General features: G+C 64.4%; 467 protein-coding genes, 2 tRNA genes and 5 pseudogenes (2 of these 474 cut by a window edge). 247 read left to right on the top strand and 227 right to left on the bottom strand.

Annotated features, from left to right (window positions below; genetic code table 11):
• The 4 genes from AB7531_RS25910 to AB7531_RS25895 form a co-directional block, all read left to right on the top strand.
• A protein-coding gene (locus tag AB7531_RS25910) for a branched-chain amino acid ABC transporter permease (protein ID WP_063983732.1) crosses the window boundary here: on the top strand, positions 1-14 show its 3' end. The gene continues 850 nt to the left of window position 1, outside the view; the window shows 14 of its 864 coding nt (coding positions 851-864); its start codon lies off the left edge, out of view; it ends in the stop codon at positions 12-14.
• Between the two features lies 1 nt (position 15).
• Positions 16-984, top strand: coding sequence for a branched-chain amino acid ABC transporter permease (locus AB7531_RS25905; protein ID WP_135215252.1), 969 nt, complete (start codon positions 16-18; stop codon positions 982-984).
• Positions 985-1140: 156 nt separating this feature from the next.
• Positions 1141-1785: a DUF47 domain-containing protein gene (locus tag AB7531_RS25900; RefSeq protein WP_014495845.1), complete on the top strand. Its 645-nt coding sequence runs from the start codon at positions 1141-1143 to the stop codon at positions 1783-1785.
• Positions 1786-1800: 15 nt separating this feature from the next.
• On the top strand, positions 1801-2808 hold the full coding sequence (locus AB7531_RS25895; protein ID WP_063983731.1) for an inorganic phosphate transporter: 1008 nt from the start codon (positions 1801-1803) through the stop codon (positions 2806-2808).
• Here the strand turns inward: AB7531_RS25895 and sugE are convergent.
• Positions 2801-3115: a quaternary ammonium compound efflux SMR transporter SugE gene (gene sugE / locus AB7531_RS25890; RefSeq protein ID WP_231144876.1), complete on the bottom strand. Its 315-nt coding sequence runs from the start codon at positions 3113-3115 to the stop codon at positions 2801-2803. The two genes, AB7531_RS25895 and sugE, sit on opposite strands and share 8 nt — an antisense overlap.
• Positions 3116-3273: 158 nt before the next feature.
• On the opposite strand from sugE, the gene AB7531_RS25885 reads away from it, so the two are divergent.
• The 8 genes from AB7531_RS25885 (at position 3274) to AB7531_RS25850 (ending at position 12225) form a co-directional block, all read left to right on the top strand.
• The gene (locus AB7531_RS25885; protein WP_063983730.1) at positions 3274-4893 is read left to right on the top strand and encodes a peptide chain release factor 3; all 1620 of its coding nucleotides are present in this window, start codon (positions 3274-3276) and stop codon (positions 4891-4893) included.
• Between the two features lie 232 nt (positions 4894-5125).
• On the top strand, positions 5126-5704 hold the full coding sequence (locus AB7531_RS25880) for a hypothetical protein (RefSeq protein WP_063983729.1): 579 nt from the start codon (positions 5126-5128) through the stop codon (positions 5702-5704).
• Between the two features lie 166 nt (positions 5705-5870).
• Complete coding sequence (locus tag AB7531_RS25875) at positions 5871-6455, top strand: NnrU family protein (protein WP_063983728.1); 585 nt, start codon at positions 5871-5873, stop codon at positions 6453-6455.
• Between the two features lie 75 nt (positions 6456-6530).
• Complete coding sequence (locus AB7531_RS25870) at positions 6531-8123, top strand: class I adenylate-forming enzyme family protein (protein ID WP_063983727.1); 1593 nt, start codon at positions 6531-6533, stop codon at positions 8121-8123.
• 167 nt (positions 8124-8290) lie between these two features.
• The gene (locus tag AB7531_RS25865) at positions 8291-8944 is read left to right on the top strand and encodes a tetratricopeptide repeat protein (RefSeq protein ID WP_063983726.1); all 654 of its coding nucleotides are present in this window, start codon (positions 8291-8293) and stop codon (positions 8942-8944) included.
• Positions 8945-8988: 44 nt separating this feature from the next.
• Entirely contained in the window at positions 8989-9540 is a 552-nt protein-coding gene (locus AB7531_RS25860) for a hypothetical protein (RefSeq protein WP_166352690.1), read from the top strand.
• 49 nt (positions 9541-9589) lie between these two features.
• Positions 9590-10972: a ribosome biogenesis GTPase Der gene (gene der / locus AB7531_RS25855; RefSeq protein ID WP_063983725.1), complete on the top strand. Its 1383-nt coding sequence runs from the start codon at positions 9590-9592 to the stop codon at positions 10970-10972.
• Positions 10969-12225: a TCR/Tet family MFS transporter gene (locus AB7531_RS25850; RefSeq protein ID WP_084795163.1), complete on the top strand. Its 1257-nt coding sequence runs from the start codon at positions 10969-10971 to the stop codon at positions 12223-12225. Before der ends, AB7531_RS25850 begins: the two co-directional genes overlap by 4 nt.
• 105 nt (positions 12226-12330) lie before the next feature.
• On the opposite strand, the gene AB7531_RS25845 is transcribed toward AB7531_RS25850, so the two are convergent.
• The 6 genes from AB7531_RS25845 to radA form a co-directional block, all read right to left on the bottom strand.
• Positions 12331-13557, bottom strand: coding sequence for an ABC transporter substrate-binding protein (locus tag AB7531_RS25845; protein WP_063983724.1), 1227 nt, complete (start codon positions 13555-13557; stop codon positions 12331-12333).
• A gap of 166 nt (positions 13558-13723) precedes the next feature.
• Positions 13724-14887: a hypothetical protein gene (locus tag AB7531_RS25840; RefSeq protein ID WP_231144878.1), complete on the bottom strand. Its 1164-nt coding sequence runs from the start codon at positions 14885-14887 to the stop codon at positions 13724-13726.
• Between the two features lie 78 nt (positions 14888-14965).
• The gene (locus AB7531_RS25835; protein ID WP_063983722.1) at positions 14966-15706 is read right to left on the bottom strand and encodes an SDR family NAD(P)-dependent oxidoreductase; all 741 of its coding nucleotides are present in this window, start codon (positions 15704-15706) and stop codon (positions 14966-14968) included.
• Positions 15707-15922: 216 nt separating this feature from the next.
• Entirely contained in the window at positions 15923-17428 is a 1506-nt protein-coding gene (gene purF, locus AB7531_RS25830; RefSeq protein WP_063983721.1) for an amidophosphoribosyltransferase, read from the bottom strand.
• Between the two features lie 29 nt (positions 17429-17457).
• Positions 17458-18087 (bottom strand): CvpA family protein, encoded by a 630-nt coding sequence (locus AB7531_RS25825; protein ID WP_063983720.1) that lies wholly within the window; start codon positions 18085-18087, stop codon positions 17458-17460.
• A gap of 166 nt (positions 18088-18253) precedes the next feature.
• A complete protein-coding gene (radA, locus tag AB7531_RS25820) occupies positions 18254-19702 on the bottom strand; it encodes a DNA repair protein RadA (protein ID WP_063983719.1) in 1449 nt (482 codons plus the stop codon).
• A 201-nt stretch (positions 19703-19903) separates the two neighbouring features.
• Between radA and AB7531_RS25815 the strand changes: the two genes are divergently transcribed.
• Positions 19904-21061, top strand: a complete 1158-nt coding sequence (locus tag AB7531_RS25815) for an ABC transporter substrate-binding protein (RefSeq protein WP_231144879.1) — start codon at positions 19904-19906, stop codon at positions 21059-21061.
• Positions 21061-23139, top strand: coding sequence for a putative bifunctional diguanylate cyclase/phosphodiesterase (locus AB7531_RS25810; RefSeq protein WP_063983717.1), 2079 nt, complete (start codon positions 21061-21063; stop codon positions 23137-23139). Before AB7531_RS25815 ends, AB7531_RS25810 begins: the two co-directional genes overlap by 1 nt.
• A gap of 6 nt (positions 23140-23145) precedes the next feature.
• Here AB7531_RS25810 and AB7531_RS25805 read toward each other — a convergent pair whose 3' ends face one another.
• The 8 genes from AB7531_RS25805 to AB7531_RS25770 all read right to left on the bottom strand — a co-directional run bounded on the left by AB7531_RS25805 (position 23146) and on the right by AB7531_RS25770 (position 29128).
• Entirely contained in the window at positions 23146-23871 is a 726-nt protein-coding gene (locus AB7531_RS25805; RefSeq protein WP_063986422.1) for a sulfite exporter TauE/SafE family protein, read from the bottom strand.
• 104 nt (positions 23872-23975) lie between these two features.
• On the bottom strand, positions 23976-24422 hold the full coding sequence (gene rpiB, locus AB7531_RS25800; protein WP_063983716.1) for a ribose 5-phosphate isomerase B: 447 nt from the start codon (positions 24420-24422) through the stop codon (positions 23976-23978).
• Between the two features lie 68 nt (positions 24423-24490).
• Positions 24491-25285, bottom strand: a complete 795-nt coding sequence (locus AB7531_RS25795) for a transporter substrate-binding domain-containing protein (protein WP_063983715.1) — start codon at positions 25283-25285, stop codon at positions 24491-24493.
• Positions 25286-25304: 19 nt separating this feature from the next.
• Positions 25305-26063, bottom strand: coding sequence for an amino acid ABC transporter ATP-binding protein (locus tag AB7531_RS25790; RefSeq protein ID WP_063983714.1), 759 nt, complete (start codon positions 26061-26063; stop codon positions 25305-25307).
• A gap of 1 nt (position 26064) precedes the next feature.
• The gene (locus AB7531_RS25785; protein WP_063986421.1) at positions 26065-26733 is read right to left on the bottom strand and encodes an amino acid ABC transporter permease; all 669 of its coding nucleotides are present in this window, start codon (positions 26731-26733) and stop codon (positions 26065-26067) included.
• Between the two features lie 7 nt (positions 26734-26740).
• Positions 26741-27424 (bottom strand): amino acid ABC transporter permease, encoded by a 684-nt coding sequence (locus AB7531_RS25780; RefSeq protein ID WP_063983713.1) that lies wholly within the window; start codon positions 27422-27424, stop codon positions 26741-26743.
• A 10-nt stretch (positions 27425-27434) separates the two neighbouring features.
• Complete coding sequence (locus AB7531_RS25775; RefSeq protein ID WP_354095448.1) at positions 27435-28388, bottom strand: NAD(P)-dependent oxidoreductase; 954 nt, start codon at positions 28386-28388, stop codon at positions 27435-27437.
• Positions 28388-29128 (bottom strand): FadR/GntR family transcriptional regulator, encoded by a 741-nt coding sequence (locus AB7531_RS25770; RefSeq protein WP_166095906.1) that lies wholly within the window; start codon positions 29126-29128, stop codon positions 28388-28390. The genes AB7531_RS25775 and AB7531_RS25770 overlap by 1 nt, the downstream gene beginning before the upstream one ends.
• A 180-nt stretch (positions 29129-29308) precedes the next feature.
• Between AB7531_RS25770 and AB7531_RS25765 the strand changes: the two genes are divergently transcribed.
• The 3 genes from AB7531_RS25765 to AB7531_RS25755 all read left to right on the top strand — a co-directional run bounded on the left by AB7531_RS25765 (position 29309) and on the right by AB7531_RS25755 (position 30986).
• Positions 29309-29626 carry a hypothetical protein gene (locus AB7531_RS25765; protein ID WP_063983710.1) on the top strand — a complete coding sequence of 106 codons (318 nt, stop codon included), beginning with the start codon at positions 29309-29311 and terminating at the stop codon, positions 29624-29626.
• Positions 29627-29703: 77 nt separating this feature from the next.
• On the top strand, positions 29704-30072 hold the full coding sequence (locus AB7531_RS25760) for a GFA family protein (RefSeq protein WP_063983709.1): 369 nt from the start codon (positions 29704-29706) through the stop codon (positions 30070-30072).
• A gap of 98 nt (positions 30073-30170) precedes the next feature.
• Positions 30171-30986 carry a DUF4886 domain-containing protein gene (locus tag AB7531_RS25755; RefSeq protein ID WP_063983708.1) on the top strand — a complete coding sequence of 272 codons (816 nt, stop codon included), beginning with the start codon at positions 30171-30173 and terminating at the stop codon, positions 30984-30986.
• Between the two features lie 142 nt (positions 30987-31128).
• On the opposite strand, the gene AB7531_RS25750 is transcribed toward AB7531_RS25755, so the two are convergent.
• Both AB7531_RS25750 and AB7531_RS25745 read right to left on the bottom strand, forming a co-directional pair.
• A complete protein-coding gene (locus AB7531_RS25750; protein WP_063983707.1) occupies positions 31129-31905 on the bottom strand; it encodes an exodeoxyribonuclease III in 777 nt (258 codons plus the stop codon).
• Positions 31906-31973: 68 nt separating this feature from the next.
• On the bottom strand, positions 31974-32423 hold the full coding sequence (locus AB7531_RS25745; RefSeq protein WP_231144883.1) for a hypothetical protein: 450 nt from the start codon (positions 32421-32423) through the stop codon (positions 31974-31976).
• On the opposite strand from AB7531_RS25745, the gene AB7531_RS25740 reads away from it, so the two are divergent.
• The gene (locus tag AB7531_RS25740; RefSeq protein WP_063983705.1) at positions 32422-32658 is read left to right on the top strand and encodes a cysteine rich repeat-containing protein; all 237 of its coding nucleotides are present in this window, start codon (positions 32422-32424) and stop codon (positions 32656-32658) included. The genes AB7531_RS25745 and AB7531_RS25740 overlap by 2 nt on opposite strands.
• 150 nt (positions 32659-32808) lie before the next feature.
• Here the strand turns inward: AB7531_RS25740 and alr are convergent, their stop codons facing one another.
• Positions 32809-34092, bottom strand: a complete 1284-nt coding sequence (alr, locus tag AB7531_RS25735) for an alanine racemase (RefSeq protein ID WP_063983704.1) — start codon at positions 34090-34092, stop codon at positions 32809-32811.
• A 46-nt stretch (positions 34093-34138) separates the two neighbouring features.
• Complete coding sequence (locus tag AB7531_RS25730; RefSeq protein ID WP_063983703.1) at positions 34139-35647, bottom strand: replicative DNA helicase; 1509 nt, start codon at positions 35645-35647, stop codon at positions 34139-34141.
• A 442-nt stretch (positions 35648-36089) separates the two neighbouring features.
• On the opposite strand from AB7531_RS25730, the gene AB7531_RS25725 reads away from it, so the two are divergent.
• From AB7531_RS25725 to AB7531_RS25710, 4 genes are all read left to right on the top strand, one after another.
• Entirely contained in the window at positions 36090-36395 is a 306-nt protein-coding gene (locus AB7531_RS25725) for a hypothetical protein (protein ID WP_231144886.1), read from the top strand.
• 312 nt (positions 36396-36707) lie between these two features.
• Positions 36708-37697: a hypothetical protein gene (locus AB7531_RS25720; RefSeq protein WP_063986420.1), complete on the top strand. Its 990-nt coding sequence runs from the start codon at positions 36708-36710 to the stop codon at positions 37695-37697.
• A gap of 108 nt (positions 37698-37805) precedes the next feature.
• Positions 37806-38402, top strand: a complete 597-nt coding sequence (locus AB7531_RS25715; RefSeq protein WP_231144888.1) for a TetR/AcrR family transcriptional regulator — start codon at positions 37806-37808, stop codon at positions 38400-38402.
• 10 nt (positions 38403-38412) lie between these two features.
• Positions 38413-38880, top strand: a complete 468-nt coding sequence (locus tag AB7531_RS25710) for a PaaI family thioesterase (protein WP_028149711.1) — start codon at positions 38413-38415, stop codon at positions 38878-38880.
• Between the two features lie 36 nt (positions 38881-38916).
• On the opposite strand, the gene rplI is transcribed toward AB7531_RS25710, so the two are convergent.
• The 4 genes from rplI to rpsF all read right to left on the bottom strand — a co-directional run bounded on the left by rplI (position 38917) and on the right by rpsF (position 41425).
• The gene (gene rplI / locus AB7531_RS25705) at positions 38917-39519 is read right to left on the bottom strand and encodes a 50S ribosomal protein L9 (protein WP_063983702.1); all 603 of its coding nucleotides are present in this window, start codon (positions 39517-39519) and stop codon (positions 38917-38919) included.
• A 48-nt stretch (positions 39520-39567) separates the two neighbouring features.
• On the bottom strand, positions 39568-40545 hold the full coding sequence (locus AB7531_RS25700; protein ID WP_063983701.1) for a hypothetical protein: 978 nt from the start codon (positions 40543-40545) through the stop codon (positions 39568-39570).
• Positions 40546-40673: 128 nt separating this feature from the next.
• A complete protein-coding gene (gene rpsR / locus AB7531_RS25695) occupies positions 40674-40913 on the bottom strand; it encodes a 30S ribosomal protein S18 (RefSeq protein WP_007592020.1) in 240 nt (79 codons plus the stop codon).
• Positions 40914-40918: 5 nt separating this feature from the next.
• The gene (gene rpsF / locus AB7531_RS25690; protein ID WP_014495806.1) at positions 40919-41425 is read right to left on the bottom strand and encodes a 30S ribosomal protein S6; all 507 of its coding nucleotides are present in this window, start codon (positions 41423-41425) and stop codon (positions 40919-40921) included.
• Between the two features lie 345 nt (positions 41426-41770).
• On the opposite strand from rpsF, the gene AB7531_RS25685 reads away from it, so the two are divergent.
• The 9 genes from AB7531_RS25685 (at position 41771) to gmk (ending at position 50377) form a co-directional block, all read left to right on the top strand.
• Complete coding sequence (locus AB7531_RS25685) at positions 41771-42475, top strand: TetR/AcrR family transcriptional regulator C-terminal domain-containing protein (protein ID WP_063983699.1); 705 nt, start codon at positions 41771-41773, stop codon at positions 42473-42475.
• 3 nt (positions 42476-42478) lie between these two features.
• Complete coding sequence (locus AB7531_RS25680) at positions 42479-43504, top strand: fatty acid desaturase family protein (RefSeq protein ID WP_063983698.1); 1026 nt, start codon at positions 42479-42481, stop codon at positions 43502-43504.
• Between the two features lie 172 nt (positions 43505-43676).
• Positions 43677-44636, top strand: coding sequence for an ACP S-malonyltransferase (fabD, locus tag AB7531_RS25675; RefSeq protein ID WP_063986419.1), 960 nt, complete (start codon positions 43677-43679; stop codon positions 44634-44636).
• 12 nt (positions 44637-44648) lie between these two features.
• Complete coding sequence (gene fabG, locus AB7531_RS25670; protein ID WP_028147729.1) at positions 44649-45386, top strand: 3-oxoacyl-[acyl-carrier-protein] reductase; 738 nt, start codon at positions 44649-44651, stop codon at positions 45384-45386.
• Positions 45387-45693: 307 nt separating this feature from the next.
• Positions 45694-45933 carry an acyl carrier protein gene (locus AB7531_RS25665; RefSeq protein ID WP_008130699.1) on the top strand — a complete coding sequence of 80 codons (240 nt, stop codon included), beginning with the start codon at positions 45694-45696 and terminating at the stop codon, positions 45931-45933.
• A 108-nt stretch (positions 45934-46041) separates the two neighbouring features.
• Positions 46042-47307: a beta-ketoacyl-ACP synthase II gene (gene fabF, locus AB7531_RS25660; RefSeq protein ID WP_063983697.1), complete on the top strand. Its 1266-nt coding sequence runs from the start codon at positions 46042-46044 to the stop codon at positions 47305-47307.
• Between the two features lie 125 nt (positions 47308-47432).
• Positions 47433-48710, top strand: a complete 1278-nt coding sequence (mltG, locus tag AB7531_RS25655; protein ID WP_135215284.1) for an endolytic transglycosylase MltG — start codon at positions 47433-47435, stop codon at positions 48708-48710.
• A gap of 116 nt (positions 48711-48826) precedes the next feature.
• A complete protein-coding gene (locus tag AB7531_RS25650; RefSeq protein WP_063983695.1) occupies positions 48827-49714 on the top strand; it encodes a YicC/YloC family endoribonuclease in 888 nt (295 codons plus the stop codon).
• Between the two features lie 3 nt (positions 49715-49717).
• Entirely contained in the window at positions 49718-50377 is a 660-nt protein-coding gene (gene gmk / locus AB7531_RS25645; protein WP_063983694.1) for a guanylate kinase, read from the top strand.
• Here gmk and AB7531_RS25640 read toward each other — a convergent pair.
• From AB7531_RS25640 to AB7531_RS25605, 8 genes and pseudogenes are all read right to left on the bottom strand, one after another.
• On the bottom strand, positions 50310-51554 hold the full coding sequence (locus tag AB7531_RS25640; protein WP_063983693.1) for a hypothetical protein: 1245 nt from the start codon (positions 51552-51554) through the stop codon (positions 50310-50312). The genes gmk and AB7531_RS25640 overlap by 68 nt on opposite strands.
• Positions 51555-51705: 151 nt before the next feature.
• Complete coding sequence (locus tag AB7531_RS25635) at positions 51706-52218, bottom strand: hypothetical protein (RefSeq protein WP_063983692.1); 513 nt, start codon at positions 52216-52218, stop codon at positions 51706-51708.
• A gap of 28 nt (positions 52219-52246) precedes the next feature.
• On the bottom strand, positions 52247-53593 hold the full coding sequence (locus AB7531_RS25630) for a caspase family protein (protein ID WP_063983691.1): 1347 nt from the start codon (positions 53591-53593) through the stop codon (positions 52247-52249).
• Between the two features lie 189 nt (positions 53594-53782).
• A complete protein-coding gene (locus AB7531_RS25625; protein ID WP_063983690.1) occupies positions 53783-54004 on the bottom strand; it encodes a hypothetical protein in 222 nt (73 codons plus the stop codon).
• 61 nt (positions 54005-54065) lie between these two features.
• A complete protein-coding gene (locus AB7531_RS25620) occupies positions 54066-54242 on the bottom strand; it encodes a hypothetical protein (protein WP_166095994.1) in 177 nt (58 codons plus the stop codon).
• 34 nt (positions 54243-54276) lie between these two features.
• Positions 54277-54468: a hypothetical protein gene (locus tag AB7531_RS25615; protein WP_063983688.1), complete on the bottom strand. Its 192-nt coding sequence runs from the start codon at positions 54466-54468 to the stop codon at positions 54277-54279.
• Between the two features lie 106 nt (positions 54469-54574).
• On the bottom strand, positions 54575-54790 hold the full coding sequence (locus tag AB7531_RS25610) for a DUF6894 family protein (RefSeq protein WP_063983687.1): 216 nt from the start codon (positions 54788-54790) through the stop codon (positions 54575-54577).
• A gap of 48 nt (positions 54791-54838) precedes the next feature.
• Positions 54839-55527: pseudogene (locus AB7531_RS25605) on the bottom strand (Crp/Fnr family transcriptional regulator).
• Between AB7531_RS25605 and AB7531_RS25600 the strand changes: the two are divergent.
• On the top strand, positions 55411-55764 hold the full coding sequence (locus AB7531_RS25600) for a hypothetical protein (RefSeq protein ID WP_441280299.1): 354 nt from the start codon (positions 55411-55413) through the stop codon (positions 55762-55764). The pseudogene AB7531_RS25605 and the gene AB7531_RS25600 sit on opposite strands and share 117 nt — an antisense overlap.
• A 28-nt stretch (positions 55765-55792) precedes the next feature.
• On the opposite strand, the gene AB7531_RS25595 is transcribed toward AB7531_RS25600, so the two are convergent.
• From AB7531_RS25595 to lptF, 9 genes are all read right to left on the bottom strand, one after another.
• Positions 55793-56029, bottom strand: coding sequence for a hypothetical protein (locus AB7531_RS25595; protein ID WP_028157550.1), 237 nt, complete (start codon positions 56027-56029; stop codon positions 55793-55795).
• A 70-nt stretch (positions 56030-56099) separates the two neighbouring features.
• Positions 56100-56261 carry a Flp family type IVb pilin gene (locus AB7531_RS25590; RefSeq protein WP_071917505.1) on the bottom strand — a complete coding sequence of 54 codons (162 nt, stop codon included), beginning with the start codon at positions 56259-56261 and terminating at the stop codon, positions 56100-56102.
• Positions 56262-56429: 168 nt separating this feature from the next.
• Positions 56430-57488 (bottom strand): alcohol dehydrogenase, encoded by a 1059-nt coding sequence (locus tag AB7531_RS25585; RefSeq protein ID WP_063983685.1) that lies wholly within the window; start codon positions 57486-57488, stop codon positions 56430-56432.
• Positions 57489-57510: 22 nt separating this feature from the next.
• Positions 57511-58368, bottom strand: coding sequence for a 16S rRNA (adenine(1518)-N(6)/adenine(1519)-N(6))-dimethyltransferase RsmA (gene rsmA, locus AB7531_RS25580; protein WP_063983684.1), 858 nt, complete (start codon positions 58366-58368; stop codon positions 57511-57513).
• Positions 58368-59402 (bottom strand): 4-hydroxythreonine-4-phosphate dehydrogenase PdxA, encoded by a 1035-nt coding sequence (pdxA, locus tag AB7531_RS25575; protein WP_063983683.1) that lies wholly within the window; start codon positions 59400-59402, stop codon positions 58368-58370. The genes rsmA and pdxA overlap by 1 nt, the downstream gene beginning before the upstream one ends.
• Positions 59402-60337, bottom strand: a complete 936-nt coding sequence (locus AB7531_RS25570; protein WP_063983682.1) for a peptidylprolyl isomerase — start codon at positions 60335-60337, stop codon at positions 59402-59404. Before AB7531_RS25570 ends, pdxA begins: the two co-directional genes overlap by 1 nt.
• 68 nt (positions 60338-60405) lie before the next feature.
• Positions 60406-62892, bottom strand: coding sequence for an LPS-assembly protein LptD (locus AB7531_RS25565; protein WP_441280154.1), 2487 nt, complete (start codon positions 62890-62892; stop codon positions 60406-60408).
• On the bottom strand, positions 62892-63989 hold the full coding sequence (gene lptG, locus AB7531_RS25560; protein ID WP_063983680.1) for an LPS export ABC transporter permease LptG: 1098 nt from the start codon (positions 63987-63989) through the stop codon (positions 62892-62894). The genes AB7531_RS25565 and lptG overlap by 1 nt, the downstream gene beginning before the upstream one ends.
• Positions 63986-65155, bottom strand: coding sequence for an LPS export ABC transporter permease LptF (gene lptF, locus AB7531_RS25555; RefSeq protein WP_063983679.1), 1170 nt, complete (start codon positions 65153-65155; stop codon positions 63986-63988). The genes lptG and lptF overlap by 4 nt, the downstream gene beginning before the upstream one ends.
• A 341-nt stretch (positions 65156-65496) precedes the next feature.
• Here lptF and AB7531_RS25550 point away from each other — a divergent pair, with 341 nt between their 5' ends.
• The 7 genes from AB7531_RS25550 (at position 65497) to AB7531_RS25520 (ending at position 76196) form a co-directional block, all read left to right on the top strand.
• Positions 65497-66996 carry a leucyl aminopeptidase gene (locus AB7531_RS25550; protein WP_063983678.1) on the top strand — a complete coding sequence of 500 codons (1500 nt, stop codon included), beginning with the start codon at positions 65497-65499 and terminating at the stop codon, positions 66994-66996.
• Between the two features lie 6 nt (positions 66997-67002).
• Positions 67003-67455, top strand: coding sequence for a DNA polymerase III subunit chi (locus AB7531_RS25545; RefSeq protein ID WP_014495779.1), 453 nt, complete (start codon positions 67003-67005; stop codon positions 67453-67455).
• Positions 67456-67621: 166 nt separating this feature from the next.
• Positions 67622-68110 (top strand): hypothetical protein, encoded by a 489-nt coding sequence (locus AB7531_RS25540; RefSeq protein ID WP_028147753.1) that lies wholly within the window; start codon positions 67622-67624, stop codon positions 68108-68110.
• A 498-nt stretch (positions 68111-68608) separates the two neighbouring features.
• On the top strand, positions 68609-71458 hold the full coding sequence (locus AB7531_RS25535) for a beta strand repeat-containing protein (RefSeq protein WP_063983677.1): 2850 nt from the start codon (positions 68609-68611) through the stop codon (positions 71456-71458).
• A gap of 27 nt (positions 71459-71485) precedes the next feature.
• The gene (locus AB7531_RS25530; protein ID WP_231144892.1) at positions 71486-73618 is read left to right on the top strand and encodes a type I secretion system permease/ATPase; all 2133 of its coding nucleotides are present in this window, start codon (positions 71486-71488) and stop codon (positions 73616-73618) included.
• Complete coding sequence (locus AB7531_RS25525; RefSeq protein ID WP_063983675.1) at positions 73605-75053, top strand: HlyD family type I secretion periplasmic adaptor subunit; 1449 nt, start codon at positions 73605-73607, stop codon at positions 75051-75053. The genes AB7531_RS25530 and AB7531_RS25525 overlap by 14 nt, the downstream gene beginning before the upstream one ends.
• Positions 75054-75230: 177 nt before the next feature.
• Complete coding sequence (locus AB7531_RS25520; protein WP_063986418.1) at positions 75231-76196, top strand: tripartite tricarboxylate transporter substrate-binding protein; 966 nt, start codon at positions 75231-75233, stop codon at positions 76194-76196.
• A gap of 83 nt (positions 76197-76279) precedes the next feature.
• Here the strand turns inward: AB7531_RS25520 and AB7531_RS25515 are convergent, their stop codons facing one another.
• From AB7531_RS25515 to AB7531_RS25505, 3 genes are all read right to left on the bottom strand, one after another.
• The gene (locus tag AB7531_RS25515) at positions 76280-78142 is read right to left on the bottom strand and encodes an ABC-F family ATP-binding cassette domain-containing protein (protein WP_063983674.1); all 1863 of its coding nucleotides are present in this window, start codon (positions 78140-78142) and stop codon (positions 76280-76282) included.
• Positions 78143-78199: 57 nt separating this feature from the next.
• Positions 78200-78373, bottom strand: coding sequence for a hypothetical protein (locus AB7531_RS25510; protein ID WP_166096073.1), 174 nt, complete (start codon positions 78371-78373; stop codon positions 78200-78202).
• A 216-nt stretch (positions 78374-78589) separates the two neighbouring features.
• Positions 78590-78844 (bottom strand): hypothetical protein, encoded by a 255-nt coding sequence (locus AB7531_RS25505; RefSeq protein WP_038931848.1) that lies wholly within the window; start codon positions 78842-78844, stop codon positions 78590-78592.
• Positions 78845-79154: 310 nt separating this feature from the next.
• Here AB7531_RS25505 and ndk point away from each other — a divergent pair, with 310 nt between their 5' ends.
• The 4 genes from ndk (at position 79155) to AB7531_RS25485 (ending at position 84327) form a co-directional block, all read left to right on the top strand.
• Positions 79155-79577 (top strand): nucleoside-diphosphate kinase, encoded by a 423-nt coding sequence (gene ndk, locus AB7531_RS25500; RefSeq protein WP_027535388.1) that lies wholly within the window; start codon positions 79155-79157, stop codon positions 79575-79577.
• A gap of 41 nt (positions 79578-79618) precedes the next feature.
• Positions 79619-80479 (top strand): TerC family protein, encoded by an 861-nt coding sequence (locus tag AB7531_RS25495; protein WP_063983672.1) that lies wholly within the window; start codon positions 79619-79621, stop codon positions 80477-80479.
• A 623-nt stretch (positions 80480-81102) separates the two neighbouring features.
• Positions 81103-83148: a TonB-dependent receptor gene (locus tag AB7531_RS25490; RefSeq protein ID WP_084795378.1), complete on the top strand. Its 2046-nt coding sequence runs from the start codon at positions 81103-81105 to the stop codon at positions 83146-83148.
• A 30-nt stretch (positions 83149-83178) separates the two neighbouring features.
• On the top strand, positions 83179-84327 hold the full coding sequence (locus AB7531_RS25485) for a PepSY-associated TM helix domain-containing protein (RefSeq protein ID WP_354076017.1): 1149 nt from the start codon (positions 83179-83181) through the stop codon (positions 84325-84327).
• Here the strand turns inward: AB7531_RS25485 and ppx are convergent.
• From ppx to AB7531_RS25465, 4 genes are all read right to left on the bottom strand, one after another.
• Positions 84324-85826, bottom strand: coding sequence for an exopolyphosphatase (gene ppx, locus AB7531_RS25480; protein ID WP_041957841.1), 1503 nt, complete (start codon positions 85824-85826; stop codon positions 84324-84326). The two genes, AB7531_RS25485 and ppx, sit on opposite strands and share 4 nt — an antisense overlap.
• 15 nt (positions 85827-85841) lie before the next feature.
• Positions 85842-88034: an RNA degradosome polyphosphate kinase gene (locus AB7531_RS25475; protein ID WP_063983670.1), complete on the bottom strand. Its 2193-nt coding sequence runs from the start codon at positions 88032-88034 to the stop codon at positions 85842-85844.
• A gap of 144 nt (positions 88035-88178) precedes the next feature.
• Positions 88179-88856 (bottom strand): DnaA ATPase domain-containing protein, encoded by a 678-nt coding sequence (locus AB7531_RS25470; protein WP_063986416.1) that lies wholly within the window; start codon positions 88854-88856, stop codon positions 88179-88181.
• Positions 88857-88968: 112 nt separating this feature from the next.
• Positions 88969-89511, bottom strand: coding sequence for a CDP-alcohol phosphatidyltransferase family protein (locus AB7531_RS25465; RefSeq protein ID WP_063983669.1), 543 nt, complete (start codon positions 89509-89511; stop codon positions 88969-88971).
• A 154-nt stretch (positions 89512-89665) separates the two neighbouring features.
• Between AB7531_RS25465 and purM the strand changes: the two genes are divergently transcribed.
• Both purM and purN read left to right on the top strand, forming a co-directional pair.
• Complete coding sequence (gene purM / locus AB7531_RS25460; RefSeq protein ID WP_063983668.1) at positions 89666-90739, top strand: phosphoribosylformylglycinamidine cyclo-ligase; 1074 nt, start codon at positions 89666-89668, stop codon at positions 90737-90739.
• Between the two features lie 14 nt (positions 90740-90753).
• The gene (purN, locus tag AB7531_RS25455) at positions 90754-91407 is read left to right on the top strand and encodes a phosphoribosylglycinamide formyltransferase (protein WP_063983667.1); all 654 of its coding nucleotides are present in this window, start codon (positions 90754-90756) and stop codon (positions 91405-91407) included.
• Positions 91408-91501: 94 nt separating this feature from the next.
• Here purN and AB7531_RS25450 read toward each other — a convergent pair whose 3' ends face one another.
• Entirely contained in the window at positions 91502-91708 is a 207-nt protein-coding gene (locus AB7531_RS25450; protein ID WP_007591938.1) for a cold-shock protein, read from the bottom strand.
• A gap of 372 nt (positions 91709-92080) precedes the next feature.
• Here AB7531_RS25450 and AB7531_RS25445 point away from each other — a divergent pair, with 372 nt between their 5' ends.
• Positions 92081-93235: an autotransporter outer membrane beta-barrel domain-containing protein gene (locus tag AB7531_RS25445; protein WP_063983666.1), complete on the top strand. Its 1155-nt coding sequence runs from the start codon at positions 92081-92083 to the stop codon at positions 93233-93235.
• A 20-nt stretch (positions 93236-93255) separates the two neighbouring features.
• Here the strand turns inward: AB7531_RS25445 and AB7531_RS25440 are convergent, their stop codons facing one another.
• Positions 93256-94296: a LysR family transcriptional regulator gene (locus tag AB7531_RS25440; protein WP_028147769.1), complete on the bottom strand. Its 1041-nt coding sequence runs from the start codon at positions 94294-94296 to the stop codon at positions 93256-93258.
• A gap of 71 nt (positions 94297-94367) precedes the next feature.
• Between AB7531_RS25440 and AB7531_RS25435 the strand changes: the two genes are divergently transcribed.
• From AB7531_RS25435 to AB7531_RS25420, 4 genes are read left to right on the top strand one after another with little or no spacing between them, the layout of a single operon-like run.
• Complete coding sequence (locus AB7531_RS25435) at positions 94368-94985, top strand: hypothetical protein (protein WP_063983665.1); 618 nt, start codon at positions 94368-94370, stop codon at positions 94983-94985.
• On the top strand, positions 94972-95592 hold the full coding sequence (locus tag AB7531_RS25430; protein WP_063983664.1) for a GNAT family N-acetyltransferase: 621 nt from the start codon (positions 94972-94974) through the stop codon (positions 95590-95592). The genes AB7531_RS25435 and AB7531_RS25430 overlap by 14 nt, the downstream gene beginning before the upstream one ends.
• A gap of 25 nt (positions 95593-95617) precedes the next feature.
• Positions 95618-96181 carry an isochorismatase family protein gene (locus tag AB7531_RS25425; RefSeq protein ID WP_063983663.1) on the top strand — a complete coding sequence of 188 codons (564 nt, stop codon included), beginning with the start codon at positions 95618-95620 and terminating at the stop codon, positions 96179-96181.
• Between the two features lie 34 nt (positions 96182-96215).
• Positions 96216-96386 (top strand): hypothetical protein, encoded by a 171-nt coding sequence (locus tag AB7531_RS25420; RefSeq protein ID WP_166096098.1) that lies wholly within the window; start codon positions 96216-96218, stop codon positions 96384-96386.
• 30 nt (positions 96387-96416) lie between these two features.
• On the opposite strand, the gene AB7531_RS25415 is transcribed toward AB7531_RS25420, so the two are convergent.
• The gene (locus tag AB7531_RS25415; RefSeq protein ID WP_187387723.1) at positions 96417-98009 is read right to left on the bottom strand and encodes an FAD-dependent monooxygenase; all 1593 of its coding nucleotides are present in this window, start codon (positions 98007-98009) and stop codon (positions 96417-96419) included.
• Positions 98010-98104: 95 nt separating this feature from the next.
• A complete protein-coding gene (locus tag AB7531_RS25410) occupies positions 98105-98851 on the bottom strand; it encodes an IclR family transcriptional regulator (RefSeq protein ID WP_063983662.1) in 747 nt (248 codons plus the stop codon).
• 155 nt (positions 98852-99006) lie between these two features.
• Here AB7531_RS25410 and AB7531_RS25405 point away from each other — a divergent pair, with 155 nt between their 5' ends.
• Positions 99007-100338 carry an MFS transporter gene (locus AB7531_RS25405; protein WP_084795161.1) on the top strand — a complete coding sequence of 444 codons (1332 nt, stop codon included), beginning with the start codon at positions 99007-99009 and terminating at the stop codon, positions 100336-100338.
• 195 nt (positions 100339-100533) lie between these two features.
• Positions 100534-101916 (top strand): aspartate aminotransferase family protein, encoded by a 1383-nt coding sequence (locus tag AB7531_RS25400; protein WP_063983661.1) that lies wholly within the window; start codon positions 100534-100536, stop codon positions 101914-101916.
• 255 nt (positions 101917-102171) lie between these two features.
• On the opposite strand, the gene rnd is transcribed toward AB7531_RS25400, so the two are convergent.
• Together rnd and AB7531_RS25390 are read right to left on the bottom strand one after the other, a co-directional pair.
• Positions 102172-103341, bottom strand: coding sequence for a ribonuclease D (rnd, locus tag AB7531_RS25395; protein WP_063983660.1), 1170 nt, complete (start codon positions 103339-103341; stop codon positions 102172-102174).
• 353 nt (positions 103342-103694) lie between these two features.
• Positions 103695-104591: a LysR family transcriptional regulator gene (locus AB7531_RS25390; RefSeq protein WP_063983659.1), complete on the bottom strand. Its 897-nt coding sequence runs from the start codon at positions 104589-104591 to the stop codon at positions 103695-103697.
• A 103-nt stretch (positions 104592-104694) separates the two neighbouring features.
• Here AB7531_RS25390 and AB7531_RS25385 point away from each other — a divergent pair, with 103 nt between their 5' ends.
• Positions 104695-105684 (top strand): zinc-dependent alcohol dehydrogenase family protein, encoded by a 990-nt coding sequence (locus tag AB7531_RS25385; RefSeq protein WP_063983658.1) that lies wholly within the window; start codon positions 104695-104697, stop codon positions 105682-105684.
• Between the two features lie 32 nt (positions 105685-105716).
• Here AB7531_RS25385 and AB7531_RS25380 read toward each other — a convergent pair whose 3' ends face one another.
• Entirely contained in the window at positions 105717-106451 is a 735-nt protein-coding gene (locus tag AB7531_RS25380; RefSeq protein WP_199877100.1) for a FadR/GntR family transcriptional regulator, read from the bottom strand.
• Between the two features lie 193 nt (positions 106452-106644).
• On the opposite strand from AB7531_RS25380, the gene AB7531_RS25375 reads away from it, so the two are divergent.
• From AB7531_RS25375 to AB7531_RS25360, 4 genes are all read left to right on the top strand, one after another.
• A complete protein-coding gene (locus AB7531_RS25375) occupies positions 106645-107784 on the top strand; it encodes an ABC transporter substrate-binding protein (RefSeq protein WP_231144904.1) in 1140 nt (379 codons plus the stop codon).
• Between the two features lie 66 nt (positions 107785-107850).
• Positions 107851-108915: an ABC transporter ATP-binding protein gene (locus tag AB7531_RS25370; RefSeq protein ID WP_063983657.1), complete on the top strand. Its 1065-nt coding sequence runs from the start codon at positions 107851-107853 to the stop codon at positions 108913-108915.
• A gap of 11 nt (positions 108916-108926) precedes the next feature.
• Positions 108927-109811 carry an ABC transporter permease gene (locus AB7531_RS25365; RefSeq protein WP_063983656.1) on the top strand — a complete coding sequence of 295 codons (885 nt, stop codon included), beginning with the start codon at positions 108927-108929 and terminating at the stop codon, positions 109809-109811.
• Between the two features lie 10 nt (positions 109812-109821).
• Complete coding sequence (locus tag AB7531_RS25360; protein WP_014495741.1) at positions 109822-110643, top strand: ABC transporter permease; 822 nt, start codon at positions 109822-109824, stop codon at positions 110641-110643.
• 75 nt (positions 110644-110718) lie between these two features.
• On the opposite strand, the gene AB7531_RS25355 is transcribed toward AB7531_RS25360, so the two are convergent.
• From AB7531_RS25355 to AB7531_RS25340, 4 genes are read right to left on the bottom strand one after another with little or no spacing between them, the layout of a single operon-like run.
• Positions 110719-112050: an ABC transporter substrate-binding protein gene (locus tag AB7531_RS25355; RefSeq protein ID WP_231144906.1), complete on the bottom strand. Its 1332-nt coding sequence runs from the start codon at positions 112048-112050 to the stop codon at positions 110719-110721.
• Between the two features lie 11 nt (positions 112051-112061).
• On the bottom strand, positions 112062-112931 hold the full coding sequence (locus tag AB7531_RS25350; RefSeq protein WP_063983654.1) for a carbohydrate ABC transporter permease: 870 nt from the start codon (positions 112929-112931) through the stop codon (positions 112062-112064).
• Positions 112928-113878, bottom strand: a complete 951-nt coding sequence (locus AB7531_RS25345) for a carbohydrate ABC transporter permease (RefSeq protein WP_063983653.1) — start codon at positions 113876-113878, stop codon at positions 112928-112930. Before AB7531_RS25345 ends, AB7531_RS25350 begins: the two co-directional genes overlap by 4 nt.
• A gap of 1 nt (position 113879) precedes the next feature.
• Entirely contained in the window at positions 113880-114731 is an 852-nt protein-coding gene (locus AB7531_RS25340; protein ID WP_063983652.1) for a phosphodiesterase, read from the bottom strand.
• Between the two features lie 260 nt (positions 114732-114991).
• Here AB7531_RS25340 and AB7531_RS25335 point away from each other — a divergent pair, with 260 nt between their 5' ends.
• The 3 genes from AB7531_RS25335 (at position 114992) to AB7531_RS25325 (ending at position 117397) form a co-directional block, all read left to right on the top strand.
• Entirely contained in the window at positions 114992-116002 is a 1011-nt protein-coding gene (locus AB7531_RS25335; RefSeq protein WP_063983651.1) for a M23 family metallopeptidase, read from the top strand.
• A gap of 9 nt (positions 116003-116011) precedes the next feature.
• Entirely contained in the window at positions 116012-116332 is a 321-nt protein-coding gene (locus tag AB7531_RS25330; protein ID WP_063983650.1) for a DUF805 domain-containing protein, read from the top strand.
• A gap of 297 nt (positions 116333-116629) precedes the next feature.
• A complete protein-coding gene (locus AB7531_RS25325; RefSeq protein ID WP_063983649.1) occupies positions 116630-117397 on the top strand; it encodes a class I SAM-dependent methyltransferase in 768 nt (255 codons plus the stop codon).
• A gap of 324 nt (positions 117398-117721) precedes the next feature.
• Here AB7531_RS25325 and AB7531_RS25320 read toward each other — a convergent pair whose 3' ends face one another.
• Positions 117722-119200, bottom strand: coding sequence for a protein adenylyltransferase SelO (locus AB7531_RS25320; RefSeq protein ID WP_063983648.1), 1479 nt, complete (start codon positions 119198-119200; stop codon positions 117722-117724).
• A 197-nt stretch (positions 119201-119397) separates the two neighbouring features.
• On the opposite strand from AB7531_RS25320, the gene aspS reads away from it, so the two are divergent.
• Complete coding sequence (gene aspS, locus AB7531_RS25315) at positions 119398-121170, top strand: aspartate--tRNA ligase (protein WP_063983647.1); 1773 nt, start codon at positions 119398-119400, stop codon at positions 121168-121170.
• A 171-nt stretch (positions 121171-121341) separates the two neighbouring features.
• On the opposite strand, the gene AB7531_RS25310 is transcribed toward aspS, so the two are convergent.
• A complete protein-coding gene (locus tag AB7531_RS25310) occupies positions 121342-123312 on the bottom strand; it encodes a hypothetical protein (protein WP_231144908.1) in 1971 nt (656 codons plus the stop codon).
• Between the two features lie 246 nt (positions 123313-123558).
• Here AB7531_RS25310 and AB7531_RS25305 point away from each other — a divergent pair, with 246 nt between their 5' ends.
• Both AB7531_RS25305 and AB7531_RS25300 read left to right on the top strand, forming a co-directional pair.
• Positions 123559-125868: an NADP-dependent malic enzyme gene (locus AB7531_RS25305; RefSeq protein ID WP_063983646.1), complete on the top strand. Its 2310-nt coding sequence runs from the start codon at positions 123559-123561 to the stop codon at positions 125866-125868.
• Between the two features lie 347 nt (positions 125869-126215).
• On the top strand, positions 126216-126668 hold the full coding sequence (locus tag AB7531_RS25300; RefSeq protein WP_063983645.1) for a DoxX family protein: 453 nt from the start codon (positions 126216-126218) through the stop codon (positions 126666-126668).
• Positions 126669-126850: 182 nt separating this feature from the next.
• On the opposite strand, the gene AB7531_RS25295 is transcribed toward AB7531_RS25300, so the two are convergent.
• The 4 genes from AB7531_RS25295 to AB7531_RS25280 form a co-directional block, all read right to left on the bottom strand.
• A complete protein-coding gene (locus AB7531_RS25295) occupies positions 126851-127402 on the bottom strand; it encodes a hypothetical protein (RefSeq protein WP_063983644.1) in 552 nt (183 codons plus the stop codon).
• A 7-nt stretch (positions 127403-127409) separates the two neighbouring features.
• Positions 127410-128423 carry a polysaccharide deacetylase family protein gene (locus tag AB7531_RS25290; RefSeq protein ID WP_028147793.1) on the bottom strand — a complete coding sequence of 338 codons (1014 nt, stop codon included), beginning with the start codon at positions 128421-128423 and terminating at the stop codon, positions 127410-127412.
• Positions 128424-128589: 166 nt separating this feature from the next.
• On the bottom strand, positions 128590-129156 hold the full coding sequence (locus tag AB7531_RS25285) for a glutathione peroxidase (RefSeq protein WP_063983643.1): 567 nt from the start codon (positions 129154-129156) through the stop codon (positions 128590-128592).
• A 110-nt stretch (positions 129157-129266) separates the two neighbouring features.
• Positions 129267-130886: a L,D-transpeptidase gene (locus AB7531_RS25280; protein WP_063983642.1), complete on the bottom strand. Its 1620-nt coding sequence runs from the start codon at positions 130884-130886 to the stop codon at positions 129267-129269.
• Positions 130887-131094: 208 nt separating this feature from the next.
• On the opposite strand from AB7531_RS25280, the gene AB7531_RS25275 reads away from it, so the two are divergent.
• Complete coding sequence (locus AB7531_RS25275; protein WP_028157500.1) at positions 131095-131643, top strand: CreA family protein; 549 nt, start codon at positions 131095-131097, stop codon at positions 131641-131643.
• Positions 131644-131698: 55 nt separating this feature from the next.
• On the opposite strand, the gene AB7531_RS25270 is transcribed toward AB7531_RS25275, so the two are convergent.
• On the bottom strand, positions 131699-131899 hold the full coding sequence (locus AB7531_RS25270; protein ID WP_063986413.1) for a hypothetical protein: 201 nt from the start codon (positions 131897-131899) through the stop codon (positions 131699-131701).
• 413 nt (positions 131900-132312) lie between these two features.
• On the opposite strand from AB7531_RS25270, the gene AB7531_RS25265 reads away from it, so the two are divergent.
• Positions 132313-132477 (top strand): hypothetical protein, encoded by a 165-nt coding sequence (locus AB7531_RS25265; RefSeq protein ID WP_166096179.1) that lies wholly within the window; start codon positions 132313-132315, stop codon positions 132475-132477.
• Positions 132478-132536: 59 nt separating this feature from the next.
• Entirely contained in the window at positions 132537-132902 is a 366-nt protein-coding gene (locus AB7531_RS25260) for a hypothetical protein (RefSeq protein ID WP_063983641.1), read from the top strand.
• A gap of 3 nt (positions 132903-132905) precedes the next feature.
• On the opposite strand, the gene AB7531_RS25255 is transcribed toward AB7531_RS25260, so the two are convergent.
• Together AB7531_RS25255 and pdxR are read right to left on the bottom strand one after the other, a co-directional pair.
• The gene (locus AB7531_RS25255) at positions 132906-133151 is read right to left on the bottom strand and encodes a DUF6719 family protein (RefSeq protein WP_063983640.1); all 246 of its coding nucleotides are present in this window, start codon (positions 133149-133151) and stop codon (positions 132906-132908) included.
• Between the two features lie 83 nt (positions 133152-133234).
• Positions 133235-134707, bottom strand: a complete 1473-nt coding sequence (gene pdxR / locus AB7531_RS25250) for a MocR-like pyridoxine biosynthesis transcription factor PdxR (RefSeq protein WP_063983639.1) — start codon at positions 134705-134707, stop codon at positions 133235-133237.
• A 75-nt stretch (positions 134708-134782) separates the two neighbouring features.
• Between pdxR and AB7531_RS25245 the strand changes: the two genes are divergently transcribed.
• The 5 genes from AB7531_RS25245 (at position 134783) to kynU (ending at position 140104) form a co-directional block, all read left to right on the top strand.
• On the top strand, positions 134783-135508 hold the full coding sequence (locus tag AB7531_RS25245; protein WP_063983638.1) for a pyridoxamine 5'-phosphate oxidase family protein: 726 nt from the start codon (positions 134783-134785) through the stop codon (positions 135506-135508).
• A 52-nt stretch (positions 135509-135560) separates the two neighbouring features.
• Positions 135561-136838, top strand: a complete 1278-nt coding sequence (locus AB7531_RS25240) for an ArgE/DapE family deacylase (protein WP_063983637.1) — start codon at positions 135561-135563, stop codon at positions 136836-136838.
• 372 nt (positions 136839-137210) lie between these two features.
• Entirely contained in the window at positions 137211-138020 is an 810-nt protein-coding gene (locus AB7531_RS25235; RefSeq protein WP_063983636.1) for an alpha/beta hydrolase, read from the top strand.
• Positions 138021-138054: 34 nt separating this feature from the next.
• Positions 138055-138894 (top strand): tryptophan 2,3-dioxygenase, encoded by an 840-nt coding sequence (gene kynA, locus AB7531_RS25230; protein ID WP_441280153.1) that lies wholly within the window; start codon positions 138055-138057, stop codon positions 138892-138894.
• A 7-nt stretch (positions 138895-138901) separates the two neighbouring features.
• Entirely contained in the window at positions 138902-140104 is a 1203-nt protein-coding gene (gene kynU, locus AB7531_RS25225) for a kynureninase (RefSeq protein WP_063983635.1), read from the top strand.
• 180 nt (positions 140105-140284) lie between these two features.
• Here the strand turns inward: kynU and AB7531_RS25220 are convergent.
• Positions 140285-141071, bottom strand: a pseudogene (locus AB7531_RS25220) (cobalamin-binding protein).
• Positions 141072-141190: 119 nt separating this feature from the next.
• Here AB7531_RS25220 and AB7531_RS25215 point away from each other — a divergent pair.
• Together AB7531_RS25215 and AB7531_RS25210 are read left to right on the top strand one after the other, a co-directional pair.
• Complete coding sequence (locus tag AB7531_RS25215; protein ID WP_028157491.1) at positions 141191-141592, top strand: PaaI family thioesterase; 402 nt, start codon at positions 141191-141193, stop codon at positions 141590-141592.
• 149 nt (positions 141593-141741) lie between these two features.
• Positions 141742-142353, top strand: coding sequence for a GNAT family N-acetyltransferase (locus tag AB7531_RS25210; RefSeq protein WP_028147806.1), 612 nt, complete (start codon positions 141742-141744; stop codon positions 142351-142353).
• Positions 142354-142432: 79 nt separating this feature from the next.
• Here the strand turns inward: AB7531_RS25210 and AB7531_RS25205 are convergent, their stop codons facing one another.
• From AB7531_RS25205 to AB7531_RS25195, 3 genes are all read right to left on the bottom strand, one after another.
• A complete protein-coding gene (locus AB7531_RS25205; protein ID WP_063983633.1) occupies positions 142433-142738 on the bottom strand; it encodes a hypothetical protein in 306 nt (101 codons plus the stop codon).
• Between the two features lie 85 nt (positions 142739-142823).
• Positions 142824-143123 (bottom strand): putative quinol monooxygenase, encoded by a 300-nt coding sequence (locus AB7531_RS25200; RefSeq protein ID WP_063983632.1) that lies wholly within the window; start codon positions 143121-143123, stop codon positions 142824-142826.
• Between the two features lie 25 nt (positions 143124-143148).
• Positions 143149-143835, bottom strand: coding sequence for a DUF2161 domain-containing phosphodiesterase (locus AB7531_RS25195; protein ID WP_063983631.1), 687 nt, complete (start codon positions 143833-143835; stop codon positions 143149-143151).
• Between the two features lie 143 nt (positions 143836-143978).
• On the opposite strand from AB7531_RS25195, the gene AB7531_RS25190 reads away from it, so the two are divergent.
• On the top strand, positions 143979-144326 hold the full coding sequence (locus AB7531_RS25190) for a GrlR family regulatory protein (RefSeq protein ID WP_063983630.1): 348 nt from the start codon (positions 143979-143981) through the stop codon (positions 144324-144326).
• Here AB7531_RS25190 and AB7531_RS25185 read toward each other — a convergent pair.
• Both AB7531_RS25185 and AB7531_RS25180 read right to left on the bottom strand, forming a co-directional pair.
• Positions 144323-145003: an SDR family oxidoreductase gene (locus AB7531_RS25185; RefSeq protein ID WP_063983629.1), complete on the bottom strand. Its 681-nt coding sequence runs from the start codon at positions 145001-145003 to the stop codon at positions 144323-144325. The two genes, AB7531_RS25190 and AB7531_RS25185, sit on opposite strands and share 4 nt — an antisense overlap.
• 23 nt (positions 145004-145026) lie before the next feature.
• On the bottom strand, positions 145027-145770 hold the full coding sequence (locus AB7531_RS25180; RefSeq protein WP_063983628.1) for a tyrosine-protein phosphatase: 744 nt from the start codon (positions 145768-145770) through the stop codon (positions 145027-145029).
• Positions 145771-145838: 68 nt separating this feature from the next.
• Here AB7531_RS25180 and AB7531_RS25175 point away from each other — a divergent pair, with 68 nt between their 5' ends.
• Positions 145839-146165, top strand: a complete 327-nt coding sequence (locus AB7531_RS25175; RefSeq protein WP_063983627.1) for an MliC family protein — start codon at positions 145839-145841, stop codon at positions 146163-146165.
• A 111-nt stretch (positions 146166-146276) separates the two neighbouring features.
• On the opposite strand, the gene AB7531_RS25170 is transcribed toward AB7531_RS25175, so the two are convergent.
• On the bottom strand, positions 146277-146480 hold the full coding sequence (locus AB7531_RS25170) for a DUF2735 domain-containing protein (RefSeq protein WP_028147811.1): 204 nt from the start codon (positions 146478-146480) through the stop codon (positions 146277-146279).
• Positions 146481-147015: 535 nt separating this feature from the next.
• Between AB7531_RS25170 and AB7531_RS25165 the strand changes: the two genes are divergently transcribed.
• The 4 genes from AB7531_RS25165 (at position 147016) to AB7531_RS25150 (ending at position 150504) form a co-directional block, all read left to right on the top strand.
• Positions 147016-148050 (top strand): glutamine synthetase beta-grasp domain-containing protein, encoded by a 1035-nt coding sequence (locus tag AB7531_RS25165; protein WP_063983625.1) that lies wholly within the window; start codon positions 147016-147018, stop codon positions 148048-148050.
• A 196-nt stretch (positions 148051-148246) separates the two neighbouring features.
• A complete protein-coding gene (locus AB7531_RS25160; RefSeq protein WP_063983624.1) occupies positions 148247-148948 on the top strand; it encodes a GrlR family regulatory protein in 702 nt (233 codons plus the stop codon).
• Positions 148949-148966: 18 nt separating this feature from the next.
• The gene (locus AB7531_RS25155; protein WP_063983623.1) at positions 148967-149650 is read left to right on the top strand and encodes a substrate-binding domain-containing protein; all 684 of its coding nucleotides are present in this window, start codon (positions 148967-148969) and stop codon (positions 149648-149650) included.
• Between the two features lie 32 nt (positions 149651-149682).
• On the top strand, positions 149683-150504 hold the full coding sequence (locus tag AB7531_RS25150; RefSeq protein WP_063983622.1) for a tetratricopeptide repeat protein: 822 nt from the start codon (positions 149683-149685) through the stop codon (positions 150502-150504).
• 1 nt (position 150505) lies between these two features.
• Here the strand turns inward: AB7531_RS25150 and AB7531_RS25145 are convergent, their stop codons facing one another.
• Complete coding sequence (locus tag AB7531_RS25145) at positions 150506-150964, bottom strand: hypothetical protein (RefSeq protein ID WP_063983621.1); 459 nt, start codon at positions 150962-150964, stop codon at positions 150506-150508.
• A 663-nt stretch (positions 150965-151627) separates the two neighbouring features.
• On the opposite strand from AB7531_RS25145, the gene AB7531_RS25140 reads away from it, so the two are divergent.
• From AB7531_RS25140 to AB7531_RS25130, 3 genes are all read left to right on the top strand, one after another.
• A complete protein-coding gene (locus AB7531_RS25140; RefSeq protein ID WP_231144918.1) occupies positions 151628-155134 on the top strand; it encodes an autotransporter domain-containing protein in 3507 nt (1168 codons plus the stop codon).
• A gap of 259 nt (positions 155135-155393) precedes the next feature.
• Entirely contained in the window at positions 155394-158891 is a 3498-nt protein-coding gene (locus tag AB7531_RS25135) for an autotransporter domain-containing protein (RefSeq protein ID WP_441280152.1), read from the top strand.
• Between the two features lie 164 nt (positions 158892-159055).
• On the top strand, positions 159056-159760 hold the full coding sequence (locus AB7531_RS25130; RefSeq protein ID WP_231144920.1) for a hypothetical protein: 705 nt from the start codon (positions 159056-159058) through the stop codon (positions 159758-159760).
• A gap of 117 nt (positions 159761-159877) precedes the next feature.
• On the opposite strand, the gene AB7531_RS25125 is transcribed toward AB7531_RS25130, so the two are convergent.
• From AB7531_RS25125 to AB7531_RS25115, 3 genes and pseudogenes are all read right to left on the bottom strand, one after another.
• Positions 159878-160774 (bottom strand): hypothetical protein, encoded by an 897-nt coding sequence (locus tag AB7531_RS25125; RefSeq protein WP_341850557.1) that lies wholly within the window; start codon positions 160772-160774, stop codon positions 159878-159880.
• A gap of 309 nt (positions 160775-161083) precedes the next feature.
• Positions 161084-162043: an MBL fold metallo-hydrolase gene (locus AB7531_RS25120; protein ID WP_224581010.1), complete on the bottom strand. Its 960-nt coding sequence runs from the start codon at positions 162041-162043 to the stop codon at positions 161084-161086.
• Between the two features lie 59 nt (positions 162044-162102).
• A pseudogene (locus AB7531_RS25115) lies at positions 162103-163784 on the bottom strand (winged helix-turn-helix domain-containing tetratricopeptide repeat protein).
• A 229-nt stretch (positions 163785-164013) separates the two neighbouring features.
• Between AB7531_RS25115 and AB7531_RS25110 the strand changes: the two are divergent.
• Together AB7531_RS25110 and AB7531_RS25105 are read left to right on the top strand one after the other, a co-directional pair.
• The gene (locus tag AB7531_RS25110) at positions 164014-164964 is read left to right on the top strand and encodes a helix-turn-helix domain-containing protein (protein WP_441280151.1); all 951 of its coding nucleotides are present in this window, start codon (positions 164014-164016) and stop codon (positions 164962-164964) included.
• 348 nt (positions 164965-165312) lie between these two features.
• Positions 165313-166935, top strand: coding sequence for an ABC-F family ATP-binding cassette domain-containing protein (locus tag AB7531_RS25105; RefSeq protein WP_063983614.1), 1623 nt, complete (start codon positions 165313-165315; stop codon positions 166933-166935).
• Between the two features lie 189 nt (positions 166936-167124).
• Here the strand turns inward: AB7531_RS25105 and AB7531_RS25100 are convergent, their stop codons facing one another.
• Positions 167125-169359 carry an alkaline phosphatase family protein gene (locus tag AB7531_RS25100; RefSeq protein ID WP_441280150.1) on the bottom strand — a complete coding sequence of 745 codons (2235 nt, stop codon included), beginning with the start codon at positions 169357-169359 and terminating at the stop codon, positions 167125-167127.
• Positions 169360-169593: 234 nt separating this feature from the next.
• On the opposite strand from AB7531_RS25100, the gene AB7531_RS25095 reads away from it, so the two are divergent.
• Entirely contained in the window at positions 169594-170469 is an 876-nt protein-coding gene (locus tag AB7531_RS25095) for an MBL fold metallo-hydrolase (protein WP_063983613.1), read from the top strand.
• Between the two features lie 79 nt (positions 170470-170548).
• On the opposite strand, the gene AB7531_RS25090 is transcribed toward AB7531_RS25095, so the two are convergent.
• The 3 genes from AB7531_RS25090 to AB7531_RS25080 all read right to left on the bottom strand — a co-directional run bounded on the left by AB7531_RS25090 (position 170549) and on the right by AB7531_RS25080 (position 173130).
• Positions 170549-171172: a septal ring lytic transglycosylase RlpA family protein gene (locus AB7531_RS25090; RefSeq protein ID WP_354075822.1), complete on the bottom strand. Its 624-nt coding sequence runs from the start codon at positions 171170-171172 to the stop codon at positions 170549-170551.
• A 259-nt stretch (positions 171173-171431) separates the two neighbouring features.
• A complete protein-coding gene (locus AB7531_RS25085; protein ID WP_063983612.1) occupies positions 171432-171926 on the bottom strand; it encodes a hypothetical protein in 495 nt (164 codons plus the stop codon).
• A gap of 94 nt (positions 171927-172020) precedes the next feature.
• Positions 172021-173130, bottom strand: coding sequence for a DUF937 domain-containing protein (locus AB7531_RS25080; protein ID WP_063983611.1), 1110 nt, complete (start codon positions 173128-173130; stop codon positions 172021-172023).
• Positions 173131-173777: 647 nt separating this feature from the next.
• On the opposite strand from AB7531_RS25080, the gene AB7531_RS25075 reads away from it, so the two are divergent.
• Positions 173778-174275: a DUF3551 domain-containing protein gene (locus AB7531_RS25075; RefSeq protein WP_321576634.1), complete on the top strand. Its 498-nt coding sequence runs from the start codon at positions 173778-173780 to the stop codon at positions 174273-174275.
• A 53-nt stretch (positions 174276-174328) separates the two neighbouring features.
• Here AB7531_RS25075 and AB7531_RS25070 read toward each other — a convergent pair whose 3' ends face one another.
• The 4 genes from AB7531_RS25070 to AB7531_RS25055 all read right to left on the bottom strand — a co-directional run bounded on the left by AB7531_RS25070 (position 174329) and on the right by AB7531_RS25055 (position 177364).
• Entirely contained in the window at positions 174329-175303 is a 975-nt protein-coding gene (locus AB7531_RS25070) for an ABC transporter substrate-binding protein (protein ID WP_063983610.1), read from the bottom strand.
• Positions 175304-175357: 54 nt separating this feature from the next.
• The gene (locus AB7531_RS25065; protein ID WP_063986409.1) at positions 175358-175714 is read right to left on the bottom strand and encodes a PilZ domain-containing protein; all 357 of its coding nucleotides are present in this window, start codon (positions 175712-175714) and stop codon (positions 175358-175360) included.
• 322 nt (positions 175715-176036) lie between these two features.
• Entirely contained in the window at positions 176037-176285 is a 249-nt protein-coding gene (locus AB7531_RS25060) for a hypothetical protein (RefSeq protein WP_063983609.1), read from the bottom strand.
• Between the two features lie 116 nt (positions 176286-176401).
• Positions 176402-177364, bottom strand: coding sequence for an alpha/beta hydrolase (locus AB7531_RS25055; protein ID WP_063986408.1), 963 nt, complete (start codon positions 177362-177364; stop codon positions 176402-176404).
• A 125-nt stretch (positions 177365-177489) separates the two neighbouring features.
• Here AB7531_RS25055 and AB7531_RS25050 point away from each other — a divergent pair, with 125 nt between their 5' ends.
• A complete protein-coding gene (locus AB7531_RS25050; protein WP_063986407.1) occupies positions 177490-178167 on the top strand; it encodes a nitroreductase in 678 nt (225 codons plus the stop codon).
• A gap of 452 nt (positions 178168-178619) precedes the next feature.
• Here the strand turns inward: AB7531_RS25050 and AB7531_RS25045 are convergent, their stop codons facing one another.
• The 3 genes from AB7531_RS25045 to AB7531_RS25035 are packed head-to-tail and all read right to left on the bottom strand — an operon-like array spanning position 178620 to position 181229.
• Positions 178620-179741 (bottom strand): HD-GYP domain-containing protein, encoded by a 1122-nt coding sequence (locus AB7531_RS25045; RefSeq protein WP_441280149.1) that lies wholly within the window; start codon positions 179739-179741, stop codon positions 178620-178622.
• Between the two features lie 49 nt (positions 179742-179790).
• Complete coding sequence (locus AB7531_RS25040; RefSeq protein WP_028152715.1) at positions 179791-180123, bottom strand: PilZ domain-containing protein; 333 nt, start codon at positions 180121-180123, stop codon at positions 179791-179793.
• On the bottom strand, positions 180120-181229 hold the full coding sequence (locus AB7531_RS25035; protein ID WP_063983606.1) for a DUF2336 domain-containing protein: 1110 nt from the start codon (positions 181227-181229) through the stop codon (positions 180120-180122). The genes AB7531_RS25040 and AB7531_RS25035 overlap by 4 nt, the downstream gene beginning before the upstream one ends.
• 301 nt (positions 181230-181530) lie before the next feature.
• On the opposite strand from AB7531_RS25035, the gene AB7531_RS25030 reads away from it, so the two are divergent.
• Both AB7531_RS25030 and AB7531_RS25025 read left to right on the top strand, forming a co-directional pair.
• Positions 181531-182460, top strand: a complete 930-nt coding sequence (locus AB7531_RS25030) for an AraC family transcriptional regulator (protein WP_063983605.1) — start codon at positions 181531-181533, stop codon at positions 182458-182460.
• Between the two features lie 51 nt (positions 182461-182511).
• Positions 182512-183102, top strand: coding sequence for an NADPH-dependent FMN reductase (locus tag AB7531_RS25025; RefSeq protein ID WP_063983604.1), 591 nt, complete (start codon positions 182512-182514; stop codon positions 183100-183102).
• 5 nt (positions 183103-183107) lie between these two features.
• Here AB7531_RS25025 and AB7531_RS25020 read toward each other — a convergent pair whose 3' ends face one another.
• Both AB7531_RS25020 and AB7531_RS25015 read right to left on the bottom strand, forming a co-directional pair.
• Positions 183108-185189, bottom strand: coding sequence for a methyl-accepting chemotaxis protein (locus AB7531_RS25020; protein ID WP_063983603.1), 2082 nt, complete (start codon positions 185187-185189; stop codon positions 183108-183110).
• A gap of 134 nt (positions 185190-185323) precedes the next feature.
• Entirely contained in the window at positions 185324-185764 is a 441-nt protein-coding gene (locus AB7531_RS25015; protein WP_063983602.1) for a DUF1810 domain-containing protein, read from the bottom strand.
• A gap of 193 nt (positions 185765-185957) precedes the next feature.
• Here AB7531_RS25015 and AB7531_RS25010 point away from each other — a divergent pair, with 193 nt between their 5' ends.
• The 3 genes from AB7531_RS25010 to AB7531_RS25000 all read left to right on the top strand — a co-directional run bounded on the left by AB7531_RS25010 (position 185958) and on the right by AB7531_RS25000 (position 188532).
• Positions 185958-186941 carry a DUF2778 domain-containing protein gene (locus AB7531_RS25010; RefSeq protein WP_063986406.1) on the top strand — a complete coding sequence of 328 codons (984 nt, stop codon included), beginning with the start codon at positions 185958-185960 and terminating at the stop codon, positions 186939-186941.
• Positions 186942-187005: 64 nt separating this feature from the next.
• On the top strand, positions 187006-187263 hold the full coding sequence (locus AB7531_RS25005; protein WP_014495671.1) for a hypothetical protein: 258 nt from the start codon (positions 187006-187008) through the stop codon (positions 187261-187263).
• Positions 187264-187440: 177 nt separating this feature from the next.
• Positions 187441-188532, top strand: a complete 1092-nt coding sequence (locus tag AB7531_RS25000) for a TRAP transporter substrate-binding protein (RefSeq protein WP_063983601.1) — start codon at positions 187441-187443, stop codon at positions 188530-188532.
• Positions 188533-188712: 180 nt separating this feature from the next.
• Here the strand turns inward: AB7531_RS25000 and AB7531_RS24995 are convergent, their stop codons facing one another.
• The 6 genes from AB7531_RS24995 to AB7531_RS24970 all read right to left on the bottom strand — a co-directional run bounded on the left by AB7531_RS24995 (position 188713) and on the right by AB7531_RS24970 (position 193909).
• On the bottom strand, positions 188713-189495 hold the full coding sequence (locus tag AB7531_RS24995) for an ABC transporter ATP-binding protein (protein WP_063983600.1): 783 nt from the start codon (positions 189493-189495) through the stop codon (positions 188713-188715).
• Positions 189483-190538 carry a dihydrodipicolinate synthase family protein gene (locus tag AB7531_RS24990; protein ID WP_063983599.1) on the bottom strand — a complete coding sequence of 352 codons (1056 nt, stop codon included), beginning with the start codon at positions 190536-190538 and terminating at the stop codon, positions 189483-189485. Before AB7531_RS24990 ends, AB7531_RS24995 begins: the two co-directional genes overlap by 13 nt.
• Before the next feature lie 6 nt (positions 190539-190544).
• Positions 190545-191366: a GNAT family N-acetyltransferase gene (locus tag AB7531_RS24985; protein ID WP_063983598.1), complete on the bottom strand. Its 822-nt coding sequence runs from the start codon at positions 191364-191366 to the stop codon at positions 190545-190547.
• Positions 191353-192390 carry an NAD-dependent epimerase/dehydratase family protein gene (locus tag AB7531_RS24980; RefSeq protein ID WP_063983597.1) on the bottom strand — a complete coding sequence of 346 codons (1038 nt, stop codon included), beginning with the start codon at positions 192388-192390 and terminating at the stop codon, positions 191353-191355. The genes AB7531_RS24985 and AB7531_RS24980 overlap by 14 nt, the downstream gene beginning before the upstream one ends.
• 16 nt (positions 192391-192406) lie before the next feature.
• A complete protein-coding gene (locus AB7531_RS24975) occupies positions 192407-193177 on the bottom strand; it encodes an ABC transporter permease (protein ID WP_063983596.1) in 771 nt (256 codons plus the stop codon).
• 84 nt (positions 193178-193261) lie between these two features.
• Entirely contained in the window at positions 193262-193909 is a 648-nt protein-coding gene (locus AB7531_RS24970; protein WP_063983595.1) for a TetR/AcrR family transcriptional regulator, read from the bottom strand.
• 100 nt (positions 193910-194009) lie between these two features.
• On the opposite strand from AB7531_RS24970, the gene AB7531_RS24965 reads away from it, so the two are divergent.
• Positions 194010-195026, top strand: a complete 1017-nt coding sequence (locus AB7531_RS24965; RefSeq protein WP_063983594.1) for an ABC transporter substrate-binding protein — start codon at positions 194010-194012, stop codon at positions 195024-195026.
• A gap of 40 nt (positions 195027-195066) precedes the next feature.
• Here AB7531_RS24965 and panB read toward each other — a convergent pair whose 3' ends face one another.
• Positions 195067-195888, bottom strand: a complete 822-nt coding sequence (panB, locus tag AB7531_RS24960; protein ID WP_063983593.1) for a 3-methyl-2-oxobutanoate hydroxymethyltransferase — start codon at positions 195886-195888, stop codon at positions 195067-195069.
• A 331-nt stretch (positions 195889-196219) separates the two neighbouring features.
• Between panB and minC the strand changes: the two genes are divergently transcribed.
• The 4 genes from minC to AB7531_RS24940 all read left to right on the top strand — a co-directional run bounded on the left by minC (position 196220) and on the right by AB7531_RS24940 (position 198431).
• Positions 196220-196918 carry a septum site-determining protein MinC gene (minC, locus tag AB7531_RS24955; protein WP_063983592.1) on the top strand — a complete coding sequence of 233 codons (699 nt, stop codon included), beginning with the start codon at positions 196220-196222 and terminating at the stop codon, positions 196916-196918.
• A gap of 21 nt (positions 196919-196939) precedes the next feature.
• A complete protein-coding gene (gene minD / locus AB7531_RS24950; protein ID WP_063983591.1) occupies positions 196940-197755 on the top strand; it encodes a septum site-determining protein MinD in 816 nt (271 codons plus the stop codon).
• On the top strand, positions 197752-198033 hold the full coding sequence (gene minE, locus AB7531_RS24945) for a cell division topological specificity factor MinE (RefSeq protein ID WP_063983590.1): 282 nt from the start codon (positions 197752-197754) through the stop codon (positions 198031-198033). The genes minD and minE overlap by 4 nt, the downstream gene beginning before the upstream one ends.
• Positions 198034-198245: 212 nt before the next feature.
• Entirely contained in the window at positions 198246-198431 is a 186-nt protein-coding gene (locus AB7531_RS24940) for a hypothetical protein (RefSeq protein ID WP_028161169.1), read from the top strand.
• Between the two features lie 16 nt (positions 198432-198447).
• Here the strand turns inward: AB7531_RS24940 and AB7531_RS24935 are convergent, their stop codons facing one another.
• A complete protein-coding gene (locus AB7531_RS24935) occupies positions 198448-198696 on the bottom strand; it encodes a hypothetical protein (RefSeq protein ID WP_231144930.1) in 249 nt (82 codons plus the stop codon).
• Between the two features lie 110 nt (positions 198697-198806).
• Positions 198807-199196, bottom strand: coding sequence for a hypothetical protein (locus AB7531_RS24930; RefSeq protein WP_063983589.1), 390 nt, complete (start codon positions 199194-199196; stop codon positions 198807-198809).
• Between the two features lie 129 nt (positions 199197-199325).
• On the opposite strand from AB7531_RS24930, the gene AB7531_RS24925 reads away from it, so the two are divergent.
• Positions 199326-200108, top strand: a complete 783-nt coding sequence (locus AB7531_RS24925; protein WP_063986405.1) for an SDR family NAD(P)-dependent oxidoreductase — start codon at positions 199326-199328, stop codon at positions 200106-200108.
• Positions 200109-200202: 94 nt separating this feature from the next.
• Here the strand turns inward: AB7531_RS24925 and AB7531_RS24920 are convergent, their stop codons facing one another.
• Positions 200203-200433: a DUF6894 family protein gene (locus AB7531_RS24920; RefSeq protein WP_027530842.1), complete on the bottom strand. Its 231-nt coding sequence runs from the start codon at positions 200431-200433 to the stop codon at positions 200203-200205.
• 377 nt (positions 200434-200810) lie between these two features.
• Positions 200811-201851 (bottom strand): hypothetical protein, encoded by a 1041-nt coding sequence (locus AB7531_RS24915; protein ID WP_231144932.1) that lies wholly within the window; start codon positions 201849-201851, stop codon positions 200811-200813.
• A 335-nt stretch (positions 201852-202186) separates the two neighbouring features.
• Here AB7531_RS24915 and AB7531_RS24910 point away from each other — a divergent pair, with 335 nt between their 5' ends.
• Complete coding sequence (locus AB7531_RS24910; RefSeq protein ID WP_166105773.1) at positions 202187-202804, top strand: L,D-transpeptidase; 618 nt, start codon at positions 202187-202189, stop codon at positions 202802-202804.
• 60 nt (positions 202805-202864) lie between these two features.
• Here the strand turns inward: AB7531_RS24910 and AB7531_RS24905 are convergent, their stop codons facing one another.
• Both AB7531_RS24905 and AB7531_RS24900 read right to left on the bottom strand, forming a co-directional pair.
• Complete coding sequence (locus AB7531_RS24905; RefSeq protein ID WP_063983587.1) at positions 202865-203296, bottom strand: COG4315 family predicted lipoprotein; 432 nt, start codon at positions 203294-203296, stop codon at positions 202865-202867.
• 121 nt (positions 203297-203417) lie between these two features.
• Complete coding sequence (locus tag AB7531_RS24900) at positions 203418-203882, bottom strand: MarR family winged helix-turn-helix transcriptional regulator (protein ID WP_063986404.1); 465 nt, start codon at positions 203880-203882, stop codon at positions 203418-203420.
• Between the two features lie 102 nt (positions 203883-203984).
• Between AB7531_RS24900 and AB7531_RS24895 the strand changes: the two genes are divergently transcribed.
• On the top strand, positions 203985-205907 hold the full coding sequence (locus AB7531_RS24895) for an FAD-binding monooxygenase (RefSeq protein WP_063983586.1): 1923 nt from the start codon (positions 203985-203987) through the stop codon (positions 205905-205907).
• A 239-nt stretch (positions 205908-206146) separates the two neighbouring features.
• Positions 206147-206374 carry a hypothetical protein gene (locus tag AB7531_RS24890; RefSeq protein WP_224580733.1) on the top strand — a complete coding sequence of 76 codons (228 nt, stop codon included), beginning with the start codon at positions 206147-206149 and terminating at the stop codon, positions 206372-206374.
• 15 nt (positions 206375-206389) lie between these two features.
• Here AB7531_RS24890 and AB7531_RS24885 read toward each other — a convergent pair whose 3' ends face one another.
• On the bottom strand, positions 206390-206668 hold the full coding sequence (locus AB7531_RS24885) for a DUF3551 domain-containing protein (RefSeq protein ID WP_187387720.1): 279 nt from the start codon (positions 206666-206668) through the stop codon (positions 206390-206392).
• Positions 206669-206779: 111 nt separating this feature from the next.
• Between AB7531_RS24885 and AB7531_RS24880 the strand changes: the two genes are divergently transcribed.
• Entirely contained in the window at positions 206780-206986 is a 207-nt protein-coding gene (locus tag AB7531_RS24880; protein ID WP_063983585.1) for a hypothetical protein, read from the top strand.
• Between the two features lie 130 nt (positions 206987-207116).
• Positions 207117-207437: a hypothetical protein gene (locus tag AB7531_RS24875; RefSeq protein ID WP_231144935.1), complete on the top strand. Its 321-nt coding sequence runs from the start codon at positions 207117-207119 to the stop codon at positions 207435-207437.
• A gap of 12 nt (positions 207438-207449) precedes the next feature.
• Here AB7531_RS24875 and AB7531_RS24870 read toward each other — a convergent pair whose 3' ends face one another.
• The 3 genes from AB7531_RS24870 to AB7531_RS24860 all read right to left on the bottom strand — a co-directional run bounded on the left by AB7531_RS24870 (position 207450) and on the right by AB7531_RS24860 (position 209251).
• Positions 207450-208019 carry a TetR/AcrR family transcriptional regulator gene (locus tag AB7531_RS24870; protein ID WP_063983584.1) on the bottom strand — a complete coding sequence of 190 codons (570 nt, stop codon included), beginning with the start codon at positions 208017-208019 and terminating at the stop codon, positions 207450-207452.
• The gene (locus AB7531_RS24865) at positions 208019-208363 is read right to left on the bottom strand and encodes a DMT family transporter (protein ID WP_014495640.1); all 345 of its coding nucleotides are present in this window, start codon (positions 208361-208363) and stop codon (positions 208019-208021) included. The genes AB7531_RS24870 and AB7531_RS24865 overlap by 1 nt, the downstream gene beginning before the upstream one ends.
• 222 nt (positions 208364-208585) lie before the next feature.
• Positions 208586-209251 (bottom strand): O-methyltransferase, encoded by a 666-nt coding sequence (locus tag AB7531_RS24860; protein WP_063983583.1) that lies wholly within the window; start codon positions 209249-209251, stop codon positions 208586-208588.
• Between the two features lie 97 nt (positions 209252-209348).
• Between AB7531_RS24860 and AB7531_RS24855 the strand changes: the two genes are divergently transcribed.
• The 3 genes from AB7531_RS24855 to pdxY all read left to right on the top strand — a co-directional run bounded on the left by AB7531_RS24855 (position 209349) and on the right by pdxY (position 211730).
• On the top strand, positions 209349-209981 hold the full coding sequence (locus AB7531_RS24855; RefSeq protein WP_063983582.1) for a TetR family transcriptional regulator: 633 nt from the start codon (positions 209349-209351) through the stop codon (positions 209979-209981).
• Positions 209982-210088: 107 nt separating this feature from the next.
• Complete coding sequence (locus AB7531_RS24850) at positions 210089-210730, top strand: FMN-binding negative transcriptional regulator (protein ID WP_063983581.1); 642 nt, start codon at positions 210089-210091, stop codon at positions 210728-210730.
• Between the two features lie 181 nt (positions 210731-210911).
• Positions 210912-211730, top strand: coding sequence for a pyridoxal kinase (gene pdxY / locus AB7531_RS24845; RefSeq protein WP_063983580.1), 819 nt, complete (start codon positions 210912-210914; stop codon positions 211728-211730).
• Between the two features lie 5 nt (positions 211731-211735).
• Here the strand turns inward: pdxY and AB7531_RS24840 are convergent, their stop codons facing one another.
• Positions 211736-213058, bottom strand: a complete 1323-nt coding sequence (locus AB7531_RS24840; RefSeq protein ID WP_063983579.1) for a hypothetical protein — start codon at positions 213056-213058, stop codon at positions 211736-211738.
• Positions 213059-213366: 308 nt separating this feature from the next.
• Between AB7531_RS24840 and AB7531_RS24835 the strand changes: the two genes are divergently transcribed.
• The 3 genes from AB7531_RS24835 (at position 213367) to AB7531_RS24825 (ending at position 214425) form a co-directional block, all read left to right on the top strand.
• Positions 213367-213531, top strand: coding sequence for a Flp family type IVb pilin (locus AB7531_RS24835; protein WP_028169565.1), 165 nt, complete (start codon positions 213367-213369; stop codon positions 213529-213531).
• A 207-nt stretch (positions 213532-213738) separates the two neighbouring features.
• A complete protein-coding gene (locus AB7531_RS24830) occupies positions 213739-213993 on the top strand; it encodes a hypothetical protein (RefSeq protein WP_028161188.1) in 255 nt (84 codons plus the stop codon).
• 285 nt (positions 213994-214278) lie between these two features.
• The gene (locus AB7531_RS24825) at positions 214279-214425 is read left to right on the top strand and encodes a hypothetical protein (RefSeq protein WP_166096368.1); all 147 of its coding nucleotides are present in this window, start codon (positions 214279-214281) and stop codon (positions 214423-214425) included.
• Positions 214426-214450: 25 nt separating this feature from the next.
• On the opposite strand, the gene AB7531_RS24820 is transcribed toward AB7531_RS24825, so the two are convergent.
• A complete protein-coding gene (locus tag AB7531_RS24820) occupies positions 214451-215014 on the bottom strand; it encodes a bifunctional transcriptional activator/DNA repair enzyme AdaA (RefSeq protein ID WP_063986402.1) in 564 nt (187 codons plus the stop codon).
• Positions 215015-215154: 140 nt separating this feature from the next.
• Between AB7531_RS24820 and AB7531_RS24815 the strand changes: the two genes are divergently transcribed.
• The 3 genes from AB7531_RS24815 (at position 215155) to AB7531_RS24805 (ending at position 217065) form a co-directional block, all read left to right on the top strand.
• Complete coding sequence (locus AB7531_RS24815; protein ID WP_231144940.1) at positions 215155-215571, top strand: nuclear transport factor 2 family protein; 417 nt, start codon at positions 215155-215157, stop codon at positions 215569-215571.
• Positions 215572-215669: 98 nt separating this feature from the next.
• Entirely contained in the window at positions 215670-216590 is a 921-nt protein-coding gene (locus tag AB7531_RS24810) for a DMT family transporter (protein WP_063983577.1), read from the top strand.
• Between the two features lie 73 nt (positions 216591-216663).
• Complete coding sequence (locus tag AB7531_RS24805) at positions 216664-217065, top strand: VOC family protein (RefSeq protein ID WP_063983576.1); 402 nt, start codon at positions 216664-216666, stop codon at positions 217063-217065.
• 20 nt (positions 217066-217085) lie between these two features.
• Here AB7531_RS24805 and AB7531_RS24800 read toward each other — a convergent pair whose 3' ends face one another.
• Positions 217086-217436 (bottom strand): zinc ribbon domain-containing protein YjdM, encoded by a 351-nt coding sequence (locus AB7531_RS24800; RefSeq protein WP_063983575.1) that lies wholly within the window; start codon positions 217434-217436, stop codon positions 217086-217088.
• Positions 217437-217723: 287 nt separating this feature from the next.
• On the opposite strand from AB7531_RS24800, the gene AB7531_RS24795 reads away from it, so the two are divergent.
• The 3 genes from AB7531_RS24795 to AB7531_RS24785 all read left to right on the top strand — a co-directional run bounded on the left by AB7531_RS24795 (position 217724) and on the right by AB7531_RS24785 (position 219544).
• Positions 217724-218260 (top strand): helix-turn-helix domain-containing protein, encoded by a 537-nt coding sequence (locus AB7531_RS24795; RefSeq protein ID WP_063983574.1) that lies wholly within the window; start codon positions 217724-217726, stop codon positions 218258-218260.
• Positions 218261-218512: 252 nt separating this feature from the next.
• Positions 218513-219196: a hypothetical protein gene (locus tag AB7531_RS24790; RefSeq protein WP_063983573.1), complete on the top strand. Its 684-nt coding sequence runs from the start codon at positions 218513-218515 to the stop codon at positions 219194-219196.
• Positions 219197-219262: 66 nt separating this feature from the next.
• Positions 219263-219544, top strand: a complete 282-nt coding sequence (locus AB7531_RS24785; RefSeq protein ID WP_071914421.1) for a hypothetical protein — start codon at positions 219263-219265, stop codon at positions 219542-219544.
• Between the two features lie 574 nt (positions 219545-220118).
• On the opposite strand, the gene AB7531_RS24780 is transcribed toward AB7531_RS24785, so the two are convergent.
• Positions 220119-220913 (bottom strand): transglycosylase SLT domain-containing protein, encoded by a 795-nt coding sequence (locus AB7531_RS24780; protein WP_063983571.1) that lies wholly within the window; start codon positions 220911-220913, stop codon positions 220119-220121.
• 346 nt (positions 220914-221259) lie between these two features.
• On the opposite strand from AB7531_RS24780, the gene AB7531_RS24775 reads away from it, so the two are divergent.
• Positions 221260-221766 (top strand): hypothetical protein, encoded by a 507-nt coding sequence (locus AB7531_RS24775; protein ID WP_063983570.1) that lies wholly within the window; start codon positions 221260-221262, stop codon positions 221764-221766.
• 68 nt (positions 221767-221834) lie between these two features.
• On the opposite strand, the gene AB7531_RS24770 is transcribed toward AB7531_RS24775, so the two are convergent.
• Both AB7531_RS24770 and AB7531_RS24765 read right to left on the bottom strand, forming a co-directional pair.
• A complete protein-coding gene (locus AB7531_RS24770; RefSeq protein WP_371498184.1) occupies positions 221835-222059 on the bottom strand; it encodes a GCG_CRPN prefix-to-repeats domain-containing protein in 225 nt (74 codons plus the stop codon).
• A 200-nt stretch (positions 222060-222259) separates the two neighbouring features.
• Positions 222260-223321 (bottom strand): hypothetical protein, encoded by a 1062-nt coding sequence (locus tag AB7531_RS24765; RefSeq protein ID WP_231145274.1) that lies wholly within the window; start codon positions 223319-223321, stop codon positions 222260-222262.
• 487 nt (positions 223322-223808) lie between these two features.
• On the opposite strand from AB7531_RS24765, the gene AB7531_RS24760 reads away from it, so the two are divergent.
• Together AB7531_RS24760 and AB7531_RS24755 are read left to right on the top strand one after the other, a co-directional pair.
• Positions 223809-224105 carry a hypothetical protein gene (locus AB7531_RS24760; RefSeq protein ID WP_063983569.1) on the top strand — a complete coding sequence of 99 codons (297 nt, stop codon included), beginning with the start codon at positions 223809-223811 and terminating at the stop codon, positions 224103-224105.
• A 100-nt stretch (positions 224106-224205) separates the two neighbouring features.
• Entirely contained in the window at positions 224206-224403 is a 198-nt protein-coding gene (locus AB7531_RS24755) for a hypothetical protein (RefSeq protein ID WP_014495617.1), read from the top strand.
• A gap of 226 nt (positions 224404-224629) precedes the next feature.
• Here the strand turns inward: AB7531_RS24755 and AB7531_RS24750 are convergent, their stop codons facing one another.
• The 4 genes from AB7531_RS24750 to AB7531_RS24735 all read right to left on the bottom strand — a co-directional run bounded on the left by AB7531_RS24750 (position 224630) and on the right by AB7531_RS24735 (position 230392).
• On the bottom strand, positions 224630-225322 hold the full coding sequence (locus tag AB7531_RS24750; RefSeq protein WP_231144942.1) for a phasin family protein: 693 nt from the start codon (positions 225320-225322) through the stop codon (positions 224630-224632).
• 143 nt (positions 225323-225465) lie between these two features.
• Positions 225466-225639, bottom strand: coding sequence for a hypothetical protein (locus tag AB7531_RS24745; RefSeq protein WP_166096372.1), 174 nt, complete (start codon positions 225637-225639; stop codon positions 225466-225468).
• 38 nt (positions 225640-225677) lie between these two features.
• Positions 225678-225971 (bottom strand): hypothetical protein, encoded by a 294-nt coding sequence (locus tag AB7531_RS24740; protein ID WP_247310887.1) that lies wholly within the window; start codon positions 225969-225971, stop codon positions 225678-225680.
• A 656-nt stretch (positions 225972-226627) separates the two neighbouring features.
• Entirely contained in the window at positions 226628-230392 is a 3765-nt protein-coding gene (locus AB7531_RS24735) for a vitamin B12-dependent ribonucleotide reductase (protein ID WP_063983568.1), read from the bottom strand.
• A 745-nt stretch (positions 230393-231137) separates the two neighbouring features.
• Between AB7531_RS24735 and AB7531_RS24730 the strand changes: the two genes are divergently transcribed.
• Positions 231138-232034 carry a DMT family transporter gene (locus AB7531_RS24730; protein WP_063983567.1) on the top strand — a complete coding sequence of 299 codons (897 nt, stop codon included), beginning with the start codon at positions 231138-231140 and terminating at the stop codon, positions 232032-232034.
• Between the two features lie 15 nt (positions 232035-232049).
• Here the strand turns inward: AB7531_RS24730 and AB7531_RS24725 are convergent, their stop codons facing one another.
• On the bottom strand, positions 232050-236411 hold the full coding sequence (locus AB7531_RS24725; RefSeq protein WP_441280148.1) for an autotransporter domain-containing protein: 4362 nt from the start codon (positions 236409-236411) through the stop codon (positions 232050-232052).
• Positions 236412-236774: 363 nt separating this feature from the next.
• Between AB7531_RS24725 and AB7531_RS24720 the strand changes: the two are divergent.
• Both AB7531_RS24720 and AB7531_RS24715 read left to right on the top strand, forming a co-directional pair.
• Positions 236775-236996 (top strand): annotated as a pseudogene (locus tag AB7531_RS24720) (EamA family transporter); the annotation flags it as partial.
• Positions 236997-237072: 76 nt separating this feature from the next.
• The gene (locus tag AB7531_RS24715; RefSeq protein ID WP_441280147.1) at positions 237073-238236 is read left to right on the top strand and encodes a tetratricopeptide repeat protein; all 1164 of its coding nucleotides are present in this window, start codon (positions 237073-237075) and stop codon (positions 238234-238236) included.
• 1 nt (position 238237) lies between these two features.
• Here the strand turns inward: AB7531_RS24715 and AB7531_RS24710 are convergent, their stop codons facing one another.
• The 3 genes from AB7531_RS24710 to AB7531_RS24700 all read right to left on the bottom strand — a co-directional run bounded on the left by AB7531_RS24710 (position 238238) and on the right by AB7531_RS24700 (position 241773).
• Positions 238238-240496, bottom strand: a complete 2259-nt coding sequence (locus tag AB7531_RS24710; RefSeq protein WP_063983563.1) for a CHASE3 domain-containing protein — start codon at positions 240494-240496, stop codon at positions 238238-238240.
• Positions 240493-240906, bottom strand: a complete 414-nt coding sequence (locus tag AB7531_RS24705) for a response regulator (RefSeq protein WP_063983562.1) — start codon at positions 240904-240906, stop codon at positions 240493-240495. Before AB7531_RS24705 ends, AB7531_RS24710 begins: the two co-directional genes overlap by 4 nt.
• 246 nt (positions 240907-241152) lie before the next feature.
• Positions 241153-241773, bottom strand: a complete 621-nt coding sequence (locus tag AB7531_RS24700) for a BA14K family protein (protein WP_063983561.1) — start codon at positions 241771-241773, stop codon at positions 241153-241155.
• A 246-nt stretch (positions 241774-242019) separates the two neighbouring features.
• Between AB7531_RS24700 and AB7531_RS24695 the strand changes: the two genes are divergently transcribed.
• A complete protein-coding gene (locus AB7531_RS24695; RefSeq protein WP_028148726.1) occupies positions 242020-242427 on the top strand; it encodes an NADH:ubiquinone oxidoreductase subunit NDUFA12 in 408 nt (135 codons plus the stop codon).
• Between the two features lie 411 nt (positions 242428-242838).
• On the opposite strand, the gene AB7531_RS24690 is transcribed toward AB7531_RS24695, so the two are convergent.
• Positions 242839-243525 carry a DJ-1/PfpI family protein gene (locus tag AB7531_RS24690; RefSeq protein WP_063983560.1) on the bottom strand — a complete coding sequence of 229 codons (687 nt, stop codon included), beginning with the start codon at positions 243523-243525 and terminating at the stop codon, positions 242839-242841.
• 94 nt (positions 243526-243619) lie between these two features.
• On the opposite strand from AB7531_RS24690, the gene AB7531_RS24685 reads away from it, so the two are divergent.
• Together AB7531_RS24685 and AB7531_RS24680 are read left to right on the top strand one after the other, a co-directional pair.
• Positions 243620-244561, top strand: a complete 942-nt coding sequence (locus AB7531_RS24685; RefSeq protein ID WP_063986398.1) for a GlxA family transcriptional regulator — start codon at positions 243620-243622, stop codon at positions 244559-244561.
• A gap of 35 nt (positions 244562-244596) precedes the next feature.
• Positions 244597-245391 (top strand): methyltransferase domain-containing protein, encoded by a 795-nt coding sequence (locus tag AB7531_RS24680; protein WP_063986397.1) that lies wholly within the window; start codon positions 244597-244599, stop codon positions 245389-245391.
• Positions 245392-245398: 7 nt separating this feature from the next.
• Here AB7531_RS24680 and AB7531_RS24675 read toward each other — a convergent pair whose 3' ends face one another.
• The gene (locus AB7531_RS24675) at positions 245399-246406 is read right to left on the bottom strand and encodes a hypothetical protein (protein ID WP_063983559.1); all 1008 of its coding nucleotides are present in this window, start codon (positions 246404-246406) and stop codon (positions 245399-245401) included.
• 8 nt (positions 246407-246414) lie between these two features.
• Entirely contained in the window at positions 246415-247362 is a 948-nt protein-coding gene (locus AB7531_RS24670; protein ID WP_063983558.1) for an alpha/beta hydrolase, read from the bottom strand.
• 204 nt (positions 247363-247566) lie between these two features.
• Between AB7531_RS24670 and AB7531_RS24665 the strand changes: the two genes are divergently transcribed.
• Entirely contained in the window at positions 247567-248625 is a 1059-nt protein-coding gene (locus tag AB7531_RS24665) for a DUF2155 domain-containing protein (RefSeq protein WP_166096385.1), read from the top strand.
• A gap of 13 nt (positions 248626-248638) precedes the next feature.
• On the opposite strand, the gene aat is transcribed toward AB7531_RS24665, so the two are convergent.
• The 10 genes from aat to AB7531_RS24615 form a co-directional block, all read right to left on the bottom strand.
• A complete protein-coding gene (gene aat / locus AB7531_RS24660) occupies positions 248639-249319 on the bottom strand; it encodes a leucyl/phenylalanyl-tRNA--protein transferase (protein WP_063983556.1) in 681 nt (226 codons plus the stop codon).
• A 47-nt stretch (positions 249320-249366) separates the two neighbouring features.
• Positions 249367-250482 (bottom strand): sensor histidine kinase, encoded by a 1116-nt coding sequence (locus AB7531_RS24655; protein WP_063983555.1) that lies wholly within the window; start codon positions 250480-250482, stop codon positions 249367-249369.
• A complete protein-coding gene (locus tag AB7531_RS24650) occupies positions 250479-250919 on the bottom strand; it encodes a response regulator (RefSeq protein WP_063983554.1) in 441 nt (146 codons plus the stop codon). Before AB7531_RS24650 ends, AB7531_RS24655 begins: the two co-directional genes overlap by 4 nt.
• Entirely contained in the window at positions 250916-252433 is a 1518-nt protein-coding gene (locus AB7531_RS24645; RefSeq protein ID WP_094184055.1) for a sensor histidine kinase, read from the bottom strand. The genes AB7531_RS24650 and AB7531_RS24645 overlap by 4 nt, the downstream gene beginning before the upstream one ends.
• Positions 252434-252535: 102 nt before the next feature.
• Complete coding sequence (accC, locus tag AB7531_RS24640) at positions 252536-253891, bottom strand: acetyl-CoA carboxylase biotin carboxylase subunit (protein WP_063983553.1); 1356 nt, start codon at positions 253889-253891, stop codon at positions 252536-252538.
• A 59-nt stretch (positions 253892-253950) separates the two neighbouring features.
• Positions 253951-254439: an acetyl-CoA carboxylase biotin carboxyl carrier protein gene (gene accB, locus AB7531_RS24635; RefSeq protein ID WP_063983552.1), complete on the bottom strand. Its 489-nt coding sequence runs from the start codon at positions 254437-254439 to the stop codon at positions 253951-253953.
• A gap of 35 nt (positions 254440-254474) precedes the next feature.
• Positions 254475-254942, bottom strand: coding sequence for a type II 3-dehydroquinate dehydratase (gene aroQ, locus AB7531_RS24630; protein ID WP_014495592.1), 468 nt, complete (start codon positions 254940-254942; stop codon positions 254475-254477).
• 258 nt (positions 254943-255200) lie between these two features.
• Entirely contained in the window at positions 255201-256010 is an 810-nt protein-coding gene (locus AB7531_RS24625; protein WP_231144946.1) for a DUF1236 domain-containing protein, read from the bottom strand.
• 237 nt (positions 256011-256247) lie between these two features.
• Entirely contained in the window at positions 256248-257015 is a 768-nt protein-coding gene (locus tag AB7531_RS24620) for a DsbA family protein (protein ID WP_063983550.1), read from the bottom strand.
• 98 nt (positions 257016-257113) lie between these two features.
• Entirely contained in the window at positions 257114-258517 is a 1404-nt protein-coding gene (locus AB7531_RS24615) for a M48 family metalloprotease (RefSeq protein ID WP_063983549.1), read from the bottom strand.
• Positions 258518-258694: 177 nt separating this feature from the next.
• Here AB7531_RS24615 and AB7531_RS24610 point away from each other — a divergent pair, with 177 nt between their 5' ends.
• The 3 genes from AB7531_RS24610 (at position 258695) to AB7531_RS24600 (ending at position 261964) form a co-directional block, all read left to right on the top strand.
• Entirely contained in the window at positions 258695-259882 is a 1188-nt protein-coding gene (locus AB7531_RS24610) for a pyridoxal phosphate-dependent aminotransferase (RefSeq protein ID WP_063983548.1), read from the top strand.
• A 106-nt stretch (positions 259883-259988) separates the two neighbouring features.
• Positions 259989-260546 carry a biotin transporter BioY gene (locus tag AB7531_RS24605; protein WP_063983547.1) on the top strand — a complete coding sequence of 186 codons (558 nt, stop codon included), beginning with the start codon at positions 259989-259991 and terminating at the stop codon, positions 260544-260546.
• An 83-nt stretch (positions 260547-260629) separates the two neighbouring features.
• Positions 260630-261964 (top strand): dicarboxylate/amino acid:cation symporter, encoded by a 1335-nt coding sequence (locus AB7531_RS24600; RefSeq protein WP_063983546.1) that lies wholly within the window; start codon positions 260630-260632, stop codon positions 261962-261964.
• A 35-nt stretch (positions 261965-261999) separates the two neighbouring features.
• On the opposite strand, the gene AB7531_RS24595 is transcribed toward AB7531_RS24600, so the two are convergent.
• Positions 262000-262884 carry an SDR family oxidoreductase gene (locus tag AB7531_RS24595; protein WP_063983545.1) on the bottom strand — a complete coding sequence of 295 codons (885 nt, stop codon included), beginning with the start codon at positions 262882-262884 and terminating at the stop codon, positions 262000-262002.
• Between the two features lie 91 nt (positions 262885-262975).
• On the opposite strand from AB7531_RS24595, the gene AB7531_RS24590 reads away from it, so the two are divergent.
• Complete coding sequence (locus AB7531_RS24590; RefSeq protein WP_063983544.1) at positions 262976-263812, top strand: helix-turn-helix transcriptional regulator; 837 nt, start codon at positions 262976-262978, stop codon at positions 263810-263812.
• A gap of 61 nt (positions 263813-263873) precedes the next feature.
• On the opposite strand, the gene AB7531_RS24585 is transcribed toward AB7531_RS24590, so the two are convergent.
• Both AB7531_RS24585 and AB7531_RS24580 read right to left on the bottom strand, forming a co-directional pair.
• On the bottom strand, positions 263874-265106 hold the full coding sequence (locus AB7531_RS24585; RefSeq protein WP_063983543.1) for an NAD(P)/FAD-dependent oxidoreductase: 1233 nt from the start codon (positions 265104-265106) through the stop codon (positions 263874-263876).
• A gap of 66 nt (positions 265107-265172) precedes the next feature.
• Positions 265173-268268 (bottom strand): Rne/Rng family ribonuclease, encoded by a 3096-nt coding sequence (locus AB7531_RS24580; protein ID WP_231144948.1) that lies wholly within the window; start codon positions 268266-268268, stop codon positions 265173-265175.
• A gap of 705 nt (positions 268269-268973) precedes the next feature.
• Between AB7531_RS24580 and AB7531_RS24575 the strand changes: the two genes are divergently transcribed.
• From AB7531_RS24575 to AB7531_RS24545, 7 genes are all read left to right on the top strand, one after another.
• Entirely contained in the window at positions 268974-270269 is a 1296-nt protein-coding gene (locus AB7531_RS24575; RefSeq protein WP_063983541.1) for an N-acetylmuramoyl-L-alanine amidase, read from the top strand.
• 240 nt (positions 270270-270509) lie between these two features.
• Positions 270510-273020 carry a penicillin-binding protein 1A gene (locus tag AB7531_RS24570; RefSeq protein WP_014495579.1) on the top strand — a complete coding sequence of 837 codons (2511 nt, stop codon included), beginning with the start codon at positions 270510-270512 and terminating at the stop codon, positions 273018-273020.
• Positions 273021-273124: 104 nt separating this feature from the next.
• Positions 273125-274256, top strand: a protein-coding gene (gene prfB / locus AB7531_RS24565; protein WP_100213929.1) for a peptide chain release factor 2 whose coding sequence is annotated in 2 segments (ribosomal slippage) — positions 273125-273193 and positions 273195-274256 — 1131 coding nt in all. Because the reading frame shifts where the segments join, the coding sequence is not laid out codon by codon here.
• Positions 274256-275137: an NAD(P)-dependent oxidoreductase gene (locus AB7531_RS24560; protein ID WP_063983539.1), complete on the top strand. Its 882-nt coding sequence runs from the start codon at positions 274256-274258 to the stop codon at positions 275135-275137. Before prfB ends, AB7531_RS24560 begins: the two co-directional genes overlap by 1 nt.
• Before the next feature lie 14 nt (positions 275138-275151).
• Positions 275152-276027 (top strand): DMT family transporter, encoded by an 876-nt coding sequence (locus AB7531_RS24555; protein WP_063983538.1) that lies wholly within the window; start codon positions 275152-275154, stop codon positions 276025-276027.
• 77 nt (positions 276028-276104) lie between these two features.
• The gene (locus tag AB7531_RS24550) at positions 276105-277016 is read left to right on the top strand and encodes a DMT family transporter (RefSeq protein WP_063983537.1); all 912 of its coding nucleotides are present in this window, start codon (positions 276105-276107) and stop codon (positions 277014-277016) included.
• A gap of 109 nt (positions 277017-277125) precedes the next feature.
• Positions 277126-278361 carry an ABC transporter substrate-binding protein gene (locus AB7531_RS24545; protein ID WP_063983536.1) on the top strand — a complete coding sequence of 412 codons (1236 nt, stop codon included), beginning with the start codon at positions 277126-277128 and terminating at the stop codon, positions 278359-278361.
• Here AB7531_RS24545 and AB7531_RS24540 read toward each other — a convergent pair whose 3' ends face one another.
• From AB7531_RS24540 to AB7531_RS24520, 5 genes are read right to left on the bottom strand one after another with little or no spacing between them, the layout of a single operon-like run.
• Positions 278362-279642, bottom strand: a complete 1281-nt coding sequence (locus AB7531_RS24540) for an O-antigen ligase family protein (protein WP_063983535.1) — start codon at positions 279640-279642, stop codon at positions 278362-278364. It abuts the gene before it with no gap.
• A 12-nt stretch (positions 279643-279654) separates the two neighbouring features.
• Positions 279655-281034 (bottom strand): glycosyltransferase family 4 protein, encoded by a 1380-nt coding sequence (locus AB7531_RS24535; RefSeq protein ID WP_063983534.1) that lies wholly within the window; start codon positions 281032-281034, stop codon positions 279655-279657.
• Complete coding sequence (locus AB7531_RS24530; protein ID WP_063983533.1) at positions 281031-281771, bottom strand: ABC transporter ATP-binding protein; 741 nt, start codon at positions 281769-281771, stop codon at positions 281031-281033. Before AB7531_RS24530 ends, AB7531_RS24535 begins: the two co-directional genes overlap by 4 nt.
• A gap of 3 nt (positions 281772-281774) precedes the next feature.
• On the bottom strand, positions 281775-283703 hold the full coding sequence (locus tag AB7531_RS24525) for a glycosyltransferase (RefSeq protein WP_063983532.1): 1929 nt from the start codon (positions 283701-283703) through the stop codon (positions 281775-281777).
• Positions 283704-283710: 7 nt separating this feature from the next.
• Positions 283711-283872 carry a hypothetical protein gene (locus AB7531_RS24520; protein ID WP_187387718.1) on the bottom strand — a complete coding sequence of 54 codons (162 nt, stop codon included), beginning with the start codon at positions 283870-283872 and terminating at the stop codon, positions 283711-283713.
• 126 nt (positions 283873-283998) lie between these two features.
• On the opposite strand from AB7531_RS24520, the gene AB7531_RS24515 reads away from it, so the two are divergent.
• Complete coding sequence (locus tag AB7531_RS24515; protein WP_063983531.1) at positions 283999-284898, top strand: DUF6502 family protein; 900 nt, start codon at positions 283999-284001, stop codon at positions 284896-284898.
• The gene (locus tag AB7531_RS24510) at positions 284895-286103 is read left to right on the top strand and encodes a DUF5666 domain-containing protein (RefSeq protein WP_063983530.1); all 1209 of its coding nucleotides are present in this window, start codon (positions 284895-284897) and stop codon (positions 286101-286103) included. The genes AB7531_RS24515 and AB7531_RS24510 overlap by 4 nt, the downstream gene beginning before the upstream one ends.
• Positions 286104-286135: 32 nt before the next feature.
• Here the strand turns inward: AB7531_RS24510 and AB7531_RS24505 are convergent, their stop codons facing one another.
• Positions 286136-287503 (bottom strand): M23 family metallopeptidase, encoded by a 1368-nt coding sequence (locus AB7531_RS24505; RefSeq protein WP_187387717.1) that lies wholly within the window; start codon positions 287501-287503, stop codon positions 286136-286138.
• A 110-nt stretch (positions 287504-287613) separates the two neighbouring features.
• Entirely contained in the window at positions 287614-288303 is a 690-nt protein-coding gene (locus AB7531_RS24500; RefSeq protein WP_084795150.1) for a peroxiredoxin, read from the bottom strand.
• A gap of 202 nt (positions 288304-288505) precedes the next feature.
• Between AB7531_RS24500 and AB7531_RS24495 the strand changes: the two genes are divergently transcribed.
• The gene (locus AB7531_RS24495; protein WP_063986395.1) at positions 288506-292306 is read left to right on the top strand and encodes a YhdP family protein; all 3801 of its coding nucleotides are present in this window, start codon (positions 288506-288508) and stop codon (positions 292304-292306) included.
• Positions 292307-292445: 139 nt separating this feature from the next.
• Here AB7531_RS24495 and AB7531_RS24490 read toward each other — a convergent pair whose 3' ends face one another.
• Positions 292446-294140, bottom strand: coding sequence for a methyl-accepting chemotaxis protein (locus AB7531_RS24490; RefSeq protein WP_231144950.1), 1695 nt, complete (start codon positions 294138-294140; stop codon positions 292446-292448).
• A 270-nt stretch (positions 294141-294410) separates the two neighbouring features.
• Positions 294411-296102, bottom strand: a complete 1692-nt coding sequence (locus tag AB7531_RS24485; protein ID WP_231144952.1) for a methyl-accepting chemotaxis protein — start codon at positions 296100-296102, stop codon at positions 294411-294413.
• A gap of 161 nt (positions 296103-296263) precedes the next feature.
• Between AB7531_RS24485 and AB7531_RS24480 the strand changes: the two genes are divergently transcribed.
• Positions 296264-296407: a hypothetical protein gene (locus AB7531_RS24480; protein WP_187387716.1), complete on the top strand. Its 144-nt coding sequence runs from the start codon at positions 296264-296266 to the stop codon at positions 296405-296407.
• A 55-nt stretch (positions 296408-296462) separates the two neighbouring features.
• Here AB7531_RS24480 and AB7531_RS24475 read toward each other — a convergent pair whose 3' ends face one another.
• The 3 genes from AB7531_RS24475 to tyrS form a co-directional block, all read right to left on the bottom strand.
• Positions 296463-296906: a DoxX family protein gene (locus AB7531_RS24475; RefSeq protein ID WP_063983528.1), complete on the bottom strand. Its 444-nt coding sequence runs from the start codon at positions 296904-296906 to the stop codon at positions 296463-296465.
• 219 nt (positions 296907-297125) lie between these two features.
• On the bottom strand, positions 297126-298385 hold the full coding sequence (locus tag AB7531_RS24470; protein ID WP_063983527.1) for an MFS transporter: 1260 nt from the start codon (positions 298383-298385) through the stop codon (positions 297126-297128).
• 56 nt (positions 298386-298441) lie between these two features.
• On the bottom strand, positions 298442-299695 hold the full coding sequence (gene tyrS, locus AB7531_RS24465; protein WP_063983526.1) for a tyrosine--tRNA ligase: 1254 nt from the start codon (positions 299693-299695) through the stop codon (positions 298442-298444).
• A gap of 164 nt (positions 299696-299859) precedes the next feature.
• Here tyrS and AB7531_RS24460 point away from each other — a divergent pair, with 164 nt between their 5' ends.
• From AB7531_RS24460 to AB7531_RS24450, 3 genes are all read left to right on the top strand, one after another.
• Positions 299860-300963 (top strand): anhydro-N-acetylmuramic acid kinase, encoded by a 1104-nt coding sequence (locus AB7531_RS24460; protein WP_063983525.1) that lies wholly within the window; start codon positions 299860-299862, stop codon positions 300961-300963.
• A gap of 112 nt (positions 300964-301075) precedes the next feature.
• Positions 301076-301753 carry a glutathione S-transferase family protein gene (locus AB7531_RS24455; RefSeq protein ID WP_231144955.1) on the top strand — a complete coding sequence of 226 codons (678 nt, stop codon included), beginning with the start codon at positions 301076-301078 and terminating at the stop codon, positions 301751-301753.
• A gap of 10 nt (positions 301754-301763) precedes the next feature.
• Complete coding sequence (locus AB7531_RS24450) at positions 301764-302087, top strand: DMT family transporter (RefSeq protein WP_028148768.1); 324 nt, start codon at positions 301764-301766, stop codon at positions 302085-302087.
• Here AB7531_RS24450 and AB7531_RS24445 read toward each other — a convergent pair.
• Positions 302084-302596: a DUF1697 domain-containing protein gene (locus tag AB7531_RS24445; protein ID WP_063983524.1), complete on the bottom strand. Its 513-nt coding sequence runs from the start codon at positions 302594-302596 to the stop codon at positions 302084-302086. The genes AB7531_RS24450 and AB7531_RS24445 overlap by 4 nt on opposite strands.
• A gap of 8 nt (positions 302597-302604) precedes the next feature.
• A complete protein-coding gene (locus AB7531_RS24440) occupies positions 302605-303252 on the bottom strand; it encodes an alpha/beta hydrolase (RefSeq protein WP_014495555.1) in 648 nt (215 codons plus the stop codon).
• Between the two features lie 345 nt (positions 303253-303597).
• On the opposite strand from AB7531_RS24440, the gene AB7531_RS24435 reads away from it, so the two are divergent.
• The 8 genes from AB7531_RS24435 to AB7531_RS24400 all read left to right on the top strand — a co-directional run bounded on the left by AB7531_RS24435 (position 303598) and on the right by AB7531_RS24400 (position 311140).
• The gene (locus AB7531_RS24435; protein ID WP_063983523.1) at positions 303598-304737 is read left to right on the top strand and encodes a cysteine desulfurase family protein; all 1140 of its coding nucleotides are present in this window, start codon (positions 303598-303600) and stop codon (positions 304735-304737) included.
• Between the two features lie 115 nt (positions 304738-304852).
• Positions 304853-306349 carry a Fe-S cluster assembly protein SufB gene (sufB, locus tag AB7531_RS24430; RefSeq protein ID WP_063983522.1) on the top strand — a complete coding sequence of 499 codons (1497 nt, stop codon included), beginning with the start codon at positions 304853-304855 and terminating at the stop codon, positions 306347-306349.
• Positions 306350-306411: 62 nt separating this feature from the next.
• Positions 306412-307164: a Fe-S cluster assembly ATPase SufC gene (sufC, locus tag AB7531_RS24425; protein ID WP_028161255.1), complete on the top strand. Its 753-nt coding sequence runs from the start codon at positions 306412-306414 to the stop codon at positions 307162-307164.
• An 11-nt stretch (positions 307165-307175) separates the two neighbouring features.
• Complete coding sequence (sufD, locus tag AB7531_RS24420) at positions 307176-308480, top strand: Fe-S cluster assembly protein SufD (protein WP_063983521.1); 1305 nt, start codon at positions 307176-307178, stop codon at positions 308478-308480.
• Positions 308477-309724 carry a cysteine desulfurase gene (locus AB7531_RS24415; RefSeq protein WP_063983520.1) on the top strand — a complete coding sequence of 416 codons (1248 nt, stop codon included), beginning with the start codon at positions 308477-308479 and terminating at the stop codon, positions 309722-309724. Before sufD ends, AB7531_RS24415 begins: the two co-directional genes overlap by 4 nt.
• The gene (locus tag AB7531_RS24410; RefSeq protein WP_014495549.1) at positions 309721-310092 is read left to right on the top strand and encodes an SUF system Fe-S cluster assembly protein; all 372 of its coding nucleotides are present in this window, start codon (positions 309721-309723) and stop codon (positions 310090-310092) included. The genes AB7531_RS24415 and AB7531_RS24410 overlap by 4 nt, the downstream gene beginning before the upstream one ends.
• A gap of 49 nt (positions 310093-310141) precedes the next feature.
• Positions 310142-310540: a HesB/IscA family protein gene (locus AB7531_RS24405; protein WP_080586712.1), complete on the top strand. Its 399-nt coding sequence runs from the start codon at positions 310142-310144 to the stop codon at positions 310538-310540.
• Positions 310541-310702: 162 nt separating this feature from the next.
• The gene (locus tag AB7531_RS24400) at positions 310703-311140 is read left to right on the top strand and encodes a TfoX/Sxy family protein (protein WP_063983519.1); all 438 of its coding nucleotides are present in this window, start codon (positions 310703-310705) and stop codon (positions 311138-311140) included.
• Between the two features lie 99 nt (positions 311141-311239).
• Here AB7531_RS24400 and fabA read toward each other — a convergent pair whose 3' ends face one another.
• From fabA to AB7531_RS24380, 4 genes are all read right to left on the bottom strand, one after another.
• Complete coding sequence (gene fabA, locus AB7531_RS24395; RefSeq protein ID WP_028161259.1) at positions 311240-311770, bottom strand: bifunctional 3-hydroxydecanoyl-ACP dehydratase/trans-2-decenoyl-ACP isomerase; 531 nt, start codon at positions 311768-311770, stop codon at positions 311240-311242.
• Positions 311771-311874: 104 nt separating this feature from the next.
• Positions 311875-312942: a GGDEF domain-containing protein gene (locus AB7531_RS24390; protein WP_063983518.1), complete on the bottom strand. Its 1068-nt coding sequence runs from the start codon at positions 312940-312942 to the stop codon at positions 311875-311877.
• A gap of 165 nt (positions 312943-313107) precedes the next feature.
• Complete coding sequence (locus tag AB7531_RS24385) at positions 313108-314646, bottom strand: DEAD/DEAH box helicase (protein ID WP_063983517.1); 1539 nt, start codon at positions 314644-314646, stop codon at positions 313108-313110.
• Positions 314647-314946: 300 nt separating this feature from the next.
• A complete protein-coding gene (locus tag AB7531_RS24380) occupies positions 314947-315957 on the bottom strand; it encodes a helix-turn-helix domain-containing protein (RefSeq protein ID WP_063983516.1) in 1011 nt (336 codons plus the stop codon).
• A gap of 202 nt (positions 315958-316159) precedes the next feature.
• Between AB7531_RS24380 and AB7531_RS24375 the strand changes: the two genes are divergently transcribed.
• Entirely contained in the window at positions 316160-317680 is a 1521-nt protein-coding gene (locus tag AB7531_RS24375; RefSeq protein ID WP_441280146.1) for a caspase family protein, read from the top strand.
• Between the two features lie 49 nt (positions 317681-317729).
• Here the strand turns inward: AB7531_RS24375 and AB7531_RS24370 are convergent, their stop codons facing one another.
• The gene (locus AB7531_RS24370) at positions 317730-318014 is read right to left on the bottom strand and encodes a hypothetical protein (RefSeq protein ID WP_063983514.1); all 285 of its coding nucleotides are present in this window, start codon (positions 318012-318014) and stop codon (positions 317730-317732) included.
• A gap of 121 nt (positions 318015-318135) precedes the next feature.
• On the opposite strand from AB7531_RS24370, the gene AB7531_RS24365 reads away from it, so the two are divergent.
• Together AB7531_RS24365 and AB7531_RS24360 are read left to right on the top strand one after the other, a co-directional pair.
• Complete coding sequence (locus tag AB7531_RS24365) at positions 318136-319395, top strand: FAD-dependent oxidoreductase (protein WP_084795148.1); 1260 nt, start codon at positions 318136-318138, stop codon at positions 319393-319395.
• A gap of 179 nt (positions 319396-319574) precedes the next feature.
• Positions 319575-320342, top strand: coding sequence for an outer membrane protein (locus tag AB7531_RS24360; protein WP_063983512.1), 768 nt, complete (start codon positions 319575-319577; stop codon positions 320340-320342).
• A 366-nt stretch (positions 320343-320708) separates the two neighbouring features.
• Here AB7531_RS24360 and AB7531_RS24355 read toward each other — a convergent pair whose 3' ends face one another.
• Positions 320709-321479, bottom strand: a complete 771-nt coding sequence (locus AB7531_RS24355; RefSeq protein ID WP_063983511.1) for an SDR family NAD(P)-dependent oxidoreductase — start codon at positions 321477-321479, stop codon at positions 320709-320711.
• A gap of 21 nt (positions 321480-321500) precedes the next feature.
• On the bottom strand, positions 321501-321686 hold the full coding sequence (locus AB7531_RS24350; RefSeq protein ID WP_007609848.1) for a hypothetical protein: 186 nt from the start codon (positions 321684-321686) through the stop codon (positions 321501-321503).
• Positions 321687-321825: 139 nt separating this feature from the next.
• Between AB7531_RS24350 and AB7531_RS24345 the strand changes: the two genes are divergently transcribed.
• The gene (locus AB7531_RS24345; protein WP_084795147.1) at positions 321826-322476 is read left to right on the top strand and encodes a hypothetical protein; all 651 of its coding nucleotides are present in this window, start codon (positions 321826-321828) and stop codon (positions 322474-322476) included.
• An 89-nt stretch (positions 322477-322565) separates the two neighbouring features.
• On the opposite strand, the gene AB7531_RS24340 is transcribed toward AB7531_RS24345, so the two are convergent.
• The 3 genes from AB7531_RS24340 to parE form a co-directional block, all read right to left on the bottom strand.
• Positions 322566-323390: an outer membrane protein gene (locus tag AB7531_RS24340; RefSeq protein ID WP_063983510.1), complete on the bottom strand. Its 825-nt coding sequence runs from the start codon at positions 323388-323390 to the stop codon at positions 322566-322568.
• Between the two features lie 278 nt (positions 323391-323668).
• Positions 323669-324451, bottom strand: a complete 783-nt coding sequence (locus tag AB7531_RS24335; RefSeq protein ID WP_085401054.1) for an outer membrane protein — start codon at positions 324449-324451, stop codon at positions 323669-323671.
• 427 nt (positions 324452-324878) lie between these two features.
• Positions 324879-326924 (bottom strand): DNA topoisomerase IV subunit B, encoded by a 2046-nt coding sequence (parE, locus tag AB7531_RS24330; protein ID WP_063983508.1) that lies wholly within the window; start codon positions 326922-326924, stop codon positions 324879-324881.
• A gap of 272 nt (positions 326925-327196) precedes the next feature.
• On the opposite strand from parE, the gene AB7531_RS24325 reads away from it, so the two are divergent.
• A complete protein-coding gene (locus AB7531_RS24325; RefSeq protein WP_063983507.1) occupies positions 327197-327727 on the top strand; it encodes a DedA family protein in 531 nt (176 codons plus the stop codon).
• A 40-nt stretch (positions 327728-327767) separates the two neighbouring features.
• On the opposite strand, the gene AB7531_RS24320 is transcribed toward AB7531_RS24325, so the two are convergent.
• Entirely contained in the window at positions 327768-328769 is a 1002-nt protein-coding gene (locus AB7531_RS24320) for an MBL fold metallo-hydrolase (RefSeq protein ID WP_063983506.1), read from the bottom strand.
• Positions 328770-329200: 431 nt separating this feature from the next.
• Here AB7531_RS24320 and AB7531_RS24315 point away from each other — a divergent pair, with 431 nt between their 5' ends.
• The 4 genes from AB7531_RS24315 (at position 329201) to AB7531_RS24300 (ending at position 332597) form a co-directional block, all read left to right on the top strand.
• The gene (locus AB7531_RS24315; RefSeq protein ID WP_063983505.1) at positions 329201-329869 is read left to right on the top strand and encodes an FMN-binding negative transcriptional regulator; all 669 of its coding nucleotides are present in this window, start codon (positions 329201-329203) and stop codon (positions 329867-329869) included.
• Positions 329866-330852, top strand: coding sequence for an N-acetyl-gamma-glutamyl-phosphate reductase (gene argC / locus AB7531_RS24310; protein ID WP_441280145.1), 987 nt, complete (start codon positions 329866-329868; stop codon positions 330850-330852). Before AB7531_RS24315 ends, argC (AB7531_RS24310) begins: the two co-directional genes overlap by 4 nt.
• A 96-nt stretch (positions 330853-330948) precedes the next feature.
• Complete coding sequence (gene argC, locus AB7531_RS24305) at positions 330949-331995, top strand: N-acetyl-gamma-glutamyl-phosphate reductase (RefSeq protein WP_063983503.1); 1047 nt, start codon at positions 330949-330951, stop codon at positions 331993-331995.
• Between the two features lie 14 nt (positions 331996-332009).
• Positions 332010-332597, top strand: a complete 588-nt coding sequence (locus AB7531_RS24300) for a class I SAM-dependent methyltransferase (protein WP_084795146.1) — start codon at positions 332010-332012, stop codon at positions 332595-332597.
• Positions 332598-332616: 19 nt separating this feature from the next.
• Here AB7531_RS24300 and AB7531_RS24295 read toward each other — a convergent pair whose 3' ends face one another.
• Together AB7531_RS24295 and AB7531_RS24290 are read right to left on the bottom strand one after the other, a co-directional pair.
• Entirely contained in the window at positions 332617-333015 is a 399-nt protein-coding gene (locus AB7531_RS24295; RefSeq protein ID WP_063983501.1) for an MAPEG family protein, read from the bottom strand.
• An 82-nt stretch (positions 333016-333097) separates the two neighbouring features.
• Positions 333098-334903 carry a PHA/PHB synthase family protein gene (locus tag AB7531_RS24290; RefSeq protein ID WP_063983500.1) on the bottom strand — a complete coding sequence of 602 codons (1806 nt, stop codon included), beginning with the start codon at positions 334901-334903 and terminating at the stop codon, positions 333098-333100.
• Between the two features lie 253 nt (positions 334904-335156).
• Here AB7531_RS24290 and AB7531_RS24285 point away from each other — a divergent pair, with 253 nt between their 5' ends.
• The 6 genes from AB7531_RS24285 (at position 335157) to AB7531_RS24260 (ending at position 341181) form a co-directional block, all read left to right on the top strand.
• Positions 335157-335432: a hypothetical protein gene (locus AB7531_RS24285; protein WP_063983499.1), complete on the top strand. Its 276-nt coding sequence runs from the start codon at positions 335157-335159 to the stop codon at positions 335430-335432.
• A 209-nt stretch (positions 335433-335641) separates the two neighbouring features.
• A complete protein-coding gene (locus tag AB7531_RS24280; RefSeq protein WP_014495524.1) occupies positions 335642-336862 on the top strand; it encodes an LL-diaminopimelate aminotransferase in 1221 nt (406 codons plus the stop codon).
• Between the two features lie 30 nt (positions 336863-336892).
• Positions 336893-338209: a homoserine dehydrogenase gene (locus AB7531_RS24275; RefSeq protein WP_063983498.1), complete on the top strand. Its 1317-nt coding sequence runs from the start codon at positions 336893-336895 to the stop codon at positions 338207-338209.
• A gap of 139 nt (positions 338210-338348) precedes the next feature.
• The gene (gene glpX / locus AB7531_RS24270; protein ID WP_063983497.1) at positions 338349-339350 is read left to right on the top strand and encodes a class II fructose-bisphosphatase; all 1002 of its coding nucleotides are present in this window, start codon (positions 338349-338351) and stop codon (positions 339348-339350) included.
• 142 nt (positions 339351-339492) lie between these two features.
• Positions 339493-340212: a haloacid dehalogenase type II gene (locus AB7531_RS24265; protein WP_063983496.1), complete on the top strand. Its 720-nt coding sequence runs from the start codon at positions 339493-339495 to the stop codon at positions 340210-340212.
• A 75-nt stretch (positions 340213-340287) separates the two neighbouring features.
• Positions 340288-341181: a LysR family transcriptional regulator gene (locus tag AB7531_RS24260; protein ID WP_063983495.1), complete on the top strand. Its 894-nt coding sequence runs from the start codon at positions 340288-340290 to the stop codon at positions 341179-341181.
• An 18-nt stretch (positions 341182-341199) separates the two neighbouring features.
• Here the strand turns inward: AB7531_RS24260 and AB7531_RS24255 are convergent, their stop codons facing one another.
• The 7 genes from AB7531_RS24255 to AB7531_RS24225 form a co-directional block, all read right to left on the bottom strand.
• Positions 341200-341385 (bottom strand): hypothetical protein, encoded by a 186-nt coding sequence (locus AB7531_RS24255; protein WP_223153571.1) that lies wholly within the window; start codon positions 341383-341385, stop codon positions 341200-341202.
• A gap of 31 nt (positions 341386-341416) precedes the next feature.
• Positions 341417-341542 carry an MFS transporter small subunit gene (locus tag AB7531_RS24250; protein ID WP_256376412.1) on the bottom strand — a complete coding sequence of 42 codons (126 nt, stop codon included), beginning with the start codon at positions 341540-341542 and terminating at the stop codon, positions 341417-341419.
• Positions 341543-341546: 4 nt separating this feature from the next.
• Positions 341547-341705 carry a hypothetical protein gene (locus AB7531_RS24245; protein ID WP_441280144.1) on the bottom strand — a complete coding sequence of 53 codons (159 nt, stop codon included), beginning with the start codon at positions 341703-341705 and terminating at the stop codon, positions 341547-341549.
• Positions 341706-341732: 27 nt separating this feature from the next.
• Positions 341733-343154: an L-lactate MFS transporter gene (locus AB7531_RS24240; RefSeq protein ID WP_063983493.1), complete on the bottom strand. Its 1422-nt coding sequence runs from the start codon at positions 343152-343154 to the stop codon at positions 341733-341735.
• 265 nt (positions 343155-343419) lie between these two features.
• Positions 343420-344106: an alpha/beta fold hydrolase gene (locus AB7531_RS24235; RefSeq protein ID WP_063983492.1), complete on the bottom strand. Its 687-nt coding sequence runs from the start codon at positions 344104-344106 to the stop codon at positions 343420-343422.
• Between the two features lie 275 nt (positions 344107-344381).
• Entirely contained in the window at positions 344382-344864 is a 483-nt protein-coding gene (locus AB7531_RS24230; protein WP_084795145.1) for a bleomycin resistance protein, read from the bottom strand.
• A gap of 110 nt (positions 344865-344974) precedes the next feature.
• Positions 344975-345439: a GntR family transcriptional regulator gene (locus tag AB7531_RS24225; protein ID WP_231144965.1), complete on the bottom strand. Its 465-nt coding sequence runs from the start codon at positions 345437-345439 to the stop codon at positions 344975-344977.
• Between AB7531_RS24225 and AB7531_RS24220 the strand changes: the two are divergent.
• Positions 345414-345551, top strand: a pseudogene (locus tag AB7531_RS24220) (4-hydroxythreonine-4-phosphate dehydrogenase PdxA); the annotation flags it as partial. The gene AB7531_RS24225 and the pseudogene AB7531_RS24220 overlap by 26 nt on opposite strands.
• Before the next feature lie 10 nt (positions 345552-345561).
• Here the strand turns inward: AB7531_RS24220 and AB7531_RS24215 are convergent.
• Positions 345562-345975, bottom strand: a complete 414-nt coding sequence (locus AB7531_RS24215; RefSeq protein WP_014495512.1) for a cupin domain-containing protein — start codon at positions 345973-345975, stop codon at positions 345562-345564.
• 50 nt (positions 345976-346025) lie between these two features.
• On the bottom strand, positions 346026-346769 hold the full coding sequence (locus AB7531_RS24210; protein WP_063983491.1) for an SDR family oxidoreductase: 744 nt from the start codon (positions 346767-346769) through the stop codon (positions 346026-346028).
• 368 nt (positions 346770-347137) lie between these two features.
• Between AB7531_RS24210 and AB7531_RS24205 the strand changes: the two genes are divergently transcribed.
• Positions 347138-347311 carry a hypothetical protein gene (locus AB7531_RS24205; RefSeq protein WP_187387715.1) on the top strand — a complete coding sequence of 58 codons (174 nt, stop codon included), beginning with the start codon at positions 347138-347140 and terminating at the stop codon, positions 347309-347311.
• A gap of 73 nt (positions 347312-347384) precedes the next feature.
• Complete coding sequence (locus tag AB7531_RS24200; protein WP_063983490.1) at positions 347385-348143, top strand: sulfite exporter TauE/SafE family protein; 759 nt, start codon at positions 347385-347387, stop codon at positions 348141-348143.
• 80 nt (positions 348144-348223) lie between these two features.
• On the opposite strand, the gene AB7531_RS24195 is transcribed toward AB7531_RS24200, so the two are convergent.
• Positions 348224-349300 carry a methyl-accepting chemotaxis protein gene (locus AB7531_RS24195; protein ID WP_063983489.1) on the bottom strand — a complete coding sequence of 359 codons (1077 nt, stop codon included), beginning with the start codon at positions 349298-349300 and terminating at the stop codon, positions 348224-348226.
• Between the two features lie 283 nt (positions 349301-349583).
• Here AB7531_RS24195 and recJ point away from each other — a divergent pair, with 283 nt between their 5' ends.
• The 3 genes from recJ (at position 349584) to AB7531_RS24180 (ending at position 353231) form a co-directional block, all read left to right on the top strand.
• The gene (recJ, locus tag AB7531_RS24190; RefSeq protein WP_063983488.1) at positions 349584-351425 is read left to right on the top strand and encodes a single-stranded-DNA-specific exonuclease RecJ; all 1842 of its coding nucleotides are present in this window, start codon (positions 349584-349586) and stop codon (positions 351423-351425) included.
• Positions 351426-351515: 90 nt separating this feature from the next.
• Positions 351516-352325, top strand: coding sequence for an SDR family NAD(P)-dependent oxidoreductase (locus AB7531_RS24185; protein ID WP_063983487.1), 810 nt, complete (start codon positions 351516-351518; stop codon positions 352323-352325).
• A gap of 108 nt (positions 352326-352433) precedes the next feature.
• On the top strand, positions 352434-353231 hold the full coding sequence (locus AB7531_RS24180) for an aldolase (protein WP_063983486.1): 798 nt from the start codon (positions 352434-352436) through the stop codon (positions 353229-353231).
• 70 nt (positions 353232-353301) lie between these two features.
• Here the strand turns inward: AB7531_RS24180 and AB7531_RS24175 are convergent, their stop codons facing one another.
• Positions 353302-354531 carry a lytic murein transglycosylase gene (locus AB7531_RS24175; protein ID WP_063983485.1) on the bottom strand — a complete coding sequence of 410 codons (1230 nt, stop codon included), beginning with the start codon at positions 354529-354531 and terminating at the stop codon, positions 353302-353304.
• A gap of 133 nt (positions 354532-354664) precedes the next feature.
• On the opposite strand from AB7531_RS24175, the gene AB7531_RS24170 reads away from it, so the two are divergent.
• From AB7531_RS24170 to AB7531_RS24160, 3 genes are all read left to right on the top strand, one after another.
• Positions 354665-354925 (top strand): hypothetical protein, encoded by a 261-nt coding sequence (locus AB7531_RS24170; RefSeq protein WP_028151025.1) that lies wholly within the window; start codon positions 354665-354667, stop codon positions 354923-354925.
• 73 nt (positions 354926-354998) lie between these two features.
• On the top strand, positions 354999-355250 hold the full coding sequence (locus AB7531_RS24165) for a hypothetical protein (protein ID WP_063983484.1): 252 nt from the start codon (positions 354999-355001) through the stop codon (positions 355248-355250).
• A gap of 84 nt (positions 355251-355334) precedes the next feature.
• Positions 355335-355517, top strand: a complete 183-nt coding sequence (locus tag AB7531_RS24160) for a hypothetical protein (protein ID WP_063983483.1) — start codon at positions 355335-355337, stop codon at positions 355515-355517.
• Positions 355518-355523: 6 nt separating this feature from the next.
• Here AB7531_RS24160 and AB7531_RS24155 read toward each other — a convergent pair whose 3' ends face one another.
• Positions 355524-356054 (bottom strand): MarR family winged helix-turn-helix transcriptional regulator, encoded by a 531-nt coding sequence (locus AB7531_RS24155; RefSeq protein ID WP_063983482.1) that lies wholly within the window; start codon positions 356052-356054, stop codon positions 355524-355526.
• A 53-nt stretch (positions 356055-356107) separates the two neighbouring features.
• Here AB7531_RS24155 and AB7531_RS24150 point away from each other — a divergent pair, with 53 nt between their 5' ends.
• Both AB7531_RS24150 and AB7531_RS24145 read left to right on the top strand, forming a co-directional pair.
• Positions 356108-356587, top strand: a complete 480-nt coding sequence (locus AB7531_RS24150) for a carboxymuconolactone decarboxylase family protein (protein WP_063983481.1) — start codon at positions 356108-356110, stop codon at positions 356585-356587.
• Between the two features lie 32 nt (positions 356588-356619).
• Complete coding sequence (locus AB7531_RS24145) at positions 356620-357123, top strand: cupin domain-containing protein (protein ID WP_063983480.1); 504 nt, start codon at positions 356620-356622, stop codon at positions 357121-357123.
• A gap of 31 nt (positions 357124-357154) precedes the next feature.
• Here the strand turns inward: AB7531_RS24145 and AB7531_RS24140 are convergent, their stop codons facing one another.
• Together AB7531_RS24140 and efp are read right to left on the bottom strand one after the other, a co-directional pair.
• Complete coding sequence (locus AB7531_RS24140) at positions 357155-358777, bottom strand: hypothetical protein (RefSeq protein ID WP_063983479.1); 1623 nt, start codon at positions 358775-358777, stop codon at positions 357155-357157.
• Positions 358778-358794: 17 nt separating this feature from the next.
• Positions 358795-359361: an elongation factor P gene (efp, locus tag AB7531_RS24135; RefSeq protein ID WP_063983478.1), complete on the bottom strand. Its 567-nt coding sequence runs from the start codon at positions 359359-359361 to the stop codon at positions 358795-358797.
• Between the two features lie 162 nt (positions 359362-359523).
• Between efp and epmA the strand changes: the two genes are divergently transcribed.
• From epmA to AB7531_RS24120, 3 genes are read left to right on the top strand one after another with little or no spacing between them, the layout of a single operon-like run.
• Positions 359524-360588: an EF-P lysine aminoacylase EpmA gene (gene epmA / locus AB7531_RS24130; RefSeq protein WP_063983477.1), complete on the top strand. Its 1065-nt coding sequence runs from the start codon at positions 359524-359526 to the stop codon at positions 360586-360588.
• Positions 360585-361679: a lysine-2,3-aminomutase-like protein gene (locus AB7531_RS24125; protein WP_063983476.1), complete on the top strand. Its 1095-nt coding sequence runs from the start codon at positions 360585-360587 to the stop codon at positions 361677-361679. Before epmA ends, AB7531_RS24125 begins: the two co-directional genes overlap by 4 nt.
• Positions 361680-361722: 43 nt before the next feature.
• The gene (locus AB7531_RS24120; protein ID WP_063983475.1) at positions 361723-361980 is read left to right on the top strand and encodes a hypothetical protein; all 258 of its coding nucleotides are present in this window, start codon (positions 361723-361725) and stop codon (positions 361978-361980) included.
• Positions 361981-362038: 58 nt separating this feature from the next.
• On the opposite strand, the gene AB7531_RS24115 is transcribed toward AB7531_RS24120, so the two are convergent.
• The 10 genes from AB7531_RS24115 to AB7531_RS24070 form a co-directional block, all read right to left on the bottom strand.
• Positions 362039-363124 carry a 3-deoxy-7-phosphoheptulonate synthase gene (locus AB7531_RS24115; protein ID WP_063986391.1) on the bottom strand — a complete coding sequence of 362 codons (1086 nt, stop codon included), beginning with the start codon at positions 363122-363124 and terminating at the stop codon, positions 362039-362041.
• A 231-nt stretch (positions 363125-363355) separates the two neighbouring features.
• Positions 363356-363934: an HdeD family acid-resistance protein gene (locus AB7531_RS24110; protein WP_063983474.1), complete on the bottom strand. Its 579-nt coding sequence runs from the start codon at positions 363932-363934 to the stop codon at positions 363356-363358.
• 69 nt (positions 363935-364003) lie between these two features.
• Positions 364004-365044, bottom strand: a complete 1041-nt coding sequence (locus AB7531_RS24105) for a PrsW family glutamic-type intramembrane protease (protein WP_028151012.1) — start codon at positions 365042-365044, stop codon at positions 364004-364006.
• A gap of 329 nt (positions 365045-365373) precedes the next feature.
• Positions 365374-365529, bottom strand: a complete 156-nt coding sequence (locus AB7531_RS24100; protein ID WP_187387714.1) for a hypothetical protein — start codon at positions 365527-365529, stop codon at positions 365374-365376.
• Between the two features lie 93 nt (positions 365530-365622).
• Complete coding sequence (locus tag AB7531_RS24095) at positions 365623-365880, bottom strand: hypothetical protein (RefSeq protein ID WP_063983473.1); 258 nt, start codon at positions 365878-365880, stop codon at positions 365623-365625.
• Positions 365881-366017: 137 nt separating this feature from the next.
• Positions 366018-367025: an acyl-CoA desaturase gene (locus AB7531_RS24090; protein WP_063983472.1), complete on the bottom strand. Its 1008-nt coding sequence runs from the start codon at positions 367023-367025 to the stop codon at positions 366018-366020.
• Positions 367026-367147: 122 nt separating this feature from the next.
• A complete protein-coding gene (locus tag AB7531_RS24085) occupies positions 367148-367774 on the bottom strand; it encodes a PilZ domain-containing protein (protein ID WP_063986390.1) in 627 nt (208 codons plus the stop codon).
• Between the two features lie 141 nt (positions 367775-367915).
• Complete coding sequence (locus AB7531_RS24080) at positions 367916-368575, bottom strand: hypothetical protein (RefSeq protein ID WP_063983471.1); 660 nt, start codon at positions 368573-368575, stop codon at positions 367916-367918.
• 1217 nt (positions 368576-369792) lie between these two features.
• The gene (locus AB7531_RS24075) at positions 369793-370023 is read right to left on the bottom strand and encodes a photosystem reaction center subunit H (protein WP_084795144.1); all 231 of its coding nucleotides are present in this window, start codon (positions 370021-370023) and stop codon (positions 369793-369795) included.
• A gap of 744 nt (positions 370024-370767) precedes the next feature.
• A tRNA-Glu gene (locus tag AB7531_RS24070) sits at positions 370768-370842 on the bottom strand.
• Between the two features lie 225 nt (positions 370843-371067).
• Here AB7531_RS24070 and AB7531_RS24065 point away from each other — a divergent pair.
• The 3 genes from AB7531_RS24065 to AB7531_RS24055 are packed head-to-tail and all read left to right on the top strand — an operon-like array spanning position 371068 to position 371797.
• The gene (locus AB7531_RS24065) at positions 371068-371322 is read left to right on the top strand and encodes a PilZ domain-containing protein (protein ID WP_063983468.1); all 255 of its coding nucleotides are present in this window, start codon (positions 371068-371070) and stop codon (positions 371320-371322) included.
• A 56-nt stretch (positions 371323-371378) separates the two neighbouring features.
• Positions 371379-371624: a hypothetical protein gene (locus tag AB7531_RS24060; protein WP_063983467.1), complete on the top strand. Its 246-nt coding sequence runs from the start codon at positions 371379-371381 to the stop codon at positions 371622-371624.
• A 5-nt stretch (positions 371625-371629) separates the two neighbouring features.
• A complete protein-coding gene (locus tag AB7531_RS24055) occupies positions 371630-371797 on the top strand; it encodes a hypothetical protein (RefSeq protein WP_014495480.1) in 168 nt (55 codons plus the stop codon).
• Positions 371798-371929: 132 nt separating this feature from the next.
• On the opposite strand, the gene AB7531_RS24050 is transcribed toward AB7531_RS24055, so the two are convergent.
• Both AB7531_RS24050 and AB7531_RS24045 read right to left on the bottom strand, forming a co-directional pair.
• A complete protein-coding gene (locus AB7531_RS24050) occupies positions 371930-372568 on the bottom strand; it encodes a glutathione S-transferase family protein (RefSeq protein ID WP_063986389.1) in 639 nt (212 codons plus the stop codon).
• Between the two features lie 313 nt (positions 372569-372881).
• The gene (locus AB7531_RS24045) at positions 372882-373334 is read right to left on the bottom strand and encodes a VOC family protein (protein WP_014495478.1); all 453 of its coding nucleotides are present in this window, start codon (positions 373332-373334) and stop codon (positions 372882-372884) included.
• Between the two features lie 302 nt (positions 373335-373636).
• Between AB7531_RS24045 and AB7531_RS24040 the strand changes: the two genes are divergently transcribed.
• The 5 genes from AB7531_RS24040 to AB7531_RS24020 all read left to right on the top strand — a co-directional run bounded on the left by AB7531_RS24040 (position 373637) and on the right by AB7531_RS24020 (position 378214).
• Positions 373637-373843: a hypothetical protein gene (locus AB7531_RS24040; protein ID WP_028151003.1), complete on the top strand. Its 207-nt coding sequence runs from the start codon at positions 373637-373639 to the stop codon at positions 373841-373843.
• A complete protein-coding gene (locus AB7531_RS24035) occupies positions 373840-374562 on the top strand; it encodes a hypothetical protein (RefSeq protein ID WP_441280143.1) in 723 nt (240 codons plus the stop codon). Before AB7531_RS24040 ends, AB7531_RS24035 begins: the two co-directional genes overlap by 4 nt.
• A 310-nt stretch (positions 374563-374872) precedes the next feature.
• Positions 374873-375784: a peptidoglycan-binding domain-containing protein gene (locus tag AB7531_RS24030; RefSeq protein ID WP_084795143.1), complete on the top strand. Its 912-nt coding sequence runs from the start codon at positions 374873-374875 to the stop codon at positions 375782-375784.
• A gap of 162 nt (positions 375785-375946) precedes the next feature.
• Positions 375947-376510, top strand: coding sequence for a hypothetical protein (locus AB7531_RS24025; protein ID WP_063983464.1), 564 nt, complete (start codon positions 375947-375949; stop codon positions 376508-376510).
• A 1032-nt stretch (positions 376511-377542) separates the two neighbouring features.
• Positions 377543-378214, top strand: a complete 672-nt coding sequence (locus tag AB7531_RS24020) for a transposase (protein ID WP_231141878.1) — start codon at positions 377543-377545, stop codon at positions 378212-378214.
• Between the two features lie 131 nt (positions 378215-378345).
• Here the strand turns inward: AB7531_RS24020 and AB7531_RS24015 are convergent, their stop codons facing one another.
• Entirely contained in the window at positions 378346-378531 is a 186-nt protein-coding gene (locus AB7531_RS24015) for a hypothetical protein (protein ID WP_028151001.1), read from the bottom strand.
• Between the two features lie 242 nt (positions 378532-378773).
• On the opposite strand from AB7531_RS24015, the gene AB7531_RS24010 reads away from it, so the two are divergent.
• The 3 genes from AB7531_RS24010 to AB7531_RS24000 all read left to right on the top strand — a co-directional run bounded on the left by AB7531_RS24010 (position 378774) and on the right by AB7531_RS24000 (position 380001).
• On the top strand, positions 378774-378974 hold the full coding sequence (locus tag AB7531_RS24010) for a hypothetical protein (protein ID WP_063983461.1): 201 nt from the start codon (positions 378774-378776) through the stop codon (positions 378972-378974).
• Entirely contained in the window at positions 378974-379252 is a 279-nt protein-coding gene (locus tag AB7531_RS24005) for a hypothetical protein (protein WP_063983460.1), read from the top strand. Before AB7531_RS24010 ends, AB7531_RS24005 begins: the two co-directional genes overlap by 1 nt.
• Positions 379253-379329: 77 nt before the next feature.
• On the top strand, positions 379330-380001 hold the full coding sequence (locus tag AB7531_RS24000) for a transposase (RefSeq protein ID WP_441280142.1): 672 nt from the start codon (positions 379330-379332) through the stop codon (positions 379999-380001).
• A gap of 131 nt (positions 380002-380132) precedes the next feature.
• Here AB7531_RS24000 and AB7531_RS23995 read toward each other — a convergent pair whose 3' ends face one another.
• A complete protein-coding gene (locus tag AB7531_RS23995; protein ID WP_028151001.1) occupies positions 380133-380318 on the bottom strand; it encodes a hypothetical protein in 186 nt (61 codons plus the stop codon).
• Positions 380319-380491: 173 nt separating this feature from the next.
• Between AB7531_RS23995 and AB7531_RS23990 the strand changes: the two genes are divergently transcribed.
• Entirely contained in the window at positions 380492-380692 is a 201-nt protein-coding gene (locus AB7531_RS23990) for a hypothetical protein (RefSeq protein ID WP_084795142.1), read from the top strand.
• Positions 380692-380970 carry a hypothetical protein gene (locus AB7531_RS23985; protein WP_063983458.1) on the top strand — a complete coding sequence of 93 codons (279 nt, stop codon included), beginning with the start codon at positions 380692-380694 and terminating at the stop codon, positions 380968-380970. The genes AB7531_RS23990 and AB7531_RS23985 overlap by 1 nt, the downstream gene beginning before the upstream one ends.
• Positions 380971-381436: 466 nt before the next feature.
• Here the strand turns inward: AB7531_RS23985 and AB7531_RS23980 are convergent, their stop codons facing one another.
• The 3 genes from AB7531_RS23980 to AB7531_RS23970 form a co-directional block, all read right to left on the bottom strand.
• The gene (locus tag AB7531_RS23980) at positions 381437-381613 is read right to left on the bottom strand and encodes a hypothetical protein (RefSeq protein WP_187387710.1); all 177 of its coding nucleotides are present in this window, start codon (positions 381611-381613) and stop codon (positions 381437-381439) included.
• 86 nt (positions 381614-381699) lie between these two features.
• On the bottom strand, positions 381700-382002 hold the full coding sequence (locus tag AB7531_RS23975) for a hypothetical protein (protein ID WP_028161315.1): 303 nt from the start codon (positions 382000-382002) through the stop codon (positions 381700-381702).
• A 163-nt stretch (positions 382003-382165) separates the two neighbouring features.
• Positions 382166-382660 (bottom strand): hypothetical protein, encoded by a 495-nt coding sequence (locus AB7531_RS23970; RefSeq protein ID WP_063983456.1) that lies wholly within the window; start codon positions 382658-382660, stop codon positions 382166-382168.
• A 350-nt stretch (positions 382661-383010) separates the two neighbouring features.
• Here AB7531_RS23970 and AB7531_RS23965 point away from each other — a divergent pair, with 350 nt between their 5' ends.
• On the top strand, positions 383011-383307 hold the full coding sequence (locus AB7531_RS23965) for an HU family DNA-binding protein (protein WP_007591377.1): 297 nt from the start codon (positions 383011-383013) through the stop codon (positions 383305-383307).
• A gap of 128 nt (positions 383308-383435) precedes the next feature.
• On the top strand, positions 383436-383612 hold the full coding sequence (locus tag AB7531_RS23960) for a DUF2934 domain-containing protein (RefSeq protein WP_084795141.1): 177 nt from the start codon (positions 383436-383438) through the stop codon (positions 383610-383612).
• A 294-nt stretch (positions 383613-383906) separates the two neighbouring features.
• Here the strand turns inward: AB7531_RS23960 and AB7531_RS23955 are convergent, their stop codons facing one another.
• Positions 383907-384134: a hypothetical protein gene (locus tag AB7531_RS23955; protein WP_063983455.1), complete on the bottom strand. Its 228-nt coding sequence runs from the start codon at positions 384132-384134 to the stop codon at positions 383907-383909.
• 345 nt (positions 384135-384479) lie between these two features.
• On the opposite strand from AB7531_RS23955, the gene AB7531_RS23950 reads away from it, so the two are divergent.
• The 3 genes from AB7531_RS23950 (at position 384480) to AB7531_RS23940 (ending at position 385602) form a co-directional block, all read left to right on the top strand.
• Complete coding sequence (locus tag AB7531_RS23950) at positions 384480-384617, top strand: hypothetical protein (protein WP_014495463.1); 138 nt, start codon at positions 384480-384482, stop codon at positions 384615-384617.
• A gap of 288 nt (positions 384618-384905) precedes the next feature.
• Complete coding sequence (locus AB7531_RS23945) at positions 384906-385034, top strand: hypothetical protein (protein ID WP_256376411.1); 129 nt, start codon at positions 384906-384908, stop codon at positions 385032-385034.
• Positions 385035-385404: 370 nt separating this feature from the next.
• The gene (locus AB7531_RS23940) at positions 385405-385602 is read left to right on the top strand and encodes a hypothetical protein (protein WP_039148983.1); all 198 of its coding nucleotides are present in this window, start codon (positions 385405-385407) and stop codon (positions 385600-385602) included.
• Here AB7531_RS23940 and AB7531_RS23935 read toward each other — a convergent pair.
• Both AB7531_RS23935 and AB7531_RS23930 read right to left on the bottom strand, forming a co-directional pair.
• Positions 385599-385724 (bottom strand): hypothetical protein, encoded by a 126-nt coding sequence (locus AB7531_RS23935; RefSeq protein ID WP_135213555.1) that lies wholly within the window; start codon positions 385722-385724, stop codon positions 385599-385601. The two genes, AB7531_RS23940 and AB7531_RS23935, sit on opposite strands and share 4 nt — an antisense overlap.
• Before the next feature lie 78 nt (positions 385725-385802).
• Entirely contained in the window at positions 385803-386153 is a 351-nt protein-coding gene (locus AB7531_RS23930; protein ID WP_231141881.1) for a hypothetical protein, read from the bottom strand.
• Positions 386154-386325: 172 nt separating this feature from the next.
• Between AB7531_RS23930 and AB7531_RS23925 the strand changes: the two genes are divergently transcribed.
• Entirely contained in the window at positions 386326-386613 is a 288-nt protein-coding gene (locus AB7531_RS23925) for a hypothetical protein (protein ID WP_063983453.1), read from the top strand.
• Between the two features lie 69 nt (positions 386614-386682).
• Here AB7531_RS23925 and AB7531_RS23920 read toward each other — a convergent pair whose 3' ends face one another.
• Complete coding sequence (locus AB7531_RS23920) at positions 386683-386847, bottom strand: hypothetical protein (protein ID WP_014495457.1); 165 nt, start codon at positions 386845-386847, stop codon at positions 386683-386685.
• Between the two features lie 284 nt (positions 386848-387131).
• On the opposite strand from AB7531_RS23920, the gene AB7531_RS23915 reads away from it, so the two are divergent.
• The 4 genes from AB7531_RS23915 to AB7531_RS23900 all read left to right on the top strand — a co-directional run bounded on the left by AB7531_RS23915 (position 387132) and on the right by AB7531_RS23900 (position 389500).
• On the top strand, positions 387132-387893 hold the full coding sequence (locus AB7531_RS23915) for an SIR2 family NAD-dependent protein deacylase (RefSeq protein WP_063983452.1): 762 nt from the start codon (positions 387132-387134) through the stop codon (positions 387891-387893).
• 199 nt (positions 387894-388092) lie between these two features.
• Entirely contained in the window at positions 388093-388725 is a 633-nt protein-coding gene (locus AB7531_RS23910; RefSeq protein ID WP_028150990.1) for a cold-shock protein, read from the top strand.
• Positions 388726-388848: 123 nt separating this feature from the next.
• Positions 388849-389331: a DUF192 domain-containing protein gene (locus AB7531_RS23905; RefSeq protein ID WP_038959501.1), complete on the top strand. Its 483-nt coding sequence runs from the start codon at positions 388849-388851 to the stop codon at positions 389329-389331.
• A 92-nt stretch (positions 389332-389423) separates the two neighbouring features.
• Positions 389424-389500, top strand: a tRNA-Pro gene (locus AB7531_RS23900).
• 155 nt (positions 389501-389655) lie between these two features.
• Here the strand turns inward: AB7531_RS23900 and AB7531_RS23895 are convergent.
• On the bottom strand, positions 389656-389817 hold the full coding sequence (locus AB7531_RS23895) for an RNA-binding protein (RefSeq protein ID WP_223153565.1): 162 nt from the start codon (positions 389815-389817) through the stop codon (positions 389656-389658).
• A gap of 603 nt (positions 389818-390420) precedes the next feature.
• Complete coding sequence (locus AB7531_RS23890; RefSeq protein ID WP_166341408.1) at positions 390421-390588, bottom strand: hypothetical protein; 168 nt, start codon at positions 390586-390588, stop codon at positions 390421-390423.
• A 304-nt stretch (positions 390589-390892) separates the two neighbouring features.
• Between AB7531_RS23890 and AB7531_RS23885 the strand changes: the two genes are divergently transcribed.
• Positions 390893-391084 carry a hypothetical protein gene (locus AB7531_RS23885; RefSeq protein WP_063983450.1) on the top strand — a complete coding sequence of 64 codons (192 nt, stop codon included), beginning with the start codon at positions 390893-390895 and terminating at the stop codon, positions 391082-391084.
• Between the two features lie 64 nt (positions 391085-391148).
• Here the strand turns inward: AB7531_RS23885 and AB7531_RS23880 are convergent, their stop codons facing one another.
• On the bottom strand, positions 391149-392330 hold the full coding sequence (locus AB7531_RS23880; protein WP_063983449.1) for an OpgC domain-containing protein: 1182 nt from the start codon (positions 392328-392330) through the stop codon (positions 391149-391151).
• A gap of 259 nt (positions 392331-392589) precedes the next feature.
• Between AB7531_RS23880 and AB7531_RS23875 the strand changes: the two genes are divergently transcribed.
• The 3 genes from AB7531_RS23875 to AB7531_RS23865 all read left to right on the top strand — a co-directional run bounded on the left by AB7531_RS23875 (position 392590) and on the right by AB7531_RS23865 (position 394226).
• Complete coding sequence (locus AB7531_RS23875) at positions 392590-392895, top strand: ETC complex I subunit (protein WP_014495449.1); 306 nt, start codon at positions 392590-392592, stop codon at positions 392893-392895.
• Positions 392896-393206: 311 nt separating this feature from the next.
• Positions 393207-393698 carry an Lrp/AsnC family transcriptional regulator gene (locus AB7531_RS23870; RefSeq protein WP_063983448.1) on the top strand — a complete coding sequence of 164 codons (492 nt, stop codon included), beginning with the start codon at positions 393207-393209 and terminating at the stop codon, positions 393696-393698.
• A gap of 240 nt (positions 393699-393938) precedes the next feature.
• Positions 393939-394226: a DUF3551 domain-containing protein gene (locus tag AB7531_RS23865; protein ID WP_063983447.1), complete on the top strand. Its 288-nt coding sequence runs from the start codon at positions 393939-393941 to the stop codon at positions 394224-394226.
• Between the two features lie 91 nt (positions 394227-394317).
• Here AB7531_RS23865 and AB7531_RS23860 read toward each other — a convergent pair whose 3' ends face one another.
• Positions 394318-395346, bottom strand: coding sequence for an AraC family transcriptional regulator (locus AB7531_RS23860; RefSeq protein ID WP_063983446.1), 1029 nt, complete (start codon positions 395344-395346; stop codon positions 394318-394320).
• 147 nt (positions 395347-395493) lie between these two features.
• Between AB7531_RS23860 and AB7531_RS23855 the strand changes: the two genes are divergently transcribed.
• The 4 genes from AB7531_RS23855 to AB7531_RS23840 are packed head-to-tail and all read left to right on the top strand — an operon-like array spanning position 395494 to position 401171.
• Positions 395494-396621, top strand: a complete 1128-nt coding sequence (locus AB7531_RS23855; RefSeq protein WP_135213850.1) for an isovaleryl-CoA dehydrogenase — start codon at positions 395494-395496, stop codon at positions 396619-396621.
• 24 nt (positions 396622-396645) lie between these two features.
• A complete protein-coding gene (locus tag AB7531_RS23850; RefSeq protein ID WP_063983444.1) occupies positions 396646-398250 on the top strand; it encodes a carboxyl transferase domain-containing protein in 1605 nt (534 codons plus the stop codon).
• A gap of 4 nt (positions 398251-398254) precedes the next feature.
• Positions 398255-400258, top strand: coding sequence for an acetyl/propionyl/methylcrotonyl-CoA carboxylase subunit alpha (locus AB7531_RS23845; protein ID WP_063983443.1), 2004 nt, complete (start codon positions 398255-398257; stop codon positions 400256-400258).
• Between the two features lies 1 nt (position 400259).
• Positions 400260-401171 (top strand): hydroxymethylglutaryl-CoA lyase, encoded by a 912-nt coding sequence (locus AB7531_RS23840; RefSeq protein ID WP_063983442.1) that lies wholly within the window; start codon positions 400260-400262, stop codon positions 401169-401171.
• A 101-nt stretch (positions 401172-401272) separates the two neighbouring features.
• Here the strand turns inward: AB7531_RS23840 and AB7531_RS23835 are convergent, their stop codons facing one another.
• The 4 genes from AB7531_RS23835 to AB7531_RS23820 form a co-directional block, all read right to left on the bottom strand.
• Positions 401273-402199, bottom strand: coding sequence for a dihydrodipicolinate synthase family protein (locus AB7531_RS23835; protein WP_063983441.1), 927 nt, complete (start codon positions 402197-402199; stop codon positions 401273-401275).
• A gap of 73 nt (positions 402200-402272) precedes the next feature.
• The gene (locus tag AB7531_RS23830; protein WP_441280141.1) at positions 402273-403256 is read right to left on the bottom strand and encodes a TRAP transporter substrate-binding protein; all 984 of its coding nucleotides are present in this window, start codon (positions 403254-403256) and stop codon (positions 402273-402275) included.
• 24 nt (positions 403257-403280) lie between these two features.
• On the bottom strand, positions 403281-404546 hold the full coding sequence (locus tag AB7531_RS23825) for a TRAP transporter large permease (RefSeq protein WP_063983439.1): 1266 nt from the start codon (positions 404544-404546) through the stop codon (positions 403281-403283).
• A complete protein-coding gene (locus AB7531_RS23820) occupies positions 404546-405154 on the bottom strand; it encodes a TRAP transporter small permease (RefSeq protein WP_063986387.1) in 609 nt (202 codons plus the stop codon). Before AB7531_RS23820 ends, AB7531_RS23825 begins: the two co-directional genes overlap by 1 nt.
• A 231-nt stretch (positions 405155-405385) precedes the next feature.
• Here AB7531_RS23820 and AB7531_RS23815 point away from each other — a divergent pair, with 231 nt between their 5' ends.
• Positions 405386-406078: a GntR family transcriptional regulator gene (locus AB7531_RS23815; RefSeq protein ID WP_063983438.1), complete on the top strand. Its 693-nt coding sequence runs from the start codon at positions 405386-405388 to the stop codon at positions 406076-406078.
• A 143-nt stretch (positions 406079-406221) separates the two neighbouring features.
• On the opposite strand, the gene AB7531_RS23810 is transcribed toward AB7531_RS23815, so the two are convergent.
• The 3 genes from AB7531_RS23810 to AB7531_RS23800 are packed head-to-tail and all read right to left on the bottom strand — an operon-like array spanning position 406222 to position 409150.
• A complete protein-coding gene (locus AB7531_RS23810; RefSeq protein ID WP_063983437.1) occupies positions 406222-407580 on the bottom strand; it encodes a TRAP transporter large permease in 1359 nt (452 codons plus the stop codon).
• Positions 407577-408131, bottom strand: coding sequence for a TRAP transporter small permease (locus tag AB7531_RS23805; RefSeq protein ID WP_063983436.1), 555 nt, complete (start codon positions 408129-408131; stop codon positions 407577-407579). Before AB7531_RS23805 ends, AB7531_RS23810 begins: the two co-directional genes overlap by 4 nt.
• Positions 408128-409150, bottom strand: a complete 1023-nt coding sequence (locus AB7531_RS23800) for a TRAP transporter substrate-binding protein (protein ID WP_063983435.1) — start codon at positions 409148-409150, stop codon at positions 408128-408130. Before AB7531_RS23800 ends, AB7531_RS23805 begins: the two co-directional genes overlap by 4 nt.
• Before the next feature lie 297 nt (positions 409151-409447).
• On the opposite strand from AB7531_RS23800, the gene AB7531_RS23795 reads away from it, so the two are divergent.
• Complete coding sequence (locus AB7531_RS23795) at positions 409448-409690, top strand: pentapeptide MXKDX repeat protein (protein WP_028150975.1); 243 nt, start codon at positions 409448-409450, stop codon at positions 409688-409690.
• 137 nt (positions 409691-409827) lie between these two features.
• Here AB7531_RS23795 and AB7531_RS23790 read toward each other — a convergent pair whose 3' ends face one another.
• Positions 409828-410175, bottom strand: coding sequence for a DUF6481 family protein (locus AB7531_RS23790; protein WP_071914157.1), 348 nt, complete (start codon positions 410173-410175; stop codon positions 409828-409830).
• Positions 410176-410438: 263 nt separating this feature from the next.
• Between AB7531_RS23790 and AB7531_RS23785 the strand changes: the two genes are divergently transcribed.
• The 3 genes from AB7531_RS23785 to AB7531_RS23775 all read left to right on the top strand — a co-directional run bounded on the left by AB7531_RS23785 (position 410439) and on the right by AB7531_RS23775 (position 411930).
• Positions 410439-410666 carry a hypothetical protein gene (locus AB7531_RS23785; protein WP_028150973.1) on the top strand — a complete coding sequence of 76 codons (228 nt, stop codon included), beginning with the start codon at positions 410439-410441 and terminating at the stop codon, positions 410664-410666.
• 70 nt (positions 410667-410736) lie between these two features.
• Entirely contained in the window at positions 410737-410973 is a 237-nt protein-coding gene (locus AB7531_RS23780; protein ID WP_063983433.1) for a hypothetical protein, read from the top strand.
• A gap of 174 nt (positions 410974-411147) precedes the next feature.
• Positions 411148-411930 carry a hypothetical protein gene (locus tag AB7531_RS23775; RefSeq protein ID WP_247310434.1) on the top strand — a complete coding sequence of 261 codons (783 nt, stop codon included), beginning with the start codon at positions 411148-411150 and terminating at the stop codon, positions 411928-411930.
• A gap of 100 nt (positions 411931-412030) precedes the next feature.
• On the opposite strand, the gene AB7531_RS23770 is transcribed toward AB7531_RS23775, so the two are convergent.
• Positions 412031-412189: a hypothetical protein gene (locus AB7531_RS23770; RefSeq protein ID WP_028161343.1), complete on the bottom strand. Its 159-nt coding sequence runs from the start codon at positions 412187-412189 to the stop codon at positions 412031-412033.
• A gap of 188 nt (positions 412190-412377) precedes the next feature.
• Here AB7531_RS23770 and AB7531_RS23765 point away from each other — a divergent pair, with 188 nt between their 5' ends.
• Both AB7531_RS23765 and AB7531_RS23760 read left to right on the top strand, forming a co-directional pair.
• Positions 412378-412530: a hypothetical protein gene (locus tag AB7531_RS23765; RefSeq protein WP_014495428.1), complete on the top strand. Its 153-nt coding sequence runs from the start codon at positions 412378-412380 to the stop codon at positions 412528-412530.
• A gap of 267 nt (positions 412531-412797) precedes the next feature.
• Positions 412798-413016: a hypothetical protein gene (locus tag AB7531_RS23760; protein WP_063983431.1), complete on the top strand. Its 219-nt coding sequence runs from the start codon at positions 412798-412800 to the stop codon at positions 413014-413016.
• 147 nt (positions 413017-413163) lie between these two features.
• Here AB7531_RS23760 and AB7531_RS23755 read toward each other — a convergent pair whose 3' ends face one another.
• Complete coding sequence (locus AB7531_RS23755; protein WP_063983430.1) at positions 413164-413418, bottom strand: hypothetical protein; 255 nt, start codon at positions 413416-413418, stop codon at positions 413164-413166.
• A 501-nt stretch (positions 413419-413919) separates the two neighbouring features.
• On the opposite strand from AB7531_RS23755, the gene AB7531_RS23750 reads away from it, so the two are divergent.
• From AB7531_RS23750 to AB7531_RS23715, 8 genes are all read left to right on the top strand, one after another.
• Positions 413920-414327: a hypothetical protein gene (locus tag AB7531_RS23750; protein WP_441280140.1), complete on the top strand. Its 408-nt coding sequence runs from the start codon at positions 413920-413922 to the stop codon at positions 414325-414327.
• Positions 414321-414575, top strand: coding sequence for a hypothetical protein (locus tag AB7531_RS23745; RefSeq protein ID WP_441280139.1), 255 nt, complete (start codon positions 414321-414323; stop codon positions 414573-414575). Before AB7531_RS23750 ends, AB7531_RS23745 begins: the two co-directional genes overlap by 7 nt.
• The gene (locus AB7531_RS23740; RefSeq protein WP_441280138.1) at positions 414559-416142 is read left to right on the top strand and encodes a phage/plasmid primase, P4 family; all 1584 of its coding nucleotides are present in this window, start codon (positions 414559-414561) and stop codon (positions 416140-416142) included. Before AB7531_RS23745 ends, AB7531_RS23740 begins: the two co-directional genes overlap by 17 nt.
• A gap of 165 nt (positions 416143-416307) precedes the next feature.
• Positions 416308-417174 (top strand): bifunctional DNA primase/polymerase, encoded by an 867-nt coding sequence (locus AB7531_RS23735; protein WP_441280137.1) that lies wholly within the window; start codon positions 416308-416310, stop codon positions 417172-417174.
• A 140-nt stretch (positions 417175-417314) separates the two neighbouring features.
• Complete coding sequence (locus AB7531_RS23730) at positions 417315-417644, top strand: P27 family phage terminase small subunit (RefSeq protein ID WP_231141940.1); 330 nt, start codon at positions 417315-417317, stop codon at positions 417642-417644.
• A gap of 264 nt (positions 417645-417908) precedes the next feature.
• Entirely contained in the window at positions 417909-418205 is a 297-nt protein-coding gene (locus AB7531_RS23725; protein WP_283016494.1) for a hypothetical protein, read from the top strand.
• 44 nt (positions 418206-418249) lie between these two features.
• A complete protein-coding gene (locus AB7531_RS23720) occupies positions 418250-419200 on the top strand; it encodes a hypothetical protein (RefSeq protein ID WP_441280136.1) in 951 nt (316 codons plus the stop codon).
• 182 nt (positions 419201-419382) lie between these two features.
• Entirely contained in the window at positions 419383-419847 is a 465-nt protein-coding gene (locus tag AB7531_RS23715) for a hypothetical protein (RefSeq protein WP_441280135.1), read from the top strand.
• On the opposite strand, the gene AB7531_RS23710 is transcribed toward AB7531_RS23715, so the two are convergent.
• Positions 419816-420295 (bottom strand): hypothetical protein, encoded by a 480-nt coding sequence (locus AB7531_RS23710; RefSeq protein WP_441280134.1) that lies wholly within the window; start codon positions 420293-420295, stop codon positions 419816-419818. The two genes, AB7531_RS23715 and AB7531_RS23710, sit on opposite strands and share 32 nt — an antisense overlap.
• An 81-nt stretch (positions 420296-420376) precedes the next feature.
• On the opposite strand from AB7531_RS23710, the gene AB7531_RS23705 reads away from it, so the two are divergent.
• Together AB7531_RS23705 and AB7531_RS23700 are read left to right on the top strand one after the other, a co-directional pair.
• A complete protein-coding gene (locus tag AB7531_RS23705; RefSeq protein WP_441280133.1) occupies positions 420377-421159 on the top strand; it encodes a hypothetical protein in 783 nt (260 codons plus the stop codon).
• A 2-nt stretch (positions 421160-421161) separates the two neighbouring features.
• Positions 421162-421350 carry a hypothetical protein gene (locus tag AB7531_RS23700; protein WP_441280132.1) on the top strand — a complete coding sequence of 63 codons (189 nt, stop codon included), beginning with the start codon at positions 421162-421164 and terminating at the stop codon, positions 421348-421350.
• Between the two features lie 207 nt (positions 421351-421557).
• Here the strand turns inward: AB7531_RS23700 and AB7531_RS23695 are convergent, their stop codons facing one another.
• Entirely contained in the window at positions 421558-421749 is a 192-nt protein-coding gene (locus tag AB7531_RS23695) for a hypothetical protein (protein WP_441280131.1), read from the bottom strand.
• Positions 421750-421814: 65 nt separating this feature from the next.
• On the opposite strand from AB7531_RS23695, the gene AB7531_RS23690 reads away from it, so the two are divergent.
• Both AB7531_RS23690 and AB7531_RS23685 read left to right on the top strand, forming a co-directional pair.
• Positions 421815-421985: a hypothetical protein gene (locus AB7531_RS23690; RefSeq protein ID WP_441280130.1), complete on the top strand. Its 171-nt coding sequence runs from the start codon at positions 421815-421817 to the stop codon at positions 421983-421985.
• A complete protein-coding gene (locus AB7531_RS23685) occupies positions 421982-423697 on the top strand; it encodes a hypothetical protein (RefSeq protein ID WP_441280129.1) in 1716 nt (571 codons plus the stop codon). Before AB7531_RS23690 ends, AB7531_RS23685 begins: the two co-directional genes overlap by 4 nt.
• 606 nt (positions 423698-424303) lie before the next feature.
• Here the strand turns inward: AB7531_RS23685 and AB7531_RS23680 are convergent.
• The 6 genes from AB7531_RS23680 to AB7531_RS23655 all read right to left on the bottom strand — a co-directional run bounded on the left by AB7531_RS23680 (position 424304) and on the right by AB7531_RS23655 (position 427875).
• Entirely contained in the window at positions 424304-424888 is a 585-nt protein-coding gene (locus AB7531_RS23680) for an AbiU2 domain-containing protein (protein WP_441280128.1), read from the bottom strand.
• 3 nt (positions 424889-424891) lie between these two features.
• A complete protein-coding gene (locus AB7531_RS23675; RefSeq protein ID WP_441280127.1) occupies positions 424892-425641 on the bottom strand; it encodes a hypothetical protein in 750 nt (249 codons plus the stop codon).
• Positions 425642-425842: 201 nt separating this feature from the next.
• A complete protein-coding gene (locus AB7531_RS23670) occupies positions 425843-426343 on the bottom strand; it encodes a hypothetical protein (RefSeq protein WP_441280126.1) in 501 nt (166 codons plus the stop codon).
• Between the two features lie 45 nt (positions 426344-426388).
• A complete protein-coding gene (locus AB7531_RS23665) occupies positions 426389-426889 on the bottom strand; it encodes a hypothetical protein (RefSeq protein WP_441280125.1) in 501 nt (166 codons plus the stop codon).
• 62 nt (positions 426890-426951) lie between these two features.
• Complete coding sequence (locus AB7531_RS23660; protein ID WP_441280124.1) at positions 426952-427542, bottom strand: hypothetical protein; 591 nt, start codon at positions 427540-427542, stop codon at positions 426952-426954.
• Positions 427543-427662: 120 nt separating this feature from the next.
• Positions 427663-427875, bottom strand: coding sequence for a helix-turn-helix domain-containing protein (locus tag AB7531_RS23655; protein ID WP_441280123.1), 213 nt, complete (start codon positions 427873-427875; stop codon positions 427663-427665).
• 137 nt (positions 427876-428012) lie between these two features.
• Between AB7531_RS23655 and AB7531_RS23650 the strand changes: the two genes are divergently transcribed.
• The 4 genes from AB7531_RS23650 (at position 428013) to AB7531_RS23635 (ending at position 430581) form a co-directional block, all read left to right on the top strand.
• Positions 428013-428480, top strand: coding sequence for a hypothetical protein (locus AB7531_RS23650; RefSeq protein ID WP_441280122.1), 468 nt, complete (start codon positions 428013-428015; stop codon positions 428478-428480).
• Positions 428481-428643: 163 nt separating this feature from the next.
• Positions 428644-428904 carry a helix-turn-helix transcriptional regulator gene (locus tag AB7531_RS23645; protein ID WP_441280121.1) on the top strand — a complete coding sequence of 87 codons (261 nt, stop codon included), beginning with the start codon at positions 428644-428646 and terminating at the stop codon, positions 428902-428904.
• Between the two features lie 68 nt (positions 428905-428972).
• Positions 428973-430028: a tyrosine-type recombinase/integrase gene (locus AB7531_RS23640; RefSeq protein WP_441280120.1), complete on the top strand. Its 1056-nt coding sequence runs from the start codon at positions 428973-428975 to the stop codon at positions 430026-430028.
• Between the two features lie 304 nt (positions 430029-430332).
• Positions 430333-430581 (top strand): hypothetical protein, encoded by a 249-nt coding sequence (locus tag AB7531_RS23635; RefSeq protein ID WP_441280119.1) that lies wholly within the window; start codon positions 430333-430335, stop codon positions 430579-430581.
• 299 nt (positions 430582-430880) lie between these two features.
• Here the strand turns inward: AB7531_RS23635 and AB7531_RS23630 are convergent, their stop codons facing one another.
• The 4 genes from AB7531_RS23630 to AB7531_RS23615 form a co-directional block, all read right to left on the bottom strand.
• The gene (locus AB7531_RS23630; protein ID WP_441280118.1) at positions 430881-432860 is read right to left on the bottom strand and encodes an acyltransferase family protein; all 1980 of its coding nucleotides are present in this window, start codon (positions 432858-432860) and stop codon (positions 430881-430883) included.
• Positions 432861-433125: 265 nt separating this feature from the next.
• On the bottom strand, positions 433126-434283 hold the full coding sequence (locus AB7531_RS23625; protein ID WP_441280117.1) for a tyrosine-type recombinase/integrase: 1158 nt from the start codon (positions 434281-434283) through the stop codon (positions 433126-433128).
• Between the two features lie 250 nt (positions 434284-434533).
• Positions 434534-434725 (bottom strand): hypothetical protein, encoded by a 192-nt coding sequence (locus AB7531_RS23620; RefSeq protein WP_441280116.1) that lies wholly within the window; start codon positions 434723-434725, stop codon positions 434534-434536.
• Positions 434726-434732: 7 nt separating this feature from the next.
• Positions 434733-435062, bottom strand: coding sequence for a hypothetical protein (locus AB7531_RS23615; protein WP_441280115.1), 330 nt, complete (start codon positions 435060-435062; stop codon positions 434733-434735).
• Between the two features lie 104 nt (positions 435063-435166).
• On the opposite strand from AB7531_RS23615, the gene AB7531_RS23610 reads away from it, so the two are divergent.
• Positions 435167-435775 (top strand): DUF4118 domain-containing protein, encoded by a 609-nt coding sequence (locus AB7531_RS23610; protein WP_441280296.1) that lies wholly within the window; start codon positions 435167-435169, stop codon positions 435773-435775.
• Here AB7531_RS23610 and AB7531_RS23605 read toward each other — a convergent pair.
• Positions 435772-436056, bottom strand: a complete 285-nt coding sequence (locus tag AB7531_RS23605; RefSeq protein ID WP_247457670.1) for a helix-turn-helix transcriptional regulator — start codon at positions 436054-436056, stop codon at positions 435772-435774. The two genes, AB7531_RS23610 and AB7531_RS23605, sit on opposite strands and share 4 nt — an antisense overlap.
• Before the next feature lie 94 nt (positions 436057-436150).
• On the opposite strand from AB7531_RS23605, the gene AB7531_RS23600 reads away from it, so the two are divergent.
• From AB7531_RS23600 to nusG, 12 genes are all read left to right on the top strand, one after another.
• On the top strand, positions 436151-436405 hold the full coding sequence (locus AB7531_RS23600) for a hypothetical protein (RefSeq protein WP_441280114.1): 255 nt from the start codon (positions 436151-436153) through the stop codon (positions 436403-436405).
• 10 nt (positions 436406-436415) lie between these two features.
• Positions 436416-436823 (top strand): hypothetical protein, encoded by a 408-nt coding sequence (locus AB7531_RS23595; RefSeq protein WP_441280113.1) that lies wholly within the window; start codon positions 436416-436418, stop codon positions 436821-436823.
• On the top strand, positions 436823-436963 hold the full coding sequence (locus tag AB7531_RS23590; RefSeq protein ID WP_441280112.1) for a hypothetical protein: 141 nt from the start codon (positions 436823-436825) through the stop codon (positions 436961-436963). The genes AB7531_RS23595 and AB7531_RS23590 overlap by 1 nt, the downstream gene beginning before the upstream one ends.
• Positions 436960-437202, top strand: a complete 243-nt coding sequence (locus AB7531_RS23585; protein ID WP_441280111.1) for a hypothetical protein — start codon at positions 436960-436962, stop codon at positions 437200-437202. The genes AB7531_RS23590 and AB7531_RS23585 overlap by 4 nt, the downstream gene beginning before the upstream one ends.
• Positions 437199-437690, top strand: coding sequence for an HNH endonuclease (locus tag AB7531_RS23580; protein WP_441280110.1), 492 nt, complete (start codon positions 437199-437201; stop codon positions 437688-437690). The genes AB7531_RS23585 and AB7531_RS23580 overlap by 4 nt, the downstream gene beginning before the upstream one ends.
• Positions 437687-439840 (top strand): hypothetical protein, encoded by a 2154-nt coding sequence (locus AB7531_RS23575; protein WP_441280109.1) that lies wholly within the window; start codon positions 437687-437689, stop codon positions 439838-439840. Before AB7531_RS23580 ends, AB7531_RS23575 begins: the two co-directional genes overlap by 4 nt.
• The gene (locus AB7531_RS23570) at positions 439837-440364 is read left to right on the top strand and encodes a DUF7220 family protein (protein WP_441280108.1); all 528 of its coding nucleotides are present in this window, start codon (positions 439837-439839) and stop codon (positions 440362-440364) included. The genes AB7531_RS23575 and AB7531_RS23570 overlap by 4 nt, the downstream gene beginning before the upstream one ends.
• Positions 440361-440573, top strand: coding sequence for a cytochrome C (locus AB7531_RS23565; protein ID WP_441280107.1), 213 nt, complete (start codon positions 440361-440363; stop codon positions 440571-440573). The genes AB7531_RS23570 and AB7531_RS23565 overlap by 4 nt, the downstream gene beginning before the upstream one ends.
• Positions 440570-441022 carry a hypothetical protein gene (locus tag AB7531_RS23560; protein ID WP_441280106.1) on the top strand — a complete coding sequence of 151 codons (453 nt, stop codon included), beginning with the start codon at positions 440570-440572 and terminating at the stop codon, positions 441020-441022. Before AB7531_RS23565 ends, AB7531_RS23560 begins: the two co-directional genes overlap by 4 nt.
• Positions 441012-441344, top strand: coding sequence for a hypothetical protein (locus AB7531_RS23555; protein ID WP_441280105.1), 333 nt, complete (start codon positions 441012-441014; stop codon positions 441342-441344). The genes AB7531_RS23560 and AB7531_RS23555 overlap by 11 nt, the downstream gene beginning before the upstream one ends.
• Positions 441345-441405: 61 nt before the next feature.
• On the top strand, positions 441406-442638 hold the full coding sequence (locus tag AB7531_RS23550) for a hypothetical protein (protein WP_441280104.1): 1233 nt from the start codon (positions 441406-441408) through the stop codon (positions 442636-442638).
• Positions 442635-443094, top strand: the 5' portion of a protein-coding gene (nusG, locus tag AB7531_RS23545; protein WP_441280103.1) for a transcription termination/antitermination protein NusG. 224 nt of this gene lie beyond the right edge of the window; only the first 460 of its 684 coding nucleotides appear in the window; its start codon is at positions 442635-442637; its stop codon lies off the right edge, out of view. The genes AB7531_RS23550 and nusG overlap by 4 nt, the downstream gene beginning before the upstream one ends.

Below are 443094 nucleotides of genomic sequence, written 5' to 3'. Positions count from 1 at the left end.
GAAGGGCGGCCTGATATGACAGCCTTGACGGACGACACGCTGCCGGTAACCCCGCGCGCGATGCGTGACGAGATGGTCGTGTTCGTGGTGATGGCGCTGCTGCTGGCGTCGGTGCCCTTCACGGGCGTCTATCCGTTCTTCGTGATGCAGGCGCTGTGCTTTGCGCTGCTTGCCTGCGCCTTCAACCTGCTGATCGGCTATGGCGGCCTGTTGTCGTTCGGCCACGCAATGTTCATGGGCACCGCCGGCTATTGCAGCGCGCACGCGCTGAAAGTGTGGGCGTTGCCGCCGGAGCTCGGCATCCTCGTTGGAATCGCCGCGGCGTTCGGGCTGTCGCTCATCACCGGCTATATCTCGATCCGCCGCCAGGGCATCTATTTCTCGATGATCACGCTGGCGCTGTCGCAGCTCCTGTACTTCATCTACCTCCAGGCGCCGTTCACCCATGGTGAGGACGGCATTCAGGGCATTCCGCAGGGGCGGATGTTCGGCTTGCTCGATCTCTCCAAGCCGACGGTGCTTTATTACGTCGTGTTGGCCGGCTTCCTCGCCGGCTTCCTGCTGATCTACCGCATCATCAACTCGCCGTTCGGTGAAGTGCTGAAGTCGATCCGCGAGAACGAGCCGCGCGCGATCTCGCTCGGCTACCGGACCGACCAATATAAATTCCTGGCTTTCGTCCTGTCCGGCACGCTGGCCGGCTTTGCCGGATCGCTGAAGGTGTTCGTGGCGCAGAATGCCTCGCTCACCGACGTGCACTGGACGATGTCGGGCGAGGTCGTGCTGATGACGCTGGTTGGCGGTCTCGGCACCATCTTCGGCCCCGTGGTTGGTGCCTTCGCGATCATCGCCATGCAGCAATATCTGGCGGGTTTTGGCCAATGGGTGACGGTGATCCAGGGCTCGATCTTCGTGGTCTGCGTGCTCACCTTCCGCCGCGGCGTCATCGGCGAAATCGCTCATTACTTCCGGCGCTCGCTATAAACCTTTGATATCGCACCAATTTCATTGGTGCGCGAATCCGGTGGATGATCCTGCTCCGCGGGCGTGAGATGACACGCGCGCGGAGCGGAAATGGTCTATGACAGTTTTGTGACGGCCTATTCGGGCCGGGCCATTTCCAACCGGTAGCCTATCCCCATGATGCGATGGTTTCGCGCTTTCCTGCCCAAGGAAGAACGGTTCTTCGACCTGTTCGACCGCCATGCACAGACGGTGATCCAGGGCTCGATCGCGCTCCAGGGCATGCTCAACGGGGGAGAGGAGACGCCGGTCTACTGTCAGCGCGTCAACCAGTTCGAGAACGACGCCGACAACATCACCCGTGAGGTGCTGACGGCGGTGCGCCGCACCTTCATCACCCCCTTCGACCGCGGCGACATCAAGAACCTGATCACCTCGATGGACGATGCCATCGACCAGATGCAGCAGACGGCCAAGGCCGTGATGCTGTTCGAGGTGCGCACCTTCGAGCCGCCGATGCGGGAGATTGGCGGACTGCTGATCGAATGCGCCAATCTCGTGGGGCGCGCGTTGCCGCTGATGCAGTCGATCGGCCCGAACGTCGCGATGCTGACCGCGATCACGGAAGAGCTAGGCAAGCTCGAGGGTCGGGTCGACGATCTCCACGACATCGGGCTGAAGGAGCTGTTTCTCAAGCACCGTGATGGTAGCGCGATGGATTTCATCGTCGGCGTCGAGATCTACGACCATCTCGAAAAGGTGGCCGACCGTTTCGACGACGTCGCGAACGAGATCAACAGCATCGTCATCGAGCAAGTTTAGGGCAGGGGTCGCGCCGTGGATGCTGCGCTCGGACTTCCTGTCCTCGTCGGCTTGATCGCCGTCGCGCTGCTGTTCGACTTCCTGAACGGCCTGCACGACGCCGCCAATTCGATCGCGACCATCGTTTCGACCCGCGTGCTGCGGCCGCAATTCGCGGTGCTCTGGGCCGCGTTCTTCAATTTCATCGCCTTCATGGTGTTCGGGCTGCATGTTGCCCAGACCATCGGCACCGGCATCATCGATCCCGCGGTCGTCGACGCCCAGGTGATCTTCGCGGCGCTCGTCGGCGCGATCGTCTGGAACCTCGTGACCTGGGGGCTCGGCATCCCATCCTCGTCGTCGCATGCGCTGATCGGCGGTCTCGTCGGCGGCGGCATGGCCAAGGCGGGGATCTCGGCTGCGGTGTGGAGCGGACTGTCCAAGGCGGTGCTGGCGATCGTGCTGTCGCCGCTGGTCGGTTTCCTGCTCGCGATGATGCTGGTCGCGATCGTGTCCTGGCTCTCGGTGCGCTCGACGCCGTTCGCGGTTGATCGCGCCTTCCGCATCCTGCAATTCGCCTCCGCCTCGCTCTATTCGCTCGGCCATGGCGGTAATGACGCCCAAAAGACCATGGGCATCATCGCCGTGCTGCTCTATTCGCAGGGGCATCTCGGCGGTGAATTCTCGGTGCCGTTCTGGGTGGTGCTGTCCTGCCAGGCCGCGATGGCGCTGGGCACGCTGATGGGCGGCTGGCGTATCGTCCGCACCATGGGCCTGCGCATCACCAAGCTGACGCCGATGCAGGGCTTTTGCGCCGAGACCGGCGGCGCCGCGACGCTGTTCATGGCGACCTTCCTCGGCGTTCCCGTCTCGACCACCCACACCATTACCGGCGCGATCGTCGGCGTCGGCGCGGCCCGCCGCGTCTCGGCGGTGCGCTGGAACGTCGCGAGCTCGATCGTCTATGCCTGGGTGATCACGATCCCGGCCTCGGCCATTGTCGCGGCGCTGACCTGGTGGGCGGTCCAGATTCTCGTCAGGTGACGAATTTCAGCCCTGCGATGCCGGCGACGATCAGCCCAATGCTGGCGAGGCGGAACGCCGTGGCCGGCTCGCCGAACAGAATGATGCCAAGCGTGGCGGTACCGACCGCGCCGATGCCGGTCCAGACCGCATAGGCGGTTCCGACGGGCAGCGATTTGAGGGCTAAACCGAGCAGGATGACGCTGCCGGCCATCGCCGCGAGCGTGATGACGGACGGAACAAGCTTGGTAAAACCCTCGGTGTATTTCAGGCCGATCGCCCAGGTAATCTCGAGAAGACCGGCGACGAACAGGATGCTCCAGGCCATGACGACCCTCCATTCAAGGCAGGGTCGTCCCCGCGGCGGATATGCTGATGAGGGGGGAGGCCGTCCTCCCCGGGAGCGGATATGGGGCTGGCCGTAGGGCTCCGCAATCACCACATGAGGCTTGATCAGGCCCATTTTCCCTGCCAAACGCTCCCGCCATGTCCGACATCGCCATATCAGCCGACTCGCCGGCCCGTTCCCCGCTTGCCACCGAGGTGGCGCGGCGGCGCACCTTCGCGATCATCTCCCACCCGGACGCGGGCAAAACCACGCTGACCGAGAAACTGCTGCTGTTCGGCGGCGCCATCAATCTCGCCGGCCAGGTCAAGGCCAAGGGCGAGCGGCGCAACACCCGTTCGGACTGGATGAAGATCGAGCGCGAGCGCGGCATCTCGGTCGTGACCTCGGTCATGACGTTCGAGTTCGAGGGTCTCGTGTTCAATCTGCTGGACACGCCGGGCCACGAGGACTTTTCGGAGGACACCTACCGTACGCTCACGGCCGTCGACTCCGCCGTCATGGTGATCGACGCTGCCAAGGGCATCGAGGCGCGCACCCGAAAGCTGTTCGAAGTCTGCCGCCTGCGCGACATTCCGATCATCACCTTCATCAACAAGATGGACCGCGAGAGCCGCGACGTGTTCGAGCTGCTCGACGAGATCGAGAAGACGCTCGCGCTCGACACCACGCCGATGACCTGGCCGGTCGGCCGCGGCCGCGATTTCCTCGGCACCTATGACGTTGCCAATGGCGGCGTGCGTCTGCTCGAAGGCGGCGGCGCCAAGACCGGCGCTGCACAGCAGATCGAGATCGCCGAGCTCGGCAAGCTCAACGCCAACCTCGATGTCGGCGCGGTCAAGGACGAGCTCGAGCTTGTCACCGAGGCCTCGAAACCGTTCGAACTCGCCGCCTTTCGCGAGGGGCATCTGACGCCGGTCTATTTCGGCAGCGCGCTGCGCAATTTCGGCGTCGGCGACCTCCTGGAAGGCCTCGGCAAGTTCGCGCCGGAGCCGCGCGCGCAGGAGAGCGACCAGCGCAAGGTCGAGGCGACCGACCCGCGCATGAGCGCCTTCGTGTTCAAGATCCAGGCGAACATGGATCCGAACCACCGCGACCGCATTGCTTTTGCGCGCCTGTGCTCCGGCAAGCTCAGCCGCGGCATGAAGGCGAAGCTGGTGCGCACCGGCAAGAGCATGCCGCTGTCGAGCCCGCAATTCTTCTTCGCACAGGACCGGTCGGTCGCGGACGAAGCCTTCGCCGGCGACGTCGTCGGCATTCCCAATCACGGCACGCTGCGCATCGGCGACACCCTGACCGAGGGCGAGGATTTCACCTTCGTCGGCGTGCCGAGCTTCGCGCCGGAAATCGTCCGCCGCGTGCGTCTCACCGACGCGATGAAGGCGAAGAAGCTGAAGGAAGCGCTTCAGCAAATGTCCGAAGAGGGCGTGGTGCAGGTGTTCCGCCCGCGCGACGGCGCACCGGCGCTGGTCGGCGTGGTCGGCGCGCTGCAGCTTGACGTGCTGAAGGCACGGCTCGAGGCGGAATATTCGCTGCCCGTCGAGTTCGAGGTCAGCGAGTTCCAGCTCGCCCGGTGGGTCTCATCCGAAGATCGCAAGAAGCTCGACACTTTCATCGCCGCCAACACCTCGAGCATCGCCGACGATGTCGACGGCGATCCCGTGTATCTGGCGAGAAACGAGTTCTATCTCGGCTACGCCAGGGAGCGCGCCGAGGGCATCGAGTTCACGAACGTCAAGGACGTCAAGAAGAAGGGGTAGGGCGTACTCCGCGCGCTGCTGCGTGGCCACACTCCGCTGTCATTCCCCGCGAAGGCGGGGAATCCAGTACGCCGCAGCCTCTCGATTCCATCACCGCCGTCTCGGAGTACTGGGTCGCCCGGTCGAGCCGGGCGACGACACCGGAGCTAAACGCGAGCATGTGAACAGCCGTAGGCTTGACGCGTTCGTTGGCAATGCCACGTTTGTGCGTGTGACATTGTGAGCTCGCATCATGTGGCGCGGCATCCTCGTTTTCCTCCTATTGGCGATATCGACGGTTGCCGCCGATGCGCAGCGCCGCCAGATCAATCCGATCCCGTTTTCGCATGAGCCGTGCAGCGTGCTCGACGGCCGGCCCTGCACGCCGTACTATTGCAGCCCGCTCGAGCCCGGCCCCTGCATTCCCGAGATCGATTATCCCTACGGTCAGAACCTCCAGCTCACGATCGAAACCGTGCCGACGGAGGCTGATCGCGCCAAATACCGGAAGCCGGATCACGATCTCGATACGATCGGCGATCTCTTCGCCGAGCTGCGCACCTGCTGGTCGCCGCCATCGGACAATGCGCGCGCGGGCATGCAGATGGCGGTGCGCTTCAGCTTCAACAAGGCAGGCGGCATGATCGGTCCGCCGCAGCTGACCTATGCGACCGCGGGCGTCCCGGCCGATACCCGAACGACCTATCTCAACGCGATCAATTCATCGCTGAAAGCCTGCCTGCCGCTCAAATTCACCAGCGGCCTCGGCGGCGCTCTGGCCGGACGCCCGATCGCGATCCGCTATGTCGATAATCGCGAGCTTGGAAAATAGCTCTATCCCCGCATCTTGCGGACTGCGCTTGCGCGGGTCTCGCAGGATGAAGGCCGCGCTGTTGCAGACCCGAGCCTTCACGCCTGACCATGAGGCGTGAGAGTTGCGACCCGCGCCCAATCGATGATACGCCATGGGCGGGGGCGCTGGTTGAGGGGAGGATGTCGTGGGTCTGCTGGTCATGATCCTGGGGCTGATGCTGTTTTTTGCGGCCCATGTTTTCACAACGAAACGAGAGGCGCGCGCGCAAGCGATCGCGAGACTGGGCGAGGGGACCTACAAGATCCTCTATGCGGCCGTCTCGCTTGCGGGATTGGCGCTGATCATCTGGGGCTTTGCCCATTATCGCGCTGCCGGAATGATCCCGGTTTGGGAGCCGCCGGTCGCATTCAAGCACATTACAGTCGCGCTGATGCTGCCCGCGGTCATCCTGGTGGTGGCGTCCTACTTGCGCGGGCGCATCTATGCGACGCTGAAGCATCCGATGCTGGCGGGCATCAAATTGTGGGCGGCCGCGCATCTGCTTGCCAATGGCGATCTCGGCTCCATCATCCTGTTTGGCTCGTTCCTGGGCTGGGCCGTGTACGACCGCATCTCGCTGAAGCATCGCACCGATGGCGGCGGCCCGCCGATTCCAGTGGGTGGGGTGACCAATGATCTGATCGCTGTTGCAGTCGGCGTCGTCGCCTATCTCGCGCTGGCTTTCGCATTCCACCCGGTTGTGATCGGCGTTCCCGTCATGGGGGGCTAACGACAGCCGATCAGCGCAAGACGGTTCCGCGCAGCCGTGCGCGGAACGTGACAAGCAACAGCCGAGGGCATCCCGATGGACTGGTCGCAATCTCAGATCCCGCCGATGCGGTTCGAGGCGCGCTTCGGCGATCGGGTGGTGCCGGCCTTCAGCGACCGGCCGGCGAGCCTGTGGGCGATGATCGCGGACGCTTGCGCCCGCAATCCTGACGGCGAAGCGCTGATCGCAGGCGATGTCCGGTTGAGCTGGCGGCAGGCCGTGGAGCAGGCCGCGCGGATCGCGGCGGGCTTTCGCAAGCTCGGCCTGCAGCGTGGCGATCGCGTCGCGATCCTGCTCGGCAATCGTATCGAATTTCCACTGCTGCTGTTTGCCGCTGCGCATGAGGGGCTGGTGACGGTGCTGCTCGGCACGCGCCAGCAGAAGCCTGAGATCGCCTATGTCCTCGCCGATTGCGGCGCCAGGATCCTGATCCATGAAGCAGGGCTCACCGAGCGGCTGCCCGATGCGCTTGATGTTCCCGACGTCATCCGCCGCATCGCCGTCGACAGCGATCAGGCCCTGTCGCGTTTCGCCGTGCTCGCCGACAACGTCCCGGCACCGGCGCCGGTCGAGATCGGCGAGGAGGACACCGCGATGATCCTGTACACCTCGGGCACGACGGGCAAGCCGAAGGGCGCGATGCTCGCCCATTGCAACATCGTCCATTCCTCGATGGTGTTCGTCTCCTGCCTGCAATTGACGGAAGCGGACCGTTCGATCGCGGCGGTGCCGCTCGGCCACGTCACCGGCGTCGTAGCCAACATCACGACCATGATCCGCTGCGGCGGCGCGCTGATCATCATGCCCGAGTTCAAGGCTGCCGATTATCTCAGGCTCGCCGCGCGCGAGCGCGTCACCTACACCGTGATGGTGCCGGCGATGTACAATCTCTGCCTGCTCCAGCCCGATTTCGACAGCTACGATCTCTCGAGCTGGCGCATCGGCGGCTTTGGCGGCGCGCCGATGCCGGTCGCGACCATCGAGAAGCTCAAGGCGACGATTCCCGGCCTGAAGCTCGCGAACTGCTACGGCTCGACCGAGACGACGTCGCCCTCGACGATCATGCCGGGCGAGCTGACCGCGAGCCACATCGACAGTGTCGGCCTGCCGTGTCCGGGTGCCCGCATCGTCGCGATGGGAGCGGACGGGCGCGAGCTGCCCGCTGGCGAGATCGGCGAGCTCTGGATCCAGAGCGCCTCCGTCATCAAGGGCTACTGGAATAATCCGAAGGCGACGGCCGAAAGCTTCACGGGTGGCTTCTGGCATTCCGGTGATCTCGGCTCGGTCGATGCGGAGGGGTTTGTCCGCGTGTTCGACCGGCAGAAGGACATGATCAATCGCGGCGGCCTGAAGATCTATTCGGCCGAGGTCGAGTCCGTGCTGGCCGGCCACCCCGCCGTGGTCGAGAGCGCGATCATTGCCAAGGCCTGCCCGGTGCTGGGCGAGCGCGTCCACGCCGTGGTGGTGACGCGCGCCCCGGTGACCGGCGAGGCCTTGCGCGCCTGGTGCGCGGAGCGGCTGTCCGACTACAAGGTCCCCGAAACCATGGCGATCACCCCCGAGCCGCTGCCGCGCAATGCCAACGGCAAGGTGCTGAAGCGGCAGCTGCGGGAGCTCCTGGGAACCTGAGCCGGACAGGCCGGTCCGGGCTGTTCCGGGTGGTTAACGCCTTGATTGGGCTCGCTTTGCCTTGCCACCGCCATATCGTTAGGGTACCCCGCCGCCACGTGGGGGACGGGGATTCCTGACGCGAACGCATTGGCGCGCGCACCCGGACGGGCATGGGATTAACATAAGTGTCTGAATTATTTGACGAAGTCGACGAGGAAGTACGTCGCGAACAGCTCAAGAAGCTGTGGGACAAGTATTCGATCGTCTTCATTGCCCTGATGGTGCTGATCGTGGCTGCTGTGGGCGGCTGGCGCGGCTACCAGTACCTGGAGGGCAAGAAGGCCGCCGAGGCCGGCGCCGCCTTCGAGAAGGCCGCTGAGCTGTCCGACCAGGACAAGCACGCGGAGGCCGAGGCCGCCTTCACCGCGCTCGCCGCCAAGGCTCCCTCGGGTTATCGCACCCTGGCGCGGCTACGTGCCGCGGCCGAGGCAGCGCCCCGCGATCCCAAGGCGGCCGCCAAGATGTTTGACGACATCGCCGCCGATCGCAGCATCGGTGGTGAGTGGCAGGACCTGGCGAAGATTCGCGCCGCCGGCTTGCTGGTCGACAGCGCGTCCTATGCCGACATGCAGCAGCGGCTGGAGTCCTCCGCCGCGCCCAAATCCACGTTCCGCCACAGCGCCCGCGAGTTGCTGGCGCTATCGGCCTGGCGCAACAACGACATGACCGCGGCCCGCAAATGGCTCGACGCGATTGCCGAGGACGGCGAAACGCCGCCCGGTTTGCGCTCACGCGCCGAGGCGCTCCAGGCCCTGCTGCCGCCCGTCGCCAAAAGCTGACCAAGAGCTGACCTTCGGGCTCTCTGACGTAGACGAGACACAAGATGCGCCGCACGCCACGCTTGATCGCAGCCGCCGTCCTGATCGCCTTCACGGGCATCCTGGGCGGCTGCTCCAGCTTCGATCCAAGCGACATGCTCGACTTCCTCGACACCAAGAAGAAGCTGCCGGGCGACCGCAAGCCGGTCTTCCCGGAGGGCGTTCCGGGCCTCGAGCAGGGCGTGCCGCGGGAGATGTACAAGGGCGCAGCACAGCAGCAGCCGGATCCGAACGCACCGGCCGTCGCGGCTCTGCCCGCCGAGCCGCCGCCCGAGGCCAAGCCGGCAAAGGGTACCAAGGCGAAGAAGACCAAACAGCCTGCCAGCACCGCGGCCGCGCCCGCTGAGGCGCCGGCGGGCGAGGTCGACGGCGAGGCCCAGCCGGAGGCCGCGCCGCCCACGGCCGCTCCGCCGCCCAAGCAGAAGATCGTGCGCAAGCGCACCACCGCCCCGCCGCCGGATCAACCCGTCCAGCAGGCGCAACCGACCCAGACCACCCAGCAGCAATCGCAGGGAGCTTTCCCGGCACCGATGCCGAGCGGCAGCTTTTCGCGCTGATCCCTTCATTACATTGACAGGCGCGGCCTTCGCAGCGCACGAATGACCGATGTCCTTCACGATTGCTATTATCGGCCGGCCCAATGTCGGCAAATCGACGCTGTTCAACCGCCTGGTTGGGCAGAAGCTCGCGCTCGTCGATGACCTGCCGGGCGTTACCCGCGACCGCCGCGAAGGCGAGGCCAGGCTCGGCGACCTCGAATTCACCATCATCGACACCGCTGGCCTCGACGAGGGCGCCAAGGGCTCGCTGACCGCGCGCATGCAGGAGCAGACCGAGGCCGCGATCGCACAGGCCGACGCGCTGTTCTTCGTCATCGACGCCCGCATCGGCCTGACGCCCACCGACCGCGCCTTCGCCGATTTCGCCCGCAAGGCCGACAAGCCGGTACTGCTGGTCGCCAACAAGAGCGAAGGCAAGCATGGCGATGCCGGCGCGATGGAGGCCTTTGCGCTCGGCCTCGGCGATCCCATCCAGGTCTCGGCCGAGCACGGCGAGGGCATGGGCGAGCTGTATGACGCGCTCCGTGAGTTGATGCCGGAGCCTGTCGACGAAGATGAAGCCGATGACGATGAGCCGCTGACCGAGGAGGAGGCCGCGACGCGTCCGATCCGCGTCGCCATCGTCGGCCGGCCCAATGCCGGCAAGTCGACGCTGATCAACCATCTGCTCGGCGAGGAGCGCCTGCTGACGAGCCCGGAGGCAGGCACCACGCGCGATTCCATCGCGGTCGAGATCAACTGGAGGGGCCGCGAATTTCGCGTGTTCGATACCGCAGGCCTGCGCCGTCGCTCGCGCATCGAGGAAAAGCTCGAGAAGCTCTCGGTCGCCGACGCGTTGCGCGCGGTCCGCTTTGCCGAAGTCGTCGTGATGATGATGGATACGCAGAACCGCTTCGAGGAGCAGGATCTGCGCATCGCCGATCTGATCGAGCGCGAAGGCCGCGCGGTCGTGCTCGCAGTCAACAAATGGGATTTGATGGAGACCAAGGGCGGCGGCGCCATCTCGGGCCTGCGCCGGGATGCCGACCATTGGCTGCCGCAGATCAAGGGCGTGCCGATCGTCGCCGTATCAGGTCTGATGGGCGAGGGCATCGATCGGCTGATGCAGGCGATCCAGGACGCCTACGCGGTCTGGAACAGGCGCGTGCCGACTTCCGCGCTCAATCGCTGGTTCGAGCAGGCCGTGCAGGCCAATCCGCCGCCGGCGGTGTCCGGCAGACGGCTCAAGCTGAATTATATCACGCAGAACAAGGCGCGTCCGCCGAGCTTCGTGCTGTTCTGCTCGCGCGCGGACGCGGTGCCGCAGTCCTATTTGCGCTACCTGACCAATTCCATGCGCGAGGCCTTTGAGCTGCCGGGTACGCCGGTGCGCATCACCTTGCGCGAAAAGGCCAACCCCTTCGCCCACAAGCGCAAGCGGCCGTCGTGAGCAACGATGCCGGCGAGGCGACGGCGCGAAGCGCTGCGCCGGTCCGGCGTGGTGCCGTCGCCTTCATCTTCGTCACCATCCTGCTCGACATGCTCGCGCTCGGCGGGATCATGCCGATCCTGCCGAAGCTGATCGAGAGCTTCGTCGACAACGACACCGCGCATGCGGCCCGCATCTTCGGCCTGTTCGGCACCGCCTGGGCGCTGATGCAGTTCGTGTTCTCGCCGGTGCTCGGCGCGCTGTCGGATCGCTTCGGACGGCGGCCGGTGGTGCTGCTGTCGAATTTCGGGCTCGCCGCCGACTATGTGCTGATGGCGCTCGCGCCGTCGCTGCTCTGGTTGTTCATCGGCCGCGTGATCTCGGGCATCACCTCGGCGAGCATTTCGACCGCCTTTGCCTATATCGCCGACATCACGCCGCCGGAGCGGCGCGCGGCCGTCTTCGGCAGGATTGGAGCTGCCTTCGGCGCCGGCTTCATCCTGGGCCCGGCGCTCGGCGGCCTGCTCGGCGATATCGATCCGCGGCTGCCGTTCTGGGCGTCGGCGGCTTTGAGCTTTGCCAATGCGCTCTATGGGCTCTTCGTCCTGCCGGAATCGCTGGCGCCGGAGCGGCGCGCGCCGTTCCGCTGGACCAGCGCCAATCCGGTCGGAGCGCTGCACTTGCTGCGTTCCAACGCGGCGTTGGCCGCGTTATCCATCGTCAACTTCATCGCACAAGTCGCGCATGTCGTGCTGCCCTCGACTTTCGTGCTCTATGCGACCTATCGCTACGGCTGGGATTCCAAGACCGTGGGTCTGACGCTCGCGATGGTCGGCATCTGCGCCATGGTGGTGCAGGGGCTCGCCATCGGCCCGATCGTGCGCGTGCTCGGCGAGCGGAATGCGCTGGTGCTCGGTCTGTGCTGTGGCGCGATTGGCTTCGTGATCTTCGGCGCGGCGCCGACCGGCCCGCTGTTCTGGATCGGCATTCCCGTGATGTCGCTGTGGGGAATCTCGGGCGCCGCCATGCAATCCTTGATGACGCGGCTGGTTGCGCCCGATCAGCAGGGCCAGTTGCAGGGCGCAACCGCGAGCGTGCAGAGCGTCTCGCAGCTCGTCGGGCCGTTCCTGTTCACGCTGACGTTTTCCTATTTCATCGGCGCCAGCGCGCCGTGGCATCTGCCCGGCGCGCCATTCCTGCTTGCGGCGGTATTGATGGTGGTATGTGTCGCCATCGCGATGCGGTCGCTATCTGCCACGAAGACGGTTTCGTAGGGTGGGTAAAGCGAAGCGTGCCCACCGCTACTTCGTCAACTCGCGGAGAGAAGGTGGGCACGGCGCTTACGCGCCTTTGCCCACCCTACGGCAGCGTCGACTCTCTTACTTCTTCACCAGCGGACACTCGCTGTCCTTGAGCGGCTTGGCCGCGTCTTCCGCCGCGATCGTGGCGATCTGCTTGTAGTAGTCCCACGGACCCTTCGACTCCTCGGGCTTCTTCACCTCGAACAGATAGGCCGGGATGAGACGGCGTCCGTCCTGGCGCAGCGGGCCATTGCCGAACAGCGGATCGTCGGTCGGCAGCTCCTTCATCTTGGCGACGACCTTGGCGCCGTCATGCGGGTTGCCGCCGAGCGCTTCCATCGCCTTGAGATAGTGCAGCACCATCGCGTAGTTGCCGGCCTGGGTCATCGACGGCATCGCGTTCTTGCTGGCCAGGGCAGCGAAGCGCTTCGACCAGGCGCGGGTCTGCTCGTTCATGTCCCAGTAGAAGGACTCGGTGAAGGTCAGGCCGTGCGCGGTCTTTAACCCCAGCGAATGCACGTCGTTGATGAACAGCAGCAGCGCCGCGAGCTTCTGGCCGCCCGATACGATGCCGAATTCGGCCGCCTGCTTGATCGAGTTCGTGGTGTCGCCGCCGGCATTGGCGAGGCCGACCACCTTGGCCTTGGACGATTGGGCCTGCAGCAGGAAGGACGAGAAGTCCGAGCTGTTGATCGGGTGCTTGACGCTGCCCAGCACCTTGCCGCCGTTTGCCGTCACGACGGCCGTGGTGTCGCGTTCCAGCGCGTGGCCGAAGGCATAATCCGCGGTAAGAAAGAACCAGGTGTCGCCGCCGGCCTTGGTCAGCGCCTTGCCGGTGCCGTTGGCGAGCATGTAGGTGTCGTAAGTGTAGGAGATCGTGTTCGGCGTGCAGGCCTTGCCGGTCAAGTCGGCAGAGGCGGCGCCGGAATTCAGCAGCACCGAATTCTTTTCCTTGACGAGGTTGCTGACCGCAAGCGCGACGCCGGAGTTCGGCGTATCAGCGATCGCATCGACCTTCTCGTTGTCGATCCACTGCCGAGCGATATTGACGCCGACGTCCGGCTTGTTCTGGTGATCGCCGCTCAGAACGTCGATCTTCCAGCCCTTCTTGAGCAGGCCGGAATCCTCGACGGCCATCTTGATCGCGACCACGGAGTTCGGGCCGCCGATATCGGCATAAAGGCTCGACATGTCATTCAAGACGCCGATCTTGACGGTCTTGTCCTGCGCGTAAGCGGATGTTGCAAAACCGAAGGCGGCACAGGCCAGAAGGGCCGCATAGCGGCGCGCGAGCGTCGTCGTCATAAAAGGTCTCCTCCATTTTCAATATGCGGACGGCTCTCTTGCGGAGCCTTGTTCCGGCTGATCGCTCTACCGTGTCCCACGGCTGGCGGCAATGCGCCTAAAGCCGGATGACGCTGCGGCGTAGCGTCATCCGTCGGTTAACCTTTGGGCAAAGTGTGTTGAGACGCTATTTGAGCGCGTCCGAGGTCAGCTTGAATTTCTGGATGCGCTTACCGGTGTCGACCTCGGCGGTATAGACGTTACCCTTGGCGTCTATCGCCATGGCATGCACCCAGTGGAACTGCCCGGCATTGCGGCCGTTGTGGCCGAAGCTGCCGGCCACGCTGCCGTCCTCGCGCTTGATCACCCGGATCTCGTTGTTCTCGCCGTCGGCGCTGAGCAAATAGGTCTGCTTCGGATCGGGCCAGATCGCGATGTCCCACACCGCGCCGTTGCCGAGGGTGTTCTTCTCGAAGAAGAACTCCTTCACGAAGGTGCCATCCTTTTTGAACACCTGGATGCGATTGTTGATGCGGTCGCAGACGTAGACGAGACCGTCATTGGCGAGCTTCACGCAATGGACGGGATTTCCGAATTGTTGGGAGACGGGCGCCTTGGGATCATACGCCGCCTGCTTATTGTCATCGGGCTTGTTGCCATAGGCGCCCCAGTGCCGCTTGTAAGCGAGCGTCGTCGCATCGAACACGATGACGCGGCGGTTGCCATAACCGTCGGCGACGTAGATTTCGTTCGCCGCCTTGTCGATCGCGGTTTCGGCGGGCTTGCCGAGCTGCGTGGTGTCGTTGCTGCCGAGGCTCGGCGCGATCTTTCCGATCTGGGCGACGAACTTGCCGTCGAGCGTGAATTTCAAAATGGCATTGTCGTTGTCGGCGTTGCCGCCGACCCAGACGAAGCCGCGCTCGTCGACCTCGATGCCGTGCTCGCGGCCGACCCATTCATAGCCTTCGCCCGGACCGCCCCACGACCGCAGCAGATTGCCGTCGGTGTCGAATTCGAGCACGGGCGGCGCCGAGACGCAGCACTTCGAGCGCGGCGGGTTGAGGCTCGCGCCTTTCTCGTCATCGGTGAGCGAACGCGGGCGATGGATCACCCAGATATGGCCCTGCCAGTCGACGGTGATGCCGCCGACCTGGCCGAGGATCCAGTTGTTCGGCAGCTGTTTTGGCCAGGAGGCATCGACCGCGAAGGTCGGGACGTCACCCGCAGTCGCCGTGCCTGGAAGCACGAACGCGATGGCTGCAATAAGGATGGAGAAGGCGTGAGAGACTCGTACGAGCGCACGGCCGAGCCTTGTACAGACAAGCCCTGCGCGATCATGCCACGGCGCCATGGCAACCTCCCTTTTTTGGCTTGCGGCTTGCTGCCGCTTGAGCGCGGGCAGTCAATCGCGGGGAGGCACGCGAGTCAATCAGGCCGGCGAGCGGAAGCTCATCAGTGTGCGGGTCTTGTAGTCGTAGAACTTGCCGGTTTCGGTCCAGTCAGGCGCGCACATCGGGACGATGAATTCGGCGACCTGCTCGGGTGTCTCCAGCGTCGCCGGATCTTCGCCCGGCATCAACGTGGCCCGCATGCGGGTGCGGATCGGGCCCGGGTTGAACAGGTTGACACGGAGCGGCGTGTTCGCGGTTTCCTGCGCCCAGGCGCGGGCCAGCGTTTCCAGCGCGGCCTTGGAGGCGGCGTAGGGGCTGACATAGGCGGTGGCCTTGTTGGCGGCGCCCGAGGTGATGAACACGGCCCGGCCGGCATCGGACTGCCTCAGCAGCGGCTCCATGCAGCGGATCAGCTGGAAGTTCGCCGAGACGTTGACGGCCATCACGTCGGTGAAGGCTTTCAGTTCGATGTGGCCGACCGGCGAGGAGGGGCCGAGCACGCCGGCATTGCCGACGAGGATGTCGAGCTTGCCGTAGCGCTCGTGCAGGCCGGCGCCGAGCCGCGCGATGCCGTCGGAATCGGTGAGATTGAGCGGCACCAGCGTGGCGCTGCCGCCGTCTTTCCGGATCTCGTCATCGAGCTCTTCGAGCCCGCCCTGCGTGCGCGCCGTCGCAACGATATGCGCGCCGGCCTTGGCCAGCGCCTTGGCCGTGGCAAAGCCGATGCCGCGCGAGGCGCCGGTGACGAGAGCGATGCGGTTGGCGAGGGGATTTGTCATGGCGGGGTTTTACAGGCGTGGATGGCCGGGACAAGCCCGGAATTTCTGCCCTCGAGCTCCCGCCGCAGCCCTACTGGATATTGGTACTATTGTTCGGGCCGTTCCCCGAGCTGTCAGGCGGCACCTTCATGCCCTGCCTGAAGGCAAGACGATGAAGCCGACCAAAAGCCCTCCGCAGAGAATGGCGATGGCCAGCTGCATCGTCGCGGTCTTTCGTCAGCTCGCTTCCGCCAGCAGCGACAATTGCCGCGGCTGCTGCTCGGTCTGGGTCTGGTCGGTGAGGTGGGTCGGATACGCCCCGGTGAAGCAATGATCCGAGAATTTCGGATTGGCGGGGTCGCGGCCGGGCTCGCCCATGGCGCGATACATGCCGTCGATCGACAGGAAGGCGAGCGAGTCGGCGCCGATGATCTCGCGCATCTCCTCCAGCGAATGCGTCGCGGCCAGGAGGCCGCCGCGATCCGGCAGGTCGATGCCGTAATAATCGGGATAGAGGATCGGCGGCGAGGCGAGGCGGAAATGGACTTCCTTGGCGCCGGCATCGCGCATCATGCGCACGATCTTCTTCGAGGTGGTGCCGCGCACCAGCGAGTCGTCGATCAGGATGATGCGCTTGCCTTCGATCGCGGCGCGGTTGGCCGAATGCTTCATGCGCACGCCGGACTCGCGGATCGCCTGGGTCGGCTGGATGAAGGTGCGGCCGACATAGTGGTTGCGGATGATGCCGAGCTCGAACGGCACGCCGGAATGCTGGCTGTAGCCGACCGCGGCGGGTACGCCGGAATCCGGCACCGGGACGACGACGTCGATCGGCACATGGCTCTCGCGCGCGAGCTGCGCACCAAAGGCCTTGCGCACTTCGTAGACCGAGCGGCCGTGAACGATGGAGTCCGGACGGGAGAAATAGATGTATTCGAAGATGCAGGGGCGTGGCGCCATCGGCGGGAACGGCTTGTGGATGTCCTGGCCGTTCTCGTCGAACACGATGACTTCGCCGGGCTCGATGTCGCGAATGAAGCGCGCGCCGATGATGTCGAGCGCGCAGGTCTCCGAGGTCAGGATCGGGCAACCGTCGAGCTCGCCGAGCACCAGCGGGCGGATGCCGCGTGGATCGCGCGCGCCGACCAGCTTCTTGTTGGTCAGCGAAACCAGCGCATAGGCGCCCTCGATCTCGCGCAGGGCGTCGATGTAGCGCTCGATGAAGCGGCTGCGCCTGGAGCGCGCGACGAGATGCAGGATCACCTCGGTGTCGGTGGTCGACTGCATCATCGCGCCGTTCTTCACGAGCTCGCGGCGCAGCGTCAGGCCGTTGGTGAGGTTGCCGTTGTGGGCGACCGCAAGGCCGCCGGCATTGAGCTCGGCGAACAGCGGCTGCACGTTGCGCAGGATGGTGGCGCCGGTGGTGGAGTAGCGGACATGACCGACGGCCATATTGCCGGGCAGGCGGTCGATCACCTCGCGGCGGGAGAAGGTGTCGCCGACGAGGCCGAGGCGGCGTTCCGAGTGAAAGCGGCTGCCGTCGTAGGAGACGATGCCGGCGGCCTCCTGGCCGCGATGCTGGAGGGCGTGGAGGCCGAGCGCCGTGATGGCCGCGGCGTCAGGGTGGCCGTAGATGCCGAAGACGCCGCATTCCTCGCGGAGCGTATCGCCCTCCAGGTCGTCCTGAAGCTCTAGCGCGGCTGGGCCGAGATCAAGTTGGGCGTCCTGGTCAGGGTGTCGCATCTCGTCCGCGCCTCTCTTTTAGGGCCTAATCAACGCGCCGCAGGTTTCTCGATCAGCTTCTTGAGGCTGTCACGAGCAGGTTTACTGTATCCGTCGCCAGTGCCCGAAGGCTGCGGTTCGGAATCAGCTTGATCATCATCTGGTTTGTTTTTCTTGAATCTCTTCAAGATGGTGTTCTCGGGGTCGTCAGGCAAGAGGGCCATCAGCCAATCCCCGGTTCCCTGGAGCACCACGCGAGATTTGGCCCCCGTGACCCAGTCCGGGCGCTGCTTGTCCGGCACCAGCCAGGTGAAGAACAGGAACGCGACCACGACGATCAAAAGCCCGCGAGCGAGGCCAAACAGGAAGCCCAGGGTGCGGTCTAGCGCGCCGATGCGCGAATCCAGGATCATGTCGGAGATCCGGACCGTGATCACGGAGACCACGACCAGGGTGCCCACGAACACGCCGGCGACCACGACGACGCTCGCCACCGTGTCGTTGTTGAAATAGGTCTTTGCGGTCGGCAGCAGCTTCGAGAACGAGTACAGCGTCACGATCGCCGCTGCGCCCCAGGCCGCGATCGACAGGATTTCGCGCATGAAGCCGCGGACCATGGCGAGCAGGCCCGAGATCAGCATCACACCGAGCAGGATCAGGTCGAGGAGTGTTACTGGCATCGGCTGGTCGGGTCCGCTCGTACTTCAAAGGTGCTCAGCGAATCGGTGCTTGGCCGTGGCCCTAAGTGAGGGCCAGACGGCGTTCCCGGCAAGGCCGCAACCACGCAATCCCATGCTGCTTTTGTGACGGCTGTATAGCGGTGGGGGCGGAGGACGTCACCTCCACCTAACCCTCTCCACGGCGGAATCTTGCCGGTGTGGCATTTTTCTCCGCCGGCGGGCTCGAGTCGCCGCGGCGGGAGCCCCGGGCCGCGATCTCGGCCACCAGTGTCGTCAGGCTGTTGATCGCGTTCAGGGACAGTCCGGCGTCGCCGCCAGCATCGCCGCCACGGGCCGATTCGGGCAGCACGGCGCGCTTGAAGCCGAGCTTGACCGCTTCCTTGAGCCGGGCCGGGGTCTGCGCCACCGGGCGGATGACGCCGGAGAGCGAAATCTCGCCGAAATAGACAGCATCGGTGGGTAACTGCGCATTAACCAGGGATGAAACCAGTGCGGCCGCGGCGGCCATATCGGCCGCCGGCTCGTGGATGCGCAGGCCGCCCGCGACGTTCAGATAGACGTCGTGGCCGGACAGCTTGACCCCGCAATGGGCCTCCAGCACCGCCAGCACCATGGAGAGCCTGCTCTGATCCCAGCCGACCACGGCCCTACGCGGGGTGCCGAGCGAGGTGGGGGCCACCAAGGCCTGCAATTCGACCAGAACGGGCCTCGTACCCTCGATGCCCGCGAAGACTGCGGTGCCCGGCGTGCCCAGATCGCGCTCGGACAGGAACAGCTCGGAGGGATTGGTGACCTCGCGCAGGCCAAGGCCGGTCATCTCGAACACGCCGATCTCGTCGGTCGGGCCGAAGCGGTTCTTCACTGCGCGCAGGATGCGGAATTGCTGTGAGCCTTCGCCCTCGAAGGACAGCACCGCATCGACCATGTGCTCGACCACGCGGGGGCCTGCGATCTGGCCGTCCTTGGTGACATGGCCGACCAGGATGATGGCAGCACCGGTCTTCTTGGCGAAGCGGATCAGCGCCTGCGCCGAGGCGCGCACCTGGGTGACCGTGCCGGGCGCGGATTCCACCGTGTCGGTCCACATGGTCTGGATCGAGTCGATCACGATCAGCCGCGGCACCGCGCCTTCCGACAGCGTCGAGACGATATCCTCGACAGAGGTCTCGGCCGCCAGCTGCACCGGCGCGTCCGACAAGCCGAGCCGCTCGGCGCGCAGGCGCACCTGGGCGACCGCCTCTTCGCCGGAGATGTAGACGATGCGGTGGCCGGCGCGCGCCATCATGCTGGTGGCCTGCGTCAGCAGCGTCGACTTGCCGATGCCGGGATCGCCGCCGACCAGCAGCACCGAGCCGCGGACGAAGCCGCCACCGGTGACGCGGTCGAGCTCGGTCATGCCTGAGGACAGGCGAGGAGCGTCCTGGGTCTTCCCCGACAGGCTCTCCAGCGCAAACGTCCGGCCCTTGCGCTTGGAGCGGATCGAGACCGGCACGCTGCCGGTCGTGTCCTCCTCGGCAAGCGTGTTCCACTCGCCGCAGGATTCGCACTTGCCCTGCCAGCGGTTATAGGCCGCGCCGCAGTTCTGGCAGACGAAGGAAAGCGTGTTCTTGGCCATGGGGACAGCGAGTCGGGGTTTTCAGGTTTGCTGATAGCACGGAATGACGGGCGAGACGGCGATCGCCGTAACCCCCATTAGCCCAATTCACCGCAGCCGATACACCCTTTGTTAGCTCTACGCCGCCGCGCCGTTCCGGACTTTGCCAAATGTTAGCGGACGCCGGTCCAGTTTCGAAACCGATACGGGATGGCGAAACGAATGACGGTAGTCTTGCGGATAATGCTCGCCGTGGGCATGGCCTGCGGCCTTCTTCTGCCGATTGGCGGCGCCGTTGCGGCCGACGCCGGGCGTCTCAATATCGTTTTCGTCAACCCTGGCAAGACCGGCGAGGTCTACTGGGACATGGTCGCGCAGACCATGCAGGCCGCGGGCCGCAAGCTCGACGCGCATGTCGAGGTGCTGACCAGCGAACGAAATTACCGCACCATGCAGGAGCTTGGCTTCGGCGTGGTGGCACGCGCCGACAAGCCGGACTTCCTCATCCTGTCGAACGAGGAATCCGCCGCCGTTCCCATCCTGGAGGCGGCCGAGGCCGCCGGGGTCAAGACGCTGCTGCTCTCGAACACGCTGATCGGCGACGACGCCGCGCGCCTCGGACCGCCCCGGCAAAAGCTCAAGACCTGGCTCGGCGACATCACGACGGATCTCCAGACCGCGGGTGCGAGGATGGCCAATGCCTTGATCAAAGTGGCGCGCGCCGAGAAATGGCAGAGCCCGGACGGCAAGATCCACATTCTCGGCATCGGCGGCGACGAGATCACGCCGGCCTCGATCGCCCGCAACGCGGGTCTCAAGCTCGCGGTGGACGCCGCGCCCGACGTGGTGGTGGACCGGATGCTGTTCGCCAACTGGACCCAGTCGGAGGCAGAGCAGGTCACCAGGAATTATCTGAGCTGGGCCGCGCGCAAGGAGATCCGGCCTGCCGGCATCTGGGCCGGAAACGATCCGATGGCGCTCGGCGCGCTTCGCGCGGTGGTCGCGGCCGGCCTCACGCCCGGCCGAAACATCCAGCTGGTCGGCCTCAACTGGTCGGAGGACGCGCTGCGCGAGATCAAGGCGGGCCGTCTGCTCATGACCGATGGCGGACATTTTCTGCTCGGCGGCTGGTCGATCGTCCTCCTGCGCGACTACGCCGACGGCTGCGATTTCGCGACCGCATCGCCCCGCGTCGAGGCCAGGACGTCCGCGATCACGCGCGACAATCTCGCTTCGGTCGGAGACCTCATCAAGACGCGCGCCTTCGATCGGATCGATTTCGCACGCTTCAGGGCGAGGGCGGGGCGCTGCGGCCAGTACGATTTCTCCATCGATGCGCTCATCTCTTCGCTGACGCTTCCGGAAGGCGCTGCTGACTGATGCGAAACGGTGACGACATGACCGATCGGGATCGCAAGCAGCAGGCGACGGCGCCGTCGCGCTCGCGCTCGGTGGTCCGTGCGATGATCTGGGCCACCGTGCCGGTGCTGCTGGTGGTGCAGCTGCTCGCCTCCGCCGGCGTCGAGGCATCGAGCTTCTGGTCGCAGATCAGGCAGCTCGACGCGCGCATTGCCCGCACCGCAGAGAGCCGCGCCGAGCTGATCGCCGAGCCGCTCTGGAAGATGCGCTACGATCAGGTCACGAGCGTGCTCAACGAGATCATGCACGACGAGACCATTGCCGCGGCGGCCGTTTATGACGACACCGGCGTCGCGATCGCGCGGGTGGTGGCGCGGCCGGCGGACCAGGCGGTATCGGAAGTCTCGCGTCCGATCCGCTACAGCAACGGCAACATCGCCGTGCAGGCCGGTCGTATCGCGATCGCCTATTCCTATGCGACGGTCTACACGGACACGGGCAGCCGGCTGATGCTGCTGCTGGTGGTCGGCCTGCTCGCAACATTTGCCACCCTGATCGCGATGCGGATATCGGCCAACATCTTCATCGGCAAGCCGCTTACCGCGATCATGTCGGCGATCCAGCGCAGCAAGCAGGACGGGCGAGCCTATCCGGCCGACATCAAATCGACGAACGAATTCGGCCAGCTCGCGCGTGCCTTCAACGCCATGCAGCACACGACATCGGGCGCGCTCGACCGGCTCGGGCACATGGCCGCGCACGATCCGCTCACGGGCCTGCCCAATCGTCGCTCGCTGTCCGAGCATCTGGTGACCCTGAGCGGCGATGCCGGCTCGCCGGACTCGCTGATCGCCTTCTGCTTCATCGATCTCGACGACTTCAAGGGCATCAACGACACCTTCGGCCATGATGCCGGCGACAAGTTCCTGGTGCACATCTCCGAGCGCCTTCGTGATGCGGTCGAACCGCAGGATTGGGTCGCCCGGCTCGGCGGCGACGAATTCGTCGTCATCCGCCCCGAGGTCAGCAATGAAGCGACCGCCCAGGCGTTCGCGCGCCAGCTGTTAGATGCGATTTCCGAGCCGATCCGGCTGCACGACAAGCAGGTCGTGCCGCGCGCCAGCATCGGCCTTGCCGTGCGCCGCGCCGGCGATCCCGAGCTGTCGCATTTGCCGGCGCTCGCCGACATCGCGCTCTACCATGCCAAGAGCAAGGCGCCCGGCACGGTCGCCGTGCTCGACGAAGCGCTTCAGCGCGACTATCGCCGCCGCCGGGATCTCGAGCTCGCCATTCCCGCAGGCTTCGCCGACGGGCAGTTCGAGGTCTGGTATCAAAGCCAGGTCGACCTCGAGAGCCAGGCCGTTGTCGGCCTCGAGGCGCTGATCCGCTGGCGCCATCCCGAACTTGGTTTGATCGGTCCCGGCGAATTCCTGCCGCTGATTGAGCGCAGCGGCAACAATGCGCGGCTGACGCGCTACGTGCTGACCGATGCCTGTCGCGCGCTGCAGCGACTGGCATCCGCCGGCAGGCCGCAGATCCGGATCGCGATCAATCTGCCGCCGTCCGAGCTCGCCGACCATTCGCTCGCTGCCGAGCTGCGCGCGACCTGCGCGCGTTTCGATGTCGCGGCATCATTGCTGGAGCTCGAGATCACCGAGGGCTCGCTGATCAACAACATCGCCAGCGCCTCCGAGACGCTGCACCGCCTGCGGCGCCTGGGCGCAACCATCGCGCTCGACGATTTCGGCACCGGCTATAGCTCGCTCGCTCATCTCCGGCGTTTCCCGCTCGACAAGGTCAAGATCGACAAAGCCTTCATCAGCGAGATCCCTGACAGCGCGGAAGACAAGGCGATCGTCGGCGTCATCGCCTCGCTCGCCGGCACGCTGGGGCTGAAGCTTGTCGCGGAAGGCATCGAGCGGCCCGAGCAGGCTGAGGCCATGCGCGAGATGGGCGTGATGCTCGGGCAGGGTTATCACTACCATCGGCCGCAGCCGCTCGACGCCGTGCTGCAATGGCTCGAAAAGCAGGCGGTACCCACTGAGACAAGCCGCGTCGTCGCCGGCAGCCCGTCGATCGCGCCCGAATTCGCCGCCTGAGCGCGATTACGACTGCGTTGCGTTCCAGAGCATGGAGAGCCCGGCCGCGATCATGATCGCGTCCATCACCAGGCGGAACATCTCCGGCTTGAGATGCAGCACGAAGCGTTTTGCGATGAAGGCGCCCGACATCAGCGAGGAGCCTGCGACCAGGCCCTTGATGAAGACGTCCTGCGTCAGCGCGCCGAAACGTTCGAAGGTCACGGACTTCGCGAAGTAGAGGCCGAGTGAGGAGGCCGCCTCGGTTGCGAGGAAGGCGCCCTTGGACAGGCCGTAGAACAGGAACAGCGGCACGCTGAGCGGGCCGGTCGAGACCACGATGCCGGTGAGATAGCCGATGATCGCCCCGCCGATCGCGAGGTGCCAGAGATTGGCCTTGAGATCGTGCCGCGCCAGCCAGTGCCGCACCGGCACCATCGCGATCAGGAAGACGCCGATGGCGAGATCGACGGCGTGCGAGGGGAGCGCGAGCAGCGTGCGCGCGCCCAGCACGGCGGCCGGAATGCCCGTCACCGAATAGGCCGCGCAGGCCCGCCAGTCGACCTCGCGCCACCACGCCAGGATCCGCGAGAAGTTCGCCATCACGGAGGCGACCGCCATGATCGGCACGGCTTCCTTCGGCCCATAGGCATAGACCAGCACCGGCATCAGCATGATCGACGACCCCGTGCCGACGATGCCTGAGACGGTGCCGGCGATCAGGCCGACGATGAGGACGAAGAGAAAGGCCAAGGTGCTCTCCACGAATCGGGAGAGTTTAGCCGTGGCCGGCGATGCGGGCGATCCATTCCAGGCGAGGGAACCAATCGCTCAGCGCATGCCATCCCGGCCGGCCGTCAGCCTTGCTCGTCCATGATGCGCAGCTTCTCGACGCGGCGGCGAAAATCCTCGTCCGTAGAGAATTCGGCGGAGAGATAGGACGAGACCAGATCCACGGCGAGCCAGGCGCCGACGATCTGCGCGCCGATGCACATGACGTTGACGTCGTCATGCTCGACGCTCTGATGGGCGGAATGAACGTCGTGGCAGACCGCGGCGCGAATGCCCTTCATCTTGTTGGCCGCGATCGAGGCGCCGACGCCGGTGCCACACACCATGATGCCGCGTGCGGCTTCGCCTGACGTCACCTTCTGCGCAACGGCCCGCGCGATGTCGGGGAAATCCACCGGCTTGTCGTCATAGGAGCCGACATCGACGACGTCGTGGCCGAGGCTGCGGATGTGGTCGATAACGGTCTGCTTGAGCGGCCAGCCGGCGTGGTCGGATCCGATGACGAGACGCATGTGATGTCCTTCTTGATTTTATGTTGGTCGTGACAGCCGCTTCGCGGCTGCCACGATTTTCCCTGGTTTCAGCTGCGCATGTCGGGCGGCAGCTCGACCCCATGGAATTTCTTGTAGATCGCGTTGAGCTTGCCGTTCTTGACGTTCTCGGTGATCCAGGCGTTGAGCTTGTCCATCAGGCGCTGCTCACCCTTCTTCAGGCCGATCGCGAGGTCGAAGGTCGCCAGCGGAATCCGTGACTCGAACACGCGCGACGGGTTCTTCACCCCGATCTGGTTGATGATCGTCGCCGACGAGGCGACGCAGTCGACCTGGCCGGAGACGGCCGCCGTCACCATCGTGGCGTCGTCGTCGTAGCGCGAGATCTTGAGGTCCTTGTCCTTCATGTTGGACAGGGTGGTGTCCTGCGTGGTGCCGCGGGAGACGCCGATCGGCTTGTCTTTCAGGTCGGGCCAGTCCTTGACGGTCGAGGATTTGAGGCAGCCGACGTCGGACTGCAGCGTCGCATAGCGCTTCGTGAAGTCGATGACCTTGGCGCGATCGGGCGTCACCGACAGGGTCGAGATGATGATGTCGGCCTTGCCGGTCAGGACGTTGGGGATGCGCGTCGCACCGGTGGTCTGGATGAATTCGAGCTCGAGCCCCCAATCCTTGGCGAGCAGTTGCGCCACTTCGACGTCGGAGCCGGTCGGCTTCATGCTGCTGTCCATCATGCCCGAGGGCGGAATGGCGACGTCCGTCGAGATGCGGATTTTCTTGGCCTGCGTGATGTCGTCGAGCAGGTCGGCCGACGCCGGCGTGGCTGATATCATGACGAGGCCGAACAGCGCGGTGGCGGTCCCCAGCAGTGTCTTGTTTGTCATCCTTGGTTCTCCTCTCCTGTTATGATTTTAAGTTTCCAGTGCCCACGAATTGCGTGAGTTCGGGCGTCGCCGGCGACGTCAGGATCGAGGCGGGGCCGGTCTCGTGGACCTTGCCCCGATGCATGAAGACGATCCGGTCGGCGATGCCTTTGGCAAAACCCATCTCATGGGTGACCATCACCATGGTCATGCCGTCCGCCGCCAATTGCTCGATTACCTTCAGCACCTCGCCAGTAAGCTCGGGATCGAGCGCGGAGGTGACCTCGTCGAACAGCATCACTTTCGGCTGCATCGCGAGCGAGCGGGCGATCGCCGCGCGCTGCTGCTGGCCGCCCGAGAGCTGCTCGGGATAGGCGTGCAGCTTCTCCTCGAGCCCGACCTGCGCGAGCACTTTTCGGGCGAGGTCCCTGGCTTGCGAGGCGGCCATGCCCTTCACGGCGCAGGGGGCGAGCGTGATGTTCTGTTCGATCGTGAGATGTGGAAACAGATTGTAGCTCTGGAACACGATGCCGACGTCCTGGCGCAGCGCGCGCAGATCGACATCAGGGCGGTCGACGCGATGCCCGCACACGACGATCTCGCCCCCGTCGACCTTCTCGAAGCGGTCGATGCAGCGCAGCGCCGTGCTCTTGCCGGAGCCGGAGCGGCCGATCAGTGCCAGCACCTCGCCGCGTTCGACGGCAAAGGAGACGCCATCGAGCACCCGCAGCGGGCCAAAGCTCTTCTGCACGTCGCGGAGCGACACGATCGGTTCGGAGGAGGAGGGGTTTTGCTGCATGTCAGGCTGGTGCGAGGTTGGACCTGCCACGCCCCATCCGCCGTTCCAGCTTCTGGCTGAACAGGGACAGGGGATAGCACATGGTGAAATAGACGACGGCGATGATCGCGTAGATGGCGAACGGCTCGAACAGCGAGTTGTTGACGATCTGGCCCGACCGCATCAGCTCGACGAAGCCGACGACCGAGGCGAGCGAGGTATTCTTGATGATCTGCACCATGAAGCCGACGGTCGGCGGCGTCGCGATGCGGATCGCCTGCGGCAGGATCACCTTCATCATGCGCTGGGTCCGGCTCAGCGCGAGGCCTTCGGCGGCCTCCCATTGCGGCTTCGGCACCGACTGGATGCAGCCGCGCCAGATCTCGCCGAGATAGGCCGAGACATAGAGCGTGAGCGAGGCGCCGGCGGCAGCTAACGGCGAGACCTTGAGGCCGATCGCGGCGAGGCCGAAATAGCCGAGGAACAGGATGACGAGCAGCGGCGTACCCTGGATCAGCTGGACATAGACGCCGCTGGCGATCCGCACCGACTTGAGCGGCGAGATGCGCGCGAGCGCAATCACGAAGCCGACAATGCCGCCGCCGATCAGCGCGATCACGGACAGGCCAATCGTCCACAGCGCGCCCTGGCCGAGGAACATCAGATGATTGATGTTGAGATGTCCGCCCATGGTCATCTCACAACGGTGTGCCGAGCCGGCGCCGGCGCGGAAACAGCACGAGGCCTAGGCCCCAGAAGCCTGCGCGCATCACCAGCGACAGGATGACGTAGAGCACGGCGACGATGATGTAGGTCTCGAAGGCGCGATAGGTGTCCGACTGGATGTAGTTGGCGACGGCGGTGAGTTCCTCCGCCGAGATCTGCGAGCAGACCGAGGAAGCCAGCATCAGCAGTACGAACTGGCTGGTCAGCGCCGGATAGACCTTCTCGATCGCCGGCAGCAGGATGATGTGCCAGTAGATTTGCAGTCGCGACAGCGCCAGCCCTTCGGCGGCCTCGATCTGTCCGCGCGGGATCGCTTCGAAACCGGCGCGCATGATCTCGGCGGTGTAGGCGCCGACATTGATCGTCAACGCGGCCACCGCCACGGTGAAGGCGGAGAATTTCAGGCCGAGGCTGGCGAGGCCGAAATAGACCAGAAAGATCTGTACCAGCAGTGGCGTGTTGCGGATGGTCTCGACATAGCCTTTGCAGGCGCCCGCGATCAGCGGGCTTCGTGAGCCGCGGCCGACGGCTGCGAGCGTGCCGAACAGGGCGCCGAGCACCGTCGCGAAGGCCGCCAACTCCAGCGTCAGCGCCGCGCCGGCCAGAAAATTCGGCCAACGCTCCAGCACCGCGGGAAAGTCGAGTTGGAGGCTCATCGTATCAGGTTCAGCCGGTGGTCTGGTTGGTCATGCGGTCATAGACGCGGAACAGCGCCTGGTTGCCGTTGCTGCCTTCGCCATGCGCGCGTGCGTCCACGTACTGGCTGGTGACGAGCGCGGTGCCGGGCAACGGCACGCTCAGCGCCTGTGCGTGCTCTTGCACCAGGCGGAGATCCTTGAGCTGGAGATCGATCCGGAAGCCGGCGGAGACGTCGCCCGCGATCATCGCGGGGCCGAGCTTGTCGAGCATCCAGGAGGCGGCGGAGCCGCCGAGCAGAACGCGACGCAGCAGATTGAGATCGATGCCGGAAGCGCGCCCGAGCGCCAGCGCCTCGCAGATCGCCTGGATGTTGATGCCACAGATCAACTGATTGCAGAGTTTCACGGTCTGGCCCGCGCCGGACGCGCCGACATGCGTGATGGTCGTCCCCATTGCGCGGAAGAACGGCTCGGCCCGCGCGAAGGCCGCCGCATCGCCGCCGGCCATGATCGAGAGCGCAGCGTTCTTGGCGCCCACGGGCCCGCCCGAGACCGGCGCGTCGATGAAGCTGACGCCGGCCTTTTGCAGGTCGGCATGGATGCGGCGGACGGCGACTGGCGAGATCGTGCTCATGTCGACGATCAGCTTGCCGGGCGGGGGAGACTTCAGGAGACCATGTTCGCCGTAGACGGTCGCCTCGACATGAGGCGTGTCGGGCAACATGGTGATGACGATGTCAGCGCCTTGCGCGGCGTCAGCGGGGCTGTTGGCGCCGGCCGCGCCTTCCTTGACGCTGTCGGCCAAGGCGGCTTCGTTGAGATCGAAGACGCGAACCGCATGCCCGGCCACCAGGAGGTTGCGCACCATCTCGCGGCCCATCGTGCCGATACCGATGAAGCCGACATTGCCCTTGTCGTTCCGTCCCATGTCAGTCGTCCGTTTCTTGGTTGAGTGGTTTCTTGCTTGTTGGCCTGCCGCGATCAGCCTGAGGCGCTGGTCTTGTCGATGTCGCCGACGACGGCGCGCCTGCGGTATTCGTCGCCAATGGCAAAATGCTTGCGCAGCGTCGCATCCGCTCGCTCGGGGTCGCGCGCGATGATCGCGTCGAAGATGCGCCGATGGTCGTCGATCAGGTACGTCTTCATCGACGGGAAGGCCTGCACCAGCTCGCGGCGGCTGCGATGCGAATGCGTCAGCAGCCCCGCCAGCGAACCGTGCAAGACCGTCAGCGTTTCCGAATGCGATGCCACGACGATGGCGCGATGGAATTCGAAGTCGGCCATGCCGCCGGCATCGGCCTCGTCGATCGTATCTCCGATCTTCGCGAGCGCACGCTGCAGGCGTTCGAAATCGGCAATGTTGGCGCGCTCGCAGGCGAGCCGGATCGCCTGACACTCGATCGCGACACGCGCCTGCATGACGTCATCGAGCATGTCCGCCTGCTGGGCGAGCGCGAAGGTGAAGAAGTCGTTCAGCACCGAGACGTCCGGCTGCGTCACCACGGTGCCGATGCGGTCGCGGATCTCGACGATGCCGAGCACGGTGAGGGCGCGTAGCGCCTCGCGGACGATCGGCCGGCTGACGCCGAGGAGGGTCGCCAGCTCGCGCTCGGAAATCAGGCGGTCGCCGGGCTTGAGCGAGCCCGCAAGCAGGCGTTCGCGCAGGAAGGCGAACACCTTCTCGAACCCTTTTTCGCCCTCAGTGGCCCGCTTCACTTCCATCCCGGTCTCTTCTTGGTCTGATCTTGGTCAGACCAGTAGGCTAACCAGGGCGTCGGCGTCAAGAGCCTTGGTTAATTGCGGGTGTCGCAGGCGCGGCTAATCCGATCAGTTCCCCGGCCGGATCCTTCAAATTTGAGGCGTATTGATCGGAGCGCTCACTCAAAGAATTTGAGGTCCGCGATGCCCGATCATCATTCTTTCTCCGCCCTCGACCGTCATGCGGCGCTCAGCGGATCCGACAACGGCTTTCCCTGGTATGCGGGCGCGATGCTCGCGGTCGAAGCGAGCGAGGTGGTGCGGCTGCGCTGCGAGAAGCTCAGCCACGGCGACGAGGGCGCTCGGCAGGAGGCCGTGCTGATGGTCAGCGAGAAGATCGCCGCGGCTTTCGAGGCGGCCGCGAGCCTGCTTGCGGGAGCAACGCCGGCCGCGATCGTCCAGCGCTACCGCGAGCACGTGGCCGCGAACGCCAGGCGGCTGTCCGCGAACGAGGCTCCATGACCGAGTTGCGCTGCTGACAGCATGTTGGCAGCAGGGGCAAGCTACGACCATCTCCTGACAAAACGGAGAGCGGGTCCATGCCGATCGAGGCAAGCTGTCATTGCGGTGAGACGGTGTTCGAGGTGACGGAGGCGCCGGCGAGCGTGACGCGCTGCACCTGCTCACTCTGCGCCAAGCGGGGCGCGTTGTGGGCCTATTACACGCCGGCGCAATTTCGCCTGCTGTCGCCGCCGGAAAGTGTGGCGACCTATCTCTGGGGCAGCCGCACGGTCAAGCATCATTTCTGCGCGAGCTGCGGCTGCGGTACTTATTCGGAGTCGCCGGACTGGTCGACCGGCAAGGCCGATTTCGACAATCCCAAGGTTGCGGTGAACGCGCGCCTGTTCGACGATTTCGATCTCGATGCCGTGCCGGTGAACATGATCGACGGCAGGAATTTGTGGTGAGCATGCAGGGCGCGCGCATGTCCGCTGCGCGTCTGTGACCTTGAGGCGATTTTGAAAAGCTGATTTGGTCCGGCCCCAGAGAAAAAGGGGGGGAAGCCATGATGCGTCGTTTTGCGCGAGTGATGCTCGCAATGTGTCTGGCCGTTGCAGCCGGCTTCAACGCGCAGGCGCAGACCAAACCGAAGGTCACGACATCAGGACCTGACTTCCCCAAGGCCGCGCTGTTCGTCGGCAACAGCTTCTTCTACTACAACAACGGCATGCCCGGGCATCTCTCCTTCATGGAGCGCGCGGCTGATGCTGACAACAAGGCGGCGTACCGCAACACCATGGCTACGATCGGCGGCTCCGGCCTCGATTGGCACGACATGGACAATCTGCTGCGGCCGGGCGGCATCGGCGCCTATTCCTTCGACGAGCAGAACAACGTCGTCTTCAACAAGCCGGGCAGGCAGTTCGACGCCGTCGTCATGATGGATTGCAGCCAGTGCCCGATCCATCCGCAATTGAAGGACGCGTTCGCGACCTTCGCCAAGAAGGACAGCGAGATCGTCCGTGCCCACGGCATGCGGCCGGTGTTCTTTATGTCCTGGGCCTATGCCGACAAGCCGGAGATGACGGAAGCCTTGGCCGAGGCCTATACGCTCGCCGGCAATGCCAATGATGCGCTCGTGATTCCCGCAGGCCTCGCCTTCGCGCGCGTGCGCAAGCTCCAGCCGGAGCTCAATCTGTATGCGCCGGACAAGCGACACCCGAGTCCGGCGGGCACGTATCTGGCAACCTGTGTGACGCTCGCCGCGCTGACCGGGCGCTCGCCGGTCGGCAATTCCTATGCGACGGGCTTGGATGCGGAGACCACCCAACTGCTGCAAAAGGCGGCGTGGGATACGGTGCAGGAGTATTACGGGCGTTGATCTGGCGCGATCTCGTAGGGTGGGCAAAGCGACTTGTCCGCCGTAGCTAGAAGAGCGAAGGCGGAAGCGTGCCCACCACCTTACTCGCGATAGAAGATGGTGGGCACGGCGCAAGAGCGCCTTTGCCCACCCTACGGCACCGTCAACGCTCCTTCAGAACCACCCACGCCGGCGCGTGATCGCTCGCCCCTTCCTCGCCGCGCACCTTCTTGTCGACACCCGCCTTGGCCAGACGCGAGACCAGGGCGGGGCTCAGCAGGAGATGATCGAGTCTGAGGCCCGCATCGCGCGGCCAGCGGTTTCGCTTGTAGTCCCAGAACGTGTAGATGCGTTTCTCCGGATTCAGTTCGCGGATCGCATCACACCAACCCTGTTCAATGAGCGAGGCAAACGCAGCGCGGCTCTTCGGCTGAATCAAGGCATCCTTGTCCCATGACCGCGTCGGATAGATGTCGATCTCATTAGGCGCGACGTTGTAGTCGCCGGCGAGCACCACGGGCAGATCCTGCTTGATGAAGGTCTTGGCGTGGCGCTTGAGGCGCGCGAACCAGTCGAGCTTGTAGTCGAATTTCGGCCCCGGCTGCGGATTGCCGTTCGGCAGGTAAATGCTGGTGACGATGATTCCGCGCACGGCGGCCTCGATGTAGCGGGCTTCGCGATCATCAGGCTTTCCCGGCAAGCGGTCGCGCGTGAGAATGGGCTCGGCATTGCGGGCGAGGATGGCGACGCCGTTCCACGTCTTCTGTCCACGCCACACCGCGCCGTAACCGGCCTGTTCGATGGCCGCTGCCGGAAATTCGCCGTCGGCTGCCTTCAGTTCCTGGAGCGCGACGACATCAGGCTTCGCCGCGCTCAGCCAACGCAACAGGTTGGGCAGGCGGCGGTTGACATTGTTGATGTTGAACGTCGCGATCCTCATGGGCCCAACGACTGGAAATCTTCAGAAATGACTCGCTACCGTTGTCATCGGCGTTCCACGATGTATGCTTACAACCCAAAATTGCCGATCAACACGACGGAGGTTTGACGATGACCAAGCTTTGCCTTGCCGTAGTCGTGGCCGCAACCGCATTTTCCGGAGTGGCTCTTGCTGCCGAGAAAATGGAAATCGCCTGTAGGGTGGAATATTTCAAATACTGCCCCAGTGTCGTGCCGGGGGGCGGGCGCATTGTTGCTTGCCTGAACAGGTACAGGAGCCATATCGGCAACGCGTGCAAAGAGAGCATGGATGCGTGGGTTATCGATAACAAGGTGCGCGGATAATAGAGCGCGATGAGATCGATGAAGCATCATCGCCCCTAGGACCACGGGCGAGGCAGCGACATCAGGCTTCGCCGCGCGGTCGTAGGACAGATTCGGTTGACGTTGAGTGCCGCAATCTTCATGTAGAGATTGCGGCCGCGGTCGTTTGCGCCGCCACCGGAGATCCAAATCCATGTTGAAGTCCAGTCTGAGCCTCGCCATCGTCGCATTCGTCGTCGCATTCGTCGTCGCGTTCTCCGGTGTCTCGTCGGCACAATCGTCCGATCCACGCGGCGCGTGCAAGGCGGACTATGACAAATTCTGCGCCGGCATCGCGCCCGGTGGCGGCAAGATCATCGCCTGCCTCAACGCCAAGCGCGATCAGCTCAGCGCGTCCTGCAAGACGGCGCTCGACAGCCGGAAGAAGTAAGTCTCGTGTCCCGGACGCGGCGCAGCGTGTGACGCTGCTCCGCAGAGCCGGGACCCAGAAAGCGACAGAGTACGGTGCGAGAAGATGGCCCCGGCTCTGCAGCGCATTGCTGAAGAAGCGCTGCGCCGCGCCCGAAGAACGGGCGCGTCCCTAACTCGGCAGCGGCGGCGGGCTCGCGGGCTGCTCGATCGGCGGCGGGGAGGGCGGCTGCTCGGCCGCCTGCACCAGCGCGGGCTCCGGCTTGACCAGCGGCTCCACCTCATTGCCGCCCTTGTAGACGCGGGCGTAGCGGTGGCCGAGGCTGGTCAGCACCTCGTAGCCGATCGTGCCGAAATGATGCGCGAGCTCGTCGACGGTGATGCCCTCGCCGAGCAGCGTCACCATGTGGCCGCGCCGCGCCGCGTTCGGGGCCAAGTCGGTGATGTCGATCGCGATCAGGTCCATCGAAACGCGGCCCGCGACCGGGCAGCGCTTGCCGGCGACAACGACCTCGGCGCCGCGGGTGCCGTCATTGGAGCTGGCGGCGCGGAAATAGCCGTCGGCATAGCCGACTGCGATGATTGCGAGTTTTGTCGGCCGCCGCGCGGTCCAGGTGCCGCCATAGCCGACGCTCTCGCCGCGTTCGACATTGCGGGTCTGCACGATGCGCGCCTTGAGGTCGACCACCGGCTGCATCGGGTTGTCGGCCTCAGGCGTCGGGTTGACGCCGTAGAGCGCTGCGCCCGGCCGCACCAGGTCGAACTGGAAGGGCGCGCCGAGGAAGATTCCGGAGGAATTGGCAAGCGCAGCCGGCACGCCGGAAAATTCGCTGGCGATACTGCGGAAGGTTGCCAGCTGTTTTGCATTCACGGGACTGTTGAGCTGCTCGGCCGAGACCAGATGGCTCATCACCAGCGTGATGCCGTGATCGCCGGCGTTGATGCGGGGGATGATGGCCTGCGCGTCCGCAAGCGTCAGCCCGAGCCGGTTCATGCCGGTGTCGATGTGAACAGCGGCGCCTCCGGTCCAGCCGGTGCGGCGGCAGAACACGTCCCATTCGGCAAGCTCGTTGAGATCGCCGATCACCGGCCGGCAATTGATCCTGGCGTAGTGCTCGCCGGTGTTCTGGAAATAGCCGCCGAGCACGTAGATCGCGGCTTCCGGCACGGCTTCGCGCACAGTGCGCGCTTCCTCGATGGTGGCGACGAAGAAGGTCTTGCAACCGGCCTTGCTCAGGGCCCGCGAGACCTGCGCGGCGCCGCAGCCATAGGCATCGGCCTTGATCACGGCCGAGCATTCGGCCGGCACGGCCGTCTTCTCGAGCTTGCGCCAATTGGCGATGATGGCGTCGAGATCGACGGTGAGCACGCCGCCATAGGCTGCGAGCGCGGCAGCCTGATTGGCCTCCGCGGAGAGGAGGCCGGATTGCGGGATCATTTTCGGGTCGGACGCCATTGTCATGGCGCCGTTTTACGCAAGAGGCCGGTCTGGTTCAAGGAACTCAGTAGTCGTTGCCGCTGCGAACCGGCAACTGACTGTCAGGCGCGAGGTCGCCGAACCTGGTGACCGAGGCTTCGAACGCCAAATCGACGGTGCCGGTCGGGCCGTGGCGCTGCTTGCCGATGATGACCTCGGCTTTTCCGTGCGCAAGACTCATGTCAAGCTGCCACTTCTCGTGTTCAGGCGTGCCTGGGCGGGGCTCCTTCATCGCGAGGTAATATTCCTCGCGGTAAACGAACAGGACGACGTCGGCGTCCTGCTCGATTGATCCGGATTCACGCAAGTCGGAGAGCTGCGGCCGTTTGTCGTCGCGGGATTCGACTTGGCGTGAGAGCTGGGACAGCGCGATCACGGGAACGTTGAGCTCCTTGGCCAGCGCCTTCAGGCTGGTCGTGATCTCCGTGATTTCCTGTACTCGGTTGTCACTCCGCTTGCCGGATCCGGAGAGCAACTGGATGTAGTCGATCACGAGGAGATCGAGGCCCTTCTGCCGCTTCAGCCGGCGCGCGCGTGCCATCAGCTGCGCGATCGACAGGCCGCCGGTCGCGTCGACATAGAACGGCAGCGACTGCAGCTCGATCGAGACTTCCCGGATCTTGTCGAAATCGGCTTCCGAGATGCCGCCGCGGCGGATGTGGGAGGAGGGAATGCCGGTGCGCTCGGCGACGATACGCGTGGCGAGCTGGTCGGCCGACATTTCGCAGGAGAAGAAGCCGATCACGCCGCCATTGGCGGCCTTCATGGTGCCGTCAGCCTGGACCTCGCCGACATAGGCCTTGGCGACGTTGTAGGCGACGTTGGTCGCCAGCGAAGTCTTGCCCATGCCCGGGCGTCCGGCCACAATGATGAGGTCGGAGTGCTGGAGGCCGCCCATCTTGGTGTCGAGGTCGCGCATGCCGGTCGAGATGCCGGACAGCTTTCCATCGCGCTGGAACGCTTTGGCCGCGAGATCGACCGCGACCGCCAACGCCTGCGAGAATTTCTGGAAGCCGCCGTCATAACGGCCGGATTCGGCGAGTTCGTACAGGCGGCGCTCGGCGTCCTCGATCTGCGCCCGCGGCGCGAAGTCGACCGGCGCGTCATAGGCGACATTGACCATGTCCTCGCCGATGCCGATCAGGTCGCGTCGCAGCGCCAGATCATAGATGGTGCGGCCGTAGTCCTGGGCGTTGATGATGGTGGTTGCTTCCGCCGCGAGCCGCGCCAGATATTGCCCGATGGTCATGCCGCCGACATCGGTGTCGGCCGGGAGGAACGTCTTCAGCGTGACGGGCGTGGCGATCTTGCCCATCCGGATCAGGCTGCTGGCCGTCTCGTAGATGGTCTGATGCAGCGGCTCGAAATAATGCTTCGGCTCGAGGAAGTCGGAGACGCGGTAGAAGGCGTCGTTGTTGACCAGGATCGCGCCGAGAAGGCTCTGTTCCGCCTCGATATTATGCGGCGCGCTCCGATACGCCGGAGTTCCGGGCTCGGGCGCGAGTTTGAGGACGTTCGAATCAGTCAGGGCCATGGTCGAGCGTTAGCAATTTTCTGGGGCGGATACGGGGCCGGGATAAAGCGCCGCCTCAGGCCAAAGCGGAAGCAAAAGCTGACCGCTATCAACCGCTCAGTTAAAATGGTGGATGATTGGCAGCCGCGGCACGCGCCGCGCTTGACGGTTTTTGCGGAACTCGCCCGTCCCGGAAGCGGCCGTGACCGCGCCACGGAAAACTCCGGGTGACATGAACCTAATGGATTGGCGCGCAGACGTATCAAGAAGCGCGCGAAATGACGCACGCCGGGAGCTTTGGGCTCGGATTCAGACCAGCAGGAGGTAGACCAGCGCAACCAAGGCCGCTCCGACGCCGGTGGCGATCAGAGCGTAATCGGTGCGGAGGTCGTCCTGCACGTCGAATGAGGTTTGGGTCCGCTTGCTCATGGCGACGGTCTAAGCCGGGCCCGACGAGACTTATGTGAAACAGATCACATCTCCCCGGATTCTTTCGGGGTACGACCCGGAACAGGAAGGCGGTCGGGGGGTTGTCTCCCGCCACCAGGGAACGAGGCGAGCGATGCGGCCAGAACGGCAGCACCAGAATTGGCGAAGCGAGGCGGCCAGCCGGCTTTGGTTGTCGGGGCTGATCGCGGCCATGCAGCACGCCGAGCGGCCCGAAGTGCGGCGCGAGCCGGTCTCGCCCGAGACCCTCGCGGACCTGCGGGCGCAACTGGCGTTAACAGCCTCTTTCCGATCGTCCCAGATCTCGACCCTGCGTCATTAGGATTCATTTACCAACCAGCGTCAGGTCCGGGTTCGGCGCCGCCTTCGCGCGCACGATGACGGGTGTCTGCGGCGTCGTGACTTTGCGACGATGTGCCGCTTCCGACAGGCGACGCGTCGTCTCACGAGGCCACCGGCACTCGAACAAGCTGCAGCGCTATTGCGCTGTGATCACAGCCGATATTCCAAAAGCGCTTAATCACATCCTTGCGTGTGGAGGCTGCTTCCATTCGCGGCTCAATCCGCTAAAAGGTGACCCGCCGCCGCGCCTTATGCCGGCTGCATTCGCGTAAATTCAATGGAGATGATGGGAATGTCGAGCCGAGCGCTCAGCCTCGCGACGGTATTTCTTCTGATCGGCTTCGGCGTGACCGATACCGTCCTTGCGCAGGCGACGAACCTCGAGGCCGGCAAGGCCCCATCCCAGCTTTTCGCGCAGACCTGCAGTGCCTGCCACAAGAGCCCGCGCGGTCTGTTGAAGACGGTGGCGCCGGGCTCGCTGCCGGGCTTCCTGCGCCAGCACTACACGACCAGCTCCGACATGGCCGGCGTGCTCGCGTCCTACCTCGTCTCCAACGGTGCCACCGACACCCGCTACCAGGCCAAGGACGGCAAGGACAAAAAGGACGGCGCCAAGGAGAAGGAAGCCAATACCGCGCCCGGCCAGGCGCCGGACCATCAGGGGCGCCGCCAGCGCTCCCAGGACGCCGCCAAGCCGGACGGCGAGGCTGCCGCGCCCGAGGGCGCCCGTCAGAAGCGCGCGGCACGGCCACCCGAGGAGGGATCGAAGGAAGGTGCGAAGCCCGAGGGCCAGGCCGCGCCCGAGGGACGCAAAGCTAAGCGTCGCGCCAAGCCCGGGACCGAGGAAGCACCGAAGGTCGACGCCGCCGCGCCGGCCATTGAAGACAAGAAGAGCGAGCCGAAGGCCGAGACCAAGCCTGACACGACCAGGCCCGACTCGGCCAAGGTCGAGCCCGGCCGTGACGAGGCGAAGCCCGAGAACAAGCCGGCAGAGAAGCCCGCTGAGGCCAGGCCGGATAGTGCCAAGGTCGAGCCGCGCGGCAGCGATACTCCGGCGCTGCGGCCCGATCCGGTACCGCAGGTCACGCCGGCTGCACCGTCTGCCGCCGCGAAGCCCGCCGAGGCCAAGCCGGCGGAGGAGGCTGCTAAGCCGGCCGCGCCTGCCGTGAGCTCCGAGCCGGCAGCCAAGCCGCAGGAGCCTGCACCGCCCGCGACCGCTGCGGCCCCGCCCGCGGCGCCAGCCGACTCGTCCGGTCCGCCCACACCGCCGATTTCGCGCTAAGCGAGCCAGATTTTCCGTCGATTTGCGAAGGCCGCACGCATCGCGGCCTTCGCATCGTCTTGACCGCAATTAGAGCGTTACTCTAGAGTGATGCTCTAGGAGGCGTCGATGACGACGAGCGTGCGTGACGACCTGTTGGCGGCCGGGCTTTTCGTATTCGACCGCGTCGGCTTCGAAGCCGCGACGGTGGCAGCGATCCGCGCCCGGGCACGCGCCTCCAACGGCAGCTTCTTTCATGTCTTCGGATCGAAGAAGGAACTGGCGGGCGCGCTTTTCCTGGAGGTGCTGCGGCACTATCACGCCGCGGTGCTGGCCGCGCTCGATCCGATGCCGAGGGCCGGGCAGGGCATCGATCGGTTGATCCGGGCCCATCTCGACTGGGTGGTGTCGAGCCGGCGCGAGGCCCGCTATCTCTTCGAGATATCGCGCAGCGAATGGAGCGAGGACGTCCGCGACGCTCAGCGCGCGCAGAATGCGCGCCTTGCCGAAGGCATCGAGCGCTGGCGCGCGCCGTTGGTTGCCGGCGGCGAGCTCTTGCCGATGACGCCGGTGATGTTCGTCAGCCAGCTCATCGGCCCTGCCCAGATCTTCTGCCGCGCCTTTCTCTCGGGACGTGACCGCGCCGATCCGCGCAGCGAAGCCGACACGCTTGTCGCCTGTGCCATCCGTGCGCTGCGGCCGCCCGATCGCATCCACAAGCAATAGGAGAAGCCGCATGCGAGCCGAAGCAGATCCCGAATTCGCAGCTGTAGCCGAGCGCATCCACGCCAATGTCGGCCGTCAGGGGTTTATGAACCTGGTGGGCGCCGAGCTCTCGGAATTGTCGCGCGGCACTTGCACGATTGCGGTCGCGCGCCGGCCCGAGCTGCTCCAGCAGCACGGCTTCTTCCACGGCGGCGTCACCGCCTTCCTGGTCGACAACGCCACGACGATCGCGGCGGCGACCTCGCGCGGCCAGCCGGCGTTGACGGCGGAATACAAGCTCAATCTGTTGTCGCCGGCGGTCGGCGAGAAACTGATCTGCCGGGCCAGGGTGATCAAGCCGGGCCGCCAGGTCTCGGTGGTCGCGGCCGACGTGTTTTGCGTCAACGACGGTGTCGAGAAGCACACGGCAACTGCGCTCGCTTCGATCGCGATGCTGAGCGAGGACGTCGCCGCGAAAACGAAAAGCCCGGCCGCCTGAGGCGGCCGGGCGTCGCAACCTGCGCGAACGCGGGTCTTACTTCTCGGTCTCGTCCGCAGCCGGCGCCGGCTCGTCGTCCTGCTGGGCTTCCGGATCGAAGAACTCGCCGGCGGCGGCGATCGCTTCGGCGGCCGCATCGCGGTCCTCGTTGCGGGTCGAGATGTCCTCGCCGCGGTTGATGCGCTCGGCCTCGTCCTGGCTGCGCGCAACCGTGACGGAAACCTCGACCTCGACCTCGGGGTGAACGGCGACGGTGATGGTGTGCTTGCCGATGGTCTTGATCGGCGCGTCGAGCTGCACTTGCGGGCGCTCAAGCGAGACACCGTCGGCTTCGAACGCAATGACGACGTCGCGCACCGTGACCGAGCCGAACAGCTGGCCGGCTTCGGAAGCCTGACGGATCACGATGATGTTCTTGCCTTGGATCTTCTCGGCGACCTTGGACGCCTCGCCCTTGGACTGGAGGTTGCGAGCCTCGAGATCGGCCTTCATGCCGTCGTACTTGGCGCGGTTGTCGGCGGTGGCGCGCAGCGCCTTGCCGCGCTTGAGCAGGAAATTGCGGGCATAGCCGTCGCGAACCTTCACGACTTCGCCCATCTGGCCGAGCTTGCTCACGCGTTCCAGCAAAATGACTTCCATATTCGTTCTCCTTTGAAGTGTTGAGTGAGTTGGGTTTTGGGGTTGAACTTAAGAGGTTGGCAGCGGCGGTGGCTGGCGGCTGCGCAGGAAGCGCTCGCGGAAGCCGAACACGGCATCCGCGAGGCCGAGGATCACCATCGCGATGACGGGCCAGCCGAACACCACGACGACGGCATAGGTCGAACCGAGCCAGAAGGTGCGGCTCTTCAGCGCCAGCGTCAGCGTATGCAGCACGGCAAATCCGGTCAGCGCATAGCCCATCATCAGCGCCGCCGTCGTGATCTGCGCGACCATCGCGAGCAACCCGCCGGTGAAGCAGAACGCGAGCGCGATGCAGAGCGCCACCAGCGTCATCGGCGGCAGCTCGGCCGTCATCATGTCCGGCCACGGACGCAGCAGGCGGCCCGATGTCGCCGTTATCTTGCCGCTGAGCCAGAGATTGAGGGTGAGCGTCATCATCGCGACGATGGTGGCGGCGGCCGGAGCGATCAGCACCAGCGCGTCGACGAACTGACCGGCTTCGCCTGACGTCTGCGGGTCGGCGGTGCGGAGCAGGCGCATCAAGCCGCGCCGCAGCGTGCCGGTGATGGTCTCGGCGTCGGTGCCGAGGGTGAGCAGGGCGGCGATCGTGGTCAGCGCGGCGAAGCCCGCGATCCACAGCAGGATGCGACCGACCGGATACCATTCGAGCTCGGGCTCGGCCGGCGGCTCGGTGGTGGCTTCCGGCGCGACGGGTCCAACCCGCCGGCTGAGCAGGACGAGATGGCCGAGCCACCACGCGGGCAGCGCGACGGTCACGGCAAAGGCGATGCAGTAGGGCAGGCCGAACAGGGCCCCGAGGCCGATCGCAGCTGCGATGCCGCCGAGGCTCGCGCAAAGCGGGCCCCAGCCGATCGAGGCGACCATCAGCGGCAGCGGTGCGAGATAGAACAGGACGAGCGAGATCAGCGCGCCCGATACGATCGAGGCGAACATCAGGGCCGACGCAGCGCCGGCGATCAGAGCTATCAGTCCAAGAGTCATCATCAGCTGTCCCGCTCCCTTCGAGCGGTTAGAGGCATCTTGCCCCAACCATCGGCGACCGGACGACCCGGAAGCCTTATGAAACCAAAAAAGCGCGGCCGGCGGCGATGTCGCCGCCGGCCGAATTCGTCTTAGCGAATGACGTAGGGCAGCAGGCCCAGGAAGCGCGCGCGCTTGATGGCGCGGGCGAGCTCACGCTGCTTCTTGGCCGACACCGCGGTGATGCGGCTCGGCACGATCTTGCCGCGCTCGGAAACGTAGCGCATCAAGAGCTTGGAGTCCTTGTAGTCGATCTTCGGAGCATTTGCGCCCGTGAACGGGCAGCTCTTGCGACGACGGAAAAACGGACGGCGTGCACCAGCTTCAGCCATTGATCTTACTCCGCATCCGGCGTTGTCGTTTCAGCTTCGTCGCGCGGACGGCGCGGACCGCGGTCACCGCGGAAGCCACCACCGTCGCGATCGCCGCCACGGAAACCACCCTCGCGGTCGCCACGGAAGCCACCGCCTTCACGATCGCCGCGGAAGCCGCCGCCACGGTCGTCACGCTCGCGGTCACGGTCAGCCTTGCGCATCATCGCCGACGGGCCTTCCTCGAGCTCCTCGACGCGGACGCTGAGATAGCGGATCACGTCTTCGCTGATGCGCTCCTGGCGCTCGATCTCGGCGATCGCCGCGGACGGCGCGTCGATGTTGAGCAGCACGAAGTGCGCCTTGCGGTTCTTGTTCATGCGGTAGGTGAGGGAGCGAACGCCCCAATTCTCGGTCTTGGTGACCTTGCCGCCGAGACCCTCGACGATGCCGGTCATCTGCGCAGTCAGCTCTTCGACCTGCTGCGTGCTCGCGTCTTGGCGCGCGAGAAAAACATGCTCATAGAGAGCCATAATGGTCCTTTCCTCATGTTGGCGCATCGCCCGGCGTCAAGCCCTTAAGAGGCCTTCGGAAAGGACTCTGGGATTAAGCTCAGAAGGCGGAAACACGGGACGACGGGCCGACTGGCCCTGCCACACCAAAATCACGAATGATTTGCTGAGACCGTCCGTTCAGCTCCCGGCCGGGGTCTGCGGATGGCGCGCTTATACGGATTTTGGCCGGCTTTGCAAGGTTGGAGGCCGTGCTTTCGGCCCCGGATGGTTCCGGTGCGGGCAGCGGGACCGGTCCTCGCGGACCATACCAGCTTGATTTATTTGTTTGTATAGCATACAAATAAATCAACGCAGAGGACCCCAATGGCGGAAAAGTCGGTCCATGAGCCGTTAGAGGCGGCTGGCGACCCCAAGCATGCGGCACGGGCCACACGTTCGGCCGGCCGCAAGATGCGGTCGCTGCTGCTGGATGCGGCGAGCCCGCTGTTCAGGGAGCGGGGGCTGTCCGGCACGGCCATCACCGACATCGCCGCCGCCGCGGACGCGTTCCCGAGCCAGATCACCTATTACTTCCGCACCAAGGAGGCGCTGTTCGTCGAATGCGCTTGCCGAGAGCTGCTGTATCTGGCGCGGGCGACGGAGCAGGCAGCGCTGAAAGCGCGCACGCCGCGGGACTATACCCGCGCGCTAGCCGAGACCGTGACGGCGAGCGATTCGGTCGCCTTCTTCGCAGAGGCGCTGACGCTGACCCGGCGGCGCCAGGATCTTGCGCCGCTGGTCGAGCGCACCATCGAGCGCCTGCACGGTGAAGGCGCACGCGCCTATGCGAGCCAGGTCGCGCGGCACGGCTGGCGCTCCCTGCGTGCGCCCGACGAAAGCTCGCGGCGGTTCTGGGCCGTCGCCATCGGCGTCATTCTCGAGGGGTACGCCATGGGCCGGTCGCCGGATGAATTGTGCGCCGAGATGCTGCGTGTGCTTGGCGAGCAGGCGAAATCAGCCAGCGACACGGCGCGCCTCCGTCTGGTCGACGAGCGCGACGCATCTGGCAATTCGAATGAGGAGGGTTAGGCCATGACTGCACTTCGCATGCGTGCCCGCGATTTCCTGACCGACGACCAGCTCGCCGACGTGCGCCAGCGCGTGACCTGGAAAGGCGTCGCGCTGATCGCCCACGCCTGGGCACTCATTGTCGCAGCGATCGCTTTGGTGGCGTGGTGGCCCAACCCGATCACCTACATTCTCGCCGTTGCCATCATCGGTTCGCGCCAGCTCGGGCTCGCGATCCTGATGCATGACGGCGCGCATGGCTGCCTGTCCGCTGACGAGAAGACCAATCTGACCCTGAGCCAATGGTTCTGCGCCTATCCTCTCTTCGCGGAGACGCGCAGCTATCGGCGCTATCACCTTCAGCATCACGCGCGCACCCAGCAGGAGGATGACCCCGATCTCGTGCTGTCGGCGCCGTTTCCGATCACCAGGCTGAGCTATCGCCGCAAGTTCATTCGCGACATCACCGGGCAGACCGGCTACCAGCAGCGCAAGGCGCAACTGCTCAATGCGCTCGGGCCGAAGGACTGGACGTTGCGGCAGCGCGCGGCGCATTTCTGGGAGAAACTCGGCCCGCAATGTCTCGCCAATACCGCGATGTTCGCAGCGCTCGCGGCGGCCGGCGTGTGGTGGGCCTATCCGCTTTTATGGCTGGTGCCGCTGTTGACCTGGATGATGGTCATCACCCGCATCCGCAACATCGCCGAGCACGCCGTCGTGCCCGACAGCAGCGATCCCTTGCGCAACACCCGCACCACGCATGCGAATTTTCTCGAGCGGCTGTTCATCGCGCCGTACTACGTGAACTATCACCTCGAGCATCATCTCTTGTTCTACGTGCCCTGCTACAATCTGCCGAAGGTGCATCGGCTGCTGAGTGCGAGCCGGCACGCAGATCGCATGGAGGTGCAGCCGGGCTACGCCGCGGTGCTGCGGCTCGCGACCGCGAAGCCGGACCGGGATGACCGGCCCGGGCAACTCGTGAACAGCGCCCGCCGTGCGCAGGCAGGGGCCGCGGTCGACGCCAATCAGACCAATGGCGGATTCTAGGGCCGGCATTCCCCGTTGAATCCCGGGCGAAGTTCCTATCTTGGCTTGACATTCCGGCCCCGGACAGTGTCTACGGCCCCCTTTGGAGCATGATCCGGAACCATGGCCTAAGGCCGTGCGTCATCGGCTGCCGGTTCTCGCAGGGATCACGCCCGACAAGCAGGGAGCGCCGATGACGGCAGCATTCACATTTCCAGGGCAGGGGTCCCAGGCGGTTGGCATGGGCAAGGCCTTGGCCGACGCCTTTCCGGTGGCGCGCGCCGTGTTCGACGAGGTCGATGCCGCGCTTGGGGAGAAGCTGACGGCGATCATCTGGGATGGTCCTGCAGAAACGCTCCTGCTTACCGAGAACGCCCAGCCGGCGCTGATGGCGGTATCTGTCGCCACGCTGCGCGTGCTGGAGGCCGAAGCCGGGTTTTCCGTGGGGCGGGATGCGGCCTTCGTCGCCGGCCACTCGCTCGGTGAATATTCGGCGCTGGCTGCGGCCGGCAGCCTGACGATCTCGGACACCGCGCGGTTGCTTCGCACCCGCGGTCTCGCAATGCAAAAAGCCGTGCCGGTCGGCGCCGGTGCGATGGCCGCTCTCCTTGGTCTCGACTACGAGGCCGCCATGGAGGTCGCAGGCGAGGCGGCACAGGGCCAGGTCTGCCAGGCCGCCAACGACAATGGCGGCGGGCAGGTGGTCGTCTCCGGCGACAAGGCTGCGGTCGATCGCGCCGTCGAGATTGCCAAGACCAAGGGTGCCAAGCGCGCAATGCTGCTGCCGGTGTCCGCACCGTTCCATTGCAAGTTGATGCAGCCCGCCGCCGACGCCATGGCGGAGGCGCTGGCGAAGGTCACGATCAAGGCGCCGGCGGCGCCGCTGGTGTCGAACGTGCTGGCGAGCGCCATCAGCGATCCCGACGAGATCCGTCGCCGCCTGGTCGAGCAAGTCACCGGCACGGTGCGCTGGCGCGAGTCGGTTGCCTATATGGCAGGGCAGGGCGTCAACCGCTTCTTCGAGATCGGCGCTGGCAAGGTGCTGTCGGGTCTCGTCAAGCGCATTGCGGACGGCGCTGTCGGCGTGTCGGTCGGTGGTCCCAACGACATTGCCGCCGCCAAGGATGCATTGGCCGCTGCGAAGCAGGCCTAGAGGAGTTTTTCAATGTTCGACCTGACTGGCAAAAAGGCGCTCGTCACCGGCGCGACCGGCGGCATCGGCGGCGCGATCGCGCAGGCGCTGCACGCGCAGGGTGCTACCGTTGCGATTTCCGGAACGCGCAAGGAAGTGCTGGATGAGCTTGCCGGCAAGCTCGGCGAGCGTACCCATGTGCTGCCCTGCAATCTCTCCAAGGCCGACGAGGTCGAGGCGCTGGTGCCCGCTGCGGAAGCCGCGATGGGGCAGGTCGACATTCTCGTCGCCAATGCCGGCATCACCCGTGACAATCTCTTCGTCCAGCTCCGCGACGAGGACTGGGAGGAGGTCATCAACATCAACCTGACCTCGACCTTCCGGCTGGCGCGCGCCGCGACCAAGCTGATGATGCGCAAGCGCTTCGGCCGTATCATTGCCATCACGTCGATCGTCGGCGTCACCGGCAATCCCGGGCAGGGCAACTACACGGCATCGAAGGCCGGCCTGATCGGCATGATCAAGACGCTCGGTGCCGAATACGCCAAGCGCGGCGTGACCGCGAACTGCATCGCTCCGGGCTTCATCAAGACGCCGATGACCGATGCGCTCAACGACAAGCAGCGCGAGACGATTCTGGCCAAGGTTCCGGCTGCCCGCCTGGGGACGCCGGAGGACATCGCAGCCGCCGCCGTCTACCTGAGTTCGAACGAAGCGGCCTACGTCACAGGACAAACCATCCACGTCAACGGCGGCATGGCCATGATCTGACGTCTCCTTCCGCACTGCCCACATGGGCGGTGCGGGATGCGGCAAACGGCCGTTTCCGGTGCGAAATGAGGCTTGTAGTCAAGGCAGTTGAAGTATGATAACCGGACGCTCAACGGATGGGCAAAGAACGCCATTGCAGGTTTTTGAAACCCTGTATATTGGCGATGCGGAGCCTTGGCCGTCTCGCCGGGCCTGCATCGGTTAAGATGGGGCCAATCAAAGTTCGTAAGCGAAGGCAGTCAACGACCACGACGGCTCGTATCGTCCCGGGGGGTCGGGTCTACAGGGAACAACACGAGGTTATGCAATGAGTGACATTGGCGAGCGGGTTAAGAAGATCGTGGTCGAACACCTTGGTGTTGAACCCGAGAAGGTTGTCGACGCTGCGAGCTTCATCGACGACCTCGGCGCCGACAGTCTGGACACCGTCGAGCTGGTGATGGCGTTCGAAGAAGAATTCGGTTGCGAGATTCCGGACGACGCCGCGGAGACGATTCTCACCGTCGGCGACGCCACGAAGTTTCTCGAGAAGAACGCGAAGAGCTAAGGCTCTTCATTTTCGCGGGGACAACATTGAAACCGGACGGGCCGCTGACCAGCGGTCAGCCGGTTTCTTGTTATTGGCCGTGAATCTTTCGATGCGGAGTTTTCGAACATGAGGCGGGTTGTCGTCACTGGTCTCGGCATGGTGTCGCCGCTCGGCTGCGGCGTCGAACCGACCTGGAAACGCATCCTCAACGGCGAAAGCGGCGCACGCAGGATCGAGAGCTTCGATGTCTCCGATCTTCAGACCAAATACGCCTGCACCGTCGTGCGCGGCGACGGCACGAACGATACTTTCAATCCCGATACCTGGATGGAGCCGAAGGACCAGCGCAAGGTCGACGACTTCATCATCTTCGGCATGGCCGCAGCCGGCCAGGCGCTCGATGATGCCAACTGGCATCCCGAGACCGAAGAGGACAAGTGTGCGACCGGCACCATGATCGGTTCCGGCATCGGCGGCCTCACCGGCATTGCCGAAACCGCGATCCTCCTGAAGGAGCGCGGACCGCGCCGGGTGTCGCCGTTCTTCATTCCGGGCCGCCTCATCAATCTTGCCTCCGGCTACGTCTCGATCGCGCACGGCCTGAAGGGGCCGAACCATTCGGTGGTCACGGCCTGCTCGACCGGTGCACATGCGGTGGGCGACGCCGCCCGCCTGATTGCGCTGGCCGATGCCGACGTCATGGTTGCCGGTGGCGCCGAGTCGCCGATCAGCCGGATCGGCATTGCCGGCTTCAACGCCGCGCGCGCGCTCTCGACCGGCTTCAACGAAACGCCCGAGAAGGCATCGCGTCCCTACGACAAGGACCGCGACGGCTTCGTGATGGGCGAGGGCGCCGGCGTGCTCGTCCTGGAAGAACTCGAGCACGCTCAGCGCCGCGGCGCCAAGATCTACGCCGAGGTGATCGGCTACGGTCTTTCGGGCGATGCCTACCACATCACCTCGCCGTCGCCCGATGGCGATGGCGGCTTCCGCAGCATGGCGGCAGCGCTCAAGCGCGCCGGCCTCACGGCATCCGATCTCGACTACATCAACGCCCACGGCACCTCGACACCGCTCGGCGACGAGATCGAGCTCGGTGCGGTCGAGCGGCTGCTCGGCAACGCCGCTTCCAAGGTCGCGATGTCCTCGACCAAATCCTCGACCGGCCATCTCCTTGGTGCCGCCGGCGCGATCGAGGCGATCTTCGCCATTCTCGCGATTCGCGATAATGTCGTGCCGCCGACCATCAATCTGGACAATCCGTCGGTGGAGACTGCGATCGATCTCGTGCCGCACATTGCGAAGCAGCGCGAGGTCAACGTCGCGTTGTCGAATTCTTTTGGTTTTGGCGGTACCAACGCGTCGGTGATCTTCCGCCGCCTGGTTCATTAGTTTGCGTTTGAAACGAATCCACCGTTTTGCCGTATTCAGCGATAGTCATACCCCGTGGGCGCGTGCATTGGCTCGACAAGCGATTGTCTGGCCGCGATTGAACCGGCAGGATTCAGGTTGCTTCGATGAGTGAAAGGCCGCCCATTTCGCCCCGGAGTCCGCGGGCAGCGCTGGAGCCCGAGCAGGTTCCGCCGCCGCCGAGGCGATCGGACCGGGCGCGCAATCCCTTCGTGATCGTCGGCAACGCCATCATCACCCTTCTGCTGATCGCCATGCTCGGCGCCGGCGGCGTCTACTATTACGGCCGGCAATTGCTCGAGGCGCCGGGGCCGCTGAAGGAAGACAAGATCGTCAACATCCCGCAGCGGGCCGGTAAGCGCGACATCGCCGAGACGTTGAACCGGGAAGGCGTGGCCGACGTCAATCCGTGGGTGTTCATCGCCAGCGTCGCCGCGCTGAAGGCGAGCTCGGACCTGAAGCCGGGTGAGTATTCGTTCCAGAAGAACGCCTCCTTGCGCGACGTCATCGCCACCATCGTCGAGGGCAAGGTGGTGCAGCATTCCGTCACGATCCCGGAAGGCCTGACCTCCGAGCAGATCGTGGCGCGGCTGTCCGACAACGACATCTTCACCGGCAGCGTCCGCGAGTTGCCGCGTGAAGGCACGCTGCTGCCAGAGACCTACAAGTTCCCGCGCGGGACCCCGCGCGATCAGGTGATCCAGCGCATGCAACAGGCGCACAAGCGCGTGCTGGCCGAGATCTGGGAGCGCCGCAGCCAGGACATTCCGGTGAAATCGCCGGAGCAACTGGTGACGCTGGCCTCGATCGTCGAGAAGGAGACCGGCAAGCCGGACGAGCGCAGCCGTGTCGCTGCCGTATTCGCCAACCGGCTCAAGCAGAAAATCAAGCTGCAGTCCGATCCGACCATCATCTACGGCCTGGTCGGCGGCAAGGGTACGCTCGGCCGTCCGATCAAGCGCAGCGAGATCACGCAGCCTTCGCCCTACAACACCTATGTGATCGAGGGACTGCCGCCCGGCCCGATCTCCAACCCCGGCCGCGCCTCGCTGGAAGCCACCGCCAACCCGGCCCGCACCCGCGACCTCTATTTCGTCGCCGACGGCACCGGCGGGCATGCCTTCACCGAAACCTACGACGCGCACCAGAAGAACGTCGCCAAGCTCCGCGCGATGGAGAAGCAGATCCAGAACGACACGGTCGAGCCGGCCGAGGATGCGCAGCCGCCGGCGGCCGCCGCGCCCGGCGCGGCCGCGGATCCGCCGACCGCGACCACGCCGGCGCGGCCCAATCAGCAGAAAAAGCCGCCAGCCGCTCGCCCCGCCAATCCCGCGCCCGCCCGCCAGGGCGCGGTGCAGCCGTCGCCGCCGGTGGTCCAGCGCTAGGTTCGCGCAGATCTGCCTGCGGGACTTTGCGGATTCCACTTTCCCGCAAAATAGTCTTAAGATTCGCGTGGCCTGATGGGCCTCGCGAATCCTGAGTTTCCGGAGAAATTGACCTGATGGCGCTGTCGTCCATGACCGGCTTTGCCCGAAGCCACGGCGCTAGCGGGCCGTATACGTTCGAATGGGAATTGAAGTCGGTCAACGCCAAGGGCTTTGACCTCAGGGTGCGGTTGCCGCAGGGGTTCGACGAGCTTGAGGCCCACGCCAAGAAGCGCGCCGGCGAGCTTTTGTCGCGCGGGACCGTCTACGCCAATCTCAACGTCAAGCGCGCCAACGCCGCAGCTTCCGTCCGCGTCAACGAGGACGTGCTCAATGCCGTCCTGAAGGCGGCCGCGATGATCGCCGGCAAGGTCGATGCGGTCGCGCCGAGCGTCGACGGCCTGCTCGCCATCAAGGGCGTCGTCGAGGTTGCCGAGCCCGAGGGTGACGAGGAGGAGGACAAGGCCGCGCGTGCCGCCGCCGCGGAGGCCTTCGACAAGGCGCTCGCCGATCTCGTCGAGATGCGCAAGCGCGAGGGCACGTCGCTCGGGCAGATCCTGACCCAGCGGGTCGACGAGGTCGAAGTGCTGGCGAGGAAGGCGGAAGCTGCGCCGGGCCGCAAGCCCGAGGCGATCAAGGCGAGGCTCGCCGAGCAGATCGCGACCCTGCTCGACACCTCCGACCGGTTCGATTCCGACCGCCTGATGCAGGAGGCGATCCTGATCGCCACCAGGGCCGACATCCGCGAGGAGCTCGACCGCATCGCCTCGCACATCGCGCAGGCGCGCGAGCTGATTGGCAAGGGCGGCCCAATCGGCCGCAAGCTCGACTTCCTGGCGCAGGAGTTTCACCGCGAGGTCAACACCTGCTGCTCGAAGTCGAACGACATCGAGCTGACCAATACGGGCCTGGCCATGAAGAACGTGGTCGAGCAATTCCGCGAACAGGTCCAGAATCTGGAGTGATCGATGACGACGGGCGGTCACGGAACTGACGGTGTCGAGCGGCGTGGATTGATGTTCGTGCTGTCCTCGCCGTCGGGCGCGGGCAAGACGACGCTGTCGCGTCTGCTGATCGACCGCATGCCCGGCCTGCGGATGTCGGTCTCCGCGACCACGCGGGCGATGCGGCCGGGCGAGGTCGACGGCCGCGACTACCTGTTCGTCGACAAGGCCAGGTTCGGCGCGATGGTGAAGGGCGACGAGTTGCTGGAATGGGCGACGGTGTTCGACAACAGCTACGGCACGCCGCGTGCGCCGGTCGAGGCGGCGCTGTCGGCCGGGCAGGACGTGCTGTTCGACATCGATTGGCAGGGCACGCAGCAGCTCCGCGAGAAGGCGCGCGCGGACGTCGTTAGCGTGTTCATTTTACCGCCCTCGGCCGCCGATCTCGAGAAGCGGCTGCATTCGCGCGCGCAGGATTCCGACGAGGTGATCCGCAAGCGCATGAGCCGCGCCAGCCACGAGATGAGCCACTGGGCCGAGTACGACTACATCGTCATCAACCACGCGGTCGACGAGGCGTTTGCCGAAGTGCAGTCGATCCTGAAGGCCGAGCGCCTCAAGCGCGAGCGGCGGACTGGCCTCGTTGGTTTCGTACGAGGTTTGCAAGGCCAGCTTCAAGGTTAGGCTTCGCGAGGCGCGGTCCTTCCTGCGCCAGCCGTTCCAGCATCGCCGTGATCACGTCGACGTCGACGGCGTCCTCGATCTGCACGTCGTCATCGCGATCGGCCGCCCCCTTGTCATTGATGTCGTTGGCCGCGAGCCGGGGGGCCGATGCCTCGATCTCGAACTCTCCGTTGAACATGTTGGCCTCGTCGAGCTCTGCGACCTCGTTGCGGGCTTGGGGCGCCCGCTGATCGACGGCATCGATCGCGTGATCGATCGCCTTGAGCTGCGCGGCCTTGGGCTGCGCGGCTTCGCGCTGGGCAGCTTGGGGACGCGCGGCCGCCTGGGGACGGGCGGCATCGAAATCCACCGGGCGCGGCTGCTGCGCGCGCGGCGCGGCAGTCGGCATCGCCTCGAGCCAGGGTGCGCGGCCGTCGTCGTGCGGCTCCCGATTGTCCCAATTGACGCGACGATCCTGGACGCGGACGCGTCGTCCGCCTGCGAAGCGATAGATGATGCTGGCGAGGAGGCCGGCGAGCGCCAGCGCGCCACCGATCACGAGCAGCAGCGTCTGGAGCGAGCCGGTCGCTTTATCGGTGGTGGCATCTGCCGCGGCAAGCGTGACCGGGGCAGGGGATTTTGACGGCTTCGCGCTCGGCGGCGCAGGCGAGGCGACAGGAGCGGGCGCAGCCTGCGGTGCGGGCGACGGAGCCGCGGCGGAGGCATCGGGCCAGCGCGTGGCGACCGGGGGCTGCTGCGCGTTGCTGTCAGCGGAGGGAGTGGCAGCTTGTTGCATCGGCGCCGGTTTCGCTGGTGCGGGCGCATTCGGCGTCGTCGGCGCGGTATTGCCCTGCGGCGTCAGATATTCGGCGCGTGCGTCCTGCACTGGGTGCTGCTGCGGCGCTGCTGAATCTGCCGTCGGTGCATCGGGCGCAGCCTGCGCGGTCTGCACGGCCTTGGCGCTGTCCTTGCCGCCTTCGGCGCGCAAATACCAGCATTGCCGCTTGCTCCCGCGCTCCAGGCGATAGTACCAATGCTGCCCCTGCGGCGCGACGCCCTTTGGCGAGGCGAGGCAGTCGCTGGCGGCATTTGCCGAGCTCGTTGCCTCCGGTGCATTCTGCGACACGGCGGCCAGTGGTGTGCCGGCGATGATGCTGCCGACAAGCGCAGATATGAACTTCGCGGTGCGGTTGCCCATCCTGGTCTCCCGATTACGCATAACGCAACTCTTTACCTTCCCTTTGTCATCAAAGACTTGGGTGGCAATGAGCCGCAAATCCGGAGAGGATGTGGCTTGAATCGGGCCTGCGCGGCGTTCGTTCCGCCGCGAATTCAGGCGTTTTCGAGGGCTATTGCTTCGCCGAACTCCAGGTTCCGCCGCAGCCGTCGGAGCGGCGCCACGTTCCGGAACCACTGCGGCCCGAGAGCCGGCCCGTGCTGGTAAAGGTCACGCCTTGGCCCTGGCCGAACGTGCTGACCGAGCCGCCCGTGCTGACGGTTCCGCGAACGCCTTCGCCGATGATCTTGCCCGAGCTCACGACGACAGCGCCGCTCGTGCTGCCGCCGCAACCAACGCTGACGACCGCCCAGGCACCGTCGAAACCACCGCCGCCACCTCCACCGCCACCTCCGCTTCGCCGAGGCGACGAGCGTTCCTCGGTCGCCGGCTTGCTCCGGCGTGAGGGCGCGGCCGGTTCGGCCGAGCGGCCTGAAGAAGTATCCTGGCGCGAGCCGGACAGCGACTTTTCGTCGTTGCCGATCGAGCCGCCGGCGCTGCCGGACTGCGCGAAGGCGGACGACGAGGCGAGGGCGAGGTTGAGGAGGGACGCAAGGGCGATCGTACGGACGACGGCATTGGGCATGAGGAAACAATCCGAAATGAAAAAGGTATCAGCGGCCGGAGCCGTCGGCGCAGACGGATCCGATAATGCGACAAGCTTTGCCAGCCTTGCCGCATTCGTCAAGCGCGGCATCCCTGGCGTGCTGGATGCTGTCGCGCTGGACCAGCGACCAGGATTTGTCTGATATCGCGAACGCGCCGCAGCGGTTGCCGTAGAAGGAGAGCTCGATCGGACATTTGGCGCCGGCGCAATTGCCGCGCGCATCCGCCACCGCCGCGCGCCGCGAGGCGTGGTTCCACGATATGCCCCATTTGCTGTTGTCGGGACCGTACACGATCGAGCCCCACGGCTTCAGATCCTCCATCTTGCGCATCCGCAGCAGCAGGCCTTCGGTTGCCTCGCCCGTCGGCGCCATCGATATCCGCTGCTGGAGCTTGGTGATCGCACGGGTCAGTCCATCGGGCGTGTCAGGATCGAAATTGAGCTCGTAGAGCCGCTCGCTCAATTCGCTCAGCAGCGCGGCATCGCGCAGCGGCACGCGATCGGGATCGGCGCGCAGCCGATCCGCCGGCAGCGGATCGGGCTGCATCGCCGCGACCTGCGGCGGCGGGCTTTGCGTCGGCGGCACGAAATAGAAGGTGCCGTCGATCGGCGAGGATGACACCCAGGGCTGCTGCGCGCCTGACGTGGCGCGCTTCACGGCGAGGCCGACCTGGTTGAAGGTCTGGAACACGTCGAGGCCCGCGGTCCGGACCGTCGCCGCCAGCGCCTTGGTGTAGGGGCTGTGGCCGTCGCTGCCGTCTTGCGCGACGTTGCCGGGCTGCGTGGCGTAGGAGATCAGCGTGCCCTCCGGCGCGCGCATCTGCGCAAGGCCGCCGTCGGAGGATCGCAGGCCGCGCGAGCCAAACGGGTTGTTGCGGCAGGCGTCGAGGATCACGAGGTTGAGGCGCGTGCCCGATCCCTGCATCTGCCGCAGCACGAGGTTGACGTCGGTCATCTGGAAATCGACATCGGCCTCGCGCGTCGGATTGGCGCCGACAGGCACGAGATAGTTGGAGCCGGCGACCTGCACGCCGTGACCCGCATAATAGAACAGCGCGACGTCGGCGCCCTGGACCTGCCGGCCAAAGCTCTGCACCGCGATGTCCATCGCGCCCTTGTCGAGATCGAGCTGGGCGCGGCCGCCGACCAGTGTGAAGCCGAGCGCGGCAAGCGTCTCCGCCATCAGGCTCGCGTCCTTGGACGGGTTGTCGAGCGGCGTGATGTTCTTGTAGGCGGAGTTGCCGACGACCAGCGCAATGCGCTTCTCGGCCGAGGCCGGCGCCGCCCCGGCGATAAGCAGGGCTGCGGCCAGCGCCGCGAGCCCCACGACGCGATTGAAAATCCTCGCGCGCATGAAAACCCCCAAAGCGAAAATTCTTCAAGGCAATGACGCCAATCTACCAGCCCGGCGCGCCGGCGAAAAGCGGTGCGACATTCTGTGCAGGGCAATCGCATGGGAGCGTTACAGGCCGTCATGCCCGGGCTTATCCCGGGCATCCACCCCGGGCCACGCACGCCGGAATGATGAGGGATGGATCGGTGTTTACTTCCACACCCGCGCCAGCGTCAGCGCCAGACATCCCAGCGCAGTGCTGATGAGTCCCACCAGCGCGTAGGACTGGGCGAACACGCCGGTCTGGATAAAGACCTGGCAGGCGATGGCGATGCAGATTGCGGCCAGCAGCAGGCAGGCGCAGCCAACGATGATAGACAGATAGCATATCGCGGTTGCGACGGGCCTTGCGGATGAAGCAGGATCGTTCATGCAGGGTTACAACGGCGCGGCCGGCGGCGGGTCGATCCGCCGCGGCGTGCGCGCAAGATCATCAGTCGCGGGCGCAGCAATCGACAAGTGCGCGCCAGATGCGCTGAACTTCGATGGTCCGCTGCAGCTCAAGGACGTGGTTCTCGCTTGCATGAGAGGATTTTTCTTCCAATCGTGATTCACGTGGTGCGATCCAGCGCTCGGATATCGGATCGTACCATTTGCCGAGATCGACCAAGTTCGTGTCTCCTCTCTTCGATCCCCCTGGTCTTTTAGCCCATGCGCCTGTTCGTGGTGTTCTGGGTGATGTTGCCGTGCTCGGCCTGTTCGCGAATGTTCTGCTTCTCGTCGTCGCGATGGCCCTTGGTGGTGTCGAGCGGAATTGACGGCGTGCTGCCGGGACCCTTGTGGCTCTGGTTCTCCGCGGGAACAGGCTTGACCGTTTTCGTCAGCGGCTTCGTCATGGGCTTTGACTCCGTCGTTGCCTCACGAGATGCCAACGCATGGGACATTCGCGGCGTTCCAATTGGTGGTCTGATGTGATCGGTGCGGAGGCGACGGGAAGGGCTGTCAGCGAAACCGCCGTGTCACCATTGCAAGCACGAAGACAGGCTCGCTTCCGTCAAACACGCTGAGCGTCCAGCTGTCGCCGGGGCGCAGCGCATGCTCGACGTCGCGGGAGAGGCGGACGGCTTCGCGCCAGGCGGCATCGTCGTCGAGGAGCGTTTCACCGGTCGTGTCGGTGTGAGGTTGCTGGCCCTCGAAATGAAAGAAGTACCGCGCCATGTCGGGCAATGCGGGCCACGCGAATATGTTCCGGCTGCGCGGATCGTTCTAGCCCGCCGAGCGTCCCAGCACTTCGCGAAAGTGCTTCTTCACCGCGCCGTTGCAGGTGCAGGCGCTTGTCTCGAGTGCCGGCGCATCGAGAATCAGGATGGCGCCGCGGCGGGTCGCGAGGATGCGCCTGGCCTTGAACGTCTGGATGACGCGGCTGGCATAGCTGCGGGAGACGCCGAGCATGCTGGCGAGCTGCTCATGGGTAAGGCGGATTTCGTCGCTGCCGATATGCTCTCGGGCCGCAATGATCCATTTCGCCGCGCGTTGCTCGATCGAATGCGCCGCGTTGCAGGCCGCGGTCTGGAGCAGCTGTGCGAACTGGCAGGCTGCGTAGCGCGAAAAAATCTCATGCATGCTGGGCGATCGCTGCTGCGCCTGCTCGAGCGCGCGCAGCAGCAGGCGGACCAGCGTGCCGCCGACCTTCACGACGACGCGGGAAAAGGCCGGCGACGGGCTGCGGCCTGCGGAAAGACCGACCCCGCCCTCGCGGCCCACCAGGAGACTTTCGACCTCGCGGTCATCCTCAACCGGCACCGCGAACGACACGAACGCAGGGCCGCAGGGAAGAAGTGGACGACGGAGATGCCGTCGCCGGCGTGATGCAGAACGTGGTTGGCGGCGACCTCGACCGATTGCAGGTGCGGCGCGAGCAGCTCGAAATCCTGGGCGCTGAGCCTTCGCAGCAGATCGTTCCTGGGCCGGCCGGTCACTCTTCTTGTCTCTGGGCTCTTCGTTGGCCGGGAATCGGCGTCTCCAGGAAAACCCTACGTTTCCGCGCAGGAACCGACAGTTCCAAAGTGAACACAAGTGTTTGCGGGAAACCGAAAAGTTCGCAGCAGCGAGGCGTCGCGCCGTCCGGCGTTGCCCGCAGGACACGCTGCGAACTTTGTTCTCATCCGGAGAACTACGGAATTTCCAAATGAGCCAGCGCTTGTGGGGCGCCGCGGGCTCTTATCCGAGACGGATCTGGCGTTCGGCCAGGAGGCGGCTTTGGGCCACCTGCTTGCGGTAGGCACCGATCGCCTTGTTGGCGAGCATCAACTGCCGGCGCTCTCCGGTCCTGAGCTGCGCTTCGATGGCATCCAGAATGGTGTTCGCGGTCTCGTCCGGAGGCCCGAGCTCGCCGCTCTGCTCCAGGAAGCTCCAGGCGATGAAGAATGCGCTTTCGACGGTGCAACGAATGGACATGCGCTGCCAACGCGGTGTGGTCGCAGCCGTTCCGCGCGGCGACGTACCTTCAGCGCGCGCAGGTTTCGCGCTACTTCAGCGAGGTGCTGATCGAGCCGAACTTCAACTTCAACGACGAGCCGAGATTGTTGACCACGGCGATGATCGCGAGCGCGATGCCGGCTGCGATCAGGCCGTATTCGATCGCAGTGGCTGCGGTTTCATCGGCCAGGAAGCGGCGAATGGTCTGTATGGCCTCACCAGAATTCCAAAGAGAAAGCTGTCGAGGACTTTAGTTCGCGACGTGCCGGTTCCCCTATTTGGAACCGGGGCTTGCGTCAATTCCGGGTTAATTCGCCGGAGGAAAGCGCGGCGGCGAGACCTCATCCCGCCGCCAAGCCTGTCCAGATTTTCCTGCGCGTCAGTTCTTCAGCACGATGCGGCCGACGACCTTGCCGGCGCGCAACTCGTCGATCCATTTCTGGACGTCGCCCATCGGCTCCTCGCGCATCGGCGTCGGCTTGATCTTGCCGGCGCGGGCGAGCGCCATCAGCTCCTGGGCTTCCGCGAGCGTGCCGACCATGAAGCCTTCGACGGTCAGGCGCTTGTAGACCCATTGCACCATCGGCAGGGTGAACTGGCCGCCCATCAGGCCGGAGACGACGACCTTGCCGCCGCGCGCGGCGACCGCCACGGCAAAGGCCATCGACTTCTCATTGCCGGCGAAATCTACCACCTCGTCGAAGCCGCCCTCGGTTTCCTTCAGGATGCGCTTGATCACGTCGGGCTCGGACGGATCGTAGGCGACGGCTGCGCCGTTCTTCAGCGCGGTCTCGCGTGCGGCCGGCGAGAGATCGGCCACCGTGATCGGCTGCTTGAACATCGCCTGCGCGAACGACAGGCCCATCATGCCGACGCCACCGAGACCGATCAGCAGCAGATTGCGCTGGCGCGGGCGGTCGACCAGGCGCTTGAGCGCGCCGTAGGCGGTCACGCCGGAGCACATCAGGGTCGCGGCCTGGTTGACGGGCAGGGGATCGTAGTCGAGCAGGTACTTTGCGTCGGGCACCAGCACGTGGGTGGCGAAGCCGCCGTCGATGGAGACGCCGAGGAAGCGCTGTTTCGCGCAAAGGTTCTCGTCGCCATTGGCGCAGTCGCGGCACTGGCCGCAGCCGATCCACGGGAACACCGCCTTCTTGGCTCCGACAAGGTTCGCCGGCACGTCCGAGCCGACTTCGTCGACCACGCCCGCGATCTCGTGGCCGAGCGTGAAGGGCAGCGTCATGCCGCGCGTGGTGTCGAGCTTCTTGCCGCCGCCGAGATCGGCATAGCCGTCCTGGATGTGCAGGTCGGAATGGCAGAGGCCGCAGCGCTCGATGCGCACCAGCACTTCGGCGCCTTTCGGCTTCGGCGTGTCGACGATGGTCTCGCACAACGGCGCATCGAACTTGACCAGGGACTGCCGACGCATCAACGCCATATTCCTTCCTCCGAAATTCCTGTTATCCAGCTTGCTTTCGTATATCCGCCAATTCACGCGCCATGGCAACAAAGCCTGATATCGGGATGGTCTCGGCACGCCGCGTCGCATCGACACCTGCGGCCGCGGCAAGGCGAGCGGGATCCGCTTGAAGCGATTTCAGGCTTTGTCGCAGCATTTTTCGGCGCTGCCCGAAAGCGGCGGCTGCGACCTGTTCGAGCAGCTTGCGATCGCAAGGCAGGGGCTCTGCGCGCGGCACCAGCCGCACGACGGAGGAGGTGACCTTCGGCGGCGGCACGAAGGCCGACGGCGAAATGTCGAACAGGATCTTCGTCTCGCAGCGCCAGTTGGCGAGCACGCCGAGGCGGCCATAGGCCTCCTCGTCCTCGCGCGCCACGATCCGTTCACCGACCTCGCGCTGGAACATCAGGACCATCATGTCGTACCAGGGCGGCCAGGGGTCGGTCGTGAGCCAGCCGATCAGGAGCTGGGTCGCGATGTTGTAAGGCAGGTTCGCGACGATCTTGGTTCTTTCGCCATTGAGCAGCGGACGCGGGTCGAAGGTCATGGCATCGCCATGCACGATCTCGAGCCTATCAGGGTAGCGCGCGGAAATATCCTGCAAGGCAGGGATCGCGCGCTCGTCATGCTCGATGGCGATGACGCGTTTGGCGCCGAGCGCGAGCAACGCGCGCGTCAACCCGCCCGGGCCGGGACCGATCTCGACGATGGTGGAGTCCTCGAGCGGCGCGGCGGCACGCGCGATGCGCGCGGTGAGATTGAGGTCGAGCAGGAAGTTCTGCCCCAGCGATTTGCGTGCCGACAGTGCGTGCTGGCGAATGATCTCGCGAAGCGGCGGGAGGTCGTCGATCGCGCTCATCAGCTTTGCGCAGCCGCCATGCGGCTTGCGAGCTTGAGCGCGGCGATCAGGCTTGCCGGATTGGCCTTGGCCGTGCCGGCAATGTCGAACGCGGTGCCGTGATCGGGCGAGGTGCGGATGAAGGGCAGGCCGAGGGTGACATTGACCGCGTCGTCGAAGGCGACCGTCTTGATCGGGATCAGCGCCTGGTCGTGGTACATGCAGACGGCGCAGTCATAGGTGCTGCGTGCGGCCTCGTGGAACATGGTGTCGGCAGGGAGCGGTCCCTTCGCCTCGATGCCGTCGCTACGCAACGCTTTGAGCGCTGGTGCAATCACGGTCTGCTCCTCGTGGCCGAGCGAGCCGTCCTCTCCGGCATGCGGGTTGAGGCCGGAGATCGCGATGCGCGGCCTTTCGATGCCGAAGCGGGATTTCAGCTCGGTCGCGACGATGCGCACGGTCGAGACAATGAGCTCGCTGGTGAGCTGGGCCAGCGCATCGCGCAAGGAGACGTGGATGGTCACGGGCACCACGGCGAGCCGCGGCGACCACAGCATCATCACCGGCTGCGGCACGCGGCCGTTCTTTGCGGCGAGCTCGGCGAGGTATTCGGTGTGGCCGGGATGGCGGAAGCCTGAGCGGTAGAGCACGCTCTTGGCGATCGGGTTGGTGACGACGGCGCCGGCGCGGCCTTCACGGACGTCGGCGACCGCTTGCCGGATCGAAGCGAGCGCGGCCGGCGCGCTCGCTTCATCGGGCTTGCCGGGCTCGGCTGTTGCACTCTCGCCCGTTGCGACCACGGGCAGGGCCTCGGTGAACGCGGCTGCGGCCTCGCCGGCGCTTACCGAGGCAATCCGGATACCGGCGCCGAGGGCCTTGGCGCGGCGAGCGACGAAGGCCTCGTCGCCGAGCAGATAGAAGGCGGGCAGGTTCAGTTCGCGGCGTCTGAGCCAGGCTGCGATCGTGATGTCGGGGCCGATGCCGGCGGGCTCTCCCAGGGTCAGGGCGAGGGGCTTCGAAGGCTTGATGGAAGGTTCTAAGGCGAAGTTGGCCATCAGCGGTTGCGATATTCGATCATCGCCGCTTTCCGGAGATCATCGAGATAGGCCTTCTGGGTCTTCTCGTATTTCTCCGAATACATCTTCTCGCGGACCTCGCGCTTTTTCGGCGTGTCGATCATGGTCGGCTTGCGCGAGCACAGCACGACCATCTCGATGCCCGCCTTGGTGACCTCCGGCGCGGTCAGGTGGCCGATCTGGGTGTCGTCGAGCACCTTGCGAAGCGCGTCGGGCAGTTCCGCGGTGGTCTTGGTGACGGTGTCGCGGATGGTGGCGTTCGGCGTTGAGCGGAACAGCGAATTGGCTTCCTCGCAGCTTCCGACACGCGAGCGATAGGTCTCGGCTTCCTTCTGCCGCGTCTCCAGGAACGCCGGGGACGAGCCGCGTGGCACGATCAGCACGATCGGCTGCATCTTGTACTCGGTGCCCTCGATCTGGAGCTTGTCGCCGGTCTGGGCCTGCACGGCCTGCGCGACGTCGCGCTCGCCGACCATCAGCTTCTCCTTGAAGCGTCCGCGTACGAGGCTGGTCCAGACCATCTCGGCCTTCATGCGGCCCTTCAGCGTCTCGGGGCGGACGCCCTTGACCTCGAGCGACTTGGTGAGCTGATCCGGCGTGATGCGCATGCGCTGCGCCATGCCCTCGTAGGACTGGTTGATGTCGGAGATGCCGGGGTCGACGCCGTATTTCTTGCCTTCCTTGAGCTTCACCTTGTCGTCGATCAGCTCGTTGATGACGTCCTGGCGGCTCGGGGTCTTCTGCGTGGTCAGCTGGTCGAGCTTGGAGCGCTGCTCGATGTCGAAATCGGTGATCGGGTCGCCGTTGACCATCACGACGATGTTCTGCGCGCACGACGGCGCGGGCAGGCCGGTGAGGATCAACCCGGCACCGATGGCGAGGAGGAGGCGAAAAACAGGCAATTGGGTCGTCATGATTATCGCTCGCATGTCAGCCGGGATGAGCTCGCTCTCGGGAGAGCCCGGCCGTCATTTCAGACGGTTCATTGGTAGCCGGCGGACGAGCTGGACCCGGTCGAGGTCGCCAGCGTGCGCAGGCCGATCTGGAACATGAACGCGTGGTTCAGTACGGGCGGCGCCGTGCCCGCAGAGTAACTATACGAAGTTACATAGTTCACGCCGAGCACGAAGCAATCGTCGACATAGCCCGCTCCGAGCACATACTGGTTGATCTTGTTGGCCTCGAGGTCCCAGCGCGCCGAGCCGGTCACCACCCAATTGGCCGCGACCTTGATCGAGCCCGAGGTCAGGATGCCCTCGCGCCGCGTCAGATAGCCGAGCTCCGGCTGCTCGGCGTAATTGCCGTACATCATGCTGACCGACCAGCGATTGAAGTTGGCGCGGCCTTCCGCCTCGAAGCGCTGCACGTTCCAGGTCTGCTCGTCCATGCGGGAGCGGACGCTGAACGTGTAGGTGCTGTTGGGCGAGTAGCTGGCGCTCGCCACGTAATCCGAGCGCGGCTTGTCGAGGCCGGAATCAAGGCCGGTGTTGATGGTGTCCTGAACCGTGTAGGAGTTCAGGCCGAACAGCTGGTAGGACTGGCCGAACAGCACCTTGACGGCGCCGCCCTTGTCGAACTGCGTGGTGGACTGCACGCCGACATTGGCGCGGCCGCCGCCCTCGACGCGGTCGTAACCGGAGAACTTGTCGACGCTGAACAGGTTCGAGGTGTCGAACACCATGCTCTGGGCGTCCTCGTTCGGGAACTTGCCGGCATAGGGCTCGTTCGGCCGGATGATGACCTGCGCGATCGGCTCGATGGTGGTCGAGCCCCAGGGCTGAACGTTGATGAAGGGATAGCGGTATTCGAGGCCGACGGTCGGCATCAGGCGGAACGCCTGGGTGTCGCCGACCGGCAGGTAGTTCGACACGCCCGGCTGGTTGGAGATCGAGGCGTTGATCGCGTCGGCGCGGAGGCTGGCGATCGGTGTCCAGATCTCGCCGAACGGGTCGGTGTAGGACTTGCGCCACTGCGCTTCCGCCGTGAGGCGGGTGTAGGTGCCGGGGACGCCGCGCAGCAAGCACTGCGACGGCGTGCGCGCGAGCGGATCGGCCGACGTCGTCGTGCACAGGCTGGCGGTATTGGCGAGCGTGGTGATCGGATCGAACACCGCCGTGTCACGCGACAGGTTGGTGAAGTTGGTCTTGTAGCTGAACTCGCCGCCGAACACCGGATAGTTGAGCACGTTCGAATAGTCGATCACGGGATAGACGATCGGCACCTGGCTCTGGTTGCCCGAGTAGCTCAGCCAGTACATCGTGCGCGCATCGAAGAAGCTGCGATTGCCGACGCCGGTCAGATAGAGCTGCGACAATGCGTCGGTCGGCAGATACAGGAACGAGCCCAGCGGATCGCGGTATTGCGACAAGCGGTAGTCCGAGAAGAAGTAGTAGTCGGACATGACGACGCCGTCCCAGCCCCAGACCCACTTGTCGTTCAGCGCGAACTGACCCTTGGTGTCGACGGCGCCGCGGAACTGGCGGTCGCCGGGCTGGCCGGCGAGTGCGCCGGGGTCGAGTTGGTCGATGCCGTAGACTCGGATCTGGTAGGCGCCGTCCATCAGGCGCTGGCGGTACTCGGCCTGGAACAGCACGCCCTGCCTGGAGGTGATGCGCGGGCTGAAGGTCATGTCCATATCGGGCGCGATCGCCCAGTAGAACGGAACTTCGACACCGTAGCCGAACGGCGTGTTCGACGTGAAGCCCGGCATCAGGAAGCCGGTCTTGCGCTTCACGGTCGGGTCGGGCGTCGAGAAATAGGGCATGTAGGCGATCGGCACGCCGAAGAATTCGAGCTGTGCCGTCTCGAAATACAGCATCTTCTCCTGCTGGTCGTGGATGATGCGCGCACCCTTGACCTGCCACAGCGGCGGCTTCTTCGGATCGTCCTTACACGGCGCGCAGGCCGTGTAGACGCCGTTCTCGAACACCGTGTAGTTGCCGCTGGAGCGGTCGGCGCGGCTCGCCGCCATGCGGGTCTGGTCGGCGGTGTCCACGCGCAGCGAATCGACGAAACCGTCGCGGTAGTCGTCGGAGAGATCCAGGATCTCGGCATAGGTGATCTTGCCGTCGGCATCCGTCATGCGGACGTTGCCTTCGGCATGCAGCCGCTTGGTCTTCTGGTCGTAGATGACCTTGTCGGCCTCGACGCTCGTGCCGTTGTAGAACAGCTGGACGTTACCGACCGCGGAGACGCGCGAATTGTTGTAGTCGTAGTCGACCTCGGTCGCCTGAACCAGCATCTGGTTGTCGTTGGCGACCTTCGGCGGCTTCGCACGCGGCGGCAGCGGATTGTAGGTGAAGCTCTGAGCGGAGGCCGGCGTCACGGCCGCAACGTCCATCAGCCCGCCGAGCGACGCCACGGCGGCGACGGCCAGCAGGAGCCTGCGAATGGACAAGCCGTATCCGTTCGCGCGCACCACAGTACGCTGCGTCAAACAAGACACGAGCCCTCGATGGACGGCAGTCACTAACCGTCCTCCTGATACAACAAGGCCAAAAAGCCGGTGAGGCCGCCCACCACCGCGGGCAACCACGCCGCAGCGATCGGATGCATCAACTCAGCCTTGCTCAAGTCTTCAGTCACTTTCGACAAAACGTAGAGCAGAAAGCCTGCGCCCACGCCACTCAAAACCATCTTCTGCACGCCGCCCATCCGGAAGAAACGCAACGACACGGAAGCCGCCAGCATCACCATGGCGGCCAGCAAAAACGGCTGTGCCAGGAGCTTGTGATACTGGAGTCGATAGCCGGCTGTCGCGAAGCCCGAGCTCTCCGAGGAGCGGATGTAGCTCGGTAGTTGCCAAAAGGACACAGTCTCGGGTGTGGAAAAGCTGTTGCGGATCTGGGCTTCGGTCAGCGTCGTCGGAATCTCCAACGTCGCCTGGTCGATCGGCGGCGAATCCAGCGAGAAGCGGCGCACCGATTTGAACAGCCAGTGACCGGACTCCAGCGCCGCCTCGCGCGCCTCGATCCGCTCCTTGAAATGCCAGTCCGTATCGAATCGGAACAGGGTCAGGCCGGTCAACCGGACGCCCTGCTGCTCGCTGCGCGCCGCGTTGATGATGACCTGGCCGTCATTGGTGACCTGGTTGAGCCAGAAGCCGGAGGCGTCCTGGATGCCGCCGCCGGGGGCCGAGCCGAACAGCTCGGCTTCCATGCGCTTGGACAGCTCGCGCAGGTTCGCCGACATCGGATTGTAGGCGACGGTGGCGATCACCCCGATCAGGAGCGCGCTGCCGAGAGCCGGCGAGATGAATTGCCACGCGGAGATTCCGGCGGCGCGCGCGACCACGAGCTCGAGCCGGCGGGAGAGGGCGAGATAGCAGGTCATGGCGCCGATCAGCATGCAGAACGGCGTCAGCTTCTCCAGCAATTGCGGGACCCGGAACAGCGAGGTCTCGGCCACCATGATCGCGGAGGCGGATGCGAGCCCTGAGGTCTTGCGCACCATCTCGATGTAGTCGACCAGCACCAGCAGCAGGAAGATGCCCGCGAACACGCCGAGCGCCGCGACGACGAAGCGTCCGGCGAAATAGCGCCCGAGGGTGTTGGTGAGCATGCTCATGCGGCGGCCGGCCGCCCGAACAGCCGCGCGATGCGCGCGTTCGACCTGTTGATGGCCTCCATGAGGCGGGGCGGCGGCTCGACCACGATGCCGCCGATGATCAACCACAGCCCGACACCGATGGCGCCCAGGACCATCGCGTATTGGAACAGCACTGGGCCAGGCGACTTCACCGCCATCACCGAGCAGGCGAATCCCGCCATGCGCAGGCCGAACACGGCGATCACGGAGCCGCCGATCGAGAAGTTGCGGCTTTGGCGCGTGGTGCGCGGCGCGCCGAGGAAGGCGAAGGTCAGCACGGCAAAGGCGAAGGGATAGATCGGCGCCAGCAGGCTGTCGTGCAGAGCCGAGCGGAACTGGCCGGGAATCTGCTTGTAGACCGGATCGTCCTCGGACGGGGAGAACAGCTCCCAGAGATAGCGCTCGCGGATGCCGAGGGTGACGTCGTGACCTTGGCCCGAGAATTTCGACATGTCGAAGCCGTAGCGGCCGAACGCCACCAGCGCGGGATCGCGCTTGCCGGCCTCGAAGCGCTGGAGATTGCCGTCCTTGAGCACCAGGAACGAGCCGTTGTCGTTCTTCACGACCTCGCCATGCTCGGCGACGATCGAGACGCGCTCGTTAGGATCACGGCGATCGTCGATGAAGATCCCGGCGAGGATGCCGCCGGGCTGGCGTTCGCGGATCCGGATCGTGAGGTTCTTGTCGAGTTGGGCGAAGCGGCCGGGCTGGAGGATGTTGGTGAGCACGTCGGCGGTGATCTCGGCGTCCCACTGCTTGATCCGCCGCATGCCGTCGGGGGCGAGATAGGCCGCGATGAAGGCGACCAGCAGCGCCACGACACAGGTGGCGTAGAAGAACGGATAGAACAGCCGGAACGGCGAGAAGCCGGCGGCATTCATCACGATGATCTCCGAATCGGTCGCGAGCTTGTTCAGCGTGTGCGAGATCGCGATCATCAGCGCGATCGGCGAGATGATCAGGACCAGTGCCGGCACGACGAGGCTGGTGATGCCGAGGAAGGTCAGGATGGTCTGACCCTGGCTCGTCATCAGGTCGATGCCGCGCAACGCCTGCGTAATCCAGATCACGCCGGTGAGGCTGACCAGGACCAGCGCAAACGACGCCAGCGTCGTGCGGAAGATATACCTATCGATTGACCCCATGCGCTACCGCACGAATCCCCACCAGCGCCCCAATGCAGGCCGGAAGTTCGGCTGCCCAACCAATCCCCGATCAGGAGATCCCCAAGGTCGGCCAACCACCTCTTCCACCGGCTTACTCTCTCACTACCATCCCTTTGATCCATCAACAAAATGGCTGCCCCGTGGCGCCGTCAATATATGGTTAATATTTCCCTCGTTGTGGCCCGGCGGCCACGGGGGTGCTTGGCAGCCACCGCGCCGGTGGCCCATAGTGGGGAAAGTCCAGTGAATCGTCGTTCAGCTCCGGCCCGTGGCCGGGTCCGCCCAGCGACGAAAAGCCCGATGTTTTGAAGGAGTTACCCATGTCCGATGCCATCAAGGTCGGCTTTGTCCCGCTGTCTGCTGCCGCCCGTGGCATTCTGGTCGTGTTCTGCGACGACACTCTGAAGCTCGGTCCGGCGACGGCCAAGGCACTCGGTGGCGCCACTGAGCTGGTCAAGCGGGCGGCCTCCGCCGCCGGCTTCAAGGGCAAAAGCGGCGCCGCGCTGGACATCCTGGCGCCGGAGGGGGTGAAGGCCACCCGCCTGGTCGTGATCGGCGCCGGCAAGGCGGCGAGCCTGAAGGCGAACGACTTCCTCAAATTCGGCGGCGTGGCGGCGAGCAAGCTTTCGGCCGCGGCCGCTGCCATGACCATCATCGCGGAACTTCCTGATGGCGCCATGACCAGCGAGCAGGCGGTTGCGATCGCCTCGGGCCTGCGGCTGCGCGCCTACAAGTTCGATCGCTACAAGACGAAAAAGAAAGACGGCGAGGAGGGCGGCTTGCGCGCCGACGTCTCGCTTGCGGTCGGCGATGCCACCGCGGCGAAGAAGGCGTTTGCCTCGGCCGGCCATGTCGTCGACGGCGTGATCATCGCGCGCGACCTCGTCAACGAGCCGCCGAACGTGCTTTTCCCCGAGGAGTTCGCGCGCCGCGCAGGCCTGCTCCGCAAGCTCGGCGTCAAGGTCGAGGTGCTCGACGTCAGGGCGATGGACAAGCTCGGCATGGGCGCGCTGCTCGGTGTCGGCCAGGGTTCGTCGCGGCCGAGCCGCACCGTGATCATGCGCTGGGACGGCGGCAAGAAGGGCGAGGCACCGGTCGCCTTCGTCGGCAAGGGTGTCTGCTTCGACACCGGCGGCATCTCGATCAAGCCGGCCGGCAGCATGGAGGACATGAAGGGCGACATGGGCGGTGCCGCCTGCGTCGTCGGCCTGATGCACGCGCTCGCCGCGCGCAAGGCCAAGGCCAACGTGGTCGGCGCCATTGGCCTCGTCGAGAACATGCCCGACGGCAATGCGCAGCGGCCGGGTGACATCGTCACTTCGATGTCGGGCCAGACCATCGAGATCATCAACACCGACGCCGAAGGCCGCCTCGTGCTGGCGGACGTGCTCTGGTACGTCGCGAAAAAGACCAAGCCGAAATTCATGGTGGATCTGGCGACGCTGACCGGCGCGATCATGGTCGCGCTCGGCACCGAGCATGCCGGCATGTTCTCCAACAATGACGAGCTCGCCGACCGTCTGCTCGCGGCCGGCATCGAGAGCGGAGAGAAAGTCTGGCGCATGCCGCTCGGCCCCGAATACGACAAGCTGATCGATTCCCAGTTCGCCGACATGAAGAACACCGGCGGCCGCCATGGCGGCTCGATCACCGCGGCGCAGTTCCTCCAGCGCTTCGTCGACGGCACGCCCTGGGCGCATCTCGACATCGCCGGCACCGCGATGGGCGCGCCGAAGACCGATATCAACCAGAGCTGGGGAAGCGGTTACGGTGTGCGTTTGCTCGACCGTCTGGTCGCCGACCACTACGAGCGCAAATGATCTGAGATGACCGAAGTCCTTTTCTACCATCTGCAAAACATGACGGTGGAGAACGTGTTGCCGCCGCTTCTCGAGAAATCGCTCGAGCGCGGCTGGCGCGTCGTGGTGCAGTCGACCTCGCCGGAGCGCGCCGACGCGCTCGACGCGCACCTATGGACCTACCGCGACGATTCCTTCTTGCCGCACGCGACATGGCGCGTGAACGATGCCGCCGATCAGCCGATCGTGCTGGCGATCGAGGAGGACAATCCCAACGGCGCCAATGTCCGCTTCCTGGTCGACAACGCCGCGCTGCCGCAGGACGCGCAGGGCTATGAACGCATGGTGCTGCTGTTCAACGGCGACGATCCGGATGCGCTGGCGTTTGCCCGGAGCGCCTGGACGGATTGCAAGGCGCGGGGATTTGATGTCACCTATTGGCAGGCCGACGAACGGGGCCGTTGGCAGCGCCGGAATTAGCGGTCGTCTGCAATTAATGATAATTTGCACTTTTCGGGCGATGCTGGCTTTTGTCACCTTCGTGCCGCAAAGTGATGTTGGGACAATCGCTTAGGGCCGGTCCTTCATGCGGGGAATTTAGTTTATCGTGCGACATCAAAAGCTTCCCAGCTCGCTCATAGTTGCGTTGGCTGCCGTAGCACCGCTGCTCGCGGGCTGCTCGGGGACCGACCTGTTGTCCAAGGATGCCCAGTGGTTCAACACGCCGAGCCGCCTGTTCATCAAGAGCATCTCAATCGAATCGCCACCACTGACCCCCGACAAGCCCGTGACGGCCGAGGATCTGGTCAGCGCCGACGGCGCCTGTCCCGGCATGACGCCGCCCCCTGGGCCGGCTGACGCCAATGCTTCGACGACGGCGCCGGCGCCCATGGGCGGCACGGTCGCGCTCGGTCACACCGAATGCGATGTGGTGCGCGGCATCGGGGCGCCCTCGACCGTCAATCTCTCCAGTGATGCCGCCGGTCGGCGCGTTGCCGTGGTCACCTGGAGCACCGGTCCGCGCGCAGGCATCTACACCTTCACGTCCGGCCGTCTGTCCTCGATCGAGGGCACGCCGGAAGCGCCTGTCATGCCGAAGGCGACCAAGCCGAAGCCGAAGAAGAAGTCGGCGTAAGGCGAACTCTCGCGTCCCGGACGCGCTGCAGCGCCATCAGCGCGTTCACGCGCGTCTTCGACGCGCTATGGGCTGCTGCGCAGAGCCGGGACCAGGTCTCTCTCGATCAAGTCTCTCTCGATCCAGTCTCTCTCGATCATGAGCCCCGGCTCAGCAGCGCACCACTATCGTGCTGCGCTGTGTCCGGCGCACGAGAGCACCGATCGAATTCGCCATCTCATCAAAACGAATGCGTCGTCGCTTCGAGCTGTGGCTTCTGCGCGCGCATCAATGTGTTGGTGGGACTCGCGCGCGCCTTCGAAAGTCACGCTGCCGTTATAAGTGATCGGCAATTCGTGATGTGAGAGCGTTTGCATCCGCTGTCGAAACCAGCCCGGAGGAAAACTGGAGGAAATCTCCAGAATAATCACGCGTGTCTAAAGCAGTGCTTCAAGTAAGACATCCGCACCACTGCTACGCATCGAGGGGAGGGGCTAGATCGATCGAAGGAATATTTGGATGTCTACTACCTCTGTTTTCTCCCCGGTTACGGGCCAGCTCACCATTTTCGGCGACAGCGCCAATAACGGCGTCGTGATCAGCCGCGACAAGTCGGGCCGCATTCTCATCAATAACGGGCAGGTGAAGACGATCGGTGGCGATCCCACCGTGGCCAACACCAATGAGATCGACATCTTCGGTCAGGGCGGCGACGACACGATCACCGTTAACGAATCCAACGGCCCAATGCCCGCGGTGCACATTTTCGGCGGCGACGGCAATGACAGGATCACGGGCGGCTCAGGTGCCGATTTGCTGTTTGGGCAGGCCGGCGACGATACGATCAAGGGCGGCGGCGGCAACGATCTGCTGTTCGGCGGCGCGGGCAACGACACGCTGGACGGCGGCAGCGGCGACAACCAGTTGTTCGGCGAAGCGGGCAACGACCTCATGATCTGGAATCCGGGGGGCGGCACCAACCTGTTCGAGGGCGGTGACGGCAACGACACCGCGCAGGTCAACGGAAGCAATGACCCGGAGACGTTCACGATCACGGCGAACGGCACGCGCGTGCGATTCGATGGGACAGGCGCCGCGCCATTTTCGCTCGACATCGGCACGACGGAGAATCTCGTGCTGCACGCCGGCGGCGGCGACGACGTCATCACCGCAAGCAATGGACTCGCCAGCCTGATCTCGCTGACGCTCGATGGCGGCGCCGGCAACGACAGGATCACCGGCGGCGACGGCAATGACCTCCTGATCGGCGGCAGCGGCGACGACATCGTCAATGGCGGGCGCGGCAACGACGTCGCGCAACTAGGGACGGGCGACGACACCTTCATCTGGAATCCCGGCGACGGCAGCGACACGGTCGAAGGCGGATCGGGCAACGACAAGCTGCTGTTCAACGGCGCCAACATCAACGAGACCATCAACATCTCGGCCAATGGCGGCCGGGTGCGCTTCACCCGCGACGTCGCCAACATCACGATGGACCTCAACAGCATCGAGCAGATCGAATTCGATGCACGCGGCGGCGCCGACAACATCACCGTCGGCGATCTCTCCGGGACCGGCGTCAAGCAGGTGCTGGTCGATCTCGGAGCCGTTCCCGGCGGCACGCAAGGCGACGGCGCGGCCGACACGGTGACCGTCAACGGCACTAACGGCGGCCAGCACATCGAGGTCACGTCCAACGGGACGACCGTGACGGTGACGGGCCTGCCCGAAGTCGTGACGATCGCGAATGCGGAAGCTGCCAACGACCGGCTGGTGATCCAGGCGCTCGGCGGCAACGACGTCATCGATGCATCGCTACTTGCTGCGGCGATTGGGCTGACCATCGACGGCGGCGCGGGCAACGATACCATCACCGGCAGTCAGGGCGCCGACACCCTGATCGGCGGCGACGGAAACGATAAGGTCACCGGTGGCAGCGGCAACGACGTCGCTCTTCTCGGCGCAGGCGACGACCTCTTCACGTGGAATCCCGGTGACGGTAGCGACACCGTCGAAGGTGGCGCGGGAACGGATACGCTGGTGTTCAACGGCTCCAATGTCGCGGAGAACATGTCGATCTCGGCGAATGGCGGCCGCGCGCTTCTCACCCGCGACGTCGGTGCCATCACCATGGATCTCAACGACGTAGAGCATGTGCAGATCGCTGCCGCCGGCGGCGCCGACAACATCACCGTCAACGATCTCTCCGGCACCGGCGTCACGCAGGTGGCGATCGACCTCAGTGCCGGCCCCGGCAGCCAGAGTGGTGACGGTGCGGCAGATCGTGTGACCGTGAACGGCACCGCAGGCGATGACAACATCTCGGTCACGACCGCTGGCGGATCGATCGTTGTCAACGGCCTTGCGGCGCAGGTGACCATCGCTCACGCCGATGCCGGTGACGTCCTGACCGTCAACGGCGGAGGCGGTAACGACGTCATCAATGCCTCGTCCATCAAGGCGGGGCAGCCGTTCAGCCTCAACATCAACGGCGGTGACGGCAACGACACCATCACCGGCAGTGCCGGCAATGACATTGTGAACGGCGGCCGCGGCAACGACGTCGCTCTTCTCGGCGCTGGCGATGATACCTTCGTCTGGAATCCCGGCGACGGCAGCGACATTGTCGAAGGCGGCAAGGGTACCGATACGCTGCTGTTCAACGGCGCCAACATCAACGAGAACATCAACATCTCGGCCAATGGCGGCCGGGTGCTGTTCACCCGCGATGTTGCTGCCATCGCGATGGACCTCAACGGCGTCGAGCATATCAACTTCAACGCCCTCGGTGGTGCCGACAACATCACGGTCGGCGACCTCTCCGGGACCGGCGTGAATCAGGTCAACCTCGACCTCGGCGCCAATGACGGCGCCGCGGATACGGTGACGATCAACGGAACCAGCGGCAGCGACGTCATCACGGTGACCGAGCACGACGGCATCATTACGGTGTCGGGGCTTGGCCAGGACATCAACATCACCGATGCCGGCACAGGTGACAGGATCGTGATCAACGGCCTCGATGGCGACGACGTCATCACGGCCTCCGGTCTGCACGGCGGCATCCAGCTCGTCGCCAATGGCGGCAATGGCGATGACGTCCTGATCGGCAGCCCCGGCAACGACACGCTCGCGGGCGGGGCGGGTGACGACGTGCTGATCGGTGGCGGCGGACAGGACGTCCTCGACGGTGGCCCCGGCAACAACGTCGTCATCAACGGGGGCGGGGCGATGGCGGCCGCGATGCTGCTCAACCAGGCCATGGCGGCAAACCTCGTTCCGGCAGGTGACGGTCACGGCGAGATGCCGTTGCCCGATCCACACGCGGCGCAGAGCCAGACCCTCGCACCGCCGCAGCACGCCTGACACTAGGCTCCGGCCCGGAGAACGCCCATGACCACGAACGCGGTCTCGACCGATACGGGGTTGGACGCGCTGCTCACCCTGCTGCATTTGCAGGGTGTTGCGGCCGACCGCGACCAGCTCAGGCACCGGACCGGAACGGCTATCTTTGGCGCAGCGGAGATCATCCGCTGCGCCAAATCTCTCGGCCTCAAGGCACGAACCTATCGAACGCAGTGGAGTCGTCTGTCGGGCAGCCCGCTGCCGGCGATCGCAGTGCTGCGCGACGGCAGCTTCATGGTCATCGCAAAGGCCTCCGCTGACAAGGTGCTGGTGCAATCGCCGCAGGCCCAGCGCCCGGTGCTGATGGAGCGCGACGAGCTGTGCGCGATCTGGGACGGCGGACTGATCCTGATGGCCCGGCGCGCCGGGCTCTCCGACCTCGGGCGCCATTTCGATATCACCTGGTTCATCGGCGCGATCGGCAAATACCGGCGGCTGTTCGGCGAGGTGCTGGCCGCCTCGTTCTTTCTGCAGTTCTTCGCGCTGGTCTCACCGCTGTTCTTCCAGGTCGTGATCGACAAGGTGCTGGTCCACCGCTCGCTGTCCACGCTCGACGTGCTCGTCATCGGTCTCGTCGTCGTCTCGCTGTTCGACACGGTGCTGGGTATCCTGCGTAATTATCTGTTTGCGCATACGACCAACCGCATCGACGTGGAGCTGGGGGCGCGGTTGTTCCATCACCTTCTGGCATTGCCGATGGCATGGTTTCAGGCGCGGCGTGTCGGCGATTCCGTGGCGCGGGTTCGCGAGCTCGAGAACATCCGCAACTTCATCACCAGCTCGTCGCTGACGCTGCTCATCGACCTGTTCTTCACCTCGGTATTCCTGGCGGTGATGTTCGCCTATTCGCCGTTGATGAGCTGCATCGTGCTGGCATCGTTCCCGTTCTACATCGCGATCTCGGCGGTGGCGACGCCGCTGTTTCGCCGCAGGCTGGACGAGAAATTCCGCCGCGGCGCCGAGAACCAGGCTTTTCTGGTCGAGAGCGTCAGCGGCATCGAGACGCTGAAGGCGATGGCGGTCGAGCCGCAGATGCAACGCCGCTGGGAAGAGCAGCTCGCCGGCTATGTCTCGGCGAGCTTCGGCGTCACCAGCCTCGGCAACACCGCAAGCCAACTCGTCCAGTTCGTCAGCAAGGTCGTGACCGCCGCCATTCTCTATGTCGGCGCGCGCCTCGTGATCGGCGATGCATTGACCGTCGGCGAGCTCGTAGCCTTCAACATTTTTGCGGGGCGCGTTTCGGCGCCCGTGCTGCGGCTGGCACAGGTCTGGCAGGATTTTCATCAGGCGCGGCTCTCGATCGCGCGGCTTGGCGACATCCTCAACAGCGCGGCAGAGCCGGCTTATTCGGCGGCGCGTGCGGGGCTGCCGCCGATCCGGGGCAATATCCGGTTCGAGCACGTGTCGTTCCGCTACCGGCTCGATGGGCCGGAAATCCTGCATGACGTCTCGTTCGATGTTCCGGCCGGGCAAACCGTCGGCATCGTCGGATCGTCGGGCTCGGGCAAGAGCACGTTCGCCAAGCTGGTGCAGCGGCTCTACGTTCCGCAAGGCGGCCGCGTGCTGATCGACGGAATGGATCTGGTGATGACCGATCCGGCCTGGCTCCGCCGCCAGATCGGCGTGGTGCTCCAGGACAACATGCTGTTCAACCGCTCGGTGCGCGACAACATCGCGCTGGCCGATCCGACCCTGCCAATGGACCGCGTCATGGACGCAGCAAAACTTGCTGGCGCGCATGAGTTTATTCTGGAGCTTCCCGAAGGCTACGACACTGTCGTCGGCGAGCGCGGCTCGACGCTCTCGGGCGGGCAGCGCCAGCGCATCGCGATCGCCCGCGCATTGGTGACCAATCCCCGCATCCTGATCTTCGATGAAGCGACCAGCGCGCTCGACTATGAAAGCGAGCGGATCATCCATGAGAACATGAAGGAGATCGCCAGGGGCCGCACCGTTCTGATCATCGCGCATCGGCTGTCCACCGTCCGCGGCGCCGATCGCATCTTCACGCTCGAGCGCGGCCGTCTGGTCGAGGACGGCACGCATGACGCGTTGATCAAGACCGGCGGCCGATACGCGGCCCTGCATCGTCTCCAGGGAGGGATCTATGAGGTTGGCTAGCGCGGCGCCGGCCCCGCGGCCGGAGCAGACCGTCGTTCCCTTCCGGAAAGCGAAGGGGCGGCGCACTGAAGAGATCGCCTTCCTGCCCGCGGCGCTGGAGATTGCCGAGGCACCACCGTCACCGATCGGCCGGGCCATCGCGATCGCCCTGATGCTCCTTGTCTGCGCGGCACTCGCGTGGTCGGCATGGGGCACGATCGACATCGTGGCGTCCGCAACCGGGAAGGTGGTGTCGAGCGGGCGAAGCAAGGTGGTCCAGCCGTTCGAGACCGGGGTGGTGCGCGCCATCCACGTACAGGACGGGCAGGCGGTCAAATCGGGCGACGTGCTGATCGAGCTCGATCCGACCGTGAATGCCGCGGAGCGCGATCACCTGCATGACGATCTCATGGCCGAACGGCTCAATATGGCGCGTCTCCGCGCCGCATTGGCAAGCGGCGAAGATGCCTCCACCGATCTCGTCCCGCCTGCGGATGCCGATCCCTCGCTGGTCGCGACACAGCGGCAGCTTCTTGCCAATCAGGTCAGCGAGCATCGCGCCAAATTGGCGTCGCTTGCGCGCCAGCAGGCGCAGAAGGAGGCCGAGCATCAGACCATTGCGGCGACGATCCACAAGCTGGATGCGTTGCTCCCCGTCACCCAGCAGCGCGTCGATATCCGCAAGATTCTGATGGAGAAGGAAATCGGCTCGAAGCTGACCTATTACGAGACCCTTCAGCTTCTGATCGAGCAGCAGGAGGAGCTTCGCGTCCAGAGCAGCCATCTGAAGGAAGCCGAGGCGGCCGTCGCCGCGATCCGGGAGACCCGCACCCAGGCCGTGGCTGAGTATCGCAAGAGCCTGTCCGACGAACTCGCCAAGAGCGAGCAGAAAGCCAATGGCGTCGCGCGCGATCTGATCAAGGCGCAGCAGCGGACCCGGCTGCAGCAGCTGACCTCGCCGGTCGACGGCGTCGTGCAGCAGCTTGCGGTCCACACCGTGGGCGGCGTGGTCACGCCCGCGCAATCGCTGCTGGTGATCGTGCCATCGGATACGCGGCTCGAGGTCGAGGCGATGATCTCCAACCGCGACATCGGCTTCGTCGAGGCCGGGCAGGATGCCGCCGTCAAGATCGACACCTTCAACTTCACCCGCTACGGCCTGCTGGAGGGACGGGTGCTGAGCGTCTCGCAGGACGCCATCATCCGCGACCGTCCGCCGGGAAGCGACCGCGCGCTCGGGACGCCGCGCGACAGCAGCGAGCCTAACGGGCAGGAGCTGAGCTACAGCGCACGCATCTCGCTCGATCGTACGCAAATGCAGGTGGACGATCGCCTCGTCAGCCTGTCACCGGGAATGGCCGTGACGGTGGAGATCAGGACCGGCTCGCGCACCATTTTGAGCTACCTGTTGTCTCCGCTTCAGCGCTACCGACAGGAGATCATGCGGGAGCGGTAGATCCCATTTTGCTCCAGAGGAGCTGTATCACGCCTGCCCACCATTCGTCTCGCCGGCGACGTCGCCATTCTCGGCGCGGATCATCGTGATTGCGACACTTTTGCAGAGGTCGCTTTCCTGATGGCCGTGCGGCCGGGGATGCGCTTTTATGGCGCGATAAAGAATCTTGGAGGGAACATGCGTTTCATCACGATCGTGTCGGCTCTGCTTCTGTCGCTCGGCGCGGCGGTCGCCCAGGACTATCCGTCCAGGCCCATCACCGTGCTGGTGCCGTACGCCGCGGGTGGACCGACGGACACCATCGCGCGTCTGACCGCAGCAAGCATGGCGAAATCCCTCGGGCAGCAGATCATCGTCGAGAACGCGACGGGCGCCGGCGGCACGATCGGCACGACGCGCGCCGCGCGCGCCCAGCCGGACGGCTACACGCTGCTGGTCCATCATGTCGGCATTTCGACCGCGGCCACGCTGTATCGCAACCTGAGCTACGACACGAAGACGGCCTTTGCGCCGATCGGGCTCGTGACCAATGCGCCGATGACCATCATCGCGCGTCCGGACTTCCCGGCCGACACGCTCAAGGAACTGGTCGTCTACGCCCAGCAGCAGGGCGACAAGCTGACTTACGCCAATGCCGGGTTAGGTGCGGCATCGCATCTGTGCGGCATGCTGTTCATGACGGCGATCCAGAAGCAGCTCACCACGGTGCCCTACAAGGGCAATGGGCCGATCATGAACGATCTGCTCGGCAAGCAGATCGATCTCACCTGCGACCAGGCGACGAACACGACCGGGCCGATCACGGCCAAGCAGGTCAAGGCCTACGCTGTCACCACAAAAGAGCGGCTGAAGAGCCTGCCCGATCTGCCGACCGCCGACGAGGCCGGCCTCAAGGGGTTCGAGCTCGGCGTCTGGCATGGCCTCTATGCCCCTAAGGGCACGCCGCCCGCGGTCGTTCAGAAGCTGACGGCGGTGCTCCAGGCCGCGCTCAGGGATCCCGCGTTGATCGCCCGGTTCAACGACATCAACACCGAGCCGGTCCCTCAGGACAAGGCGACGCCGGAGGCGCTCGGGGCGATGCTGACCAGCGAAGTCGACCGCTGGGCGCCGATCATCAAGGCAGCGGGGCAGTATGCCGATTGAGTAAAGGGCCAACTGCTCAGCGGCTTGCATGCAGGTAATTTATTACCCGTACTGTGCATGGGGTTGTTTTTCAGATTTTGAGTCTAGCCCGCCGCCTCGTCGAACTGCGTGCTCGCCTCCAGCCACAGTTCCTCCGCGCGCGCCAGCGCGTCGGCGGCGTTGGCGCGCGCCTTCGACAGTTGCGCGGCCTGCTTGGGATCCCGGGTGAAGATGTCGGGCAGGGCGAGCGCGGTGTCGATCTTGGTGATGATCTCGCTGACGCGGGCGATCTCGCTCTCGGCTTCCGCGATGCGCTTCTTCAGCGAGCCACGATTGTCCGATCTCGGGCGCTGCGGCTTCTCGCTCGCGGCGCTACGCTCGCGCGGGACGGGCTCGCCATTGCGCGCCGACAGCACCAGGCGGCGATACTCGTCGAGGTCGCCGTCGTAATTGGTCACGGTCCGGTCGGCGACGATCCAGAGTTGGTCGGCGCAGGACTCAATCAGATAGCGGTCGTGCGAAACCATGATGACGGCGCCGGGGAATTCGTTGATCGCCTCCGCAAGCGCAGCGCGGCTGTCGATGTCGAGATGGTTGGTCGGCTCGTCCAGAATGATCATGTTGGGGCCGAAGAAGGTCGCCAGCCCCAGCAGCAAGCGCGCCTTCTCGCCGCCAGACAATTTCCCGACCTTGGTATCGGCCGCCTTGCCGGAGAATCCGATGGCGCCGGCGCGTGCGCGCACCTTGGCCTCGGGCGCTTCACCCATAAGCTTGCGGACGTGGTCGTAGGTCGAGGCATCCTCGTTCAATTCGTCGAGCTGGTGCTGGGCGAAATAGGCAATCGAGAGCTTGTCGGCACGCGTCACCTTGCCCGAGAACGGTGCGAGGCGGCCCGCGAGCAGTTTCACCAGCGTCGACTTGCCGTTGCCGTTGGAACCAAGGAGCGCGATGCGGTCGTCATTGTCGACGCGCAAGGTGACGCGGTTAAGCACGGGCGTGTTCGGATCGTAGCCGACCACGACGTTGTCGGCGGCGATGATCGGCGGCGACAGGATTTTCTCCGGCGCGGGAAAGCTGATTTCGCGCACGTCCTGGGTGACCAGCGCCGTGATCGGCTTCAGCCGCTCCAGCATTTTTACGCGAGATTGCGCCTGGCGCGCTTTCGAGGCCTTGGCCTTGAAGCGGTCGACGAAGGCCTGCAGCCGCGCGCGCTCGGCCTCCTGGCGCTTCACCGCCTTGGCATCGAGCAGCTCGCGCATGGCCCGTTGCTCCTCGAAGGAGGAATAGGTGCCTTTGTAGAGCGTGAGCTTGCCGCGCTCCAGATGCAGGATCTGGTCGACCGAGCTTTCCAGCAGGTCGCGGTCATGGCTGATCACGATCACCGTGCGCGGATAATGCGCAAGGTGATCCTCGAGCCACAGCGTGCCTTCGAGGTCGAGATAGTTGGTGGGCTCGTCGAGCAGCAGGAGGTCAGGGGCGGCGAACAGCGTGGCGGCGAGCGCGACGCGCATGCGCCAGCCGCCGGAGAATTCGGCGCAGGGGCGGAGCTGGTCGGTGGCGGAGAAGCCGAGGCCGGAGAGGATCGCGGCCGCGCGGCTCGGCGCCGAATGGGCGTCGATGTCGACGAGGCGGGTCTGGATCTCGGCGATCCGGTGCGGGTCGGTCGCGCTCTCCGCTTCGTGAAGCAGCGCGTCGCGTTCGAGGTCGGCCTTGAGCACGACGGAGATCAGGCTTTCGGGGCCGTTCGGGGCCTCCTGCGCGAGGCTGCCGACGCGCCAGCGTGGCGGCAGGGTGACCGTGCCGTGCTCGGCCGCCAGCTCGCCGCGGATCACCTTGAACAGGGTCGACTTGCCGGTGCCGTTGCGCCCGACCATGCCGACGCGCGCGCCGGGCGTGATCTGCACGGAACTCTGGTCAATCAGAAGGCGTCCGGCAAGGCGGATGGAGAGGTCGGTGATAGCAAGCATGCGGCCTTGTCACCGCAAGGCGCGTCGAACGCAACCCGTTTTTGCGTGAGCCTCACGTCAGTGCGAATCGCGGTCGCGCTGCTTCAACTCGTCGAGGAGCTGTTCGAGATGCGTCGGGAGCCGTGGTTCGGGGCGCAGGCTCTGCTGAAGCCGTTCGCCCACCGCATCGCAGATCGAGCGGCTGGTGCGCCGGTCGATCTGTTCGCTGTCATTGGCAAAAAGGCCAGCCATTGTGGGGTTCCGTCTTCTCAAGGTGATGACACGTTACCAAGTCCTTGGCCCCCCAAATGGTTTCGCCGCTCGCGGACATTGCCCGGCACTCTAGTAAAAATTGCATGAAGCCGGGCAATATCCGCCGAAATACAAAGCCCCGGCGCAGGGGAACGCCGGGGCTTCGCTTGGAAGGTACCTGGGGGGCCTAGGTACCTCAGGAAGGTGCTGTCGGGCTCAGTAGCAGCGGTTGATCAGCCGCCAGCGGGGTCCCCAGGGGGTCGGGACCAGCCGGCGCGCGTAGCAGCCGCCATAACCGTAGGAGACGGGGCCGCCGGCATAGAAGCGCGGTCCACCCCAGCCGTGATGCCAGCCACCGCCGCCGCCGTGCCAGCCCCAGCCGCCATGCCAGTGAGCGGAGGCGGAGGTCGGCGCCAGCGCGGCACCCAGCGCAACCGCGGCGACAGCGGCAAGCGAAAGTTTCCTCAACATGGTGATCTCCTAAAGACTGCCGGCGCGGGGCTATCGCGTCGATGGAAAGGCCGCCGAAACGGTCTGCCTGATGATCGGGCCTTCGGTTTCGATAGGCCCGACCTTACGCCGGCGAAGCTGAACCGAACCCTGACGGGGGTTTCAGATTGGGTTCATCTGGATGAAATCGTTGTAATCCATGCTGGAATCCGGGGCGGGCCCTGCGGCGAAGCGCCTGTGAGGCCGTTTTTGCGGTCGCTTGCCGTCCGGCGATGGCGCCGATATAAGCCCGGCAACTCCGAACCACCGCTTTCTTCTCAAGGACAAGATTATGGCCATCGAACGCACTTTCTCGATCATCAAGCCCGATGCGACCGCGCGTAACCTGACCGGTGCGGTCAATGCCGTGATCGAGAAGGCGGGCCTGCGCATCGTCGCGCAGAAGCGCATCCGCATGACCAAGGAACAGGCCGAGACCTTCTATGCCGTGCACAAGGCGCGCCCGTTCTTCGGCGAGCTCGTCGAGTTCATGACCTCGGGCCCCGTGGTGGTCCAGGTGCTGGAAGCCGAGGGCGCCATTGCCAAGTACCGCGACGCGATGGGTGCGACCGATCCGTCCAAGGCCGCCGACGGCACCATCCGCAAGCTCTACGCAAAGTCGATCGGCGAGAATTCCGCTCACGGCTCGGATGCGCCGGAGACCGCTGCGATCGAAATCGCGCAGTTCTTCTCGGGCAACGAGATCGTCGGCTGATCAGCCGATAGGTTAATATCGACGGGGCGAAAGGACGTATTGTGAACTGGCTCTGGCAGATCTTCGATCCCGCAACGATCGGGGCATTCTTCACCCAGTTTCGCAACGAGATGGCCGAACCGACCTTCTGGGTTGCGGTCGCCAAGATCATCTGGATCAACATCCTGCTCTCCGGCGACAACGCGCTGGTGATCGCGCTCGCCTGCCGCGGCCTCAAGCCGCGGCACCGGCTGTGGGGCATGATCTTCGGCGCCGGCGCAGCCGTGCTGCTGCGGATCATCTTCACCGGCATCGTCGCGAGCCTGATGGAGCTACCGTATCTCAAGCTCGTCGGCGGTCTCGCGCTGATCGTGATCGCGGCGAAGCTCCTGGTGCCGGAGAACGAGGACGAGGACGGCGTCGAGTCCGCCTCGCATCTGTGGCAAGCGGTGCAGATCGTCGTCGTCGCCGACATCGTCATGAGTCTCGACAACGTCATTGCGGTGGCCGCCGCCGCCAATGGCAGCGTGCCGCTGCTGATCCTCGGTCTCGCCATCAGCGTGCCGCTGATCGTCGCCGGTGCGGCGCTGATCATGGCGCTGCTCGCAAAGCTGCCGGTCCTGGTCTGGGCGGGTGCAGCGCTGCTCGGCTGGATCTCGGGCGAGGTGATCGCGACCGATCCCGGCATCGCGCCGAAGCTGCACACGCTGTTCGACGGCCCGCTCGGTGCCTCGCTGGACAGCATGCTCGGCGCACTTCGCATCCCGCCCCAATTCGCCCATGGCGGCGGAGGCGGCGAATATCTCTGCGCAGCTCTCGGCGTCGTCGTCGTGCTGGTCGTCGGCAGCATCTGGCGCCGGCGCAGCCTGAGCGCGGCCGCGCTGGAATCCTCCGAGCGCCACGCCAAGGCTTCGGCAGAGTAATCTCTGCGGCATGATCTGGTTTTGCTTGCCTCTTCCCGGCGGGGAGAGGTGTTGCGCGCGATCATTCCGGCAGTCGCCGTCCCCACTGAACCGGTCATCATAGCTCCGCACGCCGGCGAGCATTGCCGCCTCATGGCGGACTCGCGCGTCAAGCGGTCACGCACAGTGCGGTCCGGCACTTCGTGGGTGACCCACAGCGCTCTCAACCTCTGCGCGATTTAGACTTTGACTTATTATAAACTACTGAAAATAAAGGCGTTTTTATTGACTTGGCGGCTCGTGCCGCGGCACGTCGCTCCGGTATTTATTCCTGTCAAACCGGAAGCTGTTGAGAAATGTCTTCGAGTGCCACCTGCCGCCCTGTTGCTATTCTTGCCGCTACCGTCAAATCCCATCCGAAGTTCTCCAGACCGACGGCTTTCGCGGCCTCTCTGGTCTCCATCGCCTTGTTCGGCGACGGCTTCCTTCACCGCACCAGCGCGCAAAGCGCTGCGCCGGAGACGGCGACAGCCTTGCCGGCGGTGACCGTCACTGCCGACGTGCCGAAGCAGCGTGCACGCCCGCGTTTGAACCCAAGTCGAAGGGCGGGCCGTCAAAGCGCGCCCGCGAATGAGCGGGCCAGGATGCAGGCGGAAGCGAAGCCCGCTGCCGCAAGGCCCGGCGCACTCCCGCCCTCCTACTCAGGCGGGCAGGTCGCCCGCGGAGGCCAGATCGGCTTGCTGGGCAACAGGGATTTCATGGACACGCCGTTCAACATCACCAGTTACACGGCGAAGAAAATCGAAGATCAACAGGCCAGCACGATAGCCGACGTCGTCAGCAACGACCCTTCGGTCCGTTTCACCGGTCAGACCGGCGGCATTCTCGACTCCTTCTTCATCCGCGGCTTTCCGATCGGCGAGGGGAATGTCGGAGAAATTGCCTTCAACGGTGTCTACGGTGTTGCGCCGAACTACCGTGTCTTCACCGACTACGTCGAACGGATCGAGATCATCAAGGGCCCGACCGCGCTGCTTTACGGGATGGCCCCGAACAGCAGCGTCGGGGGCACCATCAATATCGTCCCGAAGCGTGCCTCTGATGTCGATCTCACACGGGTTACGACCGACTACGCGACGAACAGCCAGTTCGGCACGCATCTCGACGTCAGCCGACGGTTCGGCGAGAACCGCGAATTCGGAATTCGCGTCAATGGCAGCTATCACAATGGTGATACGCCGCTGGACAACCAGAACCGGGAGGCGCATGTCGGCGCCGCCGCATTCGATTATCGCGGTGAGAAATTCAGAGCATCGCTCGACTTCATCGATCAGGAAGAAAAGTTCGACGCGCCCACGAGACCGTTTCTGGTCGCAACAGGCGTAGCTGTCCCGACCGCGCCGGTCGGGAGGCGCAATGTCACGCAGGCCTGGGAATGGGCTAAGGTTCATGACAACTCGCTGCTGGCGCGCGCCGAATACGATGTGACGGATTCCGTGACGGTGTTCGCCGACGGCGGTGGCGGCAGGACCCAGGTCGATCGCTTGTTCGGCACGCCGACGATCCTGAACGCGGCCGGCAACACCACGTCGACACCGGGACGCTTCAAATTCGATATCGACAGGAATGTCGCTGACGCCGGTGTGCGCGCCCGGTTTGAAACCGGCGCGATCAGTCACGCCGTGAGTTTCCAGGGCAGCTACTACACGGATCAGATCTCACGGGGCTCTGTGTCCGGGACGCCGGTTCTGTCCAACATCTATGCGCCGATCGCCCGTCCTGAGCAGCTCGTTGCTGCTCCCGCGACTGTTCCGAAGCTTTCGGATACCGAATTGACCGGCCTTGCGCTGGCTGACACTTTGTCGGTTTTTCAGGAGCGCCTTCAGCTGACCGTCGGCGTGCGCCAGCAGGGGGTGAAGTCCAACAACTTCAATACCAACACGGGAGCGGTCACGTCCTCCTATGACCAGACGGCGCTCACGCCGATGGTCGGCCTCGTCGTCAAGCCCTGGAGCAACGTTTCGCTCTACACCAACTACATCGAAGGGCTCAGCAAGGGCGACGTCGCACCGACGACCGCGAGCAATCAGGGGGAAGTTCTTGCGCCTTACTTCAGCAAGCAGCACGAGGCAGGCGTCAAGGTCGACTTCGGAATGCTGGCCACCACGATCAGCGTGTTCCAGATCACCAAGCCGTCGGGACAATTGGGCGTCGACAAGATCTTCCGGGCGGACGCCGAACAGCGCAATCGCGGCCTGGAGTTCACCGTATTCGGAGAGGTGCAGCCGGGCATACGGGTCCTTGGCGGCGTGACGTTGATCGATGCGGAGCTGACAAAGACAAGCACGCCAACCAATCTCGGCAAGACGCCGATCGGTGTGCCTCAGGTGCAGGCAAACCTGTCCGCTGAATGGGACACCCCGTTCGCGCCCGGACTGACGCTGGTCGCAAACACCATCTATACGGGACACCAATATCTGGATGCGGCGAACATGCAGGTCGTTCCGGCCTGGACGAGGCTCGACCTGGGTGCCCGCTACAACACGCGGATCAACAACCGGCCGGTGACGCTTCGGGCCCTGGTTCAGAACGTGTTCGATACCAATTACTGGGCTGGCGTGGCGAGCTTCTCCGCATTGTCGCAAGGTGTACCGCGAACCCTGCTATTGTCGATGTCGACGGATTTCTGAGGCGGGTCGGCTTTGACGCGTGCAACGGCGATGTTGCCGGCCCCGAACCTCACCGGACGCGCACGGCGTGGGCTTCTGTGGGCTCATCGATGGCTCGGATTGCTCGGCGGCATCGTCGTGGTGCTGATCGGCCTCACGGGTAGCTTCATCGTCTTCTATCGGGAAATCGACGCCGCCCTGAACCCGGCGCTTTACACTCCCGCAGGTCGGGAACGAGAGGCTACGTTGAGCGAGGTGATGCGCGCGGCCGCGGCAGCGGATCCCGCGCCGATTGCCACGATCCTCGCGCCGGATCGGACCTGGCCGGTCTGGGTCGTGATACATGCGCATGAAACTGCGAAAGGCCGCTACCCGAATCGCTGGACGACCATGGTCGATCCTTCGAACGGGAAGGTGCTCGGGCGGCGTGACTACGTCAACGCGTTCTCCCTCAAGGTTTATCGTCTGCACTACACGCTGCTGCTCTACGAGTGGTGGGGCAAAGAGCTGGTCGGCGTTGTCGGGTTCATGCTGCTCGGCCTGGCCATGTCAGGCGTCATCTTGTGGTGGCCGAGGCCGGGTCGATTCTGGCGATCAGTGTCGGTCCGGAAGGACGTTTCGCTGCTTCGATTTGTTTTCGACGTCCACGGCACGGCCGGCTTTTGGGCGCTGCTCGCGCTCACGGTGATCTCGATGACCGGCGTCGGGATTATTTTTCCCGACGTCGTGCGTCCCATCGTTGGCCTTGTGTCGCAACCGACAGCCGATCCGTCGCCGCGGATCGAAGCGCCGCCCCCCACGGGGACACCGCCGCTATCACCCGATGCGATCATGCGGAGCGCGCAAGCGGCCAAGCCGGGCATGGCGGTTGCCATGCTGAGCCCGCCCACCGAAACGCGCAACACGTGGCGGGTGCAGTTCCGGGCCGCGGGTGCTGATCCCGCGGTACGTGCCCGGGGGGCGATCTGGCTCGATCCATGGAGTGGCGCAGTGGTGCACGATCGCACTTCGGCCGCGATGTCGATGGGGGATCGCTATCTGGCCGAACAGCTCTGGATCCATAACGGCGCGACGTTCGGGCTGATCGGGCGCCTGTTCGTGTTCGCAACCGGCTTCGCACCTCTCGCCCTGTTCATCAGCGGCGCGATCATGTGGCTCAAGAAGCGTCCAGGGAGGATTAGGACCGGCTGGCGAGTCTAGCGCCGCACGATCGAGCCGGAGCGGCCGATCAGGCGGGCGAGGGCGCGGAAGCGGCTGCCGACGCGGTCGGCGACGAGGTCGACGAGCCGGTGCTCGAACACCAGCATCAGATTGCGGCCCTGGCTGCGGAAATGCGTCGCCGGCAGCACACCCGGACGTGCCGCCGAGATCAGATGGGCGACGCGGAACGCCGCGCCCAGCAGACGGGCGCGTTCGAGCTGGGCAGGTGTCAGCAGCTCCTGCATGGTCACCGGCGGCTGGTTCTCCTCGCTCAGGCCCGCATAGCGGTAGAACACGGACAGGCCGACGAAGGCGCGCTCGGTGTGGGTGATTGCGCCGAAATTGCCGTTGACGACCAAGCTCAGCGTCTGCTCGCCGCGATGGTCGGGATGCACGCGCCAGCCGATGTCGGAGAGCAGGCACGCGGTGTGGCGCAAGCGGCGGTCCTCTTCGGTCTCGCGCAGCTTCACCACGCGCGCGAGGCGGTCGGTCCAGGCGATCAGCTCGCGGGCGTGCTTTGCCGAACGCGACAGCAGCTGATTGAGCTCTTCCGCGGCGCAGATCAGCCCGTCCTTGTTGCGCTCGGATTCCGACAGCTTCTCGTGCAAGAGGCCCTCGCGCACGCCGAAGGTCGAGAACACGATGGACTTGGGTTTCGCCACGCGGATGATGTGCTCGAGCACCAGCGCCGCATAGGTAAGGAGCGGGCGCCTGGCATCCGCGACGATCTCGATGTCGGCCAGCATGTCGGCGGCCGCAAGCCGGCGGAGACGACGCGAAAAGTCGAGCGCTTCAGCTGCGGAAATGGAGTAGCCGTGCATCACCTGGAGCGGATAGCCGCTCTGGATGATGTGGATGCGCGCGAGCGCGCGCCAGGTGCCGCCGACGGCGTAGAAGGTGCGGCCGCGGCCGGCGGTGAGCTGCGGCACCTCGTCGAGCTCCTCGCGCACGATACGGTCGGCGCGCTTGAGCGATTTGTGCGCGAGGTCCTGGAGCGCGAGGCCGCCGAGCGGCAGCGTCACGCCGCTGCGCACGCTGTTCTTGCGCACGTCGATCAGCTCGAGCGAGCCGCCGCCGAGATCGCCGACGATGCCGTCGGGATGATGGATGCCGGAGATCACGCCGAGCGCCGACAGCCGCGCCTCGCGCGGGCCCGACAGGATCTCGATCTTCACGGCGCAGATGCGCTCGGCTTTCGCGATGAAGTCGGGGCCGTTGGAGGCATCGCGGCAGGCTGCGGTCGCAATCGCAAACACGCGACCGACCTGCATGACGCGGCACAGCGCCCGGAACCGCTTCAGCGAGGTCAGCGCCTTGTCGACGGCATCGGGAGCAAGCAGGCCCGTGCTCTGCACCTCGCGCCCGAGGCCGCACAGCGTCTTCTCGTTGAAGATCGGAATGAGGCTCCGCGTCAGTCCCTCGTAGACGACGAGACGGACAGAGTTGGAACCGATATCGATGACCGCGACGCTCGAGCCGCGCTTACGCGGCCGCTTCACGTCCTCGATCCCGGATCAAGATTGATGACGTTCATTACGGCGCGTGAGACGGCGCGGCGAGGATTCCTTGAGCGACTTTCCACGGCCAGATAGACTCGGATTTGTCATGAAGTAGTTGTGGACGTTGAAAGGCTCCTCGCCCTTCGCGGTCTTCATACGCGTCGAGGACCCGTCCGGCAACAATTGCCAGCTCTGCTCATTGTCCTTCAGATTCGCGACCATGATCTGTTCGAGAACCTGCTGATGCACCGTGGGATTTTGCAGCGGACACAGCACCTCGACGCGGCGGTCGAGGTTGCGTGGCATCATGTCGGCCGAGGAGATATACACAGCCGCTTTCGCGCTCGGCAGGCCCTGGCCCATGCCGAAACAGTAGATTCGGCCGTGTTCCAGGAAGCGCCCGATGATCGACTTGACGCGGATGTTCTCCGACAGGCCTGGAATGCCGGGCCTGAGGCAGCAGATGCCGCGCACGACGAGCTCGACCTGGACGCCGGCTTGTGAGGCCTCGTAGAGCGCGTCGATGATGTCGGGGTCGACCAGCGCATTCATCTTCATCCAGACCGCGCCGGGGCGGCCATGCCGCGCATGCGCGGTCTCGCCTTGGATGTGCTCGATGATGCGCTTGCGCAACGTCAGCGGCGACACCGCCATCTTTTCCAGATCGCTCGGCGCGGCATAACCGGTGATGAAATTGAACACGCGCGCGGCGTCGCGGCCGATGGTCGGATCCGAGGTGAAGTAGGAGAGGTCGGTGTAGATACGTGCGGTGACGGGGTGATAATTGCCGGTGCCGGTGTGGACGTAGGTGGTGAGGCCGCCGCCCTCGCGGCGCACCACCATCGAGAGCTTCGCGTGCGTCTTCAGTTCGAGGAAGCCGTAGACGACCTGCACGCCGGCGCGTTCGAGGTCGCGGGCCCAGCGGATGTTGGCCTCCTCGTCGAAGCGCGCCTTCAATTCGATCAGCGCGGTGACGGACTTGCCGGCTTCGGCGGCTTCCGCCAGCGTGCGCACAATCGGGGAGTTGTTGGAGGTGCGGTAGAGCGTCTGCTTGATCGCGACGACATCGGGATCGCGGGCGGCCTGCTGCAGGAACTGCACCACCACGTCGAAGGATTCGTAGGGATGATGGACGACGAGGTCCTTCTGCCGGATCGCGGCAAAGATGTCGCCGCCATGCTCGCGCACGCGCTCGGGATGGCGCGGTACGTAAGGGGTGAATTCGAGATCGGGCCGGTCGAGGCGGGTGAGCTGCGAGAGCTCGTTCATGGCGAGCACGCCGTCGACCAGGAAGACCTCGTCGTCGGCGGCCGACAGCGCATGCTGCACGAAGCTGCGCAGCTCCTCCGGCATCTTGCCGTCGATCTCGAGCCGGATCACCGACCCGCGGCGGCGGCGCTTCAGAGCGGTCTCGAACAGGCGGACGAGGTCTTCGGCCTCTTCCTCGATTTCGAGCTCGGAGTCGCGGATGATGCGGAAGGCGCCCTGGCCGTGGAGATTGTAGCCGGGGAACAGGCGGTTGATGAACAGCCCGGTCGCCTGCTCGAGCGAGATCAGCCGCACGACCTTGCCCTCGGCCGGCAACCGGATGAAGCGGTCGATCTTGCCGGGCATACGAATCAGCGCGTTCATCTGCTTGCCGTCGGCGGCGCGCGTCAGCTGGAGCGCGATGGTGAAGCCGAGGCTCGGAATGAACGGGAAGGGGTGAGCCGGGTCGATCGCGAGCGGGGTCAGCAGCGGAAACACGTTGTTGAGGAAGTAGTCCTCGATCCAGGTCCGTTCCGCCTTGGTGACGTCCTTGCCGTCGACCAGCACGATGCCGACGTCGGCCAGCGTGCCGCGCAGGTCGCGCCAGATCGCCTGCTGGTCGGAGGCAAGCTGCGAGACGGTGCGGTTGATCAGCGCGAGCTGCTCGGACGGCGTCAGGCCGTCGGGGCTGCGCTCGGCGATGCCCTCGCGGATCTGGGCCTTGATGCCGGCGACGCGGACCATGAAGAACTCGTCGAGGTTATTCGCTGAAATCGACAGGAATCGCACCCGCTCCAGCATGGGGTGGCTGGGATTGACCGCTTCCTCGAGGACGCGGCGGTTGAAGTGCAGCCAGGAGAGCTCGCGATTGATGAAGCGCTCGGGACTTGAGGCAATCGCCGGCAGGCCCTCGGTCTCCGGGGCTTTTTCTTTAATTTCAACAGCTTGCGCAGAGTCCATCAGAAGTCGATCCATCCAGTTCGCCCCAATTTGCGACTTATGCGCAAAACCGGCGGGAGCATGTGTTAGTCCGATGACGTTTCGATGACATTGATGTTCCGCCGCTGCGCCGCGTCAAGCGGCCTTGGAGCCAGGGCGGAAGGGTCAGGCGTCCCGAAGCAGCTCGGCGGCCAGCGCCCGCGTGACGGGGCGACCGAGGCGCAGGGCCTCGCTGTCGAGCAGCTCAACGGCCTCCCGTGCGGCCGCCGAAGAGCGCTCCAGGCGGGTAGCGAGGTAGCTGACCACGCTCTCATCCACGGCGAGCTGGCGGTCGGCGCAGAACTTGACGATCAGGCCGCGGAAGAGCTGGTCGTCGGGCGGCAGCAGCGAGATCACAGGCACCGCGCGCAGCCGCGAGCGCAGGTCGCGCAGCTCGATCTCGAGCGACGCCGGTACCTCGCGGCCGGTGAAGAGCAGGTAGGCCCCATCCTCGCGGGCGAGGTTCATCAGATGAAACAGGGCCCGCTCGTCGAGCTCTTTTGCCCTGAGATCCTCGACCACCAGCGCGCCGGTGGCGAGCGCGCCCGGGACGTTTTCGGCGGTCAGCCCATTGGCTGTGGTCGAGCGGGCGCCGGAAGCCTCGGCCCAGATCGCGGCGAGATGGCTCTTGCCGCTTCCTTCCGGGCCGGCCAGCCACATGATCCGGTTCGGCCATTCAGGCCAGGCGTCGATGAGGGCAAGACCGGCTTCGTTGGCGGGGCCTTCGAGGAAATTATCCCGGCTGAGGCTTTCCGCGTGCGGAAGCGAGAATGCCAATTGTCGGGGATGAACGCGGCCTGCCACGCTTGCTGTGCTCCGTGCCGGCACGCCGGCTTCGTTTGAAGAGATTCGACGTCATCGAGCGGGAGTTGGCCTTTTGCGGGGCCGCATCCCGGCTCATTTGGCCTCGATCGTGCTACTTGGCTTCGATCGTACTCATGTGCCGCAGCCACTCGACGAGATAGAGCGACACGGAAGAGAGCGTGAAGACCGTGACGAGGCCCATCAGGATCATATCATAAGGCGCCGGTTTGAAGCCGAAGGCCAGGGAGGCCAGCACCAGCGCCGCATAGGCCACCTGGGCGGCGGTGTTGAGCTTCGACACCTTCGACGGCTTCATCTCGACCGGCTTGTCGAACAGCCAGGACACGATCACGGCGGCGACGATCATGATGTCGCGCGACACCACCAGGATCACGATCCAGCGCGGGATGTCGCCCCAGATCCCCAGTGCCAGATAGATCGAGACCAGCAGCGCCTTGTCCGCGAGCGGATCGAGCAGGGCGCCGAGCTCGCTCGTCATGTTGAAGCGCTTGGCGAGGAAGCCGTCGACCGCGTCGCTGACGCCGGCAATGAGGAAGACGGCGAACGCAACCTCCATTTGGCTCGACACGATGGCCCAGACGATGATTGGGACCAGCATGATGCGGCCCAGGGTAATGATATTCGGAATACTCACGCGGCGCTTCCTGGCACCCGGCCTGACCTCGAATCCGGCCCGTTTGAAGGCTGAACCGGTTGATATCTACATAGTATAGGGCGGGGCGCCACGCTTGCCATTGCGCGTCCCCGGAATTCGACGTAACCAGCCGCAAACCCACTGGAAATCGGGCATGACCGACCGCAAAAACGGCCTCACTTACGCCGATTCAGGCGTCGATATCGACGCGGGCAACCGCCTGGTCGATCTGATCAAGCCGTTGGTGCGCGCCACCGCGCGGCCCGGCGCCGACGCCGAGATTGGCGGATTCGGCGGCCTGTTCGACCTAAAGGCGGCCGGTTTCAAGGACCCCGTCCTGGTCGCCGCCACCGACGGGGTCGGCACCAAGGTCAAGATCGCGATCGAGACCGGCCTGCATGGCGGGATCGGCATCGACCTCGTCGCCATGAGCGTCAACGACCTCGTGGTACAGGGCGCCGAGCCGTTGTTCTTCCTCGACTATTTCGCCTGCGGCAAGCTCGACCCGGAGGCGACCGCCTCGATCGTCGCCGGTGTCGCCGAAGGCTGCCGCGAATCCGGCTGCGCCCTGATCGGGGGCGAAACCGCCGAGATGCCCGGCCTCTACAAGGACGGCGACTACGACCTCGGCGGCTTTGCCGTCGGCGCCGCCGAGCGCGGTACCTTGTTGCCGCGCAAGGACATCGCCGCGGGGGATGCCGTGATTGGCCTTGCCTCGTCCGGCGTGCACTCCAACGGCTTCTCGCTGGTGCGCAAGATCGTCGAGCAGTCCGGCCTCAGCTTCGAGGCGCCGGCCCCGTTCGCGCCGGTCATGACGCTCGGCGGCGCGCTGCTGACGCCGACACGGCTCTACGTCAAATCCTGCCTGCGTGCGATCCGCGAGACCGGCGCGGTGAAGGGGCTTGCCCACATCACCGGCGGCGGTTTCACCGACAACATCCCACGCGTGCTGCCGAGCCATCTTGGCGTCGGCATCGATCTGGCGCGCCTGCCGGTGCTGCCGGTGTTCAAATGGCTGGCTGCCCAAGCCGGCATCGCCGAGCTCGAGATGCTGCGCACCTTCAACTGCGGCATCGGCATGATCGCGATCGTCGAGCCCGACAAGGTCGATCAGGTCGTGCAGGTCTTCAGCGATGCCGGTGAGACGGTGGCGCAGCTCGGTACCGTGATTCCGGCCGAGGGCGAGCACCGCGTCGTCTACAACGGCCACCTCGACCTGGCACTGTGATGACTGGCGCTGTGATGAAGCGCCGCGTCGCCATCCTGATCTCCGGCCGCGGCTCCAACATGTCCGCGCTGATCAGGGCCGCTGCCGCAGCGGAGTTTCCGGCGGAAATCTCGCTCGTCATCTCGAACAAGGCCGACGCGCTCGGCCTCGAACGGGCCAAGGCGAGCGGCGTCAAAACGCTGGTGATTGAGAGCAAGCCGTTCGGCAAGGACCGCGCCGGCTTCGAAAAGCTGCTGCAGGCCGCGCTCGACCAGCACGGCATCGAGCTGATCTGTCTCGGCGGCTTCATGCGCCTGTTCACGGCCGAGTTCACCAAGGCCTGGTACGGGCGGATGCTCAACATCCATCCCTCGCTGCTGCCGTCGTTCCCAGGTTTGGACCCGCATGGTCAAGCTTTGCGCGCCGGCGTCAAACTGTCAGGCGCGACAGTGCACTTCGTGATCCCCGAGACCGATGCCGGTCCGATCGTGATGCAGGGTGCGGTCCCCGTCAGCGACCACGACACGGGCGCTACGCTGTCGGAGCGCATTCTCGAGGTGGAGCATCGCATCTATCCGGAAGCGTTGCGGCTGCTTGCGACCGGCAAGGTTCGGATCGAGGGCGATGTGTGCAGGACGGACGGAAGCGGGCCCTCGGAGAATTTCCTGGTATCGCCGGTGGTGCGCTGAAGCGCCGTCGCACCGTGTTTCGTCTTCGCAAACAAAATCCCCCGGCAGAGCCGGGGGCATCGTCATGATCTCTCGCGCGAAGCTTTGAGAGAAATCAGGAGACCTTGAGGTTCTCCGCGGATGCTTTGCCGCGGTTCTCCACGAGGTCGTATTCAACCACCTGGTTCTCATTAAGGGTCGAGAGTCCGGCACGCTCGACGGCCGAGATATGGACGAACACGTCCTTATCGCTGCCGTTCGGCTTGATGAACCCATAGCCCTTGGTCGGGTTGAACCATTTGACGGTGCCCTTTTGCGGCATCGCTCATCTCCTCCACTAGATACAAAAAAGACGCGGCCGCAGTTTCGCGTGCCACGCCACAAACGGGCTTCCGATAGTCTGTTCGAGTCTCAATGTCGCGAAACGCACAGCCGAGCGGCCAATTCCGATTGTGTCCAATATTGCAACATGAAATTCGCGCGTTAGCAAGCGGCGCACGGCTTTCAAGATCGCGGCGGGTGTCGCTGTCTGCTATTTGCGACCTGTGGCAAGGGAACCACAATCGAGGCAATAGCCCCGCTCCAGCGCGCCAACCGGTTGACCCTGCGTGGCAGTTCGGCACAAATCGCCGCAAGCGCGCGCCGTTCGTGTTGCATTTTTGCGCTCCGCCACTTTGCTTCGGGATTAGTCGTCATGCGCTGCGCGTTGCAGCTCTCCGGGACACGGCAGACGGTCGGGCTGGGCCGTGTCCGCCGGATCGCGGCTGCGCTCGTCATGGCGCTTGGACTCGTCGTGATGATGTCTGCGACATCAGCCTTCGCGCAGAGTCCGACGCCCACGCCGACCCCGACCCCGACACCCACGGCGTCACCGACCCCCATGCCGACCGCGACCAATTACGACCAGTCGGCCGGCAACAGTGCGCTCAATCTTGGATCCAATTTCCTGGAGCGGCTCGGCAACCAGGCCTCTGGCGGCGTCAACCGCGCATCGCGCACCAATCCCGGTGGGGGCGGTGCCTCGGCGAGCACGGAGGATCCGCTCTACCGCACCTGGTTCGAAGGCTATGGCATCTCGGTCCGGACCGACGCGCAAGGCGACTTCGTCGGCGACAAGCGCAAGACCTTTGGCGGCGTCGCCGGCTTCGGCGCGCGGGTCGCGCCGGGCGTCAATCTCGGCTTCTCCGTCGACCAGAGCCATACCGACATCGACGTGCCGCTGGCGCTCCAGTCGGCGACGCTCGACCTGACGCAAATCGGTTTCAACGGCTCGGTCGACAAGGGACCGTGGACCTGGGCGTTCGCGGTGGTGCACGGTTTCGGCAAGGTTCGTTCCAGCAGGGACACCGGCGTTGGTCTTGCGACCGCGGGTTATCGTGCCGCGATCGACGGTGGCCTGACCGAGATCAGCTACTACTGGACCAAGGACCAGATGCGCGTCGTGCCCAAGGGCGCGCTCGAATACGTGCGCGCTACCAGCGCTGCGTTCCAGGAGGCCGGAGGGCTCGATCCATTGAACGTCGGCTCCACGGCACTCTCACGCGCACGCGTGATGATCGGCGCGGAGATCGGGCGCTACTTCATCTACGACCAGAAGATCCTGGACCTGTCGGCCTACGGCAAGTTCGTCGACAATTTCTACCAGAACCTGGGATCGGTGCAGGTCAGCCTGGGAACCCAGAGCATCGTCGTTCCCGGCATCGGGGAGGGCCGTTACGGCATGGATGCCGGCGCCTCGGCCTCGCTCAGCCTCACCAGCGTCGCGCGGCTCTACATCAACTATGACGGCAAGTTCCGCAACGAGCTGACGTCGCATCAGGGCACGGTCGGCTTCGAGTACAGATGGTGAGGGCGAAGCGCGCCCTGCGTCTACGTCGGCGTTGCCGCGACATAACCCGTTAGCCCAAAGCCCTCGCGCGCGGCCGTCATCATTGGCACCAGCGCATTCGGATGGATGAACTCGTCGCGGAAGCAGGGATAGGTCTTGGCATCGAAGATCTTCTTCAGCCAGTCGACCACGATCTTGTGGCGCTCGGAGTTGCGGAATTCCTTGTGATAGGTGAGCCAGAGATCGGCGTGGTGGCTGACGCCCAGATCGACGGCAACGAGCGGTGCGCCGAGCGCGATCGACACGGTCGGCAGGAAGCCGATGCCGGCGCCGCGCTCCACCGCATAGAGCACGCCGACCGAAGAGTTGGTCTTGATCCCGACGATGCCTTCGAGCGACTTCAGTCCAAGCACGCGCGCGTAGGCGCCGTCGTCGACCTGCGGCGCGCTCTGCTTGATGATGCGATGGTTCTTCAACTCGGCGAGGGACGCCGGCACGCCGTAGAGGCTCTCGTATTCCCTGGAGACGAAGGGATAGATGTGCAGGCGGCCGAGCTTGGCGACGATCAGGTCGGGATTGGTCGGTGGCTCGAGCTGGATCGCGATGTCGGATTCAAGCCGGGCGACGTCGGCCTGCTCCATCGCGCAGCGCAGATCGACGGTGATCTTGCGATAGGTCTTCTGGAAATCGATCAGCCGCGGCAGGATCCAGAAATTGCCGGGGCCTTCCGTCACCGCGACGCGCACGGTGCCTGACGTGTCGTTCGACGATCGCGAGGCACGCCGGAAGACGTTGAAGGCATGACGCTCCATATGCGCGACGTCGGCGATCATCGCGGCGCCTTCATCGCTGAGCGTCAGTCCGCTCTGGTCGCGCAGGAACAGCTTGCAGTCGATGCTCTCTTCGAGCCGGTCGATCCTGCGCATCAGCGTGGTGGAGGTGAGGCCGAGTTCTTCGGCCGCGTTGCGGAAACTTTTATATTTTGCGCACGCTAAAAAGAGTTTCAAATCGTCCCAGGACGCGTCCAGGGCTTCTTCACGGTGCTGCATCAAAGCAGCACCCCGGTGCAATAACTGCTGCATACGCCAGATCCCCAACCGCTAAGGTCATCGTCATAGCGGGGCACTAAATCCTCGGACGATAGAGGGGTGACATGAGTATGGAAAGGGGCTCCTTTGCCGCAAGGCATGATTTCGATGCATTGCCGCTCAGTCCGGACGTCGATGTCCGATGTGCGCAATCTTCCGAAATTGCTGCGCTTTCCGACATGGCGCACCGGCTGGTGCCGGGTGTGCAGATCGGAACGGCAGAGCTTGCACGATATTTCACGTTCGATCCTCAGAGCATCCTGACGTTCAGTCGCAAGGGCAATCTGGTCGGCGGCATGGCCTTCTTGTTCCTCAACGACCGCGGACATGATGCGCTGCTGCTCGACGAGATCTGCCTGACCGCACCCGAGACGCGCTATCTCGCTTCCGCGAAGGAAGACGTTGCAGCGATCTACATCTGGGCGATCGCGGCGACGGGCCGCGGTATCGCCGGTCTCGGCAAGGCCGCGGCTCATCTCCGTCAGGTAAGGTTTCGCGGCGCGGATTGCTATGCGCAGCCGTCAACCGTGGCCGGACGCGACATCATGAAGGCGACGGGATTCGACCCCGTCCCGAGCTTCCAGCCCGATCTCTGGTGTTACGAGCGGCCCTGGCATCGGCAGCCGATGCGGATGCCGGGCGCGATCATCCAAACAAGGAGTTTTGCAGATGCACGGCACTAGGATTCCCCTCGCCAAGCCCGACTCCCGCGCCATCACCATTCGCCTCGCGCGCGATCCCAACGACCTCATGCTGGTCACCGCCATTCGCGCGGCGGTCTATCTCGCCGAGCAGGATTGTCCGTTCGACGAGGAGTTCGACGGCAACGACATGGTCGCAGCGCACTTCATCGGCTACGTCGGCAACGAGCCTGCGGGTTGCCTGCGGGTACGCTTCTTCGGTGATTTCGCCAAGGTAGAGCGGCTCGCGGTGCGTCATCAATATCGGCGCTCGCGCGTCTCGTTCAAGCTGGTCCAGGCGAGCGTCGACTATGTGAAGCGCAAGGGCTTTCGCAAGATCTACGGCCAGGCGCAGGACCGGCTGGTCGATTTCTGGGCTCATTTCGGCGCCAAGCCGCTCGGTCACAACCGCAAGATCACCTTCTCGGATTTCTCCTACACGGAGATGCTGCTGGAGATCGAGCCGGGGCCGGACGCCATCACGCTGGACAGCGATCCCTATGTGATCATTCGCCCCGAGGGCGATTGGGACCGGCCCGGCGTGCTCGACGCATCCGCGGGGCGGGCGGTGACCTCGCCGCTACGGGACCTCGCACTCGCCGATCACTGAAATTGGTGCAGCTCTGCGCAAGACAATGCTGGCTTCCATTACCGATGATCCGTCGATCCTGGTCTGTGCGGATCTCCAGGTTGAATATCTGACCCCCGGGCGTCGCCATGTCATCCTCGACGGCGAAGCCGCCACCGTGCGCTGCCTGGAGCTCCTGACACTGTGGCGCACCAATCTCTGGCCGGTGATGCATCTGAAGCGCATCGCCCAGGCGGCTTGGTTCAATCCGGCATCCAGGCTGACCGATTGGATCGCGGAGGCGAAGCCGCGACCCGGCGAAATGACTTTCGAGCACCCGCTGCCGTCGGCCTACAGCTCTTCGCGGTTCGTGGACTACATGTCCAATATCCGCAATGTGCGCTGCATTCTGGTCGGCTTTTCCCTGGACGAAACCATCCTGGCCACCGCCGTCGACGGGTTTCACCGCAGCCATCGCTACCAGATCGTCGCTGACGCCGTGGCCTGCCGGCAGCCGGGCACGGGCGATGCCGCCGTCTACAAACAGTCGGTGGTGAATGTGATCGGGAATTTTGCTACAGTCCATGCCAGCGCCGAACTGATCAGAACCAGCGGCGCCATCGCGGTCTAGGCGGCCGTGGTCGGCGGATGGATGGGGTGGGACATTGTCGCGGGGGGACGAGCTCAAGGAGCTGGCAAGCGATTTGTCGCGTGCTGTGGAGACGGCGCGCAGCGTCGGCTTGCCCACGACGGTCTATCTGCTCTCGATGGCGCTGGTGGAGGTGAGGGAAGCCGCTCGCGCTGCCGACGAAGAGGATGACGACGGCGCGGCGTAGGGTTTCGGGCCTGCGGCGAAAGCGTTTCTCTCAGGATCGGCCGATGGCGCGCATCAGGATATCGGATGCGTCATCAGCGTTGTCGCCCGCGTAGGCGACGAATTGATCGGGCCGCACCAGGATCAGCCGCGCCTCGTATTTCTCGCGTCCGCCTGATGCGGTGTCCCTGATCACCGTCAGCGGGATGCCAAGCCGCGCGGCGGCTTGCTCAAGAGCTGTTGCCGCGGCGCCGTCCGTCAGATCGATCAAGGTGAAGCCGTCGCCCAATTCCTCGAACACGTTGTTGCCTGACGACAGAGGTTGCGGCGTGAGATGATGACCTGCGCGCGCCGGATAGGCGTGCGAGCCGATCGCGCTGCAGACAGCGCCGGCCGGACCAAAGACGATTGGTGACCCCTCGTAATTCGGCTCGAAGGCGTTGACCTCGGCGCGGGCGCCGGAGTGCCGCTCGTGCCAGGCGGCCTCGAAATCCGCCCGATCGCGCGCCGGATCGTGGCGGCGAAGAAAATCGCGGTCGCGGAAGATCGGAGTCTCGATGAAATCGCGCGCAGTGGACGCAAACACCGGACGCCGCTCGGCATCGTAGCTGTCGAGCAGACCGGCGGGCGCCCAGCCTTGCAGCGTCGCGGCGAGCTTCCACGCCAGATTTGCGGCGTCCTCGAAGCCGGTGTTGATGCCATAGCCGCCGTAGGGCGGATGGCTGTGCGCGGCATCTCCGGCGACGAAGACGCGGCCGGCGCGGTAGCTGTCCGCGACCGTGAAGCGAAGATCCCAGAATCCGATGTGCTCGAACTCGATGTCGAATTGTGCGCCGGCGGCATCGTGCAGCAAGCGTCGGAAATCGAAATTGTCGGCGGTGGTGTCCGCGGGAACGGGGGCATGGAAGAACCAGGTGCTGCCGAGATCGACCCGGCCGAAGAACTTCCAATAGCCCTCGAGGTCCGGATGCAACACGCTGTAGAACGACTTGCCTGGAAAGGCCTCGAGCAGTCGATGCAATTCGACGGAGCGAAACACCAGCAGCACCATCAGCCGGTCGTGGTCGGAGCGGGTCTGGGTGATGCCGGCGCGTTCGCGCACGATCGATCGGCTGCCATCGCAGCCGATCACGTAGTCGGCGCGAAGGCTCTGTATCATCCCGTCGCGATTTTCGATGTCGAGGCCCACGCCCTCGGCGTCAGGCCGGACATCCCGGCAGGTCCAGCCGTATTGCAGGTCAATGGAGGGAAGCTGTGCCGCCCGTTGCCGCAGCACGGCTTCGGTCGCGTATTGCGGCAGGCGTTCGTTGTCGGTGAAATAGAAAGGGCGGACGAGCTCGCGCTGCAGCCAGTTGTAATTGTAGCCGCTGAGCAGCGTCCCGTAGCTGGTCATTCCGCCGATGCCGTAGTCGGGAGGAATGGTGCGGGCCGCGCGCAGCGCTGCCTCCGCGCCCCAGAAATGGAAATGCTCCATCGTCCGCTGCGTGAGGTTCTGTCCCTTGGGGATCGGCTGCGGCTGTTCGTGGCGTTCCACGACGATGGTCCTGATGCCGCGCTGGCCAAGGCCGATCGCCAGACCCATCCCGACCGGTCCGCCGCCGACGATCACGACGGGCGCGTCGCTATCCGCTGAAGCCTGCCTCACATCGCTTCCCCACGATTGTCATCGCGCGAGGCGCGATCGCTCGTCCTCATGAGATGTCGCACGGATTTCGTCAAGTAAAATCTCAAATAAAGAGATTAGTATGTCATTACCTCGGAGATTTGCCGGGCCGCTTCGCTGACCTCCGCGCTGATGCGATCGATCAACTCGCCCTTGGCATGTGGTCCGGCGATCGTGATGCAGAGGCTTGCGATCGGGTAGCCCGCATCGAGGATCGGCGCGGCGATCCCGACCGCGCCCGGTGTCACTTCGCCAAAGGCAACGGCGACGCCGGCGCGCCGCACGCGTTTCAGCGCTGCCAGGATTTCGTCGGAGGTGTCGCCGACGCCGACGCTGCGCAGATCGGCGGCATAGCGCGTCACTAGTGGCATCACGCGCTGCTTGGGCAGAAAGGCCATGATCGAGCGCGCGATTGCGCCGCGGCCCATCGCCATCGGTCGGCCGCGCGGATAGCTGCTCACGGGATTCACGACGGAGGCGATTGAAGCCACGCACAGCATCTTTTCCCCATACCAGCGCACGACCAGGGCCGTACAGGGGTGCGCGGCCGACAGCCGCTCCAGATGCGGGGTGGCTGCTGCGATCAGCGGATCGGAACGGCGGCTGAGATAGTCCATCTCGACCACGCGCGGGCCAAGCGCGAACCGGCCGCCGCGCGTCGGCATCACGAAGCCGCTGTCCTTCAAGCTCTTCAGATAGCGATACAGCGTCGGCCTCGTGTAGCCGAGCTCCTTCATGAGCTCTTCGGGCGACCATTGCGGCCGTGCCTCGGTGAAGAGATCGAGCACGGCAAGGACCCGATCCTGACTGTTTGCTTTGACCAAGTGAGATTCGATCCAGCTTCGCGTATTCGCCGTGATACCCGCATTCGCGCCGGCCGCAAAACGGCGGCACGGTAGCGGCTTGCCTTCGTTATAATCTCACTATAAGAGATTTTAAGAAGAATAATAGTGCATGAGCTGCCGGGGAGGGGTTGGGCATGGCTGTCACAGCTACGGATGGGATCGTGTCGGGCACGGTCGACGTTCCCGCCTATGTCGATCGTCAGCCGGTCGGCGCCTTTCAGATCCGGGTTCTGCTCGTCTGCGCCGCGGTGCTGTTCATCGACGGCTTCGACACTCAGGCCATCGGTTATGTCGCGCCTGCAGTCGCGCAGGAATGGAAGCTGGCGCGTGGCAGCCTCGGTCCGGTGTTCAGCGCGGGGCTTCTGGGTCTCATGATCGGCGCCCTGATCTTCGGTCCGATGGCCGACAGGATCGGTCGCCGCCGCATCATCCTCGCAAGCACGCTGGTGTTCGGCATCGGGACGCTGCTCACCGTGTTCGCGGTGGATACGACCTGGCTGATCGCGTTGCGCGTTCTGACCGGTCTCGGTCTCGGCGGTGCAATGCCCAATGCGATTGCGCTGATCTCCGAGTTCAGCCCGCATCGCCGCCGCGCCACCATGGTCATGATCATGTTCGCAGGCTTTTCGATCGGTGCGGCCCTGGGCGGGTTGCTGGCGGCCGCCATGATCCCGGCTTTCGGCTGGCGCTCGGTGTTCCTCGTCGGCGGCCTCGTGCCGCTGCTGCTTCTGCCTTTCCTCTTCAAGGCGTTGCCGGAGTCGATCCGGTTCCTGGCGATGATGGGCGGCCGCGACCGCGAGGTGGCGAACCTCCTGCAAAAGATAGCCCCGGGGGTATCCTTCGCCGGCAATGCCAAATTCGTGGTCCAGGAGCCCAAATTGTCGGGATTGCGCGTCGCGCATTTGTTTGCAGAGGGCCGCGCATCGGTGACGGTTCTGCTCTGGGTCGTGTTCTTCATGAGCCTGCTCGACCTGTATTTGCTGTCGAACTGGCTGCCCACCGTGCTGAACGATCTCGGCGTGTCGGTTTCGGGGGCGGCCGCGATTGGTGCGATGCTCCAGGTCGGCGGCGTGGTCGGCACCTTCACGCTCGGCCAGTTCATCGACCGCTTCTCGTTTCGCGCGTTGTCGCTGACCTATCTCGGGGCGGCGGTCGCGGTTGCGGCCGTCGGCATGGCCAGCCATTCGATCGTGCTGGTCACGATCGCGATCTTCGCGTCGGGATTTTGCATCGTCGGGGGACAGATCGCCTCGAACGCGCTGACGGCGACCTTCTATCCGACGGCGATCAGATCGACCGGCGTGGGCTGGGCGCTGGGCATCGGCCGCATCGGCTCGATCGTGGGGCCTCTGATCGGCGGCGTGATGCTGGCCCGCGACATGGGACCGCAGCCGCTGTTTGGCGCTGCGGCCGTCCCGGCATTGATCGCCGCGGCGGCGGCCTTCGTGCTGGCACGGCGAGGCTAGCCGAGGCGATATATCCTGCCGAAGTGCCAGCGCTGCTTTCCTGCAACGCTCGTGTGCGCTTGTTGCCAACGAAATGACGTTGCAAGTTGCGGCCTGCCGCAATAGCCAAGATGTCGACGTTTTCTTTGGACAAGCTCGTCGTTTGGACAGGTCTGCGTCATGACCTCCAATGACGCACCGTTGAGGAATCCCGCAATGTCCATGCTGCCCAATTCGCAAGAGGCCCGGGATGTGGCCTACCAGCTCCATTCCTATACCAACGCGCGCGCGCATCAGCAGGCCGGTCCGCTGGTGATCGAGCGCGGCGAGGGCCCTTACGTGTTCGACGCGTCGGGCAAGCGCTATTTCGAGGCCATGGCCGGCCTGTGGAGCGTCGGGCTCGGCTTCAACGAGAAGCGGCTGGTCGAGGCGGCGCACAAGCAAATGCTGGCGCTGCCGTTCTACCATACGTTCTCCGCCAAATCGCACGGGCCCTCGATCGACCTCGCCGAGAAGCTGGTGGCGCTCGCGCCGGTGCCGATGAGCAAGGTGTTCTTCACCAATTCCGGCTCGGAGGCGAACGACACCGTCCTCAAGCTGATCGCCTATCGCTCCAATTCGCTTGGCCAGCCGCAGCGCAAGAAGATCATCAGCCGGATGCGCGCCTATCACGGCGTCACCATTGCCTCGGCAAGCCTCACCGGCCTGCCGAACAACCACCGCTCGTTCGACCTGCCGCTGCCCAACATCCTGCACACGGGCTCGCCGCATTTCTACAAGGACGGCGCGCCCGGTGAGAGCGAGGAGGCGTTCGCGACGCGCCGGGCCGAGGAGCTCGACACGCTGATCCAGAAGGAAGGCCCGGATACGATCGCGGCCTTCTTCGGCGAGCCTGTGATGGGCGCGGGCGGCGTCGTCGTGCCGCCGGCGACCTATTGGGACAAGATCCAGGCCGTCCTGAAGAAATACGACATCCTGCTGGTCGCGGATGAGGTCATCTGCGGTTTCGGCCGCACCGGCAAGATGTTCGGCTGCGAGACCTACGGCATCAAGCCGGACGTGATGGTGGTCTCCAAGCAGATCACCTCGAGCTATTTCCCGCTGTCGGCGATCATCCTGAACGACCGCATGTTCGAGCCGATCGCGGACGAGAGCAACAAGATCGGCGTGCTCGGTCACGGTTTCACCGCGGGCGGCCATCCCGTCGGTTCGGCCATTGCGCTGGAGAACCTCAAGATCATCGAGGAGCGCGGCTTGGTCGCGCACGCCGCCGAGCTCGGCGGCTACATGCAGGGCAAGCTGCGCGAGCTCACCAGCCATCCGCTGGTCGGCGAGGTCCGCGGCGTCGGCATGATCGCGGCGATCGAGCTCGTGCTCGACAAGGGACGCAAGACGGCCGCCAGCACGCCCGGCGCCGTCGGCGGCATCGCCAGCCGCATGCTCCAGGAGCGCGGCGTGATCTCGCGCAACATGCTGGATGCCATCGCCATCTGCCCGCCGCTGATCGTCACCAAGGCCCAGATCGACGAGCTGATCGCGGCCATTACGGGCGTGCTGAATGATATGAAGCCGGAAGTGGCGAAGCTGACGCCGGCGTAGGCTCTCTCCTCGTCATTGCGAGGAGCCCGCAACAAAATTGCGAAGCAATTTTGCGCTAGCGACGAAGCAATCCAGACCGTCTCCGCGGAAAGATTCTGGATTGCTTCGCTTCGCTCGCAATGACGGCGTTGATGCAATGAGCCTCGATTTATCACCGTCACCCTGAGGTGCTCGCCTCTTCGGCGAGCCTCGAAGGGCGACGGCCGACTGGCCGCAGCGGGGGCCGCTCATCCTTCGAGGCTCACGCCTCGCGCCTCAGGATGACGGTTTAACCGGCTCCACCCGCTGAACCCCGATCACGCGGCCCTTCTCGATCGCCAGCGCCAGCTCGCCGCGCTTCAGTTTCAGCGCGGCATCGCCGAACAGCTCGCGGCGCCAGCCGCGCAGGGCGGGGACGTCGGCCTCGTCGTCGGCTGCGATCTCTTCGAGATCGTCGACGGTGGCGATCACCTTGCTGGCGACCGCGTGGCGCTCCGCGGTCATGCGCAGCAGGACCTTCAACAGCTCGACGATGGCAGCGCCATTGTTGTTGTTGCGCGGCTTCTCCAGCTTCGGCAGCGTCGCAAAATCGCGCGCCAGCCCACGCTCGACCGCGGCGACGATGTCCGCGCCCCATTTGGATTTCTCGAACCCCTTCGGCACCGAGCGCAGATGGGCGAGCTTCTCCAGCGTGTTCGGCGCGTGGGTCGCGATGTCGCTGATGGCTTCATCGCGCAGCACGCGGCCGCGCGGCACGTCGCGGCTCTGCGCTTCCTGCTCGCGCCAGGCCGCGACCTCCATCAGGACCGCGAGGTCCTTGGGCTTGCGGACCCGCGTCTTCAGCCGTTCCCAGGCGCGCTCGGGGTGGAAGTCGTAAGTGCGGGGCGAGGTCAAAACCTCCATCTCGATGGAGACCCACTCGCTGCGGCGCCGCTTCTTGAGGTCGGCATCGAGCGCGGCGAACACGTCGCGCAGGTGCGTGACGTCGGACACCGCGTAGTGCATCTGCTCTTTCGTCAGCGGCCGGCGCGACCAGTCGGTGAAGCGGTGGGTCTTGTCCGGGCGGTGGCCCGTGACCTTCTCGACCAGCGCGTCATAGGCGATGCTGTCGCCGTAGCCGAGCACCATGGCCGCGACCTGGGTGTCGAACACCGGGTGCGGGATGATGTTGGCCTGGTGCCAGATGATCTCGATGTCCTGGCGGGCGGCATGGAATACCTTCAGCACGCCCTCGTTGCCCATCAGGTCGAAGAACGGCTTGAGGTCGATGCCCTCGGCCAGGGTGTCGATGACGATCGCTTCCTCTGGGCTGGCCATCTGCACCACGCACAGCAGCGGGTAGTAGGTGGTTTCGCGCAGGAACTCGGTATCGACTGTAATAACGGGGTGCTTGGCCAGCCGGCTGCAGGCAGCCGCGAGGTCAGCGGTGGTGGTAATCAAATCCATGAACGGCCCATGACACTTGGTATCAGCCGTTCTGCCGAAAGCGCTGTGATGTCAAGGGGCTCTAAGCGAATTCGAGCATTGCATCGGGCCGGAATCGTCTCTTTCCGACGAAATTCCTATTCGTAACGGATCCGGTGCGAGGATTTGCGCGCGCAGGGCAGCGCCACCACGACCACGCACATGGCGACCAGCGCCAGCCCCAGGAACTCGAAAACCAACAGATCCACGGCGAAATCTCCAGAAACATTGATAGATTTGTCGGGGGTACGTTGAGGGTCTGTTAATGCTCGTGGTTACCGGCCGCCCGGCAAGCCGGATGGTGGACGGGGAGTTAACGGGGGCGGGCTCGACCATCACCCCATGAGCTTCGGCAAGGCGGCGAGCGCGTCCACGGCGGCACGCACTTTTGGCGGAATCCGGGGCGAACGGGGCCACAGCGCGTGGCAGTCGTAGAGGAATTCGGGCTGGCCTTCGAGGAGGCCGACCAGCGCGCCGCTGTTGAGACGCTCGCGGACCAGCCAATAAGGCAGCCAGGCGAGCCCCATGCCCTGTGCGGCGGCGTCCGCGATCGCCTCCATATCGTCGAGCCTCAGCCTGCCTGACGGCATGATCTCGCGTGCCGGCTGGTCGGCTTGTGGAAACAGCCATGGCCGGACGCGTCCAGAGCGGCGATAGATGATCGCCTGATGCGCGGCGAGATCGTCGAGCGATTTTGGTTTGCCGTTGGCGCGTAAATAGGACCGCGCGCCGCACACCACCATGCGCTGGCTTGCGATGCGCCGCGTGATCAGACCGGACTGGTCGTCGAGATCGCCGGTCCGGATCGCAAGATCGTAGCCGGCCTCGATGATGTCAGCGATGGGATCGCCGAAGGAGAGGTCGAGCTCGAGATGCGGATATTTTCGCGCGAGCTTCATCAACAGAGGGGCGATGCAGTGCCGTCCGAGCAGGGCAGGCATGGTCACGCGCAGCCTGCCGCGCGGCGCGGAGAGTTCATCGGCCACGACGGCGTCGGCGGCTTCGGCCTCGCTGAGTACCGCGCGGCAGCGCTCGTAGTAGGCCTGGCCAGCCTCGGTCAGGCTCTGGCGCCGCGTGGTGCGGTTGAGGAGGCGGACGCCGAGACGTTCTTCGAGGAAGCGCACATGCTTGCCGACCATCGGCCCCGACATCTCCAGGGCGTCGGCCGCGGCCGCGAACGAACCGAGATCGACGGCCCGGACGAATACGGCCATGCTGGTCAGGCGGTCCATGATTGAAAACTCCTGGTTTCGACTGTTCGCGTATTCGGGCCATTTATCCACTTCGGTGGGATCGGCATAGCTCCATTCAGTTCAATTGTTTTGGAGTGTATCCATGACCCGCGTCGTTCGCTTTCACCGGCATGGCGGTCCCGAAGTGCTGTGCATCGAGACCGTCGACGTTCCACCGCCGGCAAAGGGCGAGGTGCAGATCCGGGTCAGGGCGCTCGGTCTCAACCGTGCGGAGGCGCTGTTGCGGACGGGCACCTATATCGAGACCGCGACATTTCCGTCCGGCCTTGGTCTGGAGGCGGGAGGTATCGTCGAGGCCATCGGCGAAGGCGTGGCCGGCTTTGCACCGGGAGAGGCGGTCAGCATCGTGCCGCCGCTGTCGATGGTGCGATGGCCGGCCTATGCCGAGCTCGCGACGTTTCCGGCCGAGCTCGTCGTGAAGCATCCGCCCGAGCTTGGCTTCGAGGCGGCGGCCGCGGTGTGGATGCAGTATCTGACGGCCTACGGCGCGCTGGTCGACATCGCCGGACTTGGGCGAGGGGACGTCGTCGCCATCACGGCGGCATCGAGCAGTGTCGGGCTTGCGGCCATCCAGATCGCGAACCGGATCGGCGCTTTCCCGGTCGCCCTGACGCGGACCTCGGCCAAGCAGCGCGCCTTGCGCGAGGCCGGCGCCGCCCACGTGATCGCCTTGGACGAGGAGGACATCGAAGCGCGGCTGGCAGTGATCGCCGGTGCGAGCGGCGTCCGCGTGGTGTTTGACGCCGTCGGCGGTCCCGCATTCGAGCCGCTGACCGCGGCGATGTCACGGGGCGGAATCCTGATCGAGTATGGTGGGCTGAGCCCCGCGCCGACGCCGTTCCCGCTCTTCAACGTGTTGACCAAGAGCCTGGTCCTGCGCGGCTACCTCGTGCACGAGATCATCCGCGATCCCGTGCGCCTTGCGAAAGCAAAGGCGTTCATCCTCGACGGGTTGTCAGACGGCAGCTTGAAGCCGGTGATCGCCAGAACGTTCCCGTTCGAGGAGATCGTCGAGGCGCATCGCTTCCTGGAGTCGAACAATCAGTTCGGCAAGATCGTTGTGACGATCTAACCGCGCGCGGCGCGTGGCTCACGTCGCGGCGATCAGCCCCCCTCGAATATTCTCTTGCGGGCATTTTCGACATGCGTGCGCATGGCGCGGCGGGCGCCGTCCTCGTCTTGTGCCTCGATGGCCTCGAACACGCGGCGATGCTCCTGCTGTCCCCTGAGAATGCGGCCGCGCGGCTGAATGAGCGACAGGTTGCGGTTGAGATTGACGCCAATGGCGATCTGCTCCCTCAACGAGGTCAGCGTCTCGACAAAGAACCGGTTGCCGCTCGCCTCCGCAATCGTGCGGTGGAAGAGGAGATCTTCCTCGACACCAAGGCCGCCCTCGCGCCCTTGGGCGACCATCGTATCCAGCCTGGTCAGCACCTGCTGAATGCGGCGCAGGCTTTGCCTGTCCCGGTTGCGGGCGGCGAGGGCCGCGGCATCGCCCTCGACGGCCATCCGGAACACGAAGCAGCGCTGGATATCGGGGATGCTACTGACAGGCGCGAAGTCGAAGGCATTGGCGGCCGGACGCCGGGTCACGAACCAGCCCGCGCCCTGGCGTGATGCAATCAGCCCGTCGTCGCGCAATCGCGTCAGCGCCTCGCGAACGACGGGCCGCGAAACGCCCAGGAGTTCGGCAAGGCCATTCTCGGGCGGTAACCGGCAGTTCACGGGAAGGATGCCGATCGCGATCTGACCCAGCACATGGTCGTAGATCCGGTCGCTCAATCGTCCCGTCGAGGACGACAGCGGCAACTCCGCGGATTTCATCGCAGGCTTTTTCAAGTCCGGCTCCGTCCGGTTTTGCGTTCGGCTTCCAAACAAGTTTTTGACATTTCAGTCCGTGCACAAGGCGCTCGGCCGCCAGCTCAAAACAGCTACAGAACAGACCGCTTGACAACCAGCGAAGATTTCGTCGATGCTTGCCTTACAAATAAATAACAAGTTGCGCAAAAAATAAAGCGCGTGGGAGGCGAGAATGAAACCGAGGTCAGCAACCCCAATGGTCGCCGTCCTGCTGGGGGCGTGTCTATGCAGCGGAGCCCTTGCCGCTCCGATCAGTCTTTCGATCATCGATACCGGCGGTGACCTGGCCTCGGTGCAGACCATCATCGAGAACTACAAGAAGGCGAATCCGGACAAGGTCAGCGAGATCAGAATCCAACGCGCGCCCGCGCCGGAGCTTCCGGCCAAGATCAAGGCGCAGCAGGACGCCGGACGCCTCGATATCAATCTGGTGCTGACCGGGCAGGATGGCGGCGCACTGCTGGCCCAGAACGGCCAGCTCATCGCCATCCCCGATTATCAGAAGAGCTTTCCGCGCGACGGCCTCACCGATGCGGGCAAGGCGCTTTACGACGAGGGCAAGGGCGTCCTCATTCCGTCAGTCGGCAATGCCGGTGGACCGGTGCTGATCTACAATCCGGCGAAGGTGCCGAGCCCGCCGAAGACCGCGCAGGAATTGCTGACTTGGGTGAAGGCGAACCCGGGCAAATTCATGTATGCGCGTCCGGCGAACAGCGGGCCGGGCCGCGCGATCCTCCAGGGCTTTGCCTTCATTCTCGGGGACTCCAAGCCGCTCGACCCCGAAAAGGGCTGGGACAAGAGCTGGGATTTCCTGAAAGAGCTCGGCAAGTCCGTCGAATATTATCCGACCGGTACCGCGATCACGTTGAAGGAATTCGCCCAGGGGCAGCGCTGGATGATCGCCGGGATCATGGAATGGGACATGAAGCCGCGCGCGCAGAGCGTAATCCCGCCGGACTCGAAGATCGCAATCTTGGAGAACACCACGTTCGTGGTGGACGGTCACTATTGGTGCATCCCGAAGGGCGTGCCGCAGGAACAGGTCGATGTCATCGTCGACCTCATGAAGTTCATGTGGAAGCCGGAGCAGCAGGCGCTCACCTGGAAAGCCTTCATCGGGCCGGTCGTGAAGGCCGCAGCCCTCGCATCGGCGCCCAAGGAAATCCAGGACGAGGTGAAGGAATTCTGGCGTCCTGAATATGATCAGATCGGGACCAAATGGAAAGTATCGCCTCCGCTGGGCGTGACCGAGCTGAGCTACGCGATGGAACGGTGGGACCGTGAGGTCGGCGCCGATCAGGTCAAGAAATAACAAGAACCGGGACCAAGATGCGAGGGCGCGCAGGTGCGGCCCTCGCGCGCGTATGCGGGGCGGGGAATGGCCGACTCTATCGATAAGCTGCAGATGTCGATCACCAAGCGTTATGGCGGCAAGGTGGTGCTCGACCACTTTCCGCTGGAGGTCGGCGGCCGCGAGTTCGTCACCTTCCTGGGGCCGAGCGGCTGCGGAAAGTCTACGGCGCTCGGCATCATCGCGGGCCTCGTGCCGCCGAGCGACGGCGAGATCCATCTCAATGGACGACGGATTGACGATGTCTCGCCCGAAAAGCGCGGGTTCGGCATGGTGTTCCAGAACTACGCGCTGTTTCCGCATCTGACTGTGTTCGGCAACGTCGCCTTCGGCCTCTCTCTCCAGAAGCGGCCGTCTGCGGAAATCGAGCAGCGCGTGCGGGGCATGCTCGGTCTGGTACGTCTTGCCGGTTATGAAGACCGCTATCCCGGTCAGCTCTCGGGCGGACAGCAGCAGCGTGTCGCCATCGCGCGCGCGCTTGTGCTGCACCCTCGGTTGATGCTGTTCGACGAGCCGTTGTCCAACCTTGACGCAAAGCTCCGCGTCGAGATGCGCGCCGAGATCAAGCAGCTGCACGCACAGCTCGGCCTGACCTCCATCTACGTCACCCACGACCAGGCCGAAGCTCTCTCGCTCTCCGACCGCATCGTCGTGCTGCGCGAAGGTGTGCTCATGCAGGTCGGGACGCCGCAGGAAATCCACGACCGTCCCAAGAACGTCTTCGTGGCGGATTTCATGGGCTTCCGAAATTTCCTCGATGTGACGCTCGGCAAGGAAGCGGGCGGTATGATCGAAGCCGGTTTCAAGGGGCAAATCCTGCAGGCCAGGGCCAGGGATAGCTTCCGCCCGGGCGAGCACGCCGTTCTGGCCATCCGGCCGGAAGATGTGCGTCTCGGCAAGTCTGGTGATGGCGTCAATGTGCTGCGCGGCAAGGTCGAGCTGGTCGAGTATCTCGGACGCGAGCAGGAGGCCGAGATCGCGCTCAATGGCGACGCAAGGCTCTGGGTCCGCTCGCACGAGAAGCTCGTATTGGGCGAGATGCTGGATCTGACCTTGCCGGCGGACAAGTTCGTCCTGCTGCGTCGCGAGTGAGGGGACAGATCGTGGCTCGCATCCGCTCTGATTCTCGCAGCGAACTGGACCTCGTCGCGATCCTCTGTCTTGCGCCGTCGCTGCTCTACGTGCTCGCGATGTTCGTCTACCCGTTCCTCTACGGGATCTACATCAGCTTGCAGCCGAAGAAGCGCGACGCCGGGATATTCTCGAACTATGTCGCGTTCTTCAACGACGCCTACCAGTACAATACGATCAAGACGACCTTCATGTTGGCGTTGCCGACGACGGTCGCGGTCGTGTTGGTTGCGCTGTTCCTCGCATACGGCATGCGGCGCGGCATCTGGTTCGAGCGCACCATCACGACCATTCTCGTGCTTCCGATCTCGCTCGGTGTCGTCTTCCTGTCGGAAGGGATCCTCGGCTTCTACGGCCACAATGGCTGGCTCAACCAGTTGCTGCTTGCGGTCGGATTGATCCAGAATCCGCTCGAGCTGACGCATAATTCGATCGGCGTCACCTTCTCGCTGTTCATGCAGAACTTTCCGTTCTGCTTCCTGATGTTGCTCGGTTACATCTCCGGCATCGACCCGAGCCTGGAAAGCTCCGCACGCATGCTGGGCGCCGGTCCCTGGACCATCTTCCGGCGCGTCATGTTCCCGTTGATCGCACCGGGCCTGATCATCGCGTTTGCCCTCGTCTTCGTGATGAGCTTTGCCGTGTTTCCATCCGCGGTGATGGTTGGCCAGCCGGCCGGTTCGACGCGGACGATCTCGATCGCGGCCTACCAGCAGGCCTTCGAGCAATATGACATGTCCTACGCATCCGCGATCGCGGTCATCATGGGGCTCTGCCAGCTCGCGGCGCTGGTGGTCATCGTGCTGGTGCGCCGCCGCATGACGATTGCAACAACCATGGGCGTCGGCAAACGCTGAGGGGGCGCCAATGCGCGGACGGATGTGGAAATTGGCGATCTACCTGTTCCTGCTGGGGTTCATCCTGAACCTGCTCGGCATCGTGACGCATGTCGTGGTCAGCTCGTTCGCAAAACGCTGGTTCGGCAAGCCGTTGCCGCCGGCGTTCACGACGGATTGGTTTACCTACGCCTGGCGGGAGTTCGAGCTCTCCCATGTGCTCTTCATCACGCTGTTCATCGCGCTGGCCGTGGTGTTCATCGCGCTCGCGATCGGATTTCCGGCCGCCTACGTGCTGGCGCGGCGGAATTTCAACGCCAAGCCGGTCCTGCTGCTGCTCTACTTCCTGCCGCTGCTGATCCCGCAGATGACCTACGGCATTCCGCTTGCCACGACGCTTTATGGGTTTGGTGTTGGCGGGACGGTCATTGGCGTCATTCTCGCCGTGCTCGTCCCGATGGTTCCTCTTGCCGTCTTCATCCTGTTGCCGTTCTTCGAGCAGATCAGCTTGAACCTTGAATGGTCGGCGCAGATGCTCGGCGCGAGCCGGCTGCAGATATTCCGCCGCATCCTGTTGCCGCTGATGCTGCCCGGCATTTTGACAGCGGGCCTGCTGGTTCTCGTAAATACGATCTCGAACTTCGAGCTGGCGTTTCTGCTTGCGGGCGGGGGATCGCAGACCCTGGTCGTGGCGCTCTATTACAACGTCTTTGCTGGCGGTGTGCGGCCGGTCTATTCGATCGATGCGATGGCTGTGATCTACATGTGCACCGTCATGGCGGTGCTGCTGGTCGCATTGCGGTTCGTGCGTCCGACGCAGATGGTGTTCAGGCTCGATGGCAGGCGCAACTGACGCAATCACGGCCCCTGAAATGATTTCGGCGCCCCACACCGTGGAGCGCCGAGGTTGTTTGGCTGATCGTTGGCCTTACGGCAGCTTCAGCGAGGTCTCCGCGTTGTAAGGCTTCAGCGTCTCGTCGGCGGCCTTCTGGGCGGCGACCAGTGCTTCCTTCGGCTGCTTCTTGCCGTTGAGGACCAGCATGACCTCGTCCTCCAGCGTCTTGCGGACCGGCACGGTCTTGTAGGTCGCGAACCAGGGTTTTGCGACGTCGAGCTGCTCGACGGCGGTCTTGGCGTCCGGGTTCTTGTTGAGGAAGTCGACCATGTCAGGCGTCTTGTAGGCGGCCATGTTGGGCGCGAAATAGCCGGTGGCGCGGCTCCACCAGGCGCTCTTCTCAGGCGAGGTCATCCACTTGATCAACGTCCAGGCGGCCTTCTGCTTGTCGGCTTCGAGACCGGCCGGAACGATCAGCGAGGCGCCGCCGATCGGCACGGCGTTGCGGACGTTGCGCGGGATAAAGGCGACCTTGTAGTTGAACTTGGCGTTGTCGCGCACATAGGTCAGCGAGCCCGTCGAGAGCATCATCATCGCGGCGTTGCCGGAGATGAAGGAGGTGCTGACGGCCGGACCGGGCGTGGCGCCGGGGGCGTGAACCTTGTGCTTGTAGACAAGGTCGTTCCACCAGGTCAGCGCGCCGAGCATCGAGGGCGTGTCGTAATAGACCTCGCCGCCGAACTCCTCGTTGTAGTAGCGCCCGCCATTGGTCATGGTGAGCGTTTCCATCATCCAGCCGCAATAGTCATAGGCGCAGGGGATCGCGATGCCCCATTGGGTCACCTTGTCGCCTTCGCGCTTGGTGAGCTTCTTGGCCCAGTCGGTGAGCTCGGCCCAGGTCTGCGGCGGCTTGCTGGGATCAAGGCCCGCTTCCTTGGCCTTGTCGGCGTTAATGTAGAGCAGCGGTGTCGAATTGTGGAAGGGCACGCCGTAGACTGAGCGGTTGATCACTGCGTTGCCCTGCAGCGCCGGGAAGAACTGACCGAGGAACTGGTCCTTGGTGGTGCCGTCGGCGGTGATCAGGCCGTCGAGATTGGTGAGCTCGTTCTCGATCTGCATGTCGAGCAGGAAGTTCGCCGACATGATCACGGCAGCCGGCGGCTTGCCGGCCTTGATCGACGCACGTGTCTTGATCAGCGTGTCGTCATAGGAGCCGGTGTAGACCGCGGTCGCCTTGATGGCGGGATGGGTCTCGTTGAACTCCTTGATCAACGTGCCCATGTCGCGGGCGAGCTTGCCGTCGACGGGAACGGGGAAGAACAGGTCGATCTCGGTCGGACCTTCGGCCATCGCCGGGACGGCGAGGGCGCCGGCCATAGAGCCTGCCATGGCAAGGCCAAGCATGAGCCTGCGGGTAAACAGCATCGAAAACTCTCCTATTTGATGCCTGAGGTGACGAAAGAACTGATAAAGCGCTTCTGGAAGATCAGGAAGGTGATGAGCAGCGGTGCGATCACCATCAGCGTGCCGGCGGCAATCGTGCCCCAGGCCTGCGTCCCTTCGGCGGTCGCGGTGAAGACGGACAGACCGACCGTGAGCGGCCGCTTGTCCGGCGAATTGATCACCATCAGCGGCCACAGGAAGTCGTTCCAATGGCTGGTGACGGAGATGATGGCGAAGGCGGAGAAGCTCGGCATCGACAGCGGCACGTAGATGTGGCGGATGCGCTGGAGAAGGCTGGCGCCGTCGATCAGGGCGGCGTCTTCCAGCTCGGTCGGAATGGCTTCAAAAGCCTGTCGCATCAGGAAGGTGCCGAAGGCCGAGGCGAAGAACGGCATCATCACGCCGGCGAGCGTGTCGTAGAGCCCGAACTGCGCCACCAGGCTCAAATTCGGCACGATCAGCAGCACCGGCACCAGCATCAGCTGCATCAGGAACAAATAGAAGATCAGCGTCTTGCCGGCGAATTCGAGCCGCGCAAAGGCAAAGCCGGCCAGCGTGATCGTGACGAACTGCACCAGCAGGATGCCGGTGCAGATGATCGTGGTGTTGAGGGTGTAGCGCGGGAAATCGCCGATCTCCCAGGCATCCCTGACATTGTCGAGCGTGGGCTTGAGGCTCGGGATCAGCTCGGCCATCACGTTGATGCCGTCGGACGCCGGGCGGAGCGTCGCCACGCCCATCCACAGGAACGGGATCAGCCAAACGATCGCGAGCAGCACGGTCAGCAGAAAGCCGAGCTTTGGCGTGATCTCGCGGCGCGTGGCGAGCGGGGCGTCCCTAAGCAGCCAGTCGATCAGCGTCATGCTCCGCCCTCACGATTGGCCATCGTCCGGAAGGAGAGCGCGGTGAGGCCCATCAGCGCCGCAAGCGTCAGCAGCGTTGCCGCCGAGGCCTTGCCGATGTCGTAATGCTCGACCGCCTGCTGGTAGATGTAGAACAACACGAGATTGGTCGAGTTCGACGGTCCGCCCTTGGTCATGACGAAGACGTGGTCGACCTGCGTGACCGCGTTGAGCGTGGCGATGACGATGACGAACAGGAAGGTGGGCTTGAGCTCCGGCAGGATGATGTAGCGCAGCCGCATGAACGGGCCGGCACCGTCGAGATGCGCGGCTTCCATGACATCCTCGGGCACGGCCTGGAGGCCGGCGAGGAAGAACAGCATGTAGTAGCCGGCGTTCTTCCAGATGGTGATCACCATGATCGCATAAAGTGCGATGTCGGGGTCGCCGAGCCAGTTCGGCACCACCGGAAGCAGGCGGCCGATGTAATAGTCGAGCAGGCCGACATTGGGCAGGAAGATAAACAGGAACAGCGCGGAGGCCGCGACCATCGGGATCAGCACCGGCAGGAACAGCGCGGCGCGCAGCGCGCTGCTCACCGCATTGGTGCGCGACAGCGCCAGCGCGAACAGCAGTGCAAGTCCGATGCTCGGGATCGCCGTGCCGATGGCGTAGACGAGATTGTTGACGACCGCACCGGTGAAGGCGGGGTCGGCTAGCACCGCGGCTATATTGTCGAGGCCGACGAAGCGGACCGGTGCCTTCGGCGTGGCGCGCTGGTAGAGCGCGTCGATCAGCACGCGGCCCATCGCGCCATAGGTGAACAGTGCGAGGAAGACCAGCGATGGCAGAAGCAAAAGGTAGGCGGGCAGCGAGGCTTTGAATCGGCCAAGAAACCGCTTCAGGACGCGCAGACGCGGTGCCGCCGATGCCGCGACCGGAAGAGCCGCGGGTTCAGCGAGGCTCATTTCACCGCGCCGCGAACTTGAGCGCATAGTCGCGGCCGTCCATTCCCGCCGGTGGCTCGAAGGGGAAGCGCAGACTGGTGTCGAGGAAGTCGTGGCTGTGCACGACCAGGTTCTCGCCGTCGATCAGCACCACGCCATAGGCCGGCGGCTCATGGCTGGCGAGATGGTCGGTCGCGGCAGCGTCAAGCTCGAACCAGACCTGGTGGTTGGTGCCGCGGAGCGTCGAGAACGGGATCTTGCCGTAGCTGCCGAAGATCGGCCGGTGCACGTGGCCGAAGAAGAGATGGCGGATGCGTGCGCGATAGGGCGCGATCACCTCGGCGAATTCGGCGCTCTGCGCCAGTGCGATCTCGTCCATCGCGTGGACGCCGACCGGGAAGGGCGGATGATGCATGAAGACGACGAACGGCATGTCGGCGGGCGCGGCCGCCAGCGTGCTTGCGAGCCAGCCGAGGCGCTTGGCGCACATCTCGCCGGCGTGGCTGGTCTCGTCCAGCGTGTCGAGGAAGACGAACAGGCCGTGCTCGGTGGTGCGGGTGCCCTGGACGAAGCCGTTCGGGTCGCGCGGCGCGGCCTTCAGGCCGTCGAGGCAGGCCACGCGCTTATCGTGATTGCCGACCATGGCGATATAAGGGATTTTCAGCGCGGCCATCGCCTCGGCGAAATTGGCGTAGGATTCAGGCTCGCCCCAATGGGTGAGGTCGCCGGTCACGACCGCGAAGGCAGCATCGGACTGGTGCTTGTTGATGTCGGCAACCGCCGCGTCCAGCCGGGCGCGCGGATCGAGGCCATAGAGCTTCAGTCCGGGGTTCGCGAGATGCGTGTCGGTGATGTGGATGAATTTGAAGGGCATGGCGCGTCAGGACTGTTGGAGGATGGGCGCCTCCGGCAGGACGTCCCTGACAGGCCGTTAGAGCGCCAGTGTTTCAGTTTGATGACAGCGGTTCCTGCGGCGCGTGGAAGATGTGGACATGCTTGGGACGACCGGGCGAGCGTACTCTGGGGTCGAATGACCTCTCACGATTGAGGCGCAAGATGCGGTCTACCTTGCCGCGAAGATGCGGTCGTGGTTTGCTCATACTGCTCACCGAATTTGCATCACGAGACCTCCAAATGTTGCCGCCGCGTGGCCTCCCCAAGCTGGGTTTGCTTGCCGTCTCCCTGCTGCTTGTCGTCCTCTCCGCCGTCCCCGATGCGGCGCGCGCCGAATTCAATTTCGCCCGTTACAAGGAGACCGATCTCGACGAGTTCCTGGCACGGCGGCGACCGGCCACCGGCCTCGACGTCTACCCGATGTCGCCGCTGAAGCTCGACGTCACGCTGGCCTCCCACGGGGAGCCGTGCGCAAGTGGCGCGCTCAAGCGATCGCTGATCATGAGCGGCATGCCCAAGACCGACGCCGACGCCTTGCAGGCGACCAACTGCATCACGGTCCGCTCCGCCAAGGGGCGCGAGCTGAAGGTCTTCATCCAGGATGTGGTCTACGGCTTCTTGCCGGCGGAGGTGCCGGTTGGGGACAAGCTCTCGCTCTATGCGATCCATGCCTTCACGTCCCCCGAAGGGCCGGGACTGCTGGTCAATGAATTCCTCACCCCGCGCAGCTTTCCGCGCGCCGACAAGCCTGCAGACAAGACGATGACCTCCTGTGGATGCTGGACCCAGGACGAGCATCCCGGTGTCGATTTCACCTCCGACAAGGCAGTCGGCCCGGTGGCGGCGATGGCGGACGGCGTCGTCGTCAAGATCGAGACCAGCGAGCAGGCGCCGGCCGACCTGCCCGTGATCGGCGGTTGCGGCCGCTACGTCGTGCTCAAGCACACTTATCCGAACGGCGGCATCGTCTACACACGCTACGTCCAGCTCGGCCGCATAGGCGGTCCGAAGGGCGAGCCGCTTGCGGTCGGCGCGAGCGTCAAGGCCAAGGACACGATCGGCGAGATCGGCCCGAACAAGGTGCTGCATTTCGAGATCCGCCCCGTCGCGCCCGGGACAACGACGACGAACAAGGCCTGGACCGAGCGGTACGCCAACGTGCCAGACATGGAGTGGTCCCGCTACGATCCCGTCGATCCGCAAAAGTTCGACGCGGCGTCGTTCGGCGGAGTCAGGAAGGCGACGAAGTAAGGACGGCGCGTGGAAATCCTGCGTTTCTTGTTCTCATTCAGCGGACGCGTTAGCCGGTTCGACTATGTGTTTCGCTTCCTGATCCCGCTGGCCGTGGTTCATGCCGTGGTGATTGTTCTTGTCCCTCCGCTTCAGTTTAACGTGGCATTCGGGGTCCTCGTGCTGCTCTCGCTCTGGCCCAGTTGGGCCGTCGGTGCCAAACGGTGTCACGATCGCGGGCGCTCGGGCTGGTTTCAGCTGATCGTGCTCATTCCCATCGTGGGGCCGCTACGGCTATTGATCGAGCTGGTTTTCCTGCCGAGCGTAGAGAAGACGATCAGTCGGCCATAGGCCGCAAACGCTCAATTCGATTGTTTCGATGCCAGATATCTTGCCCAGCTCCTGAGCACCTCAGCGACGCCTGCCTGACTTTCAACGGGTGCAATCCAGTCGGTCGCTTCGCGCGACAATTCGAGAGCGTACAGCACCTCGTTGACGAGCGGCTCAACCCCGTATTCCACGGGAATGATACGAAAGGATCGGCCATGAGGCCATCCTGGCTGTCAGGGTGGCCCGCTAACAGTGCGCCGCCATGTCTTTACACCGATGGGTTGCAGAAGGTATAGAGCTGCCGTTGGAGCCAGGAAAATGGAACGCTCGCCTAGAGATTGCTGTGCCCTTTGCGGCAACACTGAATTTCATCCAAAACTGACGATCAGCCGCAGGGGTGATGACTTCTCTATCGTACAGTGCGGCGGCTGCGAGCATGTCTTCGTTGCTGATCCGCCGGCGGACACAGCCAACCACGTCGAGATCGAGAAGATCGACTGGGCGTTCCGGCCACGACATCACCAGATCAGGCGGCTAATCCTCGCGCACCTCAAGTCCGGTCAACGGGTACTCGAGATCGGCTGCGGGCGTGGCGAGGTCGGTTACCTGTTGCGCGACGATCCCGTAGTCTATCAGGGCTACGAGCCGGCACGCGGGCTTTCCGACTTTGGTATCCGTGCCGGCGTACCGATAATTCAAGAAATTTACCGCGGCGGCGATACGGCCGATGCGATCGTGATTGACAACGTCATCGAGCACGTCGCCGAGCCGCGACAGATGGTTGAAGTGGCGGCGAGGTCATTGCGGCCCGGCGGCCTCGTGATCGTCATCACCCCAAATGTGCATGACGTGCGGGCGATTTTCCCGCAGTTTCGAAAACGGCATCTGTGGATCCCGCCAGATCACATCAATTACTTCTCGGCGCGGGATATCGATTTCATTTTCACAGCAGCCAACCTGCCGCGGCCGCAACGCTTCCGGTTCTTCCCACTCAGCCTAAAGGATTATCGCTTCTTCCCGCGCGCATTTTCCGAAACGCTTGGCCTATCGATCTTCGGTCACAACGTGTTTGCGATCAGGGATTGAAATTCCTTTAAGGAAAAATGTTGCTGCTGACGTTCGATCCGCCCGAGGATTGATCGTTGCAACGGTCCACGTGAAATCCGGAGCTGGTGTTTCCAATGTTGGTGTTCGGGGTGGTGAGGACGTCATCAACAGCATAGCCAGGACACGGCATCGCTATGCTGGCTTGCGTCACGGCGCCGTCAGAAACCCTCGCCTTACCTGAGCTGCTCTGCCCCGAACCGCCGGTCAGAGGGACGCCGTTGTTGGTCGTACCGCGACTTGATCGCTTCCATCCCTTCTTCGTTCAGAGTAGGGAGCTGGGTAATTTTGCACTCCAGATCAGGTTCACGTCCCGCAGAACGTCTGCAGCACCCGCTGGTCCGGCAGCGGCGGATCGGCGTAGGCGGCATAGTCCGGCTGCTCCTCGAACGGCTTGGCCAGCACCTTCACCAGCTCCTCGAACGGCGCGTAGTCGTCGTTGTTTACCGCGGCCTGGATCACGGCCTCGACGCGGTGGTTGCGGGGGATGAAGATCGGATTGGCGGCGTGCATGGCGGCTTGCCGCTCGGCTGCGGCCTGCGGCTCCAGCGCGGTGCGCTCGCGCCAGCGTCTGGCCCAGTCGTCGAGGGCTGAGGGGTCCATGAACTGCGCGCGGACGTCGGCCGCGGCGGCCTCGTCGCCTGCGGCGTCACCGAGCTTGCGGAAGGTGAGGGTGAAGTCGGCCTGGTTCTTGGCCATGGCATCCAGCAGGTCCTGGATCAGCGCCTCGTCGCCGTCGCGTTCCGTGAACAGGCCGACCTTCTTGCGCAGGCCTGCTTGATAGGCGTTGCTGAAGGTCTCGGCGAAGGCGCCGAGAATGTCCTGGGCTTCCGCGACCGCCTTCTCCTGATCATCGGAGAACAGCGGCAGCAGGCATTCGGCGAGCCGGGTCAGATTCCACAGCGCGATGCGCGGCTGGTTGGCATAGGCATAGCGGCCCATCTCGTCGATCGACGAAAACACCTGCGCGGGGTTGTAGGCATCCATGAAGGCGCAGGGGCCGTAATCGATGGTCTCGCCCGAGATCGAAGAGTTGTCGGTGTTCATCACGCCGTGGATGAAGCCGACCAGCAGCCAGCGCGCGATGAGATCGGCCTGACGCGCGACGACGCCGGCGAGCAGGGCGTGATAGGGGCGCTCTGCCTGGAGCAGATCCGGATAGTGGCGGGCGATGACGTGGTCGGCGAGCCGGCGGATCGCGCCGGTGTCGCGGCGGACGGCGAAGAACTGGAAGGTGCCGACGCGGATGTGGCTCGCGGCGACGCGCGTCAGCACCGCGCCGGGCAGCGCGGTCTCGCGGATGACGTGCTCGCCGGTGACGACCGCGGCGAGCGAGCGCGTGGTCGGGATGCCGAGCGCGAACATGGCTTCGCTGACGATGTATTCACGCAGCACCGGACCCAACGCAGCACGGCCGTCGCCGCGGCGGGAGAACGGGGTGGGACCCGAGCCCTTGAGCTGGATGTCGCGGCGGATGCCGTCTCTGTCGATGACCTCGCCGAGCAGGATGGCGCGGCCGTCGCCGAGCTGGGGCACGAATTGCCCGAACTGGTGGCCGGCATAGGCCATGGCGATTGGGTCGGCGCCAGCGGGAACCGTTTTCCCGGCCAGGATTTCGGCACCCTCAGGGGTCTCCAGCAGGTCAGGGTCGAGCCCGAGCTGGACCGCCAGCGGCCGGTTCAGCTTGATCAGCCGGGGGGCGGCCACAGGGGTCGGCGCGACCCGGGCAAAGAAGCTGTTCGGCAGTGCCGAATACGAGTTCTGGAAGGGGAAATGGACGGTCATGGAGGTAAAGATAGGCGGGGAACGCCTGATGGCAAAGGCTTGAGGCCCAATCGGCCAAAAATGGGCGCTTCGGCCCCAAAACAGCCCGTTCCCTTGGTTGCCGCCCCCGGTCTCGTCGGGTAAACCCTGCCGCAACTTCGGACCGGTCGTTTCAGGCCGTCCGATTCGACCCCTCCGACATTGATTTTGGGACGACCATGCATCGCTACCGGTCACATACATGCGGCGCGCTCCGCGAGAGCAACATCGGCGAAACAGTTCGCCTCTCGGGCTGGGTCCATCGCGTTCGCGACCATGGCGGCGTGCTGTTCATCGACCTGCGCGACCATTACGGCCTGACCCAGTGCGTGGTCGATCCGGACTCGCCGGCGTTCGCGCTGGCCGAAAAGCTGCGCTCGGAATTCGTGGTCAAGATGGACGGCAAGGTCCGCCGCCGCCCCGAGGGGACAGACAATGACGATCTGCCGACCGGCAAGATCGAGATCTATGTCAGCGAGATCGAGGTGCTCGGTCCGGCCGGCGACCTGCCGCTGCCGGTGTTCGGCGATCAGGAATATCCCGAAGACATCCGCCTGAAGTATCGCTTCCTCGATTTGCGCCGCGAGAAGCTGCACCAGAACATCATGACGCGCGTCGACATCATCAAGTCGATGCGTCGGCGCATGGAGGGGCAGGGGTTCTTCGAGTTCAACACCCCGATCCTGACTGCGTCCTCGCCGGAAGGTGCGCGCGACTTCCTGGTGCCGTCGCGCATCCATCCCGGCAAGTTCTACGCGCTGCCGCAGGCGCCGCAGCAGTACAAGCAGCTGCTGATGATGTCGGGCTTCGACCGCTACTTCCAGATCGCGCCCTGCTTCCGCGACGAGGACCCGCGTGCCGACCGTCTGCCGGGTGAGTTCTACCAGCTCGACGTCGAGATGAGCTTTGTCACGCAGGAAGACGTCTTCGCGGCGATGGAGCCCGTGATCACCGGCGTGTTCGAGGAGTTCGCCAAGGGCAAGCCGGTGAGCAAGAACTGGCGCCGCATCCCGTTCGCCGAAGCGCTGCGCAAATACGGCAGCGACAAGCCGGACCTGCGCAACCCGATCGAGATGCAGGACGTCTCCGAGCATTTCCGCGGCTCCGGCTTCAAGGTCTTTGCGCGCATGCTCGAAGACCCCAAGAACCAGGTTTGGGCGATCCCGGCGCCAGGCGGCGGCTCACGCGCTTTCTGCGACCGCATGAACTCGTGGGCGCAGGGTGAAGGCCAACCCGGTCTCGGCTACATCATGTGGCGCGAGGGCGGCGAGGGCGCTGGCCCGCTTGCCAACAACATCGGGCCTGAGCGCACCGCTGCGATCCGCGCGCAGATCGGCGTCAAGGAAGGCGATGCCGCCTTCTTCGTCGCCGGCGACCCCGACAAGTTCTGGAAATTCTCCGGTCTCGCCCGCAACAAGGTCGGCGAGGAACTGAACCTCACCGACAAGGAGCGGTTCGAACTCGCCTGGATCGTCGACTTCCCGATGTACGAGTACAACGAGGACGACAAGAAGGTCGACTTCTCGCACAACCCGTTCTCGATGCCGCAGGGCGGTCTCGACGCGTTGAAGGGCCAGGACCCGCTGACCATCAAGGCGTTCCAGTACGACATCACCTGCAACGGCTACGAGATCGCTTCGGGCGGCATCCGCAACCACGTGCCGGAAGCGATGGTGAAGGCGTTCGAGATCGCAGGTTACGGCGAGCAGGAAGTGGTCGACCGCTTCGGCGGCATGTACCGCGCCTTCCAGTACGGCGCGCCGCCGCATGGCGGCATGGCCGCGGGTGTCGACCGCATCGTAATGCTTCTGTGCGGCACCAACAATCTGCGCGAGATCTCGCTGTTCCCGATGAACCAGCAGGCCATGGATCTGCTGATGGGCGCCCCGTCGGAACCCAGCACCAAGCAGCTCCGCGAGCTGCATGTGCGGGTGAACCTGCCGCAGAAGTGATCCCTCTTCGCCTCTCCCCGCGTGCGGGGAGAGGCCGCATCGCATCGAAGATGCGAGGCGGGTGAGGGGGACTCTCCACGAGTCACTTTGTTACCTTCTTCGCGGAAGCAGCTCCTCACCCCAACCCTCTCCCCGTAAGAACGGGGCGAGGGAGCGCACCACCGCTCGCCCCTACAGCCCCGTCGACGCCTCGATCCTGAACTGCGCCAGCGCGACGATCGGCTCGCTGTTCAGTGCGTCCATGAGCTGAAGCACGGGCAGCTTGCCGAGCGGCGTCAGCTTGATGGTGAGCGTCTGACCTGAGGTCTCGACGAAGCCGGCGAGTGCATCGACCGCCGCTTTGGCATCGAGATTGGCGGCCATGACCTTCTCGCCCTGCGCCCGGATCATCTCGGCGATGGCGCTGCGGGCGGCGTCGCGGCTGACATTCTGCATGCGCGAGAACTGCGCCACGACGAGATCGACGACGCCGCTGTCGCGCAGGGAGAGCTCGATCGCGCCGGTCTCGATCTGCGCCGCCTGGCCCATGGCCTGCGCCGGATCGGTCGTGAACAGGCCGCGCGGCACGTTGGCGAGCGCGAAGCGGGCCTGAGCTTTGGCAAGGTTGCCGAGATCGATCGTGGCAGGCGCGAGCGCAAACGCGCCCGAGGACTCCGTCCAGGCGGCACCGAGATCGAGGTCGATCGCGAGCTTGTCCACGCCCGCCATGATCAGCGGCCGCTGCGCCGGATTGGAGGGATCGGTCGGCGTGACCATCTTCACGACCAGATTGGCCTTGCTCGGGATCGATCCGACCAGCTGGCCCCAGTTGAGGCTGATCGTGTCGATGGTGACGAGCTGCCGCGTGTTCTTGTAGGGCGAGACCACGCCCTTGATCTCGGCGCCTTCGAGCACCCGGAACAAGCCCAGCATCTGGTCGGGCGAGGGCGCCTGCCCGGGATTGCTAAGGCCAGCGGCCCAGCGCATCAGGTTCGTAATGCTGAACGATTTGAGCGCGAAGCGCTCCATCTTGAACTGCCCTTGCGGCGACGGCGTATCGACGCCCTCGACGGCGAACTCGCCCTCGCGGTACCTGACCGCATTGATCTTGGCTGTTCCCTGCGGCGTCCCGATCGACGTCTTGCCCATCTCGGCCTTGCCGATGCGAACACCCTCGTAGACCCCGGCGAGCTTCTCCAGCAGCTCGCGCGCCTGCGCCGGCGTCTGGGGCGCCGATTGATCCTGCGGCAGCGCGGCGAGCACGTCGGCCAGCCGGAATTTCGACGGCTGCACGGCGATGTCCTCGATGGCGAAGCCGTCGATATCGACGCGAATCGCCTGTGCCGATTTGAGCGTGTACGGGCCTGCCGAGACTTGCCGGTAGACCCGGCGATAGTTGTCGTCGCCGCTCGTCTGCGGATCGAGCGCCGCGAGGATCGCGGTGGCATCGAAATCGTTGACGATGATGTTCGACAGCTCGCCTGTCAGCTTGTCCGGCTTGCCTGGCTGCTTCACCTCGACCGAGATGACGGCGCGGTCGGCCTTCATCGCATCGATCTTGCCGTGCTTGAGGTTCTGGATCGCCAGCCCGGTATAGGTGAACTCGCCGCTGCCGGCGGCAGCGTTGCCGGAATCGAAGCTCATCGTCAGTGTCGGGGCCGTAAGCGACGAGGCCGTGACGCCCGTGTACTGGCTGAGCGCATAGCGGTACATCTCGATCAGGGAGTTGTCCGCTGGCGCAGCCGCGGCGTGAACGGGACCGGCGTAGTCGCGCATCGTCAATTGCGGGATCTTGTAGGAGACTTTCAGTTTTGCCGGGGGAGCCTGGTCCAGTGCGACCTCAACACCGGTGATGTCGATGCTGTCGGCCGAAAACCTGATATCGTCGACCAGGCAAACACCCGTCCCTTTGATGCCGGCGATCTTGATCTGCGCCTGCGGCAGGTTGCCGGGAGTGACCGCGATATCCTCGATCGTCAGCGTCCGGGTCGCGAGCTCGAACGTGATCTTGCCGTGGCTCGCCTTGCCGCCCTGTTGGCGCATCTGCTCGAACGCCGCCTCGACCTCGCTGGTCGCGCGGTGCTGGGCATAGAAGTTGAAGCCGAACCATCCGCCCGCGGCAAGCACGGCTGCCACGATCAGGCCGATCAGGATCCGCTTCATTCCCAGCTCCAGTTGCCCGTTTTGCACTGCGCAACCTGCCATATTCGGGAAATGCCGCGCGGTCTAGGGAAAGCTAGCGCTATCAGGTATTTGACCATGCGCCCTGTTGATGGGGCCGTAATCGGATGTTGCCACCGGGGCGCCCGCCGTGCTTCATCCCGTTTCCATGACCCGGAAATACCGTCCGCTTGGGCGACGGCTCCGGATGAGGCATTTTGAAGCCGGTAACGCGAGGCGAGACACCGCATGTCGTCTTATTCTGATGATCTCCACCAGGCGGCGCTGGCCTATCACCGTCTGCCGCGCCCCGGAAAGCTCGAGATCCAGGCGAGCAAGCCGCTCGCCAACCAGCGCGACCTCGCGCTTGCCTATTCTCCGGGCGTTGCTGCCGCCTGCACCGAGATCGCCAAGAACCCGGCGGAGGCCGCCACGCTCACCACCCGCGCCAATCTGGTCGCGGTGGTCTCCAACGGCACCGCGGTGCTCGGCCTCGGCAATATCGGCCCGCTGGCCTCCAAGCCGGTGATGGAGGGCAAGGCGGTCCTGTTCAAGAAGTTCGCCGGTATCGACGTGTTCGACATCGAGATCGCCGCCGACACCATCGAGCGCGTGGTCGAGACCGTGGCGGCGCTCGAGCCGACCTTCGGCGGCATCAATCTCGAGGACATCCGCGGACCGGAATGCTTCGAGATCGAGGCGCAGCTGAAGGAGCGCATGAAGATCCCGGTCTTTCATGACGACCAGCACGGCACCGCCATCATCGTCGCCGCCGCCATCACCAATGGTCTCAGGCTGAACGGCAAGAAGCTGTCCGACGTCAAGATCGTCGCGTCGGGGGCAGGGGCCGCCGCGATCGCGACGCTCAACCTTCTGGTGTCGATGGGCGCGCAGCGCAAGAACATCTGGGTCTGCGACATCGACGGTCTCGTGCATGAAGGCCGCAACACCACGATGGACCGCTGGAAGGCGGTCTACGCGCAGAAGACCGACAAGCGCACGCTGGGCGACGTCATCGGCGGCGCCGACATCTTCATCGGGCTGTCGGCACCAGGGGTGCTCAAGCCGGAGATGGCCAAGGCGATGGGCGACAAGCCCCTGATTATGGCGCTCGCCAATCCGACCCCGGAGATCATGCCGGAGGAGGCGCGGAAGGTGCGCCCCGACGCCATGATCTGCACCGGCCGCTCCGACTATCCGAACCAGGTCAACAACGTCCTCTGCTTCCCCTTCATCTTCCGCGGCGCGCTCGACGTCGGCGCCAGCGCCATCAACGAGGAGATGAAGCACGCCGCCGTCGAGGCCATCGCGCAGCTCGCGCGCGAGGCGCCGTCGGATGCGGTCGCGCAGGGCTTTGACACCGGCGAAACGCAGGGCTTTGGCCCCGGCTCGCTGATCCCGAGCCCCTTTGATCCCAGGTTGATTCTGCGCATCGCGCCCGCCGTCGCCAAGGCGGCGATGGAGTCGGGCGTCGCGACGCGCCCCATCACCAACTTTGACGAATACACCGCGCTGCTCGAGCGCTTCGCCTTCCGCTCCGGCCTCGTCATGAAGCCGATGTTCGCCAAGGCCAAGACCCAGCCGGTGCGCGTGATCTACGCCGAAGGCGAGGACGAGCGCGTGCTGCGCGCCACGCAAGTGGTGCTGGAGGAGAAGCTGGCGACGCCGATCCTGGTCGGGCGTCCGTCGGTCGTCGAGGCGCGCATCAAGCGCTTCGGCCTGTCGATCAAGGCAGGCAAGGATTTCGACCTCGTCAATCCCGAAGACGATCCGCGCTATCGCTCCTATGTGCAATCCTATGTCGAGGTCGCCGGCCGCCGCGGCGTGACGCCGGATGCGGCGCGCACGGTGGTGCGCACCAACAACACGGTGATCGCCGCGCTCGCGGTCATGCGCGGCGAGGCGGATGCCATGCTCTGCGGCGTCGAAGGCCGCTACATGCACCACCTCCGCCATGTCCGCGAGATCATCGGCTTCTCCGCGGGGATCATCGACTATGCGGCGCTGGCGCTGCTGATCACCAGCAAGGGCGCCTTCTTCATCGCCGACACCCAAGTTCGGCCCAATCCGAGCGCCGAGGAGCTCGCCGAGATCGCCTCGCTGGCGGCGGTCCACGTCCAGCGCTTCAACATCAAGCCGAAGATCGCCTTCGTCTCGCACTCGGATTTCGGCAGCTACGACACCGAATCCTCGCGCAAGATGCGCCGAGCGACCCAGCTGTTGAAGGAGAAGCATCCGGAGATCGAGGCCGACGGCGAGATGCAGGGCGACACGGCACTTTCAGCTGCTGCGCGGAAAATGGTGCTGCCGCACTCCAAGCTGGAGGGCGAGGCCAACATCATGATCATGCCGAGCCTCGACACCGCCAACGTCGCCTATCAGATGATCAAGTCGCTGGCGGATGCGCTCCCCGTCGGCCCGATCCTGATCGGCCCGGCGCGCCCCGCCCATATCCTCACGCCCTCGGTGACCGCGCGCGGCATCCTAAACATGACGGCCGTTGCGGTCGTGGAAGCGCAGGAGCGCGCTGCACGGCAGCAGCCGACGTTGTTTACGTAAGATGCCGTCTTACCCTCTCCCCCTGTGGGAGAGGGTGGATCGCGGCGTTAGCGGCGAGACGGGTGAGGGGCTCTATCCACGAGTCCCACCGCTATTGAGCTCGCGGAGATACCCCTCATCCGGCGCCATAGCCGAAGCTTCGCTTCGGCGTTCTTAAGAACGGCGGCCGCAGGCCGCCTATGCCACCTTCTCCCGCAAGGGGAGAAGGCGCACCGCCCGCGTCGCCAACTTTGAATTGCTCGCAGTTCGCCATTTCCCCGTTTGTAAACCGGCGCACGACTCTTCATAATCGCCCGGTGCTCTCGTCAAGACGCCTTTTTCAAAAAGCCTGAGCCAAGAGGCCGATCATGCCAGCGTTCGTGACTTTCGGGCGAATCCTGTTCGCCGTGCTGTTCATCTACACGGGCGCGACCAAGTTCTTTCCCCTCCAGGCGACGGCCGATTTCATCGCCACCAAGGTGGTGGTGCCGGAAGTCATAGAGTCCTACACCAAGCAGATCGAGACGGCGACCGCCATGACCACGCCGCAACTGCTGGCGATCGCGGGCGGCGGGCTTGAGATCATTGCAGGCCTGATGATTGCGCTGAACTTCGGCGCGCGCTTTTTCGCATTGCTCATGATCATCTACATCGCGGTTTCGACCGTCCTGTTCTCCGATTTCTGGAATCAGGCCGCGCCCGACAACGCCAGGATGGTGGTCGATGCGCTGAAGAATCTCTCGATCATCGGCGCGCTGTTCATGATCATGGGCTACGGCCGCGCTACGCGCTCAGCCGAGACGGCCTACGGCGACGTGTAAAGCGAGTTGATGGCTCGTCCGACAGCATCTCCACCCGCGCCGAATATCGCGTCACTCATCTCGGGGCGCGAGACGATCTGGCGTCTGATTTCATGACCAGCCTGAGCGCGGGCGGCACGGTGCACACGCTGCGCGGCGTGCTGGCCTATCACCTTCCGACGCCGTAGCGCAGATCGCCTGCGCTAGACTCGACGCCACGGCGTCACCGTGACGTCATGCGCCGCGTCGAGCAGATACGGCGCCCCCGGCTTCATCCCGTGTGACGCCAGCACCTCATGCGGCGTCCGCTCCGGCACGCCGACAAAGCAGCCTTCGCCGCCGGGCAACCGCACATGCGGTGCTTCCGACAGCCAGAACGTGTCGTAGCGGTCCATGAACATGTCGAACACGACGGGGCCGCCGATGATTGCGACCGTGCCGGAGGCGACATCGGCGAAAGCGCAGGCCTCCTCGAAGCTCGCATGCTCGGGATTCCACAGCGTCGCGTTCGGCATCTCCGGGTCGACGGTGAGTGCCTTGATCTTGCGGGTGAGGATCAGCCGCTTGCGCTTCGGCGAATTCTGCTGCTGCTCGTGCGAGTGTCCGCCGTGCACGACGACCGCGGCTCGATCGAGCGCTTGCTCGAAAAAGCGCTTGTCGCCTTCGAACACCAACGTTGAGGGCATGATGTGCGACGGATCGGCAAGCATGCCGTCCGCCGATATGATGACGTAACCCTCAAACCGGAAAGACAATTGCGGTCTATTCCGAGACCGTCGTCACGACGGAATTGACCGGGCGCGTGCTCACCGTCGGCAGCTTGACGTCCTTGAGCAGCTCCTGGTCGTATTCGGGCAGCGTCGAGGCCGGGAACTTGGCGCGCATCGCCACGACCTTGTAGCCGCCGGCCTTCAGGCGCTTGAGCAGCTCGGGCAGGGCTTCCGCCGTGTGCTTCTGGAAGTCGTGCATCAGGATGATGCCCTTGCCCTTGGTGTCGAGCTTCTTCATCACGGTCTCGATCACCTTCTCGGGCTTCGACGCCTTGAAGTCGAACGAGTCGATGTCGCAGGAGAAGATCGCGACGTTGCGGTTGCCGAGATAGGTGACCATCTCCGGCGGGTGCTGGAGCGCCGGGAAGCGGAAGAACGGCGAGGGCGAGATGCCGCCGAGCGCCCACTTCACCGCCGAGAAACCCTTCTCAATCTCTTCCTTGCGCTGCGCTTCCGTGAGCTTCTTGTTGTTGAGGTTGGCGTGCGACCAGGTGTGGGCGCCGACAGTGTGGCCGGCCGCATAGACCTGCTTCAGGATCTCCGGCTCATAGGTCGCGTGCTTGCCGATCGAGAAGAAGATGCCGGTGGTGCATTCGTCGGCGAGTGCCTTCAGCACCGCGGGCGTGTTCTTCGGCCAGGGGCCGTCGTCGAAGGTCAGCACGACCTCCTTGTCGCGCAGGAAGTCGAGCTCCTTGAAATGCTCGAAGCCGAAGCCCGGACCACCCGTGGTGTCGATCTCGACGGTGCGGGCGACGCCGAGCGCGCCGGGCGTGTTGCAGGCCGCGCGGGCGGGCTGGGGCGCCTGTTTCGGCGGGGGCGGGAAGGCCGCTTGCGTCGGCGCAGCGGCTGCCGCCGCGGGAGCGGGCGCCGGTGCCGCGGCGGGGGCTGCAGCCGGTGCCGCCTGGGTGGCGGCTGCGGGCTTTGCGGCCGGGGTCTGCGACCACGCTGCGCCTGCCATCGCAACCGACATCGCGCTTGCCAAAATCAGTCCTGCCGCCACACGCATGGTGTTGTCCTCGAGATTGATCCCGTTGTTCCGCCGCAGCTTTTCGCCTCTGGCAAAACCATCCTGCCCCTTGATCGTCCTAGCCTAGATGGTGGGCCCTCGTCATTGCAACGGCTGTTTGGCACCCCGCCACAATTGTGCCCAACCGGATGCGGGCTTGCGGGTGTCAGCTGTCGGCCAGCGCCTTCGCAATCGCTGTCTTGACCCGCGTGTCCGTCGGATCGACCGCAGACGGATACACCTCGGCAATGTAGCCGTCGCGCCCGATCAGGTATTTGTGGAAGTTCCAGCGCGGAACGTCGCGGGGGCGCGCCTCGGCCGCCCATTTGTAGAACGGATGCGCCTTGGCGCCGACCACCACGGCCTTGGCCGCGATCGGAAAGGTAACGCCGTATTGGTGGTGTGCGGTCTCCGTGATCTCGCTGGTGCCGCCTGGCTCCTGGCCGCCGAAATCATTGGAGGGTACGCCGATCACGGTGAGCCCGCGCTCGCGAAACTCGCTCCAGAGCTCTTGCAGGCCCGCGTATTGTGGAGTGTAGCCGCAGAGCGAAGCGGTGTTGACCACCAGCAGCGGCTTGCCAGTGAACGCGGCAAGGCGGATGTCGTCGCCTGATAATGCAGGGAAGGAGAACGCATAGGCCGAGATCCGGCTCATGCCGCCATCGGCGCGGCTGCGTCCAGCAGACGCGGTCGTCGCGACAAGCGCGGCGAGCATGGTCCTGCGGTTCAGCATGGCAACGTCCCCCGACGTGATCCGGGACGCACCTTACTGCGTCGGCGCGACGCGCCTGGTCAACACCGCGTTATCGGACGCGGCAAGGCGCCACTTCGCTCGAAAGCGCTCTAGTAGAGGCGGACGATGAAGTCGGTGCCTTCGCCGGTCTCGCCCTGGTTGATGCCCTGGTCGGAGACGATGATCGAGCCGCCCGATGTCAGCATCTCGTTGATCTTCGCCATGGTGTCCGCAGGGATCGAGATACGGTCGAGTGCCTCGGCCGGGCTGTCCGGCATGACCACGGGCTTGGCTGTAACGGGCTTGGCGGCGACGGGGATCACGGCGGCGCCACGCTGGCGGAGTGTCACGCGGCTGTCATCTTCGCGCGCGGCGGCGCGGGCGGAGACCGGCAGCGACACCACCGACCAACGCAGCGCGTTGGTGTCGGTCTTGTCCACCTCGGCGGTGAACACGTGCGTGCCGAGCGGCCGGTCGCTCGCAGCGATCGTGACGGGAACCTCGAACAGCGGCGCAAAGTTCTGCCGCACGTAGAGCTTGGAATCCTTGCGGCTGATGAACACCGCGATCTGGCCGGCCCGTTTGGGCGTCTCCGGCTTTGCGGCAGGCGCAGGATCAGCGACGCGGGTCTCGTCCTTCTTTGCGTCGGGCGAGGCGGCGAGCGCAGGCGCGGCAGCGGGCGCATCGGGCTTCTTCGCGGGCTCGGCCGCTTCAGCCTTAGGCGCTTCTGCAGTCTTGGGCGCTTCTGCGGCATCAACGGGCTTTGCGTCGGTGCTTGCGGGCTTGGCGGCTTCTTCCGACTGCGGCTTGACCGGGGCAGATGCCTCGGCGGTCTTTTCAGACTTGGCCTCAACCTTGTCGGGGGGAGCGGCTGCTTCCGCGCGCACCGGTGCATTGCCGGTGGTCACATCCGACATCACGGTATGGCCGAGCGACGAACGCAGCTCGAGCGCGCTCTCCGCGCTGGCGGTCTTCGTCTCTACGGGTTTTGCTTCGCTGACTTTGGTTGGTGCGGCGCCCTTGTCGGCCTTGTCGCCGACATTGGTCTGCGGCTCCAGGCTGGCGGCGGGCTGCGGCGGCACGCGCACCGAGGCGAGCAGGGGATGCGAGAAATTTTGCGGCGACATCTGGCCGGGCGAGACGATCACGCGCGCGCCCATCCTGGTCCAGTTCCACATCTTCACCGCGAACGCCATCGGCATGCGGATGCAACCGTGCGAGGCCGGATAGCCCGGCAGCACGCCGGCATGCATGGCGATGCCGGACCAGGTGATCCGCTGCATGTACGGCATCGGCGCGCCGCTATAGATGTTGGACTGGTGGAATTTGTGCTTCTGGATCACGCTGAACACGCCCATCGGCGTCGAGTGGCCCTTCATGCCTGTCGACACCGGGGATTCTGCGAACACGCCGTTGGTGTCGAAGACCGTCACCTTCTGCCGATCGATCGACACGACGATCACGAGCGGACCTTGCGGCTTGGTGCCGGCTTCCTTCTCGGCGACGACCGCCTTCTTACCAGCCGTACTGCGCTTCTGGGGCTTCTGCCGGGGAATGTCGGGATAGCGCTCCTGCCGGGCGGCGTAGGACCCGTCCGAGTAGTCGCTCCAGTAGTAGAACGCCGCGTCCGCCTGGCTGGTCAAGCCAATCGCACCCGCCGCCGTCAAAATGGCGACCTGCCACAGCCGGGCCGGCCTGGCAGAAAAACTGGCCCCGTTCACGCTATTCATTCCTCGAATCCACAATCCAACTCAGAAATTAGTCTCGCAGAGGGGATACGCGTTCACTAGCACGGCAGTTCTGCCATCAGCGAATTTTGTCCATGACGTAGCAAAAAAGCCTCACGGAGCGGTAAACGGCGGCCGCGACGGCTGCCGGTCGTCTTCCTGACCGGCTGTCGCATGCCTACATTGCCGGGACTTGTTACCGGAGAACTTCATGTCATCTCGTTTCCCCGGTCTTTCCGGCATCCGCTTGAAAGGCCTTGCTTTATTCCTCCTGTTGCTCGCTGTCCCAGCGAGTTCTGCAATCGCCGCCGACGAGCCGGATCTGATCTTCCGCCGCTCGACGGTATTCAAATGGATGAGCCCGAATGACAAGCTCGCGACCTACGGCCTCGACGACCCCGAGGTCGAGGGCGTGGCCTGTCATTTCACGGTGCCGGAGAAGGGCGGCTTCAAGGGCTGGCTCGGCCTTGCCGAGGAGGTCTCGGATATCTCGCTGGCCTGCCGCCAAGTCGGTCCGATCAAGTTCAAGAACAAGATGGAGCAGGGCGACGACATGTTCCGCCAGCGCCGCTCGCTGTTCTTCAAGAAGATGCAGATCGTGCGCGGCTGTGACGCCAAACGCAATGTGCTGGTCTACATGGTCTATTCGGACCGGCTGATCGAGGGCTCGCCGAAGAACTCGACCTCGACGGTACCGGTCATGCCGTGGGGACCGGCTGACGCAAACGTCCAGAAGTGCGGCGAGTTCTTCACTCAGTGACGCGCGTGCGTTCACTCAGTGACGCTCTTGCGTTCACCCAGTGACGCGCTCGCGTTCACTCAGTGACGAGAGTGCGGCTGGCGCGCGGTTTTGCGAGATGCGAGCCGGTCAGCCGCACGAATGCTTGTGGCGCGGCCTCGTGGCCGCGGCCCGACTGCAGCGACATTGCCCCGATTGAAGCGACCCGGCTGGGTTGGTCGGCGCGGTCCGTCCGTAGGTCCGCGTCGCGCGGCGTTGCGCGATCTTGCGCCGTCATGATGGCATCCCTCAACTGAACGCGCCCGGTGGTTCCGGACTTCTCGGTTTCGATGGCTTGAGTCGCAGTCGAATCGCCGCCGGTTCGACGGAACCCAGCCCTCGTTCGGGCTTCTCTTCAGCAGAAAAACGTAAAATGCATGTGAAGTGCGGAAGGCGCGCGTGTGACGGCGCGCAGTGTGGGTCTGCTTCCAAGCACGGACAGAGCCTGCAAGGCCACTTTCAGGCGCGGCGCGACCCATTTGAAAAGACTGGGATTTTCCGCTGAATGTTTCGTCGCCTGGCGCGTGACGAAACAATTCTCACAAAGACGAAACCATTTTCCGCTTTTGGCGCATCACGCGCGAAACGACGCATGGTTATCAGCTTCACAACGACGACGCACCGCCGGCCAAGGAATTGGGACACGAGATCATGCGCACGCTCAGCTTCATCCTTGCCTTCGCTTTCGTGCTCGCCGGCTCTTCGTTCGCGGGGGCGCCGGACGGCAATCTCCCGGGTGTCGGCACCTTCCAGTACAGCGGCTCGCCGGTCACCACCACGGCGCCGCAGCCGATCGTGGTCGCTGCGCGTTTCTGATCGACAGCCAAGAAAATCAAAAGAAAAATCACAAGAAAAACCAGCCGATAAAGGCCATCATGATTGTCCGATTCTGCGCCGCAGCGTTCGTTTCGCTTCTGACGATCAGCGCTGCCCACGCGCAGGTTCGCGCTCCTTCGAGGCTACCGGATCCCCGCAGCGAGTTCATGCGTCAGTGTGCGCCGCGGATGCTCGGGCGCTGGGAGCATCCCGAGGAGGTCTGCGGCTGCCTGCATGATCACGCCGTTGCTGCCGTCGAGGACCGCGATCTGCGCGAGGCGCTGTTGCGCGGCATCAGCGAGACCGGCGTGCCAACGATCGAGACTGATTGGGTGCCCGCGTCCAAGCAGGGCGAGATCGGCTCGACCTTCACCAAGATCGCCAAACCGACCTTGCAGTGCATGTTCGACCCGGCGAAGTCGTAACCATCACTTCGATTTCGGACCGTAGCGCGGCACGCAGGCGATGGTCCGCGCCACGCCCTTGTCGGTCATTCTCGCACCGCGCACTTCCTTGACCTGCCCGGCGGGGCAGGTTCCGTCATCCACTTGCACGCGCTGGCCGAGCTTGAGATCCGTGATGTCCTGTTCACGTCCGACGGTGACGGCATGCGCCGCCGTCGCGAGGGCGACGGAGATCAGCAGCGAGAGGCAGGTCGCGCGGCGCAGCAGCATGATGTGAGGTCCCGGCATCGATGCCGCAATGTAGGGAGCGGCAGGCGATTCTCATAGCGAACGTTTCTCATAGTGAACGTTCGTCACGCCCGCCGGGCCGATTTGCTCCTCGCGCGCAAGGCGCCGCGCGACTCCAGCGCGAGCCGTTCGGCGGAGGCCACGAGTTGCGGAACCGCGTGGCCGGAAAATCCCAGCACGAACCCGGGCAGGGGACGCGTGCGCGAATAGGTGTCGGCCAGCAGCCAGCCTTCTGCGCCCGCGGCCTGCTTCGCCTGCGCCGCGACGGTAAGCTCGACCGACGGATCGAACCGGGCGACGAGGTGCAGCCCTTGCGACGGCACAGGCACCGACAACGCACCGTCGGATGCTGCTTCCAGGGTCTCAGCCAGCGCGTCGCGCGCCTCGCGATAAAGCTTGCGCACGCGCTTCAGGTTGGCGGCGAACGCGCCGGAATTGAGCATGTCGGCCACCGCGCCCTCCATCAGCGTGCCGGGAAAGCGGTCGAGCGCAGCGCGCGCGGCCGTGACGTCCGCGATCAGGCGCTCGGGCAGTGCGCAATAGCCGATGCGCAGGCCGGGAAACAGCGTCTTGGCAAACGTGCCCATGTAGATCACGCGCTGGAGATGATCGATGCCGGCAAGCGACATCAACGGCGCGCCGTCATAGCGGAACTCGCTGTCGTAGTCGTCCTCGAGCACGAAGGCGCCGGCCTGCCTCGCCCAATCCAGCAGCTCCAGCCGTCGCGGCATCGACATCTGCACGCCCAGCGGAAACTGGTGCGACGGCGTCACATAGGCCGCGCGTGCGGACGATGCGGCGGTGCGGCCCTTGGCGACACGTATCCCGTGCTCGTCGACGGGGACGGGCACGGCGCGATAACCGCAATGCGAAATGGTGTTTCGCGCGGCGGGGTAGCCCGGGTCCTCGCACCAGACCTGGTCGTTGGGCTTCAGGATCGCGCTTAGCACGATGCGCAGCGCGTGCAGCGTGCCCGAGGTCAGCATGATCTGATCCGGGTCGCAGCGCAGGCCACGCGCCGACAGCAGGTGATCGGCGATCGCCGCGCGCAGCTCGCGGCTGCCGCGCGGATCGCCATAATGCAGATGCTCGGGCCCGAACGCGCGCATGCGCCGCCCGACGAAGGCACGGAATCGCTGCAGCGCGCGCTCGTCGATATGGGTACAGCCGAGCGAGAATGCGCCCTGTCGCGGCGCTTCGACCACGGCCTTCGGCTTCTTTGGTTCGGCGGCGCGCGCCGGTATCCGCGCTGCAACGAAGGTGCCGGAGCCGACGGTCGCAGCGGCAAAGCCGTCAGCGATCAGCCGTTCATAGGCAGTGACGACGGCGTTGCGGCGGAAGCCGGTCTGCTTGGCCAGCGTCCGCGACGGCGGCAGCGGCTCACCGGGTTTGACGAGGCCAGAGACGATCATGTCGCACAACGCCTGGTACAGCCGGTGCGCCGATGACGCGCCCGCGGTGATATGCGGGCCGGTGAGGTCGAGCGGCAGTTCGGCCTTGGCCGGCGAGGGGGCAAAATTGGTCGGAATTTTTCGCATGGAATTGGCACTATCGCAGACCAAATCCGCGGCTACAACTCTCCTGGAATTGTTCCAATCCCGACAGGAGCGGCCGTGAGCCAAGCTGAAAGCCAAAATTCCTATCCGACGTCAGCGCGCAACCAGGTGAAGCGCCGTCACGACCGCGGCTTCTACGACCACGACACCGTTCACCGCATCCTGGATTCCTCGATGCTCTGCCAGGTCTCCTATGTGATCGACGGCCAGCCCTATTGCACGCCGACCTTCTTCTGGCGCGAAGGAACGAAGCTGTACTGGCATGGCTCGAGCGCCAGCCGCATGCTGCGCAACCAGACCAGGGGCGAGCGCGTCTGCCTGACGGTCGCTCATCTCGACAGCCTCGTGCTGGCGCGTTGCGGCTTCAACCATTCCGCCGACTACCGCGCCGTGATGGCGTTCGGCACTGCCTATCTCGTCACCGATTCCGAGGAGAAGGAGCGGGCGGTGATTGCCATGGTCGATCGCTTCTTCCCGGACCGCACCGCGACCCTGCGTCAGAGCAACACGCAGGAGATCAAGGCGACCTCCTTCATCGCGATGGAGATCGAGGAGGCCTCGGCCAAAGTCCGCGCCAAGGGTGTGGCTGACGACGACGAGGACTACGAATTGCCGATCTATGCCGAGCGCATCCCCGTGCGCACCGTCTTGGGCGCGCCGGAGCCGTGCCCGCGCCTGCTGGATGGTGTAACCCGGCCTGCGACGCTGAATGGCTATTCGGAAGGCCGGCTGCTCGAAGATGCATTGCGGGATGCTTATTTTGTGGAGTACCCGAACGGCTGAAATCGGCTAGCTTGCGCGCACCATTGACCAATTGGATGCCTGGAGTTGCCCGATGAATGCCGAAACGCAGCAGAGGATTCTTGACGCCGTCGATGTCGGCTTCGAAGCCCAGCTTGCGACCACAAGCGATTTCGTTGCGATCCCTTCGACCCGCGGGGCCGAGGGGCCGTGCCAGGACATGATCGGCGACCTCCTGCGCGAACGCGGCTACGAGGTCGACGACTGGCACATCGATGTCGATGACCTCAAGGATCTGCGTGGTTTCGGTCCGATCGAGCACGATTTCTCCAAGGCGCGCACGGTGGTTGGCACCTACCGTCCGCAAACGAATGGCGGCAAATCGCTGATCCTCCAGGGGCACTGCGACGTTGTGCCCGCGGGGCCGCTGGAACTGTGGGACACGCCGCCATTCTCGCCCGTCATCAAGGACGGCAAGATGTTTGGCCGCGGCGCCTGCGACATGAAGTCGGGCACGATCGGCGCGCTCTACGCGCTGGACGCGATCAAGGCGGCGGGTTTCAAGCCGACGGCGCGGATCCACTTCCAGTCCGTGATCGAGGAGGAGAGCACCGGCGTCGGCGCGCTCTCGACATTGCAGCGCGGCTATCGTGCCGACGCCTGCTTCATCCCGGAGCCGACCGGCGGCAAGATGGTGCGCTCGCAGGTCGGCGTGATCTGGTTTCGCCTGCGCGTGAAGGGCCATCCGACCCACGTTGCCTTCGCCGGCTCCGGCGCCAACGCAATCATGGCGGCCTATCATTTGATCCAGGCGCTGCAAAAACTCGAGATCGAGTGGAACGAGCGCGCGAAAGCCGATCGGCACTTCAAGACGCTGAACCATCCCATCAACTTCAACCCCGGCATCATCAAGGGCGGCGACTGGGCTTCCAGCGTGCCGGCCTGGTGCGACGTCGATTGCCGCATCGCGGTCCTGCCGGGCTGGTCGATCGCCGATCACCAGAAGGAGATCGTGGCCTGCGTTGCGGCTGCCGCGCGCAACCACCGCTTCCTTGCCAACAATCCGCCGGAGGTCGAATGGTCGGGCTTCCTGTCGGAGGGATATGAACTGACCGACTCCGCGGCGCCCGAGGCCGCGTTCGGCAAGGCCTTCAACACCGTCTATGGCGGTGAAATCCAAGACCTCGTCTTCACCGCGCTTACCGACACCCGCTTCTACGGTCTCAATCACGGTATCCCGAGCCTCTGCTTCGGCGCGAGCGGCGGCGAGATGCACGGCTTCAACGAATTCGTCGACCTGGAGTCGCTGAAGAAGTCGACCAAGGCGATGGCCCTGTTCATCGCGGATTGGTGCGGGGTGGAGAAGGCGTAGGTCTCTCCGCCGTCATTGCGAGGAGCCCTTGCGACGAAGCAATCCAGACCGTCGCTGCGGAAGCAGACTGGATTGCTTCGCTGCGCTCGCAATGACGGGCGGACGGTCCTGTAGGGTGGGCAAAGGCGCCCTTGCGCCGTGCCCACCATCTCTCTTCTACCCCGAACGAAGTGGTGGGCACCTTCCGCCTTCGCTCTTCGAGCTACGGCGGACAAGTCGCTTGGCCCACCCTACGGCATCTCGGCCGGGACGGCCGCTGCCCGAAACACGGGCGCGTCCAAATGCTTTAAGCTTAAAAGAAAGACTAGGACGCCGTCCTGACTGGTGGCAGACTGGCGCCCAGTTCGACTGGCCGAATACTTGGGTGTCACGATGCGCGATTGGGATGATGCTTATGCCAATTCGGCCCATATTCCGGGCTCGGACAAGATGCCGGCCCAATGGGCGGAGCGGGCGGCGGCTTATCGCACCGGCCTGAAAGACTTCCGCGCGGACGTCTCCTACGGCCCGGGCGAGCGCCAGCGTCTCGACCTGATCCTGCCAGACGGCGACAGCAAGGGCCTCGTCGTCTTCGTGCACGGCGGCTACTGGATGCGCTTCGACAAGTCGACCTGGACCGATCTGGCCGAAGGCGCGCGGCATCACGGCTGGACGGTGGCGCTGCCGAGCTACACGCTGACGCCGGCCGCGCGCATCTCCGACATCACCGCAGAGATCACCGCCGCGATCACCAAGGCGGCTTCGCTCGTCTCCGGCCCGATCCGGCTCGCCGGCCATTCCGCGGGCGGCCATCTCGTCACGCGCATGCTGTGCAACGACAGCCGGCTCGAGCCTGCCGTCTACAACCGCATCGCCGGCACGCTCTCGATCAGTGGGCTGCATGATCTGCGACCGCTGCTGAAGACGAAGATGAACGACACGCTGCGCATGACCATGGAGGAGGCGACGCTTGAAAGCGCGGCGCTGCACCTGCCGCGGGGACATTCGCCGGTCACGGCCTGGGTCGGCGGCGGCGAGCGGCCCGAATTCATGCGGCAGTCCGATCTGATCGCCAATGTCTGGACCGGCTTCGACGTGCCGACGCGCCTCGTCGTCGATCCCGGGCTCAACCATTTTACGGTGATCGACGGACTGAAGGATCCGTCGTCCCCGATCACCGCGCGCCTGATCGGCCTCGACTGACGCGGCGAGGATCGATCGATCGAAAGGGCCTGCCATGACGTCCAGCGATTACGATCCCACGAGCGAAGGCGCCGAGACCGATTTCGCCCGGCGTATGTCCTACGGCGACTATCTGGCGCTGGTTGCGATCCTCGGCGCGCAGCATCCGCTCTCGGAGGCCCATGACGAGATGCTGTTCATCATCCAGCATCAGACCACGGAGCTGTGGATGCGGCTTGCCATCCACGAGCTCAGCGCCGCGCGCCGCGCCATCGCCAGGGACGAAGTGCAGCCCGCGATGAAGATGCTGGCGCGGATGTCGCGCATCTTCGAGCAGCTCAACGGCGCCTGGGACGTACTGCGCACCATGACTCCCAGCGAGTATACGCGTTTCCGCTCGCAGCTTGGCCAGTCCTCGGGCTTCCAGTCGCGTCAGTACCGGCTGATCGAATTTCTGGTCGGTAACCGCAACCACGCCATGCTCAAGCCGCACGCGCACGATGTGGAAACGACCAGGCTGCTCGAAGGCGAGCTTGCCACGCCGAGCCTGTACGACGAGGTGCTGCGGCTCGCCGACCGCAACGGGCTCAAGATGCCCGCGTCCGTGCTGGCGCGCGACGTTCGCGAAACCCACAGCTTCAACGAGGGCGTGCTCCAGGCCTGGCGTATCGTCTATGAAGCGCCGGAGACGCATTGGATGCTCTACGAGCTTGCCGAGAAGCTGGTCGACTTCGAGGACTACTTCCGGCGCTGGCGCTTCAACCACGTCACGACGGTCGAGCGCGTCATCGGCTTCAAGCGCGGCACCGGCGGTACCGGTGGCGTCAGCTATCTCAAGCGCATGCTGGAGGTGGAGCTGTTCCCCGAGCTCTGGCGCGTCCGCACGATTCTGTAGAGATCCCATGACCAAGCTTCGCGTCTATGACGACACCAGGGCCTTGTTCCATTTGCCTGAGGGCGTGATCTATCTCGACGGCAATTCGCTCGGCGCGCTGCCGCTGGGCGTTGCCGAGCGCGTCGGCAACGTCATCACGGCCGAGTGGGGCAACGAGCTGATCCGCGCCTGGAACAGTGCGGGCTGGTATGCCCAGCCGCGCCATGTCGGCGATCGCATCGCGCGATTGGTCGGTGCGGAAGCCGGCTCCGTGACGGTCGGAGACACGCTGTCGCTCAAGGTCTACCAGGCCCTCGCCGCCGCGCTCGACATGAACGCCTCGCGCAAGGTCGTGCTATCGGACACCGGAAACTTTCCGACCGATCTCTACATGGCCGAGGGCCTGATCGCGACGCTCGGCCGCGGCCATCAATTGCGCCTGGTGGCGCCGGAAGAGATCGAGGCCGCGTTGTCGGAGGAGATTGCGGTCCTCTACATCACCGAGGTCGACTACCGCACCGGACGGCGCCACGACATGGCGACGCTGACCGCGAAGGCGCATGCGCTCGGCATCGTCACGGTCTGGGACCTCGCGCATTCGGCCGGCGCGCTGCCGGTCGATCTCGCTGGCTGCGGCGCCGATTTCGCCGCCGGCTGCACCTACAAATACATCAACGCCGGCCCCGGGGCGCCGGCATTCCTCTACGTCGCGCCGCGCCACGCCGACGGCGTGCGCGCCGCGCTGTCGGGGTGGATGGGCCACGCCAAGCCGTTTGCGTTCGAGCTTGCCTACGCGGCGGCCGGCGGCGTCGAGCGCATGCGCGTCGGCACCCCGCCGGTGCTTGCAATGGCGGCGCTGGAGGCCTCGCTCGACATCTGGGACATGGTCGACATTCGTGAGGTCCGTGCGCGTTCACTGGCGCTCGGCGATCTCCTGATCGCCGAGGTCGAACGCCGCTGCCCCGAGCTCAAGCTCGTCACCCCGCGCGCGCACGAGCACCGCGGCTCACAAGTCTCCTTCGCCTTCGACGGCGGCTACGCCGCCATGCAGGCCCTGATCGCCCGCGGCCTCATCGGCGATTTCCGCGCGCCTGACATCATGAGGTTCGGGATTACACCGCTCTACATTGGGGAGAGCGAGATCATGCGAGCAGCCGAGATCATCGAGGAGGTGATTGCAGGCGAGGTCTGGCGTCGGCCGGAATATCAGGTCGTGAACGCGGTGACCTGAAGAAGGTCTCGTGCCCCGGACGCGGCGCAGCGCCCCCGGCGATGCGAAGCATCGTCCGGTGCGGTGCGCTGCAGAGCCGGGGCCCACGTTGCACTGAACTCCGTATCGAGATGGGTCCCGGCTCTGCGCAGCAACGCTGACGCGTTGCTGCGCGTCCGGGACACGAAAGCTGCGATCAAGCTATTTGAGTCCACCCCACAACGCCGTCACGATCGCATCCAGCCCATCCGTCAGCGCCGCCGGCCCCGGCTGCAAGATGATCGGCGACTTGATCTCGACGATGCGGTCGTCGCGCACGGCGGGGATCTCGTTCCAGCAATCGCGCGCGGATGCGGGCAGGGACGACTTTCTTGCCGCACCAGGAGGCAAGGATCACGTCGGGCGCTGCCTCGCGCACCGCCTCCGCCGAAACGATGCGATCCTTTGCCGCCTGCCGATGTCGCAGCTCCGGAAACACATCCTCGCCGCCGGCGATCTCGATCAACTCGGACACCCAGCCGATGCCTGAGATCAACGGATCGTCCCATTCCTCGAAATAGACCTTTGGCCGCGCCGATGGGCGAGGTGTTGCCGCTATCTCTGCGAGGCGCCGTTCGAGATCACGGGCAAGGCCTTCGGCGCGTTCAGCGGCGCCGACCAGGGCACCAAGTGTCCGGATCATCGCCAAAATCCCGGCGATGTCGCGCTGATTGAAAACATGGACGTCGACGCCCGCGCGCACGAGATCGGCGACGATGCCGGCCTGGAGGTCAGAGAAGGCCAGCACCAGCTCCGGTTCCAGCGCCAGGATCTTCGGGATGTCTGCTGAGACGAAGGCCGACACCCGCGGCTTCTCCCGCCGCACTTGGGGCGGACGGACGGCGTAGCCGGAGACGCCGATGATGCGGTCCTGCTCGCCGAGCAGGTACAGCGTTTCGACCGTCTCTTCGGTCAGGCAGACGATGCGGCGGGGCGGGAAGTGGCGCATGGGAAGAGCATATGCGCAAATGCCGCCGCCGATGTCAGCAGGGCTATTACCTCGGGCGTCATTGCTTTGCTGCCCGAAGCAATTCACGCTGAAACAACAATGAATTGGGAGGAGATCCGATGACGCCGCTCGAGAAACTTAAAGCGATGAAGATGCCGTTTGCCGAGCTCAAGGGCGTCGAGTTCGTCGAGGCCGAGAAGGACCGCGTGGTGGCACGGATGACGGTCAGGCCCGACCTCTGCACGCTCCACCACACCATCCACGGCGGGGCGGTGATGGCGCTCGCCGATTCCGTCGGTGCCGCCGCGACCGTGATCAATCTCCCGGAGGATGCCAAGGGCACCACGACGCTCGAGAGCAAGACCAACTTCATCGGCGGGGCGAAGGAGGGAACCACGGTTATCGCCACGGCTACACCGGTCCATCGGGGACGGCGGACCCAGGTCTGGAGCACCCGGCTGGAGACCGAGGACGGCAAGCTGGTTGCCGTGGTGACCCAGACCCAGCTGGTCCTCGTATGACTACGGGGGCTTGATTTTGTTAACGAATTGGTCGCCTCGATGCCTGAAACTTGGGCAGGTTCCCGTCTTGAAAAATATGTTGCGACGCACAATATTGGGGACCTAGGGATTCGAACGCCTCCTCGAGGGACACCAAGAGGAGTTTTGACGTGGTACTTGAAGACACGACCCGCACGACGCCCGTTCCGGGCTATGTGCGGACCTTGAGCCAGCAGGAAGAATTGCCGCTTCTGCGCGATCACCTCCTGCGGCTTGATTCCGCAAGCCGGCACGACCGTTTCAACGGCTTTCTCGACGACAGCTTCATCGAGCGTTACGCCGCCCGCTGCGCCGAGGACGGCACCGTGATTGTCGCCTACATCGTCGACGGCGTGGTCCGCGGTGCGGCCGAGCTGCATCCGCCGGAGGACGATTCGTTGCCCGAGGTCGCCTTCAGCGTGGAAGCCTCGGCACGGCGCCAGAATGTCGGCACCATCTTGTTCAGCCGGCTGATCGCGGAAGCGCGCTGGAAAGGCTACAAGCGCCTGCGCATCACCACCGGCGCCGAGAATCACGCCATGCGCGCGCTCGCCAGGAAGTTCGGGGCGAATCTGCAATTCCGCCATGGCGAATCGACCGGCACGATCGATCTCGCCAAGACGCCCGAGGCCGAGCTCGCTGAACTCGCGGCCTCGCCCTTCACGGCCGGCCGCGCTCTTCTCAGCTTCAACTCGACCTGCTGGAAGATCATCTCCAGCATGTACGGCAATCGCGCCGCCTAAATCCCAACGCGGACTGGAATCAAAAAAGCGGACCGGCAAAACCGGTCCGCTTTCGTATTGGGGATAGGGAATTGAGCGCTCAGGTACCGGTGCGCTTGTCGTTGCCGAAGCGGCGGACGACACGGCGTTCGACCACCACCGAGCGCTGCGCACCCTGTTCGCCTGCGATCACGCGTGTGGCGGTGATGCGGCCGTTGGTGCGGGCCTGCTTCTTCACCTCGGCCTGCACGATTTCGATCGGCATCCCCATCAGCGCTGCCGCGATCTCGGCCTGCTGCTCATGATCGTCGGTGATGCCGACGGCGGCGAAGATCGCCTCGTCCAGGGTCGGCGGATCGTGGCGCACGCGCCGCGTGCCATATTTAGTGTTCCAGTCTGCGCTCATAACGGCCTCGGTTTGATGCCGGGATACCTAGTGCCGGAGATGTTGCATTGCAATATGAATTTGGTGTGGCATCACAGCTATGCGCTCACAGCTTTTCGAGCCTGTCGGCCTCATAGAGGTCGAGCGTGGTTGGCCCCGTGGCCAGCGAGCGCAAGGTGCGCACGAACTCGCCGGATGCAGGTACCGCAAAGTGGGCGGCGAGCGCGGCGCGGTCGGCCCATTGCTCGAGGAACACCAGCCTGAGCGGATTCTCGCAGTCGACATGCACTCCATGGGAGATGCAGCCGGGTTCCTGTCGCGACCGATGAACATGCTCGAGGCTCAGGCGGCGCGCCTCGTCGAACGTCTCGGTGCGGACCGTTACGCTGCCAGTCACAACGATCATGCGCTGTCTCCCGACGTGATTTCCGCTAGGGGGGCGATGCCTCGCGGGGCGTTTCTTTCATCGGTGCCTGCGGCCAGCGTTTCAGCGCCGCGTGTCCGGCCTCGGTCAGCCCGTAGATTCCCCGGTCCGCACGTTCGAACCAGCCATACACATTGTTAAGCAAGATCTTGCCGGCATCGGGACAGCGCTTGCGCAATTCGCGCACCTTTCGTGGCCCGCCGACGAGTTCCGACGCACAGGCCAGCGCCTGCTGGCGATAGGCCGTCATGATCGGCGCGCGGGTGCTGCCGCCGAGCACGGGATCGCCCTGGCGGCGCTGATGTTCGGCGACGAGGCGAGAGCGCTTTTTCGGCTCGCGGCGCGGCGCTGCCGTCGGTGGCTTCACCAGCACCTCGACCTGGCCGCGGTCAGTGACCCCAAGCATACCGAAGCCGAGGCGGCGGCACAGATTGCGATAACGCGCATCGCTCTCGCGTCCCTTGCCGCGGATCGACATCTTTGCAGCGATCCAGACCTCGTCGCCGGCCGGTGCGCGGTCAACCGCCTGGAGGATCAGCTCGAGATTGAAGGCGAGCTTGAGCTCACCAATCACCACGACAGGCGGATCGCCCGCGCTGAGGCCGACGAGGTCGCAGCCGCCGATCTCGCCCTTGACCGTGAAGCCGAGCTCTTCGAGGAAGCGTTTGACGGGTAGATAAAGCGCGGTTTCCAAGGAAAGCGTCCGGGTCTTGCGTTCCGATCCGAGAATCAGTTGCGGCCAGTTTAGCCCGGAACGCAGTTGTGGCTCTGCGCCATTTGATCGGGAACCGATGGTGCGGTTATCCTGCGACCGGGACAGTCGGGCGCTTTACGAAGATGACGATCAGGAATGGCCTCTATCACATTCGCATCGAGATGCTGGATGCCGTCCAGGGCGGCAATCAGGGCGTCATGGTGCTGCGCGACGGCACCATGCGAGGCGGCGATTCATTCTTCTTCGCCTATGGCAGCTACACCTCGGCCGACGGCAAGTGGAAGGGCGAGTTGACCAACGAGGAGCATTCGCCCTCGTTCGACGAGCGCCCGGTGTGGGGCCGCAAGGTCGTGACTATCGGCTTCAGCGGCACCTACACAGGCGAGACCGCCTATGGCGAAGGCATCGCGCTCGCCGGCAAGCAGAGCATCCGCTTCAAAGGCGATCTGCGGCTATTGGTGCCGGACTAAACCCGGCCGCTCACCGGGATCAGCGCGCCGGTGACGCCGCTCGCGGCATCGCTGACGAGGAACAGGATCACTTCGGCGAGTTCCTGCGGCGTCACCCATTTGGAAAAATCCGCCTTCGGCATGTCGGCGCGGTTGGCCTTGGTGTCGATGATCGATGGCAGCACCGCGTTCACGGTCACCTTGCCCTTCCACTCGTTGGCAAGCGCCTCGGTGAGGCGATGCACGCCGGCTTTCGACGCCGCATAGGGGCCCATGCCGGAACCTGCCTGAAGCGCGCCCATGGCGCCGATATTGACGATGCGGCCAGCCCCGGACGCGGCGAGATGCGGCAGCGCCGCGTGCGAGGTGTTGAGGGCCGTCAGCACGTTGAGCGCATGCATGCGCTGCCACGTCTTGATGTCGCCGTCGCCCACGGTCTCGAACGCGAAGCCGCCGGCGATGTTGATCAGCGCATCCAGCCTGCCGAAGTGCTTTGCCGCCGCCTCGACCGCCGTCTTCGCTTGTGCTGGGTCGGACAGATCAACGCCGCCGATCTCGATGCGTTCGGGCGTTGCCGACATCTGCGAGGGCGCGTGATCGATGCCGGCCACACGCGCGCCGCGCGCCAACGCTGTCTCGGCGACAACCTTGCCAAGGGCGCCGAGCGCGCCCGTCACGATCAGAACCTTGCCTTGCATCGTCGTTCTCCCGGCACGGCCGCTTACGATTGCAGATAACGCGCCTTCAGCGCGGTTTGCTCCGGTGTGCCGAGCTTGAGGCCGTCGCGCAAGTAGGTTTCGAGACCGCCATATTCGTTGGAGACGGCCTCGAAGGCAGCACCAAGATATGAGGCTTCGACGCCGCCGATCGCATCGAGGACGTCGGCGGGAAGATCGGAAGCGTTCGATGCGTCGCGCCTGTAGTGTTGGTTGGTCAACAGGTAGTCCTCGGCAATGACCTCGTCGGCCACGCCGAGCGCATGCAAGATCAGCGCGCTTGCAAAGCCAGTGCGGTCCTTGCCGGCGGTGCAGTGGATCACCAGCGGCGCGCGGTCTTCCAGGAGATGGCCGAACAGCGCGCGAAAGCTGTGCGTGTTGTGGCGGACATAGTTGCGGTAGGACTCCCGCATGAGTTCGAGCGCGACCGGCGCGGTGAGCCTGCCCTCGGCAAGCTCGGCGCGCAGCGCGGCCACCACGGTCGGCTCGATCGGCAGCGAATGCACCGTGATCTCGTTCACGACGCAGACGCCGGCCGCGCGCTCCTCGACGCCGCGAAAATCGAAGGCGCTGCGCACGCCCAGCGCGCGGACGATTTCGACGTCGGCGGCCGTGAGCTGGCCGAGATGGTTGGAGCGGAAGATGTGGCGCCAGCGCGTGGCGCGGCCATCCGAAGTCGGATAGCCGCCGAGGTCGCGAAAATTGCTGGCGCCTTGCAGGGCGAGGTGGCGGGCAGGGGAATCTGGCATGAGATCAGCTTGGGTTATGTTTCCACTGGACGCACTGCGGCGTCTTTGAGTGCATTCAGGGGGCAATCATGGGCCGGCACAAGGCCATTGTTTTGGCGATCACCATGCTGTCGGGCGGAATTATCGGTGCGGGACAGGCGGATGCGCAGACGTTCCGGACCTATCGCTGTGCCGATGGTACGCAGTTCATCGTGGGATTTTATGACGATGACAAACGCGCCTTCCTCCAAATCGACGGCGAACCTGTCACGCTGAAGAAGCGGCTGGCGCTTTCTGGCACCCGCTATTCGGGGGCAGGGATCACGCTGAGGATCGGCAAGACCGGAGCGACCACGGTCCAGCATCTGAAGCGGCCGGTCACTTCCTGCACGGTGATCGAAAAGCCCGCCCTCTAGCCGGGAGTCCAGCAGGAATCAAAAAGGGCCGAAACCTCGTTGTTTCGACCCTTTTTCAAACTTCCGTCGGACGCTTGCGCGCGCGCGGCGGTATCATACCAAACACAAACATTAGCGTTCCCATTTGGGCTTTGCTTCGTCGACCGCATCCTGGTGGTACCAGCTGTCGCTGCAGATCGAGACGTTCGCGGGAAGCGAAGCATGATCGGCGGGAAGGCGGGTGTCGCCATAGCGGCGTCCGGCGAGAGCCGCGCGGCCCCCGACAGGGAATTGGTAGATCGTTGCAGATCCGTGATTCAGACCATTATTCATCATTGCGATTGCTCCTGGGTCGAAGCGCCTTGGCCTCCATGGTGCGCCCGACTCGTTCGATTGTGGTTACTGGATTCTCCATATCGGCCGCGCATCCCGAATTGGAAAGTGCTGAAAAGGAAATCAGTTGCTGCCTAATCTGTAGGCATGTGACCCTCTGCATCCCCTAAGGCACCGCGTCGGTGGCTAACGCCTGGGCCATTCCAAAGGTTGCTAGGCAGGGCGCAGGACTTTGCGAAAGTTGCCGGACGTTGATGCGCGTTTCATCGGCAACCTCCGGCAACGATGCGTCTGCTCCAGAATCAGGCGTTTTCCGCGGGATTTTTGCGGTGCAGCTTCACGCGAAGGTGCGCGGCTATGACGCACGCCGCCGAGGACGGTTTGCCGTCGGCGGGCCGACCCCGGCCGCGGTGGAAAACCACCCGCGCTGCGGCCTTTTGGCACGCAAAATGCTTGTAGAGGGTCGGCCGATGATGGCCGGGTACAAACGTGCGGGGGCTCTCAACCCCACCTTTCGCATCATCTACAGAGAGGCTCAATGACCAAGTATAAGCTCGAGTACATTTGGCTCGACGGATATACGCCGACTCCGAACTTGCGCGGCAAAACTCAGATCAAGGAATTCGCGTCGTTCCCGACGCTCGAGCAGCTTCCGCTCTGGGGCTTCGATGGCTCCTCCACGCAGCAGGCCGAAGGCCACAGCTCCGATTGCGTGCTGAAGCCGGTCGCCGTGTTCCCGGACGCCGCGCGCACCAACGGCGTGCTCGTGATGTGCGAAGTCATGATGCCCGATGGCAAGACCCCGCACGCATCCAACAAGCGCGCCACCATCCTCGATGACGCCGGCGCATGGTTCGGCTTCGAGCAGGAATACTTCTTCTACAAGGACGGCCGTCCGCTCGGCTTCCCGGCCTCCGGCTATCCGGCCCCGCAGGGTCCGTACTACACCGGCGTCGGCTTCTCGAACGTCGGCGACGTCGCCCGCAAGATCGTCGAAGAGCATCTCGACCTCTGTCTGGCGGCCGGCATCAACCATGAAGGCATCAACGCGGAAGTCGCGAAGGGCCAGTGGGAATTCCAGATCTTCGGCAAGGGCTCCAAGAAGGCCGCTGACGAAATGTGGATGGCCCGCTACCTGATGCTGCGCCTGACCGAGAAGTACGGCATCGACATCGAGTTCCACTGCAAGCCGCTCGGCGACACCGACTGGAACGGCTCCGGCATGCACGCCAACTTCTCGACCGAGTACATGCGTACGGTCGGCGGCAAGGAGTACTTCGAGGCGCTGATGGCGGCCTTCGACAAGAACCTGATGGACCACATCGCCGTCTACGGCCCGGACAACGACAAGCGTCTGACCGGCAAGCACGAGACCGCGCCGTGGAACAAGTTCAGCTACGGCGTTGCCGATCGCGGCGCGTCGATCCGCGTTCCGCACTCCTTCGCCAACAACGGCTACAAGGGCTATCTGGAAGACCGCCGTCCGAACTCGCAGGGCGACCCATACCAGATCGCTTCGCAGATCCTGAAGACGATCGCGTCCGTGCCGGCCGACAAGAAGGCCGCGGCCTAAGATCCTCCCGGCCCGGGCCGGGGGGCTGGCCCGGGTTGGTCTTCAATCCGCCGGAGCTTCAAAGCTCCGGCGGATTTTTGCATTCCGATGACAGCCGTTGTTGTGGGTCTGCCGGCCATGCCGGCTTGAAGTCTGTCCATCGCCGGCGAAACCGGGATAGAATGCCCCGGGATGCGCGGGGCCGGGGACACGGCTGGTGTTTGAAGGCTTCTACAAGGTGCGATTTCAGCTCGGCGACGCGGTCGGCCGGAGCGTGATGCATGTCGGCAATGGAAAGATGCTCGGCGGCAATTCGGCCTTCGCTCATATCGGCACCTATGAGAGGACCGAAGCCGGCGTCGACATCGTCATCAAGACGGTCCGCCACAACCCGGACCCGAACTACCGCGCCATGGCCGGCACCGACGATGCGACCTTGCTCGCGAAAGGCTGGGCCGACGGCGATCTCTATCGCTTCAAGGGCGAGCTGAAAGAGCTGCCCGGCGTGCCGTTCCAGTCGGTGATGACGCCGATCACCGAAGACGAGGTGCCGATCGCGGGCGGTGTCGGCGAGGCCGGCATCGCCGACGGGCTCTACTCGATCCACCTTCGCATGCTCGACGGCGTCGATGGCGGGCTCACCGGCGTGATGCTGCTCAACCAGGGCCGCATCCTCGGCGGCGATGCCTCGTTCTACTATCTCGGCAGCTACACTGCTGCGAATGGCCGCTGGAAGGGGCAGATCCTCAATCAGGAGCACACGCCGGCCAAGGACGATCCGATCTTCGGCGGCCACGAGGTCGGCATCGGTTTCTCCGGCACCTATGACGCGGAGCAGGCTGTACTGGAGGCAACGGCGCTCGCCGGCAAGCGCAGCCTGCGCCTGACCGCCGCGCTCAAGCTGATGCACCGCGCCTGATCGCGACAGGAATAGCCCATGGAAAACATTCGCATGCTCTCGACGCTCGGCCTGATGGGCGCGATGCGCAGCCTGTCCTCCGCCTTCGAGGCCGCTCACGGCATCCACGTCGATGCCGACTTCGCGCCGACCCTGGCACTGCTGAAACGACTACGCGACGGCGAGGCCGCCGATCTCGTCATCCTGACCCGTGAGGGGCTCGACGAGATGATCGGCGAGGGCCGCGTGGCCGCAGGTAGCGCAGCCGATCTGGCGCGCTCCTTCGTCGGCATCGCCGTGCGGGCAGGGCAGGCGCATCCCGATATCTCCAGCGAAGCTGCATTGCGCAAGTCGCTGCTCGCGGCGCGATCCGTCGCCTGTTCGCGGCTGGGCGCGAGCGGTGTCTATTTCGCCCAGTTGATCCAGCGATGGGGCATCGCGGCCGAGATCAACGCCAAGGCCACCATCGTCGAGCAGGGCTTTACGGCGGAGCGGCTCGTCAGCGGCGAGGCTGACCTCGCCGTGCAGCAGATCAGTGAGCTGAAGCAGGTCGAGGGCATCGAGGTCGTCGGCCCGATCCCGCACGATTTGCAGACACCGGCCGTGTTTTCCGCCGGCCGCATGGCCAACGCCAGACATGCCGAAGCGGCCGATCGGCTGCTGCGCTATCTGGCATCGCCGGAGGTCGTCCCGGTGCTGCGCCAATCGGGACTCGAGCCTTGAATTTGCCGGAGCAGAGACGCAACGTGGTGCCCATGCGGACTTGTCTCCTTGCCATCCTCCTCACGCTTACAACGCCGTTATCGGCGCACGCGCAATCGGCCGATCTCGTCCTGTGCGACCGGCTGGCCGCCGATCCCAGCGATCCCGACAAGCCGGCCGATGTGAAGGGCGTGACGGAGCTTGCTGCATCTGACATTGCGACCGCCGTCAAATTCTGCAAGCAGGCCGCACCGTCGTCGCGGCGCGCGATGTTCGCGCTTGGCCGCGCCTATGCCGCCAACCGGCAGACGGCGGAGGCGATCGCCGCCTGGCGCAAGGCGGCCGACAAGGGCTCGAGCGCGGCGATGGTCGAGCTCGGTGTCGCCTACGGCACCGGCTCCGGTGTTGCGAAAGACGAAGCACAAGCACGCAAGCTGTTCGAGCGGGCGGCGCAGGCCGGCAATCCTCGCGGTGTCAGCAATCTTGCCGCGCTCGGCGGCGCCGGCGGTGCTGCGCCGGCCGACCCCGCACAGGCGCGCGCGCTGCTCGGCAGGGCGGCCGAGACCAACGCGGAGGCGCAGTACCAGCTTGGCCTGATGCTCTCCAACGGCAACGGCGGCGAGAAGGACGACGTCGCGGCGCGCGCGATGTTCGAGAAGGCGGCGGCGCAAAACCATCCCGGCGCGCTGGAGCGGATGGGCGCCTTCGCGCAGGAAGGCCGCGGCGGCGCGAAGGACAAGGATGCCGCCAAGGCCTATTACGAGCGCGCTGCCGCGCTCGGCGACGAGGATGCCAAGAAGGCGCTGGAGCGGCTGCGCTGCCCCTATGCGATCAAGGACAAGCAGGGCAAGCTCGTCACCACGCTGTGCTTCTAGCTCACTTGTAGTAGTAGGCGACGTTGTTGCGGGCGTCGCGATAAGTCGTATCGAGAAAGTCCGGATATTGAGCGGCCGCGCGCGCGACGGCGCGCACGACGCACTCCCAGAAATCGCCTATCCAGTTGAAGTGCTCGAAGGTGGCATCTTCGAACTTCACGGCGGTGATGATGGCCTGCCGGATTGCTGCGTCATCGGCGCGTGGATGGGCGCGCTTCACATAACCGAACATCGGTCCCTCATGGGCGTGGTCGCGGTCGTAGCGGTATTTCTCGGCCATCTGCTGCGGGGTGAGGGTGCGATAGACGCGCACCTCTTCGTCGGTCGGGCGTCCGTCGAGTGTGTTGAACCGGTAGCGCCGGCACCAGAGCTCGAAGGCCGCATCGAGCAGCGGCTGCTTTGCAGCGCTGGCGATGATCGCTGCGATCTGCGCTTCGGCTGAAGGCTCTGTCTGGTTCATGCCGCTTTGTCGTGCGCTCACTCCGGCGGGTTCGAAGGGGCCTCAAGGATGAACCAGCTCCGGCACGGGCCGTTGAACCACAACATGAGGAGGGCCGCCCGGGATCGCACGAAACAAAAAAGTCAAAAACAACCCCATGCACAGTAGCCAAGTCGTCGAAATCACTAAGTTCGTATTTTACGAAAATCAATTGACCCGTCGGGCAAAACAGGGGCATGATGGCATCATGCGGCGAGTGGGCTCCGCTCCCGGCCCTGCGCTGAAAAGCCGGATGACCTCGGTGCGTCTGAGTTCGTAGTGCATGATTCGAGGCTCCAGTTTCGGAGCTTGAATCATGTCCGCGGTGATACCATCAAGCCGCATTGGCCCTGCGAGGCGCCGCTAACTGGTTCGACCCGGTCGCGAATGACCCGCAACGGACCTCGCCTCTTAGGCAACTGGTGACGTTCATATCCTGTCCGCGTTCCTCCTGTGATATTAATGACGCAATCGGCCAAATATGGCGCGCGCTTTGTCGGATGACCGATATTGGTCGGACTCCGCGATGTTCCCCCGCTAAACCTGATACCGCAGAGCCCCGCTTAACGGGTCCATGCGCGACGGGCGCCGCAAAGGCGCAACGGAATTTCAAACGTCGCTATCTGGGCTGCGGGGAGATTTGGGTTGTCTTATTTTGTAGCGTCTGAAGGCGCGCTGGAAACCGGCGCGGCCGTTGTTGGGCGCAAGCGATCGATTAGCCGCTTTGCGGCGCTGACCTTGGCCGCGTTGTCCCGTCGCCTGCTGGGCACCAGCTCCACGGTGGCGCTCGGACTGGTCCTGGCGACATCGACGCCATCGCGCGCCACCGACTGGACCGGCGCCACCTCAACCGACTGGTTCACCGCCGGCAACTGGTCGGCCGGCGTTCCAACCAGCGCGGTCGACGTGAATATCGACACGGTCGCGCCCAATGCCACAGTGGTCGGAGCGGCCGGCGCGCAAGCGAACACTGTCTTTGTCGGCATTTCCGGCACCGGCACGCTGACAATCCAGAGCGGCGGCAACTTGAGCGACTTCAACGGCTATGTCGGCTTCAATGCCGGCTCGACCGGCACCGCGACGATTGATGGCGCCGGCTCGGCCTGGACCGCTTCCAACTTGTTCGCTGTCGGCTATTACGGCACCGGCACGCTGACGATCCAGAACGGCGGCACGGTAAGCAACACCAACATCGGCTTGATCGGGTCCAATGTCGGCTCGACCGGTACCGTGACGGTCGATGGCGCTGGCTCGGCCTGGACCAATTCCACCAACCTCGCTGTCGGCAATTCCGGCACCGGCACGCTGACGATCCGGAACGGCGGCACGGTGAGCAGCGCCTCCGGCGTTCTCGGCCAAAATTTCGGTTCGACCGGTACCGTAACGGTGGATGGCGCCGGCTCGTCCTGGACCAATTCCAGCGACCTCGAGGTCGGCTATGTCGGCGCCGGCACGCTGACGATCCGGAACGGCGGCAAGGTGAGCAACGTCACCGGCGGTCTCGGCATCAATACCGGCTCGACCGGCACCGTGACGGTCGATGGCGTCGGCTCGTCCTGGACCAATTCCGGCGATCTTTCTGTCGGCAATTCCGGCACCGGCACGCTGACGATCCGGAACGGCGGCACGGTGAGCAGCAACACCGGCTATCTCGGCAACAATGTCGGCTCGACCGGAACCGTGACGGTTGACGGTGCCGGCTCCTCCTGGACCAATTCCGGCCTCGTGGTCGGCGGGTCCGGCACCGGCACGCTGGCGATCCGGAACGGCGGCAAGGTGAGCAACGTCACCGGCGTTCTCGGCTTCAATGCCGGCTCGACCGGCGCAGCGACGGTTGATGGCGTCGGCTCGGCCTGGACCAATTCCGGCTCGCTCTTTGTTGGCTATTCCGGCGCCGGCACGCTGACGATCCAGAACGGCGGCACGGTGAGCAACAACTACGGCTTCCTCGGCTACTATTCGACCGGCACCGTGACGGTTGATGGCGCCGGCTCGTCCTGGACCAATTCCGGCGACCTCTGGGTCGGCGGTTCCGGTATCGGCAAGCTGACGATCCGGAACGGCGGCAAGGTGAGCAACGCCAACATCGTCTATCTCGGGCTCTTTGCCGGCACCGGCACCGTGACGGTTGATGGCGCCGGCTCGTCCTGGACCAATTCCGGCTCGCTCTTTGTTGGCTATTCCGGCACCGGCACGCTGACGATCGCCAATGGCGGCGCCGTCTCGGCGGCTTCGGGCATGCAAATCGCCCTTAACCTCGGCTCGACCGGCACGCTCAATATCGGCGCCGCCTCCGGTCAGGCCGCGGCCGCGCCGGGCACGCTGACCACGCCCTCGGTCGTGTTCGGGGCAGGCACCGGCAGCATCGTCTTCAACCACACCGCCTCGAACTACACATTCGCCCCGGTCATTTCTGGCGCGGGGTCGGTGACGGTGGAGAACGGCACCACCATCCTGACCGCGACCAACACCTATAGCGGGCCGACCACGGTCAATGGCGGCACGCTGGCGGTCAACGGCTCCATCGCCAATTCGGCGGTGACGGTCAATGCCGGTGGCACGCTCGGCGGCAACGGCACCGTCGGCAATACCACCGTCAACGCCGGCGGCGTGCTCGCGCCCGGCAATTCGATCGGCACGCTGACGGTCGGCGGCGATCTGGCGTTCGGCGCCGGCAGCATCTACCGCGTCGAGGTCTCGCCATCGGCCGCCGACCGCGCCAATGTCACGGGCATCGCGAGCCTGACCGGCGGCACCGTGCAGACGAGCTTCCTGCCCGGAACCTATGTCCGCAAGAGCTACACCATCCTGTCGGCGGCCGGCGGCCTCGGCGGCACCACCTTCAGCGGCGTGAGCAGCAGCCTGCCCGGTTTCACTGTCGGCCTGAGCTACACGCTGTCCGATGTGTTGCTGAACCTCACGGCCTCGCTCGGCGCCGGCACCTCGCTGCCGGGCAATGGGCAGACCGTCACATCCACGCTCAACAACTTCTTCAACAATGGCGGCGCGCTGCCGCCGGGCTTTGTCGCGCTGTTTGGTCTCACCGGCAGCAATCTTTCAGCCGCGCTGTCGCAAACCTCCGGCGAGACCGCGACCGGCTCGCAGCAGACGACCTTCAACGCAATGAACCAGTTCATGGGGGTGCTGACCGATCCCTTCATCGACGGTCGCGGCGATGGCGTTTCAGCGGGATCATCCGCGGGCGCGTCGGCCTACGCCTCGCCGGACAGACCGCGTTCCGGTGCGGCGCGGGACGCCAATGCGATGTTCACCAAGGCGCCCGTCATGGCCGATCCGTTCGCGCAGCGCTGGAGCGTGTGGGCGGCAGGCTATGGCGGCTCGCAGACCACGGACGGCAACACGACACTCGGCTCCAACAACACGACCAGCCGCATCGCAGGCATCGCGGTCGGCGCCGATTACCGTATCTCGCCGAATACGCTGGCGGGCTTTGCGCTCGCCGGCGGTGGTACGAACTTCAGCGTCGTCAATGGCGGCTCTGGCCGATCTGACCTGTTCCAGGCCGGCGCCTTCGTCCGGCACAATGCGGGTGCGGCGTATCTCTCCGGCGCGCTGGCCTATGGCTGGCAGGACATCACCACCAACCGCACCGTGACGGTGGCCGGCATCGACCAGTTGCGCGCGCAGTTCAACGCCAATGCCTTCTCGGGTCGCGTCGAAGGCGGCTATCGCTTTGTCAGCCCGTGGATGGGCGGCATCGGCATCACGCCCTACGCGGCAGGACAGTTCACCACCTTCGACCTGCCGGCCTATGCCGAGCAGGCGGTAACCGGCGTCAACACCTTTGCGCTCGCCTACGCCTCGAAGAGTGTCACTGATACGCGCAGCGAGCTCGGCCTTCGCAGCGACAAATCATATGCGATGGCGGACGGAATCTTCACGCTGCGAGGGCGCCTGGCATGGGCGCATGATTTCAATCCCGACCGCAATATCGGCGCGACGTTCCAGACGCTGCCGGGCGCATCCTTTGTCGTTGGCGGCGCCGCGCAAGCCAGCGACTCCGCGCTCGTCACCGCTTCTGCCGAAAAGAAATGGCTGAACGGTTGGTCCGCCGCCGGCACTTTCGAACGCGAGTTCTCTCAGCTCACCAGGAGCTACGCCGGCAAGGGCGTCGTGCGGTATGCGTGGTGAGGTGGCGACTTCCCGAACGACGCCTCTCCAATGCCAACTGGTGATGTCGATATCCGCGTTCCTCCTGTGATATTAATCACGCAGTCGGCCAAATAGGGCGGCGCGCTTTGTCGGATGACCGATATTGGTCGGACACCGCGATGTTCCCCCGCTAAACCTGATTCCACAGAGCCCCGCTTAACGGGTCCATGCGCGACCGGCGCCGCAACGGCGCAATGGTATTTCAACGGTCGCTATTTGGGCTGCGGGGAGGTTTGGGTTGTCTTATTTTGTAGCGTCTGAAGGCGCGCTGGAAACCGGCGCGGCCGTTGTTGGGCGCAAGCGATCGATTAGCCGCTTTGCGGCGACCATGCGCGCGGCGCTGTTCGCCGGCGTCTTGCTCGGCGCGCTCGTGACCGGAGCGCGGGCCCAGACGGTGATCAACGTCACGGTCGCCAACGACACCGGCACCACCTCGGGGGGCTCGACTGGCGGCGCCGGCACGCTTAGCGCCGCGCTCGCGCAGATCAATGCTTCCACGCCCCCCGGCGGCTTCATCATCAACCTGCAGACCAATGTCACGCTGTCGGGGCCGCTGTCGCCGATCTTCAACTCGGTGAGCATCAACGGCAACGGCTTCACCATCAGCGGCAACAATTCGCAGCGCATCTTCATGGTCGGCGTCGACACCGCGACGCAGACCAGCGCGGGGGTGGCGGGCTCGATCATCGCGGACCGCCCTCAGGTGGCGATCAGCAACGTCATCCTGTCCGCGGGCCTCGCCCAGGGCGGCGGCAACGGCGCCGGCGGCGGCATGGGGGCGGGCGGCGCACTGTTCGTCAACCAGTCGGCCGACGTGACGCTGAGCAACGTCAGCTTCGCCAACAACAACGCGAAGGGCGGCAACGCAACAATCAACACGTTTCGCGGCGGCGGCGGCCTCGGCGGCAGCAGCGGCGGCAGCGGCGCCGGCGGCATTTTCGGCAGCGGCTCCTCCGGCGCCGGCGGCGGCATTTTCGGCGGTTCCGCTGGCGCCGGCGGCGGCGGCTATAGCGGCGCCGGTGGAAGCGGCGCGAACGGCACCGCGGGCCTCCTGTCGATTGCTGGCCTCAACGGCGCCGGCGGCGCCGGATTTGGTGGTGGCACCACCGGTGGTGCGAATGGCGGCGGCGGCGGCGGTATCGGAAATGCGGGCGGGGGTGGCGGCTTCGGCGGCGCAAGCAGTTCCGGCTCGACCGGCGGGGCGGGTGGTTTCGGCGGCGGCGGCGGCACCGGCTTGAACGGCGGCGGCGGCGGTGGTTTCGGCGGCGGCGGCGGTGGTTTCAGCGGCCCTGGCGGCGCCGGTGGCTTCGGTGGCGGCGGCGGCGGTGGCGGCGGTGCGGGCGGCTTTGGCGGCGGCGGTGGCGGCGGCGGCGGCGCGGGTGGGTTTGGCGGTGGGGGCGGCGGCGGCGGGGCCGGCGGTGCGGGTGGCTTTGGCGGCGGCGACGGCACCAGTGGCGGGAACGGCGGCGGCGGCGGCATGGGCGGGGCGGTGTTCGTGGTCAAGGGCGGCTCGCTCACCATCAACGGCAACGGCTCGACCTCGGGCGGCAGCGTAGCCGGCGGCACCGGCTCCAACGGCGGCGGTGCGGGCTCGGCCTTAGGCACGGGCTTCTTTGTGCAGGGCTCGACGCTGACCTTCGGTGGCAGCGGCAGCTACACGGTGTCGGACGCCATCGCCGATCAGAACGGTTCCGGCGGCTCGGCGGCCTCGGACGGCCTCGGCGGCACCGGTGGATCGAGCGCCATTACCAAGAGCGGCATCGGCACGCTCAGCTTTTCTGGCGCCAACACTTATACTGGAGCTACGACGATCAATGCCGGCACGCTAAGGGGCGCTGCGGCGAACACATTCAGCGCTACGAGTGCGACGACAATCAACACCGGTGGCACGCTCGATCTCGGTTTGCTGGGACAAACGATCAATATCGTTTCGCTATCGGGCGGCACGTTGGCCAACGGCGCGTTGACCGGCGCAGTGACCTCAAGCGGCGGCACGCTGAACAGCCTCGGCGGCGGCATGACGCTGACGGCGAATAGTGGCGCGACCAATGTGACGGGCACCAACACCTTCACAGGCGCGACCACGGTCAACGGCGGCCTGCTCTCGGTCAACGGCACGAGCACGGCCAGCGCGGTGACGGTGAATGCCGGCGGCACGCTCGGCGGCAACGGCACGGTCGGCAACACGACCATCAATGGCGGCACGCTGGCGCCCGGCAATTCGATCGGTACGTTGACCGTGCAGGGCAATCTCGTGTTGACGGCCGCATCGAGCTACATGGTCGAGGTGTCGCCTTCGGCGGCCGACCGCACCAACGTCACCGGCGTGGCGACGTTCGGCGGCGCCACCGTCAAAGCATCTTTCGCAGCCGGGGCCTATGTCGCAAAGCAATACACCATCCTCAACGCCACCGGCGGTATCGGCACCAGCACGTTCGGCTCGATCGTCAACACCAACTTGCCGGGTGGATTCGCGTCGAGCCTGAGCTATGACGCCAACAATGCGTATCTCAATCTCGTTCTCAGTTTCGTGCCGCCGCCCGGGACGGGTCTCAACAACAACCAACGGAACATCGCCGACCCGATCGTCAATTTCTTCAACTCCAACGGCGGTATTCCGCTGGCGTTCGGCGGGCTGACGCCGGCGGGACTGATCCAGATCTCGGGCGAGACCGCGACCGGCTCGCAGCAGACGACCTTCAACGCGATGAACCAGTTCATGGGATTGCTGACCGATCCCTTCATCGACGGTCGCGGCGATGGCGTTTCAGCGGGATCATCGGCGGGCGCATCGGCCTACGCCTCACCGGACATGCCACGCTCCGGTGCGGCGCGGGACGCCCATGCGATGTTCACCAAGGCGGTCGTCATGGCCGATCCGTTCGCGCAGCGCTGGAGCGTGTGGGCGGCGGGCTATGGCGGCTCGCAGACCACCGACGGCAACACGACACTCGGCTCCAACAACACGACTAGCCGCATCGCAGGCACCGCGGTCGGCGCCGATTACCGTATCTCGCCGAATACGCTGGCAGGCTTTGCGCTGGCCGGCGGTGGTACGAACTTCAGCGTCGTCAATAGCGGCTCTGGCCGATCCGATATGTTCCAGGCCGGCGCCTTCGTCCGGCACAATGCCGGTGCGGCGTATCTCTCCGGCGCACTGGCCTATGGCTGGCAGGACATCACCACCAACCGCACCGTGACGGTGGCCGGCATCGACCAGTTGCGCGCGCAGTTCAACGCCAATGCGTGGTCCGGTCGCGTCGAAGGCGGCTATCGTTTTGTCAGCCCATGGATGGGCGGGGTGGGCATCACGCCTTATGCCGCAGGACAGTTCACCACCTTCGACCTGCCTGCCTATGCCGAGCAGGCGGTAACCGGCGTCAATACCTTTGCGCTCGCCTACGCCTCGAAGAGTGTCACTGATACGCGCAGCGAGCTCGGCCTTCGCAGCGACAAATCATATGCGATGGCGGACGGAATCTTCACGCTGCGAGGGCGCCTGGCATGGGCGCATGATTTCAACCCCGGCCGCAATATCGGTGCGACGTTCCAGACATTGCCGGGCGCATCCTTTGTCGTTGGCGGCGCCGCGCAAGCCAGCGACTCCGCGCTCGTCACCGTCTCCGTCGAGAAGAAATGGCTGAACGGCTGGTCCGCCGCCGCCACCTTCGAAGGCGAGTTCTCTCAACTCACCACCAGCTACGCCGGCAAGGGCGTGGTGCGGTATTCCTGGTAAGTTGACGATTTCCGGTTTTGGCCCTTCGCATCATTTCGCTGTGCTGCGGAATTTGGTAGCTATCGGGGGCATAGCGGACTCTGGCAAGCCGACCGATCGGCTGATTTATGGGATCACGGCCTAGGTAGCCCGCGATTCTTTTCTGATTTTGTGGGCTTATTGAATTGCTGGACGGACTCTACAAGGTTGAATACGGCGTCAACGATGCGTTCGGCCGCAGCATCATGTGCCTGCATGACGGTAAGATGCTGGGCGGCAATTCGGCCTTCGCGCACCTTGGAACCTATGTCGAGCGCGACGGCGAGATCGTCGCCGAGGTGATCACCGAACGGCACAACGAGGATCCCAATCACAAGCCGCTGATGGGAGCCGATATCGCCTCGATCGGTGCGCGCGGGCGGCTCACCGGCAACCAGATCCGTCTCGAGGGTGGCGCGGACACCATGCCGGGCGCAAAATTCTGGGCCAATCTCACCCGGCTCGACGACGAGGGGTTGCCTCCGAGTGGTGCGGTCGGTCCGGGCGGCATCGCCAACGGACTCTATGGGATGAGCCTGCGCGCGCTTGACGGTGTCGATGCCGGATTATCAGGCGTGATGCTCCTGATCGACGGCCGCATCCTCGGCGGCGATGCGTTCTTCTACTATCTCGGCTCCTATTCGTCGGCGGATGGCCGCTGGAAGGGCGAGATGCTGAACCAGGAGCACACGCCGGCGAAGGGCGAAAACCCCGTGTTTGGCGGCTATGAGGTCGGGATCGGCTTCTCCGGAACCTGCACGGCGGATATCGGTGAGCTCGAAGGCATCGCGCTCGCCGGCAAGCGCAGCCTGCGCCTTGCAGCCTCGCTCAAGCTGATGCGGCGGGCCTAGGACGTATCCTCATCGAAGCCGCGTCGGCTTATGCCAAAAAGTGACATCGAAGTGGTCTGGGACGAATGTCGTCCTTGGGCCAGAGGCGGGAAGGCCAGTTCTTCTACCTCTCGCGCTTCATTTCATTGCAACATCGCGGTCGATGTCTTGCAGGTGCACGAAAGTTGCCCAAGCCTTTCGATATTCGCTGTCTGTGGGATCGATCGCAAGCAAGGCGCGACACGCCTCTTTGATTTCGTCCGACGAGGGACGCATCGCGACGTTGCCGGACGACTTGGCTTGGTTCCAGCGTTCCTCGACGCCTTTCGCCAAGGCGAGTGCTTCGGAGGGGCTCCGTTTCCGGGTTGACCTCGCCAAAGGGTGATCCGGAGGGAATTTGGGCCATGCGACGGGAGGCTGATCGGCTCGCCACTCACTCTCCTTGCCGGTCCCACGCTCTCCCGGCAAGTTTGCCTGGGCTCCATTGGCCGATTGAGGCGGGACAGTCCGTGCGCCCAGCTCGCGGAGCTGCTGCTCCATGGTCCCGCCGGACGCCGTTGCGCCTGCCGCAGGTGCACGCGTCGTCAGACCTGACACAGTTGAGGTGCCGGCCTGCGGAGCAACCTTCTGAACGGTTTGCGCAACGGACAGCATGCCAGGCGAAAGAGCAGGCTTCTGCTGCGCGACCTTGTCATTTTCAGTGGGGCAAGGCCGAAATCCCGAGCGCAGCTGCGTGATCCGGCCGTCGTCGTCGATGCGGGCAAAGTCAACGGCCACAGTGTAGACGAAAGCGGCATCGATGGATTGGCCGGATTTGTCTCTGGCGTTGACGGCGCCGCAAACATATCGCGCCGCGTCGGCCTCGACTGAACGCAATGCGCTGAATTTGGCCGAGTCCGGATCGATCAGCACGCGCCGAACTGCTGCGCGAGCTTTCATGTGCTCGTTAGAGAAGATGCTGAGCACGACATCCGGATTGAACATGTCGGGCTGGTAGTACCACTTGTACTCCACAGCAAGGAATGCTGCGGCCAAAGGCCGTCGCGATCAGGAAAGCAGATGCATTCATGGATTTGGTCGGGCAATGGAACCCGGTATGGTTGTTGTTATCTTCTTGAACCATTTATGATGGAATCTACTAACAATCCGTAAATTGGTTGCTCCCGCGATTTTCAACAACCGGTGGAAGAGCCACAGCTGGTTTTGCTCAAGGGGGCAGTTGCCGGTGCGGGAAACACACTGACCAAAGTCAACCAAGGGGGCACAGGCTGACGCCTGACGGGTGGCAGCGGCAGGTCCGCTGTGGGCCATAACCGGACATCAACCAGCGAAGGACCGTGGGTCTCACAGCACTGGCGTACACTGCATGTCTGCTCCGACGATGAGCGGCCCGTTGTAGGCAGTTCGCAAATCAGCGATGGCGGCATCGAGTTCAAACAGACCGAAATGACTGACGATGAGCTGCTTGACCGCAGCCTCTTGGGCAACGCGTCCGACGACTGCCGGTGTTGCGTGCAAGGGAACATTCGCACCGGGCGGGATTGCAAGATGCATGATCAGGAGGTTCGCGCCCTTTGCGAATTCGACGAAGCCTGGATCGGTGCCGTTTTGGTCGGAGCTAAACACGATCGACACATTTCCGGTCTGCACGCGATAGGCCAAGGTTGGCATATTTCCATGCGGGATTTTCCGTGCCGTGACTGTCGTTCCCTCGCGCTGCAAAACCACGGATGGATCGCTTTTGACAGCGTCAATCACTCCGACATCAAGTCGAACGCCACCCGCCACAACGCGCCCCATATCGGGCCGCACGCCGCTGCCCCCGTATGAGCCGCCTAACGCCGATCCGAGCACTGGAAATGCGCCAGTCTTCTCGTCAAAAAGCCTGTTGAGGAAAATCGCAAAGTCAGGGGCCGCATCGTTGCCTGTAGGACCGAAAACCTTGAGAGGTTCCTTGCGGACCTCGTGGCTCAGCCAAAGGAACGCTGGCAAGTCGGAAACGTGATCTGGATGAAGATGGCTTATTCCGACCATCCACAAGTCTTCGAGTTTGGCTTGCGATTCACCAAAGCGGTGTTGAGCACCACCGCCCATGTCGATGAGTATTCTTGCGCGCCCCTCGATCCAGACCAGATAACTCGTCGATGCCCGAGTGGGATTCATTCTGGGGCCACCAGAACCGAGGATTTGCACGTCGAGCGGCGTTGTACCGCAACTCTGTCCGAAAGCGCTCAAACTGCTCAGTGACGCACAGAAAATTCCCAGCAAGAAAATAACCGGAAGCCGAACCATGAAGACACCCATGTTGTTCAAACAGAGTCTATCAAATCGGTCTTGCAAATTTCACGACAGGGCCGAGATGGTCATTCGGGCAGCCCTGCTTGCCGCAATCCTTCCTCATATCGCGCGACGTCCTCAGCACGTCGATAAGGGCCAAGCACATCTTTGAGATTGGAAACGCGCAGCGTGGGGCTGAGTTCTCGCAGCCGAGCCACGGCCTTGTGTGCTTGCTCCGGCCGACCGGCCATTGCGTTGCTTGCGGCGGTGATCCGTAATCCAGGCCGATAGTCCGGGCTGCACTGCAATGCCATTGCCGCCCATGATGCCGCTTCGTCATAGCGGTCCAAAAAGAAATGTGCATACGCGGTCCCGGCTCGCATGCCCATCAGCCACGGATCAAGTGGGCTCAGGCGAATGGCTCGTGCGAAGCGCTCGATCGCCGATTCCGGCTCGCCGAGCCAGAGTTTTACCCAGCCGCCGAAATTCCATGCCTCAGCCAAATTGGAATTAAGCGCGATCGCGCGATCAACTAAGCCGGCACCTACCCCGAGATCCCCAACAACAAACGCTAACGCATTCCCGCCAGCGGAGAGCGCGTTCGCGTCATCCTTGCCCAACTCAACTGCCCGTTGGGTGAGCTTCTTCACTTCGGCAATCGCGTTCGCCGTGTCCGGAATCCAGCCATTGATCCTGGCAATGAGGTAGCAAAAGGCTGCGCGACCGTAGGCGGTGGCAAATTCCGGGTCGAGCTCTATCGCGCGGTTGAACAGACGCAATGCCTCGTCGTTCGCTTGCCGGTTACCAAACTGATGAAGCCGGGCCAGACCGCGCAAATAGTGGGCATAGGCGTCGAGACTAGCGGTCGGCTTGCGTTTGGCGCGCTCGATCTCAGCTTTCTCCACCGCAGGCGCGATCGCCCCGACAACGCTTTCAGTCACCTGGTCCTGCAAATCGAAGATGTCGCCGAGCTCGCCATCAAACCGATCGGCCCAAATATGTGCTCCAGTAGCGGTATCGACGAGTTGTCCCGTAATGCGCACTCGGTTTGCCGCCTTGCGAACGCTCCCTTCCAACACGTAGCGCACCCCAAGCTCGCGCCCCACCTGCTTCACGTCGACAGCGCGCGCCTTGTAGGTGAAGCTGGAGTTTCGGGCGATGACAAATGGCGCCTTGAAACGGGACAGCGCCGTGATGATGTCCTCGGCCATTCCATCGGCAAAGTATTCCTGTTCGACATCGCCAGACATATTCTGAAACGGAAGCACCGCAATGGAAGGCCTGTCGGGCAGCGGAGGCGGACTCCCGGCCTCGGCAGCAAAAACTGGCGCAGCCTCTCGCGTTTCCGTCGGCGCATCGACCTCAAAGGCCCTGATTGGCTCCTGAATGTTCTTTACATGTTGAACGCCAAGATCCGTACCTGGGTCTGTGACCGAGGCTCGCGCGGGCAATTCTTCCTCGGTGATCTCGCCAACAAACCGGAAGCCTCTGCGAGAAACCGTCCGGATCAGGCGTTGCCCTTGCCGGTATCCCCGATTGCCTTGCGCACGGCATTGACGTGGCTGGTCAGCGTGGATTCGGACACGATCCGTCCTTCCCACACCGCCTTCAGAAGATCGTCCCTTGTCACGACCTGTTCCCGGTTTCGGACCAGGAAGAGCAGCAGGTCGAACACCTTCGGTCCGATGGGGATGAGCTCGGAGCCTCGCTTGAGCTCGCGCCGGTTGGCATCGAGACAATAATCTTCGAATAGAACGACACTTGTGATCCTTCCTGGACAAGAAGCCAAGGAAAACTCGATCGCAATTCAGGCCGGCTGCAAGGTCTTTTCCGTTCGAAACAGTACACATTTTCTCACCCTTCGGGAACGAGGGTTCGAGAAATGGTTGGCCCGCCTGCACTCGACGCGCACTGACGTTCGCAAACAACGCAACAAACCTGGCCGAGCCGAGGCAGGCTTACCACCTGCATCGCCTCCCGAGTGCGAGGATACGTTCATGAACAAGCATATCTTGCGCGCTTCCCTGGAGGACGCGTCACTTGCGCCTGAGGCGTGCCAAGTCACTCCGGCTCATGCCGAGCGCCCTCCCGCCGGTGCAGAAATGGCGCGGGTGCTCGGGACCACGCCATTTCAAATGGCTTTGGATTCCTCCGGCGCCGGAATCGCCCACTGGAAGCATGACCCGCTGCACGACGTCGTCGCGCCCATGAGCCATCACGTCATCATGGCTTACAACGGCACGGTGCGGCGCATGGAGCGGCGGATGGGAAGCGCGGTTGCGATCGGTACGTTTCGTCCCGGAGTCGTGATCATCATCCCCGAAGGATCGAGCTCCCGGTGGGATATTCCGAAACCTGTCGATGTCATCCAACTCTATCTTCCGCACGCCACGCTCGAGCGGGTTGCAGGCGAGGTCGACAGCGCCACCTCGACCGATCTGCTGGAGCGAACGGCGCATCCCGACCCCATTACATCCCGATTGCTCCTGACCGCGACCGACGCCGTGGTGGGCAATGTCGTCGTGGATACACTGTTCAGGCATCAGCTGATGGACCTCTTGGCCACGCGCCTGCTGGCGGCGCATGTCGGCGCGCCGTCCACGTTCCAGCCGACGCGGGGCGGCCTCTCACCGGTCGTATTGCGCCGCGCCATCGAGCGCCTGCACTCGGACATCGACGCTGACGTATCGCTCGCGGCGCTCGCTTCTGATGCCGGTCTTTCGCGATTCCACTTCTGCCGCGCCTTCAAGGAAAGCACCGGGCTTTCCCCACATGCCTGGCGGCGCCAGCAACGGCTCGAGGAGGCCAAAAACATGCTGCGCGGCACCGACGCGTCGGTCATCTCGATCGCGGTCGCGCTCGGCTATTCTTCCCAGACCGCGTTCGCCGCCGCCTTCAGGAAGCTGACTGGGGACACCCCGAGCAATTGGCGACGGCGTGCACGTTGACAGCATCGCCTATGCTGGGAACAGCATCATTGCGAGAAAGGCTCCCGGATGCAGGCGGGCAAAAGAAGGTCCCATGACCGCTATGGGTCACAAGCCGACGCCTGACGGGCGGTAGCGGCAAGTCCGCTATATGGGACATTGGCGGACGTCACGCCTTGCCGCTCGCACAGCGCGCTTCGGCTGGAAGCGGACAGCGAGACGGCAGGCAGCGGGCGCGAAGCGTCGCGTCGGGATGAATTACAGGAAGCTGGCGTCTGGCGGGGTGGAATCCGGGCCCGGCCGGGCTTCCCCTGGCGGCCGGCATGGCCTATGACGCTGCAACGCAAAAAATCCTCCCAAAAAGACCCCATGATCCGCCTCGACAACGTCAGCAAGCAAGCCGGCCACCAGATCCTGTTCATCGAAGCCTCCGCCGCCCTTAACAAGGGCGAGAAGATCGGGCTCGTCGGCCCGAATGGGGCCGGAAAGACCACTTTGTTCCGGATGATTGCCGGTGAGGAACTGCCCGACGAGGGGCAGGTCTCGACTGATCGCGGCATCACGATCGGCTATTTCAACCAGGACGTCGGCGAGATGAGCGGCCGCAGCGCCGTGGCCGAGGTGATGGATGGCGCAGGTCCCGTCAGCGAGGTCGCAGCCGAGTTGCGCGAGCTCGAGGCCGCGATGGCCGACCCCGACAAGGCCGACCAGATGGACGAGATCATCGCGCGCTATGGCGAGGTGCAGCACGCGTTCGAGGAACTCGACGGCTATGCGCTCGACGGCCGCGCGCGCGAGGCGCTGTCCGGCCTCGGCTTCAGCCAGGAGATGATGGACGGCGATGTCGGCAAGCTTTCCGGCGGCTGGAAGATGCGCGTGGCGCTGGCGCGTATTCTTTTGATGCGCCCCGACGTCATGCTGCTCGACGAGCCGAGCAACCATCTCGATCTCGAAAGCCTGATCTGGCTGGAAAAATTCCTGCACGATTTCGAAGGCACGCTGCTGATGACCTCGCATGATCGCGAGTTCATCAACCGCGTGATCTCCAAGGTGATCGAGATCGATTCCGGCTCGCTCACGACCTATACCGGCGACTACGAGTTCTACGAGCAGCAGCGGGCGCAGAACGAGAAGCAGCAGCAGGCGCAGTTCGAGCGCCAGCAGGCCATGCTCGCCAAGGAGATCAAGTTCATCGAGCGTTTCAAGGCGCGCGCGTCTCATGCCGCCCAGGTGCAGAGCCGGGTGAAGAAGCTCGACAAGATCGAGCGGGTCGAGCCGCCGCGCCGCCGCCAGACCGTGGCATTCGATTTTCCGCCGGCGCCGCGCTCGGGCGAGGACGTCGTGGCGCTCAAGAACGTCTACAAGGGTTACGGCAGCAAGCGCATCTATGACGGCCTCGATTTCATGATCCGCCGCAGGGAGCGCTGGTGCGTGATGGGCGTCAACGGCGCCGGCAAGTCGACGCTGCTCAAGCTGATCGCCGGTGCGAGCGAGCCGGACGAGGGCACGGTGGCAGTCGGCGGCAGCGTCAAGATGGGCTATTTCGCTCAGCACGCGATGGATCTGCTCGACGGTGAGCGCACCGTGTTTCAGTCGCTCGAAGACCAGTTTCCGACCGCGGGGCAGGGGTCGTTGCGCGCGCTCGCCGGCTGTTTCGGCTTCTCCGGCGACGATGTCGAGAAGCGCTGCCGCGTACTGTCGGGCGGCGAGAAGGCGCGCCTCGTGATGGCCAAGATGCTGTTCGACCCGCCGAACTTCCTGGTGCTGGACGAGCCGACCAACCATCTCGACCTCGCCACCAAGGAGATGCTGATCACGGCGCTGGCGGATTTCGAGGGCACCATGCTGTTCGTCTCGCATGACCGCCACTTCCTGGCGACGCTGTCGAACCGCGTGCTGGAACTGACGCCGGAAGGCATCCACCAGTTCGGCGGCGGCTACACCGAATATGTCGCGCGCACCGGGCAGGAAGCGCCGGGGTTGCGGTCTTAATTGGAAGCCGTAGCCCGGATGGAGCGAAGGGCCATCCGGGATTCGTTCCACGCGAGCGGTCGCGTGATGCAGTTGCTCCGGCCCCGGATTGCGCTTCGCTCCATCCGGGCTGCAACCAAATCGAGAGACTCGCAATGAACTAGCGGGATGGGCGGCGGTACAGCACCCATCCGTTGTGGCCCTCAATCGCTATCGCAAAATCTCGCGCAGCACCTCGCCATCGACCTGGTGCGGTCTGACGCCCAGGATCTGCATGATGGTCGGCGCGACGTCGAGATTGTGCATGCGTCGGATCGTGGTGTTGTTGCGGATCTGCGGGCCGGCGGCGATGAAGGTCGCGCTCATCACCGGCAGCTTGGGATCGTGGCCGTGGGCACCGTAGAAGTTTGGCATCGACAGCGTGGTCGTCGCCGCATTGAACGGAGCATCGCCGAGCCGGGCGACGCCGGGGCTCTGGATGCCGTCGAAATTGTACCCCGGGGCCATCAGCGCGAATACGTCGCCAAAGTCCTGACCGATGGTCTTGCTGGTGCACTGTCCGAGCCCGGCCTCGCATTGTAGCGGGCGGGTCTCGACCACCGTGAACAGCCGCCCGTCCTCGAGCGAAGCGTTGAATTTGGGGTTGGGATCGACGGCATTCCTCACGGCCTCGGTGATCTGCGTCACCAGCGACTTGTAGGTGGCAGGATCGACGGTGCCACCCTGTTCGCGCTGTTGCAGGTTGACGTAGATGTTGGCCGCCGGACCGGAGGTGCGGATCGCCACCTTGGTGGTGTCGATGCCGGCGTTCTTCAGGATATTGGCCATGCTGACCGAGGTGTGGAACGGCGCAAAGCCGTGGTCCGACACGACGATGACGTTGCTGTCCGGCCCTGCGGCATCGGCGATCCGCTTCACCGCCTTGTCCGCGGTCTGATAGGCGAAGCGAATGTAGGACTTGTAGCGGGCGACCTTGGCTGCGTCCTGGTTGGCCCCGATCGAGTTCGGGTCCTTCGGGTTGGTGCCCTGGCGCGGGTCGGTGAGCAGGAACTGATGCTCGGAGCCGTCGGGCTGCTCGATATAGACCATCACGAGATCGGCGTCGGGATTGTTCAGGATGGCGCGCTCGCCGATATCCGCCTGATAGCGCACGAAGGTCTTGACCATGTCCTCGAACATCGCCTCGATCTCGATGTCCGGGAAATTGGTGAAGCCCGGGCTCAGCCGCTCCGGAATGCGGAAGTCGGCCTGCGGACGCCAGAAGCCGATAGTGTTGTTGATGTCGTCGACGTCGGTCAGGACCGGTGCGTTGCGCGGAATGAAGTTGGCGCCGTAACGGGCGAAGCGCACCACCGAGAGATCGGGCGCGAGCTGCGAGACGAAGTAGGCCGCACCGACCTTGGCGCCGCTGCCGTCGAAGAAGAACGGCGCGTTCTCGCCACCGAACTTCGCATAGGCCGGTCCGGTCGCCGGGGGCTTGAACGGTCCAGCCGTAATGCCGCGCGTGGCGTCGAAGAACACAAGCGTGTCGTAGTTCACCCTGCTGTCATTGGTGGTGTCGAGCGCCGCTACCCGGATCGCATATTTGATGTCCTGGGTAGCCGCGTTGGTGCAGGTTGCGGTCGGAGCGGATGCGCATGAGAACGTCTCGATCGGCGCGGAGGTTGCCAGCACCGGGCTGAACGAGAAGCGGCCAGCCGCCTGGAGGGCCGTGGCCACGGCCGGATCGGCGGCGAGGTCCGCCGATGTGAGCGAAAAGCCCTGGGCGCCGATACCGCCGAATGCGCCGAACGGCACGGTGTAGTCGGTGATGCGGATCGGCTGGGCCGGTTGCACCACCGTGCCGTTGATCGAGATGTCGGCGCCGTCGCCGCCCGGCCACGTCGCAGTGACGACTTTCCTGCCCTGCTGGCGCAGTTGCACCCACAGCGGCAATGCCGTCGGACGCGGCGAGGGCCCGAGCGGGCTCTCGCGATAGCCGCCGATCGGCGCGGCGAAACCGCTGAGGCTCGACGTAACCGGCCCGACGATCGCCTGATAGGTGTTCGAGGGAATGTCGTTGTGGACGGCGGTCGAGCCGGTGGCGATCTCGATATGCGAGACGGCGGTAAGTGACGGCGACGCCGTGATGTTTTGCTGCGCCACCGCGCCATGGCGGCTCAGCCGCGCCAGAGCGCCGTCGCGCGGCAGTACGCCTTCGTCGATAAATTGCTGGATGAAATCGGGCTTTGCACCGTCGAGCGAGATGACGACTACCGGCGGCGAGCGGTGTCCGTGATGATGGTCGCGATCGTGGTCGCGATCCCTGGAATTGTCGAAGCCGCGGTCGCGGCCGTTGTCGTCCTGATCGGCGTGCGCCGGAATTGCGGTGCCAGCCAGCGATGCGGCGAGCGATATCGACGAGATCAGGGAGAAGAGCGCCTTCATGTCCACGTGGTGCCCCATGTTTCTTGCTGCGCAACCTGCGCGGGTTTGACCTGGAATGACGCGGGGATTATCGAGCGTGGCCCACGACGCGCGTGTGACGCCTCGGCGACGTGTGTGCGTCGTTGAGATAACGCGGCGTGGCTGTGGTCACGTCACACCGAAATCAAGGTCCCGGCCGCACAGACATGCGCATATGAGCCTTGAGCACTGCGAACTCGCTCGTTACGCTGAAGAAAAAGCGGGAGGAGACGCGTGAAGCAACTGCGGATCGGCGACATCACCATCGATGCGGTGATCGAGCGGGAAGGGCCGTGGCGGCGGCCGCAGGATTTCTTCCCGGCCTATGACGAGGGCGTGTTCGCCCGTCATCTGCCGACGATGGAGCCGGAGGTGTTCGATGCCGCGCGCGGCATGATGGTGATCACCTATCAGACCTTCGTGGTGCGCACGCCGCGCTACACCATCCTCGTCGACACCTGCACCGGCGAGGACAAGGGCCATCCGCCGCCGTTCGACTTTCCCGGCAAGGTGCGCTGGCGCAACGAATTGTTCGCGCTCGGCATCTCTTTCGAGCAGATCGACTACGTCTTCTGCACGCATCTGCACATCGATCACACCGGCTGGAATACGACCTTGCGCGACGGGCGCTGGGTGCCGACGTTTCCGAATGCAAAGTACGTCTTTCACAAGGGCGAGTACGCGGCCTGGGAGGCGGAGAATGCCAAAGGCAACAACCCGCCCGGCACCGTCTTCCGCGACAACTGCCTGCCGATCGTCGAGGCCGGGCAGGCGCTGCTGGTGGACGACGACTACGCGCTCGATGACACCGTCACGCTGACGCCGACGCCGGGGCACTCACCTTGTCATTGCTGCGTGAATATCTTTTCGAAGGGGCGCCGCGCGGTGGTCGCGGGCGATCTCATGCATCACCAGATCCAGTGCCGCGAGCCGGACTGGTCGGCGAAGCCGGATTGGGATGCCAGGCAGTCGGCGGTGTCGCGACGAAAGTTATTCGCCTCCGTTGCGGACACCGACACGCTGATCCTGCCGATCCATTTTCCGGCTCCGACGGTCGGGCTGATCAAGCCGCTGGATGGGGCGTTCGACTATCGGTTCAAGCGGGACTAGGCCGTGTACGCCCAAATCAGTCCTTTCCCGCCGTATTGATCACGGCCCGGCCGCCGTCGATATATGAAATTGGCGGCCATTATCGAACGATTTCAAGCGTGACATTGACCACGCCGATCTTGATCATTCCAAGGGCTGCGGCCGCACCCGATGTAACGTCGATGATGCGTCCATGAACAAATGGACCGCGGTCGTTGACTCTCACGATCACGGACTTTTTGTTCAAGACATTAGTCACGCGCAGGCGCGTTCCGAAAGGCAAGGACGGATGCGCCGCATGCAGCGCATGCTTGTTGAACCTCTCGCCGCTCGCGGTCATCTGGTCTTCCGAGTAGAAACTCGCAAGCCCAAACAGTGGGGTTTCCCTTCTGGGATGCTTTTTATGAAATGCATGCTGATGGTTGCTCTTCCGATGCGTTGCTCGCCGAATGTCGCCGTGAGCTTTCGGGCCTTGCCCTGCTGCGCGCTGACGCCGTCGCGGTGATTTCGTGGCAAGCGAGGGGAGGTCGTTGGCGTTTGGCGAACCGTTTGCGTCGCGGGTATGGTCATGCACTTCCAGTGGCGTTGCGCCAGGGACAATCGCCGACTTCGTTATTCGACCGAACTTCGCATGCGCAGAGTCAATTCCACCATCGAATGCGATGCATGATGCAGCAATCGCGGTAGCAGCGAGCAGTGCAGGTTGACCGCTCCATCGTTTCATGATGGCCCCCCCAGCGCCTCAGCTGGTTGGAGTAGTTCGGTTCCAGGAATTGCCGGCTTTGACATATGTCAACGTTGCCGTGGAAGGCAGCGGAGTTGCCATTTCGGTCAGCGCCCAGCCGACGCGCAACGAGAATTTGCCCAACTGCCCGCACATCGCCGCAAAGAACAGCCGCTGGCCTTGGGGAAGCCAGCGGCTCTGGCATCCCGCAAACCAATGGTGCAGGGCGCGTAGAGGTGGGCCGTGCGGCCCACCGAGATCAGATGCCAAGCGCGCTGGAGATTTCGCCGAGGGTTGCTTTCTCGGCGTCGCTGACCTGAACGCCCCCACCGAACCACCCTCCGCCTTCCGATGCAGCCTCAGCCGTCTTTTGACTAATCTGACGCAGCCAGCCCTTGAAAGCCGCGGCATCATCCGGAGCTTTCGCAGCAAGCAGCGCCGTGACTTCATGCAACGATGCGATTGTCTTGGTCTTGATCTCGGCCGGCGTGCTCTTGCCGAGCTCCGCCTTCAACCCGTCATGAGCCGCGGCCCGGCCGTCGCTCGTCTGGAAGTCGGCGACCACAGCCTTTACCAAGGGGTTGGCATTGGGATCGGTGGCCGCCTGGGCGAGCGCGGTGCCGCCAGCAAATGATTCCTTCAGAAGGCCAAACAATCCGCTCGGTTCGGCAGCCGTAATGGCCATTCCAGCATTCATCGGGCTTCTCAGGAGGAGCGCCCATTCATCCTTGGTGAAACTGGTCTTGTCGGCCATGGAGTCTTCTCCTTTCATCTTGCAGGACGGGAGGGTGGGAAACACGTCCCGTCCTGAAGTGTGGCGAGTTTATTGCGTGTGACGTCTCTGGCTTTCAGGCTTTCGCCAACTGGTCGAGCTTGGCACGAAGATTGTCGATCACTGGCTTTGCGATCGTGCCGGCCGGTGTCGCCGAGACCTTGTCGCACATCTGATTGATGGCCGGCGCCGCCGCGACGATCAGCTTGGCAAGCGCGCGTCGCGCTTCCGGAGAAAGCTTGGCAGCTCGTGCCGTGACGCCATCCAGCTGTGAGATGGCGTCGTTGATCTTCGGCAGGGCCGCCTGCGCGCTAGCTTCATCGGTGATGGTCGGCAGTTGAGCCTGCAGCGTACCAAGGGACGAATTGACCTGGTTCGCCAGATTCACGCCGTCAACGGTCAGATCCGCGGGCGCCATGCCCACAGTTCCGGTTGAGGGCCGCGTAATGTTTGTACTCTGAGCGACCGTCGGCTCGGTCGGACGCTGAAGCGCATATATGGCAAGCCCGGCAACGATAACGAGCGCGGCGAGCCAATATGGCCATTGCGACCGGCCGGCGGCCATGGCGGCCTGGCTCGCGCCAGTGGCGCCGGAAACGCCGGCGATCCGGCTCCCTGTGGCGGCGGCCGAGGCCATTCCACTGCGTGCCTTGTCGATCAGGCCCGCGGCGCCGAGTTGATCACTGAGGCCCGATGGAATCGCCGCCATGATCTGATCTTTCTGCGAGCGCAGAAGCGATGCCAGTCCGTTTGCATCCATCCCGGCGTCATGCTGCTGCTTGCCGAGCATACCCAGGACCAGCGGCCCGACCACGGCGAGTAACGACTTGCCGCCGCCATCGCCCATTCCCGCGAAACTCCCGATCGCCTGGGCCATGGTATCCATGGTTCGGCCTCCAAGCAGTCCGGACAACATGCTCGAACCCGTCTGAGCCAGGTCCGGGGCGCCGGCGTTGCGCAACATATCCATGGGATTGCTGCCTTGCTGTTGTGACAGCAGTTTTGACAGTTGATTGGCGCCGGCCGGGGTTCCGACCAGATCCGACAGGCTGGCCAGTATTGTCGGGATGGCCGCTATTGCGGCCTTCTGCGTCGCGCTTCGGTCCATCCCAAGAAAGGAGGAAATCTGCGCAATGACTTCAGGGGTCAGGAGCTGTTGTGCAGCTGAAATGAGATTGACGGCCATGGCGGTCTCTCCACTACGTTGCAGGTCTGTTGGTTGCCCCCTAATTCGCGAATTTGATGTGACAGGCGTCGATGGTTCCGAACGTCGCCTATCGCCCAAGTTGAGATTGCATCGATAGTTCGACTCCTTGATCCAGATCAAAGGTCTTCGGTACAGGGCAAATGCGAAGAGTTCGGCGCGAGATATCCAGTGCGCTGCGGCCCATCAGGCGGACCTGGTTGAGAGGCATCGATATTTCGCTGACGGGCCAGGATTGGCTATCGGCTCCGAGCACCGCAATGCCCGCTAGCGGGCATGATGACGCGCAGTGGGATTGTACCAGAAGACAATTGTTCGTCGCGCGGACATCCACGTTACTGGCAGTGCGCGGGTGGGCTGCGGTCCGCGCCTCGATGACGGTCCCGGAACCTCACACTCAACCCAAGTCCGGGGCCGTCGTTTGGATAATCCAAATTGATCAGAAGGATCGTCGACCGCGTATCGAACTTCGCCAGTTTCTTGCTCGCAAGCCCTGGATGCGGGCGCGCGGCGCTAGCTTGCCCGCGCTGCGGATGTGAAGCCTCCCGCGAGAACGTTCAGCGGGGACGAGCTAGGGGATGCTCTCACCTGAATTGCGAGCAATGCGGAAAGACCAGTGATATTGCAGGATGGCGGCTGCAGGGTCTTTCCGAGCAAGGCTCAGGGCCACTTATCGGATGAGTTATGTCCGCCGGCCCGGGGCGAGCGCAGAGGTGCCGATGTGGGCACGAGGGACTCGTTCGCCGCTTTCGTCGAGCGACGACGCAGGAGCTATGAAGCGTCGCAAGCGTCTCCCGTCTCCACATGAGCGGCGGTCGAACCGGAAAGCTTGGATGATCCATTTGGAGGAGGCGGCGATGCGGATGCTCCGTTGGCTAATCCTGGGCAGTGCGGCGATCCTGGCGATCGCCTCGGCTACAGCCCAAACCTACGATCCCAGCCACCCCGTCTGCCTTCAGAGATGGGAGTGGGGTGGCAGCACCTATTTCGAGTGCGCTTATACGTCATGGGATCAATGCCGAGCGTCTGCGATCGGACTTTCCGCGATGTGCGTGGACAACCCGTATTGGCAGCGACCGCAGGCGAGGCTATCAGGCGGCCGCTTGCGTTCATCAACCCCGTACTGATGCGCCCGGCGACAGTCTCCCAAGCGCAATTTTCGCGCGCAGCATTTCCGTTGCTATTCGATCACCTCGTCGGCTCGGGCGGACAGCGTCATGGGAATGTCGAGACCAAGAGCCTTGGCGGTCTTGAGGTTGATATTCAGGATCACATCCGTCGTCTGCTGGACGGGAAGCTCCGCCGGACGGGCCCCTTTCAGAATGCGATCAACATAGCTTGCAGCACGTTGCCATAGTTTGAAAAGGTTGGCCGAGTACGACATCAGTCCTCCTCTCTGAGCCGAGTCGCGGAATGGATAGATCGCCGGCAAGCGCCGCTCTGCAGTGAACTCGATCAGGCGGGGAACGAGGGGTATCAGCGATGGATCGTCGGTGACGACGAGACCATCGAAGCCTCTCTCCCCAAGCGCGGCGAAGCTGTTGTCGATGTCCGCGCGCCGTATCGAGAGAGCCGTCAGCTCGATACCGAGACCGGGCGCCGCTTTCTGCATGAGTTCGACTTGGTTGGCGGTCGTCGGATTGTCAGGATTCCACAACACTGCGACACGGCGCACTTTCGGTGCCGCCTCCTTCAGCAGTTCCACCCACTTGACACCGTATTCGCCCGAGAGCTGCGACAGCCCGGTGATATTGCCGCCTGGTCGGGCAAGGCTTGCCACAAGACCGGCTCTGACCGGATCTCCGCTCATGCAGACGATCGGCACCGTGGACGTTGCACGTTGCGCAGCCTGCGAAATTGGTGTGCCTGGAGTCACGAGAACATCGACGTTGAGCGTGAGGAGTTCAGCGATCAATGCGGGAACGCGCTCCGGCTCTCCGTCGGCGTAGCGTTCTTCGAGCAGCAGGTTGCGCCCCACGACATATCCCAGGTCCGCAAGTCCCTGACGGAAGCCGGTCTGGTAGTACAAGTCCGTCCCGCGAACGCCACCCCAGACATAGCCAACCCGCGGCACCGCGGGTTGCTGCGCGTGGGCCGCGAGGGGCATGACGGTCACCGCAGCGCCGAGAAGCGCGACAAAATTGCGGCGTTTCATTCGGTCACCTCGCGACGCCCTACCGCTGCAATATGCACCCGCGCGGGCGAGGAGTCAGGTCGATACTTCCGGGCTAAAGACCCCGCCGCGGCACACGAGCCGGCGATCAAGTCGCACCACATTTGCGGGCGCGCCGGAATCGTTCGCTGCTTTTGGCGAGCGACGACGCAGGAGGAATAAAACGCCGCAGAGCGTCTCCTTTTTCCATACGACGCGGCAGTAGAAAATTCCGGAATGGCCGTCGAACGACAACACAAACTCGTCGGCAAATATGTAGTACGGCGTGGAAATGCGGGCACCCAAGGCGTTGATATCGCGCACCAAGCACGGATGAGTCCCGTGAATTTCACCAAACGATAGCCGCGCGGCCCGGTTGATCGGTATGCGCTTCATTGCACGACGTTCGATCATGGCGAGATGCTCCCAATGAAAGACGATCGCACTCGACGAAGTCACTTTCCCGGTCCCGCCGATATCCGGAAAACGGCAATTCCCGCACGTTGATCTGTGCGGCTCACGCTAACAAGCAGCGTTGTTGTCTTATTAAAATTGGATCGAATTGGTGGTTAATTCGAACGGCTTGACGACGATGTTACCAGAGGACGTTCGTGCTTTCGACTTGGCCCGGCCATCTGATCTGTGCCGCACGGACACACATATGTGGATGCCCGGGACAGGCCCGGGCACGACGGAGTTGCAGAGTGTCCGTGCAGCAGTGGCGAACCAGCAGCGATCAGGCGCCGACTTCGCACTTCTTCATGAAGCTGTTCTTGGCGGCACCGGCAAGCGGCTTGCCGTCGGCGCTGACGGCCTTGGGCGTGCAAGCGTCGGCCTTGCACTTCTTCATGAACGAGGTCTTGGCGGCGCCGGCGAGTGCCTTGCCGTCCTTGCCGACCGCCTTGCTCTCGCAGGTGTCCTCCGCGAAGGCCGAGCCCGCTGCAAAGGTGGCGACGATCGCTGCGAGAAAAATCCGCTTCATCATGGGTGTCTCCCTAGGACAAAATTACCGAGCGGATTGGAGCCGCGAATCGTGGCGCAATCAAGCAGGATCGATGCGCGCCACGACCGATGTCGCGGATTTTTCCATTCATCTGCGGTTCAGATTCCGCGCGCGAGCAGTGTCTTGAAATCGGCCCGTGCGCGTTGCGCCTCGGCCTTCGCGGCCGCGGAAGCATCGCCAAGGCCGAAATAGCCGTGGATCAGGCCGGGGCCCTCATGGTGCTTGACGCGGACGCCGGCGGCCTCCAGCGCCCGTGCATAGGCCGTGCCTTCGTCGCGCAACGGATCGAACCATGCGGTGGTCACGATCGCGGGCGCGAGCCCTTTGAGCGAAGCGGCGCGGAGCGGCGAGACCCGCCAGTCGGCGGCACCCTTGGGATCGGCGAGATAGTGGCCACAAAACCATTCCATCGTCGCGCGTGTCAGAAAATAGCCGTCGGCATTCTCGGTACGTGACGGATAGGGCGCGTTCTCGCGCGCATCCGCGTAGCCCCCGACGACGTCGGTCACGGGATAGACCAGCAGTTGCGCCGCGAGCGTGATGCCGGCGTCGCGGCAGGCGATCGCGGTGGCGGCTGCGAGATTGCCGCCGGCGCTGTCGCCGGCAACGCCGAGACGCTTTGCATCGCCGCCAAATTCCGCGACGCGGTTGAAGATGTCACTCGCAGCGGCGAACGCGTCCTCGAAGGCGCCGGGAAAGCGCGTTTCCGGCGGGCGCCGATAATCGACGGAGACGACGACCGCGCCGGTTTCGATCGCGAGATTGCGCGCCTGCCGGTCGTGGGTTTCGAGATCGCCCGCGACCCAGCCGCCGCCGTGGAAGAAGACTACGGTTGGCGCAGGATTGGGGCCGACGCGATAGACACGTGCATCGAGCGGCCCGGCGCCGCCTTTCACCTTGATATCCTGCACCGTGTCGACGGGGGGCGGCGGCACATCCGCACGCGAGGCAGCCAGTGCGCGCAAGGCATCGCGCGCGCTCTGTGGCGTCATCGTGGTGGGATCGCGCAGCGGCAGCAGCGGAATGATCTGGGCGATGACGGGATCGAGCGGTGCGGGCATTTGCAGGTCCTCGCTGGGTTCTTGGTCTTGCTTGCGGGGTAGCATAGATTTGGCGTACCGCATCGGCAACCGGTTACGCGTTACAATTGCAATGCCGCGGAATGAACGGTCAGGGAGGTCAAGAGTTGGAATTCGAAACGCTGGTCCAGTCGCGCCGCAGCGTGCGCGGTTTCAAGCAGCAGCCGGTGCCGCGCGCGGTGATCGAGGCGATCATCGAGAGCGCCAAGCGCGCGCCGTCGTCGATGAACACCCAGCCCTGGCATGTGCATGTGCTCACAGGCCCTCCGCTTGAAGAGTTGCGCCGCCGCAACATGGAGGAGATGGTCGGCGGCGCCAAGGTCAAGCGCGATATCATCAGCCATGGCGAATACCAGGGCATTCATCGCACCCGGCAGGTCGACATCGCCAAGAAGCTGTTCGGCGCGATGGGGATCGAGCGCGACGACAAGCCGATGCGGCAGGACTGGGTGCTGCGCGGCTTCCGCCAGTTCGACGCGCCGGTCTCGCTGGTGCTGACCTATGACCGCGTGCTGGATCCCGGCGCGGTCTGCCATTTCGATCTCGGTGCGCTCTGCTACGGCATCGTGCTCGCGGCCTGGGACCGCGGTCTCGGTTCGGTGATCAACGGGCAGGGCATCATGCGCTCCGACATCGTGCGCGAGGTCGCGAAGATTCCGGAAGACGAAGTCATCATGACATGTGTGGCGATGGGGTATCCCGACGACAGCTTCGCCGCGAACGCCGTGCGCTCCGATCGCGAGGGCAACGACGATTTCGTGCGTTATGTCGGCTTTGCCGACTAGTGCGGGAAGTCACTGATGCGCACAGCCGGCTGACGCTGCGAGCCGACTAACGCGGAGAGCCGGCTGAGGTGGAGGAGAGGAGATTATTCTCTCGTCGATTTTTTTGATGCTGAGCCGTTGGTGGCCTCTTGCAATCTCGATCGCGCGGGAGGAACAATACGCGGAGTGAAAGGTTTGTTGCTGGCGCGAGGGAATCGACATGCGGCGGCTGGCTAGCCTGGTTCGACGGTTCTTCGGTCCGCGACAGCGGTATCCGATTGATGATGATCCAAATCTGCCCTTCACACCCGATGAGCTCGGCAAGCTGATCCGGAGTGGCAGACGCGAGGACATGAAGCTGCTTGCGGAAGGACTGGCCTCCCGGTCGATTCCGCACCGCGCCAAATACCGGGCCACGCACTAAGCGCGGTTCGTGACGAGGTCCTCGCTGCGGGATCGCCCAGCCTGCGCGGTCATCGCGTGAGCGCAACGTCCTTGAACGAGGTTACGAGCGCCTTCTCGAGTTTTCCGGTCATCCCGCAAAGAATGTTGTAGGCCTCGGTGCGCGGCATTGTCGGCTTGTAGTGCCGGTGTTCGATCAGCGCGGCGAAGATGTCCGAGATCGTCAGAATGCGGACGATGTCATTGATGCTCTCGCCGCACAGCGCGTCGGGATAACCGCTCCCGTCTAGATATTCGTGATGATGCCGCACGGCGTCGAGAATCTCGGGCGAGATTTTCTCGTGATCCTTCAGAAACTCGTAACCCGCTGCCGGATGCTTCTCGATCATGGCGCGTTCGTCGGTGTCGAGGCGGCCGGGCTTGTCGAGGATCGCAAGCGGAATCTGCGCCTTGCCGATGTCGTGGAACATGGCTGCGGAATACAGCCGCTCGAGATCGGTTCGTCCGACGCCGAGGCTCAGTCCGAAGTCGATCGCCACGCCGGTCACGAGCAGGCAATGCTGGTAGGTTCCCTCATGGTGACGCCGCACCGTGGCAAGCCATTCGGACAGGCCGTGCTCGGTGATGCGGTCGGCGATCCTGCGGCCCCCTTCCTTCGTGCCGTCGACGTCGAGGGGCTCGCCGAGCGTGACGGCCGTGAACATCGACGCGATGGCGGTCGCCGCGGCTTCGACGGCGTTGTCCGGTTGCGCTGCGTCACTTGAGCCAGCAGAGGCCGGTTCGGCCGGGTCAGCCAGCGCTGCCAGCAGCTTGCTCTTGTTGAGAGCCCCAGGAAGAACGAGGGTGGCGCCGAGTGCGTAGGCCTGCGAGATGCCGACGTGAGACGAGTGCTCGACGAGGAAGATGCGCTTCGTGGCTTTCGCCAGCTTGCCGGCGCGCTTCTTGATGGCCGCGATGGTGCCGACGTCACGCAGCTCCGCGCGAACGACGACCGCGAATGGCACTTGTGACAGCTTGGCTTCCGCATCGAGTCGTTCGCCGGCGACGGTAAATTGCCGTTCGAGGGCCGAGCAGACGCCCGCCAGTTTGTCGGACGAATCGGCCAGCACATGCACAAACGGGCGAATCGCTTCCGTCATTCGGACGCCGCCGTCGTTTTTGGCGGGGCTGGATATGGTTCGGGCACTCTGCACGGCGGACCGGACTATGATGACGTTGAATGAGCTCGATGAATTCTGGAGCCTATTTGCTCGGCGTGGAGTTTGGCGCGGCGGCCGCCTTTGCGCTCGCCGGCTTCTTCTTGCCGTCAGCGGTGATGAAGTGCACGCCGGCCATGGTGCCGTCGATCCACACCAATTCGCACCGCCGGTAGGCAAGCCCCGTCGATGACAGCAGCATGAAGAATTCCTTGGCCTGGAGCACGTCGAGCGTCCCTTCGACCTCGATCTTGGCGCCACTTTGCGACACGTCGAGCAGGAAGCAACTACGTCGCCAGGTGCCGTCGGAGCCCATCAGATTGACGGCCTGCTTGTGATCCATCCGTACGCGAAGCGCCTTTCGACCGTCGAACCTCATCGGTTAACCCCCATTTTTGTGCCGCGATGTCCCGCATCGCTTGGGTTGGCACTCGCTGCAATTTCCCCCCAGCGCACTGTCCATTGGCTGGTCGACAAGAGAAGCGTTTCGAAAATCTGCTGCGCCCGTTCGCGCTCGACGAAGGAGAGCCGTGAGCCGCTGCGGTTGCTCAGGATCGCAAGCGTAGTGGCCCAGTTCAGCCGTGCGGCCCGGCAGGCCATGACGAGGCCCTCGCAATCGTCATCGGTCATGACATGCTCGACGATCTCGATCGGAGCGCCCGAGAGCACCGAGAGCGCCGTGAACAGATTGGCCGTCTCGCCGCGGATCGTGAAGCGGTTGACGGTGGAATCGTTGAGCTTGCCGACGCGGCTGAGGGCGACGATCTCCGGCCTCGCGCTCGCATAGTCGGCCGGGCAGGGCAGCTTGGGCGGAACCGGCGCGGCGTGTTGTGCGGGCGGAATGGTGGATGCGTTGGCCTTGGCCGGCGCCTTCGGGGCCGGCGCCTTCTGGGAGAGCAGCTTCCGGACGACCAGGTCGGGCGTGTCGGGCCGCAGCACCAGCGCCTTGGCAATCTCGCCGTCCGGATCGGCCCTGGCGATCAGCGCGGCGTAAGCTGCCTCGGAGAATTGGGTTCCCGGGTTCTTGATCAGCGCAAGGCAGATCGGGCCGCCGCGCTTGATCAGCGCCTCGGCCACTTCAGGCTCGATCGAGTTGCGCGCGGCGATCGCGCGTTGATGCCGCTCGTCGCACGAGGCCGCGATCGTCGCGAGATCGGTGGCGGAGAATGCCTGCGATTTGACGAGGACAGGACAGGCCACGTCCGGATCGGCGTGTGAGGCAAGGCGCAGCAATGTCTCGGGCGGGGCGACCTTGAGCTCGGCAAGCGCCGTGCTGAGTTGAACGAGCGCCTTGGCCTCGACGCGTTCCGTCAAGCGCAGCAGAACGCCGTCAACCACCCCAGCGAGCAATTCCTGAGGCCGGTCGGGGCTACCGGTGAGCAACTGCACAATGCCCGAGAGGATGCGAGCACAGCGGTCCGGCGGGCAACTAGCGACCGCCTGTTCCAGCTCAACCAGAATATCAGCAGGCAAATTTGCCATCATGGCAGGGGCCTGACTCAAAAAATCGCGACTATCCAATGACCTTCATTGCGCCTGACAGGCGTTAATTTGAAATTTAGAGCTTGATCGATGGGGTATCAGCGCACCGCTGGCGGCGCTGGAAACGCTATCGAAATTCGGCGAGACTCGATGCGGCGACTTGTCCTTTGAACGGGACCCTCGCCAACTGAACGAGACGAATTAGGATGATTCTTTCGGTCGAACGGGACAACCGAAAGGGGGAAACTCGGACCGGCATCGCCGCCGGACGCGCGTTGGTTACGACGCGACGTTTCACATTGCCATGAACAGTATTGCGCCCAGGGTATTTCGCTTCTCCGACGTCGACGAATTTCGGAATGCCATACGAGGCCTGAATTTCGAGTTCACGCCCTTCGTACGGAGGATTTCGGCCGAGCAGACCATCCTGTCGCTGCCCGGTTGCGACGTGAATTTCACGCGGGCGTTTCCCCGCGTCGTCGACGCGCAGCTCGTCGAGAATTGCACCGCCATCGGATTCACGATGGATGAGCTCAACGTGCCCATCCGCTTCAACGGCTCGCAGCGGGCACGACCGGTCATCGTGATCGGCAGCGGCGGCGCCGCCTACACCACCATCGAGGAGGTGGAGCGGCAAATTGCCTCGGTGGTGTTCAGGCCGGAGGTGACGGATCGCGGCTGGCCGCACGCGACATCCAGCTTCAAGATATTTGAAACGACGGCCGCGAGCCTGAACCGGCTGCGCAGCCTGGTCCGGGAGGTGCTGGCTGCCGCGTCGGAGCCGATCGGAGGCGCGGACGTGCCGCTGAAGGCTGCAGCCATGAAGGAGTCCCTGCTTGGCGCCGTCGACGACGCGTTCGAAAGCGTCGTTGCCGCGCGATGGACCCTGCGTCCCAATGACGAGCGCAACTTCAGGATCTTCCGGGAGATCCGAGCGCTTCTGTCCGACGACCTCTCGCAGCCGATCTACAGCGAGGAGATTGCGCGCAAGCTCAACCTGTCCGTCCGCACCCTGCACGACGTCGTCCGCCGCTATCGCGGCATGAGCCTGCATCGCTATTTGCGCCTGCGCCGGTTGTGGCTGGTGCGTCAGCGCCTGCTCGCCGGTGCCGACAGCGTCAAGGCCGTCGCACTGGCGTTCGGCTTCTGGCATCTCAGCGACTTCTCCAGAAGCTATCGCGACCAGTTCGGCGAGACGCCGTCGCAAACGCTGGAGCTCGGACGACAACGGTAGCGCGGCAAATCGGTTGAGGCCGTACCGCCATTTCGTGCTAGCGTCCCGGCCATGAGCAATCGCATCCTCGTCCTCTACGGCTCCTACCGTTCCGACCGCATGGGCGTCCGCCTTGCGAATTTCGTCATCGATCGCCTGCGCCAGCGCGGCGAGGAGGTCGAGTTCATCGACGCCAAGGCGATCGGCCTGCCGATGCTCGATCGCATGTACAAGGAATATCCCAAGGGGGCGGCACCCGAGGCGCTCGAGAAGCTGGCGGGGCAGATCCGCGGCGCCGACGGTTTTGTCTTCGTCACCGGCGAATACAATTGGGGCATCCAGCCCGGCCTGAAGAACCTCACCGATCACTTCCTGGAAGAGTGGTTCTGGCGCCCGGCCGCGATCGTGAGCTACTCCGCCGGCCGACTGTCCGGCGCACGCGCCTCGACCGCCTGGCATGGCACGCTGTCGGAGATGGGCATGGTCGTGGTGTCGAGCACCATCGGCGTCGGCCCGATCGCGCAGACGCTGTCGGCCGAGAGCGAGCCGATCGGCGAGGGCGGCAAGGCACTGGAGCGCTCGTTCCCGCGCTTTGCCGATGACCTGCTGTGGTGGATCGAGGCCGCCAAGGCGCAGCGGGCCCGCAAGGCGCCGCCTTATTAAGCTGACTAGGCGGCCCTGACCTCACCGAGGAAGCGGTCGAACTGGCCGGCGAGATCGCGCGACTGGGTCGAGAGCTGCTCGGCGGCGCCCAGCACTTCCCTCGCGGCCGCACCGGTGTCGTCGGCGGCGCGCTGCACGCCCGATATGTTGGTGTTGACCTCCTGGGTGCCGCGCGCGGCCTCCTGCACGCTGCGGGAGATCTCCCGGGTTGCCGAGCCCTGTTCTTCGATCGCAGCCGCAATCGCGGTGCCGATCTGGTCGATCTCGGCGATGACGTCGGCGACGTTGCGGATCGCGTTCACGGTCTCGTCGCTTGCGGACTGGATCGCGGTGATCTGCTCGGAGATTTCGGTGGTGGCCTTGGCGGTCTGGCCCGCCAGCGACTTCACCTCGGATGCGACGACCGCAAAGCCGCGGCCGGCGTCGCCGGCGCGGGCGGCTTCGATGGTCGCGTTGAGCGCCAGCAGATTGGTCTGCTCGGCGATGCTCTGGATCAGCGTGACGACGTCGCCGATCTTCTGGGCGCCCTCGGCGAGCGCGCGCGCCGTGTCGCCGGTGCGGCGGGCGTTGTCGACGGCGCGGGCCGCGATCTCGGTGCTTTGTGCCACCTGCCGGCCGATCTCGGAGATCGAGGAGGTCAGCTCTTCGGTCGCGCTAGCGACCGTCTGCACGTTGGTCGAGGTCTGCTGCGAGGCGGCGGCAACGACCGCGGCCTGGCTGTTGGTCTGGGCCGCCGTCGAGGTCATCGACTGCGCCGTGCTTTCCATGGTGGAGGAGGCGCGGGAGAGGCCGCCGACGAGCTCGGTGACCTTGGCCTCGAATGCACGGGTGAGCCCGTCGAGCGCCTGGGCGCGGCGCATCTTGCCGTCGTTCTCGGCCTGCTTCTCCGCCGCGAGCCGGTCGGCCCGGATCATGTTGTCCTTGAACACCTGGACGGCGGAAGCCATCGCCCCGATCTCGTCGGAACGCTCGGCACCGGGGATCTCGTCCGCAACGTCGCCGTCGGCAAGGCGCGACATCCGCGTCGTCAGGCTGACGATCGGAGCGCAGACGCGGCGGCGGACCATCACGATCAGGCCGGCGCTGGCGATCAGCACGGCGAGGAGGCCGGCCAGCGCGATGGTGAAGCTGGTGCGCGCGGCGGAGGAAGCGCCGGCGAGGATCTGCTCGGCGTTGTCGTAGAAGGCGTCGCGGACGCCGATAATGGACCCGAGGCCCTTCTGGGACGCTACGTAGAAGGTCTCGACATCGTGTTCGTATTTGCCGCTGACGGCGCCGTCCTTGACGAGCTTCATCTCGCGGCCGAATTCCTCGACATAGTTCGAGTTCATCGTCTCCAGCGCCGCGGCGACGTTAGCCGGAGTTGCCGCATTGCCACGCAATTCCATCAGCGACATCACGATCTGGTCGTTGCGGCCCTGCATGCGGGCCATGTCGGCCTTCTCGGCGTCGTTGGCCACTTTCTTCGCGCCGACGAGGTTCTTGTGCACGCTGGAATTGAGGCCGCCGACGTCGCGCAGCGTCATGGCGATGTTGGCGTAGTTGGACTGGCGGTAGGCGTCCCCATTCAGGATCGCCATGCGGCGGACCTGCTCGTTGAGCAGCGCGGTGACGCCGGCATTGAGCACGGCATTGTCGGCGACGACCTTTTTGGCGGCGTCCTTGCGGGCATACGCAGGTCCTGCGATCGCCTTGTCGATGGCCTCGCGGAGCGCGGTGAATTTCGAATTGATCGCGTCGATGTTGCTGCCGATGGTGGCACCGTCGTCGAACGGGCCAGGCAGCTCCTTGCGCAGCGCGTTCATCCGGTCGCGGGCGCCGTCGGTCTGCTTGCGCAGCTTGTCGTGCTCGGTGAGCTGCGCCGGATCGACCGTCGCTGGCCCGTAGAGGATGTTGGTGGCGAAGCCGCGCTCGGGGTTGAGGTAGCGCGGGATGTCGCTGGCGGCGCGGACGATCGCGAGTCGTCCCTGCGCTTCAGCGATCCTGTCCATCGTCTGGTACTTCGTCACGGCGACGTAGACGGCGAGGCCGCCGCCGACTGTCGAGAGCGAGACGATGGCGGTGGTCAGCAGCGTACCGATTTTCATGATCTGTCCGGCAATTGGCGCGGGGAAGAAAATTATTCTGCGCAAACGATAGGCAGCCGGTGTTAATCCGGAGTTTACGCTGCCGGCCGCCATGCTCCGCCTGCATGCGTCCATTCGTCTAGGCGTAGGTCGCGCTAGCGCGCCGGCCGATCGAGCCTGGCGAGCATCTCCAGCGTGGCACCGTCGCGCTCGCCTGCGAAATATCGGGCAAGCGCCTGGTCGAAGACGGGTTCGTCGGAGACCGCGCCGAACAACGTCATCGACGAGCGGAATTTGGCGTCATCGGGCGCGCCGAGGATCGCGTTGATGGTTCGTCCCTCGACGGCAAGCACGAGCGTGGTGCATTCAATGAGTCGCGGACCGAGTACGGGGTGGGCGAGGTAGGCTCTGGCCTCGGCGCGCGAGCCGATGGCGTAGCGCTGCGACATGGTGCTGAAGCCGAGGCCGGCGATCTGCGGGAAGACGAACCACATCCAGTGAGTCTGTTTCCGGCCCCGGGCCAGCTCCCCCTGGACGTCGTGAAAAACCGGGTCCTGGGCCCCGACAAAGCGCTCTAGGTCGAAAGGATCGGTCATTGGATACCTCAAGGGGGGGGCTTGCCGGCCGCGATTATGCCTAAGTTTTGGCTCCCAATGCGATGGCTGGTATAGAGTCTCCGGACGGGGGTTGGGCCCCTCCGGGGGTTGATTTGGGGATCTGATGGTTTCCGACCGCGCAAGCGCCGAAAGGCTGTTGTCGCGCCGCCGTATTGGGCGAGCGGAGACGATACTGCTGTCTTTGGCAGCCGTCGCGCTGGCACTGGGAGCGGCCGCCTGGGTCGCTGACATGGGCGATTCGACGCCGCTGGTCACCGCCTCACTGCCTCCGGCCACCGCACTGCCTCCGGCCAATGGCCCTTCGTTTGACGACCGTTTCGCTTCAGTATCCAGCAGCCCGCCGGCCCGTGACTTCGGCCTGCGGACGCTGGAGCGCTCCGCGGTGAGCGTGGTCCAGCTCAAGCTGCGCGACGCCAAGGCGATGCTGGCCCAAAAACTCCAGGGCGACGACTGGCGCTCGACCCTGACCGGCTCGACCCTGACCGATGACGACCGGCACGTGGTTGACGAGACGAGGCCGTCGCAGCGCGCCGACGCCATCCCGGTGCCGCGCTCGCGCCCGGCCCAGGCAGACCTCGCGTCCCAGATCGCCTCGAGCCAGGCCTACGCCGAGACCAATCCCAGGGTCGACAACCGCAATTTCTTCGAAAAATTCACCGACAAGATCAAGCTGGCCTCGCTGACTCCCGGCGACGGCCTGCTCAGCAGGGCGCCTGATCTCGCCGCGCTCGGCTACGATTCACGCACGGCGGTCTATGACATCAAGGCCAAGGCGCTTTACCTGCCGAGCGGCATCGCGCTGGAAGCGCATTCGGGCATGGGCGCGCTAATGGACGACCCCGACCATGTCGACCAGCGCATGGTTGGCGCGACCCCGCCGGCGACTTACGATTTGAAGCCGCGCGAAAAGCTGTTCCACGGCGTCCGTGCCCTGCGCTTGACGCCCACTGACGGCACCAGTGCGCTCGGCCGCGTCGGCCTGCTCACCCATAACTACATGCTCGGGCCACGCGGCGACTCCAATGGCTGCGTCTCGATCAAGGACTATGATCGCTTCCTGAAGTCCTGGGACAATGGCGAGTTCAACCGCCTGGTCGTCGTGCCTAGCCTGCGCGGATCGGCGACCGTCTCGCAGCGCGCGAGCACCGACTCCTGATATTTGCTGGACGGCGGGGCTGCCGTTTCCCCTTCGTTAAGCCGACCTCGTCCAGAAGCAGCCCATGAGTGATCCCCAAAGTTCCGAGACCCCGCTGCGTACGACGTTCAAGATCAAGCTGAACGGCGACACGCTGGCGATTGCGACCGTCGGCCAGGCCTATCAATTCCTCACCAACTTCAAATCGGTCGAGTGGATGGAATTCCGCTCGCTCCATGAAGAGGCGGTCGCGGCGCTCGAGGGCGCCGCCGACAACGCCATGCTCGCGGTGCAGGCGACCAACGCCGTGCGCGCGCTGTTCGTGAGCGCGAAGCTGCTCTGAGCGGCCTTTCAACGCGCTCTCGTCGCCCGGATTGCGCTGCGCTCCATCCGGCCTATGGACGCCGGCAGGCCTTCCGCTCTCAGCTTGAACTCCGCTATAGGAACGGGCAAACGGTCCGCGAAGACCGTGGCCAGACCCCGATATGTTTGAAACTTACCTGCAGGGAGAGACCCCAACATGAAACGCCGTACATTCCTCAAGGGCGGCGCGGTCGCCGGCGCGACGACGCTGGTTGCTGCACCTGCGATTGCGCAAGGCGCGCCCGAGATCAAATGGCGCCTGACCTCGAGCTTCCCCAAGTCGCTCGACACCATCTACGGCACGGCGCAGACCTTTGCGAAATACGTCGCGGAAGCCACCGACAACAAATTCCAGATCCAGACCTTTGCGGCCGGCGAGCTCGTCCCCGGCCTCCAGGCGCTCGATGCCGTCAGCGTCGCGTCCGTCGAGATGGCGCAGACGCCGCTGTATTTCTACATCGGCAAGGAGCCGGCGCTGGCCTACGCCACCGGCGCGCCGTTCGGCATGAACCATCGCCACCAGGAATCCTGGTGGTATTTCGGCGGCGGCGCCGAACTCACCAACGAGGCGCTGAAGCCGTTCAAGACGCACGCCATCCTCTGCGGCAATTCCGGCACCCAGATGGGCGGCTGGTTCCGCAAGGAGATCAAGACCGTCGACGATCTCAAGGGCCTCAAATTCCGCATCGCCGGCATGGGCGGCCACGTGCTGGCCAGACTCGGCATCGTGCCGCAGCAACTCGCCGGCGGCGACGTCTATGCGGCGCTGGAGAAGGGCTCGATCGACGCCGCTGAATTCGTCGGTCCCTATGACGACGAGAAGCTCGGTTTCCAGAAGGTCGCCAAGTACTATTACTTCCCCGGCTGGTGGGAAGGCGGCGCGATGCTGCACATGATCGTCAATGACGAGAAGTGGGCGAGCTTGCCGAAGCAGTACCAGGCGATCGTCAATCAGGCTGCCTCGGCGGCCGGTGCCTGGATGCTGGAGAAATACGACAGCGTGAATCCGGCAGCGCTGAAGCGGCTGATCGCCAACGGCGCGGAGCTGAAGGCGTTCCCGCAGCCGGTGCTGGAAGCCTGCTACAACGCGACCCAGGAGCATCTGAACGAGCTCGCCGCCAAGAGCGATTTGTTCAAGCGCACCAAGGAAAGCCACGACGCCTATATGAAGGAGCTGCTGTTCTACACGCAGATCGCGGAAAACTTCTACGACAACTATCTGCTCAGCAAGATGCGGAATAAGACTTGATGACGAGCGGGGCGCGATGACTACGCCGCGCCCCGCTCTCGTAGGGTGGGCAAAGGCGCACTTGCGCCGTGCCCACGTTCTTTGCGTCACGTGCAATGGTGGGCACGCTTCCGCCTTCGCTCTTCGAGCTACGGCGGACAAGTCGCTTTGCCCACCCTACGGCACCTGTCGTGTGGCGCCTTACGCCGCACCCAGCCCCAGCTTCGCGTAGATCCGCCTTGCATAGGCGCCGAACGCGTCGGTCGTCTTGAGCGGCAGGTCGCGCGGGAAGGGCAGGTCGATCGGGAAGTAGTCGGCCATCTTCGCAGGCCCCGCCGTCAGCACGGCGCAATGCGAGGACAGGAACACGGCTTCCTGGATCGAGTGCGTGACGAAGATGATGGTCTTGCCGCTCTCGCGCCAGATCCGCAGCATTTCCAGATTCATCTGCTCGCGCGTCAGGGCGTCCAGCGCCCCGAACGGCTCGTCCATCAGGATCAGCTTTGGATCGTGAATGAAGGCCCGCGCGATTGCGGTGCGCTGCTGCATGCCGCCCGAGAGCTCTCGCGGATATTTCTGCTCGTAGCCGGCAAGCCCGACCAGGTTGAGCAGATCGCGCGCCCGCTCGCGCGCGGCCTTGATCGGCAGGCCAACGATCTCGGCCGGCAACAGCACGTTGTCCAGGATGGTGCGCCACTTCAGCAGCAGCGCTTGCTGGAACACCATGCCGATGTCGCGGGTCGGATCGAACGGGCTTTTGGCATTGCCAATTCTGATGGTGCCGCCGTCGGAGCTGTGCAGGCCGGCCAAAATCTTCATCACCGTGGTCTTGCCGCAGCCGGAGGGGCCGACCAGCGAGACGAGCTCACCTTCCTGCACGTCCATCGTGACGTCGGACACCGCCAAGAACTCGGCGCCGCCGCTGCGATAAACCTTTCGGACGCCGCTCAGGCTGATGAAGGGCTCGGCGCTCATGCCAGCCATTTATTCAGATTGGGGGCGACGAACGCATCGTCGCCGAGGTCGGCGTGCTCGCGATAGACGCGGTCGATCTCCTCCTTCTGGCCGGGGCTGAGGCCCTCGTTCGGGTCGAGGCACCACAGGCCCTGCATCAGGCCCTGACGCCGCAGCACCTCGTGGCAACCGGCGATGCAGCCGTGAAAATTATTGGCGACGTCGAAGAAGGCGCTGTTGCAGTCGGTGACGCGGGCATCGAGGGCGAGCAGATCGGCCGGCACGGCCTCCTTGTGCCGCGCCGCCTTGCAGCGCTCGAACTGTTTGATGGCGCTCGCGGTCCACACCGACCAATGGCCGAGCAGGCCGCCTCTAAAATAGGTGCGCGTGGTGATGCCGTTGTCGCGCAGGTCGAACGGCAGCATCAGGTCGAGCAGGATGTGGTCGTCATTGCCGGTGTAGAGCGCGACGCGGTCGAGCGCACCGGCCGCCGCGACGCCGCGCAGCACGTCGAGCGTGCGATAGCGGTTGAACGGCGCGATCTTGATCGCGATCACATTGTCGATCGCGGCGAAGCGCTGCCAGAACCGGCTCGACAGGATGACGCCGCCGACGGCCGGCTGGAGATAGAAACCGACCAGCGGGATCTCGGCGGCGACCGCCGTGCAATGCGCAATGATCTCATCCTCGGAGGCGCTCTTCATCGCGGCGAGGCTGAGGAGCCCCGCGTGATAGCCGATATCGCGCGCGGTGCGGGCCTCAGCCGCTGCCTGCCGGGTCGGGCCGGCGAGGCCCGCGACCATCGCCAGCGGACGCTTGGTCCAGTTCGCAGCGGTCTCGGCGGCGAGCTCGAGCACGGGACGGTAGAGGCCGACGTCCCGGATCGCAAATTGCGTGGTGTGGACGCCGACCGCAAGGCCGCCCGAGCCGGCGTCGATGTAGTAGCGCGTCAGCGCGCGTTGATGCTTCTTGTCGAGCTGGCGCTCCGCCGTGAGCGCGAGGGGGTGCGCCGGCAGCACGGTGCCGTCGGCGATCAGCTTGCGGACGTCGCTGTTGATCTGGCTGTGGTGCATGATGTCCTATCCGAATTCAGGGCCGGCGACGGCGAATGGCGTATCCTTGGCAGCGGTGGTGGCGGGGCCGAACCGCATGCGCTGGAACGGCCGCTCGATGGTCCAGCCCGAGGCGGTCAATCCGTCCAGGAATGCGGCTTGCGACGCAACGGCATCGATCAGAATCGGGCCGGTCTCGGAGCGCACGATCGCATGAACCAGGGCCAGCGCTGGCGCGGCATTGTTGGCAAGCAACGGTCCGATATGGCGCGCGGTTCGGCCGTCGCGAACCAGCGCGATGGCGCCATGTGCGGCGACGATGCGCGAGCCGGAGCGCAGGGCGATGGCGGCGAGGAGCGCGGTGCGGTCGAAACCGGTGGCGCGCCGGTCCCGCGCTCGCAGCGCATCGATGGTCGCCGATGAAGGCGGTGGGGCTTCGGCTCGCCCGGATTTCACCAGCTTCAGCCGGCGCAATTGCAGCGTCGGCGTGAAGCCGAGCGGGCCGTAGACGGCGGCGCCGTCGGGCGTCGCGTCGAGCCAGCTCGTCAGCCCGTTCTTGCGCGCGGTTTCCAGGCAGGCATCGACGAGACGGGTGGCGAGGCCGCGGCGGCGATGCGTGCCCGATACCAGCACCATGCTGATCCAGGCGTTGTTGCCGGAATAGGGCAGCAGCGCCGCGGTCGCGACCAGCCGTAGGCCGTCGCGAATACCGAACACCACGCCCTCGTGCAGGAAGATTCGCCAGTCCTCCTCGGTCTGGTTCCAGTGCGCTTCCGTCGACAGCACCAGCCCGGCGATCGCGTCGTCGACGGCGAGCTTGAGGATGGGCGGACCGTCAGTAGCGTCCATCGCGCACCTCGTATTTGGTGGGCTTGCCGAGGCTTGGCATGGCGCGGGACACCCAGTCCGCGGTCCAGGCGATCAACTGTTCGGTGTCCACGACCGGCAGGCCGAACAGCTCGACAGCTTTCGACGTGTCGGTGAGCCAGGCCGTCGGCTCTTCCTTGCCTGTCAGCACCGGCGCGCGGCCGAAGCGCGCGCCGAATTTTGCGGCGAGATCTCGTACCGCCAAAATCTCGTGGCCGCTGACGTTGATCGGCGAGGTCGGCGCCGTGCAATGCGCAAGGCAGCGCAGCGCCTGCGAGGAAGCATCGCCCTGCCAGATGAAATTGACGTGGCCGAGACTGACATCGATCGGCGTTCCCGTGAGGACCTTTGTCGCGATATCGTGCAGCACGCCATAGCGCATGTCGATCGCGTAATTGAGCCGGAACAGCCGGCCCGGCGTCGAAAACTTGCGCGAAAAATACTCGAACATGCGCTCGCGGCCGACGCAGGACTGGGCGTATTCGCCGGGCGGATTCGGCGCCATGTCCTCGGTCGCGCCTTTGCCGTCGACGGGGACGAAGGGATAGATGCAGCCGGTCGAGAACGCCACGATGCGCGACGTCGGGAAGGCCTGTGCGACGAGGGCCGGCACATGCGCGTTCATCGCCCAGGTCAGCGACAGGTCGCCCTCGGCGCCGAACTTGCGGCCGGCCATGAAGACGATGTTGGGCGCCTTAGGCAGCGCTTGAATCGCCGTCTCGTCCATCAGGTCGCAATTGATCGTCTCGACGCCGCGCGCCTGCAGCCAGTCCTTGACGCTGGGGTCACTGAATCGCGCGACGCCGATGACGCGGCGATCGGGTGCGGCGGCTTTCGCGAGCCCCGCCAGCGTCGGTCCCATCTTGCCGGCGACGCCGAGGATCATGATGTCGCCCTCGACCTTCTTGAGGTCGTCGATCAGCGCCTGGGTCGGCCGGCACAGAAGATCGTCGAGGGCTGCGATATCCGGGATCGTCTTCGGCAGCGTCTGGCGGGTGAGCAGCATGGATCGGTCCTTGTCGTTAGTTCTGCCTGGCATCGCCGACCACGAACATGCGTTCGAGCGCGAGGACCAGGCCGTAGAGAGCGACGCCGAGCAGGGTCAGCAGCACGACGGCCATCACCATCGCGGGCGTGTCGAGCGACGACTGCACCTGGATCATGAGATAGCCGAGCCCGCGCTCCGAGGCGATGAACTCGCCGACGATGGCGCCCGCCACCGCGAGGATCGCGCCGACCTTCATGCCGGAGAACACGTAAGGCAGCGATCCCGGCAACTGGATCTTGCGGAACAGCGTCCAGCGCGAACCGCGCAGCGATTTGACGAGGTCGAGCAGGTCCGGCTCGACCTCGCGCAGGCCGCGCGCGGTGGTCAGCAGGATCGGGAAGAAGCAGATGCTGAAGGCGATCAAAATGTTCGGCACGATGCCGTAGGAGAACCAGACGATGAAGAGCGGGCCGAGCGCGACCTTCGGGATCATGTTCATCGTCACGAACAGCGGCAGCAGCACGAGGCTCAGCAGCGGTGCCCAGCTGAAAATCACCGCTAGCGCGACGCCGACGAACGCGCCGAGCGCGAAGCCGCCGAGGATCTCGATCGCCGTGACCAGCGTGTTGGCGCCCCAGGCATAGCTCGCGGTGCCCAGCGTCTGCACCGTCGCGAGCGGGGAGGGCAGGATGAATTTCGGCACGTGGAAGGCATCGACCGCGACCTGCCAGAGCACGAGCACGGCGAGATGCACGATCAGGATGATCGCAAAGCTGCGCGAGGTGCTTGCCCCGTCTCCCGCCACCGGTTGCTCCCTGTCACTGCGGCGACGATGCCGCTGGAAGTTAAGCCTAGCCGGCCTTTCGGAAAGTTTCAACCAGTTGGTTGATTAGGGCCGGAGCGAATGCAGCAAGAGGTCGACGACATGCCTGCGGCGGGCGCGCCTTGCCGCCCGGCTCGAGAGGTCCTTGCCGAAGATCGCCGACAGCGTCGGCGTGTTGGAGAGATAGAAATAGCTGAGGCCCGCGATGGAGATATAGAGCTGGATCGGATCGATCCCCTTGCGGAACACGCCGGTGCGGACGCCCTCGTGGAGGATGTGGGAGACGCTCTTCACCAGCGGCGAATGCATCGCCTCCAGCCGCGTCGAGCCGCGGACGTGGCGGGCGCCGCCGCGGTTCTCGTCGTTCAGGAGCACGATGAAATCGGGGTTTGTTGCGAGGTAATCGAACGAGGCCTCGATCAGCTTCCGGATCGCCTTTTCCGGCGGCAGGCCTTCGAGGTTGAGCTGGCGCTCCTGCTCGCGGATATCGGCGTAGACCCATTCGAGCACGGCGAGATAGAGCGCGTCCTTGTCGCCGAAGTAGTGGTAGACGAGCTGCTTGTTGACCCCCGCGCGCTCGGCGATCTCGTCGACGCGGGCGCCGGCAAAGCCGTGCCGGGCGAACTCCAGGCGCGCCGCGGTGAGCAGCTTCTTTCGGGTGGCGACGGGATCGCGCCGCTGCGGCACGGTGTCGCCTGAACGTTTTGCGGGCATTTCCAACCAGACAGTTGACAAGTCGAGGGCGGGCTTGTTGCATTGGTATCCTCACATGGGGAGAGCGACAAGCCGGGTCGCGGCAATGAGGAGGGATGCGATGAAGCGTTTGCAGGCTGCGGGCTCGGCTTTGGCTTTGGCCCTGATGCTCGGTGTGCCGGCGGTGCCGGCGAGCGCGGGCGAGGCGGTCAATCTGATCCTGAACTGGACGCCGACGGCCGACCATTCGCCGTTCTATTACGCCAAGGCGCAGGGCTGGTTCGAGAAGGCCGGCATCGACCTCACCATCGAGGTCGGCAAGGGCTCCGGCGTCTCCGCCGCCAAGGTCGGCTCGGGCGGCTCAGCCTTCGGCATCGCCGATCTCGCCACCATGCTGGTCGCCAAGAGCAAGGGCGCCGACGACGTCGCGCTGATGAGCATCTACGCCAACACCGGCCAGACGTTTTATTGGCTGAAGAGCTACGGCGTGAATGGCGTGAAGGAGTTTCCGAGCCACAAGATCGGCAACCCGCCCGGCGACGCCTCGCGCGTGATGTGGCCGGCCTTTGCCAAGGCCGCAGGCATCGCGCCTGATGCCGTCAGCTTCGTCAATATCGGGCCGACCGCGAAAATCGCGGCGCTGAAGAGCCACACCGTCGACATCATCAGCGACTTCTACAACGAGCACGATCTGAAGGTGACAGAGTTCGGAAGCGATCTCGGCTTCGTCAACTGGAAGGACATCGGGCTCAACCCCTACGGCAATTCGCTGATCGTCAACGGCGCTTATCTCCAGAAGAACCCCAAGCTGGTCGAGGAGTTCGTGCGCGTCTCGCAGAAGGCCTTTGCGGCCTGCGTCGCCGACGTCACGCCGTGCCTGAAGGCGCTGCTCGACCAGGTCTCCGGTCTCGACAAGGAGAACCAGGAACGCCAGTGGGAGCGCATCAAGTATTTGATGACCGACGAGTTCACGACCACCAAGGGTCTCGGCTGGATCGACGGCGAGCGGATGAAGAAGGACTATGAGCTGGTCCAGACCTATCTCGGCATGGAGAAGCCGTTCGACGTGACGACGGCGTTCACGACGAAGATGCTGGATCCCGCCGTCAAGATGGATGCGAGCAAGGTGAAGAAGTAGGGGGAGCCGTGAGCGGTCCCTGACCGCTTGCTGCGTATCGTCAGCTTTTCTTCATCTCGTAGACGTGTTCGGGCCCGGGAAAGGCGCGTGAGCGCACGTCGGTGGCATATCCTTGGATCGCCGCTTCGATGGCCGGACCAAGATTGCCGTACCGCCGGACGAATTTCGGGGTTCGCGGCGACAGCCCGAGCATGTCCTCGAGCACGAGCACCTGACCGTCGCAGGCAGCGCTCGCACCGATGCCTATGGTGGGGATCGCAATCGTCTCCGTAATCCTGCGCGCCAACGGTTCGGCCACGGCTTCGACGACGACCGAGAATGCACCGGCATCGGCGACGGCCTTCGCGTCGTCCTCGATCGGGCCCCAGTCCACCTCGTTGCGCCCCTGGGCACGAAACGAACCGAGCGTGTTGATGGATTGCGGTGTCAGACCAATGTGGCCCATCACCGGGATGCCGCGCCCGCACAGGAATGCAATCGTCTCCGCCATGCGAACGCCGCCTTCGAGCTTCACTGCGCCGCATTGCGTCTCCTTCATGATCCGCACCGCGGAGTTGAACGCCTGCTCCCTGGAAGCTTCATACGAGCCGAACGGCATGTCGACCACGACCAGCGCCTGCTTCGAGCCCCGCATCACCGCGGCGCCCTGGAGGATCATCATGTCGAGCGTAACAGGCACCGTCGTCTCGAAGCCGTGCATGACGTTGCCAAGGGAATCGCCGACCAGGATGACATCGCAATGCCGATCCACCAGCGCGGCCGTATGCGCGTGATAGGACGTCAGCATCACGATCGGCTCGCCCCGCTTGCGTGCACGGATGTCCGGCGCGGTCTTGCGCCTGATGGAAGACTGAATTGACATGATCGGGCTCCATATCCGGGGGACGCGGATCGAAGCCAGATGCCAAGGGCATGTCAATGCGGGATGATTGGGGCTGCGATCAAAATCGACGCGAGCAGAGGTGAAGAAGGAGGGGCAGGGGCGCCGTCATTGCGAGGAGCGCAGCGACGAAGCAATCCAGAGTCTTTCCGCATCGGCAGTCTGGATTGCTTCGCTGCGCTCGCAATGACGATGTGGCGAGAGCCAGCGCCAATCCATCACCTACCCACGTAACCCCTGGAGAAATTAACCCGTCGTTAACCAAATCCGCCGCATCGTTAACCATTCAATAACAGGGATCGAGTCGGCCGCTATGGAGGCTGCAGCAAAAGTCCAACGCCAAATGGTTCGCCTGCGCGGGCGCTCCTACGTGGCCTTCGTGTTCGTGCCGACGGTTCCGATCCAGGACTGGCTGCAGGAGATCGACGCCACGATTGCGCGCTCGCCGGGTTTCTTCGCCGGCCGGCCCGTGGTGATCGATCTGTCCTCGGTCGATCTCAGCCAGTCCGGCATCGCCCATCTGCTCACGAGCCTCCAGGATCGCAACATCCGGGTGCTCGGGATCGAGGGGGTGGAGGAGGGCCGGCTGACGCCGACGATGCCGCCGCTGCTCTCGGGAGGGCGCAGCTGCGTGGTCGAGCCGAGCGCGCCGAAGAAGGCCGAGGCGAAGGCCGTAACCAAGCCGACCTCGCTCCTGCTCGATAGCCCGGTGCGCTCGGGCCAGACCGTGATCTTCCCGGAGGGCGACGTCACCATTCTGGGCTCGGTCGGCTCCGGCGCCGAAGTCGTCGCCGGCGGTTCCATCCACATCTACGGCGCGCTCCGCGGCCGTGCCATGGCGGGGGTCAATGGGCACACGAGCGCCCGCATCTATTGTCAGAAGATCGAGGCTGAACTGCTTGCAATTGATGGATTTTACCAGACTGCGGACGACATCGACGCCGCTTTGCGCGGCAAGCCGGCGCAGGCCTGGCTGCAGGGGAATACCATGCGAATTACAGCACTGAACTGACCAGCAAAGGAGACATTTCAGATGAGTAAGGTACTGGTCGTGACATCAGGCAAGGGCGGGGTCGGCAAGACCACGACGACCGCCGCGTTGGGGGCTGCGCTGGCGCAGCGCGGCGACAAGGTCGTCGTCGTCGATTTCGACGTCGGCCTGCGCAACCTCGACCTCGTCATGGGCGCCGAACGCCGCGTCGTGTTCGATCTCATCAACGTGGTGCAGGGTGTCGCAAAGCTGCCGCAGGCGCTGATCCGCGACAAGCGGCTGGAGAATCTCTGGCTGCTGCCGGCCTCGCAAACCCGCGACAAGGACGCGTTGACGGAAGAGGGCGTCGGCAAGGTCATCGACGATTTGCGCGACCGCTTCGACTGGGTGATCTGCGACAGCCCGGCCGGCATCGAGCGCGGCGCCTCCATGGCGATGCGCTTTGCGGACGAGGCCGTGATCGTCACCAATCCGGAAGTCTCCTCGGTGCGCGATTCCGACCGCATCATCGGCATGCTCGATTCCAAGACGGTGCGGGCCGAGAAGGGCGAGCACGTCCAGAAGCACATTCTCATCACCCGCTACGATGCCTCGCGCGCCGCGCGCGGCGAGATGCTGACCATCGACGACATCCTCGAAATCCTCGCAACGCCCTTGCTCGGCATCATCCCCGAGAGCCAGGACGTGTTGAAGGCCTCCAATGTCGGCACGCCGGTGACGCTGTCGAACGTGGACGGCGCACCCGCACGGGCCTATATCGATGCGGCGCGGCGGCTGTGCGGCGACACCGTGGCGATGCAGGTTCCGGCCGAGCGCAGGCGCTTCATGGATCGTCTGCTGCGACGGAGGGCTGCATGAGCATGGGTCTGCTTCGGCTTCTCCGCGGCAAGAAGGCCTCTGCCCCGGTCGCTCGCGAGCGATTGCAGATCCTGCTTGCCCATGAACGCGGATTGCGCGGCCAGCCCGATCTGCTCGGCGTGCTGCGCGAGGAAATTCTTGCTGTCGTGTCCAGGCACGTCACGCTGGACCCGACCAAGGTCATCGTCCGGCTTGAGCGCGGCGACGAGGTATCGACCCTGGAGGTCGATATCGAGGTGCCGAACGATTTGGAGCGCAAGCGCGCGGCGGTCGGGTAGGGGATCCGGCCGGTACACTGCAAATTTGGGGTGGGTGAGAAGGCGGTCCGCTGGGCATAGCGGACCGCCTTTGTCTTACTTGCTCGTCACGTCAAATTCCAGGCCTGCCGATGTGATCGGTCGTGGGCGGAACGGGACCTGCGGCGAAATCGTTGTCGGAGGCCGCGGAGCGCCAAGCCAGGCGCTGCGGTTTCCTGAACAGGAGAGCGCCCATGATATCCGAGATCCAGGTCCACACCATCGCGCGCCAGATGCTGGAAAAACATGGTTTCGCTGCGATTGCGAAGGCCGCCGAGCAGGCGCAGGCCTGTGAGGGCCGCGGCGAGGCCGATGAGGCCAAGGAGTGGCGTCACATCGAGGACGCCATGAAGATCATCCGCGGCCCGCACCAGAGCTGATCCGCGGCCAGCGCGCTCAGCGCTCCCCGCGGTCGGCGCCCGGCTGCGTAGTGCGATTTTGTGTCTGCGGCTGGGGACGCTCGCCTGTCTCTTTGCAGGGCAGCGGTTCCCACGAGCCGTCGGGTGCTTGCTGGTAAGCACTGCAGGATGACGAGGTGGATTTTTCCTCGCCTTTCTGGGCATCGGAGTTCTTCGCCAGGGCGGGCGCGGTCAGCACAGCGGCGGCCGCAAATGCGCCGGCGAAAACAAAATGGATACTCCGCATGTGGGCTCTCCTGTTCGAATTCGAAGAGGCCGCATGGTGTCGAGGATTATGACGATAGTTGGCCGCCGCGACGGTTCCGCCACGGCGTGCTTAACGCCGCGAGAGAGCGCCTAGCCGCCCTTGCTGCGGATCAGGCCGGCGAGGTTGGTCTTCTGGGCCTCGCACCAGCCGGGCATGCCGAGGCGGCGCTGGTCCATGTCGGTCGCCTGCGTCGCGACCGCGACCTCGGCCATCAAATCATCGTCCTGCTTCTCGCCCATCTTGCCGCCGGTGTGCATCCAGGCGATCGCCTTGCGCACCTTCTCGGTGGTGCCGTCCGGCAGCTGCATCTGCTGCGCCTTCTGCACGAGGTCCTGATAGACGAGATCGGTGTTCGGACATTCCACCTTGGCGGCGAAGGCCTGCAAGACCATCGTCACATAGGTCGAGCGTGCACGGTCCGCCGCTTGGGCCGGCGCGGCGAGCAGTAACAGACCTGCGATCAGGAAACCGGTGCGCATCCTTGGTATCTCCTCCGTTTTTTTGGGAGGCTAGCGTCCGGCAAGCCACTCCGCAATGGTGCCGGGACGTATTTGTCGCTCCCCGGTGCGGTGCGCTATCGTCACCCCGTCCTGGCCACGGAGAGCGACATGAGCCTGTTGAGCACGCCGTTCGACCCCGCACGCGACACGGCGCTCGTCACCGGCGCAGGCAACGGCATCGGCCGCGCGATTGCGCAGGCGCTGGTCGGCGAGGGCGTTCGGACCGTGTTCGCCGATATGAGCCTGGAACGGGTGAATGCGGCGATCAGCGCGAGCGGCAGGCCTGAACTGGCGGTGCCGTGGGTCGGCGATCTCGCCAGGTCAGACGCTTGCGATGCCCTGCTGGCCGCCGCAGAGGCGCTCGGTGGGGTGACGCATTTCGTGCACAGCGCATCGCCGCCGCGGCGGGAGGCCGATCATGCGCTCGCGGTCGACCGCAAGACCTGGCACGAGATGCATGCCGTCAATCTCGATGCAGGATTCCATCTGGCGCGCGGGCTGGCAAAACGGCTGATCGCGGCGAAACGGCCCGGCTCGTTCCTGTTTCTCACCTCGCTGCACGCGGGCACGCCGCGCAACCTGCCGCATTATTCGACGGCGAAGGCGGGGATGGCAATGCTGGTGAAGGAGCTCGCGAAGACGCTCGGGCGTCACGACATCCGCGTCAACGCGCTGGTGCCCGGCGCGATCGCGGCGGGCGGGTTCGTTGCCGATGCCTCGCTGGCGAAGCACATTCCGCTCGGGCGTCTCGGCGAGGCCAAGGACCTCGCGCCGATGGCGCTTGCGGTGCTGTCGAACAAGCTCTCGGGTTACGTCACCGGCGCAGCCTTCGTCGTCGACGGCGGATTGTCGCTGACGAACTGGTTCGAGCCGCCGGAGCTGGACGACTAAGGCCCCGTTCCGATGACTCGGAAGGATGCTTTTGAGTCACAGTTCGACGCACTTCTACGCGAAGCGGTTTCCAAATCGCTCGAAACGCCGTGGCCTAGCGTCGCCAGGCCGGCACGGGATCGAGCGGCGTGCGATAGACCTCGTTGTGATCGCGATCGGTGACGCGCACCGCGCAACCCTTCCGTTGCAGCTCCGGCTTCACCTGCGACAGCTCGGTAGCCAATTGAACGGCGCGATCGGAAGCGACCTCGATGTCTTCGAGGATGATTCCACCCTGGTTCTTGAACTCTTCACCAACCACGAGATCGAAGGAATAGTAGGGCATTCGATTTCCCCGGTGTGACGACGTGAGCTTCAGTGGAAGTCTCAACACATCTCGGATGATACCACTGAGTCGATATTTTCGAATGAACGGGGCGCGCAATCTCTGTGCTTATGGCGCAGAAATCATGTGCAGCATTCGGGTGCGTTAAGATTTTATTAAATATGTCGACGTGATCATAAGGCATGGAATTGCAGCAGAACCGGGCTCCGGGAACCGGCAGCTGCAAGAGAAGGCCGGCGGCATAAATCCCGACGGCCTTTTCTCTTGACGGAAGACGATCGAAATATCGGTCTCCGTAATTGCCCGGACTCAACGCGTCGCATCGACTCGGACAGCTTGGACGACGTCGCGAAAGCGACGCCGCGCTCGCGACTGGTTTAACGCACCGGCATCGGCGGACGCACGACAGGTCCGTCGTCATCGGCAACGGCTTGCGTCGTGGCGACCGGTGCTGCCGTCGGCGCCGCCGCGGCAGCCTGCGAAGGCGGCGGAGGTGCAAGCGGCGCGGGCGAATAGGCCGGCATGTAGGTTTGCGACACGACCGGCTTCGGTTTGCGAACCGGAGCCGCCGGAGATCTCGGCGGGAGCGTGGACACACGCGCGCGCGGATCGACCGGCTTGGCCTCAGCCACCGGCTTTGGCGCGGGCGGTTTCGCCATCTCGCGCGCCATCTGCTCCTGCCCGGCCTTCAGCTCGGCGATGTTGGCCTTGAGCGCTTCGATCTGCTGCGCCATCGCTGCGAGATCGCGCGTCATCGATTGGACCGACTGCGCGGGATCGGGCTGTGTTGCGACAGGTGCGGCTGCTGCAACCTGAACCGGAGGCGGCGTCGCGGGTTGAGCAGCTTGATCCGCCGCTTGATCCGTTGCGACTGGCTCCGCGGGCGGCGCGGCCTGCGCAGCGGTGACCGGCGCGGCGGTCACCGGTGCCGCCGTTTGCGATGTCGAAGGCAACAGCGAAGTCAACGCAGTCAATGCAGGTGTCCATTCGGCGAGGATCTGCCTGGCCGTGTCGCCATGTTTCTCCCAGGCGACAGTGGCGGCCGCGCTTCCGCCCGCAAACAAGATCATGACGAACGCGCCGCGCAGCCATTTGCCGGCGGAGGATCGCTTCTGCCGGCGACCATCGCTGGCGGCGACGCGCACGGCGGTGTCGACCGAGGGCGCTGCCGTCTGCGGCTCCAAGACGGGACTGAATTTCGGCTCCGGATTAATGGTGCGCTCCGGCGCGAACTTCGGATCTATTTTCGGCTCTGGACGGGTTGCGATCTCAGGCGCCAACGCGGGCGCACCACCGATGGGGCGCGAAGCCAGCACCATGTCGGGTGAAATCTCAACGGCGTCGTGCGGATCGTTGTCCTTGACCGTGTCCTTCACGATCTCATCGACGATTTGCCTAGAGTTCAGCGTCGCGAGCATCGCAGCTCCTTTGAAGTCCGAGTGTTTAATGTATGGGCGTCCGCATTGGCGCGAGCCGATCTGTCGAGGTGAACCCATCCCAAATCCGATGAGTCAGCACGATGACCCACGAGTCCAGCCGGGTTTGACCAAAGCAAGGCGAGGGGATGGAGACTGTGCGACGCTTCTCCGCCGTTTGTGGTGATGGAACCAGGCCGGTGGAACACGCGCACGTGTTCCACACTGCCTTTTTTTCAGCACGATTTGGGCAGCATCTAGTGGGGCTGGGGGCGCTGCTATCCGCTATCGGGGGGCCGGTGGTGCCAAAATCTCTAATCGTATTGTTCGTCATGGCCATGCTTCCGCTCGCCGGCTGCATGCAGACGACGCTTTCTCCATCGACGGATGCGAGCATGACGCCGCGCGACCGGCAGTTGCTTGCGCACACGCCCTACGCGCAGGCGAACGTGCCTGAGCAATATCTCCGTCATATCGTCGACTACCCGCGCAAGGAGCAGCCGGGCACGATCCTGGTCGATACCGATGCGCGCTACCTCTATTTCGTGCTGCCCGAAGGCAAGGCGATCCGCTACGGCGTCGCGGTCGGCGAGGAAGCCATGGCCTTCTCCGGCGTCGCGCGCGTTGGCCGTCTGGCGGAATGGCCCGACTGGGTTCCGACAGCGGAGATCCAGGCGCGGCTAGGACCGTATCCGGCGCGCGTCGCCGGTGGCCCCGCCAATCCGCTGGGCGCGCGGGGCATCTATCTCTACCTCGGCAACAAGGACACGCTCTACCGTATCCACGGCACCAACCAGCCGGAATATATCGGGCAGGCGATCTCGTCCGGCTGCATTCGGATGCGCAACGAGGACGTGATCGATCTGTTCGACCGGGTGAAGCTGAATGCCACGGTGGTGGTGTTGCCGCCCGGGCAGAATGCACGGGTCGACGCGGGGTCTAGCTGGCGCGGGTAGGCGCAGTGCGATCGGTCATTCCACTGCTCACGAGACTTTCGTCGTGGGCAGGGTTGAGACCTAGTTCTCAGGCCGGGCGACGCGCCATTGCAACGTCGTGGCATTGCCGTTGGCGTCGCCTGGCGCCTTGTCGGCCGGCGAGGTGTAGAGCGGACGATAGCGGTACGCCCACATCTTGCTTCCGTCGTTGCGACTGATCACGGTGAAGTCGCCGATGGGCTTGGCGTCGACCGTAGCGGATAACGGTACCCAGCTCTCGGTGCACTTGCCGTTGCAGTTCGACGTCTTGCCGGTGGTGTCGCGCTCGTAAGTGTAGAGCGTCATGCCCTTGAGGTCGACGAGCGTGGGACCCTGCTTGGTCAGGACCACCTTCGCCGGTGCGGTCGTGGCCTCGGGCTTCGGCGGAGCAGGGTCGCCGCCGCCATGGCCGTTGGCAAGCGCAGGACCGGCCGAGAGCGCGATGGCCGTCGCCGCAATGAGGAACCTGAACATCCGAAACTCCCGGGCGGCAAAGTAAATCGCGCGTTAAACGCCGAATATTGCCGACCGTAGCAGCCGAAGGTTAGTTCCTGGTTTCGCGGCACTGCGACAATTACGGATAGAAATACGGGGTTCATGCCTCCAGCTCGCGCAGCGGGGCGCGGCTGAGCTCGTTGCCGGCGGCAATGGCCTTGCGCAGCAGCCGCATTAGCTCTTCACCTTCCTTCGCGCTGAGGCCGCGCAGCATGACGCGCTGGGCGGACTCCACGGCCGGCGTGATCTTGCGCAGCGTGCGTCGGCCCTCGTCGGTGATCTCAAGCTCGCGGGCGCGGCGGTCGCGGCTGGAGGCGCGGCGCTCGGCAAGGCCTTTCTGGACGAGGCGGTCGATGACGCCGGTGATGGTGGTGCGGTCGTAGGCGATCAATCCTGCCAGCGTCACCTGGTCGAGCCCCGGATTGCCCTTGATGGTCGCAAGTGCCGCGTATTGCACCGGCGTCAGGTCGAAACCGGCTTCCCCAACCTCGGCCAGAAACACCGCCACCGCGATCTGCTGGAACCGGCGCGCCAGATGCCCGGGCATGTCGTTGTTGTCTTTCACCGAATTCTCCGTTGCGGCAGGGAAGGCGCGGATCGTTGACAAGTATACTGATAGTCAGCATACTGAGCAATAACGAAGAAGACGTTGACGGGAGAGGTGCTCATGCAATTCCATCTCAATGGATTTCAGCCGGGCGATCCTGAAATCGCCGATCCCGCCGAACGCATTCTGGCTTCGGGCGCAGCCGGGGTCGTGCCTGAAGAGGTCGATGTCCTCATCGTCGGCTGCGGCCCTGCGGGCCTGACGCTCGCGGCCCAGCTTGCGCAGTTCGGCGACATCAAGACCTGCATTGTCGAGCAGAAGCCGGGCCGTTTGCTGGTCGGGCAGGCCGACGGCATCGCCTGCCGCACCATGGAGATGTTCCACGCCTATGGGTTTAGCGCGCGCGTGCTGAAGGAAGCCTATTGGGTTAACGAGACCACGTTCTGGAAGCCGGACGAACGGAAGCCCGAGACGATCGTCCGCAGCGGGCGTGTGCAGGATGTCGAGGACGGGCTGTCTGAATTCCCGCATGTCATCCTCAACCAGGCGCGCATCCATGACGGCTTTCTCGATGTCATGCGCAATTCGCCGGCCAAGCTCGAGCCCTATTACAACCGGCGCCTGCTCGACCTCGAGGTCGATCCGGCGGCAGGTCCCGCCGACCATGCCGTGACGGTGCGGCTCGAGCGAGGCGATGCCGGCAATGAGGGGAAGGTGGAGACGATCAGGGCGCGCTACGTCGTCGGCTGCGACGGCGCGCGCAGCACGGTGCGCAAATCGATCGGCCGCGAACTGCATGGCGATTCCGCCAACCACGCCTGGGGCGTGATGGACGTGCTGGCGGTGACCGATTTTCCCGACATCCGCTTCAAGGCCCTGATCCAGTCGGCGAAGGACGGCAGCCTGCTGATCATTCCGCGCGAAGGCGGCTACATGGTCCGCCTCTATGTCGAGCTCGCAAAGCTCGATGTCGGCGAGCGCGTCGCCAATCGAAACATCACCGCCGATGACGTGATCGCGAAAGCGCGGCGGATCCTGAAGCCGCACACGTTGGATGTGAAGGAGATCGCCTGGTGGTCGGTCTACGAGATCGGCCAGCGCCTGACCGACAAGTTCGACGACGTTCCGGAGGCCGAGATCGCCTCGCGCCTCCCGCGCATCTTCATCGCCGGCGATGCCTGCCATACCCACAGCCCGAAGGCGGGGCAGGGCATGAACGTCTCGATGCAGGACGCTTTCAATCTCGGCTGGAAGCTCGCCGCCGTCCTCCGGGGGCAGTGTGCACCGGGCCTCTTGCATTCCTATTCGGCCGAGCGCCAGGCGGTGGCGAAGGAGCTGATCGATTTCGACCGCGAATGGGCGGGCATTCTCGCCTCCGCCGCCAAGGCCGGTGGTGCCGATGCGGCCAGGACGCAGGACTATTTCGTCAGGCACGGGCGCTATACCGCGGGCACGGCGACGCATTACCGGCCGTCGCCCCTCACTGGCGCGACATCACACCAGCATCTTGCCGAAGGCCTCGTCATCGGCACGCGCTTCCATTCCGCGCCGGTGATCCGGCTTGCGGACGCCAAGCCGGTGCATCTCGGCCATGCCGCGCAGGCCGATGGCCGCTTCCGCGTCTACGCGTTTTCGCCCGCGGAGGATCCCGCCGCCGCGGGATCGGCGATCCGCGCGCTGTGTGATTTTCTCGCAGAGGCCCGTGAATCGCCGGTCCGTCGCCATACGCCCGCTGGAGCCGACATCGACAGCGTGATCGACCTGCGTGCCGTCTTCCAGCAGGATCATCGCGCGCTCGCCGTGGAGGCGATGCCGGCGCTGCTGCTGCCGCGCAAGGGGCGACACGGCTTGATCGACTACGAGAAGATGTTCTGTCCGGACCTCAAGAGCGGCCAGGACGTTTTCACCATGCGCGGTATCGATCGGAGGGCTGGCTGCATCGTCGTGGTGCGCCCCGACCAATATGTCGCGCAGGTTCTTCCGATCGACGCTTTTTCTGCGCTCGCGGCGTACTTCGACGCGTTCATGCTGCAAGCGAGCTGACGCTCAAACAGCCCTGGCGTTGCCAACGAAAGCCCGGTCCTCGCGCCGGGCTTTCCGTTTGGTTCGAGTCAGGTTCCCGGCTTGTCCAATTTAAGAAAGTTCTTCGCGGGCAGATTTCATCGATCGTAATATGTGTACTCAAAGCTGTAAGCATCCACTCGGGGCAGCGGGGCAACGGGAGGATGACGATGAGACAGAGCCAGGCGGAGACGCGCCGCCAAAATGTCGCGAAGCGGTCGATGACCAAGGAGGCCAAACAACTGTCCAGCCTGATCGCCGGGCTGCGCAAATCCCTCGACGGGATTCACAAGGAGCGGACGAGCACGAAGCTCACCGGTGCCGAGATGGGCATGCTCGACGAGCGCCGCAACAACCTGTTGCTGACCATCGCAGCGTTGGACGACCGTCTCTCGGCGGTGCAAGGGCTGATCGATCTCGGCCGTCCCCATATCATTCGCGTCCACTAAGCGGATCGCGATACCTTAACGGTTCCGTCGCGGCGGCGATGGACCCGGGCCCGGTGGCCGGCTCCGCAGGGCATAAGGGTTGGCGTAGCACTGGGCGGACTGCCCGGAAGCAGTCGCGGCGCACTGCGCGATCGACGTGAAGCTGCAATCGATGCTGCTGCCGTCGATGGTGTAGATCTCGATGCAGACGGGATAGCGCGGATCGTAGGTCTGCGCCCGCGCAGGTGCGGTGGCAAGCAGCGCCACGCCAGGCAAGCCCGCGACAAGCAGAATCGCACTTCTGATGCTGCGCACGATCAATCTCCGTCGCTCAGTTGGAACCAGGGCACAATGCTGCCGTCGATGGCACCAAATTGCCACGCTCCCGGCGAATTGCCGCCAAAGCCCGCTGCCACGAGGGAGCGGGTGCAGAGCGACGCAAGGGGATGCGCATTGGCCTATAAAATGGTCGCAGAACGCGACAATGAGAAGTGCAGTTTTGCCCGCGAGAGCCGGTTGCTCATCGTGGCGAAGGCAAAAGTATGGGCGAGCGAGGGATGGAAGGTCGTCATCACCGACCCGGACGGCAAGGCCTACACTCCGCCCGAATTCGATCAGCTATCGGCGGCGTGACCGCGCGACGGGGCCGATTCTTCTTTTGACGCGTTTTCTTTACGCGAACCGGAATCCACTTCGCTCGAAAACGCTCTAGGGGACGACATTGATTTCGCTGTTTCGACCGGGGCGCGACGTGATCGCGCCCATGGTGACTCTCGCAGCCGCGGCGCTGACGGTGACGGTCGCGTCCGCGCAAAATCTCGATGCCGGCAAGCCGGCCGCAAAGCTCTTCGCGGACGGCTGCGCGACCTGCCATCGCAGCCCGCGGGGATTGGCGAAAGGGCGCTTCAGCCTGACGCTCGCCTGGTTCCTGAAGGACCATTACGCAACCAGCCCCGACTCCGCCAAGGCGCTCGCCGCCTATCTGGTGTCCGTCGACGAACCGCCGCCGCGCGCGGCGGCCAAGTCCGGTGCAAAGCCGGCCAAATCCGCGCCGCGTCCGCCCAAGGCAGTGCAGAGCCAATAGCTGTCGTTCCGGTTATCCGCGCCGATAGGTCTGTGCGATCAGGCGGTCGTGCACGGCACGCAAGTCCGCGCCCATGCGCGTCTGTCCCGTCGTGATGTAGGACAGCCAGGCGCCGTCGGCGGCGAGGCGCACAACGTGGAGTTCGGGCGCCGCGTCGGTCGTACGGTGACGCTTCAGGCGCGCCTTCATCCAGTCGTTCCAGAGCCGGCGCAGGGACGGATCGGTGACGACGACCATGCTCAGCGCCGCCCAGGGCGTCGCAAAGCCGAAGGCCTTGCCGGTGAAGACCGCATTGACATAGGCCCGCGTAAAGCTGCCGCGCGGCTTCGGGTCCGTTTCGATAGCGGCGTCGATCTCGGCATCGACGCGGCCGAGGAGATCGGCGAACAGGCCCTCGATCAGCGCCTGCTTGCTGCCGAAATGATGAAACAGCCCGCCCTTGGTGACGCCGGCCGCCGCCGCCACCGCCTGCACCGTGATCCCCGATACGCCGTGATCCATGGCGATCGCCGCGGCATGGTCGAGCAGGGCGCGCCGGACCTGCTCGGGCTGCTTGGCGCGGGTGTAGGCGCTGGCCGGCATCAATGCGCCGTCGTCTGCGAGAACAGGTTGATGACCACGACCCCTGACACGATCAGTCCGATGCCGACGAAGGCCGCGGCGTCCAGCATCTGGCGGAACAGCACGAAGGAGACGGTCGCAGTCAGAATAATGCCGACGCCGCCCCAGATCGCATAGGCGATGCTCAACGGAATGACCCGGATCGCCACCGACAGCGCGTAGAAGGAGGCGACGTAGAACAGCACCATGGCCAGCGTCGGCCATGGCCGCGTGAACTGCGCGGACTGTTGCAGGAAGGCGGACGCGGTCACCTCGAAGACGATGGCGAGGGCAAGCGCCGCGTAGGCATTGAAGGCGGAGGTCATGGCGAGCTCAGATGTGGCGCGCGAAAGATACCGCGCGGTAGGTATGTTTAGCACGCGGAACATGGCTTTTGGCGGGTGAAGGTATCACGTGTGAGTGACGAGCCTGCGACAGGCCGGAGCCTGTTGGCAGCGGTTTGCCGGAGTTTTGGCTGTTTCGCCGAAAAGACGAAGCCGCCGCGCGATAGATCGCACGACGGCTCGGAGTGTCGATTTTATGCGGCGTCAGCTGATCCGCACGGAGAGCTCGACGTCTTCGGCGAAGGGCGTGGACATGTAGCCGCTTGCGGGCCTGCGTACGCGCGCGAGATAGTCGGGGCTGTCGTCGGCATTGTCGGCGACGATGATCGCGCCCGGCTTGAGATGGCCTTCGACCAGATCCAGGATCTCCGGGTAGAGCGCCTTGGCGCCGTCGAGCAGCACGAGGTCGATCGTGTCGGGCAGATCGGCGCTGAGCGTCTTCAGCGCATCGCCCTCGCGGATTTCGACGAGATCGATCAGCCCACCAACCGAAAGATTGTCCCGTGCCCGTGCCGCCTTGGACGGCTCGAACTCGCTGGTGATGAGACGGCCGCCGCCATTGTCGCGCAAGCCTGCGGCAAGGTGCAGGGTCGAGATGCCGAACGAGGTCCCGAACTCGACAATCGCCTTGGCGCGCGAACTGCGCGCCAGCATGTAGAGCAGGTGACCCGTCTCGCGCGAGACCGCGAGCGGTGCGTCCTTCAAGCGTCCGTAGAGGTCGCGGTAATCGGTCTTGCTCCGCATCATCCGCGCCCGGTCTGCGTCGGACAAATCGGCGACGGCGGCGTGCGTTGCGCCCCTGGCTGCTTCGGCCTCGTCAAACAGGCGATCCAGCAGCGGCGCAAGCGTTGTGATGGTCGGGGTGGTCATTTGATGTCTCCGGAGTTCGCGAGGAAGCGCGCGCTTGCCCAGCGGTTGAAATACGACTAATTCGTCGCATTTCCTATTCGCATTGCCCGAGTACGCCATGGCCGACCGTCGAAGCCGTTCAATTTCCTCACGAAAACAGCCGCAACAGGCCCGATCGAGCGGGCTGGTGGCCGCCATTCTGGATGCCGCTGTTCAGGTCCTGGCCAAGGAGGGGGCGCAGCGTTTCACTACGGCACGGGTGGCGGAGCGGGCCGGTGTGAGCGTCGGATCGCTCTACCAATATTTTCCGAACAAGGCGGCGATCCTGTTCCGCCTCCAGAGCGACGAGTGGCGGCGCACGAGCGAGCTCTTGCGCGGGATCCTCGCGGATGCGGCGAAGCCGCCACCGGCGCGGCTGCGCGCGCTGGTCCACGCTTTCATTCGTTCCGAGTGCGAGGAGGCCGCGATCCGCGTCGCGCTCAGTGACGCTGCACCGCTGTATCGCGACGCGCCCGAGGCGCAGGACGCCCGGGCAGCCGGCGAGGGGATCGTCGCCGCGTTCATGCGGGAGGCGCTGCCGAAAGCCTCGGATGCGACGCGTACCCTCGCCGGCGAGCTGATCACGGCGACGCTGAGCGAGGTCGGCAAGAGTTTTTCGGAAGTGACGCGGAGCGAGACGGAGATCGCAGTCTATGCCGATGCCATGGCCGACATGTTCTGCGCCTATCTTGCGACGCTGGCGCGGCGCTGAGGCATTGCTGACATCGGCGTTTGCGGGCCGATTGTTCTTCAGATCTTGCCGGCTCGTGGGTTAACCTTCTCTCGCCGTTCCCTATTCGAGCCATCGAGCGCCGCGCCATGCATGTGCTTCGCCCCCAGTTTCGCATCGAGGAGCAGCGTGCGCTGGAATTTGCCGGGCAACGCGGCTTCGGCATGATCGTCGCGGCGGACGAGCACGGTCCGCGGGCCTCGCACGTGCCGTTCGTGCTGGGCGAGCGCGACGGGCAGGTGGTCGTGCAGATCCATTTCACCGCCAAGAATCCGCTCGTTGCGCTTGCGGACGGCACGCGGCGCTTCCTGCTGATCGTTGCCGGCGACGACGCCTACATCTCCAACGACTGGTACTCTTCGCGCGACAATGTCTCGACCTGGCTTTACGAGGCCGTGCACCTGTCGGGCGTGGCGCATCTGCGCGAACTGGACGAGAACCGCGGGCATGGCGATGCGCTGCTTGCGGTGTCCGAGGCGCGGTTGCCGAAGCAGCCCTGGGACCTCGCGCAAATGGAGCCGGGCAAGCGCGAGAGCATGCTGGCTGCGATCCGGGTCGTCGATCTCGTGGTCGACACCGTCGAGGGGCAGGCCAAGCTCAATCAGCACAAGAGCGATGCGGACCATGTCGCGATCGCTGACCGGCTGGCGCGGTCGGAGGAGACGGGGCACGGGCGGCTGGCGCGGAAGATGCAGGCGCTGCGGCCGGGGCTGGGGTATGAGATGCTCTAAACTTGTAGCCCGGATGGAGTCAACGGGTCGGCGCGAAGCGGCCGCCCGATGACAAGCTCCGCGTAATCCGGGATTCATGCCGCGATCTGAGAACCCCGGATTGCGCTTCGCTCCATCCGGGCTACACCAGCCGTTCCTGCTACGCTTGCGTCGCTCAGCATTTGATCTTACGGACCTCTGCATGCTCGTGATCTCCATTCAAAGCCAGGTGGTTCACGGCCATGTCGGCAACAGCGCGGCGGCCTATGCCATGCAGGCCGAGGGCGTGAACGTCGCGGCGGTGCCGACGACGCTGCTGTCGAACCATCCGCGTTATCCGACGTTGCGTGGGCGGGTGCTGGAGACCGAGCTCGTCGCCGATCTCCTCAAAGGCGTCGAGGAGCGCGACCTCGTCGATGAGGCCGCGGTGCTCGTCACCGGCTATCTCGGCTCGCCTGGCAACGCGGCTGTGATCGCCGACTTCGTCGAGCGGGCGCTGACGCGGAATTCGAAGCTCGTCTATCTCTGCGATCCCGTGATCGGCGATGACGGCCGCGTCTACGTCGCCGATGGCATTCTGGACGTGGTGCAGCACCGGCTGCTGCCGGCCGCCAACCTGACCACGCCGAACCAGTTCGAGCTCGAGCTGCTGTCGGGCGTCACGATCGCGGACACGCAGAGCCTGCGCACGGCCTGCGCGGCGCTGGCGGGGCAACGTCGCATCGATGTCGTCGCTACTGGCTGCACGCTCGCCGACACGGCAGAAGGGCAGGTGGAGACGATCCTGTGCGCCGACGGCCAGCTGTCGCGCTTTGCGACGCCGCGGTTGCCGATCCGCCCCTCAGGCACCGGCGATCTCCTTGCCGGCCTGATTGCGGCGCATCTGGCCAAGGGCAAGGCGATGCAGGCGGCCGTACGGCTCGCGGTCGAAACCATCTTTGCGGTGCTGGTGCGCACGCAAGACGCAGGCACCGCCGAGATGCGCCTCGTACCGCTGCCGATCCCCGGGCGGAAGCCGTAACAGGGTCAGGTCGCGCGCTTGCCGGCCGATTGCGCTGACTTCTGCGGCTTGGCCAAACTCTTCTGCTCGCGTGCGGCGTGTGTCTTTCGCAGCTTTGCGTGGGCCGCGGCCCGCATCACCTTCTTGGACCTCACGTTGGCCGCTTCCTTGCGGTCTCCCGTGCCACGCTTCGAGATGTATTCCTGGCCGTCGACCGGGCCGACATGCGGCGGATCGCGGCCGAGATAGGGCCGGCCGATGCCGAATGCCTTGCCGTTGGCGTCAACCCACTTCCACAGGATTTCGGTCGAGACCCAGCGCTGCGCGCGGTTGTTGCCCTGGGTGCTGACGATGTCGGCCGCCATGCCGTGGCCGTAGCCACCGCGCGTGCTGCCGCCATGATAGGAGCGGTCGGAGGCGGCCTTCAGGCCGCTCGCGATCGACTGGCGGTAGTCGTCGCGGAACGCGCTGGTGATGCCCGGCGACAGGCCGGCGGACTCGGCTGCGAGCAGCATGCGAAACAGCTTTCGCTTGAAGCTCTTGTCCATGCCGCCGATGACGTAGTCCATCATCGGCATGCTGGCGCGCTCGGCCGCTTTCGGATCCTTCCAGCCAAAATCCTGATCAACCAGCTTTGTGAAGCTGCGCATCACCGTGACCATCTTGCCCCTGCGCTTGATGGTGACGGGGCGGCGGTCCTCGACCTTGATCGAATCCTCCTTCGCGGTGCGCTGATAGAGCGTCCACAGATAGCGGTCGATGCAGGCGTCCATGACAAAGCATTCATCGAGCACGGCGACTGTGTCGGCCGGCGGCGAGGGCGTGCTCGCGGCAGGCGCTGGGCCGGTCGCGATCGCCGCGGGCGACAGCTCATCTGTCGTCACGATCTCGGTGGGATCGGCGGAGGCGAGCTTGACCACGGGCTCCGGCGCCGGTGCGGCTTCTGCTGGTGCAGCCTCGCTGAGGACGGGCGCGGGTTCAGGTGAAATCTGTAGCGCCGGCGGCGCTTCCGCCGGCAAGATCAGCGCCGGATCGGCCGAGGCGAGCTTGATGACGGCGGCGGGCATCTCGGCTGTTGCGGCCTCGGGGGCCGGATCCGGATTCGGTGTCGCAGCGACAGCGGCTGCGATATCGGCGGTCAGGGCGATGCCATCCTCGATGGCCGCAGCATGCGGGACGTCGGCGAGCTCGAGCCGGCCAAGATCTTTCGCGTGCGACACGGCGGAAGCATTGGCGCTGCCTTTCTCGATGAGGGCCGGAGCGTAGGCGGACAGGGAGAGCGCCAGCCAGCCGGCGAGAACGGCCGAGGGGCACGAGACCGCCACCAGAAGAGACCGCCGATCATTCATGATCCCTGCCTCCAAACGGTTCTGTTCGAACCAATCTTGCACAGCCAGGCACGTGACGCGTCAATTGTTCGGAGGATGGTGTGGCGGCGCAATGGCGCAAAGAGGCGAAATGGGGCTTTTCGGGCGGGTGTTGCCGAGGTGCAACGCGAGTTCCCTGCGGTTTGAGGGGCGGCAAGTGGCTGAAAAGCGCCAGCCATTCATTGTCATCAAATTGAAGGGGTTGAATTGACTCAATCTTGGATTGCGGCTTGGTATCTCTCCCGTGCCAGCAACGTGCGGTAGAGTTGGAAGGGATGCGAGTTGTGAAATTGAAATGCCTGTTGACCGAATTTGCCGCCGATGAATCCGGCGCCACCGCGATCGAATACGGCTTGATTGCAGCTGGTATCGCGCTGGCGATCATCGAGATCATCTATGCGCTCGGCACCAATCTCGTCGCAAAGCTGCAATCGCTGGCGACGGCGTTGAAATAGGCCGCGTGGACGCGGGGCATGTGCTCGGTACCTGACCGCCGCCCATAAAAGTGTCATGTCGCGTCTGGCAGGGCTTTGACCAAGCGCTTGTGCGCATTAAACATATTGCCATGCAGCGGGCGCGCTGTTGCAATGCAACGGAGCATGTCGCAATGCAGCAAAACGCGCTTAAATGTGCTCCGAACCTTCCACTCAGGAGCATCACCAATGAACAAGAAGACTCTGTCGATCGCCGCCGCCATCCTGACGATCGCGGGCAGCACCGCGGCTTTCGCCGCCGAGTTGCCGACCTATGAGGCCAACGGTTTTCCGGTCTCCCCCCTGCAGGTGCGCGTGCTTGGTGCCGCGCATGTCGAGCAGCAGGCAACCGTGCCGACCACGGTCGCTTCGGTCCACCAGGCCCGCGTGCTGACGCCGCGCAAGGTCAAGACCGCGGATGTCACGACGGGCACGGCCCGCTGATCTCAATCGTCTGAAGACAACACGAATCTGGCTCGTCTCCTCCCGAGCCTGCGCGGACCGTGTTCTCTTTCGGGAGCGCGGTCTTTTTTTGAGAGGCGAGCCGTGATTTGGCGCGGCCGTGCGCGGGTTGAGAAAGCTGCGGCAAGAAAAATCGCCGTCGCGCGCCGGTTGTGTACGGCCGTTCAAGACGCGTGTGATCTCTTTAATAGTTGCTTTGCAGATCGCGGCGCCTGATGCGGGCGCCGCTTAGTGGCGGCCAAAAACCGTTTTCATAATGGAGCCGTCATGCCCGTTGCGCAAAAAGCCGTTATTGCCACCACCTCGCCGCGCGCGTTTATTCTCAGACATATTGCATTGTTCGCAGCCGCCGCGCTGTTCGTGTTCGTGCTGAGCCTGACCTATGGACTCGATCTCAGCCCCGGGTTTTTCTGAGCGAACTTGCGCAGTTCGATTCGGGCTACGCATGCTTCGATGAGCGCAGGCTGGACGGCGATCTTCCATAGAGCTCGGCGAACGCGGCGTTGAATCTCCGCAGGCTACCGAAGCCGGCCTGGAACGCGATGTCGGTCATGGTGCGTTCGCCGGCATCGAGCAGGCGTTTTGCGCGCTGGACGCGCAGCGTCTTGGCAAGCTGCTGCGGCGTCGCGCCGACATGGCGCTCGAACAAGCGCGCCAGGTGACGCGAGGAGATGCCGAGCCGCATCGCGAGCGTCACCACCGAATCTTCATCGAGCGCGCCCTCGTTGATCAGCTTCACCGCGCGCGCGACCGTCGAACGCGTGCCGTTCCAGGCCGGGCAGAACGGTGCGGTTTCGGGACGGCAGCGCAGGCAGGGCCGGAAGCCAGAGGCTTCGGCCGCGGCCGCCGTCGGGTAATAGACGACGTTGCGCGTCAGCGGCTGCTTGGCCGGACAGACCGGGCGGCAATAGATGCCCGTGGTCTTCACCGCGGTGAAGAAGCGGCCGTCATAGCGGGAATCCCTGCGCAGGCGCGCGGCGTTGCAGTCGTCAAAACTCAGCATGACCGGATGATAGCGCATGCCTGCGCGGGCGGAAGGGCCGCGGGATGACCGAGTCCGATTGTGGCGAGCCGCAACGCGCATGGCGGCCTAGAAGCCAGCCCTCGATGCAAGCCCCCTCAATGCCAGTTCTGGAGCGCGCCGTGACCAGCCCGAAAGACATCGTCCTCAACGCCTGGAAGACCTTTTCGTCGCGCGATGCCGGCCGCATCGCCGCACTGTTCACCGACGATGCCGAATGGATCGCGCCGAAGGGCAACGCCACCGCCGTCGCGCTCGATCACACCGATCACATGGTGGGCGCGCAAGCGATCGCGCGCTTCATCGCGCAGGAGATGCACAGGATGTTTTCCGAGATCGATATCGCCTTCCGCAGCGTCTACGCCGACGGCGATGTCGTGATCGTGGAAGAGCGGATGCGTGCCACGCTTGCGGGCGGCAAGCCCTACGAGAACGACTATTGCTTCGTGTTCACGGTGGCCGGGGACCGCATTCGCGAGGTGCGGGAATACATGGACACGCGCAAGGGATGGCGGATGGTGTTCGGCGAGGAGGCATGACGGTTGATACGCTCCATCCGAGCTACGGAATCTCGCCGTGTGCCAGACCTGCAACGGCGTGGGTTGAGGCGGCTCACGCGCTGACATAAGGCTTCCTCATGGATCAGCGAACGAGCGGCGCTGACGCTCTCATTCAGAAGAACGATGCGGCGCCGGCGTTACTCGGCGTCGTCTGCGGCCTGTCGGCTGCGCTGTTCTGGGCGCTGGGCTTTGCCGGCACGCGGCACGGCCTCAAGGTCGGTTTCACCCCGGTCGATCTGCTCGTGCATCGCTATGTCTGGTCGGGCATCGCGTTCCTGCCGCTGGTCGCGCGCGCCGGCATCGGTGATCTCTGTGGCATCGGCTGGGGCAGGGGCCTTGTGCTGATGGTGCTCGGCGGTCCCGTGATGTCGCTGATCTCCTACACCGGATTCCTGTTCGTGCCGCTCGGCCACGGCAGCGTGATCCAGCCCTCCTGCGCGACGCTCGGCGGCCTCCTGCTCGCGGCAGTCGTGCTGAAGGAGCACATCTCCGCCTCGCGCCTTGCCGGCGCCCTGGTCATCGTCGGCGGCCTCTGCGTGATCGGCGCCGAATCGATCGGCCATATTGGGTCCGACGGCGTGCTCGGCGATCTGATCTTCGTGCTCACCGGATTCATGTTCGCCGGTTTTGGCGCGCTGCTGCGGCACTGGCGCGTCTCCGCCGTGTCGGCCGCGCTCGTCATCAACGTGCTGTCGCTGCTGCTGTTGCCGATCTATCTCGCCACCGTCGGTCTCGCCCATGTCGCGGCGATCGGCGTGACCGAGAATGCCATTCAGGCGCTGGCGCAGGGCGTGCTCGCCGGCCCCGCCGCGCTTTATCTGTTCGCTGTCTCGGTCCAACGCCTCGGCGTCGCCCGCGCCGCCGTGATCCCGGCCTGCGTGCCGGCGCTGACGCTCCTGGTCGGCTGGCTGCTGCTCGGCGAGCCGCCGACGATGTTGCAGGTGGCGGGCCTGGTCACGGTGCTGTGCGGGTTCTATCTGGCGCAGCGGCAGCGGTGATCGCATAGCGCGACCGGAGGTGCGGCAACATTCCGGATTATGCGTCCGCTCCATCCGGGCTACGCTGTCCGTCATGACCATCCTGCTCAACATCGACGTTCCCGACGCAGCGCAAGCGACCACCTTCTACACCGCCGCCTTCGGCCTGACGGTCGGCCGCCACTTCGGCACCGACTTCGTCGAGCTGCTGGGCTGGCCGGCGCCGGTGTATCTTCTGACCAAGCAGGCCGGCACACCGGGCGCGGGCAGCGACCGCCGGCGCTACGAGCGGCACTGGACGCCGCTGCATATCGACGTCGTCGTCGACGATGTCGATGCCGCCGTCGCGCGCGCACTTGCCGCCGGTGCGACCCTCGAGGCGCCCGCGTGCGATGTGCCTTATGGCCGGATCGCCATGCTGGCCGATCCGTTCGGGCACGGGTTTTGTCTGCTGGCATTCAGCGCGAAAGGGTATGACGCGCTGCTGGAGGAATAGCGCGAGCGGACGCGGGCGGCTTAAGCCTTCTTCACGAACTCCGATTTCAAATTCATCGCGCCGATGCCGTCGATCTTGCAGGCGATGTTGTGGCCGTCGGTGGCGTCCTGGAGGCGAATGTTCCTGACCTTGGTGCCGCCCTTGACGACCGACGACGACCCCTTGACCTTGAGGTCCTTCATCACGATGACGCTGTCGCCATCGGCGAGCGCATTACCATGCGCATCGCACACGCCGGCCTCCTGCGCGACCGGAGTGGCCGCATCGCCCCCAGCGCGCCATTCATGGGCGCATTCCGGACAGACCCAGAGATCGCGGTCCTGATAGGCGTGCTCGGACTGGCAGTTCGGGCATTTCATCGGTTCGGTCATTGCTTGCCTCGTCACCCCCTAGAGCCTTTGCTCCAGGTTTTTGTTTTGGCGCGTTTTCTTTACGAAAACCGGTATCCACTTCGCTCGAAAACGCTCTCACGGGCGCGCCGCACGCATTCCGCCGGAAAAGATGGATTGGGAGCAAATCCTTTACCATGGCGTCCGGTCCCGGTTGAAGTGCCGGAGCCTTAGGAGTTCGGGAAAAATTCCGCGGTATCCATGTCCTGATCATACGGATGCGTCGGCTACGCCGTTCGACGCTGCCGCAAGCTTTGGGAGTCCAGGTCATGAGCGAGCATCGTGCCGCTGCCAGACATCAGACGTTGCGAACCGGGATTGTCGAGTTCGACAACGGCACCGGCAGCCTCATCAGCGTGCCCTGCACGATCCGCGATGTCTCCGGCACCGGCGCCCGCCTGCAGCTCAACTCGTCGCTATGGGTCGCCGAGCAGTTCACGCTGGTCTTCAGCAGCGGACTGCGCAAGGACTGCCGCGTCGCCTGGCGCAAAGGCAGACTGATCGGCACCGCGTTCGCCGAGGGTTATGCGAGCCCGGACGAACAGGCCGTCATGATGACCGCGGACGAGCAGTCCCGGCATCGGCTCGGGATCGGTGCGCGCGTCAGAGCGGCGCGCGAGACCCGCGGCTACACCGAAGTCCAGCTCGCCGAGCGCATCGGCGTGACGCCCGCCTTCCTGGCGCTGGCCGAGAACGGCGAGGCCGACATTCCGCTCTACCAGCTGATGCACATTGCCGATTTGCTGATGGTCGGCCTCGACGGGCTCGTCGCAGGTCCGCCGCCTGAGGACGTCGACGCGGCGTAGGGGCACACCTCGCGGAACTGTCCGGCCAACAAAAATGTCGAAAACAACCCCATGCACCGTAGAAAACTCGCGTGATTTCAGGGGTCTGCGGGACCGAATATTGTGCTGCACCGTCGGCAATCCCGATCGTTGCTTGCCTCGGATCGATTTCGGTGATCCCGAATAAAATTTGACTCGTCGGGCAAAACAGGGGCACTATGGCATGGTGGCGCCGGTGCGAGGGAGAGGTGCTTCGCCGGGCCGCGGGGAGACATGCCGAAAGACCTGAAGAGAAAACTGAAGACCTACCAGACCTCGCTCGGCTTCTACGACCAGGCGGTCGCCGCACCCTCGATGAAGGCGGCGCTGGAGGCCTGGGGCGCGAGCTCCAACCTCTTCCATCAGGGCGCCGCGAGGGAGACCGACGACCCCGACATCGTCGCGGCGACCATGGCAAGCCCGGGCGTCGTGCTCCGGCGTCCGGTCGGCTCCGGCGGCCCGTTCACCGAGAACGCCGCGCTGCCGACCGATCTCGCCGACGATGAGGCCAAGCGAAAACCCAAACCCAACTCCAACTCCAAGTCCAAGCCCGAGTCCAAATCCGAGTCGAAGCAGCCTCCGGCCGAGGGCGTAACAAAACAGTCACGCAAGATTGACGATCAGGACGCGCGCAAAGCCGCCGCGGCGTTCGAGAAGGAAGAGCGGCGGCGGGACGCCGAGCGACGCAAGGAAGAGGTCGCCCTCGCCAAGGAGCGCGCCAAGGAGCGCGCGCGCCGCGACAAGGCGGTGGCCACGGCCCAGGCGGCGCTGGACAATGCGAGGCGGGAGCACGCCGCGAAGGCGGAGGCGATCGAAGCCGAGCGGGCTGTGCTCGACGAACGCGCCGAGGCCGAGCAGGGCCGGTGGGACAAGCAAAGGAAAAAGCTGGAGGAGGCTCTGCGCCGCGCGCGCACGTAGCGCGAGCGAATTTAGCTTGCCTTGCCTTGCGTCCTTTTGCACTCTTCCAGGGAAGGAGACCAACGCATGAAGATCATCACCGCCGCGTGTGCGCTCGGAACGGCCCTGGTGCTGTGCAACCTCGGGATATCGGGCGCTGAGGCCCGGACGCGGAAGGCCCAAGTGGTTCGCGAACCACAGCAGAGGCTTATCGTCACGGCGCCCGTGCTCAGGCCGACGCCGTGGGATTACTACATTGTTCCACGATATCGTTATCGCCCTGAAGACGACCGGGTCGATCCGAACGGTCCGCCCTATGTGTCGTCATGGGTCCGCTACGAGGGATGGCGGTGGCCGTACTGGTGGTAGAGGAATAGATGCGTATGATGGGTAGAGCGACTTGTCCGCCGTAGCTCGAAGAGCGAAGGCGGAAGCGAAACCCATCAATGGCCGTCATGGAATGATGGGTTTCGCAAGCGCTCCACCCATCCTGCGCGCTGCTCCTCGAGGCATCCCCGAGACGTGCTATGCTCCTGGGCGGGAGGAATCAGCATGAGAGTCCCTACCGCGATACTCGCCCTGCTTCTTTCAAGCCCGGCCGCCGCCCAGGAGTGCCAGACATGCTCAATGGCCGACGCCTGCATGAAGGAGTACTCTAAGGCAACGTTGGAGGCCCAAAGGGCCACGAAGCAAGCAATCCGGGACTGGAAGCAGAATCTGGACCGAAAGGCCTCCGCCGAATTGTCCAGCAGGGGCATACTCGCATTGCAGGACGCGATGGAGGCGCAGGTTCGTTCCGAGCTGGAGCGGCTGAAGGAGTGCCTGGCGAAGATCAGGTAGGGCGCAAGCGCGCGGCGGAAAGCACCCGCATATAGGGACGCGCGCCCTCGCGACCATGAATGTCTAGGCTGGTGCGCTTCGCGCAGCCGCAGGCAAACCCACCCTACGGGTCATCCGCCGATAGCCGCAGGAACTGCCGCTTCATCGCGTTGACCCTGGCGATATAGCTTGCAACCGAGTGATCGCCGCAGCGTTCGTCGGCGATCATCTGAAACTTGCGGCGCGCGTAGGCTGTGGCGGGACCGGCGCCGCAGAGATGGATGAAGGCGGCCAGATCCTGCTTCTGCTCGCGGCTTGCCTTCACATCGCCCGCGCGAGCGAGAACGTCAGCCACGTTGCGGTCCAGATACACCGATGCCAGCTCGATGGCGTGGCTCGGGATCGCGCGGCTATAGAGGCCCGTGAACCCGCAACCGGTCTCCGTGACCGCGTTGCCGCGGACACAGAACCGTGCGGCGTCGGCGTAGGCGGGATCGGTCATCTGGTAGAGGCCGACGGCGCTGGAGGCGGGCCGGTAGATCGCGAGCGGATTGAGGCTCAATCGCCAGCGCCAGTAGGTGCGCGCCACGGGATTGCCCGAGCTCTCGACCTGCGCCAGCGCGGCCAGCAATTCGGGCGTGATCGTCGCGGTGGAAAAGCTTCGGAACAGCGGCCCGTATTGCCGCCAGTTCTCGGCCGGCTCCTTGTCGAGCGCGTTGCCGACAAGGACGAACAGCTCGGTCGGCTTGCGGATGACGTGATAGACGATGTTCAGAAGCGCAGCGACCGCAAGCAGGATCGCCACGCTGCCTGCGATCCGAACCATCCGCGGTGCGCGCGCGAACCTCTTTCGCATCCACCGGGCGCCTCGCCGGACGCTGCGAAGGCGGGGGAGGAGGCGTTTGCTTTTTCGTGGCATGGGTCTGGTGGGAGCGCGTGGATGAGTTGAGGCTTTGCGAAATCCATCACCTGACGGGGTCGATGGGGATCGACTCGCTCCACCCATCCTATGGATCGTGTGGGGGTATCACTGCAACGATTCGTCCCTGTCCTCTGAGAGTTGGGTGCACCGTCACCGCAATTCGAACCGCAACTATGAGAGGTTGAGCGTTGATGACATCCATCATCGCTGCGTGCCGCGGCGGAAACTGCACAAAAATGGTAAAGCTGCGACTGTCAACGACATATCTGATTAGAAGGTCGCTTATCCACGTAATACACTCAGCGCCGTTTGGGGTACGGGGAGCGTATTGGGAGGGTCAATCATGGCAAGTGTCGAACAATTGCGCAGACGTGAAGGCGTAAACTTGGTCCAGCTCGAGGCGGACATTGCATCGGTGCGCACGGGAAGCTCGATTGCTTCAATTGCGCTGCCCGATTACGTCGAGCACACCGAGGGGGTCACGCGCGTGGGCGCGCTCAGTGCAGAGGCGGTCATTCGTGACTATGAGTCCGCTGCGAAAGAGATCGAGGCCATGGGCGCCGAGCTGATCGATGCCGCGCGAAAATGCGAGGCGCTGACAGCCCAGGTCCATGATGCGATCGCCTTCATGCGCGAGACGGCAGCGGGGTATCGCGACGAGGGGCGGAAGATCTTCAAGCGCATCGAGGAATGCGCGCTCTTCACGGAAGACGTCCGCAAGACGTGCGAGCAGGTCAAGCGCAGGATGAAGGACGTCTCGGTCGGCGAGTACTGCAGCGAGGAGCTTGCGACGGAAGAGCTCGAGCCGACCGGGATCGCAGCCACGGTGTCGGTGTGCGAGGTACGGTGAGGCGGGCGTAGAGCGTAGTTCGCAGGATGGGGTGAGCGCTCGCGCGCCCCCATCCTGCGGGCTGGGCTTCAAAGCCAATCGCGCGTCGACGGGAAACAAGCCCGTTTGCGAGAGTCCCAGACGTAATCCGAACCGCCGCAAGGCGGACGCGCACGCGACGTGGCCGGACATTGATTCCAGACCCGCGCACCCGTTGCCCAGCCATCGACCACGCACGCGCCGGAAACGGTGGCGTGGCAACCGGTGCCGCAGCCGTCTGCGGCGCTGGCCGCGCAGACTGCAAACAGAAGCATCATTGGGGTCAACAGGACGCGTGAAAGGTGCCTGGTCATGGGCTTGCTCCTTCATGCCGAGGCCCGTCGTGACGTCGCACAGATCTGGCCGAGGGCCTGCCGGCCGATCGCCGCGCAGCATAGCACCAAGGTTCTTGGCACCAAGGTTCTTGGCACCAAGGCTCTTGGCACCAAGCCTCTTGGCCGAGAACGCTGACGGCTTACCAATCCGGATCGTAGGGGTCGGCCATATAGGGCGGGGGCATCCAGCGTCCTCGCGGCGGCGGTGGCCTGGGCCGCCGGGGGGCGGTCGCTTGCACGTGCGGCCGTGCAGGCGCAGCCGTCTCGTTGCTCGTCGCGCTCCGCACGACCGGTTTCGCGGGTGCAGGCGCGGCTGACGTCGTCAGTTGCGTTTGCAGCGCCTGGACCTGTGCGGCGAGGCGCGCATTGTCCGCGGCATCCTTCTCCTGCGCCGCCTTGAGCTGTTGAATGGTGTCGGCCTGCTCGCGCAGCGTCTGCTCGTTGCGGCTTTTCAGTTGCTCGAGCTTTCCGTTGATGCTCGCAAGCTCGCTGGTGATGGTCTTGAGCGATTGCGCGAGATCGGACGATGACGGATCAGGCGCCGTGGCGCCGGTTCTTGGCGCGTCAGGTCTTGCAGCGTCAGGTTTTGGAGCCTCAGCTCTTGGAGCGTCAGTTCTTGGAGCGCTTTCCGTTTCCTTGCCGAGCGGCGGCGCGGGCACCGGACTGGGCCCATCCGCAGCAGCCAGTTGCACGGCCGGCGGTTGCGCCGGACTTTCGACCACGGACGCTCGCGCGGGTTCGCTCGCGGCCGGCGGAGCCCATCGCGCCATGATGGACCTGGTCATCGACTTGGCCTCATCGCGATATTGCGAAGCGAAGGCGGCGCCGAGAAGGCCGATCGCCAACACGAGGCCAACCAAGGCACGCAGCATGGTCCGATCTCCCTTCAGGCCTTGATTGCCCACCTTGCTAACCGGTGCCGGCACCTTGTCCTTGGGACCCTCGGCTGCCTTCGCACCGGCGCTGGCCTGCGAGGCCCGCGGGGCTTCGTTGCCGCGTTCCATTCCGGAAACCAGCCGGTCCAGCCGCGCAAGGTCTTGCTCTGCGCTCTTGATCTGGTCATAGGCCCGTGCCAGCCCGCCATCGGCGCGCACCTCGTCCGGCTTGGCGGCCTCAGGCTTGTGGGCCTCAGGCTTGTCGGTATCAGGCTTGTCGGTATCAGGCTTGGGGTCGTTCGCTTCAGGCACCGATGCGCGCTCCATCCAGTCGGGCGTCAATGGGAGTGCGGCAGTCCGATCGTCGGAAGGATAGGCCTCACCGTTGTCCAACACAACGCGCGCGCGAAGGAGAAATTATGGCGGGCTACGGTTGCTGAAGCAGCCGGGCGCTGCTCCCCGGGGCATCCCTGCGACGTGCTGTGCTATCGCGGGAGGAAGCGCCATGAGGGTCTCTACCGCGACACTCGCCCTGCTTCTTTCAGGTCCGGCCGCGGCCCGGGAGTGCCAGACATGCTCAATGGCCGACGCCCACATGAAGGAGTACGTTAAGACGACGTCGGAGGCCCAAAAGGCCACCAAGCAAGCCATCCGGGATTGGAAGCAGAATCTGGACAGAAAGGCCTCCGCAGAATTGTCCAGCAGGGCATACTCGCATTGCAAGACGCCATGGAGGCGCAGGTTCGTACGGAGCTGGAGCGCCTGAAGGAGTCCTGGCGAAGATCAGGTAGGGAGGGGCGCAAAGGAGGATCCAATGAAATCGCTTCTGCTGCTCACGGCGAGCGGTCCGCTGCTCATTCTCACCTCGCACCAGTCCCTGGACGACCAGAAGCTCCTTGGGGTGCTCAGGCAAAAAGGTATCGGCAAGTTCGTCGCGTTCGAGGTTCCCTTGTCGCTCGCCAGAGAGCGCTACGGCGGGCACTTTCACGCGGTCGAAAGCAATCTGCACGAGACCGATGATTTGAGAGTGCTCGACTTCAACGGCCAGCGGGTCTTTCAGCTCTTTCATTTCGAAGAGCTCGGTTCACCGATCCTGGTAGAGCGGTCGTGATCCGGTTTTGTTCGGCGGCGAAAGGGGATGTGTCGAGTAGGGCTGTTCCGAAGGGACGCCGATTGAGGTACGGTGGAAGCTTGGACCCGTGGAGTCTGCCATGACGTCATATACTGTCGGGTTGAAGCTCGGGGTGCGTGCCAAGGTGCTCACGATCGAAGCCGAGGACGCATTGGTCGCGGCGCTGAAGATCAAGCTCGAGAACCCCGAGGCACTCGTCACCTACGTTCGCAAGTCAAATCGGCGTGGCGATCGTCGCCACCCGCACGAAGTGCAGCGGGCCAAGACAACCGGCTAAAGCGCGATGAGATTGGGATGAATCGTCATCGCGCTTTAGGTTGTTGTTTGAGCATGATCTTTTCGGAAAACCGCTTCGCACTTTTCCGGATCATGCGTTAGCCGATGCCGAGACCGCGGCAGGTAGCCCGGATTTCGCTTCCGCCTTCGCTCTTCGAGCTACGGCGGACAAGTCGCTCCATCCGGGCTACGCTCGCTCCCCCCTGCGTCGGAGTACGCAGTTGTCGTTAGTGACGTGTCGCGCGGATTTCGAGCGTCGTCTGGGTGAGCTTGGCCACGAACCCCTCAAAATGCATGACCCTTTGTCTGGTCAATTGTCCATGCAACTCGGCGATCTTCTGGGATTCGGCGATCAACGATCCGCACACCTGTTTCGCGTACTCCATCTGAAGCTGAAAGGCCTCGACGGGTGAGCGCGCCGCCGCGAGCTTTCCCAGGAAGTTCCAGGCGTGCTCAAGCGACGTCCTCGTGTAGTCGCTATAGGCATCGGCAATCGCCTGCGGGCTGGCCTGGGAGGGTTCCACCGGTGCGACGGGCGCGCTTGCAGCGATCTCCATCCCGGAAGCCTCGCCCGGCAAGGCTGCAGCCGAGGGTACCTGAGCACTGATCTCTCGGCTCGTCTCTTGCCTTATCTCTTGCTCGGCCTCTTGCCTGTTCTCTTGCTTGTTCTCTTGCTTAGTCTCTTGGCTGATCTCCGCCGAGGCATCCGGCAGTTGATGGGCTGCAGCTGCGTGTTGCTCGCCGGCCCTGGTCCGTTGCCCGGCCTTCTTCTTCGCGCCGCGCCGGCCGGATTTTCCCGTTGTCTTATTTTCGCCCGCACTCAACATTGCAAATGACTCCTGAATATCGCTGAAGCCGCAAGCCTCCGTCGTGTTTGCGCTGAAATCGCGATTGTGGGTTGTCGCTTGCGTGGCGGCCATGTGGTGAGATTTTGCCGGGCATCGGCAAGGCGCAATTCGCGGGTGACGGCCTGGACTGCTTCGCAGCGCCCGTCATCGGGCCGCGCTCCGCGCGGACCCGGTGGCTCGCAATGACGGGCGTCCTGGTCCTCGCGCGTTCGTCGTCACCCGAACAGGGCGACATAGACCACGTAGAGCCAGCCCAAGATGCCGTGGATGATCGCCCACAGGATCGAATGATTGTTGGTGTAGGAGATTGCGATGGCGAGTGCGGAGCCAAAACCCACGCCGTATTTGGCGCCCTCGACCCGAACCCCGTAGTAGCGATTGCCGTTCATGGCGGTCCTTCCTGCGGGCCACGCTTGCTCATCACGCCTTATAAAAGTCTTCCGCCAATTGTGAAATGGCACACAGACGGCAGCCCTCGGGTCTGCTTCTTTAGCACCGACACTATACCCTCGTGCGCTTGCTCGGCGATGCGCACCGGCGGGTCGGCATTTGGCAATTTCGGGATGATCGCTATGGGCGTTTTCAATCGCACGGCCATGCTTTGCAGCTCTTTCATCGTGTCCACCATGAGCGGGTGAACCGAGAGATTTTCGCGTGCGCGCAACGGCGCGTGCAGGGATTTTTCTTGAGGCCCCGCCGGTGACGGACGGGGCCTTTCCATTTTTCATGTCAGCCCACGACTGCCCGGCGGTGCCTTCGCGAAGAAGGATGCAGGGTCATGTGGGAGTATTTTGGACCCGATTTCGCTTTTGACGTGGTGAAGGGATTTGTCGCCGGCGTTGCCTCCATAGCGTTTCAGGTCGTGGCGCCGCGGGCGTTTCATGCCGCGAAGCGATTTCGCGCGCACTGGGTTGCCAGAAAAGACGCAAGACAAGCCGCAAGGCAAGCACGCCGCAACGCGCCGGCGAATGATGAGCCGTGAGGTCTCGTAGGATGGGTGGAGCGAACGCTCCACCCATTCCTACACCCTTCCCAGATATCGCTACCCTGATCCGAGCTACGAATTGCCGATATCCGCCGCCAGCCGCAGAAACTGGCGCTTCATCGCGAAAGGCCATTTTCGCTCAATTGCTCTCAGCGGTCGTATCGACGGAAATCCCGATTACCAAAGCTAGGTGCGAGTTCGAACGCCCCCGGAAGGGGCGTTCGGTCGCCCGCTTTTTGGTGCGATCGGACCCTCATATAGAAGTCGGAACTTCATGGTTAGCTCGCCCGCTGCGGGTGCGTTTGCAGCTGAATATTCGCTGGGGACCAATAGCAAAAGACCCGCTGAGTCGATCAGCGGGTCTCGCCAAGGCTGCGACTATAACGTGGTGCTCACGAACACCCGGTCGTGCTGCCGCAAGTATCGCACTTCATGCACGTGCCATTTCGCACCAGCGTGAAGTTGCCGCACTCCGAGCACATCTCGCCTTCGTAGCCCTTGGCCTTGGCTTCCGCGCGGCGCTCGGCCTTGCTGGGAACCAGGGTCTGCGCGGTGCCGGACTTGCTCCACTGGAGCTGCTCGAGCTTCTCCGTCGGCGACAGGTCGTGGGCCACTTCCTGCTTCAGCGCGACCGCGCCTTCCAGGGCATCGCCGACCCGCGCGCTTGCGCCGTGCGAGGCCAGCGCCGTGACCTTGCTGCCACCGGTCGGGGCACTGTCGTTACCCTGGGCGACCGCGGTGGAGCCGCCGCGCATCACGACGAGGTTGTCGGTGCGGGAGCGGGTGAGGCCGCGCGAGACCAGCTTGGTCGCGTGCTGGGTCTCGTCCGGCTCCTTGCCTTCCTCGACGCCCTTGCCGAGCGCGTCGAAGTTCGACTCGGTCGGATCGACATGGGCGAGATCGAAGCGCGACATGTAGCTCACCGCGAGCTCGCGGAAGACGTAGTCGAGGATCGAGGTCGCGTACTTGATGCTGTCGTTGCCCTGCACGGGGCCCGCCGGCTCGAAGCGGGTGAAGGTGAAGGCGTCGACATATTCGTCGAGCGGCACGCCGTACTGGAGGCCCAGCGACACCGCGATGGCGAAGTTGTTGATGAAGGAGCGGAGCGCTGCGCCTTCCTTGTGCATGTCGATGAAGATCTCGCCGAGACGGCCGTCGTCATATTCGCCGGTCCGCAGGTAGACCTTGTGGCCGCCGACGACCGCCTTCTGGGTGTAGCCCTTGCGGCGATCCGGCATCTTCTCGCGCTCGCGCATCACGATGATGCGCTCGACCAGCTTCTCGACGATCTTTTCCGAGACCTGGGTGGCACGCGCCGCCATCGGCTTTTCGTAGAGTGACTCGGCCGCATCCTCCTCGTCCTCATCGTCGGCGATGAGCTGCGAGTTGAGCGGCTGGGAGAGCTTCGAGCCATCGCGATAGAGCGCGTTGGCCTTCAGCGCGAGCTTCCACGACAGCATGTAGGCGGACTTGCAGTCCTCCACCGTGGCGTCGTTCGGCATGTTGATGGTCTTGGAGATCGCACCCGAGATGAAGGGCTGGGCCGCCGCCATCATGCGGATGTGGCTCTCGACCGACAGATAGCGCTTGCCGATCTTGCCGCAGGGATTGGCGCAGTCGAACACCGAATAGTGCTCGGCCTTCAGGTGCGGGGCACCTTCCACCGTCATCGCGCCGCAGATGTGGACGTTGGCCGCCTCGATCTCGCGCTTGGTGAAGCCCACGGCCTGAAGCAGGTCGAAGCCGGGGGCTGCGATCGCCTCGGCACCGATGCCGAGCTGGTCGCGGATGAAATCCTCGCCAAAGGTCCACTTGTTGAAGGCGAACTTGATGTCGAAGGCGGTCGGCAGGGCCTTTTCGACCTTGGCGATGGCTTCATCGGTGAAGCCCTTGGCCTTCAGCGTCGAGGCGTTGATGGCCGGCGCGTTGGAGAGCGAGCCGTGGCCGACGGCGTAGGCTTCGATCTCCGCGATCTCGCTCTCGCGATAGCCGAGCGCGCGCAGCGCCGCGGGGACCGCGCGGTTGATGATCTTGAAGTAGCCGCCGCCGGCGAGCTTCTTGAATTTGACCAGCGCGAAGTCGGGCTCGATGCCGGTGGTGTCGCAATCCATCACGAGGCCGATCGTGCCGGTCGGTGCGATCACCGTGGTCTGGGCGTTGCGATAGCCGTGCTTCTCGCCGAGCTCGAGCGCCGCATCCCAGGCGGCCTGCGCGTGGCTGACGAGGTCAGCCTGCGGGCAGGAGACGAGGTCCATCGGCACCGGGTTCACCGAGAGCGCCTCGTAGCCGTTGGACTGGCCGTGGGCGGCGCGGCGGTGGTTGCGGATCACGCGCAGCATGTGCGCGGCGTTCTTCTTGTAGCCCGGGAAGGTGCCGAGCTCGGCCGCCATCTCCGCCGAGGTCTTGTAGGTGATGCCGGTCATCACAGCGGTGAGGGCGCCGCAGAGCGCGCGGCCTTCCTTGCTGTCATAGGACAGGCCCATGGTCATCAGCAGGCCGCCGATGTTGGCATAGCCGAGGCCGAGCGTGCGGAACTCGTAGGAGAGCTCGGCGATCGCGCGCGACGGGAACTGCGCCATCATCACGGAGATTTCGAGCACGATGGTCCAGAGCTGGCAGAGGTGCTCGTAGCCGGCGACGTCGAACTGCTTGGTCTCGGTGTTGTAGAAGGTCAGCAGGTTGGCGGAGGCGAGGTTGCACGCCGTGTCGTCCAGGAACATATATTCCGAGCACGGATTGGACGCGCGGATGTCGCCGGACGCCTTGCAGGTGTGCCAGTCGTTCATGGTGGTGTTGAAGTGCAGGCCCGGGTCGGCCGACGCCCAGGCGGCGTAGCCGATCTTTTCCCAGAGGTCGCGCGCCTTCAGCGTCTTGGTGATCTTCTTCGTCGTGCGTCCCACGAGGTTCCAGTCGCCATCCGTTTCCACGGCGCGGAGGAAGTCGTCCTTCAGCGAGACCGAGTTGTTGGAGTTCTGGCCCGAAACCGTGAGGTAGGCTTCCGAATCCCAGTCGGTGTCATAGACGTCGAACTGGATGTCCTTGTAGCCCTGCTTGGCGAACTGCATCACGCGCTTGATGTAATTGTCGGGCACGAGGCTGCGGCGCGCGAGCTTGATCTCGCGGCGGAGCGCCGGGTTCTTCTCGGGGTCGAAGCAGTCGTCGCCCGAACCTTCGCAGTTCACGCAGGCCTTCAGCACCGCCTTGAGGTGCTTCTGGTTGATCTTGGATCCGGTGACGAGAGCGGCGACCTTCTGCTCCTCCTTCACCTTCCAGTCGATATAGGTCTCGATGTCGGGGTGATCGACGTCGACGACGACCATCTTGGCGGCGCGGCGCGTGGTGCCGCCCGACTTGATCGCGCCGGCTGCCCGGTCGCCGATCTTGAGGAAGCTCATCAGGCCGCTCGAGCGGCCGCCGCCCGAGAGCTTCTCGCCTTCGCCGCGCAGGCGGGAGAAGTTGGAGCCGGTGCCGGAGCCGTATTTGAACAGGCGGGCTTCGCGGACCCAGAGGTCCATGATACCGCCCTCGTTGACGAGGTCGTCACCGACGCCCTGGATGAAGCAGGCGTGCGGCTGCGGGTGCTCGTAGGCGGACTTGGACTTGGTCAGCTTGCCGGTGAAGGGGTCGACGTAATAGTGGCCCTGGCCGGGGCCGTCGATGCCATAGGCCCAGTGCAGGCCGGTGTTGAACCATTGCGGCGAGTTCGGCGCGACCATCTGCATGGCGAGCATGTAGCGGATCTCGTCATAGAAGGTCTGGGCGTCCTCGTCGGAGGAGAAGTAGTTGCCCTTCCAGCCCCAATAGGTCCAGCAGCCGGCGAGCCGGTCGAACACCTGCTTGGCCGAGAGCTCGCTGACGAAGCGCTCTTTCTCGGGGAGAGCGGCGAGCGCCTCGGTGTCGGGCACGGAGCGCCACAGGAAGGAGGGGACGGACTCCTCCTCGACCTTCTTCAGGCGCGCGGCGACGCCGGCTTTGCGGAAATACTTCTGGGCGAGCACGTCGGAGGCGACCTGCGACCACTCGGTCGGCACCTCGACGTTCTCGAGCTTGAACACGACCGAGCCGTCGGGATTCCGGATCTCCGACGTGGTCAGCCGGAAATCGATCCCGGCGTAAGGTGACTGTCCCGAAGTGGTGTGGCGCCGCTCAATCCGCATGGTCTTGCCCCGTCCTTTTATCTGCCGGACTGCCTCCGCAAGGCGCCCGGGTCGCTATTTCGGTTCGCGATTCCTCCGAGGGCCTCATCGGCCCAAAGGCTTCGCAGTTCAGCCGGTGGATCCGGCCCAGTTTCTCCCGGCGCGATGGTTTTCATCCGCCGGCATGTCCACACCCATCCGCCCCCAAGGGGATGTGCGCGACATGCGTTCAACGCCCCACACGCCACTTCAACCAATGCCATCCGAGCCTGTTGCCGGCCCGTTCTGGCGCCCGAAGGTCTGCATTTCGAGGGCAGACAAGCCCTCATCCGCGGCCTTTGGCTGGCTTGGCGGAGTGACGATTTGCGAGACCCTTTGGGGGAGTGCCGGCGGGACGCAAACTCACTCGCGCCGAACGGACCGAAAGCTAGGACTCTCCGTTGCGCCCGTCAAGAACTAGTGCGAGTTCCTGAATCAAATACTAAATATGGTGGATTGCGGGGGATAACAGGGGGTAAGCCCGCGCCTGTTGTTGAGCCAAGTATCAGTGAGTCCTCAGGGATTCCCAACCAAAAAAATTTGCATCCCGTGACGATACGGACCCTTCACCCCGCTGTTCACAGGGCAGGTATATTTTTCGGGACCGGGGTTGCCTCAGCGGGACTCACGTAGGGCTACGGAAGGTGAGGGCAGGCATGCCCGCCGGGGTGGTGGTGGCGCGTGCGAATCCGCGCCAAGCTGACCGCGATTTTGCCGGGTACCCCACATGCTTGATTCGACTCGCCGGGATGCGCGACCGCGCATCGCCCCGGCCGGCCTGATGTTCCTCGCCATCACCTCGATCGGCTGGGGTTTCAACTGGCCGGTGACGAAGTTCCTGCTGTCCGAGCTGCCGCCGCTGACGCTGCGCGGGGTGACCGGCGTGCTGGGCGCGGTGCTGCTCGCCGCCCTCGCGCTGATCCGCCGGCAGAGCCTCAAGGTGGGGCCGGGGATCTGGCCGCGCTTACTGACCGCCGCCGTCCTCAACGTCACCGGCTGGATGGTGCTGATGGGCCTGGCACTGCTTTGGCTGCCGGCCAGCGAGGCGGCGCTGATCGCCTACACCATGCCGGTCTGGGCCTCGCTGATCGCCTGGCCGGTGCTGGGCGAGCGGCCGACCGTGCTGCGCACGCTGGGGCTGGTGATGGCCTTCGTCGGCCTGGCCTCGATCATGGGCGGCAACGGCTTTGCGGCGAGCGTGGAGAAGCTGCCTGGAATCATCATGGCGCTGGGCGGCGCGCTCGGCTTCGCCGTCGGCACGGTGTTCTCGAAGAAGTACCCGATCCATCTGCCGCCGATCACGGCTGCGGCCTGGCAGATCGGGATCGGCTGCCTGCCGATCTCGATCATCGGCCTCTTGGTCGAGACCACGCATCTTTCGCTGGTGACGCCGGTCGGCTGGTGGCTGCTGGTCTATTCCACCGTGGTGCAGTTCTGCATTGCCTATGTCAGCTGGTTCGCAGCATTGGCGCGGCTGCCGGCGTCAGTGGCCGCGATCGGCACCATGGCCGTGCCTGTCATCGGCGTGGTCGCCTCCGCGCTCGCGCTGGGCGAGCCGCTGGGGCCGGGCCAGATCGCCGCGCTGATCTTTACACTGGCGGCCGTGGTGCTGGCGACGCGCTAGTTCGAGAACCAGGCATCACCATGCGTAGCGGATCGCGCCCTTGCCGGCATAGCTTTGCGTGACATTCGAGAACCCGCCCTCGAACGTCGCGGCGGCAGACCAGCCGTTGGTCCACTGCCATTCGGCCGAGGCTGTGGTCAGCGCGGAGTCGGACGCCTGCGCCGCACCGTTGACGACGAAGCTTGCGCCCGGCAGCGACTGGAAGGTCGGGGCAATCGAACGATCCGGATTAAAATCATGCGCCCATGCAAGGCGGCCGCGCAGCGTGACGATGCCGTTCTGCATGGCGAATGATTTGTCGGTGCGAATGCCGAGCTCGCTGCGCGTGTCGGTCACGCTCTTGGCGGCATAGGTCTGTGCAAACAACGGCGAACCGGCGACGACGCTTTCGGCATAGGCCGGCAGGTCGAATGTGGTGAATTGCCCTGCGGCGTAAGGGGTGATGCCGAGACCGCCCAGCGTCGGCGTGACGAAGCGGTGGCCACTCTCCACGCGACCCGAATACGCATTCGCATTGAACTCGGCGCGCAGGTGGTCGATGCCGGCGACCGTGACGATGCGGTTGGTCGTGATGTCCTGCCAGCCATAAGCCAGCGCAGCAATGATGTAGGCCGCACCGATGTTATGGCGAACGAAGGCGCCGGCTTGGAACAGGTCGGAGCTGCCATAGCCGAGGCCGTTGACGTTGAAGCCGGTGCGGCCGCCCGCCAGCGCAAATCCCGCGCGCGTGTCCGGCGAGACCCGATAGTCCGCACCGACCGCGATGCCGTAGATGCTGCTCGCGCTGTTGTTCGAGCCGATGATGGCGTTGCCGGCCGTGGTCTGCGACCCGCCGAAGCCGGCGGCCCACACGCTCCAGCGTTGGTCGAAGGTCGGAGCTGCCAGCGCCTTGGTGGACATCGCCGCATAAGCGTCGCGCTCGCCAACAGTTCGACCGCGTGCCGCGTAGGCCGAGCTGTCCTCGGCATATGCATTCGGCGGGCCGCCGGCGCTGACGGGACCGCGGCGACCGGAGATGAATGGATCCGTCATCACGCCCATGAACTGGTTCATCGCGTTGAACGTCGTCTGCTGGGAGCCAGTGGCGCTCTCGCCGGAGACCTGGGTCAAGCCGGTGGGATCGAGTCCGAAGAAGCCCATCGGAAGGCCGCCGTTGTTGTTGAAGGCGTAGGTCAGCGCGTTGGCGACGTTCTGCTGGTTGACGTTGAGGCCGGTGTAATTGGTGAAGGCGGCCGTCAGGTTCAGATAGGCGTTGTTGGCGTCATAGCTCAGTGTATCGCTCGCGCCCGTCGGCAGTCCGACATTGGTGATGCCCGCGAACGTCGTGCCGCCACGTCCGCCGGCCGCGGTCAGGATCGTGTATGTCTTCGAGACATAGCTGCCGGGCAGGAAATTCGCGACCACGGTCGCACCCGTCAACGTCGCCGCGCCCGTGACATTGGCGGAGCTCGATGTCGATGGGTTGAGCGCAACGACGTAGAGCGCGCCCGATTGGAAGGCCAGATCGCCGGCGACCATCGTCGACGTCCCGGGCGTGTTGACGGCTCCAGGCATGAACGTGCCACCGGCATTGATCGTCGCTGCGCCGATAGTGCCCGTGCCGCCAAGCGTGCCGCCGGCGTTCACGGTCATGGTCGAATTGGCCAGCGAGCCGTTCACCAGCAGCGTGCCGGCGGCGATCGACCACGGCAATGCAGCGCTATTGGTGCCGCTTAGCGTCCAGGTCGAAGCGCCCGTCTTCTCGAAGCTCGCGAAGCCCCGATACTGCGCAGCGGCGCCGATCAGCGAAACGTCGAAAGAAGCAGTGGGGTTGGTGTTGCCGCCGAACTGCAAGGCGCCGTTGCCCGTCTGATCGACGACGTTGCCGCTGAAGCTGTAGCCGGCCTGAAGCTGTAGCGTGTTCGCGCCGCCGGTGAAGGTGATGGCGTTGGCACGCGTGACGCCGTCGCCGGCGAGACCGCCTGAAATCGATCCGCTGTTGATGATGCTGAGATTGGTGCCGATGACGCCGGCGCCGCCTGCACCGACCGCGCCGGAGACCCCGGCGGTGACGGTGCTGCTGCCGGAGCTACCGCTCGCGCCGGCGCTGCCGCTCACGCCGGAGAAGCCGTTCGTCCCTGTGGTGCCGTTCGTGCCGCCGCTGGCGGCCAAGGCCCCGGCACCGCCGACGCCGCCGGAGCCGCCGACACCACCGCTGCCGGCGCTGCCCGCGGTGCCGCCGAGGCCACCCATGCCCGCGGCCCCGGCGATGCCGCCATTGCCGCCGGTGATCGTGCCGCGATTGATCAGCGTGCCGCCGTTGGAGAAGGCGGCGCCAACGCCGCCGGTGCCACCATAGCCGCCATCGCCGCCGCGGCTCGAGGCGCTGCCACCGTTGCCGGCATTGCCGCCGGCACCGCCAAATCCGCCGGTCCCGCCGTTGCCGCCATTGCCGCCATCGGTCGAGCCGACCACGTTGACGCCAGCGGTGCCGTTGCCGCCAGCGCCGCCAACGCCGCCGACACCGCCGTTGCCCGCATTGCCACCGGCGCCGCCGTTGCCGCCACTGCCTGCGGTGCCGCCGCGGCCGCCATCGCCGCCGGTGATGATGCCTTGATTGGTCAGCGTGCCACCGTTTGAAATGGTCGCGCCGGCGCCGCCGGCGCCGCCATGACCACCTACGCCGGCATCGCCGGCGCTTCCTCCGCTCCCGCCGTTGCCACCCATTCCGCCGGCGGCGCCGCTGCCGCCGCTGCCGCCAGCGACGGCCGGGAGAAGGGCACTCGCGCCAGCACCGCCGGTGCCCGCTGTGCCGGCGTCACTGCCGTTGCCCCCGGCGGCGCCGTTGCCGGCATTGCCGCCGGAGCCGCCAATCCCGCCGGCGCCACCAGCGATGTTGCCCGAAACTGTAACGGTCCCGCCGTTCGTGAGCTGGACACCATCGCCGCCGCTGGATCCGCTACCGCCAATGCCGCCATTTCCGCCGGCGCCACCATTCCCGCCGTTGCCGCCAGCGCCACCAACCAGACCGTTGTTGCCATTGAGAAAGCCGGAGCCGGAGGACCCGTTGGCGCCATTGTCGCCTGTGCCGCCGGCGCCGCCGATCCCGCTTGCGCCGCCATTGGCGCCGTTGCCGCCAGCTCCGCCATTGCCACCGGCGCCTCCCATGATCGTTTGGGAAATTGAGAGCGTGCCACCGCTCGTCACCTGCAGACCAACGCCACCGCCGGCACCATTGGCGCCATCGCCTGCGTGGGCGCTGGCGCTGCCGCCGGTGCCACCATTGCCACCGCGCCCGCCGGCTACGCCGAGCCCGATGCTGGATCCCGCGTTGCCGCCGTTGCCGGCCATGCCGCCGGCGCTGCCTGCACCGCCAGCGCCACCGCTGCCGCCGGTACCTGCCGTGACGCTTTGCAAAATCGTCACGGTGCCGCCACCCGTGACCTGGATGCCGTCGCCACCGCTGCCGCCGATCGCACCATTGCCGCCGGCACCAACCCCGCTATTGCCGCCGTTTCCACCGGTCCCGCCATCGAGCGCGCCGAGAACATTGGCGCCGGAAGCGCCCGCACCACCGCTCCCGCCGTGACCCGCTGTACCGCCGCGCCCGCCGCTGCCGCCATCGCCGCCGGCGACCGTTTGCTGGACCGTCGTGGTGCCTGCGCTGGTGACCTGCACGGCGGTGCCGCCATTGCCGCCGCCGCCGGCAGCGCCCCCGCTGCCGAGGACGTTGCCACCGGTCCCGCCGGTCACACCAGCGACGCCCAGGGAGAGAGCACTGGCTCCATTGCCGCCGCTCCCGCCGGCGCCGCCACTGCCACCAACCCCACCCGCGCCGCCGGTCGCCGCTATCGAAAGGGTGCTGCCTCCGACGCTGACCTGCACGCCGGCGCCACCCGCACCACCGCCGCCACCGACGCCGCCGCTGCCCGTTCCCGCGCTGGCATCAAGGCCACCAATGACAGAAGAACCATCGGCGCCGCTCGCGCTGGCGCCGCCGTGACCGCCGGCGCCACCCGCTCCACCGGAGCCGGCACCGAGCGCACCTTCGCCGCCACCGCCGCCGCCACCGCCACTACCCGTAGTCAGAGCTGAGTTGCCGTTGCCGCCATTGCCGCCGCTGCCACCGACAACGTTGCCGCCGTCACCGCCAAGTCCGCCGTTGCCGCCTGAGGTCGCCGTGCCCCCGGAGCCTCCGGTGCCGCCTGCGGCAGCGCCGCCGCCGCCGCCCGCGCCTTGTCCGGTCGCGTTGTCACCGCCATTCCCACCGTTAGGAGAGGCGCTGGTACCGGCCGCGCCACCGCCGCCGCCCGTGCCATTGCCACCGGCTCCGCCAGCGCCGCCGTCGGCGCGCACCGACACGATCGTCAGCGCCAGTGCGACAGCCGTGCTCGCCAACAATGTAGGGAGCCTGAAACGGCGCCGGGTCGGACAAGAACCAATTCTCGATTCAACTATCAATTGTATTACCGGCAGCCTTGGCACCGACCCGCAGGCCATTCCGAGGTGAAATCCTCAGAAACAGACCGCAACATATTCGCTCGCCGAAACGGCTCAACGAGAATGGTCTTGCCTGCCAGGAATACCGTTTGATTTCGGTCGCCTGTCACCCGGAAACAACATCGACACCCGCCGCGAGACCGCGGATGACGTCAGTGAGCATTCGTAATTCAGTGCAGTTCTCAGCCGAGCGCACACACAATCTGCGCGCTTTCGAAGCCGTGCCAGGCCTCGCATCCGGAGCAGGTGACGACGCTCGGCTGGGCAGCCGTCTATTCGACCGTGGTGCAGTTCTGCATCGCCCATGTCAGCTGGTTCGCAGCGTTAGCGCGCCTGCCGGCCTCGGTCGCCGCGATCGGCACCATGGCGGTACCCGTGATCGGCGTCGTCGCCTCGGCACTGGCGCTGCACGAGCCGTTGGGCCCGGGGCAGATCGCCGCGCTGGTCTTCACGCTGGCGGCCGTGGTGCTGGCGACGCGCTAGACAGCGGTCTCTTGCGCGAAGCCGCGCTGCACCTCTAGATAGTTTCCCGCGATTCACCTCGCTCCAGGGGCAACGCATGAGAGTCATCGCGCTGGCCGTCGTGCTCGGCCTGATCCCGTCCCTTGGATTGGCTCAAGCCGATCAGGATCGGTTATCTTGCAATGCATCCAACGATGCTCCGGAAGCGGCCGTGATTTCGGCCTGCACGCGCCTGATCGAGGCCGGCACGCCAGGCCACGATGAACGTGCGGGCTTTTTTCATGATCGGGGCAACGCCCACTGGCGCAGCGGCGACTACAAGGCGGCTGTCGCCGATGAGAGCGAGGCCATCGCCATCAATCCAGCCTTCGCCGACGCCTATATGAGGCGGGGTGCAGCCAATTTCGACGACGGCAATGTCGATCAGTCGATCGCCGACTCGACGAAAGCCATCGAGATCGATCCGCAGAATTTTCGCGCCTACACCAACCGGGGTATCGCCCGCGATCGGCGCGGTGCCATCGCGGACGAATCCAGGGCGATCGAGATCAACCCGAGATGGATCGCGGCCTATCTTGCCCGGCAAGACAACCGCAATCACATCGGCGACCGCGCCGGCGCGTCATCCGATCTTGCCAGCGCGCTTGGCATCGAACCGGACGGCGGTTTCGATGGATATCGATACCGGGCTGTGGCGTTCAGGCGAAAGAAGGACTACGGCCACGCCATTGCCGACATCGATCACTGGATCAGCATGAATCCGGGCAGTGCGGCGGCTTACGAGAGTCGCGCCGACGCTCGTTTACGCCAGGATGACTTCGCGCATGCGATTGCCGACGCCAGCAAGGCGCTCGAGCTGAATCCGAAGCGTTCGTATCCGCTCAGCATCCGTGGTTCGGCTTATCTGCACACGCGCGATCTCGACGCAGCCATCGCCGATTTCGACGCCAGCATCGCAGCCGACGCCAGGATCGGATACGTCTACGGGCTTCGCGGCCGCGCCTACGCGCTCAAGGACGATCAGGACCGGGCCATTGCCGACTTCACAAAGCAGATCGAGCTCGATCCGGACAATGAACAAGCCTATCGCGCACGCAGCGCGGCCTACGAGAAGAAGCAGGACGCTGCCGCTGCGAGCGCCGATTTCGAAAAGGCATGGGCGATAGAAGGCGCGCGATCGCGTGCGCCTGGGGCGATGCCTCCGGATGTTGCGAAGGTGTTCGAAACAAAGCGGCGGAAGCCGCCGCAGAACAATCCTTGAACTAGCCCGCCGTCATCCCGCCGCCGTTCAGCGCCTTCCTGATCATCTCGGCGAGCTGGTTGCGGCGGTAGGGTTTTGTCAGCAGCAGCACGCCGTCGTCGAGCTTGCCGTGGTGGACGATGGCGTTGTCGGTGTAGCCGGAGGTGTAGAGCACCCTCACACCCGGCCGGCGCTTGGCCACCTCTTCGGCGAGCTCGCGCCCGCTCATGCCGCCGGGGATGACGACGTCGGTGAACAGGAGGTCGAAGTCCTGGCCGGCCTCGATCATGTCCAGCGCGGCCCGGCTGTCGGGCGCGGCGACCGTGTCGTAGCCGAGGCTCTGCAGCTGCGCGGTGACGAAGTTGCGCACCAGCGTGTCGTCCTCGACCACGAAAATGGTCTCGGCGCCGCCTTCGGCCTGCGGCGCCACTGGGGCCGCCGCGTCCGTCATGCCGTCGCCCGGCGGCAGATAGAGCTTGATCGTGGTGCCGTGGCCTTCCTCGCTGTAGATCTTGATGTGGCCGCCGGACTGCTTGACGAAGCCGTAGACCATGGAGAGGCCGAGGCCCGAGCCCTTGCCGACCTCCTTGGTGGTGAAGAACGGCTCGAAGGCCTTCTGCTGGATGTCCGCTGACATGCCGGTGCCGGTGTCGCTGACCGCGAGCATCACGTAGGGGCCGGGCTGCACCTCCGCGTGGGCCTGCGCATATGCCTCGTCGAGCACGACGTGGTGGGTCTCGAGCAGCAGCTTGCCGCCGTTCGGCATGGCGTCGCGGGCGTTGATCGCCATGTTGAGCACGGCATTGGTGAGGCGGGACGGATCGATGTGCGCGGTCATCGGTCCCTGTTCCAGCACGGTCTCGATCTGGATCTGCTCGCCGAGGGTGGGGCGCAGCAGCTTGGCGATATCGGCGATCGCGCCGTTGATCTCGACATTGCGCGGTTGGAGCGGCTGCCTTCGTGCAAAGGCGAGCAGATGCTGGATCAGCTCGGCGCAGCGCTCGGCGGCATCGTCGATCAGGCGGGCCACGCGCTGGAGCTCGGGCTGCTGCTTCAGACTCGCCACCAGCGTCTCGGTATTGCCGGAGATCACCGTGAGCATGTTGTTGAAGTCGTGCGCGACGCCGCCCGTCAGCTTGCCGATCGCATCCAGCTTCTGCGACTGGTGCAGCTGCCGCTCGGTTTCGCGCGACGTGGTCGCGTCGTGATAGACCAGCACGGCGCCGGAGACGTTGCCTTGTCCGTCGCGCATCGGCCGGCCGCTGATCATCAGATGGCGGGGATCGTTGCCGTTATGCGGGCGGACGATCATCTCCAGATTCTCGAACTGCTCGCCGCGCAGCACGCGCGTCGAGGGCAGCTCGTCGGCCCTGAGCGGCGTAACGCCGTCGCCGTGAAACACGTCGGACAGGGCGCGCAGATTGCGCAGGCTCATGCCGGCGCGATGCAGCAAGATGCGTTCCGCGGCCGGATTGGACAGAAGGACAGTGCCCTCGGCGTCGATCACCAGCACAGCCTCGGCCATGCTGTGGAACGTGCTCTGGAGCACGTTCACCGACAGCCGCAGCTCGTCATGCGCGTTGACGAGATGCTCGGTGCGCTCGGCGACGGCCGCCTCGAGTTGCTCCTTCGCCGCCGTGGTCTCCAGCAGGGTGCTCTTCAGCGCGACCGTGGTGCGCTGGCTCTCGCGCATCAGCATCGCGACCAGCAGCAGGATCACCAGCGCGCCGATCACGTCGATGCCGAGCAGGACGATGCCGGTGCGGCGGGAACTTAGGGCGCGGGCGGCGAGCAATCGCTCTTCCTCCGCGCTCAGCTGATCGAGATTGCCCATCACCGTGTCCATGAGGCCGCGGCCCTCGCCCTTGCCCTGGAGCGCGGCAACGCCGGCCTGGTCGTTCTCGGCGCGCAGGCGCATCACCTCTGCGGCGATCTCGACCCGGCGCAGCGCCAGCGGCTCGGTGCCCTCGATGAGCGCGACCTGATCGGGGTTGTCACGCAGGCTGCGCTTGAGGTCGGCCAGCGCCGGTGCGATCTGGGCGTGCACCGCCTGAAACTCGTCGCTGAAGCTCGGGTTGCGATAGATCTCGTAGCCGCGCGCGGCGCTCTCGGCGTGGCGCATCAGCACGCGCAGATCGGAGATCTTCTTCTGCGTCTCGATGGTGTGATTGACCCAGGCGGCATCGAACCGCGACTTGACGTCGAGTCCGATCGAGGCGGCGGTGATGATCAGGAGGATTGCAAGTCCAGCACCGAGAATGACGCGCTGCGTTGGGATCAAGGGGCTTCTTTCTTGTCCTTCGGCTGCGTGGCCTCGCCGAGGCATTCCCGGATCGTGGTCAGGAGCGCGTCCGGCGTGAACGGCTTGCGCAGGCAGCGTGTCGCGCCGAGTTCCAGTGCCATGCGGAGGAAATCGGGGGAGGGCGACGCAGACGAGGCGAAGGCGTAGCCGGACATCGCGATGAGAGGGATCGCCGGGGCGCGCTCGTGAAAGATGCGGATGGATTCGAAGCCGCGCATGTGCGGCATGAAGATGTCGACCAGCATCACGTCAAACGTCTGCGCTTCGAGCGCAGCCAGCCCCGTTTCGCCGCCGTCAGCCATCGTGACATCGAAGCCCTGACGTTGGAGCAGGACCTCGATGGTCGCGCCGACCATCGGATCGTCATCTACCACGAGGATACGCGGCATGACATTTCCCAGTAGATCGAAGTCCCAACATTCATCGGTGATATAGGCGAATCGCGGGACGGGTCAATTTGGGATTGGATCATTGTAGATATGCACGGTGCGGTGAATAAAGGTCCCTCGCGTTCGCGTGCATAGTTACTCCCGCGCGATGCGCGGGCTGCGCGCGAAACAGGCGATGAGCGCGCGACAAACGAAAGAGGCGCCGCACCGATGCGACGCCTCTTCCGTCAAGCGTTGTCGACCTGCTTACGGGCAGGGATGACGCTGGCCGTCATAGCCGAGATACGTGCCCGAGGCCGGATCGTAGGATCTGTATCGCTGCGCGCAATAAGCCGACGAGTCACCACCGCTATCCGGCACCACCGCGACCGACGGTTCGTCATAATAGCTGTCGTCGCCATAGTAGTAGGGATCGTTGTAGTACCCGCCACCGTAGTAGGCGTAGGAGCCGAGCCCGCCGATCGCAGCACCGGCTGCGACGCCCGGCCAGAAACCGCCACCATGACGACGCCAGCCGCCACCGTGCCAGTTGCCACCGCCGCCGCGCCAGTTGTTACCCGCGACTGCGAGGGGACGGCCGCCGCCACCACTAAACGTGGCTCCTGCGGTCGGACGCATGGCTAGGCCGGCGCTCGGGCGCATGGCTCCGGCTGCGAAATTGCCGCCGCCGCCACCGAACCGCGCGCCGCCAAAGCTGCCGCCGCCCATGCGGGCGCCGCCACCGCCGAAATGGGCGCCGCCACCACCGCCAAAATGACCACCGCCGCCACCGCCGTGGCCGCCACGGCCCTGGGCGAAGCTCGGCGTCGCCAACGGAAGGACCAACGCCACCGCTGCCGCGGCGCTCAAAATTCTCAGACTTTTCATGTTCAAACTCCTTATTCCCTGAAGCAAACCTCTTGAAGGGCCCGCGGTTCCAGGGTTCACGCCGGTGTGCGCGTATGGCGCAGGTTTCCATGTGGCCGCTGTACCCGGCATGAACGGATCGCGTCCGATTTGCGGCAGGGCTTGCGCCGGGCACCACATTTTGCGGGGGGCACCGCCGCCCCCGCGGAACTGGACATTTCGCCGCCCGGATGGCATCAGGGCCTCACGAAGCAGGGCCCTAGCCGTATGAAACAGTTCTTCCTCAAGTTCTTCACCTGGTGGAGTGGCCAGACCTTTGGCACCCAGCTCTGGACCAAGCGGTATGGCGAGCTGGTCGGCCAGGACGAGCAGGGGAACCGCTATTATCGGACCCGCGGCGGCGCGATCGATCCGACACTCGGCTTCGAGCGGCGCTGGGTCATCTATAACGGCTACGCCGAAGCGAGCCGCATCCCGACGGGTTGGCACGGCTGGATGCATCACGTCGTCGATGTGCCGCCGACCGAAGAGAACTACCAGCCGCGCGAATGGCAAAAGCCGCACCAGCCGAACCCCACCGGCACGCCGAACGCCTATCGGCCCTCCGGCTCGACGCTTGCCAGCGGCAAGCGTCCCAAGGCGACCGGCGACTACCAGCCCTGGACGCCTGGCTAGCTTTCCGATCTCCGTCCGAATCCTTGCCGTGGGGGTGGATGCACCAGCATCCGCCTCACCTTGCTGTGGACAACGGGAACAGCGGGGACAGCGCCTGCGCCGGCGTTGCAGCTACGCGAGCGATGCGGCTCAATGGTCCCATCTTACGGAGATGGGAGACCATCGCGTTCGGTTCGGGCAACAGTTCGCGACTGTCCCGTGATGCAGCGGCCGCCGACGAGGACTCGATCGGGAGATAGGCCCCCGGTCTGGAAGTTCGAAATCGCCCGATGGAATGTGCAGCCACCGTAAGACAGGAAAGGCCGCTTGGGAAACCGAGCGGCCTTTTTCTTTTGGGGACTTGCGGGAGGTCTCGTGCCCCGGACGCTGCGGCGCAGCGTTGCATGCTGCACCGCGTCCGGGACATGAGAGCTACATCACCCGCTCAGCCGCGCGCTTGACCGCCTCAAGGCGGCGGGCCTGGTTTGCGGCGCCGCGCTCTCTCAGCAAGGCCAGCACTTCGGCCGGCGCGGTGTCGGGCGAGCCGGACGTGAACGGCGGGGCGGGGTTGTATTCGATCTGGAGCTGGATCGCTTCCGCCGTGGTGCGGTCGACCAGGATCGACACCAGCGTCAGCGCGAAATCGATCCCGGCGGTGACGCCGCCGCCGGTGACGCGGTTGCGGTCGATGCAGACGCGCGTTTTGGTCGGCATCGCGCCGAACTGGCCGAGCATCTCCATCGCGCTCCAATGGGTGGCCGCGCGGTAGCCCTTGAGCAGGCCGGCAGCGCCGAGCGCCAGCGCCCCCGTGCAGACCGAGGTGACGTATTTGGCGCCTTCGGCCTGCCGGCGCAGGAAATCCAGCACCTCTTCGTCATTGAGCAGGTCGTTGGTGCCGCCGCCGCCGGGCACGCAGATCACGTCGAGCTGAGGACAGTCGGCGAATGTCGTGGTCGGCGTCAGCGTCAGCACGGAATCGCTCGGCACCGGCTCGATCCGTTTCCAGATCAGGTGCAGCTTCGCGCCGGGGACGGAGGAGAACACCTGCAAGGGACCGGTGAAGTCGAGCTGGGTGACGCGCGGAAACACCAAAAGACCGATCTGGAGCGGTGACGACATGGGCAGGTCCTCCAAAGATGAGCTTGACGGACGCAGCCTCTCATGATGCCATTCCGTCCAAAATGGCGTATTTCCCTCACTTTCGGACATGACCATGATCGGCATCCTGATCTTCCCGGACTTCCAGTTGCTCGATGCGGCCGGCCCGATCTCGGTGTTCGAGATCGCGGCGCGCTGCACGGGCAAGACGACCACCGGAATCCGCGTGCTGGCACTGAACGCGGGGCCCGTGCGCAGCTCGTCCGGCGTGGAAATGATGGCGCGCGACTTCAAGTCGGCGAACGCGATCACGACACTGGTCATCGCGGGTGGCGCAGGCGTGACGGACGCCGCACGCTGCCAGGTCACGCGCGCCTTCGTGCAGCGGCTGGCGCGGCGCGGCGTGCGTGTCGCCAGCGTCTGCTCGGGCGCCTATGTGCTGGCCGAGGCGGGCCTGCTCGATGGACGCCGCGCCACCACGCATTGGGGCCGCACGCGGGATTTCGTCGCGCGCTATCCCAAGGTGAAGTTCGAGCCGGACCAGATCTTCACGCATGACGGCAATGTGTGGACGTCGGCGGGCATCACCGCGGGTATCGATCTCGCGCTCGCGATGGTCACCGAGGACCATGGCGAGGAGATCGCGCAACAGGCCGCCCGCCAGCTCGTGCTGTATCATCGCCGCAGCGGGGGCCAGTCGCAGTTCTCATCGCTCTTGGAGTTGAAGACGCCGAACGGCCGGTTCGGCGCGCTGCTGTCCTGGGCGCGCGAGAACCTCGATGCCCGGCTGACGGTCGAAGATCTCGCCGATCGTGCCGGCATGAGCGCGCGGCATTTTGCCCGCGCCTTTGCCGCGGAGACCGGCACGACACCGTCGAAGGCGATCGAGCGCTTACGGATCGAGGTCGCGCGCGAGCGCGTGCAGTCCTCGCGCGAGGCGATCGAGCTCGTCGCGGAGGCGACCGGATTTGGCGACCCCGAGCGCATGCGGCGCGCCTTCATCCGCGCCTTCGGCCAGCCCCCGCAGGCGCTGCGGCGCGCGGCGCGGGCGGGTTAGGAAATCTCACCTGGCACTCGAGCGTGGAGGCGAAGATGAGCGGGATGGAGTACAGCAACGAGAACGCGAAACGGCTCCAAAGACTTTATCTCACAGGGGACGTGACCGCCCAGCGCGCGGAGACCATTCGGCAGCTCAATCTGTCTGCCGGCGAGAGCGTTCTCGATATCGGATGTGGTCCCGGCTATCTCTGCGAAAGCATGGCGCAGATCGTTGGGCCTGATGGTGCCGTCGTCGGGATCGATGTGTCGACTGACCTGATCGCGGTCTGCAACCGGCAGAAGGCTTCCGCCTGGATTTCATATGCGATCGGCAACGCCACGGAATTGGGTCAACCCGATGCGTCGTTCGATGTCGTCGTGTGCACGCAGGTTGCCGAGTACGTGCCCGATGTTGACCGCGTCCTCACAGAGACATTTCGCGTGCTCAAGCCAGGGGGCCGCACGATTTTTGTCGCAACCGACTGGGACGCGGTGGTGTGGTATTCCGAAAGCCCGGAACGTATGGCCGCGGTGATGAAATCATGGGAAGCGCACTGCGCTCACCCGCGTCTCCCGAGGTCGATGGCCCGCAGATTGGCGGATGCACGACTTCACCTGGACGGTGCGTCGGTCTTTCCAATCCTGAATTTGCAGTACGATGACGATAGCTACAGCAAGGGGCTGGCCCAGGGCATTCGGGACTTCGTCGCCCGCAGGAACGACGTTTCCGCCGATGATCTCGAAGCATGGCACAGCGAGTTCGAGTGTCTCAGCGGGGCAGGACAATACTTCTTCAGCACCAACCGCTATCTCTTCAGGGCCTCAAAGCCGGCTGCGACGCCGCTATGACTGCGTCCTAGGTCGCCTTGCCTGCAGCTGCCTCGCCGTTGCCATCCGCGCGCGCCGTGAAGCGGCGTGCAATCGGCGTCAGCATGTAGGGCGCAAGGTGGATCGGAAATTGCGTCATCGCGAAATAGAGCCAGGTGGTTGGCGGCAGCGCGCCGGCGGTCGCGGCCAGCATTAGGCCCAGATTGCGCTGTGACACCATTAGCCCGAGCGCCAGCGCGCGCTCATAGCCGATGCGGCGGAACAGCAACGTGGTCACGGCGAGCAGCGTAAAATAGATCGCGAAGGACAGAGCCGCCAGGCCGATGGTGAACACCGGCTGCGCCACCAGATCGTTCACAACATCGCCCATGATCGCGGCGGCGAAGATCAGGAGGATGATGATGTTGAAGCCGTCGATCGGCTTCCTGTGGCGCTGGATCGCTTTTGCGCCGAACACCCAACGGATGATGGTTGCGGCCAGCAGCGACGCCGCGAGGATGCCGAGCAGCTTCAGGCCGAGCGTCGCCGGCGTGACGCTGAGCATGCCGTCGAGGAATAGGCTTGCGAACAGCGACGCTGTGAACGGCACCAGCGCGGTCGAGGTCACCAGCGTGACCAGCACCAGCGTGGCATCGAGCCCCATCAGCGCGGCGAGCGCCGGCGAGGCCATCATGGGCGAGGCCATGCTCTGGAGCATCAGGGCAACGGAAAGGCCGGGCGAGCGGTCGTTGAGCCCTGCTGCATAGATGATCAGTCCGACGATCAGCGGCACGCCCATCGTAGTCCAGGCGGTTGCGGTCGCAATCAGCGCCGGGCGGCGTAGGTGACCGTACAGCGCCGCGAGATCGACTCGCATGAAGGAGATGCAGAGCAGGACGAGGATCGCTTCGGTGATGTAGGGCCGCAGCAGCGCGCCGAGCGGCGGTACGGCGGCGGCGACGAACACGACCGCCGCGACCCCGCGGGTGCCCTGGCTGCCGAGCCATGCCAGCGCGCGCAGGGGGAGGGCGAAGACGGTTTGAAGAACGAAGGGCATGGGAGGCGTCAGCCCAGCTCCTTCAACCAGGCGCCGATCTCGCGCACCGCGACGTTGGCCTGCGGCAGCAGCTTGCCCATGGTGAAGAAGCCGTGGAATTGGCCGGGATAATGTTTGTAGGCGACGGGCACGCCGGCCTGCTTCAGGCGCGCGGCATACTCGTCGCCTTCGTCGCGCAGCGGATCGGCGCCGGCCGTGAGCACATAGGCCGGCGGCAAACCGGCGAGGCTTTTCGCGCGTGCCGGCGAGGCGCGCCAGTCGTGGATGTCGGCTGTGCCGTTGAGATAGTGATCGCGGAACCAGCGGATCACCGAATGCGTCAGCAGCACGCTGGTCTCGGGCTCGCTGTGGGAGCCGTGCGTCATGGCGAAATCGGTCGCGGGGTAGATCAGGACCTGGCCGGCGATCTTCGGACCGTTGCCGTCGCGTGCGGTGAGTGCGACCACAGCGGCGAGATTGCCGCCGGCGCTGTCGCCGCCGATCGAAAGGCGCGCAGCGTCGATGCCGAGTTCGCGCGCATTCGCGGCAATCCATTTCGTGGCGGCGATCGCGTCATCGGCGGCGGCGGGGAACTTGTGCTCGGGCGCGAGGCGGTAATCGACCGAGATCACGATCAGCGCGCCCTCGACGGCGAGCTGGCGGCAGACGACGTCGTGGGAGTCGAGATCGCCGATCACCCACCCGCCGCCATGGAAGAACACCAGCGCCGGCGACAACCCGTCCTGAAGGCGCGGCTCCTTTGGCACGTGGGTGCGGGCGGGGATCGCGCCGTGCGGCGCCGGGATCGCCAGCGCCGCGACGCGCGCCAATTCCAGCGGCTCGGGGTTGGTGGCAAAGCGGGCCTGCCCGTAATAGGCGCGGGCTTCCGGTGCCGTCAGCGTCTCGTAGGCGGGGCGGCCGGCGTCCTGGAAGGCCTTGTAGACGGCGGCGGCATCGGGATCGAGCACGACGGGCATGGGAGCGACCTTAGGCTTAACGTTGTGGTTGGACGTCGTTTCCGGGGGCGCTGCCCGCCTCGGCCCCGGGGAGGGGCGGGTCAACTATCCCATCCGGCCGCCGGTCTGGCCAGCCGGCGGCGGGCAGGGCAGGGATGCCGCCCTTCCCCCGCCGTATTCGCCGTGTTAACCGGATGGCCTGCGAGCGGCGGTATCCCCTGTAGAATGTCCAGCAAGCCCGATTCGCTGTTGAAGCCGCGCGAGAAGATGGTTCGAACCTTTACCCTTACAAGACTTGCCCTGCCAGGTCTTGCGGCGCTTCTGGCCGCCACCGCATTGACGGTTGCGACGCCCGCGCAAGCGCAGATCGGCACGATCTTCTCCGACCCGCCGCCGCGGCCGCCGGGTTCGATTCCGCGTGGTCAGCCGCAGCCTCAGATCCCCGATGACGACGAAGAGGTCCCCGAGCTGCCGCCGCAGGGCCGCGTGCTGCCGTCGCGCCCGATGGCGCCGCCGCCGGGCCGGCAAGGTAACGTGATGCCGGGGCCGGTCGAGTCCCAGCCCCTGGCGCCGCCGCCGGGCTCAACCGTCGCTCCGCCGAACCAGCCGCCATCCGTGGCGGTTGCTCCGCCCAATCCGCAAGCCGCCCCGGGGGCGCCCGGTCAGCGCCAGCCCCAGCAGAAGGGCGGGCCGGGCGGCACTGTCCCGCAGACCCCGGCGAGCCTCCAGCCCGGCGACGAGGTCGTGACCGAGCCGCCGGCCCAGAAGATCGTGAACAAGAAGGCGACCTTCTCCGGCCTCGACAAGATCACCGGGCGCATCATCAATTTCGACGAGGACATCGGCGAGACCGTCCAGTTCGGCGCGCTGCGGGTCAAAACCGACGCCTGCTATACGCGGCCGGCGACGGAAGCCACCAATACCGACGCCTTCGTCGAGGTCGACGAGATCACCTTGCAGGGCGAGGTGAAGCGCATCTTCTCGGGCTGGATGTATGCGGCAAGCCCGGGCCTGCACGGCGTCGAGCATCCGATCTACGACATCTGGCTCACCGACTGCAAAGAGCCGCAGCAGACCATTGCGACCGCGGCGCCCGATCCGGCCGCGGCAAAGCCGCCGGCTCCGCCGCCCGCGCAGAAGAAGGCGGCGCCACCCAAGCAGGCCGTGCAGCAGCGTCCGCCGCAGCCCTTGCCGCCGATCCAGCAGCAGCAGCCGGCGCCGCCACCCCCGCCGCCGCCGGAGCAGCGGCCGGGCCTGTTCGGCATCCCCGGGTTCGGGCGCTAGGCCCCATCACCGATTATGGCCGGGAGGCGACGATGTCGAGCGCGCGCGCGCCCGGGATCGCGTCACTGGCTGACAGCCTCAGGAAATCGCCGGGGTCGCCGGCGAGGGCCTTGTCGAGCAGTGCGGTGTAGCGCCGCCGCGAAATCTCGACCGCGCCAAAACTCTTCAAATGATCAGTGACGTATTGCGTGTCGAGCAGCTCGAAGCCGCCATGGATCAGCCGCGCGACCAGGTGCACCAGCGCGACCTTCGAGGCATCGCGCGCGGTGTGAAACATGCTCTCGCCGAAGAAGGCGCGTCCGAGGCTGACGCCGTAGAGCCCGCCGACGAGGTCGTCGCCCTGCCAGGCCTCGACGCTGTGGCAATGGCCGAGCTCGTAGAGGCCGCCATAGAGGTCGCGGATCCGCTTGTTGATCCAGGTGTCCTCGCGTCCCGCCTGCGGCGCCGCGCAGCCGGCGATCGTTGCCTTGAACGCGGTGTTGACGGTGACGCGAAAGGCGTCCGTACGGACGGTGCGCGCGAGCCGCGAGGCCACGCGAAATCCCTCGAGCGGGATCACGCCGCGCAATTCCGGCTCGACCCAGAACAGGGTCGGATCGTCGGCGCTCTCGGCCATCGGAAAAATGCCGCAGGCATAGGCACGCAACAGCACGGCCGGCGTGATTTCAGACGAAGCGGAGTCGCGCGAAGTCATGGCGCAACAATAGCAGGATCGTGGAGGTGTTGCGAAGGGGGCGAGGGTCAGCCTGCGGCGGCGTTGTTGGTCTTGTCGGGGGCCGCGGGCGTGCGGCGGAACCTCAGCATGACGCGAGTTCCGGAATGGGCGGGGTCGCGCTCGACGGTGGCGTCGAGCTTGGTGGCCATCGCCGCGACGATGCGCTGGCCCATGCCGGTCGAGCGTGGATCCGCCTTGACCTTGTCGCCGACGCCGTCGTCGGTGATCGCCAGCAGCAGATCCTCGCCCTGCGAGGTCAGCTCGACATGGATGGGGCCGGCGCCGTCGGGATAGGCGTATTTCACCGCGTTCATCACCAACTCGTTGACGATGATGCCGACGGCGACGGCGCGGTCCGGGTCGATCTCGATCGGCTCGGCCTTCACCGTCAGGCGCGACATCCGGTTGCCTTCGGCCGAGCGCCTGAGATCCTCGAGCAGCGAATCCAGATACTGGTTGAGCACCACGCTCTTCAGGTCCTGCGAGGTGTAGAGGCGGCGGTGGACCTGCGCGACCGCGGCGACGCGGCCCATCGCGTTGGTCAGCGCCGCCTTGACCTCTTCCTGGCCTGCGGAGTTCGCCTGGAGATGCAGCAGCGAGGCGATGATCTGGAGCGAGTTGCCGACGCGGTGATTGACCTCGCGCAGCAGCAGTTCACGTTCGGCAGCGAGCGCGGCGTAGCGGTCGCGCGATGCGTGGATCTCGGCCTCGGCTTCCTCGCGCGCCTTCTGCAATTCGGCCTGGCGTAGCGCGCCGTCGGCGGCGACGTGGAGCAGGGGGATGAAGTCGCCCTTGACGTCCTTGACGAGATAATCGGCCGCGCCCGCCTTCAGCGCGGTGACCGCGATGCTGGAATCCTGCGATGCGGTGACGAACACCACGGGCGGCGCGCCTGAGATCGCCATGATCTGCTCGAGCGTCTCCAGCCCGTCGAGGCCGGGCATGTACTGGTCGAGCGCCACGACGTCGATGCAGCCGTCGGCGCTGTTTTGGGTCCCCGCGCGACGGATACGCTCCAGGCCTTCCTCGCCGCTCGCGGCATGAATGACCTTGTAGCCGCGCCGCGTCAGGCCGCGCTCGACCAGGCGGGCCAGCGCCGCGTCGTCGTCGATGTAGAGCAGTGTAGGCGGGTGCTGGTTCATGAGGCGGCGGGCGGGACCTGGATGACCGAGAAGAACAGGCCGAGCTGCCGGATGGCATTGGCGAAATTCTCGTAGTTCACGGGCTTGGTGATGTAGACGTTGCAGCCAAGCTCGTAGCAGCGCTTGATTTCCTGGGAATCGTCGGTGGTGGTCAGCACCACCACGGGCGAGGCTTTCAGGTACTTGTTCTCCTTGATCTGCTTCAGGATGTCGATCCCGGTCATGTCGGGGAGATTGAGATCGAGCAGGATCAGGAGCGCATTGCCCTTCTGCACGAGCCCGCTGCCGTCGGAGCCGAACAGGTGCTTCACCGCGTCCGTGCCGTTGGCGAAGGGGATGATCTCGTTGTTGACGCCGGATCGGCGGATGTTGCGCTCGATCAGCCGGGCGTGGCCCTCGTCGTCCTCGATCATGATGATGGTGACGGGTTGAGTCATTGGTCGGCGTTCCGGTTGCTTGCGTTCCAGGTGATGGGCAGCGTGATGGTGAAGGTGCTGCCCGTATTCAGTTCCGATGATACCGACATGGTACCGCCGAGGCGGCGCACAAGTGCACGCACATGCGCAAGACCAATGCCCTGACCAGGCTTGTCCTGGGTTCCCGCCCGGCGAAACAGGTCGAAAATCCGCTGGTGATCTTTCGGATCGATCCCGCGGCCATTATCGCTGATCTCGAAGATAGCGTAGCCAAGCTTGGTGCGCCCGCGGATTCTGATCTCGCCGGGGGCGCCGGCCTTGAGATATTTGATGGCGTTGTCGATCAGATTGGAGAAGATCTGCTCCAGCGCAAGGCGGTCGCTGACGAGATCCGGCAGCGGCGCGACATGGATCTCGGCCTGCGCTTCGGCGGACTGATGCGCCAGCGTCGAGACGATGGCTTCGATCAACTCGCGGGTGTCGATCTTCTCGGGCACGAATTCGCGCCGGCCCTCGCGGGTGAGGTTGAGGATCGCCGAGATCAGGCGGTCCATCTTGGCGATCGACGACTTGATGAAGCCGAGCGCTTCGGAAAAATCCGTTGAAAGCTGCTTGTCCGGGCCTTCGAGCGTGACCTCGCCGTCAGCTAGCGGCGGGCCATCGGCCGGGACATGGGTAAGGCCGCCGATACGGCGGAAAATGTCGCCGCTGAGCTCTTCGAGTTCGCTGGTGAAGCCCATGATGTTGACGAGGGGCGAGCGAAGATCGTGACTGACGATATAGGCAAAGCGCTGAATCTCGTTGTTGGCCTCGCGCAGGTCTGCCGTGCGTTCGTCGACCACGGTCTCGAGGTTGGCGTAGGCGTCGCGCAGGCGCGTCTCGGCCTCGTCGCGGGCCAGCACCGAGCGCCGCACCAGCCAGATCGAGATCAGGGTCAGCAGCACCACGAGGCCCGAACCGATGCCGGTCATCGAGGCCGCCAGCGTCTGGCTGCGGTCGGAATTGGCCGATCGGAGCCGGAACAGACGCTCCTCCTCCTGGATCATGGAGACGGCGACTTTGCTGATCTCGGCCGTGGTGTCGGTGGAGGCGGCCTCGCGGACCTGCGCTATGGCCTTGTCCGGCCGATTCTGGCCGATGAAGTCCAGCTCCTGCTTGAATTGCCCCAGCCGGATTTCGATGGCCGCGCTCAGCTTCTCGATGTTGCCGCGTTGGTCCGGATTATCGCGGGTCAGGCGCGTGAGCTTGTCGAGGGCAGGTATGATCGCTGCCACGGCTTTCTCATGGTCGGCCTTGAAATCCGCCCCTTGGGTCAGGAGATAGCCGCGGGCGGCGCTCTCGGCACGCCGGATTTCCAGCAGCAGGGCGTTGATCTGGTTCTCCGCCTCGATGGTGTGGATCACCCATTTGCTATCGTCTCTGGCCTTGTTGACCAGGTAGACGGAGCCGGCGCTGATCACGGTCAACACGAGAAGACCCGCCGAGAACAGCAGGATCTGCCACATGGAGCGCCGTCGTTGCGCTTCAGTCGTCACGACGGTCTCGCTTCGTCACGTCAACGGAACTCAAAAGGCCCCCTCGGAACTGTCCCCGTCCAGAACGCGATGGGGGCCAAAGGGTTCCATCGGGAGAGAGGGTTACCCCGCGGTCGGTTCCTTACCCGCGAGGTACTGTTCCAGCCAGTGGATGTGATAGTCGCCGTTGATGATGTCGTCCTGGCGCACCAGGTCGCGGAACAGCGGCAGCGTCGTCTCGATACCCTCGACCACCATCTCGTCCAGTGCCCGGCGCAGCCGCATCAGGCATTCGGCGCGGGTCTTGCCGTGGACGATGAGCTTGCCGACGAGCGAGTCGTAATAGGGCGGGATGGTGTAGCCCTGATAGACCGCAGAATCGATGCGCACGCCGAGCCCGCCGGGCTGGTGATATTGCGTGATGCGGCCCGGCGAGGGACGGAAGCTCTGCGGGTTCTCGGCGTTGATACGGCACTCGATCGCGTGGCCGATGATCTGAATCTCGCTTTGCTTGGCCGGCAGATCGCCGCCGGCAGCGATGCGGATCTGCTCCAGCACGAGGTCGATGTCGGTGATGCTCTCGGTGACGGGATGCTCGACCTGGATGCGGGTATTCATCTCGATGAAGTAGAACTCGCCGTCCTCGAACAGGAATTCGATGGTGCCGACGCCGAGATATTTCATCTCGCGCATCGCCTTGGCGCAGGTCTCGCCGATCTTGGCGCGTGCAGCGGCGGCAAGGACCGGCGAGGGACCTTCCTCCCAGACCTTCTGGTGGCGGCGCTGCAGCGAGCAATCGCGCTCGCCGAGATGGATCGCGCCGCCGCGGCCGTCACCGAGGATCTGGATCTCGATGTGGCGCGGCTTCTGGAGGTATTTTTCCAGATAGACGGACGCGTCACCGAAGGCGGACTTGGCCTCGTTGGCTGCCGTCGACAGCGCCACCTGGAGGTCGGCCTCGCTCTGCGCGACCTTCATGCCGCGGCCGCCGCCGCCGGCGGCTGCCTTGACCAGCACGGGGAAGCCGATCTTCCTGGCGATCGCCATCGCGTCGTCCTCGGGGCCGACCGCGCCGTCCGAGCCGGGCACCACGGGAATGCCGAGCTTCCTGGCCGTCTTCTTGGCCTCGATCTTGTCGCCCATCAGGCGGATGTGCTCGGCCTTGGGGCCGATGAAATGCAGATTGTGCTCGCCAAGGATTTCGGCGAAGCGCGCGTTCTCGGAGAGGAAGCCGTAGCCGGGATGCACGGCATCGGCGCCGGTGATCTCGCAGGCCGCGAGCAGCGCGGGCACGTTGAGATAGCTGTCCTTGGACGGCGGCGGCCCGATGCAGACGCTCTCGTCCGACAGGCGCACATGCATGGCGTCGGCGTCGGCGGTGGAGTGCACGGCCACGGTCGCGATGCCGAGCTCCTTGCAGGCGCGCAGGATGCGAAGGGCGATCTCGCCGCGATTGGCTATGAGGATCTTGTCGAACATGGTGTCCTTAAGGGACTGGCGCGCGGGAAGCGGCTAGGGCGGCTGACCGCCCACGACCATTACTCAATGATGACGAGCGGCTCGCCGTACTCGACCGGCTGGCCGTCTTCGACCAGGATCTGCGTCACCGTGCCGGCGCGCGGCGAGGGGATCTGGTTCATGGTCTTCATCGCTTCGATGATCAGCAGCGTCTGGCCGACCGAGACCTTGCTGCCGACCTCGATGAACGGCTTGGCGCCGGGCTCCGGCGCCCAATAGGCGGTGCCAACCATCGGCGAGATCACCGCGCCCGGATGCTTCGACAGGTCGGCCGCGGCTGGCGCGGCGGCAGCTGCGGCCGCCGGCAGGACGGCGGGACCGGCCGCCATCTGCATCGGCATGGTGGCGGCGACGCTGATGTTGCGGGCGACGCGCAGGCGAAGACCGGCCCGTTCGATCTCGATCTCGGTGAGGCTGGTCTCATCGAGCAGAAGTGCGAGCTCGCGGACGAGCGCGGAATCCTCGCTGGAAAACTTTACGGCTGCTTTGTCGTCTGGCTGGCGCGCCATGTTCTGATCCGAATGTTCTGTGTGAAGAGGGAGCGTCAGGCTTTGGGCTTGATGCCGAGCTTGGCGGCAAGGCCCTGGATGGCGAGGCGGTAGCCCTCGATGCCGAAACCGCAGAGCGAGGCGAAGGCCGCGCGCGCGGTGTAGGAATGGTGACGGAAGCTCTCGCGGGCGTGGATGTTGGTCACGTGCACTTCGACGGTCGGAATCTGCACCGCGAGCAGCGCGTCGTGCAGCGCGATCGAGGTGTGCGAATAGCCGCCGGCATTGATGATGATGCCCTTCATCTTGCGGGCGTGCGCCTCGTGGACGAAGTCGATCAACTCGCCTTCGCGGTTCGACTGCCGGCAGTCGGCCTTGAGGCCGTATGCCGCCGCCGCTTCGCGGCACAGTGTTTCGACGTCGGCCAGCGTCGCATGGCCATACTTCTCGGGCTCGCGCGTCCCCAACATGTTGAGGTTCGGCCCGTTGAGAACGAGGATCGTGTCGGTTGCTGGTTCGGCCATTCCAATCCCGCAAGAGGTGCTTCGGCGTGGCGGGGGTTATAGGTAACAAAGCGCCTTAGGGGAAGCCTTGAAGGACCTCCCAGGGGGCTTCAAACAGCTCATCCGGGGTGCAAAAACCTGTGCGGAAGTTACGGAAATTGCTTGTTAACCAGTTCTAATCGTGGCTGCCGGGCGGGATAGGCAGGGGAGGCCGCCCAATAGGCCAAAAGCCCCTGCCGATCTCTCGGCAAGGGCTTATCGGGCCGTCAGCCAGGTGGCTTAGCCTTCGATGATGTACACGATCTCGCGCGTCTGCGGACGGACGATGATGTACTGTCCGCGGACGTAGATCACGTCATAGCCGCGCCACTCCGGATAGATTTCCACGATCCGGGGCGGCAGCGGATGGAAGCGAACGGACGCCGGGATCGCGGCGCCGACCGAGATGTTGAAGTTGACGTTGGTGGTCTCTTCGATCTTGGTCGACTTGATCGCCGTTGAGATCTCGGTCCGCTTCTCGGCAGGCGGTGCCGCAGCGGTCGCAGGCGCGGCGCCGGTCGTGGTCTGAGACTTGGTGTCGGCAGCCTTGCTGTCCGCGCCCTTGGTCTGGGCGTTCATGTTGCCGCTCTTGGTGTCAGTCTCGGTGCTCTTGGACTTGTCCATCTGGGACTTGTCCATCGTGCTCTTGGACTTGTCCTGCGCGGACTTGTCCTGCGCGCCCTGGGCGTGCTCACCCTTCGTCGCGCCGGCCTTCTCGTCAGCCGCGTTCTTGTTCATCGTGCCGGATTTTTCCATCCCGCCTGACTTTTCCATCGCACCGGATTTCTCCGTCGCGCCAGACGACTTCTCCTCGGCTGCTCCGCCGGGCTTCATGGCGCCGCCAGCCTGGCCGACGGTGCCCCTTTCGGGAGCGGCTTCCTTGCCCATCGCGCCACGTTCAGCCGCGCCGCCGGCGGGTTGCGAATGTTGCGTCGGCTGCGCACCGGCCCCGCCACCGCTATCGCGGTTCATGGTGCCCTGTGCGTTCGCCAGCCCGGTGCCTGCGACGAGCGCGAGCGCGGCGACCGAGATCATAAAGCGGTTAGACATCAAATTTCTCCTCACGTGTTTCTTAGCGTCATTGCCCGCGCCACCAACGAAAGGAGATTTGAGTTGTTCCGGAACATCGGCGGTTCCGGGGTATTTGTTTCTTAAACGCGAGATGAATGCGCGCGCCGGATTCGCGCCAGAATTCGCGCAGAGCTGCGGTCAACGAAAAAGGCCGGCTGTTCAGCCGGCCTCGTCGCATGCGCAGATTGTGAAATGCGGGATCAGCAGGTCGCCTTGTTAGCAAGTCGCCTTGCCGCAACGGGCAACGCCGATCTTTTCCTTCAGGCCTTCGAGGCCGACGGCGCCGATCACAATCTGCTTGCCGATCACGTAGCTCGGCGTGCCGTTCATGCCCATCGCTTCGGCGAGCTTGAAATTCTCCTCGATGGTGGCGCGCACCTCGGGGCTGCCGATGTCCTTCTCGATCTTCGCGGTGTCGAGGCCGGCTTCCTTGGCCGCCTGCAGCGCGCGCGCCTTGTCGGCGGCGCCACGGCCGCCGAGCAGCTTCTGGTGGAAGTCGAGATACTTCTTGCCGGTGGGATCCTGCATGCGCACGGCGACCGCGACCTGTGCCGCTTCGACCGAGCCCTGGCTCAGCACCGGAAACTCCTTGAGCACGACCTTCAGCTTCGGATCGGCCTTCATGAGGTCGAGCATGTCGCCCATCGCGCGCTTGCAGTAGCCGCAATTGTAATCGAAGAACTCGACGAAGGTGACGTCGCCGTCCTTGTTGCCGAGCACGACCTGGCGCGGCGAGTTGAAGATCGCATCGGAGTTCTGCGCGATGCTGGCTTCGTGCTTCTGCGTTTCGGCCGCGGCCTGGCGCTTGGTGAGCTCGGTCATCGCTTCCTCGAGCACCTCGGGATGGGTGACGAGATAGTTCTTGATGATCGCCTCGATGTCGGTGCGCTGGGCATCCGAGAAGCTGTCGGCCGACGCGGGAACGGCCGCGCCGAAGATGGCGAGCGCGAACAGCGCGGGAGCAAGCAGGCGCAGCGAAGGCATAGGCAAATCCTCTTATCGAAAGCTGGTTTCGGAAAACGTCCCGGCGGACTTAAGCTCGGTGTCGTGACGTCGTGGTGTCAGGCGTCGTCTTGGTCGCGTTAGTTGCGCGGCGGCTTGGCCGCCACGATGTCGTCGGCCTTGACCCATCCGGGCGTGCCGACGGCGAAACGGGTTTTCGCGCGCGTGGCGAGCTCGCGGGCGGTCTTGTTGTCGCCGCGCAAATAAGCGGCCTGCGCCGACGCCAGATCCGCCTCGGCATAGTCGCCCTTCCGGCCATAGGCCATCGCGAGCTGCATATAACCGAGCGCAGCCTCCGGTTCCCGTGCCACCGCGGCCCGGAGAATCCGAACGGCATCATCGGTGTAGGCCTTATTATCCGATCCAACCAGAGCCTGCCCAAGTAACATCTCGATGAGGGGCGCGTTGTTGGACAGCTGCACCGCCTTGCGCAGGGCAGGGATCGCCTCGGCCGGCTTGCCGCCCTCCAGCAGGGCCTGGCCGCGCACCTCGTAGAAATACGGGTTGTTCGGCTGGACCTGGATCAGCGCGTCGATCTGGGCCAGGGCGCTGCGTAAATCGCCGTGCAGATAGGTGCTGATGGCGCGGGCATAGCGCGCCGGCATGCTGTCGTTCGTCTGGGGATAGCGGCGGTAGACCGTCTCCGGCCGCTCCATGAACGCGGAAATCTTGGCGCGCGCCATGTCGTGGCGGAGCTGGAGCGCGGGATCGTCCTTCTTGTCCCAATAGGGGCTGGAACTGGCGAATTCCTGAAGCGACGCGACGCGCTCGGCGGGCATCGGATGCGACTGGAGATAGGGATCGGTGCCGCGGGCAGCGAACAGGCTCTCGCTGGTGAAGCGCTTGAAGGTCTCGTACATGCCCTTCGGCGACTGCTGGGTCGCGGTCAGGAATTTCACGCCGGCGCGGTCGGCGTTCTCCTCCTGCTGGCGCTGATAGGACAGCAGCGTGCGGCGGATCATCTCCTGCGGTCCGGCGATGGCGGCAGCACCGGCATTGGCGAGCCCGTTGTTGCCGGCGCTGTTGCTGCCGCGGGTGCTGCCCACGGCGATCGCGCCGGCCCCGAGCAGCATGGCGATGATCATCTGGGTCTGGGCGTTGGCGAGCTGTTCGCGCAGCTTGGACAGATGGCCGCCGGCCAGATGTCCGGTCTCGTGCGCGAGCACGCCGATGATCTGGTTCGGCGTCTCCGACTGCATGATCGCGCCGTAATTGACGAAGATGCGGCGGCCGTCCGCGACGAACGCGTTGAACGAGCCTTCGTTGATGATCACCATCTGGATGTTCTGCTTTTCCAGACCGGCAACGCGCAGGATCGGGCGCGTGTATTCGCGCAGCAGCTGCTCGGTTTCGGTGTCGCGCAGGATCGGCGGCCCCTTGGCCTGCGCATGCGCGGCCGGCATCGGCAACAGCGCGATCGCCGCGGCGGTGACGAGGGCGGTGAGGGAGGAGGCCTTCTTGCGCAATGCGATCTGGAGCAACATCAGGCGGTCTGGGTCAAACGGTCTTGATCAAGCAGTTTCGTGATTGGTTTTTGGCGATTGGCGGCGGACCGGATACGAGATATGCCCTTATGAGCCGTACAATGCGGCCAGTCTGGGGCGCAAGCGCCCCGTTTCCGGGACCGAACCGACCGGTTCGCCAGCGAATAGCAGAATTCGATGCACGATGCGACATTGAGGAACCGGGTGGGGCAGTGGCTCGAGCCCTCCCGCCGCAGCGATGTTCCCCCGTTCATGGTGATGGACGTGATGGCCGCCGCGGCCCGAATCGAGGCGGCAGGCGGCCACGTCATCCACATGGAGGTCGGCCAGCCCGCAACCGGCGCTCCAAAGACCGCGATCGCGGCCGCCCATGCGGCGCTCGAGGCGGGGCGGATCGATTACACCTCCGCGCTCGGCATCCCCTCATTGCGCGAACGCATCGCGCGCCACTATCGGGATGCCTATGGCTGTGATGTCAGCCCCGAGCGGATCGTGGTGACGACAGGCTCCTCCGGCGGTTTCATCCTGGCTTTCCTGTCGATGTTCGCGCCCGGCGACCGCGTCGCCGTGACGGTGCCGGGCTATCCGCCCTACCGTCACATCCTCACCGCGCTCGGTTGCGAGCCGGTGCTGATCGAGACCACCAATGACACGCGCCACGCGCTGACCGGCGAGGCGCTGCTGGCGGCCCATCGCAAGGCGCCGCTCAAGGGCGTGCTGGTCGGCAGCCCGGCCAATCCGACCGGGACGATGATGTCCCGCGAGGCGCTTGCCGGCCTGATCGCTGCGGCGGAAGATGCCGGCATCCGCTTCATCTCCGACGAGATCTATCACGGGCTCGACTACGCGTTTCCGGCGGCGACGGCGGCGGCGCTGTCGGAGCACGCACTCGTGATCAACTCGTTCTCGAAATATTTTTGCATGACGGGCTGGCGCGTCGGCTGGATGGTCGTGCCCGAGATCCTGGTGCGGCCGATCGAGCGGCTGCAGCAGAACCTGTCGATCTCGGTGCCTTCGCTGTCGCAGATCGCGGCCGAGGCCGCCTTCGACGGCGCGGCCGAGATGGAGGAGATCAAGCACGGCTATCAGGAAAACCGGCGCATCCTGATCGAGGGATTGCCCAAGGCGGGCCTCAGCAAGTTCCTGCCTGCCGACGGCGCCTTCTATCTCTACGCCGACGTCTCGGACTTCACCTCGGACAGTTTCGAGTTCGCCAAGCAGATGCTGGAGCAGGCGCACGTTGCGGCCACGCCGGGTCTCGATTTCGATCCCATCCATGGTCGTTCGTTCATACGGCTTTCCTATGCGCGTTCGGCAGCGGAGATGCGGGAGGCAGTTGACCGGATCGCTCACTGGCTTAAATAGCCGCGAGTTTTCGACAGCCGTTTCGACACCAGCCCTGCGGAGTTCAACTTTGTCTGACCGTTCCCTCCCGTCCGTCGCCACGCCGCATTCTCCTCTCGCCGCATTGATGTGGCCGACCCGTCCGGGTGAAACCGTCGGCGCACTTCGCGCCGTCGTGCTGATTGCGCTCGGCACCGCCTTGATGGCGCTATCAGCCAAGGTGAATCTGCCACTGCCTTACGTGCCCATGACCCTGCAGACGCTGGTCGTGCTGATGATCGGCGCCGCCTATGGCTGGCGCCTTGGCAGCGCAACCATGATCGCCTACCTCGCCGAAGGCGCGATGGGGCTGCCGGTGTTCGCCGGCCCGGTCGGTGGAATTGCACCGCTGGTCGGCCCGACTGCCGGCTACCTGTATGGCTTCGTGCTGGCTGCCTTCATCACCGGCTGGCTGGCCGAGCGCGGCTGGGATCGCAACGTCGTGTTCCTGTTTGGAGCAATGGCGCTCGCCCATGTCGTCATCTTCATCGCCGGCTTCGGCTGGCTGGCCTACGTCATCGGCCTTGGCGCAACCAAGGCTTGGGCGGTCGGCGTCGCGCCGTTCATTGCGGCATCGGTGGTCAAGAACGCGCTGGGCGCCGCGCTGATGCCGGCGGCCCGCCGGATCGTCGATCGACGCGGGTAAAGCGCACCATTCCGAGCAGTTCCGATTGACAGAGCCGGCCAAGTTGATCTTGGCTGGCTCTGAGTTTGAGGGGGAGTGAAACAATGACGACGACAACGATGGCGGGGGCGCCGGTCGCGCCGGCCGCCGCCAAGCCTTGGTACAAGGTTCTCTACGTCCAGGTGCTGATCGCCATCGTGCTCGGCGCCTTGGTCGGCTGGCTGTGGCCGTCGCTCGCCACCAACGAGTGGATCAAGGCGATGGGCGACGGCTTCATCAAGCTGATCAAGATGGTGATTGCGCCGATCATCTTCTGCACCGTGGTCTCCGGCATCGCGCATATCCAGGACGCCAAGAAGGTCGGCCGCATCGGCGTCAAGGCGCTGGTCTATTTCGAGGTCGTCTCGACCTTCGCGCTGGTGATCGGACTCATCATCGGCAACCTGGTGAAGCCGGGTGCGGGCTTCGGCAGCGCCGCCGCCAACGCGCAGGCCGTCGCCAACTACGCCAAGCAGGCCGAGGGCCAGAGGTCGGTCGACTTCATCCTGCACATCATCCCCGACACCGTGGTCGGCGCCTTCGCGCAAGGCGAGATCCTGCAGGTGTTGCTGTTCTCGGTGCTGTTCGGCTTCGCCATCATGGGCCTCGGCGAGCGCGGCCATACCATCCGCAGCTTCATCGATGACGCCGCGCATGCGGTGTTCGGAGTCATCTCCATCGTGATGCGCGCGGCGCCGATCGGCGCCTTCGGCGCAATGGCCTACACCATCGGCAAGTTCGGCACCGGGGCGATCCTCAACCTGGTCGGCCTGATCGCGACGTTCTACGTCACCGCGGCGCTGTTCGTATTCGTCGTGCTCGGAACCATCGCGCGCCTCGCCGGCTTCTCCATCTTCAAGTTCCTCGCCTACATCAAGGACGAGCTGCTGATCGTGCTCGGCACCTCGTCCTCGGAAAGCGCGCTGCCTTCCTTGATGGAGAAACTCGAGCGCCTCGGCTGCTCGAAGTCGGTGGTCGGCCTCGTGGTGCCCACGGGCTATTCGTTCAATCTCGACGGCACCAACATCTACATGACGCTGGCGACGCTATTCATCGCGCAGGCGCTTGGCTTCGATCTCACCTTCGGCCAGCAGCTCACCATCCTGGTGGTGGCGATGCTGACCTCGAAGGGTGCCTCCGGCATCACCGGCGCGGGCTTCATCACGCTGGCCGCGACGCTCGCCGTGGTCGATCCGCGCCTCGTGCCGGGCATGGCGATCGTGCTCGGCATCGACAAGTTCATGAGCGAGTGCCGCGCGCTGACCAACCTCTGTGGCAACGGCGTGGCCTGCGTGATCGTCGCCTGGTGGGAGGGTGAGCTCGACCGCGACAAGCTCAACGCCAACCTCGCCAGACAGATCGATCCGACCGACATGGAAACGGCCGTCACGACGGACTGATCTGCAAGCGGAATCTGACGGCGCGGGCGGCGCCGTCAGACCTCGAAATAATGGGGCTGGTCGAGATCGTCGATCAGCCCTTTTTCTTTCGGCGCCCAGCTGAGCGAAGCGCGCGTCTTGGCGCTTGAGGTCGGAACGTCGATGCCGGCGAACTGTGCGAACCAGCCGAAATGCGCGGCCGCTTCCTCAGGCGATTTGGACACGACGGGGACGCCGAGCCGTCGGCCGATCACCTCTGCGATCGCCTTGAACGGCACGCCTTCCTCGGCGATCGCATGATAGCGCCGCGCGGTCGCGCCTTGCTCCAGCGCGAGACGATAGACGCGCGCGGCGTCGAGGCGGTGCGCGGCCGGCCAGCGGTTTTGGCCTTCGCCGATATAGGCCGCGGCGCCTTTCTCCCGGGCGAGCGCGATCAGGCGCGGCACGAAGCCGTGGTCGCCCTCACCGTGGGTCGTGGGCGGCAGCCGCACGATGCCGGTGCGGACGCCGCGCTCCGCGAGGTCTTCGGCAGTGGCTTCCGAGACGCGCGGAAAGTGGCGGGCCGCCGCATCGTCTTCGGTCGCGAGCCGTCCGGGCGCCAGCAGCGCTACACCGGATGTGACGATGAGAGGGCGGTCGGAGCCTTTGAGCTCCTCACCGAGCGCGAGGATCGCGCGGCGGTCGAGCTCGCAATTGTCGGCGAATTTCGAGAAGTCGTGGTTGAAGCCGAGATGCAGCACACCGTCCGAAGCGGCGGCGCCGCCGCGTAAGGAGGCATGATCCTCCAGCGACCCACGATGGACCTCGGCGCCCATCGCGGTGAGCGCTGCGGCGCCGGCATCGGAGCGGGCGAGGCCGTTTACGCTATGGCCGGCGGCCATCAGGTCTCGAACGACGGCGGAACCGACGAAGCCGGTGGCACCGGTAACGAAAACACGCATGCGAAATCTCCTGGTGTTGGTGGAGAGAACCATCTGCGCTACAGTTATCCGGGTAAAGTAGTGACATTATCAGGGTATAATAGCTAACAGGATGAGCGAGAGCGCTGCCGCCGAGAACTTGCTTGGGGCCTATCTGAAGGACCGTCGCACCCGGCTCGATGCAGCCGCGTTCGGCTTCTCCGGCAGCCGCAGGCGCACGCCGGGTCTGCGCCGGGAGGAAGTGGCCCAGCGCGCCAATATCAGCTCGACCTGGTACACCTGGCTGGAGCAGGGCCGCGGCGGGGCGCCATCGGCCGACGTGCTCGACCGGATCGCGCGCGCGTTGATGCTGACCGATGTCGAGCGCGAGCACCTGTTCCTGATCGGCCTCGGCCGCCCGCCTGAGGTGCGCTACCAGGCGAGCGAAGGCGTCTCGCCGCGGCTGCAACGCGTGCTTGATGCGCTCTCATTCAGCCCGGCGTTGGTACGCACCGCGACCTGGGACGTCGTCGCCTGGAATCGCGCCGCAAGCGTCGTGCTGACCGACTACGGCGCGATCCCTCCGAGACAGCGCAACATCCTGCGCTTCATCTTCTGCGATCCGCGCGTGCGCGCCGCGCAATATGACTGGGACAGTGTGGCACGCTTCGTGGTGGCCGCATTCAGGGCAGACGCGGCGCGAGCAGGTGCCGTCTCGCATGTCGCCGATTTCGTCGACGAGCTCTGTCGGACAAGTCCGGAATTCGCGGCGCTCTGGCGCGACAATGACGTGCGCCATCATGGCGACGGAACCAAGCGGCTGCGGCATCCCGTTCACGGCACGATGTCGTTCGAATATTCGAGCTTCAATGTCGAGGGCCGCTCCGATCTCAGCATGATCGTCTACAATCCGGCGACGCCCGAAGATGCCGACCGCATCAGGAAGCTGCTGGCCGAGCGCGCCGACTGACGGAATTTGCCGGCTCGCGCATCTCAGTCGCGCTCGCGGTGCGCGCCGCGGACGCCGACAGCTAGAAGCGCTCAGGCCGGTATGGCGTCGGATCGATCGCCGGCGTCTCGCCGCTCATCATCTCGGCGAGCAGGCGACCGGTCGCGGGCCCGAGCGTAAAGCCCTGGTGGCCGTGGCCGAAATTCATCCAGAGGCCGGGATGACGCGGGGCTTGCCCGAGCACCGGCAGCATGTCGGGCGTGCAGGGGCGGGTGCCGAACCACGGGTCGGGCTCGACGCGCCTGCCGAGGTCGATCAGCTCTCGCGCCGAAGCTTCGGCACTCGCGAGCTGCACCGGCGTGGCGAGCGCGTCCATGCCGGTCAATTCCGCGCCTGTGGTGATGCGGATGCCCTTCGCCATCGGACCCATGGCATAGCCGCCGGCCTTGTCGACCAGCGGCAGATCGAGTGAGGCGCCGCCGCTGTAATGCATGTGGTAGCCGCGCTTGCGTACGAGCGGAATGCGATAGCCGAATTTGTGCAGGAGATTGGGCGACCAGGGCCCGAGCGTCACGACGGCGGCCGCAGCGTCGATGGTTCCCTGGTCCGTGTCGACCGACCAGCCGGTCGCGGTCTGCCGCAAGGTCTGGGCATCGCCGAGCACGATGGTGCCGCCGAGGCGTTCGAACAGCTCGGCATAGGCCGTGACCAGTGCGCCGGGATCGGACACGGTCCAGGTGTCGAGCCAATGGATCGCACCGGGCAGGTCGTCGCGCAGAATCGGTTCGGCCTTGGCGAGCTCGGCCCCCGAGAGCGCGCGAAACCTCACGCCGAATTCGCGCTGGTCTTGTTCCGCCGCCTTGACGGCGAGATCGAAGGAGGCTGCGTCGCGATGCAGATGCCGGTAGCCCGCGCGGCGGATCAGATTGTCGGCATGGGCTTCGCGAATGAGGATGTCGTGCTCCGCCGTCGCGTAGGCGATCAGCCGCGCCCAGGCGTCGATCGCCTCGCGATGCCGCTTCGGCGCCGAATGCCACCAGTAGCGGAGCAGGGGCTCGATATGGAGATGAAGCGACGACAGGCTGTAGCGCACGTCATTGGTGCGGCCGGTCGCGATCTTCAGGAGCGAAGCGAGGTCGCGCGGCATCGGATAGGGACGCACGGCTTCGGCCTGGATCATCCCGGCATTGCCGTAGCTGGTCTCGCGGCCCGGCTCCCTGCGGTCGACGAGCGTGACCGACCAGCCGCGCTGCCGGAGGTGCAGCGCCGCGCTCACGCCGATCATGCCGCCGCCGAGAACAATTGCGCTTTGCATCGAAACTGACCTCGCTAAATCAAAACCGCCCGGTTTGGCCGGGCGGTTTCAACTGCTTTGTTCGCTCTACTCGCCGCCGCCGAACCGGCGAGACCACCAGCCGGCGCGACGCGGGGCGGCCGGGGTTTCGGTTGCCGCCTCCGGCGTGGGTTCAGCGGCTGGTGCGGGCGGGGCAACCGGCTCTGGCGCTGCCGCAACCGGTGTTGCCGGCTCGCTCGCGCTGCTCGACAGGAAGCTCACCTTTTCCCGGACCGTGGAGCGGCGACGCGCTGCCTTGTCGTCGGCGGGCTCGTCGTCCGCGGCGGCAGGAGCGGGCTCAGGCTGGGCCGGCGCCTCAATCTGCACCTCGGCGCGCGGCTCGGGCTCGCTGACCTGAGGCTCGGCGGTGGTGTGTTCGGCCTGCGCGATCGAGGGCGCAGCCTCGCCGCCAAAGCTGTCGAAATCGGCGGCGGCATCGGTCGCTTCCGACGGCGCATTGGCTGCGAGCTCGTCGCCGATGGAGCCGGCGAGACCTTCCTCGTTGCCACCGCGACGGCGGCGTCCACCGCGACGACCACGTCGGCGACGGCGATCGCCGTTGCCCTGCTGCTCGCTGCGGGCCGCCTGGTCCTCACCTTCCTCGCCGTCCTGTTCGGACTCGGAATCCTCTTCACCTTCGCTGGCCGCCACGGCCGCTTCGGAAGACGCCGGAGCGCCATCCTCGCGCAACTCGCCGTCGCGCGGGGCACCGCGGCCGCGCCGACGCCGGCGGCGCTTGCGGCGCTGGCCATCCTGGTCGGAAGCCGCTTCGCCGCCAGCCTGCTCCTCGGCGAGGCCTTCGGTTTCTTCGGTCTCGACCTCGGATTCCAGCTCCGGATCGAATTCCTCGTCGTCATAGACTTCTTCGGCTACGGGCGGCGGGCTTGCGGCGGCCTGTGCCGCCAGCAGCGCCTTCGCTGCTTCCAGCGTATGCACCTGCTCGCCGCGGTCGATGAGATAGGCCTGCGGTCCGCTGACGCTGGGGTCGGCGATGACGGCCAGCGTGACCTTGAAGCCGTTCTCGAGGTCGCGCAGATGGCCGCGCTTGTGGTTCAGCACATAGAGCGCGACGTCGGTGCGGGTGCGGACCACGAGATTGTGGGTCGCGCCCTTCATCAGGATCTCTTCGAGGCCGCGCAGCAGCTGGAGCGCAACCGAGGAGACCGAGCGGACATGGCCGGTGCCGCCGCAATGCGGGCAGGGATCGGTCGAGGATTCCAGCACGCTGGCGCGGATGCGCTGGCGCGACATCTCGAGCAGGCCGAAATGCGAGATGCGGCCGACCTGGATGCGGGCGCGGTCCTGCCGCAGGCAATCGGACAGCTTGCGCTCGACCGCGCGGTTGTTGCGCTTCTCGTCCATGTCGATGAAGTCGATGACGATCAGGCCGGCGAGGTCGCGCAGGCGGAGCTGGCGGGCGACCTCTTCGGCCGCTTCCAGATTGGTCTTGAGCGCAGTGTCCTCGATATGGTGCTCGCGGGTCGATCGTCCGGAGTTGACGTCGATCGAGACCAGCGCCTCGGTCTGGTTGATCACGATGTAGCCGCCGGAGCGCAACTGCACGGTCGGAGAGAACATCGCATCCAGCTGGCTTTCGACGCCCATGCGCGAGAACAGCGGCTGGCCGTCCCGATATTGCTTCACCGCGCTGACATTGGCGGGCATCAGCATCTTCATGAAGTCGCGCGCTTCTCGGTAGCCGGACTCACCGGCAACCGAGATCTCGTCGATCTCCTTGTTGTAGAGGTCGCGCAGCGAGCGCTTGATCAGCGAGCCTTCCTCGTAGACCAGGGTCGGGGCCTGCGACTTCAGCGTCAGGTCGCGCACCGTCTCCCACATCCGGATCAAATATTCGAAGTCGCGCTTGATCTCGGGCTTGGTACGGGCGGCGCCGGCGGTGCGCAGGATGATGCCCATGCCCTCGGGCACGTCGAGATCCTGCACAACTTCCTTCAGGCGGGAACGATCCTGGGCGCTGGTGATCTTGCGGCTGATGCCGCCGCCGCGCGCGGTGTTCGGCATCAACACGGCATAGCGGCCGGCGAGCGAGAGGTAGGTGGTCAGCGCTGCGCCCTTATTGCCGCGCTCTTCCTTGACGACCTGTACCAGCATCACCTGGCGGCGCTTGATGACTTCCTGGATCTTGTACTGGCGGCGCGGGCGGAAGGTGCGCTCCGGCACCTCCTCCATCACGTCGTCGCCGCCGACGGATTCGACGTGTTCCTCTTCGGCTTCCTCGCCGTCCTCGTCCTCGTCGTCTTCCTCCTCGGACTCCTGATGGCGAGCATCAGTGCTTTCGCCGGCAGCGTAGACGGCGTCGGCCGGTTCGGCGGAGGCGGTCACGGCTTCGGCGAGAGCCTCGGCATGGGCTTCGGAGGCGATAGCCTCCTGCGGTTCGGAAGCGGTCTCGGTCGCGACCACGGGCTCGGCGCCGAAGGCTGCGACAGGCGCGGGCGTTTCGTCGGCATGATCATGGTCGTGATGATCGTGCTGGCCGTCGTGGCCGTGGTCATGATCGTGATGATGGTCGTCGTGCCCATGATCGAGATGATCATGGCCTTCGTGGTCATGATCGTGGTGATCATGATCGCCATGTTCGTGGTCTTGATGCTCGTGGCCGTCGTGCTCGCCGTGATGCTCCGTCTCGGCGTGCAGGTGCTCGCCCTCGTGCGACGCACCCTCGATGTGCAGGGCGTCGCTCTCGACCGGCTGGGCCGCTGGATCGGCGCCGGCCTCGAGGCCCTCGACGATGTCGCTGCGGACGCGTTCGCCTTGACTGCGGCGGCGGGAGTTGCGGTGGCGCGAGCGGCGGCGGCCGTGGGAGCGGTTCTCGCTCTCTTCCTCGGCCTCGCGATGGGCCTGTTCCTCGGCCTCGATCAGTGCCTGCCGGTCGGCGACCGGGATCTGGTAGTAATCGGGATGGATTTCGCTGAAGGCGAGGAAGCCGTGGCGGTTGCCGCCATATTCGACAAAGGCGGCCTGGAGCGAAGGCTCCACCCGGGTGACCTTGGCGAGGTAGATATTCCCGCGCAGTTGCTTGCGTTGTGCGGTCTCGAAATCAAACTCTTCGACGCGATTGCCGCGGACCACGACGACCCGGGTCTCCTCCGGGTGGGTGGCATCGATCAACATCTTGTTGGGCATGTCTTAACTCTTGGCGGCGGCGGGCGCGATTCACCGTGGGCGCGATTAGCGCTGCCGGGTGCCGCGACGGTCCACCTGATTCGGGGGTGAGGGGAAGGCCGAAACGCCGTCTCTCGCGCCTTGCCGAAACGGAAGCTGGAGGGCCGAAGCGGCGCGCGGGATTGTCACTCCGCAGCGTCGCGAACGGTCCTTCAGAATTCGTCGGCACAGTCTGGCGCATCAAGCGTCGGCCCGTATGAAACATTGGGCGGCGGGGCCGCCCCTCAATCAGTTGCTGCTGGCCAGGCATGGCGCGAGCGCGCTCGCCTTGGGGATTACGAACCGCTCCCTTGGGATTAAGGGACCGGGTAACGAGTCACGTCGCTGTCAAAACCGTCCCGGAAACGCGGTGGTAACCAGGGACCGTCCGCCACCGGCGCTTGACCCGCTCCACCTCGCTGCCGCGCACCGCGCTGGTCTTTGAGGGGAACGGAAAAACGCTGGAATTCCCAAACCTTGAGAGTTCCGGCGCTGCACCGGGAGGCTGAACGCGACACAACCGGAAATATCGGCCGTCAGCACTCCGTACATACGTGGAATGGACCAACCGTGCAAGGGAGCGTCGCACGGCGGTCACAGTCGGGGAGTTTCGTATATCTGTCATTAAGCGACGATTAACCCTGTGGTTCTATTGCGTTAGAAGGGCCGCTCGGAGGCACTGAATCGGTGACGAGCCGCACAAATCAAAGGGTTTTGCTGGGATGCGCGCTTCTGTGCGCCGCAGCATTGGTATGCGCTGATTCCTGGCGCCTGAGCGCGGCGGAAAGCCAGCCGCAACCCTCTGTTGCGGTAGCGAATTTTCCAACCGCGTCCGCCGCCCGGCTGGCCGGCGATGGCAAGCAGACCCGCTTCATCCTCGACATCGATCAAGCCGTCACCTTCCGCGCCGTGACGCTCGCCGACCCGTACCGGGTGGTGGTCGATGTGCCCCAAGTCAATTTTCAACTGCCTGCGGGCACCGGGGTCGAGGGGCGGGGACTGGTCAAGGCCTTCCGCTACGGGCTGGTCATGCCCGGCGGCTCGCGAATCGTGTTCGACCTGACAGGCCCGGCCAAGATCGCCAAGTCCTACGTGCTGGAGGCCGCCAATGGCCAGCCGGCCCGGCTCGTGCTTGAGCTGGAGGAGGTCGACCGGACCGCCTTCGTGCAGTCGCTCCTCCCCGAGAAGCGCCCCGAACTGCGGCCCGCAATCGCCGACGCGCCGCCGGCAACGGTTCCGGCCGCCGCAGCTCCGGAAGCCGGGCAGCAAAAGGTCGACGGCCGCCCGATCGTCGTGATCGATCCCGGCCATGGCGGCATCGACAACGGCACGCAGTCGGGCGGCGAGAGCGAGAAGAACCTGGTGCTGGCCTTCGGCCTGGCGCTGCGCGACCGGCTGGACAAGACCGGCAAATTCCGCGTGGTGATGACACGGGACGACGACACCTTCATTCCGCTCAACGACCGGGTCAAAGTCGCCCGCGGGCTCAAGGCCGCCTTGTTCGTCTCCATCCACGCAGACGCCCTTCCGAAGGCCGAGGGCGATGCGCAGGGCGCGACCATCTACACGCTGTCCGACAAGGCCTCCGACGCCGAGGCGCAGCGGCTGGCGGATGCGGAAAACCGTGCGGACGCGATCGCCGGTTTCAACCTCGCGGAAGAGCCGACCGACGTCGCGGACATCCTGATCGACCTCACCCAGCGAGAAACTCGTACCTTTTCAAGCCGTTTTGCCCGCCTGTTGATGGGCGAAATGAAGTCGTCGGTGCGGATGCACAAGCATCCCCTGAAGTCGGCCGGCTTCCGGGTCCTCAAGGCGCCAGACGTGCCGTCGGTGCTGGTCGAGATCGGCTATGTCTCCAACAAGGGCGACCTCGAGCATCTGGTCTCGGAGGGGTGGCGGTCCAAGGCCGTGGGCTCGATGGCGCAGGCGATCGACGGGTTCCTGACCAAGCGGATGGCGACGGCCGGATCGTCAAATTGACGACCGGGAGGCGTCGAATTGAGAGGGATTTTCCGTCCCGTTGCAAAAGCCCTAGTTTGGCCACAGCGGGCGCTTTATAAAAATGCCGCAGGGGGTTCCGGAATCGGCGAGAATCCCGTTCGGCAAGCGTCTTGGGTCCGGCACTGATGTAATTGAGTAGGCCGGTAAATTCGCGACGTGGAGTTGGCGCCTGTTTTGGGTGCCTTGAGCTGATCCAGAGTTTGAACGGATAAACATATAATGCGCTTGCTGGTGCGGTTCATGGGCTTCCTGTTCGCCGCGGGAACGGTGGTGTTCCTTGTCGGTGTCGGGGCCGTGGCAGGCCTGATCTGGCATTTCTCCAAGGACTTGCCGGACTACTCTCAGCTTCAGGATTACGAGCCGCCGGTGATGACCCGCGTGCACGCGGTCGACGGCTCGCTGCTCGGCGAATACGCCAAGGAGCGCCGGCTATACCTGCCGATCCAGGCGGTGCCGAAGCTCGTGATCAACGCCTTCCTCGCGGCCGAGGACAAGAATTTCTACGAGCATGGCGGCATCGACTACACCGGCATGGCGCGCGCCGGCGTGCTCTTCATCCAGAACTACGGCTCGAACCGGCGTCCGCAGGGCGCCTCCACGATCACCCAGCAGGTCGCCAAGAACTTCCTTCTGACCAACGAGGTCTCCTTCGCCCGCAAGATCAAGGAAGCCTTGCTGGCGATGCGCATCGAGAAGACCTATTCGAAGGACAAGATCCTCGAGCTGTACCTGAACGAGATCTATCTCGGCCTTGGCGCCTACGGCATCGCGGCCGCTTCGCTGGTGTATTTCGACAAGTCGGTGAACGAGCTGACGGTCGCTGAAGCGTCCTATCTCGCCGCGCTGCCGAAGATGCCCGCGACGCTGCATCCGGTGCGCAACCGCGATCGCGCCATCGAGCGTCGCAACTACGTGATCGACCGTCTGCTGGAGAACGGCTGGATCAAGCAGGCCGACGCCGACAAGGCTCGCAAGGAGCCGCTGGCCGTCACCAACCGTTCCAACGGCGCTCACACCTTCGCCGGTGAATATTTCGCCGAGGAAGTCCGCCGCGACATCTTCGAGCGCTACGGCGAGAAGAAGCTCTACGAAGGCGGTCTGTCCGTCCGCACCACGCTCGATCCGAAGATCCAGGTCATGGCGCGCAAGGCCATGGTCGCCGGCCTCGTGAACTATGACGAGCAGCAGGGCTATCGCGGCGCCATGAGCAAGCTCGATATTTCGGGCGATTGGGGCGTGAAGCTCGCCGAGATCAAGTCGCTGTCCGACATCTCGCCATGGCGCATGGCGGTGGTGCTGGAGACCAGCGACCAGTCGGCGCGCATCGGCTTCCAGCCGAACCGCGAGCTCGGCGGCGCCATCAGCAAGCAACGCGAGACCGGCATCGTCACGGTCGACGGCGTGCGCTGGGCGAGGGCGGCCCAAGGCAACGCCAAGGGCAAGACCCCTACGTCGGTGGCGCAGGTGTTGCAGCCCGGCGACGTGATCTATGCCGATCCGCTCTACACCAAGGAGGGACAGCCGGTCGAAGGCCAGTACCGCCTGCGCCAGATCCCCGAAGTGTCCGGCGCGATGGTGGCGATGGATCCCTGGACCGGCCGCGTGCTCGCGATGGTCGGCGGCTTCTCGTTCGACCAGAGCCAGTTCAACCGCGCCACGCAGGCCTACCGGCAGCCGGGCTCGTCGTTCAAGCCGATCGTCTATTCGGCCGCGCTCGACAACGGTTATACGCCCTCGACCGTGGTGCTCGACGCGCCCATCGAAATCGACCAGGGCCAGGGCGCCGGCGTGTGGCGGCCCGAAAACTTCTCGTCCGGCAAATTCCAGGGACCCGTCACGCTGCGCAACGCTTTGCGGCAGTCGCTCAACACCGTGACGGTGCGCCTTGCGCAGGACATCGGCATGCCCCTGATCGGCGAATATGCGCGCCGCTTCGGCGTCTATGACGAATTGCCGAACTATCTCTCCTACGCGCTCGGCGCCGGCGAGACCACGGCGATGCGCATGGTCACGGCCTATTCGATGCTCGCCAATGGCGGTCGCCGGGTGAAGCCGACCTTGATCGACCGTATCCAGGACCGTTACGGCCGCACCATCTTCAAGCACGACCAGCGCGAATGCCGCGGCTGCGACGCGCCGGGCGGCTGGAAGAACCAGGCCGAGCCGCAGCTGATCGACCGCCGCGAGCAGGTGCTGGATTCCATGACCGCCTATCAGATCACCGAGCTGATGGAAGGCGTGGTCCAGGCCGGTACCGCAACCGTGGTCAAGGAGGTCGGCAAGCCGATCGCCGGCAAGACCGGCACCACCAACGAGGCCAAGGACGCCTGGTTCGTCGGCTTCTCGCCCGACGTCGCCGTCGCGATCTATATGGGCTACGACAAGCCGCGCGCGCTCGGTAGGGGCAACGCCGCGACCGGCGGCCATCTGGCCGCGCCCATCGCGCGCGACTTCCTCAAGCTTGCGCTCGCCGACAAGCCCGCGGTTCCGTTCAAGGTGCCGGCCGGCATCAAGCTCGTGCGCGTCGTCTCCAAGACCGGCATGCGCGCCGGTCCCGGCGAGACCGGTGGAACCATCCTCGAAGCCTTCAAGCCGGGCACGGCGCCGCCTGACAACTACTCGGTCATCGGCGTCGCCGATGCCGACGGGCGCGGCGGCGTGCCGGCGTCGCAGCAGCAGCAGCCGGATTCCGGCTTCTTCATGCGGCCGGGCACCGGCGGGCTGTACTAGCGGATAAGACAGACGATCGCGGTTCCGGCGGTTGCGCTTTGCAGCCGCCGCCGCTACATCCCGATCTGAATTGCACGCGGGATTCCGCGAGATCAGAGAACAACATGCGCGCCGAAATCGAACGGTTGGTAGAAGAGATCAAGCAGTCAGTCGGGCTGCTGAGGAGGCATCTTTGACGTCGAGAAATCGACGGCGCGCCTCGCTGAGCTGAACAAGCTCGCAGAAGATCCCAACCTCTGGAACGATCCCCAGAAAGCCCAGAAGCTGATGCAGGAGCGCACCTCGCTTGAGGATTCGCTCTCGGGCATCGGCAAGGTCGAGCAGGAGCTCGAAGACGACATCGGCATGATCGAGCTCGGCGAGGCCGAGGGCGATGCCGGCGTCGTCACTGAGGCCGAAACCGCGCTGAAGAACCTGAAGAAGGAAGTCGCCCGGCGCGAGCTCGAGGCGCTGCTGTCAGGCGAGGCGGATCGTTTCGATTCCTATCTCGAAGTCCATGCCGGTGCCGGCGGCACCGAAAGCCAGGACTGGGCGCAGATGCTGCTGCGCATGTACACGCGCTGGGCCGAGACGCACGGCTTCAAGGTCGAATTCCTCGAAGAGTCCGAGGGCGAAGAGGCCGGCATCAAGTCCGCGACGATCCAGGTCTCCGGCCACAATGCCTATGGCTGGCTGAAGACGGAGGCGGGGGTGCACCGGCTGGTGCGCATCTCGCCGTTCGATTCCAACGCGCGGCGGCACACCTCGTTTTCGAGCGTGCAGGTATTCCCCGTCATCGACGACAGCATCAAGATCGACATCAAGGAAGCCGACGTCCGCGTCGACACCATGCGCTCGGGCGGCGCCGGTGGCCAGCACGTCAACAAGACCGAATCCGCGGTGCGCCTGACGCATATTCCGACCGGCGTTGCCGTGGTCTGCCAGGCCGGCCGCTCCCAGCACAAGAACCGGGCGCAGGCCTGGGACATGCTGCGCGCGCGGCTTTACGAGATCGAGCTGAAGAAGCGCGAGGAGAAGGCTGCCGCCGACCAGGCCGCCAAGACCGATATCGGCTGGGGTCACCAGATCCGCTCCTACGTGCTGCAGCCCTACCAGATGGTGAAGGATTTGCGCACCGGCGTGCAGACGTCTGACACGTCGGGCGTGCTGAACGGTGAGCTCGACGACTTCATGGCCGCAACCCTGGCGCAGCGCGCCTTCGGCACCACCGGCGCCGACATCGAGGACGTCGACTGATGTCCCGCGTCGCCTTCATCGGGTTGGGGCGGATGGGCCACGGCATGGCCGGCCGCTATCTCGATGCCGGCTTCACGGTGACGCTTTGGAATCGCAGCAAGGCAAAAGCGGACGACCTGATCGCGCGCGGTGCGCATTGGGCGACCTCGCCTGAGGATGCCGCGATCGATGCCGATGCGGTCGTGACCATGGTCGCTGATGACGAAGCCTCGCGCGTGGTCTGGCTCGGGCCTGAGGGCGCGGCCAAGACGGCAAAGGCCGGCACCATTGCGATCGAGTGCTCCACCGTCTCCTATGACCACGCCCGCGAGATGGGCCGCGAACTGAACGCGCGCGGGCTGATCTACATCGACTGCCCCGTGACGGGATTGCCGGATGCGGCAGCGGCCGGAAAGCTGACGCTGCTCGCCGGCGCTGACGCAGCTGATCTCGAACGTGCGCGGCCGTTCCTCGAACCGATCGGCTCGACCATCCGCCATTTCGGCGCGGTCGGCTCCGGCACCGTCTACAAGCTCATCAACAATCTCTTGGGTGCGATCCAGATCGCGGGCCTTGCCGAAGGCCTCGCCATCGCCGAACAGGCCGGGCTCGACATGAACCTGGTGCTGGAATCGATCCAGGCCGGTGTCGCGGCAAGCCCGCAGGTGCAGCGTCACTCCAGGCGCATGGTCGCCCGCGATTTCAGCGGCGCGACGTTTACGGCGGCGCTGCGGCACAAGGATGCCGCCTACGCGGTGAGGCTCGCCGAAAGCCTGCTCGCCGACAAGCCGCTGGTCTCGCGCGCTGCGGTCGAGTCCTACGCGCAGGCGAAGGCCGCAATGCCCGACGACGATGAAGGCAAGATGATCGAGCTGGTGTCGCGGCCGAAGAAGCCGACCTAGCTGGACGCATCAACATGGGGCAGCCTCGTTCGGATCGCGGTCTCGGCATTGCCCTCGTCATCGCTGCCGCAGTTGCCTGGAGCACGGCGCCGTTCTTCACGCGCCTCTTGCCGTTCGACCCCTGGACCATCCTGTTCTGGCGAGGCCTGTTCGCGGGCAGCCTGATCACGGTCTTTCTCGTCGTGATGCAGGGTCGCGCTGCGCTGTGGCAATTGGTCGTGCCGGGGAAGGGCGGCCTGCTCGTCGCGTCCTTGTCCGCGGTCGGCATGGTCTCGTTCATTCCCGCGCTTCAGATGACCAAGGTCATGAACGTCGCCGTGCTGATTGCCACCCAGCCCTTCATCGCGGCCGCGCTGGCATGGCTGTGGCTCGGCGAAGCCGCGACGTGGCGTACGCTGACCGCGAGCCTGATTGCCTTTGCCGGCGTCGTCATCACGGTCGGCGGTGTGCAAGCCGGCGCCGATCTCGGCGGCGTCGCGCTGAGCTGCCTGATGGTGCTTGCCATCTCCGCCATGACCGTCGTGGTCCGGCGCCATCGCGAGACGTCGATGGTGGCCGCGGCCGCGCTGTCGAACTTCATGGGAAGCCTCGTCAGCCTTCCCTTCGCCCACGACATCGCCCATGTCGGCGGCAATGGCCTTGCGATCCTCGCGATGTTCGGCTGCCTCCAGGTCGCGCTCGGCCTGACCTTCTACATGCTCGGCTCGCGCTTGCTGCCATCAGGGCAGGCTTCCCTGATCGCGACGCTGGAAACGCCGCTGATGCCGTTCTGGATCTGGGTCGCCTTCCGGGAGTTGCCCGCCGTGCATGCGCTCATTGGCGGCGCGCTGGTGATTGGAGCGGTGATCGCCGATATTGCCGGTGACGCTCGCTCGCGGCGCCCTTCCTGAACAACGTTGTCGGAAATCGGGTGGCGGCCTGTCTCGCGCCGTCCTAGGCGGCAGGCTCGGCCGCCGAGGTGAAGCACATGTCCCCGAACGATAACAGGATCGATGCGCGAGACTGGTCGCTGCTCGCGGTGCTCTCGGTTCTCTGGGGCGGATCGTTCTTCTTCAATGGTGCGGCGCTGCGGGAATTGCCGCCGTTGACGCTGGTGTTCCTGCGCGTCGCGCTTGGGGCGGCCATTCTGCTGCCGTTGCTCCGGATGCAGGGCATCGGTCTTCCCAAGGGCATGGCGGGCTGGAAGCCGTTCGTCGCGATCGGGCTGCTCAACAACGTCATCCCGTTCTCGCTGATCGTGCTCGGACAGACCTTCATCCCGAGCGGACTGGCCTCGATCCTGAACGCGACCACGCCGCTCTTCACGGTGATGGTGATGGCGGCGGCCGGCGAAGAGGCCCTGCAGATGCGTCGGGTGGCCGGCGTGGCGCTCGGCCTCGCCGGCGTCATCATTCTGCGCGGATGGGGCATCGAAACGAGGCCGGGGCAGGGGCTCGGCATCCTGCTCTGCCTGGGCGGCGCGTTCAGCTATGGCTTTGCGGCGCTTGCCGCGCGGAGGCTGCTGAAGGACGCGCCTCCGCTGGGAACGGCGACGTTTCAGCTGATGGCGTCGACTGTGATGATGGCGGTCGTCGCCGGAGCTATGGAGCAGCCGTGGCACCTTTCGATGCCGGGTCTCACGACCTGGCTCGCGGTGCTTGGCCTGGCCGCCCTATCTACGGCGCTCGCCTACATCGTCTTCTTTCAGATCATTCGGCGTTCGGGCGCGACCAACGTGATGCTGGTGACTCTGCTCATTCCCGTCACCGCCATCCTGCTGGGATGGCTGGTGCTGGGTGAGCCGATCTCCGCGCGCGAGATCGCGGGCGCCATCGTCATCGGTAGCGCATTGCTCGTGATCGACGGGCGCGCGCTGAGACTGCTGCGGCGCACCGCGTAAGTTCCGGGTCCGTCGTTTCACGGCGCGGAAAATCGCGGCGCTTGCCAGCGGCGAACGGCCTTGCGACACTCTCCGCAAAACAAGACTACAAAACATAGGGGAGAGAACGATGCCGGGTCGTCGCGAAAGCCTTGCTGCCCTCGCCATTCTTGCTGCCGGCGTGCTCGTCACGGCACCGGCTCTGGCGCAGAAGAAATACGATCCCGGAGCCACCGACACCGAAGTCAAGATCGGCAACATCATGCCCTATAGCGGGCCGGCGTCGTCCTATGGCGTCATAGGCAAGACCGAGGCCGCCTATTTCAGGATGATCAACGATCAGGGCGGCATCAACGGCCGCAAGATCAACTTCATCAGCTATGACGACGCCTATTCGCCGCCGAAGGCGATCGAGCAGGCGCGCAAGCTGGTCGAGAGCGACGAGGTGCTGCTGATCTTCCAGCCGCTCGGCACGCCCTCGAACTCCGCGATCATGAAATACATGAACGCCAAGAAGGTGCCGCAGCTCTTCGTCGCCTCCGGCGGCACCAAGTTCGGCGACCCCAAGAATTTCCCGTGGACCATGGGTTTCCAGCCGAACTACCAGAGCGAGGGGCGGATCTACGCAAAATACATCCGCGATCATTTTCCCAACAGCAAGATCGCGGTGTTCTGGCAGAACGACGACGCCGGCAAGGACCAGTTCAAGGGCCTGAAGGACGGGCTCGGCGACAAGGCCGGCATGATCATTGCTGACAAATCCTATGAGGTCAGCGATCCCTCGATCGACTCGCAGATCGTGGCGCTGCATGACTCGGGCGCCGACATCTTCTTCTCATGGGCCGCCCCGAAGGGATCGGCGCAGGCAATCCGGAAGGTCGGAGAGCTCGGCTGGAAACCAAAATTCTTCCTCGCCAATACCGCGACCTCGGTCGCCTCGGTGCTCAAGCCCGCCGGGCTCGACTATTCCAAGGATATCATCTCGACCGTCTATCTGAAGGATCCGACCGACCCGACCTGGGACAAGGACCCGGCGGTGGTGAAGTGGCGCGAATTCATGGACAAATATTATCCCGATGGCGACAAGGCCAACGCCAACAACATCTACGGCTATGTGCAGGCCGAGGCGATGGCGCAGGTGTTGAAGCAGTGCGGTGACAATCTCACCCGTGAGAACGTGATGAAGCAGGCCACTAGCCTGAAGAATTTCCACACTGATCTGATGCTGCCAGGCATCATGGTCAACACCTCCACCGACGACTATTTCCCGATCGAGCAGATGCAGTTGATGCGCTTCAACGGGCAGGCCTGGGAGCTGTTCGGCGACGTCATCACCGGCGAGGTCGGCCACGAGCGGAGTCAATAGTCAGGGTTGGCGGCCGGCTCTTGCCTTCAGCGCCATGCCGCCGGCGACGCCGACGCCGAGCACATACATCCAGCCTTCGTGGAAATCGAACAAATGCGAGTTCAGAAGCGAGCTCGCGATGTTCTGTACGACGGCCACGAGCCCGATCCAGGCCGCAAGGCCTTCGTCAAGGAACAGGCGAAGGTGGGCGATCCACATGGAGTAGAGCAGGGCGACGCCGAGTATGCCCCATTGCATGCCGACATTGAGGGTCTGGTTGTGGGGATTGCTGACGATCTCCGCATCGAGGCTGCTTCCACCGGTGGCGGCGTGCTCGAACTGGCGCTTGATCGACCCGGTGCCGTGACCGGCCAGGGGCGCCTCGGCAAAGGCGTGAAGCGCCTTGCGCCAATAGGTCAGGCGTTGGGCGGTCGAGGCTCGGCTGATGTCCTCATGGCCGTGGCGGTATTCGACGGCGATGTCTGCAATGCGGTGGCGCAGATAGGGCGAGGTCGTCCAGGCCAGCGCGCTCGCGGTTATCGTGCCCGCGAGCAGGACCAGCGCCGCGCGCCGGCTCAAATGCCTCCAGGCGAGCAGTCCGAGCAGCACCGCGATGCACAGCAGCGCCGTGCGGGCGGAGGCGACGAACACCATGTTGGTGGCGAACAGCAGGATCAATGCCAGACAGAGGGCTGTCGCGACCACGTTTCCGCCGCGCCAAAAAGTCAACGCCGGCAGCGCGAGCGCAAAGGCGCTCAGCGTGAATTCCTGGCTCTGGTCGATGTAGTTCTTGACGGGAACGCCCGCCGACGCGGTCGCGGTGAGCTTCCAGGCGGGATCGTGCAGCACGATCCAGGAGTAGACTGCAAGCAGCGCGCAGGATACGAGAAAGCCAAGCAAAAGCCAGAAACCGCGTTCGGATCGGCTGAAGTGATAGAGCAGTGCTGGAATGAGCACGAGCTTTGCGACCGGCTTGATCGCATGCACCCGGTCGGCCCACGCGCCGTCCGACCAGAGCGTGCCGAGAAGCGCGAGCAGCAGGAAGACAAAGGGCAGGGCGAACGCAGGCCGTGCGAGCTGGCGTCCATAGTCGCGCCAGTCGATGGTCGGCGTCACCACCAGCAGCCAGAGCCCGACGAAGATCGAAGGCGCTGTGGTCGACCAGGGCAGGGACGCCGCGATCAACACAGCGAGCACATCGGCGGCCCCGATCAGAGCGGGCGATTTGCCCATGGCCTGCCATCGGGCGCGCAAGGCTTGTCGACCGGCCGGGCCGGACCATTCCGCGGTTTCAGCAGTCATGTGCAACGACGCTTATTGCGCGGCGGCCAGGCTTTCCCGGGGCATCTCATGCCCGAGGAAGTCGCGCGCCTGGGTCTCGTAGCCGAAGCGTTCGGCGAGCTCGTGTCGCCTCGCGCGGATGCGGCCGCGGTATTCCTCCTGCCGTGTCAGCACGCGGGTGATCGAAGCTGCGATCGCATCGGTCGAGAACGGATCGAAATAGTCGGCGAGCTCGCCCGCGACCTCACGGAACACCGCGATATCGGAGCACAGCACCGGCGTGTTCGCGGCCAACGCCTCGATGATCGGTATGCCGAAGCCTTCGGCCAGGCTCGGCATGATCAGCCCGTGCGCCTCCGCGATCATGGCGGCCTTTTCATGCTCGTCGACATAGCCGGCGAAGCGGACATTTGGCGGCAGGTTGCGCATCCGGCTGATCTGGCCCGCATGACCGATCACCACCAGATCGGCCTGAGGGACGTTGCGGAAGGCACGAATGACGGTGGCGACGTTCTTGCGCGGCTCGTTCGACACGATGATGACGAAGTTCGGCCGCCCCGGACGCCCCGACAGGGCTGGGAGGTGGAGGACATCCGGGGCGTCGAACCGGGTGCGGGGATACACGACCCGCGCCGGCAGGTGCGCAAATTGCGGCAACAGTTCCCTGAACCGCATCATGCTATAGTTTGAAACGAAGGCGAGCTCGTCAGCCTGGCGCAGGCTGGTGCCGATCCGCGCCAGGAACTGCCGCGTGGCGATGTCGCTGAGCTTGAGGTCGGTGAGCGGCAGCAAATCGTGGACGACGCAGATCACCTTGGCGTTCGGCTTGCGCCTGATCGCGACCCGCGTCGGGGTGTCCACAACGATGAGATCATAGTCACGCGCGTCGATCCGCGGCGGCGGCAGCAGGAAGAAGGCCGAGGAGTCCTGATAGTCGAAGAATCCGGGCTCGAGCTGGAATTCGCTGAACAGTTCGAGATGGCGCATATCCGGCGGAATGTATTCGAGCGCGGCGGTCCGGTTCTCGATCAGCCGGGCTTGCAGGCCAAGCAGGCCGATCGCGCGCAGGAGGCAGAGGATATTATCCCGCGACGCCAGCATGGTGGCCTTGTGGCGGAGCCAGTCGAACCTGCGACGCGCGCCGCTGAGCATTACCGGCCCGCTCACGTTGACCTCGTCGAGGAAGCGATAAAGAGCGAGCAGCTCGATGTTGCGCGACTGCGCCGGAAACAGCTTCGTGCGTCGCTCGCGCCGACATAGCTTGCGGTAACGCTTCGAGGTTTCCACCAGCAACGTGAGTTCGTGGCCTTCCGACGCGAGCGACCGTACCAATTCCCGGGTGAAGTGGAAGATGCCGCGCTTGTGATTGGGTTGCCCGAGCGACTCGGACACGACCAGGATGTTCTGTTTCATGCGCGTTTCTCTCGGAGCTCAAAGGCGTGCGTGGCGGGCGGCTCGACCGCGATGGTCGAGGCGATGCGGCCGTGATCGAGGTTGATGATGCTGGAGCAGGTGCGGCGCAGCAGCGGCAGGTCGTGCGAGGCGATGATCACGATCGCTGCCTGCGAGACCAGGTTTTGCAGCCGCCTCTCGGCCTTCTCCGCAAAACGCTCGTCAACGACGCTGAGCCATTCGTCGAGCAGCAGGATGTCGGCCGGGAAAGCGGTGGCGGTCGCGAACAACACCCGCATCAGCATGCCCGAGGAGAACATCCGCAGGGGCAGGCGCTGCATGCGCGTTTCGAGCTCGGTGAAAGCCCAGATCTCGTCGATCACGCTACGTGTGGGCTTGCGACCGCTGATCCGCAGCAGCAGCGCGATGTTGTCCTCCGCCACGAAGTCCAGATTGACCCCGGCGTTCAGGCCGAGCAGGGGCACGACGTTGCCCCGGACCGTGACGCGGCCACTGCTCGGCGGATAGACACCGGCAATCAGGCGCAGCAGCGTCGACTTGCCGGAGCCGTTGGGCCCGGCGAGCCCGATACGGGCGCCGGCTTCGGCCTCGATCGAGACGTTGTCGACGGCGCGGATGATCCGCATCTCGCCCGGTTCGCGGATGAGGTGGCCGAGTAGCCGCCGCTTCAGCGAAAAGTCGTAGGCGCCGTAGAGCGGATAGTCGAGACAGACGTTGTGCAGGTTGATCGAGACCATGCGTCAAATCCAGAATGCGGCTTTGCGCAGGTGGACCAGCGTCAGCACGCTCGCAAAGATCAGCAGCGCCAGCGTGATGAGGACGTAGACGATGCTGGCGGGATCGATATTGCCGCCTGCAAGTGGCTCGCGCCACACCGCGAACAGATGCGTCAGCGGATTGAGCCGCATCACCGTCGAGCGGTGATTGATCATCTCGGCGGACCAGATCACGGGCGAGGCGAGGAAGGCGAGCATCAGCGTGGATTCGATGATCGGCTTGAGGTCGCGATAGCGCGTTGCCGTCGCGCCGAGGACGAGGCTCAAGGCGAAGGTACAGGCTATGAATAGCAGCAGGCCGGGCAACGCCGCCAGCGCGTGAGAGAGGTCGTGGGGCGAGAGGATCAGCCACAGCACCAGCGGCACGCAGGCGTTATGCAGCGCGAACAGCGCCTGGCGGAAGGTGCATTGGAGCAGGAAGATCACCGGCGGCAGCGCCCGGTCGCGGATCAGGCTCGCGGAATTCTGAAGCGCCGTGGTCGCATCGAGCACGACGCTGTTGAGGAAGGTCCAGGCCGTCATCGACAGCGCCAGCATCGGCAGGCGCGCCAGCATGTCGGCGTTCGACATCTGGCCGATCACCGAGCCCAATACTGCGACCACGATCGCCATCTGAAGCGACATCCAGAACGGGCCGAGCAGCGAACGCACGTAGCGGTGGCGCATGTCCGACCAGGCCAGTGCGGCCGCGATCCGGACGGTGTCCAGCCAGCCGGTCGCCTGCGGCGGCTCGGCGGCGGTTGCGGGTACCTTGCACGACGCGGTGACGGCGTCGCGGTAGACGGCCTGCATGCCTTCCCTGAAGGCTGGGGCGGAATAGCGGGTGAGGGCGCGCGTCCGGGCTGACAGTCCCATGCGGCGGCGGCGCTCGGGATCGCTGATCAGCGTGTCGATGGCATCGCCGAGCTTTTCGGCATCGCCTGGCGGCACCGTGATCGCCTCCATGCCGTGGCGGGCGACGCGCGGCACCGCGGTGTCGAGCGCCGTGTTCACGACAGGGCGGCCGGCGGCCATGGCCTCGAGCTGGACCAGGCCAAAGGTCTCGGCATTGGTGACCGACGGCATGACGAAGACGTCGGACAGGCACATCAGCTTGATGCGCTCGCTGTCGTTCACCGAACCGAGCAGGCGGACGCGGTCACCGAGGCCGAGCTCGCGGATCAGCTGCTCGAGCCGCGGACGCTCGGTGCCTTCGCCGATGATCCAGACCTCGAACTTGCGGTTGACCGCGGCGCGGATCAGGACGTCAAAGCCCTTGTAGGGCACGAGCCGGCCGCAGGCGAGCACGAGCCGGCCGCGATCGTTCACGTGGTGCGGCTCGATCTTCGGCCAGTCGTAACCCGCGGTGTCGATGCCGAACGGCACGATGTGGCATTTGTCGACGAATTCCCGCAGCAACGGCGTGTTCTCGATCAGCGCGTGGTCCGAGACGATGATCGCTTTCGCCCGGCGCAGTGTCCGCCGCATCAACGGTTCGATGAACCAGCGCAGGCCGGCATGGGTGACGATGTCGGCATGCCAGTGCACCACCAGCGGCCGATTGGCGCCGAAGCCGAAGGCGAAAACGAGGTCGGCGAGCGGGAAGGGGGCATGGAGCGCGAGCAAATCGTGCTCGGCGATCTTGCGCCAGAGCCGCCAGGGATAGGTGGGGGCGGCGGGAAGCGACAGGACATTGCCGAATGAGCGGACGCGCTCGACCGGCACATCGTTGACGACGATCTCGCGCCGCTCGGCCGATTGCGAGCAGACCAGCAAGGCGGAGGCGAAGCTGTCCTTCAGGCTGGCGCAGATGTCGCGGATCACCGTCAGCGTGCCGCCGAACAGGTCGGGATAATAGATCTTGAAGATGTGCAGCACCGACGGGCGGTGCGGAGTTTCGCTGGTGTGATGCATGATGGTGTCAGCCTGCGAGAAGGGCCGCGACGAACGGTGCGGCCAGCACCGAGATGAAGATCACGCCGCGCAACAGCGCCGGCAGCATCGGCTCGATTGCGCCGCGCCCCCAGTCAGGAGCCGGCAGAGCACGCAGTGAGTTGGAATTGCGGACCAAGCGGTCAGCCATGGGTGTGATTCCCTTTACGTCGCGCCCTCAGTGGCGCCTCGTGTACGTGGGAAAATTTACCACGTCAATCGGAAAGTGGAAAAAAGTGGGATTGTGTCCCACGTGGGGCACGGGTACAGTTCAGACATGAATGCCAAGTCCGGGTCCAAAGCAGCGGCTCCGCAGCCGACTGCCGCGAAGCTGCACGCGCCGCTGGCGCGGCTGCTGCGCCCGCTCGTTCGGCTCTGCATTCGCAGTGGCATGACTTTTCCGGCATTGGCGCAATTGCTTCGCGAGCTGTTCGTCAACGTCGCCGAGCACGATTTTGCGCTGGAGGGGAAGGAGCAGACCGACAGCCGTGTCAGCCTGCTCACCGGGATCCATCGCAAGGAGGTGGCGCGGCTGCGCGGTGCCGGCGCGCCGGTGCACGAGGCGCCGGCCGCGGTGTCGCTGACGAGCGCCGTGATCGCGCGCTGGCTTGCTGCGCCCGAATTCACCGATGCGAAAGGCGAGCCGCTGGCGTTGCCGCGCACGGCCGAGGGCGATGCGCCGTCGTTCGAGCAGCTGGTCGCCTCCGTCACCAAGGACGTGCGGCCGCGCGCGGTGCTCGACGAATGGGTCGACCGCAAGCTCGTCACCATCAACGATTCCGACGAGATCGAGCTGGTCGAGGCGGCCTTCGTCCCGAGCGGCGAGGACGACAGCAAATGGCACTATCTCGGCCGCAATCTGCACGACCATATCGCGGCCGCCGCACAGAACGTCTCAGGCGCGGCGCCGCGCTTCCTCGAGCGCGCGGTGCACTACAACAACATCTCGCCGAAGCTTGCCAAGCGCCTCGAGGCACGCTCGCGCGAGCTCGCGATGGACGCGCTGAAGACCGCCAACCGCGAGGCCAACCGCGCGCTCGGCAAGGACAAGGGCGGTGACGCCCGCTGGAATTTCGGCATCTACATCTACAGCGAAGACGCAGATGGCGAGGCAGAGGCCAAGGAAGGCGGCAAGGACAACAGCAAGGAAAGCGGCAAGAAGGGTGGTTCTTCATGAGCCGGCCGCCGCTGATCTCCCGCCGTCTGCTGCTGACAGGATTTTGGCTCGCCGGTACGGCGATGGCCCACGCGCAGGTCAAGCGCGGCACCGATCAGGGCATCGGCGGCACCGGAATCAGGCGCGGTGACGACCACGGCATCGGCGGCACCGGCATCGTCGGCGTGATCCAGCGGTTTGGCAGCATCTACGTCAACGGCGAGCGGGTCACTTATGCGAGCGACGTGCCGGTCCGGATCGACGGCGAGGCCGCGAGCCCCAAGGCTCTGCGCATCGGCCAGCTTGCGCGCGTGGTCGCGACCCGTCAGGCCGACGGCACGCTCGTGACGCGCAACATCACGATCGCGAGCGAGGTCGCAGGTCCGATCGAAACCGTGAAGGGCAACGAGCTGACGGTGCTCAGCCAGAAGATCGTCACAAGCGACAAGGAGAGCAAGCTTCGTGCGGGCACGCAGGTGGCCGTCTACGGCCTGCGCCGGACCGACGGCGTGATCGTCGCAAGCCTGATCGAGCCGCGGCGCGAGGCGACCGAGCGTGTCACCGGTCTCGTCGAGCGCGGGCCTGATGGCTTGCGTATTGGCGGGCTGAGGCTGAGCGGGGTCGATCCGCTGCTGGTTGGCCAGCGCGCCCAGATCGAGGGCCGTTCGAGCCAGGGCACGATGCAGGCCGCGCGCACGCGCATCGACGACTTCTCGGATCTCGTCGGCGCAAGCCGCCTCTCGATCGAGGCCTATGTGCAGCGTGTGGGATCGAACCTCCAGCTCGGCTCCGGCTTCGTGGCTCGTGACGGTTCGCGCTTCGGCCCGGCCGCCGGCGAAGCCCGCATGGTGGTCAACGGCGTGTTCGATCGCTCGCGCGGCTTCCAGGTGGAGTCGGCTCAGGCCATCGGTCAGGGGCCTGGAGCCCCTCCATCCGGTGGCGGCAGTCCCAATCGGTCGCCCGGCGGCTCGATCCTGCATCCGAACCGCGGTGCCACCACTCCGAGCGGCGGCCAGCCCGGCGCGCCCGGTGGTGGACCTGCGCCGGGATCTGGCCCTGGACCTGGCCCAAGTGCGAATCCCGGCTCCGCGCCGGCGGGCTCGAGCGGCCCGTCAGGCCCCGGCGGATTTGGTTCGCCCGGCGGTGGGCCCATGGGACCCGGCGGTGGAATGGGCGGTGGCGGCTTTGGAGGTCCCGGAGGCGGGATGGGCGGCGGCCGGCGGTAGGCGCGGCCACGCTGAAAGCGCGTGGTGCGGGCTTAGCCCGCGCTGAGCCGCACGCCGGCGCGCAAGAACTTCTGCGGATCGACCGCTTCGCCGTCGATGCGGGTTTCGTAATGGAGGTGCGGGCCGGTGGAACGGCCGGTCGAGCCGACGAGGCCGATGACCTGGCCGAGCTTCACGATCTCGCCGACCTTGACGTTGATCTCGGAGAGATGGCCGTAGCGGGTCGACAGCCCGTTGCCGTGATCGACTTCGACCATGCGGCCGTAACCGCCGGACCAGCCGGCCGAGACCACCTTGCCGTTGGCGGTGACGCGGGCGGGATCGCCGGTCGCGGCGCGGAAATCGAGACCGGTATGCATCGCGGGCCGGCCGAGGAACGGATCGCTGCGCACGCCGAAGCCGGAGGTGAATTCGACCTCGCCGATGACGGGCTTGCGGTAGGGTACCAGCGCCAGCGTGCGATTGAGCCGATCCATCTCGGCGCGGGTGACATTGATGCGGTTGAGCTGTTTCTCAAACGGCCCGGCATTGGCCGTCAGCTTGACGGGCACGAAAGGACCGCCCATCGCGGAGCGCGGCACGGCGGCTTCGAGGCTGGCGAGATTGAGGCCGAGGTCGCTGACGACACCGCGCATCCGGCGCATGCGTGAATCCATGCCTTCCTCGACGGCGCTGAGCGTCGCCATCTGGCGACGCTCGACCTGGTCAAGCGAGGTCGTGAGCCGGACCAGGACGTTGTCGAAACCTTGGTTCTTGGCGAATTGGCTGGTCGGCGGTGCCGCGACGGTCAGCGCACGCGACTCAAGCCGTGCTTCGCGATCGGGCGGTGCCACGAAGATCACGGTGTCGCTGATCGGCGACGGCTTCGGCGTGCCCTGCGTCGCGCCCTGGCTCGAATCACCGCGCTGCGGGGCCGTGCGGGGGATTGATCCGGTCACGTCGGGCATGGCCCCGAGCGCCGTGGCGCGGGACTCCAGCGCCGTCTGGCGCTTCATGATCTGGTCGAGCTTCTGGTCGAACTGTTCCTGGTCGAGCAGCTGCCGGCTGGTGGTGCGGTCGACCTTGGCACGGAGCTCGGCGATGCGATCCTCGTAGGCGTACTGCATCTCGGCCTGACGTGCGATCAGCCGGGTCAGGACGTCGTCGCGGAAGGCGAAATAGGTCGCGGTCGCGGCCGACCAGAGTCCGAGCAGCACGACGGTGCCGACCACGATCCAGAACACCACAGGTCCGAGGCGGACCTGCTTGCCGTGGTGCACGATGGTGTAGGCGTCGTCGGTCGAGGGAAGGGGGATCGCGGCTGCAGCCACGGCGGCGGCAGGACGGCGATGGAGGGGCCGTCCGTGGTCGTGCGCGTGATGTTGGGGGTACTGCGAATATTGGGCAGAACTTTTCGACATCGGCACTCCCGCGCCGGTCGGATGAGTCCGTACGGCCTAATTGCCGCAGCAATCTGGGCCGGTCATGGTTAATTTTCCGGAAACGGAACCACTCGAATTTAACGGATTGGTTAAAGGCCTCTTGCCGCTTCCAGCACCTCGTCGGCGTGGCCGTCGACGCGGACATTGCGCCAGACCCTGGCTACCTTGCCGTCGGCACCAAGCAGTATCGTGGTGCGAAGAACTCCGAGGAAGCTCTTGCCATACATAGATTTTTCGCCCCAGGCGCCGTACGCCTCCAGCATCTCGTGTTTCTCATCCGAGATGAGGGGCATGCCGAGGCTGTGCTTGTCGCGGAACTTCTCCTGGGCCCTTAACGGATCGGCGGAGATGCCGAGCAGGGCCGTGCCGGCAGCGCTGAAAGCGTCCGCCAGCCGCGTGAAATCGATCGCCTCCCGGGTGCAGCCGGGCGTGTCGGCGCGGGGATAGAAGAACAGGACGAGCTTCCGACCGGCATAGTCGGCGAGCGAGACCACATCGCCGCCGTCGCGGGGCAGCCGGAAGGCGGGCGCCCTCTGGCCTTCGGTCAGGGCCGGCTTCGCCTTCGCGGGCGCGGAGGCCGATTTGGAGGAATTTAACTGTTTCGACGCGGCCTTATGTGATCCTGCTTTTGCTACGGTCCTGGTTGATTTGCTCGCCTGCGTCCGCTGTGTTTTCGCGGACTTTGTTTGAGTCGTTGCCCGCTTGGTCGGGGTCTTCTTTTTAGCTGTTGCGATGCCGGAGGGCGTTTTGGACGATTTCTTTCGGGATTTCTTGGACATACGCCTTCCTTTCGTCGCTTTCGGCGGGTCAACCAAAGCGGTATTGCAGCTCTCGTCCGGTGTGCCGGAATCGCCCTCGTCTGGGCAAGTCTGGCGACGCCGGGGTATGGTTACAAGGAATTCCACGCACCACCCCACTGCTCGTTGAACGCGCGCCCGGGGCGAAATGACGAACAGCAGGAACATTCGAGGTATGGCGGCAATGCCGGCGCGGGGAGCTTCGCTTCCCGCGGACGGCTGCGGTCCCGGCGGTGCTCAATCCTACGATGGGCGCCTGTATCGAGAGGCAATGGCAAGGAATACGTCGCCCCAGGATTACAATCGGGATTTCGATCGGCGCGGCGGTCAACAGCAGCCGCAGGAATGGGACGACGCCGACTGGGATCCGGATCAGGAAGCAGCGGCGGGCTATCGGGCGCGCCGGCTGTTGTCGCGTTCCAATTCAGGCTTCCATCGTTTCGGTGACGGGTTTGCGTCAATGCGCCGCTGGCTGGCGGCTGATCGCTGGCTGAAGCGGCTGGCCATCGTGGTCGGAGCCCTTGCCGTCATTTTCATCGGCTGTTTCGGCGCGCTGTGGTGGCGGCTTGGTGCGGGTCCCATCAATCTCGACATCGCGACACCCTGGCTCGCTGCTGCCATCGAGGACAATATCGGCCACGGCAACACTGTGGAGGTCGGCGGCACCCAGATCGAGCGGGCCGGGCGGATCCGCATCGCCGTGCGCATCCGCGACATCGTCGTCCGCGACCATGATCACGCCATCGTCGCCACCGCGCCGAAGGCCGAAGTGAAGCTGTCGGGGGCGGGTCTCCTGATGGGGCACCTGCGCGCGGAAAGCCTCAACCTCGTCGATGCCGAGCTGGCGATCCGCATTGCGCCCGACGGCACCGTCACCGTGTCCGCCGGCGACACCGCCAAGCCGCTGGCAACCGGCGTCGCATCCAAGAAGGAAGCGGGCCTGCCGCCGACATTCCCGCGCAACGGTGTCCCGCCGCCGCCATTCGCCACCGGACCTGCAAGCCCGGACGCATCGCAGGCTGCTCCCCAGGCCGCTGCCCCGAGCGGCATTCTTCAGGGCCTCGACTGGCTCGACAGTCTGAGCATGACCGGCCTCGACGGCCAGAACCTCAACGAGATCGGTCTGAAGAACGGCAATCTGATCGTCGACGATCAGCAGCGCGGCAGCAAATGGAGCTTTGAGAACATCACGCTCAGCCTGCGCCGGCCGAGCCATGGCGGCGTCGCGCTCAGCCTAGGCGAGGAGGGCGCGCGCCCGTGGTCGCTGCGCGCCACGATCGGCCCTGCCGAGAATGGTGTGCGTTCGGTCGACATCCGCGCCGATAAGCTTTCCACCGCCAACATCCTGCTGGCGCTCCGGGTGAAGGACTTCACCTACACCGCCGACCTGCCGCTGACCGGCGAGCTCAAGGGCGAGCTCGGCCGCGACGGCGTGCCGACCTTCTTCCGCGGCAAGATCGCGGTCGGTGCGGGCAACATCATCGACACCGACACGCCTGACTATCCGATGGCGATCGACTCGGCCGAGATCAACGTCGAGTGGGATTCGAACCGGCGGGTATTGGTCGCTCCGTTCAAGATTCTCTCGGGCGCGAACCGCCTGACGCTTCTGGCCCATCTCGAGCCGCCCAACGGCACCATCAACGACTGGCAGCTTGGCTTCAGCGGCGGCTCGATCCTGCTGGGCGGCATCGACAACGAGCCCCCGCTGGTCTTCAACCGCATCGCGATCGGCTTCCGCTTCGACACCGACCACAAGCGCATGCTGCTGACGCAAGCCGATATCAGCAATGGCGAGATCGGCGTCGCCGGCACCGGCGCCATCGACTATTCGGGCGAGCCGCGGCTGACGCTGGGCTTTGCGGGAACGCCGATGTCGGCCTCCGCGCTCAAGCGGATGTGGCCGACGCTCGTCGTTCCCGAGTTGCGCGAATGGGTGATCGAGCGGATCGAGCGCGGCACGCTCCAGCGCATCGAGATCGGCGTCAATTCGCCGACGAAGAACCTCCCGCGCAAGGGCCCGCCCATTCCCGACGACGGCCTGTCGGTCAACATCGTCGCGAGTGGCGTCGCGGTCCGCCCCGTGGATGGCATGCCGGTGGTGCACGATGCCGATTTGAAGGCGCGTGTGACCGGGCGCACCGCGACCGTGAATATCGGGCAGGGCATTGCCGATACGCCGGCGGGCCGCAAGGTCACGATCTCCGACTTCGTCTTCGAGGTGCCGGATATGGCGCCCAAGCCGTCGCCATCGCGGACCAGGTTCCGCGCCGACGGCCCCGTGGCGGCCGCCGCCGAAATCCTCTCCAATGATCGGCTCAGCGATCTGTCGGCGACGTTCGTCGATCCCAACACCAGCAAGGGAACGTTCTCGGCGAACATCCAGCTCGGCTTGCCGGTCAAGGGCGCGCTGACCAAGGGCGACACCAGCTACGCCGTCAGCGCCGACCTCAACGGCTTTGCCGCCGACAAACTGGTGATGAACCAGAAGCTGGAGGCCAACAACCTCAAGATATCAGCCAACAACCAGGGCTATCAGGTCAAGGGCGACGTCAAGATCAACGGGCAGGCGGCTTCGCTGGACTACCGCAAGCCGACCGAGGGCGACGCTGACGTCAAATTGCAGGCCACGCTCGACGATGCGAGCCGCGCGCGTCTCGGATTCGACCTCAGCCCTGCCGTGAGCGGATCGCTGCCGATCAAGCTGTCGGGCAAGATCGCCGGAGGTCCCGACCAGACGACGAAGCTCGGTGTCGAGGCGGACCTGACCTCGGTCAAGCTCGACAACATCCTGCCCGGCTGGGTCAAGCTGCCGGGCAAGTCGGCCAAGGCCAGCTTCAAGGTGGTGCCGACGGCGCAATCAACGCGTCTGGAGGACATCGTCGTCGAAGGCGGCGGCGCCTCGATCAAGGGCTCGCTCGAGGTCGATCCGAACGGCGACCTCATGAACGCGAACTTCCCGACCTACGCTCCGTCCGACGGCGACAAGGCCTCGTTGAAGGTGGAGCGTGGCCAGGACGGGGTGGTGCGGGGCACGATGCGCGGGGATGTGTTCGACGGCCGCGGTTTCCTGAAGTCGGCGATCTCGGGCAATTCCAAGGACGACGCCAAGAACAAGATGAAGAACGTCGATTTCGACATCGACGTGAAGCTCGGTGCCGTCGCGGGCTTCAACGGCGAGGCGATGCGCAGCGTCGACGGCAAGATGTCGCGGCGCAACGGCACCGTCAAAGCCTTCACGCTGAACGGCAAGATCGGCCGCGACACGCCGGTGGCAGCCGATTTGCGCGGCGGCCGCGCCCAGGGCAATCGCGAGGTGATCTACCTCCAGACCAACGATGCCGGCGCGTTGCTGCGCTTCACCGACACCTACACCAAGGCGATCGGCGGCCAGATGGTGGTGGCGATGGAGCCGCCGACGTCGGAGCCGAACACGACGCGCGAGGGCCTCATCAACGTCCGCGACTTCACGGTGAAGGGCGAGGCGCAGCTCGAACGCGTTGCCGCCGGCGCGCCCAACGGCACCGGGAACGGCGTCTCCTTCAGCGCGCTGCGCGCCGAGTTCACGCGCCAGAACGGCGCGCTGACGATCCGCGATGGCGTCGTCAAGGGCCCGATGATCGGCGCCACCATCGAGGGCTCGATCGACTATCCCGGCAACCAGGTCTGCATGAGCGGCACCTTCGTGCCGATGTACGGCTTGAACAACATGTTCGGACAGATTCCGGTGCTCGGGTTGTTCCTGGGCGGTGGCGACAAGGAAGGCCTGATCGGCGTGACCTACGAGGTCGTCGGCACGCCGGCCGCGCCGGTGATGCGCGTCAATCCGGTTTCGGCCATGGTGCCGGGTGTGTTCCGCAAGATCTTCGAATTCAACACCGGCAAACAGAACACGCCGTTCGAGGAATTCCCTTCGCAGTCGAACGACGGCTCGACCGGATCGACGCGCCAGCTCTCGAGCGGCTGCACCCTCGCGCGGCGATAACCCACTAAAATTCGCAGGTGCTCGTCATGCCCGGGCTTGTCCCGGGCATCCACGTTCTTCGTGCAGAGCGGCTATAAAAACGTGGATGGCCGGGACAAGCCCGGCCATGACGCATGTGGAGGGATTGGCGTCGGGAAGCTTAGGCCGCGCGCACGCCTGCCAGGAAGGTGCCGACCTCGCCGGAGAGCTGCTCGGCCTGCTTGGAGAGATTGCTGGCCGCAGCGAGGACCATGCCGGCGGCGTTGCCGGTCTCGTTCGCTGCGGTGCTGACACCGCCGATATTGGTGGTGACTTCCTTGGTCGCCTCAGCGGTCTGCGAGACGCTGCGGGCGATCTCGGCGGTGGCGGCACCTTGCTCCTCGATGGCCGCGCCGATCGAGGTGGCGATGCGGCTGACTTCCTCGATGGTGGCGGTGATGCCACCGATGGCGTCCACGGCCTCCTTGGTCGCGCCCTGGATCTGGGCGATCTTGTCGCCGATCTCGCGGGTGGCTTCCGCGGTCTGGCTCGCCAGCGACTTCACCTCGGAGGCGACGACGGCAAAGCCGCGGCCGGCTTCACCGGCGCGTGCGGCCTCGATGGTGGCATTGAGCGCGAGCAGATTGGTCTGCGCCGCGATGCTGGAGATCAGCTCGGCGACGTGCTCGATCTGCTGGGCGCCGTCTGAGAGCGCACGGACGATGGTGTCGGTGCGGCGTGCGCTGTCCACGGCGCGGCCGGTCACTTCGGCGGATTGCGCGACCTGGCGGCTGATCTCGGTGATGGAGGAGGAGAGCTCCTCGGCGGCAGCCGCGACCGTCTGGACGCGCTGGCTGGCTTCGGTGGCGGCCGAGCCGACCACGGCGGCGCGGCGGTTGGTGCCCTCGGCCGTGGACGACATCGACTTGGCGGTGGTCTCGAGCTCGCCGGAGCCCGAGGCCATCAGGCCGACGAGCTGGCCGACCGAGGCATCGAAGCGGTCGGCGAGCGAGATCAGGGCGTCGCGTTTCTCCTGCTCATTGCGGGTCTTGGCGGCAACCTGCTCGGCCTCCAGCGTGCGCGCCGTCAAAGCGGTCTGCCTGAGCACTTCGAGCGTCTCGGCCATGCGGCCGATCTCGTCGCCGCGATCGGTCTCCTCGACCGGCCTGTCGATAGCGCCTTCGGAAATCTCCTGCATGCGGGTCTTCTGGCGGTTGAGCGCGCCGAGCACGTCGCGCGCGATCAACCAGGACAGCGTCGCCATCAGCAGCATCAGGCCAACGCCGATTGCGGCGAGCTCCAGCGTCAGCGCGCGCACGTCGGCGTCGATGTCGTCGACATAGAGACCGTAGGCAATTGCGACGTTCCAGGGGGCGAACTGGCGGGCGAACACCAGTTTGCGAACCGGAACCGTCTCGCCCGGACGCGGGAACAAATAGGACAGGATACTGCCTTCCGGTGTCTGCTTGCCTGCGGCCACCGTGGCATCGCCGATCACGATGCCATTGGCATCCTTGATGCCGTTGTTCTTGCCCTCGAGCTGAGGCGCGCCGCCATTCATCATCACTGTTGAATCGGCGGTATAGACGACGGGATAGCCTTGGCCGCCGTTGAACTTCATTCGCCGGCCGCGCAGCTTGAACTGGTCTTGCGCATCGGCGAGCGTCATCTTGCCGGCGGCGACCTCGTCCTGGAGCGATTGCGCGAAGCCGTGCAGCAGATCGACTGCCGTCTGCATCTGGCGCGCGCGATCTTCGAGCATGCGCGTCTTGCTGAGATAGGCTGACGCGACGATGAGGGCAGTCACGGTGAGCGCCGCAAGACAGACCATGCTGGCAAGCTTGGTGCGGATTTTCAGGTGACTGAGCAGCGTCATAACGGCCTCGCGAACGGTTGCAAAATGCTAGTTCTCGCGCAGCCGTATCAGGAAGTCCTTACCATTCCTGAACGCAGGGCACGGCGTGTTCAGACGCGGCGCAATCTGCGCAGCCATGGACACGCATATGCAGGGAAGACGCCGATGCCTGCGGCGACGTGTCCAGAAAAATGCGTCGTGATCGCGTTCGTGCGATCGCGTGTCGGTTCGATCGATGCATCGATTCGCCGATGCTTCGTCGCGTTTAGAACCAGCGTAGCGTTGCGCGGCTTAAGCCGCGCGGACGCCCGCGAGGAACGTCCCGACTTCGCCGGAGAGCTGTTCGGCCTGCTTGGAGAGGTTGGAGGCGGCCGCGAGCACCATGCCGGCGGCGTTGCCGGTCTCGTTCGCTGCGGTGCTGACGCCGCCGATATTCGTGGTGACCTCCTTGGTCGCCTCCGCGGTCTGCGAGACGCTGCGGGCGATCTCGGCAGTGGCGGCGCCTTGCTCCTCGATGGCCGCGCCGATCGAAGTGGCGATGCGGCTGACTTCCTCGATGGTGGCGGTGATGCCGCCGATGGCGTCCACGGCCTCCTTGGTCGCGCCCTGGATCTGCGCAATCTTGTCGCCGATCTCGCGGGTGGCTTCCGCGGTCTGGCTCGCCAGCGACTTCACCTCGGAGGCGACGACGGCAAAGCCGCGGCCGGCTTCACCGGCGCGCGCGGCCTCGATGGTGGCGTTGAGCGCGAGCAGATTGGTCTGCGCCGCGATGCTGGAGATCAGCTCGGCGACGTGCTCGATCTGCTGGGCGCCGTCCGAGAGCGCGCGGACGATGGTGTCGGTGCGGCGCGCGCTGTCCACGGCGCGGCCGGTCACTTCGGCGGATTGCGCGACCTGGCGGCTGATCTCGGTGATGGAGGAGGAGAGCTCTTCGGCGGCAGCCGCGACCGTCTGAACGCGCTGGCTGGCTTCGGTGGCGGCCGAGCCGACCACGGCGGCGCGGCGATTGGTGCCCTCGGCCGTGGACGACATCGACTTGGCGGTGGTCTCGAGCTCGCCGGAGCCCGAGGCCATCAGGCCGACGAGCTGGCCGACCGAGGCATCGAAGCGGTCGGCGAGCGAGATCAGCGCGTCACGCTTCTCCTGCTCATTGCGGGTCTTGGCGGCGACCTGTTCGGACTCCAGCGTGCGCGCCGTCAAAGCGGTCTGCCTGAGCATTTCGAGGGTCTCGGCCATGCGGCCGATCTCGTCACCGCGGCCGGTCTCCTCGACCGGCTTGTCGATGGCACCGTCGGCAATCTCCTGCATGCGGGTCTTCTGGCGATCGAGCGCGCCGAGCACGTCGCGGGCGATCAGCCACGACAACGTCGCCATCAGCAGCATCAGGCCGAAGCCGACCGCGGCAAGCTCGAGCGTCAGCGCGCGCACATCGGCGTCGATGTCGTCGACATAGAGGCCATAGCTGATCGTCGCGTTCCAGGGGGCGAACTTGCGCGCGAACACGGTCTTGCGCACCGCTTCGGTCTGGCCGGGGCGGGGATAGAGATAGGAGGCTACGCCGCCGCCATTCTGTTCGCCGGCCTTGAGGATCGCGTCGGCAATGAGGACGCCGTTGGCGTCAATCGCGCCGGTGATCTTGCCTTCGAGCTGCTGGTTGGCGCCGTTGACGAGGAGGGACGTGTCGGCGTTGTAGACGACCGGATAGCCCTGGTTGCCGTTGAAGGTCATGCGCCGTCCGCGCATGTGGAACTGGGCCTTGGCCTCGGCCTGCGTCAGCTTGCCGGCGGTGACGTCGTCCTGGACCGACTGGGCGAGATTGTAGAGCATGTCGACCGCGGTCTTCATCTGCTGGACCCGGTCCTCCATCATGCGGCTCTTGCTGAGGAAGGCCGATACCGCGATGATGGCTGTGACTGTGAGAGCCGCAAGACAGACCATGCTGGTAAGCTTGGTGCGGATCTTCAGATGGCTCAGCAGCTTCATCGCAGCCTCTACGAAATGGTTGTTATTGCTCGCATCGGTAGCATGAAGTTCTTACCAATCATGAACATAGGCATGTGGCCGCCGGCCGCGCGCGTGACCGTTCGCAGCCTGATGCGCAACCGTGCAGGCAAAGCGACATGCGTCGGCGCACGTCAGCGCGTATGCTGGAGAAGATCGATGCTGGACTTTGGTGGTCATCGAGCCTGGCGGGAGCGGCAATGAACCGATTCGTTCACCGCCTCATCATGTCCGCGCTGCTCGTCGCGGCCCTCGTCCTGATCTGGAACGTGCTGGGCTCGCGGTAGATGACACCGGCAAAGCTGCCGGTGCCATCCGTGACTTGAGCGCTAGTTGCGCGCGTCAGCGTCGCGCAAATGCGCCGCCGGTCGAGGCGCGTTCGTTGCCCATCGCCGCATCGACGCTGATCGGGCCGCCGCCGGCCGCCGAGAGATAGAGGCAGGCGAAGCAGAACAGGATGGCAAGCGTGCCGTTGTTGAGCAGCGGCAGGAGCACCGGCGTCTCGCCCTTGAGCATATGTCCCATGAAGTAGGCGAAGGCCATTTCACCGGAGAGGATGAAAGCGGCGAGGCGGGTGAACAGGCCGAGGATCAGCAGCGCGCCAAGCACCAGCTCAAGCGTCCCGGCCGCGCCGTAAAGCGACATCAGTTCGACTTTCGCGAACATCGGCAAAGGCGGAAACTTGAAAAGCTTGGCTACGCCGAATTGAAACAGCAGCAGGCCGGTGATGAAGCGGAACAGGCTCAGGAGAACCGGTTCAAAGCGAGTGAGATAGGAAAAGTTCATTGGTTTGTGCCCTCCATCCAATGGGCGACTTGGACCGTATTCAGTTCGGCCTCGCAAGCCACCCGGGGTCAATTCGGCGCTGACATTTTTGTCATGTGGACAAAATATCGCAGTTCGTCCCTTAACTCCGGTTGCGCCCGACTGTTTCGCACGCGGCGCAGCGTGTGTCGCCCGTAATTTCCCGGTGACGCGGAGGGATGCAGGTTACGTCGGGGAGACCTACTCCCGCAAGGCGGGGACAATCAGAAATGGAATCATTCCGAGGATCACGCTCGCAAGTGCGAAGACGAGCAGGAGATTGTAGCCGTGCGTGAAGTCGTGGATGAGGCCGCCGCTCCATGAGCCGAACGCCGAGCCCAATCCGCTGCCGATCGAGATGGTGCCGAAGATCGTGCCGACGCGCTTGCCGCGAAAAATCTTCATGGCGGTCGCTGTAATCAGCGGGCCGCGCGAGCCCATCATGCTGCCGAAGCAGACGACGAAGCCGGTGAGCAGGATGATGTTCGGATAATACTGCAAGAGCCAGAGCAGGACGATGCCGATGATCGAGATCGCGTAGCTGAGCAGCACCGAGGGCCGGCGCCCGATCAGCCCGTCGAGCGCGGATACGCCGAGCATGCCGAACACCAGCACCACGCCCGAAAAACCCCAGGCGGTCGCGGCCTGGAGCGGCGGAAAGCCGGCGTCGATGAGATAGGCCACGATCTGCGCCGCGATCGAATACATGCCGACCGCGGTGAAGAAGAAGGTCGAGAACAGCGCCCAGAAAGCGTGGTGGCGCATCGCGCTCACGAGCGTCCAGCCGTTGTCGATGAAATCAGGATCGGTCTTCTTGGTGACATGCGGCGAGCCGACCGCGAACATGCGCCAGGGCAGAAGCAGCAGTGGCACGAGCAAGCCGAGCGCGGCGAAGCCGTAGACCTGATAGGCTTCACGCCAGCCGAGATGATCGATCAAAAGCTGCGAGGTCGGGAGCAGCGCCAGCACGCCGCCGCCCATCGCCGAATAGACCACCGCCATCGCGGTCGGCAGCCGTGGCCCAAACCAGCGGCCGAGCAGGATCGAGTTCGGCACAATGCCGATGAAGGCGACGCCAATGCCGACGCAGAGGCCGATCGAGAGCTGAAATTGCCAGAGCGCCTGCGCGTGCGCCGCGATCAGGAAGGCCGAGCCGAGCAGGAAAAGCCCGAGTGCGTAGACGATGCGCGGTCCGGAATGGTCGAACAGGCGCCCGACCAGTGGCGCGGTCAGCCCGCTGATCAACCAGGTCAGTGAGTAGATCGAGACGACCTGCGCACGGTCCCAGCCAAAGTTTTCGGAGATCGGCTTGAGGAAGACAGTGAAGCTCTCGCTGAGGCCGCGGCCGAGGACGGCGAGCGTGAAGCACAGTCCGAGCACGATTAGTGCGGTGCGCACCGCATCTCGCTGCGTGCGTACGGCTTGTTCCCTCGAAGTTTCCCTGGGCGTGTTTTGATCCATTGCCGGTCAGGGAGCGCGCTTCGGCGCGCCCTGACAAGCATCAAAAGCTCATAAGCCTATGCAGGCCGGATGAGGACGTGCTTCTTCTTGCCGAAGGACAGCTTGATCACGCCCTCAGGCGTCAGATTGGCCGCAGACAGCGCCATCTTCTCGTCGCTGACGGACTCGTCGTTGACGCGCAGGCCGCCGCCCTTGATCTGGCGCCGTGCCTCGCCATTGGAGGCAACCAGGCCTGCCTTGACGAAGGCGTTGAGCACGCCGAGGCCGGCGTCCAGCTCGCCGCGCGGAATTTCCACCGTCGGCAGGCTTTCGGCCAGTGCGCCTTCCTCGAAGGTGCGGCGCGCGGTTTCAGCCGCCTGGTTTGCGGCGTCGCGTCCGTGCAAGAGCGCGGTCGCCTCGGTCGCAAGCACCTTCTTGGCCTCGTTGATCTCCGAGCCGCCGAGCGCCTCGAGCTTCCTGATCTCGCTCATCGGCAGCGTCGTGAACAGCTTCAGGAATTTGCCGACGTCGGCGTCCTCGGTGTTGCGCCAGTATTGCCAGAAATCATACGGCGAGAACTGGTCGGCGTTCAGCCAGACCGCGCCCTGCGCGGTCTTGCCCATCTTGGCGCCGGATGCGGTCGTCAGCAGCGGCGTCGTCAGCGCGAACAGCTGGTGGGTGCCCATGCGGCGGCCGAGATCGACGCCCATGATGATGTTGCCCCACTGGTCCGAGCCGCCCATCTGCAATTTGCAACCGGTGCGCTTGGCGAGCTCGACGAAGTCGTAGGCCTGGCAGACCATGTAGTTGAACTCGATGAAGCTCATCTCCTGCTCGCGCTCGAGGCGCAGCCGCACGGAGTCCATGGTTAGCATGCGGTTGACCGAGAAATGCCGGCCGACGTCACGCAGCATCTCGATCCAGTTGAGTTTTGTCAGCCACTCCGCATTGTCGAGCATGACGGCGTCGCTCTTGCCGTCGCCGTAGCGCAGCACCTTTGCGAACACGCCGCGGATCGATTCCTTGTTGGCCTCGATCTCGGCGACCGTGCGCATCGCGCGGGTCTCGTCCTTGCCAGAGGGATCGCCGACCATGGTGGTGCCGCCGCCCATCAGCGTAATCGGCTTGTTGCCGGACTGCTGGAGCCAGTGCAGCATCATCATGGTCAGGTAGTTGCCGATGTGCAGCGAGCGGGCGGTGCAATCGTAGCCGACATAGGTGGTCGCTTCGCCCTTGGCGGCGAGCGCGTCCAGCCCCTCGAAATCGGAGCACTGGTGGATGAAACCACGTTCCTGCAGGGTGTTGAGGAAATCCGATTTAAATGCAGTCATCTGTCGGCGAGCCTGACAATTCTTGGTTTACTGTTTCGGGTGCAATTTAAGGGTCTCCCGTGGGAACTTGATTGCCACCCGCCACTTTGCCTGTGGCATTATAAGATGTGTCCCTCTGGCACAAGATCGGCATGCCGGAGGGGGTCTCTTGAGGACGCTGATCCATGATGTTGACGGCACTCGGTTTGATGAGCGGCACCTCGCTGGACGGGGTGGACGTCGCGCTGATCGAAACCGACGGAAAGCAAGTGAAGGCGTTCGGGCCGTCCGGTTACCGGGCCTACAGCCCGGCGGAGCGCAATCTGCTGCGCCAGGCGCTGAGCGAGGCCGTGCACCTGCCGCGACGCGATGCCCGCCCGGGCGTTCTGGCCGAGGCCGAGCGCGCGGTGACGCTGGCCCATGCCGAGGCTGTGGCCGCCTTCATCGCCCAGAACCGAATGAAGCCGGAGGACATCGACATCGTCGGCTTCCACGGCCAGACGGTGCTGCATCGCCCCGAGAAGCGGCTGACGGTCCAGATCGGCGATGCGCCGGCGCTCGCCAGGGCGATTCATATCCCCGTGATGCACGACTTCCGCGCCGCCGACGTCGAGGCCGGCGGGCAGGGCGCGCCGTTCGTGCCGGTCTACCACCGGGCGCTCGTCCATTCGCTGGAGCGCGAAGGGCCGATCGTCGTCGTCAATATCGGCGGCGTCTCCAACATCACCTATATCGACGGCAACGACACGCTGATCGCCTGCGACACCGGACCGGGCAACGCGCTGCTCGACGATTTCATGTACCGCACCATGAACCAGGCCTTCGATGCGGAAGGAAAGTTCGCGGCGCTCGGCAAGGCGGACGAAGCCTGGATCGCGCGGGGACTGGAACTGCCGTTCTTCGCAGCTCCGCCGCCGAAATCGCTCGACCGCAACGACTTTGCCGCGCTGAAGCTCGGCGACGTCCCGCCGGCCGATGGCGCCGCGACCCTGACCGCCTTCACCGCGGCGGCGATCGCCCGGATCATCTCGCTCCTGCCGCGCCGTCCGCGGAGCTGGATCGTCTGTGGCGGGGGCGCCCGCAACCTCACCATGCTGCGGATGCTGCGGGAGCGGGTGGGCTCGGCCACCGTCGAAGCCGCCGAGACGCTCGGCTGGGCCTCCGACGCCATCGAGGCGCAGGCCTTCGGCTTCCTGGCCGCCCGCGGCCTCAAGGGCCTGCCGCTGTCCTACCCCGCCACCACCGGCGTGCCGATGCCGATGACGGGCGGCGTGATGGCGCGGCCCTGACGTCCGGACCTTAAGATCAGAGGTCGGTTGATGCATATGCATCGATCTTGACGAGTGAATGCAATTGCATCTATATTGGATGCAGTTGCATCAAACCGCCGGGATCATTGCCATGACCGCTTCACTGAAACTCATCAGCCACAAGCTTTGCCCGTATGTGCAGCGCGCCGTGATCGCGCTCAAAGAGAAGGGCGTGCCGTTGGAGCGGATCGACATCGATCTCGCCAACAAGCCCGACTGGTTTCTGAAACTCTCGCCGCTCGGCAAGGTGCCGGTCGTGGTGGTGACGACGGAGAAGGGCGAGGTCGCGCTGTTCGAGAGCAACGTGATCTGCGAATACATCGAGGAGACGCAGGCGGGCCTCAAGCTGCATCCGGCGGATGCCTTGAAGCGCGCCGAGCATCGCGCCTGGATGGAGTTCGGCTCGGCGATCCTGGGTGACCTCTGGGGTCTGGAGACCACGACCGATCCGGCGACGTTCGAAAGCAAGCGCCAGGCGGTTGCGGCGAAATTCGCGCGCGTGGAGGCAGCGCTCGGCGCGGGGCCTTACTTCGCAGGCGATGCGTTCAGCCTCGTGGATGCGGTCTTCGCCCCGATCTTCCGCTATTTCGACCTGTTCGACGAACTGACCGAGCACGGCATCTTCAGCGATCTGCCGAAGGTCCGCGCGTGGCGCGTGGAGCTTGCGAGACGTCCGAGCGTGCGCGCCGCGGTCGGCGCGGACTATCCGCAATTGCTGCGTGCCTTCCTGGTGCGCCACGACGCGCATCTGCTGAAGCTTGCGGCCTGAGCGCACGCCAATGTCGCAATCCATGGCCTGGCTGATGCTGGTGATCGCCGGTGCGCTCGATGTCGGCTGGGCGATCTCGATGAAATATGCGGAAGGCTACACGCGAGCAGGCTGGAGCATCGCCTCGCTCGTGCTGCTCGCCGCCTTCGTCTTCCTGCTCGGACGCGCTTTGCAGGTGCTGGAGGTCGGCGTCGCCTACTCGGTGTGGACCGGCATCGGCGCGGCCGGCACCTTCCTGTTGGGCGTCGTGCTGTTCGGCGAGACCTTGAGTGCGATGAAGCTTGCCGGCATCGCGCTCGTGCTGATGGGGATCGCCGCGCTCAAGCTGGCCTAGATCTCCGCGGCCATCTTCGCGAGCGTTGCGACGGTATTCATGTTGCGCGCGGTGCCGGTCTTGGCGGCGGGGATGACGAGCTTCGACGTCCCCATGCCGTCGCCATAGTGCACGTAAATCTCGCGACGGCCGAGGCGGAGCTCTTCGTTGTTCTGGCCGCGGATGCTGGTAAGCGCGTCTTCAGGTGGCGCCCTGTCGAGGAAGATCGCGACGGTGCGATTGGGCGCAGCCTTTGGAAAAGGATTGTCGGCCGAGACTTGCGCCATCTCGGCGGCGCTACGCACGAGCACCCCGACCGGCGCGCCGGCGTAGGCGTGCAGGCGCTTTTCGAGGGCGGTCTTGATTACAGCTTCCGACTTGCGGCTCGTGAAGACGACGTTGCCGCTCGCAATATAGGTGCGCACGGCGGCGAAGCCGAGCTCCTCGCACATGGCCTTGAGCTCGCTCATCGGCAGCTTGCCGGTGCCGCCGACATTGACGGCACGCAGCAAGGCGACGAAGCAGCCCATTTGAAGCCTTAGCGCACGTTGGCGAGGCGCATGTCGAGATAGGCCGTGATGGTTTCCATCAGCGGCTCGAGCTTGGCGTCGAAGAAGTGGTTGGCGCCGGGGATGACCTGCTGGTCGATCACGATGCCCTTCTGCGTCTTCAGCTTCTCGACCAGCGTGTTGACGTCCTTGGGCGGCACCACCGCATCCTTCTCGCCATGCACAATCAGGCCCGACGACGGGCAGGGCGCCAGGAACGAGAAGTCGTAGAGGTTGGCCGGCGGTGCGATCGAGATGAAGCCCTCGACCTCGGGACGGCGCATCAAAAGCTGCATGCCGATCCAGGCGCCGAAGGAGAAGCCGGCGACCCAGCAGGCGCGTGCTTCGGGATTGATGGTCTGCGCCCAGTCGAGCGCTGCGGCCGCATCCGACAATTCGCCGGTGCCGTGGTCGAACGAGCCCTGGCTGCGGCCGACGCCGCGGAAGTTGAAGCGCAGCACCGAGAAGCCGCGATGCGCGAAGGCGTAGTAGCACTGGTACACGATCTGGTGGTTCATCGTGCCGTGAAACTGCGGATGCGGATGCAGGATCATCGCGATCGGCGCGTTCTTCTGCTTGGCCGGGTGATAGCGGCCTTCGAGACGGCCAGCAGGGCCGGTGAAAATGACTTCAGGCATGATGATCTCTTGATTGATCCCTTGAAGACGCTCTTCAGCAATCAACCGATTGTGCGGACTTCATCGACTGCTGTGCCGATCAAACCGCGAATGGAAGAGTGGAGCGGCGCCCTCGGATGGTGCGCGAGCGGCGCGCGGTGAACTGACGCGGGCGTTCTAACATGAGGCGAGGGTCAAAAAGCAAGCATCTTGAACATCCGGCAATGGGCTCAAGATGTTAGCGCGTCATGGCGGCGTCATTGAGCGGTGGGGATTCGGAATCGAGTTGCCAAGTGCTCCACGGGGGCCCATGTCGGGCTCCAGGACGGGCACACCAACCCGATCCATGGAGTAATATATTACCTTATGCCGAGCCGCGTGTATCTCGACTGGAATGCGACCACGCCGCTGCGTGCCGAAGCGCGGACCGCGATGCTCGCCGCCTGGGAGCTGATCGGCAATCCGTCCTCGGTTCATGCCGAGGGGCGCGAGGCGCGCCGGCTGGTCGAGGAAACCCGCGCCACGCTCGCGGCGGCCGTCGGTGCATTGCCGCGGAACGTCGTCTTCACCTCAGCCGGAACCGAGGCCAATGCGCTGGCGCTGTCGCCCGGTCTGCGGGGGTCGTCCGGCCGCCTCGTCGAACGCCTGTTGGTCTCGGCTGTCGAGCATGCCTCGGTGCTGTCAGGCGGCCGGTTCCCAGCGGACAAGGTCAACCAGATCCCTGTCACACGCGCCGGCGTCATCGACCTCGACCATCTGAAGGCGTCGCTCGGCGACGGCCCGCCGGCGCTGGTCTCCATCATGGCTGCGAACAACGAGACCGGCGCGATTCAGCCGATCGCAGAGGCTGCCGGGATCGTCCACGAGGCCGGCGGGCTCCTGCACGTCGATGCGATCCAGGCGCTGGGGAAAATCCCGTTCGATATCAAGACTGTGGACGCAGACCTTGCGACCTTTTCCGCGCACAAGATCGGCGGCCCCAAGGGCGTCGGCGCGCTGGTCCTGGCGGAGGGGATCGCCGGACTGGAACCCGTGCTGCGGGGCGGGGGGCAGGAGCTGAGCCGGCGCGCGGGAACCGAGAATGTCGCCGGCATCGCCGGATTCGGGGCAGCGGTGAGAGCCGCCCTTCAGGCTCTGCCAGAGGATGTGGAGCGGATGGCAACCCTCAGAGATTCCTTGGAGAATGGTATCCGCGGGATCGCTGGCGCGGTGGTCTTCGCGAATGACGTCAAGCGGTTGCCAAATACCATCCTTTTCACTGCCCCCGGCCTGAGCGCCGAAACCGCCGTGATCGGCTTCGATCTCGAAGGCGTGGCCGTGTCCTCGGGCTCGGCCTGTTCTTCAGGCAAAGTGCAGCCGTCTCACGTGCTGTCGGCGATGGGGTATGATGCCACCGTTGCCCAGGGAGCGGTGCGTCTCAGTCTGGGCTGGTCCACGGAACCAGATGACATCAACAGGGCGTTAGAGGCTTGGCGAAAGCTTGGTAATACCCTACTTAGAGCCTAAGCGACGAAACACGGCTTGAACGGTTCTAAGCGCGTGCTTTCTGCGGAAAAACATCGTAATACTCGTCCAAGTTTGTGATCCACCGCGGTCCTTGAAACCGCGAGCGGAGGATAGAATGCCAGCCGTGCAAGAGACGGTCGAGCGCGTGAAGCGCATCGACGTCGATCAGTATCGTTATGGGTTTGAGACCCTGATCGAGTCCGACAAGGCCCCCAAGGGACTGTCGGAAGAGACCGTCAAGTTCATCTCCGAGAAGAAGAACGAACCCGCCTGGATGCTCCAGTGGCGGCTCGAGGCCTATCGGCGCTGGCTGACCATGACCGAGCCGACCTGGGCGCGTGTCGACTATCCCAAGATCGACTTCCAGGACCTCTATTATTACGCGGCGCCGAAGCCGAAGAAGACGGTCACCTCGCTCGACGAGATCGATCCGGAGATTCTGAAGACCTACGAGAAGCTCGGCATTCCCCTGCGGGAAGTCGCCATGCTCGAAGGCGTCGAGCCGAAGCCCGGCGATCAGGATCCGGCCCGGCGCAAGATCGCGGTCGACGCGGTCTTCGATTCGGTCTCGGTTGCAACCACGTTCAAGGCCGAGCTGAAGAAGGCCGGCGTGATCTTCATGCCGATCTCGGAGGCGATCCGCGAGCATCCCGAGCTGGTGCAGAAATATCTGGGCTCGGTGGTTCCGACCTCGGACAATTTCTACGCGACGCTGAACTCGGCGGTATTTTCGGACGGCTCGTTCGTCTACGTGCCGCCGGGCGTGCGCTGCCCGATGGAGTTGTCGACCTATTTCCGCATCAACGAGCGCAACACCGGCCAGTTCGAGCGCACGCTGATCATCGCCGACAAGGGCTCCTACGTCTCCTATCTCGAAGGCTGCACCGCGCCGCAGCGCGACGAGAACCAGCTGCACGCCGCCGTGGTCGAGCTCGTTGCGCACGATGATGCCGAGATCAAATACTCGACGGTGCAGAACTGGTATCCCGGCAATTCGGAAGGCAAGGGCGGCATCTACAATTTCGTCACCAAGCGTGGCGACTGCCGTGGCGACCGGTCCAAGATTTCCTGGACCCAGGTCGAGACCGGCTCCGCCATCACCTGGAAGTACCCGAGCTGCATCCTGCGTGGCGACAATTCCAGCGGTGAGTTCTACTCGATCGCGATCTCGAACGGTTTCCAGCAGGTCGATTCGGGTACCAAGATGATCCACCTCGGCAAGAACACGTCGAGCCGGATCATCTCGAAGGGCATCGCCGCCGGCAAGTCGCAGAACACCTATCGCGGGCTCGTCACCGCGCACCGGAAAGCGACCGGCGCGCGCAACTTCACCGCGTGCGATTCCCTGCTGATCGGCGACAAATGCGGCGCGCACACCGTGCCGTATATCGAGGCCAAGAACTCCTCGGCGACGTTCGAGCACGAGGCGACGACCTCGAAGATCTCCGAGGACGTGCTGTTCTACTGCATCCAGCGCGGTCTCAGCCAGGAAGAAGCCGTCGGCCTCGTCGTCAACGGTTTCGTCAAGGACGTGCTTCAGCAGCTGCCGATGGAATTCGCGGTGGAAGCGCAGAAGCTGATCTCGATCTCGCTTGAAGGGTCGGTCGGCTAATCGCCGACCCTCGCGGTGCGCTACGGCGCTCCATGCATCATTTGAATAGACTGGACACCAAGATGGCTTTGCTTGAAGTGAAGGATTTGAAGGTTCGTGTCGAGGAGCGTGAGATCCTCCACGGGCTGACGCTGACTGTGAACGAGGGCGAGGTTCACGCGATCATGGGGCCGAACGGCTCCGGCAAATCGACGCTCTCCCACGTCATCGCCGGCAAGCCCGGCTACGAGGTTACCGACGGCCAGATCCTGTTCAAGGGCGAGGACCTGCTGGAGATGGACCCCAACGAGCGCGCCGCGAAGGGCGTGTTTCTGGCGTTCCAGTATCCGGTCGAGATTCCCGGCGTCGCCACCATGACCTTCCTGCGCACCGCGCTGAATGCGCAGCGCAAGGCGCGCGGCGAGAGCGAATATTCGACCCCGGACTTCCTGAGGAAGGTCCGCGAGGTCTCGAAGTCGCTGAACATCCCGCAGGACATGCTCAAGCGCGGCGTCAATGTCGGCTTCTCCGGCGGCGAGAAGAAGCGCAACGAGGTGCTGCAGATGGCGCTGTTCGAGCCGAGCCTGTGCATCCTCGACGAGATGGATTCGGGTCTCGACATCGACGCGCTGCGCATTGCGGCCGACGGCGTCAACGCGCTGCGCTCTCCCAAGCGCGCGATGGTCGTCATCACCCATTATCAGCGGCTGCTGAACTACATCGTGCCCGACGTCGTGCACGTGATGTCGAAGGGCCGTGTCGTGAAGAGCGGCGGCAAGGACTTGGCGCTGGAGCTGGAAGCGTCCGGCTACGCCCAGTTCGAGGATGCCGCGTAAGGAATTTTAGGATGAACGTTGCTGTGGCAAAGACCGGAAACGGCCGTGCGGTGAGCGATCTCTTCGCCAGCGCCGAAGGCCGCCTGCCGGGTTCGCCTTCTGTGATCGCGGTACGCCGCGAGGCGTTCGAGACCTATGAGCGTCTCGGCCTGCCGCATCGCCGGATCGAGGAATGGAAATACACCGACCTGCGTGCACTGGTCGGCGAGGTGCTGCCGCTTGCAGCCAGCCCCGATGCGGCAGCGCTGAAGCGTGCCGCGGATGCCGTCAAGGCGCATGCGATCGAAGGCGCCCGCAAGCTGGTGCTGGTCGACGGCGTGTTCGCGGCCGATCTCTCCGACGTCAAGGCGCTTGCCTCTGAGGCGGGCCTCAAGATGCTGCGGGAAGCGCTGGAGAAGGACGCAGGTCTCCTGAAGACCGCGGCCACCGATGCCGTGATCGCGCTGAATGCGGCGCTGGCAACCGACGGCGTCGTGTTGTCGATCGCCGACGGTGCGCAGCTGTCCGCGCCGATCCAGATCATCCACATCGCGACCGCTTCGTCCGCGTCGGCTTTCAGCCGTTCGCGGATCGCGGTCGGGAACGGCGCTCGCGCCACCATCATCGAGAGCTTTGTTGCGGCCGGTGCCAAGGCCTACCAGGTCAACGACGCCGTCATCCTCTCGGTCGGCGACAATGCCGACGTCGCGCATATCCGCCTGTTGGACGATGCACCCGACGCAGTGAATGTGACTTCGCAGTTCGTCACGGTCGGCGCGAACACGAAGCTCAATTTCTTCAACATGACGACTGGCGCTGCCGTCAGCCGCCTCCAGGGCTTCATCACGATGGCGGGCGAGGGCAGCGACCTCTCCGTCAACGGCGTGAACCTGCTCCAGAAGACCGAGCACGGCGACACCACGCTGGTGGTCGATCATGCCGTGCCGAACTGCGTCAGCCGCGAGGTCTTCCGCGCGGTGATCGACGATCGCGCCCATTCGGTGTTCCAGGGCCGCATCATCGTCCGTCCCGACGCGCAGAAGACCGACGGCAAGATGATGACCCGCGCGCTGCTGCTTTCGGACGAAGCCGAGGCCGACAACAAGCCGGAGCTCGAGATCTTCGCCGATGACGTCTCCTGCGGCCACGGCGCCACTGCCGGCGCCCTCGACGACAGCCTGCTGTTCTACCTGAAGGCGCGCGGCCTCCCGGAGAAGCAGGCCCAGGCGCTGCTGATCCAGGCTTTCGTGGGTGAGGCGATCGAGCAGATCGCCGATGACGGTTTGCGCGAGCACGTGATCGGTATCGCCGAGCGCTGGCTGGAGCGGCGCCAATGAGCACGCATCCCGCAGTCAAGAACGGTGCCTACGACGTCGCACGCGTGCGCCAGGATTTTCCGGCGCTCGCCATGCAGGTCTACGGCAAGCCGCTGGTCTATCTCGACAACGCCGCCTCGGCGCAGAAGCCGAGCGCCGTGCTCGACCGCATGACGCAGGCCTATACGTCCGAATACGCCAACGTGCATCGCGGCCTGCATTACCTCGCCAATGCCGCCACCGAGGCCTATGAGGGCGGTCGCAGCAAGGTTGCGCAGTTCATCAACGCGCCGCGGACCGAAGAGGTCATCTTCACCCGCAACGCGACGGAGGCGATCAACCTCGTCGCGTCGTCCTGGGGCGAACCGAACATCAAAGAGGGCGACGAGATCGTCATCTCGATCATGGAGCACCACTCCAACATCGTGCCGTGGCATTTCCTCAGGGAACGCCATGGCGCCGTGATCAAGTGGGCGCCGGTCGACGACGAGGGTAACTTCCTCATCGACGAGTTCGAGAAGCTGCTGACGTCGAAGACCAAGCTGGTCGCGATCACGCAGATGTCGAACGCGCTCGGCACCATTGTGCCGATCAAGGACGTCGTGAAAATCGCCCACGCCCGCGGCATTCCCGTGCTCGTCGATGGCAGCCAGGGTGCAGTGCATCTGCCTGTCGACGTCCAGGATCTCGGCTGCGATTTCTATGTCTTTACCGGCCACAAGGTCTACGGGCCGACCGGCATCGGCATCCTCTGGGCCAAGTACGAGCACCTCGTCGCGATGCGTCCCTATAACGGCGGCGGCGAGATGATCCGCGAGGTCTCGCGCGACATCGTCACCTATGGCGATCCCCCGCACAAGTTCGAGGCCGGCACGCCCGCGATCGTCGAGGCCGTGGGCCTTGGCGCGGCCATCGACTACGTCAATTCGATCGGCAAGGAGCGCATCGCCGCCCACGAGCACGATCTCACCACCTATGCCCAGGACCGGCTGCGCGAGATCAATTCGCTGCGGCTGATCGGCACCGCCCGGGGCAAGGGCCCGGTGATCTCCTTCGAGCTCAAGGGCGCCCACGCCCACGACGTCGCCACCGTGATCGACCGCCAGGGCATCGCCGTGCGCGCCGGCACCCATTGCGTGATGCCGCTTTTAGAGCGGTTCAATGTAACCGCCACCTGCCGGGCGTCGTTCGGCATGTATAATACGCGGGAAGAAGTCGATCATCTGGCACAGGCGCTGTTGAAGGCGCGGGATTTGTTCGCATGAGTGACACGGCCGAAGTCAAAGCCAATCCGATGGAGACCCAGTCGGCGCTGCCGCCTGAGGAGACCGAGCGTCTCACCACCGAGATCATCGCGGGCCTCAAGACCGTGTTCGATCCGGAGATCCCGGCCGACATCTACGAGCTCGGCCTGATCTACAAGGTCGAGATCAAGGACGACCGATCGGTCGACGTCCAGATGACGCTGACGACGCCGAACTGCCCGGCTGCCGGCGAGCTGCCGACCATGGTCGAGAACGCGGTCGCCAGCGTCCCCGGCGTCGGCGTGGTCGACGTCAAGGTCGTCTGGGAGCCGCCGTGGTCGCCGGAACGCATGAGCGACGAGGCCCGCCTCGTGCTCAACATGTGGTGACGGTCTCAGCTCGCATTGAATTCGCTCAGCAACGGACCACATAGATAACATGACCCAGGCAACACCAGCTTCGACACCAAAGCCCCGGCGGCCACGCCCGCAGGTGATGCGGCTGACGGATGCCGCGGCCCAGCGCATCAGCGAGCTGACGAGCCGCGCCGATTCCGAGATCGTGGGCCTGCGCGTCGGCGTGAAGAACGGCGGCTGTGCCGGCCAGTCCTACACGGTCGAATACGCCCATGATGTCCGCCCGACCGACGAGGTGGTCGAGGACAAGGGCGTCAAGATCCTGGTCGATCCCAAGGCCGTGCTGTTCCTGCTCGGCACCGAGATGGACTACAAGGCCGACAAGATGCAGGCCCAGTTCGTCTTCAACAACCCCAACCAGGTCTCCGCCTGCGGCTGCGGCGAGTCGGTCGAGCTGCGGCCCGCGAAGATCGACGGGTAAGTCGCTGTCGTCCCCGCGAACTCAGGGGACCATACCGCGTGATCTGGCGATGACGCTCGGTATCAGTACCAAGCTTTCCTGGCTGGTAGTCTTCGCTAAACTCCTCCCTGTGGTTATGGGTCCCCGCGTTCGCGGGGACGACCGTGGGGAGACAGCTTGGCCATGGACCGCGAATTCCTGATCGACCTGTTCGCCGATTTCGGCCCCGTCACCATCCGCAAAATGTTCTCCGGCTACGGCATCTCCGCCGACGGCATCAACTTCGCGCTCGCCTTGCGCGCGGGCCTGTTCTTCCGCGCCGACGAGGTCACCATCCCGGACTTTGAAGCGGAAGGCTCGAAGCCGTTTCAGTATTCGACCCGCGCCAAAACCGTGCTGGTGAATTCCTATTGGGAATTGCCGGCGCGCCTGTTCGACGATTCCGAGGAGCTTGCGCAATGGGCGAGGGCAGCGCTCGCCGCCGCCCAGCGCGCCAAGGTGAAGAAGCGGCCGAAGGGGAAGAAGGCGGTGGCGAAGAAAACGCCGGCGAAGAAGACTGTGAAGAAGCGAGCAGCCAAGAAAGCGGTTCGTAGGGTGGGCAAAGCGACTCGTCCGCCGTAGCTCGTAGAGCGAAGGCGGAAGCGTGCCCACCATTCAGGATGAAGGTGCTGGAGAGATGGTGGGCACGGCGCTGCGCGCCTTTGCCCACCCTACGAGACCTCAGTCCACCGCCTTGGTCAGTCCGACCCTCATGTCCTTGGCGATGAAGACGCCGACGCCGTCGGCCAGCACGCGACCGTCGGCAATTCCGAGCACCAGCTTGCCGCGCCGGACCATACGCATGGCGACCTCGTAGCGCACGCGTCGCGTCTCCGGTGTGACCAATCCCGTAGCTTCGACCTCGCCGACGCCAATGGCGCGGCCCTTGCCCGGTGAGCCCGACCAGCCGAGCCAGTAGCCGATCATCTGCCACATCGCATCCAGTCCGAGGCTTCCCGGCATCATCGCGTCACCGCGATAGTGGCAATCGAAGAACCAGTGGCCGGGGACAATATCGAGCTCGCCGACGATGTGGCCCTTGCCGAACTCGCCGCCGTCCAGGCTGATCTCGGTGATGCGATCCATCATGAGCATCGGCGGGGCCGGCAATTGCGCGTTGCCCGGGCCGAAATAGCCGCCGTCGCTCGATCTCAGCAGTTCATCCCTGGTGTACGACGGCTGCGGTGTGTGAAAGTCATGGGGATTGGGCAAGACGACAAGTCCTCTCGACGCTCGCAGTCGGGCGGCGGGGAAGATGTCGTTCGGCGGATTGGAATGTCAAGCGCCGGCCGTCTCTTCGGCGCGCTGCTTCGGCGTCAGGCCACCCGGCTGTGCGACTCGATCGCGAACTCCGGATCGGCCTCGCAGATCACGCGGTTGCGCCCGTTGCGCTTGGCGGCATAGAGGCAGGCATCGGCACGCTCGATCAGCGCGTCGGGATCGTCGCCCTGCTTGAGCATGGAGACGCCGACGGAGATGGTGACGCGGCCGAGGATCTCGCCGGTCGATTTCTTCTTCAATTCCTTCGCCATCACGGCGCGGCGGATGTGATCTGCAACGGTGAGGGCCTGGCGCAGCGCCGTGTTGGGCAGCAGGACCGCGAATTCCTCGCCGCCATAGCGCGCGGTGATGTCCTGTCCCTTGATGGTCTGCTTCATGGACAAGCCGACCAGCCGCAACACCTGGTCGCCGGTGAGATGGCCGTAGGAATCGTTGAACGATTTGAAATGATCGATGTCGAACAGCAGCAGCGACAGTGGCTCGCCCGAGGCGAGCGCGCTCTGCACGGCCATGCCGATCATGCGATCGAAATATTTGCGATTGCCCAATCCCGTAAGCGGATCGGTCAGGCTCTCGGCGCGGATCGCCTCCAGGCTCTGCTGGAGATTGCTGATCTCGTTCTTGGACAGCGTCAGCCGGTCTTCCAGCGCCTTGTTGGTCTCGCGCATCTCGCTGGTCGAACGCAGCAGCGTCTCGACGACTGACTTGATCTGGTCGCGGCTCTTGGCCGACGACAGTTTCTCGGTCGCGCCCGACAGGCTGGCATCGTAGGAGCCGGTCATCCCGAGCGCTTCGCTCAGCACCTTCATCACGTCGTCGATCTCGCCGATGACGCGTGCGCCGACCTTGTCGATGCGGTCGGTGGTCTTGATGTGGGAAAGATAGGTCTCGTAGATCTGCTCGAGATCGCCTTCGGTCAGCTTGCCGTGGCGTGCCAGCGTCTCGTTGATGATCTTGTTAAGCGGTGCGTTATAGCCGGTGGCGTAGACGTACCAGATCTCGTAATTGCGGGGAATTGCGGTCTGTCGAAGCGAACGGATCTGACCCAGAGCCACTTCGGCGAACGCCATCGTGCGTTCGTGTTCGTCGAGCACCTTGACCACGGAACATACCCCACAGCGGTCGGCGCGCCATCGACCGCAGCAATGCTTAAATTATGTTCGTAGGCTAACGGACGATCGTGAACGCTCTGTAAACAGACGTTCGCGAATGCATCAGAATAAGTGTGAAGCGGCTCTGCTCAACCGAACCTGAGTCGCGCCGGCGCGTCAGGCGCCGGCGGGAGAACGCACTGGCCGGAGCAGAAACGCCGGAAGGTGCGAGTGATCGCCGGGCTCGGTATCGGCCTCGCGCTGGCGGCGCGGCTCGGGGCGGCCGATCGACGGCACATGCGATGGATTGGCTTGCTGGCGCGATCCACCGCGCGGCTCGGATGATTGCTTCGCTTCACGCGGAGGCCTCGCCTCCCGTGCGGGCCTCGGCTCACGTGCAGGTCTCGCTTCAGGAGCGGGCTGTGTCTCTGCGGAAGGCCTCGCCTCGCCGCGCGGTTCGCGGGGCTCGTGGCTGCGCTCACGATCGCGGCCACGCTGCGGCTTGCCGCGTCCGCCGCGGGAACGTTCACGGTCGCGCCCGCGCGGTTCGCGCGAACGTGCGCTCTGCTCGCCTGCGTCCGCGGGCACTTCGAAATCGCCCTCGGCGCGCGGAATACTCTGGCCGATCAGCTTCTCGATCGCCACCATCGACTTCTGGTCGAGCGGCGTCACGAGCGAGATCGCCATGCCGGACCGGCCGGCGCGGCCGGTGCGGCCGACGCGGTGAACATAGTCGTCGGGGTGGTGGGGGACGTCGAAATTGAAGACGTGGCTGACCTCAGGGATGTCGAGGCCGCGGGCGGCAACATCGGAGGCGACCAGCAGCGGCAGTTCGCCCTTGCGGAACTGTTCGAGCGCCGCCGTGCGGGCCGACTGGTCCATGTCGCCATGCAGGGCGCCGACGCTGAAACCATGCTTTTGCAGTGATTTGTGAACGACGGCGACCTCGCGCTTGCGATTGCAGAAGATGATCGCGTTCTGGAGATCCTTGGCCTCGCGCAGCAGGCGTCGCAGCAATTCACGCTTCTCATGCGCCTCGCGCCCGGCCGGGACCTGACACTGCGTGACGGTCACGGCGGTGGTGGCGGGCTTGGAGACCTCGACCTTCTGCGGATTATGCAGGAAGGTCTCGGTGATGCGCCGGATTTCCGGCGGCATGGTCGCGGTGAAGAACAGGGTCTGCCGCGTGAACGGGACGAGCTTGCAGACGCGCTCGATGTCGGGAATGAAGCCCATGTCCAGCATGCGGTCGGCTTCGTCGATGACGAGCAGCTCGACGCCGGTGAGCAGGAGGCCGCCGCGCTCGGTGTGGTCGAGCAGGCGGCCGGGGGTGGCGATCAGCACGTCGACGCCGCGCGTCAGCTTGGCATCCTGGTCGCCGAAGGAAACGCCGCCGATCAGCAGGGCGACGTTGAGTTTCTGGCCGGCGCCGTAGCGGTCGAAGTTTTCCTTCACCTGCGCCGCGAGCTCGCGGGTCGGCTCCAGGATCAGCGTGCGCGGCATGCGCGCGCGGGCGCGACCCTTTTCGAGGATGGTGAGCATCGGCAGCACGAAGGCCGCGGTCTTGCCGGTGCCGGTCTGGGCGATGCCGAGCACATCCTTGCGTGCGAGGACGTGGGGGATCGCCTGTTCCTGAATGGGGGTGGGGGTGGTGTAACCGGTGGCCGCCACTGCGGCGAGGACTTTTTCGGACAGTCCGAGATTTGAAAAGGACATTGAGCCTCTGGTCGAAACCGCCGTTCGGAATCGAGGGTAATTAAGGCTGTCGCGTTCCACCCCGAAACGGCGCGCTCTCAAAGAAGCTGGGGGTGCTGACTCACGCGAACAAAGCGCAAGGCTCAAGAATCGGTCTTCGATCTGAGCCGCGTCGCCCCGGAACATAGGCGGGAATCGGCCAAAGTCAATGGAGCGGGCGCGGGAAGACCCTAAAAAACCTGAGGTTTTTGCTCAAATAGCGGGCCCGGCTGGGCTTTTCCGCCTCCACCGTTAACCGGGCGATAGCTGCCGGAGGGACGGCTAACGCCCTTCCGGGCCCCGGGCCCGGAAATCGCCGGGGGCCATTCCGTAGGCGGCGTTGAAGACCCGGTAATAGGTCGCCAGGCTCTCGAAGCCGCAGGAGGTCGCGATATCAGCGATCAGCCGGTCCGGCGCCTCGCGCATCAGGCGGCGGCTCTGTTTCAGGCGTCCGTCCGTCACGGTCTGCGAAAAGCTCTTCGCCGCGGCTTCGAACAGCATGTGCAGGTGACGCACGGACACGCCGAGCTGGTCGGCCACCATCGCCGGCGCCAGACCGGGGTCTTGCAGATGGCGCGCGATCAGGCGCCGCGCCTGCGAGAGCCGGGCGGTCCGCAGCGCGGCCTGCCCACGGCGGCTGCCGGGCCGCACGATGCCGCGCTCGATCAGCGCCAGATGGGCCAAGGCCTGGACGAGCGAGGCTTGATCCAAGGAGGCCTGATCCAAGGAGGTCTGGGCGACTGAGGTCGCATCAGTGGCGCCGTTATCGCCCGCGGCGGCCTCATCGAGGTCGGCGAAGCAGGCGCCGAGCAGGGGCGCCAGGCCGGGATCGCTGAAGGTCCGGGGCGCAAGCTCGCGCATGCGCCTGTCCTGCGTGGAGAGCCTGCTCACGGGGATCTTCAGGATGCGCAGGTGGAAGCCGCCTGCGCCGAGCGGCGCGGTGCGATAAGGCTGGTCGGTATGGCTGGTGGCGAAGCTGCCGTTGGCGATCGCAAAGTCGCCGGTGCGCATGCCGCCGAACCAGCCGCCGCTGCCGAGCTGTTGGTAGACGCAGATGCTGTCGCCGGGCGCGTAGGCGATGTCGGAGTTGCTGCGCTCGACCGTGTAGTGCGACGCCTTCAGCTCGACGAGCCCACCGCCGCCGAGCTGGCGCAGTGAGAATTCGCCGTAGAAGTCCGCGCGGCGCTCGCGCTCGAGTTCGGCGGTGACGCCGAACAGGCCCTTGGACCGGACCTCGCGCCAATAGTCGAACCGGTCATGCGGCTCGACCTCGTCAGTACACCATCGATACACGGCAGCCCCCGCTTGCAGCGCGCAGCTACCTAGAAAAAGCAGATTCCGGAGGAATCTGCCATAGTCCTGATGACGGAACCCGAGGGCTCTGCGCGTTGAACCGTCGATATGGCTGGACCGACTATCATCAACGGCAGAGGGTTCCAATGAATCGCTGTTCGAGGGGGCCGGCGGAGCGCCGTTCTGCAACGGGAATTTTACGATGACGCGTCGGCTTTTCAGAATTCTGGCGGCCCTTGGCCTTGCGGTGAGCCTGAGCGGCTTCGCGCTGCCCGCACACGCCGAGAAGCGCGTTGCGCTCGTCGTCGGCAACAACGACTACAGGAACGTCCCCAAGCTCCTCAAGGCGGTCAACGACGCCCGCACCATGGGCGATACGCTGAAGCAGCTCGGCTTCTCGGTGATGGTCGCCGAGAACCAGAGCCGGCAGCAATTCTCCGAGACGCTGCTCGCGTTCGACAGGACGATCGAGCCCGGCGACACCGCATTCTTCTTCTACGCCGGCCACGGCTTCGAGATCGCGGGCCAGAACTACCTGCTGCCGACTGACGTACCGGCGGCGACCGAAGGGCAGGAAGAGCTGGTGCGCGACGCTTCCATCCTGGCCGACCGCATCGTCGAGCGCCTTCAGAACAAGAAGGCGCGCACGTCGATCCTGGTGTTCGACGCCTGCCGCAACAACCCGTTCGAGCGCAAAGGCACCCGCGCGGTCGCCGGCGGCGGCGGCCTCGCGCCGATGGTGCAGCTGCCCGAAGGCGTGTTCTCGGTGTTCTCCGCGGGTCCCCGCCAGACCGCACTCGATCGTCTCTCCAACGACGACGCCAATCCCAATTCGGTGTTCACGCGCACCTTCGCCAAGGAGCTGCTCCAGCCCGGCGAGAATCTGGTGCAGGTGGCGCAGCGCACCCGCCGTCTCGTGAGCGAGATGGCCGACACCGTCAAGCACAGACAGGTGCCGGTCTATTTCGACCAGATGGTCGACGACGTCTTCCTCAGCGGCGTTGCCAAGGACGCGACGGCCGCTGCGCGCCCGGCCGATCCGCCGCCGCAGAAGCTCGCGGCTCTCCCGCCGGTGTCGGTACCGCGTGTGCCGAAGGAGGAAACCACCAACGCGCCGATCGCCAGCTTCTCGCGGCACAATGGCGGCTGGAGCGTGGTGTTCTCCTTCGCCGACCCGACGCTCGGTATTTCCTGGCGCATGGCCGGCAATGGCGATTTCCGCGAGACCGGCTTCATCGACACGCTCGATCCGCGCACACGCAAGCGGATGCCGAACCCGTCGATCGAATTGCCGCCGGATGCGCAGGCCGGCACCATCGAGGTCCGCTATGTCGATCAGTCCGGCGACATGCAGGGGCCATTCCCGATCAAGTTCGATCCCGAGGCCGCGCTGATCCGCGACCAGCGCAAGATCCTCGACATGACCGCGACGAGCTGGCTGTCATTCCGCGAGTTCAACGGGCTGCTCGTCTATTACACGCATCTCGTGTCCTACCGCTGCGCCATCCGCGAGGTGCGCATCGGCATCGACACCGCCGTTCCGAACCAGGTGTTGAAGATGCCGGGCTGCGACATGCGCGATCCCAGTGCGATCAGCGCCGGCATGCCGCTCTACCTGAAGCTTGCCCCGGCGACGCAGTTCGTCTCGGTGGAACTGACCTACCGCGACGGCAGCGTGTCGGAAATCAAGAGTTTTCGGGCCGCGAACCGCAGCAACAACTGAGCGGTCTGCGGTTCCATTGTTGGGCGGCGAGCGCAGTTGGCGCGGGAAACTAGCCGCGACGCTTCCCGATGTAGCGCTTGATGGCGTCGATCGCTTCCATCAAGGGCGGCGCAAGCGAGAAGAACGTCCCCATGGCGATCGAGATGACCACATGGCGAAGCAGGACCTTCTCCTGTTCCTCGAACGGATAGCCGTTCTGGTCGATCCGTGCCGGCGCGAGCGTGCCCGCCTCCTGAGGATCCGGCTTCCGCGGCTTGCGCGGCGGCAGCATGATCACGACGAAAAGCACGTTGATCAGCAGCCAGATGCCAAGCACTATCAGTATGGTGCGCAACGCGGGATCATCCTGAAATCAATCGAAATTATCAGCAACGCTACCGGCCATTCGGCATTGCGGCAAACCAATTCCGGCTTGTTGCACCGCACAGAGTACTAAAGTTGTAAGCGAGGAGTTGATGACGGAATCTGATACCCCAGAGCACACCGTGCGTCACTCCGTGAGAGCCCGATGTTGCATCGTCGGCGGCGGGCCGGCCGGCATGATGCTCGGCTATCTCCTGGGACGCGCCGGCATCGACGTCGTGGTGCTGGAGAAGCATGGGGATTTCTTCCGCGACTTTCGCGGCGACACCGTGCATCCCTCGACGCTCCAGGTGATGGACGAGCTCGGCCTGATCGATGGGTTCCTGAAGCTGCCGCACCAGCGCCTGCAGATGATGGACGGTCTGTTTGGCGGCACGCCCGTGCGGATCGCCGATCTCCGCCGGCTCCGCACCAAGTACCCGTTCATTGCCTTCATGCCGCAATGGGACTTCCTGAATTTCCTGCGTGAGGCCGGCCAGCGCTTCGCCTCGCTCAAGGTGATGATGAATACGGAAGCCGTCGATCTGATCCGTCGCGGCGAGACCATCGCCGGCGTGCGCGCGATGACACCGGATGGGCCGATCGACATCGAAGCCGATCTCACCATTGCCTGCGATGGCCGGCATTCGACGGTGCGCGAGCGTGCGGGGCTCCGCGTCGAGGAGATCGGCGCGCCGATGGACGTGCTGTGGTTCCGCGTCGGCCGCAAGGCGGACGAGACCGAGAACCTGTTCGCGCGTGTCGAGCCCGGAAAGATGATGGTCACGTTCGACCGCGGCGACTATTGGCAGTGCGCCTATGTCATCGCGAAGGGACAATACGAGGCGGTGAAGGCGAGGGGATTGCAGGCGCTGCTCGACGACGTCGTGCGCATGGCGCCGATCCTTCGATCCGGCATGGCCGATGTGAAGGGCTTTGACGACGTCAAGCTGCTCACCGTCGCGATCAATCGCCTGGCGCGCTGGACGCGGCCGGGCCTGCTTCTCATCGGCGATGCCGCGCATGCGATGTCGCCGGTCGGCGGCGTCGGCGTCAATCTCGCCGTGCAGGATGCAGTTGCGACCGCCAATTTGCTGGCGGACAAGCTTCGGCACGGCTGCCCAACCGAGAATGAACTCGATGCCGTGCGCCGACGCCGCGAATTCCCGGTGAGGATGACGCAGCGCATGCAGGTGATCGTGCAGAACAACATCATCAGCGGCGCCCTGCAGGGCGGCGATCGGCCGCTGAAGGTGCCGCTGGTCGTGCGCCTGATCACTGCGCTGCCATGGCTCCAGGGTATTCCGGCGCGCCTGATTGCGCTCGGCGTGCGGCCCGAGCACGTGCAATCCAAGGCCGCGCCGGCGTCGTAGTGCAGGAGGTCGGTAGGGATAACGCGGCGTTAAATCGCGCGCCGCGCGTTGCGTGCGCGCAACAGCGCAAACGGATTCACGTCGCGCCGCTTGCCAATCCGGCGTCTTAACTTTCTTGATTCAAATTTGAGTAAGACCTGCGTGTGACCGTGCACCCATCAAAGGACACGGGGTGTACCATGCGTAACAAATTGATTGCCGCCTTCGCCTGCACGACCGCTCTGGTTTCGACCGGCGCCGCTTCAGCCGCCGATCTCGGTGCGCGCTACGTGAAGGCGCCCGCCTATGCGGAGCCGCTGTTCAACTGGACCGGTTTCTATGTCGGCGGCCACATCGGTGGCGCATGGACCAACGAGCAGTTCATCAACAACGGGACCGGCGCGCCGTTCGGCGATCTCGTTCCGGGCCAGGGCTATCGCCAGCGTGGCGCCGGCATCATGGGCGGTGCCCAGATCGGCTACAACTGGCAGGCCAACAACTACGTGTTCGGCATGGAAGGCACGATCTCCGGCCTCGACAACAAGGGTACGGTCGTCAACACCGCCTTCGGCGCCGCTGACGACATCTTCACCTGGCGCGCCAACGTGCTCGCGACCGTCGTCGGCCGCGCCGGCTTCGCCGTGCAGAACAATTTGTTCTACATCAAGGGCGGTTATGCCGGCGTGAACAACCGTCTCAACGTCAGCGACACCGTTGCGCCCTCGACCGGCTCGGGCGGTCAGACCCACTGGGCCAACGGCTGGACCGTCGGCGCCGGCTGGGAATACGGCATCACCCGCAACTGGATCGTCGGCCTCGAGTACAATTACGCGGCCTTCGGCAGCCAGACCTATCAGCTCGGCGGCACCTCGGGTAACTACACCTTCGATGCCAAGCCGCGCGACATCCAGTGGGCCGTCGTGCGCGCGAGCTACAAGTTCGACGCACCGGTCATCGCGCGCTACTGAGCACGTCAACAAACGACCGAAGCTAAAAAAGTACTGCCAACAACTGAAAGCCCCGGCTCCGTCCGGGGCTTTTTTCTGCCGATTCGCGCGTCGTTGTCGCCACGGGCGGGACGGCGCAGCGGATGGTCATCTCCGGAAACTGACCGTGACGGTGCATAAGGGTGCAGTAGGTAAATAGCACTTGCCTATTTCTGCCCCACGGACTCAGCGACGTATCGTTCAGCCATGTCGTTGATGCGGTGCGCGTCGGCGTGAACTACCGCTTCGGTCCCTCGGCCGTCGTCGCAAGGTACTGATCTCTCCGAACGTGAGAGCTTTCAAAGCCCCGGCATCTGCCGGGGCTTTTTCGTCGACCGCGGGGCAAGCTTACGCCATCACGGAGAATCCACCGTCGACGGGGATCGCAGTGCCCGTGACGAAGTTCGAGGCGGGCGAGGCGAGGAACACGGCGATGCCGGCGAAGTCGTCGATATCGCCCCAGCGTCCCGCGGGCGTGCGCGCCAGCACGCGCTCATGCAGTCCCGAGACCTGCTGCCGCGCGCCGCGGGTGAGGTCGGTGTCGATCCAGCCCGGCAGGATGGCGTTGACCTGGATGTTGTCGGGCGCCCACGCATTGGCGCACGCGCGCGTGTACTGCACGATGCCGCCCTTGCTTGCCGCATAGGCGGTGGCGAAGCTCGCGCCGAAGATCGACATCATCGAGCCGATATTGATCACCTTGCCGTTGCCCGACGCCTTCAGCGCCGGATAGGCCAGCTTCGAGCACACGAAAGCGCTGGTGAGGTTGGTGTCGATCACCTTGTTCCACTCGTCGAGCTCGAGCTCGTGCGGCGGCTTGCGGATGCTCATGCCGGCATTGTTGATGAGGATGTCGATCCGGCCGAGCTCCTTGACGACGCGGTCGATCATGGCCGCGACCGCCGCCTTGTCGGTGACGTCGGTGGTGACGGCAATCGCCTTCACGCCGCGCTCTCTGAGATCGGCAACGGCAGCGGCCGACTTGGTTTCGTTACGTGCGACCACGGCGATATCGGCGCCGGCATCGGCGAGTCCGTGGGCGAGGCCAAGACCGATGCCGCCATTGCCCCCTGTGACGATCGCGACTTTGCCGCGGAGATCGAACCGGTTGGATGTCATATTTGTATTCCCTGGTTTCTTCTATTGGTTGCTCTGCCAGATCAGGACCAGTCCGAAGCCGGCCATGGCTGCGCCATAGCCGGCCCATTGCAACTGGTTGACCATGAAGCTCGACCGCGGCCAGGCGACGGTGCCCGTTCCCTGTCCGATCCAGAGCAGCCCGACGGCGAGGGCAAACAGGCCTGCGATCAGCAGAAATCTGCGCATGCATTCCTCCCCGTTGGTTTGCTTCTGTCGTGGCCTACGGCATCAACGATCGCCGCTTGTCACGAAAACTTCCCGCCAGACTAGCCGTAGCTTCGGTTTGGATACAATGGCTGCGGATGCAGGGCCGCTGGGAGGATCCATGTCCGTGCGGAAGATGATCCTTGGTAGCACCCTTGGCATCGCGGCTGCGGCCGCACTGGTGGCGGCCTATGCCGTCATTCCGCGACCTGCGGATCTGCGGGCGTTCGATCCGGCCGAGATGGCGCGGCTCGAGACCGCGATGTGGCGCGACTATTACGACAAGCGCTATGCCGCGCTGTTCTATCATCTCTACGAATCGACGCGGACGCAGTTCGGCTTTTCGCCGCTAAGAAGCTTGCAGATCGCGCTCGGCGCCGCCGGGGCCGCCAGGACGTTCCAGCCGACGCGGTCACGACCGGAGGCCGATGCGGCCCTGCCAGCGCTCGTTGGATACTACCGGGATTTTGCATCGGCCGCGCCTGTGGCATTCGACGCGCACGAGGCCGCCCGTCTCGAGCTTGACTGGTGGCAGGCGCGGCGCGAGGCGGCGGACCCGCGCGACTATGGCCTCACCATCGCACGCGTGACGGCGCTGACCTACGGCAGGAGCGCGGACGATTCCGGCATCAGGCAGTTCGGCATCGCGCGGGCAGAGGCCATGGCGTTTCGCGATGCGCGGGGCGAGGCGATCGCCGAGGCCGACTGGGCGGGGATCGAGAACCGGCTTGGAGAGGCGTACCGATCTCTGAAGGCGAGCGTCGGCCGCTGACAATCCGGCAACGAAAAAGCCCCGGACGATGCCGGGGCTTTGACGTCTAACCAGACTGGATCAGGACCTGTCTCAGGAGTTGGGGCGCTTCAGTTGAAGCGGTAGACCAGCGACGTGCTGATGGTCTGGACCCAGGGCTTGAAGGTAATTGCGGTGCCCGTCAGACCCACCGCCGGCGCGCCGAAATTATTGCCCGGAGCAAACGTCGTGGGCCGGGAAATGCGGTCATAGTACGCCGAACGGTATTCGGTTTTCATGAACCAGCCGGGCGCAGCAATTCCGAAAATGTCGAGGTTGTTCTCGACGCCACCGCCAACGAAAAAGCCATCGCGGTGGAAGGAGCCAGTGGTCGTCTGCGTCGCGGTACTGGCGCCCGGTCCCACACCCAGAAACGTCTGAGACGTGCCTGACCATTCCGAACCCGAGTAACCGGCGTTGACGTAAGACAGGACATTGGGCGCAACGAGATAGCCTAACCGCGCGCCGGCCGTGTAGCTGGTGCGAAGCTTTTGGCGGCCTTCCGTTTGCCAGAAGGCGGGGTCGGTCAGCGAGCCACTGATGTCACCGAACTGTCCGTCAGCAAAGACGCCGGCCACCCAACGGCCGTTGAATTGCCAATCGTAACCGGCGCCGACGGTTCCAAACCAGCCGCTGCCGCCCAGGCGCGTATCGCGGGTTATAGCGGTGCCCGCCGGTCCGAAGGCACCGAACCCTCCAGCAACACCAGTGCTCTGGATGTTGCTGTCAGCGGACCACAGACCGCCGCCGCCGCCGCCGAAGATGTAGAAGCCGGTCCAGCTTTGGACGGGCGCGGGCGCCAGAGCCTTCACATAGGGGCGGGCCCCAAGGTCAGCCGCCGCGGCCGAACCGGTCATCGCCGCCAATGCCGTCAGAGCGAGCAAAAACTTCTTCATGATTAAATCCCAACCTTGGTCTGTTCGGCGCGCGCGCTGAACTTCGAGTCATCGGATGACCAAGCTATAGGCGGTTCCAGCCAAAAAGCTGTTGCCGGTCAGGTACATATGAATTGGGAACGCAGAGCTTGAGGCGACGCCTCCGGACTGGCACGACCCGCTGGGGCACCGCGCACCAGAGCTCTCGATGTATCGAGCCTTGAACTCCGCAAAACAGAAGCCGCAACGAAAAAGCCCCGGACAATGCCGGGGCTTTGACGTCTGAATTTCAGATCAGATCAGTACTTCGCGACGACCGGACCGGTCCAGTTGAAGCGGTAGACCAGCGAGGTCGAGATCGTCTGGTTCCAGCTGTTGGCGCGGATGCTGTTGCCGGTCGGGAGGTTGGTGCCGTCGATCAGTTCGTCCTGGGTCTTGGCGTTGTAGAAGGCCGAACGATATTCGGTCTTCATGAACCAGCCGGGCGAAGAGATTCCGAAGATGTTCAGGCTGTTCTCGACGCCGCCGCCAACGAACCAGCCATTGCGGTTGTAGCTGTTGAGGTGGGCACCAGCGGGAACGCCGGCCAGCGTCAGGAAGTTGGTCTGGCCGAAGTGAGCGCCGGAATAACCGCCGTTGACGTAGGAGAGAACGTTCGGAGCAACCAGATAGCCGAGGCGCACACCAGCGGCCCAGGAGTCTTCCAGCTTCTGCGAGCCGGTGATGCCGAAGAAGGGATCCTGAACCGTGCCACGGATGCTGCCGAACTGACCGTCAGCGAACACGCCGGCGACCCAAGTGCTGTTGAACTGCCAGTCGTAGCCGAGACCGACGGTGCCGAACCAGCCCGAGCCACCCTGGCGCTGGCCGATCGTCAGCGGAACCGCGCCGACCGTGGTCTGGACGGACTGATCGGAGTTCGACAGGCCACCACCACCGCCGCCGAAGATGTAGAAGCCGGTCCAGTTGGCGACGGGCGCCGGAAGCGGGGCCTTCACGTAGGGACGGGCAGCCAGATCGGCCGCCGACGCCGAGCCGGTCATCGCGGCAACCGCGGTGAGTGCGAGCAAAATCTTCTTCATCTTAAAATCCCCAAGCTTTGGTCTGTCCGGCAGGCGCGAGCGCACTGAAGTCCGAGTGATCTGATGCCCGGACTATAGCCGCTTTCCACCGAAATGCTGTTGCCGGACAGGCACAGTCGCCGGGAAACGCCGCTCGGCGAGGATTCCGGGCGTGATCGCCGAAATCAAAAATAGCGCTATTATTACAATATGTTGCGCCATTTTCCGAAGATCGAATTTCGGTAACTTCTCGTTAGTAAATCCGGCTCTGTCCGAAATGGTAGCAATCCTGCCTCAGCCTTGGCGCCGGTGAGTCGTTGGCCGAGTCGTTCCGCCCCAAGATGAGTCGGGTAGCGGACGCGGTCTGGTCGGGCGCCTCCGCGAGCAGCCGCAAACAAAAAAGCCCCGGCCGAGGCCGGGACTTTGTGCGTGACGTCGGAAGACTGCCTCAGACGTCCAGCAGCTCCTCGCTCGCAAACTCCGCCTTGTCCGAGATGAACGCGAAGCGCGCCTCGGCCTTGGTGCCCATCAGGCGCTCCACCGAATCCGCCGTGGTGTCGCGGTCGTCGGCGAGCAGCACCACCTTGAGCAGCGTCCGCTTGCGCGGATCCATGGTGGTTTCCTTGAGCTGCGCCGGCATCATCTCACCAAGGCCTTTGAAGCGGTTTACCTCGACCTTGGCGTTGGCGTTGAACTCGCTCTTGAGCAGCGTCTCCTTGTGCTTGTCGTCGCGTGCGTAGACGGACTTCGAGCCATGGGTCAGCTTGTAGAGCGGCGGCACCGCGAGGAAGAGGTGGCCCTCGTCGATCAGCCGCGGCATCTGCCGGTAGAAGAAGGTGATCAGGAGCGAGGCGATGTGGGCGCCGTCGACGTCGGCGTCGGTCATGATGATGATGCGCTGATAGCGCAGATCCTCTTCGCGATATTGCAAAAGCTGGCCGCAGCCGATCGCCTGCACGAGGTCGGAGAGCTGCGTGTTCGCCGTCAGCTTGTCCTTGCCGGCCGAGGCGACGTTGAGGATCTTGCCGCGCAGCGGCAGCACCGCTTGCGTCTTGCGATCACGGGCCTGCTTGGCGCTGCCGCCTGCCGAGTCACCCTCGACGATGAAGAGCTCGGAGCCGTCGGTGCCGGCATCGGTGCAGTCGGCGAGCTTGCCGGGCAGGCGCAGCTTCTTGCCGGCGGTCTTGCGTGCCGTTTCCTTTTCCTGGCGACGGCGCAGCCGCTCCTCGGCCCGATCGATCACGAAGTCGAGCAGCCGGTTGGCCATGTTCGGATTGCCCGACAGCCAGTGGTCGAACGGATCCTTCATCGCCTGTTCGACGATGCGCTGTGCTTCGGCGGTAGCGAGACGATCCTTGGTCTGGCCCTGGAATTCAGGCTCGCGCACGAACACCGACAGCATCACGGCCGCGCCCACCATCACGTCTTCCGACGTAATGGATGACGCGCGCTTGCCCTGACCGACGCGCTCGGCGTGATCCTTCAGGCCGCGCAGCAGCGCGCTGCGCAGGCCGGATTCGTGCGTGCCGCCATCGGGCGTCGGCACGGTGTTGGTGTAGGACGACAGGAAGCCGTCGGCATCCGCGGTCCAGGCGACAGCCCATTCGCAGGCGCCATGCGCGCCGTTGCGGCCCGATTTGCCCGAGAAGATGTCGGGATGCACCAAGGTGTCGGCGTGGATCGCAGCGGCGAGGTAATCCTTGAGGCCGCCGGGGAAGTGGAAGGTCGCTTCCGCCGGCACATCCTCGACGCCCTTCAAGAGCTCGGGTGCGCAATTCCAGCGGATCTCGACGCCGCCGAACAGATACGCCTTCGAGCGCGTCATCTTGAACAGGCGCTGCGGCTTGAATGCGGCCTTGGCGCCGAAGATGTCGGTGTCGGGCTTGAAGCGCACGCGGGTGCCGCGGCGGTTGTTGATCTTGCCGAGATCCTCGAGCTTGCCCTTCGGGTGCCCGCGCTCGAACGTCATCCGGTAGAGCTTCTGGCTGCGCGCGACTTCGACCTCGAGCAGCGAGGAGAGGGCGTTCACCACGGAGATGCCGACACCGTGCAGACCGCCGGAAGTCTCGTAGACCTTGCTGTCGAACTTGCCGCCCGAATGCAGCGTGCACATGATGACTTCGAGCGCCGACTTCTTCGGGAACTTCGGATGCGGATCGATCGGGATGCCGCGGCCGTTGTCGGTGACGGTCAGGAACCCGTCGGCGCTGAGCTCGACTCCGATGAAGGTCGCGTGCCCGGCCAGCGCCTCGTCCATCGAGTTGTCGATGACTTCGGCGAAGAGGTGATGCAGCGCCTTCTCGTCGGTGCCGCCGATATACATGCCGGGCCGGCGGCGCACCGGTTCCAGGCCTTCGAGCACCTCGATATCGGCCGCAGTGTAGTCGGCTTCGCCGCCGGTCCCGCGCGAGGCCGCCTTGGCGGGTGCGTGCGACTTCGGCTCATCGCCGCCGAAAAAATCGTCTTTTGCTTTTGGCTTCAACTGCTTGGACATATATTTTGATGCACTTTGATGGCCGCGATGGCTGCGAATCGGTTGGGCCGACTATGCCACGGCTGGCCTGCAAAGGTCACCGCAGGTCCGCCCGGCGGGTGTGGGTGGGAGCCAATCCCGGCGATTTTACGCCGCAGGCCCCCACCAATTCCCGGCAATTTGACACCTGGGCCCGGCTCAGGCCCGGCTTTGTGACTTGATGTCACACAAGTCCTTGGCTTACCAGTCCTTTTATCTGACAGGACCGTGACGGGGCGGGAAGGCAATCTGGAATGGAGCAGTACGCGCACGCGCTGGCCGATTTCGTGCGTGCTCACCAGGCTTGGGCGGCTCCGATCGTGTTCCTGCTCGCCTTCGGGGAGTCGCTGGCCTTCATCTCGCTCCTGATCCCGGCCTGGGGAGCGCTGGTTGCGATCGGCGCACTGATCGGGGCGAGCGGCATCAGCTTCTATCCGGTCTGGATCGCGGGCGGCATCGGTGCTGCGCTCGGCGACTGGGTCTCCTACTGGTTCGGCTATCGCTACAAGGAGCAGGTCGCGCAGATGTGGCCGCTCTCGCGCTATCCGGAGCTGCTGCCCAGGGGCGAAGCCTTCGTGCGGAGCTGGGGCGTGCCCAGCATCTTCATCGGCCGCTTCTTCGGCCCCTTGCGCGCCTCGGTGCCGCTCGCAGCTGGCATTTTCGAGATGCCCTATTGGAGTTTTCAGGCCGCCAATTTCATCTCGGCGCTGGTCTGGTCCGCGGCACTGCTGCTTTTTGGCGACGTGATCGCGAAGATCATGGAATGGATCTGGCGCGTGATCTGACCGGGCAGCTCGGCCGCCCGGTCAGCGGATACGGCAGAGCCTAAAGCGAGGCGTTCCAGATCGACGGAATCCAGCGATAGCCCGAACCATCCTTCTCCTTCTCGACGCGGACGAGACCGGGGAAGGCGGCATGGAAGGCCTGGATCGGCATCTTCTCGGCAATCGCCATGTCGTAGAGCTTCCGCCGCGTCTCTTGCGCCAGCGGCTTGTCGACGTCGGAGGCGATGTTCCATTCGGGGTGCTTCACGAACAGGAAGGCTGCGCCTGCGGTGATGTCGACCTGCACAAGTACCTTTTCCGCGCCGGACGCGACGATGAAGGAGTTGTGTCCCGGCGTGTGGCCCGGGCTCGCCACCGAGCTGATGCCGGGCGCGACTTCCTTGCCGGATTCGTATTGCGTGACCTTGCGACCGAGCGCATCGAACACGCGGCGGATGTTCTTGAAGTTGCTTTCGAGGATCGGATTGCCGGTCCCCTTGCTCATCTCGCCGTCATCCATCCAGAACTTCCATTCCACTGCCGGAACCATGATCTCGGCGTTGGGGAAGGCGGGCTTGTTCTCGGCCGCGAGCAGGCCGTTGATGTGGTCACCGTGGAAGTGCGAGATGATGACGGTGTCGACTGCCGCGCGGTCGATGCTGGCCGCCGCAAGGTTGTTGTGGAACTGGCCGACCTTGCCCTTGGTCTGCGTGAACTGGTCGGGCCCGAGACCGGTATCGATCACGACGAGCTTCGGCCCGGTGTTGACGACGACCGGATTGAACGTGTGGGTGACCTTGTCGGTCGGCAGATGGTTCTCGGCGAAGATCTTGTTGATGTCGTCCTTGCTGGCGCCGGCCGCGTAATTGTCCGTCAGGTTGACGGTCGCGACGCCGTCGCAGACCACGGTGATCTGGTGGGAGCCGACATTGTAGCGGTAGAAGCTCGCATTCTGGGTCGCTGCCGGGGGCGCGGCGGCGCTCGCGGGCGAGGTCTTCACGAAGGGCAGGAGCGCCGAGGCGGCGGCGCCGGCTAGCGTTGCACGACGGGTGATCTCGGTCATGGCGATGTCCTGGGGCTGGGTTGCGAACGAAAGGCGCGAACCGGCGGGGTTGTGGCGCCTTTCTTTCTCGGGAACCCCCAAGCTTAGGGGAAATTCCGCTGCGACCCGATGACATCCGTGCGGCATCCTGCCGTCACGAGTGCGGCATCCTGCCGTCACGAGTGCGGCATCCTGCCGTCACGAGTGCGGCATCCGTCACGCCCCATCGATTTGGACTTGACCCTGGAACCCTCTGGCCTTATAGCCGCGCGCCATGATCAACGCCGCGACCATCCTGTTCGCCCGTCGCCGCCGCCGCTCTTTAGCGGTTTGGGCGGTCGATCGCGTTTGAGATCATCGTCTTTGCCGCTGGATCCGATCCGCGGCATTCTCTCTCCTGTCAGCGCGATCTGATCCGGCGGCCCCTCAAGGAGGCCCAGCAGGAGACCACGATGTACACGCCACCCTTTTTCAAGCAGGACCGCGCCGCGAGCCTGAAATTCGCCGAGGAGCGCGGCTTCGGCACGATGTGCGCCTTCGACGGCCACAAGCCGGTCGCCTCGCCGCTGCCGTTCTACCTGACTTACGCCGCTGACGGCACGCCGCAGGCCGCCTTTCATGTCGCCCGTCACAATCCGCTGCTAAAGCTGGCGGATGGGACGACCTCCTGGCTGCTCGCGGTCAACGGCCCCGATGCCTATGTATCGCCCGACTGGTACGTCTCGCCGGATCAGGTGCCGACCTGGCTCTACCAGTCGGTGCATCTGAGCGGGCCGGTGCGCCTCTTGTCGGACGATCAGCTGGCGGTGCAGATCGACACGCTGAGCGACAAGTTCGAGAGCTGGCTGTTGCCGAAAGCGCCGTGGACATCGGCGAAGATGACGGCAGGCCGGCTGGAAGCGTTGAAGAAGGGAATCGTGGGCCTGGTCATGACGGTTGAAGAGGTCGAAGGCAGCTTCAAGCTCAACCAGCACAAATCGGACGCCGACTATACCGCGATCGCCAACGCGCTCGGGGCGCAACCCGCAGCCGACGCCAGAGAGATTGCACAATTGATGCAGGACGTGAGGCCGGAGGCCTTCGCGAACGAAACCAACATGCTCGAAAGGAGCGCGCCATGAGCCTCACGGAAACCACCAAGGCCCCGACCACCGGCGCAGCCAAGAAGCCCGCCACCGTGTTCGTCGACGGCGGCTCCGGCACCACCGGGCTCGGCATCAACGAGCGGCTGAAGCTCCAGAGCGACGTCACCGTGAAGACGATCTCCGACGACAAACGCAAGGACCCCGCGGCCAAGAAGGCGCTGATGGAGGAGGTCGATCTCGTCATCCTCTGCCTGCCTGACGATGCCGCGAAGGAAACAGTGGCGCTGGTCGACAGCATGGGCGCTTCAGCGCCGAAGGTGCTGGACGCTTCCACCGCGTACCGGGTCGCGCCCGACTGGGCCTACGGCTTTCCGGAGCTGACGCCGGACCAGGCCGGCAAGATCAAGGCCGCGAAGAAGGTCTCCAATCCCGGCTGCTATCCGACCGGTGCGATCGCGCTGCTGCGGCCGATCGTCGATGCCGGTCTGTTGCCGCCCGATTATCCCGTCACCGTCAACGCGGTGAGCGGCTATTCCGGCGGCGGCAAGTCGATGATCGCGAGCTTCGAAGACGGCAGCGCGCCGTCCTTCGAGCTCTACGGCCTCGGCTTCGAGCACAAGCATCTGCCGGAGATGCAGCTCTATTCGAAACTGACGCGGCGGCCGATCTTCATTCCCTCGGTCGCCAACTACCGGCAGGGCATGCTGGTCTCGGTGCCGCTCCAGCTCGACGCGCTGCTGGGCAAGCCCAGCGGTGCGGACCTTCAGGCCGCGCTGGCCAAGCGTTACGCCGGCTCGAAATATGTCTCGGTGATGCCGCTCCAGAACGAGGCGACCAAGGGCGGCAAGCTCGAGCCGGAGGCGCTCAACGAGACCAACATGCTCGAGCTCTACGTCTTCGCCAGCGACAAATATCACCAGGCGGTGCTGGTCGCCCGGCTCGACAATCTGGGCAAGGGCGCGTCAGGCGCAGCCGTGCAGAACATGCGGCTGATGTTGGGCCTTGCCGACAATAGCTGATCGAACGTTGCTCGGGAGGCCAGCCCGGTGGACGAAGCGACGCTGCGACTTTCGACCCCGGCAAGACGATCAAATGACGCCTGAAAGGTACGCGTGATGAGCTCGAAGAAGATCGGCATTCTCGGCGCCTCCGGTTACACCGGGGCCGATGCGGTGCGCCTGTTGGCCCGGCATCCGAATGCCGAGATCGTCGCGCTCACCGCCAACACCCATGCCGGCAAGTCGATGGGCGACGTGTTTCCGCATTTTTTCATGCTGGACCTGCCGAAACTCGTGGAATGGGAAAAGGTCGACTGGAGCAAGCTCGATGCGGTGTTCTGCGGACTGCCGCACGGCACCACGCAGGAAATCATCGCCGCGGTCCTCAAGGCAAATCCCAAAATCAAGGTCCTCGACATGTCCGCCGATTTCAGGCTGCGGGACAAGAGCACCTATGCGCAATGGTACGGCCATGAGCACCGGGCGCTCGAACTGCAGGGCGAAGCGGTCTACGGTCTCACCGAATTCTATCGCGAGAAGATCACGTCGGCGCGGCTGGTCGCCTGTCCCGGCTGCTATCCCACGGCGGCGCTGCTCGCGCTGGTGCCGCTTGCGAAAGCCAAGCTGATCGACGTCGACGACATCGTCATCGACGCGAAATCGGGCGTCACCGGCGCCGGCCGCGGGCTGAAACAGAACACGTTGTTCAGCGAGGCGGGCGAGGGGCTGTCGCCCTATTCGGTCGGCACCCACCGGCACGCGCCCGAGATCGAGCAGGAGATCGGCGTCGCCGCCGGTTCCGCAGTGACGATCAACTTCACGCCGCATCTTATTCCGATGGCGCGCGGCGAACTCTGCACCTCCTACGTCAAGCTCAACGGCGCGACGCCGGACGATCTGCGAAGCGCGCTGGAGCAGGCTTATGCCAACGAGCCCTTCGTGCATGTCGCCAGGAAGGGCGTGCTGCCGCAGACCCAGAATGTCCGCGGCTCCAACTATGTGCAGATCGGCGTCGTCGCCGACCGCATCAAGAACCGGGCGATCGTGATTTCCACGCTCGACAATCTGGTGAAGGGTTCGGCCGGGCAGGCGATCCAGAACATGAACCTGATGTTCGGGCTGCCCGAGACGGCGGGGTTGGAGCAAATCGCACTGTTTCCATGACACGAGGTACTGCGGTGGACGAAGCGACCTTGCAATTCTACCGGCAGAACGCCGAGGCCTATGCCGGCTGGACGAAGGCCGCATCGACGCGGTTGCAGGGCTTTCTCGCCCTGCTGCCGCCGGGAGGCGCGATCCTCGAGCTCGGTTGCGGTGCCGGCAATCATTCCGCAGTGATGCTCGCCGAAGGTTTTTCAGTGCGTGCGACCGATGGCTCGCCCGAAATGGCCGAGATCGCCTCGCGCCGGCTTGGTCATCCCGTCGAGGCGATGCGGTTCGACCAGCTGGATGCGCACGAGGCCTATGACGGCGTCTGGGCGAGCGCCTGTCTGCTGCATGTGCCACGCGACGAACTCGCCGGCATCCTTGGAAAGATCCACCGTGCGCTCAAGCCATCAGGCGTGTTCTACGCCAGCTACAAGATGGGTGAGGACGATGGCCGCGACAACCTCGGGCGCTACTACAGCTACGTCTCGCGGGAGTGGCTCGAGATGACTTACGCCAGCGCAGGTTCGTGGATCACGCTGTCGTCGGACACCAACGTGATCCAGAGTTTCGACGAGACGCCAGCCAACATGCTGAACCTCGTCGTACGCAGGGCCTGATCCCTAAGAGACCCGATTTCTAGAGCACCTTGAAGATTGCCAGCGCAAGCACGGCCTGGGCGAGGAAGCCGACGGTGAAGGCGAGAGTCCGGAACACCGGGATTCCGAGCGCATAGACGATCAGATGCGCGACACGCGACCAGAAATAGACCGCGCAGGCGAGCACGGTCCATTTCGAGGAATAGTCGATCGCGTTCAGGATCAGCACCAGCGGCGCGAACAGCACGAGGTTCTCGACGGCGTTGTCATGCGCGAACATCAGGCGGTTCGCCCACTCCGCTTGCGGCTTGTCGGCGCGCGAGGGATTGGCCAAGGCGCCACTGAGACCTCGAACCTGGCAGCGGTTGATGGTGTAGGGAATCCAGAGGATTCCGGTCAGGATCACCGTCAGTGTCAGCCAGAACAATTCGCGCGTCATAACCCGGTCCCCTCTGTCGTCGCTATGTTGAACGCGAGATTATACAAGCGCGCAGGATTGCGCCATGCGCAAAGAAATCCCACTAGGCGCGAACCCTGACATAGCTGCCGGGCGCGTCCTCGATCGCGGGCAGGGCCTCGCTGCCGACCACGCGCGCCGGGACTTCCTCGGGATCGAGCCCGCCCAGCCATTCGCGCCAGTCCGGCCACCACGAGCCCTTGTGCTCCACCGCGCCCTTCATCCACTCGGCGACGTTGATGTCCTTGACGTTGTCGTTGGTCCAGTACTGGTACTTGTTCGAGGCGGGCGGGTTGACCACGCCGGCGATGTGGCCCGAGCCGGACAGGACGTATTTTACCGGGCCGCCGAAGAACTGCGAGCCGTACAACACCGATTCGGCCGGCGCGATGTGGTCCTCGCGGGTGGCGAGGTTGTAGACCGGCACCTTGACCTTGGAGAGGTCGAGCAGCGTGTTGTCGAGCACCATCGTGCCGGTGGAGAGCCGGTTCTCCAGGTAGCAATTGCGCAGGTAATAGGAATGGTTCGACGCGGTCATGCGCGTCGCATCCGAATTCCAGTGCAAGAGGTCGAACGCGCTCGGCTGCTGGCCCTTCAGATAGTTGCTGACGACATAGGACCAGATCAGATCGTTCGAGCGCAGCATGTTGAAGGCCATTGCCATCTTCGAGCCTTCGAGCACGCCGGCCGCCTTCATGTCCTGCTCGAGGGCCGCGATCTGGTCTTCGTCGACGAACACGAGGAGATCGCCGGCATGGGTGAAGTCGACCTGCGCCGCGAAGAACGTCGCCGACGCCACGCGCTGGCGGCGCTTCTCGGCGAGCCAGGCCAGCGTGGTCGCGAGCATGGTGCCGCCGACGCAATAGCCGGCGGTGTGCACCTTCAACTCGCCGGTGACCTTCTCGATCACGTCCATCGCCGTGAGCGGGCCTTCCTTCATGTAGTCTTCCCAGCTCTTGTTACCGAGCCGCTTGTCGGGATTGACCCATGAGATCACGAACACGGTGATGCCCTGGTCGACGCACCACTTGATGTAGGATTTCTCCGGCTTGAGATCGAGGATGTAGAACTTGTTGATCCAGGGCGGCACGATCAGGAGCGGCGTGCGCAGCACGTTCTCCGTGGTCGGCGAATACTGGATCAGCTGCATCATCTCGTTCTGGTAGATCACCTTGCCCGGCGTCGTCGCCATGTTGACGCCGACGACGAGATTGTCCGGATTGGACTGGCGGATCTTCAGCATGCCCTTGCCGGCCGCGATGTCCTCGGCCAGCATCTTCAGGCCGCGCGCGAGATTTTCGCCGCTGCTCGCCACCGTCTCGCGCAGCACTTCCGGATTGGTCAGCACGAAGTTGGACGGCGAGATCGCATTGGTGACCTGCTGGATGTAGAAATCCGCCTTGCGGCGGGTCTGCGGATCAAGCTCGGCGTCGTGCACCAGCTCCTGCGCCCATTTGGTCGTGAGCAGATAGAGCTGCATCATGAAATCAAAGAACTGGTTCGACTTCCATTCCGGATCGGCAAAGCGCTTGTCGCGCGGCGAGGGCGCGATCGCGGGCGGGGCGTCCTGGCCGGCCATGCGGCGCGCTGCCGAGCCCCAGAGGTCGAGATAATCCTTGGCGAGCTTGGTCTGTAGATCCGACGCGCGGGATGTATCCGACAGCCAGTATTCGGCGACCGACGTGAAGGCCTTGACCACTTCCGTAAGCTCGGCGGGCGGCCGATCCTGCACGTCGCCGCTCTCGCGCGGTTTCAGATACGCGGCGAGCGCCTTGCCGCCGCTCTCCATCGCCCGCGCGACATTCATCGCGAAGGCTTCCGCATCGAACTTCGTCTCGGGTTTGGGCGTGTCGGTCGTGGCGGTACTCATGAGCAGAACAGTAACGACTCATTCTGTATTCGTCACCGCGAAGCTCGCATGTTTGGCGTTAAACAAGCTCCAACATGTGCTGCACTGCGACAAAGCCCCTTGGTTTTGTCACAATCAGCGTGCACCTCTTCCGCAGTGGGCCTTGGAAGTATTCTCGCTCGTACCATTTGTGGGCAGCAATGGTTTGAGCTTGGGCAGGTTGTCGGGTTAAGTTCCGGCAGCCTTGCGTTGGGACGAGTAGGGGATTTCCCAAGTGTTGGCGTTGAGGGACCTGCAAAAGTCGCTGCCGATCTGTGGCGCGCTGCTGATGGCGGCGCTTGCCTTGGGCGGCTGCTCGAGTCAGCTGGCTGACTATACCCCTACTGATGCGCAGGCCCATCCCAGGGAGCCCGGCTCGTACCTTCCGGTGCACGATCTGCCACCGGATCGTGATCAGGCAATCATCCCGCCGGACCAGCGCGCCAAGATCGAAGCCGAGCTGGCCGCCGCGCGCGACCGCCAATCCGTTGCCGCAAAAGACGCCAAGTAACGCGGCGTAATCGCTGGCGCCCCCGCCATGCCGTGCTAAAAGACCTCAGTTCAGCCGAGAGTCAGGGCGAACGACTTCAGCTCCTGCCGTCGAATCTTGCTCTAAGCGTTTGATTTTGAGCGATTTTCGCGAGGGGGCGAGAGCTTTCCCGAGCGGCTGTCATGGCCGGTCGATTCTGTCCTGACCGGTTGCCCGGAGCCCAGAGAGCCATGGAAGAGTTTTACCGCATCCGCCGCCTTCCGCCTTACGTGTTCGAGCAGGTCAACCGGGCCAAGGCAGCCGCGCGGAATGCCGGCGCCGACATCATCGACCTCGGCATGGGCAATCCGGACCTGCCGGCGCCTGCGCATGTGCTGGAGAAGCTGAAGGAGACGCTGGGCAAGCCGCGCACCGACCGCTACTCGGCTTCCCGCGGCATCCCCGGGCTGCGCCGGGCCCAGGCCGCTTATTACGCCCGCCGCTTCGGCGTGAAGCTCAACCCCGACACCCAGGTCGTGGCGACACTCGGGTCGAAGGAGGGCTTTGCCAATGTGGCGCAGGCGATCACCGCGCCCGGCGACGTCATCCTCTGCCCGAACCCGAGTTACCCGATTCACGCCTTCGGCTTCCTGATGGCGGGCGGCGTGATCCGCTCGGTGCCCTCGGAGCCGACGCCGCAATTCTTCGAGGCGGTGGAACGGGCGATCGTGCATTCGATCCCGAAGCCGCTCGCGCTCGTCGTCTGCTACCCCTCGAATCCGACCGCCTATGTCGCGAGCCTCGACTTCTACAAGGACCTCGTCGCGTTTGCGAAGAAGCACGAGATCCTGATCCTGTCCGATCTCGCCTATGCCGAAGTCTATTTCGACGAGAACAACCCGCCGCCTTCGGTGCTCCAGGTGCCCGGCGCGATCGACGTCACCGTCGAGTTCACCTCGATGTCGAAGACCTATTCGATGGCCGGCTGGCGCATGGGCTTTGCGGTCGGCAACGACCGCGTGATCGCCGCGCTCGCCCGCGTCAAATCCTACCTCGACTACGGCGCCTTCACGCCGGTGCAGGTCGCCGCGACCGCCGCGCTGAACGGCCCCGACGATTGCATCAAGGAGATGCGCGACACCTACCGCAAGCGCCGCGACGCGCTGGTGGAGTCATTCGGCCGCGCCGGCTGGGAGATCCCGCCGCCGGAAGCCTCGATGTTCGCCTGGGTGCCGCTGCCGGAGGCCTTCCGCAGCGTCGGCAGCATGCAGTTCGCAACCCTGATGGTGGAGAAATCCGGCGTCGCGGTCTCGCCCGGTGTCGGCTTCGGCGAGCACGGTGAAGGATATGTCCGCATCGCCATGGTGGAAAACGAGCAACGGATCAGACAAGCCGCGCGCGGCGTGCGCCGCTTCCTTGAAAGCGGCATCGAAACGTTGCACAACGTCGTTCCGCTCGCCAATCGGCGTTAAGTTTCTCTTCGGCAGGTTTTCTAAAGCATCATGGTTGCACCCCTGAAAGTGGGCATAGCGGGGCTCGGCACCGTGGGCGCCGAAGTTGTCCGTTTGATCGAGACCCAGGCCCGCGTGCTCGCGGGCCGCAGCGGCCGCGGCATTCGCGTCGTCGCCGTCACCGCGCGCTCGAAGGCGAAGAAGCGCGGCGTCGATCTGCGCGGCATCGAATGGGTCAGGGACCCCATGGCACTGGCCACGCATCCCGGCATCGACTGCTTCGTCGAGCTGATGGGCGGCGCCGGTGATCCCGCTCTCTCTGCGGTCGAAGCGGCACTGAATGCGGGCAAGTCGGTCGTCACCGCCAACAAGGCGCTGCTCGCCAAGCACGGCCTGAAGCTTGCCAAGGCCGCCGAAAAGCACGGCGGCGCGCTGAATTTCGAGGCAGCGGTCGGCGCCGCGATCCCTGTCATCAAAACGTTACGCGAAGGGCTTGCCGGAACCGGCGTCACCCGCGTCTACGGCATCCTCAACGGCACCTGCAATTACATCCTGACGCGGATGGAGCAGGAGGGCCTGTCCTTCGCCGAATGCCTCAAGGATGCGCAGCGGCTCGGCTACGCCGAGGCCAATCCGTCCTTCGACGTCGATGGCCACGACACCGCGCAAAAACTTGCCATTCTCGCCAGCCTCGCTTTCGGCACGAAAGTTGCTCAAAGCGCGGTGTATGTCGAGGGTATCTCATCCATCGCGCCGGAAGATCTGCGCGCAGCCGACGATCTCGGTTACCGGCTCAAGTTGCTCGGCGTTGCCGTTCGCACCGCCAAGGGCATCGAGCAGCGCGTGCATCCGACCATGGTTCCAAAATCCTCCTCGATCGCGCAGGTGATGGGTGTCACCAATGCAGTCACGATCGATGGCGAGGGCATCCCTCCGATCACGCTGGTCGGCCCCGGTGCCGGCGGTGCTGCGACCGCATCCGCCGTCGTCGCCGACATCGCCGACGTTGCGCGCGGCATCCGCGCCAATCCGTTTGGCCGGCCGATCTCGCATCTGCGCGACACCAAGAAGGCGCCGATGGAGCGGCACGAGGGCGGCTACTATATCCGCCTGCTGGCGCGGGATTTCCCGGGCACTGCGGCCGCGATCGCGACCCGGCTCGCGGAGCAGAAGATTTCGATCGAGTCGATCGTGCAGCGTCATCCCAATGGCGGCGCTGCGCCGGCGAGCGGCAAGGCGGTGCCCGTGCCCGTCATCCTGATCACCTATGCAACGCACGAGGACGCCGTGCGACGCGCGCTCGCGGCCGTGCAGAGGGACAAGGTGATCAGCGGACGGCCGCAGGTGATCCGGATCGAGAAGAACTGAGCATGACCCGGAAAAGTGTGAAGAGGTTTTCCGGCAAGGTCATGCTCAAACAATAGGACACGGTTCGAACGAACTGTGGGTGTTACGAGTTGATGCGGACGGAGATCTCCGTCCAAAACTGTTCCGAAGGAGTTAGCCGATGTCGACCCATATTTCAGTCCCGCCGCACGCGTTGCTCGAGCGCATCCTCACGCTGGAGATCGTGCGGGTGACGGAGCGGGCGGCGGTGTCTTCGGCGCGGCTGCGCGGGCACGGCAACGAGAAGGCGGCCGACCAGGCCGCGGTGGACGCCATGCGGCGCGAGCTCAACAAGCTGCCGATCGAGGGCACCATCGTGATCGGTGAGGGCGAGCGCGACGAGGCGCCGATGCTGTTCATCGGCGAGAAGGTTGGCATGAACGCCGGCCCGCAGGTCGACATCGCGGTCGACCCGCTCGAAGGCACCACGCTGTGCGCCAAGAACATGCCGGGCTCGATTGCCACCATGGCGATGGCCGACGGCGGCACGCTGCTGCACGCTCCTGACGTATACATGGAGAAGCTCGCGATCGGTCCCGGCTACGACAAGGGTGTTGTCGAAATTGATGCCTCGCCCGCCGACAACGTCCGCCGCCTCGCCAAGGCCAAGGGTGTCCAGCCGGAAGGCATCACCGTTCTCGTGCTCGACCGCCCGCGCCATGCCAGCATCATCGAGAGCGTGCGCTCGACCGGCGCCGCCGTCCGCCTCATCACCGACGGCGACGTGGCCGGCGTGATCCACTGCGCCGACCCCGATAACACCGGCGTCGACATGTATCTCGGCACCGGCGGCGCGCCGGAAGGCGTGCTCGCGGCCGTGGCGCTGCGCTGCATCGGTGGCCAGATGCAGTGCCGCTTGATCCTGGATTCCGACGAGAAGCGCGAGCGCGCCGCCAAGATGGGCGTCAACGATCCCAAGATGATCTACGGCATCGAGGACATGGCGCGCGGCGACTGCCTGTTCGCTGCCACCGGTGTCACCACGGGCTCGTTGCTGTCGGGCGTCAAGTTCCGCAAGGACGGCGTGATCGAGACCGAGACGGTCGTGATGCGCTCCGTCACCGGCACCGTGCGTTACATCAAGGCCGAGCACCGGCAGTTGGAGAAGTTTTACCTGGGCTGACGCGCTTCGTCATTCCGGGGCGACGGGACCGCGCAAAGCGCGCGGCCCGGAGAAGCCGGAATCTCGCGCCATAACTTCTGGATTCCGGGTTGGTGCTGACGCGCCCCCCGGAATGACAAGAACAACAAAAGAGGAAGCGCACATGTCCGATCTCTCCTCCGTCAAAGCCCTGGTCTTCGACGTGTTCGGCACCGTCGTGGACTGGCGCACCAGCCTAATCACCGACCTCATGTGGTGGGGCAAGGGCCGCGGCATCTCCGCCGACTGGACCGCTTTGGTCGACGGCTGGCGCGGCATGTACACGGCCGCCATGGATGACGTGCGCAAGCACCCCGAACGTGGCTATGTCATCCTCGACGTCCTGCACCGCCGCTCGCTGGACAAGCTGGTCGAGAAGTTCGCGATCAAGGGTTTGACCGAGGCCGACCTCGACTACATCACCAAGGGCTGGCACCGTCTGCATCCCTGGCCCGATAGCGTCGCCGGCCTGACGCGCCTCAAGACCAAATTCGTGATCTCGCCGCTGTCGAACGGCAATGTCGCGCTGCTCACCAACATGGCGAAGTTCGCAGGCCTGCCGTGGGACCTCATCATGTCGGCCGAGCTGTTCGAGCACTACAAGCCCGATCCCGAGACCTATCTCGGCGCCGCGCGCCTGCTCGGCCTCAAGCCGGAGCAGGTGATGATGGTCGCCGCCCACAACGGCGACCTCGCCGCCGCGCAGAAGAACGGGCTGAAGACCGCGTTCGTGGCGCGGCCGACGGAATACGGCCCGCTTCAGAAGGTCGATTTCGAGGCGACCGGCAATTGGGACATCGTCGCCAAGGATTTTGGCGGGGTCGCCGACAAGCTCGGCTGCTGAGCGGCACTGCTTCTGTTTGACATCCTTCAAGACAGCGCCTTTCATATCGACAATGTCGATGTGTGAGGTGCGCCCTTGGATACCGAGCTCGCGCGTACATTCCTGACCGTGGTCGCGACCGGCAATTTCATCACCGCCGCCGACCGGCTACACGTCAGCCAGTCCACCGTCAGCACGCGGATACACTCGCTCGAGGAGCTGCTCGGCTGCACGCTGTTCGTGCGCAACAAGGCAGGCGCGACGCTTACGGTGGCTGGGCGGCAATTTCAGCGCCACGCCTCGACGCTTGTTCGCACCGTCGAGCAGGCCCGCCACGATGTCGGCCTCCCCAAGGGCTTTAGCGGCGCGCTGGTGGTCGGCGGCCGCATCGGCCTGTGGGAGGAGTTCCTGCTGCTTTGGGTGCCGCGCATGCAGGAGGCCAATCCTCAGATCTCCATCCGGGCCGAGAGCGCCCTTGAGCCCGAGTTGATGCAGGGGCTGGTCGAGGGACGCATCGACATCGGCGTGATGTACACCCCGCAAAGCCGCCCCGGCCTCAAGGTCGAGTTGCTGATCGAGGAGCAGCTCGTGCTGGTGTCGGCCAATCCCAGGAGCGATCCGGAGCCGCAAGAGGGCTACGTCTATGTCGACTGGGGGCCCGAATTCTACGCCCGCCACAGCGCCGTCTTTCCCAATTTCGCGGGGCCTGCGCTGACCGCCAACATCGGCTGGCTCGGGCTGCAGCACGTTCTCGCCAACGGTGGCTCCGGCTATTTTGCGCACCGGATCGTCGAGCCGCTGCTGAAGGCGCGGCGGCTGCACCTGGTGGTGGGAGCGCCGAAATTCTCGATGCCGGCCTATGTCGTCTATTCGGTCGACCAGCCCGACGACCACGTGCAGAGCGCGATAGCGATCATGCGCGACCTCGCCGCCGAGCAGACCCGGCGCGTGACGGAAACGCCGGCGCGTGGCGCGCGCAGGCGCCGCTGACGGCTCATTTGACTGGATCTATCCGCGCCGGTGCAGGCGGGTCTCGGCGAGCGCCGTCACCGCGCCAAGTGCGAGCGTCGCGACGACGATGTCCGCAGTCGCGCCGAAGCCGACGGCGAGAACTGCAGCGGCGATCACCGCGGCCAGCACGGTGATGGCGAAGCCTTCGTCGGTTATCAACCGTCGCGCGCCGCTGAGAAGCATTGCACGCTTGTTCGTGGGACGCATTCGCCGCCTACTGAAACAGCTTCATGGCATTGAGCAAAGTCTGGATCACGCCCGCGAGCAGGGGGATGCCCGCAAAGCTCCAGACCAGCGCCAATTGCAGCGGGGTGGTCTTTGCTGTCTGAGCGGTCTGCATGATGTCAGGCCCCCGAGGGATTGTTGCTCGCCGCGGCTACGGCCGCGATCTCGGTGGCACGATGCACCGGCCGCATCGCCGCCATCGTCCGTGATACCCGGCAGGCGATCCAGCTCAGTAGCGATTGGGAGAATGACGCTTCGCTCCGTGATGTCGCGGTCATGGTCGCCTCCTTGTGTTCGTCCGAACGTCAGGCAGCACGCGCCGCCTCGAGACCTGAACTGTCCTCGTCTTTCATGTGATGACGCTTGTCGACGGCACGGACGCAGAGATTGGCGAGGAAGCCGACCACGAGCAGTCCGGCCATGATGTACATGGTCGTGTTGTAGGCCTGTGCCTTCGGCACGCCGTGCGTGACGTTGTATTCGCGGATGTAGTTGATCAGCACAGGCCCGGCGATGCCGGCCATCGACCAGGCCGTCAGCAGGATGCCGTGGATGGCGCCGACATAGCGCGTGCCGAACATGTCGCGCAGATAGGCCGGAACGGTGGAAAAGCCGCCGCCATACATGCTGACGATGATCAGGAAGCACAGCACGAACAGCACGACATTGCCGCTTGCGCCGGCATAGGGCACGGTCACGTAGAGGGCGATTCCGAGCACCGTGTAGACGAAATAGGTGCTCTTGCGTCCGATGAAGTCGGATAGCGAGGCCCAGCTGAAACGCCCGCCCATGTTGAACAGGCTCATCAGGCCGACGAGACCTGCGGCCGCCACCGCGGTGATGTGGCCGGGGAACATCTCCTGGCTCATCGCCGAGGCCTGGCCGAGCACGCCGATGCCGGCGGTGGTGTTGCAGAACAGCACGATCCAGATCAGCCAGAACTGCGGCGTCTTGATCGCCTGGTAGACGAACACGTCGTTCCTGGTCATCAGCTTGGTGGCGGCCGCAGGCGGCACATAACCCTCCGGCTTCCAGCCCTGCGCCGGTACGCGCACGATGGCGGAGCCGACCATCATGAAGACGAAGTAGGCACAGCCGAGCGTGACGAAGGCGCCGAGCACGCCGACGTCGCTCGTGGTCGCAAACTTGCTCATCAGCCAGACGGAGAGGGGGGAGGCGATCAGCGCGCCGCCGCCAAAGCCCATGATCGCCATGCCGGTGGCCATGCCCGGCCGGTCGGGGAACCACTTCATGAGCGTCGAAACCGGGGAGATGTAGCCGATGCCGAGCGCGCAGCCGCCGATCACGCCGTAGCCGAGATAGATGATCCAGAGATTGTGGAGATAGACGCCGAGGGCCGAGATCAGGAATGCGCTCGCCCAGGCAACGCCGGCAGTGAACATCGCCTTGCGCGGGCCGCCTTCCTCGACCCAGCGTCCGAACACTGCGGCCGACAGTCCGAGGAACACCATCGCGATGGAGAAAATCCAGCCGAGCTCGGTGAGCTTCCAGTCGCCGGGTGCCGATTGGGTGACGCCGATCAGCTTGGTCATCGGCAGGTTGAAGACGCTGAAGGCGTAGGCCTGCCCGATGCACAAATGCACGCAAAGCGCGGCGGGCGGCACCATCCATCGGCTGTAGCCCGGCCTTGCGATCGTGTGCTCGCGATCAAGGAAGGGCAGCAGCGAACGTGCAGGCATTCCCGATGCGTCGAGCGTCGTCGTCATCCAATCCTCCGGTGCCTCGCTGTTCTCGGGGGCGGCCTTTACGGGCAGCCGGGCGATGGCGCGGGATCAGGCTACGCAGAAGGAAGATTTTGACAAACGAATAATATTAGCTTTTACAATCGGATTAATCGATATTAGAAAAAGCAGAAATCGGCATGGCGTTTTCGCGATGGACAAAAGGTCCGGGCGGTCTCGCGCCGCCCGGACCTGATCCGAAGAATGACAACGTCATCTGCCTTGGTTCGGTATGGTATGTCAGCCGATGCTACTTCGCTGTGACCGCATTCGCAGCCTTTCGGATCACATCCAGCACCACATCCGGCTTCGACAGCATGGGGACGTGGGACGAAGCCACTTCGGTCACGGTGGCGTTCATGCGCTTCGAGACGAAGTGTTGCAGATCGGGGTGAACCGTCTGGTCCTTGCTGGCGAGGATGTACCAGCTCGGCTTCGAGGTCCACGCTGTGCCATCGACCTTTTGGGTCAGGAGATCCGCAACCGGGGCCCCTTGCGTTGCGTAGACCAGCTTTTGCTCGGCTTCGGGCAGGTCGCCGGCAAAGTGCGTTAGGCCGCTTGGCTTGAGCCAGACACGGCCCGCCGGCGCGTCGATGTGGCCGAACACCTGCGTCGTCGGAAATTTTGCAATCTGGCTCTGCGAAGTTTCGTCGGCAGCGGGCGCGAGCGCGGCGATGTAGACCAGCGCGGCGACCCGCGGATCGGTTCCGGCATGCGTGATCAGTGTGCCGCCATAGGAGTGGCCGACGAGGACCACGGGTCCGGGAACACGGCCAAAGCACGCCGTCACGCAGGCGACGTCGGTTGCGAGTGAATCGAGCCCGTGCTGGCTCGCCAGGACCTCGTGGCCTTCGGCTTGCAGCGCCGGGATCAGCTTGCCGAAGCACGATCCGTCAGCCCAGAGGCCGTGCGCGAAAACGATGCTTGGTTTGGTCATGGATGGTCTCCGTTGGCTGCGCAACGGCGAGCCGAGGTGCTCGCGGAGCGTGAAGCGGGGGAGCTTCACGTCTAACGCGCGACCACGTCAGCTGACAGAGGGTCGCAAGGATAATCGGGCGAATGCGAAATTGAGCAAGTTCGGCTCGTGAGCCGAAGGCAGCATACGCCCCACACGACAGAGAGCGTGCATCAGTTCAATGGTCCGGGCAGCGTGCACCGTCGCGATAGTGTCTCCTGATTGCGCGATGCGGCAGGACTGGACGAATCTTTGCGTCAGGATGGCGTGCGCATGCCCAGGCGTTCGACGAAGCGCACGAGGTAACCGTCCGGATCCTGGACGAGGAATTCGCGCTGGCCGAATTCCTGGTCGCCGACCCGATACCAGGCTTCGTTCGGCTGCTCGTAGAGCGGCCATTTGGCATCGCCGAGAGCCCTCAGCATGGGATCAATGCGATCGACGACCATCTGGAAATTGACGCCGCGTCCGAATGGCCGCTGCATCTCGGCCGTCTCCCAGCGTCCATTCAATTCGCAGAGCATGACCTGCAAACGCCCCCTGACGAGATACGCAAATCGCGCATCGGGGCGATCGTAAGCGAGCTCGAAGCCGAGCAAGTCGCGCCAGAACGGCAGGCTGGCTTGAATGCTGGAAACGCCGAGTTCGGGAACGAGATCGGCAAAGCCGTCTTGCGGCACGCTTCCCGTGCTGTCGGAGGTCGCACGCGCGGCGGGGTCTGAGGGCAGCGGTTTGTTCATTGCGGCGTCGCCTGATCTTATGACCGATCTTCGGGGCGGTTATCGCAGCGAAGCGGCGTGAAGGCCAGACGCGGAATGGGGCGAACGAGTGCTCGCCGGGCACGGCCGCCTCACGCGATCCGCAGCGCGAGGTCGTTTCCTTCCGTCTCGGCAAAGCCCGCCTGCAAAACCTCTTCGCGCTTGTGGCGCAGATGCGCACGCAGGATGTGGGAGAGGCCGGCGCCATCGCGCCGCTGCAGCGCGTTCAGGATCGCCTCGTGCTCCTTCACGGCGAACGACCAGCGCTGCGGTGTCATCGGCGTGACATAACGCGCGCGGCGAATGCGCGCGGTCACGGAAGCATAGAGCCCGGTCAGCGCGGGATTTTCGGCTGCTGCGACAATGGCCTCGTGAATGGCGCGGTTGCCGCGATAATACTGGATCAGATCGCCCTCGCGATAATGCCGGACCATGTCGTCATGTGCGGCGGGGATTTCGCCGATCCCGGCGTCGCTGATGCGCTCGCAGGCGAGCTCGCCGGCGAGCGCCTCGAGACCCTGGCAGACCTTCGGTGGCTTCCCATTCCCGATCTGCACGCCCGCGCACGGCACCGCCTACGACATCGCAGGGCAACGCATCGCGTCGATCGGCGCCAGCCGCGCCGCGTTGCTGCTGGCCGCGGAGATGGCGGCGCGCCGCGCTGCGTGACGAGGCGGCGCTACTTCGTGATCGGCGTGACCAACTCCTTGTCTGCTGAATCCACGACGAAGACGGCCAGCAGCTTCGCAGGTTCGGTATCGCTGGCATTCGCGCTTATGGCGTGACGGTCGCCGGGCTTTTCGAAGAAATTCTCTCCTTTGCGATAGACCTTGGCGGGCTCGTCATTGACCTGACTGCGGATCGCTCCTTCCAGGATGGTCGCATAGATGAATGCGGAGCGCGGATGCATGTGGGCCGGCGAGGAGCCTCCGGGACCATACTCGACCAGCACGCCCTTCATGCTCTTGCCCGGCACGTTCGGCAGCGCCTGGTCGAACACGACCGTCACTTTTGCCAGAGGTGCCGGTTCGGCCGCATGCCCCGTCAGGATTGATGCGGCATAAACCGCCGTTGCGATCAGCAATCTGCGCATGGGATTTCCTTCATTACAGTGGTTGTCGTGATGGAAGGTCTGGCGGATCCTCAGAGCCTTGTGAGCCACGTTGCGAGCGGCGTTTTTCCAAGCCGCGCCTCGCCGAGCGGGTTCAGCGATGTGTCGTCGATGGGGGCGCCGTAGTACGGTGCCTTCGGGTCTCCCACCACCGGTCGGGCGTCGCCGGATGCCTTGAGGCGCCGCGCAATGAATTCATTGAAGGGGGCCTTCTCGGGTCCTGCGATATCGATGGTGCCGTTGAGCGGCCGGCCCATGGCGACCTCCGCGACGCGATCAGCCACGTCTTCGGCGGCGATCGGCTGAAACAGTGCAGACGGGACGACGATCTTTCCTTCGACCACAGCCGTTTCGGCAATGGCGCCGAGGAATTCGAAGAACTGGGTGGCACGAACGATGGAGTAGGGGACCGACGAGGATTTGATGATGGTCTCCTGGGCGAGCTTGGCCCGAAAATAGGAATTGTCGGGCGACCGTTCGGTCCCCACGATCGACAGCGCCACGTGATGCTTCACGCCCGCGGCCGCCTCTGCCGCGACGAGGTTTGTGCTCGAGCGCTGGAAGAAATCGAGCACGGCGGCGGGCTCCCAGGACGGCGCGTTGGCGACGTCGACGACGACATCCGCGCCAGCCAGCACTGCTGCGAGGCCTTCCCCGGTGACGGTGTTCACGCCTGATTTCGGCGAGGCCGCAACGGCCTCGTGGCCGTGTTGTTTCAACTTCGTCACGAGCTTGGATCCGATCAATCCGGTCCCGCCGATCACGACGATCTTCATGGCATGTCTCCTCGGCATGTGACGAGCGTGAGTGATCCCAATCCGTGAGCCGATCACGTCACGTCGCCCAACGTGATGCGAAGCGCAGCGTAGCCGAGCAATGCGGCAAGCTCTTGCCTGTAACCGGCCTGCCTTGCCGGAAAATGCTCAGAAGACTCGTTGCGACGGGGTGGGCGCCGCGCCTGCCGCGGTCGGATTGAAGCCCAACGCAAGAAGTTTGCTGCATCTGCTCTGCTCATGCGGAGGCGGCAAAATTGCACCGAGATCAATGTTCTTATTGTACTGAGTAATGTACCGGTTCATATTGCGCCGCATCGACCCTCAAATGCACCGAGAGGTGGTCGCGCCCGACAAAGCGGAGCAACAGAATGACTATGAGTTATCTTGATGTGTTTCTGGCATTCCTCGGAATGACCTTTGGCCTGCCTTCAGTGCTGCCCGGTCTCTTTTTCCAGCCGAAGGCCGAGCCGCCTCGAACCTCGCAAGCGACGTCGACCGACGCCGGCCCAACAGCAACCGATGACGACGTCACGGCGACCTGAGCCGAGTCTCTCCCGCGACGTTTCGGCGTGACGCGCGCCGAGGCGCGAGCGTACCCGTCATGGAGATGCGCAGATGGATTTGACTGTCGCCACGGTGATCATCGCCTTTTCCGGCGTCTTCCTGATCTGCTTCATGAAGGGCGCATTCGGCGGCGGCTTCTCTATCGTCGGCATTCCGTTGCTGTCGTGCGTGATGGATCCGGTCACGGCGGGCGGCCTGCTCGCGCCGCTCTTCATCGCCATGGACCTGTTCGCGCTGCGCTACTGGAAGCCCTCGACATGGTCGAAGCCGGACCTTGTGCTGCTGTTGCCCGGGCTCGTGATCGGCATTGCCCTCGGCTATCTCTTGTTCCGTGTATTGGACCATCGCGCCGTCGCGATCGTGATGGCGGTCGTGACATTGAGCTTCGTTGGCATATGGCTCGTGAGTGATCCGAAGGTGGTCATTCGTCCGCGCTCCTCGCCGAAGGCGGTTGCTGCCGGTCTTGCCTCGGGTGTCACGACCATGGTCGCGCATTCCGGCGGACCGCCGCTGGCGATGTACCTCCTGCCGCTTGGCCTCAGCAAGGAGGTCTACGCGGGAACGACGAGCCTGTTCTTCACCGTCGGCAACGCGATCAAGGCGGTACCTTGGCTGTTGCTGGTGCGGCCGGCGGGCAACGTCTGGATCGTGATGGCGGCGTGCCTCTTTGCCATTCCCAGCGGCGTCTGGCTCGGCTGGCGGCTGCACGGAAAGCTGGACCAGCGGCAGATCTACCGGGCGTGCCACGGCCTGCTGGCCGTGACGGCGTTGAAGCTGTTGTGGGACGGAGTGTCTGGCTATCTCGGATAGGCTGCAAGTCGCGCCGCATCACGGCGCGACCATCGTTCGACGGTCACGCTGCCGCGCTCGCAGATCACGCGATGATGTCGTCACGCCCCGCAGATGATCACGCCGTACCAGCCGAGGCCGCGATAGGTCTCGTAGCCTGGCGTCGCGTGGAACGCGACCAGCGCGCCCGTGCGGTCGTGGTAGAAGCCGGAGCGCTGGCCGTTCAGCGAGATCGAGATGCGCTCGCTCAAAATACCCTGGCCATCGGAAGCTGCGATGACACGCAGATTTGAATCGACCAGCAGCACGCGCGCCTTGTCGCTGTCGCCGACGCGCACGCCCTGCACGATGGCGCGGGCCTGCGCCTCCCAGTCGAAATGGATGGCGAGCACGCCGATCGGCGCGCCGTTGGCCTGGCCGCCGGCGCGGACGCTGGCACAATAGGTCGCGACCTGCGCATTGCCGAGCAGCGGCTGGTTCTCGACGTCACCGGCGACATAGTCGTCGCCGGAGCGCAAGGTTCGCGCCTCGCGAAACCACCTTGTGTGGGCGACGTTCTGGCCGACGACGCGAAAGCGGTCGGCGCGGCCGTTGGCGATGACATTGCCGTCGGGGTCGCAGAGCCAGAGGTCGAGATAGACGGTGTAGGCGCCGAGGATCACGCCGAGGCGCTGCGAGGCATGGGAGACGGCTGCGGCGTTGGGCGAGGCCGCGCAATCGACCACGGCGGAATCGGTCGCCCACCAGCGCACGTCGCAGGTGCGTTCATAGAGGTTGCGATCGATCAGCTCGATGGCGTTGAGCGACAGGTCGACCATGCGCTCGCCGCGCGAGCGCTGGCTCATGCGGTCGATCGAGGCGACGAGATCGCCGGTGCGCTTCGTCAGCTGGGTTTCAAGCTCGCGCGCGATGGTTTCGACCTGCTGGCCGACGCCGCGCACCTCCTGCGCCACCACCGCGAAGCCGGCGCCTTGCGCGCCGGCGCGCGAGCTCTCGATCAGCGCGTTCAGCGCCAGCATCTTCATCTGGTTGGTGATCTGCTGAATCGCCTTGGTCTTGTCGACTGCGATCTGGTTGACCTCCGCGGTCAGGCGATTGATCAGTGCGGAGATATCGGAATCGTCATCAGCGGGTTCGGTGGCGATCGGCTTGGCTTTCAGACCCAGCGCAGCAGACATCGGGGAGCTTCCCTTGGCAATGAGGCCTGATCTGCAACGAACCCGGAACAACTAATTACAGATCGAATACGAGTCTTTTTCGAAGATTCCGCCTAACGCCCGCTTAATTTGCTGTTCCACGGAATGCCCAAATGATAGTCAGTCCGCGCAGCAAAGCGGCAATCCACCGCTTTGTGCGGCGCGGACGTTGCAAATCCCAGAGGATTCCAGGTCAATCGTCATTGCCGGCCGATCGCCGCAACACCCGGTTCGATTCCCGGGTTCCTCAAGCCAGTCTCGACTCATGACGCCGCCCGCAACCGCCTTGCCCGTCGAAGTGCCCCAGGCGTTTCTGGGCGTCGCGCGCTCGCTCACCGACAAGCTCTGGCTCGACCGGCTGGATGCGCGCGGGGCTGCCAAGGCGCTCGCCATCGTGCAGCGGCACCAGCTGCCGGAGTTACTGGCACGGGTGCTGGCGGGCCGCGGTGTCGATATCGACGCCGTCGCCGACTTCCTCGATCCGACCATCCGCAAGCTGTTGCCGGACCCGTACACCGTGACGGAGATGGAGGCCGCCGCGAAGCGGATCGCGGACGCAGCGATGCGCGGCGAGAAGGTCGCGATCTTCGGCGACTACGACGTCGACGGCGCCACCTCGGCAGCGCTGCTCGCCTGGCATCTGCGCCATTGCGGGCTCGATCCGCTGATCCATATTCCCGACCGGATTTTCGAAGGCTACGGCCCGAACACCGAAGCGATCCGCGCGCTGGCCGCGAAGGGCGCCACGCTGCTCGTCACGGTCGATTGCGGCACCACCAGCATCGAGCCGCTCGCTGAAGCCAAGCGCCTCGGCATGTCCGTGGTCGTGATCGATCATCACCAGGCCGGCACGGAGCTGCCGGAGGTCGATGCGCTGGTCAATCCGAACCGGCTCGACGATCTCTCGGGCCTCGGCCATCTCGCCGCCGTCGGTCTCGTGCTGGTGACGCTGGTCGCGGTCAACCGCGAGCTGCGCCAGCGCGGCTTCTGGACCAGCGAGATGCCCGAGCCCGACCTGCTCGGCATGCTGCATCACGTCGCGCTCGGCACGGTTGCGGATGTCGCGCCGCTGATCGGGCTCAATCGTGCTTTCGTCGCAAAAGGCCTGATCGCCATGCGGCGGCGCGACCATGTCGGCCACACCGCGCTGATGGACGTGGCGCGGCTCAACGGCCCGCCGGAGGCCTGGCATCTCGGCTTCATGCTGGGGCCGCGCGTCAATGCCGGCGGCCGCATCGGCCGCGCCGATCTCGGCGTGCGGCTCTTGCTCGAAGGCGACAGCGTCGAGGCGGCGCGGATTGCGGCCGAGCTCGATCGCCTCAACAGCGAGCGCCGCGTCATCGAGCAGGCGGCCGAAGCGCAGGCCGAAGCCGAGGCGCTGGCCTCGATCGGGCTCGAGGACAAGATTGGCGTCATCGTCACGGCCTCCGAAGGCTGGCATCCCGGCGTGGTCGGCCTCGTCGCGTCCCGCCTGAAGGAGAAGTTTTCACGGCCGGCCTTTGCGATTGCGCTGGAGCCCGGCGGCATCGGTACCGGCTCGGGCCGCTCCATCGCAGGCGTCGATCTCGGCAAGGCGGTGCGGCAGGCGGTGACTGACGGTATCTTGCTGAAAGGCGGCGGCCACGCGATGGCCGCGGGCGTGACGCTGCGGAAAGAGAAGCTCGCCGAATTCCGCGCCTATCTCGAAAACGCGCTGGCGCAGGACGTCGCCGAGGCGCGCCACGTCAACGAACTCTATGTCGACGGCGCGGTGTCCGCGCGCGCGGTGACGACGGAGCTTGCGACCACGCTCAACCACGCCGGTCCCTTCGGCAGCGGCAATCCGGAAGTCGTGCTGGCGCTGCCATCGCATCAGCTCGTCTATGCCGATGAGGTCGGACAGGCGCATTTGAGGCTACGCTTCAAGTCCGGCGACGGCTCGATCGTCAACGGCATTGCGTTCCGTTCGGTCGGCCAGAAGCTCGGCAACGCGCTGCTCGCCAATCGAGGGCAGCAATTGCATGTCGCGGGATCGTTGTCGGTCGACCGGTACCAGGGCGCCGAGCGCGTGCAATTCCGTGTCGTCGACGTCGCGCTACCGGACCAGGGGCCATCCGTGATTAGATGACGCAAGATCCCTCGCGACAAACGCGGTACGCGTTTGCGCGGAGATCGTGCGTCAAAATAAGCCGCTCAAACAACAAAAAAGGGAGTGAACATGGCAGGGCAGGTTGAGGGCAAGGTCGCGCTGGTGACGGGCGGCGCCTCGGGCATTGGCGAGGCTATCGTCGAATTGTTCGCGCGCGAAGGCGCTACCGTCGTCATCACCGACATCGACGAGCTGCGAGGCCCGGAGCTCGTCAAGCGCGTGACAAAAGCCGGCGGCAAGGCGATTTTCCTGGAGCAGGACGTCACCAGCGAGGAGCGCTGGATCGAGATCGTAGCCGAGATCGCCAAGCGCCATGGCCGGCTCGACATCATGGTCTCCAATGCCGGCATCGGCATTGCGGTACCCTCGATCGTCGATATGACGCTCGCTGACTGGCACAAGCAGAACGCGATCAACCTCGACGGCGTGTTTCTGTCCGTGAAGCATTGCCTGCCGCTGATGCGCAAGACGGGCGGCAGCTCGATCGTGATGATGTCCTCGCTCGCGGGCTTGCGCGGTGCGCCCGGCCTCTCGGCCTATTCGCTGACCAAAGGCGGCGTGCGGCTGTTCGCCAAATCGATCGCGATGGAGTGCGCGGCCGCCGGCGACGGCATCCGCGTCAACTCCGTTCACCCCGGCATCATCGATACCCCGATCTGGGGCAAGATTCCGACGGGGGCAACGGGCGCCGGCCAGAACGCCCCGATCGACCCCGAGGAGCGAGCCAAGGTCGCAACCCCGCTCGGCCGCGCCGGGCAGGCCGCGGAGATCGCTTCCGGTGTGCTGTATCTGGCCTCCGATGCCTCGCGCTACGTCACCGGCAGCGAGCTCGTCATCGACGGCGGCATGAACGCCGGCGGCGTGCCGCGGCGGCAATAAGCCGCCGCGCAAGACGCGAAGGGCAGGGTGGCGCCCGCAGGGGCTGACGCAGAGGCGTCGGCCCTGTACAACGCGGGCCTCTTCCGACCGAAAGAGGTTTCCTTCGCCATGGCGCACAGCCTTCAATCTTCCTCATCCGCACCTGCGCCGTTCCGCTCGAACCGGCCTGATCTCGCCACCGACGCGATCCGCACCGCGCGCGAGGACCTCGCGGCCTGCTTCCGCATGGCCGCGCGCAATGGTTTTGAGGAGGGCATCTGCAACCATTTCTCGGCCGTGTTGCCCGGCCATGACGATCTCTTCCTGGTCAATCCATACGGCTACGCCTTCCGCGAGCTGACGGCGTCCAAGCTCCTGATCTGCGATTTCCACGGCAACGTGCTCGACGGCGAGGGCGCGCCCGAGGCGACCGCGTTCTACATCCATGCCGAGATGCACAAGCGCCTGCCGCGCGCGAAAGTCGCCTTCCACACCCACATGCCCTACGCCACGGCGTTGTCGATGACCGAGGGTGATCCCCTGATCTGGGCCGGCCAGACCGCGCTGAAGTTCTACGGCCGCACGGCAGTGGACCGCGATTATAACGGCCTCGCGCTCGATAACCGCGAAGGCGCGCGCATCGCATCGGCCGTCGGCGATGCCGACATCGTCTTCATGAAGCATCATGGCGTGATGGTGCTGGCGCCGACCATCGCGGAGGCCTGGGACGATCTCTACTATCTCGAGCGCGCCGCCGAGGTGCAGGTGCTGGCGATGTCGACGGGACGAAAAGTGCTTCCGGTCGATCCCGCGATCGCGGCGGAAACCTACAGGCAGATGCGCGAAGGCGATTCCGAATCCGCGCGATTGCATCTCGCCGCGATCCGGCGCCAGCTGGATGCGGAAGAGCCGCAGTACCGGCACTGACCCCAACCGCCGTCATTCCGGGCTCGCGCCAAGTGGCGCGCCCCGGAACGACAAAGTGAGAGAGCGGGCCCTACGATCCCTGCCGCAACTTCGCCAGCACCTTCAGCCCGCCATAGCCATCGGCGGGCGTGATCCCCGCGCGCTGCTGAAAATCCTTGATTGCCTTCATGGTGTCGTTGCCGACACGGCCGTCGGTGCCGCCGGTGTCGAACCCGGCCTTGGTCAGGCGAGTCTGCATCTCCTGCACCTCGGCGAGCGTCAGCGCGCGCTCTGAGCCGGGGAAGGGCTGGATGAAGGGCGGCGCGCCGAGGCAGCGGTCGCCCAGATGGCAGATTGCGAGCGCATAGTTCATCGAGGGATTGTAGCTCTTCACCGAATAGAAATTCGGTCCCAGCAGGAATGTCGGCCCGCCCGCAACCGGCGTCCACATCTGCGCGGATGCATTCGGTTGCGGAAACGGCTGGCCGTCGGCGCGAGTGACGCCGGCCGATGCCCACGCCGCGTAGGTGCGGTTGCCGCTCATCTCGCCGGACGCGCGCACCTCGTAGCCCCAGTGCTCGCCACGATGCCATTTGCCGCGATTGACGAGATACTTTGCCGTCGATCCCAGCGCGTCGTCGGGCTTGCCGAACGGCGAGACCTTGCCGTCGCCGTCATAGTCGATGCCGACATTGAGCCAGACCTCCGGCATCCATTGCGAATGCCCCATCGCGCCGGCCCAGGAGCCCTGCATCTGCTCCGGCGTGCTCCAGCCCTTGTCGACGATGCGCAGCGCGTTGATCAGCTCGGTCTCCCAATAGGCTTTGCGGCGCGGCTCGTTCCAGGCGAGCGCGGCGAGCGAGGGGAATACCGGCGTCATGTGGTTTTGTTGCACCAGCGGATCGCCATAGGCGGACTCCACGCCCCACAGCGCTAGCAGCGTGCCGCGCTCGACGCCGAAATCACGCTCGATGCGCGCGAGCAGCGCCTCGTTGTTTTTCAGCGCGATCTTGCCATTGATGATGCGCCAGTCCGAGACGCGGCGGTTGATGTATTGCCAGACCTGCTCGTGGAATTCGGGCTGGTTGCGCATCTGCTTGAACACGCTCATGTCGGGCTCGACCCGCGCCATCGCGCGCTGCCAGGTCGCAGCCGAAATGCCCTTCGCCATGGCGCGTGCACGAAAACCCTCGCGCCATTCGTCGAAGCCCGGAGGCGCGGCGAGAAGCTGCGTGGGGAATGTGATGAATGCGGCTGCGCCGAGCGTGGATCGAAGCAGGGCGCGGCGGCTGTGATTGGCCGAGGAATCAGCTTGTTTCATGGACCCATTCTAGCGGGAATCACGGCTGCTGTGGGCCGGTTCCTGGAACACCGGGAACAGGCCATCGCGCTGCGTTCCGCCGGAACAAAGTGTCGCAGTCCCGCATTCCCTCCGCATACACTGGAGGATGAAGATGAAAAGATATCTGTTTGCCGCCGCCATGGTCACGGCCATCGCCGCTCCTGCGTTCGCCGACGAAGTCGGCGTTCACGTCGGCCCGGTCGGAGCCGGCGTGACGGTCGGACAGTCCCACGAATATCGTGAGCGGGACCGCGATCGCGACCGCACCACGGTCATCAGGGAGCGCGAGCCTGCCAACCGCACCACGGTGATCAAGAAGGAAGATGAATTCGGCAATCGCAGCAAGACCGTGATTCATCACGACAACGACTGACGGAGCTGGGCCCCGGCCGAGCGCCGGGGCCCGCCGTCTGCACGCAATCTGCTCATCGAGAATTCGGGGCGGAATGAAGATACGGGCACACGCGGAAAGTCATGTCGTCGAACTCGACGACGGATCGCAATGGCGGATCTATCCCGGCGATCTCGCGACCACGTTGAGCTGGAAGCCCGAAACCGATTTGCGTCTCGAGCCGAGCGGTGATCGGACGAGTTCGCATGTGCTGGTGAATGCCACCGATCAGAGCCGCGTGCGCGTGAGCGCGGCAGGCGATGCCTGGCCCGACGGCGAGGTTAAGAAAGCGTTGAAGGGCGGCTGAGCGTCCTTAGGCTTGCCCGGATATCCCCAATTGTGAGCCTGTCGCTTTACGGTCGGTTTGCTTCCGTCTGCCCAGAATGCGCGCATGCGGGAGCTGTTCGACATCATCCGTACCAATCCCTGGCCGTTCGGCGCCGGGCTGTTTGTCGTGATCCTGATGATCATCGCCGAGAACTTTGGCCGTGGCATTCAGGGCGACGGCGCCGTCAGCGACTTCTCGGATGCCGATGGAGGCGACGGCGGCTGCGGTGGTGACGGAGGCGACTAGAGCCGGTTAGTCCTCCTGCAAATCGGCGGCGATGCCGGCGAGCCAGCGCCGGATCGCGGTCTCTGCCTTGGCGTCCAGACTTGCGGCAAGGCGCTTCTCCAGCGCGATCACGCGCTCCCTGCAAGCCTTCAACAGCGTCGTTCCCCGCTGCGTCAGCGTCCATTGCTGGATCCGGCCGTGGACCGGATGAGGCGTCATTGCGATCGCACCGTCGCGATCGAGGTTGCGAATGATCACACCGACCGTCTGCGGGGTCAGGAAGGTGAGCCGGGCGACGTCGGCGCCGGAGAGGCCGGGGTAGGCGTTCAGCATGGTGAGCACGGCAAATTGCGGCGACGTCACGCCGAGGTCGGCGAGCGTCCGTTCCATCGTCAGGCGGACCGCGGCGTGGGCCTGTCGCAGCAGATAGCCGAGATAACCTTGCTCGCCGCGCTTGCCTTCTCCGGGCGCGGGCACGCGAACGGCAACGATTTCGGCAGGTGCGGTCGGCTTCCGCGGAGCCTTCGATTTCGTGATGGCAGCGGTCTTGCGTGTCATATAAGAGCTCTTATAAGATGTAAGTAGTCTTACAATACACGAGGTGAACGCCAATGTCACACGCCCGCGGCGAGTACGAGGATTTCAAGAAGATCGCGCCCGATGCGTACGAGCTGGTGCTGGCGCTCGGCCAGGTGGCGGCAAAGGCGGGCCTCGACAAGCAGCTGCTCGAGCTGGTCAAGCTGCGCGCCTCGCAGATCAACGGCTGCGCCTTCTGCGTGCAGCACCACGTCCTGTTGTCGGAGCGGATCGGCGTGCCCGTGGACAAGCTCAATCTGGTCGCGGTCTGGCGCGAGGCGCCGGTCTTTTCCGCGCGCGAGCGGGCCGCGCTGGCCTGGGCAGAGGCGCTGACCTGCCTGCCCGATGGCGTCAGCGAAGAGGTCTATGCGGAGGCTTCCGGCGAATTCTCCGAGACCGAGCTGATGTACCTGACCTCGGCGGTCGCCTCGATCAACGTCTGGAACCGCTTTGGCGCCGCGTATCGCTGGACGCCGGCGAAGCGGCCGGTCGCAGCGAGCGCCGCGGCATCTTGAGTGCAACAACGATAAAACAAGGGGAGGTTATCATGACTGCAATGAGTTTGACCCATGCGCAGCGTCCGGCGCCATCGCGCTCGATGGCTCTGGCCGTCGTCGGCGGGCTCGCCTGCGCGCTTGCGATCGGCAAGGCGTTGCCGGTGACGATGGACGCCGTATCCGGCGCGTTGGCGCCGCTCTGCGCGACCGCGGCGGAGAGCTCGCCGCTCGACAAGGTCGAGCCGATCGGCTCCTACGCGCTACCGAACGTCCCGGGCAAGCGCGTCACCATCGTGCGTGTGTTCTACGGTCCCGGCGGATTCTCGCGGCCGCATCGTCACGCGGGCTCGGTGACCGCTTACATCACCAAGGGTGAAATCCGTTCCCAGCTTGGCGGCGGTCCTGTCGAGACATTTGGTGTCGGCCAGTCCTTCTTCGAGCCGCCGGGATCGACGCATCTGGTCTCGGCCAATGCCAGCGCGACCGAGCCGGCGGAATTGATCGCGGTGTTCGTGGCGGACGAGGGCGCGCAGCTGACGACGCTGTTGGAGTAGTCCGTAGCGGCCCCATGAGCGAGCTCGCCCCTCAATTCTCCTCGCCGCTCGATCCCTCGCGCAGGTCCGGCTTGATCACGTCCTCCGGCAACGCATGCGCCACCGGCTGCGGCGTGCCGGCGATCTCCGGGCCGACTTCGCGGCCGCGGGCGTGGATCAGGCGTTCATAGGCCGAGACCAGCGTGACGTAAGGACTGACCCAGATCCAGCCGTCGCGAGTAAATACCTGCACGTCGAAATGCAAATGCATCGATGTGCCGGCGGGATGGTCGAGATAGTTGGAGACCACGCCGATCTTCTCGCCTTCGGTGACGATGCGGCCGTTGAGCATGCCGTCGGCGGTCAGCGCCTGCGGGTTCATGTGCATATAGCGGAAGCGAATATGCTCGGTGCGGCTGTTGACCTCGAGCGTCGCGGCCTGATCCTTGGCGCCGCGGATCACGATGGCGTCGCGCACCGCGACGACGCCTCGCTGCTTGCGATCGCAGGGTTCGTGGCCTTCGCCGGGCGGTGGGCATTCGGCGGCGCGGATGTCCTCGCCCTGGTGGCCATAACCGCCGCCGCATTGCCAGACCTCGAAACTGCGGGACTCGCAGAAATTGTCGCGCCAGGGATAGGCCGTCGGGCCGTCGCTCTTGTCGCGCTTGCCGTAGGATTGCGAACGCACGAAGGCGGGCGCCTTTTCGAGCGGAAAACGGATCTGCGCATAGGCCATCACATCCGGATGGCCGGCCTTGTTGCGATAGCCGGTGTTCGGGATGATGTCGCCGCTCGGTCGGTAGGTGAAATCCGGCGACCGCGCTGAAGGACGATCGATGATGCTGGAGGCCATGTCCGTGAGCGGCCGCATGCGCTGGCCGCCGGCGATGCGGAGCCCTTTCAGGAAGCGCTCGGCAACCGGATAGGCTTCCTTGCAGGCGAGCCTCCGCGGCTTTGCGATGCTGTCCAGGCACTGGATGGAGACGACATAGGCAACGCCGAAGCGGGTGAAGGCGTAGCGCACATAGCCTTCCCGGATGAACCTGCGCAGGTCCGGATAGGTTGCCGCAAGCGGCTTGACCTGCTCGCCCTTGCCGCCGGCGGGATCGGCGACGTCGTAAACGAGTGCCGAGCCCGTGATCTGCACCTCGACCGGCCTTGTGTAGACGCGGCTCGGCATGCCGTCGCCGGCACCGGGTTCGAGCGAGAAGCTGGCACTGTAACCTGAGGGGCCGGCATCAAACATGTCGACGGGATTGAAATCGGCCTGATAGCGCGAGAGCGCGAGTGTCCCCGGCGCGCGATTGCGCTGCGCCTCGAGATAGGCGGCAGCATCGAACGGCAGAAGCACGGGCACGGAGCTGCGGGCGATACCGGTGAAGAATTGCGATGAGACCGCGTTGAGCTGCACCAGCGCAGGCATGGCGCGCGGATCGTAGCGTGGCACCGAACGGCGGGGTGCGAAGATGAAGTCGCCCGCGATCGGAGGACGGCTGTTGACCTCGGTGCGGAACTGGTCGAGCGCTGCGCGCCAATCGACGCGCAGCGCCGTGAGCGAAGGGCTGCGGATTTCGTCCGCAGCGAGCGGAGTGGCGGTGAGGAGCGAAAGCGCCGCCAGAATCAGCGAGACGAAGCGGAAACTTTTCCCAACCACTGCCTCGGCCCCCGGCGGCACCTGCTCTGATTCCTCGCTTAGTCCTTGGCGCGCTCGGAGTAGGAGCCGTCTTCGGTCATCACCACGATACGGGTGCCGACGGCGATGTGCGGCGGCACGGTGGTGCGCAGGCCGTTGGAGAGCACCGCGGGCTTGTAGGAGGAGGAGGCGGTCTGGCCCTTGGTCACGGGCTCGGTCTCGACCACTTCCAGCGTCACGCGCTGCGGCAACGCGATCGACACCACGTTGACGTCATGCGTCGACAGCTTGACCGTCATACTCTCCTGGAGATAGGCGGCCGCGTCGCCGATGACGTCCTTGGACACCTGGACCTGGTCATAGGTTTCCGGGTTCATGAAATGGAAGCCGTCGCCATCTTCATAGAGGAAGGTGAAGTTGCGCTCTTCGATCGTGGCCTTCTCGACCTGGTCGGTGGTCTTGTAGCGCTCGGAGATCTTTACCCCGTCCGAGATTCGGCGCATTTCGATCTGGCTGACCGGAGTGCCCTTGCCGGGATGGATGTTCTCGGCGGTCACAACGACATAAAGCTTGCCGTCTTGCTCGATCACGTTGCCCTTGCGAATAGAACTGGCGATGACTCTCAAAGCTATATTTCCTGCTTGCTTGGCCCGGCTCCGGCCAGGACGTGGTCAAATTGATGGGGGACCTGGGGCCTCAAATCAGACCGCGGCACCCGTTTCGGGCCGCAACATACGCATTTTGTCATTGAATGCCAGCATTTTGCTGGCCTGCGGGGCGGCCGGTTGATGGTTGGGGACAAGCCGATTTCGCCGTTCTGGTCGCCCTCGCGGCACCTCGACCGGCGGCCGCTCCTCCAGGCCAGGGGGGCCATTACCGGGTCTCTCAGGGGCTTTTTCGCCGAGCAGGGGTTCCTCGAGGTCGAAACCTCGGTCCTTCAGGTCTCCCCGGGTAACGAAACCCATCTGCACGCCCCCCGGACCGAGATCATGCGGCCCGATGGCAGCCGTGCCAGCCGGTACTTGCGGACCTCGCCGGAATTCGCCTGCAAGAAGCTGCTGGCGGCGGGCGAGGAGCGGATTTTCGAATTCGCACGGGTGTTCCGTGATCGCGAGCGTGGCGACCTGCATCTGCCCGAATTCACCATGTTGGAATGGTACCGGGCCAGCGCCCCCTATGATGCCATTATGGCGGACACCGTCGTGGTCATCGCCCGCGCCGCGCAGGCGACCGGGATCGGGAATTTCTCGTTCCGCGGCCGGGCCGCGGACCCCTTCGCCGAGCCGGAGCTGGTGACGGTCGCCGGCGCCTTCGAGCGGTTCGCAGGGATCGACCTGCTGTCGACAATTTCGGGCGGCGAGGGTAACCGTGCCGCGCTCGCGCAGGCGGCCGGCGCCAAGGTCCGGGTGGCGGAGGACGACACCTGGTCCGACATCTTCAGCAAGGTCCTGGTCGAGCATGTCGAGCCGCATCTGGGGCAGGGGCGTTTGACCATTCTGTTCGAATACCCATCTCCAGAGGCGGCGTTGGCGCGGGTGAAGGCCGATGACCCGCGGGTCGCCGAGCGGTTCGAGGTCTATGCCTGCGGCGTCGAGCTCGCCAACGGCTTTGGCGAGTTGACCGACGCCGAGGAACAGCGCAAGCGCTTCACGGAGTCGATGGCGGAGAAGCAGCGCCGCTACGGCGAGGCCTATCCGCTGGACGAGGATTTTCTGGCCGCGGTCGCCCAAATGCCGGAGGCGAGCGGTGTCGCGCTCGGCTTCGACCGGCTGGTGATGCTGGCGAGCGGCGCAGCGCGGATCGATCAGGTGGTGTGGACACCGCCTGCAAATGAAACGTTAAGTGAGACATGACGAAGACCAACCTTGCACGCACCCTGCGTGAGCCGGCCGAACTTGTGGCCGCGCAGCTTGCACCTGCCGAAGCGCTGCCCGCGCTCGAACGTGTCGCCGCGCGCTATGCGGTGGCGATCACGCCGGCGCTGGTCGAGCTGATCGACACGTCCGATCCCGACGATCCGATCGCGCGGCAATTCGTTCCGACCGCCGCAGAACTGGAGATGCAGCCAGGCGAGAGCGCCGATCCGATCGGCGATCATCCGCACTCGCCGGTGCAGGGCATTGTGCATCGCTATCCCGACCGCGTGCTGTTCAAGCTCGTCCACGTCTGCGCGGTCTATTGCCGCTTCTGCTTCCGCCGCGAAATGGTCGGGCCCGGCAAGGAGAACGCGCTCTCGGACGGCGCATATCGCGCGGCGATCGACTACATCCGTTCGCACAGCGAGATCTGGGAAGTGATCCTGACCGGCGGCGATCCCTTGATGCTATCGCCGCGCCGGATGAGCGAGATCATGGCCGATCTCGCGGGAATCGATCACGTCAAGATCATCCGCCTTCACACCCGCGTGCCGGTAGCCGATCCCGCGCGGATCAGCGACGAGATGGTGGCTGCGTTGAAGGTCGAGGGCGCGACCACCTGGGTCGCGGTGCATGCCAACCATGCGCGCGAGTTGACGGGGCCTGCGCGCGCGGCCTGCGCGCGGCTTGCCGATGCCGGAATTCCCATGGTGAGCCAGTCCGTGCTTTTGCGCGGCGTTAACGACAGCATTGCCGCTTTGTCGGATTTGATGCGAGCTTTCGTCGAATGCCGGATCAAGCCCTACTATCTGCATCACGGCGATCTCGCGCCGGGCACCGTGCATTTGCGAACGACGTTGGCCCAGGGGCAGGATTTGATGCGGCAGTTGCGCGGACGGGTGTCAGGACTGTGTCAGCCCGATTATGTCATCGACATTCCCGGCGGCGCCGGCAAATCGCCGGTGGGGCCGAATTATGTGTTGGCGGTGCAAAATACCGCAGCCGACGCGCGTGAAGCGGAAAAGGAAACGCGCTATCGTATCGTGGATTATTGCGGCGACGTTCATCTCTATCCGCCCGAGACGTGAGCGGCGATGCAGAGAACGTGGGTTTGAGAATGGAGGAACGGACATGAAGAAGATCATGGTGGTGGCAGCGTCGCTCGTGGTCTTGCTTGGCGGCGCGGCGGTTGCACAGCCCAGCGGCTCCAAGGGGGCGACATCCGGCGGCGCGACGTCCGGGTCGGTGCCGCAAGCGCCGATCGGACATCGCCAGCCGCGCGCCGGTGACGTACCGAACGAGAAAAATCTGAGCGATCCGAATAATCCCGTGAACAAGGAAGACGCGGCGCTCGACAAGAAGATCAAGAGCATCTGCCGCGGCTGTTAGCTTGTGGCTATCGGCGGGCAGGGCGCGACAGCTCGCCCCGCCCGCGTTGGTTTTGGCCTTACGCCGAGCGTTCGTGCAGCCCCGCGCGCTTCGTGTTGCGCCGGATCTCGACCGCGTCAGCGAGTTGCTCGAGCGCGGTTGCCGTGGTCGCCCAGTCGATGCATCCGTCCGTGATGCTCTGGCCGTAGGTCAGCGGCTTGCCCGGCACCACGTCCTGGCGGCCGGCGACGAGATTGCTCTCGATCATCACGCCCATGATACGGTTCTCGCCGCCCGAGATCTGGCCGGCGATGTCGGCCATGACCAGCGGCTGGTTTTCCGGCTTCTTGCTCGAATTGGCGTGGCTTGCATCCACCATCACCAGCGGCGCGACGCCGGATTTGGCCAGATCGTTGCAGGCCGCCGCGACGCTTGCCGCATCGTAATTCGGCTTGCTGCCGCCGCGCAGGATGATGTGGCAATCCTCGTTGCCCGCGGTCGAAGCGATCGCCGAACGGCCGAGCTTGGTCACCGCCATGAAATGATGCGGATGCGAGGCCGACTTTACCGCGTCCGCAGCGATGCGCACATTGCCGTCGGTGCCGTTCTTGAACCCGACCGGGCAGGACAACCCCGAGGCCAGCTCGCGATGGATCTGGCTCTCGGTCGTGCGCGCGCCGATCGCGGCCCAGGACACGAGGTCCGCAATGTATTGCGGCGTCGTCATGTCCAGAAATTCTGCGCCGGCGGGCAGGCCGAGATTGTTTACCGCGGACAGCACGTTGCGCGCCAGCCGCAGGCCCTTGTTGATGTCGAAACTGCCGTCCAGGTCAGGATCGTTGATCAGGCCCTTCCAGCCGACGGTGGTGCGCGGCTTCTCGAAATAGACCCGCATCACGATCTCGAGCTGGTCGGCCAGCTCTTCGCGCAAGCTCGCGAGGCGCTCGGCATATTCGAGCGCGGCCTTGGGATCGTGCACCGAGCAGGGGCCGACCACGACCAGCAGGCGGTCGTCCTGGCCGTTGAGGATGGCATGGATGGCGTTGCGCGCCGCCATCACCACACGCGTTGCGGTGAGCGTGCGCGGGACTTCCCGCATCACCTCTTCCGGCGTGCTCAGCTCTTTCAGTTCGCGGATACGAAGATCGTCGGTCGTGCTCAGCACGGCGGGCTCCTGTTTGTTTGAACCTGCCGGCAATAAAAAAGCCGCCAGGTCTGGCGGCTTGTTCGGACGTTTGCTTCAATATTCAGATTGAGCGCGATCCTCCTGCCGCCAGCGAGCTGTCGTAGCTAAAGTACCAAAAATAGCTGGTGACGAGGGTGATCATGGCCGCTCATATAGCGTGCGATTGGCGGGTTGTCACCCCCCAATCGGCGCGAGCGGCCACGAGGCGCCTCAACTGTTGCTCTTGCGAGCCGCCAGCGCCATGCCGATCAGGGTGGCGCCGCCGAACAGCAAATTGATACCGACGAGGATGCCGATCGCCCATTCCGCCGAGCTCGGCAGCCCCGTGATCACCATGAACGCGATGGCGATGTCGACGAGGCCGGAGATCAGGAGCCAGGACCAGCGGCTGCTCAGCTCGCGGCGGTGCTCCAGCGCATACATGATGGTGGCGACGCCCTCGGCGAGGAAGTAGGCGCCGAGCACGATAGTCAGCGTCAGCACGGCCTGCATCGGCCGGGCCAGCAGGAGCATGCCGGCGAGCACGGCCAGCGCGGCCGAGATCAGCGACCACCAGAATCCCGGCGAGCTGCGCGCCCAATAGGTCACGATCAGTCCGCCGATGCCGCTGATCAGGAACATCCAGCCGAGAAAGATCGTGATCGCAAGGCTCGCGAGCGGCGGCAGGATCAGCGCGGCGACGCCGAGAACGGCAAGCAGGATGCCTTCGAACAGGAAAGCCTTCCAATGCGCCTTGACCGTTTCGCTCATGGCGGATTGCAGCCGGGAAAAATCCTCAGGCGATGTCATCGGCAGGCTCCAGATCGAAAGATGTCTGCTCAATCTAGTATGCACACACCGCGCTTGCCATCCCGGGGCTCAACCGCCGCCGTGCGCTGACGAAAAACCTTCGCCGCTGGTGCGAACGCGGTTGCGGCCGAGAATGTAGATCGCGATCGTGACGATCAGGAGCGCGAGGCCGAGCAGGATCGAGACGAAGCCGATCGGGATCAGGGCCAATGTCAGATTGCGCTCGGGATTGATCAGCCAGTGATGGATCGAGGTCAGCACGAAGGCGAGGCCGAGAAAGCCGACGCCGCCGCCGGCGAGCAGCAGCGCCCACATCCGGCGCAGCTGGCTAAGCCGCTCCCGCGCGATATCGGTCCGCGGCGCGTGATGGCGCGCGACCCGCCGCACCAGGCGGATGGCGAAGGCGATCGAGCTGAAGCCGATCAGCAGGCTCGCTCCGCCCAGCCACATCCGCAGCGTCGGATCGAGATCGGGCATCCGCTGCAAGGTCAGCAGCGGGAAGTCGAAGGCCGAATGCAGCGCGAGCGGACCTGCGAAGATCAGCAGGCGGCTGGACAGGCGGGCCCAGTCGCGATGGTGGCGGTTGGCGCCCAGCGCCGTGCCGGCCCGCGCGATCGTCAGGTAGGCGCCGGCGATGATGCCGAGCGCGCCGTGGAACGGCACGGTCAGCACGCTGCGCAGCGCGGCCAGCGAGCGCCACATCTCGGCGTGCTGGACGAGGTAGGCGAGGTTCTCGTAGGCGGCGAAGCCGAGGCCGACCGCGGCGCCATAGACCACGGTGTCCATCGGATTGGCGAAGGTCCGCCGCTTGGTCGAGGAGACCAGCACGATGGCGATCACCTTGACCGCTTCCTCGGGCAGCGCGACCCCGAAGACCGAATGCATGGCGAGCGCCGCCCAGGGGTTGTCGGGGGCCGCAACCATCTTGGCGAAGGGCGCGCGGGCAAGGCCCAGCAGCGAAATGCTGGCCGCCCCGAGCAGGAACGCAGTCCAGACCTGGGCCGGCGGTCCCGGGCGCTCCTCGGCGGCAATGACGAGCCACAGCATCAGCAGCGCCGGGGCGATGGCGGCAGTTCCGATGACGGTGGGCAAAGCTTCAATCAGGTACATCGGCGCCGAAAATAGGTTCCCTTGATCTGCTTATCTACGTCTACCGATGCGACCATGTGTCATGCATTTGCTGTCGCGTCACTTAACAGGCGCGACAGCCGGCGTTCATCGGGATCGGCACCGAACGTGTAGAATACGAGCGCAATCAAGCGCATGACAGAACCAATTCGTCATCGATGGGAGCGGTCCGCGCCCGCCACCGGATCGCGATTGGCAAGTCAGATCAAGGCACTGCGCAGGTTTCTTCGATTCTCGATGCACGTGACTGAGCGGCGAGTCCAGAGGCGGCGGGGCTTCCGCCTGGACAACGCGCGGCCGGGCTAACCGGCCTAGTCACGCTTCGTTGTGCGCCCGCGGGGCGGCGCAGCGACCCGGCGTGCCCGCACCTGCTCCAACTCCCAGAAGGCGCGCACGAGGCACGTGCCAAGGCAGAAGACGATGAGCAGCAGCAGGAAGGCCTGGTCGACGGCGGGGATGTGCATCATGACGTTGATTAAGCAACGTGCATGCCATGCGTTCCCGCAGCCGCCTGCGCCGCGCGCAGCCCGCAAGGCGATTTGGGCCGGCGTTCCCGCCCTTCAATGCGTGGTGAACGGCGGTGGGGTGTCCGGCGCGATGTCGAAGGCGCCGAGATGGAATTCCTCGCCGACGGCCTCGTCCGGCTCGGCGTGGTGCGCGAGCAGCGTGAAGGCGGCTTGCGGATATTGCTTCCAGATATCGAGATCGCCGGCCGTAATCGTCAGCCAGCCAAAGGTGTACATGTAGCGTCCGGGCTCAGTGACCCGGCCAACCCGGTCCCAAGTGATCTTATCAATCCTAATCTTGTTGACTGCCATTCGGTCCCCCGATCGCAAGTCTGCAAATGAGGTCCGGCACGAGGCACAGACCCTCAAAAGCTGATCCCGCAATGGGGCCGCGATAGGGCAGCGGAGCAGAGGCAAGGCGGCCGGAGGAACGGCCGCCGCCTCCCGCCTTAGCGCGCCGTCGTGGCCGCCTGCGCTTCCGCTTCGGACGCCAGCTCGAGCTGACGGTGCGAGGCGTGGAAGACGTCGTGGACGAGGCCGATCTTCTCCATGCCCAGAATGATCAGGCCGTTGAGATCGATCTCCCACCAGGCGTGCGAGATATAGGCGTCCCGCGGGAAGCGGTGATGGTTGTTGTGCAGACCCTCGCCGAAGGTGAGGATCGTGGTCACGAACTCGTTGGTCGAGGCGTCCTCGACCTCGAAGCGGCGATAGCCGTAGGCGTGGCAGACCGAGCCGGTGAGCTGGCTGGTGAGGATCAGCAGGTAGCAGCGGAGCAGGCCGGAGAACAGCACGCAGCCGATCATGGTGTGCACGCCGCCGAAGGTGTAGCCGATTACGGCGGGAATGAAGACGCCGGACATCCCGTACCAGACCCAGCGCGTGCGCACGAAGAACATCGCGATCGGATCGGCGAGGATGTCCTTGGCGTAGTATTCGTTGTCGGTGGTCGCCTGGTCGAACACCCAGCTGCCCTGGGCGTGCAAAAAGCCCTTGAACGCGCTGACATAGCGATTGCCGAAGCCGTCGAATTGCGGGCTGTGAGGATCGCCGACATCGTCAGCGTATAGATGGTGGCGACGGTGGTTGGCGACCCATTTCGCGATCGAGCCCTGCACCGCCATCTGGGCGATGGCGCAGAAGAAGACGCGCATGATCGGGCCGGTGCGGAAGCTGCGATGGACGAACAGGCGGTGCATGCCCGCGCCGATGCCGAACGTCGTCAGCGCGAACATCCAGGCGAAGGTAAACAGCTCCACCCTGCCGACGCCTTGCGTGATGGCCCAGATGATGCCCGCGACAGCGCCGACGTAGAGAATGCCGAGGAGGAGGTAGCTTTCGCGCAACTTGGCCTGGACGAGCGGGCCTTCAGTGATGACGCCGGGCGGGAGCTGCGGCTTTGCGACGGCGGGCGCGTTTTGGGCGGTCTCTGCCGGGGCGAACTCAGCGATGGACATTCCGGGACTTCCAATAACTCGGGGCCCGCAGTGATTGCGGACATGCTGGGTCACACCCTACCGCGCGGGGATCAGCACCTCCAGTATTTAGTTAAAATTGAGTTAAAATCGATCGGGCCGATTCAGGCCAATTGCAGCATGGGCGTACGGACAACCAGGCGGACGAGGTCGTCCCGCTGCTGCTTCTCGGCGAACTTGACCGCAAAGCCGTTGTCGAATTTGCGAATGACGCGCCCGACGCAGGCGCCGACCGCAAGCGGGGTTCCGATCTGCGGGTCGTATTCGCAGGATATCGCGACCCCGGCCGTGGAGACGTCGATGATGAAGCAGGCATGGGTGCTGCCGTCGGCGAGCGTCAGAAAGCTGTGCGAGACCTGCGGAACGAAGCGCGCGTCATTGCGCAGTTCCAGAATGCTGGCGTCCTTCTGCTTCTTCTCCAGCCAGGTCAGCTTTTCCGACATCCAGGCGCGCCGCTCCCGCGTCATGTCGAGTTCCATCAGGAAGCCCGCCTTCAGCGTCGCGCTGATGGTGCACTGGAATTCGCCAAAGTCCTGGAAATAGGAGGTCACGCGCTCGCCGACCTTTCCGACAACAGGCACGTCGACGATCATGCGGAACGGGGAGACACGCTTGGTGCGGCAGGCGAAGGTACGCAGCTGGCCCTCACAATCGTACCAGCGCGGCAGCGAGTAGCTGCCGCTCACGCTGACTTCCACTGCACGCTGCCGGAGAAACTCTGAGACGGACATGAACGCCAATCGTGTTTCGGATTGTTTCCGTAGATTCACGGTAGGGCGCAACGTCTAAGCAAACGATACGCCGATCAAATAGCAGGGGTAAATTTCCGGTAAACGCCCCGGCCGTCTCACGACATCGTCATTGCGCGCCGCTCAGAGAGATCCGAGCAGCACCAGCAAGGCGAGCAGGCCAAGGGCCATGAGGAGCTTGATCGTCGTCGCGGTCAGGCTGTCCGGCCTGATCTGGAATCCGAACCACGGCAACGCGTGCCGCATCGCCAGCCCCGCAGACGCTTCGACGGTCGCGAACACGACGGCGATGCCGGCAATGGCGGACCAGGATGTGTCCGGCGGCATCCATGCCGCAAGCCAGGCCGGCACGGAGCCTTGCAAGGACGCGAGCAGCGCGAACCATCCGAACAGGGATGCGAAGCCCTTGATGATGTCGGGTCCGACCGTATCCGGCTCGAGCCGGATGCCGACCGTTCCGAGCGCGTGTTCGATGCGCTCGCCGTCGGTGAGGAAGAGGAAGGCACCAAGATAGAGAGGAACACGCGACTGGAAGAGCAGGGCGATGACACCGAACAAAACCATGTAGCCGAAGGCGTCGCCGAGAATGTCCACGCCGCTCGTGCGCGACGGCGCCGGCACCGTCGCGGCCTGGGGCTGCGGAAGCGATCGGGCGCGTGCCATGTGCTCCAGCATTCTGGCGCGCCGCTCCGGCGCGTACGGCGTGGTACGGTGCATCCAGGACGGCAGTGCCGGCGAGGCGGCGCCGGTCTGGCGGTCCGAGGGGGATTTATGCAGCACCATGGCCTGTACCGGTTCCAACGGGACATTGGTCGTCGGTCGGGGGCGGGGAGGTTCATGCGGGGCGGCGGATTTCGCCGCATCATCCGATGGCCCGGATGATGGCGCTCCCTGGCGGAATCGAACCCCTCTCTCCACTGTGAAAGAGATGGGATGATGTCCATGGTCGTTTATCCCCGTCTAAAAATGCGTGCTGCTTTGGCTTCCTCGTCGAGCTTACGCATCCGCTCCTAGTGGTAGGCCCTGGCGGCCGCTCGGTTCTCCACCTTGGTCATTGCGCCATCGAAGCCTGGCGCCGCGAGAGTCAAATTATCAATCCCTTGGGCCGCGGAACGAACGCGGGCTACTGCGCATCGTGGGTGTGGAAAAGCAAAGGCCCCGCCGGTTCACGCTGGCGGGCCCCAGCCTTGTTGCATGCGCTAATCATTCGTGAATTGCCCAGCCCTGACGCCGTAGAAATACTGATCCAGCTATGATGGCGGTGGCGTTGATTACCGGCTGTGTCAGCGTTTTGGCTCTAGGCGCCACATTCGCGGTGGTCATCTATTTCGATGCTAGAGCGGATCGCAGGCGCCAACAGTAAGGCCGCGCCAGAAGTTGATTGCCTGATGAACAGGATCACTCAAACGTTGGGCCGGACGGGGATGTCCCTTGTTGTCGTCTCTCTCGTCTCTGCCTGCTCCAGCTCAGAACATGCCGCTCCGAAGTCAGTTGTTCGATCTGGCGCGCCGTGGGCCCGAGACCTCAATGAGCCGCCCCCAAATCGAGAGCCCGCGAGTGCCGCAACTGCACAGACAAAGGCAGACCTGAACGCTGCGCGCCAGAAGGCGGTTACCGGGCGGTAGGGGGGCTTTCGCGCTGAGTCGTCCGCAAGCTTACCTGTGCTGGCAGAACTTCACGAGCGGCGGGGCTTTGGTCCCGCGCCTAGATCAGCGGAAAATGGTTGTTCCTATATTGAAGGGCTGACGGATCCGCAGGGCTCATGGGTTAGGAGCACGTGCCCGTGCCAACATTCATGGTGCGTTTGGGCGAAGCCAATCAAGGCCAGGATAATCAAAGCCACTGCGACGCATCCGGCTACAACGTTCTGCATCATGGCTGCCACTCCAGGTAAACTGTGACTAGCTTACTCGGCCAGGCACCGGCGAGCAGGCCTTCGAAGTCCGCGCTGGGCGCCCGGTCACCGAGTGATCACCGCGGACGGTGACCGGGCGGACAAGCTATTTGGCGAAACCGGAGTCTAGAAGCTTCAGAGTCGAAATCGGCCACTTGCCGTCGTGGCCACCGATCGAGATCCGGAGCCCGTGCACCTCGTCAAGGAAGACGTGATCAACCGTCCCCGCCTTACCGTCGGTCAGGATAACACCCCTGCCGATTAGCTCCGTCTCGGCAGCATGAAGTTCTCGAAGGATGTTCGTCGCTCGTTTGGTCCAGTCATCGGACATGGTCATGCCCTACGCGGCCGGCGGATTAGTGAAGATCAGTCAGCGCGGCAGATTCATTGAGGCCATCGCCGCTTCGCGCGAGTCAGTGCCGCCAACCGTCCTTGTCGAGCTCGACCCTGAAACCTTCCGGCAGCCGCGGCGTCTCGCCTTCGGTCACGACTTGCAGCGCGGGTTACTTCGGTGGGCGCAAATCGCCTTGAAGCCAGCGGCCATTGGAATGCATGGGATCTTCATGCGTTGCGAATGTCGTACGTGCGTGATTGCAGACAGCGCAGCGAAACATGTGCAAGTCCACGCTTAGGCTTTTTGGCTCGATGCTGACGAGCATCATCTGGGCCTTGCACCTCGGACAGGCAGGGCGCGCAAATGGAGCCGGCGGAATGTGCCGCGCCAATCTGGCGGCCCACCGTTGTTCGAACTTTCTTTCGAGGTCCGCAGGGATCGTGCTCATGATCCGAACTCCGGGGTTCGCGATCCTGCCCCGGTGCTAACGCCTCAACGCTCACCGCGCCCTAAAGGTCCCAAACAGCACCAGAAGGAACCATCGCGTCCGCAGCGGCGCGGTAGTCGGCCGCCAGCGCGTTCAGTCCGTCGCGCGCGAGAACGAGATCGTCATCGTCCGCCCAATCCGAGCAAAGGCGCTCCATCTCGCGCAGCTCCGCGACCCGGCGCTGTGTACGAGTCCATACCCGTATATTGGACAGGTGTTGGACACGGCGGCGGAGGAGGGCGGCAAGTGATTGATTTTGTTGGCGCTCCCTAGCGGAATCGAACCGCTCTCTCCACCGTGAAAGGGTGGCGTCCTAACCGATAGACGAAGGGAGCAAACACAAGGCCCCGCCGCTTTTCACGGCATGGCCGCCGGCCACCCGAGTCGAGCCCGGCGGCTGCAGCGGGCGAACGTATAGTGGCCTTTGGCGCCGTGGGCAAGCCGTTCGGGAACGGTCTTTTTGCACCAGTGGATAGCCTCCACCCCCGCTACATTCGGGGGCGATTTCAACGGTTTCTTAGGGGGGCCTGAGCTAGCGCTGGAACCGGAGAAATTTGTCCATGCCCCAGCCCAAGAAGCGCGCAGCCCGCAAATCGCTGTCGCGGCACGCCTGGATCACGCTCGACGGCGGATTCGCGGCGCGGCATTGCCTGGTCCAGGACATCTCCGATACCGGCGCAAAGATCACGCTGGACGAGGACGCGAGCCAGCTCCCGGGCGTGATCCGGATGGCGTTCGCGCGTGATGCCCGCACCGGGCGGAGCTGCCAGGTGATCTGGCGCCGCGGCAAATCGGCCGGCGTCAAGTTCATCTGATCCCGCGCGAGGCGACCCGGATGGCGCGTGGCGCCGGTCCGGGCTAGAACGGATGCATGCGCGCGCCGTTCCTCATCCTCATCCCGTTGCTGGCCACCTCCGCGGCCGCGGCCGAGGCCCTGCGCCTTCCGCCTGCCGAGGGGCCGCAGGCCGGCAAGGCTCTGCCGCTGAAGGGGACGGGTGGCACGGCGAAGGCCGGTTCCTGCGCCTCCTATGGCCCGCGCTTCGTCATGGTCGAGGGTACCGGCACCTGCGTGAAGATCGGCGGCTCGGTCAGCGTCGAGACCACGGTCAGGCGCTGAAGCCGATGCCGCCGGATCTCATGCGGCCCGACATCATCGTCCCCTTCGTGATGTATTGCGCACTGCTGTTGTGGGTCGGGCGCGGCCTGAGCTGGACGGCCAAGCTCGCCACCGCCGCCGTGACGCTGGTGCTGATCATCTGCGTGCTGCTGGTCGAGCGCGGCTGGCGCTAGGCACCGCCCAGAACAAAAACCGCGAAAACAACCCCATGCACAGTAGCCGTCAAGTCTTGGCGCGACGCCCGAGACGTGCGCCATGGCGACGATTCATCGCGCGCTCAGCACAGCTTACGCCGCGCCGCCGGCTCACGACATCGGCGGTGCGACGAACTGGGCAAATCCGGGCCGCTTGCCGAGCTCGGCGAGCCAGCGGGTCAAATGCGGTTGCGCCGGACGGGTGATGCCCTCGACGCCGAGCCAGCGCCGCGCATAGGCGCCGATCGCGATGTCGGCCAGCGTGAACTGGTCGCCATCCATGAAGCGGCGCGATGACAGCAGGCGGTCGGCGATGGCCCAGACCTCGGCGGCGGCATCGGCATCCCGCTGCACCTGGATCATGTCGCGCTCGGCGGGGGCCGTGCGCACGATGCCCCAGAACACCGGGCGGTCCACCGGCTGCACCATCGACAGCGTCCAGTCGAGCCAACGGTCGACGCTGGTGCGCAGCTTCGCTGCCTCGGGATAGATCGGCGTGCCGCGGCCATGCGCGAGGCAGAGATAGCGCATGATGGAGTTCGATTCCCACAGCACGAAGTCGCCCTCGACCAGCGTCGGGATCCGCGCGTTGGGGTTCATCGCGAGATAGTCGGGCTCGCGGGTCTTGCCAAAGCTCATGCCGGCGTCGATGCGCTCATAGGGCAGGTCGAGCTCGGCGAGGCACCACAGCACCTTCTGCACGTTGACCGAGTTGGCGCGGCCCCAGATCGTCCGCTTGGTGTCCGGCATGAAGTCCTCCCGCATTTCGCTTTGGCGCGCGTGATAGCGGAATTCCCTGGCGGGAGCGACGGCGATTGCGGCGCGCCTCTCATGCAAAAAGCTCCGCCGTCGGCGGAGCTTTCATTGCAAGCTAAACTTGGCAAATCGAACCCGGCAGATCGAGCCCGATGATCAGTGGCCGAAGAACAGCCACAACAGAATGATCACCGGGATCGGCACGCCAAGCATCCACAGCAACAGTCCTCGTCCCATTGCGTCCTCCTCCAATCGTTATGTCGGAGGGACAACACGGGTAGCGAGGGCTGGTTCCTGCGTCGCGGCCCTACCAGTGGCCGGTATTCGGCATCGACGACCAGGGCTCGGCCGGCGCCTTCGGCTCGCCCTTCTGCAGCAGCTCGATCGAGTGCAGATCCGGCGAACGGACGAAGGCCATGTTGCCGTCGCGCGGCGGACGGTTGATGGTGACGCCGGCCTTCATCAGCTGCGCGCAGGTTGCGTAGATGTCGTCGACCTCATAGGCGAGATGGCCGAAGAAGCGATCCTCGCCATACTTCTCCTCGTCCCAATTGTAAGTGAGCTCGACCAGCGGCGCGCCGCGCGTTTGCGGCTGCTTCTTCAGCGCCTCGAGATCGTCCGCCGAGCACAGGAAGACGAGCGTGAAGCGCCCCTTGTCATTCTCGATCCGCCGCACCTCCTTCAAGCCCAGCGCATCCTGGTAAAACTTCAGCGCGACATCGAGATTGCGCACGCGCAGCATGGTGTGAAGGTATCGCATGGTTGTTGCTCCCTGATACGGAGGTGTTTTGGTTTGGGCCGGAACGGCGGGGACAGGAGATAGCAGGAAAGTGGGAGGAGGGGCAGGGGGCGCAGGCACATCTGCGTGAGGGAGAGACGGTGGGTGCGGTCAGCCAACTCAGCATGGACGGACAAGCCGTAGCGTCAGCCGGGACACGCAGATGAGTTCAATGCGCTGTCAGCGGAATTCAACGCTTCTCGTCAATGAGCAAGCCCGGTCCTGCCGATGAACCATCCTCAATGTCACGGTCACTAATGCCCATATCAGGAAGGTATTTCGCCGTGAAATGGTTCAAGCGATATGCAATTGGCTGCCTGATCTGGTTGATCCTCGGCGGCATCAACGATGGCTACAGACGGCCCGGCGAAGATATGCGTTGGGGCGCTATCGTCATGGTGGCGGGTTTTTGGCCAATCGTGACCGCCGTCATCGTTGGCAGCTCTGTTGGCGAGGTTGCGCACAAGATCAATGAAGGGAAGCTGGGGTGACTGACGTGTCCGACACCCAGAAACTGATGCCCGCACTCTCGACGCCTAGGCGCGACCTGCTGAGGCGAGAAATATATAGGCAATTCCGAGTTGATGGTCGAAAGACGCTCTTCTTGCTCCTTCTCCTTTTCGCGATCCCCGCGGACGACTGCTCCGCGCAGACACCGCCGCCCCCAGTCGACGAACATGCGTTCGAGCGCGTGCCGCCGACAGTCGTGAAGAGATTGGCGACCCGCTTTTCGCTAGGCGCATTCGCCGGCCGCTTCGAAGAGACGCGGCTCGGCGCGGTTCGCGAAGCCGTGGGCGAAGGGACCATCCGACACCAAGGCGACGCTGGAGATAGCATCTATTGGCTGTGTTATCGGCGCGCGCAGCATCGATTATGGGTGGTGTCCAGCGGAGAGATGGGCGGCCCGGACCATCTCGTCACGGAGATCGTTGAAGAGCTCACCGAGAAAGACGCCGGGGCCTCGGCCGATTGCGCCATCATCCCGGAAAAGTTCTCGCCCGTCGTCCTCGACAGCAAGCTGCATTTAGGTATGTCGCGTCAGGAGGTAATCACGGCGTTGGGACCGCCGTCGAAGTCGGAAGCTGCTCAGATCGTGTATTCTCACGAGGGAAAGCTCGCAGACGGTTTCGATGAGACCGCTTGGCTCATTCTCGGATTTGGTGAGGACAAGCTCGTGTCCATGCGCGGCGGCAAGACCACGACGAATTGAAGTGGCTGGAGTTACGGTGACAGTGCACTCAATTGGCGCTAGCACCAAGCTGTCGGCCGAAGCCCCAGAGTCAGTAGGGGTGGCGATCGGGAATCAATTTAGTGCACTGTCACCGTAATCCCAAGCATCGAATGCTGTTTGCCGCTCGAAACGGATCATCCTGAAGGTTGCCGCGCCCCGATCTTTTGACGCGCCGGCCCATAACTTTGTGCATTTTTTCGTAATGTGAACTAGTTCATATTCCCGCTGTATAGCGAGCACTACCCTTTGCCGGTGCAAACTTCGGACGCGCTTCTTCCGGAGGGAAGATATGAGTACGTGCGGACGGGCTGTATCCAGCATCCAGAATGCGACCCACGTCATACGGATAGCCGCAACGGTTGCGTCGCTTTGCGCCGGACCGGCATTTGCGCAATCTCAAACAGCGCCCCAAATCCGAAAGCAACAAGAAGCTCTGATTTGGATGACCTACTACGAAGGTCTTGTTGATGGAAATGTCGGTGAAGGCACGCTTGCGGCTATCAAGAAATTCCAAGCTCGCATTGGGCATCCTGTAACGGGTCAATTGACGCCGCTGGAAGAAGGTCAACTTCTGCGCGAGGGTCGAGTTCGTCGTACTCAAGCGGGGTTTAAGCAGTTTACAGACAATGACGCAGGGGTTTCAGTCGGTATTCCCTTGGGCTATGTGGAGGGACCAACAGAGACGAAATGGGGTAACCACTGGTACAGCAAGAAAAACGGATTGCTTGTTGAGACACTGCGGTTTGGGACCGAAGTGTCGTTTAAAGATCTCTTCGACAGATTCCTCAAGATCAATGACAGGAAAGTTGCCTATCAGCGTTTCGTTGAAAACGATTGGTTCGTGATTGCTGCATTCGAGGGAAAAGCAGCTGTCTATGTCCGCGCCGATGTTGTAACGCCGCCTAACAAGCCACCGGAGATACGCGGATTTTCAATTTGGATGAGCAAGGATCGGCCCATCGAGTACCAGGCAATTCCTCCCGCGATGCTGTCTAGTTTCAGGTCCAACACCGACCGAAAGAATGATGCTTCGTCAAATGAAACGGTTGGCATCAGCACTCCGCCTGCCGTTGCGAATCCACCTCCTCTTGTAATTCAGACGAGCAAGTCCGCGGTCAGCGTTTTAGACTGTTACAAGGGACTTGGAGATTGTCCAGCTGCGATGACCCCGGCTCCGGTTGCCGCGTTTAAAAAGGATTGAGCTTTAACATTGAGAGATGTCGCCATGTGTATTGCATGCTCGCGACGCGCTTTGATCATCGGTTCGATTTCGACCCTCGTGTCAAGCCGAACAGCTTCCTATGCGATCGACGGCAGCCGTGTGGCCTGCGTTTCTGGAAGTTCGCCGCCCGATTATAGTAACATGACATCCAAATCGGGCGATCCGGCCTTTGACAGAGCGCTGATAGCAGAATTGAAGCGCATCATTTCGGTGATTCCGGTTGACCCTGGATTCAAGTTTGTCAACGCCAAGAACGCAGGAGCCACGCCTGAGACCATCGTCAATGGAACAAAGGGGACTGTCTTAATCGGAATCAGGCTGGTTAATGAGCTTCTCAAACCGAGGCAAGGAGGCATCACCGTAGCCTGTGTGTTAGCACACGAGTGCGGGCACATATTTCAGTTCTTCTCGGCCGATCAATATTATGCTCGTTTGAGCGGCCCCACGGAGCGTTTGCGCGAGCTTCATGCTGACGTCCTCGCCGGATACTATTTGGCCAAGAAGATGGGATCCGATCCCGGCGCTATGCGCGATGTACTGAGGGCATTCATTGACCTAGGCGCTTACGAAAACGCTTCACCGGATGATCATGGATCTCCGGGGCAGCGATGCGCGGCATTGGATAAAGGATATACGCTGTCGTTGAGTGGGAAGCCGTTCCAAGATTCAGCGCAGGAGGGTGCATCCTATGTGCGTGGACTGTAGAAAGCATTCAGCGCAGCTCACTTTAGCCATAGCAATGTGGAGTTGCTGGATTTCGCCAAGCGCCTGCGAGGAGACCATACCTCCTCCGCCAGTGCTTCAGAATCCTTCGAGCGCAGGAGCCACTCTCGCGGGATTTTTTTCGTCAAAGACACCTTACGAGTTTTGGCTGACCTGCTTGATCGGCATTCTTGGTCTCGCGATTATAGGCGCCCTTATTTTTTCGTTACGGAAAGTAGCGAATGCTCGGCCTGATGACATTGCCCGCCCAGTAATCATACTTACCGTAATCACTGGAACTCTCATCTTGGTGACAGTTGGCTACAGCAACGAACAGATTGCACCGGCTTTCGGACTATTCGGAACTATCATCGGGTACATGCTAGGTCGTTTTGCACAAACTACTTCGGCTGCCCCTGTTTCGAGTGACGCTCAACAAAGCACAGCTTCTCAGTCACCAGGAAAGCTTTCGAATACAGAAGAAGTAAGGAGCGCAGCATGATGGTCCGCGCGATGATTCCGGTTTGCGTTTTGGTCGCAATAGGTCTAGGGGCGCCAGCCGCCGCGGGGGATTCTGCGACACCAAGGACGCCTATCGGTCCTCGGGAAGGGGGAATAGCTCAGATAGCTCCCCCGTCTATTCTCTTGAACTCGCCGCCTAAGTCGGGTGAAATTCGCATACGAAATCCCGGTCCATACACGTTAGTTTTTTCTTACTGGAACGGGCAGTCTGCATGGCAAACCCTATCGATTGAGCCTAAGCAGTCGACAGACTTTTCGTGTGCAAAATGCGGCGAGACGGTTCTAGTCTCGTACCACGACGGAAAGGAAAATAAGACGATCAAGGCAACAACTGGACGCACCTACCTATTTTGGCCTGGACAGGCGAATGCCTGGGTTCTGGTTCTAGCGTCTTCCGAATCCCAGTAGCTGTTTAGTCCGACATCGTTGCTCTCATTCCAGTCCGTGCATCCGCAGAATTACGGTGACAGTGCACTAAATTGACGCCATCCGATTTCGCGATCAAGAAGCGGCATGGCCCGCCTTGCCCGTGTCGTTATTCCCGGTCATCCGCACCATGTCACCCAGCGCGGCAATGGCCGGTCGCGCACGTTCTTCGACGATGGCGACTATGCGCTCTATCGTGACCTGCTCGCCGCAAATTGCGGCGACGCCGGAGTTGAGGTGTGGGCCTGGTGCCTGATGCCAAACCACGTGCATCTCATCCTGGTGCCGTCCGATCCCGACGGGCTGCGCCGCGCACTGGCCCGTGTGCATCGAAGCTATGCCGGCACCATCCAGGCGCGACGCAAGCGCACGAGTCATTTCTGGCAAGGTAGGTTCGGCGCTGTCGCCATGGACGAGCGCCATCTTGCGGCGGCGCTGCGTTACGTGTCGTTCAACCCCGCGCGGGCGCGGTTGGTGCAGCGTGCTCAGGATTGGCGGTGGGCGAGCACGCGTGCCCATCTGCGCTGGCGGGATGACGGCCTGACCGCGCTGGTGCCGATCCCCCATCGCTTCCCGGATTTTGCTGATTTGCTCACAACTGAGCCGGAGCTGAATCTATTCGGCGCGCTGCGTTCCGCGGAAAGCATCGGCCGCCCGCTTGGCGACGACCGCTTTCTGGCTCGCATCGAGCGCCAGACCGGACGCGTTCTCAAGCCGGCGAAGCGCGGGCCGAAGCCATCTACGGTAGATGATGAATGAGGTCAGCTAATTAAGTGCACTGTCACCGTAATTACGCGCGATGACATGACACGGCGCGGCTGCAACATCAAAAAGGAGGATTGCGATGTGCGCGCGACAGCTACGTCACTTGGCTAGCTCACTTGGCTAGTTCACTTGGCGTAACCTTGGGAACGGAGCCATGCGATCTTGCGATCGCCGTTGATCCAGTCGTCGGCATCTGCCTTGCTGGCGAATCCGGTGATTTCGCGCTGTTCGTGGTCGGGGTAGTCCGCCAGTATCTTCCAGTCGCTGTCTGAGAGGCGGACGGTTTTGAAGGTCACTTTTGCTTTGGCCATGCCGCACTATGCAGGGAATTCTCTCAAAAGAGAACCCGCTTTGCGGCCGGCTTTTCGTCAATCCGCATCGGCATCACTCACAGTGACGGAAAACCGATCCGGCCCCGATCGGCCCGTTCCTCGGCGATGATGGCTGTTTACGAGTGTCGAGCAGTGACCTCGCCAGCAACCTATCGAACCGGCGCCCTCAATGGCCAACTCGCGGCGGTTGAACCCCGCCAGAGGTAGGGCGACTAAACGCCATGGCCGCTTTCTTTGCAGAACTCCTGTTTGATCTCGTCAGAATCCTCGTTGGCGACTGGCTGAGACAGGCTGCGGTGGCGGTTTGTGCGTGGCTCGATACGAAGATTCACGGCCGCGGGGCACGCTTGGTCGTGGGCGGCCTGCTCGGGCTCGCCGCCTATTTCCTCGTTCCGGTTATCGCCGGGCTGCTGGGGTTTTGATGCTCTCCGTGAAGGCGAACCTCATCATCGCATTGGCCATCGGGGCGCTCATCTCGTCGGTGCTCCTCGCCATCGAGCCGCTGACCGAATTCGCTTTTCTTTCGCTGGAGTGGCCCGGCATCACCGCAGCGTATTTGTTCTGGGGAGCAGTCGGAGGCTCCAGCTTCGCAGGGATTGCCATATCCTGGGTCGTGAATGCACTCACCTACGGTCTTTGTGCTTTCGCCATTCTCAGTGTTCTCAGCGCTCTCAGGCTGCTGGCCAGGCCGAAGAGTTGAGGCGCGCGGCGACCTCCTGAAATTACGGTGACAGTGCACTAAATTGACGCCATCCGATTTCGCGATCAAGATGCGGCATGGCCCGTCTTGCCCGTGTCGTTATTCCCGGTCATCCGGACCATGTCACCCAGCGCGGCAATGGCCGGTCGCGCACGTTCTTCGACGATGACGATTACGCGCTCTATCGTGACCTGCTCGCCGCAAATTGCGGCGACGCCGGAGTTGAGGTGTGGGCCTGGTGCCTGATGCCAAACCACGTGCATCTCATCCTGGTGCCGTCCGATCCCGACGGGCTGCGCCGCGCACTGGCCCGTGTGCATCGAAGCTATGCCGGCACCATCCAGGCGCGACGCAAGCGCACGGGTCATTTCTGGCAAGGTAGGTTCGGCGCTGTCGCCATGGACGAGCGCCATCTTGCGGCGGCGCTGCGTTACGTGTCGCTCAACCCCGTGCGGGCGCGGTTGGTGCAGCGCGCGCAGGATTGGCGGTGGGCGAGCACGCGTGCCCATCTGCGCTGGCGGGATGACGGCCTGACCGCGCTGGCGCCGATCCGCGATCGCTTCCCGGATTTTGCCGATTTGCTGGCAACTGAGCCGGAGCTGAATCTATTCGGCGCGCTGCGTTCCGCGGAAAGCATCGGCCGCCCGCTTGGCGACGACCGCTTTCTGGCTCGCATCGAGCGCCTGACCGGACGCGTTCTCAAGCTGGCGAAGCGCGGGCCGAAGCCATCTACGGCAGATGATGAATGAGGTCAGCTAATTAAGTGCACTGTCACCGTAATTACGCGCGAGGACATGACACGACGCGGCTGCAATATCAAAAAGGAGGATTGCGAGGTGCGCGCGACAGCTACGTCACTTTGTTAGCTCACTGGGCTAGCTCACTTGGCGTAACCCTGGGAACGGAGCCATGCGATCTTGCGATCGCCGTTGATCCAGTCGTCGGCATCTGCCTTGCTGGCGAATCCGGTGATTTCGCGCTGTTCGTGGTCGGGGTAGTCCGCCAGTATCTTCCAGTCGCTGTCTGAGAGGCGGACGGTTTTGAAGGTCACTTTTGCTTTGGCCATGCCGCACTATGCAGGGAATTCTCTCAAAAGTGAACCCGCTTGCGGCTGGCTCGGCGATGATGGCTGTTTATGAGTGTCGAGCAATGACCTTGCCAGCAACCTATCGAACCGGCGCCCGCAATGGTCAAACCCTCGGCAGTTGAACCCCGCCAGAGTTAGGGCGACTAAACGCCATGTCCGCTGTCCTTGCAGAACTCCTGTTTGATCTCGTCAGAAGCCTCGTTGGTAACTGGCTGAGGCAGGTTGCGGTGGCGGTTTGTGCGTGGCTCGATACGAAGATTCACGGCCGCGCTGCACGCCTCGTCGTGGGCGGCCTTCTCGGGCTCGCCGCCTATTTCCTCATTCCTGTTTTCGCCGGGCTGTTGGGGTTTTGATGCTCTCCGTGAAAGCGAACCTCATCATCGCATTGGTCATCGGGGCGCTCATCTCGTCGGTGCTCCTCGCCATCGAGCCGCTGACCGACTTCGCTTTTCTTTCGCTGGAGTGGCCCGGCATCAGCGCAGCGTATTTGTTCTGGGGAGCGGTCGGAGGCTCCAGCTTCGCAGGGATTGCCATTTCCTGGCTCGTGAATGCACTCATCTACGCTCTCGGTGCTTTCGCCATTCTCAGCGTTCTCAGCGCTCTCAGGCTGCTGGCCAAGCCGAAGACTTGAGAGGCGCGGCTGCCTCCTGGAGCTTATGAAGGCCGATCCGGGAAAGAGCGTAGCGGAGATCCACGCCATGACGAGGGCGGCATGACGCGCTGGCTGCAACGGCTCGGGAAGATTGCGAGGATTGCTGCGCTTTGCGGGACCGTCGCGTGGCTTGTGCTTTTGACGAGCTCTCCCCAAGAGCCTGATGCCGCACATCCCCAGCGTTACAGTCACCGACACGACGTCCGATATGTGAGCCAGGAGATGGGATCGACCCTGCGAATTCTGCTCGGCTCGACGTTTGCTCTGGTCCTGGTGGCGTTTGGATGTCACTTCGCGCCCAGGGACATGCGAGATGGGACGTAGCCGCAGCGCGTTCGTCGCTGTCGGACCATGCTTCGCATCGCCGGGAGCGCTGCGTCCGGGGCACGAGCGCACATGAAAAACCGCCCCTGACATGGCCAGGGGCGGGTTTCGAAAAGTCGGTCTAGTGACCGGTGCCGGGCTTCGTCGTCTTAGGCGGCTTGCCGTCTTCGACGCGGCCTTCGTTCCTGAGGTCGCGACCCTCCTGAGCCTTCTTCTGGCTCTCGGGCGATTTGCCGCGCTCGTACAGCTCTTCCTTGACGTAGCCGGCGGCTTCCTTGGCTTTACCTTCAACGCTCATTGCAATCTCCTCATCTGGAGATGGATCAATGTGCGGCAGAGCCGACCGTTCCTATGCGCCGGTCATTGTGAGGATGCCGTGGGCAACTACGCAGCAATCCGCCGTTCGACAGGCGCCGTCAGATATTTGAGCATCTGCGCATGCTCGAGATCGGGAACCGCGATCGCCGTGTGGCTATAGACCGCATGGGTCCGTGAGTTTGCGATTCTGTCCAGGATCTCTTTGCCCTTGATGACGTGGAGGCCCATGCCTTCCTGCGAGGGGAAGATCGCCAGCACCACGTCGTAGGCCGCGATGACAGCCTTGAGCGCTTCAGCCTTGTCCTCGGCGATGTCAACAAACACGCGAACATCAGCCGCGAGTTCACGCAGCTCGTCAAAATTCAGCACTGTGGGTTTACTCCAACGCAACGATACTGGCGGGGAGAGTGGATGGGTTAGGTTACCGAAGTCTCAACAAGGCGTGCCGGGCCGCAGGTTTCACGATGAGGTGACGCGTTGGCTGGGGATAACCGGGTTGCGGTGACAGTCCGCTCATTTCGGCGCAGCGCGCCTAGCGCTTGGCTTCGTCGTTGCGAAGCCTGTTATCCCCGGCCTCGTCCACGAGCTTCAAGGCGCTGCCGTCGTAGCTCAGCTTGAGCCCACGGCCGACGATCCACGTCCATCCCTCGCGAGCGTCCCTGGTCGGTTGGGCGTTGAACTGGTCGGAGATCGACTTGACGGCCGCGTCCTGCGGCCCCGGATTGTTCAACGCGGCATTGACGCGCCGGATGGGGTGGCTGGCGTCGACGTCGTCACTATAGACCGTGACTTTGGCGCCGTTGATTTCGCATTCGAGGATGTACGAACCGCGACCCTGTCGGCAGCGGTAGTGACGTTGCGTGACGAGCTTGTTGGTCTCCTCGAATGTCATCCCGGGCGAAAAGCCGAAGATGTCGGACTTCTTGACCTGTGCCAGAGACGCAGGCTTCAAGAACTCCGGCTGGATGGCGACCAGGGCGGCGACCGCAACGACGATCAGGCCGGCGATAACAATGGCAATCTTCATCAGCCCCTCACGAGAAACATCCGACCATATAACAGCCGGCGCGCTCCACCAGGCCTCCAAAAGCGAAAGCCCCGCCTGGGGGAAGCGGGGCTCTCTGATGGGGGTGAAGCTTGGGGACTTCAATTAGTTAGATGCGCCAGCGGCAGAATGGTTCAAAGCCAACGCGGCGCATGCTGCGACACTTTCGCGGGACGGGCTGGAACCCCAGCCGAAGCCATGCTTGTGTTTTGGGCCTCAATGGGTTCTAAGCCCCGTGACTTCATGACCTCCGGCGTGAATCGGCATCACACTTGCGTGGTTCAGCCGCGTCCTGAGCAGGATCTGCTCACCCGCACAAAAGGAATTCAGACATGGCGAAGATGACGAAAACTCAATTGATTGATGCAATTGCCGAGGGCACGCAGCTGTCGAAGAACGACGTGAAGTCGGTCATCGAGTACATGGCGACGGTTGGCTACAAGGAGCTCAACGAGTCCGGCGAGTTCGTCATTCCCGGCTTCGTCAAGATGTCGGTCGTGAACAAGCCGGCGACCGAGGCCCGCATGGGCGTCAACCCCTTCACCAAGGAGCCGATGCAGTTCGCGGCGAAGCCGGCGAGCAAGTCGGTGAAGGCCTCGCCGCTGAAGGTGGCCAAGGACTCCGTCTAAGCGACCCGCGACGTCGTCGCGGCGGCTTCCTGTCGCGGAGCGCCGCAACGACCGCCGGCTGGTGTGTCGGACACGGACAAGGAACTCTCGGGCATCGTCACGCTTTGCTTCCCAAAGGGAGACGTCACATGGCCAGTCTGAGCGAGGAACAGATCCGGGACCGCGCCTATCATCTCTGGCGGGAAGCCGGCGAGCCCGCGGGGAGAATGGACACCTTCTGGTATGAGGCCGAAAAGTTGCTCCTCGCCGAGAGGGCCGCGCAAGGCGAAGTCCCGCCGGGGCTGAACGACAATTTGCCGGTCTGACGGTCAACAAAGGCCGCACGAAAATTTGCCGTACACCGGAACGTTGTCCGGCGTTCGGCGGTTAAGATGACGGCGACGGAATCTTGCGCGAAGCTGACAGTCGTCAAAGCAGCCACCCGGTGTAACGCCCGTGTGGCTGCTTTGTTGTTTGCTGCCTTGTTGTTCGACGGCGCCGAAAAGAAAAGCCCCGGCCTTGGGGCCGGGGCTTCTCGAAGCTGGATGGCCACGTCGCACAGCCGCCAGCACCACTGAATTCAGCCTGACAACGCGGGGCGGGGACATTCGTTCCGGCCGCTACTCCGTCGACACCGACACATCGATGATCGCCGGCGGATCGATCTGGCGCTCGCGCCAGACGATGAATTCGCATTTGGGATTGAGCCACTGATATTCGGAGCCGCGCGCCTTGAGGTGCGCAAGCGCCGCATCGTGCGCCGTGGTCTCGTCGGGGGCCTCGACCATGATCTCCACGGTCTCCTCGATCTGACGAACCACTTCGACGGCGTAGAATTTCCTGGTCACGGTCCCTCGCTCCGGAATGGCTAACGGGGAGGACGACGGCGCGTTCCCAAAAGAAAAACCCCGCGCTTGCGCACGGGGCTCTCTTGGCCGGCGGCGTTGGGATTTCAGCGCCTGGCCGCCAGCGCCTCGAACTTAAGGTTGAAAATCCAAAAAGCAACCCGCCGTGGCGATGGCGCATGTTCGTCAGGCGGAGCTGCCAGTGGCCGGGCGCGGAAATCCCCAGCTTTCAGGGGGGCCGCGCGGCGCGAGGAAGGCTTGAGGCGATGTGCGTGGGAAATCGCGCGCGAGGGGCTGGACTTTTTGTTCTCATTTTGTTCTAGTTGGTAATCACGTTGGAGGTGACTCATGACCATCGAGAAACAGCGCGAAGTGATTAGGCTCTGGAATCAGCTGCGGAAGGTCGAGGGGCCGGCCGCTGAAGAGCTCCGCATCCAGATCCTCGAATGTTTTTCCGAGAAGGCCAACGCCAAGCGAGCGGCCTGAGGCGCGCCGGCGGGCCACGACGCGACCCAGTAAGCGCGATCTCGTCTGCCGTTGAAAATCTTGCCGATGAAGCCGTGACGGCGCGCGCCTTCATCGATCGTTAGGAGTCGCGCCGCGCTGATTTGCTCGACTCCGATTCGTTCTTTGCGAACGAAATGGAGTCGGATGCAGAACAAGGCGTGCCTTCTGTGTCGATGCGGGACAGTCCTTCTCGCCGCGCGTGAGCGTGATGCTTCGCACGGTCCCGCCCTCGTGTCCTCGTTACGGAATGAGGCGAAGGAGAGCGACATGGATGCGTGCTGGTTTCTCGCCGAGATCGTCAAAGTGTTCTGGTCCGACAGGCACAAGCGGCTGCGCAAAGGCAGGCCCTCGGTGCCGCAGGTGCCGCCGCCACCGAAGCGAGATGACATGGAGTGATGGTGCCTTCGCTGCGATCGCACGTTCGCTTTCGCGACGATCCGCACCACTTGTTAAGAGTTGCTCCGTGCCGATTTTTTCGATTCCGATTCGTTCTTCGAGAACGAAATGCAGGCGAAGCTGGAACAAAGCCGTACCCGCGGCTCCGCCGGAGCGTTTACGAGTTTTGGTGCGGACGTTGTCTGAAGCGGCGCGCCGGGATCTCAAGGGCAGATGTCTCAAGCCTTGCGCAAACTCCTAACGAAAATTTGCGGGAAAGCCGATAACCCTATTCGGTTAGGTTAAAACCCCAATCGCGTTGCGCTTGCGGTTGCTTGGGATAGGTGTCTTGCCAAGGACAAGAAACGACTTTGCCCAGAAGCAAGTTTGCATGACACCTTTTTCAGAACCATCCTTCTTTCAGGGCGACCGGCACACCTACCGGCGCGTCGCCGTCGTCGGCTCGCTGTTCTGCCTCGCCTTCGTGGTGATCAGCTTCTCGCTGCGGCCGCAGCTCGAGGACACGCGCGTCGCGGTCAAGGCCGACCGGCTGGTGCGCACGGCAGGCCAGGCGCCCCACACCAATTAGCGCTCGTCACCGTAGATGCGGTCGTCGGCGGAATGGTCCGGGCACGCGGTGCCGCGGCGCGCAAGCGCGACGAAGCCGGCATAGCCGGACAGGTTGAGCAGAACTTCAAGCCACGCGGGCATGTCGGGTCCCTTCTTGCGTGAAGAGGGTTCAACGTGCGCGGGAAACATTTGTTCCGTGCTCGCCAGAAACAAACCCGCTTACAGCGGAGAGGAGGGGTCCAGCCGCCGGCCGAGGGTCGCAACGGACGCGCTCGAGGGCTGCTCCTTGAGGAACTCGGCGATGGCCCGCGCCAGCTCGCCGTCGCTCATCGGCGTCGGCGGCGGGCGCAGCGCGCCGACACCGAAGTTGCGGACGATCTCGTCGTAGTGCTGGTCGCGGGATTTGGGAACGAGCCTGCGGATGCGCCCCAGCGCGGATAGCGGCAATGGGTCCTCCTCGGCATCCGTCCCGGTGGCAGCCATTGATGTCTGCCGCCATTTTCTTTCCGTGAAACTTCTTTCCGTGAAACCAAAAACCCCGCCAGCATCGTGGAGATGCTGACGGGGCATCGTGCTGTCGCCTCAACCGGATAGCGGAGGCTTCCGCACTCGCAGATGCAATCCGCCGAACCGGCTTTCGTTCCGCTCGTGCCGATATTTTTCTGCCGCCCGGGTTCCACTCCTGCGCGCAACCATCGCGGGCCGGCGACGTTGTCCCCGCGAGACGCGAAGGAGGAGAGTCATGAAGAAGACATTGGCAGTTCTGGCCACCGTTGCGGCCGTCGGCGTGACCGCGGTCGCGGCGCCTGCGCCTGCAGAGGCGCGCGGTCGCGGCATTGGCCCGGGCCTCGCATTCGGCCTCGCCGCCGGCGCGATCACCGCCGGCGCGGTCGCTGCGTCCCATCCGTACGGCTATTATGGTCCGGGCTACGGCTATTATGGCGGGCCCGCCTATTACAGCCCCGGCCCGTATGCCTATTACGGCGATGGGCCGTACTATCCCCGGCGCCACTACTACCGCCATTGGTAACGGCTGACCAAGTGAAAAGCCCGGAGCGATGCTCCGGGCTTTTTTCATGCGTGGCGATCGGAGGTGCCTTTATGGCCAGAGCGAGGGCCGCTCCACCTTGCGCGCATTGTCGAGCGTCGACACGAAATACTCTTCGCGCTCGCGCTGGAATTTTTCCTGGGTGGCACGGAAGGCGGCGACACGGGCGGCGATCTCTTCGCGTTCGCGGATTTTGCGTTGTTCGTCTTCGGTCATGTCAAATCCCCTCTACACGTCAGTATCTGTGCACTCCAATATGTGTGCACGGCCGAACTCACGCACTGCCGCCGCAATCACGTTGAGTCGCGTTAACACATGCATTGGCGCTTCTGATTGGGGCGTCAATGGGGAGGAGGCATTGCAGGATTGTGATAAGCGAAGGTCGGAAAAAATTGCCGACCGCGCTTGCGCGATTCTCACGTGACAGTGGATAACAGCGTCAACGATCTTGTCGCTTGCGCATGGAGCGGCCAGCGCAAGGTCAACACGGGAGGCCGCGAGTGATTGCATCGGACCTTCGCAGCGGCGTCGAACGACTCGGCGACATGATCGCCGAATCCAGGACCATCGTGCCGTTCACCGGCGCGGGCATCTCCACCGAATGCGGCATCCCGGACTTCCGCTCGCCGGGCGGAATCTGGACGCGCAATCGTCCGATCGCGTTCGACGAGTTCGTCGCGAGCCAGGAGGCTCGCGACGAATCCTGGCGCCGCCGCTTTGCGATGGAATCTGTCTTTGCCGCGGCCAGGCCCGGCCGCGGTCATCGCGCACTCGCCTCGCTCTACCGCGCCGGCAAGGTTCCCGCCGTCATCACCCAGAACATCGACAATCTGCACCAGGCTTCGGGCTTTGCCGCCGAGCACGTCATCGAGCTTCACGGCAATACCACTTATGCACGCTGCATCGGATGCGGGCAGGCCTATCAGCTCGACTGGGTGAAGCGCCGCTTCGACGAAGACGGCGGCGCACCCAACTGCACCGCGTGCGACGAGCCGGTGAAGACCGCGACGATCTCGTTCGGCCAGATGATGCCCGACGACGAAATGCAGCGCGCGACCGCGCTGTCGCAAGCCTGCGACCTCTTCATCGCGATCGGCTCCTCGCTCGTGGTGTGGCCGGCGGCGGGCTTTCCGATGATGGCGAAGAACGCCGGTGCACGTCTGGTGATCATCAATCGCGAGCCGACCGATCAGGACGACATCGCCGACCTCGTCATCCGCCACGACATCGGCGAGACTCTCGGGCCCTTTGTCGGAAATTGAGGCATCAATTTGATTCGCGGCTGTGCAAGCTGTTCATAGGTTCCGGCGAATCATATTTTTATCTATGCGCCGCAACCGGGAGTGTTATCTTTTGAGTCGAAAGATTCGCATCGCGTCGAATTGAGAACATTCTCTTAAGACGCGTGATTCGACGCCGCCGCTGAGGCGGGTTGCAATGGGCAGTGTGGGGTCCGGGGTTATGGGGTCGTCGGACGGATTTGAGTCCAAGAAGATCGGAGTTCCCGCTGTGGGCGAGCACGGCGGCGGTCGCGATAACGCGCTAAGCCCGTTCAGCGGACTTGGTGAAGGCAGTGCCAACCTCGTCGAGGTTCACGGCGTCATCAAATGGTTCGACGCTTCAAAGGGCTACGGCTTCATCGTTCCCGACAATGGCTGGCCGGACGTGCTGCTGCACGTCACCGTGCTCAGGCGCGACGGCTTCCAGACCGCCTATGAGGGCGCCCGCATCGTCGTCGAGTGCATTCAGCGCGCCAAGGGCTACCAGGCCTTCCGCGTGGTCTCGATGGACGAGTCGACCGCGATCCATCCGGCGCAGATGCTGCCGCCGCGCACCCACGTCACGGTCACCGCGACCAGCGGACTGGAGCGAGCCCAGGTCAAGTGGTTCAACCGCCTGCGCGGCTTCGGCTTCCTGACCTGCGGCGAGGGCACGCCCGACATCTTCGTGCACATGGAGACGCTGCGCCGCTTCGGCATGACCGAGCTCAGGCCCGGCCAATATGTCCTGGTCCGCTTCGGGCCCGGCTCCAAGGGCATGATGGCGGCCGAGATCCATCCCGAGACGGGATCGCCGGGATTGCAGTCGCACTAGCGGCGATCGCCAACTCCCGTAATCGTGACAAGAGGCGCGCAGGCCGTCCGGCGCGCCTCTGGCTTTTGTCACGATCGCCGCGTAAGGACTGGTCCAGTCCCACGCCCCCTTGAGTACCGTCCCATGAATTTTGACCGAAAGGCCGTCTGGTCCATTGCGAGGGGCTGGCTGGCCGCCATCCTCGTCGTCGGCTGTGCCGTCGGGAGTGCGCCGGTGCGCGCCGCCAGCTTCCAGCCGCTCGAGATCGTCACCAGGAACGGCGTGCAGGTGTTCTCGGTGGAAATGGCGACGACCGAGGAGGAGAAGCAGACCGGGCTGATGTACCGCAAGGAACTGGCCGACGGCAAAGGCATGCTGTTCGACTTCAAACCCGAGCAGGAAGTGTCGATGTGGATGAAGAACACCTACGTCTCGCTCGACATGATCTTCATCCGCGCCGACGGCCGCATCCTGCGCATCGCCGAAAACACCGAGCCGCTGTCGACCAAGATCATCTCGTCCCAGGGGCCCGCGCGGGCCGTGCTGGAGGTGGTGGCGGGAACGGCGCAGAAATACGGCATCCGTCCCGGCGACCGCGTCGGCCACCCGCTGTTCGGCACCAAGTAGGGCGACCCGGCGGAGTTATTGCCGCCTTGCTGGCGGCTTGAAAGCTTGATGGCGCTTTGGGAAGCGTGTATCGACGGGGCTCGCTGGACATTCGGGGTATAGCGCAGCCTGGTAGCGCGGCAGTTTTGGGTACTGCAGGTCGTTGGTTCGAATCCAGCTGCCCCGACCAGTCCCGAGGTTGAAGCTCCTTCAATTCTCTCGATATTGCGCCGCGCTCATCCCGTTGCCGCTGCCGCCACGACGGTCAGGTCGGCAGGACGATCTCCGCGAAATTGCGTCCGCTGCCACTTTTGCGTGCGTCGGCGTGCCGGCGGCGTTTCGATTTCAGAACAACAGCCAATCGACCAGGCGCCAGGCGATCCAGGCGAGGGCGCAGATCCAGCCCAGCATTGCGATCCCGGCGACGCCAAGCCCGCACAGTGCGAACAGCGAACTTTCAGTCTCCGGCGTGCCCGAGAGCTTCTCGGTCGTATCGATTTGACTCACTGCATCCCCTTGGCTTGCGGCCTGCTGTTCGTTGGTCTCTGCTCGCTCGTGAAAATTCACCGGCCGCGCTCCAGCTCACACGGTCGTGAGACGAGATGATCGTCCGTACATCGCGCGGGCATGGATCGCAGCCACGCGGCTTCCCCGGACAGACGGGAAGGACCTGCAACTCATGGCGCGGTGATTGGTTGCGACCGCAGAGCCGGGAACATGGCAACCAGGTGGGACAGGTCTACAACGCGCAGGGCACGCTGGGCGTCAATGCGCAGAGCACGTCGCGCATCTGAGCCGGCGCGATTGTGGGGGCGGGGCAGGCGGCCTATGGCGACCTGAAGCGCGCGCGAACCTTGCCTGAAGCCTTGCCTGAAGCCTTGCCTGAAGCCTTGCCTGAAGCCCTGGCGCTTGTTCTTCACAAAACGCCACTTCTGCGCGATTTTTCAAGGCATTGCGCCGGCCGGCCCGCCGCAGAATTCGCAAAATTGCTTCGAACCTTTGGCTGTCGCCATAGACATATAGGCATTGGGGATTTCAGCGCCCAATGCCTAAACGGACGCCGCCAAGCGATGATATTCCGCTTGAGCGGCGTCGCGCTATTTCCGGGGATCAGTTCGTCGCGTACCAGCCGAGCGGAAACGGCAGGAACGGCCACGCCAGATGATTGTCGTTGGCCGCCTTCGGCGGTTCAGAGACGGATGTCTTGACTGTCTTGATGCGCGGCGCAGGCGGCACCGAGCACACCGCCAGGCGCAAACGTCCACATTGCATATTCATTGTGGTGCCCCAGTCAGCAAGTCATTTGAAAAATGAAAATCAGTTCGCAATTGCCACGCGTCCAAAACGGCGCGCTCATTCTCAAATTGTGCACGCATCATAGAAAGATCGGCGCCGGCTTTCAACGGGTCTTGGCGGGTACCCACGAGGGGTAAGGTTGACCAGTTAGGTTAAGGCCGAGTGGTTGTTGCAGCCACATTCCTGGCTGATATCAGGTCGGCAAGGCTCGCGATGGGGTGCCTGCAATCGGTGGTCACACAGGTCACAGTTCGTCGCGGCGCTCATATCTTGTGAGTTTTGCGTCATGTCTTTCGATCGCAACGTCCGAACCGTCCATCCGCAGTCGAGCTGGACCGAGATCTGGCACCTCTGGACCGTGATCGTGCCGCGCCGCTCGATCAACGGGCAGCTCGTCTATGGAAAGGTCTGGCGCCGCCACGACGGCCGCGACTGGATCTACAAGAAGTTCACCGAGTACGACACCGAGGCGGCCTGAGCCGGCTCCGCTGCCGCAACTGAATCTAGCGCCCCGTTCCGATTTCATCGGAACGGAAACGGCTCTAGGCGGCCTTTGCGGGCGAGGCGGCCGCCGCAGGCTTGGGCGGCGGCGGCTTCAACGGCTTGTCCTGCTTTTTCGACCAGGAAATGTAATAGGCCACCGTCGTCATGATCGCGATGCCGGCGATGCTGACGAAGATCTGCGCGAACAGCGAGCCCGAGCTCATCGACAGCTCGAAATGGCCGACGAAGGACAGGAACACGCCGACGCAGAATACGGCGAGCGACTGCTGGCCGCAGACGATCAAGGGATCGAACACCTTCCACTCCAGGCCGGGCCAGTCCTTCGGCACGAAGCGGATCACCAGGATCACGATCACGACGAAATGGAGGAAGCGGTAGGGCGCAAGGTTGGTCTTGTCGTTGGGGTTGAAGGCCGAGAACAGCCATCCCGGGAACATGCCGCCGAGGGTGGGGAAGCGGCCGGCCATGGTCATGACCAGCGCGAAGGCGAGATAGCCGAGGCAAAGCCACAGCGTGATCGGCGAATTGATCACGGCTCCCGAACGCCGGGCGCCGCCCATCGCGCACCAGGCGCCGAACACGAACAGCACCTGCCAGGCATACGGGTTGAAGTACCACTGGCCGGCCGGATAGGCGGTCAGGTTCAGGCCGTAATGGCGGGCGGCGAGCCACAGCACGATGGACAGCGCCATCGTCAGGTCGGGCTTGCGCAGCATGAACCACAGCACCGGCGGAAACAGCCCCATCAGCACGATGTAGAGCGGCAGCACGTCGAGATTGAGCGGCTTGAAGCGCAGGAACAGGCCCTGGCGCAGCGTCTCGGTGGCGTTGTCGACGAGGCCGGCGACGTTGAACTCGTTGATCATGTCGGAATCGCCGAACCGCAGCGCCAGATAGCTGATCGAGGCGATGTAGATCACGAACAGGATGATGTGGGCGACGTAGAGCTGCCAGACCCGCTTGGTCAGCCTCGTGGCGCCGACGATGAAGCCGCGCTCGAGCATCATTCGCGCATAGACGAAGGAAGCGGTGTAGCCTGAGATGAAGACGAACAGGTCGGCGGCGTCGGAAAAGCCGTAGTTGCGGGTGGTGATCCAGTTCACCACGTTGTCGGGGATATGGTCGAGGAAGATCGCCCAGTTCGCGATGCCGCGAAACAGGTCGAGCCTGAGGTCACGGCCCTTTTCGGGAAGCGTGGCGTTGATGTTCAGGAAGGCCATGCGACGGAAGCTTTCGGAGGGGGCGGATACGCTGGTGTCGGCGAGACAGGGCCGCCGGGCGGGATCCCGGCGCGGAAGGCGGGTACGCAATTGTCACGGTGCAGCATAATGACTATACCCGTCGGCAACGCACCCCCGGGGGGACCGGAATCACCGATCAGTTCCCAAAAGGTGTCTCTATACTATGCCCGCGGTTTCCACCAACTGCTACCGTGACGCATCGAAATCGAACGAAAAGACCAAGAGGCCCGGACCACCCATGACCGCACGCATTTTCAAGCCCGCCAAGAACGCGATGCAATCCGGCCGGTCCAAGACCAAGGAATGGCAGCTGGATTACGAGCCGGAGCAGCCGCGTTCGGTCGAGCCGCTGATGGGATGGACCTCGTCCGGCGACATGAAGCAGCAGATCACGCTGCGCTTCCACAGCAAGGAAGAGGCGGTCGCTTATTGCGAGCGCAAGGGCATCGCCTACCAGGTGATCGAGCCGCAGGATTCGATCCGCCGCCCGGTCGCCTATGCCGACAATTTCTCGTTCCGGCGCGGCGAGCCCTGGACGCATTGAGGGGCGGCTGGCTGCTCCGACTTCATACGACGTGATTTACTCGTCATGCTTGGGCCTTGTCCCGCCTGCGCGGCCGAAGCCGCTTCGGCGAGGCGAAGGCCCGGGCATCGACGTCTTTGGGGCCGAGTGAAAGAGCGCGGATGGCCGCGACAAGCCCTGGCATGACGGCGGGGGTACCCCGCCCGCAGACATGACGTCGCGTCCGATGATCCCGATCCACGGACCAGCTGTCGCGCCGGGCTCCGGCCCCTTGGCAGCGATTCCGCCGCGTGCTTCGCTGACGTCATGACGGGATCATGGCGAGGTGGGGGATGGCCGGGCGTGACCAGCTCGACGGCATCGATCTGAAGATACTCTCCGAGCTGCAGCAGGACGGGCGGGTGCGCAACAACGAGCTGGCGCTGCGGGTCGGCGTGTCCGCGCCCAATTGCCTGCGGCGGTTGAAATTGCTGTTCAGCCGCGGCGTGATCCGGGCGGTCCGCGCCGTCATCGACGAGCGGCTGCTCGGCTATGAGGTGGTTTCGTTCGTCTCGATCCAGCTCGTGAGCCAGGCCCAGCCGGTGCTGGAGGCGTTCGAGAGCTCGATTGCCGCGATCCCGCGCATCCAGCAGTGCTGGCGGATTTCAGGCGACACCGACTACCTGCTGAAATGCGTCGCGCCGAACGTCGAAAGCATGCGCCAGCAGCTGCTGCATTTCGCCGCGATGCCTGATGTGAAGAACGTCCGCAGCTTTCCGGTGCTGGGCGTCGCGAAGGATGTGCCGCTGCCGTTACAGGATGTAGTGGCGGCACCCGTCGGATAGGCGTTCAAGTCTCTCTACTGAAAGTCCGAAGTCGGGGGGCGCTTGCGCGCGGTGCGGTCGATTCGGATAGTTATAATAGCTTAGTAACTCACCTAACTATGACATGTGATTTAGGCAGGACTGCAATGCGCGCAACCGTGATTGTCGGCATCTTTGCGCTGCCTAAATGCAGGGTGTGAACCTCGGTCTGCGTCGCACGCCGGGGATGCTTTTGTGGGACCCTAAGCAGGAAAAGACATCATGACATCGACTTCGAAGACGATCGCAGCCTCTGCTGCGACGCTGTTTGCGTCTGCGTTTTTTGTTCTGTCGGCGCCGGCTGCGAAGGCCGACGATTATTGCATCACCAACGGCGCCCAGGCCGCTCACGGCTGCGGCTATCCGACGATGGAAGCCTGCCGTCAGGCGGCCGGTGGCATCGGCGGCACGTGCTCGCAGGCCGGCGGCGCCAAGACTAGCAACGATGCGCTCGCCTTCCAGCCGAAGCAGACGAAGCAGCCCAAGGCTCGCCAGGGCGCGCAGAACTAACGCCTGAGATCGCGACCTGATCCGAGAGATTGCGTCCTCCGAGAGTGATCTCGGAGGACGTCAATTTATGACAAGCAGGTGACGCCGCGCCTCAGCGATAGCGCTCGCGAAACTCGCGCGGGGAGGCGCCGGTCCAGGTGCGGAAGGCGCGCGAAAAACTCTTCTCGTTGCGGAAGCCGGCGATCTCCGCGATCCGCTTGATGGGGGCGCGGCCGCGCATCAGCTCCTGCTTGGCGAGCTCGAACTTTGCCTCTTCCTTGAGATCGCGCAGCGAGGTCGCTTCCTCGCGCAGGCGCCGGTGCATGGTGCGGGTCGAGAGTGCCAACTCGCTTGCGACATCCTCGGCGCCGAGAATGCGCCCGCGTGCATTGCGCAGCACGCGGCGGACGCGCTCGACCAGCAGCCGGTCGCGCCGGTAGGGCAGCACGGTGAGCCGCAGCGCGCCCTTGAGCATGCTGTCGAGATCGGCGGGGCTGCGGGTCAGCGGCAGAGAGAGATAATGCTTGTCGAACACGATGCGGGCGCCGTCCGCACCAAAGCTCAAATGCCTGCAGAAGATCGTCGGATAGACCGAGACGTGGCCCGGCTCGGAATAGGGAAACTCGGCCGCACGCAGCGCGATCGCGGAATCGACGGCCCAGCAGGAGAAGCCGAGAACATAGCGGAGCAGGGTGACCAGGCAGAATTCACGCAAGGGGCCGAGGTCGCGCTGTTCGCGAATGGAGATCGTCGCGGTCTCATCACCAAGCGAGAGCTCGAACAGCACGTCCTCGGTCAGCAGGCGATGATGCCGGCACCAGCGTTTTAGCGCGACTTCGAGATTGGGGGCCGTGATCGAGGCGCGGCACAGCATACCGTAGGTTCCCCAAGGCAGCCGGCGCGAGAACCAGCCAAGCGCTTCGTCGTCGAGCTCGCGCATGGCATGGCCGGCCAGCGCCTCGAACTGGGCCGCTGTCACCCGTCCGTCGCGGGATCGAACGAGGTCCGCGGTGACCTGCCCCTTGCCCAAGGCTTCGGCCGGATCCCGCCCGTAAAGGGCATAAGCGGCAACCACGCCGCGGACGAAGGCGGCTGGGGTCATGGCGCGGCGGGGCGTCGCGGTCGCGGCTTGAAAGGGCATGAAAAATCCTCGCCAAACTTGGCGGAAAATGCAACCTTTTCGACCGCTGGGACGCCCGGGCGGGGGTAGGTTCGGACCCGACAAGAATACGGAGGAATCGCCTTGAACATCCCGAGCATCGATTTCGATCTGGGCGAAGACATCAGCATGCTGCGCGACACGCTGCGCGCCTTCGTGGAGGCGGAGATCGCCCCGCGCGCCGCCGAGATCGAGAAGGCCAATCTGTTCCCGGCCGACCTCTGGAAGCGCTTTGGCGACCTCGGCCTGCTCGGCATGACCGCGCCGGAGCAATATGGCGGCTCCAGCATGGGCTATCTCGCCCATATCGTCGCCATGGAGGAGATTTCGCGGGGCTCGGCTGCCGTGGGGCTATCCTACGGCGCCCATTCCAACCTCTGCGTCAACCAGATCCGCCGCAACGGCAACGACGCGCAGCGCGCGCGCTATCTGCCAAAGCTGATCTCCGGCGAATATGTCGGCGCGCTCGCGATGTCCGAGCCCGGCGCGGGCTCCGACGTCGTTTCGATGAAGCTGCGCGCCGACAAGCGCGGCGACCGTTACGTGCTCAACGGCTCGAAGATGTGGATCACCAATGGCGGCGACGCCGACGTGCTGGTCGTCTATGCCAAGACCGATCCGGAGGCGGGCCCGCGCGGCATGACCGCCTTCCTGATCGAAAAGGGCTTCAAGGGGTTCACCCACGGCCAGCATCTCGACAAGCTCGGCATGCGCGGCTCCAACACCTATCCGTTGTTCTTCGACGAGTGCGAGGTGCCGGAGGAGAACGTGCTCGGCAAGGTCGGCGAGGGCGTCAAGGTGCTGATGTCCGGCCTCGATTACGAGCGCACGGTGCTGTCGGGCGGCCCGCTCGGGATCATGGCGGCCTGCATGGACGCCGTGGTGCCCTACATGCACGAGCGAAAACAGTTCGGCCAGCCGATCGGCGACTTCCAGTTGATGCAGGGCAAGCTCGCCGACATGTATGCGACCTGGCAGTCGGCGCGCGCCTATGTCTATGCGGTCGGGCGCGCCTGCGACAGGGCCGACCACGCCCGCACGCTGCGCAAGGATGCGGCGGCCGCGATCCTCTATTCCGCGGAGAAGGCGACGTGGATGGCCGGCGAGGCGATCCAGGCGCTCGGCGGCGTCGGCTACACCTCCGAATTCCCGGTCGGACGTCTCTGGCGCGACGCAAAACTCTACGAGATCGGCGCCGGCACCTCGGAGGTGCGTCGCATGCTGATCGGCCGCGAGCTGATGTCCGAGACGGCCTGAAACCTTCACCTCATTGGAATCAACATGCCGCTCCATTCCAGCATCGATACGTCTTCATCGGACTTTGCGCGCAATTCCGAGGCCATGCGCGGGCTTGTCGCGGACTTGCGCGAAAAACTGAGCCAGGTCGCCGGCGGCGGCGGCGAGGTCTCGCGCAACCGCCACACCTCGCGCGGCAAGATGCTGGCGCGCGAGCGCGTCGACCTGCTGGTCGATCCCGGCACCTCGTTCATGGAGCTGTCGCCGCTGGCGGCGTACGGCCTCTATGGCGGCGACGTGCATTCGGCGAGCGTCATCACCGGCGTCGGGCGCATCTCGGGCCGCGAATGCGTGATCGTCGCCAACGACGCCACCATCAAGGGCGGCACTTACTATCCGATGACGGTGAAGAAGCATCTGCGCGCGCAGGACGTGGCGCGGCAGAACAATCTTCCCTGCGTCTACATGGTCGATTCCGGCGGCGCCTTCCTGCCGCTCCAGGACGAGATCTTTCCGGACGAGCGCCATTTCGGCCGGATCTTCTACAACCAGGCCCAGATGTCGTCGCAGGGCATCCCGCAGATCGCGATCGTGATGGGCTCCTGCACCGCCGGCGGCGCCTATGTCCCCGCGATGTCGGACGAGAGCATCATCGTGCGCAACCAGGGCACCATCTTCCTCGGCGGTCCGCCGCTGGTGAAGGCCGCGACCGGCGAGGTGGTGAGTGCCGAGGAGCTTGGCGGCGCCGACGTGCATTCGCGGCAGTCGGGCGTGACCGACCACTACGCCCAGAACGATGCGCATGCGATCGGCATCGCCCGGCGCATCGTCGGCACGCTGAAGCCATCGGTGCGGCCGAACCTCAACATGCACAAGCCGCGCGATCCGCTGTTTGCGGCGGAAGAAATCTACGGCGTGGTGCCCGTCGATGGCCGAAAGCCGTTCGACGTACGCGATATCATCGCCCGCATCGTCGACGGCTCGGAGTTCGACGAGTTCAAAAAACTCTACGGCACGACGCTGGTCTGCGGCTTCGCCCATGTCTGGGGCTATCCGGTCGGTATCATCGCCAACAACGGCATCCTGTTCAGCGAGAGCTCGCTGAAGGGCGCGCATTTCATCGAGCTGTGCTGCCAGCGCGGCATTCCCTTGGTGTTCCTGCAGAACATCACCGGCTTCATGGTCGGCAAGAAGTACGAGGCCGGCGGCATCGCGCGCGACGGCGCCAAGCTTGTCACGGCGGTAGCGGCCGCCTCGGTGCCGAAATTTACCGTGGTGATCGGCGGCTCCTACGGCGCCGGCAATTACGGCATGTGCGGCCGCGCCTACTCGCCGCGCTTCCTGTGGATGTGGCCGAACGCGCGCATCTCGGTGATGGGCGGCGAGCAGGCCTCGATGGTGCTGAGCCAGGTCCGGCGCGACAACATCGAGGCCAAGGGCGATAGCTGGTCGAAGGAAGAGGAAGACAAGTTCCGCGAGCCTATCCGCGCGCAATATGAGAGCCAGGGACATCCGTATTACGCGACCGCCCGCCTGTGGGACGACGGCGTGATCGACCCGGCCGACACGCGCCTCGTGCTCGGCCTCGGCCTTTCCGCGGCGTCGAATGCGCCGATCGAGCCTACCAAATTCGGCCTGTTCAGGATGTGATGCGATGGACCGTTCAATGCTCTACCGGCGTTTTCGCACGCTTCTGATCGCCAACCGCGGCGAGATCGCCTGCCGCGTCATCCGCACCGCGCGAGCCATGGGCCTGCGCACGGTCGCGGTCTATTCCGAGGCCGACCGCGACGCGATGCATGTCGCGCTAGCAGATGAAGCCGTGCTGCTCGGTCCGGCGCGGGCGCGCGACAGCTACCTCAGTGTCGAGCGGCTGATCGAGGCCGCGCGAAAGACCGGCGCGGAAGCCGTGCATCCCGGCTACGGTTTCCTGTCCGAAAATGCCGAGTTCGCGCGGGCGTGCCTGGAGGCGGGCCTGGTGTTCGTCGGCCCGACCGCCGCGATGATGACGGCGATGGGCTCGAAGTCCGGCTCCAAGGAGCTGATGGAGAAGGCCGGCGTGCCGCTGGTGCCCGGCTATCACGGCGAGGCCCAGGACGAGGCGACGCTTTCGAAGGCCGCGGACAAGATCGGCTTCCCGATCCTGGTGAAGGCGTCCGCCGGTGGTGGCGGCCGCGGCATGCGCATCGTGCGCTCGGCGGACGAGCTTGGGCCGGCGATCGTCAGCGCCAAGCGCGAGGCCAAGGCCGCGTTCGGCGACGACCGCATGCTGATCGAAAAATATGTCGACAATCCCCGCCACATCGAGGTGCAGATCATCGGCGACAGCCACGGCAATCTGCTGTCACTGTTTGAGCGCGAATGCACGTTGCAGCGCCGGCACCAGAAGGTGATCGAGGAGGCGCCGTCGCCGACGCTCAATCCCGCCCAGCGCGAGACCGTCTGCGCCGCCGCGCGAAAGGCGGCCGGAGCCGTGAACTATGTCGGCGCCGGCACGATCGAGTTCGTCTCCGACGGCAAGGACGTGTTCTTCATCGAGATGAACACGCGTCTTCAGGTCGAGCATCCCGTGACCGAGCTGATCACCGGCATCGATCTGGTCGAGTGGCAGCTGCGCGTCGCCTTCGGCGAGGCGCTGCCGCTGAAGCAGGACGAGCTCCGGCTCAATGGCCATGCGGTCGAGGCGCGTGTCTACGCGGAAAATCCGACCAAGAACTTCATGCCGTCGGTCGGGAGGATCTCGACTTGGCGGCTGCCGGCGGAAACCGGCGGCCTGCGCATCGACGCCGGCTATCGCGAAGGCGATACGGTCTCGCCCTATTACGATGCCATGCTCGCAAAAATGATCGCGTGGGCGCCGACGCGGGACGTCGCGATCGAACGGCTGAATCGCGGGCTGCAAGACTCCGACGTCCGCGGCATCGTCACCAACATCCCGTTCCTGTCGGCGCTGATGACGCATCCGAAGGTGCGGACCAATGCGATCGACACCGGCTTCATCGAGCGCGAGCTGGCGGGCCTAACGCAGGCCCCGCCGGCACCCGGCGAGCTCGAGCTGTGCGCAGCAGTCGCCGCTGTTATCAACGACGAGCGGCAGGCCGCGCAAGACGAGGCGAGTTCGCCCTGGCAGACTTTTGGCTGGCAGCCGGTCGGCCGCCGCCAGCGCAGCTTTGCCTTCCGCGTCGGCCATGGACCTGAACAGAAGATCACGCTGAATTACGGCAGCGGCCCCTCGACGCTGGTGACCGGCGACCGCGAATTGGCGTTCACGATCGCCCCGCGTGACGGCGGCTTCGATCTGACACTCGATGGCGTCAAATCACAGGTCGCAGCCGTGATCGACGGTCATGAGCTGTATTTGCGCACACGCAACGGCCGCTTCGACCTGCATTGGGTCGATCCGTTCGGCGGCGAGAGCGAAGAGCATGTCGGAGAGGACAAGATCGCGGCGCCTCTGCCGGGCACGGTCGTCGCCGTGCTGGCCGAGGAGGGCGCCAAGCTCGAGAAGGGCGCGCCGATCCTCACCCTGGAAGTGATGAAGATGGAGCAGACGCTGCGCGCGCCCTATGCCGGCGTGCTGAAATCAATCAAATGCAAGGTCGGAGACATCGTCCAGGAGGGCGTCGAGCTCGCCGTGGTCGAGCCATCGGGAGAGTGAGATGAGCGATCCCGTCCGCATCATCGAAATGGGGCCGCGCGACGGCCTCCAGAACGAGAAGACGCCCGTCAGCGTCGAGGCCCGCATCGCCTTCGTCGAGGCGCTCGTCACCGCTGGCCTCACCACGGTCGAGGTCGGCGCCTTCGTCTCGCCCAAGGCGGTCCCGCAAATGGCGAGCTCGGACGCCGTGCTGCGCGGCGTCAGCCACGTCAAGGGCGCCGAATTCCACGTGCTGGTGCCGAACGAGAAGGGCTATGACGCCGCGCGCGCTGCCGGCGCGCAAGTCGTCTCCGTGTTCGCGGCGGCCTCGGAAGGGTTTTCGCGCGCCAATATCAACTGCACGGTGGCGGAGTCCATCGAACGGTTCAAGCCGGTGCTGGCGCGCGCCCAGGCGGATGGCGTCAGGGTCCGCGGCTATATCTCCTGCGTGCTGGGCTGTCCGTTCGACGGCGAGATCAAGCCGAAGGCGGTCGCCGATCTCGCCAACACGCTGTGGGAGCTTGGCTGCTACGAGATCTCGCTCGGCGACACCATCGGCGTCGGCACGCCTGATAAGGCCAAGGAGATGCTGCGCGCGGTCATCGCCAATATCCCGCCGGCAAAACTCGCGATGCATTTCCACGACACCTATGGCCAGGCACTCGCCAATCTCTATGCCGGCCTGGAGGAGGGCGTCCGCGTCATCGATGCCGCCGCCGGCGGCCTCGGCGGCTGCCCCTACGCGCCGGGCGCGACCGGTAACGTCGCGACGGAGGACGTCGTCTACATGCTCGAAGGCATGGGCGTCAGGACCGGTGTCGACATGGACAAGCTGCTGGCGGCCACGAACGAGATGAGCGGCGTGCTGGGCAAGCCGCCTGTGAGCCGCGTAGCCTCCGCGCTGAACGCGAAGAAGAAGCGGGCTGCTTCGTAGGGTGGGCAAAGGCGCGTAGCGCCGTGCCCACCATCTCTCCGCGATTTTGATCTCAAATGGTGGGCACGCTTTCGCTTTGCCCACCCTACCAAACTGTGCCTTCAGGCCGCCTTCAGCCCGACATCCGGCAGGCGCGGCCGGTTCTTGAGCGCCTTCGCCATCATGGCCTCGACCTCGGCCTTCTCCTGCGGCAGCAGCGCGAGGCGGGGCGGGCGGGTCAGCGCGGTGCCGCGGCCCATGATGTGCTCGCACAGCTTGATGCACTGGACGAGGTCGGGGCGCGCATCGAGATGCAGCAGCGGCATGAACCATTCGTAGATCGGCATGGCTTCCGCAAAGCGGCCGGCCTTGGCGAGACGAAACAGCGTCTCGCCCTCGCGCGGGAACGCGTTTGACATGCCGGAGACCCAGCCCACCGCGCCCATAGCGATGCTCTCGACGATGACGTCGTCGAGACCAGCGAACAGCACGAAGCGGTCACCGACCATGTTCCTGGTGTCGATGAAGCGCCGCGTGTCGCCCGAGGAATCCTTGAAGCAGACCACGGTCTCGACGTCGGCGAGCGAGGCCAGGATGTCGGGGGTGACGTCGTTCTTGTAGATCGGCGGATTGTTGTAGAGCATCACCGGCAGGTCGGTCGCGCTGGCAACCGCGCGGAAATGTGCGGCGGTCTCGTGCGGCTTCGACGAATAGACCAGCGCCGGCATCACCATCACGCCGTCGATGCCGACGCGCGCGGCTTCCTTGGCGGTTTCGACCGCAAAGGCGGTGGTGAATTCGGCGATGCCACACAGCACGGGCACGCGGCCGGCCGCGACGGATTTCGCCGTCTCCATGATCGCGACCTTCTCCTTGCGCTCCAGCGAGGTGTTCTCGCCGACCGAGCCGCAGACGATCAGGCCGGAGACGCCGTCGCGGATCAACCCGTCCATGACCTTGGCGGTCGCGTCGATGTCGAGCGAGAGATTGTCGTGGAATTGCGTGGTGACGGCCGGGAAGACGCCTTCCCAGGAAACGCGGCGGCTCATGAATTGACTCCAAGTGAGTTTGCCGGCGGGGGGCTGGATCCGCCGGCTGTGGTGAAGAGGATAGCGGATGGGATCAGAGCGTCGCGCCGACCTTGCGCAGCTCGGCAAGGACAGGTGCCTTGGGCAGCCAGATCTTGTCGAACTCGGCGATGACAGCCTCGGTGTCGCCGGCCGGGACCTGGCGGATCGGGATCGGCGCGTTCTTGAAATTCTCGATCAGCGCGGGCTCGTTGGAGGCCAACTCGTCGATCTGCGCGTCCAGCATCGACTTCACCGTCTTGGCGATCAGCTCGCGGTCGGCTGCGGGGAGCGTCTGCCAGACCCGGCCGGAAACGACCGCGGCCATCGGCATGAAGACGGCGTTCATCTGCAGGATCACCTTGGAGACCTTGTCGAAGCGCTGGTTCCAGGAGAATTCGAGATCGGCCTCGAGGCCATCGACCTGGCCGTTGGCCATCGCGTCGAACACCTGCGGCGTCGGGATCGGCGTCGGCGCGGCACCGAGCGAGGAATAGAAATCGCGATAGACCGGCGTCGGGTTGATGCGCAGCTTCATGCCCTTGATGTCGGCGAGCGAGTTCAGGTCCTTCGAGGAGAACACCGCGCGCATGCCGGTGATGCCCCAACCGAGGCCGATAGTGCCGGTCTCATGCGGCAGCACATCGAACAACTTCACCGCAGCCGGATGCCGCACGAATTTCGCGACCGCAGGCGTCGAGCGGACGATGTAGGGCGCATTGATCGCGGCGATGTGCGGCACGCGCGAGCCGAGCTCGGCGGCCTGGATGAAGCCCATGTCGAGCGCGCCGGACTGCAATTGCTGCATCATCGCGGGCTCGTTGCCGAGCTGGCCGGAATGGAACACGGTCAGGGTGAGCCGGCCGTTGGTCGCGGCCTTGAGATCGTCGCCGAATTTCAGCGCCGCCTTGTTCCAGGAATGGCCATTGGGCGTGATCAGGCCGAGGCGGAATTCCTTGGCCTGGGCAAGCGCCAGCGAGGGCGCGAACACCGAGGCGGCGGCGCTGGCGGCGAGAAAGCGGCGGCGTGAAAGCGGCATGGTCGGGCTTCCTTTTGAACGGGCCTATTTGATGAGGATCAGCGAGAGCGACGGGTAGAGCGAGAGCAGCACCAGCAGGACGCAGGAGATGACGAAGAACGGCAGCGTCACCATGAACATCTTGCCGGGCTTGGCCCCGGTGACGGCGGCCGCGACGAAGAAGCAGAGCCCGACCGGCGGCGACAGCAGGCCGAGCACGAGGTTGATCACCACCACGACGCCGAAATGCCTGGGATCGATGTGGTAGACGTCGGTTGCAACCGGCAGCAGGATCGGCACCGTCATGATCAGGCCGGGAATGCCATCGATCACCGTGCCGATGATCAGCAGGATGACGTTGCAGATCAGCATGAAGCTGACCGGGTCCTTGGCGGCGGACTGGATCCAGCCGGCGGTTTCCTGCGGCACCTTGCCGAAGATCAGCACCCAGGAGAACACCGCCGCGGCCGCCACCAGGAACAGCACGATCGCCGAATAGATGGCGCTGCGCAGCATCATCTGCGGCAGCTGCGAGAACTCGAATTCCCTGGTCCAGTATTTCCCGACAAGTGCGGCGGCGACCGCGCCGACCGCAGCGGATTCCGTCGCATTGGCGAGGCCGCTGAGGATGGTGCCGACGATGACGATCGGGATCAGCAGGGTGGGTGACGTCCGCAGGATCGTCATGACGCGCTGGCGCGGCGTCTGATAATCCGCGCGGGGATAGTTGTAGACGTATCCCATCAGCGCGATGACGAGGCAGAACATCACCGTGAGGATCACGCCCGGCACGATGCCGGCGATCAGCATGTCGCTGACCGAGACCTGCGCGAGCACGCTGTAGACCACGAACATCACCGACGGCGGAATGATCGGGCCGAGCATGCCGCCATAGGCGGTCAATCCCGCCGCGAAGGTCTTGTCGTAGCCCTTCTTCTCCATCTCCGGCACCATGATCTGGGCCATGATCGCGACCTGCGCGGTCGCCGATCCCAGGATCGAGGAGATGAACATGTTGGCGAGGATGTTGACGTAGGCGAGCCCGCCCTTGAGCGAGCCGACGAAGGCCATCGCCATGTCGACGATGCGCCGCGTGATGCCGCCGCCGTTCATGATCTCGCCGATCAGGATGAAGAGCGGAATGGCGATCAGGCCGTAGCTGTCGACGCCGCCGAACAGCTGGAGCGGATAGGACTGGAACAGCACCGGATTGCCGGATGCTGCGATGTAGACGAGGCCGGCGAGGCATAGGCAGAGGCCGATCGGCACGCCGACCAGCATGATCGCGACGAAGGCGGCTGACGTGATCATCAGTTGACCCCGTCGAGTTCGGAGAGCGCAAAGCCCTTCGGCGGCGTGCGCGGGACCAGTTCGAGATCTTCCAGCAGGTTGGCGAGGCCGTGGATGGTCATCGAGACCGCGAAGATCGGCAGCGTCAAATAGAGCACCCAGGTCGGCCAGTTCAGCGTCTGGGTGTGCTCGGTGTAGAGAAAGTTGAAGGTCTCAGCCGCGAGCTTGCGCCCGTCGAAGCCGGCGCGCGCGAGACCAATCGGGTCCATCCAGAGCACGCAGGTCACGATCAGTGCGATTCCGAACGCGACGACCATGCCGGTCGAGATCACCTTTGCGATCTTCTGGTGCCGTGGCGAAAGACGCTCCGTCAGCATGGTGACCGCGAAATCGAGCCGCAGCCGCGTCATCGCGGACGCCCCGACGAAGGTCAGCCAGACCACGCAATAGACCGCGGATTCATCGATCCAGTAGATCGGGAAGCGCGCGTAGCGGGTGACGACGTTCACCAGGATCAGGCCGGTGAGCAGGTACATCAGGCCCATCAGCGCGACGCGCTCGACGGCGAGCAGGGCACTGGACGCGCCGACGACAATGCGTCGAACGCTGAATGCGCGCGTGGCCGGCATCGTCTGCTCGATCATGAAAGAGGCCCCGCCCCCTGAGAAATCTCGTGCTATCGGCAAATGTATAATTTATACATTTTGCGTGTCAAACGGAGATTGCGGTCATTTCGGCGGCAGGACGCGCTTTTGCTGGGCACTGGCTTTTGCCGGGCCCCACACTTTTGTTGGGCCCCTCAACATGCAAGAGAGAGACCGCTTCGGCCGGATGAGTCGGGAAGGACAACAGAAGGTCAGATGAAACAGCCTCTGAAGCATCGCACGCTGTCGGCCGCGATCGTCGACCAGCTCAGGCAGGCGATCCTCGACGGCACCTATCCGGCCGGATCGCAGCTACGGCAGGACGCACTTGGCGAGGCCTATGGCGTCAGCCGCATCCCGGTGCGCGAAGCGCTGTTCCAGCTCGAGGCCGAAGGCCTGGTGCGCATCGTTCCGCAGAAGGGCGCGATCGTCTCGGAGCTGTCGCTGGACGAGATCAACGATGTGTTCGACCTGCGCGGAATCCTGGAGCCACGCCTCCTGGCGCAATCGGCGCCGCGTTTCACCGCCGATGATTTCAGCGGGCTCGACGACATCCACAAGAGTTTTGAGAAGGCGATCAAGGCGCGCAACGTCAGCGAATGGGGGCAGCTCAACGCCGACTTCCACATGGCGCTCTATGTTCACGCCCCGCAGCCGCGTACGCGCGCGATCGTGCTGTCGCTGCTCCAGACCAGCGACCGCTACACGCGCCTCCAGCTCTCCAACACCAAGGCAATGGGGATCGCCGAAAAGGAGCACGCCCATCTGATCGCGCTCTGCCGCGCGCAGAAGGTCGAGGAGGCCTGCCGGTTTTTGGAGCGGCACATCGAGGCCGTGCGCAAGGATCTGTTGCAGGTGGTGGCCGGCAGCACGATCGCGCCGAAGTCACGGCGGAAGAGCGAGTCGTAATCGATGCGCTCATAGGGTGGCAAAGGCGCACTTGCGCCGTGCCCACCACGCTGTCCAACGGACACGACAAATGGCGGGCACGCTTCCGCCCTTCGCTCTTCGAGCTACGGCGGACAAGTCGCTTTGCCCACCCTACGGCAGCATCATCTGCTCCCGTCCGGCCCCATCACCAGGTCCGGCAGCCCGGTCGAGATTCCCGGGAAGAAGCACAGCAGCAGCACCGCGAGCATCATCAGCAGCACGAAGGGCAGGGTGCCCCAGATCACCTCGCGCAGGGGAATGTCCGGCGCGACGTTGCGGATGACGAAGATGTTGAGGCCGACCGGCGGATGGATCAGCCCCATCTCCATCACGATGGTCATGACTACGCCGAACCAGATGATGTCGAAATTGGCGGCGCGGAGCGGCGGCAGGATGATCGGCGCGGTCATGAGAATAATGGAGACCGGCGGCAGGAAGAAGCCGAGCACGACGACCATGACGAGGATCGCGAACAGCAGCTCCCAGCGCGGCAGGTGCATCGCGACGATGGATTCGGCGACCGATTGCGAGATGTGCAGATAGCTCATCACGTAGGAATAGAGCAGCGACATGCCGATGATCATCATCAGCATGGTCGATTCCCGGATCGTCGACTTCAAGATCGGGGCGAGGTCGCTCGGCCGCCAGACGCTGTAGATCGCCGCGATCAGCGCCAGCGCGAGCAGGCCGCCGAGGCCGGCGGTTTCCGACGGCGTCGCGTAGCCGCCATAGAGCGCGATCATGACGCCGGTGAGCAGCAGCACGAAGGGGATTACGCGCGGCAGCACGCTGAAGCGTTCGGCCAGCGTGTATTCGTCGCGGGCCAGGATCGCAGCCTCAGGCCCGCCTTTCTCAAAGATCGCCTGCGCCGCGGCATATTCCTGGCGGAAGCGGATCACCGCATAGGCGCCGAACAGGGACACCAGCAGCAGGCCGGGCCCGATGCCGGCGAGGAAGAGACGGCCGAGCGATTTTTCCGCGGCGACCGCGAACAGGATCATCGTGATCGAGGGCGGCAGCAGAATGCCGAGCGTGCCGCCGGCCGCGATGATGCCGGCGGCAAATCCGCCGGAATAGCCGCGCTTGCGCATCTCGGGGATGCCGGCCGATCCGATCGCCGAGCAGGTCGCGGGGCTGGAGCCCGCCATCGCCGCAAACAGCGCACAGGCGAACACGTTGGCGACGCCGAGGCCGCCGGGGACGCGATGCAGCCAGGCATGGAGGGCCGAATAGAGATCCTGGCCGGCGCGCGATTTGCCGATCGCGGCGCCCTTCAGGATGAAGAGCGGGATCGACAGCAGCGTGATCGAGGCCATTTCCTCGTAGACGTTCTGCGTCACCGTATCCAGGGACGCGGCCGGCATGTAGATGCCCATGAACACGACCGCGACCGCGCCGAGCGCGAACGCGATCGGCATGCCTGAAAACATCACGACCAGCGTCGCGATACCGTAGGCGAGGCCGATACCGAAAACGCTCATGGACGCCTGGCTCCTGCGAAAGGCAGCGCAAGCTGCACGAGGATCTGGATGCAGAGCAGGCTCATCCCGAGCGCCATCAGCGAATAGGGAATGGCGAGCGGCGGCGACCACATCGAGTTCGAGACCTGGCCGTCGACATAGGCTTCATGGGTCAGCGTCCAGGACTTCCAGGCGAAAAAGGCGCAGAACAGGAACGTCGCGGCATCGACCAGCCAGAGCCTGATCCGGTTCGCGAGCGGCGACAGCAGGCCGACAAAGGCCTCGATGCCGATATGGCCGCGGTTCTGCTGCACATAGGCCGCCGTCATGAAGGTGGCGCCGACCAGGAGGAATACGGCGGCCTCGTCCTGCCAGTAATTGGCGGCCTTGAACAGAGCGCGGCTGAGCACGCTGTAGCTCAGGATGGCGCAAGCCGCGATCAGCGCGATCGCTGCGAACACGACGATGATGGTGTTGAGGACGGCGAGACCGCGATCGATCGCCGCCGCAAGGCCGGTCCCTGCGGCAGCGTTCGCCTGGTCGTCACGATCCGGAAGCGGACCGTGGCTCATGCGCCGACGTCGGAGGCGAGCTTGAGCAGGTTGGCGGCGGTCGCGGTCTTGGCGCCGTAATCCTTCCACGCGGTGTCGCGGGCGATGTCGCGCCATTTGCCGACGGTGGCGGCATCGAGCGCACTGACCTTGGCGCCGGCCTTCTCGTAGACCTTGGCGACCTCGACGTCGTCGTCCTGCGCGCCCTTGCGGCCGAAGGCTTCGAGCTCGGTGCCGACCGCGAGCAGGACGTCCTGCTGGTTCTTCGGCAGCTTGTCGAAGATCGCCTTCGACATCATCAGCGGCTCGAGCATGAACCAGTAGGAGGCACCCGCACCGGAGGTCAGCGACTTCGCGACCTCTTCGAGCCGGAACGAGATCAGGCTGGTCGAGGAGGTGATGCCGGCATCGCAGGCGCCGGTCTGCATCGCCGCGTAGATTTCGTTCGACGGCACCGAGAGCACCGAGGCGCCGGCGGTCTGGAGCACCATGTCCATTTCGCGCGAGCCGCCGCGCACCTTCATGCCCTTGGCATCTTCAGGGGCGACGATCGGTTTGGAGCGGCTGGCGACGCCGCCGGCCTGCCACACCCAGGTGAGCAGGATGATGCCCTTGTCGGCGAGGAAGTCAGTCAGCGCCTTGCCGACCGGCGCCTTCTTCCAGCGCATGCCCTGGTCGTAGGTGGTCACGAGGCCCGGCATCAGGCCGATATTGGTCTCCGGCAGCTCACCACCGGCGTAAGGCATCGGATAGAGGCTGATGTCGAGCGCGCCCTTGCGCATCGCGGAGAACTGCGCGTTGGTCTTGATCAGCGAGGAGTTCGGATAGATTTCAGCGGCGATGTCGCCTTTGCTGCGCTTGGCGACTTCAGCCGCGAACATGCGGCAAAGCCGGTCGCGGAAGTCGCCCTTGTCGATGGTCCCTCCCGGGAATTGATGCGAGATCTTCAGCGTGGTCGCGGCATGCGCGGTACCAGTGCCGAAGCGAAGAATGGCGGGTGCGGCGACGGCGGTCGCGATCAGATGACGGCGCGTGAGCATGGTGTATCCCCTTGGACGGCCCTTGGCCGGTTCTTGTTTGGTGTGAGGTGGGCTGGGTCCTTGAGACCAGCGCATAGGTCCATCCTAGCCGGTCTCTCACCCAATATTCTCTCATCTGATAGTTCGAGACCGAATGCCGGGGCAAGTGCCGGCCTTGCTGCAGTGCACACGGAACATCCTCGCAGCCGGCCCGCAGAAATTTTGTCAGTGGGCGCGTAACAACGCCAGCGGGCAATCCGTCGAGATCAGATAGCGGCGTCCGTCGCTGACAAACACCATCTCGAAGGGAAATCACTCATGACCATTCGCACCCGCATCGTGCTCGGCGTCTCGGCTGCCGCTCTGTCGCTTGGCCTCGCGCTGTCGCCGGCCGCTTTTGCCCAGGACAAGATGGGCAAGGACGACGGCATGATGAAGAAGGACACGATGTCCAAGGACGGCATGAAGAAGGACACCATGTCCAAGGACGACGGCATGAAGAAGGACCACATGTCGAAGGACGGGATGAAGAAAGACGACGGGATGATGAAGAAGAACTGATCTTCCGCCGTCGTCGCGGCGTCTGCGAAGGCAGCCGCGCGCTTGGAAGTCCGAGGGCGGTCACATGGACCGCCCCCAGCGATGTTTCAGTTCAACTTCACTTGAACGCGACGTGAGTTGAACGTGACTTGCGAACGTTACTTCCGCTTAGCCTTTCGGGCAGCGTAGCGGGCGTCGCGCTTGGCCTTTTGCTCGGCCTCGACTTCAGCCTGCTTGGCGATCGCTTCTTCCGCTTCGCGGGCGATACGCGCGGCTTCGGCCGCTGCAGCTTCTTCCGCAATACGCTTCTGCTCGGCCTTCTCGGCTTCGCGCGCGGCCTTTGCCTCTGCGCGCTTGGCCGCGAGCGCCTCGCGCTCAGCACGACGTGCCGCCACGGCCGGATCATCCAGCCCGGGCTGCGACTTGAATTTGTTCAAAAGATTTTTGCGCGCTTCCTGCGCCGCCTTTTGCCGGTCTGAAAACCCGGGTTCCCTAAATCCACTCACGGGCCTTGCCTTCCTCGCTTTCAATCCTACATCGGTGACTGTTGGTACGTCGGCTGGGCATAGCAGGCACCACGCGACGCAGAAGCGTGTACATCGGCGCGCGTCGCGAAGCCACCCATAATCGCAGCCGATCAGGTAGACGAAAAATCGCCACCCCCGACGATCTCTCGTAGCCCCGAAAAACTGCCGAATTGTGATGTCCTTCATAGAGGACCACACGGAGCGGCGCCTAGCGTCCGCCCGGTACGAGACGGAGCACGGGCATGATGATCTCAAGACTGAGCCCGAAGGCGCTCGCAATCGCCGTCGCGGTGGTCGCCTTGGCTGGCGTCGCACTGTTGCTTGCCCGCCCGAAGCCGATCGAAAGTGCCGTCCTCGGCGCGGATTGGGAATGCACCCAGACCGCATTCTTGCTGACGACCTGCGCACCGCGGGCCACACCGGCGGTCGAAACCTCGCGCAAGGATGCGATCCGGCAGACCCGGGGCTGAACGATCGACCGGGATGTGACGCGACGTCGCAGAGGTGGTAAAGCCGGTTCACCCCTGCGATCGGCCAGTCATGTCCAAGTCTGAGTCCAAGTCTGAGTCCAAGCCCGAACCGGGCAAAAAGCCCAAATCCCTCGCAAAACCTCAATCCGGCGACAACCGTCGCGGCGCGATTGCCGGATTGGTCATCGCGCTCGTGATCCTCGGTGTCGGCTGGTGGCTCGCCCGCGATCTCACCGCGGCCAGCAAGATGCAGGACTGCCTGATGTCGGGGCGGACCAACTGCAATGTGATCGAGCCGGCGCGCTAGAACGGTTCCGCCGCGCCCCCCGGGGCCGAAAATTGCCGTGATCTTAATCATTTGTAACGGGACTTAGCCGACCAAAGCAGGTCAGTTATGTCCGCCGGCATCAGCCAGGCGCGAGGCGAATCGTCTATCGCGCTAGGCACCACGGCAATCGCGAGAGTAGGGGGTTAAGCACGCATGAGTGCGTCCAGCCGCATGAAGATCATTATTCCCTTGGTTTCGGCCATGTCCCTTGTCGCGCTGTCGGCGCAGGCACAGGACTCATTGCCGCCAAGACCCCAGGCCCAGACGCCTGCGGGGCCCGGCGCGGGCGCGCCGCCCCAGAACAATCAGAACATGCGCAAGGGCCCCCCGCCGCAGCAGGCGGCCCGGCCCGCGCAACAGCCCGGCGGCCAGCCCCACGCCGGCGGCCCCGGTCCCGGCCCACACGGAGCAGGCGGCCCGCCGCCCGGACGCAATTACGCCAGGGGCCCCGCACCGGAGCGCGACTGGGGCGGACACGCCTATCGCGGCAATCGCGCCTGGGATGGCGGGCGCTGGCGCCACGAGGTCCGCAACGGCCGCTCCGGCTGGTGGTGGGACGTCGGCGGCGTCTGGTACTATTATCCGCAGCGGATGGCCGGCCCGCCAGCCTACATCTCCGAGGATTACTTCGACGACATGCCGGTGGCCTATGCTCCGGCGCCGCCTCCCGTCGCCTACGAACCGCCGCCGCCTCCGCCACCGGCTGATCCCGGCGCAAGCGCACTTGGCGGCGCCATCGTCGGCGGCGTGCTGGGCGGCCTGATCTCGGGCAACGCCTCGGGCGCGGCCGCGGGTGCCGTGATCGGCGGCGCCACCGGCGCGATCGCCGGCGCCACGGCTGCCTCGCGGCCCGGCTATTATTTCGCCCAGGGCAATTGCTACTACCGCTATCCGAGCGGCCAGTATGTGCAGGCCGATCCTCGCGCGTGTTACTGAGGCTTCAGGCAAGGTCTGAAACAAGGAGGCGGGCGCAGGCCCGCCTCTTTTTGTCTGGGCAACGTATTGCTTGCTGAAGCGATACTGATCGCTTCGCGCGTCACACCAGCCAGTTGAAGAACGCGATCGCGGCCCAGACCAGGCCTGCGATCCAGGCCAGCATCACGATACCGATGGTGGCAAGAAACGTGGCGCCGAACAGGTCGGGCCTTGCGCGTCGCGTTGGGACGTGAGCCTCGGCTGCTGCTTCCTGTGTCATGATGGACCACCCATGCCCTCTCGCGGTGGTGCGAGCGGTTGAGTTCTGTTTAGCCGAGACGCCGGTTGCAGGCTGTGACGCACTTCACAGATGCGTCAGGGTGGGTTCGGACGACGCGAAGCCACCCCGCATTCATACGGACGAAATTGCCATCGGTCCGTCCATATCGGTCGGTTAGGTTCGGCCTCATGTGCCCCAAGTACGACCCACAGCACGAAGCCGAGGCGGCGATGAAGCGGGCCGCGGCGTCCGCCGACGGCGCCGACCGGCAGAGACTGATCCAACTGGCTCTGGCCTGGCATCAGCTCGCCCGCGACCGGCGCGACGAGCAGACGGACTAATCGCATCCTCGGCGAGATCTCGCGTCAATGGCCGGCCGAGGTCGGGACGCTGGTTGGCCTGCATGAGAAAGCCCCGTGCTCGGGGGGACAAGCACGGGGCCCTTCAAAGCCGACCGGGGCTGGCGGGTCGGCACCACTCCATTTCGTTGCAGCCAACGTGCTGGTCGTGATCTCGTTCGCGGCGCTACGCATTTCGTCGCGCCGTGGTTCGCTGCGACTGGCGTTGCGCGGTTAGGAACATCCGTTCCCCGTCGACGTTGGCCGGCTATGACAGACCCCGAATTGCGCGCGCAGTCTTTCGAGATCGCCTGGAAATATCTCGACCAATCCGGCCTGCTCACCGGTGAGCCCAATGATTCAGCCCGCTTCATCCTGAACAGGATCGACCGGTTGATGCTGCGCGGCGAGCGGCGCAGGCTGCTGCTGTCGAACGCCGCGATCGATGCGTACCGATTGCGGCCCGTGCTCGTGACCTCGGATGCATGAACGAACCGAGCCAGCGAAACGCGGCATTAATGAATGCGCGCTGCCGATTTTTGCGATGACGATTCGTGCTTTTGGAACGAAGCGGAGTCGGACCGTGAACAAAAGAAAGGGCGCTTAGGCGTCGGCTGATCTGGTGCTGCGCCTGACTCAATCGATCGCCAGGCAGTGCTCCAAATGTGGCTCCGAGTCCGCCTTCTGGCGGCTTGGACGCGCCCAGGCCTGAATAGCGAAGGCGAGTTGATGCTGACTGGCCGCCGCGTCCGCAATGGAAGCCCGCGCCGTCTCGATGCGCCGTGTGATCACGCTGGAGTTCACGACGCCAGCGTCGATTGCCAAATACGACATCGCGATCACGGCAACCGCAGATGCGATAGCCATTCTCGTCCACTCGGTTGGCAGCATCGAATTCCCTATCGGGCGCACGTCGCCCGGCGCATAGATAGGGTTCGTCTGTCCGGTTCAAAGACCGGGGCGAGGGTACCCACGTATTCGTGAAGTAGTGAGGATCGGTAACTGTGCGTCCGTCACGTCGATCAAGCGGCACCGAAATTCCGGCAGCGCGAATCGAAATCGTCCACGGGATCGACGAGAACAGCGAGGCTCTTGAAGACGTCTCCGGTGAGCGGGCGGCCGATACCGCAAGTCGGCTCCATCGGCTTCGTCAATCCAGTGATGAATGGCGATCCCAGCAGGACTGATTGAAATCAATTGTCTCAATGGCTTGACGGCAGGGTTAGGCAATTTTTCTGCCATTGTTTCCCATGGAGAAATTCGAAGATTGCCTAACCTCGGGCGGTGATGCAGCCATGGCAGAATGCGCCCGCCCAAGAGCGCCGCCCGGTATGCCCACCGAGCGGCGTTTTCTTTTGTGCACACTTTGCGTCCACGACAACCATATTTGTCATGGGCATCAAAACCACCAAACTCAAGAACGGCACGCGGGTTGTTCGGGCGACCAAGGCCGTACCGGCTCCAACTTCTCGAGTGTGCGCGGCACCGCTCATAATAACCCGCCGGTCGGCGCCCCTGTTGTTTGCGCGCGCCGCCCGTATTTGTCTGTGTATCGCATTTAGCGTTTTTGCTTGCCGAGCCTACTACCCTTTGTACGCCGACCATTCGGAGGAGGAGACCATGCAGATGCAGCAACAATCAGATCAGCGGCGGGGGGCTGAGCCGAACGATCATTATTGGCTGACGATGCCGAGTCCGGATCGCATCCACTTGTTCAACGAGTACGCGATGACGCTGCCCGATAATCTCAGCGTGCGACAGGTCCAGGCGGCCATGCTGAAGAGGTTTCCGATATGGTGAAGATGCTATCTGCGAGGCGAACACATGACAGCAGCGTCATCTGTTACGCCAATGTAGCTCTAAGCGACGACATAGCGGCCTTCAACGTAAAGATCACCGCCGACAAGATGCCTGGCCGCTACCGGGCGCACGCGCCCAACTCGGCCGGCGGGCGGGTGGTTACCTTCTCGGCCAAGCTGGCGCAGGAGATTGCCGAGGCCGCAATTCAGTACATAGAGGGAGCATCCGCCCATGAGCGCACAGCCTAAATTTAACGAAGAAGCGCAGACATTTTCCGGTAACAACGCGCACGCTAACGACAACGCTCAGACCAGCGACAACAAGATCCTCCTCGACTACAAGCGCGACCACGGGGGTACCTTAAGCAGGCACAATGGCGTGGTTACGCTAATCGGATGCCGTGTCGGCGATGATGTCGGCAATGCGACTGTGCATGACGGCGCGGCCGTGTTCGCGCCGACTGAGCAGCCCATCGCTGTGGTCGACGGCGCCGTCATCCACCTCTCCGAAAGCGACCTTGCTGCCGTACTGGTGCGGCGCAATCAACTTGCCCTCCGGTACGACTGCGACCGCGGGAAGTGGTTTAAGTGGTCCGGCGCGCATTGGTTGGAAACAAAGCCCGGAGCCGTGCTGCACGAAGCCCGCATCCTCGCCCACACCGCGTCGACCGGAAAAAAAACGAAGGAACTGATTGCTGCGCGCAAAGCAAGTTTCATTCGCGGCATCGAAACATTAGCCCAGAAGGAACCGCCCATGCCCACTTCAATTTCAGAGTGGGATGCGGACGATTATTTGCTTGGGACTCCGGGTGGGACAGTCGATCTGAGAACCGGCGCACTTCGGCCCGCTGATCAAGACGACATGATTACGAAGCTCACCGCGGTTGCGCCTGCAGATAACGAAGACTGCCCGCGGTGGATCGCTTTCCTTAACGAGGCCACAAGCGGCGACAGTGAGCTTATCGGGTTTCTTAAGCGCTGGTTCGGCTATTGCCTGACGGGTGATACGCGGGAGCACGCCCTGGTCTTTGTATTCGGTCCAAGTGGGACAGGAAAGTCCAGATTCATAGCCATCATGGAATATGTTCTCAACAACTACGCGACGACGGCTGGAATGGAGGTGTTCACCGCGTCAAAGTTCGATCGGCACACTACTGAGTTGGCGCGGCTTGCCGGTGCGAGACTTGTGACGGCCAGTGAAACCGAAGAAGGGAAGGCGTGGGACGAGGCAAGGGTGAAGCAGCTTACTGGTGGGGACAGGATCGCGGCTCGCTTCATGCGGCAGGACAACTTCGAATTCGTGCCGCGGTTCAAGCTGTCGATCGTTGGAAACCATATGCCGCGCGTGAAACGCGTATCCGACGCAATGCAGCGCCGGCTCAATGTCGTGCCATTCTCGATCAAACCTGCCGTCGTCGATCAGGACCTTCCCGCGAAGCTGGAGGCCGAAGCAGCCGGAATTTTGCGTTGGGCGATCAATGGTTGCTTGGATTGGCAGCGGGTCGGGTTAGGCAGGCCCTCTAAGGTAAAGGATGCGAATGCCGACTACTTCGAAAGCCAAGACACAATTTCTCAATGGTTGGAGGAGTGTTGCCGCGTCGAAAAGGACAACAAGTATCTCAAGGCTACGCGGAGTGATCTCTTCACGTCGTGGAAGAATTATGCAGAAGCGGCGAACGAGTATGCCGGGAAGCAAAGTGACCTGTTTGAACACCTAAGGCGGGAAGGATTTAGGGAATACAGGGTGGCGCTCGGTAGAGGTTTCAGCGGGCTACAAATCAAAAATGAGCACCCAGCCCGGTACGAAGGCGAATGACACTTAGCAGGTGTCACCTTTCCGCGGCCTAACTCATTGAAATTAAACACAGTGACACCTAGTGACACCTGAAACGTATCTATCGCCCTACACGCGCGTGTGTGGAAGCTCATACGTAAAACGGAGTCATTGGGTGTCATGGTGTCACTGAATAGAGATGTTGCCATGAGCATTGAACTAGCTCTCTCCCTCGCCGCCACAGGTACACTCGTCTTCCCGTGCAAGCCCGAGAACAAACGGCCCCATACCAGCAACGGCTTTAAAGCCGCGTCCGTCTTCCCACATGTGATTCAGCGTTGGTGGTCGGACTGGCCCGACGCGCTTGTCGGCATGCCGACCGGAGAGCGTACGAACTGCTGGGTGCTGGACGTGGATCCGCGTCATGGTGGCGATGTCGGCCTCGCAAGCCTGCCGCCCTTGCCGCTAACGCGCACTGTGCGCACCCGCAGCGGCGGGCAGCACCTTTACTGGCGGCGTGTAGCTGGCTTGGGCAATTCGCCTGGACGTCTGCCGCCTGGCCTAGATGTACGCGGTGATGGCCGTGGCTACGTCATTGCGGCCGGCAATCCTGGTTACACGCTGGAGCGCGACCTGCCACCCACCGAGGCGCCGGAATGGCTGTTGGCCATGGTCCGCCCGCCCCCGTACGTTCCGCGACCGAGCCAGCCATACCAGCCGCAAAGCCACGACGCCTACGTCACCAGCGCGGTGCAATCCGAGCTAGACTCGCTGTCGCGCTGCCCGGCAGGCAGTAGAGGGTACCAGCTCAACACCAGCTCGTTCCGGCTCGGGACGCTCATCGGCGCTGGTGCGTTAGACCGTGCTGATGCCGAGCAAGGCCTGCTCGACGCTGCGCACGGATGTGGGCTGCTAGCGGTCGACGGTGAGCGTGCCTGCCGAGCGGTAATCAAACGCGGGCTGGATGCAGGCACCAGACAGCCGCGCGCACTGCCGGAGCGGGACGATACACCGTTGGTGGACGTGACGAAGCTGTTGCGGAAGGCCAAAGCAAAGGCATCAGGGTACGGGTAGGTCAGAAGTTGCCAGCCCACCGCCTGCCGACCGGCCGCATCCTGCAACGCGCGTGGGGGGTGCCCCGGTTCAAGTGGTTGCGACCCCATTTCGACCTATCGACAACCCCATCACAACCTAATTTCAAAGGAATTCAAACCATGACGCACGTCATCCCTAAACACCTAGCACCGCCAACTCGGCGCTGGATTAAACAAATTCTGGCTGATTTCGACCTCGAATCCTTTCATTTTCGCCTGCTGGTGAAGGCCGGCGAGGCTTGGGACCGATCTGAACAAGCGCGCGAGGCCGTCGCGGCCGATGGAATCACCGTGCCGGACCGGTATGGCGTCCTGAAAGCGCATCCAGCCGTGGCCATCGAGCGCGATTCACGGTTGGCTTTCGCCCGGTTGCTGCGCGAGTTGGCGTTGGATGCTGCCGCGCCAGATAGCCGACCGCCCCGGACAGCTGATTACGGAGCGCGACGCTGAGATGCCCGTACGCAAGCGGAAGGATAGACGCAAGCAGGCTGCCGGCACGCTGGAGAACTGGGAATGTGCGCTCGAAATGGGCTGGCCGTGCACGGGCGACCTGTGGGGCATCTGCGAACTCGACGCGAGTAGCTACCCGGACAGAGAGGCGGCCCGCAAAGCCTGGCGACTTTACGGCGCGGAGATCATGGCACGCTGGCACGCCGAGCACCCCAACGGATCGAGGTATAGCGTTTGGGCGCTCGACGAATTTGGAGAACCCTGATGCCGCCACGACCAAAACGAGACAAGCGCAGCAACGCGACCCGGGTCTCTCCCGAGGCCGTTGCCATATTTCGGCAGGGCATCGACATGTTGCGTGGCCCGCATGACCGCGCCGAGCTGCGCGACCTGAAAATCACCCTCGCCGCAGCACTTGGCCGCTCGAAGTTCGCCGCCAACCCGCTGGATCCCAATCCACGCTCATTGATCGGATGCGACCGCGAGCCGCCGGCGGTCGTACTGGATATTCAGCGGCTCCTGCTGCGGGCTATCGGCGAAAGAGCGATGCCCGTTTCGTAAACCCGCGACCAACAGCACACAGCATCACCGTCACAGGAGGGCAGATGCCCGCACACGCAAACGACAACAGCCACCACACCGCACCGATCATCACTAGGCTCCGCCGCGCCGGCAGGCGCGATGACCTGGCGAACTTGCTCAGCTACGATCGACCTGTGCAGACAGACTTGTACCCGGATAATGACAACCAGCTGTCCCGCGATATGGGCGTCGACAGCGTACACGAAATCCGCCCGACGCCTGGCGAGATCGCCCGCGCGGGTATCGACGGCCTGCGCTTCAACAAGAAAGGCCAGATCACGCATTGGCGCCGAGCCGATTCTGCCGGCAATCCCGTGCTGGATAAGAATGGCCGCGAACAGTGGTTCGAAGCGTTCGAGCGATATGCGCAGCCGAAGGGCAAACGCCGGAAAACCCGCGCGGAGCAGGACGAGGAGGGGGCAGCCTACCTTGCTATCCCGGCGACGGGCAGTTTCCCGGAACGGTCGAGATATGTAGAACGCGGTAGTTCTGGCGAGGACTATCGCCGCCAGTGCGCCGCGAAATGGGTCGATGCCATGGGCGAGTTCTGCGACACCCGCCGTCGCGAGATCGATCGCATGGGGCTCGGTGGCGGGAAGTCATTTGAGGAGGCGTGGGCGAGTGCAGGCCTTTATCCAGCTTGCCGCTTGCCACAGTATCAGACAGGCATCGCAATGGGCGTGAACTGGCTCGGCGGCAAGACGCGGCGGAATGCCCGTGCAACGCCCGGCAGTTTCGTCGGCGCCCCTGACGCCGCTGAAAACGCGAACGTTGCCGCCATGGATGCGCCGAAGATGGATGCCGCCCTCGGGGACCATGTAGCGGTGCTACACGAGGCCCTGGACGGCATGTCAGCCCGTCAGATCGCCAGCAAGCGTGGATGGGGCAACAGCAAAGGCGCCGAGCAGCGCGCGGTGCGAGCACAGGATAGGGCGCTGGCGGCGCTTGCTGAGGTGCAAAAGCAGGCTGCCTAATTATTTGATCCCGCATACTGCCTCCGCCCGCTGTCGGAAGGTTCGTATATGAAGGCCACAATTTTTGGCCGACGTTACGTGCAAAACTTGGCGCGCCGGCCATCACCCGGCGCACCTCTTTTGCCGGCGTAGTGCCGTGAGCCGTGTTTCATTTCATCTCTCATAACTAGGATTGCAAAACAATGCGCAAACGTCGCGCTGTCCAGGTCGTCGCGCGGCGCCTCGGGCTGAACTTTAACCGAGTCGCAGCGCTGGTCCAGCGTGTCAGCGAAGCGGGCTTGCTACCCGTGACGACTGGCAGCACGCGGCCAGATCTATCCCACCGGCAACTCGCCACGCTGTTACTGGCTGCCATCGCCGACAATGGCCTGGGAAACGCGCCGGCCACGGTCCGGGAGGTTTCCGCGCTTACCGCCGGCGCACTGCGTTTCGATGATTGGCTTGAATCCGCAATTGCCGGGCGTGTGAACGCCGCTCCGATCCTGTCTGTCGTGCTTCAACTCGATCCGGCAGCCGTTACCGTGTTGACCAGCGCCACGCAGTTGGAATTCGGCCAGTCCGTCCGCGCGGCAACCACTCGCGTCACCGCAATCAGTGGCGAGGCACTCCGCGCAATCATCGAGGATTTTCAGAATGGCGTGGGGTAAAATCGCCCGTTGGAATTACGCGAGATCGTTCGGTTTTGTCGAATACGACTATCCTCCCGGCGAAGCCGTGTTCATTCACGCGTCCGTGCTGCAGCATGCCGGCATCGAGCCATGCGACGGCGTTCCCGTCGAATTCGAAACCGAAGTCCACAGCGGCAAACTTCGCGTTAAATGGGCGAAGCGACTTCGAACGTGGGACGAGCCCGAGCCCGAAGAGGATGCTGAGGACGATCCGCAGCGAAAAATCGCGGGCCGGATCGTGCACGTCAATGACGCGAAACGTTACGTCTTCGTTGCGCGCGATGACAGGCGCGGCGTTCGCGTTTTCTGTCGGCTCGGGGACCTTCAGCGTGCCAGCGTGCCCGCCGCAATCGGGACGCGCGTCCTTTTTGAAGTCGGCGAGCGCGACGGCCGCCCGGTCGTCGTGGCAATAGAGCACAACGTCCACGCCGACCACTAAACCCGTCGACCATACCCTCCACTTACCAACCATCCTGCGCCACGCGTGGCGCATCTGGGAGTAAATCAATTGGCAAAACAATCCGAACCCACCCTGATCGAACGCATCCGCGCTGTGCATCCGAAATATGCGGCGCTGCTGGAAAAGCAGCGCGAGCTCCTGGATAGACAGGACGCGCTTTATCTCGATCTGAACGACAGCGCGCCGCAAACCCTTGTGCGCGCCGTTGATGCTGCCGGTGAGGAACGCGTCACGCTGAAGGCAGGCAAGATAAGCCTGGCGGAAACTGCGCGCCGGTCTGTTCTGGGCTGGGTCGCGCAACTGCCCAAACCGAAACCGCAGCCGGTTGTGCGGCACGAGGGTGCAGTTGCGTTGGTCGGCGAACTGCTGAGCCCGCAGCCAGAGCATGAAATCAACCCGCCGCCGCTCCCGCCGAATTGGCCCGATGAGTCGCGCTACAAGGAAATTGGCCGGGAGTTGGAGAGCATCGCAGAGGCGCTGAAACTTCTTGCGCCTGAGTTGACGCGGGCGCGTCGAGAATATTCCAAACTGGTGGTGGCAGAGCGCGCGCCTGATTATCAGAAGCTCGTGGAGACCGTCGTCGATGCTTCGCGCCAGCTTGGTGACGCCGTGCTGGCCGCTCACGAATTCGTCGATCAGGCGCGCCTTGACGGCATCGAGCGGCGCTATCTGAAGCCGCTTTTGATGACGGAATTCGGCGACCTGACTGAGCAATATTCCCCGCTGCGCTCAATTATCGAACGCGCAATCGAGTTAGGTCACGTAGCCGCCGGCAAGAGGCCGGACTGGAAGCTGCCGGCAAGCCATGAATTGATTTATTCCGGAGTCTGAACATGACGAAGAAGAAGGACGGCCGCGCTGAACTTCGCGGTCTGATTGCTAAGCTGGACGCGGTATGCAAGGCCGACGTAGCCAAGCACAGAAAGCCAGCCAGCCGCAGCGCGCGTTTGCGGGAGGCCGAAGCCCAGGTGAAGGCTGCGAAGCCGCGCGATCAGCGGTTGGTTTGGAAAGAGATGGAGTAACGCCGCGCGCCGCGTTCCTCGTCGGCGATGGCAGTGGGCGGGCGCGTTCGGGGAACAGCGCGTCCGCCCCCAACCAATTCTTTGCAACAATATGAGATTATATTATGCGTGACATTTCAAACGACATTTGCCGGCCGAGGTCGTGCTCGGGATTCGGGCGCATCTGCTGACTGAGCTCGGGGAGGAGCGCCTGTAGTTGCGCCAGCGCTACTGCGTGCTGAGTGACACGCCAAGAACAAATGCTTTGACAGCAGTCGCACCCGGCGTCCGCTTCAACGTCTTTGCAATCTTTGTGACACCGGCCTTCTGCTTTGCGAGTGACCTCAGCGTCTTCACATCGTCTTTCGTCCACGCGCGACGAACAGTCTTCTTTTTCTTGACCAAGGAAATTTCCTTCATTTGCTTTCGTGGCGGCTTTTAGCACGCGGCGATGGCGATGCAAGGCGCAGCACTAAGGGCCACAAATGAAATTGAATCTCGGCAACCTACCGCCCGAACTCACCGAACCGCCGCCCCAAGCTCGCGGCTGGATCGCCTTCCAACCATCCACCGGCAAGGTCTGGCGCAGGGTCGACGGCGTGTGGCTGCGAATTGAAGAAGCGCTGGCGCGCATCGAAGCAAGGAAATCAAAGTGACCGCACTCTCTTCATACTCCACCGGCACCGTCGCAGTATCGGCAGACGGCACCGTTGTGACCGGCGCTGGTCCGCTTTGGTCGAGCGCCGGCAACGTTAAGCCAGGCGATCTTTTCCAGAGCGGTCATTTCCTCGCCACGATCACCGACGTAACCGACGACACGCATCTTGTCATTACGCCGTGGCCTGGCTCGACGATTAGTGGCGCCGCCTATGTGGTTTGGAAGGTGTCGCAACAGCGCATCGTCGGTGAGACCTACGCGCGCTCGGTTGATCAGCTTGTTAGCGCAATGGACACGAGCGGCTTTTTCGTTTTCGTGAACGTCAACCAGACCGTGCCGGATCCTTCCCTCGGCGACGACGGCCAATATGCGTTCCAGCCGACGACCGGAAAGACGTGGGCGAAGGTTGGCGGCGTATGGTACTATCTCGGAATCTATAAAGGGCTCCAATTCAGAGGCGCTTACGACAACGCCGCAACGTATTCCTACGGCGACGTGCAGACGACGTCGGGATCGTCGTACATCTACACCAACGCCACGCCGAGTGCCGGCCATGCCGCCCCGAACGTGACCTATTGGCAATTGCTAGCCGGTGTTGGAGCGACCGGCAGCACCGGCCCGAGCCCGCTGCTACCCATAGCAGCCTGGATGACGGCGACCGCCTATGTTGTCGGGCCTCCGGCAAGTTTCGTGTCAAGCGGTGGGTCGTCCTACATGTGTCTCGTGCCTCACACGGCGGGCACATTTGCCACCGATCTAGCGGCAGGAAAGTGGGGTCTCGTTGCGCAGAAAGGCGCGGGCGATCTGTCGAGTGCCAACAACCTGTCGGACGTGGCAAGCGCGGCGACTGCGGCTACAAATATCGGCGTGGTTCGTTACGCCGGTGCTCAGTCGCTCTCTTCATCTCAGAAGCAACAGGCTCAGTCGAACGTTGGCGTTCGCAAGGTGCTCACCGCGAACGCCACTTATGAGGTCAACGGGGCGACGGGAAACGACGCTAACGATGGGCTCACCACCGGCACGGCTTTCGCGACGCCACAGAAAGCAATGGATGTTATCGCAGCGCTCGACTGCTCGACCTTCGATGTTATGGTCAACGTCGCGAACAGTACGTATGGCGCGCTCGTCCTGAAGAGCTATCTAGGCTCCGGCGCGGTGACGTTCCAAGGCAACAACGCGACACCTTCAAACGTCGTTATCAGCAACTCATCCGGCGTCGCAATCTCCACCACCGCTGTCGGTGGACGGTTCACGATATCTGGTGCCCGTGTGCAGTCGTCGGTGGCGCAGGATGTTGCCGTCTCGTCGGCGACGAGCGTCACCCTCCAGAATATGGAGTACAATGGATCGAGCGCGAATTTTCGGATCTATGCGAACAGCGGCGGACTGCTGACTTGTGCCGGTGCCAATCACAAGGTGCTGACCGGAGGCATCGGCCTCTTTCTCGTCGGGGATGGGGCGGCGAAGCTCACCACCAGCAGCTCAACCTTTACCTTCGGTGCGAATGTCACGTACAGCGGGGCAACGTTCACAGCGCGCCGATTTGGCTACTGCGAGTGCCCTAGCATGACCTTCACGTTGGGTGGGTTTACCGTCACCGGCCAGCGGCACGCCCTCGCACAATGTTCCGGCACTGCCGGCGCTGGAGTGGCTACCTTCTTCCCCGGTACGGTAGGAGGTACCACCGACGCCACCAGCTTCTTTGGATAGATGGCTTCACCATGGCGGTAGGCGCCACACGAAAAGGCCGCAGCGGCGAACCCCTGCGGCCAGCCGGGTTAAAATGAAAACGTGAAATATTGAGTCCAGCCCCGGCGAGACAAAGCCTACAGCAGCCGAGCCGGCGTGCGGTGTCATCGAAGTCACACTTCGCAAAAAACTAAATAGGTCAGTTTTGCTGACTGAGGGAGGGCTCGCCGGGGCTGGCGAAAGCGAGCCCTCAACCTCAAATGCAAGGCCGCCGCCATCGCAGCGCGACAGTCTGCACCCGATCGCGTCAGATTGGTGGCAAACCAATATCGAATTCTGGCAGGTCGCTTCTGATCGAGAGTGAACCAGCCAGCCTTCCATCACCGCTGATGGCCTAAGCCAACCCCTAACACGAGCGCCTTCTGACGTAGCGCGCCAGCGGTGCGCTTGGTCATCTTGGATATTTTGACGACAGGCGTCCGCGCCTTTCAACCCGGCAAGAGGGTTGAGCCGGCACCGATTGATTGGTCAGTGTGGCGGGCGGAGCGCGCTGGTGCATCGTTGCCCCGATAAGGCCGGTAGCCGGTGGCGTTATCGGGGCGGCGCCAGATGCCGGTCCCTCACTTCCTAGCTCTTGTTGGCCAGTGCCGCCATCATGCTCTTCGCGTCTCTGGTAGGTAACTCGGTGAAATACTGTTTGGTGGCTCCTCGGAGTGCGGCCATTGCATTGAACAGTTTTAGCGCGACATCGGTCAGCTCGCGCAATTCGGCAGGAGACACCTTTGCTAAATCGAAAACATCATTGTAGGAAACTGCGCTGGTTCGATGGGCGAACGCGTTGTTGCGTAGAATGGCCACTTTCCCGGCTGCAGATTTGGCGGTCAGCATGAGCGCCGCGACCTCCGCTTCTTGCGAGCCCTGCAGATGGCCCGCGCCGGTCATGTCTCGGATCAAAGCTCCAAAGTTTATCGTGTCGCGCCTCTTTTCGAAGGCTCCTGCGATGTAAATGCAGTAGGTGAGAAGATATGCGTGCGGAGTGAACCGGAAAAACTCATTGTAGTCGCGCATGGTCTCGATGATGTGCTTTCTGGTGTCATCTAGTTCGAAGTAGGACCAGAGATCCAGAAACAGTCGCGCTCTCACGATATGCTGGCCAAGGCGATCGAGCCGCTGGTCAATCGATAGTTGATGCTGCGCTGTGCCTGTTGTCATAGCCTATCTCACAAGTGACCGATCAAAGCTGGCATTGATGGACAGATGCTTGCGATTGTCGGCCCAACTCAATTCGATCAGGTTACGAGTGCTTCCTGTGTTCACTCTGATGCGTCCTGGTCTGTATAGCCATTCACGCAGAATCGGGCTCTTGGAAACGACTGGAGCGGCTATCATGAGCACGAATTCTAATCCCAAAAAACTCGTCCATAAGCCTACGATTTCCTGTTTGGAGTCGCCGTACCACGGTTGAATCTGAATTCTTTTGTTATTGATGAAGCGGCTGCCCGGATGCATAACGAAGTATAATCCGGTGGCCTGCGGCCACGTCGATGGGTCCTCAATCATCTTCACGACATCGACGTCGCGCTGAAACAAGTCCGGCAATTTTACTCTGCCGCTCGCGAGATTTCCGGACGCCGCCATCGCCTTCAGCGTCTTAAGTAACCAACGCTCCAAATCGTGGCCCGACAGCAGCACTGGCTGTTCCGCCTCGCTCCTCTCTAGGCATCCTTTAAGAGCTGAAAAAAATAGTTTCGCGCAGTCATCGAGCGGATGGATGGCGCTGTTGTGTCCCCTGCATAGGCATTTCGCTGTCAGATTCCCGGGCGCCAGAGCTTTTGTTTCCCCGGCCTGGAGCCACGGCAAGCCGCCGACAGTAAATTCACCACCTGAGGACAAAATTTCGATGACGCTCTCGCTGATGATATGCTCCCGCGATATTGGCGCTTCGCAGTTGCCCAGCATTCGCATGTAGCATCGATCCAACGGCGGTGCAGGTCTCGGGAGCCGCAGCCGAAGAGAGGCTGGGGGCTTGTGCCAGCGGTCGCCGGAAAGGCAGCAGATGCCCGCGATCCGCCCGGACCGGCACCTGCAAGGGCTTCCTTTCTGTTGTTCGCGCTCCCTCTTTGCCTGAAGCATCAGCGAACGTTGTCGTCTGGTCACCGCCCGTGCTTATCCTTCGTCGTGCTCATAGTAGCCCTCAACGAGTTGATCCAGATCGATCTTCCTGATTGATGCTACGATCGATCGGTCTACTTTCCATATGCGTGGCTGCGCAAATTTCCAACGCAGACAGAGTTCTATCTGGCTTTCGGCACTAATGGCGTCGTACTCGCGAGGCCTAAAGATCGGGAGAACTGCCTCCGCACCTCCGTCTAGCGAGATGGTCGTATCGCCATCAAACATGGTTTGAAGCACGCCTTCTAACGATTGCCCTTTGGCGACGCGCATCTTCCTGTGGTCTCCGTCCTTCCACGAAACCAAAATGGGTCGATCACTGGGGTTTTTGAGATACAGGAAGGGGACTATCTGACGGCTGCCTGCCATGAGCGGTCTAGCGACGATGACAGCCACCGGGACGTGTTTAGCGTAACGATCCCAAAGCAAGAGGCTGATAGCCAGCAATCCGGAAGCGGCGCCGACGGCCTTGGCAATCTCGTAGAACGTATCCAATGTTGAACCTTTCGAATCGCTGATGGTAGCGCGAGGCAGGTCGAGTCAGCGGGCCGATCTGTATGACTTGATGAGCGACGGACAGTGGACGGAAAATTCGCGATCACCGCGAGGATCGTTAGCGCAGTAGACGCAATATGAGGCGGCGTTCTCGCCGCGATAGTCCGGATCAGATCCACCACTAAGCATAAGCGTTGCGAGATTTTGCCTTTTGTGGAAGATGAATCCTCGGGCACCGGCATAGCCGCCCATGCGGTTCTTCGAGTTGACCATTCCGCAAACCACTTCGCCCTCATCAGGCGTGGAGACCTTGAAAAGGTCGGTGTAACGCGCGGATTCGGGATCGGTGAGCTTGCGCACTAGCGCCGCCTTGGCATCAGCGAACTCGTCGGTGGGAGGTTTCTTGATCGCCGCCTTTGGTGCTTTGGCCGCTTTGTCGAAGCACGCCAGCCTGGCCTGTGTGTCAGCAATGGAAGTGCAGTCAGCCGCCCGAGCGGAATTGCCGCAAGCTGCAAGCAGCGCGAGCGCTGCGAAAAACATCTTCATGGAAAGGATCCCCAAACCCGCCGCAATTTTAGATCGCGGAGGGTGGTGGGGGCAACTATTCTTTAGCCGTCACCCGACATGGCCAGCCAGGCCGCTTCGCCCTCGGGGGTGATCCGATAGATTCTGTTTCCCCGCTGATCGTGGCCCGTGGCCTGAATGAAGCCATGGAGCAGGAGCCACAGCGCCGTTCTCGGCCAATGTGTGCTTAGGGCGATCGGCATCCCACGCGCCTCGAAACACAACTTCAGGGCATCCCTCTCTCTTTTGGAAATTGGCCGCGCTTTATTTGCCTTGTCGGTCTCGGCACAATCCGAGCGCAGGCGTTCACGAAGATTGAGAGGGCCGTTTAGCCGAACGTCTGACCGCACCAGAAAGTTGAGGGTGTCCTCGCAAATAGGTCGCTCGGGCGACAAATTCAGGCGCCCCACAGAAATTTCGGATTTCGCTGGTATGCGGCACAGCTCACGCATTCTCGAAATGGCCGCGAGGGTGGTGTAATCCTTGCCTGCAATACGCTCGACGACAAGTCGTCCCCGGACCGCCTCACGTCGCAATCCGCTTGCGGTCATGCCGCCGCCGGGAAAGGCGAGCTCGGCAGCCCTGCGCAGCCGTAGAGGGGCGTCCCGATCGATGAAGTTTGCAGGACCAGACATCGTCAGCCTCCACGATATGGAAACTCCGAGCGTCAAGACGATTCGTGTCGGGACAATGCCTGGCGCCCACATCCCTGTGGACGCGCGCAGCGCCCCTCATCGCGAAGCCCCACGAGGGCGTCAACGCTTCGCCAGCCTCACACCCGGCCCGCCGTCGATCGACTGGCCGTCGCTGAGGAAGATGACGCCGGCGACTTCGAGTGCAGCGCGGATATCGGCGACCGTCCGGGGCAACAGCTCATCACCGCGCTCTAGCCTAGTAATCGTGTTGGTGGACACCCCGGCGGCCTCAGCGACCTCGCGAACACCCAGGTTGAGGGCAGCGCGGGCCATTCGAGATTGAGAAGCGGAAATCACTGGTACCCCCAAAATCGTGTGGAACCGCTACACCGTAGCGAAAACGACTTGACGTAGCAATAGCCGTCGCTATGGTTACTGTGTAGCGATTCCGCTACAAAATGGTGGGTTCCATGGCATATACGAACAGTGAAACGCCGCGCTTGGGCAGTTTGGTCTCTATATTGGGTGGAGCAAAGCTGGGCTTTGTTGTTGGCTTTAGACGGGGCGGCTTCATTAAGGCTGCAACCGTTCATAAAGACGGACGGCGCGATACTGCTTATCATCTGTTGGAGTCGCTTAGCGAACCGGATCCCCACAACATCAGAGAGATGGTCCGCTTTTACGATACATGCGCTGGATTCTACGACGGCTCAGCGGGTGCGGAAGGCGACGTTGCGGGGTTGATCGAGAGTATTCGCGAACAGGTACTCGACCTAGCTTTAGCGGTCGGACAAGCGATTCAAGAGATGAGGCCACCCTATGATCGCGAGCGAATTCGGGTCTGCCTAGACTACGCTATGCGCACAGGTGTGTCGGCAGACCGCATCGCGCGGGAGCGCTTGAGGCTTGAGGCCACATGTGGGTCGGTCTGCTTATAAATGCCGGATGACGGGCGGGCTTTTTTCGGCATCGTCGCAGAAATTTACGGGTTTTGACTGGGATCCGCGCCGGTTCGATATATACTGTTTGTTGGCGCGCAATTCGCCCGGGAGGCGGTCTTTTTGGCCGTGTTAAGCTCGTAATTCATTCGGGGGGCGCGCCTTGCCCAACATCGCCAATGACAACCAACGCGTTGTGCCTCGCGGCCTGCGGCGAGTGGATGCTGCGCGGTACATCGGTGTTTCACCGAGCTACTTTGACCGGAAGCGCAAAGAGGGCGAGGTTCCACCACCCAAGGTGATCTTGGGCGTGGATGTATGGGACCGCAACGACCTCGACCGCCTGTTTGATTGTGCATCAGTCGCAAATGACAACGACGACTATTGGGACAAGGCATGCAACGGCGAAAGCCTAAATTCGTAAACGAGTACATCGATAGGCACGGCAAGCCTCGCGTATATCTGCGACGACCGGGCAGGGCGCAAGTCGCATTGCCCGCGCCGCTGTACACGCCAGAATTCTGGACGGCCTATCGTGCGGCCATGAGCACGGACGAACCGATGCCAGAGGTGCGGCGTGTCAAGGTCGGCAGCATAGCGGCGGCCGTGCGCGGCTATTATGGCTCGACTGAATTCAAGGTGCTGGCTGAAACGACAAAGGCCACCTATCGCGGCGTTCTGGACCGCTTCGTTGATAAGCACGGCGAAGGGCCGATTGCTGGCCTTCAGCCAAAACACATCAATAAGCTGATTGACGAGATGGCCGATACGCCATCCGCCGCGAGCAACTTCCGGAAGCGGCTTAAAGGTCTGATGGACTATGCCGTGTCGGCCGGGATGCGCAGTGATAATCCGGTGGTAGTCGCCAAGCGGGTCAAGCTGAAAACCACTGGTCATCGAACCTGGACTGAGGAAGATATCTCCGCATTCCGCAAGCGGCACAACATTGGCACACCGCTGCGGCTTGCAATGGAGGTGCTGTTGCACACCGGGCTGCGCCGCAGCGATGCGGTACGGCTGGGGTGGAAGCATCTCACCAAGGACGGCTTCGTCATCAGCACAAAGAAGAGCCAGGGCCATGTTGAGTTGTGCATTCCGGTGCATAGCGACCTGGCGCGCTATATCGCTGATTGTCCGAAGGATGGCCCGGCCTTCATCGCAACCATGTACGGCCGCGCTCGCAGCGAGAAAGCGTTCTCCACGTGGATTAGCGAAGCGGCATGCGACGCTGGCCTTCCTGCGAAGTCTTCGCCACACGGCGTGCGCAAGGCCGCGTGCCGTCGTTTGGCCGAGGCTGGATGCAGCGCGCTCGAAATCATGAGCATCACTGGCCACACCGATATTCGCGAAATCGAGCGCTACTGCCGCGAAGCTGCGCGCAAGAAACTCGCAGTTGCCGCGATGACGAAACTTGAAGGCGGGTTTGATATCCGACTGCCTAACCCACCGGACGAGTTAGGCAAAAACGACGATAACTTATTGAAATCATTGACTGCAAAATCAGAATGGCGATCCCAGCAGGACTCGAACCTGCAACCCGCGGAGTAGAAAGCGTTTAGCCAGGCGGCGAAACCGGCTTGTGCTTCAACGGCATAAGCAGCTCGGGCGGCTCGGTTCGGGAATTATTTCGGGGCGGTGTTCCGACAGGCTCCGAGCCACGCGAGGGGGGGAGAAGCTGTGATAGGTCGGATAGCTTCGCAAGGTCGCACTACGTGCCGGGCGGCCGTGCCCCCACCGGATGTTCGGATTAACGCGGAGACGACCGCTGTTTGCCGGTGACTGGTTCTCATCTCTGGGTTGACCCAATTGTGGGTTGTGGTACGGGACACTTCCCGTGGGGGGAGGACATGGAATGCGCGACGTGGTTATCGGCTTCTATTCTGGCGTTCTTCGAAAGTTGTTAGATGATGGGGCAATCGCGCTTTCCGACAGTGTTCTCATCGTCTGCGCCGGCCCTCAGGATGAACAAGTCGTTAGAGATCTCGGGTCTCGGGACTGCACCCTAACCAACCTTGATCCCCGCGCCGCCAGCAGCCACCAAGACGCCGAAAACCTCAGCTATGACGACGGCTCATACATCCTTGGATCAAATAATCCTTAGGAGCTTGTTCAGAACGATCGTGGGCTCGGGCTGTTGGCTGAAGGCCCGACAGCACGAGCACGCATCAGCTCGGTATCTCTTTGCGATACCACGCGATGCCAAAGCGTCGGCCTTCAGCAGCCGACTCAGCGCCGGGCCAACCGACTTGAGCGTAAGGGATGCCAGTGGCGCGCGTGTTTTGCCGCGCGAAAATAGAGCGTGTACTCATAATTCGGAGACGCCTTTTGACGTCCGCTGTGCCCCTGATAGCGGCGCGTAAGCAGAACGTCGCAGGACATCACTGGGAGTTGGAGGGGCAATCACATCAACAGGAAATCGAGGAAGTGAAGATGTTTGCGCGCGAAAACGGGACGCAGATGGACACCGTCTGTAAATTTCGGCTCGCGGGCTCCAAAAAAGGCTGAGCACGTTTCACCGTTTCCGCAGACGTCGGGAAAGACATCTAGTAGTTTCGCTCCGGTGCTCTCCGCGACGGCACGCAGATCAGCATCGGGCTGAGCATAAACCGCCCGCAAATCCGCAATTGGCACGGCGTTATCAACATTCGTTTCGACGCGGACCCCTGTGACACCTCGCGTGACCATACGTTGAGGGTTTAGACCTGTAAGCGACTGTGGCGCACCTAGCACGAGGTAAACCGTCGCGTTCAGTTGCAGTTGGCGAACGTAATCTTCGAGGTTGGCGTAAAAAGCACGCCTCCCTTCGTCTCCCCCATCCAGAGGAATAGACTTGCCCTCCCGTTCGATGAAGGCATTCTTCCTGGGCCAATAATGAGGACCGAGGACGACCGTTTGCACCTTCTCTTTTTGAACCAGCTCCAACAATCTGTTCGCGACGTGGGCGCAGTTTGCAAACTCATCGCGGGCGACTACGCCGGGCACCAATGGACATGCCGGGCCCGTCACGAAGTAAGCACGGACCGCTAACAAACCTTCGTCTGCGAGTTGCTGCAAACGAGGGCCGTAGTGGAACATCGTACTGCTGCCGGCCAGCACTACTTTGCGAGCGCCTTGGCCGATTTGAGCCACAATGGAGTATCCGCGGCTGTTATACTCAAGAACGTTCATGCCGTTCGTCGGCTTGTAGGTCTCGTCGAGGGCGGCGGCGTTGATCTTTTCCAGATCGAGGCTGGCGGGAAAACGTTGCGGCACACCACCTGTGACCCATACCGCCAAGCCACACGCACCAAGCACGGCGACGCAGGCCGCGACAATGGAAGTGTGGCGCAAGCGATTAGAACTATCGCGAACAGGGCGTTCAATGAAACGGTATGTGGCCCAAGCTAACAGCAAGCTCACGATCACAATTCCGAAGGCCATAAGAAGGGTCGGGGGCTTCCCTCGGATAACATAAGCGAAGGCAATCAGCGGCCAGTGCCATAGGTATAGCGGATAGCTGATAAGCCCTATGGACACCGCCACGCGATTTGAAAGAAAGGTTTTGTTAACAACGGCATTTGATCCGGCCAGGATGACCGCGACGGAACCGGCCACGGGCAGCAAAGCGAGCCAGCCGGGAAAGCGCATCTCCGATGCAAACAATCTCGCGGACACCAAGATGGCTGCCATGCCCGCCAACGAAATTACATGCTTAAGGCCCGCTTTGAGATTGATATCCGGGCGCCAAGCCAGTGCTGCACCGGCCAGCAGTTCCCAGAAGCGCGAGACGGGCAGGTAGAAGTCGCTCGACGTGTCAGCGAGCGAGAGCGCGACATTGACCGCAAAGGAAGCCACCAGCAGCCCAACTATCAATCGCCCAATGGCGGCCTTTAGTTTGAAGGCGATCCAAAGCAGCGGTGGCCAGAGGATATAGAACTGCTCCTCAATGCCCAAAGACCAAAGATGCAGTAGCGGCTTTGAAGTAGCGGCCCCGTCAAAGTATCCGCTCTCGCTCCAGAGTGCGAAGTTGGACAGGAAGCTGGCCCCGAAAAAGACTTGCTTGCCGAGTTGAGCAAGCTGCGAGGGCATCAACACGACGAAACCGTATGCCAACACCGCGGCGAGGCAAACAGCGAGGGCGGGAAAGATGCGCCTGATGCGGCGCCCATAAAAGCTCGCTAAGGAGAACCGGTGCTGCTCGATTTCACTGAATAGGATTTTCGAGATGAGATATCCGGAGATGACGAAAAACACGTCTACGCCAACAAAGCCACCAGGAAGCCACGCTTCATCAGGGAACGCGTGAAAGATCACCACCGAAAGCACAGCCACCGCCCGCAATCCGTCGATATCGGGGCGATAATTGTGGGCGAGAGTAGTTGTGTTAATCGGTGCGGTCATTTGGCGATTTGCATGATGATCAGGCTTTAGCCAATGTTGCGACAGCGCGCAAACCGGCGCTGAGAGGCGGCCGAGTGTTGAAGGCGGCCTTTGCGGCGTCCAGCTCGGCGCGGTACCGACCGGCGGTCCGGTCGAGGTCGGGATGTGAGCGACCACGTTCCAGATCCAGACCGCCTGGCGCTCTTTTGGGTAGCGGATGCGCCCGACCAGCTGGCCGTCGTCGAGTACGGAATAATCGCGGAGGCCGTCGGTTTGAGCGTCAACGTCATTTGCCGCCCTTGTCCTCGATTGCCTTTGGCGGGGTCTGCTCGACCTGGCGCGGTGCGGTCGCTTCCATCGCGGCGCGCATGTCCTCGACCGTCGCGTCAGTGTAGAATTTCGCCGTGATCGCGATGTCGGTATGGCCGAGGATCTTTTGCACCACGCGCAGGTTGCCGGTTTTCCGCAAGGTGCGCATTCCGGTCGTATGGCGCAGGTCGTGGATCCGCGCGTCGACGCCGGCGGCTTTCCATTTCCGCTTGTTCGATCCCATGCCGTGATATGTGATCGGGTAGCGCTGACCTTTGACGAGATCGCCAAGCTTGCGGCCTTTCCGGCTGCGATCTTTCCAGGTTCGCTTGGCCTTGTAGGTAAAAACGAATTGGGGGTGCTGGCCTCGGCGCTTCCAAAGGATTGCATAAGCCTCGGCCGACAGCGGCAGCACGCGCGGCACGCCGCCTTTGGCGATGACGCGAATGACGGCGAGCTCGAAATCGACCTGCGACCAGGTCAGCAGCAGATCCTTGCGGCGCAAGCCGGTAATGATCGCAAAGCGACGCAGCTCGGCAAAGTCGATATCCTCGACCTGGTCGAGGGTTGTTTCCTCGGCCGCCGAGATCTCGCGCACGTGCCGGCGCTTTTCCTTGAGGCGGTGCCGCTTCCAGACCGGCTCGCGCACGATCGCCGCATTCCAGTTGTCGCGCGCGCGGCGCACCACACGGCGCAGCAGGTCGAGCGTGCGATTGACCGTGGTCGGGGTGACCGGCCGATACAGCTGCCGGCCCTCGTCGTCGGTTGAATCGCGGCGAACGTCTTGGCGACGTTCGTCGACCATGCGCGAGACGATGTCGTCATTGATGTCGTGCAGATAGGTTTTGGCGCCGATGATCTTAACCAGGCGATCGAGCGCGGATTTGATCTTGGCGTCGGAAAGCGTCGAGCCGTGTTCGCTCCACCAGCGATCGCAAGCGGCCTTGAGCGTCAGCGGCTCGGCGCCGGCGGCGCGGATCCGGTCGACGATGATTTGCGCGTCGACCTTGCGGGCTTCTTCAAAGCGGGTCGCGTCATCCTCATTCCGCAGTTTGGTCGAGCCGGAAAATCGATAACGGTCGATCCGGAAGTCGTAATGCCAGAACGGGGATCGCTTGGGGCGATAGAGGGACATGGGGCGGCCTCGGCCAGCTGCTGCATAAACCGGGTGACATCGGCGATGGTGAAAACCCGATGGCGCCTGGCGCGGCCGAGGCCTTTCAGCCGGCCGACCAGGTTGCCGGCGGCAACATGCCGCGCGATGGTTTCCCGATGCAAGGGGATCAGGGCGGCGAGCTCGGGGACGCCGATGGTCGCGCGGCCGGCAAACGCAGCCTCGAGCGCCTGGCGCAGCTCGAGCGGATCCGCGGGGAGGGGGCGGGCCGTCATCGCTCGGCCTCGACCAAGTGCAGGCGATCGCCGATGATTTGGGCGCGGCCGGCGGCGACCAGGCGGTCGACGACACTGTCGCCGATCCGCCTGGTGCCGTAGCGCCAGCCGCGCGGGCGCCGCTCAAAGGGGCTGGATTTCAGCAGCGCCAGGTAAAAATAGTAGTCCGATGGCAGTCGCCGGCTCATGTGGCCCTCACTGCGCCGCAGCGGCGGCGTCGAGCATGGTCATCGCCGCGGCGACCGCCTCGAGCGTGGCGTCGAGGTCGGCCTCGTCGGGAAGCGGGGCCATCGGGCCGTCGATCGGGACATGAAAGCGGCCGGCGAATGCGCGCGCTTCGCGGAGGGCGTCGTCATGACCAACGTGCGGTTGCCAGGCCGCATAGATCCGCGACGCAGCGGCGTTAACCATGCGCGAGCAAGGCACAGCCTGCGGCTGAAAGCCTGCCGATTTGCGACTTGTCAAAGGTGGGGATGCGGCGGAAGCTGTTAAACTTAACGCTTGCTTGGGCTGGTTGATGGTCATGCGGCGAATCTCCCGATGTGGCCACAACATATACAGGCAGCATGTACAAAACACAGATGAAATACATGCTGCATGTATAAATTTTGGAGTGGGATAAAGTGGAAATGCTTCGGGAGCCGGAACAAACCGACGAATTGCGCCGCCTGGCGGTACAGCTCGCCTTGCAGCTGCCGGCATCGATCAAGGATGCGCGCAAGGTGCTCGAGCTGACGACGGAATGTCTGGACGATTTTCTAATCGACAAGGCCGAGGCGGAATCCGCGGCCGCGCGGGCGCGCCGGCGCTGGCGGCGGCCGCGGCCGATCGAAGTGAATGCGACGCCGGTTCCGGTGCGACCGCCGGTTTTCGCTGTATTTCTATGCTGTTTGGGTGCGCTGGCGCTGGCGGCCGCGCTCGGAGCCGTGTCGGTCCGGTTGATCGGTTACGGCGAGATCGGCCTGACCATGCTGGCGATCTCGATGATCGCGCTGTTGTTCGGTCGCGGGGCGGCGCTGGCGAGTTCGGCCCTTGCTTATGCGCTGACGACCTGGGCCGTCATACCGCCGGCCTGGGCGCTGGACTGGCCGACAACCCATGAGCTCTGCGGTGCCGCCCTGTATGTTCTGACCGCCGTCATCGTTCCCTGGATACAGGCGAAGCGCGAGCCGCTGCGCGAGGCTTCCTTGCGGGTTGCGGCGGGGCCGCTGCGCGTATTGCTGCGCCGGGCGGCCTAGCGCCGCTTGCGCTGCAGGTTGAGTTGCACCTCGGTCGGCAGTCCTGACGTCATCAGACCGCGATAAATCCAATCGGTCGTGACGCCGGTCGCGGCGCAGACCTTGAGCGCCTGGTCGATCGAGATCCGATTCCTGCCTTGCTCGTAATTCGACCAGGCCTGCGGTTCGATTCCGACCAGGCGGCACCAATCGGCCTGGTTGAGGCCGAACGCTTCGCGGGTGCGCCTGAGCCGATCGGCCAGCTTTTCGGCCTCGGTGACCGGGATTTTGCCGTCTTTCATACCCGGAACTATCTCAAAACCCTGCATGGCGCTCAATCAATGCGCTGATGACGTTTGTTTTGTACATGCTGCATGTATATTTGGCCGCATGGAAATGATTCGAGACGCTCTCGAGGTACCTCCTCTGGACACTGTCGACGCCGTGATCGAGGCGCTCGGCGGGCCAATGGCCGTGGTGCGGCTGACCGGGCGGTCGCGCCAGAACGTCACCAACTGGCGCGCCGCCGGCAATTTCTCCTCGACGACCTTTCTGGTGATGACGACCGCCCTCGCGGCCGCGGGCCTGCGCGCTGCGCCGCGCCTGTGGCGCATGGATGAGCCGGCCGAAACTTCCGACGTTCTGGGCTGAAGGGTTCCACATGACGAAACCGACCTATCGCGGCGGTAGCGGGAAGGCAAAAACGGCCGCCGAGGAAAACCTCGGCAAATCCCGCAGGGATCATCGGTGGTTTGCGCCGGTCCTCGTCGAGTTGCGCAAGGAATTCAAGCAGAAGCTCGCCGCCGAGCTCGCACTGATCGCGAATCGCTCGACCAGGGTTTGCGAGGATTGGATCGCGACGCCGCCGCGCGGCGCGCCGGACGGCGAGGCGCTGTCGGCGCTGCTCAATAGTCGTATCGGCGACGTCGTCTGGAAAGCCTTGACCAGGTCATGCGCCGAGCCGTGGCGCAAGAAACTCAACCGCCAGATGGAAATTTCGCAGCTGCTCGACCAGCAGCGGGAAACCGCGGCGCGTCTGGCGGCGCTGCAGAACGGCGGAGATCTGTGATGGATGAGGATCTGCTCAGCTGGGCGATGCTCGGGATCGTGCTGATGTCGTTCGGCATCGCCACGGTCGTGATCGCCTGGCCGCTCGAGGGCGAGCGCGGCGAGGCCTGGCGCATCATCCGCGCGCGGTGGCCGCGATGAGATCGGCCGTGCGCGCCTGCGCCGTCACGCTGCTCGACGGCGACCGTCCGGTCGCGCGCGGCATGGTCGCGATCGACGCCGAGGGCGTGCCACCGATCATCCTGTTTGACGGCGACGCCTTCGTGCCCGTGCTCGAGACCGCCGAGCTGATGCCGGAGGTGCAGACCTATCGCAAGGCGCGCGTGCTGCACGCCGGCGACAATTTCCGGCCGGTCATGCTGACGGTGGTGCATCGATGATGCAGGCGCCGGTCAACATCGTCGGGGCGCGCGCGGTCGATTTCGAGGCCGGCCTGCTCGACCTGTCTTGGACGCCGTGGCGCCGGGTCTGGCTGTCGTCGCGCGAGCCGGTCTGGACGCTGGTCGACGCCGAGGATTTTGACTGGCTGATGCAATGGCAGTGGAACGTCTGGCACGGCGGCCGCGGCAAGGAATGTTTTCTCTACGCCAAGCGCAACACCGGGCCGCGGCGCGACACGGTGCGGATGCATCGCGAGCTGCAGATCCGCTGCGATCCCCGCGATGACGATTACCTGGCGCGGCACGTCGTCGACCATATCAACGGCCAGACGCTCGACAACCGCCGTGCGAACCGCCGCTGGTCGACCAAGCGCGACAACAACATCAACCGCCGCGTGCGCGGCGAGGCGCCGAGCCTCGACAAGATCCTGGCCGACCTGCTCGCCGAGCTGCCGCCGCGTCACCAGCTCGAGGAGATCCCGTTTTGAGCGAGCTCGCACGATACGAGGCGGCCGAGCGTGCGATCGCGGCCGCGGAAGCGGTCGACGAGGTGCTCGAGATCCGCAGCCAGTCGGCGGCCTGGTCGGCCTATGCCAGGCAGGCGAAAAACAAAGATCTCGAGATCCGGGCGGCGCGGATCCGGTTTCGCGCCGAGCGCCGCCTCGGCGAAATGCTGCTTCTAGCCAAGGCGGCCGGTCACCTCGCCGAGGGGCGGCCTAGAAACTGTTCCGGCGAGGAACAGTTTTCCGACGCCGGCGGCGATGTCGCAGAACGCGCCGAGGCCGAGCTCGGAGCCGCCAAGCCGCTGCGCGTGACGCTGCAGGAGGCGGGGATCGACCGCAAGCTGTCGTCGCGGGCGCAACGCCTGGCGGCGATGGATACGGCCGAATTCGAGCAGGCGCTCGAGCGCCAGGCCGAGGAAATGCGGTCCGGCCAGGCGCGCGTTGCGATGGATCTGCTCAAGGTCGGCGCCGAGGAGAAGGGGCGCGCCGATCGGCGCAACCTGGCGGCCGCGCTGTCCGGTCAAACGGCTGACCTGCCGTCCGGTCCGAAGGTGCCGGCGGTCTATCTCGATCCGCCCTGGCGGCGTCAGGGCGGGATCGGCGACCGCGCCTATGAGAACCACTATCCGACGATGAGCTGGCCGGAGATCCTGGCCTATCTGCGCCAGGTGCGCGAGCGCCTGCTCCCGGACTCCTGGGCCTTCATGTGGATCCCGCGACCGCACCTCCTGGCGCTGGTCGAGATCGAGCTCGAGGTCACGATCGCGGAAACCGGCGAGGTGCAGCTCGCGCGCGTCGACATGCCGTTGTCCTGGGCCTGCGCGCAGGCGCTCGGGATGGATGCCTATTCGACCTGTTTTGTCTGGACCAAGACCGACGACGAGCATCCCGACGTCAGCGGATCCGGCCTGATCGCGTTCGACCAGGATGAGCTGCTGCTGCTGTTCAAGCGCGGCCAGGGCCTGCCGAAACCGGCCGGCTCGGAAAAATTCGGATCGAACCATCGCGAGCGGCCGCGCGAGCATTCGCGCAAGCCTGATCACTACCGGCACATGATCGCGACGATGGTCGGATGCGACGCCGAGGGGCGGCCGTTGCCCGTGCTCGAGCTGTTCGCGCGCGTCGACGCCGAACATCCATTGCCGCCAGGCTGGCTCGCCGCCGGCAATCAGGCCGCCGCGGCGCCGATCGAGATCAAGCCGGCGCCGGCGGCCGCGGAAAAGTTGGAAGCCGAAAAGCTTTGCGCGCATCCGGCCGTTGTCGACCGTCACGTCGTCAGCATGTCACGCGATTATCCGGATAGCGTCTCTTTTAGCGTCGCGACCTGTCAATGCGGCTGGACGTTCCGGCAGGAAACATCCGACGAGAATTGCCGCCGGGTCGATGACGCCGTCGACGCGCACTGGCTCGAGGTGATCGACAGTTTCGCCGCCGGAATGCCCTCCGACGCCGGCGAGACCGTGACGGCTGCGGCAAATGCAACATCAGACGGGGCCAGCGTTGCCGCGGCCGTCGCGGATGTCGTCGCGATCCCCGACCAGGCCGACGATCGCGCGCCGTATGACGCTGACGACGTCGTCGCGATCGACCAGCTCGCCGGCTCGGAATGGCTGCGGCCGGCCGAGCTCGACGCGCTCGAGTTGACCGAGCTCGAGCAGCTGACGATCCTTTCGGATTTCTGTCATCCGAAGCGCGCGGCCATGCAGGACGTGCTCGGCGCGAGCTGGGAAAAGCGCGAAATGGCCTATCAATCCGGCGGGCAGTGGCAGCTGCGCGAGGCCGGCTGGTCGCGCCTGCACGCGCTGCGCGATGTCGTGCCGACGCCGCCGGTCGTCGCGCTGACCGAGCCTTACCGCGCGCCGCAAATGTCGCTGTTCGATTGTCCGGCGCCTGAGATCGTTGACGGCGCACTGCAGACGCGCCTGCCGGTCGACGATGACGAGCTCGCCGAGCAGCTCGCGCTGATCGCGGTCGACGCCGGCGGCACGATTGCCGGCGAAATGGCGCGGCATCTGTGCGGCAAGGATTATCTGCACGCCACGACGACGGCGCTCAAGGTCACAGAGCTCGGCCGCGCCTTCCTGGCGCAGCTGGTCGGGCCGGCATCCGTTCAACAGCAGGGGGACGCACGATGAAGCAAAGCAAGGTCATGTCGCTGGTCGAGAGCGTCATCAATATCGTGGTCGGGTTCGGCATCAGCCTTGCGGCGCAGATCTATTTCCTGCCGCTGCTCGGCGTTGCGATCTCGTTTCGGCAAAACCTGACATTCGCGCTGATCATGACGGCGGTTTCGATCGCGCGATCATTCGCGCTGCGCCGCGTTTTCGAGGCGCTCCACATTCGCCGGCCGCTGTCGCCGTTCATGCAGGCCGTGATCGCCGAGCGGTTTCGCCAGGTCGAGGGCGAGGGATGGTCGACAGAGCATGACGACGGTCATCCGGTTGGGGAGCTCGCCGCGGCGGGATCCTGTTACGCGATCATGCCGACGTGGCGCCGGCGCGCGGATGATAATTTTGGCGCCGAGCCGCCGATGACCTGGCCGTGGGCGAGCAATTGGTGGAAGCCGCAGAGCAATCGCCGCGACCTGGTGCGCGCCGGCGCGCTGATCATCGCGGAGGGTGAGAAATTCGACCGCAACCGCAAGGGGGGCGGGCGGTGAATCACAAGTGGAGCGAAAAGACGCGCGCGCCAAATGGCGACTCGCGCAAGGTCTGCACGCGCGACGGCTGCGAAATCGTTTGCGTGTCGCGGCATCGCATCGAGCCGAACGGTCGGCAGGATCATTACAAGGAATGGTTTCGCGGCAGCGCCAGGATCCAGATCGGCGGCAACACGCCGGCGTGCGAAGCCGTTGAGGTGCCGGCATGATCCGGCGCTCGCATTGGACCGAGGCCGATAAGGCCAGGCTGCTCAAGCTGCGCGATGACGATCAGCTCGACTGGTCGGCGATTGTCGTCGCGATGCCGGGCCGCACGTTGGCCGGCTGCAAGATCCAGTATTACGGCCGGCTGCGCGATCGCTGTAAGGCGAAACGCTACAGCGCAACGCGGCAGCTGCCGCCGGCGCCGCCGCGGGCCGCGCCGGTTGTCGCGTCTGCCGTCACGCCGGCGCCTGTGATCAAGCGGGAGGCGCGCGGCGCGTCGCTGGACGGCCTGCGCGAATGGAATGAGCTGCGCGCCAGGATCGCCGAGCGCGGCCTGACGGGTGGCATGTTCAACGATCCGCCGCCTGGCCGGTCCGCGCTCGACCAGCGCGCAGGCGCCGCTGCGGCGGCCGTACAGCGCACGTTGGCGCGCGGGGGCTCGGATGCCGGCTGATCTCATTCTCGCGACGCTGGGCGCCGGCGGCGAGCCTGCGGTCAAGCTGGCGAACGTCATTCAAAAGCTGGTGCTCGAGGCCGCCAAGCTCGGCGAGCTCGACATCGCGGTTTACGTGCGCTCGACCGGCCAGCTGATGAGCGAGGATGAAGCCGACGCGCTGCCGGCCGAGCAGCTCGCCGCTGTTAGCGATCATCTGGTCAGGGTGAAGCGCTTTCCGTCGCGTTGGCTCGATCGCCTCGACGATGGGATCAGCCGCGGCCTGTTCTGGAATTATTCCGACGACCAAATCGTGCAGTTCATGCTGATGGGGCCGCGCTGACCAAACCCGTTCTGTTGCTTACCGCGTCCAGTTGAATCGAAACCTTAAGAGCATTGCCACGATGACGACCGAAAAACGGCGCGCGCGACGCATTGCCGCCGATGAGGCGCACGCCTGGGCGAGGAACCTGCGCCTCAATAATCCGCACGCCAAGCTGACGCTGTCTATGGCGTCGCTTTACGTCGACGGTGACGGCTATTGCTTCGTATCGATCCCGACGCTTTCCGACGACACGGAATTGTCGACGCAGACGGTTCGCAACCGCCTGGCCTGGCTCGAGCAGATCGGCGCGATCGCGCGGCTGCCGCAATGGATCGACGAGTACGGCCGGCGCAACGGCGAGTGCAAAGGCAAGCGCACCAGCGACCTGATCCGGCTGATGCTCGACGTCGATCCCGACGTGATCGAAGCGGCCGCCAGGGGCGAATTTGAGAGTGTTTCACGTGAAGTTAGCCCTATGCCGCAGACAGGGCTAAATTCGGCCTCCGAAACCGTTAGCCCTGCGCCAGCCCTACGCCAGCCCTATGACTCGGCAGAGGGCCTAAACTCTGAACCTGAACCTGAATCTTCCCCTAAATCCCCTTCCAGGGGACGAGAGGACGATCGCGAGGATCTTCAGGAAAGCGCGCCGGCCGATTTCGAGCCGGCCTGGCAGAGCTGGCCGGGTCACCAGGCGATGCGCCGCGATCTCGCGCTCGCCGAGTTCCGGCTGCTCGAGCCGGACAAACAGCGGCTGTGCCGGGCGGCGATCGTGCCGTTTGTCGAGATGCTCAAGCGGCTGAAGCGCGACGCGGTGCCGAATTTTCATCTGTGGATCCGGCAGCGGCGTTTCGAGGAGTTTCCGGGCGCAAGGTTGCCGGATCCGGCGCCGGCGCGTCGCTGGATCGACGGCGACGAGCTCGCCGGCCTGCAGCTCGCCGGGCGCATCGCGAGGCGACCGGTACGCCTGGCCGAGGATCCGGAACGGGGCCGCGGCGTGTGGTCGCTCAAGCCGATGCAGGCCGACCTGGCGGCGATAGGACGCTTTGCCGGCGAGGATCCTGAGACCTGGCTGCAGGTCGAGCTCGGCACGGCGCAGTTTGCGGCCTGGCGCGATCGTCTGGCGCTCTGGCTCGGCGTCGAGATCGAGGCCGAGCGGGTCTGGACCGAGCCACATGATCCGGCCGTGCATGGCCTGCCGGCGATGCATCCGAATTTTAAATTACGAAAATCAAAACAAGTGCTGCGCGTGCCGGCGCCTTGGCCGCCGCATCGGGACGGCACATGGTCGAGCGACGAGGGGGAACGGGCATGAACTATTCCAACGCGGCACGCGATCGCGTGCGCGGCGAAATCGTTGGTTATGTCGATCTCGAGCAGCTGCACGGTCCGCGCGAGGTGCCGGTCGCGCCTGAGCGCTGGTATCTGCTGCGCGTCCATCCGCATCTGCAAACGAAGGTGCTGAAGACATTCCGCCAGCGCAACATCAGCTGTTGGATGCCGATGCAGACCGTCACGCAAAGCGTGTCGCGCTACAACCGCGGCAACGAAAAGGTGGTTGAGCAGCGCGTTACGGTGCCGCTTGTGTGGGGCCTGATCATCCTTCCCGATTTCGAGGTCAAGGGCGGCCGCTTCAACGCAGTCGACGGCGTGATCGACATCCTGCGCGTCGGCGATTGTGTGCCGGTATTGAAGCCGCAGGACGTCATCGATCTGCGCAATATTGAGGCGATCGGCAACACGCCGAAGTCGAAGCGCGAGCGCAAGTTTG

Origin of the sequence: Bradyrhizobium sp. 63_E2_N1_3 (assembly GCF_052076005.1) — a bacterium.
Taxonomy (GTDB): Bacteria; Pseudomonadota; Alphaproteobacteria; order Rhizobiales; family Xanthobacteraceae; genus Bradyrhizobium; species Bradyrhizobium barranii.
This window is presented reverse-complemented; position numbering and strand designations above follow the sequence as displayed.

What these genes read in the sequence shown, in the direction of transcription:
- AB7531_RS25905 (WP_135215252.1), top strand. Translation starts at nt 16, where the DNA reads ATGACAGCCTTGACGGACGACACGCTGCCGGTAACCCCGCGCGCGATG.
- AB7531_RS25900 (WP_014495845.1), top strand. Translation starts at nt 1,141, where the DNA reads ATGATGCGATGGTTTCGCGCTTTCCTGCCCAAGGAAGAACGGTTCTTC.
- sugE (WP_231144876.1), bottom strand. Translation starts at nt 3,115, where the DNA reads ATGGCCTGGAGCATCCTGTTCGTCGCCGGTCTTCTCGAGATTACCTGG.
- AB7531_RS25885 (WP_063983730.1), top strand. Translation starts at nt 3,274, where the DNA reads ATGTCCGACATCGCCATATCAGCCGACTCGCCGGCCCGTTCCCCGCTT.
- AB7531_RS25880 (WP_063983729.1), top strand. Translation starts at nt 5,126, where the DNA reads ATGTGGCGCGGCATCCTCGTTTTCCTCCTATTGGCGATATCGACGGTT.
- AB7531_RS25870 (WP_063983727.1), top strand. Translation starts at nt 6,531, where the DNA reads ATGGACTGGTCGCAATCTCAGATCCCGCCGATGCGGTTCGAGGCGCGC.
- AB7531_RS25860 (WP_166352690.1), top strand. Translation starts at nt 8,989, where the DNA reads ATGCGCCGCACGCCACGCTTGATCGCAGCCGCCGTCCTGATCGCCTTC.
- der (WP_063983725.1), top strand. Translation starts at nt 9,590, where the DNA reads ATGTCCTTCACGATTGCTATTATCGGCCGGCCCAATGTCGGCAAATCG.
- AB7531_RS25845 (WP_063983724.1), bottom strand. Translation starts at nt 13,557, where the DNA reads ATGACGACGACGCTCGCGCGCCGCTATGCGGCCCTTCTGGCCTGTGCC.
- AB7531_RS25840 (WP_231144878.1), bottom strand. Translation starts at nt 14,887, where the DNA reads ATGGCGCCGTGGCATGATCGCGCAGGGCTTGTCTGTACAAGGCTCGGC.
- AB7531_RS25835 (WP_063983722.1), bottom strand. Translation starts at nt 15,706, where the DNA reads ATGACAAATCCCCTCGCCAACCGCATCGCTCTCGTCACCGGCGCCTCG.
- purF (WP_063983721.1), bottom strand. Translation starts at nt 17,428, where the DNA reads ATGCGACACCCTGACCAGGACGCCCAACTTGATCTCGGCCCAGCCGCG.
- AB7531_RS25825 (WP_063983720.1), bottom strand. Translation starts at nt 18,087, where the DNA reads ATGCCAGTAACACTCCTCGACCTGATCCTGCTCGGTGTGATGCTGATC.
- radA (WP_063983719.1), bottom strand. Translation starts at nt 19,702, where the DNA reads ATGGCCAAGAACACGCTTTCCTTCGTCTGCCAGAACTGCGGCGCGGCC.
- AB7531_RS25815 (WP_231144879.1), top strand. Translation starts at nt 19,904, where the DNA reads ATGACGGTAGTCTTGCGGATAATGCTCGCCGTGGGCATGGCCTGCGGC.
- AB7531_RS25810 (WP_063983717.1), top strand. Translation starts at nt 21,061, where the DNA reads ATGCGAAACGGTGACGACATGACCGATCGGGATCGCAAGCAGCAGGCG.
- rpiB (WP_063983716.1), bottom strand. Translation starts at nt 24,422, where the DNA reads ATGCGTCTCGTCATCGGATCCGACCACGCCGGCTGGCCGCTCAAGCAG.
- AB7531_RS25795 (WP_063983715.1), bottom strand. Translation starts at nt 25,285, where the DNA reads ATGACAAACAAGACACTGCTGGGGACCGCCACCGCGCTGTTCGGCCTC.
- AB7531_RS25790 (WP_063983714.1), bottom strand. Translation starts at nt 26,063, where the DNA reads ATGCAGCAAAACCCCTCCTCCTCCGAACCGATCGTGTCGCTCCGCGAC.
- AB7531_RS25785 (WP_063986421.1), bottom strand. Translation starts at nt 26,733, where the DNA reads ATGGGCGGACATCTCAACATCAATCATCTGATGTTCCTCGGCCAGGGC.
- AB7531_RS25780 (WP_063983713.1), bottom strand. Translation starts at nt 27,424, where the DNA reads ATGAGCCTCCAACTCGACTTTCCCGCGGTGCTGGAGCGTTGGCCGAAT.
- AB7531_RS25770 (WP_166095906.1), bottom strand. Translation starts at nt 29,128, where the DNA reads ATGGAAGTGAAGCGGGCCACTGAGGGCGAAAAAGGGTTCGAGAAGGTG.
- AB7531_RS25765 (WP_063983710.1), top strand. Translation starts at nt 29,309, where the DNA reads ATGCCCGATCATCATTCTTTCTCCGCCCTCGACCGTCATGCGGCGCTC.
- AB7531_RS25760 (WP_063983709.1), top strand. Translation starts at nt 29,704, where the DNA reads ATGCCGATCGAGGCAAGCTGTCATTGCGGTGAGACGGTGTTCGAGGTG.
- AB7531_RS25755 (WP_063983708.1), top strand. Translation starts at nt 30,171, where the DNA reads ATGATGCGTCGTTTTGCGCGAGTGATGCTCGCAATGTGTCTGGCCGTT.
- AB7531_RS25750 (WP_063983707.1), bottom strand. Translation starts at nt 31,905, where the DNA reads ATGAGGATCGCGACGTTCAACATCAACAATGTCAACCGCCGCCTGCCC.
- AB7531_RS25740 (WP_063983705.1), top strand. Translation starts at nt 32,422, where the DNA reads ATGTTGAAGTCCAGTCTGAGCCTCGCCATCGTCGCATTCGTCGTCGCA.
- AB7531_RS25745 (WP_231144883.1), bottom strand. Translation starts at nt 32,423, where the DNA reads ATGGATTTGGATCTCCGGTGGCGGCGCAAACGACCGCGGCCGCAATCT.
- alr (WP_063983704.1), bottom strand. Translation starts at nt 34,092, where the DNA reads ATGGCGTCCGACCCGAAAATGATCCCGCAATCCGGCCTCCTCTCCGCG.
- AB7531_RS25730 (WP_063983703.1), bottom strand. Translation starts at nt 35,647, where the DNA reads ATGGCCCTGACTGATTCGAACGTCCTCAAACTCGCGCCCGAGCCCGGA.
- AB7531_RS25720 (WP_063986420.1), top strand. Translation starts at nt 36,708, where the DNA reads ATGTCGAGCCGAGCGCTCAGCCTCGCGACGGTATTTCTTCTGATCGGC.
- AB7531_RS25715 (WP_231144888.1), top strand. Translation starts at nt 37,806, where the DNA reads ATGACGACGAGCGTGCGTGACGACCTGTTGGCGGCCGGGCTTTTCGTA.
- AB7531_RS25710 (WP_028149711.1), top strand. Translation starts at nt 38,413, where the DNA reads ATGCGAGCCGAAGCAGATCCCGAATTCGCAGCTGTAGCCGAGCGCATC.
- rplI (WP_063983702.1), bottom strand. Translation starts at nt 39,519, where the DNA reads ATGGAAGTCATTTTGCTGGAACGCGTGAGCAAGCTCGGCCAGATGGGC.
- AB7531_RS25700 (WP_063983701.1), bottom strand. Translation starts at nt 40,545, where the DNA reads ATGATGACTCTTGGACTGATAGCTCTGATCGCCGGCGCTGCGTCGGCC.
- rpsR (WP_007592020.1), bottom strand. Translation starts at nt 40,913, where the DNA reads ATGGCTGAAGCTGGTGCACGCCGTCCGTTTTTCCGTCGTCGCAAGAGC.
- rpsF (WP_014495806.1), bottom strand. Translation starts at nt 41,425, where the DNA reads ATGGCTCTCTATGAGCATGTTTTTCTCGCGCGCCAAGACGCGAGCACG.
- AB7531_RS25685 (WP_063983699.1), top strand. Translation starts at nt 41,771, where the DNA reads ATGGCGGAAAAGTCGGTCCATGAGCCGTTAGAGGCGGCTGGCGACCCC.
- AB7531_RS25680 (WP_063983698.1), top strand. Translation starts at nt 42,479, where the DNA reads ATGACTGCACTTCGCATGCGTGCCCGCGATTTCCTGACCGACGACCAG.
- fabD (WP_063986419.1), top strand. Translation starts at nt 43,677, where the DNA reads ATGACGGCAGCATTCACATTTCCAGGGCAGGGGTCCCAGGCGGTTGGC.
- fabG (WP_028147729.1), top strand. Translation starts at nt 44,649, where the DNA reads ATGTTCGACCTGACTGGCAAAAAGGCGCTCGTCACCGGCGCGACCGGC.
- AB7531_RS25665 (WP_008130699.1), top strand. Translation starts at nt 45,694, where the DNA reads ATGAGTGACATTGGCGAGCGGGTTAAGAAGATCGTGGTCGAACACCTT.
- fabF (WP_063983697.1), top strand. Translation starts at nt 46,042, where the DNA reads ATGAGGCGGGTTGTCGTCACTGGTCTCGGCATGGTGTCGCCGCTCGGC.
- mltG (WP_135215284.1), top strand. Translation starts at nt 47,433, where the DNA reads ATGAGTGAAAGGCCGCCCATTTCGCCCCGGAGTCCGCGGGCAGCGCTG.
- AB7531_RS25650 (WP_063983695.1), top strand. Translation starts at nt 48,827, where the DNA reads ATGGCGCTGTCGTCCATGACCGGCTTTGCCCGAAGCCACGGCGCTAGC.
- gmk (WP_063983694.1), top strand. Translation starts at nt 49,718, where the DNA reads ATGACGACGGGCGGTCACGGAACTGACGGTGTCGAGCGGCGTGGATTG.
- AB7531_RS25640 (WP_063983693.1), bottom strand. Translation starts at nt 51,554, where the DNA reads ATGGGCAACCGCACCGCGAAGTTCATATCTGCGCTTGTCGGCAGCATC.
- AB7531_RS25635 (WP_063983692.1), bottom strand. Translation starts at nt 52,218, where the DNA reads ATGCCCAATGCCGTCGTCCGTACGATCGCCCTTGCGTCCCTCCTCAAC.
- AB7531_RS25630 (WP_063983691.1), bottom strand. Translation starts at nt 53,593, where the DNA reads ATGCGCGCGAGGATTTTCAATCGCGTCGTGGGGCTCGCGGCGCTGGCC.
- AB7531_RS25625 (WP_063983690.1), bottom strand. Translation starts at nt 54,004, where the DNA reads ATGAACGATCCTGCTTCATCCGCAAGGCCCGTCGCAACCGCGATATGC.
- AB7531_RS25615 (WP_063983688.1), bottom strand. Translation starts at nt 54,468, where the DNA reads ATGACGAAGCCGCTGACGAAAACGGTCAAGCCTGTTCCCGCGGAGAAC.
- AB7531_RS25610 (WP_063983687.1), bottom strand. Translation starts at nt 54,790, where the DNA reads ATGGCGCGGTACTTCTTTCATTTCGAGGGCCAGCAACCTCACACCGAC.
- AB7531_RS25595 (WP_028157550.1), bottom strand. Translation starts at nt 56,029, where the DNA reads ATGTCCATTCGTTGCACCGTCGAAAGCGCATTCTTCATCGCCTGGAGC.
- AB7531_RS25585 (WP_063983685.1), bottom strand. Translation starts at nt 57,488, where the DNA reads ATGGCGTTGATGCGTCGGCAGTCCCTGGTCAAGTTCGATGCGCCGTTG.
- rsmA (WP_063983684.1), bottom strand. Translation starts at nt 58,368, where the DNA reads ATGAGCGCGATCGACGACCTCCCGCCGCTTCGCGAGATCATTCGCCAG.
- pdxA (WP_063983683.1), bottom strand. Translation starts at nt 59,402, where the DNA reads ATGGCCAACTTCGCCTTAGAACCTTCCATCAAGCCTTCGAAGCCCCTC.
- AB7531_RS25570 (WP_063983682.1), bottom strand. Translation starts at nt 60,337, where the DNA reads ATGACGACCCAATTGCCTGTTTTTCGCCTCCTCCTCGCCATCGGTGCC.
- lptG (WP_063983680.1), bottom strand. Translation starts at nt 63,989, where the DNA reads ATGAGCATGCTCACCAACACCCTCGGGCGCTATTTCGCCGGACGCTTC.
- lptF (WP_063983679.1), bottom strand. Translation starts at nt 65,155, where the DNA reads ATGGGGTCAATCGATAGGTATATCTTCCGCACGACGCTGGCGTCGTTT.
- AB7531_RS25550 (WP_063983678.1), top strand. Translation starts at nt 65,497, where the DNA reads ATGTCCGATGCCATCAAGGTCGGCTTTGTCCCGCTGTCTGCTGCCGCC.
- AB7531_RS25545 (WP_014495779.1), top strand. Translation starts at nt 67,003, where the DNA reads ATGACCGAAGTCCTTTTCTACCATCTGCAAAACATGACGGTGGAGAAC.
- AB7531_RS25535 (WP_063983677.1), top strand. Translation starts at nt 68,609, where the DNA reads ATGTCTACTACCTCTGTTTTCTCCCCGGTTACGGGCCAGCTCACCATT.
- AB7531_RS25530 (WP_231144892.1), top strand. Translation starts at nt 71,486, where the DNA reads ATGACCACGAACGCGGTCTCGACCGATACGGGGTTGGACGCGCTGCTC.
- AB7531_RS25525 (WP_063983675.1), top strand. Translation starts at nt 73,605, where the DNA reads ATGAGGTTGGCTAGCGCGGCGCCGGCCCCGCGGCCGGAGCAGACCGTC.
- AB7531_RS25520 (WP_063986418.1), top strand. Translation starts at nt 75,231, where the DNA reads ATGCGTTTCATCACGATCGTGTCGGCTCTGCTTCTGTCGCTCGGCGCG.
- AB7531_RS25515 (WP_063983674.1), bottom strand. Translation starts at nt 78,142, where the DNA reads ATGCTTGCTATCACCGACCTCTCCATCCGCCTTGCCGGACGCCTTCTG.
- AB7531_RS25510 (WP_166096073.1), bottom strand. Translation starts at nt 78,373, where the DNA reads ATGGCTGGCCTTTTTGCCAATGACAGCGAACAGATCGACCGGCGCACC.
- AB7531_RS25505 (WP_038931848.1), bottom strand. Translation starts at nt 78,844, where the DNA reads ATGTTGAGGAAACTTTCGCTTGCCGCTGTCGCCGCGGTTGCGCTGGGT.
- ndk (WP_027535388.1), top strand. Translation starts at nt 79,155, where the DNA reads ATGGCCATCGAACGCACTTTCTCGATCATCAAGCCCGATGCGACCGCG.
- AB7531_RS25490 (WP_084795378.1), top strand. Translation starts at nt 81,103, where the DNA reads ATGCAGGCGGAAGCGAAGCCCGCTGCCGCAAGGCCCGGCGCACTCCCG.
- AB7531_RS25485 (WP_354076017.1), top strand. Translation starts at nt 83,179, where the DNA reads ATGTTGCCGGCCCCGAACCTCACCGGACGCGCACGGCGTGGGCTTCTG.
- AB7531_RS25475 (WP_063983670.1), bottom strand. Translation starts at nt 88,034, where the DNA reads ATGGACTCTGCGCAAGCTGTTGAAATTAAAGAAAAAGCCCCGGAGACC.
- purM (WP_063983668.1), top strand. Translation starts at nt 89,666, where the DNA reads ATGACCGACCGCAAAAACGGCCTCACTTACGCCGATTCAGGCGTCGAT.
- purN (WP_063983667.1), top strand. Translation starts at nt 90,754, where the DNA reads ATGAAGCGCCGCGTCGCCATCCTGATCTCCGGCCGCGGCTCCAACATG.
- AB7531_RS25450 (WP_007591938.1), bottom strand. Translation starts at nt 91,708, where the DNA reads ATGCCGCAAAAGGGCACCGTCAAATGGTTCAACCCGACCAAGGGCTAT.
- AB7531_RS25445 (WP_063983666.1), top strand. Translation starts at nt 92,081, where the DNA reads ATGCGCTGCGCGTTGCAGCTCTCCGGGACACGGCAGACGGTCGGGCTG.
- AB7531_RS25440 (WP_028147769.1), bottom strand. Translation starts at nt 94,296, where the DNA reads ATGCAGCAGTTATTGCACCGGGGTGCTGCTTTGATGCAGCACCGTGAA.
- AB7531_RS25435 (WP_063983665.1), top strand. Translation starts at nt 94,368, where the DNA reads ATGAGTATGGAAAGGGGCTCCTTTGCCGCAAGGCATGATTTCGATGCA.
- AB7531_RS25430 (WP_063983664.1), top strand. Translation starts at nt 94,972, where the DNA reads ATGCACGGCACTAGGATTCCCCTCGCCAAGCCCGACTCCCGCGCCATC.
- AB7531_RS25425 (WP_063983663.1), top strand. Translation starts at nt 95,618, where the DNA reads ATGCTGGCTTCCATTACCGATGATCCGTCGATCCTGGTCTGTGCGGAT.
- AB7531_RS25405 (WP_084795161.1), top strand. Translation starts at nt 99,007, where the DNA reads ATGGCTGTCACAGCTACGGATGGGATCGTGTCGGGCACGGTCGACGTT.
- AB7531_RS25400 (WP_063983661.1), top strand. Translation starts at nt 100,534, where the DNA reads ATGTCCATGCTGCCCAATTCGCAAGAGGCCCGGGATGTGGCCTACCAG.
- rnd (WP_063983660.1), bottom strand. Translation starts at nt 103,341, where the DNA reads ATGGATTTGATTACCACCACCGCTGACCTCGCGGCTGCCTGCAGCCGG.
- AB7531_RS25390 (WP_063983659.1), bottom strand. Translation starts at nt 104,591, where the DNA reads ATGGACCGCCTGACCAGCATGGCCGTATTCGTCCGGGCCGTCGATCTC.
- AB7531_RS25385 (WP_063983658.1), top strand. Translation starts at nt 104,695, where the DNA reads ATGACCCGCGTCGTTCGCTTTCACCGGCATGGCGGTCCCGAAGTGCTG.
- AB7531_RS25375 (WP_231144904.1), top strand. Translation starts at nt 106,645, where the DNA reads ATGAAACCGAGGTCAGCAACCCCAATGGTCGCCGTCCTGCTGGGGGCG.
- AB7531_RS25370 (WP_063983657.1), top strand. Translation starts at nt 107,851, where the DNA reads ATGGCCGACTCTATCGATAAGCTGCAGATGTCGATCACCAAGCGTTAT.
- AB7531_RS25360 (WP_014495741.1), top strand. Translation starts at nt 109,822, where the DNA reads ATGCGCGGACGGATGTGGAAATTGGCGATCTACCTGTTCCTGCTGGGG.
- AB7531_RS25355 (WP_231144906.1), bottom strand. Translation starts at nt 112,050, where the DNA reads ATGCTGTTTACCCGCAGGCTCATGCTTGGCCTTGCCATGGCAGGCTCT.
- AB7531_RS25350 (WP_063983654.1), bottom strand. Translation starts at nt 112,931, where the DNA reads ATGACGCTGATCGACTGGCTGCTTAGGGACGCCCCGCTCGCCACGCGC.
- AB7531_RS25345 (WP_063983653.1), bottom strand. Translation starts at nt 113,878, where the DNA reads ATGAGCCTCGCTGAACCCGCGGCTCTTCCGGTCGCGGCATCGGCGGCA.
- AB7531_RS25340 (WP_063983652.1), bottom strand. Translation starts at nt 114,731, where the DNA reads ATGCCCTTCAAATTCATCCACATCACCGACACGCATCTCGCGAACCCC.
- AB7531_RS25335 (WP_063983651.1), top strand. Translation starts at nt 114,992, where the DNA reads ATGTTGCCGCCGCGTGGCCTCCCCAAGCTGGGTTTGCTTGCCGTCTCC.
- AB7531_RS25325 (WP_063983649.1), top strand. Translation starts at nt 116,630, where the DNA reads ATGGAACGCTCGCCTAGAGATTGCTGTGCCCTTTGCGGCAACACTGAA.
- AB7531_RS25320 (WP_063983648.1), bottom strand. Translation starts at nt 119,200, where the DNA reads ATGACCGTCCATTTCCCCTTCCAGAACTCGTATTCGGCACTGCCGAAC.
- aspS (WP_063983647.1), top strand. Translation starts at nt 119,398, where the DNA reads ATGCATCGCTACCGGTCACATACATGCGGCGCGCTCCGCGAGAGCAAC.
- AB7531_RS25310 (WP_231144908.1), bottom strand. Translation starts at nt 123,312, where the DNA reads ATGAAGCGGATCCTGATCGGCCTGATCGTGGCAGCCGTGCTTGCCGCG.
- AB7531_RS25305 (WP_063983646.1), top strand. Translation starts at nt 123,559, where the DNA reads ATGTCGTCTTATTCTGATGATCTCCACCAGGCGGCGCTGGCCTATCAC.
- AB7531_RS25300 (WP_063983645.1), top strand. Translation starts at nt 126,216, where the DNA reads ATGCCAGCGTTCGTGACTTTCGGGCGAATCCTGTTCGCCGTGCTGTTC.
- AB7531_RS25290 (WP_028147793.1), bottom strand. Translation starts at nt 128,423, where the DNA reads ATGCGTGTGGCGGCAGGACTGATTTTGGCAAGCGCGATGTCGGTTGCG.
- AB7531_RS25285 (WP_063983643.1), bottom strand. Translation starts at nt 129,156, where the DNA reads ATGCTGAACCGCAGGACCATGCTCGCCGCGCTTGTCGCGACGACCGCG.
- AB7531_RS25280 (WP_063983642.1), bottom strand. Translation starts at nt 130,886, where the DNA reads ATGAATAGCGTGAACGGGGCCAGTTTTTCTGCCAGGCCGGCCCGGCTG.
- AB7531_RS25275 (WP_028157500.1), top strand. Translation starts at nt 131,095, where the DNA reads ATGTCATCTCGTTTCCCCGGTCTTTCCGGCATCCGCTTGAAAGGCCTT.
- AB7531_RS25270 (WP_063986413.1), bottom strand. Translation starts at nt 131,899, where the DNA reads ATGACGGCGCAAGATCGCGCAACGCCGCGCGACGCGGACCTACGGACG.
- AB7531_RS25265 (WP_166096179.1), top strand. Translation starts at nt 132,313, where the DNA reads ATGCGCACGCTCAGCTTCATCCTTGCCTTCGCTTTCGTGCTCGCCGGC.
- AB7531_RS25260 (WP_063983641.1), top strand. Translation starts at nt 132,537, where the DNA reads ATGATTGTCCGATTCTGCGCCGCAGCGTTCGTTTCGCTTCTGACGATC.
- AB7531_RS25255 (WP_063983640.1), bottom strand. Translation starts at nt 133,151, where the DNA reads ATGCTGCTGCGCCGCGCGACCTGCCTCTCGCTGCTGATCTCCGTCGCC.
- pdxR (WP_063983639.1), bottom strand. Translation starts at nt 134,707, where the DNA reads ATGCGAAAAATTCCGACCAATTTTGCCCCCTCGCCGGCCAAGGCCGAA.
- AB7531_RS25240 (WP_063983637.1), top strand. Translation starts at nt 135,561, where the DNA reads ATGAATGCCGAAACGCAGCAGAGGATTCTTGACGCCGTCGATGTCGGC.
- AB7531_RS25235 (WP_063983636.1), top strand. Translation starts at nt 137,211, where the DNA reads ATGCGCGATTGGGATGATGCTTATGCCAATTCGGCCCATATTCCGGGC.
- kynA (WP_441280153.1), top strand. Translation starts at nt 138,055, where the DNA reads ATGACGTCCAGCGATTACGATCCCACGAGCGAAGGCGCCGAGACCGAT.
- kynU (WP_063983635.1), top strand. Translation starts at nt 138,902, where the DNA reads ATGACCAAGCTTCGCGTCTATGACGACACCAGGGCCTTGTTCCATTTG.
- AB7531_RS25215 (WP_028157491.1), top strand. Translation starts at nt 141,191, where the DNA reads ATGACGCCGCTCGAGAAACTTAAAGCGATGAAGATGCCGTTTGCCGAG.
- AB7531_RS25205 (WP_063983633.1), bottom strand. Translation starts at nt 142,738, where the DNA reads ATGAGCGCAGACTGGAACACTAAATATGGCACGCGGCGCGTGCGCCAC.
- AB7531_RS25200 (WP_063983632.1), bottom strand. Translation starts at nt 143,123, where the DNA reads ATGATCGTTGTGACTGGCAGCGTAACGGTCCGCACCGAGACGTTCGAC.
- AB7531_RS25190 (WP_063983630.1), top strand. Translation starts at nt 143,979, where the DNA reads ATGACGATCAGGAATGGCCTCTATCACATTCGCATCGAGATGCTGGAT.
- AB7531_RS25185 (WP_063983629.1), bottom strand. Translation starts at nt 145,003, where the DNA reads ATGCAAGGCAAGGTTCTGATCGTGACGGGCGCGCTCGGCGCCCTTGGC.
- AB7531_RS25180 (WP_063983628.1), bottom strand. Translation starts at nt 145,770, where the DNA reads ATGCCAGATTCCCCTGCCCGCCACCTCGCCCTGCAAGGCGCCAGCAAT.
- AB7531_RS25175 (WP_063983627.1), top strand. Translation starts at nt 145,839, where the DNA reads ATGGGCCGGCACAAGGCCATTGTTTTGGCGATCACCATGCTGTCGGGC.
- AB7531_RS25170 (WP_028147811.1), bottom strand. Translation starts at nt 146,480, where the DNA reads ATGATGAATAATGGTCTGAATCACGGATCTGCAACGATCTACCAATTC.
- AB7531_RS25165 (WP_063983625.1), top strand. Translation starts at nt 147,016, where the DNA reads ATGACCAAGTATAAGCTCGAGTACATTTGGCTCGACGGATATACGCCG.
- AB7531_RS25155 (WP_063983623.1), top strand. Translation starts at nt 148,967, where the DNA reads ATGGAAAACATTCGCATGCTCTCGACGCTCGGCCTGATGGGCGCGATG.
- AB7531_RS25150 (WP_063983622.1), top strand. Translation starts at nt 149,683, where the DNA reads ATGCGGACTTGTCTCCTTGCCATCCTCCTCACGCTTACAACGCCGTTA.
- AB7531_RS25145 (WP_063983621.1), bottom strand. Translation starts at nt 150,964, where the DNA reads ATGAACCAGACAGAGCCTTCAGCCGAAGCGCAGATCGCAGCGATCATC.
- AB7531_RS25120 (WP_224581010.1), bottom strand. Translation starts at nt 162,043, where the DNA reads ATGGGTGTCTTCATGGTTCGGCTTCCGGTTATTTTCTTGCTGGGAATT.
- AB7531_RS25110 (WP_441280151.1), top strand. Translation starts at nt 164,014, where the DNA reads ATGAACAAGCATATCTTGCGCGCTTCCCTGGAGGACGCGTCACTTGCG.
- AB7531_RS25105 (WP_063983614.1), top strand. Translation starts at nt 165,313, where the DNA reads ATGATCCGCCTCGACAACGTCAGCAAGCAAGCCGGCCACCAGATCCTG.
- AB7531_RS25100 (WP_441280150.1), bottom strand. Translation starts at nt 169,359, where the DNA reads ATGGGGCACCACGTGGACATGAAGGCGCTCTTCTCCCTGATCTCGTCG.
- AB7531_RS25090 (WP_354075822.1), bottom strand. Translation starts at nt 171,172, where the DNA reads ATGAAACGATGGAGCGGTCAACCTGCACTGCTCGCTGCTACCGCGATT.
- AB7531_RS25085 (WP_063983612.1), bottom strand. Translation starts at nt 171,926, where the DNA reads ATGGCCGACAAGACCAGTTTCACCAAGGATGAATGGGCGCTCCTCCTG.
- AB7531_RS25080 (WP_063983611.1), bottom strand. Translation starts at nt 173,130, where the DNA reads ATGGCCGTCAATCTCATTTCAGCTGCACAACAGCTCCTGACCCCTGAA.
- AB7531_RS25075 (WP_321576634.1), top strand. Translation starts at nt 173,778, where the DNA reads ATGGCGGCTGCAGGGTCTTTCCGAGCAAGGCTCAGGGCCACTTATCGG.
- AB7531_RS25070 (WP_063983610.1), bottom strand. Translation starts at nt 175,303, where the DNA reads ATGAAACGCCGCAATTTTGTCGCGCTTCTCGGCGCTGCGGTGACCGTC.
- AB7531_RS25065 (WP_063986409.1), bottom strand. Translation starts at nt 175,714, where the DNA reads ATGATCGAACGTCGTGCAATGAAGCGCATACCGATCAACCGGGCCGCG.
- AB7531_RS25060 (WP_063983609.1), bottom strand. Translation starts at nt 176,285, where the DNA reads ATGATGAAGCGGATTTTTCTCGCAGCGATCGTCGCCACCTTTGCAGCG.
- AB7531_RS25055 (WP_063986408.1), bottom strand. Translation starts at nt 177,364, where the DNA reads ATGCCCGCACCGCTCGATCCCGTCATCGCCCAGATCATTCCGCTGCTG.
- AB7531_RS25040 (WP_028152715.1), bottom strand. Translation starts at nt 180,123, where the DNA reads ATGAGGTTCGACGGTCGAAAGGCGCTTCGCGTACGGATGGATCACAAG.
- AB7531_RS25035 (WP_063983606.1), bottom strand. Translation starts at nt 181,229, where the DNA reads ATGATGGCAAATTTGCCTGCTGATATTCTGGTTGAGCTGGAACAGGCG.
- AB7531_RS25030 (WP_063983605.1), top strand. Translation starts at nt 181,531, where the DNA reads ATGAACAGTATTGCGCCCAGGGTATTTCGCTTCTCCGACGTCGACGAA.
- AB7531_RS25025 (WP_063983604.1), top strand. Translation starts at nt 182,512, where the DNA reads ATGAGCAATCGCATCCTCGTCCTCTACGGCTCCTACCGTTCCGACCGC.
- AB7531_RS25020 (WP_063983603.1), bottom strand. Translation starts at nt 185,189, where the DNA reads ATGAAAATCGGTACGCTGCTGACCACCGCCATCGTCTCGCTCTCGACA.
- AB7531_RS25015 (WP_063983602.1), bottom strand. Translation starts at nt 185,764, where the DNA reads ATGACCGATCCTTTCGACCTAGAGCGCTTTGTCGGGGCCCAGGACCCG.
- AB7531_RS25005 (WP_014495671.1), top strand. Translation starts at nt 187,006, where the DNA reads ATGAGTGATCCCCAAAGTTCCGAGACCCCGCTGCGTACGACGTTCAAG.
- AB7531_RS25000 (WP_063983601.1), top strand. Translation starts at nt 187,441, where the DNA reads ATGAAACGCCGTACATTCCTCAAGGGCGGCGCGGTCGCCGGCGCGACG.
- AB7531_RS24995 (WP_063983600.1), bottom strand. Translation starts at nt 189,495, where the DNA reads ATGGCTGGCATGAGCGCCGAGCCCTTCATCAGCCTGAGCGGCGTCCGA.
- AB7531_RS24990 (WP_063983599.1), bottom strand. Translation starts at nt 190,538, where the DNA reads ATGCACCACAGCCAGATCAACAGCGACGTCCGCAAGCTGATCGCCGAC.
- AB7531_RS24985 (WP_063983598.1), bottom strand. Translation starts at nt 191,366, where the DNA reads ATGGACGCTACTGACGGTCCGCCCATCCTCAAGCTCGCCGTCGACGAC.
- AB7531_RS24980 (WP_063983597.1), bottom strand. Translation starts at nt 192,390, where the DNA reads ATGCTGCTCACCCGCCAGACGCTGCCGAAGACGATCCCGGATATCGCA.
- AB7531_RS24970 (WP_063983595.1), bottom strand. Translation starts at nt 193,909, where the DNA reads ATGCCCGCAAAACGTTCAGGCGACACCGTGCCGCAGCGGCGCGATCCC.
- AB7531_RS24965 (WP_063983594.1), top strand. Translation starts at nt 194,010, where the DNA reads ATGAAGCGTTTGCAGGCTGCGGGCTCGGCTTTGGCTTTGGCCCTGATG.
- panB (WP_063983593.1), bottom strand. Translation starts at nt 195,888, where the DNA reads ATGTCAATTCAGTCTTCCATCAGGCGCAAGACCGCGCCGGACATCCGT.
- minC (WP_063983592.1), top strand. Translation starts at nt 196,220, where the DNA reads ATGGAGGCTGCAGCAAAAGTCCAACGCCAAATGGTTCGCCTGCGCGGG.
- minD (WP_063983591.1), top strand. Translation starts at nt 196,940, where the DNA reads ATGAGTAAGGTACTGGTCGTGACATCAGGCAAGGGCGGGGTCGGCAAG.
- minE (WP_063983590.1), top strand. Translation starts at nt 197,752, where the DNA reads ATGAGCATGGGTCTGCTTCGGCTTCTCCGCGGCAAGAAGGCCTCTGCC.
- AB7531_RS24940 (WP_028161169.1), top strand. Translation starts at nt 198,246, where the DNA reads ATGATATCCGAGATCCAGGTCCACACCATCGCGCGCCAGATGCTGGAA.
- AB7531_RS24935 (WP_231144930.1), bottom strand. Translation starts at nt 198,696, where the DNA reads ATGCGGAGTATCCATTTTGTTTTCGCCGGCGCATTTGCGGCCGCCGCT.
- AB7531_RS24930 (WP_063983589.1), bottom strand. Translation starts at nt 199,196, where the DNA reads ATGCGCACCGGTTTCCTGATCGCAGGTCTGTTACTGCTCGCCGCGCCG.
- AB7531_RS24925 (WP_063986405.1), top strand. Translation starts at nt 199,326, where the DNA reads ATGAGCCTGTTGAGCACGCCGTTCGACCCCGCACGCGACACGGCGCTC.
- AB7531_RS24920 (WP_027530842.1), bottom strand. Translation starts at nt 200,433, where the DNA reads ATGCCCTACTATTCCTTCGATCTCGTGGTTGGTGAAGAGTTCAAGAAC.
- AB7531_RS24915 (WP_231144932.1), bottom strand. Translation starts at nt 201,851, where the DNA reads ATGCTCGCGACGCTGAACTCTAGGCAAATCGTCGATGAGATCGTGAAG.
- AB7531_RS24910 (WP_166105773.1), top strand. Translation starts at nt 202,187, where the DNA reads ATGCTTCCGCTCGCCGGCTGCATGCAGACGACGCTTTCTCCATCGACG.
- AB7531_RS24905 (WP_063983587.1), bottom strand. Translation starts at nt 203,296, where the DNA reads ATGTTCAGGTTCCTCATTGCGGCGACGGCCATCGCGCTCTCGGCCGGT.
- AB7531_RS24895 (WP_063983586.1), top strand. Translation starts at nt 203,985, where the DNA reads ATGCAATTCCATCTCAATGGATTTCAGCCGGGCGATCCTGAAATCGCC.
- AB7531_RS24890 (WP_224580733.1), top strand. Translation starts at nt 206,147, where the DNA reads ATGACCAAGGAGGCCAAACAACTGTCCAGCCTGATCGCCGGGCTGCGC.
- AB7531_RS24875 (WP_231144935.1), top strand. Translation starts at nt 207,117, where the DNA reads ATGGTGACTCTCGCAGCCGCGGCGCTGACGGTGACGGTCGCGTCCGCG.
- AB7531_RS24870 (WP_063983584.1), bottom strand. Translation starts at nt 208,019, where the DNA reads ATGCCGGCCAGCGCCTACACCCGCGCCAAGCAGCCCGAGCAGGTCCGG.
- AB7531_RS24865 (WP_014495640.1), bottom strand. Translation starts at nt 208,363, where the DNA reads ATGACCTCCGCCTTCAATGCCTACGCGGCGCTTGCCCTCGCCATCGTC.
- AB7531_RS24860 (WP_063983583.1), bottom strand. Translation starts at nt 209,251, where the DNA reads ATGACCACCCCGACCATCACAACGCTTGCGCCGCTGCTGGATCGCCTG.
- AB7531_RS24855 (WP_063983582.1), top strand. Translation starts at nt 209,349, where the DNA reads ATGGCCGACCGTCGAAGCCGTTCAATTTCCTCACGAAAACAGCCGCAA.
- AB7531_RS24850 (WP_063983581.1), top strand. Translation starts at nt 210,089, where the DNA reads ATGCATGTGCTTCGCCCCCAGTTTCGCATCGAGGAGCAGCGTGCGCTG.
- pdxY (WP_063983580.1), top strand. Translation starts at nt 210,912, where the DNA reads ATGCTCGTGATCTCCATTCAAAGCCAGGTGGTTCACGGCCATGTCGGC.
- AB7531_RS24840 (WP_063983579.1), bottom strand. Translation starts at nt 213,058, where the DNA reads ATGAATGATCGGCGGTCTCTTCTGGTGGCGGTCTCGTGCCCCTCGGCC.
- AB7531_RS24830 (WP_028161188.1), top strand. Translation starts at nt 213,739, where the DNA reads ATGAACAAGAAGACTCTGTCGATCGCCGCCGCCATCCTGACGATCGCG.
- AB7531_RS24825 (WP_166096368.1), top strand. Translation starts at nt 214,279, where the DNA reads ATGCCCGTTGCGCAAAAAGCCGTTATTGCCACCACCTCGCCGCGCGCG.
- AB7531_RS24820 (WP_063986402.1), bottom strand. Translation starts at nt 215,014, where the DNA reads ATGCTGAGTTTTGACGACTGCAACGCCGCGCGCCTGCGCAGGGATTCC.
- AB7531_RS24810 (WP_063983577.1), top strand. Translation starts at nt 215,670, where the DNA reads ATGGATCAGCGAACGAGCGGCGCTGACGCTCTCATTCAGAAGAACGAT.
- AB7531_RS24805 (WP_063983576.1), top strand. Translation starts at nt 216,664, where the DNA reads ATGACCATCCTGCTCAACATCGACGTTCCCGACGCAGCGCAAGCGACC.
- AB7531_RS24800 (WP_063983575.1), bottom strand. Translation starts at nt 217,436, where the DNA reads ATGACCGAACCGATGAAATGCCCGAACTGCCAGTCCGAGCACGCCTAT.
- AB7531_RS24795 (WP_063983574.1), top strand. Translation starts at nt 217,724, where the DNA reads ATGAGCGAGCATCGTGCCGCTGCCAGACATCAGACGTTGCGAACCGGG.
- AB7531_RS24790 (WP_063983573.1), top strand. Translation starts at nt 218,513, where the DNA reads ATGCCGAAAGACCTGAAGAGAAAACTGAAGACCTACCAGACCTCGCTC.
- AB7531_RS24785 (WP_071914421.1), top strand. Translation starts at nt 219,263, where the DNA reads ATGAAGATCATCACCGCCGCGTGTGCGCTCGGAACGGCCCTGGTGCTG.
- AB7531_RS24780 (WP_063983571.1), bottom strand. Translation starts at nt 220,913, where the DNA reads ATGCCACGAAAAAGCAAACGCCTCCTCCCCCGCCTTCGCAGCGTCCGG.
- AB7531_RS24775 (WP_063983570.1), top strand. Translation starts at nt 221,260, where the DNA reads ATGGCAAGTGTCGAACAATTGCGCAGACGTGAAGGCGTAAACTTGGTC.
- AB7531_RS24770 (WP_371498184.1), bottom strand. Translation starts at nt 222,059, where the DNA reads ATGCTTCTGTTTGCAGTCTGCGCGGCCAGCGCCGCAGACGGCTGCGGC.
- AB7531_RS24765 (WP_231145274.1), bottom strand. Translation starts at nt 223,321, where the DNA reads ATGGAGCGCGCATCGGTGCCTGAAGCGAACGACCCCAAGCCTGATACC.
- AB7531_RS24760 (WP_063983569.1), top strand. Translation starts at nt 223,809, where the DNA reads ATGAAATCGCTTCTGCTGCTCACGGCGAGCGGTCCGCTGCTCATTCTC.
- AB7531_RS24755 (WP_014495617.1), top strand. Translation starts at nt 224,206, where the DNA reads ATGACGTCATATACTGTCGGGTTGAAGCTCGGGGTGCGTGCCAAGGTG.
- AB7531_RS24750 (WP_231144942.1), bottom strand. Translation starts at nt 225,322, where the DNA reads ATGGCCGCCACGCAAGCGACAACCCACAATCGCGATTTCAGCGCAAAC.
- AB7531_RS24745 (WP_166096372.1), bottom strand. Translation starts at nt 225,639, where the DNA reads ATGAACGGCAATCGCTACTACGGGGTTCGGGTCGAGGGCGCCAAATAC.
- AB7531_RS24740 (WP_247310887.1), bottom strand. Translation starts at nt 225,971, where the DNA reads ATGGAAAGGCCCCGTCCGTCACCGGCGGGGCCTCAAGAAAAATCCCTG.
- AB7531_RS24735 (WP_063983568.1), bottom strand. Translation starts at nt 230,392, where the DNA reads ATGCGGATTGAGCGGCGCCACACCACTTCGGGACAGTCACCTTACGCC.
- AB7531_RS24730 (WP_063983567.1), top strand. Translation starts at nt 231,138, where the DNA reads ATGCTTGATTCGACTCGCCGGGATGCGCGACCGCGCATCGCCCCGGCC.
- AB7531_RS24715 (WP_441280147.1), top strand. Translation starts at nt 237,073, where the DNA reads ATGAGAGTCATCGCGCTGGCCGTCGTGCTCGGCCTGATCCCGTCCCTT.
- AB7531_RS24705 (WP_063983562.1), bottom strand. Translation starts at nt 240,906, where the DNA reads ATGCCGCGTATCCTCGTGGTAGATGACGATCCGATGGTCGGCGCGACC.
- AB7531_RS24700 (WP_063983561.1), bottom strand. Translation starts at nt 241,773, where the DNA reads ATGAAAAGTCTGAGAATTTTGAGCGCCGCGGCAGCGGTGGCGTTGGTC.
- AB7531_RS24695 (WP_028148726.1), top strand. Translation starts at nt 242,020, where the DNA reads ATGAAACAGTTCTTCCTCAAGTTCTTCACCTGGTGGAGTGGCCAGACC.
- AB7531_RS24690 (WP_063983560.1), bottom strand. Translation starts at nt 243,525, where the DNA reads ATGTCGTCACCGCTCCAGATCGGTCTTTTGGTGTTTCCGCGCGTCACC.
- AB7531_RS24685 (WP_063986398.1), top strand. Translation starts at nt 243,620, where the DNA reads ATGATCGGCATCCTGATCTTCCCGGACTTCCAGTTGCTCGATGCGGCC.
- AB7531_RS24680 (WP_063986397.1), top strand. Translation starts at nt 244,597, where the DNA reads ATGAGCGGGATGGAGTACAGCAACGAGAACGCGAAACGGCTCCAAAGA.
- AB7531_RS24675 (WP_063983559.1), bottom strand. Translation starts at nt 246,406, where the DNA reads ATGCCCTTCGTTCTTCAAACCGTCTTCGCCCTCCCCCTGCGCGCGCTG.
- AB7531_RS24670 (WP_063983558.1), bottom strand. Translation starts at nt 247,362, where the DNA reads ATGCCCGTCGTGCTCGATCCCGATGCCGCCGCCGTCTACAAGGCCTTC.
- AB7531_RS24665 (WP_166096385.1), top strand. Translation starts at nt 247,567, where the DNA reads ATGTCCAGCAAGCCCGATTCGCTGTTGAAGCCGCGCGAGAAGATGGTT.
- aat (WP_063983556.1), bottom strand. Translation starts at nt 249,319, where the DNA reads ATGACTTCGCGCGACTCCGCTTCGTCTGAAATCACGCCGGCCGTGCTG.
- AB7531_RS24655 (WP_063983555.1), bottom strand. Translation starts at nt 250,482, where the DNA reads ATGAACCAGCACCCGCCTACACTGCTCTACATCGACGACGACGCGGCG.
- AB7531_RS24650 (WP_063983554.1), bottom strand. Translation starts at nt 250,919, where the DNA reads ATGACTCAACCCGTCACCATCATCATGATCGAGGACGACGAGGGCCAC.
- accC (WP_063983553.1), bottom strand. Translation starts at nt 253,891, where the DNA reads ATGTTCGACAAGATCCTCATAGCCAATCGCGGCGAGATCGCCCTTCGC.
- accB (WP_063983552.1), bottom strand. Translation starts at nt 254,439, where the DNA reads ATGGCGCGCCAGCCAGACGACAAAGCAGCCGTAAAGTTTTCCAGCGAG.
- aroQ (WP_014495592.1), bottom strand. Translation starts at nt 254,942, where the DNA reads ATGGCCGAACCAGCAACCGACACGATCCTCGTTCTCAACGGGCCGAAC.
- AB7531_RS24625 (WP_231144946.1), bottom strand. Translation starts at nt 256,010, where the DNA reads ATGTCTAACCGCTTTATGATCTCGGTCGCCGCGCTCGCGCTCGTCGCA.
- AB7531_RS24620 (WP_063983550.1), bottom strand. Translation starts at nt 257,015, where the DNA reads ATGCCTTCGCTGCGCCTGCTTGCTCCCGCGCTGTTCGCGCTCGCCATC.
- AB7531_RS24615 (WP_063983549.1), bottom strand. Translation starts at nt 258,517, where the DNA reads ATGTTGCTCCAGATCGCATTGCGCAAGAAGGCCTCCTCCCTCACCGCC.
- AB7531_RS24610 (WP_063983548.1), top strand. Translation starts at nt 258,695, where the DNA reads ATGCACGATGCGACATTGAGGAACCGGGTGGGGCAGTGGCTCGAGCCC.
- AB7531_RS24605 (WP_063983547.1), top strand. Translation starts at nt 259,989, where the DNA reads ATGTGGCCGACCCGTCCGGGTGAAACCGTCGGCGCACTTCGCGCCGTC.
- AB7531_RS24600 (WP_063983546.1), top strand. Translation starts at nt 260,630, where the DNA reads ATGACGACGACAACGATGGCGGGGGCGCCGGTCGCGCCGGCCGCCGCC.
- AB7531_RS24595 (WP_063983545.1), bottom strand. Translation starts at nt 262,884, where the DNA reads ATGCGTGTTTTCGTTACCGGTGCCACCGGCTTCGTCGGTTCCGCCGTC.
- AB7531_RS24590 (WP_063983544.1), top strand. Translation starts at nt 262,976, where the DNA reads ATGAGCGAGAGCGCTGCCGCCGAGAACTTGCTTGGGGCCTATCTGAAG.
- AB7531_RS24585 (WP_063983543.1), bottom strand. Translation starts at nt 265,106, where the DNA reads ATGCAAAGCGCAATTGTTCTCGGCGGCGGCATGATCGGCGTGAGCGCG.
- AB7531_RS24580 (WP_231144948.1), bottom strand. Translation starts at nt 268,268, where the DNA reads ATGCCCAACAAGATGTTGATCGATGCCACCCACCCGGAGGAGACCCGG.
- AB7531_RS24570 (WP_014495579.1), top strand. Translation starts at nt 270,510, where the DNA reads ATGCGCTTGCTGGTGCGGTTCATGGGCTTCCTGTTCGCCGCGGGAACG.
- AB7531_RS24560 (WP_063983539.1), top strand. Translation starts at nt 274,256, where the DNA reads ATGTCCCGCGTCGCCTTCATCGGGTTGGGGCGGATGGGCCACGGCATG.
- AB7531_RS24555 (WP_063983538.1), top strand. Translation starts at nt 275,152, where the DNA reads ATGGGGCAGCCTCGTTCGGATCGCGGTCTCGGCATTGCCCTCGTCATC.
- AB7531_RS24550 (WP_063983537.1), top strand. Translation starts at nt 276,105, where the DNA reads ATGTCCCCGAACGATAACAGGATCGATGCGCGAGACTGGTCGCTGCTC.
- AB7531_RS24545 (WP_063983536.1), top strand. Translation starts at nt 277,126, where the DNA reads ATGCCGGGTCGTCGCGAAAGCCTTGCTGCCCTCGCCATTCTTGCTGCC.
- AB7531_RS24540 (WP_063983535.1), bottom strand. Translation starts at nt 279,642, where the DNA reads ATGACTGCTGAAACCGCGGAATGGTCCGGCCCGGCCGGTCGACAAGCC.
- AB7531_RS24535 (WP_063983534.1), bottom strand. Translation starts at nt 281,034, where the DNA reads ATGAAACAGAACATCCTGGTCGTGTCCGAGTCGCTCGGGCAACCCAAT.
- AB7531_RS24530 (WP_063983533.1), bottom strand. Translation starts at nt 281,771, where the DNA reads ATGGTCTCGATCAACCTGCACAACGTCTGTCTCGACTATCCGCTCTAC.
- AB7531_RS24525 (WP_063983532.1), bottom strand. Translation starts at nt 283,703, where the DNA reads ATGCATCACACCAGCGAAACTCCGCACCGCCCGTCGGTGCTGCACATC.
- AB7531_RS24520 (WP_187387718.1), bottom strand. Translation starts at nt 283,872, where the DNA reads ATGGCTGACCGCTTGGTCCGCAATTCCAACTCACTGCGTGCTCTGCCG.
- AB7531_RS24515 (WP_063983531.1), top strand. Translation starts at nt 283,999, where the DNA reads ATGAATGCCAAGTCCGGGTCCAAAGCAGCGGCTCCGCAGCCGACTGCC.
- AB7531_RS24510 (WP_063983530.1), top strand. Translation starts at nt 284,895, where the DNA reads ATGAGCCGGCCGCCGCTGATCTCCCGCCGTCTGCTGCTGACAGGATTT.
- AB7531_RS24505 (WP_187387717.1), bottom strand. Translation starts at nt 287,503, where the DNA reads ATGTCGAAAAGTTCTGCCCAATATTCGCAGTACCCCCAACATCACGCG.
- AB7531_RS24500 (WP_084795150.1), bottom strand. Translation starts at nt 288,303, where the DNA reads ATGTCCAAGAAATCCCGAAAGAAATCGTCCAAAACGCCCTCCGGCATC.
- AB7531_RS24495 (WP_063986395.1), top strand. Translation starts at nt 288,506, where the DNA reads ATGCCGGCGCGGGGAGCTTCGCTTCCCGCGGACGGCTGCGGTCCCGGC.
- AB7531_RS24490 (WP_231144950.1), bottom strand. Translation starts at nt 294,140, where the DNA reads ATGACGCTGCTCAGTCACCTGAAAATCCGCACCAAGCTTGCCAGCATG.
- AB7531_RS24485 (WP_231144952.1), bottom strand. Translation starts at nt 296,102, where the DNA reads ATGAAGCTGCTGAGCCATCTGAAGATCCGCACCAAGCTTACCAGCATG.
- AB7531_RS24480 (WP_187387716.1), top strand. Translation starts at nt 296,264, where the DNA reads ATGCTGGAGAAGATCGATGCTGGACTTTGGTGGTCATCGAGCCTGGCG.
- AB7531_RS24475 (WP_063983528.1), bottom strand. Translation starts at nt 296,906, where the DNA reads ATGAACTTTTCCTATCTCACTCGCTTTGAACCGGTTCTCCTGAGCCTG.
- AB7531_RS24470 (WP_063983527.1), bottom strand. Translation starts at nt 298,385, where the DNA reads ATGGATCAAAACACGCCCAGGGAAACTTCGAGGGAACAAGCCGTACGC.
- tyrS (WP_063983526.1), bottom strand. Translation starts at nt 299,695, where the DNA reads ATGACTGCATTTAAATCGGATTTCCTCAACACCCTGCAGGAACGTGGT.
- AB7531_RS24460 (WP_063983525.1), top strand. Translation starts at nt 299,860, where the DNA reads ATGATGTTGACGGCACTCGGTTTGATGAGCGGCACCTCGCTGGACGGG.
- AB7531_RS24455 (WP_231144955.1), top strand. Translation starts at nt 301,076, where the DNA reads ATGACCGCTTCACTGAAACTCATCAGCCACAAGCTTTGCCCGTATGTG.
- AB7531_RS24450 (WP_028148768.1), top strand. Translation starts at nt 301,764, where the DNA reads ATGTCGCAATCCATGGCCTGGCTGATGCTGGTGATCGCCGGTGCGCTC.
- AB7531_RS24445 (WP_063983524.1), bottom strand. Translation starts at nt 302,596, where the DNA reads ATGGGCTGCTTCGTCGCCTTGCTGCGTGCCGTCAATGTCGGCGGCACC.
- AB7531_RS24440 (WP_014495555.1), bottom strand. Translation starts at nt 303,252, where the DNA reads ATGCCTGAAGTCATTTTCACCGGCCCTGCTGGCCGTCTCGAAGGCCGC.
- AB7531_RS24435 (WP_063983523.1), top strand. Translation starts at nt 303,598, where the DNA reads ATGCCGAGCCGCGTGTATCTCGACTGGAATGCGACCACGCCGCTGCGT.
- sufB (WP_063983522.1), top strand. Translation starts at nt 304,853, where the DNA reads ATGCCAGCCGTGCAAGAGACGGTCGAGCGCGTGAAGCGCATCGACGTC.
- sufC (WP_028161255.1), top strand. Translation starts at nt 306,412, where the DNA reads ATGGCTTTGCTTGAAGTGAAGGATTTGAAGGTTCGTGTCGAGGAGCGT.
- sufD (WP_063983521.1), top strand. Translation starts at nt 307,176, where the DNA reads ATGAACGTTGCTGTGGCAAAGACCGGAAACGGCCGTGCGGTGAGCGAT.
- AB7531_RS24415 (WP_063983520.1), top strand. Translation starts at nt 308,477, where the DNA reads ATGAGCACGCATCCCGCAGTCAAGAACGGTGCCTACGACGTCGCACGC.
- AB7531_RS24410 (WP_014495549.1), top strand. Translation starts at nt 309,721, where the DNA reads ATGAGTGACACGGCCGAAGTCAAAGCCAATCCGATGGAGACCCAGTCG.
- AB7531_RS24405 (WP_080586712.1), top strand. Translation starts at nt 310,142, where the DNA reads ATGACCCAGGCAACACCAGCTTCGACACCAAAGCCCCGGCGGCCACGC.
- AB7531_RS24400 (WP_063983519.1), top strand. Translation starts at nt 310,703, where the DNA reads ATGGACCGCGAATTCCTGATCGACCTGTTCGCCGATTTCGGCCCCGTC.
- AB7531_RS24385 (WP_063983517.1), bottom strand. Translation starts at nt 314,646, where the DNA reads ATGTCCTTTTCAAATCTCGGACTGTCCGAAAAAGTCCTCGCCGCAGTG.
- AB7531_RS24375 (WP_441280146.1), top strand. Translation starts at nt 316,160, where the DNA reads ATGACGCGTCGGCTTTTCAGAATTCTGGCGGCCCTTGGCCTTGCGGTG.
- AB7531_RS24365 (WP_084795148.1), top strand. Translation starts at nt 318,136, where the DNA reads ATGACGGAATCTGATACCCCAGAGCACACCGTGCGTCACTCCGTGAGA.
- AB7531_RS24360 (WP_063983512.1), top strand. Translation starts at nt 319,575, where the DNA reads ATGCGTAACAAATTGATTGCCGCCTTCGCCTGCACGACCGCTCTGGTT.
- AB7531_RS24355 (WP_063983511.1), bottom strand. Translation starts at nt 321,479, where the DNA reads ATGACATCCAACCGGTTCGATCTCCGCGGCAAAGTCGCGATCGTCACA.
- AB7531_RS24350 (WP_007609848.1), bottom strand. Translation starts at nt 321,686, where the DNA reads ATGCGCAGATTTCTGCTGATCGCAGGCCTGTTTGCCCTCGCCGTCGGG.
- AB7531_RS24345 (WP_084795147.1), top strand. Translation starts at nt 321,826, where the DNA reads ATGTCCGTGCGGAAGATGATCCTTGGTAGCACCCTTGGCATCGCGGCT.
- AB7531_RS24340 (WP_063983510.1), bottom strand. Translation starts at nt 323,390, where the DNA reads ATGAAGAAGTTTTTGCTCGCTCTGACGGCATTGGCGGCGATGACCGGT.
- AB7531_RS24335 (WP_085401054.1), bottom strand. Translation starts at nt 324,451, where the DNA reads ATGAAGAAGATTTTGCTCGCACTCACCGCGGTTGCCGCGATGACCGGC.
- parE (WP_063983508.1), bottom strand. Translation starts at nt 326,924, where the DNA reads ATGTCCAAGCAGTTGAAGCCAAAAGCAAAAGACGATTTTTTCGGCGGC.
- AB7531_RS24325 (WP_063983507.1), top strand. Translation starts at nt 327,197, where the DNA reads ATGGAGCAGTACGCGCACGCGCTGGCCGATTTCGTGCGTGCTCACCAG.
- AB7531_RS24320 (WP_063983506.1), bottom strand. Translation starts at nt 328,769, where the DNA reads ATGACCGAGATCACCCGTCGTGCAACGCTAGCCGGCGCCGCCGCCTCG.
- AB7531_RS24315 (WP_063983505.1), top strand. Translation starts at nt 329,201, where the DNA reads ATGTACACGCCACCCTTTTTCAAGCAGGACCGCGCCGCGAGCCTGAAA.
- argC (WP_441280145.1), top strand. Translation starts at nt 329,866, where the DNA reads ATGAGCCTCACGGAAACCACCAAGGCCCCGACCACCGGCGCAGCCAAG.
- argC (WP_063983503.1), top strand. Translation starts at nt 330,949, where the DNA reads ATGAGCTCGAAGAAGATCGGCATTCTCGGCGCCTCCGGTTACACCGGG.
- AB7531_RS24295 (WP_063983501.1), bottom strand. Translation starts at nt 333,015, where the DNA reads ATGACGCGCGAATTGTTCTGGCTGACACTGACGGTGATCCTGACCGGA.
- AB7531_RS24290 (WP_063983500.1), bottom strand. Translation starts at nt 334,903, where the DNA reads ATGAGTACCGCCACGACCGACACGCCCAAACCCGAGACGAAGTTCGAT.
- AB7531_RS24280 (WP_014495524.1), top strand. Translation starts at nt 335,642, where the DNA reads ATGGAAGAGTTTTACCGCATCCGCCGCCTTCCGCCTTACGTGTTCGAG.
- AB7531_RS24275 (WP_063983498.1), top strand. Translation starts at nt 336,893, where the DNA reads ATGGTTGCACCCCTGAAAGTGGGCATAGCGGGGCTCGGCACCGTGGGC.
- glpX (WP_063983497.1), top strand. Translation starts at nt 338,349, where the DNA reads ATGTCGACCCATATTTCAGTCCCGCCGCACGCGTTGCTCGAGCGCATC.
- AB7531_RS24265 (WP_063983496.1), top strand. Translation starts at nt 339,493, where the DNA reads ATGTCCGATCTCTCCTCCGTCAAAGCCCTGGTCTTCGACGTGTTCGGC.
- AB7531_RS24255 (WP_223153571.1), bottom strand. Translation starts at nt 341,385, where the DNA reads ATGCTTCTCAGCGGCGCGCGACGGTTGATAACCGACGAAGGCTTCGCC.
- AB7531_RS24250 (WP_256376412.1), bottom strand. Translation starts at nt 341,542, where the DNA reads ATGCAGACCGCTCAGACAGCAAAGACCACCCCGCTGCAATTGGCGCTG.
- AB7531_RS24245 (WP_441280144.1), bottom strand. Translation starts at nt 341,705, where the DNA reads ATGACCGCGACATCACGGAGCGAAGCGTCATTCTCCCAATCGCTACTG.
- AB7531_RS24240 (WP_063983493.1), bottom strand. Translation starts at nt 343,154, where the DNA reads ATGACGACGACGCTCGACGCATCGGGAATGCCTGCACGTTCGCTGCTG.
- AB7531_RS24235 (WP_063983492.1), bottom strand. Translation starts at nt 344,106, where the DNA reads ATGACCAAACCAAGCATCGTTTTCGCGCACGGCCTCTGGGCTGACGGA.
- AB7531_RS24230 (WP_084795145.1), bottom strand. Translation starts at nt 344,864, where the DNA reads ATGAACAAACCGCTGCCCTCAGACCCCGCCGCGCGTGCGACCTCCGAC.
- AB7531_RS24215 (WP_014495512.1), bottom strand. Translation starts at nt 345,975, where the DNA reads ATGCGCAGATTGCTGATCGCAACGGCGGTTTATGCCGCATCAATCCTG.
- AB7531_RS24210 (WP_063983491.1), bottom strand. Translation starts at nt 346,769, where the DNA reads ATGAAGATCGTCGTGATCGGCGGGACCGGATTGATCGGATCCAAGCTC.
- AB7531_RS24205 (WP_187387715.1), top strand. Translation starts at nt 347,138, where the DNA reads ATGACTATGAGTTATCTTGATGTGTTTCTGGCATTCCTCGGAATGACC.
- AB7531_RS24200 (WP_063983490.1), top strand. Translation starts at nt 347,385, where the DNA reads ATGGATTTGACTGTCGCCACGGTGATCATCGCCTTTTCCGGCGTCTTC.
- AB7531_RS24195 (WP_063983489.1), bottom strand. Translation starts at nt 349,300, where the DNA reads ATGTCTGCTGCGCTGGGTCTGAAAGCCAAGCCGATCGCCACCGAACCC.
- recJ (WP_063983488.1), top strand. Translation starts at nt 349,584, where the DNA reads ATGACGCCGCCCGCAACCGCCTTGCCCGTCGAAGTGCCCCAGGCGTTT.
- AB7531_RS24185 (WP_063983487.1), top strand. Translation starts at nt 351,516, where the DNA reads ATGGCAGGGCAGGTTGAGGGCAAGGTCGCGCTGGTGACGGGCGGCGCC.
- AB7531_RS24180 (WP_063983486.1), top strand. Translation starts at nt 352,434, where the DNA reads ATGGCGCACAGCCTTCAATCTTCCTCATCCGCACCTGCGCCGTTCCGC.
- AB7531_RS24175 (WP_063983485.1), bottom strand. Translation starts at nt 354,531, where the DNA reads ATGAAACAAGCTGATTCCTCGGCCAATCACAGCCGCCGCGCCCTGCTT.
- AB7531_RS24170 (WP_028151025.1), top strand. Translation starts at nt 354,665, where the DNA reads ATGAAAAGATATCTGTTTGCCGCCGCCATGGTCACGGCCATCGCCGCT.
- AB7531_RS24165 (WP_063983484.1), top strand. Translation starts at nt 354,999, where the DNA reads ATGAAGATACGGGCACACGCGGAAAGTCATGTCGTCGAACTCGACGAC.
- AB7531_RS24160 (WP_063983483.1), top strand. Translation starts at nt 355,335, where the DNA reads ATGCGGGAGCTGTTCGACATCATCCGTACCAATCCCTGGCCGTTCGGC.
- AB7531_RS24155 (WP_063983482.1), bottom strand. Translation starts at nt 356,054, where the DNA reads ATGACACGCAAGACCGCTGCCATCACGAAATCGAAGGCTCCGCGGAAG.
- AB7531_RS24150 (WP_063983481.1), top strand. Translation starts at nt 356,108, where the DNA reads ATGTCACACGCCCGCGGCGAGTACGAGGATTTCAAGAAGATCGCGCCC.
- AB7531_RS24145 (WP_063983480.1), top strand. Translation starts at nt 356,620, where the DNA reads ATGACTGCAATGAGTTTGACCCATGCGCAGCGTCCGGCGCCATCGCGC.
- epmA (WP_063983477.1), top strand. Translation starts at nt 359,524, where the DNA reads ATGGTTGGGGACAAGCCGATTTCGCCGTTCTGGTCGCCCTCGCGGCAC.
- AB7531_RS24125 (WP_063983476.1), top strand. Translation starts at nt 360,585, where the DNA reads ATGACGAAGACCAACCTTGCACGCACCCTGCGTGAGCCGGCCGAACTT.
- AB7531_RS24120 (WP_063983475.1), top strand. Translation starts at nt 361,723, where the DNA reads ATGAAGAAGATCATGGTGGTGGCAGCGTCGCTCGTGGTCTTGCTTGGC.
- AB7531_RS24110 (WP_063983474.1), bottom strand. Translation starts at nt 363,934, where the DNA reads ATGACATCGCCTGAGGATTTTTCCCGGCTGCAATCCGCCATGAGCGAA.
- AB7531_RS24105 (WP_028151012.1), bottom strand. Translation starts at nt 365,044, where the DNA reads ATGTACCTGATTGAAGCTTTGCCCACCGTCATCGGAACTGCCGCCATC.
- AB7531_RS24100 (WP_187387714.1), bottom strand. Translation starts at nt 365,529, where the DNA reads ATGATGCACATCCCCGCCGTCGACCAGGCCTTCCTGCTGCTGCTCATC.
- AB7531_RS24095 (WP_063983473.1), bottom strand. Translation starts at nt 365,880, where the DNA reads ATGGCAGTCAACAAGATTAGGATTGATAAGATCACTTGGGACCGGGTT.
- AB7531_RS24090 (WP_063983472.1), bottom strand. Translation starts at nt 367,025, where the DNA reads ATGTCCATCGCTGAGTTCGCCCCGGCAGAGACCGCCCAAAACGCGCCC.
- AB7531_RS24085 (WP_063986390.1), bottom strand. Translation starts at nt 367,774, where the DNA reads ATGTCCGTCTCAGAGTTTCTCCGGCAGCGTGCAGTGGAAGTCAGCGTG.
- AB7531_RS24080 (WP_063983471.1), bottom strand. Translation starts at nt 368,575, where the DNA reads ATGGTGCTGCATAAATCCCCCTCGGACCGCCAGACCGGCGCCGCCTCG.
- AB7531_RS24075 (WP_084795144.1), bottom strand. Translation starts at nt 370,023, where the DNA reads ATGACCATGTCCGATGACTGGACCAAACGAGCGACGAACATCCTTCGA.
- AB7531_RS24065 (WP_063983468.1), top strand. Translation starts at nt 371,068, where the DNA reads ATGCCCCAGCCCAAGAAGCGCGCAGCCCGCAAATCGCTGTCGCGGCAC.
- AB7531_RS24060 (WP_063983467.1), top strand. Translation starts at nt 371,379, where the DNA reads ATGCGCGCGCCGTTCCTCATCCTCATCCCGTTGCTGGCCACCTCCGCG.
- AB7531_RS24055 (WP_014495480.1), top strand. Translation starts at nt 371,630, where the DNA reads ATGCCGCCGGATCTCATGCGGCCCGACATCATCGTCCCCTTCGTGATG.
- AB7531_RS24050 (WP_063986389.1), bottom strand. Translation starts at nt 372,568, where the DNA reads ATGCCGGACACCAAGCGGACGATCTGGGGCCGCGCCAACTCGGTCAAC.
- AB7531_RS24045 (WP_014495478.1), bottom strand. Translation starts at nt 373,334, where the DNA reads ATGCGATACCTTCACACCATGCTGCGCGTGCGCAATCTCGATGTCGCG.
- AB7531_RS24030 (WP_084795143.1), top strand. Translation starts at nt 374,873, where the DNA reads ATGAGTACGTGCGGACGGGCTGTATCCAGCATCCAGAATGCGACCCAC.
- AB7531_RS24025 (WP_063983464.1), top strand. Translation starts at nt 375,947, where the DNA reads ATGACATCCAAATCGGGCGATCCGGCCTTTGACAGAGCGCTGATAGCA.
- AB7531_RS24020 (WP_231141878.1), top strand. Translation starts at nt 377,543, where the DNA reads ATGGCCCGCCTTGCCCGTGTCGTTATTCCCGGTCATCCGCACCATGTC.
- AB7531_RS24015 (WP_028151001.1), bottom strand. Translation starts at nt 378,531, where the DNA reads ATGGCCAAAGCAAAAGTGACCTTCAAAACCGTCCGCCTCTCAGACAGC.
- AB7531_RS24010 (WP_063983461.1), top strand. Translation starts at nt 378,774, where the DNA reads ATGGCCGCTTTCTTTGCAGAACTCCTGTTTGATCTCGTCAGAATCCTC.
- AB7531_RS24005 (WP_063983460.1), top strand. Translation starts at nt 378,974, where the DNA reads ATGCTCTCCGTGAAGGCGAACCTCATCATCGCATTGGCCATCGGGGCG.
- AB7531_RS24000 (WP_441280142.1), top strand. Translation starts at nt 379,330, where the DNA reads ATGGCCCGTCTTGCCCGTGTCGTTATTCCCGGTCATCCGGACCATGTC.
- AB7531_RS23995 (WP_028151001.1), bottom strand. Translation starts at nt 380,318, where the DNA reads ATGGCCAAAGCAAAAGTGACCTTCAAAACCGTCCGCCTCTCAGACAGC.
- AB7531_RS23990 (WP_084795142.1), top strand. Translation starts at nt 380,492, where the DNA reads ATGTCCGCTGTCCTTGCAGAACTCCTGTTTGATCTCGTCAGAAGCCTC.
- AB7531_RS23985 (WP_063983458.1), top strand. Translation starts at nt 380,692, where the DNA reads ATGCTCTCCGTGAAAGCGAACCTCATCATCGCATTGGTCATCGGGGCG.
- AB7531_RS23980 (WP_187387710.1), bottom strand. Translation starts at nt 381,613, where the DNA reads ATGAGCGTTGAAGGTAAAGCCAAGGAAGCCGCCGGCTACGTCAAGGAA.
- AB7531_RS23970 (WP_063983456.1), bottom strand. Translation starts at nt 382,660, where the DNA reads ATGAAGATTGCCATTGTTATCGCCGGCCTGATCGTCGTTGCGGTCGCC.
- AB7531_RS23965 (WP_007591377.1), top strand. Translation starts at nt 383,011, where the DNA reads ATGGCGAAGATGACGAAAACTCAATTGATTGATGCAATTGCCGAGGGC.
- AB7531_RS23960 (WP_084795141.1), top strand. Translation starts at nt 383,436, where the DNA reads ATGGCCAGTCTGAGCGAGGAACAGATCCGGGACCGCGCCTATCATCTC.
- AB7531_RS23950 (WP_014495463.1), top strand. Translation starts at nt 384,480, where the DNA reads ATGACCATCGAGAAACAGCGCGAAGTGATTAGGCTCTGGAATCAGCTG.
- AB7531_RS23945 (WP_256376411.1), top strand. Translation starts at nt 384,906, where the DNA reads ATGGATGCGTGCTGGTTTCTCGCCGAGATCGTCAAAGTGTTCTGGTCC.
- AB7531_RS23940 (WP_039148983.1), top strand. Translation starts at nt 385,405, where the DNA reads ATGACACCTTTTTCAGAACCATCCTTCTTTCAGGGCGACCGGCACACC.
- AB7531_RS23935 (WP_135213555.1), bottom strand. Translation starts at nt 385,724, where the DNA reads ATGCCCGCGTGGCTTGAAGTTCTGCTCAACCTGTCCGGCTATGCCGGC.
- AB7531_RS23930 (WP_231141881.1), bottom strand. Translation starts at nt 386,153, where the DNA reads ATGCCCCGTCAGCATCTCCACGATGCTGGCGGGGTTTTTGGTTTCACG.
- AB7531_RS23925 (WP_063983453.1), top strand. Translation starts at nt 386,326, where the DNA reads ATGAAGAAGACATTGGCAGTTCTGGCCACCGTTGCGGCCGTCGGCGTG.
- AB7531_RS23920 (WP_014495457.1), bottom strand. Translation starts at nt 386,847, where the DNA reads ATGACCGAAGACGAACAACGCAAAATCCGCGAACGCGAAGAGATCGCC.
- AB7531_RS23910 (WP_028150990.1), top strand. Translation starts at nt 388,093, where the DNA reads ATGGGGTCGTCGGACGGATTTGAGTCCAAGAAGATCGGAGTTCCCGCT.
- AB7531_RS23905 (WP_038959501.1), top strand. Translation starts at nt 388,849, where the DNA reads ATGAATTTTGACCGAAAGGCCGTCTGGTCCATTGCGAGGGGCTGGCTG.
- AB7531_RS23890 (WP_166341408.1), bottom strand. Translation starts at nt 390,588, where the DNA reads ATGAATATGCAATGTGGACGTTTGCGCCTGGCGGTGTGCTCGGTGCCG.
- AB7531_RS23885 (WP_063983450.1), top strand. Translation starts at nt 390,893, where the DNA reads ATGTCTTTCGATCGCAACGTCCGAACCGTCCATCCGCAGTCGAGCTGG.
- AB7531_RS23880 (WP_063983449.1), bottom strand. Translation starts at nt 392,330, where the DNA reads ATGGCCTTCCTGAACATCAACGCCACGCTTCCCGAAAAGGGCCGTGAC.
- AB7531_RS23875 (WP_014495449.1), top strand. Translation starts at nt 392,590, where the DNA reads ATGACCGCACGCATTTTCAAGCCCGCCAAGAACGCGATGCAATCCGGC.
- AB7531_RS23870 (WP_063983448.1), top strand. Translation starts at nt 393,207, where the DNA reads ATGGCCGGGCGTGACCAGCTCGACGGCATCGATCTGAAGATACTCTCC.
- AB7531_RS23865 (WP_063983447.1), top strand. Translation starts at nt 393,939, where the DNA reads ATGACATCGACTTCGAAGACGATCGCAGCCTCTGCTGCGACGCTGTTT.
- AB7531_RS23860 (WP_063983446.1), bottom strand. Translation starts at nt 395,346, where the DNA reads ATGCCCTTTCAAGCCGCGACCGCGACGCCCCGCCGCGCCATGACCCCA.
- AB7531_RS23855 (WP_135213850.1), top strand. Translation starts at nt 395,494, where the DNA reads ATGCTGCGCGACACGCTGCGCGCCTTCGTGGAGGCGGAGATCGCCCCG.
- AB7531_RS23850 (WP_063983444.1), top strand. Translation starts at nt 396,646, where the DNA reads ATGCCGCTCCATTCCAGCATCGATACGTCTTCATCGGACTTTGCGCGC.
- AB7531_RS23845 (WP_063983443.1), top strand. Translation starts at nt 398,255, where the DNA reads ATGGACCGTTCAATGCTCTACCGGCGTTTTCGCACGCTTCTGATCGCC.
- AB7531_RS23840 (WP_063983442.1), top strand. Translation starts at nt 400,260, where the DNA reads ATGAGCGATCCCGTCCGCATCATCGAAATGGGGCCGCGCGACGGCCTC.
- AB7531_RS23835 (WP_063983441.1), bottom strand. Translation starts at nt 402,199, where the DNA reads ATGAGCCGCCGCGTTTCCTGGGAAGGCGTCTTCCCGGCCGTCACCACG.
- AB7531_RS23830 (WP_441280141.1), bottom strand. Translation starts at nt 403,256, where the DNA reads ATGCCGCTTTCACGCCGCCGCTTTCTCGCCGCCAGCGCCGCCGCCTCG.
- AB7531_RS23825 (WP_063983439.1), bottom strand. Translation starts at nt 404,546, where the DNA reads ATGATCACGTCAGCCGCCTTCGTCGCGATCATGCTGGTCGGCGTGCCG.
- AB7531_RS23820 (WP_063986387.1), bottom strand. Translation starts at nt 405,154, where the DNA reads ATGCCGGCCACGCGCGCATTCAGCGTTCGACGCATTGTCGTCGGCGCG.
- AB7531_RS23815 (WP_063983438.1), top strand. Translation starts at nt 405,386, where the DNA reads ATGAAACAGCCTCTGAAGCATCGCACGCTGTCGGCCGCGATCGTCGAC.
- AB7531_RS23810 (WP_063983437.1), bottom strand. Translation starts at nt 407,580, where the DNA reads ATGAGCGTTTTCGGTATCGGCCTCGCCTACGGTATCGCGACGCTGGTC.
- AB7531_RS23805 (WP_063983436.1), bottom strand. Translation starts at nt 408,131, where the DNA reads ATGAGCCACGGTCCGCTTCCGGATCGTGACGACCAGGCGAACGCTGCC.
- AB7531_RS23800 (WP_063983435.1), bottom strand. Translation starts at nt 409,150, where the DNA reads ATGCTCACGCGCCGTCATCTGATCGCGACCGCCGTCGCCGCACCCGCC.
- AB7531_RS23795 (WP_028150975.1), top strand. Translation starts at nt 409,448, where the DNA reads ATGACCATTCGCACCCGCATCGTGCTCGGCGTCTCGGCTGCCGCTCTG.
- AB7531_RS23785 (WP_028150973.1), top strand. Translation starts at nt 410,439, where the DNA reads ATGATGATCTCAAGACTGAGCCCGAAGGCGCTCGCAATCGCCGTCGCG.
- AB7531_RS23780 (WP_063983433.1), top strand. Translation starts at nt 410,737, where the DNA reads ATGTCCAAGTCTGAGTCCAAGTCTGAGTCCAAGCCCGAACCGGGCAAA.
- AB7531_RS23775 (WP_247310434.1), top strand. Translation starts at nt 411,148, where the DNA reads ATGAGTGCGTCCAGCCGCATGAAGATCATTATTCCCTTGGTTTCGGCC.
- AB7531_RS23770 (WP_028161343.1), bottom strand. Translation starts at nt 412,189, where the DNA reads ATGACACAGGAAGCAGCAGCCGAGGCTCACGTCCCAACGCGACGCGCA.
- AB7531_RS23765 (WP_014495428.1), top strand. Translation starts at nt 412,378, where the DNA reads ATGTGCCCCAAGTACGACCCACAGCACGAAGCCGAGGCGGCGATGAAG.
- AB7531_RS23760 (WP_063983431.1), top strand. Translation starts at nt 412,798, where the DNA reads ATGACAGACCCCGAATTGCGCGCGCAGTCTTTCGAGATCGCCTGGAAA.
- AB7531_RS23755 (WP_063983430.1), bottom strand. Translation starts at nt 413,418, where the DNA reads ATGCTGCCAACCGAGTGGACGAGAATGGCTATCGCATCTGCGGTTGCC.
- AB7531_RS23750 (WP_441280140.1), top strand. Translation starts at nt 413,920, where the DNA reads ATGGGCATCAAAACCACCAAACTCAAGAACGGCACGCGGGTTGTTCGG.
- AB7531_RS23745 (WP_441280139.1), top strand. Translation starts at nt 414,321, where the DNA reads ATGGTGAAGATGCTATCTGCGAGGCGAACACATGACAGCAGCGTCATC.
- AB7531_RS23740 (WP_441280138.1), top strand. Translation starts at nt 414,559, where the DNA reads ATGAGCGCACAGCCTAAATTTAACGAAGAAGCGCAGACATTTTCCGGT.
- AB7531_RS23735 (WP_441280137.1), top strand. Translation starts at nt 416,308, where the DNA reads ATGAGCATTGAACTAGCTCTCTCCCTCGCCGCCACAGGTACACTCGTC.
- AB7531_RS23730 (WP_231141940.1), top strand. Translation starts at nt 417,315, where the DNA reads ATGACGCACGTCATCCCTAAACACCTAGCACCGCCAACTCGGCGCTGG.
- AB7531_RS23725 (WP_283016494.1), top strand. Translation starts at nt 417,909, where the DNA reads ATGCCGCCACGACCAAAACGAGACAAGCGCAGCAACGCGACCCGGGTC.
- AB7531_RS23720 (WP_441280136.1), top strand. Translation starts at nt 418,250, where the DNA reads ATGCCCGCACACGCAAACGACAACAGCCACCACACCGCACCGATCATC.
- AB7531_RS23715 (WP_441280135.1), top strand. Translation starts at nt 419,383, where the DNA reads ATGCGCAAACGTCGCGCTGTCCAGGTCGTCGCGCGGCGCCTCGGGCTG.
- AB7531_RS23700 (WP_441280132.1), top strand. Translation starts at nt 421,162, where the DNA reads ATGACGAAGAAGAAGGACGGCCGCGCTGAACTTCGCGGTCTGATTGCT.
- AB7531_RS23695 (WP_441280131.1), bottom strand. Translation starts at nt 421,749, where the DNA reads ATGAAGGAAATTTCCTTGGTCAAGAAAAAGAAGACTGTTCGTCGCGCG.
- AB7531_RS23690 (WP_441280130.1), top strand. Translation starts at nt 421,815, where the DNA reads ATGAAATTGAATCTCGGCAACCTACCGCCCGAACTCACCGAACCGCCG.
- AB7531_RS23680 (WP_441280128.1), bottom strand. Translation starts at nt 424,888, where the DNA reads ATGACAACAGGCACAGCGCAGCATCAACTATCGATTGACCAGCGGCTC.
- AB7531_RS23675 (WP_441280127.1), bottom strand. Translation starts at nt 425,641, where the DNA reads ATGCGAATGCTGGGCAACTGCGAAGCGCCAATATCGCGGGAGCATATC.
- AB7531_RS23665 (WP_441280125.1), bottom strand. Translation starts at nt 426,889, where the DNA reads ATGAAGATGTTTTTCGCAGCGCTCGCGCTGCTTGCAGCTTGCGGCAAT.
- AB7531_RS23660 (WP_441280124.1), bottom strand. Translation starts at nt 427,542, where the DNA reads ATGTCTGGTCCTGCAAACTTCATCGATCGGGACGCCCCTCTACGGCTG.
- AB7531_RS23655 (WP_441280123.1), bottom strand. Translation starts at nt 427,875, where the DNA reads ATGGCCCGCGCTGCCCTCAACCTGGGTGTTCGCGAGGTCGCTGAGGCC.
- AB7531_RS23650 (WP_441280122.1), top strand. Translation starts at nt 428,013, where the DNA reads ATGGCATATACGAACAGTGAAACGCCGCGCTTGGGCAGTTTGGTCTCT.
- AB7531_RS23635 (WP_441280119.1), top strand. Translation starts at nt 430,333, where the DNA reads ATGCGCGACGTGGTTATCGGCTTCTATTCTGGCGTTCTTCGAAAGTTG.
- AB7531_RS23630 (WP_441280118.1), bottom strand. Translation starts at nt 432,860, where the DNA reads ATGACCGCACCGATTAACACAACTACTCTCGCCCACAATTATCGCCCC.
- AB7531_RS23625 (WP_441280117.1), bottom strand. Translation starts at nt 434,283, where the DNA reads ATGTCCCTCTATCGCCCCAAGCGATCCCCGTTCTGGCATTACGACTTC.
- AB7531_RS23620 (WP_441280116.1), bottom strand. Translation starts at nt 434,725, where the DNA reads ATGAGCCGGCGACTGCCATCGGACTACTATTTTTACCTGGCGCTGCTG.
- AB7531_RS23615 (WP_441280115.1), bottom strand. Translation starts at nt 435,062, where the DNA reads ATGACCATCAACCAGCCCAAGCAAGCGTTAAGTTTAACAGCTTCCGCC.
- AB7531_RS23610 (WP_441280296.1), top strand. Translation starts at nt 435,167, where the DNA reads ATGCTTCGGGAGCCGGAACAAACCGACGAATTGCGCCGCCTGGCGGTA.
- AB7531_RS23605 (WP_247457670.1), bottom strand. Translation starts at nt 436,056, where the DNA reads ATGAAAGACGGCAAAATCCCGGTCACCGAGGCCGAAAAGCTGGCCGAT.
- AB7531_RS23600 (WP_441280114.1), top strand. Translation starts at nt 436,151, where the DNA reads ATGATTCGAGACGCTCTCGAGGTACCTCCTCTGGACACTGTCGACGCC.
- AB7531_RS23595 (WP_441280113.1), top strand. Translation starts at nt 436,416, where the DNA reads ATGACGAAACCGACCTATCGCGGCGGTAGCGGGAAGGCAAAAACGGCC.
- AB7531_RS23590 (WP_441280112.1), top strand. Translation starts at nt 436,823, where the DNA reads ATGGATGAGGATCTGCTCAGCTGGGCGATGCTCGGGATCGTGCTGATG.
- AB7531_RS23585 (WP_441280111.1), top strand. Translation starts at nt 436,960, where the DNA reads ATGAGATCGGCCGTGCGCGCCTGCGCCGTCACGCTGCTCGACGGCGAC.
- AB7531_RS23580 (WP_441280110.1), top strand. Translation starts at nt 437,199, where the DNA reads ATGATGCAGGCGCCGGTCAACATCGTCGGGGCGCGCGCGGTCGATTTC.
- AB7531_RS23570 (WP_441280108.1), top strand. Translation starts at nt 439,837, where the DNA reads ATGAAGCAAAGCAAGGTCATGTCGCTGGTCGAGAGCGTCATCAATATC.
- AB7531_RS23560 (WP_441280106.1), top strand. Translation starts at nt 440,570, where the DNA reads ATGATCCGGCGCTCGCATTGGACCGAGGCCGATAAGGCCAGGCTGCTC.
- AB7531_RS23555 (WP_441280105.1), top strand. Translation starts at nt 441,012, where the DNA reads ATGCCGGCTGATCTCATTCTCGCGACGCTGGGCGCCGGCGGCGAGCCT.
- AB7531_RS23550 (WP_441280104.1), top strand. Translation starts at nt 441,406, where the DNA reads ATGACGACCGAAAAACGGCGCGCGCGACGCATTGCCGCCGATGAGGCG.